The 362,537-nt window shown below is 57.1% G+C and carries 320 protein-coding genes, 5 tRNA genes, 1 other RNA gene and 7 pseudogenes (1 of these 333 only partly in view); 160 read left to right on the forward strand and 173 right to left on the reverse strand.

The window, feature by feature from the left end:
- From DIT71_RS07535 to rluB, 9 genes are all read left to right on the forward strand, one after another.
- Nucleotides 1–1,734, forward strand: the 3' portion of a protein-coding gene (locus DIT71_RS07535) for a 2-oxoglutarate dehydrogenase E1 component (RefSeq protein WP_114612903.1). It extends 1,104 nt beyond the left edge of the window; the window shows 1,734 of its 2,838 coding nt (coding positions 1,105–2,838); its start codon lies beyond the left edge, outside the window; the stop codon is at nt 1,732–1,734.
- Nucleotides 1,735–1,759: 25 nt separating this feature from the next.
- Nucleotides 1,760–3,010 (forward strand): 2-oxoglutarate dehydrogenase complex dihydrolipoyllysine-residue succinyltransferase, encoded by a 1,251-nt coding sequence (gene odhB, locus DIT71_RS07540; protein ID WP_114612594.1) that lies wholly within the window; start codon nt 1,760–1,762, stop codon nt 3,008–3,010.
- A 35-nt stretch (nt 3,011–3,045) separates the two neighbouring features.
- Nucleotides 3,046–4,485, forward strand: coding sequence for a dihydrolipoyl dehydrogenase (gene lpdA, locus DIT71_RS07545; RefSeq protein WP_114612595.1), 1,440 nt, complete (start codon nt 3,046–3,048; stop codon nt 4,483–4,485).
- A gap of 36 nt (nt 4,486–4,521) precedes the next feature.
- Nucleotides 4,522–5,688 (forward strand): ADP-forming succinate--CoA ligase subunit beta, encoded by a 1,167-nt coding sequence (sucC, locus tag DIT71_RS07550; protein WP_114612596.1) that lies wholly within the window; start codon nt 4,522–4,524, stop codon nt 5,686–5,688.
- Complete coding sequence (gene sucD, locus DIT71_RS07555; protein ID WP_114612597.1) at nt 5,688–6,560, forward strand: succinate--CoA ligase subunit alpha; 873 nt, start codon at nt 5,688–5,690, stop codon at nt 6,558–6,560. The genes sucC and sucD overlap by 1 nt, the downstream gene beginning before the upstream one ends.
- 179 nt (nt 6,561–6,739) lie before the next feature.
- On the forward strand, nt 6,740–7,954 hold the full coding sequence (locus DIT71_RS07560; protein WP_199490971.1) for a tryptophan--tRNA ligase: 1,215 nt from the start codon (nt 6,740–6,742) through the stop codon (nt 7,952–7,954).
- Nucleotides 7,955–8,055: 101 nt separating this feature from the next.
- Nucleotides 8,056–8,829, forward strand: a complete 774-nt coding sequence (locus DIT71_RS07565) for a segregation and condensation protein A (protein WP_114612905.1) — start codon at nt 8,056–8,058, stop codon at nt 8,827–8,829.
- Nucleotides 8,830–8,868: 39 nt separating this feature from the next.
- A complete protein-coding gene (gene scpB / locus DIT71_RS07570; RefSeq protein ID WP_114612598.1) occupies nt 8,869–9,531 on the forward strand; it encodes an SMC-Scp complex subunit ScpB in 663 nt (220 codons plus the stop codon).
- A gap of 36 nt (nt 9,532–9,567) precedes the next feature.
- Nucleotides 9,568–10,539 (forward strand): 23S rRNA pseudouridine(2605) synthase RluB, encoded by a 972-nt coding sequence (rluB, locus tag DIT71_RS07575; RefSeq protein WP_114612599.1) that lies wholly within the window; start codon nt 9,568–9,570, stop codon nt 10,537–10,539.
- Here the strand turns inward: rluB and DIT71_RS07580 are convergent, their stop codons facing one another.
- The gene (locus tag DIT71_RS07580; protein ID WP_199490986.1) at nt 10,540–11,451 is read right to left on the reverse strand and encodes a GGDEF domain-containing protein; all 912 of its coding nucleotides are present in this window, start codon (nt 11,449–11,451) and stop codon (nt 10,540–10,542) included.
- A gap of 291 nt (nt 11,452–11,742) precedes the next feature.
- Between DIT71_RS07580 and DIT71_RS07585 the strand changes: the two genes are divergently transcribed.
- From DIT71_RS07585 to ligA, 4 genes are all read left to right on the forward strand, one after another.
- Entirely contained in the window at nt 11,743–12,426 is a 684-nt protein-coding gene (locus DIT71_RS07585) for a GntR family transcriptional regulator (RefSeq protein WP_114612601.1), read from the forward strand.
- Between the two features lies 1 nt (nt 12,427).
- A complete protein-coding gene (gene smc / locus DIT71_RS07590) occupies nt 12,428–15,922 on the forward strand; it encodes a chromosome segregation protein SMC (RefSeq protein WP_114612602.1) in 3,495 nt (1,164 codons plus the stop codon).
- 128 nt (nt 15,923–16,050) lie between these two features.
- Entirely contained in the window at nt 16,051–17,124 is a 1,074-nt protein-coding gene (gene zipA, locus DIT71_RS07595; RefSeq protein WP_114612603.1) for a cell division protein ZipA, read from the forward strand.
- The gene (gene ligA / locus DIT71_RS07600) at nt 17,121–19,154 is read left to right on the forward strand and encodes an NAD-dependent DNA ligase LigA (RefSeq protein ID WP_114612604.1); all 2,034 of its coding nucleotides are present in this window, start codon (nt 17,121–17,123) and stop codon (nt 19,152–19,154) included. The genes zipA and ligA overlap by 4 nt, the downstream gene beginning before the upstream one ends.
- Before the next feature lie 15 nt (nt 19,155–19,169).
- Here the strand turns inward: ligA and DIT71_RS07605 are convergent, their stop codons facing one another.
- From DIT71_RS07605 to flgA, 6 genes are all read right to left on the reverse strand, one after another.
- Nucleotides 19,170–19,802, reverse strand: coding sequence for a CBS domain-containing protein (locus DIT71_RS07605; protein ID WP_114612605.1), 633 nt, complete (start codon nt 19,800–19,802; stop codon nt 19,170–19,172).
- 59 nt (nt 19,803–19,861) lie between these two features.
- Nucleotides 19,862–21,775 carry a bifunctional tRNA (5-methylaminomethyl-2-thiouridine)(34)-methyltransferase MnmD/FAD-dependent 5-carboxymethylaminomethyl-2-thiouridine(34) oxidoreductase MnmC gene (gene mnmC, locus DIT71_RS07610; protein WP_114612606.1) on the reverse strand — a complete coding sequence of 638 codons (1,914 nt, stop codon included), beginning with the start codon at nt 21,773–21,775 and terminating at the stop codon, nt 19,862–19,864.
- A 27-nt stretch (nt 21,776–21,802) separates the two neighbouring features.
- Nucleotides 21,803–22,420 carry a peptidylprolyl isomerase gene (locus DIT71_RS07615; RefSeq protein WP_114612607.1) on the reverse strand — a complete coding sequence of 206 codons (618 nt, stop codon included), beginning with the start codon at nt 22,418–22,420 and terminating at the stop codon, nt 21,803–21,805.
- Between the two features lie 190 nt (nt 22,421–22,610).
- Nucleotides 22,611–23,081, reverse strand: coding sequence for a flagella synthesis protein FlgN (locus tag DIT71_RS07620; RefSeq protein ID WP_114612608.1), 471 nt, complete (start codon nt 23,079–23,081; stop codon nt 22,611–22,613).
- 7 nt (nt 23,082–23,088) lie between these two features.
- Nucleotides 23,089–23,415 (reverse strand): flagellar biosynthesis anti-sigma factor FlgM, encoded by a 327-nt coding sequence (gene flgM / locus DIT71_RS07625; protein WP_114612609.1) that lies wholly within the window; start codon nt 23,413–23,415, stop codon nt 23,089–23,091.
- A 181-nt stretch (nt 23,416–23,596) separates the two neighbouring features.
- Entirely contained in the window at nt 23,597–24,301 is a 705-nt protein-coding gene (gene flgA, locus DIT71_RS07630) for a flagellar basal body P-ring formation chaperone FlgA (protein WP_114612610.1), read from the reverse strand.
- 198 nt (nt 24,302–24,499) lie between these two features.
- Between flgA and DIT71_RS07635 the strand changes: the two genes are divergently transcribed.
- From DIT71_RS07635 to DIT71_RS07645, 3 genes are read left to right on the forward strand one after another with little or no spacing between them, the layout of a single operon-like run.
- Complete coding sequence (locus DIT71_RS07635; protein ID WP_114612611.1) at nt 24,500–25,429, forward strand: chemotaxis protein CheV; 930 nt, start codon at nt 24,500–24,502, stop codon at nt 25,427–25,429.
- Nucleotides 25,430–25,471: 42 nt separating this feature from the next.
- Nucleotides 25,472–26,299, forward strand: coding sequence for a CheR family methyltransferase (locus tag DIT71_RS07640; protein WP_114612612.1), 828 nt, complete (start codon nt 25,472–25,474; stop codon nt 26,297–26,299).
- 8 nt (nt 26,300–26,307) lie between these two features.
- The gene (locus DIT71_RS07645; protein WP_114612613.1) at nt 26,308–27,495 is read left to right on the forward strand and encodes an MFS transporter; all 1,188 of its coding nucleotides are present in this window, start codon (nt 26,308–26,310) and stop codon (nt 27,493–27,495) included.
- A gap of 64 nt (nt 27,496–27,559) precedes the next feature.
- Here DIT71_RS07645 and DIT71_RS07650 read toward each other — a convergent pair whose 3' ends face one another.
- Nucleotides 27,560–28,936 carry a sodium-dependent transporter gene (locus DIT71_RS07650; RefSeq protein ID WP_114612614.1) on the reverse strand — a complete coding sequence of 459 codons (1,377 nt, stop codon included), beginning with the start codon at nt 28,934–28,936 and terminating at the stop codon, nt 27,560–27,562.
- Between the two features lie 60 nt (nt 28,937–28,996).
- Nucleotides 28,997–30,058, reverse strand: a complete 1,062-nt coding sequence (locus DIT71_RS07655; RefSeq protein ID WP_114612615.1) for a Glu/Leu/Phe/Val family dehydrogenase — start codon at nt 30,056–30,058, stop codon at nt 28,997–28,999.
- A 536-nt stretch (nt 30,059–30,594) separates the two neighbouring features.
- Between DIT71_RS07655 and DIT71_RS07660 the strand changes: the two genes are divergently transcribed.
- Entirely contained in the window at nt 30,595–31,122 is a 528-nt protein-coding gene (locus tag DIT71_RS07660; RefSeq protein ID WP_114612616.1) for a lipocalin family protein, read from the forward strand.
- A gap of 28 nt (nt 31,123–31,150) precedes the next feature.
- On the opposite strand, the gene DIT71_RS07665 is transcribed toward DIT71_RS07660, so the two are convergent.
- From DIT71_RS07665 to DIT71_RS07675, 3 genes are all read right to left on the reverse strand, one after another.
- Nucleotides 31,151–31,801, reverse strand: a complete 651-nt coding sequence (locus DIT71_RS07665) for a cupin domain-containing protein (protein WP_114612617.1) — start codon at nt 31,799–31,801, stop codon at nt 31,151–31,153.
- Nucleotides 31,802–31,875: 74 nt separating this feature from the next.
- Entirely contained in the window at nt 31,876–32,406 is a 531-nt protein-coding gene (locus tag DIT71_RS07670) for an isochorismatase family protein (protein WP_114612618.1), read from the reverse strand.
- Between the two features lie 83 nt (nt 32,407–32,489).
- Nucleotides 32,490–35,768, reverse strand: coding sequence for a carboxyl transferase domain-containing protein (locus DIT71_RS07675; RefSeq protein ID WP_114612619.1), 3,279 nt, complete (start codon nt 35,766–35,768; stop codon nt 32,490–32,492).
- A gap of 161 nt (nt 35,769–35,929) precedes the next feature.
- On the opposite strand from DIT71_RS07675, the gene DIT71_RS07680 reads away from it, so the two are divergent.
- A complete protein-coding gene (locus tag DIT71_RS07680; protein ID WP_114612620.1) occupies nt 35,930–36,136 on the forward strand; it encodes a DUF2905 domain-containing protein in 207 nt (68 codons plus the stop codon).
- Between the two features lie 126 nt (nt 36,137–36,262).
- Nucleotides 36,263–36,353, forward strand: a tRNA-Ser gene (locus DIT71_RS07685).
- A gap of 134 nt (nt 36,354–36,487) precedes the next feature.
- On the opposite strand, the gene DIT71_RS07690 is transcribed toward DIT71_RS07685, so the two are convergent.
- The 6 genes from DIT71_RS07690 to DIT71_RS07715 form a co-directional block, all read right to left on the reverse strand.
- The gene (locus tag DIT71_RS07690; protein WP_114612621.1) at nt 36,488–37,504 is read right to left on the reverse strand and encodes a sensor domain-containing diguanylate cyclase; all 1,017 of its coding nucleotides are present in this window, start codon (nt 37,502–37,504) and stop codon (nt 36,488–36,490) included.
- Between the two features lie 90 nt (nt 37,505–37,594).
- On the reverse strand, nt 37,595–38,542 hold the full coding sequence (locus DIT71_RS07695) for an AEC family transporter (protein ID WP_114612622.1): 948 nt from the start codon (nt 38,540–38,542) through the stop codon (nt 37,595–37,597).
- 11 nt (nt 38,543–38,553) lie between these two features.
- A complete protein-coding gene (locus tag DIT71_RS07700) occupies nt 38,554–38,829 on the reverse strand; it encodes an acylphosphatase (protein WP_114612623.1) in 276 nt (91 codons plus the stop codon).
- A gap of 47 nt (nt 38,830–38,876) precedes the next feature.
- Complete coding sequence (locus DIT71_RS07705) at nt 38,877–39,476, reverse strand: DUF938 domain-containing protein (protein ID WP_114612624.1); 600 nt, start codon at nt 39,474–39,476, stop codon at nt 38,877–38,879.
- Nucleotides 39,477–39,479: 3 nt separating this feature from the next.
- Nucleotides 39,480–39,818, reverse strand: a complete 339-nt coding sequence (locus DIT71_RS07710; protein ID WP_114612625.1) for a branched-chain amino acid transporter permease — start codon at nt 39,816–39,818, stop codon at nt 39,480–39,482.
- A complete protein-coding gene (locus tag DIT71_RS07715; protein WP_114612626.1) occupies nt 39,811–40,515 on the reverse strand; it encodes an AzlC family ABC transporter permease in 705 nt (234 codons plus the stop codon). Before DIT71_RS07715 ends, DIT71_RS07710 begins: the two co-directional genes overlap by 8 nt.
- A gap of 117 nt (nt 40,516–40,632) precedes the next feature.
- Between DIT71_RS07715 and DIT71_RS07720 the strand changes: the two genes are divergently transcribed.
- The 4 genes from DIT71_RS07720 to pgsA all read left to right on the forward strand — a co-directional run bounded on the left by DIT71_RS07720 (nt 40,633) and on the right by pgsA (nt 44,077).
- Nucleotides 40,633–40,893 (forward strand): YheU family protein, encoded by a 261-nt coding sequence (locus DIT71_RS07720; protein WP_114612627.1) that lies wholly within the window; start codon nt 40,633–40,635, stop codon nt 40,891–40,893.
- A gap of 92 nt (nt 40,894–40,985) precedes the next feature.
- A complete protein-coding gene (uvrY, locus tag DIT71_RS07725) occupies nt 40,986–41,651 on the forward strand; it encodes a UvrY/SirA/GacA family response regulator transcription factor (protein WP_114612628.1) in 666 nt (221 codons plus the stop codon).
- Nucleotides 41,635–43,512, forward strand: coding sequence for an excinuclease ABC subunit UvrC (gene uvrC, locus DIT71_RS07730; protein WP_114612629.1), 1,878 nt, complete (start codon nt 41,635–41,637; stop codon nt 43,510–43,512). The genes uvrY and uvrC overlap by 17 nt, the downstream gene beginning before the upstream one ends.
- A gap of 7 nt (nt 43,513–43,519) precedes the next feature.
- Nucleotides 43,520–44,077, forward strand: coding sequence for a CDP-diacylglycerol--glycerol-3-phosphate 3-phosphatidyltransferase (gene pgsA / locus DIT71_RS07735; protein WP_114612906.1), 558 nt, complete (start codon nt 43,520–43,522; stop codon nt 44,075–44,077).
- Nucleotides 44,078–44,083: 6 nt separating this feature from the next.
- Here the strand turns inward: pgsA and DIT71_RS07740 are convergent, their stop codons facing one another.
- Genes DIT71_RS07740 through DIT71_RS07755 form a run of 4 tightly spaced genes read right to left on the reverse strand, consistent with a single transcriptional unit; the run spans nt 44,084 to nt 47,567 of the window.
- On the reverse strand, nt 44,084–44,686 hold the full coding sequence (locus DIT71_RS07740) for an ABC-type transport auxiliary lipoprotein family protein (RefSeq protein WP_114612630.1): 603 nt from the start codon (nt 44,684–44,686) through the stop codon (nt 44,084–44,086).
- On the reverse strand, nt 44,683–45,621 hold the full coding sequence (locus DIT71_RS07745; RefSeq protein ID WP_114612631.1) for an MlaD family protein: 939 nt from the start codon (nt 45,619–45,621) through the stop codon (nt 44,683–44,685). The genes DIT71_RS07740 and DIT71_RS07745 overlap by 4 nt, the downstream gene beginning before the upstream one ends.
- A gap of 18 nt (nt 45,622–45,639) precedes the next feature.
- A complete protein-coding gene (locus DIT71_RS07750) occupies nt 45,640–46,446 on the reverse strand; it encodes an ABC transporter ATP-binding protein (protein ID WP_114612632.1) in 807 nt (268 codons plus the stop codon).
- Nucleotides 46,443–47,567 carry an MlaE family ABC transporter permease gene (locus DIT71_RS07755; RefSeq protein WP_114612633.1) on the reverse strand — a complete coding sequence of 375 codons (1,125 nt, stop codon included), beginning with the start codon at nt 47,565–47,567 and terminating at the stop codon, nt 46,443–46,445. Before DIT71_RS07755 ends, DIT71_RS07750 begins: the two co-directional genes overlap by 4 nt.
- 183 nt (nt 47,568–47,750) lie before the next feature.
- On the opposite strand from DIT71_RS07755, the gene DIT71_RS07760 reads away from it, so the two are divergent.
- A tRNA-Gly gene (locus tag DIT71_RS07760) sits at nt 47,751–47,826 on the forward strand.
- A gap of 66 nt (nt 47,827–47,892) precedes the next feature.
- Nucleotides 47,893–47,966: transfer RNA gene (locus DIT71_RS07765), tRNA-Cys, on the forward strand.
- A 153-nt stretch (nt 47,967–48,119) separates the two neighbouring features.
- Here DIT71_RS07765 and DIT71_RS17850 read toward each other — a convergent pair.
- From DIT71_RS17850 to DIT71_RS07785, 4 genes are all read right to left on the reverse strand, one after another.
- Entirely contained in the window at nt 48,120–48,326 is a 207-nt protein-coding gene (locus DIT71_RS17850) for a hypothetical protein (protein ID WP_144114483.1), read from the reverse strand.
- A 5-nt stretch (nt 48,327–48,331) separates the two neighbouring features.
- Complete coding sequence (locus DIT71_RS07770; protein WP_114612634.1) at nt 48,332–48,766, reverse strand: type II toxin-antitoxin system VapC family toxin; 435 nt, start codon at nt 48,764–48,766, stop codon at nt 48,332–48,334.
- Complete coding sequence (locus DIT71_RS07775) at nt 48,766–49,002, reverse strand: type II toxin-antitoxin system Phd/YefM family antitoxin (RefSeq protein ID WP_114612635.1); 237 nt, start codon at nt 49,000–49,002, stop codon at nt 48,766–48,768. Before DIT71_RS07775 ends, DIT71_RS07770 begins: the two co-directional genes overlap by 1 nt.
- An 818-nt stretch (nt 49,003–49,820) precedes the next feature.
- A complete protein-coding gene (locus DIT71_RS07785; protein ID WP_114612637.1) occupies nt 49,821–50,276 on the reverse strand; it encodes an Hsp20/alpha crystallin family protein in 456 nt (151 codons plus the stop codon).
- A 180-nt stretch (nt 50,277–50,456) separates the two neighbouring features.
- Between DIT71_RS07785 and DIT71_RS07790 the strand changes: the two genes are divergently transcribed.
- From DIT71_RS07790 to DIT71_RS07815, 6 genes and pseudogenes are all read left to right on the forward strand, one after another.
- Nucleotides 50,457–50,813, forward strand: coding sequence for a PilZ domain-containing protein (locus DIT71_RS07790; RefSeq protein WP_114612638.1), 357 nt, complete (start codon nt 50,457–50,459; stop codon nt 50,811–50,813).
- A gap of 131 nt (nt 50,814–50,944) precedes the next feature.
- Nucleotides 50,945–51,127, forward strand: coding sequence for a hypothetical protein (locus DIT71_RS07795; protein ID WP_227538032.1), 183 nt, complete (start codon nt 50,945–50,947; stop codon nt 51,125–51,127).
- A gap of 320 nt (nt 51,128–51,447) precedes the next feature.
- The gene (locus DIT71_RS07800) at nt 51,448–51,921 is read left to right on the forward strand and encodes a hypothetical protein (RefSeq protein WP_114612640.1); all 474 of its coding nucleotides are present in this window, start codon (nt 51,448–51,450) and stop codon (nt 51,919–51,921) included.
- 776 nt (nt 51,922–52,697) lie between these two features.
- Nucleotides 52,698–52,908 (forward strand): annotated as a pseudogene (locus DIT71_RS18590) (methyl-accepting chemotaxis protein); the annotation flags it as partial.
- Between the two features lie 410 nt (nt 52,909–53,318).
- Nucleotides 53,319–53,561, forward strand: coding sequence for a hypothetical protein (locus tag DIT71_RS07810; RefSeq protein ID WP_114612908.1), 243 nt, complete (start codon nt 53,319–53,321; stop codon nt 53,559–53,561).
- A 163-nt stretch (nt 53,562–53,724) separates the two neighbouring features.
- On the forward strand, nt 53,725–54,657 hold the full coding sequence (locus DIT71_RS07815; RefSeq protein WP_114612641.1) for a formate/nitrite transporter family protein: 933 nt from the start codon (nt 53,725–53,727) through the stop codon (nt 54,655–54,657).
- Between the two features lie 51 nt (nt 54,658–54,708).
- Here DIT71_RS07815 and DIT71_RS07820 read toward each other — a convergent pair whose 3' ends face one another.
- Entirely contained in the window at nt 54,709–56,415 is a 1,707-nt protein-coding gene (locus DIT71_RS07820; RefSeq protein ID WP_114612642.1) for a putative bifunctional diguanylate cyclase/phosphodiesterase, read from the reverse strand.
- A gap of 457 nt (nt 56,416–56,872) precedes the next feature.
- On the opposite strand from DIT71_RS07820, the gene DIT71_RS07825 reads away from it, so the two are divergent.
- Nucleotides 56,873–57,082, forward strand: coding sequence for a hypothetical protein (locus tag DIT71_RS07825; protein ID WP_114612643.1), 210 nt, complete (start codon nt 56,873–56,875; stop codon nt 57,080–57,082).
- 131 nt (nt 57,083–57,213) lie between these two features.
- A complete protein-coding gene (locus tag DIT71_RS07830; RefSeq protein WP_114612644.1) occupies nt 57,214–58,701 on the forward strand; it encodes a M17 family metallopeptidase in 1,488 nt (495 codons plus the stop codon).
- 26 nt (nt 58,702–58,727) lie between these two features.
- Here DIT71_RS07830 and DIT71_RS07835 read toward each other — a convergent pair whose 3' ends face one another.
- The 3 genes from DIT71_RS07835 to DIT71_RS07845 all read right to left on the reverse strand — a co-directional run bounded on the left by DIT71_RS07835 (nt 58,728) and on the right by DIT71_RS07845 (nt 60,967).
- Nucleotides 58,728–59,351: an SCO family protein gene (locus DIT71_RS07835; protein ID WP_114612645.1), complete on the reverse strand. Its 624-nt coding sequence runs from the start codon at nt 59,349–59,351 to the stop codon at nt 58,728–58,730.
- Complete coding sequence (locus DIT71_RS07840) at nt 59,348–60,190, reverse strand: cytochrome c oxidase assembly protein (RefSeq protein ID WP_114612646.1); 843 nt, start codon at nt 60,188–60,190, stop codon at nt 59,348–59,350. Before DIT71_RS07840 ends, DIT71_RS07835 begins: the two co-directional genes overlap by 4 nt.
- Nucleotides 60,191–60,319: 129 nt before the next feature.
- Nucleotides 60,320–60,967, reverse strand: coding sequence for a type II secretion system protein N (locus DIT71_RS07845; protein ID WP_114612647.1), 648 nt, complete (start codon nt 60,965–60,967; stop codon nt 60,320–60,322).
- A 196-nt stretch (nt 60,968–61,163) separates the two neighbouring features.
- Here DIT71_RS07845 and gspE point away from each other — a divergent pair, with 196 nt between their 5' ends.
- The 11 genes from gspE to gorA all read left to right on the forward strand — a co-directional run bounded on the left by gspE (nt 61,164) and on the right by gorA (nt 71,095).
- Nucleotides 61,164–62,672, forward strand: a complete 1,509-nt coding sequence (gene gspE / locus DIT71_RS07850) for a type II secretion system ATPase GspE (RefSeq protein WP_114612648.1) — start codon at nt 61,164–61,166, stop codon at nt 62,670–62,672.
- A 4-nt stretch (nt 62,673–62,676) separates the two neighbouring features.
- A complete protein-coding gene (gspF, locus tag DIT71_RS07855) occupies nt 62,677–63,888 on the forward strand; it encodes a type II secretion system inner membrane protein GspF (RefSeq protein ID WP_114612649.1) in 1,212 nt (403 codons plus the stop codon).
- A 78-nt stretch (nt 63,889–63,966) separates the two neighbouring features.
- Nucleotides 63,967–64,404, forward strand: coding sequence for a type II secretion system major pseudopilin GspG (gspG, locus tag DIT71_RS07860; RefSeq protein WP_227537998.1), 438 nt, complete (start codon nt 63,967–63,969; stop codon nt 64,402–64,404).
- Nucleotides 64,405–64,406: 2 nt separating this feature from the next.
- Nucleotides 64,407–64,940, forward strand: a complete 534-nt coding sequence (gene gspH, locus DIT71_RS07865; protein WP_167507451.1) for a type II secretion system minor pseudopilin GspH — start codon at nt 64,407–64,409, stop codon at nt 64,938–64,940.
- Complete coding sequence (gene gspI / locus DIT71_RS07870; protein ID WP_114612652.1) at nt 64,937–65,311, forward strand: type II secretion system minor pseudopilin GspI; 375 nt, start codon at nt 64,937–64,939, stop codon at nt 65,309–65,311. Before gspH ends, gspI begins: the two co-directional genes overlap by 4 nt.
- Nucleotides 65,311–66,096 carry a type II secretion system minor pseudopilin GspJ gene (gene gspJ, locus DIT71_RS07875; RefSeq protein WP_227537999.1) on the forward strand — a complete coding sequence of 262 codons (786 nt, stop codon included), beginning with the start codon at nt 65,311–65,313 and terminating at the stop codon, nt 66,094–66,096. Before gspI ends, gspJ begins: the two co-directional genes overlap by 1 nt.
- A 7-nt stretch (nt 66,097–66,103) precedes the next feature.
- Nucleotides 66,104–67,102: a type II secretion system minor pseudopilin GspK gene (gene gspK, locus DIT71_RS07880; protein WP_114612910.1), complete on the forward strand. Its 999-nt coding sequence runs from the start codon at nt 66,104–66,106 to the stop codon at nt 67,100–67,102.
- 71 nt (nt 67,103–67,173) lie between these two features.
- Nucleotides 67,174–68,478, forward strand: a complete 1,305-nt coding sequence (gspL, locus tag DIT71_RS07885; protein WP_114612653.1) for a type II secretion system protein GspL — start codon at nt 67,174–67,176, stop codon at nt 68,476–68,478.
- Between the two features lie 4 nt (nt 68,479–68,482).
- A complete protein-coding gene (gene gspM, locus DIT71_RS07890) occupies nt 68,483–69,013 on the forward strand; it encodes a type II secretion system protein GspM (RefSeq protein ID WP_114612654.1) in 531 nt (176 codons plus the stop codon).
- A gap of 22 nt (nt 69,014–69,035) precedes the next feature.
- Entirely contained in the window at nt 69,036–69,701 is a 666-nt protein-coding gene (locus tag DIT71_RS07895; RefSeq protein WP_114612655.1) for a GNAT family N-acetyltransferase, read from the forward strand.
- Nucleotides 69,702–69,733: 32 nt separating this feature from the next.
- Entirely contained in the window at nt 69,734–71,095 is a 1,362-nt protein-coding gene (gene gorA, locus DIT71_RS07900) for a glutathione-disulfide reductase (protein WP_114612656.1), read from the forward strand.
- 20 nt (nt 71,096–71,115) lie between these two features.
- On the opposite strand, the gene DIT71_RS07905 is transcribed toward gorA, so the two are convergent.
- From DIT71_RS07905 to DIT71_RS07915, 3 genes are read right to left on the reverse strand one after another with little or no spacing between them, the layout of a single operon-like run.
- Nucleotides 71,116–73,059 carry a HAMP domain-containing hybrid sensor histidine kinase/response regulator gene (locus DIT71_RS07905; RefSeq protein WP_114612657.1) on the reverse strand — a complete coding sequence of 648 codons (1,944 nt, stop codon included), beginning with the start codon at nt 73,057–73,059 and terminating at the stop codon, nt 71,116–71,118.
- Complete coding sequence (locus DIT71_RS07910; RefSeq protein WP_227538000.1) at nt 73,052–74,032, reverse strand: ABC transporter substrate-binding protein; 981 nt, start codon at nt 74,030–74,032, stop codon at nt 73,052–73,054. The genes DIT71_RS07905 and DIT71_RS07910 overlap by 8 nt, the downstream gene beginning before the upstream one ends.
- Before the next feature lie 32 nt (nt 74,033–74,064).
- Nucleotides 74,065–76,257: a TonB-dependent receptor plug domain-containing protein gene (locus tag DIT71_RS07915; RefSeq protein ID WP_227538001.1), complete on the reverse strand. Its 2,193-nt coding sequence runs from the start codon at nt 76,255–76,257 to the stop codon at nt 74,065–74,067.
- A gap of 129 nt (nt 76,258–76,386) precedes the next feature.
- Between DIT71_RS07915 and DIT71_RS07920 the strand changes: the two genes are divergently transcribed.
- Nucleotides 76,387–77,064: a J domain-containing protein gene (locus DIT71_RS07920; RefSeq protein WP_114612659.1), complete on the forward strand. Its 678-nt coding sequence runs from the start codon at nt 76,387–76,389 to the stop codon at nt 77,062–77,064.
- Here the strand turns inward: DIT71_RS07920 and DIT71_RS07925 are convergent.
- The 4 genes from DIT71_RS07925 to DIT71_RS07940 all read right to left on the reverse strand — a co-directional run bounded on the left by DIT71_RS07925 (nt 77,035) and on the right by DIT71_RS07940 (nt 81,317).
- Nucleotides 77,035–78,039 carry a bile acid:sodium symporter family protein gene (locus DIT71_RS07925; RefSeq protein ID WP_114612660.1) on the reverse strand — a complete coding sequence of 335 codons (1,005 nt, stop codon included), beginning with the start codon at nt 78,037–78,039 and terminating at the stop codon, nt 77,035–77,037. The two genes, DIT71_RS07920 and DIT71_RS07925, sit on opposite strands and share 30 nt — an antisense overlap.
- Nucleotides 78,036–78,716: a FadR/GntR family transcriptional regulator gene (locus DIT71_RS07930; RefSeq protein ID WP_114612661.1), complete on the reverse strand. Its 681-nt coding sequence runs from the start codon at nt 78,714–78,716 to the stop codon at nt 78,036–78,038. Before DIT71_RS07930 ends, DIT71_RS07925 begins: the two co-directional genes overlap by 4 nt.
- Before the next feature lie 121 nt (nt 78,717–78,837).
- On the reverse strand, nt 78,838–80,319 hold the full coding sequence (locus tag DIT71_RS07935) for a flavin-containing monooxygenase (RefSeq protein ID WP_114612662.1): 1,482 nt from the start codon (nt 80,317–80,319) through the stop codon (nt 78,838–78,840).
- An 86-nt stretch (nt 80,320–80,405) separates the two neighbouring features.
- Complete coding sequence (locus DIT71_RS07940) at nt 80,406–81,317, reverse strand: LysR family transcriptional regulator (RefSeq protein WP_114612663.1); 912 nt, start codon at nt 81,315–81,317, stop codon at nt 80,406–80,408.
- 100 nt (nt 81,318–81,417) lie between these two features.
- On the opposite strand from DIT71_RS07940, the gene DIT71_RS07945 reads away from it, so the two are divergent.
- On the forward strand, nt 81,418–83,037 hold the full coding sequence (locus DIT71_RS07945) for an NADH-quinone oxidoreductase subunit L (protein WP_114612664.1): 1,620 nt from the start codon (nt 81,418–81,420) through the stop codon (nt 83,035–83,037).
- On the forward strand, nt 83,034–85,517 hold the full coding sequence (locus DIT71_RS07950) for a YbcC family protein (RefSeq protein ID WP_114612665.1): 2,484 nt from the start codon (nt 83,034–83,036) through the stop codon (nt 85,515–85,517). Before DIT71_RS07945 ends, DIT71_RS07950 begins: the two co-directional genes overlap by 4 nt.
- Nucleotides 85,518–85,549: 32 nt before the next feature.
- Here DIT71_RS07950 and DIT71_RS07955 read toward each other — a convergent pair whose 3' ends face one another.
- Nucleotides 85,550–86,518 carry a beta-ketoacyl-ACP synthase III gene (locus DIT71_RS07955; protein WP_114612666.1) on the reverse strand — a complete coding sequence of 323 codons (969 nt, stop codon included), beginning with the start codon at nt 86,516–86,518 and terminating at the stop codon, nt 85,550–85,552.
- A 223-nt stretch (nt 86,519–86,741) separates the two neighbouring features.
- Between DIT71_RS07955 and DIT71_RS07960 the strand changes: the two genes are divergently transcribed.
- The 3 genes from DIT71_RS07960 to DIT71_RS18380 all read left to right on the forward strand — a co-directional run bounded on the left by DIT71_RS07960 (nt 86,742) and on the right by DIT71_RS18380 (nt 88,177).
- Nucleotides 86,742–87,524 (forward strand): hypothetical protein, encoded by a 783-nt coding sequence (locus DIT71_RS07960; RefSeq protein ID WP_114612667.1) that lies wholly within the window; start codon nt 86,742–86,744, stop codon nt 87,522–87,524.
- Between the two features lie 92 nt (nt 87,525–87,616).
- Complete coding sequence (locus tag DIT71_RS07965) at nt 87,617–87,871, forward strand: YdcH family protein (protein ID WP_114612668.1); 255 nt, start codon at nt 87,617–87,619, stop codon at nt 87,869–87,871.
- Between the two features lie 183 nt (nt 87,872–88,054).
- Complete coding sequence (locus tag DIT71_RS18380; protein ID WP_264756327.1) at nt 88,055–88,177, forward strand: hypothetical protein; 123 nt, start codon at nt 88,055–88,057, stop codon at nt 88,175–88,177.
- 3 nt (nt 88,178–88,180) lie between these two features.
- Here the strand turns inward: DIT71_RS18380 and DIT71_RS07970 are convergent, their stop codons facing one another.
- Nucleotides 88,181–88,540: a phasin family protein gene (locus DIT71_RS07970; protein ID WP_114612669.1), complete on the reverse strand. Its 360-nt coding sequence runs from the start codon at nt 88,538–88,540 to the stop codon at nt 88,181–88,183.
- Nucleotides 88,541–88,826: 286 nt separating this feature from the next.
- Entirely contained in the window at nt 88,827–89,570 is a 744-nt protein-coding gene (gene fabG / locus DIT71_RS07975) for a 3-oxoacyl-[acyl-carrier-protein] reductase (protein ID WP_114612670.1), read from the reverse strand.
- 516 nt (nt 89,571–90,086) lie between these two features.
- Here fabG and DIT71_RS07980 point away from each other — a divergent pair.
- From DIT71_RS07980 to DIT71_RS07990, 3 genes are read left to right on the forward strand one after another with little or no spacing between them, the layout of a single operon-like run.
- Nucleotides 90,087–90,548, forward strand: a complete 462-nt coding sequence (locus DIT71_RS07980) for a (2Fe-2S)-binding protein (protein ID WP_114612671.1) — start codon at nt 90,087–90,089, stop codon at nt 90,546–90,548.
- Entirely contained in the window at nt 90,545–92,875 is a 2,331-nt protein-coding gene (locus tag DIT71_RS07985; RefSeq protein ID WP_114612672.1) for a xanthine dehydrogenase family protein molybdopterin-binding subunit, read from the forward strand. The genes DIT71_RS07980 and DIT71_RS07985 overlap by 4 nt, the downstream gene beginning before the upstream one ends.
- Before the next feature lie 5 nt (nt 92,876–92,880).
- Nucleotides 92,881–93,870, forward strand: a complete 990-nt coding sequence (locus DIT71_RS07990; RefSeq protein ID WP_114612673.1) for an XdhC family protein — start codon at nt 92,881–92,883, stop codon at nt 93,868–93,870.
- A gap of 25 nt (nt 93,871–93,895) precedes the next feature.
- On the opposite strand, the gene DIT71_RS07995 is transcribed toward DIT71_RS07990, so the two are convergent.
- On the reverse strand, nt 93,896–96,349 hold the full coding sequence (locus tag DIT71_RS07995; RefSeq protein WP_114612674.1) for a GGDEF domain-containing phosphodiesterase: 2,454 nt from the start codon (nt 96,347–96,349) through the stop codon (nt 93,896–93,898).
- A 343-nt stretch (nt 96,350–96,692) separates the two neighbouring features.
- On the opposite strand from DIT71_RS07995, the gene DIT71_RS08000 reads away from it, so the two are divergent.
- From DIT71_RS08000 to DIT71_RS08025, 6 genes are all read left to right on the forward strand, one after another.
- Nucleotides 96,693–97,235: a methanogen output domain 1-containing protein gene (locus DIT71_RS08000; RefSeq protein ID WP_114612675.1), complete on the forward strand. Its 543-nt coding sequence runs from the start codon at nt 96,693–96,695 to the stop codon at nt 97,233–97,235.
- A 20-nt stretch (nt 97,236–97,255) separates the two neighbouring features.
- Nucleotides 97,256–99,397 (forward strand): EAL domain-containing protein, encoded by a 2,142-nt coding sequence (locus tag DIT71_RS08005; protein WP_158538959.1) that lies wholly within the window; start codon nt 97,256–97,258, stop codon nt 99,395–99,397.
- A gap of 124 nt (nt 99,398–99,521) precedes the next feature.
- Entirely contained in the window at nt 99,522–100,982 is a 1,461-nt protein-coding gene (locus tag DIT71_RS08010) for a malate:quinone oxidoreductase (RefSeq protein WP_114612677.1), read from the forward strand.
- A gap of 39 nt (nt 100,983–101,021) precedes the next feature.
- On the forward strand, nt 101,022–102,758 hold the full coding sequence (locus DIT71_RS08015; protein WP_114612678.1) for an isocitrate/isopropylmalate family dehydrogenase: 1,737 nt from the start codon (nt 101,022–101,024) through the stop codon (nt 102,756–102,758).
- A gap of 103 nt (nt 102,759–102,861) precedes the next feature.
- Nucleotides 102,862–104,970 carry a putative bifunctional diguanylate cyclase/phosphodiesterase gene (locus DIT71_RS08020; RefSeq protein ID WP_114612679.1) on the forward strand — a complete coding sequence of 703 codons (2,109 nt, stop codon included), beginning with the start codon at nt 102,862–102,864 and terminating at the stop codon, nt 104,968–104,970.
- A 392-nt stretch (nt 104,971–105,362) separates the two neighbouring features.
- On the forward strand, nt 105,363–105,908 hold the full coding sequence (locus tag DIT71_RS08025; protein WP_114612680.1) for a PRC-barrel domain-containing protein: 546 nt from the start codon (nt 105,363–105,365) through the stop codon (nt 105,906–105,908).
- Between the two features lie 73 nt (nt 105,909–105,981).
- Here DIT71_RS08025 and DIT71_RS08030 read toward each other — a convergent pair whose 3' ends face one another.
- Both DIT71_RS08030 and DIT71_RS18125 read right to left on the reverse strand, forming a co-directional pair.
- The gene (locus DIT71_RS08030) at nt 105,982–106,212 is read right to left on the reverse strand and encodes an META domain-containing protein (protein ID WP_319921920.1); all 231 of its coding nucleotides are present in this window, start codon (nt 106,210–106,212) and stop codon (nt 105,982–105,984) included.
- Nucleotides 106,213–106,215: 3 nt separating this feature from the next.
- A complete protein-coding gene (locus DIT71_RS18125; RefSeq protein ID WP_147271472.1) occupies nt 106,216–106,461 on the reverse strand; it encodes a hypothetical protein in 246 nt (81 codons plus the stop codon).
- Between the two features lie 202 nt (nt 106,462–106,663).
- Between DIT71_RS18125 and DIT71_RS08040 the strand changes: the two genes are divergently transcribed.
- The 3 genes from DIT71_RS08040 to DIT71_RS08050 all read left to right on the forward strand — a co-directional run bounded on the left by DIT71_RS08040 (nt 106,664) and on the right by DIT71_RS08050 (nt 108,992).
- Nucleotides 106,664–107,812, forward strand: coding sequence for an FAD binding domain-containing protein (locus DIT71_RS08040; protein ID WP_199490973.1), 1,149 nt, complete (start codon nt 106,664–106,666; stop codon nt 107,810–107,812).
- A 96-nt stretch (nt 107,813–107,908) separates the two neighbouring features.
- Nucleotides 107,909–108,319 carry an ACT domain-containing protein gene (locus DIT71_RS08045; RefSeq protein WP_114612683.1) on the forward strand — a complete coding sequence of 137 codons (411 nt, stop codon included), beginning with the start codon at nt 107,909–107,911 and terminating at the stop codon, nt 108,317–108,319.
- Between the two features lie 88 nt (nt 108,320–108,407).
- On the forward strand, nt 108,408–108,992 hold the full coding sequence (locus DIT71_RS08050; RefSeq protein ID WP_114612684.1) for a 2-hydroxychromene-2-carboxylate isomerase: 585 nt from the start codon (nt 108,408–108,410) through the stop codon (nt 108,990–108,992).
- Nucleotides 108,993–109,011: 19 nt separating this feature from the next.
- Here the strand turns inward: DIT71_RS08050 and DIT71_RS18005 are convergent, their stop codons facing one another.
- Both DIT71_RS18005 and DIT71_RS18010 read right to left on the reverse strand, forming a co-directional pair.
- Nucleotides 109,012–109,272 carry a hypothetical protein gene (locus tag DIT71_RS18005; RefSeq protein ID WP_199490974.1) on the reverse strand — a complete coding sequence of 87 codons (261 nt, stop codon included), beginning with the start codon at nt 109,270–109,272 and terminating at the stop codon, nt 109,012–109,014.
- Nucleotides 109,269–109,784 carry a multiheme c-type cytochrome gene (locus DIT71_RS18010; RefSeq protein ID WP_319921919.1) on the reverse strand — a complete coding sequence of 172 codons (516 nt, stop codon included), beginning with the start codon at nt 109,782–109,784 and terminating at the stop codon, nt 109,269–109,271. The genes DIT71_RS18005 and DIT71_RS18010 overlap by 4 nt, the downstream gene beginning before the upstream one ends.
- A gap of 448 nt (nt 109,785–110,232) precedes the next feature.
- Here DIT71_RS18010 and DIT71_RS08060 point away from each other — a divergent pair, with 448 nt between their 5' ends.
- Nucleotides 110,233–111,357, forward strand: a complete 1,125-nt coding sequence (locus DIT71_RS08060; protein ID WP_114612685.1) for a response regulator — start codon at nt 110,233–110,235, stop codon at nt 111,355–111,357.
- A gap of 26 nt (nt 111,358–111,383) precedes the next feature.
- On the opposite strand, the gene DIT71_RS08065 is transcribed toward DIT71_RS08060, so the two are convergent.
- On the reverse strand, nt 111,384–112,376 hold the full coding sequence (locus DIT71_RS08065) for a DNA replication terminus site-binding protein (protein WP_158538960.1): 993 nt from the start codon (nt 112,374–112,376) through the stop codon (nt 111,384–111,386).
- A gap of 229 nt (nt 112,377–112,605) precedes the next feature.
- Between DIT71_RS08065 and DIT71_RS08070 the strand changes: the two are divergent.
- From DIT71_RS08070 to DIT71_RS08080, 3 genes and pseudogenes are all read left to right on the forward strand, one after another.
- A pseudogene (locus tag DIT71_RS08070) lies at nt 112,606–113,443 on the forward strand (aldehyde dehydrogenase family protein); the annotation flags it as partial.
- A 290-nt stretch (nt 113,444–113,733) separates the two neighbouring features.
- Entirely contained in the window at nt 113,734–114,273 is a 540-nt protein-coding gene (locus DIT71_RS08075; RefSeq protein ID WP_114612687.1) for a glycoside hydrolase family 108 protein, read from the forward strand.
- Nucleotides 114,273–114,863 carry a 3TM-type holin gene (locus tag DIT71_RS08080; protein ID WP_114612688.1) on the forward strand — a complete coding sequence of 197 codons (591 nt, stop codon included), beginning with the start codon at nt 114,273–114,275 and terminating at the stop codon, nt 114,861–114,863. The genes DIT71_RS08075 and DIT71_RS08080 overlap by 1 nt, the downstream gene beginning before the upstream one ends.
- 29 nt (nt 114,864–114,892) lie before the next feature.
- Here DIT71_RS08080 and DIT71_RS08085 read toward each other — a convergent pair whose 3' ends face one another.
- Together DIT71_RS08085 and DIT71_RS08090 are read right to left on the reverse strand one after the other, a co-directional pair.
- Nucleotides 114,893–115,390, reverse strand: coding sequence for a hypothetical protein (locus tag DIT71_RS08085; RefSeq protein ID WP_144114482.1), 498 nt, complete (start codon nt 115,388–115,390; stop codon nt 114,893–114,895).
- 118 nt (nt 115,391–115,508) lie between these two features.
- The gene (locus tag DIT71_RS08090) at nt 115,509–116,513 is read right to left on the reverse strand and encodes a hypothetical protein (RefSeq protein ID WP_114612690.1); all 1,005 of its coding nucleotides are present in this window, start codon (nt 116,511–116,513) and stop codon (nt 115,509–115,511) included.
- Between the two features lie 369 nt (nt 116,514–116,882).
- On the opposite strand from DIT71_RS08090, the pseudogene DIT71_RS08095 reads away from it, so the two are divergent.
- Nucleotides 116,883–117,212: pseudogene (locus tag DIT71_RS08095) on the forward strand (IS66 family transposase); the annotation flags it as partial.
- A 3-nt stretch (nt 117,213–117,215) separates the two neighbouring features.
- On the opposite strand, the gene DIT71_RS08100 reads toward DIT71_RS08095, so the two are convergent.
- The gene (locus DIT71_RS08100) at nt 117,216–117,968 is read right to left on the reverse strand and encodes a VIT1/CCC1 transporter family protein (protein WP_114612691.1); all 753 of its coding nucleotides are present in this window, start codon (nt 117,966–117,968) and stop codon (nt 117,216–117,218) included.
- A gap of 92 nt (nt 117,969–118,060) precedes the next feature.
- Entirely contained in the window at nt 118,061–119,371 is a 1,311-nt protein-coding gene (locus DIT71_RS08105; protein ID WP_114612692.1) for an MFS transporter, read from the reverse strand.
- A gap of 977 nt (nt 119,372–120,348) precedes the next feature.
- Here DIT71_RS08105 and DIT71_RS08110 point away from each other — a divergent pair.
- The 11 genes from DIT71_RS08110 to DIT71_RS08160 all read left to right on the forward strand — a co-directional run bounded on the left by DIT71_RS08110 (nt 120,349) and on the right by DIT71_RS08160 (nt 129,015).
- On the forward strand, nt 120,349–120,819 hold the full coding sequence (locus DIT71_RS08110; protein ID WP_114612693.1) for a hypothetical protein: 471 nt from the start codon (nt 120,349–120,351) through the stop codon (nt 120,817–120,819).
- 484 nt (nt 120,820–121,303) lie between these two features.
- On the forward strand, nt 121,304–121,654 hold the full coding sequence (locus tag DIT71_RS08115) for a hypothetical protein (protein ID WP_114612694.1): 351 nt from the start codon (nt 121,304–121,306) through the stop codon (nt 121,652–121,654).
- An 825-nt stretch (nt 121,655–122,479) separates the two neighbouring features.
- On the forward strand, nt 122,480–123,868 hold the full coding sequence (gene atpD / locus DIT71_RS08120) for a F0F1 ATP synthase subunit beta (RefSeq protein ID WP_114612695.1): 1,389 nt from the start codon (nt 122,480–122,482) through the stop codon (nt 123,866–123,868).
- Entirely contained in the window at nt 123,865–124,275 is a 411-nt protein-coding gene (locus tag DIT71_RS08125) for an ATPase (RefSeq protein ID WP_114612696.1), read from the forward strand. Before atpD ends, DIT71_RS08125 begins: the two co-directional genes overlap by 4 nt.
- Entirely contained in the window at nt 124,272–124,580 is a 309-nt protein-coding gene (locus DIT71_RS08130; protein WP_114612697.1) for an AtpZ/AtpI family protein, read from the forward strand. Before DIT71_RS08125 ends, DIT71_RS08130 begins: the two co-directional genes overlap by 4 nt.
- The gene (locus DIT71_RS08135; protein WP_227538002.1) at nt 124,567–124,863 is read left to right on the forward strand and encodes an ATP synthase subunit I; all 297 of its coding nucleotides are present in this window, start codon (nt 124,567–124,569) and stop codon (nt 124,861–124,863) included. The genes DIT71_RS08130 and DIT71_RS08135 overlap by 14 nt, the downstream gene beginning before the upstream one ends.
- Nucleotides 124,863–125,558, forward strand: a complete 696-nt coding sequence (locus DIT71_RS08140; RefSeq protein WP_114612698.1) for a F0F1 ATP synthase subunit A — start codon at nt 124,863–124,865, stop codon at nt 125,556–125,558. Before DIT71_RS08135 ends, DIT71_RS08140 begins: the two co-directional genes overlap by 1 nt.
- Nucleotides 125,555–125,842, forward strand: coding sequence for a F0F1 ATP synthase subunit C (locus tag DIT71_RS08145; protein ID WP_114612699.1), 288 nt, complete (start codon nt 125,555–125,557; stop codon nt 125,840–125,842). Before DIT71_RS08140 ends, DIT71_RS08145 begins: the two co-directional genes overlap by 4 nt.
- A gap of 3 nt (nt 125,843–125,845) precedes the next feature.
- Complete coding sequence (locus DIT71_RS08150) at nt 125,846–126,613, forward strand: F0F1 ATP synthase subunit B family protein (protein ID WP_114612700.1); 768 nt, start codon at nt 125,846–125,848, stop codon at nt 126,611–126,613.
- A gap of 10 nt (nt 126,614–126,623) precedes the next feature.
- Nucleotides 126,624–128,141, forward strand: coding sequence for a F0F1 ATP synthase subunit alpha (locus tag DIT71_RS08155; RefSeq protein ID WP_227538003.1), 1,518 nt, complete (start codon nt 126,624–126,626; stop codon nt 128,139–128,141).
- Nucleotides 128,125–129,015, forward strand: coding sequence for a F0F1 ATP synthase subunit gamma (locus tag DIT71_RS08160; RefSeq protein WP_114612702.1), 891 nt, complete (start codon nt 128,125–128,127; stop codon nt 129,013–129,015). Before DIT71_RS08155 ends, DIT71_RS08160 begins: the two co-directional genes overlap by 17 nt.
- A gap of 38 nt (nt 129,016–129,053) precedes the next feature.
- Here DIT71_RS08160 and DIT71_RS08165 read toward each other — a convergent pair whose 3' ends face one another.
- From DIT71_RS08165 to DIT71_RS08185, 5 genes are all read right to left on the reverse strand, one after another.
- On the reverse strand, nt 129,054–130,802 hold the full coding sequence (locus DIT71_RS08165) for an ArnT family glycosyltransferase (RefSeq protein ID WP_114612703.1): 1,749 nt from the start codon (nt 130,800–130,802) through the stop codon (nt 129,054–129,056).
- Nucleotides 130,803–130,811: 9 nt separating this feature from the next.
- A complete protein-coding gene (locus DIT71_RS08170; RefSeq protein ID WP_114612704.1) occupies nt 130,812–131,480 on the reverse strand; it encodes a TVP38/TMEM64 family protein in 669 nt (222 codons plus the stop codon).
- A 1-nt stretch (nt 131,481) separates the two neighbouring features.
- Nucleotides 131,482–131,748: a hypothetical protein gene (locus DIT71_RS08175; RefSeq protein WP_227538004.1), complete on the reverse strand. Its 267-nt coding sequence runs from the start codon at nt 131,746–131,748 to the stop codon at nt 131,482–131,484.
- 95 nt (nt 131,749–131,843) lie between these two features.
- Entirely contained in the window at nt 131,844–133,265 is a 1,422-nt protein-coding gene (locus DIT71_RS08180) for an ATP-binding protein (protein ID WP_114612705.1), read from the reverse strand.
- Complete coding sequence (locus DIT71_RS08185) at nt 133,256–133,942, reverse strand: response regulator transcription factor (RefSeq protein WP_114612706.1); 687 nt, start codon at nt 133,940–133,942, stop codon at nt 133,256–133,258. The genes DIT71_RS08180 and DIT71_RS08185 overlap by 10 nt, the downstream gene beginning before the upstream one ends.
- Nucleotides 133,943–134,119: 177 nt before the next feature.
- Here DIT71_RS08185 and DIT71_RS08190 point away from each other — a divergent pair, with 177 nt between their 5' ends.
- The 4 genes from DIT71_RS08190 to DIT71_RS08205 are packed head-to-tail and all read left to right on the forward strand — an operon-like array spanning nt 134,120 to nt 138,395.
- A complete protein-coding gene (locus tag DIT71_RS08190; RefSeq protein ID WP_199490976.1) occupies nt 134,120–134,830 on the forward strand; it encodes a thermostable hemolysin in 711 nt (236 codons plus the stop codon).
- On the forward strand, nt 134,814–137,009 hold the full coding sequence (locus tag DIT71_RS08195; protein WP_114612707.1) for an AMP-binding protein: 2,196 nt from the start codon (nt 134,814–134,816) through the stop codon (nt 137,007–137,009). The genes DIT71_RS08190 and DIT71_RS08195 overlap by 17 nt, the downstream gene beginning before the upstream one ends.
- Complete coding sequence (locus tag DIT71_RS08200; RefSeq protein WP_114612708.1) at nt 136,996–137,778, forward strand: SDR family oxidoreductase; 783 nt, start codon at nt 136,996–136,998, stop codon at nt 137,776–137,778. Before DIT71_RS08195 ends, DIT71_RS08200 begins: the two co-directional genes overlap by 14 nt.
- Nucleotides 137,775–138,395, forward strand: a complete 621-nt coding sequence (locus DIT71_RS08205; RefSeq protein WP_114612709.1) for a tetratricopeptide repeat protein — start codon at nt 137,775–137,777, stop codon at nt 138,393–138,395. Before DIT71_RS08200 ends, DIT71_RS08205 begins: the two co-directional genes overlap by 4 nt.
- Nucleotides 138,396–138,672: 277 nt before the next feature.
- On the opposite strand, the pseudogene DIT71_RS08210 reads toward DIT71_RS08205, so the two are convergent.
- A pseudogene (locus DIT71_RS08210) lies at nt 138,673–138,973 on the reverse strand (HigA family addiction module antitoxin).
- Between the two features lie 123 nt (nt 138,974–139,096).
- Here DIT71_RS08210 and DIT71_RS08215 point away from each other — a divergent pair.
- Complete coding sequence (locus DIT71_RS08215; protein ID WP_114612710.1) at nt 139,097–139,624, forward strand: c-type cytochrome; 528 nt, start codon at nt 139,097–139,099, stop codon at nt 139,622–139,624.
- Nucleotides 139,625–139,630: 6 nt separating this feature from the next.
- Here DIT71_RS08215 and DIT71_RS08220 read toward each other — a convergent pair whose 3' ends face one another.
- The 5 genes from DIT71_RS08220 to DIT71_RS08240 all read right to left on the reverse strand — a co-directional run bounded on the left by DIT71_RS08220 (nt 139,631) and on the right by DIT71_RS08240 (nt 156,193).
- The gene (locus DIT71_RS08220; RefSeq protein WP_114612711.1) at nt 139,631–140,974 is read right to left on the reverse strand and encodes a GAF domain-containing protein; all 1,344 of its coding nucleotides are present in this window, start codon (nt 140,972–140,974) and stop codon (nt 139,631–139,633) included.
- Nucleotides 140,974–141,192 (reverse strand): hypothetical protein, encoded by a 219-nt coding sequence (locus tag DIT71_RS17860; RefSeq protein ID WP_144114481.1) that lies wholly within the window; start codon nt 141,190–141,192, stop codon nt 140,974–140,976. The genes DIT71_RS08220 and DIT71_RS17860 overlap by 1 nt, the downstream gene beginning before the upstream one ends.
- A gap of 751 nt (nt 141,193–141,943) precedes the next feature.
- Nucleotides 141,944–145,045: a phospholipase D-like domain-containing protein gene (locus DIT71_RS08230; RefSeq protein ID WP_114612713.1), complete on the reverse strand. Its 3,102-nt coding sequence runs from the start codon at nt 145,043–145,045 to the stop codon at nt 141,944–141,946.
- 42 nt (nt 145,046–145,087) lie between these two features.
- Nucleotides 145,088–148,822: a hypothetical protein gene (locus tag DIT71_RS08235; protein ID WP_114612714.1), complete on the reverse strand. Its 3,735-nt coding sequence runs from the start codon at nt 148,820–148,822 to the stop codon at nt 145,088–145,090.
- Between the two features lie 15 nt (nt 148,823–148,837).
- The gene (locus DIT71_RS08240) at nt 148,838–156,193 is read right to left on the reverse strand and encodes a hypothetical protein (protein ID WP_114612715.1); all 7,356 of its coding nucleotides are present in this window, start codon (nt 156,191–156,193) and stop codon (nt 148,838–148,840) included.
- 830 nt (nt 156,194–157,023) lie between these two features.
- On the opposite strand from DIT71_RS08240, the gene DIT71_RS08245 reads away from it, so the two are divergent.
- A complete protein-coding gene (locus tag DIT71_RS08245) occupies nt 157,024–158,331 on the forward strand; it encodes a serine hydrolase domain-containing protein (RefSeq protein ID WP_114612716.1) in 1,308 nt (435 codons plus the stop codon).
- 33 nt (nt 158,332–158,364) lie between these two features.
- Here the strand turns inward: DIT71_RS08245 and DIT71_RS08250 are convergent, their stop codons facing one another.
- Both DIT71_RS08250 and DIT71_RS08255 read right to left on the reverse strand, forming a co-directional pair.
- Nucleotides 158,365–158,664, reverse strand: coding sequence for a HigA family addiction module antitoxin (locus DIT71_RS08250; RefSeq protein WP_199490977.1), 300 nt, complete (start codon nt 158,662–158,664; stop codon nt 158,365–158,367).
- Between the two features lie 12 nt (nt 158,665–158,676).
- Nucleotides 158,677–158,955: a type II toxin-antitoxin system RelE/ParE family toxin gene (locus DIT71_RS08255; RefSeq protein ID WP_114612717.1), complete on the reverse strand. Its 279-nt coding sequence runs from the start codon at nt 158,953–158,955 to the stop codon at nt 158,677–158,679.
- A gap of 295 nt (nt 158,956–159,250) precedes the next feature.
- Between DIT71_RS08255 and DIT71_RS08260 the strand changes: the two genes are divergently transcribed.
- On the forward strand, nt 159,251–159,781 hold the full coding sequence (locus DIT71_RS08260; RefSeq protein ID WP_114612718.1) for a DUF2141 domain-containing protein: 531 nt from the start codon (nt 159,251–159,253) through the stop codon (nt 159,779–159,781).
- 289 nt (nt 159,782–160,070) lie between these two features.
- Nucleotides 160,071–160,610: a hypothetical protein gene (locus DIT71_RS08265; RefSeq protein WP_114612719.1), complete on the forward strand. Its 540-nt coding sequence runs from the start codon at nt 160,071–160,073 to the stop codon at nt 160,608–160,610.
- A gap of 149 nt (nt 160,611–160,759) precedes the next feature.
- On the opposite strand, the gene DIT71_RS08270 is transcribed toward DIT71_RS08265, so the two are convergent.
- Nucleotides 160,760–162,730, reverse strand: a complete 1,971-nt coding sequence (locus tag DIT71_RS08270; RefSeq protein ID WP_114612916.1) for a hypothetical protein — start codon at nt 162,728–162,730, stop codon at nt 160,760–160,762.
- A 300-nt stretch (nt 162,731–163,030) separates the two neighbouring features.
- On the opposite strand from DIT71_RS08270, the gene DIT71_RS08275 reads away from it, so the two are divergent.
- A complete protein-coding gene (locus DIT71_RS08275; RefSeq protein WP_114612720.1) occupies nt 163,031–164,338 on the forward strand; it encodes an ATP-grasp domain-containing protein in 1,308 nt (435 codons plus the stop codon).
- Between the two features lie 90 nt (nt 164,339–164,428).
- Here the strand turns inward: DIT71_RS08275 and DIT71_RS08280 are convergent, their stop codons facing one another.
- Nucleotides 164,429–165,145 (reverse strand): DUF6639 family protein, encoded by a 717-nt coding sequence (locus DIT71_RS08280; RefSeq protein ID WP_114612721.1) that lies wholly within the window; start codon nt 165,143–165,145, stop codon nt 164,429–164,431.
- Between the two features lie 207 nt (nt 165,146–165,352).
- Here DIT71_RS08280 and DIT71_RS08285 point away from each other — a divergent pair, with 207 nt between their 5' ends.
- Nucleotides 165,353–165,727 (forward strand): c-type cytochrome, encoded by a 375-nt coding sequence (locus DIT71_RS08285; protein WP_114612722.1) that lies wholly within the window; start codon nt 165,353–165,355, stop codon nt 165,725–165,727.
- A gap of 87 nt (nt 165,728–165,814) precedes the next feature.
- Here the strand turns inward: DIT71_RS08285 and DIT71_RS08290 are convergent, their stop codons facing one another.
- The 12 genes from DIT71_RS08290 to soxC all read right to left on the reverse strand — a co-directional run bounded on the left by DIT71_RS08290 (nt 165,815) and on the right by soxC (nt 174,903).
- Nucleotides 165,815–166,750 (reverse strand): MBL fold metallo-hydrolase, encoded by a 936-nt coding sequence (locus tag DIT71_RS08290; RefSeq protein ID WP_114612723.1) that lies wholly within the window; start codon nt 166,748–166,750, stop codon nt 165,815–165,817.
- A gap of 43 nt (nt 166,751–166,793) precedes the next feature.
- Nucleotides 166,794–167,552, reverse strand: a complete 759-nt coding sequence (gene dsbG, locus DIT71_RS08295) for a thiol:disulfide interchange protein DsbG (RefSeq protein ID WP_158538962.1) — start codon at nt 167,550–167,552, stop codon at nt 166,794–166,796.
- 31 nt (nt 167,553–167,583) lie between these two features.
- A complete protein-coding gene (locus DIT71_RS08300) occupies nt 167,584–168,099 on the reverse strand; it encodes a GlcG/HbpS family heme-binding protein (RefSeq protein ID WP_114612725.1) in 516 nt (171 codons plus the stop codon).
- A 28-nt stretch (nt 168,100–168,127) separates the two neighbouring features.
- Nucleotides 168,128–168,589, reverse strand: a complete 462-nt coding sequence (locus DIT71_RS08305) for a DsrE family protein (protein WP_114612726.1) — start codon at nt 168,587–168,589, stop codon at nt 168,128–168,130.
- A 3-nt stretch (nt 168,590–168,592) separates the two neighbouring features.
- Nucleotides 168,593–170,350, reverse strand: a complete 1,758-nt coding sequence (gene soxB, locus DIT71_RS08310; RefSeq protein ID WP_114612727.1) for a thiosulfohydrolase SoxB — start codon at nt 170,348–170,350, stop codon at nt 168,593–168,595.
- An 87-nt stretch (nt 170,351–170,437) separates the two neighbouring features.
- On the reverse strand, nt 170,438–170,743 hold the full coding sequence (locus tag DIT71_RS08315) for a hypothetical protein (protein ID WP_114612728.1): 306 nt from the start codon (nt 170,741–170,743) through the stop codon (nt 170,438–170,440).
- 25 nt (nt 170,744–170,768) lie between these two features.
- Nucleotides 170,769–171,608 carry a sulfur oxidation c-type cytochrome SoxA gene (gene soxA / locus DIT71_RS08320; protein WP_114612729.1) on the reverse strand — a complete coding sequence of 280 codons (840 nt, stop codon included), beginning with the start codon at nt 171,606–171,608 and terminating at the stop codon, nt 170,769–170,771.
- Between the two features lie 51 nt (nt 171,609–171,659).
- Entirely contained in the window at nt 171,660–171,971 is a 312-nt protein-coding gene (gene soxZ / locus DIT71_RS08325; protein WP_114612730.1) for a thiosulfate oxidation carrier complex protein SoxZ, read from the reverse strand.
- 25 nt (nt 171,972–171,996) lie between these two features.
- Entirely contained in the window at nt 171,997–172,485 is a 489-nt protein-coding gene (gene soxY / locus DIT71_RS08330) for a thiosulfate oxidation carrier protein SoxY (protein ID WP_199490978.1), read from the reverse strand.
- A 19-nt stretch (nt 172,486–172,504) separates the two neighbouring features.
- A complete protein-coding gene (soxX, locus tag DIT71_RS08335) occupies nt 172,505–172,858 on the reverse strand; it encodes a sulfur oxidation c-type cytochrome SoxX (protein ID WP_114612732.1) in 354 nt (117 codons plus the stop codon).
- Nucleotides 172,859–172,910: 52 nt separating this feature from the next.
- The gene (locus DIT71_RS08340; RefSeq protein ID WP_114612917.1) at nt 172,911–173,522 is read right to left on the reverse strand and encodes a c-type cytochrome; all 612 of its coding nucleotides are present in this window, start codon (nt 173,520–173,522) and stop codon (nt 172,911–172,913) included.
- 49 nt (nt 173,523–173,571) lie between these two features.
- Nucleotides 173,572–174,903, reverse strand: coding sequence for a sulfite dehydrogenase (soxC, locus tag DIT71_RS08345; RefSeq protein WP_114612733.1), 1,332 nt, complete (start codon nt 174,901–174,903; stop codon nt 173,572–173,574).
- 258 nt (nt 174,904–175,161) lie between these two features.
- Between soxC and DIT71_RS08350 the strand changes: the two genes are divergently transcribed.
- Nucleotides 175,162–176,169 (forward strand): MBL fold metallo-hydrolase, encoded by a 1,008-nt coding sequence (locus DIT71_RS08350; RefSeq protein WP_199490979.1) that lies wholly within the window; start codon nt 175,162–175,164, stop codon nt 176,167–176,169.
- 9 nt (nt 176,170–176,178) lie between these two features.
- Here the strand turns inward: DIT71_RS08350 and DIT71_RS08355 are convergent, their stop codons facing one another.
- From DIT71_RS08355 to DIT71_RS08375, 5 genes are all read right to left on the reverse strand, one after another.
- Entirely contained in the window at nt 176,179–176,853 is a 675-nt protein-coding gene (locus DIT71_RS08355; protein WP_227538006.1) for an RES family NAD+ phosphorylase, read from the reverse strand.
- 26 nt (nt 176,854–176,879) lie between these two features.
- On the reverse strand, nt 176,880–177,281 hold the full coding sequence (locus DIT71_RS08360) for an antitoxin Xre-like helix-turn-helix domain-containing protein (RefSeq protein ID WP_114612919.1): 402 nt from the start codon (nt 177,279–177,281) through the stop codon (nt 176,880–176,882).
- A 97-nt stretch (nt 177,282–177,378) separates the two neighbouring features.
- The gene (locus tag DIT71_RS08365) at nt 177,379–177,972 is read right to left on the reverse strand and encodes an ATP-dependent zinc protease family protein (RefSeq protein WP_227538007.1); all 594 of its coding nucleotides are present in this window, start codon (nt 177,970–177,972) and stop codon (nt 177,379–177,381) included.
- Entirely contained in the window at nt 177,969–178,544 is a 576-nt protein-coding gene (locus DIT71_RS08370; protein ID WP_114612735.1) for an acyl carrier protein phosphodiesterase, read from the reverse strand. The genes DIT71_RS08365 and DIT71_RS08370 overlap by 4 nt, the downstream gene beginning before the upstream one ends.
- 69 nt (nt 178,545–178,613) lie before the next feature.
- Nucleotides 178,614–179,159, reverse strand: a complete 546-nt coding sequence (locus tag DIT71_RS08375; RefSeq protein ID WP_114612736.1) for a porin family protein — start codon at nt 179,157–179,159, stop codon at nt 178,614–178,616.
- 255 nt (nt 179,160–179,414) lie between these two features.
- Between DIT71_RS08375 and DIT71_RS08380 the strand changes: the two genes are divergently transcribed.
- Nucleotides 179,415–180,830: a TrkH family potassium uptake protein gene (locus DIT71_RS08380; RefSeq protein ID WP_114612921.1), complete on the forward strand. Its 1,416-nt coding sequence runs from the start codon at nt 179,415–179,417 to the stop codon at nt 180,828–180,830.
- Between the two features lie 3 nt (nt 180,831–180,833).
- Here the strand turns inward: DIT71_RS08380 and glgP (DIT71_RS08385) are convergent, their stop codons facing one another.
- From glgP (DIT71_RS08385) to glgC, 6 genes are all read right to left on the reverse strand, one after another.
- Nucleotides 180,834–183,362, reverse strand: coding sequence for an alpha-glucan family phosphorylase (glgP, locus tag DIT71_RS08385; RefSeq protein ID WP_114612737.1), 2,529 nt, complete (start codon nt 183,360–183,362; stop codon nt 180,834–180,836).
- A 30-nt stretch (nt 183,363–183,392) separates the two neighbouring features.
- Nucleotides 183,393–184,163, reverse strand: a complete 771-nt coding sequence (locus tag DIT71_RS08390; protein WP_114612738.1) for an SDR family NAD(P)-dependent oxidoreductase — start codon at nt 184,161–184,163, stop codon at nt 183,393–183,395.
- A complete protein-coding gene (locus DIT71_RS08395; RefSeq protein WP_114612739.1) occupies nt 184,144–184,542 on the reverse strand; it encodes a PilZ domain-containing protein in 399 nt (132 codons plus the stop codon). The genes DIT71_RS08390 and DIT71_RS08395 overlap by 20 nt, the downstream gene beginning before the upstream one ends.
- A 104-nt stretch (nt 184,543–184,646) precedes the next feature.
- A complete protein-coding gene (malQ, locus tag DIT71_RS08400; RefSeq protein ID WP_114612740.1) occupies nt 184,647–186,134 on the reverse strand; it encodes a 4-alpha-glucanotransferase in 1,488 nt (495 codons plus the stop codon).
- On the reverse strand, nt 186,131–187,858 hold the full coding sequence (locus DIT71_RS08405) for a glycoside hydrolase family 57 protein (RefSeq protein ID WP_114612741.1): 1,728 nt from the start codon (nt 187,856–187,858) through the stop codon (nt 186,131–186,133). Before DIT71_RS08405 ends, malQ begins: the two co-directional genes overlap by 4 nt.
- A complete protein-coding gene (gene glgC / locus DIT71_RS08410) occupies nt 187,848–189,113 on the reverse strand; it encodes a glucose-1-phosphate adenylyltransferase (RefSeq protein WP_114612742.1) in 1,266 nt (421 codons plus the stop codon). The genes DIT71_RS08405 and glgC overlap by 11 nt, the downstream gene beginning before the upstream one ends.
- Before the next feature lie 190 nt (nt 189,114–189,303).
- Here glgC and glgB point away from each other — a divergent pair, with 190 nt between their 5' ends.
- From glgB to glgP (DIT71_RS08425), 3 genes are read left to right on the forward strand one after another with little or no spacing between them, the layout of a single operon-like run.
- A complete protein-coding gene (glgB, locus tag DIT71_RS08415; RefSeq protein ID WP_114612743.1) occupies nt 189,304–191,190 on the forward strand; it encodes a 1,4-alpha-glucan branching protein GlgB in 1,887 nt (628 codons plus the stop codon).
- A complete protein-coding gene (gene glgA / locus DIT71_RS08420) occupies nt 191,187–192,638 on the forward strand; it encodes a glycogen synthase GlgA (RefSeq protein WP_114612744.1) in 1,452 nt (483 codons plus the stop codon). The genes glgB and glgA overlap by 4 nt, the downstream gene beginning before the upstream one ends.
- Nucleotides 192,639–192,682: 44 nt before the next feature.
- Entirely contained in the window at nt 192,683–195,235 is a 2,553-nt protein-coding gene (gene glgP, locus DIT71_RS08425; protein WP_114612745.1) for an alpha-glucan family phosphorylase, read from the forward strand.
- Nucleotides 195,236–195,254: 19 nt separating this feature from the next.
- On the opposite strand, the gene DIT71_RS08430 is transcribed toward glgP (DIT71_RS08425), so the two are convergent.
- Together DIT71_RS08430 and DIT71_RS08435 are read right to left on the reverse strand one after the other, a co-directional pair.
- Complete coding sequence (locus tag DIT71_RS08430) at nt 195,255–195,914, reverse strand: alpha/beta hydrolase (RefSeq protein WP_114612746.1); 660 nt, start codon at nt 195,912–195,914, stop codon at nt 195,255–195,257.
- A 15-nt stretch (nt 195,915–195,929) separates the two neighbouring features.
- Nucleotides 195,930–197,135 (reverse strand): 1-acyl-sn-glycerol-3-phosphate acyltransferase, encoded by a 1,206-nt coding sequence (locus tag DIT71_RS08435; protein ID WP_114612747.1) that lies wholly within the window; start codon nt 197,133–197,135, stop codon nt 195,930–195,932.
- A gap of 165 nt (nt 197,136–197,300) precedes the next feature.
- Here DIT71_RS08435 and recQ point away from each other — a divergent pair, with 165 nt between their 5' ends.
- Complete coding sequence (gene recQ, locus DIT71_RS08440) at nt 197,301–199,160, forward strand: DNA helicase RecQ (RefSeq protein ID WP_114612748.1); 1,860 nt, start codon at nt 197,301–197,303, stop codon at nt 199,158–199,160.
- Between the two features lie 9 nt (nt 199,161–199,169).
- Here recQ and DIT71_RS08445 read toward each other — a convergent pair whose 3' ends face one another.
- Nucleotides 199,170–199,721 (reverse strand): PaaI family thioesterase, encoded by a 552-nt coding sequence (locus DIT71_RS08445; protein ID WP_114612749.1) that lies wholly within the window; start codon nt 199,719–199,721, stop codon nt 199,170–199,172.
- Between the two features lie 211 nt (nt 199,722–199,932).
- Between DIT71_RS08445 and DIT71_RS08450 the strand changes: the two genes are divergently transcribed.
- The 4 genes from DIT71_RS08450 to selD all read left to right on the forward strand — a co-directional run bounded on the left by DIT71_RS08450 (nt 199,933) and on the right by selD (nt 205,005).
- Complete coding sequence (locus DIT71_RS08450; protein WP_114612750.1) at nt 199,933–201,480, forward strand: bifunctional GNAT family N-acetyltransferase/carbon-nitrogen hydrolase family protein; 1,548 nt, start codon at nt 199,933–199,935, stop codon at nt 201,478–201,480.
- 145 nt (nt 201,481–201,625) lie between these two features.
- A complete protein-coding gene (locus DIT71_RS08455) occupies nt 201,626–202,024 on the forward strand; it encodes a hypothetical protein (RefSeq protein WP_114612751.1) in 399 nt (132 codons plus the stop codon).
- A gap of 45 nt (nt 202,025–202,069) precedes the next feature.
- Nucleotides 202,070–202,729, forward strand: coding sequence for a helix-hairpin-helix domain-containing protein (locus DIT71_RS08460; protein ID WP_114612752.1), 660 nt, complete (start codon nt 202,070–202,072; stop codon nt 202,727–202,729).
- A complete protein-coding gene (gene selD / locus DIT71_RS08465; RefSeq protein ID WP_114612753.1) occupies nt 202,729–205,005 on the forward strand; it encodes a selenide, water dikinase SelD in 2,277 nt (758 codons plus the stop codon). The genes DIT71_RS08460 and selD overlap by 1 nt, the downstream gene beginning before the upstream one ends.
- Here the strand turns inward: selD and senB are convergent.
- On the reverse strand, nt 204,995–205,969 hold the full coding sequence (senB, locus tag DIT71_RS08470) for a selenoneine biosynthesis selenosugar synthase SenB (protein WP_114612754.1): 975 nt from the start codon (nt 205,967–205,969) through the stop codon (nt 204,995–204,997). The two genes, selD and senB, sit on opposite strands and share 11 nt — an antisense overlap.
- A gap of 175 nt (nt 205,970–206,144) precedes the next feature.
- On the opposite strand from senB, the gene DIT71_RS08475 reads away from it, so the two are divergent.
- From DIT71_RS08475 to DIT71_RS08485, 3 genes are read left to right on the forward strand one after another with little or no spacing between them, the layout of a single operon-like run.
- Nucleotides 206,145–207,014 carry a putative selenate ABC transporter substrate-binding protein gene (locus DIT71_RS08475; RefSeq protein ID WP_114612755.1) on the forward strand — a complete coding sequence of 290 codons (870 nt, stop codon included), beginning with the start codon at nt 206,145–206,147 and terminating at the stop codon, nt 207,012–207,014.
- Nucleotides 207,014–207,664: an ATP-binding cassette domain-containing protein gene (locus DIT71_RS08480; RefSeq protein WP_114612756.1), complete on the forward strand. Its 651-nt coding sequence runs from the start codon at nt 207,014–207,016 to the stop codon at nt 207,662–207,664. The genes DIT71_RS08475 and DIT71_RS08480 overlap by 1 nt, the downstream gene beginning before the upstream one ends.
- A gap of 16 nt (nt 207,665–207,680) precedes the next feature.
- On the forward strand, nt 207,681–209,147 hold the full coding sequence (locus DIT71_RS08485; RefSeq protein WP_114612757.1) for a PhnE/PtxC family ABC transporter permease: 1,467 nt from the start codon (nt 207,681–207,683) through the stop codon (nt 209,145–209,147).
- 6 nt (nt 209,148–209,153) lie between these two features.
- Here DIT71_RS08485 and DIT71_RS08490 read toward each other — a convergent pair whose 3' ends face one another.
- Nucleotides 209,154–209,636 carry a hypothetical protein gene (locus DIT71_RS08490; protein WP_227538008.1) on the reverse strand — a complete coding sequence of 161 codons (483 nt, stop codon included), beginning with the start codon at nt 209,634–209,636 and terminating at the stop codon, nt 209,154–209,156.
- A gap of 121 nt (nt 209,637–209,757) precedes the next feature.
- Between DIT71_RS08490 and DIT71_RS08495 the strand changes: the two genes are divergently transcribed.
- From DIT71_RS08495 to DIT71_RS08505, 3 genes are read left to right on the forward strand one after another with little or no spacing between them, the layout of a single operon-like run.
- Nucleotides 209,758–210,678 (forward strand): ABC transporter ATP-binding protein, encoded by a 921-nt coding sequence (locus tag DIT71_RS08495; RefSeq protein WP_114612922.1) that lies wholly within the window; start codon nt 209,758–209,760, stop codon nt 210,676–210,678.
- 15 nt (nt 210,679–210,693) lie between these two features.
- Entirely contained in the window at nt 210,694–211,455 is a 762-nt protein-coding gene (locus DIT71_RS08500) for an ABC transporter permease (protein ID WP_114612759.1), read from the forward strand.
- The gene (locus DIT71_RS08505; protein ID WP_227538009.1) at nt 211,416–211,958 is read left to right on the forward strand and encodes a DUF192 domain-containing protein; all 543 of its coding nucleotides are present in this window, start codon (nt 211,416–211,418) and stop codon (nt 211,956–211,958) included. The genes DIT71_RS08500 and DIT71_RS08505 overlap by 40 nt, the downstream gene beginning before the upstream one ends.
- Nucleotides 211,959–211,961: 3 nt before the next feature.
- Here the strand turns inward: DIT71_RS08505 and DIT71_RS08510 are convergent, their stop codons facing one another.
- Nucleotides 211,962–212,753: an enoyl-CoA hydratase gene (locus DIT71_RS08510; RefSeq protein WP_114612760.1), complete on the reverse strand. Its 792-nt coding sequence runs from the start codon at nt 212,751–212,753 to the stop codon at nt 211,962–211,964.
- Nucleotides 212,754–212,877: 124 nt separating this feature from the next.
- Here DIT71_RS08510 and DIT71_RS08515 point away from each other — a divergent pair, with 124 nt between their 5' ends.
- From DIT71_RS08515 to DIT71_RS08525, 3 genes are read left to right on the forward strand one after another with little or no spacing between them, the layout of a single operon-like run.
- Entirely contained in the window at nt 212,878–214,344 is a 1,467-nt protein-coding gene (locus DIT71_RS08515) for a patatin-like phospholipase family protein (protein WP_114612924.1), read from the forward strand.
- A 4-nt stretch (nt 214,345–214,348) separates the two neighbouring features.
- Nucleotides 214,349–215,227: a DMT family transporter gene (locus DIT71_RS08520; RefSeq protein WP_114612761.1), complete on the forward strand. Its 879-nt coding sequence runs from the start codon at nt 214,349–214,351 to the stop codon at nt 215,225–215,227.
- Between the two features lie 53 nt (nt 215,228–215,280).
- Nucleotides 215,281–216,084, forward strand: coding sequence for an enoyl-CoA hydratase-related protein (locus tag DIT71_RS08525; protein ID WP_114612762.1), 804 nt, complete (start codon nt 215,281–215,283; stop codon nt 216,082–216,084).
- Between the two features lie 28 nt (nt 216,085–216,112).
- Here the strand turns inward: DIT71_RS08525 and DIT71_RS08530 are convergent, their stop codons facing one another.
- Entirely contained in the window at nt 216,113–218,266 is a 2,154-nt protein-coding gene (locus DIT71_RS08530; protein WP_114612763.1) for a putative bifunctional diguanylate cyclase/phosphodiesterase, read from the reverse strand.
- A 324-nt stretch (nt 218,267–218,590) separates the two neighbouring features.
- Here DIT71_RS08530 and DIT71_RS18385 point away from each other — a divergent pair, with 324 nt between their 5' ends.
- The 4 genes from DIT71_RS18385 to DIT71_RS08545 all read left to right on the forward strand — a co-directional run bounded on the left by DIT71_RS18385 (nt 218,591) and on the right by DIT71_RS08545 (nt 225,075).
- A complete protein-coding gene (locus DIT71_RS18385; protein ID WP_264756328.1) occupies nt 218,591–218,725 on the forward strand; it encodes a hypothetical protein in 135 nt (44 codons plus the stop codon).
- Between the two features lie 795 nt (nt 218,726–219,520).
- Complete coding sequence (locus DIT71_RS08535; RefSeq protein WP_158538963.1) at nt 219,521–221,428, forward strand: PA14 domain-containing protein; 1,908 nt, start codon at nt 219,521–219,523, stop codon at nt 221,426–221,428.
- Between the two features lie 370 nt (nt 221,429–221,798).
- Nucleotides 221,799–223,922 carry a putative bifunctional diguanylate cyclase/phosphodiesterase gene (locus tag DIT71_RS08540; protein ID WP_114612765.1) on the forward strand — a complete coding sequence of 708 codons (2,124 nt, stop codon included), beginning with the start codon at nt 221,799–221,801 and terminating at the stop codon, nt 223,920–223,922.
- Nucleotides 223,923–224,091: 169 nt separating this feature from the next.
- A complete protein-coding gene (locus tag DIT71_RS08545) occupies nt 224,092–225,075 on the forward strand; it encodes a GGDEF domain-containing protein (protein WP_158538964.1) in 984 nt (327 codons plus the stop codon).
- 163 nt (nt 225,076–225,238) lie between these two features.
- Here DIT71_RS08545 and DIT71_RS08550 read toward each other — a convergent pair.
- Nucleotides 225,239–225,325, reverse strand: a tRNA-Leu gene (locus DIT71_RS08550).
- Between the two features lie 101 nt (nt 225,326–225,426).
- Nucleotides 225,427–226,056: a class I SAM-dependent methyltransferase gene (locus DIT71_RS08555; RefSeq protein ID WP_114612767.1), complete on the reverse strand. Its 630-nt coding sequence runs from the start codon at nt 226,054–226,056 to the stop codon at nt 225,427–225,429.
- Nucleotides 226,057–226,241: 185 nt separating this feature from the next.
- On the opposite strand from DIT71_RS08555, the gene DIT71_RS08560 reads away from it, so the two are divergent.
- Genes DIT71_RS08560 through cydC form a run of 4 tightly spaced genes read left to right on the forward strand, consistent with a single transcriptional unit; the run spans nt 226,242 to nt 231,956 of the window.
- Entirely contained in the window at nt 226,242–227,672 is a 1,431-nt protein-coding gene (locus DIT71_RS08560) for a cytochrome ubiquinol oxidase subunit I (RefSeq protein ID WP_114612768.1), read from the forward strand.
- 2 nt (nt 227,673–227,674) lie between these two features.
- Nucleotides 227,675–228,676, forward strand: coding sequence for a cytochrome d ubiquinol oxidase subunit II (gene cydB, locus DIT71_RS08565; protein WP_114612769.1), 1,002 nt, complete (start codon nt 227,675–227,677; stop codon nt 228,674–228,676).
- Nucleotides 228,677–230,347, forward strand: a complete 1,671-nt coding sequence (cydD, locus tag DIT71_RS08570; RefSeq protein ID WP_114612770.1) for a thiol reductant ABC exporter subunit CydD — start codon at nt 228,677–228,679, stop codon at nt 230,345–230,347. It abuts the gene before it with no gap.
- Nucleotides 230,340–231,956: a thiol reductant ABC exporter subunit CydC gene (gene cydC / locus DIT71_RS08575; RefSeq protein WP_114612771.1), complete on the forward strand. Its 1,617-nt coding sequence runs from the start codon at nt 230,340–230,342 to the stop codon at nt 231,954–231,956. Before cydD ends, cydC begins: the two co-directional genes overlap by 8 nt.
- 7 nt (nt 231,957–231,963) lie before the next feature.
- Here cydC and DIT71_RS08580 read toward each other — a convergent pair whose 3' ends face one another.
- The 4 genes from DIT71_RS08580 to DIT71_RS08595 all read right to left on the reverse strand — a co-directional run bounded on the left by DIT71_RS08580 (nt 231,964) and on the right by DIT71_RS08595 (nt 235,453).
- Complete coding sequence (locus tag DIT71_RS08580; protein WP_114612772.1) at nt 231,964–233,205, reverse strand: saccharopine dehydrogenase family protein; 1,242 nt, start codon at nt 233,203–233,205, stop codon at nt 231,964–231,966.
- A 28-nt stretch (nt 233,206–233,233) separates the two neighbouring features.
- Nucleotides 233,234–233,659, reverse strand: a complete 426-nt coding sequence (locus tag DIT71_RS08585; protein WP_114612773.1) for a hypothetical protein — start codon at nt 233,657–233,659, stop codon at nt 233,234–233,236.
- A 102-nt stretch (nt 233,660–233,761) separates the two neighbouring features.
- Nucleotides 233,762–234,703: an electron transfer flavoprotein subunit alpha/FixB family protein gene (locus DIT71_RS08590; protein WP_114612774.1), complete on the reverse strand. Its 942-nt coding sequence runs from the start codon at nt 234,701–234,703 to the stop codon at nt 233,762–233,764.
- Entirely contained in the window at nt 234,704–235,453 is a 750-nt protein-coding gene (locus DIT71_RS08595) for an electron transfer flavoprotein subunit beta/FixA family protein (protein WP_114612775.1), read from the reverse strand.
- A gap of 415 nt (nt 235,454–235,868) precedes the next feature.
- On the opposite strand from DIT71_RS08595, the gene DIT71_RS08600 reads away from it, so the two are divergent.
- Nucleotides 235,869–237,521 carry an electron transfer flavoprotein-ubiquinone oxidoreductase gene (locus tag DIT71_RS08600; protein WP_114612925.1) on the forward strand — a complete coding sequence of 551 codons (1,653 nt, stop codon included), beginning with the start codon at nt 235,869–235,871 and terminating at the stop codon, nt 237,519–237,521.
- Between the two features lie 61 nt (nt 237,522–237,582).
- On the opposite strand, the gene DIT71_RS08605 is transcribed toward DIT71_RS08600, so the two are convergent.
- From DIT71_RS08605 to DIT71_RS08630, 6 genes are all read right to left on the reverse strand, one after another.
- On the reverse strand, nt 237,583–238,044 hold the full coding sequence (locus tag DIT71_RS08605; RefSeq protein ID WP_114612776.1) for an FKBP-type peptidyl-prolyl cis-trans isomerase: 462 nt from the start codon (nt 238,042–238,044) through the stop codon (nt 237,583–237,585).
- Between the two features lie 203 nt (nt 238,045–238,247).
- A complete protein-coding gene (locus DIT71_RS08610) occupies nt 238,248–238,817 on the reverse strand; it encodes a DUF1285 domain-containing protein (protein ID WP_114612777.1) in 570 nt (189 codons plus the stop codon).
- A gap of 87 nt (nt 238,818–238,904) precedes the next feature.
- Nucleotides 238,905–239,354, reverse strand: a complete 450-nt coding sequence (locus DIT71_RS08615; protein WP_114612778.1) for a SixA phosphatase family protein — start codon at nt 239,352–239,354, stop codon at nt 238,905–238,907.
- A gap of 47 nt (nt 239,355–239,401) precedes the next feature.
- Nucleotides 239,402–240,469, reverse strand: coding sequence for an NAD(P)H-dependent glycerol-3-phosphate dehydrogenase (locus DIT71_RS08620; protein WP_114612779.1), 1,068 nt, complete (start codon nt 240,467–240,469; stop codon nt 239,402–239,404).
- Nucleotides 240,470–240,544: 75 nt separating this feature from the next.
- Nucleotides 240,545–241,036 (reverse strand): STAS domain-containing protein, encoded by a 492-nt coding sequence (locus tag DIT71_RS08625; protein ID WP_114612780.1) that lies wholly within the window; start codon nt 241,034–241,036, stop codon nt 240,545–240,547.
- Nucleotides 241,037–241,050: 14 nt separating this feature from the next.
- Nucleotides 241,051–242,259: a PP2C family protein-serine/threonine phosphatase gene (locus DIT71_RS08630; protein ID WP_114612781.1), complete on the reverse strand. Its 1,209-nt coding sequence runs from the start codon at nt 242,257–242,259 to the stop codon at nt 241,051–241,053.
- Between the two features lie 114 nt (nt 242,260–242,373).
- Between DIT71_RS08630 and DIT71_RS08635 the strand changes: the two genes are divergently transcribed.
- The gene (locus tag DIT71_RS08635; protein ID WP_114612782.1) at nt 242,374–243,849 is read left to right on the forward strand and encodes an HD domain-containing protein; all 1,476 of its coding nucleotides are present in this window, start codon (nt 242,374–242,376) and stop codon (nt 243,847–243,849) included.
- Nucleotides 243,850–243,862: 13 nt separating this feature from the next.
- Here the strand turns inward: DIT71_RS08635 and DIT71_RS08640 are convergent, their stop codons facing one another.
- Nucleotides 243,863–244,879, reverse strand: a complete 1,017-nt coding sequence (locus tag DIT71_RS08640; RefSeq protein ID WP_114612783.1) for an NAD(P)/FAD-dependent oxidoreductase — start codon at nt 244,877–244,879, stop codon at nt 243,863–243,865.
- A gap of 117 nt (nt 244,880–244,996) precedes the next feature.
- On the opposite strand from DIT71_RS08640, the gene DIT71_RS08645 reads away from it, so the two are divergent.
- From DIT71_RS08645 to DIT71_RS08690, 10 genes are all read left to right on the forward strand, one after another.
- Nucleotides 244,997–245,953 (forward strand): acyl-CoA desaturase, encoded by a 957-nt coding sequence (locus tag DIT71_RS08645; RefSeq protein ID WP_114612784.1) that lies wholly within the window; start codon nt 244,997–244,999, stop codon nt 245,951–245,953.
- A 41-nt stretch (nt 245,954–245,994) separates the two neighbouring features.
- Nucleotides 245,995–246,417: a nuclear transport factor 2 family protein gene (locus tag DIT71_RS08650; protein WP_227538011.1), complete on the forward strand. Its 423-nt coding sequence runs from the start codon at nt 245,995–245,997 to the stop codon at nt 246,415–246,417.
- Nucleotides 246,414–247,214: an SDR family NAD(P)-dependent oxidoreductase gene (locus DIT71_RS08655; RefSeq protein WP_114612786.1), complete on the forward strand. Its 801-nt coding sequence runs from the start codon at nt 246,414–246,416 to the stop codon at nt 247,212–247,214. Before DIT71_RS08650 ends, DIT71_RS08655 begins: the two co-directional genes overlap by 4 nt.
- On the forward strand, nt 247,211–248,476 hold the full coding sequence (locus DIT71_RS08660; protein ID WP_114612787.1) for an NAD(P)/FAD-dependent oxidoreductase: 1,266 nt from the start codon (nt 247,211–247,213) through the stop codon (nt 248,474–248,476). Before DIT71_RS08655 ends, DIT71_RS08660 begins: the two co-directional genes overlap by 4 nt.
- 41 nt (nt 248,477–248,517) lie before the next feature.
- A complete protein-coding gene (locus DIT71_RS08665) occupies nt 248,518–249,402 on the forward strand; it encodes a DUF1365 domain-containing protein (protein WP_114612926.1) in 885 nt (294 codons plus the stop codon).
- Nucleotides 249,390–250,661, forward strand: a complete 1,272-nt coding sequence (locus tag DIT71_RS08670; protein WP_114612788.1) for an SAM-dependent methyltransferase — start codon at nt 249,390–249,392, stop codon at nt 250,659–250,661. Before DIT71_RS08665 ends, DIT71_RS08670 begins: the two co-directional genes overlap by 13 nt.
- The gene (locus DIT71_RS08675; protein WP_114612789.1) at nt 250,658–251,179 is read left to right on the forward strand and encodes a DUF2878 domain-containing protein; all 522 of its coding nucleotides are present in this window, start codon (nt 250,658–250,660) and stop codon (nt 251,177–251,179) included. Before DIT71_RS08670 ends, DIT71_RS08675 begins: the two co-directional genes overlap by 4 nt.
- A complete protein-coding gene (locus DIT71_RS08680) occupies nt 251,176–251,919 on the forward strand; it encodes a hypothetical protein (protein ID WP_227538013.1) in 744 nt (247 codons plus the stop codon). The genes DIT71_RS08675 and DIT71_RS08680 overlap by 4 nt, the downstream gene beginning before the upstream one ends.
- 96 nt (nt 251,920–252,015) lie before the next feature.
- On the forward strand, nt 252,016–252,828 hold the full coding sequence (gene xthA / locus DIT71_RS08685; RefSeq protein ID WP_114612790.1) for an exodeoxyribonuclease III: 813 nt from the start codon (nt 252,016–252,018) through the stop codon (nt 252,826–252,828).
- Nucleotides 252,829–252,847: 19 nt separating this feature from the next.
- Nucleotides 252,848–253,477 carry a TetR/AcrR family transcriptional regulator gene (locus tag DIT71_RS08690; protein WP_114612791.1) on the forward strand — a complete coding sequence of 210 codons (630 nt, stop codon included), beginning with the start codon at nt 252,848–252,850 and terminating at the stop codon, nt 253,475–253,477.
- A gap of 34 nt (nt 253,478–253,511) precedes the next feature.
- Here the strand turns inward: DIT71_RS08690 and DIT71_RS08695 are convergent, their stop codons facing one another.
- Nucleotides 253,512–253,931: a phasin family protein gene (locus DIT71_RS08695; RefSeq protein ID WP_114612792.1), complete on the reverse strand. Its 420-nt coding sequence runs from the start codon at nt 253,929–253,931 to the stop codon at nt 253,512–253,514.
- 389 nt (nt 253,932–254,320) lie between these two features.
- Here DIT71_RS08695 and DIT71_RS08700 point away from each other — a divergent pair, with 389 nt between their 5' ends.
- The 4 genes from DIT71_RS08700 (at nt 254,321) to hemH (ending at nt 256,872) form a co-directional block, all read left to right on the forward strand.
- Nucleotides 254,321–254,761, forward strand: a complete 441-nt coding sequence (locus DIT71_RS08700; protein ID WP_114612793.1) for a YeeE/YedE family protein — start codon at nt 254,321–254,323, stop codon at nt 254,759–254,761.
- A gap of 3 nt (nt 254,762–254,764) precedes the next feature.
- Nucleotides 254,765–255,190, forward strand: coding sequence for a YeeE/YedE family protein (locus DIT71_RS08705; protein WP_114612794.1), 426 nt, complete (start codon nt 254,765–254,767; stop codon nt 255,188–255,190).
- Between the two features lie 95 nt (nt 255,191–255,285).
- Nucleotides 255,286–255,717, forward strand: a complete 432-nt coding sequence (locus tag DIT71_RS08710; protein ID WP_114612795.1) for a TIGR01244 family sulfur transferase — start codon at nt 255,286–255,288, stop codon at nt 255,715–255,717.
- Nucleotides 255,718–255,762: 45 nt separating this feature from the next.
- A complete protein-coding gene (gene hemH / locus DIT71_RS08715; RefSeq protein ID WP_114612796.1) occupies nt 255,763–256,872 on the forward strand; it encodes a ferrochelatase in 1,110 nt (369 codons plus the stop codon).
- Between the two features lie 19 nt (nt 256,873–256,891).
- On the opposite strand, the gene DIT71_RS08720 is transcribed toward hemH, so the two are convergent.
- Together DIT71_RS08720 and DIT71_RS08725 are read right to left on the reverse strand one after the other, a co-directional pair.
- Nucleotides 256,892–257,092: a hypothetical protein gene (locus DIT71_RS08720; RefSeq protein ID WP_114612797.1), complete on the reverse strand. Its 201-nt coding sequence runs from the start codon at nt 257,090–257,092 to the stop codon at nt 256,892–256,894.
- A 131-nt stretch (nt 257,093–257,223) separates the two neighbouring features.
- Nucleotides 257,224–257,314, reverse strand: a tRNA-Ser gene (locus DIT71_RS08725).
- A 301-nt stretch (nt 257,315–257,615) separates the two neighbouring features.
- On the opposite strand from DIT71_RS08725, the gene DIT71_RS08730 reads away from it, so the two are divergent.
- From DIT71_RS08730 to DIT71_RS08750, 5 genes are read left to right on the forward strand one after another with little or no spacing between them, the layout of a single operon-like run.
- Nucleotides 257,616–258,332: a Bax inhibitor-1/YccA family protein gene (locus DIT71_RS08730; protein ID WP_114612798.1), complete on the forward strand. Its 717-nt coding sequence runs from the start codon at nt 257,616–257,618 to the stop codon at nt 258,330–258,332.
- Nucleotides 258,329–258,772, forward strand: a complete 444-nt coding sequence (tusD, locus tag DIT71_RS08735; RefSeq protein ID WP_114612799.1) for a sulfurtransferase complex subunit TusD — start codon at nt 258,329–258,331, stop codon at nt 258,770–258,772. The genes DIT71_RS08730 and tusD overlap by 4 nt, the downstream gene beginning before the upstream one ends.
- 2 nt (nt 258,773–258,774) lie before the next feature.
- Nucleotides 258,775–259,125 (forward strand): DsrE family protein, encoded by a 351-nt coding sequence (locus DIT71_RS08740; RefSeq protein ID WP_114612800.1) that lies wholly within the window; start codon nt 258,775–258,777, stop codon nt 259,123–259,125.
- A gap of 11 nt (nt 259,126–259,136) precedes the next feature.
- The gene (gene tusB / locus DIT71_RS08745) at nt 259,137–259,418 is read left to right on the forward strand and encodes a sulfurtransferase complex subunit TusB (protein WP_114612928.1); all 282 of its coding nucleotides are present in this window, start codon (nt 259,137–259,139) and stop codon (nt 259,416–259,418) included.
- Between the two features lie 3 nt (nt 259,419–259,421).
- The gene (locus DIT71_RS08750) at nt 259,422–259,748 is read left to right on the forward strand and encodes a TusE/DsrC/DsvC family sulfur relay protein (protein ID WP_114612801.1); all 327 of its coding nucleotides are present in this window, start codon (nt 259,422–259,424) and stop codon (nt 259,746–259,748) included.
- Between the two features lie 45 nt (nt 259,749–259,793).
- Here DIT71_RS08750 and DIT71_RS08755 read toward each other — a convergent pair whose 3' ends face one another.
- Nucleotides 259,794–260,915 carry a DUF445 domain-containing protein gene (locus DIT71_RS08755; protein ID WP_227538014.1) on the reverse strand — a complete coding sequence of 374 codons (1,122 nt, stop codon included), beginning with the start codon at nt 260,913–260,915 and terminating at the stop codon, nt 259,794–259,796.
- A gap of 162 nt (nt 260,916–261,077) precedes the next feature.
- On the reverse strand, nt 261,078–261,665 hold the full coding sequence (nfuA, locus tag DIT71_RS08760) for a Fe-S biogenesis protein NfuA (protein WP_114612803.1): 588 nt from the start codon (nt 261,663–261,665) through the stop codon (nt 261,078–261,080).
- Nucleotides 261,666–261,860: 195 nt separating this feature from the next.
- Between nfuA and metH the strand changes: the two genes are divergently transcribed.
- The 4 genes from metH (at nt 261,861) to DIT71_RS08780 (ending at nt 268,312) form a co-directional block, all read left to right on the forward strand.
- On the forward strand, nt 261,861–265,559 hold the full coding sequence (metH, locus tag DIT71_RS08765; RefSeq protein WP_114612804.1) for a methionine synthase: 3,699 nt from the start codon (nt 261,861–261,863) through the stop codon (nt 265,557–265,559).
- A 39-nt stretch (nt 265,560–265,598) separates the two neighbouring features.
- Nucleotides 265,599–265,835 (forward strand): DUF2970 domain-containing protein, encoded by a 237-nt coding sequence (locus tag DIT71_RS08770; protein ID WP_114612805.1) that lies wholly within the window; start codon nt 265,599–265,601, stop codon nt 265,833–265,835.
- Nucleotides 265,836–266,163: 328 nt separating this feature from the next.
- Nucleotides 266,164–267,816, forward strand: coding sequence for a nitrite/sulfite reductase (locus DIT71_RS08775; protein ID WP_114612806.1), 1,653 nt, complete (start codon nt 266,164–266,166; stop codon nt 267,814–267,816).
- Nucleotides 267,809–268,312, forward strand: coding sequence for a DUF934 domain-containing protein (locus DIT71_RS08780; protein ID WP_114612807.1), 504 nt, complete (start codon nt 267,809–267,811; stop codon nt 268,310–268,312). Before DIT71_RS08775 ends, DIT71_RS08780 begins: the two co-directional genes overlap by 8 nt.
- A gap of 113 nt (nt 268,313–268,425) precedes the next feature.
- Here the strand turns inward: DIT71_RS08780 and DIT71_RS08785 are convergent, their stop codons facing one another.
- Both DIT71_RS08785 and sohB read right to left on the reverse strand, forming a co-directional pair.
- Entirely contained in the window at nt 268,426–269,424 is a 999-nt protein-coding gene (locus tag DIT71_RS08785) for a YhdH/YhfP family quinone oxidoreductase (RefSeq protein WP_114612808.1), read from the reverse strand.
- Nucleotides 269,425–269,449: 25 nt separating this feature from the next.
- On the reverse strand, nt 269,450–270,514 hold the full coding sequence (gene sohB / locus DIT71_RS08790) for a protease SohB (protein ID WP_114612809.1): 1,065 nt from the start codon (nt 270,512–270,514) through the stop codon (nt 269,450–269,452).
- Between the two features lie 197 nt (nt 270,515–270,711).
- On the opposite strand from sohB, the gene DIT71_RS08795 reads away from it, so the two are divergent.
- A complete protein-coding gene (locus tag DIT71_RS08795) occupies nt 270,712–271,026 on the forward strand; it encodes an SCP2 sterol-binding domain-containing protein (protein ID WP_114612810.1) in 315 nt (104 codons plus the stop codon).
- Between the two features lie 81 nt (nt 271,027–271,107).
- Here the strand turns inward: DIT71_RS08795 and DIT71_RS08800 are convergent, their stop codons facing one another.
- The 4 genes from DIT71_RS08800 to DIT71_RS08815 form a co-directional block, all read right to left on the reverse strand.
- Nucleotides 271,108–272,814: a chemotaxis protein gene (locus DIT71_RS08800; RefSeq protein WP_114612929.1), complete on the reverse strand. Its 1,707-nt coding sequence runs from the start codon at nt 272,812–272,814 to the stop codon at nt 271,108–271,110.
- A 249-nt stretch (nt 272,815–273,063) separates the two neighbouring features.
- On the reverse strand, nt 273,064–273,774 hold the full coding sequence (dnaQ, locus tag DIT71_RS08805) for a DNA polymerase III subunit epsilon (protein ID WP_114612811.1): 711 nt from the start codon (nt 273,772–273,774) through the stop codon (nt 273,064–273,066).
- Nucleotides 273,775–273,788: 14 nt separating this feature from the next.
- Nucleotides 273,789–274,232, reverse strand: a complete 444-nt coding sequence (gene rnhA, locus DIT71_RS08810; protein WP_114612812.1) for a ribonuclease HI — start codon at nt 274,230–274,232, stop codon at nt 273,789–273,791.
- Entirely contained in the window at nt 274,232–275,050 is an 819-nt protein-coding gene (locus DIT71_RS08815) for a class I SAM-dependent methyltransferase (RefSeq protein ID WP_114612813.1), read from the reverse strand. The genes rnhA and DIT71_RS08815 overlap by 1 nt, the downstream gene beginning before the upstream one ends.
- A 116-nt stretch (nt 275,051–275,166) precedes the next feature.
- Here DIT71_RS08815 and gloB point away from each other — a divergent pair, with 116 nt between their 5' ends.
- From gloB to DIT71_RS08850, 7 genes are all read left to right on the forward strand, one after another.
- Nucleotides 275,167–275,952 carry a hydroxyacylglutathione hydrolase gene (gloB, locus tag DIT71_RS08820; protein WP_114612814.1) on the forward strand — a complete coding sequence of 262 codons (786 nt, stop codon included), beginning with the start codon at nt 275,167–275,169 and terminating at the stop codon, nt 275,950–275,952.
- A 167-nt stretch (nt 275,953–276,119) separates the two neighbouring features.
- Nucleotides 276,120–277,844 carry a lytic transglycosylase gene (locus tag DIT71_RS08825; protein ID WP_114612815.1) on the forward strand — a complete coding sequence of 575 codons (1,725 nt, stop codon included), beginning with the start codon at nt 276,120–276,122 and terminating at the stop codon, nt 277,842–277,844.
- A 26-nt stretch (nt 277,845–277,870) separates the two neighbouring features.
- Nucleotides 277,871–279,694 carry an extracellular solute-binding protein gene (locus DIT71_RS08830; protein WP_114612816.1) on the forward strand — a complete coding sequence of 608 codons (1,824 nt, stop codon included), beginning with the start codon at nt 277,871–277,873 and terminating at the stop codon, nt 279,692–279,694.
- 38 nt (nt 279,695–279,732) lie between these two features.
- Entirely contained in the window at nt 279,733–280,818 is a 1,086-nt protein-coding gene (locus DIT71_RS08835; protein WP_114612817.1) for a microcin C ABC transporter permease YejB, read from the forward strand.
- The gene (locus tag DIT71_RS08840) at nt 280,815–281,843 is read left to right on the forward strand and encodes an ABC transporter permease (protein ID WP_114612818.1); all 1,029 of its coding nucleotides are present in this window, start codon (nt 280,815–280,817) and stop codon (nt 281,841–281,843) included. The genes DIT71_RS08835 and DIT71_RS08840 overlap by 4 nt, the downstream gene beginning before the upstream one ends.
- A 1-nt stretch (nt 281,844) precedes the next feature.
- A complete protein-coding gene (locus DIT71_RS08845) occupies nt 281,845–283,434 on the forward strand; it encodes an ABC transporter ATP-binding protein (protein WP_114612819.1) in 1,590 nt (529 codons plus the stop codon).
- A gap of 103 nt (nt 283,435–283,537) precedes the next feature.
- The gene (locus DIT71_RS08850) at nt 283,538–284,323 is read left to right on the forward strand and encodes an enoyl-ACP reductase FabI (protein ID WP_114612820.1); all 786 of its coding nucleotides are present in this window, start codon (nt 283,538–283,540) and stop codon (nt 284,321–284,323) included.
- Between the two features lie 47 nt (nt 284,324–284,370).
- Here DIT71_RS08850 and DIT71_RS08855 read toward each other — a convergent pair whose 3' ends face one another.
- A complete protein-coding gene (locus DIT71_RS08855; protein WP_114612821.1) occupies nt 284,371–284,781 on the reverse strand; it encodes a PilZ domain-containing protein in 411 nt (136 codons plus the stop codon).
- A 29-nt stretch (nt 284,782–284,810) separates the two neighbouring features.
- Nucleotides 284,811–286,634, reverse strand: coding sequence for a DUF1631 family protein (locus DIT71_RS08860; protein WP_114612822.1), 1,824 nt, complete (start codon nt 286,632–286,634; stop codon nt 284,811–284,813).
- A gap of 124 nt (nt 286,635–286,758) precedes the next feature.
- Between DIT71_RS08860 and DIT71_RS08865 the strand changes: the two genes are divergently transcribed.
- Nucleotides 286,759–287,832: a 3-deoxy-7-phosphoheptulonate synthase gene (locus tag DIT71_RS08865; RefSeq protein ID WP_114612823.1), complete on the forward strand. Its 1,074-nt coding sequence runs from the start codon at nt 286,759–286,761 to the stop codon at nt 287,830–287,832.
- Nucleotides 287,833–287,856: 24 nt separating this feature from the next.
- On the opposite strand, the pseudogene cobA reads toward DIT71_RS08865, so the two are convergent.
- The 21 genes and pseudogenes from cobA to leuC all read right to left on the reverse strand — a co-directional run.
- Nucleotides 287,857–288,678 (reverse strand): annotated as a pseudogene (gene cobA / locus DIT71_RS08870) (uroporphyrinogen-III C-methyltransferase); the annotation flags it as partial.
- A 14-nt stretch (nt 288,679–288,692) separates the two neighbouring features.
- Nucleotides 288,693–289,967: a serine--tRNA ligase gene (serS, locus tag DIT71_RS08875; protein ID WP_114612825.1), complete on the reverse strand. Its 1,275-nt coding sequence runs from the start codon at nt 289,965–289,967 to the stop codon at nt 288,693–288,695.
- 112 nt (nt 289,968–290,079) lie between these two features.
- Nucleotides 290,080–291,423 (reverse strand): replication-associated recombination protein A, encoded by a 1,344-nt coding sequence (locus DIT71_RS08880; RefSeq protein ID WP_114612826.1) that lies wholly within the window; start codon nt 291,421–291,423, stop codon nt 290,080–290,082.
- A complete protein-coding gene (gene lolA / locus DIT71_RS08885; protein ID WP_114612930.1) occupies nt 291,423–292,073 on the reverse strand; it encodes an outer membrane lipoprotein chaperone LolA in 651 nt (216 codons plus the stop codon). Before lolA ends, DIT71_RS08880 begins: the two co-directional genes overlap by 1 nt.
- Nucleotides 292,074–292,088: 15 nt before the next feature.
- Nucleotides 292,089–293,627 (reverse strand): annotated as a pseudogene (locus DIT71_RS18535) (DNA translocase FtsK); the annotation flags it as partial.
- A 540-nt stretch (nt 293,628–294,167) separates the two neighbouring features.
- Nucleotides 294,168–294,698, reverse strand: a pseudogene (locus DIT71_RS18540) (DNA translocase FtsK 4TM domain-containing protein); the annotation flags it as partial.
- Between the two features lie 6 nt (nt 294,699–294,704).
- Nucleotides 294,705–295,946 carry an O-succinylhomoserine sulfhydrylase gene (locus DIT71_RS08895; protein ID WP_114612828.1) on the reverse strand — a complete coding sequence of 414 codons (1,242 nt, stop codon included), beginning with the start codon at nt 295,944–295,946 and terminating at the stop codon, nt 294,705–294,707.
- Nucleotides 295,947–295,976: 30 nt separating this feature from the next.
- Nucleotides 295,977–297,509, reverse strand: a complete 1,533-nt coding sequence (purF, locus tag DIT71_RS08900; RefSeq protein WP_114612829.1) for an amidophosphoribosyltransferase — start codon at nt 297,507–297,509, stop codon at nt 295,977–295,979.
- A 35-nt stretch (nt 297,510–297,544) separates the two neighbouring features.
- Nucleotides 297,545–298,114 carry a CvpA family protein gene (locus DIT71_RS08905; RefSeq protein WP_114612830.1) on the reverse strand — a complete coding sequence of 190 codons (570 nt, stop codon included), beginning with the start codon at nt 298,112–298,114 and terminating at the stop codon, nt 297,545–297,547.
- Nucleotides 298,115–298,209: 95 nt separating this feature from the next.
- A complete protein-coding gene (locus tag DIT71_RS08910; RefSeq protein WP_114612831.1) occupies nt 298,210–298,842 on the reverse strand; it encodes an SPOR domain-containing protein in 633 nt (210 codons plus the stop codon).
- 121 nt (nt 298,843–298,963) lie between these two features.
- Nucleotides 298,964–300,280 (reverse strand): bifunctional folylpolyglutamate synthase/dihydrofolate synthase, encoded by a 1,317-nt coding sequence (locus DIT71_RS08915; protein ID WP_114612832.1) that lies wholly within the window; start codon nt 300,278–300,280, stop codon nt 298,964–298,966.
- The gene (gene accD, locus DIT71_RS08920; RefSeq protein ID WP_114612833.1) at nt 300,264–301,190 is read right to left on the reverse strand and encodes an acetyl-CoA carboxylase, carboxyltransferase subunit beta; all 927 of its coding nucleotides are present in this window, start codon (nt 301,188–301,190) and stop codon (nt 300,264–300,266) included. Before accD ends, DIT71_RS08915 begins: the two co-directional genes overlap by 17 nt.
- Before the next feature lie 42 nt (nt 301,191–301,232).
- Nucleotides 301,233–302,045, reverse strand: a complete 813-nt coding sequence (gene trpA, locus DIT71_RS08925) for a tryptophan synthase subunit alpha (protein WP_114612834.1) — start codon at nt 302,043–302,045, stop codon at nt 301,233–301,235.
- 20 nt (nt 302,046–302,065) lie between these two features.
- A complete protein-coding gene (trpB, locus tag DIT71_RS08930) occupies nt 302,066–303,274 on the reverse strand; it encodes a tryptophan synthase subunit beta (protein ID WP_199490991.1) in 1,209 nt (402 codons plus the stop codon).
- A complete protein-coding gene (locus DIT71_RS08935) occupies nt 303,267–303,896 on the reverse strand; it encodes a phosphoribosylanthranilate isomerase (protein WP_114612836.1) in 630 nt (209 codons plus the stop codon). Before DIT71_RS08935 ends, trpB begins: the two co-directional genes overlap by 8 nt.
- Nucleotides 303,897–303,903: 7 nt before the next feature.
- Entirely contained in the window at nt 303,904–304,800 is an 897-nt protein-coding gene (gene truA / locus DIT71_RS08940) for a tRNA pseudouridine(38-40) synthase TruA (RefSeq protein ID WP_114612837.1), read from the reverse strand.
- Nucleotides 304,801–304,903: 103 nt separating this feature from the next.
- Complete coding sequence (locus tag DIT71_RS08945) at nt 304,904–308,065, reverse strand: FimV/HubP family polar landmark protein (RefSeq protein WP_114612838.1); 3,162 nt, start codon at nt 308,063–308,065, stop codon at nt 304,904–304,906.
- A gap of 390 nt (nt 308,066–308,455) precedes the next feature.
- Nucleotides 308,456–309,571: an aspartate-semialdehyde dehydrogenase gene (asd, locus tag DIT71_RS08950; RefSeq protein ID WP_114612839.1), complete on the reverse strand. Its 1,116-nt coding sequence runs from the start codon at nt 309,569–309,571 to the stop codon at nt 308,456–308,458.
- 119 nt (nt 309,572–309,690) lie between these two features.
- Nucleotides 309,691–310,764 (reverse strand): 3-isopropylmalate dehydrogenase, encoded by a 1,074-nt coding sequence (gene leuB / locus DIT71_RS08955; protein WP_114612840.1) that lies wholly within the window; start codon nt 310,762–310,764, stop codon nt 309,691–309,693.
- A gap of 33 nt (nt 310,765–310,797) precedes the next feature.
- Nucleotides 310,798–311,451 carry a 3-isopropylmalate dehydratase small subunit gene (gene leuD / locus DIT71_RS08960; protein WP_114612841.1) on the reverse strand — a complete coding sequence of 218 codons (654 nt, stop codon included), beginning with the start codon at nt 311,449–311,451 and terminating at the stop codon, nt 310,798–310,800.
- 17 nt (nt 311,452–311,468) lie between these two features.
- Nucleotides 311,469–312,887, reverse strand: coding sequence for a 3-isopropylmalate dehydratase large subunit (gene leuC, locus DIT71_RS08965; RefSeq protein ID WP_114612842.1), 1,419 nt, complete (start codon nt 312,885–312,887; stop codon nt 311,469–311,471).
- A 163-nt stretch (nt 312,888–313,050) separates the two neighbouring features.
- Here leuC and DIT71_RS08970 point away from each other — a divergent pair, with 163 nt between their 5' ends.
- A complete protein-coding gene (locus tag DIT71_RS08970; protein ID WP_114612843.1) occupies nt 313,051–313,917 on the forward strand; it encodes a LysR family transcriptional regulator in 867 nt (288 codons plus the stop codon).
- 6 nt (nt 313,918–313,923) lie between these two features.
- Here the strand turns inward: DIT71_RS08970 and DIT71_RS08975 are convergent, their stop codons facing one another.
- The 10 genes from DIT71_RS08975 to DIT71_RS09020 all read right to left on the reverse strand — a co-directional run bounded on the left by DIT71_RS08975 (nt 313,924) and on the right by DIT71_RS09020 (nt 325,018).
- Nucleotides 313,924–315,063: an MFS transporter gene (locus DIT71_RS08975; RefSeq protein ID WP_114612844.1), complete on the reverse strand. Its 1,140-nt coding sequence runs from the start codon at nt 315,061–315,063 to the stop codon at nt 313,924–313,926.
- Nucleotides 315,064–315,280: 217 nt separating this feature from the next.
- The gene (gene aroC / locus DIT71_RS08980; RefSeq protein WP_114612845.1) at nt 315,281–316,375 is read right to left on the reverse strand and encodes a chorismate synthase; all 1,095 of its coding nucleotides are present in this window, start codon (nt 316,373–316,375) and stop codon (nt 315,281–315,283) included.
- 24 nt (nt 316,376–316,399) lie between these two features.
- The gene (gene prmB, locus DIT71_RS08985; RefSeq protein WP_114612846.1) at nt 316,400–317,284 is read right to left on the reverse strand and encodes a 50S ribosomal protein L3 N(5)-glutamine methyltransferase; all 885 of its coding nucleotides are present in this window, start codon (nt 317,282–317,284) and stop codon (nt 316,400–316,402) included.
- A 60-nt stretch (nt 317,285–317,344) separates the two neighbouring features.
- Entirely contained in the window at nt 317,345–318,556 is a 1,212-nt protein-coding gene (locus DIT71_RS08990; protein ID WP_114612847.1) for a patatin-like phospholipase family protein, read from the reverse strand.
- A 4-nt stretch (nt 318,557–318,560) separates the two neighbouring features.
- Nucleotides 318,561–319,382: a DUF4892 domain-containing protein gene (locus DIT71_RS08995; protein WP_227538018.1), complete on the reverse strand. Its 822-nt coding sequence runs from the start codon at nt 319,380–319,382 to the stop codon at nt 318,561–318,563.
- A 70-nt stretch (nt 319,383–319,452) separates the two neighbouring features.
- A complete protein-coding gene (locus tag DIT71_RS09000; protein ID WP_227538019.1) occupies nt 319,453–320,304 on the reverse strand; it encodes an alpha/beta fold hydrolase in 852 nt (283 codons plus the stop codon).
- A 74-nt stretch (nt 320,305–320,378) separates the two neighbouring features.
- Nucleotides 320,379–320,729: a PilZ domain-containing protein gene (locus tag DIT71_RS09005; RefSeq protein WP_008171779.1), complete on the reverse strand. Its 351-nt coding sequence runs from the start codon at nt 320,727–320,729 to the stop codon at nt 320,379–320,381.
- A 115-nt stretch (nt 320,730–320,844) separates the two neighbouring features.
- The gene (gene holB, locus DIT71_RS09010) at nt 320,845–321,849 is read right to left on the reverse strand and encodes a DNA polymerase III subunit delta' (protein WP_114612850.1); all 1,005 of its coding nucleotides are present in this window, start codon (nt 321,847–321,849) and stop codon (nt 320,845–320,847) included.
- Nucleotides 321,850–321,866: 17 nt separating this feature from the next.
- Nucleotides 321,867–323,981 (reverse strand): transglutaminase family protein, encoded by a 2,115-nt coding sequence (locus tag DIT71_RS09015; protein WP_114612851.1) that lies wholly within the window; start codon nt 323,979–323,981, stop codon nt 321,867–321,869.
- Nucleotides 323,981–325,018, reverse strand: coding sequence for a DUF58 domain-containing protein (locus tag DIT71_RS09020; RefSeq protein ID WP_114612852.1), 1,038 nt, complete (start codon nt 325,016–325,018; stop codon nt 323,981–323,983). Before DIT71_RS09020 ends, DIT71_RS09015 begins: the two co-directional genes overlap by 1 nt.
- A gap of 174 nt (nt 325,019–325,192) precedes the next feature.
- On the opposite strand from DIT71_RS09020, the gene DIT71_RS09025 reads away from it, so the two are divergent.
- Complete coding sequence (locus tag DIT71_RS09025) at nt 325,193–326,497, forward strand: anthranilate synthase component I family protein (protein ID WP_144114479.1); 1,305 nt, start codon at nt 325,193–325,195, stop codon at nt 326,495–326,497.
- Nucleotides 326,498–326,561: 64 nt separating this feature from the next.
- On the opposite strand, the gene thrH is transcribed toward DIT71_RS09025, so the two are convergent.
- Complete coding sequence (thrH, locus tag DIT71_RS09030; protein WP_114612854.1) at nt 326,562–327,173, reverse strand: bifunctional phosphoserine phosphatase/homoserine phosphotransferase ThrH; 612 nt, start codon at nt 327,171–327,173, stop codon at nt 326,562–326,564.
- A gap of 203 nt (nt 327,174–327,376) precedes the next feature.
- Between thrH and DIT71_RS09035 the strand changes: the two genes are divergently transcribed.
- Nucleotides 327,377–328,099 (forward strand): phosphoadenylyl-sulfate reductase, encoded by a 723-nt coding sequence (locus tag DIT71_RS09035; RefSeq protein ID WP_114612855.1) that lies wholly within the window; start codon nt 327,377–327,379, stop codon nt 328,097–328,099.
- A 67-nt stretch (nt 328,100–328,166) separates the two neighbouring features.
- Here the strand turns inward: DIT71_RS09035 and cysB are convergent, their stop codons facing one another.
- The 5 genes from cysB to DIT71_RS09060 all read right to left on the reverse strand — a co-directional run bounded on the left by cysB (nt 328,167) and on the right by DIT71_RS09060 (nt 334,805).
- Entirely contained in the window at nt 328,167–329,144 is a 978-nt protein-coding gene (cysB, locus tag DIT71_RS09040; protein ID WP_114612856.1) for an HTH-type transcriptional regulator CysB, read from the reverse strand.
- Between the two features lie 244 nt (nt 329,145–329,388).
- Nucleotides 329,389–331,578, reverse strand: a complete 2,190-nt coding sequence (gene dinG, locus DIT71_RS09045; protein ID WP_114612857.1) for an ATP-dependent DNA helicase DinG — start codon at nt 331,576–331,578, stop codon at nt 329,389–329,391.
- Complete coding sequence (locus tag DIT71_RS09050; protein ID WP_114612858.1) at nt 331,578–332,309, reverse strand: general secretion pathway protein GspB; 732 nt, start codon at nt 332,307–332,309, stop codon at nt 331,578–331,580. Before DIT71_RS09050 ends, dinG begins: the two co-directional genes overlap by 1 nt.
- A 5-nt stretch (nt 332,310–332,314) precedes the next feature.
- Nucleotides 332,315–334,000 carry an ExeA family protein gene (locus DIT71_RS09055; RefSeq protein ID WP_114612859.1) on the reverse strand — a complete coding sequence of 562 codons (1,686 nt, stop codon included), beginning with the start codon at nt 333,998–334,000 and terminating at the stop codon, nt 332,315–332,317.
- 13 nt (nt 334,001–334,013) lie between these two features.
- Nucleotides 334,014–334,805: an MlaA family lipoprotein gene (locus tag DIT71_RS09060; protein WP_114612860.1), complete on the reverse strand. Its 792-nt coding sequence runs from the start codon at nt 334,803–334,805 to the stop codon at nt 334,014–334,016.
- A gap of 92 nt (nt 334,806–334,897) precedes the next feature.
- Here DIT71_RS09060 and DIT71_RS09065 point away from each other — a divergent pair, with 92 nt between their 5' ends.
- Nucleotides 334,898–335,341: an acyl-CoA thioesterase gene (locus DIT71_RS09065; protein WP_114612861.1), complete on the forward strand. Its 444-nt coding sequence runs from the start codon at nt 334,898–334,900 to the stop codon at nt 335,339–335,341.
- Here DIT71_RS09065 and DIT71_RS09070 read toward each other — a convergent pair.
- From DIT71_RS09070 to DIT71_RS09080, 3 genes are all read right to left on the reverse strand, one after another.
- Nucleotides 335,291–336,412 carry a beta-ketoacyl-ACP synthase III gene (locus DIT71_RS09070; RefSeq protein WP_114612862.1) on the reverse strand — a complete coding sequence of 374 codons (1,122 nt, stop codon included), beginning with the start codon at nt 336,410–336,412 and terminating at the stop codon, nt 335,291–335,293. The two genes, DIT71_RS09065 and DIT71_RS09070, sit on opposite strands and share 51 nt — an antisense overlap.
- A gap of 101 nt (nt 336,413–336,513) precedes the next feature.
- Nucleotides 336,514–340,440, reverse strand: coding sequence for an ATP-dependent RNA helicase HrpA (gene hrpA, locus DIT71_RS09075; RefSeq protein WP_199490982.1), 3,927 nt, complete (start codon nt 340,438–340,440; stop codon nt 336,514–336,516).
- Between the two features lie 8 nt (nt 340,441–340,448).
- Nucleotides 340,449–342,125, reverse strand: coding sequence for an AMP-binding protein (locus DIT71_RS09080; protein ID WP_114612863.1), 1,677 nt, complete (start codon nt 342,123–342,125; stop codon nt 340,449–340,451).
- A gap of 219 nt (nt 342,126–342,344) precedes the next feature.
- Here DIT71_RS09080 and DIT71_RS09085 point away from each other — a divergent pair, with 219 nt between their 5' ends.
- Nucleotides 342,345–342,830 (forward strand): MaoC/PaaZ C-terminal domain-containing protein, encoded by a 486-nt coding sequence (locus DIT71_RS09085; protein ID WP_114612864.1) that lies wholly within the window; start codon nt 342,345–342,347, stop codon nt 342,828–342,830.
- Nucleotides 342,831–343,068: 238 nt separating this feature from the next.
- Here DIT71_RS09085 and DIT71_RS09090 read toward each other — a convergent pair whose 3' ends face one another.
- The 12 genes from DIT71_RS09090 to DIT71_RS09145 form a co-directional block, all read right to left on the reverse strand.
- Entirely contained in the window at nt 343,069–344,247 is a 1,179-nt protein-coding gene (locus DIT71_RS09090) for a vWA domain-containing protein (RefSeq protein ID WP_114612865.1), read from the reverse strand.
- Nucleotides 344,248–344,269: 22 nt separating this feature from the next.
- Nucleotides 344,270–345,112 (reverse strand): AAA family ATPase, encoded by an 843-nt coding sequence (locus DIT71_RS09095; RefSeq protein WP_114612866.1) that lies wholly within the window; start codon nt 345,110–345,112, stop codon nt 344,270–344,272.
- Between the two features lie 105 nt (nt 345,113–345,217).
- On the reverse strand, nt 345,218–347,164 hold the full coding sequence (locus DIT71_RS09100) for a VWA domain-containing protein (protein WP_114612867.1): 1,947 nt from the start codon (nt 347,162–347,164) through the stop codon (nt 345,218–345,220).
- Nucleotides 347,164–347,508 carry a hypothetical protein gene (locus DIT71_RS09105; RefSeq protein ID WP_114612868.1) on the reverse strand — a complete coding sequence of 115 codons (345 nt, stop codon included), beginning with the start codon at nt 347,506–347,508 and terminating at the stop codon, nt 347,164–347,166. The genes DIT71_RS09100 and DIT71_RS09105 overlap by 1 nt, the downstream gene beginning before the upstream one ends.
- Nucleotides 347,508–347,954 carry a YcgN family cysteine cluster protein gene (locus tag DIT71_RS09110; RefSeq protein WP_114612869.1) on the reverse strand — a complete coding sequence of 149 codons (447 nt, stop codon included), beginning with the start codon at nt 347,952–347,954 and terminating at the stop codon, nt 347,508–347,510. The genes DIT71_RS09105 and DIT71_RS09110 overlap by 1 nt, the downstream gene beginning before the upstream one ends.
- Nucleotides 347,951–348,244 carry a YcgL domain-containing protein gene (locus tag DIT71_RS09115; protein ID WP_114612932.1) on the reverse strand — a complete coding sequence of 98 codons (294 nt, stop codon included), beginning with the start codon at nt 348,242–348,244 and terminating at the stop codon, nt 347,951–347,953. Before DIT71_RS09115 ends, DIT71_RS09110 begins: the two co-directional genes overlap by 4 nt.
- Complete coding sequence (rnd, locus tag DIT71_RS09120; RefSeq protein ID WP_114612870.1) at nt 348,244–349,389, reverse strand: ribonuclease D; 1,146 nt, start codon at nt 349,387–349,389, stop codon at nt 348,244–348,246. The genes DIT71_RS09115 and rnd overlap by 1 nt, the downstream gene beginning before the upstream one ends.
- Before the next feature lie 18 nt (nt 349,390–349,407).
- Complete coding sequence (gene recR, locus DIT71_RS09125; protein ID WP_114612871.1) at nt 349,408–350,010, reverse strand: recombination mediator RecR; 603 nt, start codon at nt 350,008–350,010, stop codon at nt 349,408–349,410.
- 12 nt (nt 350,011–350,022) lie between these two features.
- Nucleotides 350,023–350,346 carry a YbaB/EbfC family nucleoid-associated protein gene (locus DIT71_RS09130; protein ID WP_114612872.1) on the reverse strand — a complete coding sequence of 108 codons (324 nt, stop codon included), beginning with the start codon at nt 350,344–350,346 and terminating at the stop codon, nt 350,023–350,025.
- Between the two features lie 33 nt (nt 350,347–350,379).
- Nucleotides 350,380–352,239: a DNA polymerase III subunit gamma/tau gene (gene dnaX, locus DIT71_RS09135; RefSeq protein WP_114612873.1), complete on the reverse strand. Its 1,860-nt coding sequence runs from the start codon at nt 352,237–352,239 to the stop codon at nt 350,380–350,382.
- A gap of 145 nt (nt 352,240–352,384) precedes the next feature.
- Nucleotides 352,385–352,481: signal recognition particle sRNA small type (ffs, locus tag DIT71_RS09140), an RNA gene on the reverse strand.
- A gap of 105 nt (nt 352,482–352,586) precedes the next feature.
- Complete coding sequence (locus DIT71_RS09145) at nt 352,587–353,267, reverse strand: 2OG-Fe(II) oxygenase (RefSeq protein WP_114612874.1); 681 nt, start codon at nt 353,265–353,267, stop codon at nt 352,587–352,589.
- A gap of 143 nt (nt 353,268–353,410) precedes the next feature.
- Here DIT71_RS09145 and DIT71_RS09150 point away from each other — a divergent pair, with 143 nt between their 5' ends.
- The 6 genes from DIT71_RS09150 to DIT71_RS09175 all read left to right on the forward strand — a co-directional run bounded on the left by DIT71_RS09150 (nt 353,411) and on the right by DIT71_RS09175 (nt 362,499).
- Nucleotides 353,411–354,304, forward strand: coding sequence for a D-hexose-6-phosphate mutarotase (locus DIT71_RS09150; RefSeq protein WP_227538023.1), 894 nt, complete (start codon nt 353,411–353,413; stop codon nt 354,302–354,304).
- Nucleotides 354,305–354,320: 16 nt separating this feature from the next.
- Complete coding sequence (locus tag DIT71_RS09155; protein WP_114612875.1) at nt 354,321–355,136, forward strand: lysophospholipid acyltransferase family protein; 816 nt, start codon at nt 354,321–354,323, stop codon at nt 355,134–355,136.
- Entirely contained in the window at nt 355,136–356,083 is a 948-nt protein-coding gene (locus DIT71_RS09160; RefSeq protein ID WP_114612876.1) for an SDR family oxidoreductase, read from the forward strand. The genes DIT71_RS09155 and DIT71_RS09160 overlap by 1 nt, the downstream gene beginning before the upstream one ends.
- A 29-nt stretch (nt 356,084–356,112) precedes the next feature.
- Nucleotides 356,113–358,251, forward strand: coding sequence for an XrtA/PEP-CTERM system histidine kinase PrsK (gene prsK / locus DIT71_RS09165; protein ID WP_114612877.1), 2,139 nt, complete (start codon nt 356,113–356,115; stop codon nt 358,249–358,251).
- Between the two features lie 120 nt (nt 358,252–358,371).
- Nucleotides 358,372–359,745 (forward strand): PEP-CTERM-box response regulator transcription factor, encoded by a 1,374-nt coding sequence (prsR, locus tag DIT71_RS09170; RefSeq protein WP_114612878.1) that lies wholly within the window; start codon nt 358,372–358,374, stop codon nt 359,743–359,745.
- Between the two features lie 51 nt (nt 359,746–359,796).
- Nucleotides 359,797–362,499: a tetratricopeptide repeat protein gene (locus DIT71_RS09175; RefSeq protein WP_114612879.1), complete on the forward strand. Its 2,703-nt coding sequence runs from the start codon at nt 359,797–359,799 to the stop codon at nt 362,497–362,499.
- Nucleotides 362,500–362,537 lie beyond the last annotated feature (38 nt).

Consider the following 362,537-nt stretch of genomic DNA (forward strand, 5'->3'; position numbering starts at 1 on the left):
GCCGGGCAGGGCGTGGTCATGGAAACCTTCCAGATGTCCCAGACCAGGGGTTATGGCGTCGGTGGCACCATTCATATCGTCATCAACAACCAGGTCGGCTTTACCACCAGCAAGCAGGAAGACGCCCGTTCCACGGAATACTGCACCGATGTGGCCAAGATGATCCAGGCCCCGATCCTGCACGTGAACGCGGATGATCCTGAAGCGGTAATGTTCGTGACTCAGATGGCCATGGACTATCGCCACCAGTTCAAGAACGACGTGGTTATTGACTTGGTCTGTTATCGCCGCCGTGGCCACAACGAGGCGGATGAGCCGGCAGCCACGCAGCCGGTGATGTACGACAAGATCCGCAAACTGACGACCACCCGCAACCTTTACGCCGAGAAACTGGTGGCAGACGGGGTTATTACTGAGGAAGAGTCGAAGCAGCTTGAGCTGGATTATCGCAACGAGCTGGATAAGGGTGACCATGTGGTCAAGTCCCTGGTCAAGGAGCCCAACAAGGAGCTCTACGTAGACTGGACCCCTTATCTGGGCCACGAGTGGACGGCAAAGTGCAAGTCCAGCGTTGCCCTCAAGACAATCCAGAAACTTGGTAAAAAGCTGACCCACATACCGGAAGGTTTCAGTGTGCAGCGCCAGGTTTCCAAGATTATCAGCGACCGCGAGAAGATGACGGCCGGTGCCCTGGCCATCAACTGGGGCTACGGCGAGATCATGGCCTACGCCACGCTTCTCGATGAGGGGCACCCGATACGTATTACCGGCCAGGATGTCGGCCGCGGCACCTTCTCCCACCGCCACGCGGTGCTGCATAACCAGAAAGACGGCGCGACCCATATCGCCCTCGAGCATATTGCCGAGGACCAGCCAAAATTCGAAATTATTGACTCCCTGCTTTCCGAAGAAGCGGTAATGGCGTTCGAATATGGTTATTCAACCACGGCTCCGAAGGGTCTGGTTGTATGGGAAGCCCAGTTTGGTGACTTTGCCAACGGCGCCCAGGTAGTCATTGACCAGTTCCTGACCAGTGGCGAGCATAAGTGGGGGCGCCTGTGTGGCCTGACCCTGCTGTTGCCTCATGGCTATGAAGGCCAAGGCCCTGAGCACAGTTCAGCGCGCCTCGAGCGCTTCCTTCAGCTGTGTGCAGAGCACAATATCCAGGTATGTATTCCGACCACCCCGTCGCAGGTGTTCCATATGCTGCGCCGTCAGGTCAAGCGCCCACTGCGCAAGCCGCTGGTAGCCATCACGCCGAAGAGTCTGTTGCGGCACAAAGAGGCAACCTCGGACCTTGACGATCTGACATCGGGCACCTTCAAAACCATTCTGCCCGAGAAAGAGCCGTCTGATCCCAAGAAAGTCACGCGGCTTATTCTGTGCAGCGGCAAGGTTTATTTTGACCTGCTGGAGCGCAAAAAAGCCGACGAGCGGAATGATGTTGCCATCGTGCGTATTGAGCAGCTGTACCCATTCCCGGGAGATGATCTGGATGAGCTGATAAGCCAGTACACCAAGCTCAAGCACGTGGTCTGGTGTCAGGAAGAGCCCATGAACCAGGGTGCCTGGTACTCGAGCCAGCATCACATGAGAAATGCTCTCCATCGCCATAATCCCAAACTATATCTTCAGTATGCGGGTCGTGACGCTTCTGCTGCTCCGGCCTGTGGACATATGTCCGTCCACATTGAAGAGCAGAAAAAGCTGGTTAACGACGCGTTTGAAATCTGACGAGCTACCGAACTAAGGACCCGAGATGTCAACAGAAATAAAAGCCCCCGTATTCCCAGAGTCGGTCGCCGAAGGCACAGTCGCGACCTGGCACAAGCAGCCCGGAGAAGCCTGTTCACGTGACGAGCTGATTGTCGACATTGAAACCGACAAGGTTGTGCTTGAAGTCGTCGCTCCGGCAGATGGTGTTATTGAGGAAATACTCAAGGGTGAAGGCGACACCGTGGAAAGCGGTGAAGTGGTCGGCAAATTCAAGGAAGGTGCCGCTGGCGAATCAAAGCCTGCGGCCAAGGATGAAGGCAGCAAGGAGGAAGACAATAAAGAGGAGGCATCTGAAAAGCCTGCTGAAGAAACCGCCAAATCCTCCGGTGAGGCCATTCTGAGCCCGGCTGCCCGTAAGCTTGCAGAAGAGAACAACATTAATCCGGAGGCTGTCGAAGGCACCGGGAAAGATGGTCGCGTTACCAAAGAAGACGTTCAGAATCATGTAGATGCCGGAAAGTCTTCAGGATCAGCATCAGCGCCCACAGCGAAGCCCGCTGGCGACATGCCCCAAGTGGATATCGGTTCCGGTGAGCGTCCTGAAAAGCGTGTGCCGATGACCCGACTGCGCGCCAGCATTGCCAAACGGCTGGTTAATGCCCAGCAAACTGCCGCCATGCTGACCACGTTCAATGAAGTGAACATGGGGCCGGTGATGGAGCTGCGCAAGCAGTACAAGGAAAGTTTCGAGAAGCGCCACGGGGTCAAGCTCGGCTTCATGTCGTTCTTCACCAAGGCCGCTACCGAAGCTCTGAAACGCTTCCCCGCCGTGAATGCCTCCATAGACGGTAACGACATGGTTTATCATGGCTACCAGGATATTGGTATTGCGGTTTCAAGTGATCGCGGCCTGGTTGTTCCTGTCTTGCGCGACACCGATGCACTCGGCCTTGCCGGCATCGAAAAGAAGATTGTCGAGTACGGAACCAAGGCCAAAGAGGGCAAGCTTGGCATCGATGAAATGACCGGTGGCACGTTCACTATCACTAACGGTGGTATCTTTGGGTCACTGATTTCCACGCCCATTCTGAATCCGCCGCAAACCGCCATCCTGGGCATGCACAAGATCCAGGAGCGCCCGATGGCAGTGAACGGCAAGGTGGAAATCCAGCCAATGATGTATCTGGCTCTTTCCTATGACCACCGCATGATCGATGGCAAGGAAGCAGTACAGTTCCTGGTGGCCATCAAGGAAATGCTTGAGGATCCGGCACGCATTCTGCTGGACGTCTGAGCCGACATTAACGAATTGGATAAACGGGATAAAACATGTCTGACAAGTACGACGTAATCGTCATTGGCGCCGGCCCTGGCGGCTATGTTGCCGCAATCAAGGCAGCGCAACTGGGCTTGAAAACCGCGTGTATCGAATCGTGGACCGACAAGGAAGGCAAGCACCGGCTTGGCGGTACCTGCCTGAATGTTGGCTGTATTCCTTCAAAGGCATTGCTGGAGATCTCCCACAAGTACGAGGAGGCCCACCACGGTTTTGCGGATCAGGGCATCATTGCGAAAGATGTCAAGATGGACATCGGCAAGATGATGGAGCGCAAGGAAGGTATTGTGAACCAGCTCACCGGTGGCATCGGCGGTCTGTTCAAGGCGAACGGCGTAACCTCGATTCAGGGTCACGGCAAGTTGCTGGCCAACCGCAAGGTTGAGGTAACGGACAAGGATGGCAAGGCCACCACCTACGAGGCGGATAACGTCATTATCGCCACTGGTTCCAAGCCCATCCAGATCCCGCCCGCACCGTTTGACGGCGAGCATATCGTTGACTCCGAGGGCGCACTGGAATTCACCGAAGTACCCAAGCGTCTCGGCGTTATCGGTGCCGGCATCATCGGGTTGGAGCTCGGCAGTGTATGGGCGCGACTGGGTGCCGAGGTAACCGTACTTGAAGCAGTGGACACCTTCCTGCCGGCCATTGACCAGCAGATCGCCAAGGATGCGCTGAAGCAGTTCCAGAAGCAGGGCCTCAACATAGTGCTGGGTGCCCGCATGACTGGCGCTGAAGTGAAGCGCAAACTGGTCAACGTCAGTTATGAGGACGCCAACGGCAAGCAGGAAGCCAAGTTCGACAAGCTGATCGTCGCCGTTGGCCGTCGCCCGTACACGGACAACCTGCTGTCTGAAGACTCGGGCGTCCAAATGGACGAGCGCGGCTTCATTTTTGTGGATGACACCTGCAAAACCGAGGCGCCAGGCGTCTGGGCTGTTGGTGATGTGGTTCGTGGTCCTATGCTGGCGCACAAGGCCTCGGAAGAGGGCGTGATGGTCGCCGAGCGTATCGCCGGCCACAAGCCCCAGGTGAACTACGACTGCATCCCGAACGTGGTATACACCTTTCCGGAAGTTGCCTGGGTCGGCAAGACCGAAGAGCAGCTCAAGTCTGAAGGGGAAGAATACAACGTGGGTACCTTCCCGTTTGCCGCCAATGGCCGCGCCATGGCAGCGAATTCGGCGACCGGTATGGTCAAGATCATTGCGGATGCTAAAACCGACCGTATTCTCGGCTTCCACGTGGTAGGTCCCCAGGCTTCTGAAATCGTTGCCCAGGGCGTTATTGCCATGGAGTTCGGTTCCAGTGCCGAAGATCTGGCCCTGACCTGTTTTGCACATCCGACTCTGTCCGAGTCTGTGCACGAGGCAGCTCTGGGCGTGGCCGGTGGTGCGATTCATATCGCCAACCGCAAGAAAAAGAAGTAACGCAAACCAGGAATTTTTTAATTCGGGACATTGACTATGAATTTGCATGAATATCAGGGCAAGCAGCTGTTCGCTGAATATGGCCTGCCAGTATCCAAGGGCATTGCCTGCGATACCCCCAAGGAAGCAGTGGCTGCTGCTGACGAGATTGGCGGCGACGCCTGGGTTGTGAAGGCTCAGGTTCACGCCGGTGGCCGCGGCAAGGCCGGCGGTGTGAAGCTGGTCAAAAGCAAGGACGAGATCCGTGCCTTCGCTGAAAACTGGCTTGGCAAGAACCTGGTGACCTACCAGACTGACGAAAATGGCCAGCCGGTCAGCAAGATTCTCGTTGAGTCCCTGACCGATATCGATCAGGAGCTTTACCTGGGTGCGGTTGTTGACCGTGGCACCCGCCGCATCGTGTTCATGGCGTCCACCGAAGGTGGTGTCGAGATCGAGCAGGTTGCTGAAGAAACCCCCGAAAAGATCCTCAAGGCCGAAATCGACCCGCTGGTAGGCGCACAGCCTTACCAGGGCCGCGAACTGGCCTTCAAACTGGGTCTGGAAGGCAAGCAGATTGGCCAGTTCACTAAGATTTTCATGGGCCTGGCAAAGCTTTTTGAAGATCGTGATCTTGCACTGCTGGAAATCAACCCGCTGGTTATCACGCCAGCCGGCGATCTGCACTGCCTCGACGCCAAGATTGGCGTTGACGGTAACGCACTTTATCGCCAGAAGAAGATCCACGAAATGCATGATCCTTCCCAGGAAGACTCCCGGGAAGCGGAAGCGGCCAAGTGGGAACTCAACTACGTGGCGCTGGAAGGCAACATCGGCTGTATGGTAAATGGTGCCGGTCTGGCCATGGGCACCATGGACATTATCAAGCTGTCCGGCGGCCAGCCCGCGAACTTCCTGGACGTCGGCGGCGGTGCGACCAAAGAGCGTGTCTCCGAAGCGTTCAAGATCATTCTGTCTGACTCCAACGTCAAGGCGGTTCTGGTCAACATCTTTGGTGGCATTGTTCGCTGCGACATGATTGCAGAGGGCATCATCGGTGCCGTCAAGGAAGTGGGCGTCAAGGTTCCTGTGGTTGTTCGCCTTGAAGGCAACAACGCTGAAATCGGCACCAAGGTGCTCGCCGACAGCGGCCTGAACATCATTGCTGCCACCAGTCTGTCGAATGCGGCAGAGCAAGTCGTAAAAGCCGCGGGGGGCAAATAATGAGCATCCTGATCAACAAAGACACCAAAGTTATCTGCCAGGGCTTTACCGGTGCGCAGGGTACCTTTCACTCTGAGCAGGCCATTGAGTACGGCACCAAAATGGTTGGCGGCGTCAGCCCCGGTAAGGGCGGCACCGAGCATCTTGGCCTGCCGGTATTCAATACCGTGCGTGAAGCGGTCGAGAAAACGGGCGCGGAAGCGACCGTAATCTATGTACCGGCACCGTTCTGCAAGGACGCCATCATTGAAGCTGCAGCCGCTGGTATCCAGCTGATCGTATGTATCACTGAGGGCATCCCCACCATCGACATGCTCTATGCGAAAGAATATGTGGATCGCAAGGGCGTGCGGATGATCGGTCCGAACTGCCCGGGTGTGATCACGCCGGGTGAGAGCAAGATCGGTATCATGCCGGGCCATATCCACAAGCCTGGTAAGGTGGGCATCGTATCCCGCTCAGGTACCCTGACTTACGAAGCGGTCAAGCAGACCACGGACTTCGGTTACGGTCAGTCCAGCTGTGTTGGTATCGGTGGCGACCCGATTCCGGGCTCCAACTTCATCGATATACTGCAACTGCTGCAGGACGATCCCCAGACCGAAGCCATCGTAATGATCGGCGAGATCGGCGGTACCGCCGAGGAAGAAGCCGCTGCTTTCATCAAGGACAACGTCAGCAAGCCGGTGGTAGCCTACATCGCTGGTGTGACTGCGCCCCCCGGCAAGCGTATGGGCCACGCCGGCGCTATAATCTCCGGTGGTAAGGGCACGGCAGACGAGAAGTTTGCCGCCCTGAACGATGCCGGTGTCAAAACCGTGCGCAGCCTGGCCGAAATCGGCAAGGCGCTGAAGGAAGTCACCGGCTGGTAAATTTCCGCCGGTGAAGCAAAGCCCCCGGGTCTGCCTTGCGGACTTCCGGGGGCTTTTTGTTTAAGGCGCCGGTTGCAGGTTTTTCAAAGGTACCTTAACGCCGGGGGCACATAAGTCTATAATCCCCGGTCAGCCTCGAATAAGATGGCTGTGTCCTATAAACAGAAGGAGTTCATGCTTTGAGTTCTGTCGATTCCCAGCAACGGATTTTGTCCGGCATGCGTCCCACCGGCAAGTTGCACCTTGGCCACTACCATGGTGTTCTGAAGAACTGGGTAAAACTCCAGCATGAGTTCGAGTGCTTTTTCTTCGTCGCTGACTGGCATGCACTCACCACCAATTACGACGACCCCAGTGGTATCCAGGACAGTGTCTGGGACATGGTGATCGACTGGCTGGCTGCCGGTGTCAATCCCGGTTCCTCCACCATGTTCATCCAGTCCAAGGTGCCGGAGCACGCCGAACTGCACCTGCTGTTGTCGATGATCACACCGCTGGGCTGGCTGGAACGTATCCCGACCTACAAGGACCAGCAGGAAAAGCTGCGGGAAAAGGATCTGGCTACCTACGGTTTCCTGGGTTACCCGTTGCTGCAGAGCGCGGATATTCTCATGTACCGGGCAGGGCGTGTGCCGGTGGGCGCGGACCAGGTGTCCCATGTGGAAATCACGCGGGAAATTGCCCGTCGCTTCAATCACCTCTACGGTCGTGAACAGGGGTTCGAGGAGCAAGCCGAAGGCGCCATCGTGAAGATGGGCAAGAAGAACGCAAAGCTTTACCGCACCCTCAAGAAACGCTACCAGGAAGAGGGTGACATGGAAGCGCTGGAGACCGCCCGGGCACTCCTCAAGGAACAGCAGAATATTTCCCTGGGTGATCGTGAGCGGCTTTACGGGTATATCGAGGGCGGTGGCAAGGTGATTCTGCCGGAACCCCAACCGTTGCTGACGCCGGAATCAAAGATGCCAGGGCTGGATGGGCAGAAAATGTCCAAGTCCTATAACAACTATATCGGGCTGCGTGAAGATCCCGACAGCGTGGCCCAAAAGGTTCGTACCATGCAGACCGATCCGCAGCGGGTACGCAGGACCGATCCGGGTGAACCGGAAAAGTGTCCGGTATGGGGGCTTCACAAGGTTTATTCCGATGCCAAAACCCGGGAATGGGTGCAAACCGGCTGCCGCAGTGCGGGCATTGGTTGCCTGGAGTGCAAGAAACCACTGATCGACTCGATTATTGAGGAGCAGCGCCCGCTGCATGAGCGTGCCAAGGAGTATGAGAGCAATCCGGACCTGGTACGCGCCATCATCGAAGAAGGTTGTGAGCATGCCCGGGACGCGGCACGAGATACCCTTGAGGAGGTCAGGGCAGCGATGGGCCTGAGCTATCGCTGAGCTCCGGCGATGAAGACTCTGGAGACACCATGACCGAGAATACCGCAAGCAAGGCAGCGGCAGAGGAGGGGGCGGACACGACCGTTCCGGTCGCTGAACAGATGCCGCTTGCGAGGGTTTCCGGCAAGCCGGTGGTTGATCTGCCCCGTGACCTGTATATACCGCCTGACGCCCTCGCGGTGTTTCTCGAGGCGTTTGAAGGGCCTCTGGACCTGCTGTTGTATCTGATCCGGCGCCAGAACATGGATATCCTGGATGTCGATGTCAGCGAGATCACCAAACAGTACATGGATTACATCGGTGCCGTGGAAGCCATGCGCTTTGAACTGGCTGCCGAATACCTGGTGATGGCGGCAACCCTGGCGGAGATCAAGTCGCGGATGCTGTTGCCGCGACAGGAAGCCGAGGATGAAGAAGAGATGGATCCCCGGGCGGAACTGATTCGTCGCTTGCAGCAGTACGAACGCTTCAAACAGGCGGCCGAAGATATCGACGAAATGCCACGGCTGGAGCGGGATAGCTTTACGGCCTCGGCAGCATTGCCGAAACTGTCATCGAGTCAGCCGCATCCGGACGTGGATTTGCGGGAAATCCTGCTGGCATTGCAAGGGGTGCTGAAGCGGGCGGACCTGTTCACCAGCCACCATGTTGAAAAAGAACGGCTGTCTACCCGTGAGCGCATGTCGGCGATACTGTCGGTGTTGAGGGACGACCAGTTCGTGACGTTTGAAAGTCTGTTCACACCGGAAGAGGGGCGACTGGGCGTTGTGGTAAGCTTCCTGGCGACCCTGGAACTGGTCAAGGAACAGCTTATTGAAGTGGTGCAGGCCGAGGTGCTGGGCCCGATTCACGTCAGGGCCAGAGCGTCGTGCTGACTATCAGACACCGTGCAATTTGATACCCGGTAGTGAACCATGAACGAAGAAAACCTTCGAAAAATCCAGGCGATCACGGAAGCGGCGCTGCTTGCCGCCGGCAAACCGCTGTCGGTCGAACAGTTGCGGGAGCTGTTTGAAGAGGATGAGCGCCCGGCCCGTCAGATCATGGAGCACGTGCTGGTGCTACTGGAACAATCCTGTCGGGGGCGGGGATTTGAGCTGAGAAAAGTGGCCAGCGGGTATCGGCTCCAGGTACGGGAAGAGTACGCGCCCTGGGTCGGGCGATTATTCGAGGACAAACCCCAACGTTACTCCCGTGCTCTGCTGGAAACCCTGGCCCTGGTAGCCTATCGCCAGCCGATCACCCGCGGTGAGATTGAAGATATCCGGGGCGTCACCGTCAGCAGCAATATCGTCCGTACCCTGCTGGAGAGGGAATGGGTTCGGGTTGTGGGGCATCGGGATGTGCCCGGTCGGCCGGCCATGTTCGCGACCACGAAACAGTTTCTGGATTATTTCAACCTGGAAGGGCTGGACCAGTTGCCGCCGCTCTCCGAAATACGGGATCTGGAAGAGATCGGGCGGGAAATTGAAAAGAACATACAGGCCGAGATCGAATTTGAGTCTCCGGCCAGAGACACTGGTGAGAACGACGGCGAAACCACACCGGAATCCTCGCCAGGGCAGACACTTCACTGATGCCGCCGGCATCAGTCACTAGTAAAGGACAGATTCATGGCGGCAGATCGCCCCCGCAAGCCTGAAAAGAAAACCCAGGAAGAAAGCACGCCCTCGGGCCCGGAACGCATCCAGAAGTTGCTGGCCCGTGCTGGTGTAGGGTCACGCCGGGAAGTCGAGGGCTGGATAGAGGCCGGCCGCCTGGTGATCAACGGCCAGCCGGCGGAGGCCGGACAGAAAGCATCGGTCAGCGATCGGATTGAGCTTGATGGTAAGCGTCTTGATATTACCGCTGGCGCAGAAGTGCTCCGGCGCGTGTTGATTTACAACAAGCCGGAAGGGGAAGTCACCACCCGCCGGGATCCGGAAGGGCGTCCGACAGTATTTGACAGTCTTCCCCGGCTTCGTGACCATCGCTGGATCGCGATTGGTCGGCTTGATATCAATACCACCGGTCTGGTGCTGTTTACTACCGACGGCGAACTTGCCAACCGGCTGATGCATCCGTCCCGGCAGATCGACCGCGAGTACGCGGTGAGGGTTTTTGGCGAGGTTGATGATGCCATGATCAAGCGGCTGTCAGAAGGAGTGCTGCTGGATGACGGTATGGCGAAGTTTTCGGATATTACCGAAGCCGGCGGCAAGGGGATTAACCAGTGGTTCCACGTCACTCTACTGGAGGGGCGTAACCGGGAGGTTCGCAGGCTGTGGGAATCCCAGGGTGTCCGGGTCAGCCGTCTCAAGCGGGTACGCTATGGGCCGGTTTTCCTGCCCAGCCGGCTGACCGTTGGCAAGTGGGAAGAGCTGGACCAGAAAGCGGTGGATTCGCTGAGCAAGGCGGTGGACCTGAAACCGGTAGAGATCCCGGCGAAAACGCCGTCTGAACAGAAGATTCATGATCGACAGCGCCGGAAGCAGCCAAGCTCCGCGCCCCGGAAGTCGGGCAATCCCCGTTGGCAGGTGGACAGCTCCGGTCCCGATCAGAAACCGGCTCGCAAGCCTGCCCCACGCAAATCGCCCAAGCGATAATCAGTTTCCGATAGCGGCGAAAACCCTGGTGCAGTTACGGCCATGGTCTTTCGCCCGATACAGCGCTTCGTCCGCGCGGGCCAGCCAATGATTGGCGGACTCGTCTGGAAGACGCTGGGCAACCCCGCAGCTGGTAGTGACGGAAACATCGGTGTCACCACAGTTAACGGAAATGGTGCCGATAAACTTGCGAATTCGATCGGCAACAACGCGGGCATGATTTTCATCGGTGTGGGGCAGCAGGATGGCAAACTCCTCCCCCCCAAAACGGTAGACGCTGTCAGAGTTACGCACTGCTTTCTGAAGTTCAGCGGCCGCCAGCTTCAGAATGTGATCCCCTACCACGTGACCGTGCTGGTCATTTACCTTTTTGAAATGGTCCAGGTCACACAGAATCAACGAATAGTCTTCGCCATGCCTGTCTCCGAGGCAGCACGCCCGTGCCAGCACCTCGTCCATTGCTCGCTTGTTGGGCACGCCGGTGAGGGAGTCTGTCAGGGCAGCCTGCTCGATGGCGATGAACTGGCAGGCATTACGGATCGGGCAGATGGCTGCGGCCAGCATCAGTTCGATGCCTTCGAGTTCCTGCTCAGCAAATTTCTGGCGCCGACTGAGCGAGAGGGTGCCGTAGAAGCTGCCCTCCAGATTGAGACGATAATCGCAACGGTGAGGGCCCCCCATGCCGGTGGCATACACGAATTCACGGGCTGCAATCTGGTGACGGTAATTCATGCAGTCGAAGGGTATGACTGAGCTGATCTCTTCCGCAAGGATGGCCAGCTGTGTCTCCAGATTGAGCGTTGTTGATAGTCGGCGGGTAAGGCGGGTAAGAACATCCGGGGATTCGCTCCATTCCCGGTGAGCCTGCCTGAGTGCTGCGAGCTTCTGGGGTTGCGGTCCTGACTTGTTGATCGTGGGATGTTTTTCACTCGACGCGGCCTGTTGAAGATATTTTTCGTTGTAGCAAGCAAACTTCCGGCCAATAATTAAATAATGTTTAAAAACATAAACCTATCGAATAATATTTACATCGTTTATAGGAGTGGAAATGATAAAAATGAGTGCCGTGTCAATAAACCGGCAGTGACTTGCCATGCCGGCCGGATCGTTAAAATGTCGGACAAGGGGATTGGGGCCGCTGGCGCCTGTGGTAAACTCCTGCGCTCATTCTTTGCTGTCACTGGCGAGTGAGCGACCAACAGTATGAGGTTTCAGGCCCCCGAAAGTCTTTCCGAGCAGATAGCCCAGCATATCGGGCAGCGCATCATCACCGGTGATCTGAGGCCGGGTGAGCGGATCCAGGAACTGAAAGTGGCCGGGGAACTCGATGTCAGCCGTGGTTCTGTACGCGAATCCCTGCTGATTCTCGAGCGCCGCCACCTGGTGGAGATCTTTCCGCGCCGGGGCGCGGTGGTCTCGCGACTGACACCGGAACTGGTGAACAGCCTCTACGACATCTACATCGATTTGCTGTGCATGTTGGGGCGCAAAGTTCTGGAACGCTGGTCTGGCGCGCAGTTGTCCGGGCTCATGGGCCAGGTCCGTGAGCTCCAGGTGGTGATTGATGCCCTTAATTCGTCCGGTAGCGACGCGGCGGAGCAGGTGATGGACGCGGGTTTCGGGGTTATGCGATACGCTTACGGTCTGGTTGAAAACCCCTTTCTTGAAGAAACTCTGGAAAATTTCCGTCCCGCCATCAGCCGGACCTATTTCGTCGCCCTGGAGAACTTTCGGGATGAACTCGAGGAAACCGGTCGCTTTTTCCGACTGCTGGCCGACGCTGCTGTCCGGGGCGATTCACCGGGCCTGGAAAAAGCAATCTGCGAGTTTGGTGAACACCAGCGCCGACAGGTGCTGAGTATTCTCGGGGAAGGAGTGAGCGCCTGATATGCGCCTGAAATCCATCAAGCTGTCTGGTTTCAAGTCGTTCGTGGACCCGACGACGGTACCCTTTCCTTCCAATATGACCGCGGTGGTGGGTCCCAACGGCTGCGGTAAGTCCAATATCATCGATGCCGTGCGTTGGGTAATGGGCGAGAGCTCGGCCAAGTATCTTCGTGGCGAGTCCATGTCGGACGTCATTTTCAACGGCTCCAGCGCGCGCAAACCGGTAGGGCAGGCGTCCATTGAACTGGTTTTCGATAACAGTGACGGGTCGGCCCCGGGCGAATTCGTCCGGTTCAATGAGATTTCCGTTCGCCGCCGGGTCTCCCGGGAGGGGCAATCCGAATACTTCCTCAATGGCTCCAAATGCCGTCGCCGCGACATAACGGATCTGTTCCTGGGCACTGGCCTCGGTCCGCGCAGCTACGCCATCATCGAGCAGGGTATGATTTCCAGGCTGATTGAGGCCAAGCCCGAAGAACTGCGGGTGTACATTGAGGAGGCGGCCGGGATCTCCAAGTACAAGGAGCGCCGCAAGGAGACAGAAAGCCGTATACGCAGGACCCAGGAAAATCTTGAGCGCCTGACGGACCTGCGTGAAGAACTCGGTCGACAGTTGCAACACCTTGAGCGCCAGGCCCAGGCTGCAGAAAAGTACAAGGCCTTTAAGCAGGAAGAGCGGCAGAAGAAGGCCGAATTGACGGTGCTACGGTGGCAATCCCTGGACAGGGACCTGCAAACCTGGCGTTCCCGCATCCGGGATACGGAACTGGAACTGGAAAAACAGCTTTCCGAACGCGTCAGCCTGGAGACCTCCCTGGAATCACTGCGGGAAAGTCACCAGGACCGTAACGAACATTTCAACAAAGCCCAGGCCCGTTATTATGAGGCCGGCGCCGATATCGCCCGCATCGAACAGAGCCTTGAACACCAGCGTGAACGCAGCCGCCAGACCGCCGCAGAGCTGGACCAGGCGATGGCGAACCAGCGCGAGCTGGCCCGTGAGGTCGAGCAGGACCAGCAAAAACTCTCCGGGATCCAGGAGGAACTGGACATGCTGGAGCCGGAACAGGAGGCACTGTCCCTGAAGTCCGAAGACTCCGGTGAAAAACTTCAGAGCGCCGAGGATGCCATGAGCGACTGGCAGCATAGCTGGGAGGATTTCAGTACCCGCTCTGCGGATGCCCGGCGCCAGGCAGAGCTCGCCCAGTCTCGCATTCGTTCCCTGGAGAATGCCATTGAGCAGCTCCGTAACCGTCAGCAAAGGCTGAAGGAGGAACAGGACCTGCTCGAGAGCCAGCTTGACCGCGCCGGGCTGGACGATTACCTCGAGCAGCAGGAACCCCTGGAGCTGCAGCGGGAAGAAGCCTCTGAGCGAATTGAACTCGTCCAGGAGGACCTGCAGGAGGCACGGCACCAGCAGCGGGACGCCGAGCAGGCAGCCTCCGATGCCCGTCAACAGGTACAGAGCCTGCGAGCGTCACTGGAGTCCCAGCAGGCCTTGCTTGATGAACAGATGGGAGCGCAGGACGATACCCTGCAGGACTGGCTGAATGACCGGGGGCTGGGCAACAGTCCGCGCCTGGCCAAGCAGCTGCGGATCGAGGACGGTTGGGAGTTTGCGGTCGAGCAGGTAATTGGCCGATTCACCCAGGGGCTCAGCGTTCCAGGCCTGCATACGATGCAATCCGCGATGGCCGCGGCCCCTCGCGGGCTGGCATTGGTAAGCAGTGAATCCAGTGGCGTCAACACGTCAGAAGGTCTCGCCAGCAAGGTCATTGGTGCCGGCGGTATGGCGCCCCTGCTGGCGATGGTGGACACCGCGGAGACCATTGATGACGCCTTGGGCCGGCAGGGCACGCTGGCACCGGGCAACAGCATCATAACGCCTGAGGGAGCCTGGGTCTCTGCCGACTGGATTCTGATGCCGGATTCCGACGCGGCCCAGATCGGTGTCATTGAACGCCAGAAAAAGGTGAGTTCACTGGCGGACGAACTGGCGCGGGCAGAGGCTGCCCTGGAAACGGCCACGGATAGTCTGGATCGGCTGCTGGAGCAGTCTGAACGGGCGGAGGCCGCCAGGGACGAGGCTCAGGCGCGCCTGGCGGAGGCTGACCGGAGTCTGGCGACGCTGTCGTCAAAAATCAGTGGCCTGAAAGCCCGTGCCGAACAGATCGATGCCCGACTGCAACGCATCCGTGAGGATCTGGCGGATGTGTCCATGAATCTGGAAGATCAACAGGAGCAGCTGCAGGAAACCCGCGAAGAGTGGCAGCAGGCTCTTGCCTCCACGGAGGACAGTGACGAGGAGAAAGAACGCCTGCTTGAACGCCGCGATGTGCTGCGTGAAAACCTGGATCGCTTGCGCCAGGAGGCCCGGCATGATCGTGATCATGCCCATCAACTGCAACTTCAGCTGCAATCCCTGAACAGCCAGAGAGATGGACTGCGCCAGACCATTGATCGGATGCAGCTGCAGAAAGAGCGCCTGGACGAGCGTCTGGATATTCTGCGGGAAACCCGCGAGAGCGCGGAGGAGCCCATCGAGGACCTGGCGATGCAGCTGGAAGGCTTGCTGGACCGCCGTCTGGCCGAGGAAGAAAAGCTGGGCGCGGCGCGGGACGCGCTTGAAGAAATCGACCGGGACGTGCGGGACCGGGAGCAACGCCGCAGCCGCATGGAACATACCATAGCGGATGTCAGGGCCAGCCTGGAAAAGCTGAAAATGGAATCCCAGGCGCTGGAAATCCGCGCCGGCAATCACCTGGAACAGCTTGAAGAGCTGGATGTCCGCCTTCATGAGGTGCTGTCAGCATTGCCGGATGAGGCCAGCGAAGAAGCCTGGGCCGCGGAGCTGGAGAAACTCGGCTCGCGGATTCAGCGCCTGGGTGCCATCAATCTGGCGGCCATTGAGGAGTACCAGGTACAGAGTGAGCGCAAGACCTATCTGGACAGTCAGCACGAGGACCTGACCGAGGCCCTGGAAACTCTGGATAATGCGATTCGCAAGATTGACCGGGAGACCCGTCAGCGCTTCAAGGAGACGTTTGACCAGGTGAATGGGGGATTGCAGGCCCTGTTTCCGAAAGTGTTCGGGGGTGGTAATGCCTATCTGGACCTCACTGGCGAAGATCTTCTGGAGACGGGCGTGACCATCATGGCCAGGCCCCCGGGCAAGAAGAACAGCACCATTCATCTGTTGTCAGGTGGCGAGAAGGCGTTGACCGCGATTGCGCTGGTGTTCTCGATTTTCCAGCTCAATCCTGCGCCGTTCTGTATGCTGGACGAGGTGGACGCACCCCTGGACGACGCCAACGTCGGCCGCTATGCCAACCTGGTGAAGGAAATGTCGAAGCAGGTGCAGTTCATCTACATCACCCACAATAAGATCGCCATGGAAATGGCCGATCAGCTAATGGGTGTTACCATGCACGAGCAGGGATGTTCACGACTGGTCTCGGTCGATGTGGACGAAGCCACAGCGTTGGCGGAAGCCTGACATCGTGACTGCCCAGTGTTCGCTCGAAGATGACAAAAACGCCATCTGGCCTGTGTTTGCGTTGTATTCATTACAGGCTTTTTTTAGAGTAACAACGATATCCGATCTGCAAACAGGACAGCACCACTATGTCTCTTAGGGAATGGTTAATTGCCATCGGTACCCTGGTTATTCTCGGTATTGTTATTGATGGCTTGCGCCGCATGAGGCGCGCCCGTAAGGAATCGAGTGCAATTTCCTCCGGTATGGGAGCGGACGATCTCGACGATTCGCCTCTGGACAAGGACTACAATCCGGAGCTCCCCAACGGCGGCGCGCGAACCATCTCCTGGGATACCCTGGAGGAGCGCGGCTATGTGAAACCGGAAAAAAGCCGTTTTGCAAAGCCGGAACCCAAACCAACCCGTCCGGTTATCAAGAGCGAGAGACACGAGAAGCGGGAAGACTCCGCATCGGCGCAAACTCCCCAGGATTTTCCAGCCGGTGAAGCCGACAGCAGTGCCTATGATTCCGATACGGGATGGGGTGCGGTCGACAGTGAACCGGAAGTGCCTGCAGCGGATGACGGTATCCAGGGGCAACCCCGGGTTGTTGAGCCTCGAGAAAGGGAAGAAGCCCTGGCCCGGGAAGAAAAACCGTCCCCCGCTGGCCCGGAACACGGCGACACCGTTCCACCTGTGGTAACCACCGAAGTGGAGGAGGACACGGCGCGGCGAGAACAGGCAGGCAGAACCTCTGGTCAGCCGTTGGCCGGTGCCAACCGCCCCGAGGCGCGGGAAGTGGTTGTCATCAACGTGCTGGCAAAAACCGACGAGAATTTCACCGGGCCCCGGCTCAAGGCCCTCTTCGAGGCCTGCGGGCTGGAACATGGTGATATGGACATCTACCACCGGCACGAACAGACAGATACCACCAGCCCTGTGCAGTTCAGTGTTGCCAGCGCCGTAGAGCCGGGAACCTTCAGGCCGGAAGAGATGCCGACGCTTTCCACCCCCGGTATCAGCTTCTTCATGAGCATGCCCGGGCCAACCAATGCCATGCAGGCGTTCGAGTTCATGCTGGAGACAGCGCAGTGTGTCGTGCGCAATCTTGGCGGCGAACTGAAAGACGAGCGGCGCAGCGTGATGACGCCGCAAACCATTGAACACTGCCGTCAACGCATCCGTGAATTCGAACGCAAGCAACGATCCCCCAAAAAATGACCAAGGCTACTCCCGACGTAATCAGCCGGGCCCGTGAACTGCGGGACATCCTCGCCGACTACAACTATCAGTACTATGTTCTGGATGATCCGAAGGTGCCGGACGCGGAATACGACCGCCTGTTCCGTGAGCTGCAGGAACTGGAAGCCAAACACCCGGATATCGTAACCCCTGACTCGCCAACCCGCCGCGTGGGCGCCCAGGTTGAAACCAGCTTCGAGGAGGTGAAGCACCGGATCCCGATGCTGTCCCTCGACAATGCTTTCAGCGCGGACGAATTGCGGGACTTTGATCGTCGGGTCAGGGACCGCCTGAAAACCACCGATGATATCGAGTATGTGTGCGAACCCAAGCTGGACGGTCTGGCGGTCAGCCTGCATTACGAATCCGGCATTCTGACTCGTGCGGCCACTCGGGGCGATGGTTATACCGGTGAGGACATCACCGCCAATATCCGTACCATTCCCTCGGTGCCACTGAAGCTTCGTGGCGATTCGGTACCTGATCTCGTTGAGGTGCGGGGCGAGGTTTACATGCCGCTTGAGGGATTTGAAACCCTGAACAAGCGGCTGGCCGACCGGGGCGAAAAGACCTTTGTGAACCCCCGAAATGCCGCAGCAGGAAGCCTCCGCCAGAAAAAACCAACGGTCACGGCTCGACGTCCACTGGAAATGTGCGCCTACAGCGTTGCTCTGGAGGATGAGGGACGGTTGCCACCCACCCATTGGGAAGCGCTGCAACAGGTAAAAACCTGGGGGTTCCGGCTCAATCCGGAAATGCGCAAGGCAAGGGGGGTAGAGGACTGCTTGCAGGCGTACGACGATCTCATGGAGAAGCGGCAAAGCCTGCCCTACGAAATTGACGGGATTGTTTTCAAGGTCAACCGCCTGGAGCTGCAGCAGCAACTTGGCTTTGTCTCCCGTGCGCCACGATGGGCCATTGCCCAGAAATTTCCTGCGCAGGAAGAGCTCACGGTTATTGAAGATGTGGAATTTCAGGTGGGACGCACCGGTGCCATAACCCCGGTTGCCCGCCTCAAACCGGTGTTTGTGGGTGGTGTGACCGTCAGCAATGCCACGCTTCACAATATGGATGAAATCCGTCGTCTGGATGCCCGCATTGGCGATACCGTCTTCGTTCGTCGGGCCGGTGATGTCATTCCCCAGGTGGTCAAGGTGGTTACCGAACAGCGCCCGGACAACGCCCAGGTTGTCGAGCTGCCGGATTCCTGCCCAGTATGCCAGTCCGATATCGTTCAGATTGAGGGCGAGGCCGTGGCCCGCTGTTCCGGCGGCCTGTTCTGCCCGGCCCAGCGCAAGGAAGCCATCCGCCACTATGCGTCCCGTAAGGCCCTGGATATCGAGGGGCTGGGGGACAAGTGGATCGACATTCTGGTTGACCGGGAGCTGGTGAATACCGTTGCCGACCTCTACCTGCTGAAGAAATCCGACCTCACCGGTCTGGAGCGGATGGGCGAGAAGTCGGCCGATAACCTGATCAACGCCATTGACCGCTCCAGGCATCCGGTGTTGTGGAAATTTGTATACGCGCTGGGAATCCGCGAGGTTGGTGAAGCCACCGCCAAGGCCCTTGCCAGCCACTTCGGAACCCTGGAAGCCATCAGCGAGGCCGATGAAGACGCGCTGCAGGCGGTTCCCGACGTGGGGCCGATTGTTGCCGGCCATATCCGCAGTTTTTTTGATCAGCCCCACAACCAGGAAACCATTCAGGCGCTCAGAGACGCCGGAGTGGAGTGGCAGAGCGAGGAAATAACCGCGGCCGAGAAGCCTCTGAAGGGAGAAACCTGGGTACTGACCGGCAGCCTGTCCGGCATGACCCGGGATGAGGGCAAAGCCCGGCTTGAGTCTCTCGGTGCGAAAGTAGCCGGCAGTGTGTCAAAGAAAACCGCCTGTGTTGTCGCGGGCGAGGCAGCGGGGTCAAAGCTCACCAAGGCAGAAAGCCTGGAAGTGCCGATAATGGATGAGCAGGCGTTCGTTGATTTTTTGGCGCGCCATGGCATTGAGCGTTGAAACGGCGGGGGCGGGTTATACGCTGCCCTCGTGCCTGCCAGCGCTGGCATATAGCCGTAGGTAGTCGGTGCTGGTCACGATCCCGGCTGGCTGGCCGGTGTCGTCGATAACCAGGGCAGCATTGAGCTGGTGAGCCAGCATGAGCCTTGCCAGCTGATGGGCGTCGGTTTCCGGCGAGGCGGTCAGGAATGCCGGCAACTCGATGTTCAAAAATCCCGACCCCATCCCGCGGGAGCCGGCTTGATGCAACCAGGCCAGTAACCACCGCAGATCCACAAGTCCGGCTACGTTCTCCTCTGCTGTAATGACAATGTGGTGAATGGCGTTTGCTTCCATGGTGTCGAGTGCGTCGCTCACGGTAGCCGTGGCTGGCAACGAGAACAGGGTAGGCGTGCAGATCTGGGAAACCGGCAGGTAGAGTCTGCGCTCTTTTGGCTCCCCCGCTTCCGCTGCGCTGTATTCCTCAAGGGCCCGGTGGCGGCCGTGCCTGGCTGCCAGCTGGAATTCGGCATCGGTGGTTTCGCTGTGGCTGACGTCAACTTTCTGGGGTTCTGTCAGTTCCGTGACGTCGCCCACGCGGCGGCTCCGAAATACCTCCGGAAGGCGCGTACCGACCGGTCGGCCGGGTTCACTGACATGGATGGACATAGTGGTTTGCTCCGGTAATCACAGGGCTTTTTTGCTTATCGGCCGGATGTTGGATTCCTTCAGGCGCCTATAGTTTCCGATGCAGTTGCAATCCTTTTGTGGCAGCGCTGGGTGGCAACCCTTCTGGCCAGAGAGGCCGGCAGGCATCGGGGTTGTCCGGTGATACGATCTGCCAGATATTCCGCCAGCAACGGGGCGTAGGTCAGGCCCTTGCTGCCCAGACCCGTAAACAGGTCGATGCCTTCCAGGGCGCGGCCCGAGGGATCCGTCAGGGGGCCGGCAACGGGCTGGTAATCATGGGTTGTGCAGCGAAAAGCCACTTTGCCTTCAAGCACTGCCGGGTCGATTGCCGCCGCGGGGCCTTTGAGCAAACCGGGAACCATGGCCGCCAGCATGGAGAGGTTTTCCCGGTGGCTGTCGACAGAGAGCATTGGTGAGTGATCATGAAGGTCAAAGGTTGCACCCGCGAGTGCTGTTCCCTCGTGGGCGGGGTTTATGTACCCGGGACCGCAGAGTACGACCGACGGGTTATTCAGTGATGTTTCCGGCAAGTGGGAAACCTGGCCACGAATGGTACGGAAACGGAACTCATTGGGCAGCGGAATCAGCTTGGGGCTGAGATGCCCGGCGCAAATGACCACACGATCAGCAACCACATCCTGCTCACCGTTTCCGGCAACATGCCATTTGCCATTGCAGGGAGTCAACCGGTGGACATCAAAGCCGAAACATTGCTGTATTCGCGGGTGGCGGATCAATGCGCGGCACAGTTTGCCTGGCTCCAGCCAGCCGCTGGAGGGAAACCATAGGCCGCCATTCGGGAGGGGGACTCCAGCCATGCGGGAGGCCTCGATGGCATCGACAGCGCGAAGTATCGCTGCCGGGTAATCATTGCGTGCGGTGAACCGGGCCTGACGGCCCGCTTCCACATCATTGTAGGCCAGTTGGACAAGGCCGGTGGGATGCCAGCAATGGCCGCCGGATTGCGCATAGTAGCGCTGGCTAAACAGCAGAGAGCTCAGGCCAAGCTTTGCCTGGTCGTTGAATTCCACGCCAAGCTTTACGTACAGGGCGCCCTGGCAGTTGCCTGAAGCCGCCATTCCTGCGTCCGATGCCTGGTCTATGAGGGTTACTGCAAGGCCGCGTTCGGCGAGGTTGCGGGCCAGCAGTGTGCCTGCAACGCCGGCGCCTATAATGGCAATGGAGTGCGGAGGTCGGAGATTTTCGCCAGCGCCCATCTCCGGGCCCTTGGGTAATTCTCCGGCAAGCATCTCCAGCTTGCGCCGGAACCCTTGTGTTTTGCGCATGTTGAAGCCGGCATTCACCAGCAACCTGCGCACTTCACCGACTGCCGTAAAGGTGGCCAACGTGGTGCCTGGCCCGCTGTGCCCCCTGAGAGCCGTGATTGCGGCCTGGTCCCACATGCGGGGGTTCCTGGACGGGGCAAAGCCGTCCAGGAACCAGGCATCGGCCTGGAAGTCCAGTTCGCGCCAGGCTTCCAGGACATCGCCGAAAAACAGTGTCAGCCGGATACGCCCGCCCGCCAGAACCAGCCGGTGAGCGCCCTGGACTGGTGGTGGATAATGCTCTAGAAGCTCGGCCGCGTAATCGCCAAGTTCCGGCCACAAGGCCAGCGCTTGCCCGAGGTCTTCGCGGGCAAGGGGGTAACGCTCGACAGAAACAAAGTGCAGGCAGCTGCTGTCGCTGGGATTTGAGACTGCCCAGGCCTGCCAGGCGGCGAGAAAATTCAGCCCGGTACCAAACCCCGTTTCGGCAATGACAAACGAGCTGCCGGCAGGGGCACTGGCAAATCGCTCGGCCAACCGGTTATGGCCAATGAACACGTGACGGGCCTCTTGCAGGCCATCATCACGACTGAAATAGACATCATCAAAACGGGTGGAGCAGGGGACACCATCACGCCACTCGATCGCGGCGGTTTCGATTGATGGGGGCCTGAGGTCCTTGGTCAATTCCGTCACTGTCCGGTCAACCCAATGCTACTCTGCGGTGCTGTCGGCTTTTCTCTGGGACACGCTGCGGATGATAATGGGATCTTTCGGCACATCACCCATGCCGCCTGATCGGCCGGTTGTCTTGCTGGCGATGGCATCTACCACTCCCATGCCGCCGCTGACCTTGCCAAATACGGTATAGCCCGGTCCGCGAACACCGGCATCCAGGAAGCCGTTGTCGGCCAGGTTAATGAAAAACTGGGAGGTGGCCGAATCCGGTGAGCTGGTCCGGGCCATGGCAATGGTGCCGCGAAGGTTCTTGGCTGTCGGTTTGGCTTCGTTCGGCACCGGGTCGCGGGTCTGTTTCCGGTTGAGGTTTTCATCAAATCCGCCGCCCTGGATCATGAAGCCCGGAATGACCCGGTGGAAAATGGTGCCCTCATAGAATCCATTGCTTACGTAGGTAAGGAAATTATCCACGGTTTCCGGTGCAATGTCCGGGCGCAGCGTTACTTCGATTACGCCTTCGCTGGTTTCGATGATTACCCTTGGTAATTCGTTCTGCTGCTCCTGGGCAGACAGTGATGAAGTGATGCCCAGCAACAGGGCGGCACAGAGAACAATCTGCATCACATAACGAAACGGCTTAACGGAATTTGTCATTCTATACTGGCTCACGCTGTTAGTTCCGGGGTTGTGTCTGCTGCCATCCGCCGATGGCTTGGGACTGAGGGAGGATTTTAACAGAGTTTGACAGGCAGGTCGGCCAGATTTCATGGACAGGAGAAATAGGCGATGGGGGGGGCGCGACGGACTCTATTCCAATCGTCACCCCTAATTCAGCGGGTACCGGTCACGCGCTTGCAAAAATGGTGCTGTGGGATACCGCTTTCTGTTCGCCCTGCGCTCCATAAAGTTTCTGGTGCCCGGCAACACCGCGGAAAATGTCAGTCAGGCGGGAAAGGCGTTTCTGGAGATGGCTGATGACCCTGCCGTTGGTCTGGTTCATTGCCTGGCAGCTTCGCAGGCGCCTGTCAGCGTCTTCCCACAGGGTGAGAAGGTCCGGCAGACCGGCACTGCGGATGAACCGCGAAGGCTCGCCACTCTCGGGGCGAAACCCCATCGCAACCAGCAATCGGATTTTCCGTTTTGCGCTTTCGCGGATCTGCTCCAGTAACCGGTTCTTTTCGCCGGTCAGTGTTTCAAGCTGGCGGATGTCAGAGCTGGAAAGGCAGGATTTCTCCTGGTTGAGAATGCCCGCCAGGGTTTCCAGCTTGCGGATATCCTGGGTTAGAAGGTCTTTCAGTTCGTCAATTGCGGCCATGATTTACTCACCCGAAAATGCTTTCATCCATCTCAAGCATTTTCTGGGCCAGTTTCTCAGCATCAATTTTGTAGGAGCCATTTTCCAGGGCAGATCGAATCTGCTCGATGCGATCATCATCCATTTCCGGAAAGTTGCCCAGTTTCTGCTCAAGCTGCTTAAGCTCTTTCGCCTGGCTGCTCAGGTTGACATTTTCACCGCGGGGGCCCTGAGTCTGGGTCTTCGCCTGCTCTGCAACAGAAGCCTGGGTATTCTGGGTACCGGAAGACTTATCGGCCGTGGTTTTCTGGGTGTTGACCTGGCCTGGGCCTATTCCATTAAAGTCAACTGACATAGGGTTACCTGCTTAGCTGATCAGCCGCATTGGGCGGCTCCACGAGTTTCATACCTATCTAACGGCATGGCTTTACATTTCTTTAGCAAATTTTTACATACATGATATTACAAACCTGTCATCCGGCCGTTGGCGGCAAAAGTTTGCCGCCAACGGCCAATGAATTCCCAGGTGGCGGCCATCACATGGGAATCTCCACATGGCCAGGCGCTGTTACACGAGCCCGGATCGTGCGGGACGACGACAGGTTTTCCACCAGAACCTGCTCGCCGATGCCACCGCTGGCCAGCGCCTTGCCGCGGGAATTTACCGAAAAATTGCCGCTACGGGCACTGATAATAACATGATCTCCCCGCTCTATTGCCGCAGGGGTGAGCAGCAGATCAGGCGTGAATACGGTGCCGGCATTCACTCCCCGCCGCATTTCCATCCCCACAAGCTGGTCCTCTCGGGTAACAGCGCCGCGCCTTATGGAGTTGACGACTACGGAGTCCGTGCTCAATGCGCTTTCCGTTAACCGTTCGCCTCTGCTCAGTGGCCGTGCAGCGACGATAGCGTCTCCGGTTATGGTGATGGAAACCGGGAGGAACATACGCCAGGGTCGTGAGCCCTCACAGGAAACCAGTAGTGACGGCTGTGTTGTCTTCCAGGGATCACCGCTAAACGAGACGTCCAGCGGATTTTCGCAGGTGGCGAGGGAAAGACGGGCATCCAGTTTGCCACTATCGTAAACAACGGAGAACCCGTCCGGCGCCTGCTCCCGGGCAAATGCCGTCAGGAATTTGTCGGCAGCGGAATAGATCTGCTCTGCCGTAGTGTCAGAGGCGGCTGCGGTGCCTGCAAGGCTAGACATTAGCAGTGCGGTAACGAAAATGCTGATGCGCATACGCTGCGGTTTGTCCTATGCTGTTGATCATTGGGGCGGGGGCGCGTAATTCTGAAAAATGTCTAATGATATTCAGAATATGGCCGTTAAGCCCATCTACCAGTCAATAAACCGGCACATTGTGGTGCCAATTGACGCATTACCATGACGCAGCAAATTGCGTGCCGGCAGGAAGTCGTTGTAGCAGGAGAAGAGGCGATGGCAGGGGTATTGGACAGTGTAAATCAGCGCACGCAGCTTGTAGGTCAGAACCGCCTGGAGCTTCTGTTGTTCCGGCTTCGTGGCCAGCAGGTTTATGGCATTAACGTCTTCAAGGTCAAGGAAGTGCTTCAGTGCCCGAAGCTGTCCTCCATACCGAACAGTCGGTCCATGATATGTGGCGTCGCACATATCCGGGGAGAGACTATCCCGATTATTGACCTTGCCATGTCGATTCGGCTGCCGGGTGTCCCCCGCGAAGAGAGGGCGAACTGTTTCGTGATTATCACCGAATACAACCGCAAGACCCAGGGGTTCCTGGTGGGCGGCGTTGATCGCATCGTAAACATGAACTGGGAAGACATCCTTCCGCCGCCCAAAGGCGCCGGAAAAGACGTCTACCTGACAGCGGTCACCCGCATCGATGACAGGATTGTCGAGATTATTGATGTTGAAAAGATCCTGTCCGAGGTTTCACCCCTGGACCAGGATGTGGGCGAGGAGGTTCGCAGCAGGAGTGCACAACGTCCGCCGGGCCATCTGCCGGTGCTGGTGGTGGATGATTCCACCGTTGCCAGACGCCAGATTGAACGCTGTCTGACCGCTATTGGCATGGAAGTGGTGACCAGGAATGATGGCAAGCAGGCTTTCGATTACCTCAAGGAGATTACGGCGGACGGATCCCGCGCCACGGATCACCTGTCACTGATTATATCCGATGTCGAAATGCCCGAAATGGATGGGTACACTCTCGTCACCAGGTGCAAAAATGAGCCTGCGATAAGAGATGTGTATATCATGCTGCATACGTCTCTCAGTGGCGTGTTCAACAAAGCCATGGTGCAGAAAGTGGGCGCTGATGATTTCATGGCCAAATTCAGTCCTGATGAGCTGGCAGAGCGGGTCATGGAGATCATCGACCGCGAGTAGTGGCCCTGTTGTCGCTTCCGACTTACCCGACATAGAGATCCAATGAAAGCTGAAATAACGCCACAGGAATACGAGGCCTTCAAGACGTTCCTGCAGGATGCCTGTGGCATTTTGCTCGGGGATAACAAGCAGTACCTGGTCAAAAGTCGTCTGCGCCGAATCATGGAAGAGAACAATCTCAACACCCTCGGCGAGTTGCTGGAGCGGGTAAAACGGACCGGCCGCAGCAGTCTGAACGAAGTGGTCATCGATGCGATGACCACCAATGAAACCCTGTGGTTCCGGGACAATCACCCCTTTCGTATCCTCCAGGAAAAACTGCTTCCCGAGTTTGGTGACAAAAAATCGGCACAGTCGCTGAGAATCTGGTCTGCGGCCTGTTCGACGGGCCAGGAACCCTATTCCGTCGGCATGATCATTGAAGAGTTCCGGCGCCAGCGCCCGGGCAAGCTCAGGGATGTCAAAATAACGGCTACGGACATCTCCAAAAGCGTGCTGGAAGTGGCCCGCCGTGGTGAATACGAAATGATTGCCATTGGCCGAGGACTGTCCCCGGAACGGCAGAAGCAGTTCTTTACGCCGGCCGCAAACGGTAGCTGGCAGATCAGGCCACAAATCAAGAGCATGGTCGAATTCCGTGAGCTCAACCTGCTTGAACGCTACATGCTTGGCAAGTTTGATATCGTGCTGTGCCGCAATGTGCTGATCTACTTTTCGGCCGAGTTGAAGAAGGATATCCTGAGCCGTATCCATGCCACTCTCAACCCTGGCGGCTACCTGATACTGGGCGCTTCGGAATCCCTCAACGGATTGCCCCATCTCTACGAAATGGTGCAGTGCCACCCCGGGATCATTTACAGGAAGAAGTAGGTCCGCCCATGCCCCTCAATGTATGGATACTGGTTGCTGCCCAGGCGCTCGCCATGTGCACAGCGCCGTTTATCGTTTTTATCGGAAGCATTCATGGCCGCCTGCTGGCACCGTCTCCGGAACTGGCCACACTACCGGTAGGGCTTGTTGTGGTGGGCACGGTGCTGGCGATCAAACCTGCTACCTGGCTGATGGAGCGCATGGGGCGAAAGCCGGTCATGTTGCTGGGGACCCTTTCAGGGACGATGGCGGGCCTGCTTGGGGCGCTGGCAGCCTGGACAGGGAGTTTTCCATTGTTGTGTGCGGCGGCCGTTGTCGGTGGAACCGGCCTGGCCGTCGTTCACCAGTATCGTTTTGCGGCCATGGAATCGGTATCGTCCCAAATGGCCGGTTCCGCCGCCGCCCGCGTGCTTCTGGGCGGACTCGTAGCGGCCTGGTTGGGGCCGGAAATCGCTCTGGCCGGCGGTGGTAGCGAGGCGGAATTTCCCTTCATGGGTGGATGGCTCGCCCTGGCTGCGGTCCAACTGCTCGCCATGGCGGTGCTGGCTCTGGGATATCGCGCCAGTGGCGAACACGTGCGGGAAACCCCGGCAGGGGGCGGCCGCCCCATGTCCGCCATCGTGAGGCAACCGGTTATCTGGGCGGCGATCAGTGCTGCCGCCGTCGGTTACGCGATCATGAGCTTCATCATGACGGCCACGCCCCTGAGTATGACCGAGGTCGCCAGCCATCCCCTTGAAGACGCCAAATGGGTTATCCAGATTCACATCATGGCCATGTATCTGCCATCACTAGTCAGCGGCTGGCTGATTCGGGTTGTGGGCATCCCGCGAATGATGGGCCTGGGATTACTGGCGTATCTCGGGTGTGTGGCGGTTGCCTTCAGCGGTATCAGTTTCGGGCATTACCTGTCTGCCCTGATTCTGCTGGGCATTGGCTGGAATTTCCTGTTCGTGGGTGGCACCACGCTACTGCCTCAGGGTTACCGGGATGAAGAGCGCTTCCGGGTGCAGGGACTCAATGATCTGATGGTATTCGGCTCGCAGGCGACGGCTGCGTTGAGTGCCGGGGTGGTGCTGGCCGCGTTTGACTGGACCGGGTTGCTGCTGATTGCGGTGCCGTTCCTGATCCTGCACGGGGTGCTGATGGCGGTGTGGCTGCTGAACCGCCCGGCGGCGTCCAGGGTGATCGATTAGTACGGGGAGGATGTAGGAGGAGGATAGTGCCGACACCCCTCAGGGTGCCGACACTTTCAGAAGGCTAAATCAGGTTGTAAATGAATACGATGCCCACGGCGATGGGTGTGAAGTAGCGCAGCACCCGATACCAGGCGGCAAAGACGGCCGGTGACATGGACAGTTCCTCCTCCAGGGCTTTGCGGGACAGGAACCAGCCGACAAACACCGCGACCAGAAGTCCTCCGAGCGGCAACAGGATGTTGGCGGTCAGGAAGTCCAGCAGGTCAAAGATGGTCTTGCCCTCGAACATCGTGAACATGCCCAGTGGTGCCACATCGGACCACAGGTTCAGGGACAGTATGGATGCGATGCCCAGCAACCAGCAGGCAATACCCGCACCCAGCGTGCTGAGGGTACGGTTCATGCCCTTCTGTTCTTCCAGCCATTCCACCAGTGGCTCCAGCAATGAAATACCGGACGTCCAGGCGGCGAAAATCAGCAGCACAAAGAACAGTGTGCCAAACAGGCTGCCCATCGGCATCTGGCCGAAAGCCAGCGGCAGCGTCTGGAAAATCAGGCCGGGGCCGGCACCGGGCTCAAGGCCATTGGCAAATACAATCGGGAAAATCGCCAACCCGGCCAGCAATGCCACCACGGTATCCATCAACGAAACGGTGACCGAAGTCTTGGCAATGGAGATGTTTTTCGGCAGGTAGGAACCGTAGGCCATCATGATGCCCATGCCCAGGCTGAGCGTAAAAAAGGCATGGCCAAGGGCCACCAGTACGCCGGAAGTGGTTAGCTTGGAGAAGTCCGGCTGGAACAGGAAACTTGCCGCCTGGCCAAAATGGCCGGTGGTCATGGCGTAGCCCACGACAATAAGCAGCAGCACGAACAGGGCAGGCATCAGAATACTGACGGCACGTTCAAGGCCGGACCGCACCCCGCGGGCAACCACCAGCATTACCAGTGCCATGAACAGGGTGTGCCACATCAGCAGCCGTAAGGGGTCCCCCAGCAGTCCCGTGAAGATCGCGCCGATGGATTCGGCACTCTGGCCCGCGAGTTGACCTGTGGCCGCGGTGCCGACATAGGAAATGGCCCAGCCACCAATCACCGAATAAAACGACAGGATGAGGAAGCCGGCCAGTACGCCGATTGCCGCAACCCAGCCCCATGCCGGTTTAAGGCCCTCCTGCCGGGTAATCGCCCGCATACTGTTGACGGGGCTTAGTCCACCACGGCGACCAATCAGGACCTCCGCCATCATGATAGGCAGGCCCACTGCCGCTATACACAGCAGGTAGACCAGAACAAAGGCACCGCCGCCGTTCTCACCGGTGATATACGGGAATTTCCAGATGTTGCCGAGGCCTACCGCAGAACCGGTGGCGGCCAGTATGAACGCGAGGCGGGACGACCAGAGCCCGCGGGCGGCGGATGAAGAAGGATCACTCATTGTTTTCTCCTGCTTACTGTTTTTGTTTTCGGGGAAGGAGCGGTGGCAGCAAGACCGCCATCAACGTGGTATGTGGCGGAATCGTTCTTCTGCCAGTCGGTCCGCGATCTGCCCGGTGGGCAGACCATCACGGTCTGATCGCTGGAATATTTCCTCCAGGGTGAGGCCAATGGTATCGACATGCGCGCGGACGGCATCCGGGTCTGGGCCGCTGCGCTCGTAGCACACGTCAATGATGCCACCGGCGTTGATCACGAAATCCGGAGCGTACAGAACGCCACGATTCCACAGCACCCGGTCGTGCACGGGGCTGGCAAGCTGGTTGTTGGCGGCACCGGCAACGATGGAGGCCTGAAGCCTTGCTATGGATTGATCGTTCAGCACCGCGCCCATGGCACAGGGCGCCACGACATCCACCGGCAGGTACAGGATCTCTTCCGCAGTTGCCGGTGTGGCGCCGAGTTCTGCCACCGCCCGGTCCATCTGCTCCTGATGGATGTCGTACACCCAAAGCCTGGCGCCAGCCTCGGTGAGATGTTGAGCCAGACGGTAGCCAACATTACCGATGCCCTGGACGGCTACCTTCAAGCCTTCAAGATCACTGCGACCGAGCTTGTGTTTTACCGCTGCCTGGAGACCGACGAAGGTGCCCCAGGCTGTGGCGGGGGAAGGGTCGCCGTTGCTGGGTTTGCCGTCGAAGCCGAGGCGCTGCTTGATGCCTGCGACATTGCCAGTCTGACGGCCCATGATCTGCAGGTCTGCAACACTGGTGCCAGAGTCTTCTGCAGCAATATACAGTCCGCCCAGTTGCTCCAGGAAGCGGCCCATGGATTCCAGCAAAGCTTCGGTTTTATGTTCCCGTGGGTCGCCGATAATAACCGACTTGCCACCACCCAGATCGAGGTTGGCCAGAGCCGACTTGTAGGTCATGCCCCGTGACAATCGCAGCACATCCCGGAGCGCCGCCTCGTCGCTGGCGTAGGGAAACATGCGGCAACCACCCAGGGCGGGACCACGGGAGGTATTGTGGACGGCAATAATGGCGCGCAGGCCCGTCTCAGGGTCGCAGCAGAAAGTGAGGTTTTCGTGGTGATCGAATTCAGGATGCGTAAATACAGTCATTGTTCTGGTCCTTTTACCGAACGCGTTTGCAGAGGGGCCCACCCGGGGCCGGGCAGTGAGCAGCTGAGGGTCTGATCAGAGAGCGGACAGAAGCTGAGGTGATTGCCTCAGACCGGAATCAGGTAAGGGCGTCGATCTGGGCGATCGCAAGACAGAGCAGGGCGCGAGTGAAAAGGCATTAACGGGAGTTGCAGACTACGGGCGCAAAGGCCCATCATCGGGGACTGATTTACCAGTGACATGCTGAAATCCTCTTCCACCAGGCCGGATCACGGCTTTCGTGGTTGTCTTGTTGTTGTGCCCCGGCGGGTTGGCCGGTTGGCATGATTTCATGGTGTGGAGCCCTTTTGGGGCCCGACGGAAAAAGACTAGATAGCTTTTACATCATCGTCAATGGTTGAAAATCACTCTTTTTTGGCGAATTTAAAAACTTCAACGGTAACAGTGAGATGCCTCTACTTTACGTAAACGTAAATTTTCAGGTTGGCGGGCCTCTGTTCCCGTTCCGGCTTTTACCCCCTGCAGGAATTGATATTATGGCGATTACCAAGAGTCTGATTTTCTCTGCGGTTCTGCTGGTGACAGGCTGCACCGGAGTGCCCGATGGAATCGATCCCGTGAGTCAACTGGACATAGAGCGGTACAAGGGCACCTGGTATGAAATCGCGCGCCTGGATCATTCGTTTGAGGAAGGTCTGTCCAACGTTACCGCTGACTATACGCTTCAGGAGGACGGCAGCATCCGGGTGATCAATCGCGGCTATTCTGAAGAAGACGGGAAATGGGAGGAAGCCGAGGGTCGGGCGGTTTTTGTCGAAGATGAGGCCAACGGACACCTGAAAGTGTCCTTTTTCGGGCCCTTTTACGCGTCCTACGTGGTGTTCCGGCTCGACGAGGATTACCGGTTTGCCTTTATCACGGGCTACGACCGGGATTACCTCTGGTTTCTGTCACGGACGCCCACGGTGGATGACGAGCGCCTCGAGGACTTCAAGAAAACCGCGGAGGCAAGAGGCTTTGATCTTGACGAGTTGATCCTCGTTGATCAAAGCCGCAATCGTTAAGCCGGCGAGGCGCTTGTTAGCCTGCGGGTCACAATGGAAGGTGGCCTGTTTTTACCCAGATAACCGTTTCCTGGTCCACAAAGGGATGGTGCTGGCTCATGTGCGGGCTTCGCATCCAGGTACCGGCCGGGTAGCGTCCGTTTTCGTCACAAAATTCGCCGGATAAGACCAGTATCTCCTCGCCACCGAAATGTCGGTGGGGCTGAAACTTTTCCTTTTCCGGCCATTTCACCAACGCCACGTGCTCGTGTTCAAATTCATGCAGCGGCATGACTTCAAGCCCCCCGATACCGGGCAGCCATTCAGCGGACTTGGTATCGATGCGCACGGTAGTGGTGTCGCGCTCATCGAACTGATGGAGCTTTACAAACAGAACGCAGCCTTCCTTGCTGAACGGGGCGTGGCCACTACCGGGCGGGTTGCGTAGGTAGGTGCCTTTGCCGTAATCACCGGTTTCGTCGGAGAATACGCCCTCAAGTACCAGAATTTCCTCGCCGAGGGGGTGCTCGTGACGCTTGAAACTGGCGCCCGGCTCGTAGCGCACGATGCTGGTGGCATGGCCGCGCTCGGCCTCCTCGCGCGCCAGGGGTTTTCGGAGAACGCCCCCGGCAGGGCTGGCAATCCATTCCTGGTCGGGAGTATGGATAACGACTTTCTGGTTGAAGTCCATATTGAGCATATTGATCTCCGGTTATGTAACGTGGCAGTTCTACGACGGCCGTTCAGCGCCGGATGTGTCGGGTCTCCCTGCCGCTATTTAATCAGCTTCTGAACATCGCGGAAGCGTGGGTGCTCGCAATGCTGCATCCACTCGAAAGCCACCATCTCGACGGTAACAATGGTGGCTCCGGCCTGCTGCAGGCGCTCCAGGGCTGCATCGCGGTCATTGTCGTGGCGGGAACCAGTGGCATTTTCCACCACCCATACACCGAAGCCGGCGGCCAGAAGCGATAGTGCGGTCTGCAACATGCAGACATGGGTCTCGCAGCCACCAATGATGACCTGCTTCCGATCATTGGGCATGGCTTCCACCAGGCCACCGCCACAGGCATCAAAATGAATCTTGGTTACGGTCTGGTCAGCCAGTGCTGACACCTCGTCATCGTTGTGGCCCAGTTTTTCGGGAATTTGTTCCGTGGCAATCACCGGAACGTTCAGAAGCTTTGCAATCCGCGTGAGTCTAACGCTTTCGGCGAGGACTGAATCACCGTCGCTGATTGCAGGCATCAGTCTTTTCTGAAGATCTACCAGTACCAGTATTGATTGCTCGGCTTTCATCAGCATCTTGAACTCCTCAAGGCGTTAGCCCGGGTTGGGGTTGTTACCAGTATTGCACAAACCTGTTCCAGGTTTCCGCCGCAGCGTGGTTACCAGGTATCAACCATTGGCCGGTGACCACCACGCAGGGATGCCGGATCGGCGGCACTGAGGCCCCGGACCAGCCAGTCTCGGGTTTCCGCGGGATCGATCACCGCATCAATCTCAAGGAAGCTTGCCATGCTCACGCCCTTGCCGCGGTCATAGAGTTGCCCTACCAGTTTGTCGAACAGGGCCTTGCGTTCATCCTGGTTCTCGATAGCGGCAAGCTCCTTGGCAAAGCCAAGACGGACGGCCCCCTCAAGACCCATGGCCCCGAACTCACTGCTTGGCCAGCCAACGGTAAACAGAGGGGCGTGGAAACTGCCCGCTGCCATGGCCTGGGCACCGAGGCCGTAGCCTTTGCGCAGCACCACCGTGAAAAAGGGCACCGTCATGCTGGCGGCGGTGACGAACATCCGGGACACATGGCGGACGGTCGCCTGTTGCTCGGCCTCGGGGCCGACCATAAAGCCGGGGGTGTCGCACAGGGACAGCAATGGCAGACCATGGGCATCGCACAGCTGCATGAAACGGGCAGCCTTGTCTGCGGCAAGCGCGTCGATGGCTCCGCCCAGATGCATGGGATTATTGGCGATCACCCCGAAGGCCTTACCCCGGATGCGAACCAGGGCGGTCACCATTCCCGGCGCAAAGGCCGAACGCAACTCGATCACCGAGGCATGATCTGCCAGGGTATTGATCACCTCGCGGATGTCATAGCCACGTAGACGATTTTCAGGGACCAGGTGTCGCAGCTGCCGCTGGTCGGATGGTTCGTCGGTGGCCACCTCGCCCTGAAAAAAAGCGAGATATTGTTTGGCGATGCGGGTCGCGTCGGCCTCGTCCCCGGCGACGATGTCAACAACCCCATTGCGGCTTTGGGTGGACACCGGGCCGACTTCTTCGGGCATGAAGCGGCCAAGCCCGCCACCTTCGATCATGGCCGGCCCGGCCATACCGATGGTGGCGTTTTCAGTGGCAATGATCACGTCGCAACAGCCCAGCAAGGCCGCGTTGCCGGCAAAGCAGCGCCCGGAGGCGATACCGATCAACGGCACCCTGCCGCTCAACCGGGCCATGCGCAAGAAGGTGGTGCAGTCCAGCCCCGCCACCCCAACCCAGTCCACGTCGCCGGGGCGGCCGCCACCGCCCTCGGTGAAAAAGACCAGGGGCAGCCGCTGTTTTTCCGCCAGTTCCAGCATGCGGTCCGTTTTCTTGTGGTTCATCACGCCCTGGGTGCCGGCGAATACCGTGTAGTCATAGCTCATGGCCATGCAGCGGGCCGTCTCCGCGCCAAACCATTCACCATTGATCCTACCGATGCCGGCGATCAGTCCGTCCGCCGGGCTGAGCGCCTGCAGTTCTTCCGCACTGTGACGGGTACGCTGTGCAGCGACCGCCAGTGCGCCGTACTCCATGAAACTGCAGTCGTCCAGCAGGTCTGCCAGATTTTCCCGTGCCGTTCGCTGGCCGGTTTTCCGGCGTTTTGCCACCGCTGCCGGCCGATTTTCGTCAACAAGCTGGTCGTGCAGAGCAAGAACCTGTTGCAGATCCTTGCGAATGTGCTCGAGGTCTACCGATTCTTCGGTGGGTACGTCAATCGCTGCCACGTCTCCGGCCTCGATAAACATCAACGGCTGGTCTTCATAGACGGCATCCCCATTACCGGCAGCGAGGGCGACCACGCGCCCACTTTGTCCGGCCTTGATCACGAACTCCATTTTCATCGCTTCCAAAATGGCCACCTGTTGGCCTTCAGCAACGGCCTGGCCGGGGGCCACATCAATGCTGACGACCACCCCCTGGGCCGGGGCGGTGATCGGATCCGTGCCTTCCGGGCCGGTCGCAACTGCTTGGTCTGAGGACTGCACTGTGCGGGTTTCGGTGAAATAAAAACCGGGATGGAGCCGGTCATCGTCGGGCACAAGTTCCGCCGCGTGGGTGTCGATAAACCGCGTGGACAGGGTGTTCGACTGAACCAGACCGTGTTGCAGAAGGTTCTGGAGAAATCCGATGTTGCTGGGAACGCCCTCCAGCCGGAACTCGCAAAGAGCGCGATAGGCGCGGCGGAGCAGGGCGGGGTAGTCACCCTCGGAATGAACAATAACTTTTGCCAGCAGAGAGTCGTAGGCGGGACTTGTGGTGTAACCGCTGTAACCGTATCCATCGACGCGAACACCGGGGCCTGTTGGTGGTTCATAGGCCTCTATCCGTCCACCCGCAGGCCGCGCACTGCCGTCCGGCGCCATGGTTTCCAGGTTGATGCGAAGCTGAACCGCTTGGCCCCTGGGTTGCGGTACCTGGTCCAGTCCCAACTGCGCCAGTGTCATGCCAGCCGCCACAAGAATCTGCAGTTGAACCAGGTCCAGCCCGGTGATCGCTTCGGTGATGGTGTGTTCGACCTGGACACGGGGGTTGGCTTCCAGAAACACGTAACGGCCGGTGTCGATGTCCACAAGAAACTCAATGGTGCACAGCCCCCGGTACCCGACTGCGCCGCTGAGCATTTCTGCATCCGCCAGTAACTGATCGCGCAATTCTTTTGTCAGGCCGGGCGCGGGGGCTATTTCCATCACCTTCTGGTTCCGGCGTTGCAGAGTGCAGTCTCTCTCCCAGAGATGGGTAACGGCGGTGCCGTCGCCAATGATCTGGACCTCAATGTGCCTTGCGTTGGGGATCAGTTCCTCAATATAGAGATCTCCAGTGCCAAATGCCGAAGCAGCCTCTGACTGGCAGCGATAAAACGCGGACTCCAGCTCGTCAAGCGAAGAAACTGGCCTCATGCCCCTCCCGCCGCCTCCGGCAATCGCCTTGAGCATCACCGTACCGTGTTCGCCCAGAGATTCCATGAAGGATCTGGCGGATTCAAGGCTGGTGGGTTCGTTGGTGCCATGAATGAGCGGGACGCCATGCTTTTTGGCCAGCTGTCGGGCGCTGGCCTTGTCACCAAAGACATCAAGCACCGCCGGCGAGGGGCCGATAAAGAACACGCCTGCCGCCTCGCACTGGCGCGCAAAGTTCGGATTTTCACTGAGAAAGCCATAACCCGGATGTATGGCGTCGCAACCATAGTCCTTTGCGATCTGGATCAGTGCCTCACCATTTAGATAGGCTGCCGGCCCTGAGCCGCTCAGTGTGACTGCGGTGTCCGCCTTTTTCACATGAAGCGAGTGGCTGTCATCCTGAGCGTATATTGCCACCGTCGGGATGTTCAGCTCAGCAGCCGCACGGGCGATGCGGACGGCAATTTCACCACGATTGGCAATCAACAGGCGCTGGAAGGGCATGGGTCAAAGTATCCTCTGGGCAAGTGTTGTTCCTGGTATTAATGTTAGCAACCAACACACTAGCGTAGAACGCCCGCACCGGGGGTTGAAGTGATCTTTACTTATCCATGAATATGAGCCCTATTGATTGCTTAAACGATTCATATCGAAGTGGAGCCGGAATGTCACGTTGGTTAATAATGGCGGGTATAGCACTGGTTGTTCTGGGCCTGCTGGTTCACTTTGCCCCCTGGCTGTTCCAGTGGTTCGGCAAGCTGCCCGGGGACATCAATATCCGCTCAGACAGGAGTCAGCTGTTCATTCCTGTCACCTCGATGATCCTGATCAGCGTCCTCCTTACGATCGTCCTGAACTTGTTCAATCGCTAGTCAGCTCGAGCCCCGGAGCACTCCAGGTGAAACGATTTCAAAATTGGAGTTGCCAAATCCCGCCAAAACCATTAGAGTTTGCGCCCTCAAATGAGCGACAAAATTGCTGATTTGGAACAGTTTATTGGAGAGGTGGCCGAGTGGCTGAAGGCGCACGCCTGGAAAGTGTGTAAACGTTAATAGCGTTTCGAGGGTTCGAATCCCTCCCTCTCCGCCAATACAAAACCCCAGCAGAAATGCTGGGGTTTTTTATTGAAGGACTGGCAGGGAGGTAGGAAGGGCCCTCGCGAGCTCTACCGAAGCCTGACTCCCGGACTGACGGCCAGAAGCCCGAATAATCCCTCCCTGGGACTATTTGAGTTCGGCAGTGTGCTTCCGTCTCTCCCTCTTCACCTGATACATCGCGTCATCCGCCCGGGCAAGCAACGCCTCCGGGCTTTTCATGCCGGGCTCTGAGGTTACGACACCGACGCTGGCCCCCTCATAATCGATACTGGTCATGCCCAGATGAAATGTGCCCCGACTCAGAGCTTCGAGCCGTTGCCGTATCGCTATTCGGCTCCTTTCGTAATCACTGGAAAAAGCAGTACCAAATACAACAAATTCATCGCCTCCGATACGGGCGATGAAGTCGCCTTCCCGGAGACCGGCTTTGATTCTTTTCGCCATCTCGATCAGGAACCGGTCTCCCGCGTCGTGACCATAGTCATCATTGATAGACTTGAACCCGTCCAGATCGATGAAGGCAAGATGAATGCGGCCATTGCCACGGTCTGCATTAGCCAGTGAGCGCTTCAGCTCAGCGTCCATCGCGCGGCGGTTGGGAATGCCGGTCAGCGGGTCAGAGCGCGCATACTCCTGCAGTGTTATGTGCTCGCGCCTGAGCGTTGCGAGCAACTGGTCCCTTTCCAGTTGGCGAGCAATCAGGCGACTGAACATGGCAAGCAAGCGCCGGGCTTCGTCCGATACCTTGACCTTGTGCCTGCTCGCGCCACACAGCGTCCCGTAAAGTTCGTTGTCACCAATGTGCACCGGTTCGCTGACGTAGGTAACAAGTCCGAGCGTCTTTGCCGCCTCTGAATCTCCCCAGAGATATCTGACGTTATCGGTATACAGCTGCCCTTCATCGATCGCACGCTTGCACAGTGTGTCACCCCAGGAAACTGTTAACCCCTCCGGAATAGACAGATTTTTGCTGTTGCGGGCAAAGACTATTCTCTGCACACCTTTGGCAGTATCAATGCTAGTCAGGTAAGTGGATTCCAGCCCTGTCACGGCTTCCAGAAGTTCCAGCAGCGATTTGACCAGCGTTTCCAGGTCTTCGTCGTCCGAGACGGCGGCTGCCAGTTTGTTCAACATCTCATTCATTGCAATTACTCTGCACTGCTGACTATCGAAATATTTGTCCTCTAATAGGCTCTCAAATATTATCCAGTATTGTAAATGTCGATTCATTGTTCAGATTATCCCTGCAGTGCGCAGCGCAAAGACGCCAAGGGTTACTGTCGCGCTGGCCATCAAGGTGGTCAGAGCCACTATATTGGCAGCCAGTCGGTCGTTGCCACCCAGTGCCTTGACCATCACGAAGCTCGCGGCCGCAGTGGGGCTGGCAAAGAACAGGAACATCAATCCGAGTTCCCGGCCTTCAAATCCTGCCAGCCAGGCAGCCAGTGTGCATAGGACCGGCAGCGTCACCATCTTCATGACACTGGCACTGATGGCCAGCTTGCGGTCATTGCGCATGGCGCTCAAGGACAGGGTTCCGCCAATACACAGCAAGGCCAGGGGCAGGGTGAGGGAGGCAAAATAGTCGCCACTGGTCATCAGCCACGCGGGCAGAGTGATGCCCGACCATGCAAAGGGCACGGCGACCAGCACGGCCAGGATCAGAGGATTGCGGACGATATCACCGAGGATTCGGCTCCAGCTGGCAGACTGTCCCGGTTGATAGGTGGTCAGCACGATGACCGAGAGCGCATTGTAGGAAATGATCACCACCCCCAGCAGCAAACCGCCGGCAGACAGACCGTAATCGCCGTAAAGACTGGCGGCCAGCGCCAGGCCGACAATCCCGCAATTACCCCGGAAGGCGCCCTGGACATACACCCCCCGATCAATCGCTGGCACGGCACGCATGGCCCACAGCCAGGATAAGAGAAAGCTGGCCAGTGTCGCGGCCACGAAAAATCCCAGTAATGCGGGGTTGAGGGTAGTGTCCAGGTCTGCCCGTACAATACTCAGGAACACCAGGGTGGGCAGAGTAGCCCGAAACACCAGCGCCGACGCGGTGTTGATGAAGGTGGCGTCTATCCAGCCCAGGCCCCTGAGGCCCAGCCCGATAAACACCATGGCGAATACCGGCAGGGTGATCTCAAGGGTGTGTAGAAAGGTGTCCAGGAGCGCCATTCTGCCGGAGCTTACCGGGTCTCGAAGCGGGTAAATTCACCTGTGGCCGGACTTTCGTTGGCGTCGATCCCGTCCACCTTTGCCGCAGGCGGCCCCTCATGACACCATTGCCTGAGAGAACTCAGTGCTGCTGAAGGGCCTTCGGCGACCAGTTCCACGCGGCCATCGGGCAGGTTTTTCGCGTAGCCGGTCACGCCGAGTTCAGTTGCCTTCTCGGCTGCGGACGCGCGATAGTAAACCCCCTGTACCTTGCCGCTGATCAACATCGTCAGCCTCTGCTGGCTCATGGTCTGATCCTCCCTTTTGCGAAGACTCTTCTTTGATGGATGACTGCCTACAGTTTACGCCAGACCAGCAATCGGTTGTTGGCGGGCATCCCATGGTCGCTTTCGAGCCGGAATCCCGCCTGCGCTGCCAGCCCCAGCAGGTCATCCATATCGCGAATGCCCATGTGTGGCGCCTGAGCGCGAAGGTGCCGGTCGAACAGCCGGTTGCTGTCACTGGTATGGGCGCCACCGTAGCTGAATGGGCCGTAAAGGCAAAACGGCATTCCGGTATGCATTCGCCGTGCGAGCCCGGCGAACATGGACTCCACCTCATTCCAGGCCATGATGTGAGCGGTGTTCGCCGAGTAGGCGCCATCAATGCGCTCAACTGGCCAGTCTGCTGATGCCGCGTCCAGTTCCACAGGCGGACAAATATTGGTCAGGGTGGAATCCTCAATCCAGCCCAGACAGTGGCTGCTGGCACCCGGGCGGTCGCTGGGCTGCCAGACAAGATAGGGCATTGCCGAGGCAAAATGAACAGCGTGCTGGCCCGTGCCGGTGCCGATCTCGAGTATTGTACCCGGCCCGGTAAATGTCTGTCGGATGCGCTCGAGAATCGGCTGCTTGTTGTTCTCGCAGGCCTGGGAGAAAGGCTTGTGGGGAGCCATGATTTACGCCTGTATCAGGTTCAGCTGCAGTATTGCCATATAGGCCATCGTGCCAGAAGCGATGGACAAAAGCGCGTTGCGTCGCCAAAGGTGAATCGCTACGACCAGCACGGCGGGAACCAGTGCATCAAACCCCGGAAGGGCGTTATTCCAGGTAGCGGAGCGCTGGAGAAACACTGTTGCCAGCAGGGCCATGACCGCTGCGGGAAGGTAACGGCCGAGGTGGCGAACCAGAGGGTGTTCCGTATGTCTGTGGAAAAACAGGAACGGAATGACCCGGGTTGCGAAGGTGGCAGCGGCTGCGACCGCAATGAATCCGGTCAGATACCACATGTCAGACATGATCAGCCCCGCCCTCAATGAGGGAATGGCGAAGCTTGCGGTACTGCACCAGCAATACCAGGGTAACAACCACTATGGCTCCGATCAGTTGGTGTGCCTGCGGCAGAACAAGAATGGCGAGTGCGGCTGCGCCAGCCCCAGCAAACAGCGGGAAGGTATCACCGAGTGCCTTGTATTGCTCGATGGTCAGGACGATGAAGAGCGCTACAAGCGCAAACTCGATACCGGTGCTGTCGAACGCCACGTTGGCACCCAGAAGGGCACCGAGGGCACAGCCTGCGACCCAGTAGCACTGGTTGAAGAAAGTGATTCGGAAATCCACCATCTGCTCATGATGCCTGTCCGGGGAGCGTGCGCGGCTCGTCAGCAGGGAGTAGGTTTCATCGGTCAGGCCAAAAATGAGGTAAACTTTGCGCCATCCTGCCCCCTGAAATTGCCCCAACAGCGACAGCCCGTAGAAGAGATGGCGGGCATTCAGCACAAACATGGCAACGAATACTTCCAGCAGCCCGGCGTTCGCGGCCAGCAGGCTGACTGCAAGTATCTGACCAGCACCGGCATAAACAAGAATGCCCATGACTGGCGCCGCCCACCAGGGATAATCCAGTTGGGTCGTAAACAGCACGCCAAAGGCCATGCCCAGGGGCAGGTAGCCGAACAGGATCGGCAGCGTTAGGCGGAAAATGGACTGGTTCATGTTGCCCCGGACAGCGCAAAGCCCGGCATGATAGAGAATACCGCCGCTGTTGAGAAGTCAGGCCTTCTACATCTGCGTCAAAGCCATTACCATTGAGCGTTTGAGGCATAGCCGATAATGACCGAAGACACAGGCCAGGAGCCCCAGCCGGATCCCCGGGAAGAAAAATTCGTGGTAGACGCGGAACTGCTCTCGGACGACCAGTTAGACGGGCTTGTCGATGAATATTGCACCCGCTATCACGGACTCAACGACACGGAAAACCCCATGGCAGAGCGGGAGCGCGTAAAGTCAGCGGTCCGGCGTAGGGAGCTGGTGGTCTGGTTTGATCCGGTCGAGAATGCCGCGAGCCTGGGTGTCCCGGGAAAAAGCCTGTGACCCAGGTCCGGTATCGATGGATGTATCTACCGCCGGGGGCCCTTAACCGGTACAATTTCCGCATTCCAATAAAGCCGCATGCGAGGTGAATTTTGATCAGGGTATTGGTTGTAGACGACCATGAACTGGTCAGGTCCGGTATTACCCGGATGCTGGCGGACAACCCGGACATTGACGTCATTGGCGAGGCCTCCTCAGGCGAGGAGGCCATCGATTTTGTGCGCAAAGACAGCCCGGACATCGTGTTGATGGATATCCGCATGCCGGGTATAGGCGGACTGGAAGCAACACGCCGCATACTTCGTATTGACGATGCGATCCGGGTCATCGTGGTTACGGCTTGCGCGGATGACCCCTTCCCAACACGCGTTATGCAGGCCGGCGCCTCGGCGTACATCACCAAGGGTGCTGACATCAGGGAAATGGTGCGGGCTATCCGTATGGCGCACTCGGGGCAACGCTATATCAGCCCCGAAATCGCCCAGAAAATGGCGCTCAAGCAGCTCGGCGGCGGAGATGCCCGGGACGGGGATGGCGAGTTGACCCTTTTTGACCGTTTGTCCGAGCGTGAAATGCAGATTGCCCTGATGGTCGTGGGCTGCCAGAAAGTGCAGGATATTTCCGACAAACTTTGCCTCAGCCCTAAAACCGTTAACAGTTACCGCTATCGGATTTTCGAAAAACTGGAAATTTCCAGTGACGTCGAGTTGGCATTGATGGCGGTCAGGCTCGGATTGCTCGATGCCGACAAGGTCTGACTCCCCGGCTGATACTGCCGAGGCAGGGAACAACAGGGAGTTCGACACCAAAAGCTTCCTCAAACAGCTGACCGAACGGCCCGGCGTCTATCGCATGTATGACGCCAGCGGCAACGTGCTGTACGTGGGCAAGGCCCGCAACCTCAAGAAGCGTGTAACCAGTTATTTCCGCAAGTCCGGACTGGCCCCGAAAACCGAGGCCCTGGTTTCCCGGATAGACTCCATTGAGGTCACCATCACCAGTAGCGAAACGGAAGCGCTGCTGCTTGAGCAGAACCTGATCAAGTCCCTGCGGCCCCCTTACAACATCCTGCTGCGGGATGATAAATCCTATCCCTACATCTACCTGTCATCACACGATGATTACCCATCGCTGACCTTCCGGCGGGGGCGCACGAAAAAGGGCGGTGGCACCTGGTACGGCCCTTTCCCAAGCTCGGGGGCGGTCAAAGAAAGTCTTAACATCCTACAAAAGATATTCCGTATAAGATCCTGTAGTGAAAGCTATTTCAGGAATAGAACCCGGCCCTGTCTGCAGTACCAGATCAACCGCTGCACGGCTCCTTGCGTTGGGTTTATTACGCCTGAGGAATACCAGGAGGACATGCGCCACGCCACCATGTTCCTGGAGGGCAAGAACCCTGCGATTCTGCAGGACCTGATGACGGCGATGGAAACCGCGTCGAAAAATCTGGAGTTCGAGAAAGCGGCCGCCTACCGTGACCAGATCAACCACCTGCGGCATGTGCAGGAGCAGCAGAGTGTGGACGGCGAAGGCGGCGACGCGGATGTTGTTGCCATTGCCCAGGACGCCGGGGTGGTCTGTATTGTTGTTATCATCGTTCGCGGTGGTCGGGTACTTGGCACCAAGGATTACTTTCCGCGGTATTCCATTGAGCAGTCAGAAGGCGAACTGTTGAGCGCGTTCCTGGGCCAGTATTATTTCGGTGGCAGCACGCGGCGGGAAATACCGCCGGATATTCTGGTGCCAGTGGATGTGGAAGAACAGGAGCTACTGTCGCAGGCGCTGACAGAGTCCGCGGGTCGGGACACCCGGGTTCGCAAGAATGTAAGGGGCGAGCGCCGGCGCTGGCTGGAACTGGCCATGACCAATGCCCGCCAGACCTTGCTGTCACACCTGGCCAGCAAGGAAACCGTCTATCGTCGCCTTCTGGCCCTGCGGGATTTGCTGGACCTCCCCGAAACCCCATCGCGCATGGAGTGTTTCGATATCAGCCACAGCCATGGTGAAAACACGGTCGCATCCTGCGTGGTTTTCGACGAGAATGGGCCGCTGAAGAGCGACTACCGCCTTTATAATATTGAAGGGGTCACCGCCGGGGATGACTATGACGCCATGCGCCAGGTACTGACACGGCGATACAAGCGGATGGTAGCCGGTGAGGGTAAAAGGCCGGACCTGGTGTTCATCGACGGTGGTAAGGGGCAGTTGAACATTGCCCGGGAAGTCTTTGATCAGCTTGGGGTTATCGATATTCCGCTGATTGGCGTGGCGAAAGGCGTCACACGGCGGGCGGGAATGGAGCAGTTGATTGATGCCATGACCGGCGACCTGTATCGGGTACCGGCCGACTCTCCGGCATTGCACCTGATTCAGCATATACGGGACGAGTCACACCGCTTTGCCATCACAGGCCATCGAGCCAGGCGTGACAAAAAACGCCGCCAGTCTACCCTTGAGGGTATCGAGGGGGTAGGGCCGAAGCGCCGTCGGGACCTGATCCGTTATTTTGGCGGCATTCAGGAGCTTCGCAAGGCCAGTGTCGACGAAATGTCCAAGGTTCAGGGAATCAGCAGGAACCTGGCAGAAACCATCTACGCAGTACTGCATGACGAATAGGGACAGCATGAATTTACCAAATATTCTCACTCTTTCCCGCATCCTGATGATCCCGGTTTTTGTGATCATCTATTACCTGCCGGCTGAATGGAGCTACGTTGTCAGCGCGGCCATATTCGGTCTGGCTGCGGCGACTGACTGGCTGGACGGGTACCTGGCGAGAAAGCTGGATCAAAGCACTCCCTTCGGTGCCTTTCTGGATCCGGTTGCGGACAAACTGATGGTGGCCGTTGCCCTGACGGTGCTGATTGAATCCCATGCCAGCTTCATTCTCACTATTCCAGCCACGGTGATTATTGGCCGCGAAATTGTGATTTCGGCATTGCGTGAATGGATGGCGGAAATCGGAAGCCGTGGAAGTGTTGCGGTGTCCTATATTGGTAAAATCAAAACCACCGCCCAGATGGTTGCCATCATCATGTTGCTGGCATTTCCTCCAGGCGTGCTCTGGGCCCACCTGGGAACGGCATTGTTGTATGTCGCAGCCGTGCTGACCTTCTGGTCGATGATTCTGTATCTCAAGGCTGCCTGGCCGGACCTGTTCCCCGATAAAGAAACAGGCTGATACGACTCAGAACTGCGTCACCGTCCAGTCAATCACCTGCCTGGCCAGTTCATTACTGGCCTTCCCGAAAGCCGCCACCACGCTTTCGATATCCTCTCCCGTGGCCGGATGGCTGGTTCTGAACTGTTTGCTTGCAACGGACTCTCGGCTGCGTTCGTCAATCAGTTGCAGGTTCAGCTCCAGGTGGATAACCGGTTTGCCATCCTGATACTCGGCCTGAAAGCCGGCGAGGTCGCCGGTCAGGGTAAAATCGCTCTGTACGGCGCTGGTGCCGGTTACTACCGTTGCCACCCGCCCATCCTGACGGAACGATTCGAGCAGGTGATTGCCAACAATGACCGGCGCCCGGTTGCTCCAGCGGGAACCCTCATAGGCACGGATCTCATTGGCGTCCGGTTTGACCAGGATGCGGGTGCTGTCGATGGGTGCCACTGCCAGGGGCGTCGAGACCCGCAGGGTCCTGTCGACGGAGTCAGCAACGGGCTCCTGCACTGCCGGCGCCGGCAACTGGAATATCCGGTGAGCCGGCTGGTCCGGAAAAATGGTGCAGGCGGTCAGAGATATTGCTGCCAAGGTGGCAACCAGTAAACGTATCAATACGACAGTCACGGATTAAACTCCTGGATAGGGTCGCGGCCCAGCAGAAGGCCTGTCGGGTCGTCTTCAAAGCGATAGATCACACTGTTGAGGCTTCGCAGGGTATTGCGCAGTTCCCGCATCGCGGGGGCAAGTTCTGCAGCGCCCTGCATACCCTGGTCCAGTGCACCAGCATTTCTGGCGGTAAGTTCGTTCAGCCGGGCAGTGGAGGCATCCAGGGAATCCATGGCGCTCTGCGCGGTGGCGAATAACTGCCTACCCTCATTGTCCAGCAGGGAATTTGCCGTAACGCCAAAGCGGCGAAAGGTTTCCAGAGTGGCTTTGGTCTGGCCACTGAGCTGATCAAAGCTGCTCACCAGCCTGCTCAGCTCTTCCCGCTGCTCCAGCAGGCCCGCTGTCATGGCCTCGATATTTTTAAGGCTGCGGGTGAGGTTACTGGCATTCTCTGGCGAGATCATGGCATTGGCGTTCGACAATACCTTGTCCAGTTTGGCAAAAAGCTCCTCACTGCTGGACATGAGCGTACTGAACGTTGATGGTTCAGCACGAATAGTGGGCGGTGAACTGCGATCACCGTCAAGCGTGCGGCTGTCCGGAGTTCCGCCTTTGAGCTCGATGCTCATGCTGCCGGTGATATTGGTCAGAGCGAGCCCGGCGCGCGTGTCCTCCTTGATCGGTACATCACTGTAGACCCGGATAAGCGCCCGCACATTGCGGGGATCTTCGGGGTCCAGTCTCAGTTCGGAGACATCACCCACCTCAATTCCGCTGTATTTGACTGGGCTTCCCTCCGACAGCCCGCTTACACCACGGTTAAAAATGACCTCGTACCAGGCGTACTCGCGATCCGCGCTGCTTTTACCGAGCCAGAGTGCGAATACCAGCGCGCTGGCGAGAAAGACCAACGTAAACAGTCCAATCAGGACATGATGTGCTCTGGGTTCCATCTCAGCAGTTCTCCCGATTCATTCAACATTTCCGGTTGTGGCTGTCCTTGCGCGATGGACAGCCCGGCCTCGCGGGCCGTGGAAGTAGTCGCGGATCCAGGGGTCGTCGGTAGCCTCAACGGTCTCGAGCGGTCCCTCAACCAGCACGCGCTTGTTGGATAATACGGCCACCCGATCACAGGTACTGTACAGGGTATCCAGGTCGTGGGTGACCAGAAACACGCTAAAGCCCAGGGCGTCTCTCAAGGTAACGATCAGCCGGTCGAAGGCCGCAGCACCAATGGGATCCAGCCCGGCTGTGGGCTCATCAAGAAACAGAACTTCCGGATCCAGTGCCAGTGCCCTTGCCAGGGCCGCCCTTTTAACCATGCCACCGGATAGCTGGGCGGGGACCATGACCGATGCATTGGCGGGAAGGCCTACCAGCGCCAGCTTGACCCTGGCCAGATGCTCCGCGTCGTTCCGGGACAGTCTTGCATGTTCGATCAACGGCAAGGCAACATTTTCCTGCAGCGTCAGCGACGAAAAAAGGGCGCCACTCTGGAACAGCACGCCAAAGCGCCGCTCGACCCGGGAGCGCTGGTCCGGCGAGAGCGCCTGCAGCTCCTGGCCGAAAACCTCAATGACTCCGGAGTCTGGCTGAAGGAGCCCCACAATACTGCGCAACAACACAGACTTACCGGTCCCAGAGCCGCCGACAACACCCAGTATCTCCCGGCGATAGAGGTCGAGATCCAGGTTCTTGTGGACCTCGGTACTGCCGAAGCGGTTGCAAAGCGACCGGACTCGGATCACTACATCCTGTTTCGAGGCCTGTTGACTCACCAACCCATCTCCATGAAGAAAATCGCTGCAATGGAGTCCAGCAGGATTACCATGAAGATCGACTGTACCACGGCGGAGGTGGTGTGCTCACCGACCGACTCGGCACTGCCGCTTGCCTTGAATCCCTCGAGGCAGCCAATCACTGCGATAACAAAGGCAAAAACCGGGGCTTTTCCAAGCCCAACCAGGAAATGAGTAGTGCTGACATCGGTTGCCAGGATGTTAAGGATCTGGGGGATCGATATATCCAGTGTCATCACGCACACAAGGGAACCACCAACGATGCCACTGATCATGCCGACAAAGGTGAGTATCGGCAGCGAGATTACCATTGCCAGTACCCGGGGAATCACCAGAAGCTCAATCGGGCTCAGGCCGAACGTCCGCAACGCATCGATTTCCTCATTGGCCTTCATGGAGCCAAGCTGGGCGGTGAAGGCGCTGGCTGTTCGGCCCGCCATAAGGATAGCGGCCAGCAGCACGCCGAATTCCCGTAAAAAGGAGAACGCCACCAGATTGACCGTGTAAATGGTTGCGCCGAAGTCATCCAGAATGGTTGCGCCCAGAAAGGCCACAACCGCACCCACCAGGAAGGTCAGCAGGGCAACGATGGGCAGCGCGTTGAGTCCGGTCTGATGAATGTGGGCGACCAGAGACGTCATTCTCCAGCGCCAGGGCTTAGGAGAGATGGCGGCTATTGTCGCCAGGATCTGACCGGTAAATCCCATCAGCAGACGTTGCTGGCCCCAGTAACCTTCAACCTGCTGACCAAGCCTGGCAAGAAAGGCGGCAATGGGCGACCGCTGCCGGGGCCAGTCCTTATCGGGTGTAGCCATGGCATCAGCCACCAACTGCAACAGGTCTCGGCGCTCAGGGGGAAGTCCCGATGCTTCATCGGTCAGCGCTTCCAACCTTTTTGCGCCAAGCAGGTCAGCCAGCAAAGAGGCGCCTGCTGTGTCCAGGGCCCCAATGGAGCTGAGCTCCGGGGAATGGTCAGCCATTTTCTCTGATGCCATTGCAGCATCTACTTCCTGCTTTAATCTGGCATAGTTCGCCAGTGTCCAGTCGCCAGTGATGATGAGGCGATCAGTGTGATACTCGAGCTGGCCGGGTGAGGGCATCTGAAGTTCCTGTGTCCGTGTTCAGGAAAAAATGGGTGCGTGCTCCTGATACTAGCGGAAATTCTATCATCGGGTTGCCTGTCCTTTGTGTGAAAAACAGTCAGAACCTGAAGTAAAACAGAAAGTTGAAAAAAGTGGTTGACGACAACAGCCGAATCCGTAGAATACGCTCTCGTTGATCAAGCGGGAATAGCTCAGTTGGTAGAGCACAACCTTGCCAAGGTTGGGGTCGCGAGTTCGAATCTCGTTTCCCGCTCCAATTAACACGGTCTCTCAATGCCCACCTGAGAGCATAAAAGTTACGAATCCCCTTCGGACTTTTCCCGGCGCGGTGGCAGAGTGGTTATGCAGCGGACTGCAACTCCGTTAACGCCGGTTCGATTCCGACCCGCGCCTCCATTATTATCCTTTAAAATCAATAAGCTAAATTGGCTCAGTTTAGTTGAGTTTCTCACCCAAAAAATACCCAAATTAAACCCAAAATATTATCCGCTTCAATGCTTGGCAGAAGAGCGAATCACCGAATGCGCAAAGCATCTTGAACAAGCTTGGTTAGCTGTCTGGTGTGACCAGAAAAACAGCCTCTTGCTCTAACGCTTTACCGCTCAGCTTAAGGGCCTCAATAAGCTCCAGCACCTCATCCGGTTCCTGATCCAAATTTAAACTTTCCTCGGCATTGGCAATATATCTAAGATTATTTCGCCATACCGTTTCCCATTGCTCAAAAAGTGTTCGAGTGAGGTGTTTTGGGCTTGCCATGGTGCTCAGTCGCCCTTTGAAGCAAGACGGGCGTCTATGCCAAAGAAAATGGCCGCGTTTACCAACGCTTCATCCTCACTGATTAGTTGAGCCTGGTGATGTTCTGCGCATGCCAAGTGCAGTGCATCCAACGTCCTCAAGCTTGTCTTCCTTGTGCCAATCCAGTGGCTGGCCCGTTTATAGTGGGCGGTTTCAATGGGGCGCAGGCTGAAGCGCCCATGGCTGACATCATCATGGAATGCACTTTCGATCCGGTTCGCCTGGGGTTCGCTGAGCTCTCCCATCCGAATCCATCGGCCCAGTGCGCTTGCCACCTCGACTTCCGTCAGGTGTCTGATAAGAACCGGCTGGGTTTGCGACTCAAGCAATGCCTGAACTCGATCGCTAGCGTGCTCTTGTCTGTAGTAGGGGAGAACGGCGCTCGTGTCGAAGTACAGCATTAATAGCGCTCTTCGTCTCCGAGTTCCCGCACCGCATGGGCAGAGCTTTCCCGGACCGGTGGCAGAGATGCCCTGAGTTCCGAACGGTTTGGAAACTGAATCTTTTCGGGCAAGGCCGCGGTCAGGCGTGCGGCAGGTTTACCGTGGCGCAGAATGACAACCTCTTCTCCTGCGGCCACAGCGTCCAAAAGATTTGAGAGCTTTTCCCGAGTTTCCCGAACATTGATCGTTTGCATGATTCTCACCCTATTTGTGTACACAATGAGCGTACTCTTAGTAGAAGTTCCATAGCAATCAGGTCCGTTGGAGATTTTTTTGGTTTTATCTGACTCACTCAGAAACTTTCTGTTCCCGCTCAAATCTGATCATTGTCCTCGCCCGCTTGGGCGGCTTGATCAACCGATAATGATTTCGCATGGCCTGTGTTTCATGGCCGCCTTTGTCGTTTTCTCCTTGGCTCAGGAACTCCTCGGTCAGTCCTTTCTTGTGGAGGTCTCTAAGGTAGTACATGCCTCCATAGCCCGCTTTCTTGCAGGCATCTCGCCAGGCGCCCTGCATCATTCTGTGTTTTACTAGTTGGGCTCTGGAACGCTTGTCGAAGTGACGTGGATACACCCGGAGAAACTCGCTAACGATGGCCTCTTTCTACTTAAATACTACAAACCATTTTCATAGGTCAGGCAGAGCCTCGTTCATCTCTAACTCGATACCGATTTTGGTTTCGTGTCGGGCAAACCGTGCTTCCTGTTCTAAACCTTTCGCGCTCAGCTTGGTGGATTTGGAGGCCACAACCAATATCAACTGCAAGAACATTAGCGTGGAGGCCAAGGGCGGTACCAGGCCATAATTGCCAGAGATTTTGAACGTTTTATCGGTCGCCTCGCGCGAGCGGGGCGGGTCTCAACGCGGCGGATGAAAATGGTGAGGCGATCCTCAACCTGCCATCACGGTCCCTTGCAGCCTTGCTCCAAGGAGGCACTCAAAAAGGTCGAAGCGAAAGCAACGGCAGAGTCCGGGAACTGAACCCGGCTCTGCTCTTTCTGGCCGGGCCGGTTTACTGAACGTCCACTTCAATAGCCTTGGGTTCAGCGGGCTCGGTCTTGGTCAATGTCAGGGACAAAACGCCATCCTTGAAACTGGCCTTGACGCTGTCTTCGTCCACATTTTCGGGCAGGGTAAATCGACGCAGGAAGCTGCCGTAGAACCGCTCAACGCGGTGCTGCTTCTTGTCGTCGGTCTCTTCTTCCTGTTTCCGCTCACCCTCAATGCTTAAAACGCCGTTCTGCACAGTGACTTTCACGTCGTCCTTGGACATACCCGGTAATTCTGCCTCGATATTGAAGGCCTCCGGGGTTTCCTTGATATCCACGGCCGGGGTCCAGTCGCTGCTGCTGAACAGGTCTTTGCCTTCCCGTTCATCGCTGCCGCGTGACAGGCCAAGTAGCCGGTTGTAACGGGTCATCAGGTCATCGAATTCCCTGACCGGATTCCAGCGGGTTATGTTAGCCATACCAATCTCCTCCTGAGAATGTGTGCTCCTTGAGTGTAGGATCGCAAGGCAATTTTTGCAGCGACGCCTGCCACAAATAAGGTTGTTTTTTGAGCGGTGTCAAAAAAAGCGTAAAGCTATGTACGCTACCGTACAGACAATGTCAGCGAGTGACATACTTGCGGAATCACGGAGGAAAACATGGAACACAGACTGAGTAAACGCACAGATGGAAAGCTTGGCGTGCTGGTTTGTAAACGCGGCATGCCCGTGGCAACCGGACAGATCCGGGATGCATCAAAACGGGGACTCTTTATTGCCACAGACTACACCGATGTTCAGCTGAACCAGACCCTGGAACTCGAATTCCGCTTTCCTGACAAACAGGAAAAGCAGTTTCGCCGGCTCACAGGGCATGTTGTCCGCAAGTCAGAAAATGGCGTTGGCGTCGATTTCGATGGCGTTGAAAATGACACCTTTACCATTTTTTCACTGATCGACTGGCTTGAGAAACACCACAGGTCGACGAGCCATTTCCGCGTTCGCCAGCAAGCCTAAGGATCACCAGTAAACGCCCATGTTTATCAGCCTATTATCGATATCCGCTTTGGAGCCATATCCGGGGCAGAAGCGTTACTCCGAAGGCGCGATCTTGATCAGGCCCTTCCGATCGACATCTGAAAGGGATAATCGCTATGGCTCACGTTATGGGCGTTCAGGTGGTTGCAGTACGCGTTGAAAGCGACGAGCAATTGCAATCCTTCTCCCGTGCTGTCTGGGATTATGCTCAGGGCTTTCTGTTCTTCCGGCCCCTAAGCCAGGATGTTTTCGAGGCATTACTAAGTCCGGATCGCCAGCAAGAGGCTTCTTGACGGCGTTCGGCTCAAGGTGCGTTCTCCGTTCGCTTACCAATAGCGAATTTGGTCCACTTTAAAGCTGAAGGAAACATCGTCGACTGGAAAGCATTCGCCAAAAAATATTCAACGATTCGAACCTGAAACAATACTGCAACCATTGCTCGTTATTCTATGCACGATGTTGCTAAACATCATCGTGTTTTCGATAAGTAAAACTATGTTGCCGGGGGGCTCCTCCCGGATTTTTTAACGGGTCTCCTGTCTTCAGAGGCGGCAACGTAAAGCTTTTTCGGGCACCGTTGGGGCCCAGCCGAACACTGTATTCAGGGAGCGCAATGAGTGACAGACAAGACCATCACCAAGCTCTGCAGGCACTGTACCTCTCTTCAGCGTCTGGGGCCTGGGTCCGCCCCAATCTCGATCTTGAAAGCGGGGTTTGCTCAGTATCGGTCAGACTCACTCCAGAGGCCTCCACCCCATGGGGACCTGTAAAAGACACTGTCATCTTTCAGCTTCTTCTGGATTCAGCAGCACTGGCTGCCAATACCCAGGAAACATCGCTACTGGTTAAATGCGATAAGTTCGAGTTCTCTCCCTTCCAGCCCCTTCATGAGTGCCGGGTTGCTTCGGTCTCCAGAGTGAGCCATTTTAGCCTGCATCGATGGACAGTTGAATCAACGTTGTATGACGACGCCGAGAAGGAGATTTCATGGGGGCGTAGCTGGTTCTCCAGGTCTGACGTCTTGTTAAAGACCATCGCCCCTTACAAAAACCAGTTCCTGAAATTACGACAGGACTGGAGTAAGTAATTCTGACGGATTGAGTTTACTGGTTGGGTGCAGGTCACGAAATCATTCCCTGAATGTCATCTAAATGTCACCATCTGTGCGCAGTATCGGCCCTTTATTTGACCAGGGGGCACCATGCTCAAAACCGTTCGCAGTAGATTCTCTTCTTTTCATTCCTTTCAGTCTTTGCGCTCTCGGCCGTGGCCCTGTTGTCCTGGTCAATCATCATCAAGGCAGAAACCGCAGCTGAACAGCTGATACAGAATCGACTCACAGAATCCTGGCTACTGAACGATCTGGAACAGGATCTCCGTCATTTGCAGGACCTTTCCTACAAGATCAAAGGCCAGTTGTTGCTTTGGGATGAAATCGAACAGGAACTCGCAGCCCTTTCAGAGTCGATACCCACGAAGTGGGGCGCCATTGAACAGAATGTGCAGCTGGACCAATGGGCGGAGGAGCATGAACGTGTTTTTGAGCCGGTCGATTTGTATCTTGATAAGCTCGGGGAGGGAGTTCGCGAGAAAAGCTACTATCAGGCAGGTAAAGCCGTGGACTTTGAGCTCTTTCCTGCCTTGTCGCCAATGCTCGAAAGCATCGGCGCGCGGGAGGTGGCCAGTCGTGCACGGATAAGCCAGGAGTCCAGCGAATTGTTGGAGTATCTGAGTAGCCAGCAGGTGTTCCTGATCACCGGGTTCATCATTTTTCTGCTGGTTATTGTTCTGATGACCTTATGGCTGAGAAAGATCGTGATTATTCGGCTGCAGCGTATCGAACAGGACCTGACGGAATCGACGCTCAAGATCGAAAAGGTCATTGGCGTTATCGCAGATATGCCTGAGCGGATGAATCTGTTGGCGCTGAATGCTGCGATCGAGGCGGCGAGAGCGGGTGAGCACGGCCGCGGGTTTGCGGTGGTTGCTGATGAGGTCCGCACGTTATCAAAGCGCACTGCCGATTCCACGGGAGAAATCCGCCAGTGGGTAGGTGATCTGGTCTCAGGCGTGCAGGGTGTTGATCATCAGATTGCGGAAATGAAGGAGGCCGCGCTTGGCGACCACGCCGCAACGCTGGCACGCAGTGTCGCTGATAGCAGGGAGATCAGCGTGGTATTGAAACAGGAAGCACTTTCGATGAGTGATCTTACCGCCCGCTTTCGCACCTCTGCTGATTGTTAATGCAGACAACCCCGGATCATCATCAGAGGCACTCTAGTTGAGCCTCAGATTTTCCGCCATAGGATGTGAAATAGAGCGTGTCGTTAATCGCGTCGCCGGATCTATAGGGATTATTGGCTGGTTGTTTTTTATTCAAAAACAGTCTTGGGACAGGTCAAGCCAATGCTGCAAGTCTCGGATATACTGATTCTCATTTCATGGCTATTCCTTCACCAGTCTGACTGTAAGGGAGTTTATCCTGTGAATTCTGACCTTTTAAATCATGCCCTTTTTAACGCACCGAACGTTACGCTTCAGGAAATCAGCGGGGAAGATTCCAGCGAAGGAGGCTCGGACATCAGCAGATCGTCGTTCGAAATGCTCTCAGAGCGAGGTGAAGTGATCGGCTATATCAAGGCCTGGCACGACGATGATGATTATGCAGGTTTCGTCCACTTTGACTCTGCAGGCAACGTCGTCGATTGGAAAACGTTCAAAAAGTAGATTCCGACTTTTTCTTGCCCTTAACATGAGCAGATTATTCCGCTGTGATCAGTCTTTTATCAACCGAATACAGTTTCTAAGCTATCATTATGTGTAAGCCAACTTCCCAGTAGGCTTGGTTTGCAGCAGCACAAGTGTTTTCGGGTGGCTAAAGGACGGTCGAATGAGTGACGGGGACAAGCATCGGAATTCCTCCCCCGAAAAGAAAGCCAGGGAGGCCGCAGACGATCAGGAGTCTCGCGCCAGGGTCGAGGATCGCGAATCGCGCGAACAGACACCGACATCGAGCGAAAAGTCACTGACTCCGAAAGAGCGGGATACCGTCGCCGAACACGGCAAACTTTCGTCGCTGACCGTTTACTCCATCATCATGCGCGAGGGCGAATCGGAGCTGCAACGCCCGAAAATCTCGCTCTGGTGGTCCGGTGTGGCTGCGGGGTTCGGTATTTCGACCTCGGTACTCGTTGAGGGCATCATCCGCTCCAATCTGGGCTCAGAGCACCCCTACCTCACGCTGATTGAAAGCCTGGGCTACTCGTTCGGGTTTGTTCTCGTGATCCTGTGCCGGCTTCAGCTGTTCACCGAGAACACCATCACTGTTGTACTGCCGGTTCTGGCCCAACCGACCCGTAATCGGCTCTATCGCACTGCGCGCCTTTGGGCAATTGTACTCGCTGCGAATTTGTGTGGCACGTTTATTACTGCCACCATCGTCGTCCATGGCGGCATTCTTTCCGGGGACACCTACGCGGCGATTCTTGAGATATCGCACCACCTGGCCACATTGACCCCGGCCGAAACACTTTTGCGCGGCATTCCGTCAGGCTTTTTCATAGCAGCCATAGTGTGGATGCTGCCTTCTGCGAAGGGCTCCGAGGTGCTGGTTATCGTCATGTTTACCTGGTTGATCGCGGCGGGTGAGTTCACCCATGTTATCGCCGGCTCGAACGAGATTTTCACTCTGGTGCTCAATGGGGAAATGAGCATCTTTATCGCTTTGACCTATCATATCTCCCCGGTGCTTGCCGGCAACATTCTTGGCGGTACCTGTTTGTTCGCGATGCTGGCCTATGGCCAGGTTCATGAAGAAATGTGATAAAGCGCCTGGAGCGCAACGGGAAGTGCGCCCGCAGCAGGGGAGACAATTCTATATCAGCATCTGGTCCGCCGGCATGGGCTTGGCGTAAAGAAACCCCTGGGCCAGATCACAGCCCAGACTCTTGACCAGACGGTCCTGTTCAGGGGTTTCCACGCCTTCGACGACCACGCTCAGACCAAGACTGTGCCCGACCGTAATCATGGCCTGCATGATAGCCATATCACTATCATTTTCCATGGCGTGGTGGAGGAAGCTTCTGTCAATCTTGAGGCTGCAAACCGGCAATTTCCGCAAATAAACAAGGGACGAATAACCGGTTCCAAAATCGTCAATAGAAATATGCACGCCAGCCTGTTTCAGTCTTTCCAGCTGCCTGATCTGCCCATCATCCCCACCAATGACTTCGTTTTCGGTCAGTTCCAGGCCGAGTTGGGAAGGTTTCAGCTCATGATTTTTCAGAGTCTGCAGAATTTGCTCAGCCAGATTCGGATTCGTCAGTTGCCTGCCCGATAGATTGATATCAACCCGTACCGTTTCCAGTGCCGTACCCTGCCAGGCCTTAAGCTGCCGGCAGGCCGCTTCGATGACCCAATCTCCTATACGATGAATCAGCCCCGATTTTTCCGCCACCGGAATAAAAACAGTCGGCGAGACGGGGCAGGAACTTCCGTCCGAGCAACGTAACAGCGCCTCACAGGAACCGAAGCCGCCGTATCTCAGATCTATCTGCGGCTGAAAGTGCAGTTGCAGACTGTTGGCTGCGAGCGCACGGTGCAGCAGTGCCGTAATTTCCTGATAATGAACCAGTCGATCATTAATGTCTGAGGTGTAAAAACAGATACTGTTCTTGCCATTTTCTTTGGCCTGATACATGGCGGCATCGGCATTCCCCATCAGTTCAGCCGCCGTCGCGCCATCGCCCGGAAACAGGCTGACACCGAAACTGGCGGTCACCTGATAGCAGTCCCCATCCAGAACAAAGCCCGCATCCAGTTTGCTGATCAGGCGTTGAAGAAGTTCGTGTATACGTTCTGGCGCAGTCACATCAAATAACAACAACACAAACTCATCACCGCCAAACCGGCTCAGCAGATCATAACTGCGAATTTCTGTTTTCAGGGCTTCGGCAACCGCCTTGAGCAGCTTGTCTCCATAATGATGACCGAGGGTGTCATTGATCAGCTTGAAATTGTCCAGGTCAATGAACACGACCGCCATGACCCGGTCCGTCCGCTCGGCTTCGGCCAGACGAGCGGATAATTCAACCTCCATCAACCGTCGGTTGGGTAGCTGGGTTAAATCGTCGAAGCTTGCCATCCTGTAGAGCTCGTCCCTGGCCCTTTTCTGTTCCAGCAGGCTGATATCAATGCAGAACATTTCGCAATCACCGGTATCCTGCTTGATCATCACATGACTGGAGTAGACGGGAACAAGGTGACCGTTCTTGTGCTTGAGCTCGATTTCTTCTGCAGGAAGACTGATATTTTCATCCAGCCAGCTCTGGTGAGCCTTTATGACGTCTTCTCGCATATGGTCAGGAATAATAAGATCTTCCAGTAACTGCCCCTGGGCCTCCTCTCGGGTGTAGCCGTAAAGGCGCCGGCTCGCCTCGTTCCAATAAATGACCTGGCGCTGTTTGTTGTAGCCCTGTACCGCGACCATTGGCAGGCTTTCGATCAGCTCATAGAACTTTTGCTCACTTTGCTTGACCGCAGACAGCGACTGTTCATTATTCGGGGCTAAGGAACGGGGCATTAACAGGCTCTTTGCATCTGGGGCACCAACTGTACCTCTGAATAGGTTCTCAGAGACGGGAATAGTGAAATCTTAAATTTCGTACAGGAAGTATACAGCTGATTTTTCAGGCTGCCTAACGTCGGTGCACCGCGCTTTAACGTATACACGACTGACGATGATGTGCATGAATCGGGGGAAGACGCGCCGTTATGACGGCAATTGCCGGAAAAATGCTACAGGGCGAGGTTGAGATGAGCCTTGATTTCACACAAAACGTAATAAACCGAAACAACCCGTTACTTAAGCTCATAACCCGGTATTGGTTGAATAGGCAAATACCGATATGGAACCTCATTATGCGGTTTAATCGATTGCCTGGCCCCTCGCCAGCCCCTAAAATTCGCCGCTCAGACAGCTCCTGATGATATTCGTTGAGGCGCAATTGGCAACCCGGACAACACAAGGCTCTTCCCTGATGGAACACGTAAATGAAATCAGCGCCGTCGAACCCGAGGACATCTCCTTTGATGCCGTCGAGATCGCCGGGCTCGTCGTTCCCCTGCTTTTTGCGATCATGGCAATTGTGCTGGTGGCTCTTGCCCCTGACTCGACTGGGGTAGCCTCAAAAGATCCCAAAACCGAGTCACAGCGTGTGGAGCTGGTCCAACAGATCCAGAAACGATAATTCCCCTCCGGCTAAAACCCGGCAGCACGAAGCCGGGCCCAGCATAGTTAGCCCAGCTCACTGTCCTATCCCCGGGTAAAACCAACTATACTCCAGCCAATGTCATTCAGGCTTACCATGGAGTATTTCTTATGAAACCAGAGTTTTCCGGTCTACCCTTATTGTTGCTCCAGAAAGACGACTCAATACCTGATGCCTGGGATATTGAACCGGCAGAAGGTGTTGTCATACTGGTTCCTGACGCCAACCGCGGAGCCATAGGCGGTACACCCTGGGCTGAATTCCTGGGAAAGCGCCTGTCAGCCTATCCGGAAACCACCAATCCGGTGTTTCTCTCCACGCCTGATGGTGGGCGAGCGGCGGTTGTTTTCGTGTCAGAACACCTCCAGGCATTCAAAGCACTGACTCTGGCCCGGAAGATCATCGGCCCCTTGCTCGCCGAGCGTCTGGAAGCAGTCAACGTCATCTCCCTGCTGGGTGATGACCCGTCCGGGAGTGCCATCGCAGAAGCCCTTGTGGCGGCGGCCCACGCAGCCCTTTTTGAGCTGCCCAGAGTTACCGACAAACCGCCTGAATCGAACAGCCTGAACGCACTCCGCTTTTTCGGGAATTTCGAAAACGCTGACTTTGAATACGCCGAAGCAACGGCTGAGGGCAACAACCTGGCTCGCTGGTTAACCCACCTGCCGGGCAACTATCTGACGCCGGGAATCTATCGGGAGTTTGCCGAGTCACTGGCCCGTGAGGAAGGCTGGCAAGCCCAATTCTATGACCGCGACAAGCTGGAAGAGTTGGGGGCAGGGGCCTTTCTTTCCGTTGTCGAGGCCAGCCCGGTCAGGGATGCCGGCATACTCCATCTGCAATATCGTCCGGAGGGGGCTGAGGGGAAACCGCTCGCGCTTGTCGGTAAAGGGATCTGTTTTGACACCGGTGGCAGTAACCTGAAAGTGGGCGGCGGCATGCTGGGGATGCATGGTGATATGCAGGGCAGTGCTGTCGCGCTCGGTGCCTTTCTTGCTATCACCCGTATGAAATTTGACGAGCCGGTGGACTGTTGGCTGGCGTTGGCGGAGAACCACATCGGATCCCGGGCAGTCAAATGCAATGATGTGATTACGGCGTTGGATGGCACCACCATCGAGCTGATTAACACGGATGCTGAGGGTCGAATGGTGCTGTCGGATACACTGGCACTTGTATCACGCGGAAAACCCCGTGCCATCATCGATTATGCGACGCTGACCGGCAGTGTGGTAGCGGCTCTGGGCCAGCGAATGGCCGGTGCCATAACCAATCGCCGCGAGTGGGTCGAACCAATCATCCAGGCCGGTGAGCGTTGCGGTGAACGGGTCTGGCCGTTCCCGTATGAAGACGATTACGACGAAGACCTGCACTCAACAGTTGCTGACACATTGCAGTGCAGAACCGCCGGGCCGGGCGATCATATCTATGCGGCACGCCTGCTCGGACGCTTCGTTGATAAGGGAATCGGCTGGGTTCATGTGGATATGGCCTCTTCCGGCACCCACAAAGGTGGGCTTGCTCATATTCCAACAGACCTGCAAGGATTCGGCGTGCGCTTTGGAGTGGAGTGGCTTAAAAAGTTGGCGATCGAGTGATTCGGGAGTACTGAAAATATCTCGCTTCAGCTTTTGCTTTCCTGAGCCAGCGCAACCAGGTCTGTCCGGATGTCCTCGACACTCAGGTCAGGCCTGAACAGAAGGCGGGCATTTCCCTCCCGGTCGAACACATAAACAGCGCCGCTGTGTGAGACGTTGTAGTTGCCTTCTGCATCCGGATCATCGTAGCCAAAGGTGGTGCGGTAGCGTTTGCTCAGTTCCCGCAGTACTTTTTCTTCGCCGGTCAGGCCGATGGCTCTCTCGCTGAAGAAATCCACGTAACTGGCAATGCGTTCCGGCGTATCCCGACGTGGGTCCACGCTGACGAAGACAATCCGGGCATCCTGCTGCAGCTCGCCAGGCATCTCCTTGACGGCGCGGGAGAGCTTCTGGAGCGTGGCAGGGCAGACATCGGGGCAGGAGGTAAAGCCGAAGAACAGCATCCGGATTTCGCCGTCGGTTTCATTGGCGGTGAGAGTGTCGCCGGAGGTATCCGTCAGCTCGAAAGCCAGTTCCGGCATCAGTCCGCTGATATCCTTGCCGCGCCAGGCCCCATCGTCGCCGAAGCAGCCAGCCAGGAGAAATGCTGTGGCAATGACGGCGGCGATTGGCAGGGTCCCTTGCCGGCGTGAACGACACTCAATACTCATGGATGGGATGCCTCCAGATTTTCGGAAAGGGGCGCTACCTTACCGTCTTCCCGCATGGCGCGGCGAAGAATGATCAGTATGCCGAGAATGCTCATCATGGCAGGCGGAATCCAGGTGAGCAGGCCGCCCAGGAGCTGGTCCGTCTCAGGCGGCATCGGCCAGGCACGACCGCAGACCTCGTAGACATCGTAGACCATGCCCCGAGAGAAAACGATGGTGGCGCCCAGAATCATCTGGGGAATCGCCACCAGGGCCAGCAGCAAAATGCGTTTGCCATAGCCGAGGGCATCGCTGGTGACCGGTGAGCGCGGGTCGAAGATCAGCCACCAGAACAGCAGACCGTCAAGCAGCATGCTCCAGTTCATCACCCAGTAAAGGTCGCGGCTGAGCATGGCGTCAAAATGGATGGGCGGCCACAACCAGAAATAAATCAGTCCCACGAACAGGAACGATGCAATGGCAGGATGTTGCAGGAACCGGTATAGCCACCCCAGAGGTCTTAGTATGTGCCTTACACCGGGCTTGATTCGACTGTAGAGAAAACGCATCACCGGCAGGGGATTGGAAAGCGCAATCAGGATCGGCCCCAGGTGGTGAAGAATCAGGTGCTGGCCCCGGTGCACAAAGAACATATACTGGGAGTAGTAATCGAACCGGGTCTGCATGACGCCGTAGCAAATCATCACGCCCACAACAAACACCAGTATACGGCCACTGCCGGGCCGGTCTGCTTCCGGCATTTTCAGCAGCCCATAGCCATAGAAGCCCAGCACGAGCGCGAAGCCCAATATCGTCACTGGCGAAAAATCGTATGGTATCAGGTAGTCTGCAACGGCCATCGGGGCTGCCTTTAGGAATGCTGCCAAAGACTTATTGAATACTCTGGTACTGAACCAGGGAATTGTTGTTTTAGATTATTCAGAGTTTTACCGGACTGACGGCCAATTTCAAGAGATTGTTGGGCGTGCTCAGTTGTTTCGCAGCCGTTCACGAAGCTGTTCCAGGCGTTGGCGAATTTCTTCCCGGCGTTGTTCGCTGGAATCCGGGGACGAAGACTGGCCGGCATTCAACGGCTGCGACTGCATCTGCGAATCATCTTCGCTGCGGGAGGTCTGGCTGGGTGCCACGGAGACTCCGGAGCGGTCTTCATTCTCCGGGAAATAAAGGTTTTCGAGTTTGCCGCTCCGTTCAATAATGACACGATTGGCGCGCACCGAACGCAGTGTGGCATTGCCCGGCAGTTCATCGCCTACAAGATAGGCTTCGGTTTTACTCTTGTCGTCCTCGATCAGTGCGCTGCCGGGGAAATCGCCTGAGGCCGCCAGTACCCCTCTCAGATAGAGGCGGAGGTTGGTTTCCGGCAGGTTTTCGGTGTCCGGCTCGGCCTGGGTGCCCGTCTCTCCGGGCTTCCCGAAAAGAGCAAGGGAAGCCAGATTGACATCCGGCTTTTGCTGGGCCCCGGTCGTTGTCTGGGCGCTCACGGAGGCGGACAGGTTTGTGGTCGTGTCGGTTTCATTCTGCCAGAAACGATATCCCTGCCAGGCTGTCACAGTAATCATGCCGATGCCTGCGACGATGGCGAGTAACAGTGGTAACCTCGAGCTGGTTAAAAGCATTGAACGTCCCGAAATAAAACAGGTGAGAGCCGACAAAAGGCCCACAGGTTATCAGACTGGAAAGTTTTATTGGTTACATAGTGTATAGAGTTATTCAGCGCTTCCATATCCTATGGTAGCCTTTCTGAGTTAATTGAATAAAAAGGGATTCTGGAGCTCTAGTCTTCCGGCCCCGGCAACAACATCGAGGACGATCTTGGACATAGACACCGAACTTCAGGCCCAGGATGCTCCGGTAGGCCGTCTTCCCTTCACGTTCGCCAAACGCAACGGCGTGATTCTGACCCGTGACGACGATGGTGACCCGGTTATTCTGGTGCGTCCGGGGGCCGGCCATTCTGCGCTGGCCGAGGCCAATCGCATCAGTGGTGGCCGCGCCAGATTTTCCACCATTGAGCCCGCTCGGTTTGATGCCGCACTGAATGCGGCCTACCAGAACGATTCCGCCGAAGCGATGCAAATGGTGGAGGGTATTGGTGACGACATGGATCTGGCCTCTCTGGCGGATTCCGTGCCGGAAACCGAGGATCTGCTGGAGCAGGAAGACGATGCGCCGATCATTCGGCTGATCAACGCCATTCTGACGGAGGCGGTCAAGACCAGCGCCTCGGACGTTCACATTGAAACCTATGAAACCCGCCTGGTGGTCCGCTTCCGGGTGGATGGTGTGCTGCGGGAGGTGGTTCAGCCCAAGCGCGCGCTGGCGCCGTTGCTGGTGTCCCGCATCAAGGTCATGGCAAAACTGGACATTGCCGAAAAACGCGTTCCCCAGGACGGTCGTATCGCCCTTCGTGTGGCCGGCCGGGAAGTCGATATCCGTGTCTCAACCATGCCGTCTTCCAGTGGCGAGCGGGTGGTGCTGCGCCTGCTGGACAAGCAGGCCGGGAATATTCGCCTGGAATCCCTGGGCATGGCCGGCAACGACCTGAAGGTACTGCGTAAGATGATCTATCGTCCTTACGGCATCCTGCTGGTTACCGGCCCGACGGGTTCCGGTAAGTCGACAACTCTGTACGCGTCGCTTCAGGAAATAAACGACCGCAGCCGCAATATTCTGACGGTCGAGGACCCCATCGAGTATAACCTGCCGGGTATCGGTCAGACCCAGGTCAACACCAAGGTGGATATGACCTTTGCCCGGGGGTTGCGTGCCATTCTGCGCCAGGACCCGGACGTGGTAATGATCGGTGAGATCCGCGACCTGGAAACCGCAGAAATCGCGGTTCAGGCCAGCCTGACCGGCCATCTTGTGTTATCCACCCTGCATACGAATACTGCCGTGGGCGCCATTACCCGTCTTATGGACATGGGTATCGAGCCGTTCCTGATCTCCTCCAGCCTGGTGGGGATCGTAGCCCAGCGCCTGGTGCGTGTGCTATGCAAGGATTGCCGGGAACCCTATGAGCCCAGCGAGGAGCACTGCGAGTTTCTTCAGCAGGATCCTGCAAACCCGCCTACCATCTACCGCTCCACAGGTTGCGAACACTGCAACCAGCTGGGCTACCGTGGCCGTATTGGTATCTATGAGGTGGCTGAGGTGAATGAGGAGATCAGCTCGCTGATCCACAAGCGGGCAGGGGAGCTTGATCTGGAGCACGAGGCCCGGCTCCACGGTCCGAGTATTCACGCCGATGGCGTTCAGAAGATCCTGGATGGGGTAACCACGGTTGAAGAGGTCCTTCGTGTGACCCACCGGAGCAAGTAGATTCATGCCAGCGTTCGAATACAAAGCTCTTGATAGCCGTGGCAAGCAGAAACAGGGAGTGGTCGAGGCGGATGCACCGCGGGCGGTGCGTCAGCAGCTGCGCGAAAGGGGGCTGACGCCGCTGGCAGTGGAGCCGGCCACCGAAAAACAGACCCGCAGTAACCCATTGAGCAGTCGGGGCGGTCTGGCGACGGCGGACCTTGCGCTGATTACGCGGCAACTGGCGACCCTGATACAGTCCGGCATTCCCATTGAACAGGCCCTGTCGGCAGCAGCCCAGCAGTCGTCCAGCCCGCGGATCCGCAGCATGCTGATCGCCATCCGTGCCAAAGTCATGGAAGGCTACAGCCTGGCCGACAGTCTCGGGGAATTTCCGAGGGCCTTTCCGCGGCTTTATCGCTCCACCGTCGCAGCCGGCGAGCACGCCGGGCATCTGGACCTGGTACTCAACCGGCTGGCGGATTACACCGAAGCGCGCCAGGAATCCCGCCAGAAGATCCAGCTTGCGGCCATTTACCCGATTATTCTCAGTGTGGTCGCCATTGCCATTGTGGTCTTCCTGCTGACTTACGTGGTGCCGGACATTATTGAAGTGTTTGTGAAGCAGGGGCAGGAATTACCGGCACTGACGTCAGCCATGCTGGCGGTATCGGACTTTCTGGGAAATTACGGTATCTATCTGCTGATACTGATCATAGGCGGTATTGCGGCATTCCGGTGGTCCTTGCGCAAACCCGCGTTCCGGCTCAAATTTCACAAAAGCCTGCTAAACATGCCGCTGTTGGCCGGTATGGTTCGTGGGGTCAATACAGCCCGTTACGCCAGTACACTCAGCATTCTCACCACCAGTGGTGTGCCCCTGGTGGATGCCATGCGAATTGCTGGCGAGGTATTATCAAACGATTACCTGCGTCAGGAGTTGAAGGATGCGGCAAGGAAGGTAAGCGAGGGCGGTTCTTTGCACCGCTCACTGGACCAGACCGGCTATTTCCCGCCGATGATGCTGCATATGATCGCCAGCGGGGAGGCCAGCGGCGAACTGGACAGCATGCTGGAGCGCACGGCTTCCATGCAGGAGAATACCCTGCAGTCGAAAATCGCGGCCATTGTCGGACTGTTCGAGCCGATGATGCTGCTATTAATGGGCGTGGTGGTTCTCATCATTGTATTGGCCATCATGCTCCCGATTCTCAACATGAGTAACCTGGTTGGATAGCCTTCCTTCTGGCTACTGTCCTCCGGTGCATTTTCAAACCCAGACACATGGAACAATGGAATAATGAAGAGCACGACAATGACATATCAGACCGCACAACGGGGTTTTACCCTGATCGAAATCATGGTGGTAATGGTTATTCTGGGCCTGCTGGTTGCCATTGTGGCTCCAAATATCATGGGACGCAGCGACCAGGCCAGGGTAACTGTGGCCGAAACACAGATGAGCAACATTGCCAATGCCCTTGACCTCTACCGTCTTGACAACAGTCATTACCCATCCACACAGCAGGGTCTGGAAGCGCTGGTCTCCGAGCCTAGTGGCAGCCCGGAGCCAAGGAACTGGAACCCGGAAGGCTATCTCAACAGTGTTCCCGAGGACCCCTGGGGCAATGAATATCAGTACGTCAGCCCCGGCACCGAAGGGCCCTATGACCTTTACTCCTATGGTGCGGATGGTCGCGAGGGTGGCGAGGGCGACGACGCCGATATCAGCGTCTGGAATGTCAGGGACTGATTGTGCAAACCAGGACACAACAGTCAGGCTTTACGCTGATCGAGATTCTCGTAGTCCTGGTAGTGGTGGGTTTGCTGGCATCCCTGGCGGTTATGTCCATGGGCGGGAGTTCCCGCGACCGGGAACTGGAGAACGAAATACGGGAACTGTATCTTCTGATGCAGACCGCCTCGGAGCAGGCCGTGCTCAACAACACCGAACTGGGCCTGGTGCTCGAGGATGAAGGCTACCGCTTTGTGGCCTGGGAAGAGCAGGGCAGTGAGTGGAAGGTGCCAGCGGAACCGATGTTCCGGATGCGAGGGCTCCCCGAGTGGATAACGGTCACCGAGTATGTCGAAAATGACACCCCCAGGCTGGCCTCGGACGAAGACCGCCTGCGGCCTGACGTTGTGTTTTTTTCCAGTGGCGAGACCACGCCGTTTGAACTGGAATTCACCCTTGGTCGCGACGACGCCAGGATGCACACCATCTCCTCGGACGGGTTTTCCCCGCTGGCATGGCGTTACCCGGGCAGTGAAGAGAACAGCGGCTCATGAGTCCCCAGCGCGGCTTTACACTGATAGAAGTCCTGGTTGCGCTGCTGGTGTTCGGCCTGATCGCAACGGCAGCGGCGGAGGTTGGCAGCCAGTATATTTCCAGTTACGAACGCATACGGGATAAAACCCTCGCCGGCTGGGTTGCCGATAACCGAATCAATGAGCTCAGGCTGCAGGAAAACCTCCCGGAGATCTCTGAAAATACCGACGACATGGACTACGGTCCCTACCGCTGGCAGGTCAGGACCGCTGTGCTGGGCACTGAAGACCCATCCATACTGCGAGTGGAAGTCACCGTTGCACGCTTTCGCGGCAATGAGTCTAATCCGCCCCCGGTCCACACACTCTCTGCTTTTATTGGTGAGAGCTGATGGCCGTCATGTTGCCCGCACACTCCTGGTCAGGGCGGCCGGTTACCGGTAACGGTTTCACGCTTATGGAAATGCTGATTGCGGTCACCATTACCGCCGTCATTGGCCTTGGTGTGTGGCAGGTATTGGGTAACGTGGTTTCGTCACGGGACCGGGTGAATGAGGTTGCTGATCAGTTCGATGCCGTTCAACGGACCATGCTGCTTCTGGAGCGTGATATCACGCAGATAGTCAATCGGCCCGGCCGTGACATCTACGGCGACTTCAATCCGGCCGTGACCAGTCGTGAGGATGATTTTGCCCTGATGCTCACCCGCCAGGGCTGGCGGAATCCCCTGGGTACCCGCCGCAGCACGTTACAGCGGGTTGCCTGGGAATACACCGGCGATGAGCTTCGCCGTCGCTACTGGGTGTCTGTTGACCAGGGCCAGGAAGACAACAGTCAGGACACGGTGCTGTTGTCGGATGTGACCGGTTTTGCGGTCCGATTCCTGGACGATGAGCGTAACTGGCGTGACAACTGGCCCGATGACGCCAGTATGGCAAGCCTGAGCCCTGGCACACGCCCGACCATCCCGCTGCCGCTCGGCATTGAGATTACCCTCGAGCATGAGCGTTTTGGTGAACTGGTGCGGACGTTCACGCTGCCGGATTTCGATATCAGCCAGGCTCAGGGCGTTATCAATGCGGTGAATGAATCGCAAGATGAGCAGGAAGACACCCAGCCGGAGGACGATGCCCAGCAGGACAGCTCCCAGACCGGGGGAAACAATGCCGGAGGCTAATCCACTGATGCTTCGCTCACCCGCCAGTCGCCAGGGCGGCGTTGCGCTGATCATGGTGCTGCTGGCCATGGCACTGGTGGTGATGCTGGCCGCCGGGATGACGCAGCAACAAAGTGTGCGGGTGTTTCGCGCCAGCCATTATCTCGCCCAGCAGCAGGGTCATAGTGTCGCCCTGGGGGCCGAAGCCTTTGCGCGACAGATCCTCGTTCGGGATTTCGAGGAGGACAAGGAAAATAACAGCCTGGTAGACAGCCTCGACGAGTTCTGGGCCCGGAACGCGGCGATATTGCCCCTGGATAACAACGGTGTTGCGGAAGTACAGATCGACGGCCTGGGGGGAAGGATCAACCTCAATGACCTGGTGCGCAGTGACGGCCAGGTTGATGCGGTGGTCCGGGACCGGCTGACCCGGCTGTTGCAGGTATTGGAGATCAGCACGGTGAATGTTGACGCCCTGATTGACTGGATCGATCCCGATGACCAGACGGTCAGTGCCTACGGCGCCGAAGATGGCCAGTACCTGATGCAGGAACCTGCCTACCGGGCCGGAAACCAGCCGTTTGTGACAGTTTCAGAGTTGCGGCTGATCGATGGCATGACCGAAGAGGCCTATCAGGCTCTGCGGCCCAATGTAACAGCCCTGCCGGTTGCGGGTCTGGGTATTAACGTCAATACCGCTTCGGCGGCCGTGTTGCGTTCCCTGCACGAGGAACTGACACAGGCACAGGCAGACGCTATTCTTGAGAGGCGTCAGGAGGAGCGCTTCGAGAGTCTTCAGGATTTCCTGGCGCTGCCGGAATTCGCAGGCCTGGGTCTCAAGTCCACAGGGCTTGGACTGCAGACGCGATTTTTTGAAGTGGTATCCCGGATTACCTACGATGGCCGGGTTGCCAATCTGGTCAGCACCGTTTATCGCAGTCCCGAGGGCGAGATGCAGACTGTGCGTCGGGATACCGGCCAGAAAAACCGGATCACGAAAGAGCCATACAGCATCTCCGGGCAGTAGCTTTGGCCTCCTGGAATACCACTGATACCGACAATTAAGACCCCGAGGGGTTGAAAAGGAAACTGTTCAGAATGTCCTATCGCCTTTATGTCAGGCCCCTGCAACCTTTCGCGGTTCCTGACGCCACCCCGGAAGCCCAGCTGTACAACTGGGTTCTGCTCGATGCCAGCGGAGATGCCCAGGCCCGCGGGACGGCGGATCGAAGAGAAGACATTGAGCAGACACTGGCTCAGAACGACCTTGAGAGCGTAAGGCTGGTGGGCCTGATCCCGGGCGAGGAGGCGCTTTTTTGCCTGGCGGATATTCCGGCCAGGCAAACTCGCTTTGTTCACCAAGCATTGCCCTATGCGGTCGAGGAGCAGATAGCCCAGGATATTGAGAGTGTTCATCTTGCTCTGGGAAATCGCACCGAAAAAGGGTTCCGGGTAGCCGCTGTCGACCACAACCGGATGGCGGAGTGGGTCGCGATGTTCAGCGGCTGGGCGTACCTGAAGCTTGAAGCGATCTACCCCGATGCCGGGCTACTGCCGCTTACCGAGGGGGGGTGGTCAATCTGCCTGGATGGCGAAACCATCATGTTGGCGAGTGATCAGGGCGAATGGCTCAGTGTTCAGGCCCGAAACCTCACCATGTTCACTCAGACACTGGCCCTGCCACCGTCTGATGACGTTGTTGTGGAGGTGCCGGTAACGGTTTACGGCACCGAACAGGAGTTCGAACATCAGCAGCCCGATCTCGTGGAGCTCAAATCTTCAGCGCGCCTGACGGTCAGAGAGCAAATCCTGGAGCTGATGCCATTGGAACTGCTGGCACACGCCCACCATCATCATCTGTGTCAGCCGATCAATCTCTGTCAGGGTGAGTACAGCATTCGCACCCGCAAGTCCGGTACCCTGGGCCCTTGGAAGCCGCTGCTGGCGGTCGCCAGTGTCTGGTTTGTGATCCAGATCGGTGTCGAGGTGGGTATGGGCCTGTATCACCAGCAAAAGGCTGATCAGACCCGGGAACAAGCCATGGCTATATATCGACAGGCGTTTCCCGATGACTCGAGAACCCACGCAGGCAATGTTCGCAGGGTTGTCGAAGGTCAGTTGCGCCAGATGCAGACGGATGGCCCCGATGCCGGGTTTATCACGCTTATGAAATACACCGGGGAACAGTATTCACGAATACCGGACACAGGCTCGGTGATGTTCAATTCGGTCAATTACAGCAGCAATCGTGGCGAGCTGGTTGTGGATGTGCGGGCCGATAGTTATGGCAAGTTGAGCACGCTGCGAAACGGTCTTACAAGCCGGGGCCTGAGAGCGGAAATAGGCTCAGTGGTGAACGAATCCGATGGCGCCCGCGGTCGATTGACGGTTTCAGGAGGGTAACGGCATGTTGGACAGAATCCGTGAACAACCGGCAGTGGGCAAGCTGATCGCCCAGTATGATCAGTTACCCCGCAGGGACCAGCAGGCGCTGACGGTTTTGGCGATTGCCGTCTTGCTGGGTATCCTCTATTTTGCCGTCTGGACACCGGCGGTGAATTTCCATGACCAGTCACTCAGCGAACGGGAGCGCTCAGCCGAGCTTCTGGCCTGGCTTGAGACCAATCGGGATTCACTGGAGCAATTGTCCGGTGCCACGGGTGGCCAGGGTAATTCCGCAATTGATACGCCCGCAGACGGACGTGCGCTGATGTCCCTGGTTACCCGCAGTGCCGGAGAGGCGGGGCTGTCGCTGCAGCGTTTCGAACCGAGCGGTGATAACGCCATAAGAGTCTGGCTTGAGCGAGCGCCCTTTACCGAAGTGGCGAGCTGGCTCGAGCAGCTGAATACCGGGCACGGTGTTCAGATAGACCAGGCCTCCATGGATCGACAGAATGACCCCGGCATGGTATCCGTACGCCTGACTTTAACAATCTGAGACGAACGCTGGAGAACACACGATGACTGACGGCACAGACAATAATAACCGCAGGGAGCCGGCCATTGTCCGCCTCGATACCAGTGCCCGCAACGAGGCAATATCCATACTGGTTAGCGCCTATCGGAGCGAGCCCACGTTTCAGTACCTGTTTGATCATCGCCGGCCCGGTTACGAACAGCGGGTCCGGGCAACGGTGCGGGAATTGATTGATCTTTATTTCGAGCTGGATCAGGACGCCATTGGCGTAATGGCCGATGATACTCTGGTGGCGGTCGCGTTTATCGGTGAGGCTGAGCTCAGGCTTAATCTCGCAGAGCAGATCAGCTGGCGGATTCGTATGGTACTGACCGCCGGGTTTGCCTGCACCCGCCGTTACCTGGACTACCACGAGAAGATCAAGGCAATGCTGCCGCAGCCTCACGCCCACCAGCTGCCGTTGATGGGGGTCAACCCCAAGTACCAGCACAGGGGTTATGGGCGAATATTGCTGTCCACGGTGGAAAAACTGTGTGCAGAAAACCCTCGCGGGAACGGGCTCGTACTTGATACCGGCAATAGCCGGTATCTGCCGTTTTATGAATCGGAAGGGTTTCGCAGCCTTGGCACCATTCGCCTGGGTGATTTTGAAGACCATGTACTGTTTCGCGAGTTCCATGCCGGCGACGCGGCAATGACCCACGGATAAGCGAACAGATTGCTACCACGACAGGAGACGCTGTGTCTGACAAACAGGATTTCGATCTGATCATTATTGGTGCCGGTTCCGGCGGTGTTCGGCTGGCCCGGATGTCTGCGGCAAAGGGAGCGCGAGTAGCGGTGGTTGAATCACGCTACCTCGGTGGTACCTGTGTCAACGTCGGCTGTGTTCCCAAAAAACTGTTCGTCTACGGCGCTCATGCTGGTGAAGACATTGCGGATGCAGCCGGTTATGGCTGGAACGTACCGGGTGATCAGGTCACTTTCGACTGGACCCGGCTGGTAGCCAACAAGAATGCCGAAATAGAGCGGCTCAATGGCATCTACGGGCGCATGCTCGAGAATGCCGGGGTCACGGTGATCGAAGGTACCGCTTCGCTGGCTGATGGCCATACGGTTGTCGTTGGCGAGCAAACCTATACCAGTAAACACATCACCGTGGCGACCGGAAGCTGGCCTGTTATTCCGGATGTGCCCGGCAAGGAATGCGTGCTTACGTCCAACGAGATGTTTTACCTGCCGCAACTGCCCCGGCAGGCGGTAATCTGGGGCGGTGGCTATATCGCAGTGGAGTTCGCCGGCATTCTCGCAGGCCTTGGCGTGGAAACAACACTGTTGTACCGGGGAGAACTTTTCCTGCGAGGCTTTGACGACGACATTCGCGAATTTACCGCGGCGGAAATGCGCAAGAAAGGCATCGATCTGCGTTTCGGCGTCAATATTGAATCCATCGAAAGCGACAATGCCCATTATGCGCTCAGCCTGACTGACGGCTCCCGCCTGAATGCAGGACTGGTTATGGCAGCCACGGGCCGCCGGGCGCTGGTGGACGGTCTTGGCCTGGAGGAGCTGGGCGTTCAGCTGAGTGCTTCCGGTCATGTGGTCGTGGATGACCAGTTCCAGACTGCTGTTCCGTCCATTACGGCCCTCGGTGACGTGATTGGCACTCCCCAGCTGACACCGGTTGCCCTGGCCCAGGGCATGGTGCTTTCACAGCGTTTGTTCGGCGATGGCAAGGGTGAAATGGACTATGCCAGTATACCCACCGCGGTATTCTGCCAGCCCAATATCGGCACCGTTGGTCTGACCGAGGCGGAGGCCCGGCAAGCTGGCCACAAGTTGCGTATTTACCGGTCTGAGTTCAAACCCATGAAACACACTCTCAGTGGCCGGGACGAGCGGGCCATGATGAAACTGGTGGTGGATGATGAGTCAGACCGGGTGCTTGGTGCGCACATGGTAGGGCCGGATGCTGGCGAGATTACCCAGGGGATCGCCGTTGCCATCAAGGCCGGGGCTACCAAGGCACAATTTGACAGCACCATAGGCATTCATCCGACCTCTGCAGAAGAATTCGTCACCATGCGCAACCCGGTGGCCTAAGACAGATCGTCAGCCGCTGTTTACACCCGTATCCAGCGGCTGAGTACTTTTCTCAGGTTCTCTTTTCTGACCGGCTTCGATAGATAGCCGTTCATTCCCGCTTCACGGCAGGTGGACTCGGTTCCCGGAAGCGCATCAGCGGTCAGCGCAATGATCGGCGTGCCGCTCTGGCCATTGCTCTTTTCCCACTGCCGGATGCAGCGGGTGGTCTCGTAGCCGTCCATAAACGGCATGTGGCAATCCATCAGGATCACGTCATACCCGGCGTGGTTGGTCTGCACCATCACCAGAGCCTCCTCGCCATTGATCGCGACATCGGTCTCGAACCCCAGACGTTTGAGCATGGCAGTGGCCACCCTCTGGTTTACAATGTTGTCCTCTACCACCAGTGCCCGGGCCTTTTCATTGTCAGCTACCGGTGGAACCGATTCCGGTGAGGTTGCCTGGGTGGGCGGTGTCGCCTGCTCAAAGGGCAACTCGAACCGGAAGGAAGAGCCTTTGCCGGGATCGGTTTCCACTTTCACATGGCCGCCCATCAGCTCGACCAGCCGTTGCACCAGGGAAAGCCCCATGCCTGTCCCCCCGTAACGCCTGGAATTGCCGGTTTCCAGTTGTTCGAACGAATTGAAGATGTCATGAATACGTTCAATGGGGATTCCACATCCGGAATCACTGACGGTGCAATTCAGTACCACGCAGTTGTCTTCCAGGGGAAACCACCCCGCCACCACATTGATGTAGCCGTCACCGGTAAACTTGATGGCATTATCAATCAGTCCCGCGAGGATTTGTCGCAGTCTTGAGGCATCACCGAGCACTGTCGGATGCTCTGGCCATTCCCCCAGGAATTTGGTCGACAGTGTCAGGCCCTGCTGTTCAGCAAGGTGGCGGTAGCTCGCCGTGCAGTTGGTGATCAGCTGTTGCAGGTCAAACTCGCGGTTTTCCAGCTCCAGTGTGCCGCGCTCAATGTTGGAGTAGACCAGAATGTCGTTGATAACGGTCAGCAGGTCTTCCGTGGAGTGACGGGCCGTTTGCAGATAATCGTTCTGACGCGGGCTCAGGGGTTCCTCGGTAATCAGTTCAATCATGCCCAGGACACCGTTAAGTGGCGTGCGCAGTTCGTGGCTCATGGTTGCCAGAAATTCCGATTTTGCACGGTTGGCCAGTTCCGCCCGCTCCCTGGCTTTCTCGGAAGAAGCCAGGGTCTCATCCCTTGATTGCTCGAGTGTTCTGAGATGGGTCGCCAGCGAGTTCAGGCTTTCCTCCAGTTCCCGAATTTCGCGAGTGGTGCCCGTCCTGCTGACGGGGACCTCTTCGTAATCCCTGTCGGTGAGCCTTGTTACCCGCCGCGAAAGGCCCCGAATGGGAGAGATGATACTGTTAAGAGAGTGATTGACAATCAGCAGGGTAAACAGCAGCAGTGAAAAGCCAACGGCAAGCGACGTCCACAGTATGTCCTGACGGCGCGCCGCCAGTTGTTCTTTGCTGACACCAACCTCCACCGTGCCTACTCTCAGGGCTCCGGCCCCGAAGCCGTAATTCGGTTCGAACCACTCAGTCTGGCGATTTTCACCAAGGTCCAGTGGTTGTTGCAGGATTTCCGACTCGAACACATCGAATCTGTCGTCCGTTGTTGTATCTGGCGCCTGGCCCTGCGACACAAAGCCGACCTCCTCACCAACCAGATTGGACACCCGGATCCATTGTGCCCGGCTGCGCTGCAGGGACTGGGACAGAATCTGCTCCAGGGCTGCGGAATTGCCGGAAACCACCGCGTATTCAACCGCCGGGGCAAGGCTGTCTGCCAGCATCTGGCTACTGTCGGCCAGATCCTTGCGGGCATCGTCCAGGCGTGCGGAGGTGAAAAACACCATCAGCACAATAAACATGACGATGGCCGGGGCCGCTCCCAATAGCAAAAGCTTTCTCGACAGTGGAGCCTGCGCGTCTGACTCATTATTCATCGGCACTCTCCCTTGGCCCGGCGAGCCGCTGCTCTACTGATCTGACAATTTCCTGCCGGTCCGGGAGCGGGATATTCAGGGACCGCGCGACCTGCAGGTTCAGCTGGATACTGAAATTGTCGGGATAGGCCGGTGGTGGAAACTGGCCACCGGCCCGGTATTGCTCAATGAAATCTGCGGCCAGGTCAGCAATCTCAGTGAGTGGGGTATAGGTTGATGCCAGAGAGCCTGCCCGGACATATGGCTGGCTTGGACCAATGACAATACGGTTCCGCCGGTAGGCGGTCAGCAGGATGTGTTTGATGGTTCTGGGGTTATAGATATTGTTATCGGGGGCCGCCAGGATAAAGTCTCCATAGTTCAGCGCACGGATCAGCGTTGGTATGAGCCTGTCATCGGAGGTGACAACAAAGATTTTCCCTTCCAGACCGTGATCGGGAAGCTTTTCGGTTAACGGTTCGTAGAGTTCCACGGTATCAGGACGCGCCAACATCGCCACCCGTGTAGCCTGCGGCAGAATGACCTTGCCGGCAAGGGCCTGCCGCAGAAGCGGTGGGTCGTAAAGAATTCCGGAAACGGAGCCGCCGGAGCGTTCGGCATAGCCATCAATGAAGGTCTGGTCCACGAGCAATGCCAGGATGGGTACATTCCTGTTTTCCTGGCGAACCCGGGTAAACGCTTCCGGGCCCAATGCAATGACCGGCGTCGTCGCGTCCTGGGATGTCTGTCCGGGTTGGAAAGAGCGTATAACGGTTGTGCTTCCCAATGCGTCGTCGAGTAATGAACGCATGCGGCGATTGAGCGCTGAATTCTCAGAGCCTGCAAGATAGACCAGCGAACCGCCTGCAGATTGGGCGGCGGCCATCTGGATGGACTGAGAGACAAACAGAAACAGGGCAAGGATAACCAGGTGCCATCTGGTTGCAGCCGAACCTGGTTTTGCCGGAATATTCAGGTGCTCTGGTGCTTTCATACCGTCCGGGGTCTGATGTCGTCCTTGGGGTTTCAGAATCTTACGCCCGCTTCAACGAAGAACTGGTTGTGGTCCCTGATAATGTTGCTTGGACTAAGAGTGGGATCCCTGCTGAGGTAGTGTTGCATGGTTAAGGCCAGTTCGTAACTGTAGCCGGTTGCAAATATACGCCGTGCCAGACGGAAATCGGCGCGCTCGAACTGGGAGCGGCGGAATTCGTCGGCAAAATAGAAAGCAGCCGAGGAGGTCAGGTCGAAAGGCAGATCCTGAATCCATGCAACGCTTCCCGAGTGTCTGACCGAGAGCCGACCAAGAAGATCGATGGCGTATTGCCTGTCTCCTGCGTCGCGATCATCGTCCCCGGTATAGCGCCCGTTCTGATCCAGATAGGCATAAGTGACCCGTAGCTTTGTGCCCGGGAAATCCAGGGAGGCTTCAACTTCGAAGCCTTCCTGATCCAGTGCCACGTTGTTATCAATGGTCCATTCTCCCTCATTGATAATACCGCTGATCATGTCCCGGAGCTGGTCATTAAAGTACCGGACTTCCAGGGAAAGGGTGGAGGAGTCCAGATAATATTGACCAAAATAACTTATTTCCCGTGAAGTTATACGTTCTTCTTCAAGTGTTTTCCCATAGGTCGATGTGGCAGGATCCACCAGATCCGCAACGAGGAACCTCTGCCCTTCAGCGTCGGTGAAGGGAGGCGGCACATTTCTGGGGCGGTAGGACCAGTCGGGATTCTGCTCGAACGCATCCGGTGTCCGGACAGCCCTGGAGTAGACAAACCGGAGCGTATGGTTATCGGAGAGGATGAAGTTTGCCGCAAGCCTCGGTGAGAAATATCCCTCGTCCGTTGTGGTGGTTTTTTCCCAGTTGCCGCCTGAATTCAACGTCAGCCAGCGAAAGGGCGAGTACTCAAGATTGCCGAAAATCCGTGACTGGTAGTTGGTGCCGCGGCCATTGAAAAATGTCTCGGACCGGTAAGTGTCCTCCCGATATCCCAGGCCAGAGACGAGTTTCAGGTCCGGATTGAACAGGATGGTGTCCTGTAGCTCGAATTCCAGACGTGACTCTTCGATGTCTTCGTTCAGATTTGCTCTGAAAGGGTCAGTCTCGTCCCGGCCACAGGGAGTGAGTTCCGGCGTGGAAGACCCGGGGTCAAGAATCTGCGAAAATTCCGACTCGGGGATGCAGATTGTAAACCTCTGCCGCCGGTCGTAATTCTGAAAGGATGTCTGGATATGGAAGAAGTGACGTTCCGATAGGCTTACATTCAGTCTCGTTTGAACATAGTAGTCGTCTACAAGAGTGTCGTAATTTTCGTCGGCTCCGAGCTTTCCGTTTTTACGGGCGTCTTCTTCGTCAATACCGTCAACGACACCGGCCCGTAGGTCGAGATCATAGCTGTTGTTAAACGTCAGATTGCTGTCGTAGTTAAACGTGTTCATGTCGTATCCGTTATGGAACGGATAGATTTTGCCATCGTCTTCCTGTTCGTCAAACCCGTCTGATTTTCGCTTTTCATAGGCCAGCCGCCACCTGTAATCTTCACTGGCGTCACCGACGGAACCAAACGCCCGCCGGTAACCCCGGGACCCGGAAACGGCTCGTAATTGAACGCCCACCGTGTCTTCTGGCGCCCGGGTAATGATATTAATGGTTCCCAGGAAGGCGTTGATGCCATAGGCCGCGCTGTTTGGGCCGCGGCTGACTTCGATCCGCTCAATCAGCTCCAGCGGCACCGGCATTGCATTCCAGTCCATGTCCGACAGGCTGGGGGTATAGGCTGTGCGACCGTCAACCTGAACCTGCAGCCGACGCTGTTCATAGTGTACAGTCCCGTGATAGCTGGTTACCGGCTGGTTGCTGCCAACCGCATTAACCGTCATGCCGGGTACCAGGCGGAAAACCTCCACCAGGTTCATAATGCCAAGATCCCGAATCATTTCGCCGGTGATGATGGTTGTTGTACCGGGAACCCGGGATTTTGGTTGTCTGAGCCGGGTGGTGGTGAGAACTTCCGGTATGTCTGAGCCTATTTCAAAGACCTCGGGTGCATCACCAGAGGCGGCAAGATCGAAGGTTTCAGCCGTGTCCTCGGCGGCATTCGCCATTGTAAGACTGGAGACTATGCCAGCCAGAGTGAGGGCGAGCAGGCGGCAGGACGTCCGGGGACTGCCGGGAAACTCCGGATTTTTCACAGGATCGTTCGTAACGGACATGGGTGTCGTTTTATACTTTGCCGAGTGTGGGAGCTTTTTATAGTGACTGCTTAACGCTAATCCTAAGTGACAGGATTACATTTGTCTCTCAAAAATGTAATGTTTATCCGCTGAATGAGTTGCAACTCTATGAATTGTTGGGAAATACTGGGGATCGAACCCACCCGTGACCGGGCCCTGATTGACGCCGCCTATGAGCGCCAGGAGAAGTTTGCCTCCGATGAGGAGCTGGAACGTTTGCGCCAGGCCTACCGTGAAGCTACTGGCAGCGAGACTCCCGGCAGCCGGGCCGAGCCGGAGATTGCCGGCGAGTTGACGCCGGCCCCCTCAGAGAAGACCGTCCCGGTGCCAGTGGAACAGACGGAAGCTGCCGGGCTGGACGCGTCTGAACAGCAGGTCGTGCGAGAGGTGGTGATCCAGATCCGCGCGCTGCTCAATGACTCACGCCGAAGCAGCGATCCAAAGATCTGGAAGGCCATCCTGGGTGAGTCGCCGGCGGATCAGCCCCGGCTCAGGAGAGAGATCGCACGGGCCCTGGAGCCTCAGGTCCGGCCCATGGCCGAAAATGGCACTTTCCCGGCTCCAGTGGTTCAGTTTCTGGCAGGCTGGTTCGACTGGCACAGCCTTCAGGATGCCCCGGAGCGCCAGCAGGAGGACGAAACCTTTTCAGAAAGGTCCGATACCAGCCAGGAGCCCGAGGAAGAAAAGCCGCCGCAGATGGTTAACTTCTGGCCTGCGGTTATTGGCTGGATTGTGGGACTGGCCATTCTGGCGACCCTATTCGGCGGGATGGGAGGCGGCGGCTGACGCTGCCTTGATCCTGGCCTGATACTTTTTCGCCAGCATTGCTCCGACAATGACCTGAATCTGGTTGTAGCACATGATCGGCAGCACAATCATGCCAAAGCCGGGGTGCCCCGAAAACAGAACCTTGGCCATTGGCAGCCCCGAGGCCAGGCTCTTCTTCGAACCGCAAAATACCACGGCCGCTTCATCTTCCAGGCTGAACCCCAACCGGCGAACCACGAACATCGCCATCACCATGAAAAAGCCCAGCAGCGCAAAGCAGAGCGCAATGGCCAGCAGAATGGCATTTAGAGGCAGGTTCTGCCACAGGCCGCTGGCCACCGAATGCGAAAAGGCGGAGTAGACAATCAGCCAGATCACGCACTGATCGTAACGGGACGACAGGGTTTCATGGCGGGCCATAAATCCTCCCAGCCAGGGCCGCAGCCCATGGCCTACCGCGAATGGCAGTAACAACTGCAATACGATATCCCGGAGCGCTTCGGCCACGGAAAAATCACCACCCCCGGACGTGCTCACCAGTAATAGCAACAGGAACGGCGTCAGCATCATGCCAAACACATTGGAGGCGGCGGCGCTGCAGATGGCGGCGGGCACGTTGCCTTTTGCCATGGCGGTGTAAGCAATGGATGAGGACACTGCCGAGGGCAGGACCCCCAGATAGAGAAACCCCAGGCCCAGGTCCGGTGGCATCCACTGTGGTGCAAAGCTGCTGATCTCGTTGATGGGTAAAACCACGAGCGGGAAGAAGACAAAGGTGAACGCAGTAATAATAATGTGCAGCCGCCAATGGGTGGCGCCGGCAACAATCTGCTCCCGGGACAACGCCGCGCCGTGAAGGAAAAACAACAGCGCCACCGCCACCGTGCCGGCGGTGGCCAGGGCTGCCGCGGCATCACCACGGACCGGCAATAGGGTTGCAAGTACAATGGCGCCCAGCAGCAGGAGGGTGAACGTGTCCAGGCGGAATTTCATAAGAGTCGGCTCGCCAGTGCGTCCAGGCTGGGCTGAAGCAAGGCCTTCGCCAGTGCCTCTGCCTTCGCCTCGTCCTGCCTTCGGATAGCGGCCAGCAATAACTCATGATCTTCCTGGGAGGGCTCCGGAAGTTCCGAATCCAGCTCGGTCTGCTCGATGGTGAGCGCGACCGCATGGGCAAAATAATCGTACAGCTCGGTGAGAGCAGGGTTGTGGGATGCAGCCACCAGCGCTGTATGAAAGGCCTGATCATGGTGGATACGATCCTGAATACGGCCTCCGGCCTTTCCACGCTCGTCCAGTGCCAGGGTCATCCTCTCGATGTCTCTGGCGTCACGTCGCTTCGCCGCCAGCTTTGCCGCTTCGGTTTCCAGCATGATGCGCACTTCCAGCTTGTCCCTCAGCTCAGAGCGACCGATCCGGCGAAGGGTTTCTCCAGCGTCTTTCGTCGCCCGAACGTAAGTGCCATCTCCCTGTCGCGTTTCCAGCATGCCCACGTGAACCAGAACCCGGACCGCTTCCCGCACTGTGTTGCGGCTGACCCCCAGAGATTCCGACAGCTCGGCTTCCACGGGCAGACGGTCGCCAATGGCCCAGTGGCCCTGTTCAATGGCCTGACGAAGGCTTTCTATAGCGGTTTCCACCAATGAGCCTTTGGTAATGCGCGCGAGTTTCATGTTTAAGATCCTGACAACTGATGATCCAATCATCCTATGATTAACGCTCAGCTGTCAAATGGCCCACTCCGGAAAGAGCCGTGGGCAGTTGCACTCAAGGCCCGGGAAGTAGTTGGGAGACTTATTGAGAGGGCTGAAGAAAAACGTAGTCGTCCGGGTCTACCCGGCGTGTTTCCTTGCGGTAGGCAAAGGTGAAGCCCGGCCAGTTCACGGTATTCTTGCCGTTCTTGTCCAGGTACCAGGAGTGACAGCCGGACTCCCAGACACTGGTCTGCAGCTTTTTCTGGACGGTGGCTGAAAAATCCCGAAGCCGGTCCGGTTTCACATCCATCGCGACGCCCGGTTCTGCCCGAAGTGTCTCAATGCAGCTGAGCACGTATCGGAACTGGGATTCCAGCATATAAACGATGCTGTTGTGGGCGAGGTTGGTATTGGGCCCATAGAGCATGAACAGGTTGGGGAACCCGGATACCGTCATTCCTTTGTACGCCTCGGATCCGTTGGCCCAGGCCTGGTTCAGCGAGAGCCCGTTACGTCCTGTGATCTTCATGGGTGACAGAAACTCGGACGCGGCAAAGCCGGTTCCCACAATCAGGGCGTCAACTCTGTGCAGGGCGCCGTCGGAGGTTACTACGCCGTCCTCCACGATGCGCTCAATACCCGTGGTGACCAGGTCCACATGGGACTGGTCTATGGCACGATACCAGTCGTTGGAAATCAGAATCCGTTTACAGCCAATCTGGTAGTCCGGGATAAGGTTCCTGAGCTTGTGCGGGTCGCGCACCTCGCTTTTGGCAAACCGCTTCGCCTGCCAGGCGAAGATTTCCAGCAGGCTGTTGAAGCGGGTAAAGGCCAGGGCGCGGCTCTCGTTTTTCCAGTAGATGAGGTAGCGGTAGAGGCGATCCCAGGCCGGGATTTTCTGGAACAGCGTCTGCTCCCATCGATAAAAGGGTCGGTCCGGCTTTGGTAATACCCAGGCGGCGGAGCGCTGGAACAGGCTGAGTGATTTCACCCGGGGGACAATTTCCGGTACAAACTGTATGGCGCTGGCGCCGGTGCCGATCACTCCCACGTTTTTCCCGTTGAGCTCATAATCGTGATCCCAGCGTGCGGAATGGAAGACCCTGCCGTTAAACGTTTCCATGCCCGGAAGATTGGGCCAGGCGGGCTGGTTCAACTGCCCCGTGGCGGTAATCAAAATATCGACAGTAAAGACGTCACCATCGATGGTGGTGACGGTCCATTGGTTGGTGTCTTCATCAAAGCCCGCGCTGGCGACTTCCTTGTTGAAGCGGATATGACCGGCCAGGCCATACTTGGCAACGCATTGCTCCATGTAGCCCAGGATTTCCGGCTGCATGCCGAACTTTCGGGACCAGTCGTGTTTGGGCTCGAAAGAGAACGAATAAAAGTGCGACTGCACATCGCAGGCGGCGCCCGGGTAGGTGTTGTCACGCCATGTTCCGCCAACGCCGGAGGCCTTCTCCAGCATGGTGAACGAGTGAATGCCTGAATTTTTGAGCTCGATTGCCATGCCCAGCCCCCCAAAGCCGGTACCGATAATCAATATGGAGGGAGAAGAGGCATCTACAGCATGGTTCATGGCAAATTCTTCTGTTGGAAAAGTGGTGTGGTACCGAGTATACGGGTCTGCACCTCTACCATTGATGACTTTTTCGGACAGGCTGGTTAGTCAGAATGATCATCGACGGGCCGGGTCAGGAAGCTCCCGGCGGATTTTGACAGCAGTTCCCGAAGCGCGGGCTTCTCGAAGCGGCGCCGTATGCTGATGGCGTAGAACTCCTCGAACACGCCGGGTAGGGCGCCATAGTCCTCCAGTGCTCCGGAATTGAGCTCATCACGGACAACCACCGGTGGCAGAACCGCATAGTGCCCGCTGTCCCTGGTGAGCAGCCTCATCATCGCCATGTCGTCAACTTCGGCAGATACCGACGGATAGATCCTGTGATACTCACAAAGCTGGTCGAAGCCTTGGCGGATATTGCTTTCGGGGCCCGGTAAGATCAGGCTTTTGCCGTTCAGAAAGGCCGGAAAACCGACCAGGTTGTGTTCTCCGGGTGGACCAATGATGCTGACCGGCTGCCGCGCAATGAGCCGTGAGCGCCAGGGATTCTGCTCGTTCCCCTGAACAGATTGGTTGGCCAGCACAACATCCAGCCGGTGGGCCGAAAGCCGCCGCAACAATTCGTCGATGTGCCCGCTTTGAAGGCACAGTTCCAGATCGTCCCGGCCTAGCAACGGTCGCAGAAACTCCTCCTGAAAGTTTCTCGACAGCGTCGCAACAGCCCCCATTCTCATCACTTCCCGGTTTGGCTGTGATCCGGAGGCAAACAGGGCTGTGAGCTCTTCGCCATGACGGAATATCTCCTCCGCGTAGGAAAAGGCCATGCGACCAGCTTCCGATAACGTCAGTTTTCTGCTCTCGCGGATAAACAGATCGTGGCCGAGGGTGTCTTCAAGTTTGCGAATCTGGCCCGACAGCGCTGATTGGGAAACGTGAAGCATTTTGGCAGCGCGGGTCAGATGCCCGGTTCGCGCGACCATCCAGAAGTAATACAGGTGATGATAGTTCAGTTTCATGGAATAAGGTTCTTAAAAAGAGAACAAAAAGTTCAATATTATCTATTTTATATAACGAACAGGAAAAGGCAAAGTAGAAGAAAACCTGGAGGGACTGCTGATGAATTTCCTGATGCCTGCACTGGCCCACCTGGCGCTGGGCCTCTGGCTGACCATACTGGTCTGTCTGTTCGCTGTGGCCCTGTTCAGCGCCCGGTCACGCGACACCCTGAAGCTCAATCATTGCTGGCGCCTTGCAAGCCGGCTGTTGACCGCTTCAATGCTTACCACAGTGGCCATTGGCGTGTTGTTGGTAGCAGGCAGGTTGCTGTCTGGTGGTGGTCTGGCCCTTGAAGAAGCCGCTCTGAGGCTGGGCCTATACACCGACGGCATAGCCATCTGGATGGCGCTGATGGTGGCTTTCATCGGCTGGGCGATTCTCCGGTTCGCAGAAAATTATTTGCGGGGAGACCCCGGCCGCGAGCGGTTCCTCCCTTGGTTTCTGACAACCATTACCTGCGTTCTGATTCTTGCATTTACCAATAACCTGCTGGTTCTGGCGGGTGCCTGGGTGGGCGTCAGCCTTGCGCTTCACAATCTGCTCACACTCTATCCCGATCGCCCCCAGGCGCGGATTGCTGCGGTACAGAAGTTCATCGTCAGCCGCACGGGGGATGTTTTTGTGATTGGCGGCGTGCTGCTGCTCTATCATCACTATGGCACGTTCCGGCTGCCGGAGATGACCGCCATGCAGGCTGCCACCCCGTCGGATTCCACCGCGCTGACTACTGCTGCCATCCTGCTGGCGCTGGCAGCGGTGCTCAAGTGCGCGCAGATACCTTTCCATGGCTGGCTATTGCGGGTCATGGAAGCCCCGACCCCGGTTTCTGCACTATTGCACGCCGGAGTTATCAATCTCGGCGGTTTCCTGTGGCTGCGCCTGTTCCCGGTCTTCGATGGATTTACTGCCGGCCACATGATTCTGTTAGTGGTGGGTGGAACAACCGCCGTCATCGCTGTGATCACCATGATGACCCATTATTCGGTAAAACATGCTCTGGCCTGGTCAACCTGCGCCCAGATGGGTTTCATGCTGTTCGAAATCGGGATGGGCGCTTACACCCTGGCGTTGCTGCACCTATTGGCTCACTCCGTTTACAAGGCACACTCGTTTCTTGCGGCCGGGCGTACAGTCCGGGTATCCGCCGTGGCGCTGTTTCCGGAGCTACCGCTCAGGAGCCGGCTGGCCTGGGCGGGCGCCACGGCGACCCTGGCTTCACTCATGCTCGCCTGGCAACCCTGGCTGGTTGAGGGCAATCCTGTCTTCGGCGTATTGCTTGTGCTGGCGGTGGCCAGCGCAACCATGGGAATGCCGCGGGGAACCAGCGCCAGGGCAAGAGCGCGCATTGCAGGCCTGGCCCTGCTCCTTGTTCCTCTCTACACGGTACTGCATGCCCTGTTGGGATCTGCGGTACCGGTGCATGCAACCTTTGTTTTGCCCGGCAGTGCCTGGGTCGTCGGATTTGCACTGCTGGCAGTGCTCGCGATGCTGTCACTGATGATCGCTCTGGCGCCGCGCTCGAGGCTCATGGCGTCCCTCTACCGGCATTTCAGTCACGGTCTGTACCTGGATATGCCATTTGATCAGCTCACCCGGCGCCTGGCCTCGCAAGCGCTCAATGCGCCCACTGCTCTTGCGCGGGTTCCTCACCATCCATTCACTATGGAAGAAAAAGCATGAACGAGCTTGCCGCCCCGTGCCCGACCGACGACCAGTCCAGTCATCAACCCACTGATGAGTGGCTGGCCTCACTATCGAAGGCGTGTGAATTGGTTGCACCAGTCTGGCCGCTGGATCAGTGGATTGCTGTAAATCCTTTCTGGGGATTGCGTGACCAGCAGGCGCACCATGCGGATAGCCTGCTAAGGCAGCGCCGGGGTGTATCCATGCTGATGCCGGCTGCCTTCTATCGCGAGGCCTGGGAGGGCGGCAGAATCAATCGGGATGACTTGCTGGCAAGCTTGCAAGCGTCGGGGATCAATGACGATCCAGAACATTTCTGCGAGCGGCTTTACCGGCCGGAGCGCCCTGAGAGCCAGCCTGATTACTCGGTTCTGGACATTCTGCCTGCAGCTGTGGAGGGAGGCCGGCCAATGGCAGCGGTGGTAGACCAGGTTGCCCGCACCTGCGGAGCATTTTTTGATCAAAGGCAGTCTCGCTGGTCAACGCGAGCGCCCGAAGACAGCCTGTTCGATTTCTGGCTGGAGACCGTCAGGATGGATGTGTCGTTGGACTACCGCACCGGCATTCGCGGGGTAAGGCGCTGGTTAAAAGGGCTGCCCGGGGACCGGCTGGAGGCAACCCGGCAGGCAATCCAACACCTCGACCTCGATAGCGACAGTCTTTTGGCGTTTGGTCATGGCCTGCTCATGCGCATTTCCGGCTGGGCCGCCTGGTGCCGTGGCGTGGACTGGCGGGCGGGACTGCGGGGTGAGGATTCCAGGGTTTGTGAGCAGCTGATATCCATACTTCTGGTTTGGGAATGGGCAGCCTTTGCCCACGCCAACCCTGAACAGAGAAACATTGCCGCGAACCGCCGGCGCGCTCTGGGCAACCTTCGCGGCGGCAAAAGCTCCGAGTGGCTCTGGGTATGGCAAAGGGCATTTGAACTCGGGTATCAGCGGTCTTTGTGGCAGGCGTTGGGCGATAATCCGGCCGCGAGCAGGGCCGACGAAAGCGGTTCTTTTCAACGCGGCACGGTGCTTTCGAAGCGGCCCGACGTTCAGGCGGTGTTCTGCATTGATGTACGATCGGAAATCCTGCGCAGGCACCTGGAGGAAGTGTACCCAGGTATCCAGACCATCGGATTCGCAGGCTTCTTTGGCCTACCCATTGTCCACCATAAGCACGGACCGTATCGGGCCATGGAGAAACTGCCGGGCTTGCTGGCCCCTGTTTATCGGGTAATGGATACCCGGGGTAGCAACGACAAGGATGCGGCCCTGAACAGGGCGCTTGATCAGCGGGAGATGACGCGGGAATCCGTTCGCAAGGCCAAGTATGGCAGCCTGTCCACATTCACACTGGTGGAAACCACCGGTCTGGCCTGGGCGTGGAAACTGGTCAAGGACACGCTCAACCGGCCTTCAGTCGGGGGCAAGCGGGACCCGGAGGAATTGATAACGGGTCGGCTGGTTTACCTTCACGGTGGTGACCAGTTGTTTGAAACCACGAAAGTTGAGCTGGTGGCCGGATTCCTTCGCGGCATGTCCCTGACTCGGAATTTCGCGCCGCTGCTGGTGTTCACAGGTCATGGCACCCATACCGAGAACAACCCTCATAATGCCGGTTTGGCCTGTGGTGCCTGTGGCGGTCAGAACGGGGGCATCAACGCCCGACTCGCCGCACAGCTGTTCAATGATCCCCAGGTAAGGGTGGCCCTGGCGGAGGAGGGCATTTCCATTCCCGGCGATAGCTGGGCTATAGCCGCAGAGCACTGTACGGTCACCGATGAGGTAACCCTTTTTGATTGTGAACGCCTGCCGGATTCACATGCCGCAGGTCTGGCGGATCTTGAACGCCGGTTCGTGGAAGCCGGTAACCGGACCCGGCGCGAGAGGGCCACTGCTCTGAAACTCAACGGCTATGAGGATGATCAACTATTTCAGCAGGTTAAGAGTAGAACCTCAGACTGGACTGAAGTCAGGCCGGAATGGGGGCTTGCCAATAACGCCGCCATCATTTTTGCCAGCCGGGCGCGTACCCGGGCAAAAAACCTGGCAGGACGGGTCTTCCTCCACGATTACGATCCGGCGCAGGACAACAGCGGTGAGATACTTGCTGCGCTACTGTCGGCACCTATGATTGTCGCAAACTGGATCAACCTGCAGTACTTTGCCTCTGTCACCATGCTGGATGTTCACGGTGCCGGGAACAAGCTACTGCACTCCGTTGTCGGCGGTAATGTTGGTGTCATCGAGGGTAACGGCACCGATCTGCGTATCGGGCTACCACTCCAGTCCGTCCACGATGGCACTTACTGGAGGCATGAGCCGGTTCGGCTAACAGTACTGATTGATGCGCCGGCAGAGAGGATTGAAGCCGTTATCCGGCAGGTTCCGGACGTCGCGGCTCTGGTGGAGAATCAATGGGTCTGGTTGTATCGCCTGACTGACGAAGGCAGGGAACTTTATCATCAAGGCCGCTGGCAAGCCTGCTGACCAGCGGCCGGAGCCAATCGCGAGGGCGGCAATCAGAAACGGATCAGTGCTGAGCCCCAGGTAAAACCACCACCAAAGGCTTCCAGCAGAATCACCTCGTTTTTCTTGATGCGCCCGTCGCGGACTGCCACGTCCAGCGCCAGAGGAATGGAGGCAGCGGAGGTGTTACCGTGCTTGTTCACAGTTACCACCACCTGGTCCATGGACATGTTGAGCTTGCGGGCAGTGGCGGAAATAATTCTCAGGTTGGCCTGATGCGGCACCAGCCAGTCAACGTCGGACTTCTGCATCTGGTTGGCTTCCAGGGTTTCATCCACAATCCTGCCAAGTGTGTTCACGGCAATCCGGAACACCTCATTCCCCTTCATGTGCACATGGCCCTTGCCCGCACGAACCTGGTCGAAGCCGTCGCCAATGCCGTAGGGCACATGGAGCAGGTCTTCGTATTTGCCGTCGGCGTGGATGTGGGTCGACAGAATACCGGTTTCCTCGCTGGCTTCCAGCACTACGGCGCCGGCGCCGTCGCCAAAGAGCACACAGGTACCGCGATCTTCCCAGTCCAGAATACGTGAGAACAGCTCTGCACCCACTACCAGGACCCGTTTGCTGCTGCCGGTTTTGACGAACTTGTCGGCAATCGACAGGGCGTACACGAAGCCACTGCACACCGCCTGGATATCAAAGGCAGGGCAGCCATGGATATCGAGCCGGGCTTGCAGGATGCACGCTGAGCTGGGAAAGATCTTGTCGGGCGTGGACGTTGCGAAGATGATCAGATCAATGTCGGCAGGTTGCAGGCCGGCCGCTTCAATGGCGAGGCGGGAGGCCTTTTCGGCCAGGTCAACGGTGGTTTCTCCTTCCACTGCGATATGCCGTTGCTCAATTCCGGTACGCTCACGAATCCACTGGTCGCTGGTATCGACAATTTTCTCGATGTCCTCGTTTGTCATGACATTTTCAGGCAGGTAAGAGCCCGTGCCGACAATTCGCGCGTACGTCATGTGCCATTTTCCTCAGATAAACAGGTCAGTGCTCAAATTCTTTTAATCATCCTATACCCTATTGATCGCCCCCAGCTATTAGCGTTTTGTCATAGGAAGGCGTAACGGTTGGTGACAGGAGAGCGCGGCGACACCATCAGATAATGCTGGAACTCGGCCTGTAATCAGCTATACCTGTAAGCAGGACCTCGTTTTAAAAACGTGTCGTGAAGGAGTGTTGCATATGACAGACCTTCCCCTCGGTATGAAGTATTACCTGCTTATCCTCACCTCAAGCCTGATTGAAGACCTCAATGACTACGGCGTCAAATGGGTTGCCAACGAACCCGGCGTTGCGATCAAGGATGTGGAGAAGGCATTTTTCAGCGCCCGCGCCATGGAAGCACGATTGCCAGCGGAACCCCGGCAAGCAGACCCGAGGTTATGGCCCGAACTGATGAAGTCTATCCACACGATTCGCAGGGTGCTGGATGTGGTGGAGAAAACGACGTTTGAAACAGTGATTGCCGAGGCCATGGAAACCACGTCCAGCATTGCCCGTGCAGACATCAGGGAGGTATTCGAACAGAAGCGTGCCAGTGGCGAGGTTGACTTCCACCTCCATGGGCTGCTCAACACCAAACCCCGAACCGACGAAGCCGATCCGGCCGTGAAGGAAGCGTTCATGTTGAAGCGGGCAGGGCGGTTCCAGAGTTTTATGGAGTTTGACGGTGCAAGCCTGAACGAGGACGAGAAAGTGATCCTGGGCGACGCAAAGGCCCTCGCTAGCCATATCATGGACGGCGATCGTGAAAACCGCAGGATCGACGCCCTGCTGGTAATGGGAGCCGTACTGATTGAGACGGCCAGCGTCAGGCTGAAAACCAACATACCCGGCCTGATTCGTGATAGCTTTGACCGCATGGCCATCAAGGCCGCCATGGCGTTGGGCGCCATTGTCTATCGCGATAACTACCGGGATTTAAAGGATTCACTAGGGCTGGAACCACTGGCTTCAGATCTGTAGGTTTTCGGTTAGCGGGCGGTTCGGCTGTTCACAAGTTGCGGGCAGTAATGGCATCCTGCCCAACCACTCTGCGATAAGAAGGAGACGAGGTAATGGGCATTTCCAACCACGAGCTTCACAAAGAATTTCCGCAATACAAAGAATTGATCGACGAATTAAAAAAGAGCGACCTTAAGTTCAAGGAAAATTTCCAGCAGTACTCAGAGCTGGATCAGGAAATCGAGGGACTTGAGCGCAGAGATGCTCCGATTGGTGACGACAAACTTCACCGCATGAAGCAGCAGCGGCTGCAGTTGAAGGATGACATCTATAAAACGCTCGTGCAGAAGTCCAACGGCCAGGGATAGGTATAATTAAGTAGCCCTCCAGGCCCCGCAAAGAGGCGGGGTAGTGGTTTCCAAGTATGGGGCCCAAGAGCCGTCGTCCATAGAATAGGTAACTAACGAAAACCGGTAACGGTTTACCCTGTTGTTACCTATGAATGGACGATCGAAATGAGCAAAGCAGCGTCACTTTACAAAGGGTGGAGAATGAAGCGTCACTTCCTCCACCTTGTCCTGACCACCGAGCCACGCCTCCTGAAAGACGTTGGCTACCCGCCGGAAGTTGTCGAACAGCGTTTGCGAACGCCGTTCTGGAAGTTTGCCGCGTAACGTTCAAGATCCAGTGGTTTTGGATTTTCCCGTCTCATCAGCGTTAGGAATCAGGCGGGCCCGAAAAACCTCAAAGGCTTCCTTACGAAAGTTTTGGGCAATCCCTGAAAACTGCTTCGTGTCTTCTGCCATCTGCGTCACCACTTGCTTGAGACGAGTGGGCTGTTCCACGACGAAACTCTTGATACCTTTGAAATCTCGAATGGCGGTAGCCGAGTTCGCCTGTTCCTCAAGCAATTCCATATAGCTTTGTAGGCTACTCATCTGTGCGTCTGCAGCATCCTTGTAAGTCTCCATCATCAGTTTGCTGAGGCGGTTCAGTGGCTCGGAGGAGAGGGTATAACGGAAAGTATCAGTGGCCATGGATCAATTCCTTCTGCGATTAAGGTTTTCACAATTGCCTGCCAAACAGGCCTTGTCTGCGCTGTCATTGGGTGAATTTTGAACAGCTGCCGGCATTTCAGCAAAAAGTCGCAACGCTCAACTTGTCCTAAGTCAAAGACCACAAATTTTGTGTTCAGTTCTCGGTTTCAGTCTCAGACTTTCGGTCAAGTAGCACGAAACATTCGCTGCATCGGGGGGAGGTGGGGGGGAGATATTAAAAACGGATGCGGGAGAGCGTCCGCAAAGCCGCTCTCCCGAATACCTGTTACATATAGACGCCACCGTTGACGTTGATCTGCTGGCCGGTGATGTAGTCTCCATCAGCCGCTATAAACACCACGGCTTTGGCAATTTCCTCGGGCTGGCCGAAGCGGCCCATGGGCACGCGGGAGATGATTTTCTCACGAATATTTTCTGGTACCTGGGCAAGCATTTCGGTTTCGGTAAAGCCCGGCGCAATGGCATTGACGGTAATATTGTGCCGTCCTCCCTCGAGTGCCAGGGTTTTTGTGAAAGCGATGATCCCGCCCTTACTGGCGGCGTAATTCGCCTGTCCAAAGTTACCGGCCTGCCCGACGAATGATGTGATATTCACGATACGGCCAAACTTCTGTTCCATCATGATCGGCCAAACTTCTGAGCAGGTTGCATAGACGCTCCCCAGGTTGGTATCGAGAACCTCTGTCCAGTCCTCATCGGTAAGGTTCTTCATCGCTTTGTCGCGGGTGATGCCGGCATTATTGACCAATATGTCAATTCGCCCCCATTCCTTATGAACCTTGCGCACCAGTTCCCGGCCCGCTGTCATCTGCGACAGATCTGCCTGGAATGCCAGGGCTCGCACCCCAAGGTCTTCGAGCTCTTTTACCACTTTGTTTGCGTCAGCTTCACGGGACACGTAATTGATTGCCACGTCCGCGCCGCGCTTGGCGAGCTGTAGTGCGATTTCTTTGCCGATTCCTCGGGATGCACCTGTAACAATTGCGGTCTTACCTTTCAGATCGTCCATGGCGTTTTCCTCTGCCAGTAAAAAGCCTTTTAGAAGGCGGTCAAGGTCTTGTTTTAGCGGTAGGGCAGTCACGTTGTTGTTAGTCATGACTGACCTCTAAAAGCTAGCAGAGGGTATATCACTGCACAAGATTTGGGCTATCAAACATAAGTATAAAGGCAAGCCCCGCCAGGTAAGCCGCCCCTTTATTGCCCTAACGGTGATCGAGTAGGTTATCGAATTTTTTTACGGTTACTGGAACCTTACATAATCACCTCCTCAGACTCGCTGGTGGACGACATGGTCACCTCGAGAGGTCATCCCAGCCCACTGCGCGCTGCGCTCAGAACGCCATATGGCCGCAGCTGGCAGCCAGGCGGAATTCCGCTTGAAACCTGGAGCAAGCCGTCTCGCAGCCCGGTAAAATCAGCCCTATAAAACTCCGTGCGAAGTGGTACCACCGACATAAAAGTACTAGGGTTATTATTTGGGCTAATTTCAACATCAGGCCCGACACCATAAACATGGGAGAGATCGATGATAAATCTGACCATAAACGGGCAGCAGCACGAGCTGGACGTTCCCGACGACATGCCGCTGCTGTGGGCCATCAGGGATGTTGTCGGCATGAAAGGAACCAAGTTTGGATGCGGTATCTCCCAGTGCGGCGCCTGTACCGTTCACCTGGATGGGGTAGCAACACGTTCCTGTGTCACGCCCGTTTCCGCAGCCAAGGGCGAGATCACCACCATTGAGGCCATGGCCGACGACCCCGTGGGGCAGAAAGTCCAGCAAGCCTGGCTCGACCTGGGAGTGGCCCAATGCGGCTACTGCCAAGGTGGCCAGATCATGAACGCCACAGCTTTGCTCAAGAAGACTCCGGCGCCTGATACCCAGGAAATTGTCGACGCCATGGCTGGCAACCTCTGCCGCTGCGGCACCTATAATCGCATCCTGGCGGCCATTGAACGGGCTGCAGACAAGGAGACCAGCTCATGAGCCAATCAGACGATACACTGCTGCTCGCCAATGTCAGCCGTCGCGGCCTGCTGAAAGGGCTTGCCGGAGGCTCGGCACTGTTACTGGCAGCCCGCTGGGATCTGGGGCTGGCCAACGAGCAGGCCCAGTTCGGTGCCGGTGCGATGCCGGGAGGCTGGGTGGATGACCCCAACGTGTTCATCCACATTGATTCCGATGGCCTGGTTACCATTGTGAACAACCGTGCCGAGATGGGGCAGGGTATCCGCACGAGCCTGGTGCTGGTGGCTGCCGATGAACTGGGCGCGGACTGGGACCAGGTCCGGGTAGAACAGGCTCAGGGCAACCAGGACAAGTACGGTAACCAGAACACCGATGGCTCCCGCAGCATGCGCCACTGGTATGATCCCATGCGCCGTGCAGCGGCTGCCGCCAGATTGATGCTGGAACAGGCTGCTGCCAATCAGTGGGATGTTCCGGTACATGAGGTGCGTGCCGGGATCCACAAGGTGGTTCACCAGCCATCGGGCAAAGAACTTGGCTTTGGAGAACTGGCAAAAGCGGCGCGGGAACTTGAGGTTCCCGGGCGGAATGACCTGGTTCTGAAATCCGACAGCGAGCTGCGCTTCATTGGCAAGGAGTCCGGGCTGATCAACGGTGAGCTGAAATCAGCCTACCCCAAGGCCATTGATGGAGAGGATATTGTCACCGGCAAGGCAATTTTTGGCGCCGATATAGACCTTGAGAACACGCTTTACGCGGTCGTGGCCCGCCCGCCGGTTTATGGCGCCAAGGTCAAAAGCGTTGATGACAGTGAGGCACTGAAGGTTTTCGGGGTTAAAAAGATAATTCGCATTGAGGGCACTGGTCAGCCCGCGGCCTTTAGCCCGCTGGGTGGTGTTGCTGTGGTGGCCACCAATACCTGGGCTGCCATGGAGGGCCGCAAGGCCCTGAAGATCGAGTGGGACAACGGCCCGGCGGGGGACAATGCCGATTACACCTCTGAGACGTATCGGGAGGCCCTGGAAAAGGCGGCGCAATCCCCCGGCAAAGTCGTCCGTCAGTCCGGCGATGTCGAGTCCGCTCTGGAGGAGGCCAGCACGCGGGTATCAGCAACCTATTACATGCCCCACATGGCACAAACCCCTATGGAGCCACCGGTAGCCGTGGTAAGAGTCAAGGACGGCAAGGCCGAAGCCTGGGCCCCGGTCCAGAACCCGAGGGCGACCCGTGAGGGTATTGCCGGAATACTGGAGATGGACCTGGAAAACGTTACCCTTCACCAGACCCTGCTTGGCGGCGGATTTGGACGAAAATCGAAACCGGATTTTGTGACCGAGGCGGCGCGGCTTGCCAAGGAATTTGAGGGCCAGCCCATCAAACTGCAGTGGTCCCGTGAGGATGATATTCATCATGCCTACTTCCACGCGGTCTCCGTCGATCACCTGGAAGCGGGCCTGGACGGAGAGGGCAAGGCGACCAGCTGGCGCCACCGCACCCTGTCTCCCAGCATCGGCTCGCTCTTTGCTCCGGACCCCAAGCACAAAGGTGAATTCGAGCTTGGCATGGGCTTCAACACCATGCCATTCAGCATTCCCGCGATCCGGCTGGAAAACCCACCGGCGCCGGCCCATGTCCGCATCGGCTGGTTCCGTTCGGTCTATAATCTGCCGCATGCCTGGGCGATCCAGAGCTTTGCCCATGAAATGGCCGTGGCCGCGGGTAAAGACCACAGGGACTATGTGCTGGACCTGCTCGGGCCGGGCCGGGAAGTTCATAACCTGACCGTCGGCGACGGCTGGAATTATGGCGAAGACCCGGACCTGTACCCCATCGATGTGGCTCGCATGCGCCGGGTGATTGAGCGCGCCACCGAGGAAGCCGGCTGGGGGCGCGAGACCGGCAAAGGGCGAGGGCTGGGCCTGGCCTTCCACCACAGCTTTGTCTCCTACACTGCCATTGTCTTTGATGTGGAGGTGGACGAAGAAGGTGAGCTGACCATCCATCGGGCGGACATTGCTTTTGATTGCGGGCCCCAGGCCAATCCGGAGCGCATTCGCTCCCAGATGGAGGGCGCTTGTGTGATGGGCATTGGTATCGCACTGCAAAGCGAGGTGACCTTCAAGGATGGTGTCGCCCAGCAGGATAACTTTGACAGTTACCTGATCCCACGAGTGCCAGACGCGCCGAAAGTGGTCCGGGTACACCTGATCGATAATCCCGACGACGCCATGGGCGGTGCCGGCGAACCCGGCCTGCCGCCGGTTGCGCCGGCCCTGTGCAATGCCATTTACGCGGCGACCGGAAAACGCATCCGCCGCCTTCCTGTGGGCAACCAGTTGAGCTGACGTCTATGCAAAGCCTGGATTATCGGGTGGTTGAGCAGGCCATCGAATGGCTGTCGAATGATCGGGCAGTCTGGCTGTGCACGGTGTTGTCCACCTTCGGTTCATCGCCGCGGGAGCCCGGCTCTCTGATGGTGGCCAATTCAGATGCTGAGCACCTGGGGTCACTTTCAGGCGGCTGTATTGAGGAGGACTTCCTGGCGCGACTGGCTGACGGTGAATATGAGTTGCCTGCGGTCATCGTCCACTATGGCGCAGCGTCGAACGGGCCCGAAAATGCCCGCGTTCGCTTGCCCTGCGGCGGCACTCTGGAAGTGTTGGTGGAGCGAATGTCCGCCACTCCCGGGAACCTGGCTCACCTTGAGCAGGTCAGGGAAGCCCTGTCGGGAGAAAAGGAGCTCGCCCGGCATGTCAGGCTTACGGATGGCCAGTGCTGGCTCGACGAAGCTGGGGCGTTGGGGCCGCGCGTGCTATGGGAGGAGGCAGAGGAGCTTGTCAGAGTACGTGTCGGCCCCATCGCCAGGCTTATCCTCGCAGGCTACTCAACGGTTGCAGAGGCCTGTGCAAGTTTCGCTGTCAGCCTGGGTTACCAGGTGGTGCTCTGCGACCCACGGGAAGAAGTCACCCGCGGCCTGAAACTGCCTGAAGGCGTTGATTTCGTCCCTCAGCTTCCCTCGTTGTACATTGCGTCTGCGGGTGCTTGTACGCCATCCACCGCTGTGGTTGCAGTCACGCACGATCCCCGTATTGATGATCTGGCAATGATGGCGGCCGTCAAAACCTCCGCGAGCTACATCGGTGTGATGGGGTCTGTTCGCACATCCCAGACCCGAGCCGAACGCCTTCGCCGCACCGGTGGGCTGAGTGAGGTCGATATCGACCGCATTCACATGCCGATCGGGCTCAACCTTGGCAGCAAAACCCCCTCCGAAATTGCACTGGCCATTATGGCGGACATTGTTCGCGTCAGGCGAGGAAGGACTCTTGACGAGCTATGACTCTTTGCGCCAGCGCCAAGGCCTTTTAAGCGAAGGCATTTTGGTCAATCAATAATTGGCGCCAACAGGATTCTGTAACCGGGCGGCTGAAGTGATAACCCTGTCCTTTAGTACAACCAAGCTGTCGGACTGTCGCTACCTGGCTCACCAGCTCAAGCCCTTCGGCCACGACATCGGCGCCAAGCGCTGCGGCGATGACGGCAACGGCCTTAACGATGGCCTGAGAGTAGGGGCCCTCATCCAACTGGAAAATGAAGCTCTTGTCGATTTTGATTTCATCAAAAAAATAGTCGTTCAAATGACCCAGTGACGAATAGCCTGTTCCGAAGTCGTCCAGAGACAAGCGAACCCCCATTGCGCTGAGAGTTTCTAGATCCTGTCTCAAAGCCTGACTGTGTTGCTCGAAGACGCTTTCCGTAATCTCCAGGGTAAGCATCCCGGGCGGGAGATCGAATTCCGCCAGTGCGTGACGGATTTTGTCCGGAATGGAGCCGAGCTGGAACTCGATCAGGGATAAATTGATCGATACCGGGGTGACCGGGAGCCCGCCGTCACGCCACGCCCTGAGATCCCGGCAAGCCTGGCGTAATACCCAGTCCCCGATAGGCCCGATCAGCTGACTCTGTTCAGCCAGCGGGATGAACTGATCTGGCGCAATAAAGCCCACCTGTGGATGATTCCAGCGTAGCAGGGCTTCAGCCGAAACAATGCCGCCGCTCACCAGATCAACCTGGGGTTGGTAGTGCAGTTCCAGTTGGTCGGTTTCAAGGGCACGACGAAGTTTCGTGGTCAGGTTAACCGTTTCGCGGGTTTGGTGCTCAAGTGCTTTTGTGTATTGGGTCCAGGTCGCGGAGGGATTGTGCTGGCTTTGATGCATCGCCAACGCGGCGTCGGTCATGAGCTTGCGGGCATCGCCGGCGCTGCTTCGGATTCTTGCATAACCGAATGATGCATCAACGTGGAAAGCAAAGCCTCTGATTTGGAAGGGAACATCGAAGACGGCCGCCATGCATTCCCGCAATCGACGCCTCGTGCGCTGACAATCGAGTGGAGCGAGCACAGTAAATTCGTCGCCACCGGTGCGCGCAATCAATCCATGCTCGCCTATCTCGGTTCTCAAACGACGGGCGACCTCCCGCAACACCTCATCTCCGACGTCATAGCCCTGAGTATTATTGATTTCTCTGAGGGCCTTGATGTCGACGACAACCACCGGACTCGCAGGGTGAAGGTCGCCCTCCCTGAGGCGCTCGTCGAGGTGTTGAGCAAAACCCTCCGGGGACAGAAGGCCGGTCAGACGATCCTCATACGCAGCACGCTCAACTTCCTTCTCGGCGGTTTTCAGGTCAGTAATGTCCTGAGAAGCGGCGATCCACTCAAGGAGCCCGTTTTCGTCATCGAGCACCGGCGTGACACGATCCAGGAACCACCTTGGAGAATCGCTCCTGGCGGGTAGCTGATAGATTACCTGAAACGGAGTCGTATTTCTGAGGGCCTCTACCCATCCCTCCTTGAATGCTTGCGCAGCGTCCGGTGGCAACGCGTCACGAATTGCTGCAAGATCCGGCTGGCCGCCTGACGATGGCAGTCCGGCTAGCTCAAGCCACTTTTCGGGCACCTCCATGAGCTCGCCTTCCGCACTCATGAGCCAGATGTAGCCTGATTGCGTTTCAATCAGGCTTTCATAGCGATGCTTTTGCCGGGCCAGCGAGTCGAGGGCAGCATGTTCTCTGGTGACATCGAGCTGAATGCCAATAATGTAAGAAAGCGCGCCATCATTCGAGCGAAGCGTTCGGAGCTTGACCCGGTTTTCGAAGGGCTCACCGTTACTGCGGTAATTGGTCACCACAGTTGTACAATCCATGCCGCGGGAGAGGGCGTTGCGAATGATTCGAAGGCCGGGCTGGTCTGTCAGATTACCCTGAAGAAAGCGGCAGTTACGGCCCAACAAATCGGCTTTCGGGTAACCCGTCATGCGTTCAAATGCGGCGTTGACGTAAATTAACGGGGTGTCCTCAAGACTGGGATCAGCGATGGTCACTCCGCATTCAATTTCCGCGAGAGCCGCTGCCAAAAAAGGCGATTGCCTCAATCTCATCAGCTCGTTGCCGGTTTCCGCCGTCAGCGAGTGCAGGAGAGCCACCGCGCGATCACGATCGGCAAGGTGGTCGCCCGCGAACGCAATGACTGGCGCCGGTGCTTTCTGGTAGGGCACGCTCAGGGGTTCAACAGCGATGAAAGCAGCGGCTGCCAGAGGCGCGTTAAATGGAGGCATCTCCGTTCGCGGAATCCCGTCTTCTAGTGTCGCCTGAACGCTTTCGAGCGTCAGCAACAGTTTGGCGGCATCCTCGTCACCGACGAGATGGCTGGGAGAGCATTCGCCTTTGACAATGACCGCCGCGCAAACCACTGAGCAGGCCGAAGCAAGTGCCTCGGTCAGATCGGTGAAAAGCTCAAAGGTGTCTGGCTGCCCTGCCATATAACTCTCCTTGAAATTCCGCTATCACGAATGAAATGGCTCAGTGATAACTCTGCGAAGCAATCTGTTTCTATGTGCCCGCTTAGGGCTTCTCCCTCTGATTAGCATAGTACCTGAAGTAGAACTGTTTCACTTGAACTTCAATAACCACAGGGCTCATCCACCCATTACCGCATTTTTTACATAACCAGATTGTAACGCCGGAGCAATCTTCCGCTCCTCTACACTGTTGTATCCTGATTAGCGGCTTTCACAGCGCAATCAGGTCAGGGACATTCTCTGTCGCCCGACTCCCCGCGCAATGCCGCCCCGTCCCGGCGTTGCCAGTCAACAGGTAACTTATATGGCAACCGTTGATACCGAATCCAGGCGTGTCCCCCTGATCCAGCTGGACATACCCCTCGAGAGAGATCTCTTTCTTCGCAATTTGATACGCGAACTTTCCGGCGTGCTGGAAGATATTGTCGGGCTTAAAGAGGCGTCAGGTTTCATCAGCATTGTCGGCCAGAATATGGGGAACCAGATGGATCTTGACTATAAAAAGGCTCTGGGTGTGTCCAGGCTGACCCGCGCCCAGGTCGCCGATGTACTCGTGGACCTCAAGGGCAGAATCAAAGGCGACTTCTACATCGTCGAGCAGAACGATAACCGTATTGTACTGGGAAACAGGGCCTGCCCCTTTGCCGCGGAGGTAGTAGGGCGACCCTCCATGTGCATGATGACGAGCAATGTGTTTGGCATGATCGCGTCGCAAAGTCTTGGTTACGCCAAAGTAACCCTGGAAGAGACAATAGCCCGGGGCGATCGGGGGTGCCGAGTGGTCATTCATCTCCAGCCCGGTGCAGAGTCTGAAGCTGCCCCTGGGCAAGAGTACTTCCAATCTTGACCTTGATGCCTGAGTCGGACATGGACGACAAATCACTCGAGAATCTGCTGCCCGAGCCCCTTCTGCTGCTTTCCTCTGAGGGTAGGGTTCTCGACATGAATCAGGCAGCGCGGAAGGCCTTTGGCGGTCTGGACAACGGAAGCAAACTGCACGACCTGGTTAACGAACCGGCCAAACTGGAAGCGTCCATAAGACTTTGGGTCCGCAGCGGGGAGTTTCTTCGTGGCCTGGTTGTGGTCACCAGCGTGGCCGGTGAGCGATACATCACCTACGGCGCGAGACTCTGGGTTGACAGGAGCTCACCTGCTCAAGTGATCGTTCGCTGCTATGTCGAGAGTGCGGCAAACCGTCGCTTTGTCGAGATCACCCGGCGCGTCAACGCCCTCAACCGGGAGATCGCCTGCCGCCAGCAGGCAGAAAACCAGCTCTTCGCTGAAAAAGAACTGGCACAGGTCACCCTGAACTCCATCGGTGACGGCGTGATCACGACCGACATTGAAGGCCGGGTCAACTACCTCAACCCTGTTGCCGAAGCCCTTACCGGCTGGTCGGCAGACGAAGCCCGCGGGCTTCAACTGATTGAGGTTTTCCGGCTTTTCAATGAACAGACTCGCGAGCCGGTGGAAAACCCCCTTGGGCATGTGCTGGTTCATGGAAACACTGTCGGGTTGGCGAATCATACGATGCTGCGGCATCGGGATGGTACAGAGTTTGCGATCGAAGATTCGGCGGCGCCCATCCGGGACCGGGAGGGTCGGCTCATCGGGGGAGTCATGGTGTTTCATGATGTCACCCACGCTCGCAGACTGGCGGCCAAGGTCTCTTACCAGGCAAGCCACGACGGTCTCACCGGGCTGCTCAATCGACGTGCCTTTGAACAACGGTTGCATAGCCTGTTGGACGCACCGGTGGGAGTGGATGGTTCCCATAGCCTTATGTTCCTGGATCTCGATCAGTTCAAGGTGGTCAACGATACCTGTGGCCACCTGGCGGGGGACGCCTTGTTGCGCATGCTTGGTCCGGTGCTGCAAAAGCACCTCAGGCAGTCCGATCTGCTGGCGCGCCTGGGAGGCGATGAATTTGGAGTGTTGTTGCAGGATTGTTCCGTGTCAGCTGCCACCCGTATTGCCAGGGCGCTGAAAGAAGAGCTCGAGAATCTCAATTTTACCTGGGAAGGCAAGCCGTTTCGAGTCGGGCTCAGTATTGGCCAGGTCAACTTTACCGACAACAGCTGGTCTCTGGCCGACCTGCTCAGCGCTGCCGACAACGCCTGCTATCTTGCCAAGGAGAACGGCCGCAACCGGATCCACCTCTACAGCATGGATGACCAGGCGCTGGCCCACAGGTTTCGGCAAACCCAATGGGTGGGGCGCATCCGCGATGCCTTCGAGGAAAACAGGTTCTGTCTGCATAGCCAGACCATTGTGACAACGGCGTCTGCGTCGTCGGCGAGGCCTGACCAAGAGGGTGGGCATTTCGAGCTATTACTTCGCCTTCTGGATACGGATGGAAAGCTGGTGGAGCCAATGGCCTTCATTCCGGCGGCAGAGCGCTACAGCCTGATGGTCAGCATTGATCAATGGGTCCTCGAGACCGCCTTTGCCAAGCTTGCCAGGGCAGGTTCAAACTGTGTTTCAACCTGCAGCATCAACCTGTCGGGCGCATCCTTGGGGGATGAGGGCTTTCTTACATTCATCTACAGCTGCTTCGAGCGTTTCGCTGTTTCACCCCGGGTGATCTGCTTTGAGATTACCGAAACAGAAGCCATCGCCAACCTGAGCAAGGCACGCCACATCATCCAGACTCTGAAGGCACTGGGATGTCGTTTTTCCCTGGACGACTTCGGAAGCGGGATGTCCTCATTCGGCTACCTCAAGAACCTGCCAGTGGACTATCTGAAGATCGATGGCACGTTTATCAAGAACCTGGCTAGCGATCCGATTGACCGCGCCATGGTGGCGGCGATCAATAATATTGGCCACGTTATGGGGTTAAAGACAATTGCGGAGTTCGTCGAGAGCGCCAGTGTCTTGCAGGAGCTGGGTGAGCTTGGGGTCGACTACGTCCAGGGCTATGGTATTGCCCGGCCTGAACCACTGGAAACCTATCTGGCAAACCTGAAGAAGGGCGATTACCACCAACCGCAACCGGGCCTGCACTAGTAAAAACCCCCGGAATGGAGCCCCAGACCTGCGTCAGATTTTCAGGGTATGCCGGAACCATGGTATTTTCATGCCAGAAGATTTTAATGATTAACATCTGAAATTGAACTGGCGAGTAGATTCTATGAACGTAATCATCATCGGCGCGGGCATTATGGGAACCACTTTTGCCACTCTGGCAAAAGAGCTGGCCCCGGATCTGGACATCACCATTCTGGAAAGACTGGACAGGGCGGGGGCCGGAAATTCCTCGGCGTTCTGGAACGCCGGTACGGGCCATGAGGCGAACTGCGAGCTGAATTATACCCCGGTGGATGAAGAGGTCATTTCGGTCGAAAAGGCCCTGAAAATTCATGCCCAGTTCAACGTTGCCAAGCAGTTCTGGGCTCACCTGATCGAAAAAGGGGCCATCAAAGACCCCACGACGTTTATTAACCAGACCAAGCACTGCACCATTGTTTCCGAATCCGCGATCGAGGAACTGAGATTGCGATACAAGGAAATGTCGGCCCATCACTTTTTCGAGCAGATGCGCTACTCCGAGGACTTTGACGAGATCAAGAGCTGGATTCCCTACACCATGGATGAGCGCCCACGCCATGAGAAGATGGCGGCTACCGTCATTGAGACCGGCACGGACGTCAACTTTGGTGCCTTGACGGAGCAGATGGCAGACCATGCGGTGAAGGAGCTGGGTGTCAAAATCGAGTATGGCACTCACGTTAAGCGCGTTCACAAAAGCCCCACCGGGCGCTGGGTTATCGAGGCTGTCAGCAACGGGGTTCCGGTCCAGCACAGGGCCGATGTGCTCTTTGTAGGCGCAGGTGGAGGAGCGTTTCCACTCCTGAAACGAAGCCACTTGCCGTTCCGCAGCCGGTTCGCCGGCTTTCCTGTAGGCGGGCGTTTTTTGCAGGCCCAGATCAGCGAGGAACAGGCCAAGTACTACACCGCCAAAACCTATGGAAAAGCGAAAGTTGGCGCACCTCCCATGTCCGTACCGCATCTGGATCTGCGGGTGGTGGATGGCAAGCATTACCTGCTTTTCGGCCCCTTCGCATCGTTCAAACCGGTTCTTGAGAGAGGCCGTGGATTCTTTGATTACCTGACTTCCATTCGTCTGCATGATATTCCGGGCTTGCTGAACGTGGCCCTGGAGCATTTTCCACTGGTCAAGTATCTGGTTTCAGAAAGCTTCAAGGGTGAAAAGAGCATGTTCGAGGAACTGGACAGCTTTGCACCGGGCTTGAGTAAAAAGTTTGACTGGAAACCCATTGCAGCCGGCCAACGGGTGCAAATCATCAAAGACGGGGATTTGCAGATGGGCACGGAAATTGTTGTGTCCAACGACAAGACCTACGGGACGCTGCTGGGCGCATCGCCCGGCGCGTCGGTTTCGCCAGAAGTCATGTTGCGCTGTCTGGAACAGCTGATACCGTCTATATTTTCCAGAGACGAAGCCAGGAAAAAGAAGAACGACATTTTCCCCGAGGATGACCTGGACACCTTAATCAATAATCCGGACCGTTACCGCAAGATTCGCGACTCCGTCAACCAGCAGCTGGGGATAACCCGGTCCGGGGCATAATAAGATCGACTTACACTGCCAATACCGCAGGGAGAAATTATGAATAACAGAATCAATGTTACGTCGCCTTTGGTCATCCTTCACGGCGATGAAATGGCCCAGGTGGCTTTCGACCAGATTCTCGACAAATTCGTGGCCGCACGCCTGGACATTCAGCTCGAGGAAATCGACCTGTCGGCCGAGCACCGCCTGTTAACCAATGGCCAGGCGGTGATTGATGCCATCGAAGCCCTGCAGCGCCATGGCGTAGGTGTGAAGAACGCTGGCATGACGGTCAACCGCCAGCAACTGGAGGAATTGCTTCGCAAGCACCCGGAAGTGGACGCCGACAACCTTCACCCACTGGCCACCAAATCTCCCAACGGCGCCATTCGCAAGGGTATCAGCGGCAACATCACCCGCGAGGACATCCAGTTTCGCAACCTTAACATCAGCCGGCCTGACTGGATTGGTCGTGATATCGAAGTGGATACCATGGAGTTCGGCGGTATCAAGGAAAGCTTCAACCAGCTTTCCGAAGCCACGGGTGTGGTCAAGCTGATGTTTGTGGGCAGCAGCGGGGACCCGGTGGAATTACACCGCCGTGAAGTTCGCAAGGGGGACCCCTGGCTATTGGCCACCAACGATGTGGAGGACGTCAAAGCCTGGGCTCACCGCTTTTTCCAGCGTGCCATCGATGAGAAAAGGGATGTCTACCTGGGCCTGAAAGACACCGTAATCCCCGGCTACGATGGTGCTATGCGCACAGTGATTGAGGATATATATCACAGTGACTACCGCCAACAGATCAGTGACCTGGGGCTGAGCTACTACTACGAGCTCATTGACGCCCAGGCCGCGCGCATCGTCTCCAACCCGCCAGAACGAGCGCTCTGGGGTGTGCCGGACAACACCACCGGACGCAAGCTGTTCAAGCTGGTCAATCATCTGCGGGAGTTTGGTATTCCCAGCCGTGGTGCCCATGTATCCATCTCTCGCATGAGCGCCGGCGGAGGCGACCAGTACGGCAGCTTCAATATGCCGGCCCAGGAAGACGGCATCCTCAAGGTCATCGTGGACGGCGACGAAAAGCATGCCCGCCGTGTCCGGAAAGGCGATCCCATGCTGCTCATGTCCAATGATCGTGAAGCCATCAAGGACTGGGTGGCTCAGGTGTTCCGGGATGCATCCCGCAAGGACAAAGAGGTTTATTTCGGTCTCAAGCGCGAGTACATGGAATACGACGAAGTCTTCAGCAACGTCATTACTGAAGTGCGGCGGGAGCTGGCCCAGGATCATACGCCACCGCCGTCTTTCATGATTATGCGGCCCTCCAGTCAGCTCAAGAAAATGATCACAGACCCTCCGAGAAATGCCCTTTACCCCTCCCAGAACCTGGACGGCGACATCTTCTCGGACATCTCCGCTGCGCTGGGCGGCAGTCTTGCCACTGCCAGTTCCATCATCGAGAGCAAGGACGGCACCATGCTCTTCGAGGCACCCCATGGCACCGCTCATGATCTCTATCTGAAATATCTGGAGAGCGATGGCCGCGACGCCCACTTCAACCCCTCCGCCTTGATCTTTGCACTCGCTAACGCTCTTGAAACCCTGGGTGAGCGCGAGGGTAACGAACCCTTGGCCGAATACGCGGTTAACCTCAAGACAGCGCTGACCAACACGGTCGACAGGGGCATTGTCACTGCAGATCTCAAGGGGAAAACCGTCGACCCGGATTCGGAGCAGGTAGTGGATATGGCAGGTTTCCTGAACGCTGTGGAGGGCGCTTTGTCCTGAAAGGTCCCTGATGAGTGCTTTCGTTACTGAGGAGATTGCAAAAATTCATTCAATCGACCACATTAAAAGCTGAAACCCTTACAAAGCCCGAGGTGACCCACGGATGAGGCTGTCTGAGTTTATTCGCACCCACATGGAAGATATCCTGCGGATATGGGAATACGACGCTGATAAAATTTTGCCCATTCCGCACCTGTCCAGGGAAGAATTACGCGACCACATCAAGGAGATACTGCTGGGCATTGCGGTGAAACTTGAGCAGCCGCCCATAGGCCATGACCGCTTTGCTGAATTCTGCCCCCAACATCCGGACAGCGGGAACTCCGCTCGCATCCATGGCTCCGAAAGGCATGATCTGGGTGCAGATATCGTGCATGTCGCGGCGGAATTCCGTGCCCTGCGCGTCACGGTTATTGAGCTATGGGTGCAGTTTGGCGGCTGTACCGGTAAGGAGGATGCGAAGGAGCTGATCAGGTTCGACAACGAGATCGACATGGCCCTGGCGCAATCCATTGGGAACTACGCGCTGAAAAAGCAGAAACAGGGGCGCCTGTTTGAAACCATGTTGTCCTCATTGCCAGATCCCTGTTATATCCTGAATCTTGATGGCACCTTTTTATACGCCAACAACGCCATGGCTGGCCTTTGTCAGGTAAAGGCTGAAGACATCATTGGCCGGGCATTTTCTGAAATGCCACTGCATTCCAGGTACAACGGTGAAGTGAAACTGCAGGACGTCATTCGCTTTAAGGAACAGCGCGAGGGGGAGGTTCGAATAGAGGGGCCCTCCGGCGACATTCATTATTATGAGTACCTTTATGCCCCGGTCATCGACGATAAGGGAGAGGTGGAAGCCGTCTCCGGTATTGCCCATGACATTACCCTCCGCAAGGAGTCGGAAGCAAGAATCTGGTGCCATGCCAACTTCGACCTCCTCACCAAACTGCCCAATCGCAGGCTGTTCATGGACCGGCTCAGCCAGCACGCGGCCCATTCCGACCGTACCGGTGATCCTTTCGCCTTGCTCTTCATTGACCTTGATCATTTCAAGGGTATCAATGACAGGTTCGGCCATGATGCCGGGGACAATCTGTTAAAAAAGATCGCTGAGAGGGTCAGTGCCTGTGTGCGACAAACAGATACGGTTGCCCGCATCGGCGGCGATGAGTTTACTGTGCTGCTGCTGGACACCGGCGACCGAGAGTTCATTGAGGGCATTGCCGGTAATATACTCGCGGCTCTGGAGCGACCTTTCCAGCTGGACGAAAACGAAGCCAGCCTATCGGGCAGTATCGGCATAACGCTGTTTCCCGAGGATGCCGGCACCGCCCAGCAGTTGTTGAACGACGCCGATCAGGCCATGTACCTGGCCAAGCATTCGGGCCGTAACCGGCTGTGCTATTTCACTGACATCATGAAGAGTGCCCGCTCCCAGCGCCAACAATTGATCAATGACCTGCGCGAGGCCCCCCTCGGCAAGCAGCTCAGGCTTTTCTACCAACCCATTATAGATCTGTCCAACGGTCGCATCGTCAAAGCCGAGGCGCTGTTGCGATGGCAGCATCCCGAGCAGGGGCTCAAGCTGCCGGATGAATTCCTGGGGGTGGCAGAGGAGTCGGGTCTCATGTCTTCGCTTGAGCATTGGGTATTTTCCGAAGCCGCGGCCCAGGCTGTTAACTGGTCAGAGTTTATGGACAGCTCATTCCAGGTCACCATTAACTCATCGCCCCTACAGTTTACCCAGAACATTCACAGCAAGCCCTGGGAAGCCCACCTGGAAAAATTTTTGCACTCCAATACCAGCATTGTAATCGAGCTCACTGAGAACGTTTTTCTCGGCGATTCAGAACAGCTGGAGAGAAATTTTACCGAGCTCCGGGATGCCGGTGTTCAGTTGGCGCTGGATGATTTCGGTACCGGCTATTCCTCGCTCGCATACCTCAAGCGCTTTGATGTTAACTACCTGAAGATTGATCAAAGCTTTGTGCGGGAGAACGAACCTGGCTCCAGCAGCCACGCCATCGCCGAGACGATCATTATGATGGCTCACAAACTCGGGCTGCAGGTGGTGGCAGAGGGCGTAGAAACGGCGGAACAGCGGGATTGGCTCAAGGCGGCCGGTTGCGACTTCGCCCAGGGTTTTTTCTTTTCAAAGCCGGTGCCCGCAGCGGAGTTGGAACCGGTTCTGCGTATCGGCTACACGCATCACTGATGCCACCCTCGGCTTTCGCCAGTTCAAGCAGCTTTCCAGACAGCATCGACAGGCAGGCTGCGCAGAGCTTCCTCAATCTCGACTCTCAATCACTGGATCACAGCCCTGTTAGTGATTGTGATGCTGGTTCAGCGTTTCTCTGCCGCTGGAATCACTCGGGGTGCTGAACGAGCCGGCTGAAATCGTGCACATCTGCCTGGGTGTTAACTGGACCGATGCTGTCCTTCTTCAATGCGGACGAATCACGAATCGAAAATTGCCATACGGTCATTAGGTAATTGATCGGGCGGCTGCTAGCGTGATTAATAACGCGATCGCTGTCCATCGCGTAAATGCCCCGGGCTCAAAGCGCGGGGTAATTCACAGGAGCACAGCAAAAACAGGAGTTTACTATGACGCGCGCACGTTTGATTCGGGCAATGGGCCTTTCCCTGGTAGCCGGTTCCATGGCCTTCAGCCTCTCGGCCCATGGGGCCCAGGGACTTTATTCAGCCGATGACCTGATGGACGCAGACGTCTACGACAGCAACGGTGAAGAGATCGGCGAAGTGCAGAACATTCTCATGGACGACAACATGTCGGTCCACTCACTGGTGATCAAGACCGGTGACGTCGTTGGCCTTGGGGGCCGTGATGTAGTGGCTGAGCGTGGCACCTTCACCCTGCGTATGGAGGGCGACGGCGACGACGAGTTCGATGACCAGGATTACGAGGTCCATATTGAAGCGACCCAGGATGAGGTCAAAGCGTTGCCGGAATACGATGAAAGCTGGTGGAACCAGACCAGTGACGCTTTGAGCAAGGCCTGGGAAAACACCAAGGAGACCAGCAGCAGCGCATGGGAAGACACCAAGCAAGCCACTTCTTCCGCCTGGCAGAAGGTGAAACAGGGCGTGGGAAATATGTCTGATAGCGCAGAGGAGGAAGTTGAAAAATAGTCCGTCCCGAGCGGATTCCGTTCAGGGCCTGGCTACCGATTTTCGGAAACCGGTAGCCAGGCCCTGTTCAGTCTCAACGACGTTCCCCGGCGCTCAAACGCAACCTGGAATACGGACTGCTACTCAGCACCAAGTCGCCTTTTTCGTTCAGGCTAAACCTGCGGACATTGGCCATCATGCCGAGCAATTGCTCTTCCTGCATCATCAAGGCCGGCGCGCAGGCCATTTCGATTTGCGAAAGCTCTCTGATATCCAAGCCGGCGCCGGCAATCTCCTTAACAACCCATTGTTCCCCGGCTAGCAGGCTCTAAGGATCACCGCCACAGCCTTCCAGTGTCTGGTTTCCGATAATGACCGTTGCAGTGTAAGGGTAGGGCATGCCGCTCATGCTGTCGGTGCAATTCTGGTCATCGATATACAAGATCAGCTTCTCGCCCTCTGAACTGACGGCGGTATATCGATAACCCTTTGTGGTGTGCTCAAGCTGTGGATTGGTGGCCTGAAACTGCTTTTCACCGTATTGATAGCTGAGACTCAGAGCATCGTTTGTCATCTTGAGTATCCAGCCAGGCTCCTGACCAACCGCCTTCAACGGCGTTTGCGGTTGAGGAAATGGCGCCTCCATGTCGCTTGATGGCCTGGCTTGACAACCTGCCAGGGTCAACAAGGCAGTCACAGTTACCAGAGCATTGACGCGCATGTTGTTTACTCCTTGTGTGATGCAATGTGAGTCAATATTCAACAGGAGAGCTGATGTGAATGACAACATCAAGCCCAGAGCGATTATTGTAGGCGGCTCCCTCGCGGGGCTGTTCAATGCGATTATGTTACGCAGTATCGGCTGGCAGGTAGATATCTTTGAGCGGACACCACACGCCCTGGAAAGCCGTGGCGGAGGTATTGTATTGCAGCCCGAAGTGGAGCTGGCGTTTGAACTCGCCGGGCTAAAAGACTACCCGGACCTGGGCGTAGTTTCCCATGAGCGGTTGTTTCTTAATGATGACGGAAGTATCGCGCAGCGGATGCACGGCCAGCAAACTCTGACATCCTGGCCGATGCTCTACAACACCATGCGTAATGCCATCCCTGACGACAACTATCATTTGAATTCAAGATTGGTCAGTGTCAGTGAAGAAGACGATAGCAAGGTCACAGCAGTCTTCGAAGATGGGCGAGTAGTCACTGGCGATCTGTTAATCGGGGCAGACGGAGTAAACTCGACCGTCCGATCACTTATGCTGCCAGGCATAACACCCGACTACGCGGGCTACGTGGCATGGCGGGGATTGGTAAAGGAAGGCGAGCTTGATCCTGAAGTGGCCGAATTGCTGAGCCAACGCTTTGTGTTCCATCAATATCCGGGCTCTCACATTCTTCAGTATCTGATTCCGGCCCCGGATGGTTCCACACGGGCAGGGGATCGCTACTTTAACTGGGTCTGGTACCGAAATGTCAGCGCAGATGATCTACCGAAACTGCTTACGGACAGAACTGGCCGGAGCCGACCGACATCCGTGCCTCCCGGATTAGCGAAGCAGGAGTCTGTCGATGAAATGCACGTGGCGGCAAAGTCGCAGCTGGCTCCGCAAATGGCCAGACTGGTTCTGGCAACCAAAGAGCCATTTATCCAGGCGATACTGGATCTGTCAGTGAATAGGATGGTTTTCGGGCGTGTTATATTGACCGGAGACGCCGCGTTTGTACCAAGGCCGCATACCGCAGCAAGCACCTCAAAAGCGGCCGCCAATGCGATAGACCTTGCCGTTGCGCTTCGCCACGGAGATGAAAATTTAGGTACTGTACTGGCACACTGGGAACAGCGCCAGATAGCCCTCGGCGAACGTCTGCAATCACAGGGTCAAATGCTGGGAAACAGATCCCAGTTTCCAGCCAGCGCCCAGTAGCACTTCCGTGGCTAAAGCCTGACCAATGACTCTCGCAACATCGTGGCAGCCACTATACTCAAGATGCCCTCAACATTTGGCTAAAGGATATAGAAAATGAAGCGACCAACGTTTCTGCAGGATTTGATCAAGCAGCTCTCACCAAAACTGGACTCGACGACCTATGTCTATTGCACCGTTCCTCGCGCAAAGTATGGTGAGCTGGAAAAGCTGAAACCTATTGTCAGCATTGCCGAACTGGAAGGTCTTACCCTGGTTATTCCTCTGGAGCAGGCCAAAGCCGAAGGCCTGGACTACTACAGAGTTTTCCGCCGCATAACCCTTGAGGGCCACTCCAGCCTTGAAGCTCTGGGCCTGACATCGGTGGTAACGAGCCTGCTTGCCGAGCGGGGTATTACCACCAATGTCATAGCAGGGTTTTATCACGATCACATGTTCGTACCCAGCGATCGAATCGATGAGGCCATGGAAGCATTGAAGGAGCTTGCCAGCAATCCAGGTGACTAAAGGCGGACCGTTCGGCCTGGCCGTTCGAGCAGGATGCGCGGCCATTCTCCGAGACCTGGGAAACCTTTCCTCACAACAGGTATTGGATATGACTAAAAGTATCGACTTCTATTATGATTTCATCAGCCCCGCGTCTTATTTTGCGTGTATGCGGTTGTTGCAGCTGACTGAAGGCCGGGCGGTGCATATCAATTACAAACCCATCCTGCTTGGAGGCGTATTCAAAGCCTCAGGCAACACGTCTCCAGTCACAATCCCCGCGAAATGGGACTGGATCAAAGCCGATTTCCAGCGCCATGCGGATTACTATGGCATTCCATTTCAACAGAATCCGCATTTTATCTTCAGCACCGTTAACGCAATGCGTGGTGCACTCTGGGCTCTAGCCCAGGACCGGATTGAAGAATACAACCGCGCCATGTTTTCGGCCGCCTGGGAACAGGGGCGGGATCTCTCATCCCATGAAGTTCTCAGGGATACGCTGACCGGAGCCGGATTCGACGCAGATGAGGTGTTGGCGGCAATGGGCGAGCCGGAGTTAAAGGCTGCTCTCGTGGATGCGACTGAAAACGCCGTCCAACGAGGCGTATTCGGAGCTCCCACCTTTTTCGTGATGAATGAAATGCACTTTGGACAAGACCGGCTGGACTGGGTCTTAAGAGCGCTGGATTGATGCGCATTTTTGCCGGTTTTCACTGTTGGCGCGGCTGGTGACAGTTGGAACAGTTCACCTCCGCCGCATACATCTTCGATTGCAGAAATGAGCCGTAGACAAAGACTTCATCGAGGATCTGGCCGTCGGCCTCATAAAGCCCGGGGTGCAGCAGCGAAAGGTTGTAGGCGTCGTGATAGGGATTGCCTGGCAGCGCATTGCCGTCGTCCAGCGCCTCCCGCCGCGAATGGCACCCAGTGCATTGCTGGATCGTTGCCTCGGTCCCCTCCGCAAAATTCATGGTGAAGCCGTAAGGATTGAGCGGAGAACTGATCGCTCCACCCGCGGCCCAGTCGAGATGCGCCGCGCCAGGCCCATGGCAGGCCTCGCAGCGGGCGTTCCAGTTTTTGTAAGGGCCAGTCCAGTGCAGCCCGTCACCGGGGGGAGGTCCTGCGAGGGATAGAGATGAAACCAGCGGTCCTGTTCGGTGTCCCAGACCACGTCAAAGCTCTGCAGACGACCCGGTTCGGTCTCGATCAGGTATTGTTGAAGCGGTTCGACTCCGGCGACGGAGTGCACCCTGTAGTCAGTTGTCGCACCGTCCTTCTCGGTCACCTCAACGTGATAGACCCCGGCCTTGGTTCGAAAGCGTGCTGTCATCCAGTCATGTTTGAAAACGGTGCCGTCGAAATCGGCGGCCACAGTCTCGGGTGATGGCATCGTCCAAGCCTGCGCATGGTGCGAGCCGGACCATGCCTCAGCAGCCTCCTTGTGGCAGGCCACACAAGCTTTCGAGCCCACATACGGTGGCACGCCCCGCGGGTAAGCAGCCGAAGCAGACGCGAAAACGATCAGTGTAAGCGCGACTCGAAGTATATATCAGCATTCAACGAAGACCAGCAGGTGCAGCGTTGCCGATTTTCAGGTTGCCCTACTCACGCCGCGGCGGATTCTTTCGGAATGGACTGATGCGGTGGCTGCTCCAATAAAGATTTTAGTATGAAGGAAGTTTGTGTGGTAGAAATATTTGACACGGGTTTCCATAATCTTCTAACGCTTTAGCTCATTTTTCATGAGCGATTGAACGACTACGTGAACCACTGAGTCGTTGCTGAACAGACTTAAAGTAAATGCTAGAGAAGACCCCCGGTTAGGATTTCCAATTGTAAAGTTCAAAGATGGGTAAGACTTTATTTCAAAAGCAGAAAAAAGCCGGCCTTAATGGTCTGAACATTTTCTATTAGGTTTAGAACGTGCCCCTATGAAGGCACTGATTCTTGAAGAAGACATACTGTTGGCCGACCTGCTGGAAACGATTGTTGGCGGTCTTTATCCGGGTGGCAACGTTTTCGTAACGGGATCTGTGGCGAGCGCTCTGGAGCATTGGAGGGAAAACGGTGCTGACTTGATAATTACTGGCTGGAACCTGCCGGACGGCTCGGGTCTGGACGTTGCCAGAGTCGTTCGCGAAAAAGACAAAATTTCACCAATCGTATTGATTTCCGCCCGAACAGACCGGGAGTCTGTTCGTCAAGCCGGACAACACGGAATCAGTGATTACATAATAAAACCTTTCGAGGTGACATTGCTTCACGAGAGACTGGGAGCACTCGTTGACCAAGACACTGATGAGCAGGAATTACAGACCGATGTGGAGCAACTGTTACGCACCTCAGTGGATAAGGTCATCCAGCTTCCTTGTAAGATTGATACAGCCGGCATCATCAAACTGATGCAATTCAGACAGGATCTCTCCCCATCCCAACTTGCTGAGCGTTGGAAAGAAGAAGTAGCGCTAACATCTCGTCTGCTGGATGTCGCCAACAATGCTTCGTTCAAAAAAACCGGGAGGCCAGTCCGCAATTTACGCGATGGGATTGCAACTTTGGGGGTGGATATGTCTTTTCGGCAAGCCGTGGCACTGTCGCTGGATATATCCGGACAACTGCGTGATCCCCGTCTTGCAGAGAAGGCCGAGGCATTTATTGAAATAGCGAAAAAAGTGGCCTATGAGGCCGAACGAATGGCGACGAGAGTGGAAACAGACCGCTCGGAGATTTACGTTGCGGCACTGCTTAGCCGCGTGGGTGAGCTGGGAGTGCTCAAGGTGATGCAGCAATTAATTGACCGCAAGGGCTCTATTTCCGACGATCAGGTTGAAAGTGGATTGGCCTGGGCTCCGACCTATGGAAATCGTTTAAAGGTACAATGGCATTTGCCCTTGCAGCTAAGGGAACTGATAGGCGCGGTACATGTTCTTCCGCATGCTTCCACCCACGAGTCGATGCTCGTGATGCGCTCGGCCGGGCTATTGGCAAGAGGAGAGGGCGGGGGGGAAGAATGTTTGCGTCTGCTAAGCCGACTGGGATTGAATGAACACACCTGACGGCTTTCTCATGATTTACTGTCACGCTACCTGGAAGAGAGCAAGGGGTATATTGGCAGCAACCAGGAAATGGGCTCATCCGAGGTTTTACGCCCGGCCCGTTTGGCTCGTTTCTTGCCGTTAATCGCGTCGTACACGCCCAGTGTCCCCACTTTTATAGGCGTGGTTGGATTGATCACAATCAGCGGGGTGTGCGCTTCGCGCAGGGAGACCGGTTGATCGAACTTCTTTTCCTTTTCCCATTTTTCTCGACGAGAGTCCCGCTCGGTTTGGGACAGGCGCCGGCGAATGTTCACCATGGGTCGGACCACCAGTTTCCGCCTCTGGCGGAGTTCAGTGTTAGAAGGCAGTGACTGCACCCGGTTCAGCTCCCTGGAAATAATCCATTGCCACTGAGCGGGCTCCATTCCCTCCGGAGCCGGATCGTTCATGATGTTTTTGATGCGCTCGACAGCCTCGGCCACGGTCACCTTTTTGATCTCGGTTTTCACGCCCCAGGTGAAACTGAGGCTTTGAATCACGGGCTCCGGGGGCAGGGCAGTGTAATGACGCACAAGCTGGAGGGTCACCAGCATGTGGTGATGATTGTGCAGCAGTTCGAACCGATCGTTTCGGGTGCCCAGCTTGGGAATGAGTTCCTTGATCTGGTCTTTCAGGGCATTGGCCTGTGCGATCCGGCGATCGATCATCTCGGCGTTTGTGGTGCTGCAACGTACCACAATGGTACCGGGTGTCCGGGCAACAGCTTTGGTGGAATGCTCGCCATCGCCATACCAATCGCTCAGGGCGAACACGGCCCGGTCGAAGGCTTCGGTCCCGGTGAGCAGCTCCGGTTCAATGCGCTGCGGCAGGTCCGTTTCCTCCCCTTTTTTCGGACGCGGAACGACGGCGACCTTCGCCTGGACAATGTCGCATCGGCGCAAACTGGACTGAAGATCCGCCACAACGGTCTCCAACGCTTCAATCCGTTCGTTGATTTGGTCGATCGCTTGAAGCTGCGCTGCGCTGTACTGGGACATAACCAGCCTCTGGTTTGTTTCGATAGTTGATAATATACCAACATGCACTAACAATTCTACAACCGGACACGCCTGATACTCCGCGTCATTCCTGCCAACTCTGCCTTCTTTGAAGAAGGTGAGGGCGCATAGAACACCCATGTCCCGCTGAGCCGATAAATACGATAAACCTCAGAATGTTTTACATATAACTCCCGCCACCGAACCGCCGGTTTGGGCAACTCCCAACTACCTTGAAGCCCGCATCGACCCTGCGATGCCAGATCGGCAGCCCATGCCGCGCGTGGATTTGCGTATGCGTATGGTTTCCATTGGCCCTGTCGCCGTCTTCGGGGCTTCCAATTTCCCGCTGGCGTTCTCCGTGGCCGGTGGTGACACCGCCTCCGCGCTGGCTGCTGGCTGCCCGGTGATCGTCAAGGCCCATTCCGCTCATCCCGGAACCTCTGAGCTGGTTGGTCGTGCCATCCAGAAAGCGGTAGCGGACGGCAACCTGCACGAAGGTATGTTTTCACTGATCTTCGGCGCCGGTAACGCCAGGCCCTGGTAGCAACCCGAACGTCATCAAGGCAGCGACCGGTCAGGAAAGCGATCAGCCTAATCAATGTCAGGCCCGTCTGTTCGTTACCAGCGTTGAGAACTTCATCAATGATGAGCGTCTTTCCGCCGAGATCTTTGGCTCTTCCTCACTGGTGGTGAAGTGTAAGGATATTGCAGAGTTCAAGAAGGTAGCCAACCACCTCGAAGGACAGCTGACGGTCACTCTGCAACTGGATGAGCCTGATCACGAAGCCGCCCGGGAACTTCTGCCGATTCTGGAGGACCGTGCAGGGCGCATCCTGTGCAACAGCTACCCCACCGGCGTTGAAGTCTCCCATGCCATGGTTCATGGCGGTCCCTACCCGGCGACTTCCGACAGCCGAACAACGTCTGTTGGCTCCCTGGCTATTCAGAGGTTCATTCGGCCCGTCTGCTATCAGAACCTGCCCCAATCCTTGCTGCCGGAAGCGCTGAAAGATGGCAACCCGTTGGGTATTCGTCGTCTGGTCGATGGTGAAGATCAGCGTTAAACGGGCATTTGCCCTCTAACACGGTCCCTTCAGGCTATGACACAAGACCCTGACAATCATAAAGTAGATTATAGCTTTTTGGGTTCATCTCATTTTTCACACAAACACTGCAGGATTTTATATTCAGGTAAGCTAGTATTAAATCAGGTCTAATTCCACGTCTTGGTAAACATCATTAGAACGGCATTTGGAATTTCGCAACATCGAGATAGGCTAATGTTCGATGGTGTTGAAGTCCTTCGGCAACCAGCCTCACCATTATTGCTTCTTGACCAGTTTAAGGAGAGATCATGGCTGGCATCGAGGAAATGATTGACGACATTCTCCGCCGCGAAGGCGGCTATGTTGACCACCCCGCCGACCGCGGCGGGCCTACCAACTTCGGAATTACCCAAAACACCCTGTCCCGCTACATCGGCCGTGCCGCGTTAAAAAGCGAAGTCAGAAATCTCAGTGAAGACGTAGCCCGCGATATCTACGAAAGTAAATACTTCGAAGGTCCGCGCATCCACCGCCTACCGGAAGAAATCCAGCCCTTTATTTTCGATTGTGCCGTCAACCACGGCCCGCGCCGGGCGATAAAATTCGTGCAAAGCGTGATCAACCAGGCCGGTAGGGAGCCACCCCTGGACGAGGATGGCGCCATGGGCCCCAACACCGCCAAAGCCGCGGCCTGGGCCCAAAACACCATGGGCGATTATTTTCTCAAAGCTTTATTGGAAGAACGGCGCAACTTTTACCGTACCATCGTCGCTGCCCGACCTTCACAAGAAGTTTTCCTCCGAGGTTGGATGAACCGAGTGGACGAATTTGAACAGGAGGTAGCGTAATGGCCTGGTGGAGCGCGATGGGCGATATTTTTAGAGGGGGCAAAGAAGTTGTCGAGGTTTTCAAACCCAATGCCACCGAAATAGAGCAACACCGCCACAACGAAGTCATGGCCGACCTCGACCGCGACAAAGCCGTGATGGGGCAATTTGCGGCTGAGTTCGTCGACCGCAGAAATCGCACCTGGTGGGATTCATTAATTGACGGATTAAATCGCTCGGTGCGCCCGATCATCACCTTTGGCGTCCTGGCGTTTTTTATAATTGCGCCCTTAAGCCCGGAGAAGTTCCTCCTGATCGCCGAATCCTACAGCCTCATGCCCACCGGCTATTGGGCCTTGCTGACTGTCATCATCGGTTTTTACTTTGGCGGGCGCATGCAACTAAAATCCCAGGATATGGCGGTAAGAAAAGACGCCGTGCAGGCCGCCAAAAACCTGGTCGTGATGCGCAGGGAATTTCGGCAATTGGAGGAGCAGGATGATACTAAGGAATCGAAAATCTTCGAAGCCGCCATAGCCGAACAGAGAACGCGGCCGAGGAATAAAGTGGTTGCGGAGTGGTTGGCGCTGAGGAAGCCAGTGAATGATTGAACGGAGGCTCGCCTGCTTGTTTCTATCTACTAATACTCGTCTTCCGGATCGGTCGCCAACCCGGAACGGGCAACGCTGCGCGCGATCACGACGACAGAACAGCCGATAATAAAGGCAACGACAAAGCACACGAACGACAATCTGGCCACAGTGGTCCAGGAAATTGAAGCCGAAAAACCCGTGCCCATACCATGGTGCACCATGAGGCTGATCCACAGGCCCGCCACCAACACCAGGCCCAACATGATGCCATCGCCTAGACGGACGTTCATGCCTTTGAATTTCTGGGTTAGCGGATTTAGGTGGCTCAACGCAGCGATACCCATGGCAAGCACGGAGGGAAGGATGGACCAAGGCATCCTATCGCTCAAGTTATCGGAGACGAATACGAAGTCGTGCAGCTGCTGTGCGAGAGTCTGGGTGCCATCGAGGCTGACTTCCATTAGCGCTGTCACGACAAGCCATGTCAGCCAGCCCAGCATCCCGGCCAACAAGTACCAGCCCCAAGGCGTTTCGCTCTTCATCATCAGGCGCCGACTGGAACCGATCAACGAGCCACACAGAGCGGAGCCGGCATAAATGGTCGCAATTCTTGTGGTGAGCGCGAATGGAGACTCCCCACCCCGGCCAGTCAAGACGAATGAGCTATAAAGCACCACAAACGCGCCAATGAACACGGTCGCCAGCAGCAGGATTATCTTGTGGATTGTCAGTTCGCGAAAACAGCCAAGTCCTTTGAACCCAGCTTCCGTCAGTTGTTCGAGCCTTTTTCCAGCGGACGAACCGGAATAGATCACCAGATGTGCAGCAATCGACGAGACGGGCCGACATCAGTTTTTTGTAGTCTGCAATGATGTACTGTGAAACCAGCTTGGTAGTGCGATTGAGCTCTTCCGAGGTCAAGATCAGCGCCGCCGGCTTGTCATTGTCGATGTGCTGCCCGATCTCCTGATAGGTTTCGGCCGATAGTTTCAGACGCAACAAATGCAGTGCCACGCCGGTTCGGCGTTTATGTTCCTGACGCAGCTCGGCGATCTGTGCCATGCGCCGCGTATCGTTGTCCTCGGCCGCGCAGGCTTCGCAGAAGCGAATCAATGTGGAGACCTTGCGCCACAGGGTTATCGGATCACCGGAATGCAGGTCTGGAGGCTCTTCAAGAGGGTTGGATACGAACACATCGAAGTCTTCCATCATCTTGAAGTTGGCGGTGAACTCTGCCTTTGACGGCGCGAACTCGTTATTTTCCAGCAGCATTTTCAAATGCGTGAAGTCTTCTTCCAGGTGCTGCGCGCTCAACAACCGATCGACGATAAACTTGTCGAGCCGGTGGAAGAAACGGATATCGTGTGCCTTATACAATAACGCTGCTGAGAGAAGCGGCGGAGTGACTTCTGGTGAGCCTTCTAAAAAGTCCTTCAGATCACTCTGGAATTTCTCGGCGAGTTGGTCGACGATCTCTGTCGAGATCAGCAACATAATAATAATCGCCACCACGAACAATAAGAGGTAGTAACCGGAATAGGCAAGCGCCACCAGCCAGTAGAACTTGAGCCGCTCGCGATACGGCGCAGAGATGTCGTAAAAACGAAATTGCGACCATATGAAGATGAATATTGCGCAGGCAACGTAAAAGACACTCACCGTATTCATCGTGAGATTCTCCTGAACTCTTTACCAGCCAGCTCGCTACCGAGGATCGGGAAAGGGCAGCGCTTGCTGGTTGTCGTCGCAAGAGGAAAGTCGGCGACCGCTCACAGCCACCGTTACCGACACATCTCCCTGTTGCCCGTGTGTGTAGTCCTGCGGTTTCACGCTTAATCAAAGAAAGAGTAGACCAAGGAGGCAACCCCAACTATACGGAACACAAATCTTATTCGTCTTACTTCTGCCGACCGAGTGTATGCGTCCGGTGATCCCATCTTGAGTCAGGCGCTGCCTCCGTCGGGATAGTGTCCACTTATTTTCTAGTGGACCAAAGACCTGCCGCCGGATAAGCGCCGGGAAATCCGACAAACCAAAGCCAAAGCACTGGATTACAGCCTCAAACGTTGGGCAGCGCTGACGCGCTACTTGGACGATAGCGCTGTGCCCATCGACAACAATTGGGTAGAAAACCAGATCCGGCCCTGGGCGTTGGGTCGTTCCAACTGGCTGTTTGCGGGGTCGCTGCGCAGCGGTCAGCGTGCGGCTGCGGTCATGAGCCTGATCCAGTCGGCCAAGCTGAACGGGCACGATCCTTATGCCTACCTGAAGGATGTGCTGACTCGCCTGCCGATGCAGAAGAATAACTCCATCGCTGAACTGTTGCCCCAAAACTGGAAGCTTGCCGCAGCTAAAAAAGAACTCTAATGGTCATTCACCTAGCAACCCATGTGCGAAATAGCCGGTAGCAAAAGCTAATCCAGCTGCGGCTGTACCCATTAACAATGTACGTAATCCTGATCGCCAAACTGGCACACGATATACCGCGCTCTTAAGCATGCCGATACCTAAAAACACCAACCCTGCGACACAAAGACTGGACAGGAATTGAGTTGTGCTACTGAACCCTGGTAGAGCGTAGGGCAATAGAGGCAAAGCTCCGATCAAAAGGAATGCAGCGAAGGTAGTCAGCGCCGATCGCAAAGGGCTCACTCCAGCACCAGAGAGCCCATATTCTTCTCGTAACATTGTAGAGACCCAGACTTCCGGGTCATGGCATAGAGCTTCGACTACCTGTTCAAGCAGCTCTCCTTCAAACCCCTTCGCTTGGAACAGTTGGCGAATCTCTTCTCGCTCACCTTCTGGTACCAAGGCGATATGTCGATGCTCGATCTGTTCAGTATTAGCAATCTGAGCCAATTGCGCCTGGCCAGCCTCATAATTGCTCACCGCCATGCTGAAGCCATCAGCAGCCAGGTTGGCGAAACCCAGGACTAATGCTATTTGTGGCGAGAAGCCCGCACCGAAAGCACCGGATACCACTGCAAAGGTAGTGACACAGCCATCAATGCCTCCGAGTACAGCATCAGGTAGAGTCGATGCTCGCATTGGCTTTGCCAGCCGGGCGCGCACCGCCTCGGGTTGGTGCTCATCCAGAAGCTCCTCGCGGCTGGGAGTCGGCATGTTCACCTCCTGTGGTCCGGATAAATAACCATAAGAGTATATGCATAAACAGGATATCGGGCGGATACAAAGTGTGGAGTGGCCCCCCACTATCATACATCCGCGCTCTTTGACTCATCCGGGGAGGTGGCGCTTTGGTTGGTTTCAGTTACGGGATCGGGGACGGTCCGTGGCTCCAGTTCAAACACTTTCGGGGTTGAGGAAGGCAGGTTGGTGTAAGCGCCCTTATCGACAATGGCAACTCGTGCATGGCGGTGAACATCCAGTAGGCAGTACGCGCCAGTCAGCGCCAGAGCTACCATGGTCACCAGGAAACCAGATAACGGCCCCATGGCAAGGGCAACGCCGCCGGCAACAGCGGGTCCCGCCGCCGCACCTATGCCATACCCCAACAGTAGGCCGGCACCGATATCAGTAGTATCGGTGGGCGTCCCGACGCGGTCGTTGGCATGGGCGAGGGCGAGGGGGTAAAGCGCGTACAGAATACCGTGGAGACCCGCCAGCAGGCAGTAGATCGCGACCAATCCCAGGCTCTGGCCCCAGATGAGCGTGAGTGCGAAACTGGCGCTGACCAGTATTGCGCCGGACATTACCCGGCGGCGCTCGTAATGGTCGGATAGCGTTCCCAGGGGCCATTGCAAAATCAGGCCAAGGATAACGGGCACGCTCATCATCAGCGCGACGCCGGACGTGTCAAGACCCAACGAGAGCGCGTAGATCGGCCCCAGTGCGGTAAGGGAGCCCCCCGAAAAGCCGGCCGCAGTGGCAGTTGCCAGACTGACTGGAGAGACGTTTATGAGGTGTTGCCAGCTGGCGGGGGCACGGGTGGGTATTGCCGGCGCGTCAGTGCGCCAGAACAGTACCGGCACCGCTGCCAGGCACAAAGCGATTGCGGCCACGCTGAATGGTTGCCAAATCGTGTCTGGCAAGAAGGTCAGAAACAGTGGCCCGATGCCAATGCCTCCGTAAACTGCGAGGGTGTAGACCGCAAGCACCCGTCCGCGTGCCTCCGGGCCGGAGGCACTGACCAACCAGGCTTCAACCACAACTGCTACGGCGGCAATACTGGCGCCGTGCAGTAGTCGGATCATTCCCCAGAACCAGAGGGCGTCAATCAGCGCAAGGGACAGCACGGCAAAGATGACAATACCTAACAGGCCACCAAATGCGCGGATATGGCCGACGCGCCGGATGAGCAGCGGGCCCAGAAAAGCACCCAGGCCGAACCCCACGAAATAACAGGCTGTGACAAAACCTGAGGCAGAGCCACTGGCGAGTCGAAGCGGAACCAGCGTATGAGTTAACCCTTGGCTTACGTACATCACCACGGTTGCCAGCAATAGAACCGCCAACGATGCGAGTTTTGGTGCAACTCGGTGGTGCGTCCTATCCTCTTGTTTCATGGGCAATCCGCTGTTTCTGTATTAGCCCCCATTTAAACTGGACACCTTGGAAGAAGCAAAGGCCTAAGCATAAATCTGGACCAGGGGAGCGTCCGAGGTGGAGAAAATCAAAGTCATAACCTGAGTGCAGCACTTGCTCTGCGTGCGGGGGCCAGCCCCCATGTTGTAGGCTTGACGATTGGAGTGTTTGGCACCAGTTCGCCGGAAATCGCCTTGAGCAGAAAAGCGGGCCTTTGCAGCAAAGTGATATCGCCGTCGGCGATCCTGTCGGCAGAGGGCGCCGGACTCAAAAGGGAATTACCGGACGCCTAGCACGCCAGGCAAAGCTGGCAAAAGATTGCGGGTGAAAGACCCGGACGGGGTAAGGCTTAGCCAGCCACCGGAACGCATAAGTTGATTTCTCTGCTCGGCGTTTAACACATCGCGGATGTCCTGCTGCGCCTCAACCTGTAATTCCGTGATGTCCTTAATGACATCGAAAACCCTTTGCTGTTGATCATTAATATCGCCCGCATTCAGCTCCTCTGCGACGTAGAGCTTCTAGAGCTTGAGTGATGCCTCGTACTTTTCGACCTTCAGCTCTTGAAGCTCTGATCGCATTTATTTCGGGATCTCCGCAATCTCTTCAAGCTGTTCCTCATCAAGATCAAGCTCCGTCGTCGACCCGCCAGGCATGGCTCCATAGCCGTTCATAACAAAGTGCCAAATTCGTCGTCCAACTCAGCTTCAGGGTCACAGCGGCTTGTTCCAAAGAAGCATTTTTATGTCGTCCGTCAATTTTGGTTTCCGCCTTGTATTCCGAAAACTGTGTGCAATGCTCAATTAACTACGTCTACATACGTATCAATGGAGCGTTCTAGCGCGAGCCTTCTTCAGCTGACGTTTGCTGAGATTTATGCGCCAACGCAGGTGGAAATACCAATTCCTGCACGGGAAGTCCCTCAAAACAGTCACACCAATGAACAAGGGCCGCAATCATGAAAAAGATACATACCGGCGCCATTGGCGCTTTTGCAATCTGTATAGCGTTCAATGCTCTGGCGGATACTGAGGAAGTCGACAGCACTCTGTATTGGGTACAAACGGATCCAGGGCAAGCCGTAGAGATGCCCAGCGGCACAAAAGGTAGAACGGTTATCAGAAACCATGCAACCGTGGTTCAGGCAGACGGCGACGTTTCTAGCCAATGGTGTACTGGACACCAAGGGGTTGATGGTTCGGGAAGAGCTGGAGGCGCGGGCTATTGCACGAGCATCTCGGATAACGGCGACATGCTGTATCTTTCCTATGTGCTTGGAGCAGAGGATGAACCAGCGAATTGGACGGTAATGGGCGGTACTGGCGCTTATGAAGGCGCCACCGGTAGCGGAACATCGACCATGACGTCCGCTCGCGGCGATGGCCGAGCCTGGACCAGCCGTGCCCAGGGAAGCATCACGACCAAATAGAGTTGGTTTTCAGGGGCGGGGCTTTCGGGGCCTCGCTTGCCAATTGCTGGATTAAACCAGCTCTATGGGGGACGGCAATAACAAACGAACTGCAATGATCGGAGTAATCCCTCAGAAAATTGGCGCCACTACACAATCAGGCCGGAGGAGCTCAGCGTAGCAGCAAAAGCGTCGAGCGAGGGCAAGGGGTGGACTTAGGAGTGTCTACTGCCGGGGTAAGTCCACGCGGCTAAACAAGGGCGTTAAGCGTCCTACTCGAATGTCCGCTTTTCGACCATCCAAGAAGACATAATACGTCATTTTACACGGACGATATCCATTTTGCTCCTGTCACCGGTGAACGCTTTTCCTAGCAAGATCGTACTTGGTTGAAATGTGAGCCGTGGCCCGAATGGGGTATGACCGCACATTACGCATTATTCGCCCCCTGGGCTTCATCAAAAGTCGTTGAGACGACTGACGACGACCAAAAAGGATACTCCGAATGACCTTCTCCCTAATTACGCGCTCAGTCTTCGCCGTTGTTGTGTCGATTGGCCTGCCCGGCAGCGCCTTGGCTGCTTCAAGCTCTGAGGAAGTACGCGCGGCACTAGTCGGCAATACCTTTAAGGGCAGTATGGGCAGTGATGTTTATTCAAGTTACTTTGCCGAGGACGGCACTTACGAAGACGCTTACGGCGGCGGTAGGTACAAAATCACCGATGAGGGTGTCTGTTATCCCGGCACAGATTACGGTTGCTACGCAGCGGAAATCGATGGCAACCAACTTGAGTGGTTCCAGAACGGAGAAAGCGTAGGCACTGGTTTGATCGAACAAGGCGACACTCTCAAGTGATGTTCTCCTGAGTCGCTCATTGATTCCAGGCACCGCCGTCGGTGTTACGTTCAACACAAGAAACGGGGGGCTCTACCCCCGTTACTGCGGACACTTCTAAAAAGAAAATCCCTGAAGGGCAGGTCGCAAAAGGGTTACAGGCGAATCCATGGTGTTATGGACTGCTTTTGAGCCAGTCGCTGAACAAGGGGGCACCCGCACGCGGGGGGAGGGGAGACATGAACCTCTCCCTTAACTCAATGTCCCAGTACATCGGTTTCGCTTTTCTTTGCGTTTTTCTCCTTCTTTTTTTCCTTGGCGGTTAAAAGCGGTTTCTTTTTAGTGTCTTTTTTCCTGTCCTGGCCTTTACTCATGCGGTCTATCCACCTTTGTCTGATGCCCATGCTTTCTGTGTCCAGTATGAACCCAATTTAGAGTAACTGATAGGATTTAGATCTTGGCTCACACATTGGCAATTGCTCATTCGACCTGGCAATCCTGAGGAGCTTTCCAGGACTCAGCGATACGCCAAGCAATCGGAGGACGCAGAGAAGAAGTACTGCAGGCTGAAGCAACAGGTAAATGTCGTTGCTGACAGAGGCGAACCTGCTTGAAACCCACCATCACCCGCCGAATAACAAGGTGGCGGGTTCATTGGCGTACTTTAGTAATCTGGAGCGCGTTGAAGCAGTAGTCCGGCGCTGGCATTGAAAGCCGGCGAACTACCACGATAACGTGTTATGCAGGAGTTCATAAGCTACTCTGTTGGTATGTAGATCTGAACCAGTTCGCCCAGCGACTGAGGACGTGTTCAGCCCATATTGAGGTTCCCGGAAGGTACCTGCCATGACTCAGGATAGAGGGGATTCGGAGCCGGCCTCTGGCACCGGCAACATCGTTGCCATCCGTGGCGGTGTCGTAAGCGTCCGGTTTCCGGAGCCGGTACCGTGCATTCGCGAGCTGTTGTACGCCGGCAACATTGCCCTTGAGGTAGCTGCGATTGAGGACAAGGGCGTGGTCCGTTGCATGGCGCTGGCACCGGTGAAGGGGTTGGGATTAGGAATGCCGGTTCGGGCGACCCGGTCATCGATCACTGTGCCGGTGGGTGACGCGATACTGGGCCGCATGCTGAATGTGTTTGGTGCGCCTGTGGATAACAAACCGGTGCCGGCCACCACTGAACGCCGCGCCATTCATCAGCTCCCGCCATTGCTGGAAGATCGTGTTGTCCGCAGCCAGATCCTCGAAACCGGCATCAAGGCCATCGATCTTTTATCTCCCATTGAGCGGGGCGGGAAAACCGGCCTGTTCGGCGGCGCCGGTGTTGGAAAGACGGTTCTTATTACCGAGCTGATCAATAACACGGTGCAGCAACACAAGGGGGTCAGTCTTTTCTGCGGCATTGGTGAACGGTCCCGGGAGGCGGAAGAGCTCTACCGGGAAATGGGCGAGGCCGGTGTGCTTGATAACACCGTCATGCTGTTCGGGCAGATGAATGAGGTTCCGGGTGTTCGCTTCCTGGTAGGCAAGACCGCACTGACCATGGCGGAATATTTCCGCGATGAACAGCACCGGGATGTGCTGTTGCTGATCGACAATATTTTCCGCTTTGTTCAGGCCGGTTCTGAAGTGTCCGGGCTGCTAGGGCGTATGCCTTCGCGGGTTGGCTATCAGCCGACACTGGCCACTGAGCTGGCCGAGCTGGAGGAAAGAATAACCTCGACCCGCAGTGCCGCGATTACCTCGGTTCAGGCCGTTTATGTGCCGGCCGACGATTTCACCGATCCTGCCGCTGCCCATATTTTCTCGCATTTGTCCGGTTCCGTGGTGCTGTCCAGAAAACGCGCCAGCGAAGGTTTGTACCCGGCAATAGATCCACTGGCGTCGTCTTCGGTCATGCTCACACCGTCCGTGGTGGGACAGAGGCATTACGACATTGCCCGGGCGGTGCGCCGCACCCTCGCCGAATACGAAGAGCTGCGCGACATCATCGCCATGCTGGGCATTGAGGAGCTGTCGGCGGCTGACCGATCCACGGTTGCCCGTGCCCGCCGGCTGGAACGTTTTCTAACCCAGCCGTTTTTCACCACAGCGGCCTTTACCGGTACAGAGGGCCAGCGGGTAACTATCGCCGAAACGCTCAGTGGCTGTGAAACCATCCTGGATCAGACCGAATTCGAGCAGAATGAAAGTGAGTACTACATGATTGGCGCACTGCCTGAGGTGGTGGCATGACAATGGCTGTGGAGATGGAAGTGTGCCTCAGGCTGCCGACCCGGGTGCTGTATCAGGGCATGGCACGCAAGCTGTTCGCCGTCGCGGAAAACGGTGCGTTCGGGATGATGCCCAATCATATTGATTTTGTCAGCTCGCTGGTCCCCTCGGTGCTTATTCTGACTCTGGCGGATGGCAGTGAGCAGATCTTCGGGATCGACGAGGGCATTCTGGTCAAAAAAGGGCACCAGGTCGATATCGCCATCCGGCGGGGTGTCCGTGGTGAGGATCTTGGCTCGCTGCAGGAAAGCGTCCGGAGCAACTTTGTGGAGGTGGATGAAGACGAGCGCGTTGCCCGATCGGCATTGTCCAGGCTGGAGGCCGGCATGGTGCGCCGGTTTGCCGATCTGCAGCGGCCCAAGCCATGAGCCAGCAGCGTGGATCACCGGAGGACGATATCGGCCGTCGGGCGCAGCGCCTGAAGAAGGCCCGCGATAATGCTGGAGTGAGTCCACTGCGCGGTTTGGGCGTGTTCGGCATGATCGGCTGGTCCGTAGCGGTTCCGACCGTCGGTGGTGCCTTTCTCGGGCTTTGGCTGGACCGCACCGTACCCCAGGATTTTCCGTGGGTCCTTGCCCTCATTCTGGGTGGCGTGACTCTGGGTAGTTTTATCGCCTGGGCATGGATCGGCAGAGAAAGTAGGGAAGAGGAAGATAATCATGATGATCGTTGACTGGCCGGACGCGCTGATGGGTTTTGGTGCCGGTGTGACAGTGAGCGTTCTGTATTTTGCTGGCCTGGCCGGGAGCGTGCGTGTGGCACTGAGATCATCACGGCCCGCTGCGGTGCTTTTGCCCAGCGCCGTGTTGCGCATCGGGCTGCTGCTGGCGGTCGGGTGGCTGGTGACTGACGGGGCGACGCGGGTTTGGGCCTCTGCAGGTTACGGGGTGGCGTTTTTTCTGGTGCGTTTTCTGGCCACTTTACTTGCACGCCAACCATGCCCGGAGGATGTCTGATGGAAATGACTCCTGATGAAACAACGCTGTTCACGGTCTGGGGCATTGGTATCAATGAGACGGTCGGCTATACCTGGGTCGTCATGATTTTGCTGACAGTCGCTTCCATTGTGATCGCCCGTAATTTGCGGCCGGATGTGCCGCCGAATCGCTGGCGTACGACCCTTGAAGTGATTGTGACGGCCATCCAGAGTCAGATCGAGGAAATCTCGCCGCGCTCGTCACGCCATGTGCTTTATTTTTCCGGAACATTGTTCCTGTTCATTGCGCTTTCGAACCTGCTGCTGGTTGTGCCGGGCTTTACGCCACCTACGGCCTCGCTTTCCACCACCGCTGCTCTGGCTTTGTCAGTACTGATTGCCGTGCCGCTGTTCGGGATTACCGGGCAGGGCATTCGCGGTTATCTGAAAACCTATGTCCAGCCATCGGTCATCATGTTGCCCTTCAATATCATCAGTGAGTTCTCGCGAGGCATATCTTTGGCCATCCGCCTGTATGGCAACGTCATGAGCGGTGCGGTGATCGCCGGCATTCTGCTGGGAATTGCACCGTTCTTTTTTCCCGTGGTGATGGACGTGCTCGGATTGCTGACGGGGCTGATCCAGGCCTACATCTTCGCCATCCTGGCGACAGTTTATATTTCATCGGCAACAGCCGTCGTTGGCAAGCCTTTGCACAAGGAGAAAGACAAATGACTGACCTTGCACTGATTGCCGCGGTCTCGATTCTGACCGCAGGCCTGAGCGTGGCGTTTGGCGCTGTCGGACCCGCTCTGGGAGAAGGCAGGGCGGCTGCAGCCGCCCTGACCGCCATCGCTCAGCAGCCGGACTCAGCATCAACACTGTCGCGGACCTTGTTCGTCAGCCTGGCAATGATCGAATCCACGGCGATTTACTGTTTTGTGGTCGCGATGATTGTCCTGTTTGCCAATCCGTTCTGGGATCAGGCTTTGCAGGCCGCCCAGTCGGCGGCGGGTTGAATCATGTCTATTGACTGGGTCACAGTTGTTGCCCAAGTCGGCAACTTTCTGGTGTTGGTCTGGTTGCTCAAGCGGTTTCTGTACAAGCCCATCCTGAACGGTATTGATGCCCGTGAGGCTGAAATCGCAACACGAATGGGTGAGGCGGAGGTTGCCCAGAAAAAGGCCGCCGCTGCCGAGGCCGAGTTTCTGGAACAGAAGCAGAGACTGGTGGCCGATAATACTGCCCATGCCGAACAGATTCATGAGCAGGCGGAACAAGAGAAAGAGGCCCTGCTGGTTGCCACCCGCAAGAAGCTGGAACAGGAAAAGCAGGACTGGCAGGCGCATCTGGAAGCAGAACGGGAAGCGTTCATCAGAGAGTTACACCTGGCCAGCGCGGAAACCCTTTATCAGCTGGTTTGCCGGGCGCTTCGTGATCTGGCGAATGAGGATCTGGAGGAGCAGATTGCTCTGACGGTGATGAGCAAGCTGGAGTCCCTGGCGCAAGAGCTTACCTCCGCCGCTGACCGTGCGGAACAGGCCATCGCAACGACCCATGCGCCTTTGCCGGAGCACACACAGGAAACGCTGAGGGCTGGGTTGGAACGTCTGGCTCCCGGCCTTCCCCTGAGCTTTACCACGGATGCCAGTCAGGCCCCGGGGATGATCCTGCGCATTGGCAGTGTTCAGGTCGCCTGGACGGTTGATAGCTACACCGACGAACTGACCAGTTTGTTGGCCGACCGACTGGCTGCGGGCGAGTCAGGCAGGGTACATAATCATGGCTGAAGAGCCGGAATTGACATCAGCGAATAAATTTATCGGTGCTGTACTGGACGGCCCGGCACCCTCGCTTGCGCTGACTGAGGTGGGCACGGTTACCGAGGTGGGTGACGGTATTGCCGTGGTTTCAGGTCTCGCCCGTGCTCTGGCGGATGAGCTTCTGGTTTTCGCCTCGGGTGTCCGGGGAGTCGTGCTTGATCTGGAACCAGGCCGGCTGGGCGTTATCCTCCTGGGGCCCTCGGAGCGGATTACCTTCGGGGAGGATGTCTGGCGTACCCACAAAGTGTTCAGTGTGCCGGTCGGGCCGGGCCTGGTTGGCCGTGTGGTCGATGCCACCGGAGAGCCCCGGGACGGAAAAGGCGCGGTGGCCGCCACCGCGGAACGGCCGGTGGAAGCCAGCGCACCGGGTATTTTGAGCCGTGCGCCGGTCAGCCGCCCTCTGGCCACCGGTATCAAGGCCATTGACGGCGCGGTGCCGGTGGGTCTGGGCCAGCGGGAACTGATTATTGGTGACCGGCAAACCGGCAAAACCTCCATTGCGGTCGATACCATTCTCAACCAGGCCCGCTCGGATGTCCTGAGTATCTATTGCGCCATAGGCCAGCGGGGAGACGCGGTCGCCCGGGTAATCGAAACCTTGCGGGAAAGCGGCCAGATTGCCAGCACCATCGTGGTTGCAGCCGGCGATGAGGACACGCCTGGTCTTGCCTACATTGCGCCTTATGCGGCGATGACGATGGCTGAATACTTTTCAAACCAGGGGCGGGACGTACTGGTTGTTCTCGACGACCTGACGCACCATGCCCGTTCCTATCGCGAACTGTCCCTGTTACTGCGCCGCCCGCCGGGGCGGGAAGCCTTCCCGGGCGACATATTCTATGTGCATGCCAGGCTGCTCGAACGGGCCGGCCAGTTCACGCCGGAAGCCGGGGGTGGCTCCATCACCGCGTTGCCCGTGGTAGAGACACAGGCGGAAAACCTGTCAGCCTACATTCCGACCAATCTTATTTCGATTACCGATGGCCAGATCTACCTGTCGCCTCGGCTAGTGCGCAAAAACCAGTTTCCGGCGGTGGATATCGGGTTGTCGGTGTCGCGGGTAGGCGGCAAGGCCCAGCATCGGGCCTTCCGTGACGTGGCGGGCAACCTACGAGTCACGCTGTCCCAGTTTGAGGAGCTGGAGGATTTTGCCCGTTTTGGTACCCGCCTGGATGATAACACCCGGGCCCGCCTGAAACGCGGCGCTGCCGTGCGTGCCGCGTTGCGCCAGCCCGAGCGGGATCCGGTGCCGGCCGTGGAACAGCTTTTGATTCTGATGGCAGCAATGGAGGGATTGTTCGACGACCTGTCCGAGAACGAAATCGTTACTACCATGGCTCAGATGCGCAAGGGCGTGGGTGACTCTCTCGAAGGCGTTGCTGAAAGCATCAGACAAAATCGTCCTCTGGAGCAAGACGAACAGGCGGCAATGCTGCAGGTGGCCCGGACTGGGCTGCCGGTAATGGGAGAAGAAACCCGTGACCCAGACGCTTGAAACACTGTCCCGCCGTACCGCCACCCTCACCAGCATTCGCGGCATCGTTCACACCATGAAGACCATGTCTGCGATCAATGCAGTGCCTTATGAACATGCCGCCCGGTCGGTTGAGTCCTACCACCAGACCGTAATGAGCGGTCTTCGGGCATTTGTTGCCAAAACCGGTCCCATTGCGATGCCTGTGGCGGTTCAGGCTGAACGGATTCTTGTGGTGTTTGGCTCTGATCACGGCCTGTGTGGCAATTACAACGAGGTGCTTGCCTTAAAGGCAAGATCCGAGGCTTCGAAGGCCAAGAGCTGTACCCGCGTCTTGTGCGTCGGCGCACGCATGAATGATGCTCTCAGCGATCAGGGGCTCAGCCCGGAAGTTACCTTCCTGCCCCCGGCGTCGGCGGATGGTATCGGGCGCCTCGCGAGTGACATAGTGACTCGGCTGGACGAGATTGGAGACGGCGATGTGCATAATCGGATTGCCGTGACCCTGGCGTTCACCAGGCGGGCAGGGAGGGGGCAACACGAACCGGTAGTGAGCCCACTGTTGCCGGTGGCACCATCGCTGCTTTCAGATTCCGGCAAGGTTGGCTGGCAATCCCGTTCCCTCCCCACTTATACAATGCGGGCAATACCCCTGCTTGCGTCGCTGCTGCGTAACCATATCTTTGCCAGTGTATTTCACGCATCTGCGGAAGCAATGGTCACCGAGAACGCGGCCCGGCTTGCATTGATGCAGCAGGCGGAACAGGCAGTGGATGACCGGCTTGACGAGGTTGGAGGGCAGTTCAGGCTGGTGCGGCAGGACGAAATTACCAACGAGCTTATGGACATAATTATCGGTTTTGAGGCGCTGAAAAAGAAACCACCAGCGTTTTGAACAGCCCCCAGCGCCTATTTTCTTCAGACAAGGAGTGATTAATTTTGCCAGGCGCCAGGCGCCGGGGTGGTGAACCATTCTGCTTTATCCGGAGGCGCGCAGCTGGAGTTCCTATGTTCATCACTTAGTAAAAGATAGCTGTCCCGGTGAGCGATACCCAGAAAAATAGCGTCTTCTTTGGTGAAGCATTGAAAATTATCATCCTCTTCGACAATGAGATAGCTATCCGCCGTTTCGCCCATCCACAACCATGCGTTGCGCTCTTCCTGTTCACCATTACTGAAATAGCTGAAGTGAGTGAAATCGAGCCGGGAGAACAGGATGAACTGTTCCTTGAAATCAATCATGCCGAGTTGCGCATCGGACGGAACGCCTTGTTCGGCGGCCGCAAGAACATTGCGTGGGGTACGCAATGGCTCCAGAATGTGGTAACCCCAGGTTGTGTAAATCAACCAGCTGGTCATCAGAGCAATAAAGAAGCGCCCCAGCGCATAAGTGCGCCAAAGCAAAGCGAGGCTCGCCAGCCACACCAGGCCAATGCTGAAGACCAGTGTTCCGGCCTCATGCAGGCGCGCCGGGTCCTGGCTATAGTCCGATACTTTTTCGACCAGTCCGGGATGGTCGTTCCAGGCCATTACTCCGACGGTCATCAGGGCGATGGCCAATAGCAGGTGCAGGCCGGTCAGAACCGGAGGAAACCATTGGGCTGGCCGCTGGGTGCTCAGCGCTGGCGCAAGAGACAGGGCGAACATGGGCAAAGCCGGCAGAAGGTACACACCACGCTTTCCGGGGCTGATGCTGAAAAACACCACAACCAGCGCCACCCAGGCCAGCAGAACCAGAATCACAGGGCGACGCCGTATGGCTTCTTTTACTGGGCGCACCAGGGCCAACAGCAGCAATGGTAGGGGAAACCAGAGGGAAGGAATGACGCTTGTCAGGTAGTAATGCCAGGGCTGGATATGACCCCAGGAGTCGGCATATCGTTCACCGGTCTGCTTGAAGAGGATGTTGTTTCTATAGGCAATAGCTTCTTCTGTGCCCAGGTTGTTTACATAGAGCACCATTGGGATCAGCCAGGCCGCGACAACGGCCAACATGACGATAGGGCCCAGGGCACAGCGCCAGGTGAGGGTGCCGGAAAAAAGCTGACGATCCCGCAGCCCAAGCACCAGGATCGGGACAAACATGAATGCCGGCAGGAAGCCGACACCCTTGGTGATAATGCCAAGGCCCATAAATGTCCAGGCCACAAAATACCAGCCCCAGGCCGGCCCGGTAAAAAAATGGCGGATCAGGCCATAGCAGGCAACGGTAATCCAGCAGGCCACCATGGCATCGATCTGGGCTTTCTGGGCCTGAATCAGAAACTGTGGCGCAAGCATCAACAGCAATACGGCGAGGGTGCCGGTACGCTGGTTCCATAGCCGCGCGCCAAGATCAAAAACCAGTCCCAGAGTCAGCAGGCTGCAAAGCGCATTGGGCAACAGAAAGGCGACTTTCAGACTGCCTGTTAACCAATAGAACAGGGCAATACCCCACATAAAGACCGGAGGCTTGTCCGGGTAGAACTCGCCACCTCTCATGGGAATCAGCCATTGCCCGGAAGCCACCATCTCTCGCGCAACCTCGGCAAAGCGCGGTTCATCCGCCGGCCACGGGGATCGCAATCCAATACCGGTGAAAATCATCACCGCGGCGAATGCCAGCAGCACGAAAAGTAGCCGGTTCCGCGAAAGGCTGAACAGATCTTCGGAGAGATAGCGCACGAAAGCTGATGTGGGCATGGCTCGGTCTCAGGGATGGTCGGAAACGGAATCGGCCAGGGTTCTGGCTCTTTGGTTGTGGTACAGCAGAACACCAATCATCGAGGCCAAGACGAACAGCGCTGCGCTGAGGATCAGCTGATATTCGTCGGCGTTGCCCATGCCGGCGCCGGCCAGAGCGAACACCAACATTTGCGGAAGGTATCCGAATGTACTGCCGGCCAGGAAGGGCAGAAAACGAATGCCGGAGCAACCGGCAACGAGATTGGTCGCCAGGTTGCTGCCCACGGGCAGCAATCGGACCATAAGCACCTTCAGCAGGGTCTGTTCCCGGAACAACTCGTCGAACTGACGCATACGCCGGCCGAACCGCTCGGCGAGGGGTTGTTGCAGCAACCATCGTGCGGTGAAGAAGCATCCTGTGGCGCCAATCGCGGCTGCGAGGGTTGATGCCAGAGTGCCAATGATGCCCCCCAGGGAAAAACCGAGCACAAAGGCAAGTATCTGGCGAGGTGCGCCAATGCCGGTAAATATTGCGCCAGCCAGGATGATGGCCAGCAGGCCCTCAATCCCCTGGCTATGCAGGTAGCTGGCTACCTGGGCGCGATCCGCGATAAAACCGAGCCAGCCACTGTCAATGGCCAGATAACCGACCAGAACCAACAGGGCGAATAGCAGCCAGCGGGACCAGTGGAACATATCAGGCCCGCTCCGTTACCGATGACCGGGCGCTGGAATCGACAGGGTTGGAAGTGGCAGGGTTGGCAACGACAGGAATGCGTATTCGGTGCAGCAGCCATAACACGCCGAACAGGTCGAGAATGCCGGCCCAGGTTCTGTTCCATGCGTTGTATTTGGAGACGCCGGACATACGCGGCCGGTGATTCACTTCCGTCAGCAGGCTGGCAATGTTTTCCTGTTCATCCTTGGCGGGAACCACCAGCGACAGTGTTCGTTCGTTGCCCATTTCTAGTCATCCTCGCAAGCGGAACATCAACAGGGCCAGTTGCGGGCCCTCAGTGATCTGGACCAGCAGTATCCGCTTGTAACCTTAATTCAATCTTAAGAGCGACTATTAACACAGGAAGGTCGTGCAGGAAGCCAGACGCTGACGCACAGGCCGGGCTGTCCGCTCGCCTGTCCAGACAGGGTAAGCTGGCCGCCGTGGAGTTCAGCAATGCGGCGGGCGATGGCAAGCCCAAGACCGGCGCCGCCCCCAACGCGTTGGTCCAGCCTGACGAAACGGCTTAGCGCCCGCTCCCGCTCCCCGGGTGGGATACCGGGGCCCTGATCGCATACAGTTACATGGTAACCGTCGCCGGAAGGAGCGAGGCGGGTGGTAATGACGGTATGTTCGGGGCTGTATTGAATGGCATTGGCAAGCAGGGAACGCATCAAGGTGTTGATCAGGGCACTGTGGCAACAAACGAGAGCCCGGCCGGCTTCGTCTTCAAGAATCGGTTCAATATCCTTTTTCAGGGCCAGGGGTGCAACATCGGCAATGCTTTGTTCAACAATCGCTGACAGGTCGTGGTAATGGGGAGCAAAATCGGTAGCTGCGTCAACCCGGCTCAGCAACAGCATTTGCTCAACAAGATGCACCATGCGGTCAACCGACTGGATCAGGTCCTGGAATTGAGCAGGATTGCTCGCGCAGGCTTTCTCCAAATTAAGACGCAGCACCGCCAGCGGCGTTCTCAGCTCATGGGCCGCATCGGCGGAAAACCGCCGTTCCCGCTCAAGCGCCTGATTCAGTCTTTTCAGCAGGCCATTGACGGCCTGCACCAGGCCCGCCACCTCCTTAGGTGCCTGCCGGTCATCGAGTGGATGAATGCGTTCGGGTGCCATGTTGCGCACTGGCTTTTCCAGCCGGCGCAGGGGACGGAAGCTGAACTGGATAGCCGCAATGGCGGCTGCCACCAGCAGTGGCAGGGCCAGAAGCAGGGGCAGAACGTTACCGAGAGCCAGCTCCTGGCTGAGCTCCTGGCGAATGTCCTCACGCTGAGCGGTACGGATCCAGAAATCTGTGGTCGGATCCTGCAGCGTGAAAATACGCCAGCGATAGCCTTTGGACTCGGCCCAGGAATAGCCCGGGGTCAACCCTTCGGAATCATCAGCTTTGAGGGTGTCCAGTAATGGAATGCGGTCGGGTGTCCAGACCTCGAAAGCGAGTTTCTTTTCGTATTTGTGTCCGATCCCTCTGGGCAGTATTTCGTTGTTATCCGCCTCAAAGTCGATGTTGTCCCCGTCGGCGAGCGGCAGTTCCAGAGTTTCGCTCAGAGTTTTCGGTAACTGCTCCATCGATTGGGTATCGGCCAGATGACGAACCAGCCCCTGGACAATGCGTGTGCTTTGGGCCAGTTCGGCATCGAACAGTTCCTCAAGCTCATGGTTGCTCTCAACGTAGCTCCAGGTGGCGGCAATAAGAGCGATCAGCAGAACCGTTGAAGTAACCAGTAATGTCAGCGTACGTGTCAGTGACATTCCGGTGCTCCGGCAGCGGCCTGGCTGTCGAGCAGGTAGCCGACTCCGCGGATGGTGCGGATACTGGTCTTGCCAATTCGGCGCCTGAGGTGATGAATGTGAACCTCTAGGGCGTTGCTCTCCGCACCCTGGTCCCAGCCATATAGCTGCTCTTCAAGGCGCCTTCGGGTTGCCACCTGATCAGGGTGGCGCATGAGGTAGTTCAGAATCTGGAACTCACTGCGGGGCAGGGTGACTGTTTCTTCCGCCGTGGTGAGCTGGCAGGCATCGATATTCAATACCAGCTGCCCGACCGTCAGCCCGTTCTGGGGCAGGGGAGAACCCCGGCGTGTGACTGCCCGGATACGGGCCTTCAACTCTGCCATGGCAAACGGTTTGGTCAGATAATCATCTGCTCCCGCATCCAGGCCCTGCAGCTTTTCGTCCAGGTCTGCTCTTGCGGTCAGAATGATCATTGGCGTCCGGTTGCCCTGTTTCCGGCTGCGCCGGAGTATATCAAGGCCGTCTACTCGGGGCAGGGTAAGATCAAGGATAACCAGGTCAAAGTGCTCTTCCGCCAGAGCATTCAGTGCCTGCTGGCCATCATCAAGCCAGTCCACAGTGTTCTGCTCCTCTCGCAGCATGTCCAGCATGGTGTTGGCCAGGTGGTGGTCATCTTCTACCAGCAGTATGCGCATTGCAGGGGTTCCATCCTGTTAGTTGCCATTGAGTTTGCCATAGAAAGCTTAAGACGAGCTTAAGAATTATGCCGCTCGGCCTTAAGGCTCCATTAAGCCTCACTCCCTATTCTGGCAGACATGTTCAAGGGCATTGCGCCCGAATGCTGTTGGCTCGAAGACTGTTGGAGTACGCCCATGACTGACCCGCTAACGATGTCCGCCTGTTGTCTCCCGGATTACCGGGATGTGGTTCCGGTCATTCGGTGCGCCGGTCGATGGCTTAGCCAGATCGCCCCGGAGACGGCCATGGCCGAGACGGTTGGCGGCTTTATCCGCCGGCGGTTTCTGCAGGCCTATGGCGCGGAGCCGGCTTTGCGGATTCCGGCTCTGCTTGCCCTCACCACCGCCCAGGGCTCGCTGTTGGCGGCCGTAGGCGTGCGCAATGCCGGGCGGGAACGCCTGTTTCTGGAGGACTATCTGCCCGTTCAGGTGGAAGCGGTGATGCCGGTGTCGGGTATTGAGCGTCACAAAATTGCGGAGATTGCCCACCTCGCCGGTGTCGAGGCGGGTGTCAGCCGTTACCTCTTTGCATCCCTGTCCGTCTGGCTGGCATCTGCTGGGTACGAATGGGTGGTGTGTACCGGTACCGGTCAACTGAGCAACAGCTTCCATCGATTAGGGATCGTCACGCAGGTTCTGGCCGATGCGGATCCAGCCCGGCTTCCCGACAGAGGCGCCGGTTGGGGTCGGTACTACGATTACCATCCAATGGTGATGGCGATCAAGGTGTCGGACGGGCTCGCTGCCCTTCGCCAGGCGGGCCTTTTAAGGTTGATTCAGCCGGTTGCTCCGGCCGTTGATGCCCCAGACGCGGCCGAGGAGGGTGCTTATGGCCGCCTTGCCTGAACTGCTCCAGCGCCAGTCGCTGGCTTACCCGTCACGCATTGCTCTGCAGGGCCCGGATTCGGCATTCAGTTATCGCCAGATGATGCAGGCAGCCCAGGCCCTGGCCAACCAATTGCGAAAGCAGGGCATAAAGCGTGTCGGCCTGTGCGGGGATAATTCTCCGGCATGGATTCTGGCGGATCTCAGCTGCTTGCTGGCAGAGGTGGTTTGCGTGCCGGTGCCGGGTTTTTTCTCGAAATCCCAGACGTCGTATCTGATCGAGCGGGCAAACCTCGACTGCCTGCTGACCCTTGAGCAGGGTGTCGGCAGCGAGCATCTGGGCCATGGCGTCTGGCTTCGACATTTGCCGGTGACCGGCGTCGGCGCATGGATGCCGGAAACCACCGCCAAGATTACGTTCACCTCGGGCAGCACCGGCACCCCAAAAGGTGTGTGCCTGTCTCTGGCGCAGATGACGGCGACCACCCTGGCCCTGAAGGAACGGTTGTTGGGCGTGGAGCTGAACAGGCATTTGTGCGTTTTGCCGCTCGCAACGTTACTGGAGAATATCGCCGGGGTATATCTGCCCCTGCTCATGGGTGCCACCGTCACCGTGGGTCCCCTGCAGAGCCTGGGAATGACCGGCAGTAGTGGCCTGGATCTCGGTCGCCTGGTGGCGGGTATCAACCAGGCCGAACCGCAGTCACTGATTCTTGTGCCGGAGCTGGCGATGGCGCTGGTGGCAGCGGCTGAGCAGGGAGCGCTGGAGAGCCAGTCGTTCCGATTCCTGGCCGTTGGCGGTGGCCGGGTATCTTCTGAGTTGCTGGCTCGTGGCCGGGCAGCGGGGCTACCACTATACGAAGGTTATGGACTGTCGGAATGCGGTTCGGTGGTGGCTCTTAACTCACCGGACGGCGAATGCGAAGGCACCGTTGGCAAGTCACTGTCTCATGTCGAGGTCAGTGTGAATGCGGCCCGGCACATCCTGGTCCGCGGCAATACCCACCTGGGTTATCTGGGCGATGAACCGGAACCGGAGAGAGCCCGTGAAGAGGTTTGCAAAAAGTGGCTGGATACCGGGGATCTGGGGGCGCTCAGCCCGGGAGGATTTCTGACAGTGAATGGCCGCGCCAAGAACCTTATCATCACCAGCTTTGGCCGCAACATCAGCCCTGAATGGCTGGAGAGCGAACTGATTCAGGCCCTGGGCGCTCAACAGGCCGTCGTGTTCGGAGACGGTGATCCCAACCCCAGCGTGCTGATGGTTATCCGGGATGGCCGTTCGCCGGAGCAATTACGTTCGCAGCTGACTGCGCTCAATGCTGGCCTGCCTGACTACGCCCGGCTGGGTGCGCTCTATATTCGTCGTCAACCCCTGACCCAGGCCACCGGCCATTTGACCACAAACGGCAGGCCGGTACGCCACAGAATTCAGTCCGACCTGCCGACCTTGTTGGCAGGAGCCTTTCCGATATTCATCTCCGCCTTATCCACGAACCAGCCAGGAGAATCACACATGGCATTTTTTGACAGATTGCAACAGGAAACCGCGGAAGCCCGGGCCCACGTCACCGGTGCGCCGGTGATCAAGGCGATTGCCCAGGGGCGTTTCAGTCTTGAGGCCTACACCTGGTTTTTGACCCAGGCTTATCATCACGTCAAGCATACTGTGCCGCTGATGATGGCCTGCGGCGCGCGGTTGCCCGAGCGAATGGAATTCGTCCGCAAGGCGCTGGTGGAGTACATCGGCGAGGAGTATGGCCATCACGAGTGGATTCTCGACGACCTGGAAGCCTGCGGCGCTGACAAGGAGCAGGTTCGTAGCGGCATGCCGGACCTGTCCATCGAGCTCATGGTCTCGTACCTGTACGACCAGATTAACCGGGGCAATCCTGTGGCGTTCTTCGGCATGGTTCAGGTGCTTGAAGGGACGTCCATCGAACTGGCCACTCCAATGGGTGAGCAGATCCAGAAGCTCCTGGGCCTTCCTGAGCAGGCTTTCAGCTATCTGTATTCCCACGGTGCTCTGGACCAGGAGCACTTTGAGTTTTTCCGCAACCTGATGAACGACATCACAGACCCGGACGACCAACAGGTCATTATTGATTCCGCCCGCGTCGTCTACAGGCTTTATGGCGATATGTTGCACAACATCCCGTTGCCGGTGAACCGCAAGGAGCAGACTCATGAGGCTGCATGACCGGGTATTCCTGCTGCTGGGCGGAACCGGCGGAATCGGCAAGGCGTTGGTGGATCCCTTGGTAAGATCGGGAGCCCGGGTCATCGTGGCATCCCGGCACCCGGAGAATCTGGAGCATCGGGAAGGTGTCTCTATGGTGCATCTGGACCTTGCCGGCTCCGACCTCGACCAGCAGCTGTCACGGTTGAGTGACGCTTATCCGGATATCGATGGCGTGATCCACTGTGCCGGCCAGAACCGCTTTGCCGCGTTATCTGCCATGGCTGTGATTGAACTCGATGCCCAGCTCACCGTGAACCTTCGCTCTGCCATGCTGGTCGCGAGGCATTTTGTGCCCCGTTTCGAGAAAGCCGGGAGCGGCGCCCTGGTGTTTGTAGGGTCCACCTTTGGCAGCATCGGTTTTCCCGGTTATACCGCCTATTGCGCCACCAAATTTGGGTTGCGAGGATTTACCGAGGCCTTGCGCCGGGAACTGGCCGATACCCCCGTTCAGGTGATTTATGTGGCACCACGGGCCACTGCCACGGAAATGAATCCGGAAGAAGTGAACGAGCTGAACCGGGCCCTTGGCAACAGGGTCGACCCGCCTCAGACGGTGGCGTCGCAAATTCTGCGAGCTATGGAAAATGATGACCGCCGGCGGTTCCTTGGCTGGCCGGAGAAGCTGTTCGTGGTCATCAATGGAGTGCTTCCGCGTCTCGTTGATAAAGCCATGCTCAAACAACTGCCGATCATCCGGCGGTTTCTCAATTCAGGAGTATTGTCATGAAGTGGATGGTTTTGGTGATGGCCTGGGTGGTCTCCATGCCTCTCTGGGCCACGGATCTCAAGACCGGGCTGGCAGACATTCATCAACGCTGGGCGAATATTCAGTATCAGCTGCCGGAAAACGAGCGGGAGAAGGCTTTCGAAGGCCTCGCGAACGATGTGGAAGCATTTGTCGTCCGCTACCCTGACCGTGCCGAACCGCTGATCTGGCAAGGCATTGTGCTGAGTACCTATGCCGGTGCCAAGGGTGGGCTGGGTGCGCTGGGCCTGGTCAAGGATGCTCGCAAATCGCTGGAAGCGGCCCTGGCCATAGACGAAGGCGCGCTGGACGGCTCGGCTTATACCTCTCTGGGCAGCCTCTACTACCAGGTGCCCGGCTGGCCATTAGGCTTTGGCGACGATGACAAAGCCCGGGGCTACCTGCAAAAGGCACTGTCCATCAATCCGGACGGCCTTGATGCGAATTATTTCTTCGGGGATTTTCTGCTAGAGCAGGGCGAGCGGGAGCGGGCCAAAACATACCTTAAAAAAGTCCTGCAAGCACCCGGCAGACCGGGACGGGACGTTGCCGATGCCGGTCGCCGGGCGGAAGCAAAAAGGCTGTTGGAAGGACTTTAAGTGGGTATCAGGGGTAAGCCACTGACTGCTTCAGGGCGAAGGCAATCTGCTCTCCGCGATAAATTTCCTGACTCTGCAGCGAGGCCGCCTTTCAGAAACCCTGAACTGGGCCAGGCGGCTGAAGGCGGCGTCCCCACAAGACCCACAGGCTGCGCGGCTAATTCGTGATCTCGAAACCCGGCTGAATTAAACACATTATTCGAGATTGCAGGAGGACCAATTTAACTTGTACCCGTCAGGCCTGGGGAGCAGAAGGATAACTCCTCAAGCGAATCAGTCACGCTGCATGAGGCTGAACTTCCCGGGCTACCTGTTCCGCTTTACTGATCTGAGCCCGCCTAAGCTCATACTCAGTTTGCAGATTTAGCCAAAAACGTTCGCTAGTCCCGAAATACCGGGCAAGCCGCATAGCGGTGTCAGCCGTGATGCCTCGATTTTCCCGGACGATTTCATTCATCCGGGTTGTTGGAACATGGAGAGCCTTGGAGAGGGCGTTAACGCTCATTTCCAACGGCTCCAGATATTCTTCCCGAAGGATTTCCCCGGGGGTGGATTGGGCGCATACCGTTTGTGGCCAGTCACGCCGTGAAAGATCCGTTAGTAACTTCTTAGTATTTGTTTAGGCAAGATTTAGCATCGCCCCCTAGCAGCCCAAAGTACTCTGAACTCACGTGATCCACACCGACAAGAGGAGTTCAGCAATGATTTCTCCAGTAGCTATAAATTTCCGCTCTGCGTTTCACGCCATACTACTGGGTACAGTGTTATCCGCTATCGCCCCGGCCTCTGCCATCGGGAGCGAGGCCAGCAATGACTCCATTAAAAGAGGGGAGTACCTGGCACGCGTCGCTGGCTGCAACGACTGCCATACCGCCGGCTATCCGGAAACGGCCGGCAATGTTCCCAGGGACCAGTGGCTGACCGGAGTGAACGTCGGGTTTCAGGGCCCCTGGGGCACCACTTATCCCGCCAATCTGAGGCTGTACTTTGCCGATCTGGACCAAGAGCAGTGGCTGGCCCGTGCCCGTTCACCCATGATGCCACCCATGCCGTGGTTCGCCCTGCGGGATATGAACGATGAAGACCTGCTGGCCCTTTACCATTTTATTAGGTCCCTTGGGCCGACTGGGGAACCGGTACCGGTTGCCGTTGCCCCCAATCAACCGGTCAGCACGCCATACATAGAGTTCTTTCCGAAGAATCTGCCGTTACAAGCAGCGACACCCTGATCCTTACTATCCGGCGGCTTCGCGAAGATGTAATACGCCTGTAACCCGCAGGCGAAAGCGTCCGCGGCCTATCTTTTCGATTGCCAAAGAAGTGCAGCGTTCGGCCAGCCGACGCTGCAAAAGGATCAGCCGAGCCTCAAGATTATCGACGACATCCGGCAGGTGCAGGCTATTATCACGGCGCAGCTCGCGGTTGGTGAACTCGTCACGGCCCAACGCGTTGTGGTCCCGGACCAGCTTCCACAGGATGGCTCCGGCGACGCCTTTGATCAGGTATTCGTTGTTGATAAACACGGTCTGGTCGGTCCGGTAGAAACACACGTCAACCGGCTTGCTGCCAGCCTTCGACACAGGCTTCCTGGTCGCAGGCTCAACGGCGAGATCGCTGCGGCGTTCCAGTGATTTGATCGCTAATGCCAGATAGTGTGAAAACGCCACCAGCGCATCCTCGTCGTCCCAGCTAAAGCGCATTTCCTCTGGACTTTCGGCATAAAGTACCGCGATCAGTTGTTTGCCGTGAAGGATGGGAACCGCTATCTGGCTGCCAGATCTGGCCAGACCGGGCAGGGGAATGCTCATCTCCAGGTCAATTGAGGCATTATTCTGCAGATAACTTTCGCGAACGGCACGGCTATACAGATATTCGGTAGCGCAGTGGCCGATTCGAATAGGCACACCTTCACGCGCCGCTACGCCGATGATGCCTTCACCAAGGCCAATTTCTGAACCCACGCCGGAGTGAATATAACCGCGACTGGCCACGGTATAGAGTTTGTCTCCAGCTGCGTCCAGCATCAGAACCATGGCGTGCTGGATGTTGAACTCCTGTGCCAGACAGGCCAGAGTGTCTGTGAGTAGGGAAGAGAGGTCCTGGCAGGCCCCAAGTCGCTCAATACTGCGCCGCAAAACCGGCAAAAGGCTTGGCGCCAGCGGAGCCGCGAATGGCGGCGAAGTATCTGGTACCGGCTCGATACTCTGTACCCGGTAGATATCAGAGCCTTTCAGCCGGAATACGTCACTCATGCCGCTATGAGAGGCAATGCCCGCCAGTCGCGCCTTCATCGATTCGAACAGCGGGCCTTCCGAGATGGTGTGCAGATAGGAGAGATGCAGGTGATAGTGCTGTGCCGTTACCGGATCCACCAGCAGAATGGTTGCCGTGGGATTGATCAGAATATTCTTGCGCGTAGTATTAAAAAACTGGAACGACAGGGCTACATGGTCTTCATCGATGTAATGCACCTGTGAGAGGTAAGCCACGTTGGGCATGGCATTCTCATCACAGGTTGCGATGACGGCAGGAACGGCGCCTTCAAAACAGCGCCGAAGACTACTCAGAAGCGGCTGCATTACCCGGCTCCGAGAGGCTGGCCCGCGCCAACGCCGGGCGTCTGGTTAAAACCGACTACGGGCATAAAACAGACACAGACAGCATCGGTAATATCAGGCGCCATCAACGCCTGCGAAAACGCCGGTGCGTAACCCAGGGAAATCAGCTCGCCAGCAGCGCGCAAGCCATGTCGTTCGATAAGGACCTGGTCGCCAGCCTCAAGCGGCTGAATACGCACGGCAGGGGCCTTTAGCTGCACAGTCTTGTGTGTCGCCGGGCGGCTGAATACCGCAGAGAAAGCGCCTCCGTCACGCAGGTCACGTAACACGCTGGTAGAGCGTGATTCAGACAGGAAGACGCAAACTTCGCCAGTGGCTCGGCATATCCGGCAACCATAGGCCTGAGATACCGATGGCACTCGAGTTGCGCTGCAGGACCCAACCTTTATGGCAATAGGGCCGAGGAGGAATTCAGCGAGTTCCTGATTGAAAAGCAAAGCACCAGTGGTAGTGGAGCTCATGCAATGATTCATCCAGTCAAAAAAAAGACCGCGTGCCTGAGTTGAACAAGTAGGGTACAAGCTCAAGAAACATTATTTCAGATTGCGATTTGACGACCACATAAAGTACTAATTTCGTCGTCCTGCGCCAACATGTATTTTCACCGATCAGCAGGTTGCTGAACGCGGCTAGCAAATGCAGCCGGTTGTTGTTCTTGGCAAGGCCGCGATAGCGGGGTTCGACGGCACAGCTTTCCTCTGCGGCGCGACTGTGCTTGAAAAGTTAAATCTGTATTGAGGGGGGCATGAACCTCTCTCTTAACTCAATGTCCCAGTACATCGGTTTCGTTTTTCTTTGCGTTTTTCTCCTTCTTTTTTTCCTTGGCGGTTAAAAGCGGTTTCCTTTTAGTGTCTTTTTTGCTGGCCTGGCCTTTACTCATGCGGTCTGTCCACCTCACTGCGCCGTATTTTTTCTGGATACCGATCTTCTTTATGCCTCGCTGAGGAAATCAGCCAAATGCAAACCCGCTGGGGCACCGTTGGCACCGTCCGGATCGGCAACATCATCATCCTGAGGAAGCACGCTGGTGTCTTCGGGACCGTGCCACAAAGGTGAAATCATTCCGAGCCCTTTCTGGGCGAGCAGATCCCTGATCAGGCTGAACGCTGCGGCTGGTCGTGCCAGCCGTTGAAATTCCGGCACGGGCAGCCCGCCCGCATCGGTGGCCTGTATACCCAACTTGGAGGCCATGAGTGCGATGCGCTGGTTCTGTACTTTGCGGCTGTAACCCGAGCGGATATCGCGATCGAAGGACGCAATTGAAGCACTGCCGTCAAACGTCATGCCCCGGCGCCTGAAATGGGTGGCACCGGTCATCGACCAGACGTCGTCAACGATGACCGTGGTTGTGCGCAGAACGGCCTGCCGACCAGGGAACCCTTTTGGGTGGAAGGTCAGCACTCGGTCGGGAGCCGCTGCCTGCAACAGGTCAAACGCCTCTTTGCGCTGGGTAATGGCCCGTCGTGCAAACGGGGCGGGTATCAGGTCCGGCTCTCTGGGTGAAACAACGATGACTTTAAGATTGGATTGTACCGCCAATCGGTCAGCCATTCGCTGGATAAGGTCGATCTCATGGGCATCGGCTGCGCCATCAGGACGGGCAGTGCGTGCGAACCCGGGGGTTTCAATGTAGACCAGCTCCTCCGCTTCGGATAGCGCACGGGTGAGGGACCAGAGTGCGTCGCGAACACCATGGGTGGCGAGGAAATACTCGCGGCGGACTTCATTGATCAAACGGTCTTCATTGGCGATGGTGATCGAACCGGCTGGCGACGGAATCCCCAGCGCCCCGGCCACGGTATCCAGCAACTGGTCCAGGGTGAGTGGCGAGTTGGTGGCAAGGGCGTTGCCCGGAGGCAGCAGTGATAGTTCCGGTGTTTCACAGACAGCAGCAACGGTCTGAAGCAGCACACCGGATGAACTGCCAGCGGGCGGTGGAGATCCGGCATCGGGTTGTGGTGGATTCATGTTGTCGCCGCCGGACATAACAATCCAGCCAGGGGATGTCGAAACACTGGCGCCACCAGGCAAGGGAAGCATGGGCTGGACCCTGCGAACCGCGTGGCGGGCAAGATCATAGCCCAGTGCCCCGTTGACCCGCACACCGCTGGCATGGAGGTCGGGTCCCGGAGGGTTACCCGGGTTTCCCTGTCGAAGGGCGGCCGAGCGGGTCTCCCGTGACCAGCGGGCACCGGACAGAACACCTTCCCAGCTGAGTCCGTCGTCCAGGTGCGTGGTATCGGCAATGCCGGTCACCACAATGGATTCAAGCCGCCCCATCGTAGGGTGGCGGGGACCTTCCCGGGGTTCGGTTTCGTTTCCGAGGGCGCGAACCACGTCAATTGGATCTGAAAGACCTGCCCCCGGAGGGCTGGTGCGTTCGATTCCAAACACGGGTGCGGGCGCGACGGATTTCACTGAAGGTGGAATGAGCGCCATCGGATCCGGCGTGGCAAACGGGTCCGGGGGGACAGTCGCCGGGCCATTGTCGATGGTCAGACGGCGGTTGGCAAACAGGCGGCGCCCGCCAACTCGTGGTGTGACCACCAGATCAAATACGAGAGTGGCCGGAGACGGTTTCGGATCGCCAGTGGCAAGCCCCAAGGGATTGCCAACAAGCACCTGGGTTGTTGAACCGGCCTGTACAATAGCCGAACCTCCATCCCCCCGCAGGAACGAAGGCGCTTCACCAATGGCTTCAATCAACTGGAAACGCTGCGCAAACAGGCGTACGGCCGCACCGTCTGGCAGGGTATCTGCAGGCAGGGTAACGACCACGTCATTGCCCGCAGTCCAGACTGCCGTAGCGCCCGCAACTGGCGAAGTCGAGCCAGAGCCAAAACCGGCTCCGGTATCGGGCAGGGGAAATCCGGGCCAGTGGGCCTGCAGTCCCGGCGCCGGAGGAATACCTACGCCGTCGACGATCTCCGGGGCTACGGCAAAGACCAGATTGCTGCCAGGCGCCCCGATAAGCCGATCTAGCACTTGCCCGGAATGAGCCAGAACGTCCGGCCCATCGGTCAGGTAATCAATGGTTGCGTTGTCCCTGATGAGGGGTTTGAGATCTTCGGGAATATCGCCGTCTTCTCCGGGAACACCTCGCACCGCGCCTTCGGAGCGGTTACCCCTAAGGTGCCAATCGAGATCTGTGGCGAAGGCGCGAAGAAACTGCCGTGACAAAGTCACGCCCGGGGCCAGCGGTGGTTGCGAAAGTGGCTCAGCCGACATGATACCGCCCGTAGCCCATCCCAGCCGGAGCCGCTCTGGTGAACCTGTTCCGGTCCCCGCCAATTGCTGGATGCCAGAAAGCGTGATCAGCCCCGAACCATCCGGTGCGCCTGCCGGTGTCCCGGCGTCCTGAGCTTCAACACCGGGACCGCCAGGAACCGCGCTGAAGGGACGCCCATGCAGATCTGTCACCTGCACCAGTATGCCGCTGGCCAGTCCTGCAATACTGGCCACTCCTCCGGCCCCGGCCATACCGCCACCACCCGATGCATCCAGGGCTGGGAAATTCACTATCAGGTCAGCGAACAGTTCGGCAACGGCAACCGGATCGATAATCAGCCCGCGGTTGTCGTGAAAGCTCATGGGCTCGGCACGGTTCAGGGGATCCCCGGCGGCGTAGGTTTGCGGTGATCGGTCCGGGGTGGGCACCGCTCCGGTGAACACCAGAGTTTCAGGAACTGGCCGGTGGTGGGGCTGGTTTACAGGGGCGAACCGCACACTCAGCATGCGGTCGAGCCGGGCAACCGCTTGCGGATGCAAGCGGAATGCCGCAACCGGACCGGCGATTGGGGAACCATTAACACTACGGAATTCGGCACCGCTGTTGAGAAACTCCAGGGTTCCCAAAAAGGGTGCAAGAGCGCTGCCTGAAGGATTGAGGCGAAGAGCACCAATGTCGTAGGTTGGATTGGCTGTGCCCCAGCTTGGCCAGAGCCGCAACGCAGTCAACCCGAGGGCATCAAGCCCCTGGTCCTGCAATGACTGGGCTGCGGCGGCGGGGGTAAGGGTAAAGACCTGGACCATGACTCCTCCTAATAAGTCTCGCTGGCGGCTATCGACACTGATTCAGCCCCTTGCTCGCCGGGTAACCGTGGTTCCGTCCGGCGACGTAACCGTGGCGCTGATACTTCGCAGCTTTGCCCGGGCGGTTATGGTAATGGTGACCCGCTGCCCGATCCGCCGCCGGGTAACAGTAAAGGTCTCCTCTGGGGCAATGGTCGGCACATCTGCCAGACGGCTGGAATAGCTCAGGGTATCGCCGTGCTCGGTAAACTGGGTACCTCGGCGTTCTGTACCGGGCAGTACTACCGGGCCCGGAACGGGTGTAAACCGGCCCGGTATCCTTGGAATCCCGGGCCGGCCCGGCATGGGAATGAACGAGCCGGGCCCTGGGCTGGGCTCTTTCTGAAGCGTCAGTGAAAGCCTGTAATACTCACCGCCAACGGCGTCATCAAGCGCGCCGTCGATGGTAAAGGTGTAGACTTTGCCGCGTGCGGAAATTGTAAAACTCTTGATCGGCGACAGTGTCGGCACTGGCAGAATAGAGCCCGCTGCCAGGTTAAAGGTTTGTTCTGTTGAGCGGTTGATGGGATCAACGAGCCTGACCGTGACCGACACCGGATGATTGATGTCGGTACGCCGGATCAGCAGCCTGAACTCGCCATTTGCGGCATGCCATACGCCCGACGCGGTTCCGCCGGGCGCTGCGTCGGAAACATCCTGAAGTGGGGTAGACTGCCTGACCAGCGGTTCGGCAACGCCCTTTTCGACAACCTCTACCTGAAGTACATGAACCCCTAATGGGCCAGGTGACTGCGGTACCGGTGTGGCAAACGTGATAAGCACATCGCCGGGGCTTCCTCCCGGCCACGAGGCCACCAAAGGCCCGAGAGGCGGTGGTCCAGGAGGAGGGACCACCACGGGTATGGCGGGTGAGGCCAGTGAGCGACCGCCAAGGATGCCCTTCTCCGGGATTGGGTCCGCCCAGGCTACCGCCCGGTACCAGACGTACTTCCAGGAGCCTTCAGGGGTATCGGTACCTTCCACTGAATCAATCCACTCGTTTGCTGCAGGGCTTGGCGGGGATACGGTCCAGTCAGCAGTGCTGGTGGAAATCTGGGCAACAGGGAAGCCCATGCTGTCGAGCTGCCTGGCTGCATCGGCTACCCGGGTCCGGTATAGGTCGATCCGCCGTGGATGGGCGCCCGAGGTGCCCCTGGTTTCGATCCGTAGCCTGGCGGCAAAGCCCGGACCGGCGGCAACTCGACGTACTTCGATTCTTGGCGGTGCCGGTTCAGCCACTTTCGGGGCGGCATAAACAATGAGCGCGTCGGCAGCATCAGCTCCTGCCGGCCAGGGCGCTTCGGCACCCCCCGCGCTTACCGGCAGGACTATCCAGCAGTGAATGGCCTGGGAGCCCCTGGGAAGGGTGACATCCATACTGGTACCGGGGAAAAGTTCGTCGTTGATCCGGGTGAAAACATTGCGGTCGTTATCGGCGTTGAAGGCCGCCTTCAGGGCAACCAGCCGTTGGGACAGTGTCGATCCCGGCGCCGGATGGGACTGGCCGGTACGGTCGAGCAGGGTGAATTCATTGCTGGTATAGATCGCGTAGCCTTCCGCCGCTGGTTGGCTGGCCCAATCCAGTCGGGCATGGCTCTCGCCATTGGCATCGGCGAGACTGGCCAGGGGCACCATGGGCGTTACGGTTGTGTTTCTTGCCCTGGGGTCAGATGCGTAGCAGACCTTGCTGTTAGGTGTCCATGCGCTGGTCCTGCCAGGAGCGATGACTTCGGTCTGCTGACCTTGCAGTGCCAGCCCGATATGGCGTGTGGCACTGTAATCCAGCGCAAAGCCCGGTATTGTCATTCGATAGCGCCGACTGGAACCCTGGGTTGCCTGCCCTGGTGCCACCTCGTTTTCGCCCTGGGCATCCAGGCAGATCACCGAGCCGCCAACCCCGGTTGGGGCGTCCCCGGAAAAGCTGACGGCGACATTGTTAAGAGCTCCGGCCAATGAAGTCTGCACTCCGGCGGGGAAGGTTCCGGGTGGACTCTGGTGACGGTTAGCAGCTGCAAAGAGGCGGCCACGAAAGCGTACGGACTTGACTCTGCGTACCCGCCAGTCGAGCACAAAATCCAGTCGCAGTGTTGCCGGGCAGGAAGACGCCGGTGGGCCAGGGTCGACGGGAACCAGATTGGCGTCTACCAACTGAACCAGGTCCGGTTCTGGTTGGTTACCGCTGTAATGGTGGGTGACCCACGGGCTCCAGATGCCAAAAATGTTCTGGGTGGCGACACCATATCGGGCCTGAACACTGCCGGGGTTATTGGGAATCGGGAAGGCGCTGTCCGTTGCACTCTGACGGACTCTTTCCGGGTCTTCGGGGTTCGTCAGGTCGCCAATGGGCATGTGGCCGGGGGCATGCCCCCGCATTTCCATCAGCGCCCGAGCCGGGCCGGCTACAGCGAGGTCTGACCGGGCCACGGCAAAACTTGCGACTGAGGCAAGATTGTCCAGTACAAAACGTTCCCACGACAGCCGCACAGCGGCTGTCCAGGGTTGGTCTGCCGCAGAGGGTTGGTGGACCCCAAGAGAGTCAAGCTGAAGGTCGGCGGGCGCTGGAGCGGGGGTAACCTTGCGTGGGCGCGGAATCAGCGCCGCATACTCCACTTCGTCGCTGTCGCCGTCGAGGCCGTTGGCCCAGCGCCCCGTTACCATGTAGTCCCAGTCACTGGTGTTACTGTCACCGAACAGGCTTGTTGCCCCCAGGTTGACTGTCGGAATATCTTCGTAGGCATAGCCGGTACCGAACCCCAGGGTGACCGCAAGCAAAGGGTCGGTGGATGCCGCCAGTTGCAGCAGCGTCAATGGTGCAACCGTAGCCTTGCCGTCCTGTCCACTCATGGTATTTCCCGATGCATTCTCGGGTGGGTGGATCACGAAGTCGCGGGTAAAGCTGGCCTGATCTTCCGGGGGCATCGCCAGCGCTTCATGAAGCAGTGGCAGTAACTCGGCTTCGGCCTCGGTGATCAATTCAGCGGCTGAGGGCAGGTCCCAGGTTGGCGCCACCTGACCCGACGGAAGCTGGGGGTGCCAGCCCCAGGGATTGACACCGCGACCGTATCGATTCGCAGCGGCTGCTTTTGCCGAAAGTTCCGCACCGACCAACCCCTGACCGACACCGTGGCTTTGCCCTGGGAGGTCATTCCACTGACCGGCATCTACCGGGAAGCCCACGGTTTCAACCAGCTCCCAATCCTTGATCTGATTGGCGGCCGACATCGGAATACCGGTTAGTGACTGCAGCGAACTGGTACCACTGAGTAACAGGCCGGTGATATAGGGCGCCTGAAAGGTGAACGGGCGGGAGCTGTTGGCGCTCAGGTTGAAGGTAAGTACGCCCAACACATTCTCAAAACCAACGCCGTCAGCGAGTGGAAGAACAATGACATTCTGTGCCGTGGCGCCTGCACTGACCACACCCGATACCGACAACATAGGTTCTTCGAACGCGACTACGGTGCCCAGAGGGGGTAATGGAATGAGCGACCACGCGATGTCGGTGTCTTTGGTCAGCGGTGTCGCAGGTCTTCGCCAGACCTTGAACGGCTCGCTTGGCAGCCCGATCTCGGGGTTTACCTGCCAGCGCAGAAAAATCGATACTGCCCGGCTCCCGAAATCCTTGAGGTCGGGAAATTTATCGGGATTCGCCGCCGCGTGCCCGCCTAACAACGAACCGAGGGTGATCAGGGCGCCCTGTCCACGAAACAGTGTCTGGTCAAAAATTCTCGCCGCCATGGTTTTCGTTCCTCGTCAGGCTTCTTCCCAGGGTGCATGTCGGAGCGTTTCCGATACGATCCGGTAGGACTGATCGGTTGCACCGTCTCCATCCAGGTAGGGTGCAGCGAAAGCCCTGCGTACCAGTTCCAGGTGCAGGATCTTGCCGCGGGAAACTGGCTTGAGAATACACAGCGCCCGCTGCCTGCCCGGTGCATAAATGACCTTCTCGACAATACCGTCACCACTCGCGCCTTCCGCCATTGTCAGCCATTCCTGTTCCGTCAGTGCCAGTCGGGTTACCGGCACATCGTCGCCACTGGTGACCTCCTCGGGGAGGGCCCGGGTGCGGTGCATGGGCTCTGACGAGTCCACCATGACCGCCACTGGTTGAGGATCGCTATCGGGGGCTGCCTGCTGCCAGAAGATCAGCACCCGGGGTTGCGAGGGTACGCCCATAGGTTCGAGGCCGGCGCCAATCAGTGCATTGTCGAGTTCGGCGCCTTCTGGCTGTCGTGATGCGAACTGCGTCGCTATGGCCTGCATGGCCCCGGTCGCAATGGCTCGATTCTCGGTAGCGGTGCCGGCGAACTGGGTGACGAAGTCCTCGGTGGAGGCGAAGGCACCGGTGCTGAATGACCGACGAAGCACCCGCTGGCCGACAGTATTGGCGTCGGCACCGATATCGACCGCTTCGATGTCCAGTACGTAGTCGGTGTAAGGGTCCAGTGGAATGGGAATCGTGACCTGGGTATGCCTGACCCGTTCACCATCAACAGGCACGCAGGGCCCGACTTCCGCTAGGACATCCACCAGCACGCTTTCAAACGGGGACAGTGCATGAGCCTTGACATTGTCGAGGGTGGCCGCTGTTATCGGGAACGGGTGGGGGACACCAGGCTCCTCGACCTGCCGGAAGGACGCAGCCTTGAGGCGGGCCCGCAATTCCTTGCCATAGGCGGCATAGAGCCGGTCAACGTCGTTGGTTGCAAACACCACTTTGAGCTCTTCGTGACCAAACACATGCTGCTCTTTCTCTGCCGGTGTGGTGCACAAAAGCCAAGGATCCAGCCGCTTCGGGGCTTCGTCATCGGTACGGAACCAGAACGATTCGGTCTGCACGTCCCCAGTCTGAACACTCCCTTCATCATCCCGAACCGACACATTGGTGACTGTCGTGACCTTGTAGGTCTTGCCCGGAAACATCAAGGCGATGTTGCCGCTTTCCGGGCCCAGGAAACTCTCCACCACCGACCGGTTACGCTGGATCTGGGTCTGGTCGTAGGACTCCCGTTCGGCTTCCGCCGCAGTGGTCAATTCGATAGCGCCCACGAAAAAGGGGCGTCCCAGATGTTCCATTTTCCGGGCGGTTTTAAGATCAGGGTAGAGCATGCCGATATTGACCCTGACCGTACCATCGGGGGGCTCAAGCGTAACAAACAGTGCCGATCGCTGCCCAAGGCTGGTCTGGCCATAGAGCACGGTGTGGTAGATGCACTCTATCCAGGGGCCACTCATGTCGGTCCAGTGCGATGGCAGGCCGGTGAGGCTTACCAGATCGGTGACACGCACCGGACGTTCTCCGATCACCTGGTCATCATTATCGAGATAGTGGATGACAAGGTTACGGCCGGCACCGGTTTCCTTATTGAGCAGCCGTTCGCTGGCCCAGAGCAGGACTGCTCCAGCCTTGAATTGCCCACTGTCGATCTGGATAACGTCAGAGAGCGGTCCGTGTTTATGGTTAAGATGATCGAGTTGTTCAGCGATAGCGTCTGAGTCGGCCCGGTTACCGAAGACGACCGGCTCCCCGATGTCCCACAGGGGGGATGCAAGCACGCGGCCATCACAGTTTGCTTCGTCTAGCGTTGAAGGATTGCGGGCGCCGGTGGTTGCCGTACCCGTCGCCGGGTTGTTGGTAACCCCTGAACTTAACGCTGTCAGCCCGGATAACAGCTCACTGCGATGGACAATATCGCCGGCAGCAACCCGGCGAAGCGCCTCGCTGATGACCAGCGGGCTGGCATCCAGGCGGTCGGCCAAGCGGTGGCCAAAGCTGCCCTCGGTGGCGGCTGTCAGCCGGGCCCGATCTTCGGCTAGCCGGTCACTGAAGCGGGTCAGGCGCCCGGACCGGGCGCGAACCCGCTCAGCAACGGTACCGAGGCTGCCCGTTACGGATGGTGCGCGATCTTCCAGGGGAACCCTGATACGTGGGTCAATCTCCGTGATCGCCGGCCGGTCTCTCAGCAAGTCAGCAATATCATGGGGCAGGGCAAGAGCGGGGCGAACAGTCTCGTGGGTCGGGTCGTCGGTGCCATCGTTCTTATCCCCGGCGGGGAAACAGCGGACCTTGCCCCCCTGAATAATGGCGGGCACCAGGCCCCGACGGCGGTCAAGGTCACGCACGCCGGTTCGCCAGGTTTCGTGGACTTTGAGGAACAGTTCGGGTTCCGAGGAGCGCTCAGTGTCTTCCGGGTCGGGCCAGGCGATGCCTTTAATGTTCCATCCGTTTGCGGATGGCCCCAGGGGCTCATCACAGAAGGTCCAGAGTACTGCGGCGGCAGGGGCTGCGTCATGGCAGACGGTACCCCAGCGATCAATCACGGTGTCGACCAGGTGTTCCGTGCGTTCCAGTGCCTTGGGCGTCGGATTCGGCACCCAGTTGAGAAGCGCCAGTTGTGCGGTCAGGTTGGTATCCGTGGGGGAATTGTGAGTCCACCAAACCGAAGGCTTGTTGCCATCCATTAGGGCTGGGGAGCCATCCGATGTTTCCAGCCGCACCTCAGCCAGATCGTAGCGATAGGCAAAATCGCCACGTTTAACAAAGCCATCGGCCGGTGCTCCGGGGCTTCCTTCGGGGCTGGATCCCATAACCGACAGGCCATCATCCCGCGGCGTGGCGGACATGGTTAATACCGGAATGGCGTCAATCGGCACTTCCGGCATGCTACCTGCGTCTGCCGGCTGGGTGGCTGAAGCAATGCCATCGCCGATCTTGCTGTCGATACCTCTGTCGACCCCGGTCCCCTGGACTAGCGCGGGGGAACGACTGACCAGGGAGGTGGCGGTGACCAGCCTGGGCGCCGGGGGCAGGATCTTGTTTTCCTCGCCGATATGAAAATCCACGCACCCCTTGAGGGTGAAGAAGAACAGGTCCAGCTCGCCACACACCTCGCCATCGATGCGTGAAATTTCGGAGCGAACACCATCGATGACTTTCTGGCCGATCTGAACGGCAAGTCCGGCCGAAGCGGATAGTGAAATAATGAAGAGCTTTAATTCCCCACGCAGATAGAGAAGCCCTCCAACGTAAAACGGATCAAACCCCAGGATGGCGTTAAACCCCGCGGTAACCCTCAGGTAGAGGTTTATCGAGGTATTGCCCCATACCAGCGACACCTCAAGCCCCATGGCCAGCGCTGTGCCCTGTACCGCCGGAAGCGCAGGCAGGTTCGTTCCGGACGGTTGATAGGAGGGAATGCCGTGCCCGGAGATCATCACGTAACCGGCACCATCAAACACTTCCAGAATCTTGATACGGGTTGGCCCCGGCATCGGACGCCCGAGGCCATCGCTGCCCGGAAACGTTCCCAGGTACACGTGCCAGTCGCTGCCTTCCTCAAGGTTGAAGTACGCTTCGATGGGGATTTTTATTTCTACGATCGGATCAATCGAGAAGTCGATGGACAAACCGATGGTCAGGGTGCCGCGCCCGAAATCCAGATCGATGACACACAGGAACGTACCTTCGGCATTCTTGTCCTTGAGCGCGGGCAGTACCGCCAACAGGTTGGCTTTTACTACAAGCAGGACACGGGGGCCGGGAAGCTCCAGGAGGAACATGCCCTTGACGTTGAAGATGATCGGAGACCCCATGGTGCCAAGGGTGATTCCAACCCCGAATGCCCATTTATTGAGCTCCGGCTTCCACGCCTGCAGGTTGGTCGGGTTGCCCTGGGCTCGGTCCTTGAGCCATGCCAGGGCCGGTGTCAGCGAAGTAATGCCATCTTCGTCACGGGCGTAATGCATGGCGAACAGGCCAAGGAAACCATAGATACCGAAGCCGGATTGGGCGAGCGGGATGGCGACCGGCAGTTCCACTTCAAGGGCGATCGCAACACCGGTGGCCGGGCCACCTTCGGAAGCCGGAATCTGGGCCACCGCGATCTGCGCAGCGACCCTGAGTTTTACCGGAATCAGTGAAATGTCGATGCCGCCCTTGATCTCCATAGCGCCACCGGAGTTGTTCATCTCCATGTAGCCCTTGCCCTCGATCACCCCGGGGACTTTCAAGCCGGCCCCGAAGGCGGTAAGTTCCGGCGGCCCCAGTGGATCCAGTGGCAGGCGAATACGGGCACGATCTACCGAGATCACGCCAAGATCGATGGCAAAGCCCAGGTCAATCTCGAAATTGAGAGGATTAGTGCGGGCGATGCGCGCACCGAGTACCTGAAGTATCTGCCCCAACGGATCTGGCAGGCGGATCTGGCCAGGACCGGAAACATCGATGGTATAGCCTTTGGACTGTTCAAAGACCGGGCGCAACTCCCAGGCAGCAGTGGAGCCGGGCGGGTAGCCGAACTTCAGGCCGATGGCCTTGTAGCGAACCGCGAGTGGGGTGTCCCGCGGAATTTCCAACAGCAGGAATCCTCCGAGTTTGATTTTCGCGGAAATAGCCGTCTCAACATCAAACAGTATCGAGGTTTCCCAGCGGTCACCCTGACGACGGAATGCCGCTTCACCCCCAAACAGCACGACCCGCTCGACGTTGAGCAAAGGTTCCCCATCTACCCGGATCTCAGCAAGTGCTGACGGCAGAGCAACCACAGCGGCACTGAGAACAATGGGTGCAATACCGCCATCCGCAGGGTTTGCTGGCGCAATCTCAGCGAGTAGCGGGGTAAACACCGTGGTCATGCCCAGAATATTGCGGCCGGTATTCGGTGCCTGTAGCGCCTGCCCCTGGAGTTGCCCGGTTTTTACCAGACCATCTTTATCGTTGGGATCGGCGCCTATGTAGAGTTTGATCTCGTCGCTCTGGCTTGCCGGATCTGTCTGGTACAGGAACAGGTAATCGACAATGCCGTCGGCGGGGTTATTCCCCATGCCTTCGATGGAGGGCACAGAGACGCCGCCCGTCGTATCGAGGTGCTCTTCAAGTGCAGTTTCAAAATCGACCGACCCTGAAAGCTCCAGCGCTACAAACTGATCCTGTACCACCCGAACTTTCAGGCGTGCTGACCGGAACCAGGAGGGGGGTGGAGGATTGTTTGGCGGATTGTCACGGGTCGGTGGTTGCGGCGGGGGTGGTGTGGGAGCCGCAGGCCGCTCGATTTCGCCGTCAATAACGGCCCCTGGCATATTGACCGTGAAATTCCGGATCTCGGCTTTCCACCAGGCTTCCCTTGGCTCGCCATGACTTTTCCAGCCGGAGCTGACGTTGCCGACCCAGGCGCCAGGGGGCGTTGCCCCGGGTCCAATAGGGGTGGGCAGAAGGTTAACAGTAAACCCAGCCAGAGCGGGTTCTGATTCGATCAGGGTGCGCAACCCGTCGGCACGGCGTTGTGACAACAGATAGTTGTAGGTAGCCTTCTGGTCATCGCCTTCGTAACTGGCGGTACCTTCGATGGTGATGGATTTAGGCGTAATTCGGGACAGTACTTCCTGCCATGCAGGAATGAACGGCCGTGCCGGTGGTTTCCAGGTTGCATTGCTACTGGGATCGACTGCCTGATCAGCGCTGGTGTTATCGGGATTCAGGACGTAATTGGCGGGATCGGACTGCCCCGGTTTGTCGAAACGGAAATAACCGTCGATTCGGGTGAACGTGTCGCCGGGCAACGTGGCGCGTATGGTTTTGGTCTGACCTCCGTCCAGATCGACCTGGACTGTGGACGAAATGGACGCCGGGCCGCCGTCGACCTGCCATTCCGTTGCTGGATCGGGAACGACGCCATCTACGGCAACCACCACGCTATCTCCGGAATCACTGATCAGGCGCAATGGGGGGGCAGTTTGCGGCTGGCCCTCGAGGGTAATTGAGGTAGTGGTCAGCGTTGCGGCTAGATCCGGTTGAGCGCCAGGGGCCGGCTGCTCCACATTCGATTCGCGAAGATTGGCAGTAATGGTCAGGGTGCGGTTTTTTTGCGGACTGCTGGTATCCGCCGCGGTGACGGTAATGGTCTTGCCTGCTGCGCCTATGCTGATGTCATGAACAATACCGGCGTGACCGGAGCCATCGAATTCGGCATTGACAGAGTAGGGCGCGCGCCCCCCGACCACATCAACCACCATCCGGGTTGTTGCAGGCAAACGCACCTCGGCAGTTGTATCGGTCAACCGTGTAATGCCGATCGCGCGTCCCTGCTGGTCAAAAAACCGGGCGCTCAGGGCAAGCTCACCCGAGCCTTGATTGATAACCGCGAGATCAAAATCGCCGGTTATGCCACTGGAATCACCCAGGCCAATCAACAGGTTTTCCACCCCGGCATTGACGGCAAAATCCTCAGCACCATTGGGCGCGAAAAACAGCCTGATCTCAGGCAGGTACAAGCCAGTCCAGGTATCGTCGAAGCCGAACTGCTCAAGTACCTCCGGCGGGGTGTAGCCGTCCGAGAGGTCAAGAAATGCGGAGCGGAAGGCAAATCCGATCACGCGCCCGGAGCCGATGAAGGCATAGGCGGGCTCCATGGTGATCAGCTCGGCGGCAGCCATATCGCCGGGGTCGTCAAGCCCGGAAACACCCAGAGACACCAGCGATACGTCCAGCACTGCCGAGGCATTACTGCCCTGACTGACACGGAGCTTGATTCTGGGCAGGTGGAAGACCACATCGGGGCGCGAGGAATCGGGCACCAGCAAGCCATTGGCTTCCATTTTTGCGGGGCTCAGAAACGGTGGCCGAAGCTCAATTCCTGACAGCACCAGGTCCAGCACAAATCCGGTTCCCGGGTAGTCCGAGGGTGGCGCATCGCTGGGGTCAGGGTCCCAGGCATCAAGAACGTCCCGTACCGGCTGAAAATCGGTATCACTACCTGGAATGGAGGCCTCCCCGGTGGCAATAATGTCACCGGCTCTCCGGGGTACTGTTAGCGAAAACTCGACTTTGGTGTCGGTAATATCGAGCCAGGGTTCGCGACGGTCGGGCTGGGTACGAGGATGGCCTTCAGTGTTGGCAGCACCAGCCCGCAAGGTACCGGTGGTGGGATCGAACGACGGTGGGTCAATGTCGCCTGAGAACCGGGCAATTCCCCGGATCACCAGCCCCTCTGGGCCGAGTGTCGTTTCGTAGGACTCCACATAAATGACAGAGAGTACCGCATGCCATGTGGTGGTTTCCCCCTTTAAGAGATAGGGGCGGATAAGGTCTGCCAGCGCCAGATCGAAGACCATAACTATCGCTTCCGAAGTTGGTGTTATCCATGTACACCACCGGCGCTATACCCACTGAAAATGTGGCAGTCGAAACGGAGTTATTTAAATCCGGTTTTGGAAATTCCTGTCTCCATGAACCGGCTTCTGTATACGGTTTGTAATTGGCAGAAACACCCTGTCAAACCATAACTGAGTTTCGTCTCACTATAGCTCACGCCAATGGCAACGCCGGACCCTGGGCAAAGCGGTACCACGCACCAGAACTGCCAATATTGCGCATAAATACGAAACTTCGAGGGGACATCAGCCAGCGGCGGACGGCTCTGCACGCTCTCCCTGACTAACAAAAGGTATAGGATGGGGCGGGAGAAAGTGCAAGATCGGTTTATATCTAATTTTTATAAATAGAGCGTAGTTCTTGCGAGGTTTATTCGAATAAATAAACGGTGTGGCTACATGAATTTTATGTGGCCACATTATTCTCAATACTTTATTAATGAATATTCAAAAAGTGTTTTCATGGCACGGCCTCATGTTTCATACAAACTCTAATCCGTATGCCTGCTGGAACATAGACGCCAGATACGGAAGGAGTAATCCAAGATTTGGTTTGATAAAGAACTTCAACTAAAGGCTCGGCTTCTGCAGAGTTCGTCAAGGGAGGAGCCTCTCAGTGGATCCTAGAATAGAGAACACGGTTTTATTTCCACACAAAGTGCTAAATTCGTCGTCCGAGTCAGGAGTCGGATTTTTCCAACTCGGGGTGGACCTAATATGGGGGCAGGTCATTGGGAGCTGCTAAACTTATTTCAAACCATCGTGGAATTTTCGTAGGAGTGTCTTGGCCAATGCACATAGCGCACCTTGGTTTCTCACTACTTCTCCTGTTTCTCTCTGTCGGCGTGGCCGCTAAAAACGACACTCTCGACGCAGCGGCGTCGGATCCGAAAAACCTGGGTTTGATGCAAGGTTTTCCACCACCACCAGACAAACTGGTAACGCAGCCAGACTCCAATTTTTTCAGTTTTCCGAAGCTTCGTTGGACGGTTTGCCATTTTCGCGAACTTTTGCCGACGGAGCAGGTTAGCCGTGGAATTGGCGCACCGGTTCCCCTTGAGTACAACCTCAATGAGGCTGCAATCGATGCGCTGACGTTTACACCTATGGGCAGCAGCGAAACGATGACGTGGGAACAGTCGCTGGCAGCAAACTATACCGACGGCATGCTCATCATCCATCAGGGAAAGATTGTCTACGAGCGGTATTCCGGGTGCCTCAATGAGACCGGCAAACACGGAGCCATGTCCATGACCAAGTCTATGACGGGCCTGCTTGCGGAAATACTCGTGGTTGAAGGAAAGCTGGACGACAATGCACTGGTTTCCTCCATCGTTCCAGAGCTTGCCGACAGTGCATTCGGATCAGCAACTGTCCGGCAGGTGATGGATATGACCACCGGGCTTGCCTATAGCGAAGACTACTCCGATCCCGACGCCGACATATGGATTTACTCCAGGGCGGCCAGTCCTTTACCAAAGCCTCCAGGCTATAAGGGACCCGACGGTTACTTCGAGTACCTTCAGACTGTCAAACCCGAAGGCAATCATGGTGATGCTTTTCACTACAAAACGATTAACACAGATGCCCTTGGCTGGATAATTTCACGTGTGTCCGGTTTGGAAGTTACCGAGCTGCTTTCAGAACGCATATGGCGTCGGATGGGGGCCGAGCAGGACGCCTACATTACGGTAGACGGCAAGGGCACACCGTTTGCCGGCGGCGGCCTGAGTGCAGGTTTGCGAGATCTGGGGAGGATCGGTCTGCTGATGCTCAACGAAGGCGAGATTAACGGCCAGCGACTGTTTCCATCGAAAGTGGTTGCCAACATTCGCGAGGGTGGTAGCAAAAACGCTTTTGCAAAGGCCGGCTACACGACCTTGGAAGGCGGCAGCTATCGCAGCATGTGGTGGCTGCTTCACAACGAGCACGGTGCGTATGCCGCCCGAGGCGTTCATGGCCAGACGATCTTTGTCGACCCCAAGGCCGACATGGTGATCGTCCGGTTTGCTTCCTATCCAACAGCGAAGAATGAAAAGATAGATCCTACTTCCTTGCCGGCTTACCAGGCGGTAGCTGAATACCTTATGTTGGATTAGCAGGGCAGAAGGTTCACTTCCCAAACGAATCAGTCACGCGGCATGAGGCTGAACTTCCCGGGCTACCTGTTCCGCTTTACTGATCTGAGCCCGCCTAAGCTCATACTCAGTTTGCAGATTTAGCCAAAAACGTTCGCTAGTCCCGAAATAGCGGGCAAGCCGCATAGCCGTATCAGCCGTGATGCCTCGATTTTCCCGGACGATTTCATTCATTCGCGTTGCTGGAACATGGAGAGCCTTGGAGAGGGCGTTAACGCTCATTTCCAACGGCTCCAGATATTCTTCCCGAAGGATTTCCCCGGGGTGGATTGGGCGCATACCGTTTGTGGTCATAGCGTTTCTCCCTTAATGGTAATCAATTATTTCAACGTCTACAGGACCATCGTCCGTCCATCGGAAACACAAACGCCACTGCTTGTTAATCCTGATGCTGTGCAAGCCTTCACGATCTCCGGTGAGCGACTCAAGACGGTTTCCTGGTGGCGACTTGAGGTCATCGAGAACTTCTGCAGTTTCAAGCATAATCAGTTTGCGTTCAGCTACCGACTTGATCGAGGAGAACCGCCGGGTTTTACCGGACTCAAATAATGTCCTGGTATCTTTGCACCGGAAGCTTTTAATCATGCTGGAAGGTTATGACGTTTATCGTTAAGCGTCAAGAACTCACAAGTCATACTGCGCATAATGTATATTATGTTAAATGTACTACCAAATGCGATAAGTTGTGGAGACGTGGATGGACGACAACACAGCCATCAATAATCGGTCCTGATTTTTGGTTCCATGCGCCGTTGTCTGACGGGTTCAAAGGTCATAGCATGGCTAATAAGTAGTTAATGGCCCATTGGAAGGAGCTCTTGGACCAGAACGAGATCAGGCCACCGAGATGTAAGGCAAACATGCCAGGGAGATCAGCGCTATGAGTGTACTGAAGAGTAAGTCAAATAATCGGAAATCCGCATTAACCTCCACTACCATGCCTGCCCTAGTTCGGGACTGTGCGGGCGTAAGGTATATGGCATTGGGGTTTGTGCTGGCGTTTACCAATCTTCCCGCCATCGTCTTTGCCCAATCATCGTGCCCAGGAATTCATGTGAAAATTCCGAACATCAAAAACAGCACCGGGACGGTAGCTTGTGCACTTTTCGAATCGCCAGAGGGCTTCCCTACTGAGTTTCTTCATTCCGCGACCAATATAATGATGATGAAAATTCGAGATACGAAGGCACGTTGTAACTTCCTGGATATTCCTCCAGGAACCTATGCGTTGGCCGTCATCCATGATGAGAATATGGATGGCAAACTCAACACTAACTTTCTAGGGATCCCAACAGAAGGCTTTGGTTTTTCAAGCGGCGCAGAGGCTGCGATGGGTGCTCCGTCATTCGAGGCTGCCAGCTTTTCATACGATGGGCAAAACCTGGATCTGACTATTAGACTGAATTATTAAGGGCTGCCCGGCATCGAAACTGAAACCAATAAACCACCTTCGGGTGGTTTTGTGTTTTTAGGACGCAAAACATACGTTTAACATTATTTGACATCTTTAAACACATATCTTCTTACCACCTCTCTGCGATCTATGTAACTTGTTTACTGACTCGGGAGCCAGCCATGACGAACTTAGTAGGCATGATAGACAGGCTGCCCCCCCCCAGAATTAGACAGGTGCCCGTGGCATTTTCTAAAAAGCCACGGCCGAGCTTGCTGACGAAGAACCGGATTACGGGAGTTCCCTCATGAATATTGCCAAACACCGGATCGATGACTTGTACCTATCACGCCTGACTGCGGATCTGTTCTACGAGGAAGCCTCCCGGATCATGGAGGAACATGCTGTGCGGTGTGCCAGTATTGTCATCGATATGCCGCTCCAGTACAGCGAGCCGGCGGATGCATTAGGCTCGCCATACTCAGAGCCGGACATCATCTTTCGCCCTCGACAGAAGAATGGGACCAAAACCGATGAAGATTGTCTGGGGCTGGAAAATGAGAAACCAACGCTGAGCCTGTATCGCTGGGAGTCCAGGCTACCCCGCGCTCAGGGCAACGGTGACATCATCGTGATGGCCGAAAGTCTCGACCAGGCCCGTGACTTCGCGCGTCTTCAGGGCCGCAAATACATCCACGAACACAATAGTCTTCTGGAGATTCTGCGACTCAACAAAGACCCGGAATACGACGTAAAACTGGCCGAAGAACTTCAGGTTCTTGAAGCGGACCTATCGAGTGAGCCTGAACTTCTATCATCCGGTGTGGTTCTGGTACGTGGGTCATGACTGAATCGTCTGACTCCGTTCTGTAATTGCAGCCCGGAGTTTGAACCTCCGGGCCCACAATACTCCCTCTACCGAGCGTTTTATAAGTCCAGGGTTTTCGTTACTGGCGTGTTTCATTCAAAATTTCAGTCTTTCCATGGTCGGCTATTTCACTCGTAACCCGCAGCCCAACTGGTTCGGCCGAGCTCTGTGCCCCGGACAACGTCGGTCTCGGGAACCAACGACAGGTCCCCCACTTCCCTCGCGTCATAGTGGAAAACACACAAACGTGAAGCAAACTCGACGAATGGGAGCGACGCTTCGCCGTAACGCTCGCCATTGCTCTGTGTCGAGCAGTTAATGCCCTGGCCCCAGTCCTGGCCGCTGTCATTATTGGGATTGAAAAAATAAAGCCGCATCAGGCCATCGCGATCAAGATTGACGCGAATAATGGTTATGGCGTGACGTCCAACGAGGCGCCCTCCACTATCGGTTACAGCTATACCGGCCGGCTGTGGGTGGATGACGGGTATGTTGCCGTTGTAGTAAGGGTGATAACAGGCATAAAAGTGGCGGATAAAACCCTCATAATCATGAATTTTTCCGGTCTCCCGACTGGTGACACTGAGAAAGCCGTGCCCTACCCACCAGCCATACATTTCAGGATTGATCCATCGATGCAAATCGTCGTCGCGCACGCCGCACAGTCGGCCCATCTCGCCATATACGCGGTCAAGGTGTGGTATCAGAATCAGTGAAACCGGATCGACATCGGTTGGGGGTTCCTTCGCGAGGCCCGCTTCCAGGTGCTGAGAGTTAATGGTCTGGCCTTCGAACCGCATAACCACGTCGTCATCACGGGCAGCCCAGGCGACCAGTTGCAACAGGAAGTCAGCATCATTGAAGGACCACATGGAAAGGCCAATGACTGACTGGCAGGTCGGGTTGTTACCTTGGCCAACCCCTAACGGCTGCCCCAGAAGACTCAACACACCGGCCAGCAGATACACCCGCGGCGGGTGTGCATCACCGAAAACAGCACTCAGTTTGTCCGCAGCGGTCTTGCACAGCTTCAGTTCCAGCTGCCGCCATAAACCCGCAGCCACCGGCGGCGTAAACAGGGATCCGCGTTCAAGAAACATGGCCAAGCCATAGACAGCCTGGCAGGTTTCCGGATGAATAACCTGATCAATCAGTTCATGCACAATCTGACGGTAGCATTGGAGCACATCGTTGCCGGTGATGCTCAGGCCCAATGCCAGGGGTAGCAGATCATCCCGGTGCTCCCGCAGCTGTCGTAACAGCATCGGATGATAGGGCGAAACCATGCCGGTCTCCTGCATCCTACTGGCAAAGCCTTTCGCCTCTTCAAACAGTGCAGCATCGTCCATGGCGACCAGGCGTTCACCGTAGACCGCGAGACCCGGATCGTCACGGCAGCCCGGAGTTGGCCCGAATAAAGCGCTGACCAGACGCTCCGCTTTGTGCATGCCCGAGGTCTCGATTGCCGGATCGAACAGGCATTTGGCAATCTGGCTGACCATCTGTTTGATGCTGTCTGTCTGAATCGGGCGTTGAGCCAGCAGGCGCCGTACTTCATCCACCAGGCTGTCGAGAATGCTCTCATAGCCCAGCCTGTTAAGCAGAAACTGATAAAGCGAATTGACGATGTGCCCGAGCCCTTGCGGACGCTCCCGATCCGCTTCGCTCATCTGACCTGACAGCAGGTCCAGGTTCAGGGCCGTCACCTGAGTCAGGAAGTTTCTGGCCTGTTCCGCGGAGATTCCGGGATGCAGATAATCACCCATGGCCACGGCCAGCAGGCGAAGCTCACTCAGCGCTTCGATGACCGTATAGGCAGGAGCTCCCTGGCGTAACGTTCGCACGGCCAGCGCTGGCCGAAGAATGGCAGGTTGGTTCCAGTCACTGTTGGCAAATACGCCCTTGGCTTCCATTGCCGGCACACGATCGTACAACGCGTCCAGTCCGCCGGGAGCGGCCATGACCTGAAGTGCCGATTCCAGTACCTCGGTATTCGGCGCCAGCGGGTTGCTTTGGTGGGCCAGCGCAAGCTGTTCCAGGGCCTTGTCAAACGCTGCCACAGAAGCGCTGGTATCGGGATTAGAGCCGGAGAGAGTCACGATATCTTCCTTGCCTTTAATAAGCGGTATGTGATCTTCCAAAGATGCTCTTCTGGCATGGCGGATGCAAATGATTCCGGGGCTTTCGTTTCCATTTGTAACTATAGCGACTATATTGAGGGGGATGGTTGGGATTCTGTGACCCCTGAAATCCGCAGAGTGAGAGCTTCATTAACCAAAGTTTCTCGCCTGGCTCCGGGTCACCCAGCCCCCATCAACCACAACGCCTAACGGCTCAGTTTACTGATGCGCTCTATACTCAGCGCCGTTTTTCTGGGCAACCAGCAAGGAGAACATCGAATGTCTATGACATCGGAAAAAGAGTTACCCGCAGAGGTAGCGGCTTGGCGCGATCCGGAAATGCCCTCGGTCAAAGGCACCGAGACCCCGAAAGATCCGAATAAAGGCTATATCGCCCTGCTTGGCTGGAGCGTAAATGCGATCAAGGCCGCACAGAACTTTGACCGTCGCTACATTGTAATTGCGCCTGAATGGGCCACGGATTTCTGTACTGCCAACAACATACCCTTCATTCCTTGGGATTTTATCCGTCTGAACGATCGTTCCATGGAGATTGCCACAAGGCTGAAAGAAGAAGGTGTTGATGTTGCCATTCCGCTGTTCGAAGAAACGGTTGAATGGTCCGGTGCTATCAACTCTGTCCTGATGGACAGCCCTCGCATGTACGGGCAGTCCATTCTGTTCCGTGACAAGGCCCTGATGAAGCGCCGCGCCCAGCTTGGTGGCATTCGCGTTGGCATCTTCGAGGAGGCCCACGAGAAAGAGGACATCGTCCGCTTCATGAAGCGTGTTAACCAGACTCTGCTCAAGCTTGATGGTGACCCGGACGATCCGATTCACGTCAAGGCCTTCGACAAGGCCGGTTGCCTTGGCCATCGGATGATCCGTACGCTGGAAGAAATTGACCAGATTCCGGACGAGGAATATCCCCTGCTGATGGAAAGCCACCTGAGTGGCTGGGAATTCGCGGTTGAAGCCTGGATCCACGATGGCAAGATCCAGTTCCTCAACATTTCTGAGTATGTGACCCTGGGCTATTCGGTATTCGTGCCTGCCACCCGAGAACTTGAAAGCTGGCGCAACGCGATTACCAAGCAGATCGAACTGCTGATCAAGACCTTTGATATCAAGTTCGGCCTGATCCATCCCGAGTACTTCGTCACGGCGGATGGCGAAATGTACTTTGGCGAGGTTGCCTACCGTCCACCCGGTTTTAAAGCCTTCGAGCTTATCGAGATGGCCTACGGCTTCAATGCCTATCAGGCATCAATGCTGGTATTCGATCCCAAAAGCACGAAAGAAGAAGTGGCTGCATTTTTCCCCCGCGAAGTGGTCGATGCGAAGGGTTATGCAGGATGCTTTGGTGTATATCCACGCCGTCGTGTTGTCAGCAAACTGCAGTTGCCCAAAGAGACTGTCGAGCATCCCTATTTCGTATCACACGAATTGCATGAGCCGACAGAAGAGACCGTTCCCGACCGGTCAGCCTTCGGTACTCACTGGGGCTTGGTGTTCTTCTTTGGTGACGACCCCATCACGATGCGGGATCTGCTGAAAGCACAGGAGGATCTGGACTTCTACGTCTAGACGGTCGCCACGAGCATCACAACAGTGTCCACTCGCTCTTGAGTGGACACTTATTTAAATCCCCTGTTCAACGCCATATCTACCCCCCCATTAATGAAGCGATCTCAGCCTTCTATTCAGCAGACGCTGAAAAAAGGCCTGCGGATCGGGCTCGGCAGCATAGTGTCGGTACGCCTTCACGCCAAAGACTTCCGGGGCCAGCTGTAAAAAAATCCGGCTGATCTGTCTCTCATGCTGAAACGCCGGCTGATCGAACGCCTCCAGCAACTGCTGCCGAAGAGCCTGGGGAAGGGTTGCGAGTTGTACCACGTAGGCGATGTATTCATGTGCCTCAAGTGAGGGCTTCGATATCTGGAAGTTGGCATGTGCCACCGCGTGAGCTACCTCGTGTGCTACAAAGCTTTGCCAAATGGTACGGCACATGCGCATCCGGAATGGCGGGTGGCGGAGAGCCATCAGTCGTGCATTTTTGAAGTTCGGAACCTTAATGTGAAAGCTCCTGGAATCGTAGGTGCCTGTCACTTCTGTGCCGTGTAGGCTCAGGGGGCGATCCACCAGATCAATGGTAAACTCAGCATCGACGCGAAAGCCCTGGCTACGCATAAACGCGAGTGTTGTACCAACAGCCTGGCACGCCAGCTCGCCGTCCTCCGCCTGGTCGCTGAACAGTGTGACGTTCGGGACGGGGCACGCAACTCTGGTGGCAGAGTAGCCGGGGGCGTTTACCAGCCACAACAGGGCAACCAACAGCAACTGCATGCTTATTGCTCCACAGCACTTGATATCGACCTCGTCGACGCGGCGCAAAATGATCTCCTTTCACTTAAACGGCCCAGCGGCACACGCAATAAAGCTTGTGAAGTTTCTACCATAGCACTCAGCGGCATTATTGTGGCGCCGATACTGGTACCCGATTTTTCCTACAACTACGACAGTTCTTGGTCTACGTTTACTAATGAGATGGCAGTATTGGTTAAGACCATTGGCAGTAATCTCGGACGATAAGATAAATTGATGATCGAACGAAAGGACGCCGATATGAAATGGACAATCGTATCAACCGCACTTGTGAGCTGCCTCTCCATTGGCTCTGCGACGGCACTGGCAGACTCCCACGGTAAAAGCACCATGCAACTGGCTGAAGAAAAACAATGTATGGCTTGTCACACTACCAGTGATGAAGTACCGCGGTCTCCCTCTTTCCAGAGCATCGCCCAGAAATACACAAAGGATGATGCGGACAAGCTTGTGCAGGTCGTTCTGAAAGGTGGCGAAGATCACTGGGGTTCAGCAAAGATGCCTGAAATGGATGAGCGAGCTGAAGTCAGCGAGGAAGAGGCAAGAAAGCTGGTGAACTGGATCCTGGACATGCGTTCAGGGACAATGTGAACGATCCGGAAATCAGCAACTGAAACAGGCCGGTGGTGATTGAATTGCCCCCGGCCTTCAGTTCCGTTCAGAGGATTCGACTGAATATCAGAAGTACTCAAACTCCAGGTCCTGATAGACGCGCCCTGCATTCTTTGCAGCAAGCTCTTCGAAGGTGTCGAGGTAGGACCACTGGGACTGGTCGATGTTATAGGCATCGTCCAAGCCACCCCCCTGCTCCAGAATTTCAATCACAGCGTTACGAAGGAACACGAGATATCCGCGGGTTTCTTTGGTAACCACATCAATGCTGGTCGGCTCACCGTGACCGGGAATTACAATCTGCGGGTCCAGCTGAGCTGTCATCTTGTCGAAAGACTCCACCCATGAGCCGGTATCGGTATCCTCAAAGACTGCCAACAAACGCTGGTGGAAGCCGAGGTCTCCGGTGATCAGCAGTTTTTCCGTGGGAATCCAGAGGGCTAGGTCACCCGGTGCGTGTCCCGGACCGAAATAATGCAGCTCAATCTTTACGTCGCCCATGTCGAGGTCGAGCCGGTCTTCGAAACCAATATCGGGTACCGCAACATAGGTGCCTTCGGCTTTATCCTTGTTTCTGCTTTGCATGGAGGCCAGCTTGGCTTCTCCCTGGTGTTTGAACTCCTCGATTGCCTCGTTCTGGGCGATGACCGGAATGCCGTGGTCCCGCCAGTAACTGTTGCCCAGCATGGAGTGGCCCTGGGCATTTTCATTGACCACGTACTTGACATCTTTGTCGGTAATGCTGCGGATGGAGTTGTGGAAGGACTGTGCCAGCAGGTAGTTGTCACCGCCATTGAACACCACCACGCCTTTTTCCGTGATGATGAAACTGAGGTTGTTGTTGTGACCATGGTTTTCGTAGGTCCCCGGTGCGGTCGCACCTATGGCTGAGTAGACCCGATCCGATACCCTGGTGAGCTCCAGTTGCTCCGGAATGCCACTGCTGGCAGAGACAAACCCCGGAAGCATCAATAAAGCCAGAAACAGCCCGCGAAAACCCATTGTTATTCTCCTTCTTGCGAACCCACCGGAACGAACGGTCACGCTATTCCGGAGCTCTGAAAACTGCCTCGGATAACGCCGAGTCATCAGGCAACCCAACAATCTTGCGCACTTCTCCATCCGGATTTTTGTAAAAAACCGTTGGCGTTATTGCTACGGACAGACTCTCCATCAGCCGGTTATTGCTCTGGACCCGTTTCCGCAGGTCCTGCGGTACATTTTCATCGGCGACCAGCCAGTCTCTCGGAAACTGGCTGTCATGGAAATCAAGCTTCCCGAGCGGGTCGTCTGCACCGAGGACACTGGCCGCCTTGGCCAGGCTGGAGGGTTGAATGATGCCGACCATGATATGCCGCAACTCGATGCCCCGCTCCAGGTAAGGCTGGGCCTTTTCCCGGAATGTGACACAGTAGCCGCAGTTGGGATCGAAAAAGACATAGACAATACGCTTGGCGTCACTGGGCCCTTCTGATATCCAGGCCGCATCCGCGAGTTTTTGCCAGGCTCCGGCCAAATCCGGCTCGGGCAGCCAGTTTCTGAGGTGTTCGGCGCTGAGATCCTGGCCGAAGCCGTCGACCATCTTGCCGACGACGATGTGCTCGCCGTCAGGCATAAGGTAGAGGGAAACCGGATGTCCGTCCCTGCGGCCGACAAAGCCTTTGACGCCTCCCGGTGCCTCGAAGCTGGCTTCCACCTTGAGACCCTCATCAACCAGTACCTGGACGGCATCCGGATAGGCGGCCAAAGCTATGGAAGGAAGTAAGAATAACGGGACAAGGCCTTTAACTAGTGTACGTAACATATTGATCACCATTCTTTTCAATAGGCGAAGATCAAAAAGACGCCATTTCCAGGTCCATTTCCACGGCGGCAACGCCTGCCATGGCACAGTTTTCATCGGTCTCACCGGAAGGTGCACCACTCACACCAACACCACCAATGGTTTCACCACTTGCCTGGATGGGAACGCCCCCGGCCGAGAGCAAAACCTTCTCGACCTTGCCGACGGAAAACGGGCCGGTAAAGCGGTCTTCCAGGGACGAGGTCGGGCTGGTGAAGGTCATGGCGGTATATGCCTTTCGGTAGCTGACTTCCAGGGACAGGTCCATAGCGAGTACATCCCGCAACACCACCTGGGGATGCCCGCCCCGATCCACCACTGTGACTGCGACCTGAACGCCCTGCTCCCGGCAGGTGTCGATTGCAGTTTTCGCGATGGTCAGCGCGGTGTCCATGGACAGTCTCTTGATCTGGACCATCACCGGCTGGTCACTGTCCTGTGCGCCGGCAATACCAGTGAACGCAAGGGCTGACACGAACATCAGGGATTTCGACAGTTTGGTCTTCATGGCATGCTTCCTTTTCAAGGCCAGACGATCATGGGCGAACGAGAACATAGCCTTTCTCGACTTCGTCCAGAATATGAGCAACCCCCACGTCGACCGGGATGATTTCAGGATGGAGCTCCGGACGTTTTCCGGTGTCTCTCTCGATGGTATTGATGGTGTTCATGCAGACGGTGAATCGTACGCCCTGGGCCATGAGGCTGCTGATCCTCTCTCGCCGGCTGTTGTCTGCATACATCAGGCGCACGCCTGGCCCGAACGTGGTTACCTCAATATCTATTGAATCCGGGCCGTAGTATTCCAGCAGGTTGCCAGCAACACTGAGTACCTTGTTCTGCTTCTCCTCCTCACCGTCACTTAATTGAAGCAGCAGGAATTTCTCGGCAAATGGCTTGCTCTCGCTCATCGGTTCCGCGCGAAGGGTGCCCGCTCCTACCAGGAGCACCAGGCCTAGCAACGCTGCCATAGATCCGGCAAAAAGATTCCTGTTCATCACTTATCCTGCATAGTCTTCAATGCCCGGATTGTCCGCGACATTCTTGAGAGTCGGTGTGTTGAACTTGTCGATCTTGACTGTCTTCTCCGACCTCAGGTAGTCAGCAACCACGTCCCAGATTGGCCGGCCGGGTGCCCGTGAGTTCACGGTGGCCCAACCAGCGACCTTGTACATTTTGTTGGCTTGGATCTGTTCGCCGTTATCCAGACGCATATCCGAGATCCGGCTGTTCATGCTGGCTGTTGGATCACAGGTGTAATCCATGCCGCCGACGCGCACCATGTCACCGCCCTGCTGGTAATACGGATCTTTGTTGAACAGGTTGTCGGCCACATCCTCCATGATCAGCATCAGGTCGGCGCCCGACATTTCCCGCACATAGGTTTCCGGATAGGTGATGGCCGTGGCGTTCATGACGTCGTCCATGGTGATTGCGTCCCCCGGAAGCACGGTGGTCCCCCAACGGAATCCCGGTGATAGGGAAATCTGCGCATCGAGCACTTTTCTCTGGGCGTCGCAGATTACCTGGTCCATGGTGCCGTTGAAGTTGCCCCGGCGATAAAGCAGGTCGTCGGCGATGGCCAGTTTTTCTCCGAGCTTGTCCATGTACGGCGCCCGGACTTTCTCGATAAAGCCGGTCATGTCCGGATCGGGTTTGATCAGGTCGGAAAAGACCGGCAAGAGCTTGTACTCGTAACCCCGGACACCGTTGTTGCCGATATCCAGATCCAGTACCGCAACGTATTTGCCGTTGGTGCCCGCGTTGCCTACCAGGGTAATACCGCCCGGATTCTTGACTTCCGTGGGTTGCGGCACTGCGTCATGGGTGTGACCGCCCAGGATGGCATCGATGCCGGTTATACGGCTTGCCATTTTGAGGTCCACGTCCATGCCGTTATGGGAGAGAACCACGACCGCATTGACCCTTTCCTTCTTCCGGATTCCGTTGACCAGTTCCTGCATCTCGCTTTCCCGGATTCCCATGCGCCAGTCAGGAATGAAATAGGACGGATTGGCAATGGGTGTATAAGGGAACGCCTGGCCGATGATCGCAACGCGCTTTCCACCAAGCTCGCGGATGGTATAAGGCTTAAAGACCCGTCCACTGGCCTCGTCGTATGACTCGGCCCCCATGAACAGGGCTTCATCGGACAGGAAAACGTTCTGGGCCAGGAATTCTCCCTTGAAGGCACTGAGATTCTTGCGAATCTGCTCTTCGGGATAGGTGAATTCCCAGTGTGCCGTCAGGATATCAATGCCAAGGCGGTTACTGGCTTCCACCATATCCTCGCCATTGGTCCAGAATGCGGTGCCGGAGCCCTGCCAGAGATCGCCACCGTCCAGCAGCAGCGAGTTACCGGCTCCAGCCTGGTCTCTCAGTTGATCAATAAGGGTCTTGAGATGGGCGAATCCGCCCAGTTTGCCGTACTCCTCGGCTGCCTCGGTGTAATCGAGGTAGGTGAACGCGTGGGAGCGTCGGGTACCGGATGGAATTCCGAAATGATCCAGGAAGTGACTTCCCACCAGGTGCGGCACCTTGCCCTTGCTGGGACCAATTCCCAGATTGACGTTGGGTTCACGGAAACGTACCGGTAACAGTTGGGCATGAATATCGGTGAGATGGAGCAATCGGACATTGCCGAACTTCGGTGCGTCGTACAGTCCCTCGCCGCCTTTAGCCAACGCAAGTTTCGGAGCAAGTCCTGCTACGGCTGCCGCTTGCATTGCCATCAGGAAGTCTCTGCGGGAAATTGTCACTGCACTCTCCTTTCTTTGTCGTTATTCGAGTTACCCGACTTCCCACGCACCGCGCCGGGAAAAGCCGGTAAGGTCCGGCGTGTGGGGTCAGTTACCTATAGCGACATTGCGCCACGCCTCCTGCTGCTTTTTACGCTGTGCGACTGACTCCTCGGCAAGTTTCAGGGCTTCATTGGCCATGGCTTCAGCTTTCTCATAGTCGCCGTCGGCAGCGGCGGTCTTTGCCGCCTCCAATCGGTCCGAAGTGACAGTCCACTGGAAGGTTCCAGCGTCCTTGTGGGTGCTTTGCGCCTTTGCGTAGAGGTCATTGAAGTCCTCTTTGGGGCCCGCCTGGGCGGCAAGGGGTACAGACAGCGCAAGCAAGACACCGATTGTCAGTAAAGGCTTGTTCATTGTGATTCTCCCTCTCCATCCCCGGCTAAGGCCGGGTTGCCGGACCGACCACTGGCAGGCCATTGCTCATGTAAGTCAGAAAATACTCAAGATTGCGGTACTCCTCACTTTGTGCCGGCAACGGTTCCGCACGTACGTTGTTGTTACATCCTGCGAAACGGCGATGCAGCGTACCCAGCTCACCCCATTTCGAGCGGTGTACCGGAAAGTTTGCCGGTTGCCCAATTGTCGGAGACAGCAGGTCTGCCCGAATCCATTTTCCGGGGTTCTGGACGTGGCAGCTGGCGCAGGAGAAGTTCAGTTGGCCGCGTCGGCTGTAATAGAATTCCTTACCGTCCTGGTAGGCAGCCAGTGCATCGGGATCGTCCGGGACCTTGATACTGATGGGCTTGCCCTGGGAGGTGGATGCCATGTAAGCGGAAATTGAGGCGATAGCCCCTTTTTTCCATCCCAGAGGCTCCTCACCATTGGCTTCGCGGCAGCGGTTTATGGCGAGCTCAAGCGTGATAACTTCGTTCTTCTCCGTGTCGAAGTACGGATAGTTCTGACGAACTCCGATGCCGCCGTTCTCAAAACAACTGGCGTAGGTTTTACCATTCGCAAACGGCGTCTCGAACATCTCCTGCCCTTCGGCAACCGCAAACTCATAGGGCGGAAAATCCTGCATGGACTCCCACTGGCTGCGGCGATCTTCGTCCAGGGCGTACTGGCCGTTGACGAATTCCTCGATGGCAACGTCCGGGAACATCTGCTTGAAGTACTCAACTGTCTCTTTCCGGTCTTCTTCCGGTGTCGAGCCTGCCTGTGCCTGAGGCACTGCAAGCGCTACACCGATAGCGACCAGAATGACTTTCGCTTTAAGCATGTCCAATCCTCCTCTTCGACGGTTCGGAACGTACCTGCCCGCCGATAGTCTTCAGGCGATTGTTGCGGTGGTTGTATCGCTTTCGCCCTTGTTATCGATCCAGCTGATGGTCAGCTCGTCACCTTTTTTGGCTCCCTTGAATCGACACTCCAGGAACGGATCTTTGGATACCGCCGGTCCCCAGTTGGCGACAACGACATCCTTGCCTTTATGGGAAATGCTCAGAACCTTGATGAAATGAGCCGGGATGACATTACCTTCCGAATCCTTTACAAACCCTGAATCCATCGGGTGTCGAACCAGGGCTTTCAGCGATGTCACATCGCCATTCTGTACTGCTCGAACTCTGATACTGGACGCCATTATTGTTCTCCTGTCCGGTTAGCTGTCAGCCGCCGCAGCCGCCAACGGTCACTTTCACATTCTGGGTTGCCTTGTAGGCCTTGCCATCAGAAATAACGACTGAAACCACATCCGTCGTCTCCGCCATCTTCAGACGATTTGATACAAAGGGCAGTGCACCTTCGGATATATCAAAGTAGGCCGCCAGGGCATTCGGGTTCTTGGCTACCAGCAACGCAATGCTGGTAACGTTCGGGAGCGTTGTTTCGACGGTCACGGGGACTACAGCGCCGTTCTGGGCAATAGTTGGCAGATCCATGGTGATCTGGTCCGATTCACTCGCTTCCATCCCGTACAGTTCAGCAATGGTTTCATCTACCCCCGGGGTATTGAATGCCTTCTGCGGCCAGTCGGACGCATCCGGGGCGGCTGCCGCCTCCACTCTCAGCGGGACCATGCCGGCTCCCAGCGCAAAGCCGGCAACCCCTACGCCCAGCATCCCTTTCAAAAAGCCTCTTCGCCTTTGGTCAGTCACGGTAACTCCTCCTCAGCATTTAGAGCGTGTACAGGTAATCCATGATCCGGTTGATTTCCTGTTCGCTCAGGATCATGTGTCGTCCGAATGGCGGCATCACCGTCACCGGGTTGAACTGGGTTTCGTCCCAGATGCGTTTGAACAGAATTTCACGGTCGGGATAGCGGGATTTCATATCCACAAGTTCCGGGCCGATGTTGCCAGTCAGCTTGCCGTCATCCATCTGGTGGCAGGCCAGGCAATTACCATCGGTCCGGCTGAAAGCGAGTTCCTTTCCCCGGTCAATGTCGGCCTGGGTCGGTTCGGCAAACACCGGCCCGGCGGCACTCAGTGCAAGTGTGGTCAAGCACACGGAAATTAACCCTTGTCGCATCACGCAGTCCTCCTCGGCACTCGTTGTGGAGCCTTGTGCTCCTGGTCAGCCTTCACTCGGTTATCCCCTCATCAAGGGGACCTGTCGTGCTTGGTGTCAGGTTCTTGCCCTCTGCCGAGTCGGATACGGTCACTTCACCTTTGCAATCCTTCATGCAGCGCTCGTTGTTCACAACCGGCCGCGGATCGTCCCAGATGAAGCCATCCTGATTGGGCATCTCCACTTTTGGGAGCGTCTCTTTGTTGGCAACAAAGTCCCCATCCACGATGTAATTGAGATTCAGGACATAGGCTGTCAGGGCATAAACCTGATCATCCGACAGCGACTGAGGCGCAAAGAAAGGCATGGCTCTGTGGATGTAGTCCCAAAGCGTCGAGGCATAAGGCCAGTAACTTCCCACCGTCTTTTCCGGACGGTCTTGATCAAGGCTGCCCTCGCCGCCTGCAAGCTTTGGGTAGCGCCCCATGCCTTCTCCGAAGGAACCGTGGCAGGACGCACAATGGGTTTCGTAAACTGCCATGCCTTCATCGACAGAACCACTACCCTCGGGTAGCCCCATACCGTCAGGGCGAATATCGATGTCCCACGCGGCGATCTGTTCATCCGTCGCGGATTCGCCATACCCGTAGTGCCCCGCCTGCTCTGCAGAAGCAACAAAGGGCATTGAGGCCAACAGGATCCCGCAACAGGTTGTGGCGAAAAGGCCTGATGATTTATGAAAGCTGAACATTGACCACACTCCCGTCTGCGTTGACTTGCCAGGTCTGGATCGAGTTCTTGTGATAAATAGAGTTGGTGCCACGAACCTGCCTGAGCTGAGCCAGCGTCGGTTGAACATACCCGGTTTCATCAATGACCCGGGATTGCAGCAGTGCAGGATTGCCGTTCCACTTCCACTCCAGGGAGAATCGGGTCAGCGACTTGGACATTACCGGCTCCCGCAATTGCGCCTTTTGCCAGTTCTGCCCGCCATCAACCGAAACGTCGACAGCTTTTACCTTTCCCCTGCCGCTCCATGCGAGACCTTCAATCTGATGTATACCCTTGCCACGCAATGGCATTTCTGGGCACGGCGATGTGATAACCGACTTGGCTTCCATAACCCAGGTGAAGCCATGGGCTGTGCCGTCTGCCATCAGATCGGTGTACTTGGATGTTTCCTCACGCTGCATCCACGGCTTGTCACCCACTTCCAGCCGGCGAAGCCACTTCACGTGGGTATTACCCTCCCAGCCCGGCACCACCAGGCGGATGGGGTAGCCCTGCTCGCGGCGCAGTGCCTCGCCGTTCTGGGCATAGGCCACAATGACATCATCCAGGGCTTTCTCGAGCGGAATGCTCCGGGTCATGGCGGCACCATCTGCGCCTTCCGCCAACAACCACTTGCCCTCCGGCTTAATCCCGACATCCTGCAGCAGCGTTGAAAGCCGAACACCGGTCCATTCGGCACAGCTCACCATACCGTGCAGGAACTGGAGGGAATTGAGCTGGGCACCACGCCATTCCATGCCGCCGTTGGCGGGACACTCGATAAAGTTGATCTGGGAAACGCTGGGGAATCGCTGCAGATCTTCCATGGAAAGAATGATCGGGCGCTCGACAAGGCCATGAATCATCAGACGGTGTAGCTGAGGGTCGATTTCCGGTCGGCCAGCATGATGGCGCTCGAAGAAAAGACCGTTCGGAGTGATAATGCCTTTCAGGTGTTGCAGTGGGGCAAAGCTGATGGACGAGACTTTGTCGGCGGTCAGCCAGGGTACGTTGCGACGGATGACCTCCTTTTCGAACGGAGATGGAACACCGTATGGGTCGGTAACCACACCCGCTCCGAGAGTTCGGGTCCACGATGGAATCTCGGGGGGATACTGTGTGGCCGCAAGGGCCCTCGGAGCGATACCTGCGAGCGCACCCCCTACCATGGCACCACCGGCGGTGAACAGACCATTCCTGAGAAACCGTCTGCGTTCTGCTGAGGGTAAGCGTTCTGACTCTTCCAGGGCCACTTTGGGTACATCCCGGTTAAGACGGCGGAGTTTGCCGAGCATATTATTTTCTCCTCCTTCGATACCCTCGCGGGGCATTCGGCCGGCACGTCAGTATGGGAGTGACGGACGGTCTTGTTGTTTATGTTATAAGGATATAACTTTGTTTATAGACCTCTCGCGATCAGGTTACAAGTGGTTTGAAATCCGGATTCATAAGACCTTCGTGGGTAAAACTGGCTTTTGGATACTGTTAATACGACGTGAAACTTGGCCAATACAGGCACTTATAGGCCGCGAAAAATAGAAGGAGAATCCGAAATGCATGCAAAAAAAATTAAAATATTTATCAGACTCACCGGTGTGGCTGCCGCAATGCTGATCGGTTCAGGAACGCTGGCTGCCGAATCCGCACCGGAATACCCCCCAGTCACGATTCCGTTTGAAGCGGAGTCCGTGAGCGTGGATAACGTTTACTATTTTTCTGGCCAGTCCGGAGTGCCGGGAAAGCAGAACGAAGGCTTCACGGCCAACGCCGGATTCGTAATCACCGAAGAGGGTGTGGTGGTGTTCGATGCCCTGGGGACACCAAGCCTGGGTGCCGCAATGGTTGATAAAATACGTGAACTGACGGCATTACCCATCACTCACGTTGTTATCAGTCATTATCATGCAGACCATGTTTATGGGCTCCAGGCCTTCAAGGATCTGACCGGAGCAGAGGTTGTCGCTCAGGAAGCATCCAGTGTCTATATCAATAGTCCGGACGCAGACCAGCGTCTCGAACAGCGCAGGCAAGCTCTGTCGCCCTGGGTAGATGAAAACACCAGATTAGTCGCCCCTGATGTCACCTTTGAGAAGGAAACAACACTGGCATCCGGTGATTACCGATTCCGCATCGTGCATGCAGGACCCGCCCACGCGCCGGATGACAGCCTGATGATGGTGGAGCCCGCGGGCGTTCTGTTTTCCGGCGATATTATCCAGAATGACAGGGTTCCATACCTTGCCAGCCCCGAGGTGAACACCGGTAACTGGATGAGAGCCATTGATGAAGTACGGGGGATGGACCCCCGAATCCTGATACCCGGGCATGGCAGGGCATCGGAAAACGCCATGGAGGCCCTCAATTTCACCTATGACTATCTGGCGTATGTCCGGGACCGCATGGAGGCGGCGGTTGAGGCGTGGATTGAGTTCGAGGATGCCTACGAAGAGACGGACTGGTCCCGTTACCAGAATCTGCCGGCGTTCGATGCGTCTAACAAGGCCAACGCCTATCGCGTTTACCTTGAAATGGAAAAGGCGGCATTCGGTGGCGGCGGCTAGAACAGACGATCAGCGGACTGCAGTTGCCCGGGTGACTTTGTTCACTGAGCTGATTTCCTCGCCGTTCCAGATGAACTCGAAATGGGCACTCTGGACAATACTGTGAACGTGCCTTGGCGTGAACAGCCCCCAACAGGTTGCACCGGGTTTTCTTACCGAGAGATATTGCAGCCCTTCTGAGCCGGCCTGGTAAAGCTTGCGTCCGAAAGCCCGGGAGGCTGTGTAACTCTCAGCGTCGTAGATCGGGTCTTCGAAGGGAATGGTCGTGGCGTCATGAAGTTGTGTCTGCCCTACTTTGCATGTCAGCCCCCGAAAAACCAGCCTGTCATAGTCCAGGCCGTGAACCCCTTGCCAGTAACGTGACTGGTGATAAGCAACTTCGGCAATGGCGGTATCAATGCTGTCGCCCATGTACAACACACCGTATTGACCATCACTGAAGCGGCTGCCCTCGGGATTCACGTGGGTAAACGGGCCGGTCGCGTAGGAGCACCCCGGAATTCCGAAAGGGATGTCTTCTTTGCGCACCAGATTAAGATTGCCCAGCTCTGTTTGCAGGCGCGGATTGGTCATCGCCTGGAGTTCATGAAGGGCGTCAAATTCATCCTCATCAGCGACATCGTCAAACAGACTGATGGGTGGGAATTTCGAGTTGATCAGGCGATAACCGACGAGGCTTGCCAATTTGATAACCGGGGGAAGGCCCTGGCTCACCAGAGGCCCCCGCGCAGTACGTCGATGCGTTTGAAGGTTTCATAAAGCGCTGAGAACTGGCCCGTGCTGATGATCTCAAGGGGGCTCTTGCCGTTAAAAAACGGATTATCGTTCTTCAGGGCCATAAAACCGTAAACGTTTTTCGGATTCTCGAAGATCATACGCAAGCACCCGTGGATATTGACCAGGTAGCTGAGCCGCTCGACCTGGTCATGGGTGAGGCTGGCCTGCTCCGGGTTCTTGCGGTACTTGTAGTATGCAGGTCGTGATATCTGCAGGATTTTCTGAACCTGCTCCGGGGTACAGCCCCACCGGTCCAGAATTGTGAACACGGTTTTCAGGCCAACACCCGGGACTCTGCTTTTCTCAATGGGCTCGAGCTTCTGTGCGTGACTCATGTTCAACACCACCAACGTCTGTCATCCGGCTTTTCAAGTTGGTATCAGTGTAGACTATACTCCCACTCAAGTCCATCAATAGACAAACCGGACAGCGTCAGTCCGCGTGGCTTTCGGCCAGTTCAGCGAGGCTCTTGTGCTCGCACTCTTTTTCCGCAAGGAATGAGTCCGAGGAGTCGATAAGGATATTGTCATCGCTCATGAAGCGACGCCCCAACAATGCCGGATAGGAAAACTTGCCGCGATCGGCGAGCGAAAACTCGGTTTTATGAGAGGTACCGGCAATGCAGAATTCCATAATGACGACGTACCGCCTTTGGGAGGATGCGCCCTTGCGCTTGATTTTAACGACGCGCTCAACCGGCAAATTGAATTCAAGAATTACATCGTCCACCTCTGCACCGTCGGCATCATCCTGATCCTTATGGTCAGCCAGCGGTAGCTGGAAACTCACCCATTCTTCTTCACCTTTCTTGAAAGGCTCCACGTTAATGGCGTGCAGGGAAGATGTTTTTGCGCCCGTATCCAGGCGGGCCTTCAATCTCAGGCCTGTTTCTTCCATCACCACCCATTCCACAAAACCGAGTTTTTCGGGAACGCTGTTTTTATCAGTGTGGGAATTGGCCAGCAGGAGTGCCGGGCTGAAAAGCAGCACCGCGGCGATAGATTTCATGAATGTTGAAAGCATCATGTGGCCTCTTTGGCGAAGTGTTTGAGTTGGGGAAAAAATATCAGAAAGCGGTGCTCCAGTTCGCTGTCGTGCTCCTCGATTTCTTCAATAATCCCGCTGAACGCGTTCCTGAAGCGGATGCGGCCGGCGACGCGGTCCAGAGCATATCCGATGTTATCCAGCTCCATGTACGAGCGGAACCAGTCGTGGCGGACGATCTGGGAGGTCACCCGCTGCATGTGTTCGGGCATCAGTGATGAATTGGCATCAAGCTCTGCGTAAACCTGGTTGATAAAGGTATCCGGGTCCAGATGACTGAAGCGTTGCCAGTTTCTTAACAGATAGTGATCATAGAGGATATCCAGGGCAACGCCCGCAAACCGGCGCCGCTGCGGGGAAAACAGTTGCTTGCTGGCGATAACGTCGGGATGGCGATCGGTGAACGCATCCACCGCACGGTGATGGTACAGCCCTGCCCTGACTCTGGCCGGAAGGTCCGCAGGAACGATGCCGCGGGCGAAATCTCCGAGCAGGCTTCCGACACGGGCCTGTGGGGAATCAGGGGAAAGAAAGAGATGGGCGAGGTGATTCAAACCGGCTCCTGCAATAATGGCGGCAAACAGGCGCCTGCCGCCAGAAAACCGGACCCGGAATCAATTGGATCAGAAGCTGAAGGTTACCCCAAGCCCCAGGCCGTCAACGGTGGCACCACTCTTGTCATAATACCGCATGTATTCGAGGTTACCAGCCACTTCCGGTGTTATGTCGACATTGACGCCGGCGCCATACGAGAAGTCGGTTTCATCTTCGGTTGTTGTTCCCAGCGCTGATTGCGCTTCCAGTTCGATACGGGTAAAGCCGAAGATCAGATAGGGCGTTGCCGGTGATTCATTCGCCAGGTTCAGGGTGGCGTAGCCGCCGAAAAAATTGTCCAGCGAATAGTCAACACCATCAATCTGGTCGTCATCGACGCCAAAGCCTGCCCGGGCTTCCAGTCCGAAATATGGCGAGACCAATCCTCCGACCTTGGCGGATAGCGCGCCAACATCCACGTCGTCACGGCCGCTTTCAATGTCGATGAAGCTGTAGTTCAGGCCGGCATAGAGGCTGCCGCCACCGGATTTATAGATGTCCGCAGTGGCGGTCTGGGAAACAGCCAGGGCCGAAACTGAGGCAAGGCCCAACATCAGTGCAATTGGCTTTCTCATAATCAATACTCCTTCTGGTTTCAGAACCACACTTACCAGCGGAAAGTGCAACAGTCTGACGATAAACACCAGTCGCAGGGTCCCGATTTACGCGGAATTTACAGTGATTTAATAAATTCTGGTAAGGCCCTGACACATCGGGGGTTCTACCTTGCGAAAGGGTCAGACCGCCTGTATTCTGTCGCGATCTCTTTGTTCAGCCGGCTTGAGCATCCTTTGAGAAATCTGAATCCCGTCATTTTTATCATCAGCGTCATGTTTATACTTCTGAGTATTTTCATGGTGTTGCCGGTGCTTCTTCTGGCGAAATCTGTCGCTCCGAATGCTCTTGCCTTTGCCGAGTCTGCAAGTATCTGCTTCGGCGTTGGCCTGCTGGGCATTGTGACCACCTACCGTCAGCCCAGAGACCTCAAGCCTCGATACATGTTTGTTCTGACAGTATCAAGCTGGTTCATCATTGCCCTGCTCTCCTCAATTCCTTTCTATCTCAGTGACCTGGGACTGACACTTGCCGAGGCAGTGTTCGAAGGCACCTCCGGCATTACCACCACGGGCGCGACGGTGCTCACTGGTCTCGATACGATGGACCAGGACCTCCTTCTGTGGCGCTCGATCCTGCAGTGGATTGGAGGCATCGGCATCATCGGCATGTTCGTTGCGGTCATGCCCTTCCTTCGTGTTGGCGGTATGAGGCTGTTTGCAACGGAGTCCTCGGAGTGGACCGACAAGGCTCTGCCACGGATGAAAACCCTCAGCCGTGGCCTGCTTTTCGTCTACTTCGGGTTCACGGTGATTGCGGTAACCACCTACTCATTTTCCGGGATGAGTCTTTTTGATGCCTTTAACCACGGCCTGACCAGCATTGCTACGGGGGGCTTTTCCACCTCCGACATGTCCATGGGCAAATTCGATTCCAATCTGATTCTGCTGCAGGCAACGCTGTTCATGATGATTGGCAGCCTGCCCTTTTTCCTCTTTGTACGGGAACTGCACGGCCAGCACGGGGTACTGTTCCGTGACCAACAGGTGCGCCTGTTCCTGACCATACTGCTGGTCATTCCTGCCTTGCTTACGGTCTATCGCTGGTATGTGGCTCCGGGGGAGTTCGACCTTGTAAACGGTTATGTATCGACTCTGTTCAACGTGACATCCGTAGTCACCACAACCGGATACGCCTCCGAGGATTACTCTGCCTGGGGGCCTCTGGCTTTTGTTCTGTTCTTCTTTCTGATGTTTGTGGGCGGGTGTTCAGGGTCTACCGCCGGTGGCATGAAGATTTTCCGCTTCCAGCTATCGCTGATTGTTCTGCGGGAACAGTTAATGCGCCTGCTGCACCCGCGAGCCGTTTTTACCCGTAACTATAATGGCCGCGCTGTGAGTGACGAGATCATCTCCTCGATGATCGCCTACACTTTTATCTTTCTGCTGAGCCTGTTGATCATAACGATTGCGTTGGCGGCCATGCAGCTTGATTTCATAACCAGCCTGTCAGGAGCCCTGACCGTCCTCACAAACGTAGGGCCCGCCCTTGGTGACACCATTGGCCCGGCGGGCACCTTTGCGCCATTGCCCGAGGCGGCCAAGTGGATTCTGTCCGTAGGCATGCTGATGGGGCGTCTGGAGATTCTCAGTGTGGTGATCGTACTTTCACCGGCCTTCTGGCGCAGCTGACCGCTATTTCAGCCACAGCACAGTGGGGTTCTCCAACGGCAAATTCAGCCGCCCGTCCCGCACCCGTAGCCGGGGCGTGTAATGCCCTTCCGGGCGGGTCGGCACCGAGCACTGATACAGGTAGCTGTGGGCCGACCCGGCCAACGGGTGCTGCATGGCCATCGCGGTCACGGTTCTCGGCCCGTATTCTGAGCGCTCAGCCACCAGCTCCACAGCAATCCGCTGTTCGTCGATACCATCCAGGTAGACTTCAACCGTGTAAGTCTGGCTGCCCCCGGACTCACTGACATTGAAAGCGCTGAAGCGCAGCCGGGGCCAATGTCGTATCAGTTCGCTGTGTTCTTCTACGATGCCTTGGGCAGCCTCGGGGGTACGCTGTTTTCCCTGTTCTGCCATGGGCAAATAGAAGCGTTCCACATATTCGCGAACCATCCGGTTCGCGGAAAAAGGAGCCGTCAGCTGATCCATGCTGGCACGGATTTTCTGCAACCATTGCCGGGGAATACCCTCCTGGTCCACATTGTAAAAATCAGGAATCACTTCCCGTTCAAGTAGATCAAAGAGTTCCCCGGCGTCGGAGGCGTCATGGTCGCTTGAGCTGCGCAGTTCCTCGAATGTGGCGCCCGGGCGGATGGCCCAGCCTACACCCGGATTCCAGGCCTCCGCCCACCAGCCATCGTATTGGGAAAGGTTCAGGCCGCCGTTGACCAGCACTTTCATGCCACTGGTACCACAGGCTTCCCATGGATGCCGGGGGCAGTTCAGCCACACATCGACACCCTGGATCAGCTGGTTGGCGACGCCCAGATCGTAGTCTTCGATAAAAACGACCTTGCCTTCCACATCCGGGCGCCTGGAAAAGGCCTTCCATCGCCGGATGATCTCCTTACCCCGGTGGTCATAGGGATGGGCCTTGCCGGCAAGCACGATCTGCAGCGGCCGGTCCCGGCTTGCCAACAGCCTTAGCAAACGTGCCTGGTCCTGTAGCAGCAGGTCGGGTCGTTTGTACTCTGTAAAACGCCTGGCAAAACCGAGTGTCAGAGTTTCATGATCCAGCAACAACCCACAGGCGGCTGCGTGATCGTTGGCGGGGTTCTGCTCACAATGCTGGCTAGAAAGCCTCCGACGGAGGTAGCCGATCAGGCGGCTGCGTTGCAGCCGTCTCATTTCCCACAAGTCTTCATCGGATACTGCTTCCATGGGGCACGAGACCTGCAAAGGGCGGCGCCAGCGATCTTTGCCACAGGCACGCGTCCAGATAGCATCAGATTCCGGTGAATCCCAGCTCGGTGTGTGTACACCGTTGGTCACGAAGTCTGCCGGAATATCTGCGGACGGCCAGCGTGGGAAAAACGGCTGGAAAATTCTTTGCGAAGCTTTTTGATGGAGACGGCTCACCCCGTTGATCCGGCCACTCATATTGAGCGCGAGCAACGCCATGTTCAGGCGTTGCCCGTCGCAATTCACGCCGGTGTTGGCCCCCTCACTACCCAGATTGACCAATTGCGCAATCGTCAGGTCCCGGGCTGCCAGCCATGGAGACAGGTAGAGTTGCAAGAGAGTCCCTGGAAAGTGATCAAAACCGGAGGCCACCGAGGTATGGGTGGTAAATAGATTGGTCGCGCGGGTGGCTGTTCGAGCGGTCTGGAAATCTGTCTGGTGCTCCTCCTGCCAGCTGAGCGCCCGCTCAATGAGCGCCAGTGCGCAGTGTCCTTCGTTGAGATGGCACACGCTTGGGTGAATTGCCAATTGGCGTAACAGGCGCCAGCCACCAATGCCAAGTACCATTTCCTGTTGCAGGCGTTTTTCCGGATCGCCGGTATACAGTTCGCTGGTAATACCCCGGTCCCCCGGCTCATTGCGCGGGTCGTTACTGTCAAGCAGCAACAGCTCGCACTTTCCTACCTGTGCCTTCCAGGCTCTCAGTCGTACGTTTCGGCCGGGAAACGGGACAACCACCCTCACCCACTGGCCGTCATCGTCCCTCAGCGGCGAGACAGGCAGCATCGTCGGGTCGTTGTAGGGATAGAACTCAAGCTGCTCGCCATCAGTGCTTATGGCCTGGCGGAAATAGCCTTGCTGGAACAGCAGCCCCACCGCGGTGACCGGAAGCCCCAGATCGCTGGCGGCCTTGAGATAATCCCCGGCAAGGACACCGAGCCCGCCGCTGTACAGTGGCAAGGATTCACTGATGCCATATTCCATGCAGAAATAGGCAACGCCCTGCCCCAGATCGCCGGCGCAATCGTCTGAATACCAGGTATTGGCGTGGACAAACTGGTGATGGGCCGCGATCTGTTCGCGGTAGCGATCCTGAAAAGACGGGTCCGCAGCCAGCTCTTCCAGCTTATCTCCGGAAACGCTGTTCAGTACCAGCCAGGCGTTACGGGTGCCCTCCCAGGTGTCCTGGTCGAGAGCCAGCCACAGCTCGTCACTACCATGGTGCCAGGTCCACCGCAGGTCCAGTGCCAGCTGAAACAGTCCGCTGAGGGACTCGGGCATGGACCGCGGCGTATAGGCTGCCAGGGTCACGGATGAACTCCGCTCATATCTGTGAGGGCATTAGCGAGCGGTGTAACCGCCATCGATGACCAGTTCACTCCCGGTCACGAATTTGGACTCGTCCGAGGCCAGATAGACTATCCCCCAGGCAATATCATCAGGTTCCCCCATGTGACCCACCGGGTGAAGCGCATCGGTGGCCTTCCTCGCCTCCTCAGGATCCATCCCGGTCGTTTTCAGGTGGCCCTCGACCAATGGCGTCCAGATAAATCCTGGATGAACCGAGTTGGCGCGAATGTTTTCAGTGGCGTACAGCAGCGCATCGGTTTTGGACATCAGCCGCACCGCGCCCTTGGAGGCGTGATAAGGCGGAATGTCCGGAGCGCTGACCAAGCCATAGATGGACGACAGGTTGATGATGCTGCCAACGCCTGCCTTTTTCATGTGTGGGATGGCGTGTTTGGTGCAGAAAAAAACCCCTTTCACGTTTACACCCTGCACTGCATCCCACTCTTCTTCGGTGAGTTCGTGAGTGGGTTTGTTGGCGCCGGCAATTCCGGCATTGTTAACCAGTACCGTCAGGCTGCCAAACGTCTCAGCTACCTTGTCCAGCACCTGTTTGACCTCCTGCTCCTTGCTGACATCGCAATGCCAGTAGCCGGCCTCAAGGCCACGGTCTTTCAGCGTTTTGGCGAGCGCTTTGCCCTCCTGATCCTGGCAATCAAGAATGGCCACCGCCGCGCCCTCTTCTGCCATCCGGGTCACTGTAGCGGCTCCGATCCCCACTGCGCCGCCCGTTACAATGGCAACCTTACCTTTGAGCCGTTCCATAAAAATCCTCCCTGAGATTTTCGTTGGCTTGCCGGCGAACGGCGAAATGGCTCGTCGACCTGTGGTGTTTCTCAAGCCAGTCGATCAGTGAAAAAATGGTAAAGGTGTCATTTTCAACGCCATCGAAATCGACGCCAACGCCATTTTCTGACTTGCGGACAACATGCCCTGTGAGCCGGCGAAACTGCTTTTCCTGTTTGTCAGGAAAGCGGAATTCGAGTTCCAGGGTCTGGTTCAGCTGAACATCGGTGTAGTCTGTGGCAATAAAGAGTCCCCGTTTTGATGCATCCCGGATCTGTCCGGTTGCCACGGGCATGCCGCGCTTACAAACCAGCACGCCAAGCTTTCCATCTGTGCGTTTACTCAGTCTGTGTTCCATGTTTTCCTCCGTGATTCCGCAAGAATGTCATTTGCTGACATTGTCTGTACGGTATCCCACATACAGTTGTGATTTTTTGATTCCGGTCAAAAAACAACCTCGCTTCACGGCAGGCGTCCGTACCGCTCTACTGATAGGGCAATTCTTTGTGACAGCCCTTGCTGGCAAAGATTCCAGTCCATCTGCCACCCCCAGTTGTTTACCACAGTCCCGGGTGTGTTGAACCTGGCCTTTGTTCCAAGCCCCATAAAATCCTGCATGGGAACAACAGCCAGGCAGCAGGCCGACCGCAAAGCGGCTTCTATCAGCGGCCAGGGCATGTCCTCTCCTGAGACTCCCAGATAGCTGTTGACGTAGTGCCGGGTAGCATCATCGAGGCTCCGGTACCAGCCAAGCGTGGTGTCGTTATCGTGGGTCCCCGTATATACCAGGTCCCTGGCATGGTGGTTGTGTAACAGGTGGGGGTTACCCGGGCTGCCGTCAAAGCCAAATTGCATCACTACCATCCCCGGAAGCCGGAAGCGTTTACGCAGTTCTTCTACTCCGTCGCTGATCATGCCAAGGTTCTCTGCAACCAATGGCAAGTCCGGAAATCGGTTGAAACAGGCCTCAAGAAAATCGCCGCCCGGGCCCGGCACCCAATAGCCGTTTCTGGGCTCCGGCGTTTCTCCGGGAATCTCCCAATAGGCCTCCAGTCCCCGGAAATGATCGATGCGGATCAGGTCAAACAGGTGGCGCTGGCTTTCGAGCCGCTCCAGCCACCACTGATAGCCGTCCCGGGCCATCGCCTCCCAGTTGTAAAGCGGGTTTCCCCAGTGCTGGCCATGGGGAGAAAAATAATCCGGTGGAACCCCGGCAACCACCGTGGGCTCGCCCCGTTCGTCGAGCTTGAACAGATACCGGTTGGCCCAGACATCGGCGCTGTCGTGGGCAATAAAGATGGGGATGTCGCCGAACAGCAATACGCCACTTGCCCGTGCATAGTCCCGCAGAGCCTGCCACTGGTGATGGAACACAAACTGCTCAAACCGGACCCGGGCAAGGCGTCCCGGGTTCTGTTCAATAAAGTCCTGAAGTGCGACGGTGTTCCGGTCCCTCAGGGTTTCGGGCCACTGAACCCAGCCGGATAACCCCTGAACCTCCCGAATCGCGCAGAACAGGCAGAAGTCATCCAGCCAGTAGTCATTGGCTTCACGGAAGCGTTGATAGCCGGCCTGGTCGAGGCCTTTCAGGCCCCCGGCACTGTTATCGAAAAATCGTTCCGCAGCGAGGGTCAGCAGATGCTGGCGCGTCCCGGGTGCGGATTGTGACAGTTCCCGGGTTGCCAGCAGGCCAGCCTCAACCAGTTCCAGCAGATCGATGAAATCCGGGTTGCCGGCGTGGGCGCTCAGGGACTGATAGGGCGAGAGGTCCCGGTGAGTGGGTCCCAGCGGCAGCGTCTGCCAGATATTCAGGCCGCTGTCGGCCATGAAATCAACAAAGGTGCGGGCGCTCGCACCGAGTACGCCCCAGTCTGCCGGCAGACAGGTCGGATGCAGTAAAACGCCGGCCCGGCGTGCATTGAACAGATCGCCGGAGCTGCTGGCAGTCATGCCGGCTTATCCGCTTCGTGGCCCGGCCTCATGGCACCGCCACGCGCCGGTTCGCCGCTGCCCTGGCTCAGCTGCTGGAATACCGATGGTGGCGCAGGGCAATCGATTTTCTCGTACAGATTCACCAGGTGTCGGCGGTAAAGATGCTCGAAGTCGCTGACGATCTGGGCCGGGTTGTAATCTCCGAACCACCAGAACCAGTCAGACCCCTCGCAGATCGCCAGTTGTTTCCGGGCAGACTCTTTGCGCTCCGCACTGAGGTTGCCGTTCTCCATCATCCGGTCGTAGTGGATTTTTGCCTCACAGAGCAGATCCCAGGCCCGGTTCTTGTCCGGATCGCCTATCCAGGTTGAGAAGGTTCCGTAAATCCAGCTGCCGGCCACCAGATGAGGCAGTCGCGCCGGTTCAGCCATCGGCCGTGCAACCAGATCGCTGTAGGTGGTCAGTTCAAGTTCCGGATGGTGCGCGAGTACCCGGTACAGCTCGTCCAAAAAGTGATAACCATTCTCCGGGTAGTATTCCCAGGCATTCTCCCCGTCCATGATCACGGAAATAACCGGAGAGGACTTGCCCCTGGCTTCGCTGGCGATGGTCTCCATATGATTGACCAGGTCACCAACCGCATCCTCGGCGTGCCAGTCGGCGTAGGTGAAGCCGATGAGATCAGACAGGCCATCGTCGCGGAAGAAAACGCTTACCGCAGATTCACCGAAGGTGTACGGCTGGTGTAATCCGGTATCGGGCAGATCCGGATGCTGTTCCCGTGCCTGCTTGAGGCTGTTGTGAATCACCGAGTCACCACTGGCGGTCCAGCGGAACTCCTGGTCAGACAGTAACGTCAGCGTGGCCTGGCTGAGCCCGCCCTCGGACGCCCAGCACCCAACAGGTTCAATGCCGAAAAACCGTTGGAAGACCGCCTTTGCCTGCTCAAGCTGCCAGCCCGCCCGTGCTTCACCGCCGGGATAATGACTGTGATCTGGCAGGGCAATTTCGGGCATTGCCTCGCGCGCGGATTCCAGTTCCAGCAGCAGCGGCAGCATGGCGTGGGTATAGGGACTGACGGAGAGCTCTACCTGGCCTTTCTGGGCAAGATGCCGGTAGCGCGGACCGATACCGGACAATACCTCGAAAATCACATCGAGCAGGGCACGGCGGTCGCCCATGGTGAAGTCATAGGCTTTCTCCTGAAGACTCTGAACACAAGAGTTCTTGCGGCGTATGGTTTCGCCCATCCAGCCCAGGTGATACCAGACCAGGAGATCCGACAGAAAACGGTTGGAGATGTATCGCTGCAGTTCCGGTTTCTGTTGGTAGACATCGGCAATATCTGCCAGCCGTGCATACGCGGGGAAGCGCCTGATGATCCGTTCCGGATTGGCCCGCAGACATTTCTCCATCAGGTTCAGAAAAGCCGGTGAGCCGGCCTCCGGCAGCTCATCTGCCACCAGAGCGGCCAACAGTGGATCACCGATTTCCCCCGCACCATAGCGCCACTGTTCGATCTGAACCAGATAGGTTTCGATCTGCTCAAGCAGAATCGGCGCAAAGTTGACCACCGCCCTTGCCCCGGATTCTTTCTCCAGATGGGCGGCCATATCGCTGTAATCCTTGATGGTGTGGAGATACACCCAGGGAAACAGGAACTGCCCGGTATTCATGTCCTGATAGGAGGGCTGGTGCATGTGCCAGCAAAGCACGACCGGGGTTTTGGTGTCAGAGGCCATGAGGGTAATCCTGCCCGAGCATCTCGGGGGTGATCAGCACAACACCCTTGGGGGAAACACGGAACCGCTTGCGGTCTGCCTCTGCATCAAACCCGATCTGCGAACCCTCCGGAATACGGCAGCCACGGTCGATCAGGGCGTTGCGAATACGGCAGTGGCGGCCAATGTGGACGTCCGGATAGATGACGGAGTCTGATACCTCACTGAACGAATTTACCCTGACCTGCGAAAACAGCAGGGAACGTCTTACAACGGCGCCCGAGACAATACAACCTCCAGCCACCATGGAGTCCACGGCTATACCTCGGCGGTTGTCGTCATCGAACACAAACTTGGCGGGTGGCAACTGCTCCTGGCAGGTCCATATCGGCCAGTGGTAATCGTAGAGATTTACTTCAGGATTGATGCCGATCAGCTCCAGGTTGGCCAGCCATAAGGCATCGACGGTTCCCACATCCCGCCAATAGGCCGGCTTGTTCTGTACCGGGTCCCGGAAGGGAAAGGCCACCACACGCAGGCGCCTGATTACGGACGGAATAATATCCTTGCCGAAATCGTGGGAGGATTCGCCATCCAGCTTTCTGTCACGCTCAAGTTCATCGAAAAGCACCCGTGTGCTGAACACATAGATGCCCATGGATGCCAACGCCGTGCCAGGTTTGCCCGGCATATGTTTCGGGTTCTCCGGTTTTTCAAGGAATTCGGTAACGTTGAGCTCATCGTCTACGGACATGACCCCGAATGCTGACGCCTCCTCGAGCGGGACCTCAATGCAACCGACAGTGATATCGGCTTCACTTTCAACATGGGCGGCCAACATGGTGCCGTAGTCCATCTTGTAGATATGGTCGCCGGCCAGGACCAGCACGTATTCCGGATTATGGCTGCGGATGATATCGAGATTCTGCAGTACCGCGTCCGCGGTGCCTTCGTACCAGGAGGTCTCGATGCGCTGCTGCGCCGGCCACAACTCGACAAATTCGTTCAGTTCACCGCGCATAAAGCCCCAGCCGCGCTGAATGTGCCGGATCAGTGAGTGGGATTTGTACTGGGTGATTACGCCGACCTGGCCAATGCCGGAATTGATGCAATTGGACAGTGGAAAATCAATAATCCGGAACTTGCCACCGAACGGTACCGCGGGTTTGGCGCGCCAGTCCGTGAGTTCGTGAAGGCGCGAACCGCGACCGCCGGCAAGCACCAGGGCGAGAGTCTGGCGAGTAAGGCGACTCACATAACGCTTGGCTGTTTGCATAGTCGATTCCCTCAAAAAATTTCCCTGTGGCCGGTTGTCCAACTGCAGGGAGTTCCATGAATTTGACGCTTTCAACCATACTAGAACACTATCATGGAATTATGACGTAAGATTGGCGTGGGTCATTTTTAAAACATGACCTGTAATGTTGAATAGAGAGACGTTTCATCTGGTCAGGAAGGCAAGGTCTATGGATAGTCCAACGCTCAGCGATTTCGACCTTCATCTCTTTGCCGAAGGCAGGCATTGGCACATCTACAATGTTCTAGGCGCTCATGTCTGCAACAGTCGGGGTACCGAGGGCGTTCGATTTGCTGTCTGGGCCCCACATGCCCGAGAGGTCAGTGTGGTTGGAGATTTCAATGCCTGGCGTTCCGGTACCCACACGATGAGCCCCCACGACAGCACCGGCGTCTGGTCTTGCTTTGTCCCGGGCATCGGCAGCGGAAACCTTTACAAATTCTCCATTACCACCGAGACCGGGCAACAGTTGCTAAAAACCGATCCCTACGGCCAGGCCTTTGAGCTGAGGCCAGCCACCGCTGCCATAGTGACTGAGCGCGGCCATTTCTGCTGGAGTGATGGTGACTGGCTCGCCCGGCGTGGCCGTTGGAACTGGCAGGAATCCCCCATTTCGATTTATGAGGTCCACGCCGCTTCCTGGCGTCACCATGGCTCCGGCCGATGGCTGACCTATCGCGAGCTTGCCGACCAGCTGGTTCCCTACGTGCTGGAGCTGGGCTTCACCCATATCGAGCTGTTGCCGGTGACCGAGCATCCCCTGGACGAATCCTGGGGGTATCAGACCACCGGGTACTACGCCCCGACCAGTCGCTTCGGTACACCGGACGATTTCCGCTGCCTGGTAGACCAGTGTCACCAGCACAACATCGGCGTTATTCTGGATTGGGTGCCGGGCCACTTCCCCACCGATGAGCACGCCCTCGCCCGGTTCGATGGCAGCGCCCTGTACGAGCATGAAGACCCCCGCCAGGGTCGCCATCAGGACTGGGGCACCCTGATCTATAATTACGGCCGGCATGAGGTCCGCAACTTTCTCATCGGCAGCGCCCTGTTCTGGCTGGATGCGTTCCATATCGATGGCTTGCGCGTGGATGCCGTGGCGTCGATGCTTTACCTGAACTATTCCCGAAAGGAAGGCGAATGGCTGCCGAACATCCATGGTGGCAATGAAAACCTCGAAGCCATCGACTTTTTAAGGGAACTGAACCGCGTCTGCCAGAGTCGTTTCCCTGGAACAGTAGTCTGCGCAGAAGAGTCGACCTCCTGGCCACAGGTCACACGTCCGCCGGAAATCGGCGGTCTCGGCTTCAATTTGAAATGGAACATGGGCTGGATGCACGACACCCTGGAATACCTGCAGCAGGACCCTGTGTACCGCCAATACCATCACGACAAGCTGACCTTTGGCCTGGTTTACGCGTTCACCGAGAATTTCCTGCTTCCGCTGTCCCACGATGAGGTAGTGCACGGCAAAGGCAGCCTGATCAACAAGATGACGGGAGACGAGTGGCAGCAACGCGCGTCATTACGACTACTGCTGACCTATATGTACAGTTATCCCGGTGCCAAGCTGCTGTTCATGGGCGGCGAATTTGGCCAGCGTCGGGAATGGAGTGAAGCGCGTGAGCTGGACTGGTCGTTGCTCGCCAGTCCTGAGCATCAGGCCCTCAAACGCCTGGTTCAGGATCTCAACGGCCTTTATCGCCGGGAGGTGTCTTTACACGGCGACTGTTTCCGCCCCCGGGGATTTGAGTGGATCGACTGCCACGACTCGCCCCAGTCCGTGATCAGCTTTCTGCGTACCGCGAAAGGTCAGGCCACGGTAATTGTGGTGAATTTCACACCAATGCCCCGGCATAACTACCGAATCGGGCTACCCCATGGCGGAACCTGGCGGGAAATTTTCAATTCGGATTCCGAATATTATGGCGGCAGCAATCTGGGCAATCCCCTGCCCATGCTGGCCGACAAACAACCCTGGATGAACCGGAACTGGTCGCTGGAACTGACTCTGCCACCGCTCGGCGCAATTATTCTGAGGCCAGCCCAATGACCCGGGTATTATTCGCCACCAGTGAAGTCTACCCATTGGTTAAAACCGGTGGTCTTGCCGATGTGTCTGCCAGCCTGCCCGAGGCACTTTGCAGGCTGAATTACGACGTCCACATTCTCCTGCCGGGCTACCCTGCTGCAATCAAGACTGCCAGGGAGGCCGGTTGCCGTCGGAAATGCCGGTTCCGGATCGGGCAATACGAAGTCAGCCTCTGGCGCACTCAGCTTCCCGGCACCGCGGTCACTCTCTGGCTGGTGGATTGTCCGCCGCTGTTTGAAAGGCCGGGCAACCCCTATCAAAACGAAAAAGGACAGGACTGGTGGGATAACGCGCACCGTTTTGAACTGTTTGCCCGAGTCGGTGCCATGATGGCCATGGGTGAAGCGGGGCTGAACTGGCGACCGGATGTGGTGCACTGCAACGATTGGCAGGCGGGGCTTATCCCGGTGTTTCTCGAGCACTGCCCCAACCGGCCCGGCACCGTATTCACCATCCATAACCTCGCATACCAGGGCCTGTTCTCCCATGAAACATTTCGTGCCCTGGGGTTACCGGATTCACTCTGGCACTGGGAACAGCTGGAATTCCACGGCCAGCTGTCTTTTATCAAAGGCGGACTTGTTTTCAGCGATCGCATTACCACCGTCAGCCCCGGTTATGCGCGGGAGATCCAGACGCCGGAATTCGGCAACGGCCTGGATGGTGTGCTCAGGTATCGGCAATCCCGGTTAACAGGCATTCTCAACGGCATTGATGCCGAGGTCTGGGACCCGGAAACAGACCCGCAACTTACCTTTCATTACGGACCCGATCATCTGGAGAACAAGGCCCGGTGCCAGGCTCATTTGCAACGGGAGCTTGGCCTTGAGGTCAACGGCGGCCCATTATTGGGCTTTATTGGCCGGTTGGTTGAGCAAAAAGGCGTCGACTGGCTGATCGCAGTGATGCCCGAGTTGCTGAAGCGTGGATGCCAGTTCGCCCTGCTCGGTTCTGGGGAGGCAGGTTATCATGAAGAATTAATAAAACTGGCGCGGCAATGGCCAGACCAGATGTCGCTGACACTTGGTTACGACGAGGGGCTTTCCCACCGGATTACCGCCGGCTGTGATCTGTTCCTGATGCCCTCCCGGTTCGAGCCTTGCGGACTTAACCAGATGTACAGCCTGCGCTACGGCACTGTGCCGGTGGTTCACGCCGTTGGCGGGCTTTCAGACACAGTACAGGATCCGGAGGAAGCGGGGCTTATCAGGGCTAACGGCTTCTGTTTCAGTGAAGCGAGTGCCCAGGCATTGCTGGGGGCTGTAACCCGCGCTCTGGGCTATTTCAGGAGTCGCAAGCAATGGCGGCGGTTGCAGGAAAACGGAATGGCGGCCGATTATTCCTGGAAACAGCGGGCCCACGACTACAGCGATCTTTACCAGAGCATTCTCAAAGAGCGCGAAATTTGACAGCTGGATTCGTATGAGCGCCCATACGCCCGGAGACAATCGATATGCACAAAGCAACCGAATTCCGACTTGAGGCCCATCCCCTTGTTCCCCTGGCCCTTGAGCGTCTTGAAGAGCTGGCCAATGACCTCTTCTACAGCTGGGATCACGGGGTCCGCAGGCTGTTTGCCAGGATTGACCTTCGGCTCTGGCAGAAGGTCGAGCACAATCCGAAACTGTTTCTCAGGCGTGTTGCCCAGGACAGGCTGGATGAGGCGGCGGAGGATCGGGCATTCCTGGCGGAGTACCGGCAGGTTCTCAGCAGCTACGATGCCTACCTGGAGGCAGGTCCCGGGCCGGAAGTCACCGAAAAACTGGATCCGGAAACGGCACTGGTGGCCTACTTCTGTGCAGAGTTCGGTTTCCATGAGAGCTTCCCCATCTATTCCGGAGGTCTTGGCATTCTGGCAGGTGACCACTGCAAGGCCGCCAGTGATCTGGCGTTACCCTTCGTGGCGGTAGGCCTTCTGTACCAGCAGGGCTACTTCATCCAGAGCATCGACGCCCAGGGCCAGCAGATTGCCCGGTACCAGTCCCACTCCAGTGACGAACTGCCGATCACCCCCGTTGAGAAGAACGGCCAGGTACTCAAGGTTTCCGTGCCCTTTCCTGACCGTAACGTCTTCGCCCGGGTGTGGGAAGCCAGGGTCGGTCATATCCGTTTGTACCTGCTTGACAGCCACACCGAGGAAAACAGCGCGGAAGACCAGGATTTAACACTGCAACTGTATGGCGGCGATGAGTCCACCCGTATCAGCCAGGAGATGTTGCTTGGTATAGGCGGCACCCGCGTGCTTGAGGCGCTGGGACTGAAGCCTACGGTGTGGCACATTAACGAGGGCCATGCGGCATTCCAGATTCTTGAGCGCTGCCGGCAGACCATGGCCGAGGGATTGACGTTCGAAGCCGCGCTGGAAGCCGTTGCCGGTGCCACCCTTTTCACCACCCATACGCCGGTGGCGGCAGGCCATGATATCTTTCCCAGGAACCTGGTTCAGCACGCCATGGGTCGCTACCTTGAGGAATCGGGGCTGGACTTCGAAAAGGTATTTGCCCTGGGTGACAAAGATGATGGGGTCACCTTTAACATGACAAGCCTTGGCCTGCGCGGTTCCCGGTTCCACAATGGGGTCAGCCGGATCCACGGTGGTATTGCATCCCAGATGGAGGGCGATATTTGGCCACAGGTGCCTGCCGAGGAAAACCCGATCAGTTATATAACCAACGGCGTGCACGTACCCACCTTTCTGGCCCCTGAGTGGGTAAGCCTTTTCGACATCCAGGCTTCTACCTGGAAGAGCGAACTGCGTAATCCGGCATTCTGGGAATTTATCGACCAGATTCCGGATTATCATTACTGGAGCGTACACAAGGCGCTCAAGCAGCAGATGGGTGAATACATTGTTCGCCGCCTGAAGCGTCAGCACAAACGCAACGGTACCGGGCATTCAGTAACACAACGGATGACGCGTCCGCTGGTCTCCACGGACAAAGATACCCTGGTGATCGGTTTCGCCAGGCGGTTTGCCACCTATAAACGCGCCACACTGATCTTTTCCGATCTTGACCGCTTACAGCGCATTCTCACCGACCCGGATCGCCCGGTGGTGCTGGTTTTCGCCGGCAAGGCACACCCCCGGGACAAGCCCGGCCAGCAGCTGATCAAGGTTATCCACGACCTTTCCATGCACCCTTCCATGATGGGACATCTGATACTTCTCGAGGACTACGACCAGGCCATGGCCAGGCGCCTGCTCAGCGGGGTGGATGTCTGGCTCAATACGCCGGAGTATCCCAAAGAAGCAAGCGGAACTTCCGGCGAAAAAGCGGCTGTTAATGGCGCGCTCAACCTGAGTGTGCTGGACGGCTGGTGGGGTGAAGGTTACGACGGCAAGAACGGCTGGGCAATTCCGCCAAGGGACATCGGGCTTGATGCGGAATTCCGTAACGAAGAGGAAGCCCGTGACCTTGTGGACCTGCTGGAGTTCGAGGTGGTACCCCTTTACTACGAGCGCGCCTCACAGGGTTATTCCAAAGGCTGGGTGAAGCGCTCGAAGGCGTCCATGAAGACGATCACGCCCCGGTTTAACAGCCAGCGAATGGTGATGGACTACGTCACCAACTTCTATCAGACTGCCTCAAGCCAGGGCGCCAGGCTGATGGCTGATGGTGGTGCACTGGCTACCGAACTGGCGGACTGGAAAGCCAGGGTTCGGGAAGCCTGGTCGGGGGTTGAGCTCAGCGTTGTGGGATGTGTCGAGGCCCGTTGCCCCCACAGTGGCACCGTGGATTTTCGGGTGCAGGCGTTGCTCAATGGTCTGAGCGCTGACGATGTGCGGGTGGAGTGCCTGATCAGCCCGGAATGCACGGGAACCCATAAGACACCGGGCCCCGCCAGCTTCTTTCTGGAGCAGGAAAGCGAAGCGGACGGCAGAACCGTCTTTGCCACGCAGGTGCAGCCCTCCTACCCGGGGCTCCAGACTCTCAGGCTGAGGATGTACCCGTACCACAAGGCGCTGACTCATCCCCTGGAGATGGGCGCCATGCTCTGGGTCTGAAACCGGGCATGGCGCATCGTTACAGAACGTGCTGGCGAATAAACCGGCCGATATCCTGTATTTCCTCAAGACACACACTGTGCTCCATCGGGAAGGTCTTGTAGGACGGCTCGAAGCCCATTTTTTCCAGTGTCTCCACACTCAGACGACCGAGCGATTCCGGCACCATCGGATCCTGGGTGCCGTGGTAGATGCTGATGGGGATATTGCGGTTGGCGTCGGAAACCTCGACAGTTTTTGCCGTCGCAAAATAGGTCGACAGCGCAAGAATACCGCCAAGGCGCTTGGGATAGCTCAGCCCCAGCTCGTAAGCGACGGCGCCTCCCTGGGAGAAGCCGGCAATGATAATGTTCTCGCTGCTGACACCGCGCTCGATTTCCCGATCCACCAGTTTCGCAACCGCATCGGACGAGGCCACCAACTGATCGGTATCCACCACGCGGTCGATGTCCATTGCCTTGATGTCGTACCAGGCCGGCATGGTCATGCCGCCATTAATGGTAACGGGCATATTGGGCGCGTGGGGGAAAATGAAGCGGACCGCCGCGTCTTCCGGCAGCCCCAGTTCCGGTACAACCGGCTCAAAGTCATGGCCACTGGCTCCAAGGCCATGAAGCCAGATAACAGAAGCAGTCGGGTTGGATTTGGTTTCAAGTTCAATGTATTCAAGTTCTTGCACAAAATACCTCGGGTATCAGTAAGGTTCCGGTGTTGAATCCGGTTTGCTGGTGTGGGCCTCAAGTGCCGTCACAACAGGGTTGGCGTACATGTCCAGCAGGTAGGGGCGGACCGCCGGATCACAGCTTTCCAACCTGCGCTCCATTTCGGCTTCGGCGGCCTCAATTTCTGCCGCCGACCAGGCTTCTGCTGTCACCACTGCGTCACTCACGGTCTCGCGGGTCGCATGGGAATCCGGGTGAATACCTCTTTGCTGGTACGCCACCAGATTCGAGGTGTGCAGGTGGTAGTTGGCGTGCATCTCACGGTCGATGCGCGCCGCCAGATCCTTCGGGTTGTCTTCCGCGTCAGCGATCGGGGCACCAAAGTGAACATGCACGTGCCCTTTGAAACCGGTCAGGCCCTTCATGATCTGATCGGTATCCTCACCTTCCCGCTTGCTGTATTCGCCGGTGCGGGCCCGGGTTTCCAGTTCGCGGGCCTTGTCCAGGTCACAGGGGTCGTACTCATAGGCAATGGACACCGGAACAATGTGCAGCCGGTTCATGGCTTCGCCGAACGCCAATCCGCTCTTCTTCCTGCTCATGTAGAACATTTTTATGATGGCGGGGTCGGTAAAATCAAGGCCGTTTTTCGCGCGTCCCTCACGCTGGGCGATCCAGATGCTGTCGTTGGTATCGATGCTGTGGTTGATGAACGAGGAAAGCATGATGTAGGCATCCCGCATTTCTCGGGGACTGGTCATGTTACGACGTACCACAAAGCTTTTGTTCAGCCTCATCATTTCCGCGAATACACGGTTGGCCAGCAAGTTGTCGCCGATCGCAATACGGGTGGTCTTGAAACCGTTCATGAACAGCAGGTAGTTCACCACCATCGGGTCAAACACGATGTCGCGATGGTTGGATATGAACAGGTGTGCACTGTGTTTGTTCAGGTTCTCCAGCCCGCTGTGGGTGACACGGCTAGTGGTGTTCCCCACCAGCTCACCAACGTACCCTGATAGCCTCGCCTGGAGGTCATCGATACGGGCAATACCTGAAAAATGACTGATCAGCCATCGTTTAACCCATAACCGGAGAATGGCAGGCGCCCACTTCGCCAACACTGGCGATTTAAAGCGGCCAACCATATCCAGAAATTCCCGGTCCCGGACCAGGTTATTGATGGCAGTTCGGGTTTCCTCGTCCGAATAGGGACGGATCGCGTCAAATTCCTGCATGAAATTCCTGTTTGTTGGGTGCAGAAAAAAGACGCATTGTAGCCGTTATAAGGTTTGTTTGTCTTCGCCGATTCCGTGACGGGATTCTGGTATCATTGCGCAGCTGTCAGAACGCCAAGTTTCTACTGTACATATTTACTGTTCACCAATACCGCCGGCCAAGTCATGGATTTTGCACAATTAAGCACAGAGCGTCCCCGCGTTTCAGATCAGGATCCGGAAGAAGTCCTGCACCGGGTATTCGGTTATGAAACCTTCCGGCCACTGCAGGGTGACATCATCCGCGAAGTGGTTAGCGGCGGCGATGCGCTGGTGTTAATGCCTACCGGCGGTGGTAAATCCCTGTGTTACCAGGTACCGGCCCTCGTGCGTGCCGGAACCGCCATCGTGATTTCTCCGCTGATTGCACTGATGCAGGACCAGGTGGCTGCCTTGAAAGAACTGGGTGTCCGCGCCGCCTTTCTGAACTCCACCATGGATTTCGAACAGGCCAGGGATACCGAAAACGCCCTGATGACCGGGGAGCTGGACCTTTTGTACTGCGCCCCTGAGCGGTTGATCCAGCCCCGCACCCTGGATCTCCTGCACGACGCGTCGATTTCCCTGTTCGCCATTGACGAGGCGCACTGCGTCTCTCAATGGGGTCATGATTTCCGTTCCGACTACCTTCAGTTGAGCCGGTTGGCCCAGGAATTTCCCAGTGTGCCGCGGATTGCCCTGACAGCCACCGCGGATGAGCGGACCCGCAAGGAAATTGCCGAACGCCTGTCACTTACCGAAGCCCGCCATTTTATCAGTGGCTTCGATCGCCCCAACATTCAATACCGTATTGCTCCAAAAACTAATGCCAACAAGCAGTTGCTGGATTTTATTAAAGCGGAACATGATGGTGACTGTGGTATCGTTTATTGCTTATCCCGTAACAAGGTGGACGCGACGGCCAAGATGCTGAGCGACAAAGGCTACACCGCGCTGCCCTATCACGCGGGGCTGAACGCCGGCGACCGTGCCCGAAACCAGGAGCGGTTTCTGCGTGAAGACGGGGTGATTATTGTGGCCACCATTGCGTTCGGGATGGGTATCGACAAACCGGACGTACGGTTTGTGGCGCATCTGGACCTTCCCAAAAGCCTTGAAGCCTACTACCAGGAAACCGGCCGCGCCGGCCGTGACAGCAAGCCTTCAACAGCCTGGATGGTCTACGGCCTGCAGGATGTGATCAAGCTGCGTCAGATGCTTGAAGGTTCTATGGGCAACGACCATTTCAAGCGTGTCGAGCGTCAGAAACTGGACGCCATGCTGGGCTTGTGCGAGGTGACCAGCTGTCGACGCCAGGTGCTGCTACGGTACTTTGGCGACTCACTCGAAGAGCCATGCGGCAACTGCGATACCTGTCTGAATCCCCCGGAAACCTGGGACGGCACGGTGGCGGTTCAGAAAGCCCTCTCCTGTGTATTCAGAACCGGTCAACGGTTCGGGGTGACCTATCTGATCGATGTCCTGCGCGGCTCCGAGAATGAACGGATTCTCCAGTTCGGGCATCAGACGGTGTCCACCTACGGCATCGGCACCGATTTGTCTGCCAACGACTGGAAATCCGTATTCCGGCAACTGGTGGCCAATGGCTACCTGAGGGCGGATCCGGAGGGTTATGGTGCCCTGCAGCTTACCGAGCAATGCCGGCCGCTGCTGAAAGGCAAGGTACCCATCCAGTTGCGTAAAGACCCGGTGGTCAAATCATCCGGAGGGCGCGGTTCATCCGGCTCTTCAGGGCGCCGCAAGATTGCCGATCAGATAACCGACACCGCAGGGTGGGAAGCACTACGAGCCTGTCGCAAGGTGCTGGCGGAGGAAAAAGGCGTACCGCCCTATGTGATATTCCACGATGCCACCCTGTTCGAAATTCTGGAAAAGCGTCCGAACAGCCTGGCAGAAATGGCTGAGATCAACGGCGTGGGGGCGGCAAAACTGGAGAAGTACGGCGAGACCTTCCTGGCCGCCCTGCGGGAGCTGGACGGCCTGTAACAGGCTGAATCAGGAAGCCTTGAATCCTTTCTTGCGAACCCGGTACTGGGCAATCGAAGTGGCCACGTGATTGCCGTGCTGGTCGTAAAGTGTACCTTCCAGCGCAAACGCAGCCCTGCCCGTTGCATCCGCTTCCGCCTTGATGGCTTCGACAGTGGCCTCATCCAGAGAAAATTCTACAAACACATCCGAGTTTGCCGGTTGCAGAAATTGCAGGGTCATCTCCTTGAGGATGGGGGTATAGGCCGGGCCCAGATCAAACAGGGTGAGCACGCCGCCAGGAATTTCGGCGACCAGGAAATAGGCACCGGCGTAAAGGCTGCCAAAGTGGTTCTTGTTACCCTTCAGGCGGATTTTTGCACGCACAAAGCCGGGCCGGACTTCTTCAACACTGAAGCCGTTGCGAGGCGCAAACGGAATCGAAAGCCCGATAATGCGGTTCACAGCCGCATAGCCACTGGTCTTGCGTAACCAGGCCAGCGGCTGGGTGAGTCGCGCTTTTGGGTCGGATGAAGAAACCCACTGCCCCGTTGCCCCGATCAGGCTATCAATCAACGCCATGTTCCTGCTCTCTTGTCAGTGCATCCAGCTCCGGCGGGCCGGATCAACAGGCGTAGATATTTACAGCCCCCGGAAGCCTTCGCAAGTCCTGCCTGAATTTGTTTTCGGTTTTTACTGCGAAGTCTTCGGTGCGATCTGATAAAATATCGGCTTTTCATATCGCATTTTGCGGAATGTTTCCTGCGTACACACTCAAACGGAGCCGCCGTATATGGCCCACGAAGATCTGCACCTCAACCTTCGTAACCTCACCATTGATGACTATCCCCAGCTTCAGCGGCTGATGGACAGGGTTTATGACGATATCGGCGGTTCCTGGCCGGAAGACACGATCAAGTCACTGGTGGAGCAGTTTCCGGATGGCCAGATCTGTATCGAGGAATCCGGAGAGCTGGTCGCAGTCGCACTGACGGTAAGCGTCCAGTATGAGCGTTTCAGCAATCCTCACACCTACGATGACCTGATCCTGCGTAACGAGAAAATCTGGCATAACCCCAAGGGTGACTCACTGTACGGGCTGGATGTGTTCATTCATCCTGATTATCGCGGGTATCGTCTCGGGCGCCGGCTTTATGAAGCTCGCAAAGAACTCTGCCGCTCAATGAATCTGCGCGCCATTCTGGCCGGTGGCAGGATTCCGGGATACCACAAGTATTCAGACCAGTACTCCCCCGAGGAATACATCCAGCGGGTGGACCGTAAGGACATTTACGATCCGATCCTCAGCTTCCAGCTTTCGAACGACTTCCAGGTCACCCGGTTGATGCACAAGTACCTGCCGGAGGATGAGAAGTCCCAGGGCTACGCCACCCTGCTTGAGTGGCGGAACATTCTCTATACGCCACCGTCACCGGTTCTGAGCGTAAAGAAAACCCAGGTGCGATTGGGCGCTGTCCAATGGCAGATGCGTGAATTCACTTCCGTAGACGAGGTGCTGGAACAGGTCGAGTATTTCGTCGACGCCCTGTCTGACTACAAAAGCGATTTCGCACTGTTTCCAGAGTTCTTCAACGCGCCTTTGATGGGCCTGACGGATCAGATGGATCAGACCCGCGCCATCCGTTTCCTGGCCGGGTTTACCGAACAGTTCCGCAACCAGATGTCGGAAATGGCGGTCAGCTATAACATCAACATTATCACCGGCTCCATGCCCCTGCTGGAAAATGATCGCGTCTACAACGTGTCCTACCTCTGTCATCGTGACGGCCGCGTGGATGAGCAGCGCAAGATTCACATCACGCCCCACGAGCGGCGCGACTGGGTGATTGAGGGCGGTGAAAAGTTCCAGGTGTTCGAGACAGACGCCGGTCGCGTTGCCATCATGATCTGCTACGACATCGAATTTCCGGAACTCGGCCGGCTGGCGGCCAGTGACGAAGTTGACATTATCATGGTGCCTTTCTGGACGGACACCAAGAACGGCTATCTCCGGGTCCGCCACTGCGCCCAGGCACGCGCCATTGAGAACGAATGCTACGTGGTCATCACCGGCAGCGTCGGCAATCTGCCCAAGGTCGAAAACCTGGACGTGCAATACGCCCAGTCCTCGGTCTTCTCGCCCTCGGACTTTGCGTTCCCCCACGATGCGGTTATGGCGGAAACAACGCCGAATACCGAGATGATCATGTTCTCGGATATGGACCTGGAAAAGCTGAAGCTGGTGCGTAACGAAGGCTCGGTCACCAACCTGAAAGACCGGCGCACGGACATTTACGCACTTAATACCCTGAAAAAGGATGAAAAAGATTCGGGCAGTTGAAGAACTGTCTGAGCGCATTGTCGTATGACACTGAGCACGTTGCCAAACTGTCTGAGTGTGGCTATTGTTTAACCATACACTTTCAAGGTTATTTCCTCGGGGTGTCGCCGGGACCCCCCCGGGGCACGATAGAGACTAGGTTCAAATGAACGAAGCACTGCCGGATCTTGTTGCACACTTCCACGTCAAGCGCGGCCTGTTCCGACGTGAGCGGGTAGAGGCGGCGCTGTTCGAGCTGGACAATTTCGGCTGTGTGATCAAGACAGACAAGGTATTCAGCCCGGGCGACACCATCATTCTCAGCCTGGTCATGGAAATGCCGTTCGATAACATCAGGGCTGACGGCATTAGCGGCCTCATTACAGAGCGTAGAAAACACTGTAGCAATTTCTTCTATTCAGTTGATTTTGTGCACCTTAATGACGATTCTTCGTCGCCGTTGGCGGATAAGCTACGGCGCATTCGGGAGGTTGTTATCAAGAAGCAGACATTGAAATCCAGACGTTCTCAGGGGCCGTCCTCCAGCATCCGGCAAATGGCCTGAACCCACGAAATTACACACAAAGCGCACCGTAAGGAGACAGTTCTCATGGCCAAGAAAGCCAACAAGCAAAATGTCGATAAAGTCGTCAAGAAAGTGAACAAGGAGTTTGACAGGACGTCCTCACGAATTGAAAAGCTGATTGATGAAGCTCTCAAACAGTTCGACGGCGTCCAGAACCAGATTCAGGAGCCGGTTCGCAAGCTTCTGAAAGAACTCGATGAACTTCGTGACCGTGAAATGAAGCGCTTCAGCGAAGAGTATGAGCGCCGCCTGGGAGAATTCCACGAGTTGCAGAACAGCGTAATGGATCGCCTAGGCATCTCCAGCAAGGAAGCAAAAAAGGCAGGTAAAAAGCCCGCCAAATCAGCTCAGAAAAAGTCCGCTTCCACCAAAACAACGGCGAAGAAAGCCGCCAAGCCCAAATCAGGCGCCACCGCCGATAGTCCGGCTTCTGCCACGAAAGCGACCCCCAAAAAGGCATCGGCAGCTGCGAAGAAATCGGCTGCGCCGAAGCCAAAAGACAAGAGTGACCTGACTCAGATAAAAGGTATCGGACCCGCCACTGCCAAAAAAATGAATGAGGCAGGTATTACCTCGGTGGACCAGATCGCCAATCCATCTGCAGAAGATCAGGAAAAACTGCAGGCCTTTTCCAGCGTGAAGGGCTTTAGCACCTTCAGCGACGAAGCCAAGAAAGTTATTTGATGCAACAATCCGAACAGCCTGTATTACGGGACATCGTCCTGGTTGGCGGCGGGCACAGCCACGTCGGAGTTCTGAAGCGATTCGCCATGAATCCCGTTCCCGGTGTCCGCCTGACCCTCATCTGCAGAGACACCCATACCCCCTACTCCGGCATGCTGCCCGGCTATGTGGCCGGGCACTATTCCTACGATGACGTTCATATCGACCTGAGCAAGCTGGCCGAATTCGCCGGCGCGCGCTTCTACCGGGACGAAGCCATTGGCATCGACCGTTCCCGCAAGCGTGTCACTTGCCGCTCGCGGCCGGATGTGCCTTACGACATCCTCTCGGTGAACATTGGTTCTTCCCCCCGCGTTGGCGACGTGGATGGGGCGAAGGAGCATGCGGTTCCGGTTAAACCGATCAACGGATTTAACAACCGCTGGCTGTCCCTGCTCTCCCGGCTGGAAAATCATGAAGGCCCGATGTCAGTGGCCGTGGTTGGTGCCGGTGCCGGTGGCGTGGAGCTGACCCTGGCCATGCAGTTCCGGCTGCGCAACGAACTTAAAATACGCGGCCACGATCCGGACCAACTGCACTTTCACCTGTTTGATGCGGAAAGCCAGATACTGCCCACCCATAACGAAAAAGTGCGAGCGGTGTTTGCTGACACACTGGCAAGCCGTGGCGTAAAGGTCCATCTGGGGTCTGCCGTTTCCAAGGTTGAAGCTAACCACGTGGCAACAGAGTCCGGGGACACGTACGCCGTTGATGAGGTACTTTGGGTCACCAGGGCTGGTGGACCACAGTGGCTGGAGGAAACCGGCCTGGCGCTGGACCCGGGTGGCTTTATCCGGGTCAGGGATACACTGCAGACGGAAACCGACGACGACATTTTCGCCGTTGGTGACATTGCCAATGTGGTGAATCACCCCCGAGAGAAAGCCGGTGTATTTGCCGTACGTCAGGGCCGCCCTCTGGCGGACAATCTCAAGCGTTACGCCCTGGGCAAAGCGGTCAAAGCCTTCAGCCCGCAGAAAAAGTGGCTGGCGCTGATCAGCACCGGCGACAAATTTGCCGTGGCGTCCCGTGGCGATGTGTCCTTTGCCGGCAAGTGGGTGTGGCGCTGGAAGAACCAGATTGATAGACGCTTCATGGCAAAGTTCAACGACCTTCCTGCCATGAAAGAGAACTCTGCCCTGCCCGACACCGGCGCAGCACAGAATGCCGAGGAAGCGTCCCAGGCGATATCCGCTGTCGCCATGCGCTGTGGCGGATGCGGAGCCAAAGTGGGTAGCACGGTATTGTCCCGGGCTCTTGGCGAATTACGCCCCATTGAGCGGGATGACATCCTGATCGGCCTGCATGCGCCGGACGACGCCGCGGTGCTGACAGTGCCACCGGGCAAGGCGGTAGTGCATACCGTCGACTTCTTCCGTGCATTTATCGACGACCCCTACGTGTTTGGCCAGGTTGCCGCCAACCATGCACTGGGGGACGTGTTCGCCATGGGTGCTGAAGCCCAGAGCGCCACGGCAGTCGCAACCGTACCTTACGGTATCGAATCCAAGGTGGAAGACGTCGTTTACCAGATGATGTCAGGGGCCGTGGAAGTGCTCAACGAAGCTGGTTGTGCGCTGGTGGGCGGCCATACCGGTGAGGGTCGGGAACTGGCACTGGGCTTTGCCGTGAACGGCTTCATCGATCCCGAAGAGGTGATGAGCAAGGGCGGCCTGCGGGCGGGTGATGTGCTTCTGCTGACCAAGCCCATCGGTACTGGCACCCTGTTCGCGGCCCATGCCAAGCTGGAGGCGAAGGGGCGCTGGATTGATGCGGCACTGGCATCGATGGTGCAGTCCAATAAAGCGGCTGCCCAATGCCTGCGGCGCTATGGTTCCAGAGCCTGCACCGATGTAACCGGGTTCGGCTTGCTGGGGCACCTTGTGGAAATGACCCGCCCATCGGGTGTAGACGCGGAGCTTGACCTGGGATCAATTCCCATCCTGCCCGGCGCCGAGGAAACCGCAGCAGCGGGCATTCTCAGCTCCCTGCAGCCGGCCAATATCCGCCTGCGGCGCGGCATCCGCGATCAGGAGAAGTGGGTCAAGCATCCCCGCTACCCGTTGATTTTTGATCCGCAGACTGCGGGTGGCTTATTGGCCAGCGTGCCCGCCGATCAGGCCGAGGCCTGTGTCGAGGAACTCAAGGCGCTGGGCTATCCGCACACAGCCATCATCGGCCGTGTACTGCCCCAGGATGAGAGCGGCCCTATTGAGCCAATCACCCTCAGGGATTAAGCCGGGCACGTCCGGCTATTGCTCTTTCAACGGCTGTCAGTAACGAAGCCTGCTCCGCTTGCGGGGTAAAACCGCCGGCCAATTCCGTTACGCGCTTCACTAATTCCCCCAAAAAACCGGGGGAATTTTCTGCTCGCTGTAACAATCCAGCCAGCTCAGTGTCATCACCCACAGGGAAATACCCCGGATAATCATCGCCCAGCAGTCCGATATTGCCGGAGATATCCGAGGCAATTACCGGAAGGCCAGCACGGCAGGCTTCAGAGACAACATTGGCACCGCCTTCCATCACCGAACTGATCACCATGGCGCGGGAACGGTTCATCAGCTGCTGGATGGCGGGCTTGTCCACCTCCCCGAGCCACTGGAAGCGGCGGTTGGCGTCCTGCTCAGCAAGGGCTTTGTGCTCCCACTCCGGTGTGTGAGCCTTGCCGGCGTTGATCACCCGAATGGCGGAGCTCTCAGGCAGGTGACGGGCTGCCAATGCGGCTCTCAGCGGGTCTTTCTCGTAGCGGAGATGACCGATAACGCAGATATCAAAACCTTCTTTTGGGCCTGGTTCGGCCGTGGGCCTGTCTGCCGACTGGAGAACCGTGGTGAGCTTGGTAGTGAAGCGCTCGGGAATGTCCTGGTTGACCCGGTGATGAAGCCCGATCAGGCAGTCAGCCAGGCTCATGGATTCATGGGTAATGTCAGGAAAGCGGTGTTGATGGTCGTAGATATCGGTGCCGGTGAGCACAACGATCAGCGGCGTGTCCGGATACTTTGCCCGGAAACGCACCACCGCCTGGTGACTTCGCCAGGCGTGAAGGGCAATAAACAGGTCGCAGGGTTCGTTGTTGTATTCAGTCACAATATCCACGTGGTGTCCGGCCTGCTCAAGCAACCGGCTCCAGCGCTCTGCCGTTGCCCGGTTTCCGAGTCTGGAGCCGGGGGGTGCTGGCGTGATCAGGATGATGTTCATGGCTAACGGGCTCCGGAAAAATCTTCATTTTTGATGGATATCGATAACCTGTTTATCCGATTGAATCGTATAGCTGTTCAGAGTTGGGGTAAATCACGTTATCCTGACCTGCTTTCGGCTGCTCGCCAGCCTGATTACTTTTCGCAACACAATCCCAACCTAAGAGGAAATTCAAATGGCTTTGAATTTTATACGGAAATTCGCACTGATCAGCATGATGGCTTTGACAGTTTCCGCAACGGCTTCAGCACAGACCCTCGTGTTCACTGCGATACCGGATGAAGACGAAACCAAATTGGTCGAGCGCTTCAAGGGCATTGCCGATTACCTGTCTGGCGAGCTTGATGTAGAGGTTCGCTATATCCCGGTAAAGTCCTATGCTGCGGCTATTTCAGCGTTCCGAAATAATCAGGTCCAACTGGCCTGGTTTGGCGGACTCTCAGGCGTCCAGGCGCGGGAACTGGTGACGGGCTCGGAAGCCATTGCTCAGGGCGTAGAGGATAAGGCGTTCTACACCCATTTCATTGCCCATAAAAACACTGGCCTTGATGAAATGGAGGAGCTGTCGGACGAGCTCCGCGGCAAAACCTTTACCTTCGGTTCCAAGGGTTCCACGTCCGGACGCCTCATTCCGGAATACTACATCCGCGAAGCCTTTGATGAGAGCCCGGAAGAGGTTTTCAGCCGGGTTGGTTTTAGTGGCAACCATACCCGCACTCTTCGCCTGGTCGAGTCCGGTACCTACGATGTGGGCGCCATCAACTTCTCTGTCTGGGATAAGGAAATGGAGAACGACAACATTGATACAGATGCGGTCAAAGTGATCTGGACAACGCCTTCCTACCCCAACTATCAGTGGACCATTCGTGGCGACGTCAATGAACGCTTCGGCGAAGGCTTTTCACAGCGTGTTCAGGAAGCACTGCTGGCAATGGATGCCCCCGAGCTGCTCGAGAGCTTTCCGCGCAGTGGCTTCATCCCGGTTGCCAATGACGCCTATGAGCCAATCCGGGTTGTCGGCAAGCAGATTGGAATTATCGATTAATGTCAGGATTTGATCTAACCGGACTGACAGCATCGTTTGGCGGGGAGCGGGTCATAGGCCCGCTATCGCTTAGCGTCAGGGAGGGCGACCGCGTCGCCCTCGTTGGCCGCAGCGGTGCCGGCAAGTCAACGCTGATCAACCTGATACACCAGCAGGTTCAGGGCCATTCATCCCTGGTGCCCCAGAATCTGGGCCTGGTGAATGCATTGCAGGTTTTCCATAACGTGTATATGGGGCGGCTGGATGCCAATGCCACCTGGTACAACACACTCACACTGGTACGGCCTTTTGCGAGGGACAGCCGCGAGGTAAAAGCGTTGCTGGAAGAGCTGGCCATGCCGGAAAAAGTCTGGATTCCGGCCGCATCGCTGTCGGGCGGCCAACGGCAGCGGGTTGCCATTGCCCGGGCCCTGTACCGCAAAGCCGACCTGTTACTCGCGGACGAGCCGGTCTCGGCACTGGATGGCCCGACCGCCCACCTGGTCATGAAGCTGCTCAAACAGCGTTTTCGCACCAGTGTCATTGCCCTCCACGATGTGGAGCTGGCCCTGGCCTATTGCACGCGCATTGTCGGTATCCAGGACGGGCAGGTCGCACTGGACGAGCCCAGCGACAAGCTGACCCCGGCAGACATCATGCCGCTCTACTGAACCAGAAACCCTATCTATGTTGTCTTCACCAACCGTGAGAACCAGCCTGATTTTTACCGCCATTGCTCTGGTGGGGCTGGTGTTTGCGGATATTGCCATCACTGCCGCCAACCCCTGGAAAGATCTGGGGCGTTTTTTCCTGGGCGTGGTGACTCCGGATTTCTTCAGTACCCAGGGTCTGGCCACCGCCCTGCTCCGCACCGTTGCCTTTGCATTCGTGGGGGTAGCCCTTGGCAGTGTCTGCGGTTTCCTGCTTGCGCTGGTTTATCGCGCCTATCCGGTGCGCATCTTCTGTGCTTTTGTCCGGGCTATCCATGAGCTTTTCTGGGCACTGATATTCCTTCAGTTTTTCGGGTTTCATCCCCTGACCGGTGTGCTGGCAATCGCCATTCCCTACTCCGGTATTTTTGCCAAGGTCTATTCCGAAATCCTAGAAGAGGCGGACCCGGAGCCGGGACGCCTGTTGCCACCGGGTACCGGCGTAATCTCTGCCTTTTTGTATGCCCGCATTCCGGATTGCTGGGTTCAGATGCGCACCTATACCGCCTATCGCCTGGAGTGCGGCCTTCGCTCCAGCGCCATTCTGGGTTTCGTGGGGCTGCCAACGCTCGGTTTTTACCTGGAATCCGCGTTTTCCCAGGGCCATTACTCCGACGCCGGTGCCATGCTCATCCTGTTCTATGTGCTGATTGCCACTCTGCCGCTGTGGGTTAAACCCAAGCTTTTGCCGGTGTATATTCTGGGTGCGCCTTTTTTCCTGGGTGACGGTATGCCCATTGTCTGGGGCAACGTGGCCCGGTTCTTTACCGAGGATATTGTTCCCTCCCCCCTGAAAAACGAAGAGGGCTGGGCTGGTATGGGCGCCTGGTTTGGCGATCTGTTTATCAATCAGGCCCTGCCCGGTATCTGGAATACGGTGATACTGACCCAGATTGCTCTGGTGGCGACGGGGATCATCGCTTTGCTCGCGTTCCCGCTGATTTCCACACACTTTGGAAGGCCAGTGCGCCGGACCGGTGGCCACGTGTTCCTGGTGATCATGCGTTCAACGCCGGAATACATTCTCGCCTATATCCTCCTGCAGCTATGGGGGCCATCAATGCTGCCTGCGGTGGTTGCGCTGGCGTTGCATAACGGCGGCATCATCGGTCATCTGATTGGCCGTCAGTCCAGCTCTATCATCCTGCGGCCGGATGCTCCAACGGGGGTTAACCGATACACCTACGAGCTGGTGCCCCGTGTGTACCGGTCGTTCCTGGCATTCCTGTTTTACCGGTGGGAAATCATCATGCGGGAAACCGCCATCCTGGGTATTCTGGGCATCTATACCCTCGGCTTCTATGTCGACAGTGCCATCCAGAACATCCAGTTCGACAAGGCCATGGTGCTGATCCTGATCACCGCCTCCCTGAATATCGGCGTTGATATCCTGGGCCGGTTTATCCGCAAGAAGCTCGCGCTGCAGACCATGCCAACCTGCTAGCACGAGTCACCCGCGACCCTCGGCCCTGAACGTCAATTTCACGGGCATCCCGGGCTTGTTGTCGATGCCCGTTTGCAGATCAATCCGCCAGGTCATCGTCGGGTCGGTCGTGCAGAAAGGTGCCGTAAACCGTGCCTGCCACAGGCTCTTCTGGCTGTCCCGAGCCCGGCCTGCACGCGTCATCGGAACCGGGTATTCCCCCAAGTACATGGATTCGCCACGCAACACCGCCAACAGCCTGGGCAGATGCGCATCCGTCTTCAGGGTTAGCCGATACTCGGTGCCTTCAGCCTGAACACCATCTTTTTCCAGATGAGCCTCCCAACGAGTGCCCTGTTGTGTCCATTGGCACGTATCATTGAGCAGATCGCATTTCACAGCATTCGCACCGGAAGCGCTGTTGGGGTCCGACATCAGCCAGCGTGGCCCGAACAGTCCCAGGGCGACCACGCCTGCGACAACAACGACAGCAATAATGGCTTTCAACACATCCACTCCTCCAGGGTGATCAGGCATTATGGGGATCATTGCTGCCGAGGCAAAGCTTTCTAAATCAGCGCCGGTCGTGAGAAAATACCGCGCTTTGATTCACCACCAACAGGATAAGCCCGTGCAACCGGATATCTCCGTAAAGCACCTCAACAAAGTCTATGCTGATGGTTTCAGGGCCCTCAAAGACATCAATCTCGACATTGAACGCGGCGAAATCTTTGCCCTTCTTGGCCCGAACGGTGCCGGCAAGACCACACTGATCAGCATCATCTGCGGCATCGCAAATATATCCAGCGGGGAAGTAAAGGCCGCCGGATATGACATCGTCAAGGATTACCGCAAGGCCCGGGAAAGCATCGGCCTGGTGCCCCAGGAACTCCACACCGACTCCTTTGAAACCGTATGGGGTGCAGTCTCTTTCAGTCGCGGCCTTTTTGGCAAGCCGCCGGCGCCTGAGCATATCGAAAAAGTACTGAAAGATCTGTCCCTGTGGGACAAGCGAAACAGCCGCATCATGTCCCTGTCCGGGGGGATGAAGCGGCGCCTGATGATTGCCAAGGCTCTGTCCCATGAACCTCAGATCCTGTTTCTGGATGAGCCCACCGCAGGCGTGGATGTTGAGCTGCGGCGCGACATGTGGGAAATGGTCCGCAAGCTGCGGGAAAACGGCGTCACCATCATTCTAACCACCCACTATATCGAGGAAGCCGAGGAAATGGCGGACCGTATCGGGGTTATCCGCCAGGGTGAAATCATTCTAGTGGAGGACAAGGCGCAGTTAATGAGCAAGCTCGGCAAAAAGGAACTTCGCCTGCACCTGCAGCAGCCCCTGGAGACAATTCCGGGACAGCTTGCGCTGGAGCCGGTGGAGCTGTCGAAAGACGGCTATGAGCTGATCTACACCTTTGACTCACAACAGGAGCAGGCCGGCGTAGCCCGGCTCCTTCGAACCCTGGGCGATCTCGATATCGAGTACCGGGACATTCAGACCAGGGAAAGCTCCCTGGAAGAGATCTTTGTAGGCCTGGTCAATGAATAATGCGGGAGTGATGCAATGAACCTGTACGGTGTCCGTGCAATCTACAATTTTGAAATGGCCCGAATGCGACGCACTCTGATGCAGAGCGTGGCATCGCCGGTCATCTCCACTTCCCTGTATTTCGTGGTGTTCGGTTCTGCCATCGGCAGCCGCATGGGCGACATCAACAACATCAGTTACGGTGCCTTTATCATTCCTGGCCTGGTGATGCTGTCACTGCTGATGCAGAGTATCTCCAACGCCTCTTTTGGCATCTACATGCCGAAATTTTCCGGAACCATCTATGAAGTGCTGTCCGCCCCGGTTTCGTATGTGGAGGTGGTGCTTGGCTACGTGGGTGCCGCCGCCACCAAGTCGGTGATACTCGGCGTTATCATCTTGTTAACCGCCAGGCTGTTTGTGGATTATGACGTACTGCATCCCTTCTGGATGTTCGCGTTCCTGGTGCTGACCGCCATTACCTTCAGTCTGTTTGGCTTCATTATCGGTATCTGGGCGGACGGCTTTGAAAAACTGCAAATTATCCCGCTGATGATTGTTACCCCGCTGGTTTTCCTGGGCGGCACTTTCTACTCCATCGACATGCTGCCGGAAGTCTGGCAGACCGTCAGCCTGTTCAATCCGGTGGTCTATCTGATCAGCGGCTTCCGCTGGGCATTTTATGGCGTGTCAGACGTTCACGTGGGAATCAGCGTGGGCATGACGCTGCTGTTTCTTACCGCCTGTATGGTGGGCGTATGGTGGATCTTCAAAACCGGTTACCGGTTGCGTTCCTGATGACCAGGCAGGCACCGGGGAACGGCCTGAGGGGCATGGCCCTGATGATGGCTCTGCTGTTTTCCGGTTGCCTGGCTGCGCTGCCGGACAAGGGCTCACTGCCCGTGGAGCAGGCATGCCTGATGGCCGGGGAGCGGGCGGTTCCGATTACGGTTGAAATCGCCAGAAGCTCCGACGAACGCAGCCGCGGGTTGATGGAACGAGAAAGCCTGGCAGCGGACGCCGGGATGCTGTTTGTATACGGCGACCAGCGTCGGGCGCATCATGGTTTCTGGATGTACCGGACACTGATCCCGCTGGATATTGCCTATATGGACAGCAACGGCGTCATTGGTTCCATACGCCAGATGGAGCCCTGCCCGGCAGATCAGGGCAGAGACTGCCCCAACTACCCGGCCGGGGTGCCGTTTTACCTGGCCCTGGAAATGAACCAGGGCTTCTTTGAACGCCGGGACATCGGAGTGGGAGACCGGCTTTCACTGGACGCATCGGACTGTCGCTAGCGCCTACTTGTCTTTCCAGTCTGGCTCACGCTTTTCGAGAAAGGCACAGATTCCTTCCTGGGCATCAGCAGCCTGCATGTTATTGGCCATCACTTCCGAAGTGTAGTCGTAAGCCTCAGCCAGACCCATTTCCAGTTGCTTGTAGAACGCCTCTTTTCCGATCCTGAGGGTAAAGCCGGATTTCCCCGCAATGGTTTTGGCCAGGCGGTAGACGGCTTCATCGAGCGCCTGTTCATCCACCACCTGATTGACCAGCCCGAGCCGTTCGGCCTTGATCGCGTCCACCATTTCCCCCGTCAGCAGCATTTCCATGGCGTGCTTGCGGGACACATTGCGCGACAGGGCCACCATGGGGGTGGAACAGAACAGGCCAATGTTGACACCGGGAGTGGCAAACCGTGCGGTATCGGCTGCAACTGCCAGGTCACAACTGGCCACCAGCTGGCAGCCTGCAGCGGTCGCCACGCCTGCAACGCGGGCGATCACCGGTTTCGGCAGGTTCACAATCTGCTGCATGACCTTGCTGCACAGGTTAAACAGCTTTAACTGGAACTCGTGGCTGTCGAATTGTTCACGCACCTCACGCAGATCATGCCCGGCGCAGAACACCTTGCCGGCCGCAGCAAGTACCACCACACGGGTCTCCGGGTCGTCGGATACAGACTCAAGCTCCGTTGACAGGGCCTCCAGCATGGCAACGGAGAGACTGTTTCTGCGTTCCGGCTGGTTCAGTGTGAGTGTGGTGATTCCGTTGTCCGTTACTTTTTTTACCAGTGCTTCGCTTTGCTCGCTCATCGTATCCCCCTGCTCCACTTTTACGGCAGACAACCCAACAAATACTGCAGTATCAGCCAGCATATCAGAAGTGTCGAAGCGACATTGGTCGGAGTATTGCGCTTTCCTGATGTATCCTATGCTTATGAACGATATAAAGAAGCAACGTCGCAAACTGGAAAAACAACTCACCGAAGCCTCGTCCTATCAGCAATGGCTCGATATCGCCAAGCAGCTGGACGAGCTGGAAGGCACCCTGAGCTGGCGGGAGGAAAGTGGCTGCGAGCTCCTTCACGAGAAGCTGATTCGCGAGCACATCGACGCCATGGTGCACTGCCGTAACAAGGGTGACACCCGTGGCCTGACCCGCGTGCTGCAGGAGAGCCTGTACCGGCACCTGGGTGAGATTGCCAACCCGGACCTCTACGCCGTCGCCTGGACGGGCACCAAGTACCTGGTCACCGAATTTCTTGATGAAGTAGAACGCTCCATGGACTTCATCTGCGACCACAAGATGCCGGGCGTAACTGACCAACAGAAACTGCGCCTGTTCCGGGATGCCGAGAGGGTATACGGCCGCCCGGCATTGATGCTCAGCGGTGGCGCGGCATTCGGCGTTTACCACATCGGCGTTACCCGCGCACTCTGGCAACAGGGCCTGCTGCCTGACGTCATTGCCGGCTCCAGCATGGGCGCCATTGTCGCCGGGGCCATCTGCACCCGTAACAACCCGGAGCTTGAACGCTTTTTCAACGAGCCGGGCGAAATCCACCTGGACGCATTTCGCTGGCTGGAACCCGATCGTATCTGGCGCAAGCGCCATGCCATGGACCAGTCCCAACTGCTTCATCACATCCACACCAACATCGGCAGCACCAGCTTCCGTGAGGCCGCGGAGCACAGCGGGCGCACCCTCAATATTTCCGTATCCCCTACCCGGACCCGCCAGAAACCAAGACTGCTCAACAGCCTTGCCTCACCGGAAGTGCTGGTTGATTCTGCCATCCTGGCTTCCTGTGCGGTCCCCGGCATCTACCCGCCAGTGACACTCCAGGCCCGGGACAACGACAGGGGCAAAAACGGCAAGAAACCCTACATGCCAACGGAACGCTGGATTGATGGCAGCGTCCACGGCGACCTGCCGCTGATGCGCATGGCACGGCTCCATAACGTGAACCGCACCATCGTCAGCCAGGCCAATCCCCATGTTTTACCGTTTATCAGCCATCATCATGATCGCGGGGCAGGCGCCTCCGCCAAACAGGCGGCGGCTTCAATACTGCACGCCCAGGTAGCGACCGCGCTGGAGCTGACCCGTGACCGATGGTCATCAGGCATACTGCGGCCACTGCTGGAGCAGGCGCACGCCATGGCAACGCAGACCTATCTCGGGGATATCAACGTGCAGTTCCCGTTCCGGCCATTGCTGTACCGCAAGGTGCTGGCCAACCCGAGCCGCAAGGACCTGGAAATGTTTATCCGGCTTGGCGAGCAGGCGACCTGGCCACGGTTACCCATGATCCGGGACCAGACCCGTATCAGCCGCACCTTCAGCAACTGCATTGCGCGGCTCGAGAAAGCCTGCGCTGCGAACGACAAAGCCCCGGAGTAGCCGCTTGCAGACCACACGGATAAAAGGCCTGACCATTGCCGCCCTGGGCGTGCTGTTTATCGTGCCGGACGCGCTGCTGGTCAAGATTACCTCGGTGGAACCGGTGGTCTTCCTGTTCTGGCGCGGCTTGCTGCTGGCCATCAGCTTCCTGGTGATCAGCTGGGGAAGGTATCGTTCCCGCCTGACAACCGAAATCAGGCGCTGCGGCTGGAAAGGGCTGTTCTGCGCCGGGGCTTTCGCGGTAAGCACCCTCGGCTTCGTCGTGGGCATGAAAAACACCGCGGCGGGCAACGTGCTGGTTATCCTCAACACCGCCCCGGTGATTGCCGCGCTGATTGCGTGGCTGGTCTGGAAGGAAACCCTGCCCTGGAGAACCTGGGTTGTTATCCTGGTATGCGTGACCGGCGCAACCTTCATGGCAATCGGAGAGTGGGGAAAAGGCGATCCACTGGGGCTGATGATGGCCGGCATCGCAGCCACTGCCCTTGCCGCCAACCTAAACGTGGCCCGCTCGCGGCCCGACTGCGACATGAGTGTGATGCTGATGTTCGGCGCCCTGGCACTGGCCATCGTGGCGGCCTTCATGGGCGGAGCCGCATTGCTCTCGGCAAGGGATGGCTTTTTCATTGGCCTGCTGTGCCTGGTCTTTTTGCCCACCGCCTGCATTCTCATCCAGATTGGCCCCCGCTACATACCGGCGGCAGAAGTCAGCCTCATGCTGTTGCTGGAAACCGTGCTGGGGTCGTTTCTGGTGTGGCTGTTTCTGGGCGAGGTGCCGCCAGACCTCAGCCTGATTGGCGGCGTGATTGTTTTCTCCGCCCTGGCTACCCACGGCTGGATAGAAGTAAAACGCTACCGCAGGGCCCGAGTGGCCGTTGATTAACTGAAACCCGGCGCGCGAAGATGCGCGCTGACCGCACACAAGGAACTGCAACCATGGCCACCGTACCAACACTGACCGATGCCCTGCTGACCCTGGAAAACCGGGTAGCCACCCTTACCCTGAACCGTCATGACCTGCGCAATGCCTTAACGGGCTCCCACCTCATCGAAGACATTGTCACCACCGCACAATGGGTAAACCGGTGTGATGACGTGTCGGTACTGGTGATCACCGGCGCCGGTTCCGCCTTCAGCGCCGGCGGCAATATCCGTGACATGGCCAACCGCAGTGGCGATTTCGCCGGCGATGTGGCCGAGTGCGCGGACCGTTACCGCAAGGGTATCCAGCAAATCCCCCTGACCCTTCAGGACGTTGAGGTGCCCATCATCGCCGCGGTAAACGGCCCCGCCATCGGCGCAGGCTTCGACCTGGCGAATATGGCCGATATCCGCATTGCCTCGGAAAACGCAAAGTTCGGGGAAACCTTCCTCAACCTCGGCATCATTCCCGGTGACGGCGGCGCCTGGTTCATGCAGCGCCTGATCGGCTACCAGCGCGCGTTCGAGCTGACCCTTACCGGGCGCATCATTGACGCCGGTGAAGCCCGGGAGCTGGGTATTGTGCTGGACGTGGTGCCCGCTGGGGAACTGCTGAATGCCGCCAATGCCATGGCCAGCCGTATTGCCAGTCAGCCACCGAAAGCAACACGACTGACCAAACGTCTGATGACAATGGCACCGCGTATGGAGCTGAAGGATTTTCTGGACGTGTGTGCAAATTTCCAGGGCATGTGCCACAACGAGCCCGAGCATCTGGAGGCGGTTAACCGGATGCTGGAGACGATGGCGAGGAAGTGATGGCCAGACATAAGGTCATCGGTCATTGTCAGGTGATTCCTTCAACAGCGGGGCGCCGCCAGGAGACAACCCCCTTGCGGTTCCGGTCCAGCAATGCCTCGAAAGCATCCGGGTGAAGGGGCCGCGAGAACAGGAAGCCTTGGGCAAAGTCGCAGCCGGCCTGGGAGAGAAACTGTAACTGCCCGGCGCTCTCAACGCCTACGGCAACAACCTGGACGTCTATCGCGTGAGCCATTGCGATGATGCCCTCGAGTATGCGGTCAGCATCGCCACCCTGGCCCGCGTTGCTGATCAGTTCCCGGTCAATCTTGATGCTGTCGAGCTTGAATTCCTGAAGCGCCAGCAGCGAGAAGGGTTCGATACCAAAGTCGTCGATTGCCAGGTGCAGGCGCAAACCCGCAAGGCCCAGGCTCCTGACAGGATTGAAACCGGAAGCATGAATGTTGTTGAGGGAGGCTGGAGTCAGCTCCATCGTGATACGGCTTTCATTGAGGCCAATTTCGGTCAGCCGATCCCGCCATTGGTCCACAAGGCTCCGGGTAACAAACGAGGCCGGTGATTCGTTGATGTTGATCGGAAAAGCTTCGTCAGTCAGGTCACGCCACCTGAGCGAGCGGGTGACCGCCTGCTCCAGCACATAGGCGGTGATGCTGTCGGTCAGGCCGCTCTGCTCGGTGATGCCGAGAAAGGCGTTCGGACTCAATAGTCCCCGGTGCGGATGATTCCACCGCAGTAATGCTTCCGCCCTGGATATAACGCCAGTGCGGATATCGATGATGGGCTGGTAGTAGACCTCCAGTTGGTGTTCCCTGAGGGCATCATCCAGTTCTCGCCGCAACTGGACGTATTCCGATTCATTCTGCTCCATCCAGGACTCGTAGGCCTGAACCCGGTGGCCCCCACGCTCTTTGGCGGCAAACATGGCCTGGTCGGCATTGTGCATCAGCGTGTCGACATCGGTGCCGTCATCAGGGAAAACGGCCAGGCCAATGCTGGCGGAAATGTGCACCCGGTGGGCATCAACGTCAAACGCCTCTTCCAGACTCCTCAGAAGTGACGTGGCAGCTTCCGTCGCGCCCGCCCTGCCGGTTTCCTTGAGGATCAGCGTGAATTCGTCTCCCCCGAGACGGGCTACCGTATCCATCGCGCGAACCTTGGTATTTATACGTTCGGCCACTCTTACCAGTAGCCGGTCACCGGCCCTGTGGCCCAGTTGGTCATTGGCCTGCTTGAAGTGGTCCAGGTCCACGAATAGCACAGCAAATGAAATTCCTTTTCGCTGAGCCTCCAGCAGGGTCTGCTCAAGCCGGTCAAGGAACAGCCGTCGATTGGGAAGGCCAGTGAGCGCGTCAAAATTGGCAATTTGCCAGGCCTGATGGTCTGTCCGTTTACTGTCAGTGATGTCCCGGGACGTTTTGATGACCGCTTCAATTTCTTTGCGGTCGTTAAAGACCGGTACAAACTTGCAGTCCAGATATAACTCGAGGCCTGATGGCGAGCAGTGATTATACTCTCTGTGCTGGATCTGACCTGTGCTTACGGTGGTCGCGATCGCCTCCTGCAACACACCCGCCAGGTCCAGGCCAAGCTCAACGGGTGTTTTACCAATCACATCCCGGGGCGTTGCATTGACCAGGCTGGCCATCGCTGTGTTAAGGAACAGGTATTTGCAGTCAGGTTCGAATATGGCGGCGGGATCAGGCGAGGCTCTGAGCATGGCCTCGAGCAGGTAGGTTACCCGATCCTTGACTGCCGAGAAGCTGGATATTGAGGTGGCAATCAATTGGTCAACAGCTTCGTTGAAGCGCACCAGTTCAACAATGTCATTTTCGGCAAGTCCCTGCTGTTCAACGCCCCAGGCCTTTGTAACACGGGCTCTCAGGGCCCTGAGTTCCTGCACCATCTGGAGCATGGACATACCCTGCTGGAGGCGGTGTACGCCATGCTTTCCTCCAACGTCTGAAACAGAGGCTTTGCCTTTGCCAAGGGCCTTGCGTTCCGATTCGTCACCGGTCTGGGAGGTGCTGAGGTCCTCGGCAACGAAACCGAGCATCGAGCGGGCGTGATCCCTCAGGGCACTGCTGTCTTTGCCCCTGAATTCAGGGGCAATTTCCAGCGCCGCACCTTCCCACTCTTCAAGCAGTTGCTCCATGTTTGTCTGGATAAATCGAGCCAGCTTCATAGGGGGAGGCCTTTTTCTTGATAGGTGGGTGCGCACTCAATCAGGTAGCCGCATTACTGTTCCCGGGAAAAGCAGCAACACCGGGGAGCGGAAAGCGGGAGGGTATGCGCGCAGTGAGCTTACGCGCTGTTCTCATGAAATGGGCGTTAATTCCACGTTATCAGTCACAGCTGCCGACCGTTTGTCTGATAACAGGCCCGGAGCCACCCGTTATCTGCTTCGGTGTTTCTGCGCTCCGTACGGCAGCGAACAGACGGGGCAAAACAAACGGCCCATTATGGATCCAGATGAGGCGAAGGAAGTGCCTATACAGGACGTTACATCATGCGCCGCAAGGACGTGGGCGTAACCAGACTTCAGGACTTGGAAACAAAGGATCTACCTATGAACAACATTGTCTATATCGTCGGTGCCGTGGTTATTATTGTGGCGGTTCTCTCCTTCTTGGGCTTTGGTTGAACCGCGTTTGTTCCCTTTCAGCGATTAGGCCGGGCATTCGTGCAATCGGCCTGCGCTGGGGAAGCTACGGGTGTTGATGGGAAATCGGTGAGCTCTTCTAAAAATGGAGACAATGCCGCTTTCCAGGAGCGAAGCCTTCAAGTTGCGAGCACGCAGCCTGAAGGCAGATTTTACAAGCTATTGGCTACACTCAAAACCAAACTCGCGCATAAAATAACCCCAGAATCATAGTTAACCAATCTTGCCCTGAGTCATCCTGACTTGCACACTGCTCTGACAGATTCCCACCTCATCAACGACATCACGACCACCTCCGTCATCACTGACGCCAGTGAAGCCTGCTTACGGTACCAACGCGAATTGTAAATAACGTTAATGATATAGCGTCGAATATGTTCTTTAATACTCCGCTCTCAAAATTAGCCATTATTGGTTCTGCCTCGACGCCATTATCGTTGCTTATAAAGCATATTTCCCCTGCATGTTAATCTCAGAATACTGAAATTTTCATTATTTGTTTTCAGATTGCGCAAAATTAGTCTGAATTTTTATAGCAATCAATGACCTAACGAATATAGTAGTAATGTAAGATACATACATTGGATACATGTATACTTATAAACCGCATCGTTTAAATTTTTACAAGACAATTTAAAATAATAAAAAAAATTTACAGAATGCCAACTGCAGCTCCCTCACCTCATCACGACACTGACGCCCTCTTATTGCTTCACAAATATGCGGGGATCTATGTCCATAAGTAATTCTCTGAGAGTTGGAAGTGCCATTGCAGCAATGTGCGTTTTTCAGAGTGCGGGCGCGGCAGTAACCAGCCAATCGGGCATGGTAGAGGCCGGTTACTGGGACAACTTGAGTGGCACTGGCGTCAGTCAACTAATTACACTGGACGCCTACCCGGACAACCCGGACCAGGTAAAAGAACTGACGGAACTGCGAAGCCCGCAGAGCCGCGGAGACAACTACGGCTCTCTGGTCAGGGGCTACGTCATTCCTCCCACCGATGGCCGCTATACCTTTTTCGTTGCCGGCGACGACGAGACCCAGTTCTGGTTAAGCACGTCCAAAAATCCTGCGTCCGCGGAATTAACTGCCTCTGTCACCGGCTGGACGAGACCTCATGAATACACCAAGTACGGATCCCAATCCTCCAACGGCGTTGAGCTTTCTGCGGGCCAGCGATATTACTTTGAGATCCGCCACAAGGAGAGTGGTGGCGGCGACCATTTCAACGTTGCCTGGGAAGGCCCCGGGATTTCACGGCAGGTTATCGGCGGTAGTGCCATCGCGTCCCTGGGGGAGCCCGAGTCAACCGCACCCCTGGATCAGGAAGCGATCGAGAAGGCCTATTCCGAGGGTTACCGGGTCGGTTTTCTGGACGGCAAAGAACGCCTGAATTTTAACCCGCAGTACCCCTTCCTTGATAAAGACCAGGACGGCATCTACGACAACTGGGAGGTCATCCACGGGCTTGATCCCCGCAACCCGGACGATGCGATTTCTGACCCCGACAATGACCTGCTGACCGCCGCGGACGAATTTCTGATGGGAACCAGTGAGAATGATCCCGACTCGGATGGCGATGGCATTCCCGATGGCGTCGAATTCGCCTATGGACTTAACCCTCTGGATGCTTCCGACGCCCACCAGGACATTGATGGTGATGGCGTTAGCAATCTGGAAGAGCACCAGGCAAACACCGACCCGAGCGATCCGGCAGATGCGCCGGTGACTCCTGACCCTGAGCCGGTCTCAGTTGCTTCTCAGGTGCCCGGCTTCATCGGACAATACTTCAAGGGAACGGGTTTTGATCGCTTTGTGCTGTCACGCCAGGATAAGGGAATTGATTTTAGCTGGGGCGGCGGTCAGCCCATGGCGGAGCTGCCCAACGACAATTTCAGCATTCGCTGGAGCGGAATGTTTACTGCGCCTCATACAAGTGGCACCGAGCAATATGAGTTCACGACACTGACGGATGACGGTGTCAGGCTTTACCTTGACGGTCACCTGGTTATTGATCGTTGGAGGGGACAGAGCGCGACGGCGTACAGCCGCACCGTCACACTGGCGGCGCAGGAAACCATTCCTGTCACCATGGAGTACTACGAGGCTTCGGGTAGCACCAGAGCCAAGCTGAGTATCACCAGGCTTGCCAACGGCGCAGAAGTAAGCATCAGCGAAACCGTCACAGTGCCGGACCCGGCAGCACCCAGCCTCCAGGATACCGACGGCGATGGCATCCCGGACACCTGGGAACTTGCCAACGGACTTAATGCCTGGGCCGATGATGCCAACGGTGTATCAAACCTGGACGGTGTGTCGAACCTTGAGGCTTACCAGAGCGATCTCGATCCCTGGACTCTGGAACCGATCACTTCGGAACCAGTAGCTACGGAGCCGGAACCGCAACCGGAGGCCACTTCCGGTGAAGCAACCTTGTCGTGGACCGCTCCCCTGACTCGTATGGACGGGAGCTCTCTATCCCTCTCAGCGATCGACCACTACGAGATCCGCTACGGCCAGGATCAGGCTAATCCGAACCAGAGTCTGACTGCCCCAGGTGACGCAACAAGCCTCAAGATCAATGACCTGGATCCTGGCACCTGGTACTTCTCGATTCGGGTAGTCGATACAAACGGGCTGCAGAGCGTATTTTCAGAGCTTGTAGAACACGTTATAGACTAGTTTTCATTAACAACAATCAACTGGCGTTGCCCAGGACGGCACGCCAGTTGATTGTTGCAGAAAATAAAAAGTGTCGGTTTCTAACTGCCAGTTAGGTCCATGTCATTGAAAAACACCTTTGGCCGACTATTAAGATTCTGCTTTACACCATCACCCGAAACTTTGAGACGCCTTTAAGCGCTGAATTTCGTGAAACTGCAGATGAAGCAGCCCAAATTCATCTTCATAACAAATAAAAGTGGTGTGTATCCCGGGATTGGTGTGTACCTTTGATATGTATACCTTGGTATGATTTTCTGAAATTATATTTAACGGGCTGCGCAGGATTTGGTTAGCACCTGTCGACACATCAAGGAAGAGGTCCCCCGCTATGAAGCTGGCTTATTTTATCCAGACAAATATGGAGCAGCTGCTGGAAGACTGGGAGGACGCCGCAGTAGACATCGCCCCGGAACTGACAGGCGAGGACAGCCGCGCCTTGAGGGATCATGCCCGTTCGATGTTGGAGTTCATCTCTGAGGACCTCCTGACGCCCCAGACAAATCGCGAGTCAGCACTGAAGGCTTTGGGAAAAGGCAGGTATCCGGCTCCGATAGCTGCTGAAAGCCATGGCTCAGACCGCCATATGCAAGGCCTTTCCATGGTGCAGATGCTGCAGGAACTTCAAGCCCTGCGCGCCCGGGTTACCAGGGCCTGGGGCGATAAACAGGGAGGCCTCACCGCAAAAGACTTTGATGAACTGGTGCGATTCAACGAGGCCATCGACCAGTTGAGTATCAACTCGGTATCTGGCTACTCAGAGCGCAAAGATCAGGAAACACACCTGATAGAAACCATATTGAGAGCCTCTCTTGACCCGGCCGCCATATTCGATCCCGCCGGCAGACTTCTGTTTCTCAATATGGCGATGGCGGACTTGGTCAATGCGCTGCCCCGGGACGCCATTGGTAAAACCCCCCATGAGCTGGGCCTGGACTTTGCCACCGAGTTTCACAGCGAAATCACCACAACCGCTACTACAGGTCAGACTCAGCGCGGGGAATTTCATCACTGTTTACCCTCAGGCCGTGAATTGGATCTTGACTGCCAGTTTGTTCCGGTTTTTAACGACCGAAACGAAGTTGAAGCTGTCGTCAAGACCTCACGAGACATCACCGAGCGCAAACAGACTGAGTACCAGGCCTGGCGAAACGCCAATTATGATTCACTCACAGGCATCCCCAATCGGCGGCTGTTCCTCGACCGGCTTGAGCAGACCGTGCTGGAGGCCCAGCGGAAGGACAGCTCCTTTGCCCTGCTCTTCATGGATCTGGACCGTTTCAAGCAAGCCAACGACCAGCTCGGCCACGAGTCTGGCGACCGGTTGCTGGCGCAGGTGGCCAGACGGGTAAGTTCGAATGTGCGGGCCATGGACACCGTGGCCCGTCTTGGCGGAGACGAATTCACTCTGATCCTCAAGGAAACCGGCAGGAGTGGTGCCAAGGAAGCAGCCAGGGCACTTCTGACCAGCCTTGAACAGGCGTTTGACGTTGATACTCACCGAGTACACATTTCCGGCAGCATCGGCCTGACGCTTTTCCCCGATGACGGCACGGATGTCGACACGCTGATGCACAATGCCGACCAGGCCATGTACACCGCCAAAGAACAGGGAGGGCAACAGGTGCAGGCCTACGAGGCCTGGATGGCGCAGAGTGAATCAGAGCATATGAGGCTGAACAGGGAGCTGGATGAAGCCCTCAGGGAGAACCAGCTGGAGGTTTATTACCAGCCTATAATCGACATCCGCAGCGGCGCCGTGTCCGGAGCAGAAGCGTTGCTCCGTTGGAATCACCCGGCCAAAGGACTGTTAACTCCGGCTGCCTTTCTCAGCGTCACGGAACAGAGCGGCATGACGGATAGCATCAACGCTTACGTACTGGAGCAGGCGGTGACCTGCTCGGTTCGATGGCGTGACCCGAGTAATGGGGCCTTCCCGATCAACCTCAACGAATCCCCCGCCTCCTTTTTTACCCGAACTCTGGTGGATGAATGGCGCGCGCGGTTGATGCATGTTGGCCTTGATGAAAGCCGCCTCACCATGGAGTTGACGCCGGACTCCCTTAACTACATCCGTGCTTCCGGGTTCAATCCAATTGATAGCTTTGGTCTGGCAGGTATGCGGCTGCACCTGGCGATCGACGATTTCGGGATCGAACCCTTCTCCCTGCTGGCGCTTCAGGAGTTCAGAATGGAGAGTGTCAAGGTAGATAGGGAGCTGATCAAAAACGCTGGTCAGGGAGGCAATGCCGACCAGATACTTGAAGCTATCATTGCCATGGCTCACGCCATAAACATCCAGGTGGTTGCGGTGGGTGTTGAAACCGACGAGCAATTGCAATTCCTCTCCCAGGCCGGCTGCGACCATGCCCAGGGATTTCTGTTCTCACGGCCCCTACGCCAGGATGATTTTGAAGCCCTGCTGAGACGGGATCGCCAGAAAAATCCGTCTTGAAACCGCTCGGATACATAAGCCCCGTTAATACATATTTAATGTATATTTTTATGTTCATGCCCTGATATGGTGTATGCAACCCTGTCTAATGGACTACACAGGCCTCAGCCCTTGATGGTCAAGTACCAGGTTGGTACTGGCCAACATGCCAGGAAGGAGGCCGCTTACTATGAAGCTGGCCCAATTTATCCAAGCAGGAAAGGAACAACTGCTTGAAGACTGGGAAGAAGCCGCGCTGGAAATCGCCCCGCAATTAACCGGCGCAGACGGCCTCGCCTTGCGAGATAATGCTCATGAGATACTAGAATTTATCGTCCAGGACCTTGCAACCCCTCAGACTAGGGAGGAGTCGGCATGCAAGGCCCTCGGCAAAGGCAAAGGCACCGCTTCGGATATCGGTGGAGAGCATGGCAGGAACTGTTTCAGCAGGGGGCTATCCGTGTTGCAGATGGTACAGGAGCTAGGGGCCTTACGGGCTCGGGTTACCCGTGCCTGGAGCGATGAACAGCACCATCTCATGGTGAAAGAGACCAATGAACTGGTACGTTTCAACGAAGCCATCGACCAGCTGATTGCCAACTCAGTGTTTAGCTTCTCATCCCTCAAAGAGCATGAAGCACTCCTGGCCGAAACCATTCCGAAAGCACCCTTTGACCCCACTGCCAATTTTGATTCGCTCACAAACCTTCCCAATCGGCGACTGTTCCTCGATCGGCTTGAACAGACCTTGCTGGAAGCGCAACGAAAGGCCAGTTCTTTTGCCCTGCTGTTCATCAACCTCGACCACTTTAAACAAATTAACGACCAACTCGGCCGCAAGGCCGGCGATCGCCTTCTGTTGCAGGTTGCCAAGCGCCTCCGCTCCGATTTTCGTGCCATGGACACCGTGGCCCGACTCGGCGGAGACGAATTCGCCCTGATACTGAAGGAAACCGGCAGCAGTTGTGCGAAGGAAGCGGCCAAGGCACTACTGATCAGCCTCGAACAGGCGTTTCACGTTGACTCTCACCGGGTAAACCTTTCCGGAAGCATCGGTCTGACTGTTTTCCCCGAGGGTGGTACGAATATCGATCAGCTGATGTGCAATGCCAATCTGGCCGTGTTTGCTGTCAAGGAGCGTGGGGGGCATCAGGTTCAGGTTTACGAGTCTTAGATGCTCATGTTCTCCCTACCCCTACGCCAGGATGATTTCGATGCATCGTTAAGTCGAGACCGCCAAAAAAAGGCGCCCTAAAGACGTTTGGCTCAAAATGTGTTCTCTGAAGGCTTTCGTTTAGAGCGGGTAACTTGAGGGGGAGTAACAAAAGTTGTTGGTTTGGTGCCCGGAGCCGGAATCGAACCGGCACGACCATAAGGTCGAGAGATTTTAAGTCTCTTGTGTCTACCTATTCCACCACCCGGGCATTCGGAGGGATTTGCGAGGAACTTTTGACGGGCAGGATTGTATAAGGCCGCGTGCGGTAACGCAATTCAGATTCTGACTCACCCTCGCTCAAAGGTGTCTTCAGGCCCCGACGGGTTTCACTGCCCTGCCCTTGTATATGTAGCCGGCAATTTTCGGCGCTTTCGGCATGTACAGGTTTTCCAGTTCCCTGATCTCGAAGCCCGCGTGGCGGATCAGGTCGGCGATATGGCGGTTCAGGTGGCATCCACCGGCAATCTTTTTCCAGCCGGGAGTGATTCGGTGTTGCCACTTGCGGGTGTTGTCGTGGGGTGACTCCCCGTGTTCCAGGAACAGGAGTTCGCCGCCGGGCTTGAGTACCCGCCACATTTGCTGAAGTGCGGTGTGCCAGTCCGGGATGGTGCACAGGGTGAAAGTCAGCAGGACGGTGTCCACGGAATGATCTTCCAGGGGTATTTTCTCCCCGGGCAGGTCCAGCCATTCCACTTTGATGGGAGATCGGGCGAGATTCGGCCGGGCTTTGCGGCGCATTCCTTCCGAAGGCTCAAGCCCGTAAACCATGTCGACGTTTTCGGGGTTGTAAAACTCCATATTGATGGCAGAGCCCATCCCCACCTCCAGAACCTTTCCCTTGGCATGCGGCACTACCTGGCCACGAAGTTTCATGACCTGGCCCATTGAGCAGGCGCGGTCTATCATGTGGGGCAGTATCCGTTCTTCGTAAAAGCTCATTGGCTCCACCATACTTGTGTTATATCAAGGGGTGCGACAATCTGCCCCTATCGGATTTGTAGTCATGTTTAGTAGCATGACAATGATCTGCCGGTAATAACAACATAACAAAATGAGCTAAGGCAGCGGCTGAACGGGTTCGCTGAGCCTGTTCGTTATGATGTAAACATTACCGGAGGGTTCCCATGGAACTAGATCCGCTCATTTTATCGCGAATCCAGTTCGCGTTCGTGGTGTCATTCCACGCCATTTTCCCTGTCTTTACCATCGGGCTGGCGTCCTACATTGCCGTGCTCGAGGCTCTGGCTTTTAAAACGGGAAATCCCGCCTGGGTGAAGCTTTCTGCCTTCTGGACCAAGGTATTTGCGGTCGTCTTCGGGATGGGCGTGGTTTCGGGCATCGTCATGTCCTTCCAGTTTGGCACCAATTGGAGCAATTTTGCTCAGGCCACTGCCAATTTCCTGGGGCCAATGCTGAGCTACGAGGTAGTCACGGCCTTCTTCCTCGAAGCTGCATTCCTGGGTGTGCTGCTGTTCGGGCGCGATAAGGTGCCCGCCGGCGTACACCTCTTTGCCGCAATCATGGTGGCAACGGGTACCTTTATTTCCTCTTTCTGGATCCTGTCGGCCAACAGCTGGATGCATACGCCTGCCGGTACCGAGTTCCGCGATGGAGTGTTCTTCGTTACCTCCTGGAGTGAGGCGATATTCAACCCCTCTTTTCCCTACCGTTTCACTCACATGGTTCTGGCGTCATTCCTGACCGGGTCCTTCGTCGTCGCTGGTGTCAGTGCCTGGTATCTGCTTCGCAAGCGTGAGGTTGATGCCAACCGCCGCGCCCTGTCCATGAGCCTGTGGCTGATTCTGATTATTGCGCCGACACAGGCGGTTGTGGGCGACTTTCACGGCCTGAACACGATGGAGCACCAACCCATGAAAGTCGCAGCCATGGAGGGTAACTGGGAAACCTCCCGCAATGTGCCGCTGCTGTTGTTTGCGATTCCGGACCAGGAAAACCAGACCAACCGTTTCGAGGTCGGCATTCCCAGCCTGGCGAGCTTCATTCTTACCCACGAGTGGGATGGAGAGGTTCCCGGGCTGAATGAGGTGGCTGTAGAGGAGCAACCGCCGGTGGCTATTGTGTTCTGGTCTTTCCGGGTAATGGTCGGCCTTGGCCTGCTGATGATTGTGTTTGCCGTTGCGGGGCTGGTACTCCGGGCTGGTGGTCGTTACTGGCAGACACCATGGTTTTTGCAGGGCTTGAGGGTGATGAGCCTGACACCGTTTGTTGCGGTGCTGGCCGGATGGTTTGTAACGGAGATTGGCCGCGCGCCCTGGCTGGTGCAGGGGTTGATGACCCATAGCCAGGCTGTCACACCGTCCCTGACAGGTGGTATGGCGCTGTTCTCGCTGATTGGTTATATCGTCGTCTATGCGCTGGTGTTCACTGCCGGTGTCTATTATTTGATGCGGGTTCTGTACGTAGGCATGGAGGACACTGACGTCGACGGGGAAAATGAGTCTGATCGGCCAAAACGCCCCTTCTCTGCGACTCACGTTCCGTTCGAGATAGATGATGACACCACTTACAAGCCACTGAACCAGGGAGGACACTGACTATGGAACTGTTTGATCTGGTTCTGATCTGGGCATTCATTATCGGTTTTGGCGTCATCATGTATGTAGTGATGGATGGTTTTGACCTTGGCATGGGCATTCTCTTTCCTTTCGCCCCCACCGAAGAAGACAGGGACACCATGATGAACACCGTAGCGCCGGTCTGGGATGGCAACGAGACCTGGCTGGTGCTGGGTGGCGCCGGTCTTCTGGCGGCGTTTCCCCTGGTGTATACCACCGTTTTGCCGGCGCTATACATCGGTGTGTTCCTGATGTTGGCAGGGCTGATCTTCCGGGGTATCGCGTTCGAGTTCCGTTTCAAGGCCAATACCTCCCGCTATCTCTGGAACTGGGCCTTTGCCGGTGGCTCGACAGTCGCGGCGTTTGCCCAGGGCGCCGTGGTTGGGTCCTATATTCAGGGTTACGAGATCACGAACCGGGTTTACACTGGCGGTGCGCTGGACTGGCTGACTCCCTTCACCGTCTTGACCGGTTTCGGGCTGCTTGCCGGCTATGCACTGCTGGGTTCTACCTGGCTGATCATGAAAACCGAAGGCCGGTTGCAGGAATGGGCTTACCGAATCACTATTCCGTTGTTGCTGGCCGTGCTGGGCGTTTTCGCCATCATCAGTATCTGGACACCCTTCGTGGACGAGATGGTAAAAGACCGCTGGTTCTCCAATATCACTCTTATCTGGATATTGCCGGCGCTGAGTCTGCTTTGTGCCTTCCAGATTTTCCGGTCAGTGCGTAACCGCTTTGAGGGTATGCCTTTTGTCGCAACTCTGGGGCTGTTCATATTCACCTACCTGGGCTTGATTGTCAGCCGCTGGCCTTACGTGGTGCCGCCGGATATTACCCTCTGGGATGCGGCTTCTGCCTACGAATCCCAGTTGTTCCTGTTGATCGGCCTGGTCTTCGTAATTCCCGTCGTGCTTGCCTACACCGCCTGGACTTACTGGGTGTTCCGGGGCAAGGTGCGCGCCGGCGAGGGCTACCACTAGGTGGCGGATCAGGCCGCTGCCCGGCGTTGGTTAGGCGGGCTGGCAGCCCACAGCCGCCCGCTGATACTGGCCACGGTATCTGCGGGTATTGTGGTCGGTATCGCCACCATCGCGCAGATGGCTTTTCTGGCGGGGATTATCCACCAGGGCATCGTCGCCAGGGCGCCGGTTGAAGAGCTCACGTTGCTGTTTACCGGCGCTGTTGCCGCCATACTGATCAGGGGCATTGCCCAGGGACTTCAGGCCCGGTTCGCAGCCCGGTGCAGCCGTAAAGTCCGCAGCGAGGTGCGTCACCGGATAAACCGGTGCTGGCGGGCTACCGGGCCGGTTGCCATGGGGCAGATTTCAGCAGGCACTCTCGCCCGGGAATGGCTCGACCATACCGATGCCCTGCACGGTTATTTTGCCCGTTTTCTGCCACAGATGATTCTGGCCGTCGTCGTGCCGCTACTGATTCTGGGGGTGGTGTTCTGGCTGGACTGGCTGGCCGGCATATTCCTGCTGCTGGCCGCCCCCCTCATCCCGTTGTTCATGGCCCTGGTGGGCATGGGCGCCGAAAAACTGAACCAGCAGCACTTCCAGACCATTGGCAGGCTGTCGGGGCAGTTCCTCGACAAGGTGCGCGGGCTGACAACCCTGCAGTTGTTCGGGCAGACAACGCCAGCAGCAGAAACCCTGCGCAAACGTTCCGATGATTATCGTCGCGTTACCATGAAAACTCTGAAGGTAGCCTTTCTGTCTTCTGCCGTACTTGAGTTCTTCTCGTCGGTGGCGATTGCCGTCGTGGCGATCTATATCGGCTTAGGGCTTCTGGGCTATATCAGCTATGGGCCATCGCAAGATCTCACACTGTTCTCGGGTTTACTGGTGCTGTTGCTGGCACCGGAGTTTTTCCAGCCATTGCGCCTGTTGTCCCAGCATTATCACGATCGCGCTGCGGCCATGGGTGCCGGCGCGGAAATCGTGGAACGGCTACAGAAGCTGGACAATGTCAGGTCTCCGACACCAGCGCCAACCCCCCAGCAGGCACCGGATGTGGTTGCTGTGCGTGGTCTGACTCTGGTCTACGATGCCGAGCGGCCAGTACTGGACCAGGTGTCGCTGGACATCAAGAAAGGCGATGTAATCGCCCTCACCGGTCCCTCCGGTGGTGGCAAGTCGTCGTTGTTATACCTGATGGCGGGCTTTATGGAGCCGGACCAGGGCAGTATTTCAGTATTTGGGGCCAAACCGGGGGCGGTTGCCTTTGGCTGGCTGGGCCAATCCCCGTTTCTGGTACATGGAACCTGGGCCGACAACCTCCGCCTCACGACTCCCGATGCTACCGACATCGCTATCGAAACCGCCCTGCATCAGGTTGGCCTTGGCGATCTGCTCAAGAGCCGGGAAAAGGGTATTTACAGCAGAATCACCGAGGATGGCCAGGGTCTGTCCGGCGGTCAGGCCCGCCGTCTGAGCCTGGCACGGGTGTTCGTGGCCAATTACGACCTGATTTTGCTTGATGAACCCACAGCGGGACTGGATAGCGACAGTGAAATCTATATTCTTGAGGCGCTTCGCAAGCTGGCCCTGGCCGGCAAGACACTGATCTTTGCCACGCACCATCAGGCGCTACTGACCCTGGCGAACCGCACCTTGCTGGTAACCGCCGGAGGAGTGCACGATGCGTGAATTGCGGCCCTGGCTGGCCCTGATATTTCGCCGCCCCGTCCGCTTGGTGGTTGGTGGACTGCTGATACTGGCTACCCTGCTCGCCGGGATGGGGCTGCTGGCGCTGTCCGGCTGGTTCATTACCGCCACCGCCCTCACCGGCCTGCTGCTGGCCGCCGGCGTGCAGGCATCACTCAATCTGTACGCTCCCGGCGGGGGCATCCGCTTCTTCGCGCTCGCCCGCACGGTTGCCCGTTATGCCGAGCGGGTTTATAACCACGATACAGTGCTGCGCCTGTTAACGGATATCCGGGTGGCGCTGTTTGAACGGCTTTGCGTCTCTGCGCGACACCGCAGGAGCGCGTTACGGGGTCCCCAGTGGCTCTCCAGGTTAACCAACGATGTCGATGCCCTGGAAACGCTGTATCTGCGCCTGATCGCCCCTGCGGCGCTTGCTGCGCTGGTAACGGTCTTGATCATTGTCGTTGCCGGTGTGTTCTACAGCCGGGAACTGGCAACGGGCCTTATGATTATGCTGATCCCTGCTTTGCTGATTGCCACGATTGTGGTTTACCTGCGCACCCGTCACCTGGTCTATCGGCAAACAGACGCCCGCGAACGGGTAAGGACGGATGTCATCGAGCATATTGAGGGTTTCGCGGAACTGACGGCGGCAGGTCGTACCGGCAAACACGCCGCCCTGTGCCTGCGACAGGCTGACCAGATTGCCCACACTGACGCCCGGGCAGATACCCGCACCGGCTGGAACCTGGGGCTGGCTCAGGTCATGGTCAATCTGGCCGTTGTGCTGGCGTTGTGGCTGGGGCTTCAGTTATTCCAGCAAGGCGTTATCACCGGGCCGGTGGTCGTCCTGCTGCCTGTGGCCCTGCTGGGGCTGCTGGAGATCTATTCGATGCTGCCGGACGCGTTTGCCCGGCTGGGGGGAACCATTGCGTCAGCAGCCAGGCTCAACCGGGATTGCTCGGAGGGGCCCCCACCAGGGTGCGACACCGATCAATCACCGCAAAAGACCTGCAATGCTTTGGAGCTGGAACGGGTGACCATCCGCTATGGCGACCATTCTCCGGTGTTGAGCCGTTTTGACCTTGAGATACAGGCAGGCGAATGGGTCGGAATCATTGGCAGCTCGGGCTCCGGCAAATCGTCGCTGGCTGAGGTCATATCCGGCCTGGAGCAACCTGCCTCCGGAACCGCACGCCGTCAGGGGGCCGTGTATCTCACGCAGCAGACGGTGCTGTTTGAAGACACCCTCAAAGCCAATCTGCAAATTGGCAAACATGACGCCTCCGATGCAGAGCTCTGGCGGGTTCTGGCTCTGGTGGCGATGGCGGACCGCTTCGCTCACGAACCGGCACAGCTGAACACCTGGCTGGGCTCGATGGGAAGCCAGTTATCCGGCGGCGAAGCCCGGCGTATTGCCCTGGCACGGGTGCTGCTGAATGACGCGCCATTACTGGTTCTGGACGAACCGTTTACCGGTGTCGATGCACTAACCCGGGACAGAATTGCAGCAGGGATGAAACAGTGGCTGGCAGGAAAAACAGTGGTATCACTCGGGCATGCGCCGGAGGCCTTACCGGCCTCCGACCGAACTATCCGGCTAAGCTGAAGCCGGTTCAGCTGGTTTCCAGAACCTCAAACGTGAGACCGGCTTTACTGGTCAGGCGTTCGTAAAGTTTGCCATCAAGCAGTGATGATGGCGTCCAGAACCCGCCCTGTTTATCGCCGTCCACATCGAACGCAAGGCTCATTCCGGCTTCACCCAGCATTTTGCCGGTGGAACCATAACCGGGATCGCGATCGCCGGTCACCTTGGTCTTGATGGTTTTGCCGTCGGCGGTTTTGCCCACGAATCGCAGGTCATAGAAACCGTTTTTCTGGGCTTCGGGGCTAGGGCCTTCACCCGGCTTGGGCACGAACTTCTCAACCACCCACCGCGAGGGCTTGAATGCGGAGGCGGTAAAAAAGCCACCCAGAGCACCGGTAATGGCATAGGCTGCCAGACGGCCCTTCATGCCCCGGCCAGTCATCATCGCTTCGTCGTAAGTAAACTCCTTACCGTAACGGGCGTTCTGCAAGGCGTTGGAGCGGTGCACAATCCGGGTGTTGATGGCACCCATCACGAACGGCGCCAGCCAGACGCCAAAATCCCGGTCGTATTCCGCGCCTTTCAGGCTCGGCTGACGGGTTTTGGAACGGTGCTCCGGCGGGCAGATGGAAAACGGATTCGCCAGTTCCTTACGCAGCTTGGGATCCGCTGCTGCCTCCTTGGCCACGTTCATCATGCTGGCTACAGTACCGCCAGAAAACTCGCCCTTGGCGACTTTTACCCGCATGCGAACATCCTGGCAGGGTGCACCAAAGGTTGCTTCTGCCTGTTGCTGCAGGAACCAGACCCCCATGTCGGAGGGGATGGAGTCGAAACCACAGCAATGAACGATGCGCGCACCAGAGGCCTTGGCTGTATCCTCGTAGGTTTCCACCATTTTGCGAATCCACTGGACCTCACCGGTCAGGTCACAGTAGTCAGTTCCGGTCTCGGCGCAGACTTTCACCAGGGGCTCCCCATACAGGGCGTACGGGCCGACTGTAGAAATCACCACGCGGGTCTGTTCACACATGGCCTTTAGCGAGCTTTCATCGCTGGCATCTGCCACGATCACTGGCAGTTCCCCTGCCTTTTTACCAAGGCTCTGTTTCAGGGAGCCCAGCTTGCTTTCGGAACGTCCGGCAATCGCCCAGTGAACGTCCCTGCCAACGCCATAGCTTTCAAACAGGTAGGTGGTAAGGATTTGTCCCACGAAACTGGTGGCACCGAATACAACGATGTCGTAAGTGGTGTCAGTCTTTGTGCTCATTGATTGTCCTTGAAGTATTCAGTTTCCGTTATAGGTTGCCCGCACCGGAGCGGGCAGATTTCGCGCCCATCAGTACCAGGAACAGTGCAACGCCGAGCCCCCAGAAACCGTTGAGAACCAGTCCGCCGACCCAGGTCTGCGCGGATACCGCCAGTCCTTTGAGCGGGAAAACAACCAGCATCGCCACGGCGGTTGGCCCGATGGCGCCCACTATTACATTACCCAACCAGAACTTAAAGCCATTGAGACGCCGGAGAATGGCCCAGAGCAACATTCCCCACAGCCCGCCAAAGAATGCCAGCGAGAAGACGGCCGGTACTCCCAGGGGCGGCACCGGATTAAGGTTGAACGGCGCCGATGGCACTATGCCCGCGAAATAGAACAGGGCAAATAGGCCCTGATGAAAAATCAGTGTTGCGAGAAAGCCACTAACAAACGCTTTTAACCAGATCATGCTGTTATCCTTATTCAAGTTTGGGCGACACCGCACACTTACCCATGAGCCACCTAACCAAAAAAGGCACCCGTAGGTGCCTTTTTCAGAATGATTAGAAGGTTAAAGTACCTTCTTCAATTCTTCCTCAAGTTGCGGAACCGCTTCAAACAGGTCCGCGACCAGGCCGTAGTCGGCAACCTGGAAGATCGGCGCTTCCTCGTCCTTGTTGATTGCAACAATCACTTTGGACTCGGACATACCTGCCCAGTGCTGAATGGCACCGGAAATGCCGACCGCGATGTAAAGCTGTGGCGCAACGATTTTGCCGGTCTGACCAACCTGCATGTCGTTGGGAACAAAGCCGGCGTCTACGGCGGCGCGGGAAGCGCCGACAGCAGCACCCAAGAGGTCTGCTATCTGTTCCAGCATCTTGAAGTTCTCGCCGTTCTGCATGCCACGGCCACCAGAAACCACAATACCGGCACTTGCCAGGTCCGGACGGTCAGACTGAGCCATTTCCTCGTTGATAAACTGGGAAAGGCCTGCGTCTTTGACAACGTCCAGAGATTCGACCGTGGCGGAACCACCCTCACCAGCAACCGGATCAAAGGCCGTCGGGCGAACCGTGATAACCTTGATGCTGTCAGAGGATTTGACAGTGGCCATGGCGTTACCAGCGTAGATTGGCCGAACAAAGGTGTCTTCGGACTCAACGCGCATGATGTCGGATACCTGGGCAACGTCCAGCAGTGCAGCAACCCGCGGCATGAAATCTTTGCCAGTGGTACCGGCGGCCGCCAGAATGTGGCTGTAATCTTTTCCGACTTCAGCAACCAGCTCACCCAGGTTTTCGCCAAGGAAGTGACCGTAAACCGCGTTGTCAGCAACCAATACCTTGCTGACGCCCTCGGCCTTTGCTGCTGCTTCGCCTACAGCACCGCAGTTTTCGCCGGCAACCAGGACGTCGATGTCACCACCGATGGCCTTGGCAGCCGCCACAACGTTCAGAGTCGCCTGCTTCAGGCTGCTGTTGTCATGTTCAGCAATTACAAGGATGCTCATTCAGATCACCTTCGCTTCGTTCTTCAGTTTGTCGACCAGCTCAGCTACGTCAGCAACCTTCACGCCCGCCTGGCGAGAGGCAGGAGCCTCTACCTTCAGGGTAGAAAGGCGCGGAGCAAGCTCAACACCCAGATCAGCCGGGGTCATGGAGTCCAGCGGCTTCTTCTTGGCCTTCATAATGTTCGGCAGAGAAGCGTAACGCGGCTCATTCAGACGCAGGTCAGTGGTGACTACCGCAGGCAGCTTCAGAGCGACGGTCATCAGGCCGCCGTCGACCTCACGGGTAACGTTTACTTTTTCGCCTTCAACAACGACTTCAGAGGCAAAGGTACCCTGCCCCATGCCAGTCAGTGCGGCAAGCATCTGGCCAGTCTGGTTGTTGTCGGAATCGATTGACTGTTTGCCGAGGATGACCAGCTTGGGCTCTTCCTTCTCAACCACACTCTTGAGCAGCTTGGCCGCTTCGAGAGACTGAACCTCTTCGTCTGTTTCGATGTGAATACCGCGGTCTGCACCCAGAGCCAGAGCGGTACGGATTTGCTCCTGGCAGGCCTTCGGGCCGATGGATACCACCACAATTTCGCTGGCAACACCCTTCTCTTTAAGGCGAACCGCTTCTTCAACAGCGATTTCGCAGAACGGGTTCATTGCCATTTTGACGTTGGCGAGATCAACGCCGGTGTTGTCCGGCTTGACGCGCACCTTCACGTTGTAGTCGATAACTCGTTTTACAGCGACCAGAACCTTCATAGATTCCTCGTTCTTCTACGATGAGTTTACATTTGAGAACAGCACATGCTTGCGGGGCCTGCTGTCTGTAAGGGCGTCATAATACTGCAGGCAAAGGGCACCGGGGTCAATAGTCCCTCAGGACCATGAAAAGCCGCGCTTGCGGCCACGGAACACCCGTTGACTCCACCTGAGCGTGAGACGATACTAGAAAACGACTCAAAAAACACGTTTTAGCCCAGCACTGATTAACAATGCCAAAGGTAGGCCCAAATTTCAAACAAACGTTTGTTTGATTTATCAATTGCGGTATCCTTTTGGTTAACAGAACAGGGGCTTTCGCTTTGTGGGAGTCGTCTGCAGCCCGTTTTAACGGTATGATGGCGCCCCTGAGAAATTGCCTGTTGGCATCACTAAAAAAGATGAGGAGACCAACGTGGAACGCGAATCGATGGAATTTGATGTTCTGATCGTCGGCGGTGGCCCAGCTGGCCTCTCCGCGGCCTGTCGTGTCATGCAGATGGCCCAGGAAGCTGAACAGGAACTGACCGTCTGTGTTGTAGAGAAAGGTTCCGAGATCGGGGCTCATATTCTGGCAGGGACGGTGTTCGAGCCCACTGCCCTCAACGAGCTGTTCCCGGACTGGAAAGAGAAAGGGGCACCACTGAACACCCCGGTCACCCGTGACGACATTTTCCTGCTGAAGAACCAGGAGAATGCCAACAAGATCCCCAATGCCTTTGTGCCCAAGAACATGCACAACCACGGCAACTACATCATCAGTCTGGGCAACCTGTGCCGCTGGCTTGCCGAACAGGCGGAAGCCCTGGGCGTTGAGGTCTATCCCGGTTTCGCCGCCGCCGAAACCATTGTTGAAGATGGCCAGGTTAAAGGCATTATCACCGGTGATATGGGCGTGGCACGTGACGGCTCCGAAAAAGACGGCTATATGCCGGGTATGGAACTACGCGCCAAGTACACCCTGTTTACCGAGGGCTGCCGCGGTCACCTGGGCAAGCGCCTGATCAGTGATTTCAACCTGGATGAAGGCAAGGACCCGCAGCATTACGGCATCGGCATCAAGGAGCTGTGGGACATTGACCCCGCCAAGCACGAGCCTGGCCTGGTTGTCCATACCACCGGCTGGCCCCTGAACGAATCCGGGTCTACTGGCGGCTCCTTCCTTTATCACCTTGAGGGTGGCCAGGTATATGTGGGCCTGATCGCAGATCTGTCCTACAGCAATCCACATCTGAGCCCGTTCGATGAGTTCCAGCGCCTGAAGCTGCACCCGGAAGTCAGCAAGCACCTGGAAGGTGGCAAGCGAGTGGCCTACGGCGCCCGCGCCATTACCAAGGGCGGTTTCAATTGCCTGCCCAAGATGAGCTTTCCCGGCGGCCTGCTGCTCGGCTGCGATGCTGGTACCTTGAACGGCTCCAAGATCAAGGGCTCCCACACCGCCATGAAATCCGGACTTCTGGGCGCCGAAGCCGTGTTTGAGGCGCTGAAGGAAGGCAAGAGCGGTGAGGAAATTACCAGCTTCGAGGACCGCTTCAAGGACAGCTGGCTGTACAAGGAGCTATACGCCGAGCGCAACTTCGGCCCGGCCATGCACAAGTTCGGTAATTTCGTCGGCGGTGCCATCGCCTACTTCGAGCAGAACATCCTGCGGGGCAGCCTGCCGTTTACGTTCCACGACACCACGCCGGACTATGCAACACTGAAGCCGGCTGACCAGGCCAAGAAAATCGATTATCCGAAGCCTGATAACAAGCTGACCTTCGACAAGCTGTCCTCGGTGTTCATTTCCAACACCAACCACGAAGAAGATCAGCCGATCCACCTCAAGCTGACCGACCCGGAGATCCCCATCAAGGAGAATCTGCCGAAGTATAACGAGCCTGCGCAGCGCTACTGCCCGGCTGGTGTGTACGAGGTGGTCGATGCGGACGATGGCAGCGGCAAGAAGTTCCAGATCAACGCGCAGAACTGCGTTCACTGCAAGACCTGCGACATCAAGGACCCTGCCCAGAATATTACCTGGGTAACGCCGGAAGGCGGCGGTGGTCCGAATTACCCGAATATGTAATTCGGAATGTTGCATAAAAAAACGGCCCACAAGGGGCCGTTTTTTTCAACCGTGAAAAGCGTTAGTGAGCGTGACCGTGCTCTTGCTCTTCGTCAGTTGCATCACGCGCTTCAACCACTTCCACGTCAAAGTGCAGGGTCTGACCTGCCAGCGGGTGGTTTGCGTCGATGGTGACAGTTTCGTCGCCTACTTCCACAACACGAACTACCTGGGGGCCGCCCGGAGTCTGTGCCTGGAACTGCATGCCTGGTTCGATGGTGTCCACACCTTCAAACGCAGAACGTGGGACTGGCTGAACCAGCTCTTCGTTGACTTCTCCGTACCCTTCAGCCGGCTCAACAGATACCTTCACCTGATCGCCTGCGTTCTTTTCATTCAGCGCATTTTCCAGTCCGCCGATAATGTTCTGAGCACCTTCCACATAAGACAGCGGCTCGCGACCTTCTACACGGGAGGAATCCAGTTCTTCTCCCTGATCGTTGGTGAGCGTGTAGTGGATGGTGACAACACGAGGTTGGGCCATGTGATCTCCTTGCGTGTCGCAATGACTGTTTGATTTAAAGTTGGGTAATCGAAAGTAATCATGAACAGCCGGACTGCACAGAGGGACTTACGACCACCGGGCCTCGTTAGAGAGCCAGGCTCGGTAACAAGTTCGAAAATACAGTTTAACAAGTGTCGAACTGCGTTTTCTACCGTGAGTTATTTGGGACGGTGCCCGGTAATTCAACCGTTGGCGGCAACTTTATAGAAATTTCCGTTGCTCCAGACACCTAGGCCGGTTTGGCCCTCCGGCGAATCTTCGGTGACCAGCTCTGCCAGGTCGTAATAGGCCGCGGTGACAAGCCGCGCTTCAATCCCGTGACGCACCTTTACCACTGGCCGCGGCTCGTCGCTACCGTCATAGGTGCCAACCCGCAGCGGGTGAGTCGCGCCAATCTCTATGGTTTCCCCGATATTGGTGGTGACAACCAGCACCTGGTCCCTGCCCTCGCCGAGGGCATGAAGTGAATGCGCCAGCAGCGGGGTATCCTCGACGGTGATCCGCCACTTCTCAACAGGCGTGACCAGGTAATACTCACCGTCATCTTCCCGCCGCAGGATGGTAGAAAACATTTTCACAAGCGCTTCACGGCGAATAGGCCTGCCCTCAAACAGCCACTGGCCATCGCGGGCTATCACAATATCAATGTCTCCGGACAGCTCCGGGTTCCATTTTTCCAGCGGTGGCAGTTCCCGGCTTTCAGCCTGTGCACTCTCGACCTGTTGCGCAATGGTTTCTGGCTTCTGGGTCATAACAATCTTCCTGAGTATGGCGATAACCGGACTATGGATGCGGAACTGCCAGTTTTAAAGTGGGGACAGGCCAGGATAGCTCCTGAGTCATGGCAGAAACTGCGCTCTGAGGTCTGCGCACCCCGGCCCCGCAACCGGCATTTCCAGTACCACGGCCTGGGCTGTCATGAAAGGAATGCCTCTGCGATGGCCATCGACCAGTAGGGTGGAAAGGCTGCCAACAAAGGGCATATGCGATACGATCAATAGCTTTGAGGGGGCCACGTCAATCAGTTCATCCAGGCATCGCGCGGGGTCATCATCCGGAGTGATAAAATCCTTCTCGGTGACGGCGCAATTGAGGATTTCTGAAGCGATTGCAGCGGTTTGACGGGCACGTACAAGCGGGCTACACCAGATGAGTTCAGGCCGCCAGGGTGACTCTGCGATCTGCGCCGCGACATCCGCCACGCCATTACGACCGAATTCGGTCAGCTCCCGCTCCCTGTCGAGAGTATGCCAACCGGCTTCACCGTGACGCATAATGATCAAGTGCACTGGTTACCTCCGCAGATACCGAATGCGATTGACTGGTTAGTGGCTGATCATTGGCTTAGGGTGCGGGGCAGAATGAACTCCACGTCGGAGTTCTGCACCGACATCATCAGGCTGTTAATCACCGCGCTGATGGACGCGCCGTCATAGAGTATTTCGTACAGACCTCTTACCAGGGGCATGTAGATACCGATGGTTTCGGACTTTTCCTTGACCAGCTTGAGGGTGTAGATACCTTCAGCCACCTGCCCAAGCTCGGCAACCGCGTCGTCCAGCCCCTGCCCCTTGCCAACTGCATATCCGACACGGTAGTTCCGGCTCTTCGGCGAGGTGCAGGTTACGATCAGATCCCCAACGCCGGCCAGCCCCATAAAGGTCATCGGATTGGCGCCGAGGCTGACCGCAAATCGGCTCATTTCAGCGAGCCCGCGGGTAATCAACATAGCCTTGGCGTTCTCGCCCAGATCCCGTGCCGAGGCAAGCCCGGCCACGATGGCGTAGATGTTCTTGAGCGCACCCGCCAGCTCCACCCCATAGACGTCCACATTAGCGTATACCCGCAGGTATTCGCAGCCCAGCAGCTCCTGAACCGAACGCCGGACCTCCGGGTCTTTGGCGGCAATAACCGTGGCAGTGAGGTCTTGGTTGACGATTTCCCCGGCCAGGTTCGGCCCGCTGAGAACGCCGATCCGGCAACGGGGAATCTCTTCCAGCAGAATCTCGCTCATCAACTTGAAACCGTGTTCCTCAATGCCTTTGGTCAGGCTGACGACAATCTGCCCGTCCCGGAACTCGGAGCTGTTTTCACGGATTACGGAGCGGAACGCCTTGCTGGGGATGGCGACGAAGACGATCTCGGCCTTGCCAACCGCTTCTGGCAGACTGGTTGTCGGCTGGATATCGCCGGTCAAAAGCACATCCGGCATGTAGCGGCTGTTTATGCCGCTGTCGCGGATCTCGTCGGCCTGGACTGCGTCACGCATCCAGAAGTGCACGGTGTGGCCGTTTTCTCCAAGGACCTTGGCCATGGCGGTGCCGAAACTTCCGCCGCCGAGGACTGCCACATCATGGCCCGTAGAAGAGGACTCCGGTGGCCGTGGGGCTTTATTATCAGGCATAGTTCTTCCGTCATTGCTTGTCGTTGGCCCGGTTACGGCCGGCAGGAATGGATAATACGGTGAAAATCGCCGGCGTCAGCCGGGCTCTTCGCATTCCAGGGCACGCACCAGGTTCTTGAATTCTTCCCGGTTGCGGCTGTTCAGACCCATCAGCACCCGGTGCGCGTCCAGAACCTTGTCCCGGACATCCTGCTCACTGGCACGCAATACGGGGATTTCTTCCAGCTCCTCGATACGCGAGGCGGGTTCCCGAACAATGATAAAAATCTTGTCAAAACCCATGGAAGTAATGATTCGGGTAATGTCCGGGTTAGTGGAGATAATCGTTGGCAGGAAATTGCTGCGTTTCTGGGCCGCCATGGCGATCTTGGCGAGCAGCCCCAAGGTGGTACTGTCGATGATCTCGGTTTCCGTGAGATCAATGACCACCGTCTTGAATTCAGGGTCCTGAGTGATGGACTCAACCAGGTTGTCCAGCGTCGAACACAGGTTCAGCCGGATTTCTCCAATAAACTTGAGGACATAAATGCCCTGTTTTACAGCTTGCAGGATCTTGTAACCAGCCATTGAATCCACTGCCACTATTTCGACGTTGGGCTATCGTTACTGAAAACTGCATCCGTGACGGATACGATAGCAATATCGTCAGGTAACTCTGTGATCTCGTCGAGACTCAGAGCGTCGCTAAGCGAAGCAATAGTGTGACTACCTCCCGAGACGAGTTCAAGTAGTGTCTTTTCCTTTTCGTCAAGGCTCTTGGCCTTGATGACCTCCAGGATGCCGTCTGAAAACAGGATCAGGTGAAAAGACCGCTCCAGCGGCACTTCATAGACTTCCCACTCGGGTGCCTCAAACAGACCTACCGGCAGGCCGCTACCCTCCAGAAACCCGGTGGTACCACCTTCAATCGAAAGGATAGGCATGGGGAAATGTCCACCCACAGAGTATCGCAGACGCCGGTCGGTGGTGGAAATAATTCCCACGAACACGGTTACGTGCTTGCCCAGGCCGGTATCCAGCAATTCCGAGTTGACTCGTTCCAGGAATCGCTCCGGATAGAGAATATCGTCGCTGGAACCCCGCCTCAGATTGCGCTGCAGGCGGTTGGTCAGGTTTTTCAGCAACACGGTAACAAAGGCAGAGCTGGCGCCGTGGCCCGAGACGTCGGCAATGTAAACCAGTACCTTGTCCTCGGATATACGAAAGTAATCGAGAAAGTCGCCACTGAGAAACAGGGATGGCTTGATCAGGTGCTCGATGGCGAGGCCGGATAACAGCTGGTCGTTGTCGGGCAGCATGCGCAGCTGAACCTTGCGCCCTGCCCGCTGGTCCGCCCGTAATTCGGCAATACCATCCCGCAGGTCGCGGTTGGCCTCTTCCAGTTCCTGGCGGTAAAGCTGGTTGAGGCGGTTAACCCGCACCCGGTCAAACAGTTTGCCAATCACATCATCCAGGGCGCCGCGGTCGCCGGCACAGGGTTTGAGCACGATATCTGCCGCACCCGCACGAAGAGCATTGACAACCTCGGGAGCGTCTTCGGTGGAATAACAGGCAACGATCGGAGTAAAGGTTTCGGCATCCTCAAGGGTGGACGCCAGCTCTCCGATGGCATCCGGTGCCATGTCGGCAAAGATGATATCCGGCATATTGTCCTGAAACAGGGCGCGAGCCGAACTCAGATCCGGATAACCGGTCACATAGAATCCCCTGGCCTCAAGGTACCGAGCCAGCTCCGAACGGGCATGCTCATCCGAATCAATTATAAGAATGCGCTCGGTGCGCGATGTCATGTTTATCGCCCTAAACTACCATCGGTAAACGGGAAATTGGCTTTCAGATATCTATTCTGGCACGCCCCTGTGATATAACAAGACATGTTTGCTGTTTTTGGGAGGTCGTAATCAATGAGAAGTGCCGTAAATGATCTGCTCGGAGCCTATGACAAGCTGATCATGGACCCGGTTCACGGCGGCATTCCGCTCTACCGGCATGAAATAAAGGTTATCGATCACCCCCTGTTCCAGCGCCTGCGCAATATCTGCCAGAACGACATTCTCAGCCTGGTGTTCCCCGGCGCCACGCACTCCCGTTTTCTGCACAGCATCGGCGTCATGCACGTGGGCACCCGCATGTTCCGCTCGATGATCGACGCCTACCTGCGGGAACGACAGCTGAGTGACCAGACCGACCTGAGCCTGAGCCAACTGGATGCCATTGACTACCTGGCCAAAACCATACGCCTGGGCTGCCTGCTGCACGACAGCGGTCACTCCAGCTTTTCCCATCAGTTCACCCAGGCCCGACGGATTCGCAACCTGATGTCACGCGCTGACCGTTTTGATGACCTCTGGGAGGGTGTTGATTACTCGATCTATCATCCCACGAGGCCGGATGAACTCGAGCATGAGCACTATTCCGTGCGCGTCGCCCATGAGGTGCTGTCGTCCATCGATCTGGACTGCGCGGGGCTCGACGCCCGAGACGTCATCGGGATTATGGAAACCACGGATGTGAGCCCCAGTGACGCCTTCTGCCGGCACGCCCGCACATTCTGGAACTTCATTGCCGGGGAGGATGCTGACTCCGGCGCGCTCAGCGAGGCCAATACGCCTCGCCTGGTGATGGACCTGTTGTCATCCATTGTGTCCGGTGAAATTGATGCCGACAGGGCGGACTACATGCTCCGGGACGGGTTTCATTCGTCCGTGACGATTGGCGGCTTCAATCTTGATCACCTGCTCAGCAACCTGCGCTTTGGCTGGGACGTACGCGAACCCTGGCTGGGGCTGGCCATCACCCAGAAGGGACTGGGGGCCCTGGAAGACTTCGTCTATAGCCGCCACCAGATGTACCGCAAGGTTTACGCCCACAAAACCGCTCTCGGCTTTGACTGGTTGCTGCGGGAGGCCATCAACGAGGTTCTGGAAGACCCCGAGATTTTTGACTGGGTAGATACCTGCCTCAGCGACATGCGCTATTTCGCAGACCTGACAGACAGTTTCTTCTGGGAGGCGTTTCGCAAGGTGGCGCGCAGGGAACCCTCGAGCTACTCACGGTGCATTGTGGACCGGATCAAACTGAATCACCTGGATACCCGGGAGGACCTTTCTGTTCAGGGCATCGGGGACCACAGTAGCTGGCTGGCAGGAGAGCTGAATCTGGACCCGGAGCAGGTGGTGACCTGCTCGATGCGGGCCCGGTTTTCCAACATTCAGGACAATTTCAATGGCATCAAGGTCCTGGTGCGAGACCCTATCAACCGGGTCCGCTCATTGAAAAAGATAACCGACATCAGCGCTTTCTTCAGTAAATTCAGCGACGGCACCATCAGCCACTTTTATGTGCGCCCGGATGTGCTCAACCCCAAACGGACTGAATAACGGCCGGGCTCAATCAATCAGGTAGTATCCTGTCCACCAATCCCTTGGCGCTCTCGAAAGCGCCTTCAACCCGGCCACCGCTCAGCCAGTCCCCGGCAAGGCCGATGCACTGGTCATCAAACCAGCGAAAACCTGGCGTCTCTTCGGCAGATGATTTTGCGTAGAGCCAGCGGTGGGATACCACGTCGTCCGGCTGTTCACTGCACCCGGTAACGCGTTGGAATGCCTTGACCATGTCTGCCGTTACCTGCTCCGGGCTGGTGTCCTGATGACGATGGGACCATTCCGGGTTGGCGTGCAGCACCCACCACTGGCCCTGATCGTCCCGGCCAGGCTTGCTGGAGTTATTGGCAACCCAGTAAAGTACCTCATCCTGGCAGCGCATCCCCTCGTAGGGCTGCTCCAGCGGGTCCGCAAAATACACGGCGGCCGCCCAGCAAGGCTGTACATGACGGACCGGCTCATTCAGCTCCTCGGCAAGCATTTGTAGCTGACTGTTTGCGAACAGCTCCTGCGTCTGGGCCGGTGGTGCAGTGACGATTACCGCATCGTAGGGCCCGTGAGAGCCGCCATCGGTGTCCCGTAGCGTCCACTGACCACCATTGCTGATCAGACGCTCAATCCGGGTTTGCGCCGTGATATCGATGGTCGAGGACAGCTCCCGGGTGATGGCCGTCATTCGCGGTATGCCAACGTATCGCGCTTCATCCGGGAACGACTCCCATTGCCCCCCATTATTCTGATAGCCAAACCGCCCCTGCCAGACGCCAAAGCTTGCCTCACCGGCATGATCAGTCAAAAACTGGAGGAACGCCGGATCTCTTGCTGTAAAGTACTGGGCGCCGATATCGGCAGAGCCCCCGGGAACACGCTTGGCGGTCATGCGGCCGCCCGGACCACGGCTTTTTTCGAACACCGAGACGGCAACATTTCTTTCCCCAAGCAAACGTGCGGCTGTCAGGCCGGCCAACCCTGAACCAACAATGGCTACTCGGCGTATAACAGGCATCTGATCGGTTTGGTTAAACATCGTTTAAGGTGCATCCAGATTCGGTTATTGAAACGTAAAACCCGCAAAGCGTTGCATAGGACTCATCCGACAGTTGCGCTGTACAGGTAAAACCACGAACTAAAGGGCAATCAGGGTATGACCCGAGTGCAGAATTGGTTGACTAATATCCTGAGATGGTTCGACTCCACTGCGGGTTCGGATCACCTCGACACGAGCTCCCGCGCTTTCAACTTTCTCAGGGTGGTGCCCTTTATAGCACTTCATCTTGCCTGCCTGCTGGTTATCGTCACAGGTACCAGCACATTCGCGGTGGTTTTTGCGGCAGCTTTTTTTGCAGTGCGCATGTTTGCCATTACCGGTTTCTATCACCGATATTTCGCCCACAAAACCTTCAAGACCAGCCGCGTGGCGCAGTTTCTGTTCGGACTTCTGGGCGCCAGTGCCGCCCAGCGTGGCCCATTGTGGTGGGCCGCTCACCACCGACATCACCACCAGCATTCCGACGACGAGAAAGATCTCCATTCCCCCCACCAGGGCGGTTTCTGGTGGTCCCATGTCGGCTGGTTTACCTGCGACGCCGGATTTGCCATGGATGAGCGCCGGGTCAAAGACTGGATGAGATTTCCGGAACTGCGCTTTCTGAACCGCTTTGATTCATTGGTGCCGGCAGCCGCTGCGCTTTCCATATACGCGCTCGGCGAGGGGCTGGCAGCCTGGGCACCCGGTCTTGGCACCAACGGTCTGCAGCTGCTTGTTTGGGGCTTCTTCATATCCACCGTCGTACTGTTTCATGCCACCGTGTCCATTAACTCCCTGTCCCACGTATGGGGCAAACGCCGCTTTGAGACCAACGATGACAGCAGGAACAACGTCTGGCTCGCCCTGATTACCATGGGCGAGGGCTGGCACAACAATCACCATCGCTGGCCACAGACCGTACGCCAGGGTTTCCGCTGGTACGAGGTGGATATGACCTGGTATGGACTCTGGCTACTCTCGCGCCTGGGGATCATCTGGGACATGAAACCGATTCCAGAGCATATACAGGAAGAAGTCCGCCAACTGGATGCCATGAGGAGGAAAAAGTCGTGAGTACCGCCTCGATAATTGATATGGGTAACAGGAGTTCATCCGTGCATGAGACCCTTGGCCGCTTCCGGCAACTGTTCAACACCCTCTGCGCTGGCGATATGGGCGAACTTGGTAGTGTTTACAGCGACGACGTGCATTTTACCGACCCTTTCGCCTCTGTTCGGGGTATAGATGAACTCACAGAGTACTTCACCGGCGCCTATGCCAACGTCATTTCCTGCAGCTTTGATTTTGGCGAGCCGGTCATCAACGGTGAGGACGTCTGCATACCGTGGGTCATGCACCTGAAACACAAGCGCATTCGCAAAGGCCGGCCCGTCAGGGTGGACGGTATCAGCCAGTTGGTGATTAGAAAGGGGCACGTCACCTCCCATCGGGACTACTTCGACGCAGGCCAGTTGCTGTACGAAAACCTTCCCGTCATGGGTGGGGTTATTCGCTGGATAAGGAGTCAGGCAGGATGAGTAAGCGGCTTGAATCAGCTTCCAATATCTGGATTACCGGCGCCAGCTCCGGTATCGGTGAAGCGGTCACCCGGGAGCTGGTGCAACAGGGTCATCAGCTCATCATCACCGGCCGCCGGCAGGAAGCACTTGATGAGCTGTGCACTCTGGCACCGGAGAGAATGCGGCCTGCGGCGGCCGATACCACTGATCGTGAGGCCCTCCAGTCGATCAGTGACGATCTCGAAACCTTCGGCAATCTGGATATGGCTATCCTGAACGCCGGCACCTGCGAGTACCTGGAAATCGCGGAGTACGACAGCAGCATCATTGATCACAACATAACCACCAACGTGGTCGGTACTGCCCGCTGCCTGGACATTGCCCTGCCTGCGCTGCGACGAACCGTGCAACAGGGACGGCCAGCAACCCTGGTGATTGTGAGCTCCTCGGCCTGGTGGTTTCCGTTCGGGCGCGCCGAGGGGTACGGCGCTTCCAAGGCAGCGCTGACGTATTTTGCCCAATCTTTGAGGGCGGATCTGGCCTCAGAGGGCATTGATGTTGTGGTGGTGTCCCCGGGGTTTGTCAAAACACCACTGACGGACCGCAACGATTTTCCCATGCCGTTTCTGGTTTCGGCAGAGGATGCGGCAAAACGGATTGTTAATGGCCTTCGCAAGGGGAAAATGGAAATCGCTTTTCCCAAGCGCTTTACATGGTCACTCAAACTGCTCGGCGCCCTGCCCCAGGGTATCATTGACCGTATGTCAGCCAGCATGAGCCGGCAAAACAGGAAAGAACAGGAATCCAATGGATGAGTAACAACCGTCAACGTATTGCAGTCATTGGCGCTGGTGTATCGGGGCTGACCACGGCCTGGCTTTTATCGGAAAAGTACGATGTTGAACTGTATGAGGCCGGCAGCTATGCCGGTGGGCATACCAATACTGAGTCGGTGACAGCCGGTGGCCGCGAGTGGCCGGTCAATACCGGTTTCATCGTCTTCAATGACTGGACCTACCCTAACTTTATCAAGCTGATGGATCGCCTGGGTGTCGAGTCCGAAGTGAGCGATATGAGTTTCAGTGTTGATTGTCACTCATCGGGCCTGCAGTACAACGGCACCAGCCTGAATACGCTGTTTGCACAACGGAGTAATCTGCTGAACCTGCCCTTTCTGCGAATGATCCGCGAGATTCTGAGGTTCAACAAGGAAAGTCGGGCAGACCTGGCAGAGGGCAATATCGGGGACGAGGAGAGTCTTGGGGAATATCTCAACCGTAACGGCTATTCCCGGTATTTCCGTAAATACTACATTGTACCCATGGGAGCGGCTATCTGGTCCGCCCCGGAAATTGTACTGGAACAGTTCCCGATCCGTTTCTTCCTCCAGTTTTTCAACAATCACGGCATGCTGTCAGTGGATGACAGGCCCACATGGCGGGTTATATCCGGCGGCTCTGCCCGTTACGTGAATGCCATGATGGATCGTCTGGAGCACCTCACCCACCTCAACAGTCCGGTCACATCTGTAGTGCGCCAGCAGGACAAGGTGCTGGTGACGGTAAACGACGAGCAGCAGGAGTTCGACCAGGTGGTGTTTGCCTGCCACAGTGACCAGGCCCTGGCAATGATCAAGGATCCCACCGACAAAGAGCTGGAGATTCTGGGAGCCATTACCTATCAGAATAACGACGTGGTGCTTCATACCGACAGCTCTGCACTGCCTTCAAACCGGCGAGCCTGGGCAGCCTGGAATTATTTTATTCCGCGACACAGCACTGAACCCGTATCCGTCACCTACAACATGAATATTCTGCAGAACTTCCACGATGCCCCGGAAACCTTCTGTGTGACTCTGAACCGTAGCGCTGACATCGACCCAGAGCGTATCGTCAAGCGATTCGAATACGCGCATCCGGTTTTTACTCTCGAGGCGGTTGCTGCGCAGAAGCGTTATGACGAAATCGGTGGCCACAACCGCAGCCATTTCTGTGGTGCCTACTGGTTCAATGGTTTTCATGAAGATGGCGTATGCAGCGCGCTTCGCGTCACCCGGGCCCTGGGCGTGGAGTTGTAATCATGAACGCCGCCGTGCAGGACAAGCGTATAGATAATTGTCTGAGCAGCCAGTGGCTGGAGGGAACGATCCGGCATCGTCGCATGGCGCCGGTTCGCCATGAGTTCACCTACAGTACCGGCATGCTGGCACTGGATCTGCGCGAATGGCATTCCGTGACCCGTATCAGCCCGCTGTTTTCACTCGAGAAATTCAACTGGCTTTCGCTTCGGCGCAAGGACTACTTCCAGCCCGAGAAAGACAACCTGTTACAGGCGGTGATGAACCAAGTCCAGAGCGCTACCGGCTGGAAACCTGACGGGCCGGTGGAGCTGATCACCCACCCCCGTTATTTCGGGTACGTGTTCAACCCTGTCAGCTTTTACTTCTGCTATAACGCCGGTGACAGACCGGACAAAGGCGCGGTCCCGCGGGTCATTCTGGCCCAGATTACCAACACACCGTGGAAAGACCGCCACGTGTATTGCCTGGAAAGCACCGGAGCGGAACCTACCAGTGCCGGCTGGCGCACTGAACGTTTCGGGTTCGACAAACGCTTCCACGTCTCACCCTTCAACCCGATGGACCAGCACTATCAGTGGACCTTCAGTTTTCGGGGTCCGGAAGTGCGCATACACATGAACGTGTTTCAGGACGAGCACAGGCATTTTGATGCCACTCTGGTGGTCCGACGCACCCCTCTGGATCGTAAGATATTGCATGAAAGCCTGAGGCAGTTTCCCGTGGAAGCGCTGAAGGTCGTCGGTGGAATTTACTGGCATGCACTGAAGCTGAAACTCAAGGGCGTGCCGTTTTTCACCCATCCGGACAAACTTCCGGAAAGCGACCCGGCCCACAGGCTTGGCAGTGATGATTCCGGCCTGGACGTGACCGAGGCCACCGATCGCACAAAGACAACCGGAAAGGTAAGCTCATGGAGAACCTGAACACTTCACTCGAATCAGCAGGCGCCGACAGGCATGTCCCGCTCAGCAGCCGGGTTGCCAGACATCTGGTTTGCCAACAGCTGTCACTGCTGAAGGATGGCGCCCTGACCATCCGTGAGGCCGGCCAGCAGACCCTGAGCTTCGGTGACGGCGATACCCGGTTTGCCCCGGCAGAGCTTATTGTCCACGACAGCAGCACCTGGAAGGATCTGCTGACCGGGGGCAGTATCGGTGCCGCAGAGTCCTACGTGTCCGGAGACTGGTCAACGCCGGACCTGGTAGCCCTGTTGCGATTTTTTACCCGCAACGTGGATCGGATGAACGAATTTGAAGACAGGTTCAGCTGGGTCACTAAACCTGCACTGAAAGGCCTGCACTGGCTGAACCGGAACACGAAAGAAGGCTCCCGCAAGAACATCAGTGCCCATTATGATCTGGGCAACGACCTGTTCGAAACCTTTCTTGACCCCACCATGATGTACTCGTCGGCGATTTACCCACGTCCCGAGGCAACACTGGAAGAGGCGGCGGCCCACAAGCTGGACACCATCTGTCGCAAACTTGATCTTCGCCCGGGCGATCGTGTGATGGAAATCGGTACCGGTTGGGGCGGATTTGCTGTTCATGCCGCCAAGTATTTCGGCTGTCATGTGACGACCACCACCATCTCTTCAGAGCAGCTTCAGTTGGCCAGAGAAAAGGTGAAAGCCGAAGGCCTTGAAGACCACATCACTCTGTTGTTTGACGATTACCGGGACCTGGAAGGCCAGTTCGACAAGCTGGTGTCCATTGAGATGATCGAAGCCGTTGGCCCCCAGTTTCTCGACAGTTATTTTGCCCAGATCAGCCGTTTACTGAAACCGGACGGGCTGGCTCTGGTGCAGGCCATCACTATGCCGGAGCAGCGTTATCGCCGGGCATTGAAAAACGTCGACTTCATCCAGCGGTTTATCTTCCCGGGCAGCTTCATACCGTCATTCGGCGCCATCCTTGGCTCCGTGCGAAACGGGTCCGATCTGGTGATCACTCACGCCGAAGACATTGGTTTCCATTATGCCCGTACCCTCCGTGACTGGTGCGAGCGGTTCATGGCTAACCGCGACACCCTTGAACGCCAGGGATACGATGAGGCTTTCCGGAGGCTCTGGCATTTCTATTTTGCCTACTGCGAAGCGGGTTTCAGCGAACGCGCCATTGGTGTGTCCCAGATCGTGTTTGCCAAACCGGGCAATAAACGTGAGAACATTCTCAGCCTATGATCCAGTCAGACACGGTTCGTAACACTATTAATTTCGTGCTGTTTCAGGCCGGCTGGTTTGCCTGCGTTCTTTATCCGGGCCTGCCGGCGGTGGGCTTCGTGTTGCTGCTGATAGGCTTTCATCTTGCCTTTATCAGCCAGCACCGTATGGCCGAACTGCAATTTATTGGTGCCGGTGCGGTCATTGGCGGGGTGCTGGATGGTGTCTGGTTCCAGACCGGTATTCTGGATGACGGTACCGGCAGCGTCGAATTGACCCCGGTGTGGCTGATAGGCCTCTGGGCGATATTCATGACCACGCTCTCCCACTCGCTGTCGTGGATCAACAGCAGAGCCTGGTTGCCATTTGTATGCGCACCGTTCGCTGGCCCTTTCGCCTATTGGTCTGCAAGCAAGCTGGGCGCCGTTGAGTTACCGGACCAAACAATGTCACTCGTTGCGTTGGCAGTTGGCTGGCTGATTGTGTTCCCGGCCCTGCTCTACCTGCGAAAATTCCTGTATCCGGAGTTAGCCAGATGAGACCAACCATTATGACTGTCGGGTCCGGCCTGGCGATCTTCGCCGCCACGGCTGCGGCAGCCTCCGAGCTGCGCTTCTCGGGTGAAGCGACCGCGATAGACAGCGACCGTGTGATTTACGAAGAGCGTTACCTTGTCGAAGGCGAGTGTTCCGATGGCGTATTCCGGCCGCAAGCTCAGACCGTCACCTATGTTCGTGACGAAGATAACCAGTTCGCCGAAAAAACGCTTCGCTATGATGAATCACTGTTGCGCCCGACGGTTGATTTTCGCCAGCCGGATTTCAACGAAGTCATGCAGATCACCAATCAGGACGATGACGAAATGGAAATCGAATGGCAGACACCGGAGGGAGGCATGGAAAGCTTTTCGGTAGACGTTACCGACTCTCTGGTTGCGGACGCCGGGTTCGACCATCTCGTCAGGCAGAACTGGTCGGCGGTGACCTCGGGCGAACGCGTGGAATTTGATTTTCTGGCGCCTACTCGCGGCAAGGCCTACGGCTTTGTTCTTGAACCGGCTGATGACGATCGGATTGATGCTGCCTATACGGTTCGCATCAAGCCTTCCGGGACCATTCTGGGCTTCCTGGTAGACCCGATCCTGCTGGGCTACAACGAGGACGGCTTCCTCACGGACTACCTGGGGCTCAGCAATATCCGCAAAAACAAGGATTCCAACTACACGGCCCATATCCGCTATACGATGGAAAGCAGACCGGATTGTGAACTGACCCGCTGAAGCTAACCTGAGATTCCCGCAGGCAACGCAGACACCCCGCCCTGTTATGATAGACTTTCTGTCTTTCGACCCAGCCGCAACAGAGAGTTTCTGCCGATGATGTTTGTCTCCTTCAACGTCAACAGTATCCGCACCAGGCTTCACCAGCTTGAAGCTGTCATCAAAGAATTCGAACCGGAGTTCATCGGCCTGCAGGAAACCAAGGTGAACGACCCGGACTTTCCGGAAGAGGCCATCAGGGAACTGGGCTACCACGTTCATTTCCACGGCCAGAAAACTCATTACGGCGTCGCCCTGCTCTCCCGTCAGAAGCCTGACAGCGTTCAGAAGGGTTATCCCTGGGATGGGGAAGATTCCCAGCGCCGGCTGATCACTGGCCACTTCACCGTCGACGGCCACAAGCTGACCGTGATCAATGGTTATTTCCCCCAGGGCGAAAGCCGTGACCACCCGGTGAAGTTTCCCGCCAAGGAAAAGTTTTATGCCGATCTGATGCGTTACCTGGACGAACTCAAGGCCGACGGCAACGAGATCGTGCTGATGGGTGACATGAATATCTCTCCCACTGACCAGGATATCGGCATCGGCGCCGACAACGCCAAACGCTGGTTACGTACGGGCAAATGCAGCTTCCTGCCGGAAGAGCGGGAGTGGCTGGAGCAAGTCCAGAATCGAGGGTTTACCGATGTGTTCCGCCATCTGCATCCGGAGGAGTCGGATACCTTCAGCTGGTTCGACTATCGCAGCAAAGGCTTTGAGCGGGATCCGCGCCGTGGCCTGAGGATTGATCTGATCATGGCGAGTGACAATCTTCTGCCGAAGGCAAAAGAGGCGGGAGTAAGCTACGATATCCGTGCCATGGAGCGGCCGTCGGACCACTGTCCGGTGTGGGCCCGCTTCGACCTCTGAATCCTTTTCGGGCCGCGTCATGAAAAAAATCAAAACTCGCGACCGCATTCTGGAAGCCAGCCTGATGCTGTTCAACAGCGTTGGGGAACCGAACGTCACTACCCTGCTGATTTCTGACGAACTGGATATCTCCCCCGGCAATCTCTATTACCATTTCAAGAGCAAGGGCGATATCGTCGGGGAGCTGTTCACCAGCTATGAGCACGAAATGCACGACCTTTTGGCCGTGCCGGCAGACGCGGATATCAGCCTGGACCAGCAGAGTTTTTTCCTGCATCTGCTGTTTGAAACCGTCGCCCGTTACCGCTTCCTGTATCAGGATCTGGTCAATGTGCTGTCGAGGTACGATCAGCTACAGACCCGTTTCCGCCGCATTCTCAAGAAGAAAACCAGCGGCTTCAGGACGATCTGCGAGAGTTTTCGCCGCCAGGGCATCATGGATATCAGGGATGGAGAACTCGACGCCCTTTGCGAGCAGCTGACGCTGACAGCCTGTTACTGGAGCAGTTTCGACAGCCTGTCACATCTGGAGGACCGGGAGTCAATGGACCCCGGTCGCGGGGTCTACCAGATGATGTACCTGCTGTTGCCCTACCTGGCGCCGGAGGAAAAAGAGCAGATTTACCTGATGAGCCGGGAGTACCTGTGATCATGAGGTGGTCCTCAGGGAACCCGTGGACGGATCACTCCTCCTCGGAGCGGTCTTCGGTTTCCTCCCTTAACCGCTCCAGTTCGGCCTCGAGCGCCTGGATCCGACGCTCCATGGCTTCAATTTCTTCGCGGCGATGAATGCCCAGTCTGCGCAGGGCGCCGGAAACCCGTTCGTCAAACAGATGCTCCAGCCTGTCCCAGGTCCCGGTTGCCTTGTCACGCACCCCACCCACACGATCTTCTACCGATCGAACGTGCTTCTCGACTACTCCACGAGTCTTGCCTTCCAGCTGCTCGCCTTCCTGTACCAGGCGCTCGAAGAAGCGGCCGGCATCCTCTTCCGCCTTGGTAAACGCGCCCAACCCGGCAAGCCAGATCTGCCTTGCAGATCCCTTGATCTTACCCGCCATCTGTTCGTCGTTTTCGGGCTTGTTTTCGTTTTCGTCAGACATTCAGAACCTCGGGGAAAATAACTCTTTATTGCTCTGATTGTATTACAGCACGCTCGGAATTTCAGTCAGCTGCGGGTAATCTTCCGCAACCGTTTTGTTACCGCAGCCCTGAGAGCTCCATTGCGAAAGGCTTTAATATAAGCACGAATTCAATATGAAAAAATGTGATCAAACGAATCGTTCGCTGGCTTGCAGTGTACAAAATATGGTCAATACTTCACTGTACCGGTATCCCTGCTGATGCCGGTTTGTCTGGAAGTCTTTCATGGATACTACTCGCACGCCTCTGCCCGGCCACCAGTGCCGGGCTTTTTTATGCCTGAAAATAGATATATAGTTATTACCTAAAAGCATAACTATAGTTTTATCTTTTCACGAGAGCGCACTGCATGATTGAAATTGCTTGGGATAATTTTACCCCATGGTCCGCTTTGGCAGGCGGCGTCATTATAGGTCTGTCGGCCGCGGCATTCATATTGCTCAATGGCCGGATTGCCGGCATCAGCGGTATTCTTGGCGGTTTACTGGTGCCACAGAAACGTGATGTGCTCTGGCGGGTCGCTTTTCTGGCTGGAATGCTGGCTGCGCCGGTCATCTGGATGATGACGGCGGACCTGCCTGCCATTGAGATTAATGCCAGCTACCCGGTCATCGTGGTGGCTGGCCTGTTGGTGGGCATTGGTACACGCTATGGCTCGGGTTGCACCAGTGGTCACGGCGTTTGTGGTCTGTCACGGCTATCTGTTCGTTCGCTGCTTGCAACCCTGACCTTTATGGTTGCCGGCTTTGCAACCGTCTACATCGTCCGCCATCTGCTGACAGGAGCCTGATCCATGAAATTCAGTCTTGCCTCTTTTGGTGCCGGCCTCCTGTTCGGTCTCGGCCTGCTGATCAGTGGTATGGCCAACCCCGAGAAAGTACTCGGCTTTCTCGACATTGCCGGGCAATGGGATCCGTCCCTTGCTTTTGTCATGGGTGGTGCGATTCTTGTGGGACTGTTCGCCTTCACCCTGGCAAAAAAACGGACCTTGTCGTTCCTGGGTTTTGATATGCGCTTGCCTGCCGCAGACCGCCTCGACAAGCGGTTGATTATTGGCAGCGTTCTTTTTGGCGCAGGCTGGGGTCTGGCAGGCTTCTGTCCCGGACCGGGACTGGTGGCGCTGGGTGCCGGGGAAACCGGTGCACTGGTGTTTGTGGCTGCGATGGTCGCAGGTATGGGGCTGTTCGAACTGATTGAAAAACACAGGGTCAGCAATTGAAATTAACCATCGCGGGCGCTCTGGCATCTCTCTGACACCGCGAGCTCACTGTGGCATTATGCATTGGCCTTTTATGACAGGTTAGAGGATCTTCTATGGACATCAGGCGTATTGACGAGACGATTTCCGTGGCCCCTCAGTTGTCGGTAGACGACATTGCCGAGGCGGCAAAACTGGGTTTTAAAACATTGGTGGCCAACCGGCCAGACAGCGAGGAGGCCGGCCAGCCTGCCATGGCTGACATTGAGGCAGCCGCCCGTGAAAATGGCATGGAATGGGTTTATCTGCCGGTAGAATCAGGCAATATTCTGGATAACGACGTGGACCGGTTCGATGCGATGATCCGCGAGGCAGAAAAGCCCGTATTGGCATTCTGTCGCTCGGGAACACGTTGTACTGTTCTCTGGGCGTTGAGTTCGGCCCGTTCCGAACCGGCACAAGACATTGTGGCTAAGGCCCGCGGCGCCGGCTACGACATCAATGGTCTTGCACCAAGGATGGCACAGCAGGCGAGCAAGCAGTCCTGAACCGCCTCTCAATCCGGATACAAACCGCTACCAGGATCCAGCACCATGCAGTACAAGGGTACCGCCAACTTTCGCCATGACCATCCGGAAAAGATCGGAGTGCTGGTCACCAATCTGGGTACGCCGGACGCTCCAACCTCATCCGCTCTTCGGCGTTACCTTGGAGAATTTCTCTGGGACCCACGAGTGGTGGAAGTTCCCCGCCCACTCTGGTGGCTGATTCTGCACGGTATTATTCTGCGGATACGGCCAAGCCGTTCCGCCAAGGCTTACGCCAGCGTCTGGCAACCAGAGGGGTCTCCGTTATTGACCCACACCGCCTCGCAGGCGGAAGGCATTCGCAAACGCCTGCAGGCAAAGTACGGCAACAACATCGTGGTGGGTTTTGCCATGCGCTATGGCAATCCGAGCGTTTCAAAGGTTCTGGATGAAATGCAGGCCCAGGGGGTTCGCCAGCTACTCGTGCTGCCGCTTTATCCCCAGTACTCGGCTTCAACGTCCGCCTCTACGTTCGACGCCATCGCACATGACTTCACCAGGCGGCGCTGGATCCCGGATCTTCGATTTGTTTCCCACTACCCCGACTATCCGCCCTACATTGAGGCGATGGCCAACCACATCCAGGCACACTGGAATGAACACGGGCGCAATGAGAAGCTGGTCCTCTCCTATCATGGGGTGCCGCTCAAGTACCTGAAAAAGGGTGATCCCTATCACTGCGAGTGCCACAAGACCTCACGACTATTGGCGGAACAGCTTGGCCTGGCGAAAGAGGAGTACATGACCACCTTCCAGTCCCGCTTCGGCCGGGAGGAATGGTTGCAGCCGTACACGGATGAGACCCTGAAATCCTTGCCGGCCAAAGGCGTTAAATCCATTGATGTATTCTGTCCCGGTTTCTCTTCAGACTGTCTGGAAACCGTGGAAGAAATCGATGAAGAGAATCGTGAATACTTCATGGAAGCGGGCGGCGAGGGGTTCAGCTATATTCCGGCGCTCAATGCAACACCGGGCCACATCAGCGCCCTGACACAGCTGATTGAAGACAATCTGCAGGGCTGGACAGTGCCGACCAACGAACCGGAAGAACTGGCTGCGCGTTTCAGGCTCGCAGAGGATCAGAAACAGGCCCAGTATCCCGGACGGGATCTTTAAACGTAAGCCGTCCTTTTATTCAGGGAGTCCTGTTCTTTTCAGGGCTCTCTGACAGGTCAGGCACTGACTGGCAGAACGTGCACTCCTGCGTATCCACAGCCGCTCCCCCAGCCTCCACATAGCGAACCTTGTGGTTTGCCCCACCGCGATTGGCAGACACTGAGAACTTACGGTCGTGGCGAACGTCCTGGGTTTTCTGATCGGTTTCTGAATTTTGCATAATTGGACTCCCGACAAATTTCCTTACGCCACAGATATGGGGGCGAATTGCACTGAATCCAAGTCGAATCAAAGATGGGGCCAGGAGGATCAATTAGAAAGGTCGGTAAATCAATAGGAAAGAAGAGAAAGTGGCGGTGGGCCAGGGATTCGAACCCCGGGACGGCTACTAACCGTCGGCGGTTTTCAAGACCGCTGCATTAAGCCACTCTGCCAGCCCACCGTTTTCTCCACAGCCGTCATTGCGACAGCGGGATGAATGATACCCGAATCTCCTGTGCTGTCAACGCCCTGCAAAAATCCGCAGCGGGATCGTCCAGCTTATGGAATTCTAAACTGAAGTTAATGGTATCCAGGGGAATCTTTACCCACCATTAGGGTCGGAAATGATTGAATACAGTCGGAAACGATTGAAAGTTGGGAATTCGCCATTATGATGGAGTGAGGATTCGGATGCAGTGCATCAATGCGCTGCGCCATACTAGCTGTTTCAAATAGCTGCTTTAACGCGGAGAGAATTCAGAATGGAAAACAGACAGTACAACGTTCAGAAAAGTCAGGGCATCACGATAAACCGTGGCTCTGGCACGGCTGCCATCAGTCCTGAAGCGTCGAAGGTTCTGCGTAACACCTATAGCCTGCTCGCTATGACCCTGTTGTTCAGTGCCGTAATGGCTGGAATTTCCATGTCCATCGGCCTGGGACGGGGCGTCAGCCTGATCTGCATGCTGGGTGCCCTTGCACTGGTGTGGCTGGTTCTGCCAAGAACCGCAAACAGCTCTGCGGGTATCGGTGTTGTCTTTGCGTTCACGGGTCTTCTCGGACTGTCGCTTGGCCCAACCCTGACCTACTACCTGGCCATGTCTAACGGCGGGCAGATCGTGATGCAGGCCCTCGGTGGTACTGCGGTTGTCTTTTTCGCCCTGTCAGGCTACGTGCTGACCACCAAAAAAGACTTCAGCTTCATGCGCGGCATCCTGGTTGCCGGACTGGTTGTCGTGCTTGTAGCGCTGGTTGGTTCGCTGGTTGCCGGAATGTTCGGCGTTGACATCAGCACCTTCAGTCTTGCCATCAGCGCGGCCATCGTGTTCCTGATGTCTGGTTTCATCCTGTATGACACCAGCCGGATTGTGAACGGCGGTGAGACCAACTACATCATGGCGACCACAGGTCTCTACCTGAATATCTACAACCTGTTCCTGAGCCTGCTCCATCTCATTGGCGCGTTCTCCAACGAATGATCAGCAGCCTGCCAGAGCAGACAAAAACCCCGGCACCTGCCGGGGTTTTTACGTTGGTGATTACCGGAGCCCCCTACTCGTCCCAGGCACCGCAAACCGCCCTGCGCTTTGCCCGCGCGGCGCTGGCTGCCAACAAACGTATTGACCGGGTATTCCTCTACGGTGATGGCGTCCATCTGGCCTCCAGCCTGAGCGCGCCTCCGTCTGATGAACTGAATCTGTGTGACGCCTGGTCCGTTTTTCTTACCGAGAACCATATCGCCGGGGTTGCGTGTATTGCCTCGGCTCTTCGGCGCGGCCTTGTTGACGAATCGGAAATGCAACGTTATCAGCTGACTGCTTCCAACCTGCGTGCGCCCTTTGAGATAGCGGGCCTGGGCGAATGGGTGGACAGCATGGCTACTGGATCCCGTGTCCTATACTTCCACAAGGGGGCCTGACAGTGAGCACGCTGATTATTATTGACCAGCCGCCCTACGGCTCCTGGGAAGGCCGTGAGGCGCTGGACATGGCCTTTTCCCTGGCTGCGTTCGATCAACCCGTGTCACTGCTTTTCTGTGGTGCCGGAGTGAACTGGCTACGTAAAGGACAGGACGCCGCAGAGGTGCAACAGAAATCCATTGAGCGCAATCTGGCTGCGGCGCCCGTCTTCGGCGTGGAAGCTCTGCTTGCCGACCGCAGCGCCTGTGATCAGTACGGTCTGGATGACGCTGCCCTGCTCGATCACGTCACCATCACCGATCTGGGCAAGGAATTGACTGGCCGCTTTGACCACGTGGCATTTGCAGGCTAGGAATGAAATCCATGATCACACTTAAAACGTTGCATATTCTCAATAAGCCGCCGGAGCATAGCCGTTACCGGCTATGCCTCCGTGCTATCGGGCCAGGGGACGGGTTGCTGTTGACCGAAAACGGAGTTCTGGCCGTTACCCGGCTTTCAGGGATTGATAGCGAGCGGTGTTTTGCGCTGGCAGCGGATCTCGAGGCACGAGGGCTGTCCTCGCAAGTCAGCACGGATCAGACAGTGTCATTCGATGGAATGGTGGATCTGACCGCATCTGCTGAAAATGTCATTAGCTGGTGACCCATGACTGATACCCCGATGCCTGAAAGGAACAATGAAGGTTTTTTGGAAGTTCCCGAGCAATGGAAGCCTCAGGTTGCCGAGGCTATTGCCCGGGAAGATGGCATTGATCTGACCAATAAACACTGGGAGATCATAGAGTTTCTACGTTTATTTTACAAACAACATGAACTATCGCCCCCCTCTAACCGGCTGTTCGTGAAGGCAGTAAAAGAGACTTTCGGGGAGGACAAGGGTAACAGCATCTACCTGATGCAGCTGTTTCCCGGAACCCCTGCAAAAACGGCCTGCCGCATCGCCGGCCTGCCGCGCCCGACAAACTGCCTGTAGCTTATTCCGGAGGCTTTGCGTCATCCCTCCGGTCAGGCAAATACGTCAGGCGAAAACATTGTTCAAGACCATAACCTGCAGACCTCCGGCCAGGGCACCGAGCACCCCACCCACGACCATGAGCTGGAATTCCTCTTCCCGGAACGCCGGCCTGAGTATGTTCTGGAACTCTGCCGGACTCAGCGATTTCATCTGGCTGGCCAGCACGCTGGCCACCACCGGGGCCCTGTCCCGATTGAACGCCGGGTCTCCGAACACATCACGGGTTGCCAGCACAGCCTTTTCATTCATGGCTTTCTTCAGTTCCGTGTAACCCGTCATGCCCACAGTTACCTGGGCGGTCAGTTTCATGACCACGGAATGGTCCAGAAGTGGTCGCAAATGCTTCTGAATGATCGCCCGGGTGCGGTCGCCGTGGCTGCCGTTGATCATCGCATCAGCAATTTTTTCAACCGTGATCAGTTCCTCAGCCACCAGTCTTGCCCAGACATCGCTGATTTCTGGCTGACGCCTGAGAAATAGTCCCTGGACCTTCCACAACAGAAAGCGCCGGGGGCGCAAAGGGCGGAATATCAGGTTAATGGCAATCCAGTTGGTGAGAAATCCTATGGCAAATCCTCCCGCCGGCAACAGCCAGGGCTCCGGATAGCGCGCCCAGAGAGGTGCCAGGATCGCTCCGAGACCGGCGCCGATCACCGCCCCCCGATGGATCACCGAGCGAAGCTCCACCGAGCCGGCCTGCTGGAATATACGGTTCATCAGGTCCGGATGGGACTCGAGTTCACGGCTCAGTAGCGCTTTCAGATCCACCAGATCACTCAGGTCATCACCAAAATCCTCCACAAGTGGCTCGATCCTGGCGGGCAACTGCTCACGCCCCCACTGATAGATGCGATTGCGGACGAACAATGGCAGGTTATCCCACAGCAACGGTTGGGTGTCGTACATGATCTCATCGATGTACTCATCCATCCGCGGGCCCACCTGGGAAATGACCTGCTCCGCGATTCTGTGGGGTTCAAGCTTCTGGTAGACCGCATTCAGATCGCCAAACTGGCGGAGTGTCTGGTCGACGCAGATATGGGCCATTTTTTCGGCCTTGCGGGGAATCACGCCCTGCCAGCCGAATACCCCGGCACCCACAAATTTGATGGGATAGAATGACATCTGGATAGCCAGCCAATTGGTAAGCCAGCCAACCATAGCAGCCACGAGCGGCACAGACAGAAGTGCTACATCAACCAAGACAAACCCCATCAGATATGTGCCCTGATACAAAAAAGCCGGCTGTCGCCGGCTTTTGAATATACGTCAAATCAGGACGTTGCCCTATTGATAGTAGGCATTTTCTTTCACCGTGTGGTCAGTTACGTCGCGCACGGCGGAGATTTCGGGCACCCGCTCCTTCAGCGTGGACTCAACACCCTGCTTGAGGGTCAGGCTTACGGCGCTGCAACCCTGACAACCACCACCAAACCGGAGGACCGCCACAGACTCGTCCACAATCTCAACCAGCGACACTTCGCCACCGTGGGAAGCCAGGTTCGGGTTGATCTCTGAAGCCAGAACATACTGTACCCTGTCCGGCAGCGGAGCGTCGTCGTCCACCATTGGCACCTTGGCATTGGGTGCCTTGATGGTCAGCTGCCCACCCATCTGGTCCTTCGAATAGTCCACATAGGCTTCTTCCAGGAACGGAACCGAATTATGATCAAGAAACAGGGTGAACTTACCGAGATCCACCTGCTCATCCGTCGGCACAATTTCATTGGGCGGACAGTAGGCCAGACAGGTTTCAGCGTTCTTGGTCCCGGGCTGGGTCACGAAGATACGGACACCCATGCCCTCAACGTCCTGTTTTTCGATAAGTTGTGCGAGGTAGTCCCGTGCGGGATCTGTCACCGTAACCAAAGCCATAATTGCAACCCGTTAGTAAATATAAGCGTATTTTAGGTCAGTTCGCTCCAACATGAAAGACCAAGTAAAATAGTCAGACTTTACCTGGCTCATTGATCGACATCATCAACCCGTGGGACGGCCTTTGCCAATTTTGCTATTATCCCGCGCCACTGTGACAAATTACGTCAAATACGACACCCGGAAGTAATTTCTATGACCGATCGCAACACCCGCCTGCAACAACTCAAAAACGCTCTTGAAGAACGGATTGTCATTCTTGATGGCGGTATGGGAACCATGATCCAGAACCTGAAACTGGACGAGGAAGCGTTCCGTGGCGAGCGATTTGCTGATTATGACCGGGAAGTCCAGGGCAATAACGATCTGCTGAACCTCACCCAGCCGGCCCTGCTCCGCAATATCCACGCGGACTACCTGGACGCCGGCGCGGATATTATAGAAACCAACACGTTCAACTCAACTCAACTGTCCCAGGCGGATTATGGTCTCGAGTCTATTGCCAGAGAGCTGAACGTGGCGGCGGCAAAACTGGCACGCCAGATTGCTGATGAATTTACCGAACGCAACCCGGACAAGCCACGTTTCGTGGCTGGTGCCGTTGGGCCTACCTCACGAACAGCCTCCATTTCACCGGATGTAAACAACCCGGGTTACCGCAACGTTGATTTCCAGACCCTGGTGGATAACTACTACGAAGCGGTTGATGGACTGGTCGAGGGCGGCTGTGATCTGATCCTGATTGAAACCATCTTCGACACCCTGAATGCCAAGGCCGCCATTTACGGCATTCAGCAGTATTTTATCGACAGCGGTATCGAGCTGCCGATCATGATCTCCGGCACCATCACCGATGCTTCCGGTCGAACCCTGTCCGGCCAGACCACCGAGGCCTTCTGGAATTCCGTGGCCCATGCCAAACCCATTTCCGTGGGCCTGAACTGCGCCCTGGGTGCCGACGCGCTTCGCCCCTACGTGGAGGAACTCTCCAACAAGGCGGACACTTACGTCAGCGCCCATCCCAATGCCGGCCTGCCTAATGAGTTTGGCGAATACGACCAGACCCCGGAAGAGATGGCGGACATCATCGAGGAATTCGCCCGGGATGGCTTCCTGAATATCATTGGCGGTTGTTGCGGCTCCCGGCCTGACCATATCGAGGCCATCGCCAACGCGGTTTCCAAGTATCCGCCCCGTAAAATCCCCACGCCCAAGAAAGCGCTACGCCTGTCCGGCCTGGAGCCTTTCACCGGTGATGAAAACACCCTCTTTATCAATGTGGGTGAGCGTACAAACGTCACCGGGTCCAAACGTTTCCTGAGACTGATCAAGGAAGAGCAGTACGAGGAGGCGCTCAGTGTTGCCCGTGACCAGGTGGAAAACGGTGCCCAGATCATCGACATCAACATGGACGAGGGCATGCTGGATTCGAAGGAGGTCATGGTCACTTTCCTCAACCTGGTAGCCTCCGAACCTGACATTTCCCGCGTTCCGTTGATGATCGACTCGTCCAAGTGGGATGTTATTGAGGCCGGCCTTCGCTGTATCCAGGGCAAGGCGGTGGTGAACTCCATCAGTCTGAAAGAAGGCGAGGAAGAATTCCTCAAGCGCGCCCGGGATTGCATGCGCTACGGCGCCGCCGTGGTAGTCATGGCCTTCGACGAAGACGGCCAGGCCGACACCTATGAACGCAAAACAGAGATCTGCAAACGCTCCTACGACCTGCTTGTGGACATAGGTTTCAACGCCGCAGACATCATTTTCGATCCCAACGTTTTCGCCATTGCCACCGGCATTGAAGAGCACAACAACTACGCGGTGGATTACATCAACGCCAGTCGCTGGATTCGCGAGAAGCTGCCCCATGCCTCCATTTCCGGCGGTGTAAGCAATGTATCCTTCTCATTCCGCGGCAACGACGCAGTTCGGGAAGCCATTCATTCTGTGTTCCTGTATCACGCCATCAAAGCGGGCATGAACATGGGTATCGTCAATCCCGGGCAACTGGTGATCTACGACGAAATCGACCCGGAGCTGAAAGAGCTGGTCGAAGATGTGGTTCTTAACCGTCGCGACGACGCAACCGACCGGCTGCTTGAAATTGCCGAACGCTACCGCAGCAAAGGCGGAAAAACCCAGGAGGAAGACCTGGCCTGGCGGGAGTGGCCGGTCGAGAAACGGGTTGAGCACGCCCTGGTCAAGGGTATTACCAGCTACATCATCGACGACACGGAAGCCTGCCGTCAGCGGGCCGATCACCCTATTGAGGTGATTGAAGGCCCGCTCATGGACGGCATGAACGTGGTTGGCGATCTGTTCGGCGATGGGAAGATGTTTCTGCCCCAGGTGGTCAAAAGCGCCCGCGTCATGAAACAGGCGGTCGCCCACCTGATTCCGTACATCGAGGCCGAAAAAACCGAGGAGCAGAAAGCCAAAGGCAAGATCCTGATGGCGACGGTCAAGGGCGACGTGCACGATATCGGCAAGAACATTGTTGGTGTGGTATTGCAGTGCAATAACTACGAAGTCATCGACATGGGCGTGATGGTGCCCTGCGACAAGATCCTGGAGACTGCGAAGAAAGAGAACGTGGATATCATTGGTCTCAGTGGCCTGATTACTCCGTCGCTGGATGAGATGGTGCATGTAGCCAAGGAAATGCAGCGGCTGGATTTCCACATCCCGCTGATGATTGGTGGCGCCACCACCTCCAAGGCCCACACGGCAGTCAAGATCGAGCAGCATTACCGGAACGATATCGCCCTGTACGTATCGGACGCCTCCCGCTGCGTTAACGTGGCGTCCCAGCTGCTCAGCAAGACCGCGAAACCAGCACTGGTAGACGCTGCGCGAACCGAATACCACGACATCCGCGAACGCCGCAAGAACCGTGGTGAACGCACCAAGCTGGTATCACTCCAGGAAGCTCGCGATCGGGCTCCCGAGCTCGACTTCAACAATTATGAGCCTCCCCGGCCAAGTTTTATCGGGGTCAGGTCTTTTGAAACCTACGACCTGGAAAAGCTGCTCGACTATGTCGACTGGACACCCTTCTTCATTTCCTGGGATATGTCGGGCAAATACCCGGCGATCTTCGATGATCCCAAGCGGGGCGAAACTGCCAGGACACTTTTCGAAGACGCCCAGAAAATTCTGCGGCGAATGATCGACGAAAAGCGCGTTTCTGCAAAAGCCGTCATCGGGTTCTGGCCAGCCAACCGGCGTGGCGACGACATTGTGCTCTACACTGACGAAAGTCGTCAGACGGAGCTCACCACCCTGCACCACCTGCGCCAGCAGGATGACAAGGCGCCAGGCAAGCCGATGATGGCGCTGTCAGATTTCGTGGCACCGGAGGGGGACGGCCCCTGCGATTATATTGGTGGTTTTGCAGTCACCACCGGTATCGGGGCGGAAGAATTCTCTCTTGAGTTCAAGAATAACAACGACGACTACAATGCCATCATGGTGAAAGCGCTTGCCGACCGCCTGGCCGAGGCCTTCGCTGAGCATCTGCATGAACGGGTCAGGAAGGAGTTCTGGGGATACGCCAGCGACGAAACGCTGAAAAACGAGGATCTGATTCGCGAGCGCTACCAAGGCATCCGCCCGGCACCCGGCTATCCGGCCTGCCCGGATCATACCGAGAAGGCAGCCCTGTTTGAGCTGCTGAATGCTCCGGAGAACGCGGGACTGGAACTGACCGAAAGCTTTGCCATGTTTCCCACGGCGGCTGTATCCGGATGGTACTTTTCCCACCCGGAATCAAAGTACTTCGCAGTGGGCAAGATTGGCGCAGACCAGGTTGAAGACTATGCTGAACGCAAGCAGATATCGAAAGCGGAGGCTGAACGCTGGCTGGCTCCCAGCCTCGCTTACGACCCGGCGGAATAACACCGCCGGCAATCCAACACTGATTAGCTGGAAGGTAGTATGGCCGAGAGACAGGACAACAGAAGAAAGCCCGCCAATTCTAAAAAAGGACCGGGCGTGCTCAAAGTCATGCAGAGCATCCTCGCGGGCGCACTGGGAGTGCAGTCCGACAAGCGCCGGGAGGAAGATTTCTCGAGCCACAGTCCCTGGCCCTATATTATCGCCGGTATCCTGTTCACCGCCGGTTTTGTCGTTACTCTGATCGTCGTGGTCAAGGTGGTGCTTTCCGGTCAATAGGGACTATTGGCCGGACACCCAGATGACTGCAAAGGCAACGACAAGAACAATCAGCAGTACGGCTGCAACTGCATCGGCCTGGCTATCTGTTCGCGTTATCTTCTTCATACTCTTTCCCCGCTATGTTGTTGTCTGTTTTTTCAAGCACGCCTTTCTAAATCTAGGCTGAAATGTGCTATCCGTCCAGCAATATCTCCCTTTCTATATCACTCAAATCGATAACCATATTTTGAAATAATCATTTTAAGAATAACGGCGCAGTGATATTCTCCTTCGCAAGAACAGGCTCCAAAGCCCTATTTCCAGCGTTTCAGCAAGGCGTTCCACTATGTATGTTTACGACGAGCACGATCGGCAGATGGCTGCCGAGCGGGTTGAACAATTCCGGGACCAGACCCAAAGGGCCCTGGCTGGTGAGCTGCGTGAAGACGAGTTTCTTCCCCTGCGGCTTCAGAACGGATTGTATGTACAGCGTCTTGCGCCGATGTTGCGTATCGCCGTTCCCTACGGAATGCTCCGATCCACACAGCTGCGCCGGTTAGCTCGCATAACGCGGGACTATGACAAAGGTTACGCCCACTTTACAACACGCCAGAATGTCCAGCTCAACTGGCCTGAGATTAAAGACGTGCCGGACATACTGGCAGAACTGGCAGAAGTGGAAATGCACGCCAATCAGACCAGCGGCAACTGCATTCGCAACACCACAACCGATCAGTTTTCCGGTGTGCAGGCAGATGAAATAGCCGATCCTCGCCCGTACTGCGAGATCATCCGGCAATGGTCGACCTTCCATCCGGAGTTTGCCTTTCTGCCCCGCAAATTCAAAGTGGCGGTGAACGCGTCCGAACATACTGACCGCGCTGCCATCCAGGTTCACGACATTGGCCTGCAGATGGTTCGTAACGATCAGGGCGAGCTTGGCTTCCGGGTACACGTTGGCGGTGGTCTCGGTCGCACCCCCATGGTCGGCCCGGTGAGTCGTGAATTCCTGCCGGAGCTGGACCTTCTGACTTACCTGGAAGCTGTCTTGCGTGTCTATAACCGCTATGGCCGCCGCGACAACAAATTCAAAGCCCGCATCAAGATCCTGGTGAAGGCTCTGACTCCGGAAGGCTTTGCGGCGAAAGTGGAAGATGAATGGTCCCACATCAAGGACTCTCCCACCCGCCTGACCCCGGAAGCCATCAGCCAGTTCCAGGGCTACTTTACTGAGCCGGACTACCAGCCAATTCCGGAGGTTACGGAAACCCTGGCGGGCCAACGCTTTGAAAACCGCGAGTTTGACCAGTGGATCAGCCACAATGTGGACACCCACAAGAAGCCGGGATACGCCATTGTGTCCCTGACCATGAAAAAGACCGGTACGCCTCCGGGGGACGTCAGTGATCGTCAGTTGGAGCAGATTGCAGATCTGGCTGACCGGTACAGCTTTGGTGAAGTGCGGGTTACCCATCAGCAGAACGTGGTATTGGCGGACGTCCGAAAGGACGAGTTGTTCGAGCTTTGGCAGGCCGTCACTCCGATGGGTTTTGGCACCGCGAACCTGAACACCCTGACAGATGTGATTTGCTGCCCTGGCGGCGATTACTGTGCCCTGGCCAACGCCAAATCCATACCCGTCGCCGAGTCTATCCAGCGCCAGTTTGACGATATGGATTACCTGTACGACATCGGCAATATTGACCTGAATATCTCGGGCTGTATGAACGCGTGTGGTCACCACCATGTGGGCAACATTGGTGTACTGGGTGTCGACAAGAAAGGCCAGGAGTTCTACCAGATCAGTCTGGGCGGCTCATCCCATCACGATGCTGCCATCGGCAAGATTCTGGGACCATCGTTTGCCCGGGATGATATGCCCGAAGTGATTCAGAAAATCATTAATGTGTACGTCGACAACCGGACAGAGGAAGAGCCCTTTCTGGACACGTACCGCCGTATTGGCATTGAGCCATTCAAGGAGCGGGTTTATGCCTGATTTGATTACCAGCGACGGTAGTATCCGTCACGACGAATGGGTTGTGGTTCCCAGACCGGCTGATGGAGAGTCTCTGGATGTCCCGCACCAGCCTGCACTGATTCCCGCCGATCTCTGGTTGGCGGGCAAGGAGCACTTCGAAGACCGCGATGACATCGGGGTCTGGCTTGATAGTCACGAGGAGCCGGAGATTCTGGCCGGGGTTGCCAATGAGCTTCCGGTGATTGCGGTGAACTTTCCTAAGTTCAGTGATGGTCGTGGTTACAGTATTGCCCGGATTCTGCGTGAGCGGCTGCACTACCGCCATGAGCTCAGGGCCGTGGGAGATGTGTTGCTGGATCAGCTGCAGTTCATGAAGCGCTGTGGTTTTGATACCTACGTGCTGCGCGGGGATAAGGACATCAACAAGGCAGCGCGTTGCCTGAATTTCTTTACCCAGGGTTATCAGGCGGCCACGGATACAGATGTCCCCCTGTTCCGCCGCCGGGCGTCCTGATTCCTACTCCCAACGTCAACCGTAGGTCGAATTTCGCTGCGCTCTATCGACCTACGTTTGAGCAACGATTGTGTAGTCGGACAATGTCCTGCCCGACCACAAATCGCTACTCATTATCTTGAATGATCGAGAACAATCTTCCCTGAAGACTCCCCTTTCAGAAACGCTTTCAACGCCGCATCCAGCTCACTACGCCCAATATCACGGGCAGACGCTTCCGTTTTCTTGCACGCCCATTCACCGGCAAACTTGTCCCATACCGCCTGCTTCTCAGCCATCGGAATCTCCACCGAATCCACGCCCAGCAGGTTGTTTCCCCTGAGGATAAACGGCAGCACGGTGGTTTCCAGTTGCGGGCCGGCCACGAGACCGCAACAGGACACAGAGCCGCCCGGGTGGATCTGCTTCAGCAGTTCTGCCAAAGGGCCACCGCCTACGGTATCGACAGCGTTTGCGAAGGCAGGTTTGAGCATGGGTTTCTTTTCGGTAGCCAACGCCTCACGACCCAGGATTTCTGTAGCGCCCAGATTCTTGAGCACTTCTGCCTGGTCCTGCTTGCCGCTGATAGCGACTACTTCGAAGCCGAGGTTAGCCAAAAGCTCGACGGCCACACTGCCTACCGCACCACTGGCGCCACTGACCGCGACTTTGCCCTGCTCGGGACTCGCACCCATGGTCAGCAGTTTTTTCACGCTCAGGCCGGCTGTCAGGCCGGCAGTGCCATAGATCATGGCGGTACGTGCATCCCAACCCTGGGGCATCGCCACACACCAGTCTGCTGGTACGCGGATGTATTCGCCAAAACCACCGTCCGTGTTCATGCCAAGGTCGTAGCCCGTGACCAATACCATGTCGCCGGCAGAGAAAGGGCCAGCAGTGGCTTCCACCACTTCTCCGGCGGCATCAATACCCGGTGTGTGGGGGAATTTACGGGTAACGCCCTTGTTCCCGGAGGCGGACAGGGCGTCCTTGTAGTTAAGGGAAGAATGGCTGACTCGGATCAGAACGTCATTCTCGGGCAGGTCCGATACGTGCAGTGTCTGTTCCGAACCAACGTACTCGCCATCCTGTTCCTGAACACGCCATGCCTTGAACTCGGTGTCATTTGTCATGATGTTTTCCCCGTTGTTATTGGCTCTACTGGATTTTCTGATTGCGGAACGCGCTCAGTACCCGCCATACGGTGTGCTCAAGTGCCGCACTGGTGGCCAGGCCGAGCTTTTCCGGTAGTGTGCGCTTGCGTTGATAACTTACCGAGATTACGTCGGCACGGTCACAGGCTTCAATGAGAAATTCGTCGGAGGTTTTGATTTCGTCGATCAGATTGACCTCAAGGGCCCGCCGGCCAAACCATATATCCCCGTTGGCGACGGCGGCCATGTCCAGCCCGGGGCGACGCTCCCCGACATACTCCTTGAACAGAACGTGGGTATCTTCAAGATCCTCCAGGAACTTCGCCCTGCCCTTCTCGGTGTTTTCCCCAAAAATGGTCATGGTCCGTTTGTGCTCTCCGGCAGTGAGAACCTCGAAATCCACATCGTTTTTCTTCAGGAACCGATGGAAGTTCGGCAACTGGGCGACAACGCCAATGGAGCCCAGAATGGCAAACGGCGACGCCACGATGCGATCCGCAACACAGGCCATCATATAACCGCCGCTGGCGGCCACCTTGTCAACACACGCAGTCAGTTTGATACCCTTTGCGCGAATGCGGTCCAGCTGTGCCGCCGCGAGACCATAGGAGTGCACCAGGCCACCGCCACTTTCCAAGCGGATGACCACTTCATCGGTTTGCGGTTCCGCTACGCTGAGCACGGCAGTGATCGACCTGCGCAGAGAATCAGTGTCGCTGGCCTTGATATCGCCATCGAAATCCAGCACATAGACCTTGGGCTTGGCCTCTTCCTCGGCGTCACCCGCTTTGCGCTTGGCCTTGGCGGCCTTCGCTTTTGCTTTTTCTGCTTTCTTGCGGGCTTTTTCAAAGATTTTGTGCTCGGCGTCGCTGCGCAGCTTTTCCTGAAGCGCATCCTTCAGCTTGCGGTATTTTTCATTGAGTTTGCGAACCCGCAGTTCGCCATCGCCACCGTGATCATCCTTTTCTTTCTGTGCCGCGGACATAATCACCGAAATGACAACAATCAGAGCCACTACCAGGGTGACCGTTTTCGCAATGAACAAACCGAACTCTGTCAGAAATTCCAAGTTGCTTCTCCAGGGTGATTCTTTAGCGCTCGATTGTAACTGAGGCGCCCAGAGGTACAACCCATCCCCTTAATAAAGAAAATTAAAACAAGCGTTCGATCGAGCTTGACAGCGCTATTGTCTCACCCTAAAGTCGATTGCTACGTCGGCTCGCCCGCCGTCAATACGCCAAGACAAACACCAATAAGGGTAAACTAATGTCTGTAGCTCAAATCTTTGAAAAGCTTGAACAGAATTTCAACGCAGACGCCGCTGAAGGGCTTGACCTGGTATTCCAGTTCGATATCGAAGACGACAAGACCTACCACGTCATTATCAAGGATGGCACCTGCAAGGCGGTCGAAGGTGCCCACGACGATCCTTCTGTCACGCTGATCATGAATTCCGAAACCCTTAAAGGCATCGTGTCAGGCGAAACCGATGGCATGCAGGCGTTCATGGCCGGCCAGTTGCGCGCCGAAGGCGACATGATGCTGGCAACCAAACTGGGCGAACTGTTCAACATGGGCTGAACGCCTTTTGGACCAGCCCACAAAAAACCCCTGCACGCGCTCGCGGCAGGGGTTTTTGTATCAGGTCCCCGGTAGACTGGCCTATAGCCCAACATCGGCTAGGGACGATTCCGCGAGCCGCAACAAGTCAGCGTTACGCTCCTCCCGTTTGCCGATACTCTCGATATAATATTCAAGGGATGTGAGAGCATCCGCCAGTGCCTCCAGGACCTGTGGCTGCGGCGCTTCCCTGGCATCAAGCAGACGTTGTTGGATAGACCCGGCCACCCGCTCAAGCACGGACGCGGCGCCCGCATCATCGAGCATATGCAAACCACCCCAGATGCTGTGCAGGGTTCCCGGCAGGTTGGCCAGGTGGAGCTTGTCGTAGTCGGATTCAATGAAGGCTGTAATCGCCCGCTTTGCGAGAGTCAGCGCACTTCTGGCCTCATCGGCCACCACGAACATGGCTTCTTTCAGGTACAGGGACTCCTCCCGGTTCCTTTGGCCACCCGCAAGCGCATCCGTTTCCGAGGTGATGCCCCGGGTTACAATTTGCATCACGGCATCTTCGATGCCAAGCACCGAGTCCGCCAATTTGTAGAGCTCATCCCCCACCGGCAGCCGTTTCTCTTCCTCCCAGGTTCGCAGCTTGTTCGCTTCTGCGCGGGCCATGGTTCCCAGCTGGTTCAGGTCGAGCATGACCAGGGTGTTTGCCATACGCTCCAGGGCATCGGCAATGGAAGACAGCTCAGCCAGGTCAGGCTCGATGCCGCGCTCGACAATATCCAGCTTGTCCTTGAGCTGATTCAGTTCGTCCTGCAGGGCAGTAGAGAGGGATTTGAGCACGTCCGAGCCCGGGCCATAGAGCCGGCGGGCATGGGCATCAAGCATGGAGTCCGGAAATTCGGCCGGTGCCAGGCGGAAGGCCGACAGCACAGAGGTAACCTCGGGATTTGCGGAACCGCTGCGGTACAACAGATAGACAAGATCCCGGATCAGGGAGTCCGGCGCATCCTTTGCCGTCGCCACCTGCCCCACATACACCACTTCGCGGGAATACTTTTCAATTCTCATGAACATGCGCTTGCGGGCTTTACTGAACCCCATGGCTCGATCAAGCATGGTGTCAGCAACAATCCCCACCAGGCACCACATCTGCGCCATTGGCTGACCCTGACATAGCCGCGCAAAACCTCGAGCAGCGCGACTGAACAGCTTTTTGCTGACCGCCTCATTCTTGTCACGAAGAATGCCCAACAGCGCAACCTGAAAGCTCAGGCGCATACGACGGGCCAGAATTTCATATTCCGCCTCGTTCCCTTCAAAGGGCGGCATAACAAGATCGGCACAGAAATCAGGCCGCTCTTCCAGATCGACATCAAAAAAACAGGACTCCGGGTAGGGCTTTTCCTTCCGCGCCTCACGCAGGTCATTGATAACCGGCAATAGAAGCTCGGGATGATCAGCACGCTGCTGATGGTAGTACTCGACATAACGGCGCAGTATGAACAGGGCGCTGTTAAGCGTGGTCAGGAGTATGTTCTTGTCATCGTTGGCGCCGACCGGAACGTCGTTCGCCATGCTTACCGCTTCCTGACACAACAGTGTGCCGGCCCGCAGTTCAACAAGAATAAAAATACCGCGGAGCTGGTTCAGAAAATCCACACAGTTCTGCAGGTTCTCACCGCTCTCCCGATTTTCCTGGAAGCGTTCCAGGTTGGACTCTGCCTGTCTTATGGTCTGTTCAATCTCACTTTTGACCAGATCAAATGACTGTGACTTCGTCGCCAGAGACGATTGAACCATAAACGCTTCCTGTAAATTATGCGGAAACTGCCGCGCCATGTTCCTGGAATGTGACCCTTCCGGTTTTTTTGGAGCCTTTTTATGCGCCGGATTTATTCGTCCCGACAAAAATAAAAGTTCGCGGAAAACCCGCGAACTTATCATTACTTATAACACAAAATTCAAGCGGCTCAAGAAAGCGGGAATGTAACAAAACGTACGTTCCGCCACAGTTCTCATTGTTGAACCAGGACCCACTTTGGGGGCGGCTTAATCGCTGGATGCCAGCTTGTCCCAGACTGTCCCACCGGACCGGCTGGCAAGCAGTGCCATGAATTCTTCATGGGCAGAGGACTCATCATCGCTGGCCCGGACAACATTGAGCGGCCTGCGGTCTGCGGCCAGCCGGCGGATACCGCCTCCGCCCCCGGCTTCATCGCTGCCGGCATCCAGTGACAAGGCGGTCTGACCGCCCGTCAGCAGCAGGTAGACGTCGGCCAGAATCTCGGCGTCCAGCAAGGCCCCGTGCAGGTCCCGGCTGCTGTTGTCGACACCATACCGTTTGCACAGTGCGTCCAGGCTGTTTTTCTGCCCCGGATGTTTTTTGCGCGCGATGGCGAGGGAATCCACTACACCGCAATGATCCGCCGTCTTGCGAACCGGCTTGAGGCGGGCAAATTCCGAATCCATAAAGCCGATATCGAACGCGGCGTTGTGAATGACAAGTTCGGCGCCTTCGATAAAGTCAAAGAACTCATTGGCAATGTCCGCAAACCTGGGTTTGTCTGCGAGAAACTCGTTGGTTATGCCGTGGACGGTAATTGCCTCGGCTTCTACTTCTCTTTCCGGATTCACATACACGTGATAGTGGCGCCCGGTGGTCTGACGCTCCATCAATTCCACGCACCCTATTTCGATAATCCGGTGACCCTCTGCCGGGTCGATACCGGTTGTTTCTGTATCCAGTACTATCTGTCTCATCTCAGCCCCGTTGGTTAAGCATTCGCCAGTTCTTCCACGCCAAGGTTGGCAAGCTCGTCTGCCAGTTCATTGCCCGGGTTGCCAGAATGCCCCTTGACCCAGTGCCAGTTCACCTTGTGCCTTGCCACTTCATTATCCAGTTCCCGCCAGAGGTCTTCATTCTTGACCGGTTTTTTCGCCGATGTTTTCCAACCGTTGCGTTTCCAGCCATGCATCCATTCCGTTATACCTTTGCGGACATACTGGGAATCGGTATACAGCTCCACTTCACAGGGTCGCTTTAACGCCTCAAGGCCGCGTATCGCGGCCATCAATTCCATTCTGTTGTTGGTAGTATTACCTTCGCCACCGTGCAGTTTTTTACTGGCATTGCCATAGCTCAGCACCACACCCCAGCCACCCGGGCCAGGGTTTCCCTTGCAGGCGCCATCGGTGTAGAGAACAACCTTACCGGCCATCAGCATTCCTCAACATGATTATGATTGACTGCGGCAGACTTGCTGCCGCCTTTGCCCGGATAAAGACGGGAGGCGCCCACGGCACCTCTGCCAGGCAGTGCAATCACTTTGCTGCTCTGCCAGACCGGCTTGCGGGGAAGCCTGGAGTAAACCCGTTTTTTGGCAAGGATACAGTAATAGGCGCCCACCGGAAGAAACCGGTTGCCACATACCTTTTCCATCAGGCTCTTACGTTCGTTCAACACCGCCCGCTGAAGGGGCATCCGGAAAAATGAAGAGTCTGCGGATTCCACCGTAAAATCCAGCAACCGCAGCCAATCCTCCATCCGACGCCTCATCATGAAACGACCGCCCCAGGGACCACCCTGATGCCTGGAAAACAGTTTTCTCAGGCCCCAGAGACTGAAGGGATTGAAGCCGATCAGTAGCATCACTCCTTCCCCCTTGAGAACCCGCGAGGCCTCTCGCAGAGCCTGGTGCGGATGGGGCGAAAAGTCAGCTGTGTGATGAAGAATCACCAGGTCCATGGAATCCCCGGGGAAAGGCAATTCATCGGCGTCGCACACCGCTACGCCCTCAGGGATCGCCGAATCCCAGGTGGGTGTGGTGCGGATTCGCTGGGCGAAATCGGTAGCAGATGCCAGCGGAAATTGCTGGCTGAGCCCGACCTGCAGCTGCCGGGCGCCCGAGAGCTTTCGAGCATGGTGCTCGACACAGGCTTTCTGGTCTGCCAACAGGGATTGGCCCAGGGGCGTCTTAAACCAGCTTTCAAAGCTGTCATGTCGGGCGGAATAATTCACCTCACCTGCCTGGCTCATCGCTACCTTCCCTCTTGACTGACCTTCATCAGGCGTTCATTGCGGTCCCGGTGTTGGGACGCCGGGATTAATGCACTATGATAACAGGCACATTCGCATTGCACATGTGGGAGCCTATGCTGACCATCGACGCTATTCCAGCTTTCAATGATAACTACATCTGGTGCCTGTCCAACAGTGAAGACCGCAAGGCGCTGGTGGTGGATCCCGGGCAGGCAGAACCCGTCATTGAGTTCCTCGCCGATCAGGGGCTGGAGCTGGACACGATTCTGGTAACCCATCACCACCCTGACCATGTCGGCGGTGTGAGCAAGCTGTCTGGGACAGTGCACGACTGCCGTATCATTGGTCCTGCCAACTCTCCCTTCAAAGGAGCCAACAGCGAGGTGCACCCAGGGGACGAGGTCGTCTGGCAAACTCTGACGTTCGAGGTTCTCGCCGTTCCCGGCCACACCCTGGACCATATCGCTTACTACACCAACGTCCCGGTCAATGGGCGTCCGCTTCTGTTCTGCGGAGACACCCTGTTTGTGTGTGGTTGCGGTCGGCTGTTTGAAGGCTCACCGGAACAGATGAAGCAGTCCCTGGAAACCCTGCGGGAGCTGCCGGACGAGACAGCCGTGTATTGCGCTCACGAGTACACCCTGGCCAATCTGAAATTCGCCCGCAACTGGTTGCCGGATGATACATCACTGAAGGAGTTTGAAGCCCGCTGCCAGAAGTTGCGCGAAGATGGCAAACCCACGGTGCCCTCGATCCTCGGCGACGAAAAGCGATTGAACCCGTTCTTGCGCTGGGATGACAAGGCGGTTATCGACGCTGCAAACCGCCACGCGTCGGAGCCAGTCAAATCAGACAATGAAGTCTTTGCAGCAACCCGCCACGGCAAAGACACATTCTGACCAGGAGGCAGGTAACAATTCCTATCAACGCCGTAACGTAGGTCTTGTTGACCCTCTCAAAGGCGCTCCAATAGAATTCGTGTAACCTTTGCACCCTAACTTATTAAATATGCCGGGTTTTAAGACAGTTAAACCCGGCTCGGTCCAGCTACTCGGAAGCAGAACATATGACGGTCTCGCGATTTTCCACTCTTGTTCTTATCGGCGTGCTCACCAGTGGCTGCAGCGTTCTTGACCGGTTCGGAACCAATACCTCCGGCGATGTACTGGCGTCAGAGAAGCTCACCGTTGCCGCCGGCGATGACGACCTGAAAGAGGCCATTGAGTCGTCACCGGACGGTGAACCTGCCGGTCGGGCTTCCCGCACCAGGCTTGACGATGCCATTGAACCTTCCCTGAAAAAAACCGCGGAAGACGCCAGAAAAAAACTCGATACGCCGGAACAACAGGTCACAGAAGAACCTGCCGCCACCCCGGACCTGTGGCATCGACTGAGAGGTGGGTTTGCGCTGGATCACGATGCCAGCGATCCTCGGGTACAGGCGCAACTGAACTGGTACAGGAAGCATCCCCAGTACATCAACCGTGTGGTCGAGCGCGGCAGCCGTTACCTGCACTATATAGTTACTGAAACCGAGAAACGGGGCCTGCCCACGGAGCTGGCCTTGCTTCCTGTGGTCGAAAGTGCGTTCGACCCGTTTGCCTATTCCCATGGCCGTGCGGCCGGACTGTGGCAATTCATTCCGTCAACCGGTAAATATTTTGGTCTCACACAGAGCTGGTGGCACGATGACCGGCGCGACGTAATTGCCGCCACAGACGCCGCGCTCACCTATCTTGACAGACTGGCAACCCGTTTTGACGGCGACTACATGTTGGCACTGGCCGCCTACAACAGTGGCGGCGGGACGGTTTCCAGCGCAATGCGGCGCAACCGTAACAGGAGCGCCCCCACCGACTTCTGGTCCCTGGACCTGCCCCGGGAAACCCGTCATTACGTACCCAAACTGATCGCTTTGGCGAAAATATTCGACCAGCCAGAAAAGTATGGTATCGAACTGCCCGCGCTGGCGGACGAACCCTATTTTGAAATCGTAGATACCGGCTCCCAGCTGGATCTCGCCCAGGCAGCTGAACTGGCTGATGTGGACATTGATGAGATTTACCTGCTCAACCCATCGTTCAATCGCTGGGCCACATCACCTGAAGGCCCTCATCGGCTCCTGGTGCCGCGGGAGAAAGCCGAAACCTTCAGCACGGCGCTTAAAGGTATCGCCCCGGTCGACCGGGTAGCCTGGCACAACTATAAAGTGCAATCCGGCGACACGATCAGCACCATTGCCAGACAATATTCCACCACCTCCTCGGTTATCCAGCAGGTCAACAAATTGGACAGCCACATCATTCGCATCGGCCAGAGACTGATGATCCCATCCGCGGCCAAGCAGTCAGACACCTATGCCCTCAGCGCCAGTGAACGACTGGCCAGAAAGCAGCAAAGCAGCGGCAAAAACACCGACGGCACCCGGGTTGACTACACCGTCCGTTCCGGCGATACATTCTGGGATATTGCCCGCGAACACCGGGTTTCTGTACGGCAAGTGGCTTCCTGGAACGGGATGGCTCCGGGTGATCCACTGATCCCCGGAAAACAGCTGGTTATCTGGTCGAAATCCAAGCAACCCAAGATGCTGGCCAGTAACGACAGGGCTAAAGGCATGGTTCGCAAGGTCGGCTATCAGGTCCGCAAGGGGGATTCCCTTTCCGTCATCGCCAACCGGTTTGCTGTGAATGTCAGGGACATCGCAAGCTGGAATGACCTCAATACATCCCGTTATCTGCAGCCCGGTCAAAGTCTGGTACTCTATGTTGATATAAGAAACAGTCCCTGAGTCTGAACCGGAAACGTGCGAGATCTATGACAAAAACGCGGAAAGCCTCATCCCTTATCAGTGCTTTTACTCTCGCTGCCATGGCTCTGCTGCCATGGCAGGCCAGCCTCGCCGAAACAGCCGCGAAACACGGCATTGCCATGCACGGGGACGCTCAATATCCTGAAGGCTTTCCCCACTTTGACTACGTAAACCCTGATGCCCCCAAAGGCGGCGCCCTAAGGATGGCCGTCGTGGCCAACGGCTTCGATTCCTTCAACCCCTTTGTGATTCGTGGCGTGGCTGCGGCCGGCATCAACACCTACCTTTACGACACCCTGATGGAAGCGTCTGCAGATGAACCCTTCTCTGCCTACGGACTGATTGCCGAATCCATCGAAACGCCTGATGACCGAAGTTACGTCATATTCAATCTGCGCAAAGAGGCACGGTTTCAGGACGGTGAACCGATTACCGCTGAGGATGTAAAATTCTCCTTTGACGTGCTGACCACCCAGGGACACCCTTTTTATCGCAACTACTACGCGGACGTGACAGAAGTCACCGTCGAGGGTGAGCGGCGGATCCGTTTCGATTTCGGCGAAACCAACAACCAGGAACTGCCCCTGATCCTTGGCCAGCTTCCCGTTCTTCCCGGTCATTACTGGGAAGACCGTGAGTTCGGAGACAACGGCCTGACCCCACCGGTAGGCAGTGGCCCCTATCGAATCAAAGACTTTGAGGCAGGCCGTTCAATAACTTTCGAGCGCGTCAAAGATTACTGGGCCGAGGGTCTTGGCGTACGCAGAGGCCGGTTTAATTTCGATGAAATCCGATACGACTACTACTCGGATGACACCGTCGCCCTCGAGTCGTTCCGTGCCGGAAACTTTGATTTCCGGGTCGAATCCTCCGCCAAGAACTGGGCAACCGCTTACACCGGTGACCAGTTCGAGTCAGGCAAGGCAAAAACCGAAGCGGTTGAGCATAGCCGCCCTGCGGGAATGCAGGCATTCGCCATGAACACCCGCCGCGACGTATTCAGTAACCCCAAGGTGCGCGAAGCCCTTGCTTACGCGTTTGATTTCGAGTGGGCCAACAAGAACCTGTTCTACGGACAATACACCCGTACCAGCAGCTACTTCGAAAACAGTGAACTGGCATCGTCTGGCTTACCGGAAGGCCGGGAACTGGAAATTCTGGAGCCCTATCGGGACCAGCTACCGGAAGATGTTTTTTTCGAAGAATATCAACCGCCGTCTACCGCAGGTGACGGTGGCCTGCGTGAAAACCTCCGCACTGCCCTGACTATGTTGCGGGAAGCCGGGTACAAGGTGGTTGACGGCACCATGGTGAACAGCGAAACCGGTGAACCGCTGGCGTTCGAGATCCTGATCTATCAGAAGACCTTCGAGCGGGTGGTACTACCGTTCAAGAACAACCTGGCACGGTTGGGCATTGATGTTTCGGTCCGTCTCGTGGATACCAACCAGTATATTCAGCGGATTCGCGAATTCGACTACGATATGACCGTCCAGAGTATCGGGCAATCGGATTCCCCGGGCAATGAACAGCGGGAATACTGGCACTCGTCCACGGTTGATGTGAAGGGATCACGAAACTACATGGGCGTCGACAGTCCGGTGGTGGATGAACTCGTCAACATGGTGATACAGGCGCCAAGCCGCGAGGAGCTGGTCCACAGGGTGCGCGCTCTGGACCGGGTTTTGCTCCACGGCCATTACGTGGTTCCGAACTGGTACCTGCCCAAGGATCGCATCGCCTACTGGACCTTCCTGCAGCGCCCGGACGCTGTACCCAAAAACGGTGTTGATATTGACAACTGGTGGGTAAAAAGCACTGACCAATGACGCAGAACTCTGAAATATCGCTGACGGAGCTCCGCTGAATGGGCAGTTATATCCTCAGGCGCCTGGCGCTTATTATCCCCACCCTGCTCGGAATCATGCTGCTCAATTTCGTGATCGTTCAGGCCGCGCCCGGTGGCCCTGTGGAGCAGCTGATTGCCGAAACCGAAGGGCATGGCGGCGGCGCCCTCGCCAGGGCCAGTGGCGGCGGTTCCGGCGGCGAAGTCAGTTCTTCCAGCGGCGACAGTCGCGGCTCCCGTGGCCTACCTGAAGAACTACTCCGTGAAATTGAAGTCATGTATGGCTTCGATAAACCACCCCACGAGCGCTTCCTGAAAATGCTGGGCGATTACGCCACTTTTGATTTCGGAGAGTCGTTCTTCCGTGACCGCTCGGTGATCGAGTTGATACTGGACAAGATGCCGGTGTCGATATCACTGGGACTGTGGTCCACCCTGATTATCTATCTCATTTCCATTCCCCTCGGTGTCCGCAAGGCGGTTACCGACGGTTCCCGCTTCGACGTCTGGAGCAGTTCCGTCATTGTCGTGGGCTACGCGATTCCCGGCTTTCTGTTTGCGATATTGCTGATTGTTCTGTTTGCCGGTGGCAGTTACCTGGACTGGTTTCCATTACGGGGACTAACCTCGTCCAATTTCGACGAACTGAACTGGTATCAGAAAATCGGTGATTATTTCTGGCACCTGGCGCTGCCTGTAACCGCCAATGTGATCGGCGGTTTTGCCACCCTTACGCTGCTGACCAAGAATTCTTTCCTTGATGAAATCAGCAAGCAATACGTGGTAACGGCAAGAGCGAAAGGCCTGGAAGAGAAGCAGGTGCTATACGGGCACGTGTTCCGCAACGCCATGCTGATTGTTATCGCCAGCCTTCCCGGCGTGTTGGTGTCCCTGTTCTTTACCGGTTCGTTACTGATAGAAGTGATCTTTTCCCTCGACGGACTCGGGCTGCTCGGCTTTGAGGCCGCCTTAAACCGGGATTACCCGGTGATCTTCGGCACACTCTTTATCTTCACACTCATGGGGCTGGTGCTGAAACTGGTCAGCGATATTACCTATGTGCTGGTTGATCCCCGCATTGATTTTGAAAGCCGGGAGGGTTCATGAGCCCGGTAAAGCTCACCCCAATCCAGCAGCGGCGGCTGGCCAACTTTCGCAAAAACCGTCGTGGTTTCTGGTCCCTCTGGATATTCCTGTTTCTGTTCGGACTGTCCCTGATTGCCGAGGTCATCGCCAACGACGTGCCGCTGGTCGCCTACTATGAGGGGGACCTCTATTTCCCGGTGGTCCAGAGTGTTCCTGAAGAGACTTTCGGTGGCTTTCTGCCCACAGAAGCAGACTACCGGGATTCTTTTATTGCCAATGAGATCGAAGCCAACGGATGGATGATATGGCCGCCGATACGCTTCAGCTACAACACAATCAACTACGACCTCGAAGTTCCCTCACCGGCGCCACCCAGTGCCGAGAACTGGATAGGTACTGACGATCAGGGTCGGGATGTTGCCGCCAGGGTCATCTACGGATTCCGGATTTCAGTCCTGTTCGGGCTGATTCTTACCATACTCAGCTGCATCGTCGGGGTCGTTGTCGGTGCTATCCAGGGTTTCTATGGCGGCAAGATCGACCTGGTCGGGCAGCGATTCATCGAGGTATGGTCCGGCCTTCCGGTGCTGTATCTGCTGATCATTCTTTCCAGTATCGTGCAGCCCAACTTCTGGTGGCTGCTGGGTATCATGTTGCTGTTCAGCTGGATGGGGCTGGTGGATGTGGTGCGTGCGGAGTTCCTCCGTGCCCGCAACTTCGAATACGTCAAAGCCGCAAGGGCCCTGGGGCTGGGGAACCGCAAGATCATGTTCCGACACATTCTGCCCAACGCCATGGTGGCCACCCTGACCTTTCTGCCGTTTATCCTGACCGGCGCCATCACTGGTCTGACGTCCCTGGATTTCCTCGGTTTCGGGCTGCCCTCGGGCTCCCCCTCCCTTGGTGAGCTGATCGCCCAGGGCAAGTCCAACCTCCACGCGCCCTGGCTTGGCATCTCGGCATTCGTATCCCTGTCCATCATGCTGACGTTGCTGGTCTTTGTCGGCGAAGCGGTGCGCGATGCCTTCGACCCGAGAAAAAACTGATATGTCTGCGCTGCTGGAAATCAAAGATCTGTCGATTTCGTTTGACGCGAGCATTCACGCTGTCCAGCAGCTGTCACTCAGGATTGGCCGCGGAGAGACCGTGGCCCTGGTTGGCGAAAGCGGATCCGGCAAGTCCGTGTCTGCGCTCTCGGTGCTGCGGCTGCTTGATGAGCGCCATGCCAGCTACCCCACCGGCGAAATCCTGTTCCAGGGCGAAGACATGCTGAAAATCAGCCAGAAGCGCCTGCGGCAGATACGCGGCCGGCAGATCAGCATGATCTTCCAGGAGCCGATGACATCGCTCAACCCCCTTCATACAGTTGAGAAGCAGATCAGTGAAACCCTGGCTCTGCATAAAGGCATGCGCGGCCCCCAGGCCTGCGCGCGGTGTATCGAGCTGCTGGAACTCGTCGGCATTCCATCACCGCAAGAGCGCCTGAACAGCTACCCGCACCAGCTATCCGGCGGCCAGAAGCAACGGGTGATGATAGCCATGGCTCTGGCCAATGAGCCTGACTTGCTGATCGCAGACGAGCCAACAACCGCACTGGACGTCACTGTGCAGAAACAGGTCCTTGAGTTGCTTAAAGACCTGCAGCACAAGTTGGGCATGGCCATTCTGCTGATTACCCATGACCTGTCCATCGTCCGTCGCTACGCCGACCATGTGGTGGTCATGGAACGGGGCCTGCTGGTGGAGGAAGCGGCGACAACAACCCTGTTTGAAGATCCCCAGCATCCCTATACCCGCCGCCTGCTCGATGCCGAACCGCCGGCCTCGCCTTCTGGCGCCATGGTGAACAACCTGCCGCTGCTGGATGTCGACAATCTGGATGTTCGCTTTATTACCCGTAAGAGTTTGCTTGGCAAGCCTAAAGCCTGGTTCCAGGCCGTCGATAAAGTCAGTTTTTCCCTGAACCAGGGTGAGACGCTGGGCATCGTGGGTGAAAGCGGCAGCGGCAAGACCACCATCGGCCATGCGCTGCTGAAACTGACCGGCAGCACCGGCAGCATACGGCTCACCGGCCACGAACTGGCCCATCTGGACCAGAAGGAATTCCGCCCCTGGCGCAAACGAATCCAGATCGTATTCCAGGACCCCTTCGGCAGTCTTAGCCCTCGCATGTCAGTTGCCGAGATTGTCCGGGAAGGTCTTGAGATACATGTGCCGGCAACCCCGGAGGAACAGGACCGGCAAGTTATCCGGGCACTGACCGATGTGGGCCTGGACCCGGATGCCCGGCATCGCTACCCTCACGAATTCTCTGGCGGTCAGAGGCAGCGGATTGCCATCGCCCGCGCCCTGGTTCTGCAACCGGAACTGATCATTCTGGATGAACCCACCTCGGCCCTTGATCGCACGGTCCAGAAACAGGTGATTACCCTGCTGAGAGAACTGCAGGATAAATATAGTCTAAGCTATGTGTTTATCAGCCACGATCTGGCCGTCGTCAGAGCCCTCAGCCACAAACTGCTGGTGCTCAAAAATGGCCGCGTGGTGGAATACGGAGAAGCTTCCGGAATTTTCAACACACCAAAACATGAGTACACCCGTGAACTGCTGGGGGCGGCGCTGTTCTACGCACGGTAAAACTAACTGACAGCCCGCGCACGACACTACGACCAATTGAGCGTTACCCGCACCGTTACGGTTCATGGATAATGCCTTAAACTGAAACACAGGGAGAATCGTTATGGGATTACTCAGTGGCAAGAAAGCACTGATAGTCGGCGTTGCAAGCAAGCACTCCATTGCCTATGGCATTGCAGAAGCCTTTGCCAGAGAGGGCGCAGAACTGGCTTTCACCTACCAGAATGAAAAGCTCAAGTCCCGGGTGGAAAAATTTGCCGAAGGCTGGGGCAGCTCACTGATCTTCCCCTGTGATGTCGCCAGTGATGAAGAAATCGAGGCCGTGTTCACGGAACTGGGCAAACACTGGGACGATATCGATGTGATCGTCCATTCTGTCGGCTACGCCCCGGCAAACGAGCTGGACGGCAATTACGTTGACGTTACTACCCGTGAAGGCTTCCGCATGGCCCACGACATCAGCTCCTACAGCTTTGTGGCACTTGCCAAGGCCGGACGCAAGATGCTGCATGAAAACAGCTCTCTGCTGACCCTGAGCTATCTGGGTGCGGAAAAAGTATTGCAGAACTACAACGTGATGGGGCTTGCCAAAGCGTCACTGGAGGCCAACGTGCGCTATATGGCCGGCAGCCTGGGACGTGACGGCATTCGGGTAAACGCCATCTCCGCGGGACCCATCCGGACCCTGGCCGCCTCCGGTATCAAAAGCTTCCGCAAGATGCTTGCGGAGAACGCCCGCAGAGCACCCCTGCGCCGCAATGTGACCACCGACGAAGTCGGAAATGCCGCCGCTTTCATGTGCTCCGACATGGCCAGCGGTATTACCGGCGAGATCATGTACGTGGACGCCGGCTTCAACATTACGGGCATGGGCGAGCTGGAAGACTGATAGCGCCTGTAGATTTCCGGTGGGGCGCTCCCCGCCGGAACGCCCCGTTAGCCCTCCGACATTGCCCTGGCAACCGCTTCCACCCACTCCAGGTACGCGGTCTCGTCCGACTCCAGAATCTGTAGTCCAACGAGCCAGCTACCGGCATCTGCCGGGCGACACCATACCACTTCCACCATTAACCGGAACGGTTCGGAAACTTCGTCCAGGCTCACCCAGGCTGGCAGTATCGCCCCTTTCGTGAACGGCTCCGGGGTAGCAATGCGGATTCCCTTTGCGGACAGATCACTGGTTCGCGAAACCAGCGCGCGTTCTGCACTGTCGCCGGCATCCCCCGGCGCGGGGGACTCCAGCTCCAGGGTTACCTTTGCGCTCGCTGTCAGGCGATATTCAGTACGGTTATCCCCGGACTCCGGGGAATCGTCATAGTCGCCAAAGCTGTAATCAATTTCGCTCATGATCCACCTGAAGTCACCGGTTGAGGGGGTCAGTTCCGACCTACCCGGATGCGCCCTACAACCCTGGACAGGGTATCGTCGAATTCTGCAGACAAGCCCAGCACACGAATGTGGCCGGCTACAATCTCATCAACCAGTTGGTCCACCAGAAACTCACTGCGGTTAAGGCCTAACCGGTCCACGAACACCAGCTTCTTCGAGGCGTTAATTCTCACCGCCAGTTTGAGGCGAACCGGGGGCTGACCCTCGCCGGTACTTTCTTCCACAATCCAGCCACCAAGTTTGATGCTGTCGACAAGCTCCCGTGCCGCTGCTTCTTTCTCGCGCAACAGACGGTCCTGTTCAGCCTCTTCATCGGCGAGTTGCTGCGCCGCTGCTGCCTGCTGGCGGCGAGCCAGTTCCTGCTGCCTGGCGGCCTGCTCTTGCTGGCGCCGCTGTTCTGCCTCTTCTTTCTCTCGCCGCAATGCCTCGGCCCGGGCCTTTGCTTCTTTTGCTGCCTGCTCGCGTTGAAGTTTCTGGCGTTCAAGCACCACCGACAGCGAGGTAATGGTTTCCGCCAGTACCTCGCCAAAAGGCTTGAGTGGCGGCAGCAGCCGCAGTGTGCCCCGGTCAAACGACTCGACAAATCGCGACCAGGGCAGCAGCCCGAGCTTGACGCCCGCACCGTTGGTCCAGAGCACTTCACAGGTCTCCGGCAATAGCGCAAAAAAGAATCGGCGCTGCTCACTGTTACCTTCGCCTTCCACAAACCACCTGCCCGTCATGAGCGCAACCTCTTTTTCCGCGGGAGCAGAAAAGGTGAGCCACGACGAATCCCATGAAAAACGATCGTCCGCGGGCAGTGCGGGCACCAGATCCGGTATTTCTCCCCTAAGACGGGCGACCATTACGGCTTGAACACCCTCCAGGGCTTCCTCGCCCAACGGCTTGTCCAGCACCCGGTTCCAGACATCGGTTATACGGTCACCAATCTGCTCACCAACGGTATAGAGACGGTTGCGATCCTGATCCGAGAGGCCGGGGTCGCCAATCCACACAAGCCATTCCAGGAGTTTTCCGGCATGGCGCCAGTTCTCGCCCTCGGTGCCCTCCTCCCAGACGATCTGCTTCAGCAGTCTGAACCAGTGGTCGAAAATGAAACCCACAACCGCCTGTGGCAATTGACGATTCTGCAAGGCCCGTCCCACAAGAGCACGTGCGGTCTGTTCCGCGCGCCGTTGTCTGGCAGCACCCTGCTCGGTTACCAGCAGGCGATGGCGCAATCGCTCATTCTGCTGCTCGCGCCTGGCAGCGTCGTCTTCCCAGTGACGGCAGAACGCAAGTACCGGCTCGATATCGCCTGAATCAAAACTGCCGGAAACTGCAATAACCAGGGCATCGAGCTGGTCCAGGATCACCTTGGCCGAGCGTCCGCCCGACGCACTCCAGCCCCGACAGTCCTGCAGGCTGTCCAGCCACTGAATAAGGGTTTCATGGAGTGCGCCTGCGCCTTCAAGGTTCATGCGCCAGGCAAAAAAGAACCGCAGGCGCGCGATGCGACGTGCCAGTTCGGGATGCAGACCACTGGTTTTGAGGAACACGCCCATAATGCGGTCAGCGATATAGGCAGAGTTGATCTGCTGGACCGACCAGTTCAGGGAAACGGAACGAATTAGCCGGGTAACCGTTTCGTCCCTCTGCTCCATCCAGCATGACAGAAGCAGGGGCCGCCAATCGCTGGCGGCGTCCGCTGGCAGTCGCCCGGCCGGGTATGGAAGATCGGGTACGCGAATGCCGGAGAGCACATCGGCCATCTTCTTCGCAACCTGCTTTCGGGGCAGGACTTTGCGCTTGTTCTGCGTGCTCTGCTGCATCCGTTCCCCGCGCGTCAGAAGCGTTGAAAAGGTTTATTAAATGACGCAGTATAACCAACTCGCCGGGGTTTACTGCAACTAAACCGAGGCCGGTCATGTTTCATGCGACGGGGAAATCAACAGAATGTCGGGCACCAAACTAGAGAATCTGAATGTGGCGAGTCAGGAACCATTGATCACGCCTGAAGCGCTGAAGCAGGAACTGCCGCTTTCCGGAAAAGCCGCGGAAACCGTGGAAAACGGCCGCCAGGCTATCTATGACATTATGGATGGCAAGGATCACCGCCTGTTTGTGGTGGTAGGCCCCTGTTCCATTCACGACGTCGAGGCAGCCCGTGAATACGCTGCCAAGCTCAGAAAACTGGCGGACGAAGTCAGCGATACCCTGCTGATTGTCATGCGGGTGTATTTCGAGAAGCCTCGTACCACCGTGGGCTGGAAAGGCCTGATCAACGATCCGCATCTGAATGATACCTTTGACATCGAACAGGGTCTTCATATTGGCCGCCGCCTGCTTCTGGACATCTCCGAACTCGGTCTGCCGACAGCGACCGAAGCCCTTGACCCGATCTCGCCGCAGTACCTTCAGGACACCATTTCCTGGTCTGCCATCGGTGCCCGTACCACCGAATCCCAGACCCACCGGGAGATGAGCAGTGGTCTGTCCATGGCCATCGGCTTCAAGAACGGCACCGATGGCAGCCTGGATGTTGCCGTTAACGCCATGAGATCCGTATCCCACCCCCACAGCTTTCTGGGTATCGACCAGCAGGGAAAGGTGGCGATTATCCGTACCCGTGGCAACAACTATGGTCACGTGGTCCTGCGTGGCGGCGGCGGCAAGCCCAATTACGATTCCGTAAGCGTAGCGCTCTGCGAACAGGCGCTGGAAAAGGCCAAACTGCGCCCATCCATCATGGTGGATTGCAGCCACGCCAACTCCAGTAAGGACCCGGGCATTCAGCCACTGGTCATCCAGGACGTTACCCACCAGATTCTGGAGGGCAACCAGTCAATCCAGAGCCTGATGGTGGAAAGCAACTTGAACTGGGGCAACCAGTCAATTCCGGAAAACCTGGCGGATCTCAAGTACGGCGTGTCGGTAACCGACGCCTGTATCGACTGGGAGACCACCGAGAAAGCCCTGCGGGATATGCGTAACAAGCTCAAGGATGTGCTGCCAAAGCGTCGCGGCTGATTGATGACAGCGGCGGCTGGGGTCTCAGCTGCCCACCCAGTCCAGTCTGCTTCTCAGTGTCACTACCCGGCCAATAATGACCAGTGTGGGTGCGGACACCGCGTTTTCATGAACCCGCTCGACAATATTCGACAGATCACCGGTCACCACCTGCTGGCCCGGGGTGGTGCCCCGTGACACCAGCGCGACAGGCATATCCGGCGACATGCCATTGGCCACCAGCTGGCGGCAGATGATGGGCAGCCCTACCAGTCCCATGTAAAACACCAGGGTCTGGTTGTTCTGGACAAAATCCTTCCACGGCAGGTCGCAGGTATCGTTTTTCAGGTGCCCGGTCACGAACCGGACCGACTGGGCGTGGTCCCGGTGAGTAAGCGGTATGCCGGCATAGGCCGCGCAACCGGAAGCCGCCGTTATTCCGGGCACGACCTGAAAGCGCACACCGGCTGCAGCCAGGGTTTCAATCTCTTCACCACCGCGACCAAAAATGAAAGGATCACCGCCTTTCAGCCGCACCACTTTGCGCCCCTTGCGGGCCAGCTCTACCAGCCGGTTATTGATCTGATCCTGGGGCAAGGTGTGGTTTGAGCGCTGTTTGCCCACGTGGATCCGTTCTGCGGCTTCCGGAATCAGCGACAGGATTTCCGGCGATACCAGACGATCATACAACACCACTTCCGCAGACTGAATCAGACGCCAGGCCTTCAATGTCAGAAGTTCCGGATCACCGGGGCCGGCACCTACCAGTGCCACCTCACCCTCCGAACTGTTGGGATTCTCGGTGACTGGATTCTTGCGGTAGCGAACGGGTGCCGGCTTCGCACCAACACCCTTCCATGGTGCGTCGTCGGATCTGTCACTCATTGGATTCTTTCAACGCCTCCCATATAGGGTTTAAGCACCTCCGGGACCAGAATGCTGCCGTCTTCCTGCTGGTAATTTTCGAGCACCGCAATCAGTGCACGGCCAACCGCAAGGCCGGAACCGTTCAGGGTATGAACCGGCTCCGGTTTGTTGGTTTCCGGGTTACGCCAGCGCGCGTGCATTCGACGTGCCTGGAAGTCCCGGGTATTGGAACAGGAGGAGATTTCGCGGAACTTGTCCTGGCCGGGCAGCCATACCTCGATGTCATAGGTGCGGGCCGCCGCAAAGCCCATATCGCCGCCGCACAGGTCTACCAGCCGGTAAGGCAGCTCCAGTAACTGCAGAACCTTCTCCGCATGCCCGGTCAGGGCCTCGAGCGCGGCCTCGGATTCCTCCGGCCGAACCACCTGTATCAGCTCAACTTTGTCGAACTGGTGCTGACGGATCATGCCCCGGGTGTCACGGCCGTAGGAACCGGCCTCGCTGCGGAAACAGGGGGTGTGACACACCATTTTCAGGGGCAGTTCCTTAGCGTCCAGAATAGTATCGCTGACCAGGTTGGTGGCCGGCACCTCCGCCGTGGGTATCAGGTATAACGGCTTCTCGCCGTCTATGCGGAACAGGTCTTCCTCAAACTTCGGCAACTGACCGGTGCCATACAGAGTCTCGGCATTCACCAGATAGGGTACATAGGCTTCCAGGTAACCATGCTCTTCGGTATGAAGGTTCAGCATGAACTGGGCCAGCGCCCGGTGCAGCCGCGCAACCGGGCCACGCATCACCGCAAACCGGGAGTGCGCCAGGCGGGTAGCGGTTTCAAAGTCCAGCCCGCCAAGAGCCTCTCCCAGGGCAACGTGATCCTTCGGTTCAAAATCAAACTGCCGGGGGGCACCCCAGCGGCGAACCTCAACGTTATCGTCCTCGCTCTCACCGGCCGGCACGCCCTCATCAGGAAGGTTCGGAATGGTCGCAAGAAATCCGTTGAGCTCTTCCTGCAGCGCACGCAACTCATCTTCTGCTTCGGATTTCTGCTTCTTGAGATCCTCCACTTCATCCAGCAAAGGCTGGATGTCTTCACCGGCCGCCTTGGCCTTGCCGATGGATTTTGACCGGCGGTTCTGCTCGCCCTGCAAGGTTTCCGTTTTCACCTGGATCGCACGACGGCGTTCCTCGAGCTGATCGAAGGTGGCTTTATCAAAGGCGAAACCCTTGATGGCCAGGCGACGGGCGATCTCTTCAGTCTGGGTGCGGACACGTTTGGGATCGAGCATGATTATCCTGAGTTTTCCGTTTCAGAGGTAAGTTGACAGTTTTCACGATTGATTGGGCATTATACCCGCGACGATAGCTGTGGCTACAGCAGGCACGGCCAGGCGGCCATTTTCAGTTTTGCGGGTAGCGCTTGCGGGGACTGTTACTGTTCCATTCATCGAGTCGGCCCCGCTTTTCCGCGAGTTTGATTTCCAGGCCACGATTCACCGGTTGATAGTATCGGCGTTGTTGGATGGACTCCGGCAGGTAGGATTCGCCGGCCGCGAAGGCCTCGGGCTCGTCGTGGGCATAACGGTACTCATCGCCGTGGCCCATGGACTTCAACAGTTTGGTGGGGGCGTTACGAAGATGCACCGGCACTTCATAATCAGGATCGTTGCGGATATCGGCCATACACTGGTTGAAGGCCTTGTAGACGGCATTGCTCTTCGGCGCCAGCGCCAGGTAGGTCACTGCCTGGGCGAGGGCCAGCTCACCTTCCGGTGACCCCAGCCGCTCCTGGGCTTCCCAGGCGTCCATGGCAATCTGCAACGCCCTGGGGTCCGCATTACCAATATCCTCGCTGGCAATCCTGGCCAGTCGACGGGCCACGTACAGGGGATCACAGCCTCCGTCGAGCATACGGCACAACCAGTACAGGGAACCATCGGGGTCAGAGCCACGAACCGACTTGTGCAACGCCGATATCTGGTCGTAGAAAACATCTCCGCCCTTGTCAAAACGTCTCAGGCTGGTCTGCAGAACCTGTTCCAGATGGTCCCGCGTGATGACGGCGCGATCTTCCCCGTCAGGTTCGGCGAGGTCTGTGGCCACCTCAAGGATATTCAAGGCCCGCCTGGCGTCTCCCCCGGAGGCGGAAGCCATGAGATCCAGCACCGGTTGCTCAACCTTGAAACGCCCCCCAAGTCCTTCTGGAGAAGACAGGGCGCGGTTCAGCAACTCCAGAATGTCGTCCTCCGAAAGGTTCTTCAGGACATAGACCCGGGTGCGGGACAACAGCGCGCTGTTAAGCTCAAACGAGGGGTTTTCGGTGGTGGCACCCACGAAAATGAAGGTGCCATCCTCGATGTGGGGGAGAAACGCATCCTGCTGGCTTTTATTGAAGCGGTGGACCTCGTCGACAAACAGCAGGGTATCGCGACCCTCGCCGTGTTTGCGGTCTTTCGCCCGCTGCACAATCGCGCGGATGTCCTTGACGCCGCTCAGAACGGCAGAGACGGTCTCGAAGCTGAGATCACTGAGGTTGGCCAGCAGGCGGGCAAACGTGGTCTTGCCTACGCCCGGAGGCCCCCAGAGAATCATGGAATGGAGCTGTCCCTGCTCCACCGCCCGCCGCAGCGGCTTGCCCTCACCGACCAGGTGACCCTGGCCGACGTATTCGTCAAGGCTTGCAGGGCGCATTCGTGCGGCCAGTGGCCGAAACCCCTGCTGTTCCCCGAACAGGCTTTCCTGCATCAGGCCCCGTCCCGGATCACATCCACGTTGTCGGGATAATCGAGAACAAAGGCGCTGTCCTTAATCTCTTCGTTAATGCGGGTATCCTGGAAACTCAGCACGCTGAGCTGGGACAACGAGTCCTGCATTCTCATCTCCTGGAGCTCTCCCTTGAAGAAGGTCAACTCCAGTGACACGAACAGAGAATCCTCGCTTCTGGGCTCAAGGGTAAATTCCCGGGTGTCGTCACCAATAGATCTCATGGATACCTTGTAGGTTTCGTCAAGGTTATCCACTTCCCCACTGAGCAACAGCGCAGGGGTTGTCGACACCTTCTGGTCCAGGCTGTGAACGGTAACCTGCTCAAGATCCGGGTCATAGACTTCTACCTTGCTGCCATCACTGACCACAAACTGGGAATGAGGCTGGTTGGTTTCCCAGTAGAACAGGCCCGGCCGTTTGGCCTTGAGAGAACCCCTGCTTTCCTGAACCCGGTTGCCGTTTTCGTTGACCACGATCTGGATAAAGCTCGACTGGAAGGATTCGTAACTTTCCAGGGTTGAGGCCAGTTCCGCTGCGGCCGCTCCACCGCCGTCCTCGGCGTGGGCAGGCAAGGCAAGCAGCAACGCTGCCAGCACGAAAACCAATCCTGAACTCCTTGAAACTTTCATCATGTGTCTGTGCTCCTAATCTCTTGGTGGCGGTGGTGCCAGTACTTCGCGGGCGCCATTGTGTCCGGCCGAGCTGACCACGCCGGATGCTTCCATGGCCTCGACCAGGTTTGCCGCCCGGTTATAGCCGATCTTGAATTTCCGCTGCACGGATGAAATCGAAACACGCCTGCCCTCGGTCACGAACGCTACCGCCTCATCGAACAGGGCATCACCCTCGCTGTCTCCGCCGCCCTCGCTCAGGCTTGGTACCCCGGGCAAATTCTCCCCTTCGGCACCGTTCAGTACATCGTCGACATAAACGGGCTCTCCCCGGGCTTTCCAGGCACTGACAACACGGTGTACTTCGTCATCGTCCACGAAGGCGCCGTGCACCCGCACCGGCAGCCCGGAGCCGGGCGGCAGGTAAAGCATGTCACCATGCCCCAGCAACTGCTCTGCACCACCCTGATCGAGCACCGTACGGGAATCGATCTTGGACGACACCTGGAACGACATGCGGGTAGGAATGTTGGCCTTGATAAGGCCGGTAATCACATCCACCGAGGGCCGCTGGGTGGCGAGAATGAGGTGGATACCCGCAGCCCGCGCTTTCTGGGCAATCCGGGCAATCAGCTCCTCCACTTTTTTGCCGACAATCATCATCATGTCAGCGAATTCGTCAATCACCACCACGATAAACGGAAGCGTCTCCAGCTCGGGGCGCTCCTGCTCATCATCAGCCAGGTGCAGGTCTGGCTTCCAAGTAGGATCCAGCAGGGGCTCGCCCGCCGCCACCGCATCTTTGACCTTGCGGTTGTAGCCGGCCAGATTACGAACGCCCAGGCTAGCCAGCAGCCGGTATCGTCGCTCCATCTCCGCTACACACCAGCGCAGGGCGTTGGCGGCATCCTTCATATCGGTAACCACCGGCGCCAGCAGATGCGGTATGCCGTCGTAGATGCTCAACTCCAGCATCTTCGGGTCCACCATGATAAAACGGACTTCCTCCGGCGTGGCTTTGAACAGCATGCTCAACAGCATGGCGTTCACACCCACCGATTTGCCGGAACCCGTGGTGCCCGCCACCAGCAAGTGCGGCATTTTCGCCAGGTTGGCCACCATCGGATTGCCGCCGATATCGTTGCCCAGCGCCAGGGTCAGGGCGGACGAGGATTCGGTAAATACCCGGGCACTCAATACCTCACTGAGGCGTACCATTTCACGCTCTTCGTTGGGTATTTCGATACCGACCACGGATTTGCCCGGGATCACCTCAACCACGCGAACACTGAGAACGGCCAACGCACGCGCCAGGTCTTTCGCCAGATTGGAGATCTTGCTGACCTTCACTCCTGGAGCGGGCTTGATCTCAAACCGGGTGATAACCGGGCCAGGATTAACCTCCACCACTTCCACGGAAACGCCAAAATCTGCCAGTTTCTCCTCCAGAAGCCGCGACATGTGCTGCAGAGACTCTTCGGAGTAACCCTTTTCCTTGCGCTCTTCCGGTGGATCCAGAAGGGAAATAGGTGGAATTGTGCTTTCCACATCTTCCAGCAGCGACGCCTGTTTGCTGCCGCCACTGCTGTTGGTTGCCGACTGATCTTCGCGCTTGAACGGAGAGATCTTCAAAGACTTGCCGGCGGGGCCCTTGTCGGCACCCTTGCGACCGGTTCCGGGAACTTCGCGACTGTGTGTGGGAGCATCTGGCTCGGGGGCGCTACCATCCCGTGAGCTGAAGCTTTCCAGGCGTGCCGGCTCGACATCATTGCCGGACTGCACGCCCTCCAGTCCAGGCTCGCGCCGTTCTTTCGGGGGCGTTGCCGGCTTTGGCTTCTTCCTGACGAGCCCCAGCAGGCGCCTCCACCAGGACGCTCCAGTCGGGGCTGCATCCTTGCCGGAGGTGGCAATCTTTTCGCGCACCACGGGCGGTTCCACGGGCTTCTTTGCAGATGTTGGCGCCGCGGATCCCGGCGTATTCGCCGCTCCCCGCGCCTTGCCGGAGGAGGCAAACAGACTCTTGATGCTGTTACCGGCGCGCAGGGTCAGCTTTCCCAACTGATCCATCAACCAGAACCAGGAAAGCCCGGTGCTGACCGTCAACGCAAACAGGAATATGGCAATCAGCAACAGCGTTGTCGCCGGCAGATTGAAGAAACGCACCATGGCATCGGCGACCGCTGCGCCCAGCACTCCCCCGGAACTGACACCAAGCCCGAACACGGAGTACAGCGACAGCAGACTGGTCGCCGACAACAGAATCAGCAGAAACCCACCGAAGCGTACCAGGAACAATGGCATGTGCATGTCGATGGGGTCATTTCGGCGCTGGATGAGCATGAGGGCGTAAGCCGCGATCATCACCGGGAACAGGAAGGCCACGTGACCAAAGAAATCACGGAGCAGGCTCGCGAGCCAGGCACCGGTGCGGCCGGCATAATTCTGCACACTGGTTTCATGGCCAATGCTGGCCCAGCCGGGGTCCGCGGGGCTGAAAGTAACCAGTGCCATGCCCAGATAGATACACAGTGCAATCAGCGCAATCACGGCGCCTTCTCTGGCCCCCTGGGCCAGAAAACGCCGGAATCGCAACTGCTTGTCGGTCAGCTCCCCTGATTTTTTTGCTTTTGCGCTCTCAGCCATGAATGCTCAGACAGTTCCCTGACGGTAATTTTCAAGAACCTCAAACCCGCGCTGCAGGTCGGTTTTGAGATCCTCAACAGCTTCAATACCTACCGAGATCCGTACCAGATTTTCGGTAATGCCCGCCTGCTCCTTATCCTCCGGAGACAGTCGGCCATGGGTGGTCGTGGCCGGATGCGTAATGGTTGTTTTGACGTCGCCAAGATTGGCGGTAATGGAGATCATCCGGGTCGCGTCTATAAAAGCCCAGGCCTCGTCTCTCGCGCCTTTCACGGTAAACGAGAGCACGCCTCCGAACCCGCTCTGCTGACGCTTTGCCAGATCATGCTGCGGGTGGTCGGGCAAACCGGCATAGAACACCCGATCCACTGTGCCCTGCCCTTCCAGCCATTTGGCCAACTCTAACGCATTGTCACAGTGGGCGCGCATACGGATTGGTAAGGTTTCCAGACCCTTAAGGAAAACCCACGCGTTGAACGGGCTCATGGTGGGGCCGGCTGAGCGCAGAAAACCGTAAACTTCATCCATCAGTTTATCGGGACCAACCACCACGCCGCCGACGCATCGACCCTGCCCATCCAGGTACTTGGTAGCGGAATGAATAATGATGTCCGCACCGTGCTCTAGTGGCCGCTGGAGGACCGGCGTACAAAAGCAGTTATCCACCACAAACAGGGCATCATTATCGCGGGCGAGCCTGGCCAGAGCCGCCATATCCGCCACTTCACACAGAGGATTGGACGGGGTTTCAATGAAGATCATCCGGGTTTCCGGACGCACGGCAGCCTGCCACTGGGCCAGGTCCGTCAGCGCCACAAAGGTGGTTTCCACACCGAATTTGGCAAGGTACTTCTGGAACAGGACGTTGGTGGTGCCAAATACGCCCCGTGAGCAGATTACGTGGTCGCCGGACTTCATAAGAGCCATGCAGGTTGCCAGGATGGCCGCCATGCCGGAAGCGGTTGCCACTGCCCGTTCGCCACCTTCCATGGCCGCAATTCTGGCCTCGAATGCCTGCACCGTGGGGTTGGTAAAGCGGGAATAGATATTACCCGGCTCATCGCCCCCGAACCGCGCCGCCGCTTGGGCCGCGCTGCCATAGACAAAACTGGAGGTGGGGAAAATCGCGTCACTGTGTTCCAGCTGACCAGTGCGGATCTGCCCGGCACGGACCGCGAGAGTGTCCACAGACATGCCCTCGAGATCCGACTCGGGGATCAGGACATGCTCTTCGCGGCGGTAAGTCATGACAAACTCCTGTTTACAACCATGGTCTTATCAGTCTTCATCGTTATACAGATCAATAATACCGTTATCGGAGGAATCGGATGAATCTCCGCCACTGGCCTGAAAGCGGTTTTCATCGTTACGGGCGGCTTCCAGTTTGTTCAGATACGCTGCGTCCACATCACCGGTCACATAGTTCCCGGTAAACACCGAGCATTCCCAGCCTTCAATCTCTGGATTGACGTCGTTAACGCAGGCGATCAGATCCTCCAGATCCTGGTACAACAGCCAGTCGGCACCAATCAATTGGCCGATTTCATCAACGCTGCGACCATGGGCAATCAGCTCATTCACCGACGGCATGTCGATGCCGTACACATTGGGGTAGCGCACGGGCGGCGCCGCCGAGGCGAAGTACACCTTGCGTGCACCCGCATCCCTGGCCATCTGCACAATCTCCTTGCACGTCGTGCCCCGGACGATCGAGTCGTCCACCAGCATTACATTCTTACCGCGAAACTCCAGGTCGATGGGGTTCAGTTTCTGGCGGACGGATTTCTTGCGCATTTTCTGGCCGGGCATAATGAACGTACGGCCGATATAACGGTTCTTGATAAAACCTTCCCGGAACTTTACCCCCAACCGGTGCGCCATCTGCATGGCAGAGGTACGGCTGGTGTCGGGAATGGGCATGACCACATCAATGTCGTGATCCGGGCGTTCCCGCAGCACCTTTTCAGCCAGGGTTTCCCCCATCCGCAGGCGCGCCTTGTAAACGGATACCTGGTCAATAATGGAGTCAGGCCGGGCGAAATACACGTGCTCGAAAACGCAGGGGTAGAGATGGGGGTCTTCTGCGCACTGCTGGGTGTACAGCGTGCCATCCGTTTCAATGTACACGGCCTCACCCGGCGCAATATCCCGCACCAGTTTGAATCCGGCCGCGCTGAGAGCGACGCTCTCGGAAGCAATCATGTACTCCTCACCCTCTTCAGTCTTGCGCACGCCATAACAGGCCGGACGAATACCGTTGGGATCGCGGAAGCCGACAATGCCATAACCGGTAATCATCGCAATGACGGCATAGGCCCCGCGGCAACGTTTGTGCACGGCGCGCACAGCGGCAAAGATCTCTTCCTTGGTCGGGTCAAGCTTGCCCAGCTTCTGCAGTTCGTGGGCGAACACGTTCAGCAGGACTTCGGAATCGGAGTTGGTATTGATATGGCGCAGGTCGGTGCGGAACAGATCGTTGCTGAGGTCTTCCGCGTTGGTCAGGTTACCGTTGTGGGCAAGGGTAATACCGTAGGGGCTGTTGACATAGAACGGTTGCGCCTCGGCCGAGCTGGAACTGCCGGCTGTCGGGTAACGCACGTGGCCGATACCGACATTGCCCACCAGTCTCCGCATATGACGGGTGCGGAATACATCCCTGACCAGCCCGTTGTCTTTGCGCAGGAAAAAACGTTCATCCTGAAAGGTAACAATTCCCGCTGCATCCTGGCCCCGGTGCTGTAATACGGTCAGCGCATCGTAAAGCGACTGATTCACGTTGGAAGTACTGACTATGCCGACAATGCCACACATGGATACGGTAATCTCCGAGGTGTTAAAACTGAATGTTAGCGGGTTGCGGAAACGGGGTCCGCACTATCGTCCGTCTGGATATAGGAGGAGCTGTCCGTGCCACCACCTGCCGGCCCGAGAAAGCGGGCGAATTCATCTCCAAGGGTCCTGCGTGACCAGTCCTCGACCACAGCCAGACGGTCAATCATCACGGATGTGCGCCACCAGGTATCTTCCGCGAGAGGCGTATAGCGGGTGAAAGCAATAGCAACAATGACCACCACAAGGCCTCGTAACAGACCAAAGCCCATCCCCAGTACCCGGTCAGTTGCTGACAGGCCTGTCGCCTTTACCAGGTGACCGATCAGGTTATTGATGATGGCGCCGACGATCAGGGTGGAAAAAAACAGGATGGCAAACGCTGCAACCAGGCGCACCAATGGCGTCTCAACGGTGCCCTCAAGAAGAGACTGCATCTGGGGGTGAAACGTTCGGGCAATAATAAACGCACCCACCCAGGTTATCAGTGACAGCGCTTCCTTGATGAAGCCACGCTTGAGACTGATAAGGGTAGAAACAGTAATCAGGGCAATGATGACCCAGTCGATCCAGATCAGCGCATCCATGGAAAACCCGGTGGAGGAACGGAAGCGCGAATTCTATCAGGAAACGTCACCTGACCAAACCGCCCATTACGCAATACTGAGCGCCGCCTGCCGCCTTAACGGTCCCCTGACGTTACCAGGCTGTTGAGGCCGAAAGCTTTGTCCAGTGCCTGTTTGGCTTTCTCGGCCTCTGCTTTCTCGGCAAAGGGACCGGTGAAAACCCGGGTCAGCTCTGCATCGCCACGGGTCACCTGCTGAAGGTGAGACTTGTAGCCCCTGTCCCGGACCTTGTCGCGAAGGTTTCGGGCGTTGTCAGCGCTACCAAAACTACCCAGCTGCACCACCCAGGCGCCCTCAAGGGACCGGGTAAATTCGGCGGAATCCTCCTCACTGACCGGTTCTTCCGGCTCAGTCTCGCTGGCCTGCTGTTGAGACACCTCAGGCTCCTCGACCGTGGGAGCCGGCTCAGGTGCCTCTACCTCTGACACCTCCCGGGGAGGCTCTTCAAAGGACGGCTCTGGCACTGAAGACGCAGGCTCGTCCTCACCGGATTCTTCAAGACGGTAGGCGGGCGCATCGGCAACGTCCGGTTCCGGCGCTTCAACTTCCGGAAAAGGGGGTTCTTCGGGAATCTTGATGGAGGTGGATTCACGTTCGGAGTGTGGCTCATCAAACATCATCGGCACGAAGATAACGGCGAGAGACACCAGCACGAGCGCTCCGATGATTCTTTGCTTCAGTCCGTCCACGTTACGCTAACCCCTGTTAATTCACGACTTGCCATAATTGACCAATACCGCGTCCGATAATAACCGCCGCCTACAGAGAACTCAAAGGCTCATCCCGGGGATGACGGATATTTAAGATGCGTCATTTTCCCAGAGCATCACGAGCCGCCGCCACGGTATAGAAGGATCCGAACACAATGATCAGGTCATCCTGGGACGCTTGCGCCAGAGTAAACTTCAGGGCTTCCCAGACCGACGACCATCGCTTTGGCAAAGGCTCCTGGATAACCTCAACCAGGCGTGCTGCCAGCTCCTCGCTACTCAAACCCCGAGGCACCTCGAGCCCCACCAGGTGCCATTGATCCACAACCAGGCTCATGGCCCGGGCGACACCCTCCACATCCTTGTCCGCAAGTGCTCCATAGACAGCGATGACGTGTCCGCCAGGCTTTCTCTGACGGCCAAGCCGCGCTGCAAGCCAGGCCGCTGCGTGAGGATTGTGACCGACGTCTGCAACAACCTCGGGCAATGCGTTCAGAGTTTCGTAACGTCCAGCCAGCGTGAGCCCTGCGAGCAGCTGTTCAATCGCGGACAACTCCAGCGCCGGTTCAAGCTGACGAATGGCAACAACCGCAGCGGCCAGGCTGTGGACAGGAAGCCCGGTATCTGGAAGCCTTACATCGTCGCCGTAACGGGCCTGCCTGAGGATGAACCCGCCCGTTGCATTTCCATCCCTGTCGGAAGCAACGAGCTGATAGGTTTCACCCGGGTGCTCCAGCCGGACCTTCTGGGCAGATGCCTGCTGCAGCACGGACTTGGGGGGATCAATGTCCGCATAAATGGCACTGATGCCAGGGCGAAGTATTCCCGCCTTCTCGAAGCCGATCGACTCTCGGTTATCGCCGAGAAACGATACGTGATCAATGTCCACGGACGTAATGATCGCCAGATCCGGATCCAGCACATTCACCGCATCCAGCCGGCCGCCGAGCCCTACTTCCAGGACCCAGTCCTCGACACCCGCTTCCTCAAACAGTACGAATGCAGCAAGGGTGCCAAACTCAAAATAGGTCAGTGTGGTAGTACCGCGCGCAGCCTCAACCCGCTCGAAGGCGCGAACGAGCAGTTCGTCGGTCACGTTCGAGCCGTTGATACGGACCCGTTCATTGTAGTGCTGAAGGTGCGGCGAGGTGTAGGCACCGGTCGACCGCCCTGCCCTGATCAGAAGTTGTTCAAGCGCTGTGACAGCGCTGCCTTTGCCATTGGTACCGCCAACCGTAATGATCCTTGCTGACGGACTTCGGCGAAACAGGCGCCGCAGTACCAGAAGAACACGGTCAAGGCCGAGGTCGATTTCCGAAGGGTGGATGGATTCCAGGTAACCAAGCCATTGCTCAAGGCTGGCTCCAGCGCCCGGCACAACAGAGTGCCGGGCGCTGGAATCATTCTGCGGGGACATCGTTTTCCGGACGCTCCGACACTTCAAACTCTATCGGTTCCTCCGTAGCCGGCTTATCGAGACCGGTAAACTTCGCCAGCAACGCTGCAATACGCTCGCGCATCTGGTGGCGGTGCAGAATCATGTCGATGGCACCATGCTCCAGCAGGAACTCGCTGCGCTGGAAACCTTCCGGAAGCTTCTCACGAACCGTCTGCTCAATCACCCGCGGGCCGGCGAAACCGATCAATGCGTAGGGCTCCGCGATGTTCAGATCGCCCAGCATGGCCAGGCTGGCGGAAACGCCGCCAAAAACCGGATCCGTCATCACGGAAATGTAGGGAATGCCTTCCTGCTTCATGCGCTCAAGCACCGCTGCGGTCTTGGACATCTGCATCAACGACAGAATGGCTTCCTGCATGCGCGCACCACCACTGGCGGAGAAACAGACCAAGGGAATCCGCTCCTCCAGACAAACGTTAGCCGCCTGGACAAACTTTTCACCCACCACCTGGCCCATGGAACCACCAAGGAAGTTGAACTCGAACGCTACCGCAACCAGGGGCGTATCAAGACAGGTGCCGCGCATGGCCACTAGGGCATCTTTTTCACCGGTCGCCTTCTGATTCTGGGTCAGGCGATCCTTGTAGCGTTTGCTGTCCTTGAACTTCAGTCTATCCCAGGGCTCCAGATCAGCTGCGATCTCCTGCCGGCCATCGTCGTCAAGAAAAATATCCAGGCGGCGGCGAGCGGTCACCCGCAAGTGGTGCTGACATTTGGGACAAACATCCAGATTCTTGTCGAGCTCCGGCTTGTACAGAAAAGCCCCACACTTCGGACATTTCTTCCAGAGCCCCTCGGGAACCCCGGTCCGTTGCTTGGAATCCGAGCGGATTTTGCTCGGCATGATCTTGTCCAGCCAGTTACTCATGGTCTCATCCTGTCCTTATATGCCTGCCGGAAACCCGTCTGATCAGGAAGGCAGGCTGTCCAGTGCTTCGCGCATCGGGTGAAGCAGATCTGTCAGCGCCCGTTTGAGCTGATCAGGATCTGCCTGATTCCGGGCTATTGTATCCACCAGCACACTACCGACAATTACACCATCGGATACCTGACCGACAGCCGCAGCGGTGGCTGCATCACGAATACCAAAGCCGACGGCTACCGGAAGCGCCGTGAGTTCGTGAATATGGGCGACGTTCGCGGCGACCTCATCAACGTCGATCTTACCCGCGCCAGTCACACCCTTGAATGAAACATAGTACACATAGCCGGAACTGTGCTCACTGATTGCACGAATCCGATCATCAGTGGTGGTTGGCGCCAGCAGAAATATCGCATCCAGGTTGCGCGCGGTGAATAACGGCGCTACTTCATCGGCTTCTTCGGGAGGCAGGTCGACGGTCAGAATGCCATCGACGCCGGCATCGACGGCTCCGTCGGCAAATTTTTCCTGGCCCATGGCTTCCATGGGGTTAAGATAGCCCATCAGCACGATGGGCGTTGCGTCATCTTTCTCGCGGAAGCTTTTCACCATCGCCAGCACCTGGCGCAATGAGGTTCCATGCTTGAGCGAGCGCTCACAGGCGCGCTGGATCACCGGACCATCCGCCATGGGGTCCGAAAATGGAACCCCCAGCTCGATGATATCTGCGCCGGCATCCACAAGGGTGTGCATCAACTCAACGGTCTGATCCGGGTGCGGATCCCCTGCGGTAATGTAAGGGATCAGCGCCTTGCGACCCTGCTCTTTCAGGGCCTTAAGCACCCCTTCGATTCGACTCATGCCTGCTCCTTTGTTGTTGCTTAAACCTCAATACCATCTATTTCGGCGATCGTCTGCATATCCTTGTCACCGCGTCCGGAAATGTTGATGACTACCACCTTGTCTTTGTCCATGGATGCGGCAAGCTTGATTGCATAGGCAACCGCGTGAGCCGTTTCCAGCGCCGGCATAATGCCTTCTACGCGAGTCAGTTTGCGGAAACCGTCCAGCGCCTCGTCGTCGGTCACTGACACATACTGTGACCTGCCAATGTCCTTGAGCCAGCTATGCTCCGGACCAACACCCGGATAATCAAGGCCGGCACTTACCGAGTGTGTGCCAGCGATCTGGCCATTCTCGTCTTCCATCAGGTAAGTACGGTTGCCGTGCAGTACGCCCGGCCGCCCGGCGCTCAGGGGTGCGGCGTGCTGGCCGGTATCGATACCAAGGCCACCGGCTTCCACACCGTACAACTGAACGCTCTCGTCCGTCAGGAACGGATAGAACATGCCGATGGCGTTGGATCCGCCGCCCACGCAGGCCACCAGCGCGTCCGGCAGCTTGCCGGTCCGGTCCAGACACTGGGCGCGGGTTTCACGGCCAATCACTGACTGGAAATCACGCACCAGCAGGGGATAGGGATGGGGCCCTGCGACGGTGCCGATAATGTAGAACGTATCGTCAACGTTGGCGACCCAGTCCCGCATGGCATCGTTCATGGCATCTTTCAGTGTGCGGGTACCACTTGTCACCGAGTGAACCTCGGCGCCCAACAGCTTCATGCGATACACGTTGGGGGACTGACGCCTGATGTCCTCTTCACCCATGAAGACATGGCACTCAAGGCCAAGTCGCGCACATACCGTAGCCGTGGCCACGCCATGTTGCCCGGCGCCGGTTTCGGCGATCACCCGTTTTTTGCCAAGAAACCGCGCCAGAAGTGCCTGCCCGATGGTGTTGTTTACCTTGTGCGCGCCGGTATGATTCAGGTCCTCGCGCTTGAGCCAGATCTGGGCCCCACCGGTTTCCCGGGTCAACCGCTCGGCAAAGTACAGCGGGCTTGGCCGACCCACATAATGCGCCAGGTCCCTGTCGAATTCGGCCTGGAATTCCGGATCATCCTTGAGCCTCTTGTACTCGCGCTCGAGGGTCATCAGGGAATCAAACAGGGTCTCGGAAACGAATCTTCCGCCGTAGGCACCGAAGTGACCCCGTGCATCCGGAAGCGCCTTGAGCATTTCTTCAGTCAGTTTCATCGACACGGTGAACCTCGTTTATAAAATCAGTGATTTTTTCGACGTCTTTGATGCCTTTGCTGCTTTCCACACCACCACTGACATCGACAGCCCAGGGCCGGACCTGTGCAACAGCGCTGGATACGTTATCAGAAGCCAGTCCACCGGCCAATATGAGCGGCATCGGACGGATTTGCGGAATCAGCGACCAGTTGAAAGCCTGCCCTGTTCCGCCATACCTGTGCGGATCCCAGGCGTCAACCAGCAAGCCGCTGGCGCTCCCGTAAATCCGGAAGGCATCCTGGATGTCCGCCGCTTGCCTCACCCGCACCGCCTTGATCCAGCGCAACCCGAAGCTGTTACAGAACTCCGGCGGCTCGTCGCCGTGGAATTGCAGCAAGTCCAGGGGCACCTGCGAAAGGACCTCTCTTACGAACTCCGCCTCGGGGTTAACAAACAGCCCGGTGGCCGATACGAACGGTGGCATTACACTGACAAGCTCCCTGCCCGCCTCAGCCGTGACGGCTCTGGGGCTGGGTTCGTAGAATACAAACCCGAGCGCATCCGCGCCGGCCGCAGTTGCATCGAGAACATCCTGCTTGCGGGTAATCCCGCAAATTTTAACTCGGGTTCTCATAAGGCATTCATCGCTGTTTTCGATGTATGTGACTGGGACTGCGCGGCCGATTGTCAGCGGGGCTGAACCAGGGTGCTACAAAGTCCGGCCCGCATCGTGCAGCCGGAATCGAAAACTCGTCAGGATACCCAACGTCCACCAGGTACAGGCCATGGGGTGGAGCTGTAACCCCCGCCGCTGTTCTGTCTCTGCGTTCAAGTATCTCACGAATCGATTCCGGGTGCTGCTTCCCAGCGCCAACGGCCATCAGTGCCCCAGCAATGTTGCGAACCATGTGATGTAGAAATGCATTGGCCTGCACATCAATTACGACGAATTCTTCTTTTCGGGTTACGTTGATTGCCTCAAGAAATCGAACGGGCGATCTCGACTGGCAACCGGCAGCCCGAAATGACGAGAAGTCATGTTCGCCCCTCAGGAACTGAGCTGCCTGGTTCATCAGCTGTGCATCGAGCGGGCGAAAGGTCCAGCTGACCTGGCCATTGAGGATGCCCGGCCGCACCGGGTGATTGTAGATCACGTACCGATAGCGTCGATAAGTCGCCGAAAAACGTGCGTGGAAATCACCAATCCCATTGCCCGCCCAATGCACCGCAATGTCAGCTGGAAGCGATGTATTGATACCCATGACCCATGACCGCGGGTTACGCACTGAAGGGGTTTCGAAATGGGCGACCTGGTAACTGGCGTGAACACCTGCATCCGTGCGCCCGGCGCAGACCAGCTCAACCGGGTGATCAGCCACTTTTGCTACCGCCCGGGTCAGTTCGCCCTGCACAGAGCGGACGCCGGACTTCTGGTACTGCCAGCCGTGGAATGCCCGGCCATCGTATTCAAAGGCGAGCGCGACACGCCCCGGCCCGACGGAACTGTCAGTAGTCAGTGGTTGCGGTGTATGGAACAAAGGAGTGCCCGGATTGCAGTGCTGATAACAAAACAAAACGCCGGCGTTGTTCCGGATTTACCCGGTAGCCGGCGTTTTGCGCTATTGGTCCGATTATAACGAATCAGGACAGATTTTTAAGGAGATCCTGAGCTTCGACTTTCTGACCCTCGTCTCCTTCCAGTGCAACCTCCTCCAGGATGTCCCGGGCTCCGTCAACATCGCCCATCTCCACATAGGCCCTCGCCAGATCGAGCTTGGTTGATGCCTCATCGGTTCCCGACAGGAAATCGAAATCGTCGTCATCACCGAGATCGGACTCATCAATGTCAGCCACCCTTGAGGGAGCACCGGCAGAGGAGGAGTCCGAGGCCACCGGCGGCTCTCCGGCGTCGTCGGCAGATTGCTCGGTCTCAAACGCACTGACAAGATCGTCGTCGGTCAGTTCCGGAAACTCATCTTCAACGGCTTCCGCACCGGCTACTGCCTCTTCGGGATCCGCCGGCTCTTCACCGCTCAGGGCATCCTCAAGACCGAGGTCCTCGTCGAGTGATGCTGAGTCTTCTTCCGCTTCGGCGCCTACCTCTTCAACATCCAGACCTTCCGTACCCGCAGAATCACCGGAATCGGCAAATTCCTCCATCAGTGCCAGATCATCGTCGGACACATCAAGCTCCAGATCATCCAGTGCGTTCTCGTCACTCTCAACGGACATGTCGTCGCTGGCAACCTTGTCCAGCTCGGCATCCAGCTCATCAAGAAACGACTCATCCAGCGAATCAAGGTCGCTTTTCTCCAGCTCTTCACCTTCTGGCGCGGTTTCCGTGGATTCTGCGGTTTCGGTTTCAAAGTCACCGAAGTCAAGGCTCAGATCTTCATCCTTACCTTCTTTTGCAACCTCTTCGGTAGGCTCTTCCGTGATCTCATCCTCCAGGGTGAAATCGAAAGGTTCATCGTCCAGATCATCGGGCTGAGCCCTGTTTGTTACCTCTTCCGCAAGCTCGTCAGTGTCGTCCGCGGAGGACTCAATGCCAGACAGGTCATATTCAACCATGTCGTCGGGACCGGGCTCCCGGTCAACACCTGCCTCGTGCGGCTCATCGAGGTCCAGCTCAGAGAAGTCCGTCTCCAGACTGCCAAACTCGTCTTCCTCGACGTCGTCTGGACGGGATTCGTACCGATCAGCAGCAAACTCATCGGACAGGCTGTCTTCCTCGAGAGCCTCTGCTCGGTCTTCGGATGATTGGCCGCCAGTCTCAAAGGAGTCGGATCTGAGCTGCGACTCAAGATCGTCGATGCTGGGCATGGACTCGGTTTCTTCGAGACGCGACTGCAACCGATGAGCTTCGGCAACGGCCTCCTCGTCACCAAGGGCCTCAACTTCACTCAGCTGTTTATCGAACGAAGCCCGGTCCTGCATATCTGCATAGACACCCAAAAGCTTCAGGCGCAGATCACTGCGGCTCGGCTCTCGGGAGATCGCTGTCTCGAGTGACTGAGCGGCCTGATCCATGCGGCCATAAGCAATGTAGGCGTCCGCTTCCGCTAGCGCATCCCCGTCCGATGCCATGGCGCCTTCGTCGTCATCCAGCGTCAGGTCGAACGAATCCGTCTCATCCCCGGTTTCGCTGTTGAGCTGATCATAAAACGCCTTTTCGCGGTTGGCGTTACGACGGGCCAGCAACAGCAGCAGTAACAGCAATACGATAAGACCACCGCCCAGGGCAATCTGATACATGGGGTTGTTGGTGATGGCGCCGATGATATTGTCCGGGAAGCCTTTGTCAGGCTGGGCCGGTGGCGTCGTGGGCTGCTGATCCGGCTGCTGGGAAGACGGCGCTGCTGCAACGTCTGCCTCTTGTTCGCGGTCACCGTCAGTGGTCGACATCTCAGTTGCCGACTCGCCCACAGCAGGATCTTGTTCTGCCATGGCAGTGTCCTGGTCTGTGGCGGACTCATCCGCAAGGTCGGCATCGACAGCGGCCACCTGGTCTTCCGCAGCGGAGTCAGCCGCTCCGGTGTCGGTTTCAGCCGCGTCGGACGTACCCGCGTCCGCTTGGGCCATATCCGTTGCGGAATCGTCACTGGCCTCAGGGTCGTCCCCTGCCACCTGCTCTGCCAGCGTTTCTTCATCAGGCTGGTCAGCGGGCTGTTCGCCGTCTGCCTCGCTTTCCACCTGCTGAATTTCCGCAAGCTGGGTATTCTTGAGTTCCAGCAGCCGCTGCAGTGTTTCAACCTGCTCCTGCAGATCGTCAACACGGCCGGTAAGTTCCTCGTTTTCACGGCGAGCGCTTTCCAGCTCCTCCATGGCAACCGCAGAGCCGGCATCCACGCCACCGGCTGTGTCACCGTCTCCGCCTGCAGAGCCACCTTCATCAGCATCGCGGCTGCCAGTGTCATCACTGGCCAGCAGCCTCAACTCATCGCCGCCGGCTCCACTCTGCGGGGCCTGATTCGACGCCACCTGGGTTTCCGTGGCGTCAACGGTGCGCTCCGGGTTCGAGAATTCCTCGTTCTGGATCGCCACCTGCCTGCTGGCTTCGGCCCGGGTGCGGCGGCGAACGTCCTCAACATCAGGCACACGCAGCACCTCACCCCGCTTCAGACGGTTGATATTACCGGCCATAAAGGCATCCGGATTGAGATCCTGCAGGGCCAGCATCACCTGTTGCGTAGACAGGCTGCTGTCGGGGCGTACGCTGACAGCGATGGTCCAGAGAGTGTCTGACGGTCCGGTTGGCCCAAAGGTACGCGCACGCTGCGTGGTGGTGCGCTGGGGCTCCTGCGACCTTGCCTGGGTTCGGGGTTGCGTTTGCTGCCGTGGGGGCTGCGATGCCTCGGTCGTGGCAGGCGCGGAAATCTGTTCCCGCACCCCGGATTCCTCTGCGTAGACTGGCGGATCAACCAGAACAGCGTATTCCCGCATCAGACGGCCATTGGGCCAAGTCACTTCCAGCAGGAAATTGAGATAGGGCTCCCGTAGTGGTTCGCGGGATGTCACATTGACCACCAGGTTGCCATCGCTTGCGGTGGTCACCTGGAAATTCAGTTTGGTAAGGAAATAGTTCCGATCGATACCAACCCTTTCATAAGCTGAATCGGGAGCAATGTTTACAAACACATCACCGGGGTCAACTCCCTCGGTTTTACGCAGATTGATCTCTGCATCCAAAGGCTCATTCAGATAGGACTGTAACTCAATCTCTCCCAGACCCAGGGCCTGTGCGACGCCGGAACCGAGCCCTCCCGCCAGAGCCAGAGCAACCGCAAGCTTGCGTACCTTCATGCTTTTTCCTTACCAGTCTCCGTTATTCGTTACTGTTCATGCGAACAGATATCGGACGAGGTTGGATGACTTCCGTCTTGATTACTATCGTTATTATGTAATGTTTTTAATATTCGGCCCGGCAAGTATTGTTGATAACAGGTCTTTAATCAATCAATAAGCCGCAGTCCTTGGACCATTTCTTTACATATATTCAGTAACATATTGTTACCGATGGACCATCCGGCTGGCCTGATCCCCAAAAGTGCCTTTCTGCAGGGCCAACAGGGGCAGGACATTTACAAAGCGCTTCCGAAAATAACAGGGGCGGGGGCATATTTCAGCCTCCGCCCCTGACCGGTTCTCTGAAACCGGACACAGTTGGCATAATTTTGCCCGCTGTGGATCCTTTTACTTCTCCTGAAGGATGCGAAGCATTCGCCGCAGTGGCTCAGCCGCGCCCCACAGCAACTGGTCACCTACTGTAAAGGCCGAGATGTACTCGGGGCCCATAGCAAGCTTGCGAATGCGACCGATGGGCACACTCAGGGTTCCGGTCACCTTCGCAGGTGTCAGTTCCTGGATGGTGGCGTCACGTTCGTTGGGTATCACCTTAACCCAGTCGTTGGCCTGCGCCAGTATCGACTCGATTTCGTCGACCGGCAGATCTTTTTTCAGCTTGATCGTCAGTGCCTGGCTGTGGGACCGCATGGCGCCAATGCGAACGCAAATGCCATCAATGGGAATGGGGTTGTCGCTGCGACCGAGGATCTTGTTGGTCTCGACGCCGGCTTTCCATTCTTCCTTGCTCATACCGTTATCGAGTTGCTTGTCGATAAACGGAATCAGGCTGCCTGCCAGCGGCACCTCAAAGTGCTCGGTGGGAAAGCCATCAGAGCGCATGGTATCTGTGACCTTGCGGTCAATCTCGAGAATGGCAGATGACGGGTCTGCCAACTCGTCACTGACGGCATTGTTGAGCTCACCCATCTGGTTCAGCAGTTCACGCATGTTCTGCGCGCCTGAGCCGGAGGCTGCCTGGTAGGTCATGGGGGAAACCCACTCGATCAGGTCCTGCTCCAGCAGACCACCAAGGGCCAGCATCATCAGGCTGACGGTACAGTTACCACCGACGTAATCTTTTACGCCCTTTGCCAGAGCATCATCAATCACGTTGCGATTGACCGGATCCAGAACGATCACCGAGTGATCGACCATCCTCAATGTGGAGGCGGCATCAATCCAGTAGCCCTGCCATCCGGCATCACGCAGTTTCTGATAGACAGCGCCGGTGTAATCACCGCCCTGGCAAGTCACCACCACGTCGAGGGTTTTCAGGGTGTCGATGTCGAACGCATCCTGCAGCGCAGGTACGCCTTCCTTGCCAACATCCGGAGCCGGCTTGCCCGCCTGGGAGGTGGTAAAGAAGATTGGTTCGATATCCGCAAAATCATTTTCTTCACGCATGCGCTGCATGAGGACAGAGCCCACCATACCGCGCCAGCCAATAAGTCCAACTCGCTTCATGTGCGACCTTTGAACCTCGTTTTATGCCCGCCCTCTGCCTTTATCGCTGGCAGGGACAGGATGGATGATCCCGCGACAACAGCGTCGCGTTGTCGTCGGGTCTCAAAATATTACCGGGCTCAGAGCGCGGCCAGAACCGCGTCCCCCATCTCCCGGGTCGATACCTTCCGGCCCTCGGAGGACATGATATCCGCCGTCCTCAGGCCCTGATCAAGCACCTTGCTGACTGCAGCCTCAATTGCCTCGGCGGCTTTTTCCTCGCCAAGACTGTAGCGCAGCATCATCGCTCCACTGAGAATGGTCGCCAGTGGATTGGCTATGCCCTGGCCCGCAATATCAGGCGCGGAACCATGACATGGCTCGTACATGCCCTGCTTCTCGGAATTCAGAGAAGCGGACGGCAGCATCCCGATGGACCCGGTCAGCATGGCTGCTTCGTCCGAAAGAATATCACCAAACATGTTGCCAGTCACAATCACATCGAACTGCTTGGGCGCCCGGACCAGTTGCATGGCTGCATTATCAACGTACATGTGGGAGAGCTCCACATCCGGATATTCCCTACGCAGGTCTTCCATGATTTCACGCCACAGAACAGTAACTTCCAGCACGTTCGCCTTGTCGACGGAGCACAGCTTTTTGCCCCTTTGCTGGGCAGCCTCGAAAGCCACCCGCCCGATACGACGAATTTCCGATTCGGTGTAAGCGTAGGTGTTGTAACCCTGGCGCTCCCCGTTCTCCAATTCACGCACCCCGCGAGGCTGACCGAAATAGATACCACCGGTCAGTTCACGAACAATCATGATATCGAGGCCGGATACCACTTCCGGCTTCAGTGATGACGCCGAGGCCAGCTGGGGATACAGAATCGCAGGGCGCAGATTGGCGAACAGCTCAAGATTGGAACGCAGCCCCAGCAAGCCCTTCTCCGGACGACTTGCCATGGGACGGCTGTCCCACTGCGGCCCGCCGACAGCACCGAGCAGAATGGCGTCCGCCTTGCGGGCCTTGTCCAGGGTATCGTCGGGCAGCGGCGTATCACATTCCTCAATCGCTGCGCCACCGACCAGGGCGGACTGGAAGTGCAGCCCGAGGCTAAATTTCTCATTAACTTTGTGCAGGACCTTTTCCGCCTCAGCAACAATTTCCGGGCCGATGCCGTCGCCAGGGAGCATCAGGATAGATCGGGACATAGTGTTTCCTTGATATTTTACTACGTTGTCGGATTACAGGTTTTGGTCGGCGCTGAACAGCCAGGGCGCGGTTTCCCGCCGTGATGCTTCATAGGCCTTGATCACCCCCGCATCCTCCAGCGTCACGCCGATGTCATCCAGACCATTGAGCAAGCAATGGCGGCGAAAATCATCTACCTCGAAACCGAACGTCTCACCGGACGGCGTGGTAACGGTTTTTGCCTCCAGGTCAATGGCCAGCTGGTAGCCTTCTTCCGCTTCCGCCTCCTGGAAAAGCTGATCAACAATTTGCTCTTCCAGAACAATGGGTAACAAGCCATTCTTAAAACAGTTGTTATAGAAGATATCGGCGAAACTGGGCGCTATGATAACGCGAAAGCCAAAATCTTCCAGCGCCCACGGGGCGTGCTCACGGCTGGATCCACAGCCAAAGTTGCGCCGCGCCAGCAGCACGCTGGCGTTCTTGTAGCGGTCCTGGTTAAGCACGAAGTCCGGGTTGATCGGCCGCTGCGAAGAATCCTGGTCGGGCTTGCCCTCGTCCAGGTACCGCAGTTCATCAAACAGATTAGGGCCGAATCCGGTGCGCTTGATCGACTTCAGAAACTGCTTCGGAATAATCATGTCCGTATCCACATTGGACCGGTCCATGGGGGCAACAATGCCCTTGTGTTGCTTTAACGCTCGCATCGTGTCTCTCCTGTGGATCAGTTCATCATCTCGCGGACATCAACAAAGTGACCATTGATCGCCGCTGCAGCTGCCATCGCCGGGCTCACCAGGTGCGTCCGGCCACCAAAGCCCTGACGGCCTTCAAAGTTGCGGTTGGAGGTCGACGCACAATGCTCTCCCTGCCCCAGCTTATCGGCGTTCATGGCCAGACACATGGAGCACCCCGGATCGCGCCATTCCAGGCCCGCCTCGAGAAAAATCCTGTCGAGTCCTTCCTGCTCCGCCTGGACTTTCACCAGGCCGGAGCCGGGCACCACCATGGCCTGCTTCAGCAGAGGCGACACCTTGCGGCCTTTTACCACCGCCGCGGCCTCGCGAAGGTCTTCGATGCGGCTGTTGGTGCAGGAACCAATGAACACACGGTCCAGCTTGATCTCGGTAATCGGCATATTCGGCTTCAGGCCCATGTATTTCAGGGCGCGAACAATGCCTTCCCGCTTGATAGGATCCGCTTCCGCCTCAGGGTCCGGCACGTGGCCACCCACACCGGCGACCATCTCCGGAGATGTGCCCCAGCTTACCTGTGGCATAATCTCGGAACCTTCCAGCTCCACCACCTTGTCGAACACCGCATCGTCATCGCTATGGAGGGTCTTCCAGTATTCGATCGCGCGGTTTCGCATCTCGCCTTTTGGCGCGAACGGGCGGTCTTTCACGTAATCAATGGTGGTCTGGTCGACCGCTACCATGCCCACCCGGGCGCCAGCCTCAATGGACATGTTGCAGATGGTCATGCGGGCTTCCATGGACAGGTTACGAATCGCCTCACCACCAAACTCGATGGCGTGGCCTGTGCCGCCAGCGGTACCAATTTTGCCGATGATAGCCAGTACAACGTCCTTCCCAGTCACGCCAGGCCCGAGCTTGCCATTCACCTTCACCAGCATGTTCTTCATCTTCTGCTGGACCAGGCACTGGGTCGCCAGAACGTGCTCGACTTCGGACGTACCAATACCATGAGCCAGACAGCCGAAGGCCCCGTGGGTAGAGGTGTGAGAATCGCCACACACGATACTCATACCCGGCAGCGTTGCGCCCTGCTCCGGCCCGATCACATGCACGATGCCCTGGCGCTGATCCTTGATCTTGAACTCAAGAATCCCGAACTCGTCGCAGTTTTTGTCCAGGGTCTCGACCTGAATCCGCGACACCGGGTCGACGATGCCTTCCACACCGCGAGCACGGTCCGTTGTCGGTACGTTGTGATCCGGCGTAGCCAGGTTGGCATCCAGCCGCCAGGGTTTGCGCCCTGCCAGACGGAGGCCCTCGAAAGCCTGTGGTGAGGTCACCTCGTGAAGCAGGTGCCGGTCGATGTATATCAACGCCGAGCCGTCATCCCGCTGCTTGACGAGATGGTCGTCCCACAATTTGTCGTATAAGGTCTTGCCCGCCATGTTCTCTCTCACTCTCTGGGGGTTTCTGGTTTTACCACTATGGGTCTATCTTACCGCTTACCTCTGGATAACCTCAATTCATGTTTTTTATGTTGCGCATTCCTTTATGTCATATTAGGCTCGGGCCAACCTGCCACTGAACACCCTATCGAGGTCATCACAAATGGACGCAAACGCACTCAAGGCGTTCCTGACCATCGTGGACCAGGAATCATTTTCAGACGCTGCAGAGCTGCTCCACCTGACTCAGCCTGCAATAAGCAAACGGCTGGCTGCGCTGGAAAACCAGCTGGGCACAAAGCTGATTGACCGGAGCAACCGGCAGGTACGGCTGACCGATGCGGGCGCGCGCCTGCTGCCCCATGCGCGACGGATTCTTGATGAGGTTCATAACGCCCGCCAGGCACTGTCGGATCGCGAAGGGGCGGTTTCCGGGCCGCTGTCGGTCATTGCCAGCCACCACATCGGCCTGCACCACCTGCCGGCCTGGTTGCGGCGGCTGAACCGGGATTATCCGGAGGTGTCGCTGGAGCTGCAGTTCATGGACTCCGAAGGTGCCTTCGGGCAGATGCGCAAACGTACGGCGGAGCTGGCGTTTGTGACCTTAAGCGAAAGTATGGATCAGGCCTTCGAGGTGTATGTGCGCTGGGAGGATGCCATGGCTTTCGTGGTATCGCCGGAGCACCCGCTGGCCATGCTGGACAACCCGGGGCTCGAGGACCTTTCCCGGTATGATGCCCTGCTGCCGGAAGCAGGAACTGCGACCTATCGCACCATCAGCCGACTGTTTCTCGACGCCGGACTCGCATTGAAAATCCAGATGCCCACCAACTATCTGGAAACCATCAAGATGATGGCCAGTGTCGGGCTGGGCTGGAGTGTGTTGCCAGTGAGCATGGTGGACGACTCCTTGACCGTACTGTCCGTGCCCCACTCCGTCAGCCGTATCCTCGGCGGCGTGGGATTGAAAGGCCGGTCGCTGAGCCCACAGGCCCGGGCATTGCTGGATATCGCATCCGAACTGCAGTAGCGCCGGTTAATGCTCCGGCGGCGGCCTCAGCCCCCGCCAGGTGATGACAATGGCAATAGCCATGGCAATCGCCCCACCCCAAAAAGCGGCCGAGGTACTGAAACCGTCCACCAGAAAGCCCGACATCCAGGCGCCAATCGCACCACCAGCGCCGAAGGTGAGCCCGCTATACAACGCCTGCCCCTGACCGTGATGGTGTCGCCCAAAGAATCCCTGGATGTACTGCACCGAAATGGCATGGAGTGCGCCGTAGGAAGCAGCGTGCAGCAGTTGCGCGAAAATCAGAACCGCCAACACATCAGTCATTTCCGCAATTAACACCCACCGAATCATCGTCAGAGCCAGGGCCCCGATCGCAATCTGCCGCACTGTGAAATTCCGCGTCAACCGGTGCATCACCAGAAACAGCCCAATCTCTGCCAGCACCCCCAGCGACCACAGCAGCCCGATCGCCAGCTTGCCGTAACCGTGCTGCGCCAGGTGGATACTGAAAAAGGTGTAATAGGCCCCGTGAGATACCTGCAGCAGGAAATTCATCAGAAAAAACGTCACTACCGCCGGGTGCGTCACGATGGCCTTCAGACTGCCCTTGGGCGCCGGCGGCTTGCGCTCGCCCCGCTCCGACGGCACCAGAAACGCAGACACCGCAATCCCTGCAAACACCGGCAACAATAACCACGGCAACAGGCTAATCGGCACCAGCTCCAGAATCCCGCCCACTAACGCCACGGCCCCGATAAATCCCACGGAGCCCCAAAGCCGGACCTTGCCGTATTTATCGCGCTGGCTACCCAGCGAACGCAGGGTTATGACCTCATACAGCGGAAGAATCGCATTCCAGAAAAACGTAAACGCCAGCATCACCAACAGAAGCCCGTAAAATCCCGGCTCCAGGAACACCCCGATGAAAAACAGTGACCCGGTAATCGCCCCGAACCGAACCAAACGGACCCGCTGTCCGGTTTTGTCACCCAGCCAGCCCCACACATTAGGGGCGATAATCTTGGTGAGCTGGATTGTGGCCATCAACGTGGCGATCTGAAGGTAGGAAAACCCCCGGTCTTCAAGATACAGCGACCAGTACGGCAGCAAGCCCCCGAGGAGGGCGAAGAACCAGAAGTAGAGGTTGGAAAGGCGCCAGTAGATAACGAATTCTCCAGAGAGTTATCACAGAGGTTCAATCGCCACGGAGGACGGGGCCATTCAAAACCGTGGAGCGCCAGGGATGGCGCGACCGAGCCCTACATGGAAGTATTTACGTGGCGTGTTTTGAATGGCCCTGTTCTTCGTGGCAGGCACCGCTTTTGGCCGTCTAATTGTCGGACTACGCCTTTGGCTAATCCGACCTACGAGTGTTGATAAATCAGGCCTGGCCTATGTCCGGGGTAGAGACAGAAACATCTCCGTTCTGACCGCGATGGCGCAGGTAATGGTCCATCAGCACGATGGCCATCATTGCCTCCGCAATCGGCGTGGCCCGGATACCCACACAGGGATCGTGCCGGCCGGTGGTAATCACCTCCACCGGATTGCCGTGCACATCAATACTGCGCCCCGACAACCGCAAACTCGAGGTCGGTTTCAGCGCCATACTCGCCAGAATCGGTTGCCCGGACGAAATACCGCCCAGCACGCCACCGGCATGGTTCGACAGAAACCCCTCGGGAGTCAGCTCATCCCGGTGTTCGGTGCCTTTCTGATCAATGCAGCCAAAACCGGCACCGATTTCCACACCCTTGACCGCGTTAATGCTCATCAGGGCGTGGGCCAGGTCCGCATCCAGGCGGTCGAATACGGGCTCACCCAAACCGGGGGGCACGCCCTCGGCTACCACATTGATACGGGCACCAATGGAGTTACCTTCTTTGCGCAGAGCATCCATGTAGGCTTCCATCTCCGGAACCTTGTCTGCATCAGGACAGAAAAACGGGTTTTCATGGACCTGGTCCCAGTCCAGCTTTTCGATCTTTATGGGGCCAAGCTGGGACAGGTAGCCGCGGATCCTGATACCCAGTCGCTGTTCGAGGAACTTACGCGCCACCGCGCCAGCCGCCACGCGCATGGCCGTTTCCCGCGCTGAGGAGCGGCCGCCACCGCGATAGTCACGCACACCGTATTTATGCATGTAGGTGTAATCAGCGTGAGCGGGACGGAACTGCTCGGAAATCTTTGAGTAGTCCTTGGAGCGCTGGTCGGTGTTTTCGATCACCAGGCCAATGGGCGTGCCGGTGGTTTTACCTTCAAACACACCGGACAGAATCTTGACCTCGTCCGCTTCACGGCGCTGGGTCGTGTGCCGTGACGTGCCGGGTTTGCGGCGATCAAGATCCCGTTGCATGTCCTCTACCGACAGTTCCAGCCCCGGGGGGCAACCATCGATAATGCAGCCCAAAGCGGCGCCATGACTCTCGCCAAAGCTGGTAACCGTAAACAATTTTCCGAAACTATTTCCCGACATGATTCAGTATCTTATCCAAGGTTTTTAACAAAGATCTTCAGCAGTCAGCAGGAACACGCCGTCACCGCCATTTTCAAATTCCAGCCAGGTAAAAGGCATATCCGGATACGCTTCCTGCAGCGCCGGCCAGCTGTTGCCGACCTCAACAATCAACAGGCCACCCGGGTTCAGGTGCTTCGCTGCACCTGCCAGAATCCTGTGGGCAATGTCCAGTCCGTCACCGCCGGCGGCCAGGCCCAGTTCCGGTTCGTGGCTGTATTCCGTCGGCATATCCGCTATGTCTTCAGCATCTACGTAGGGAGGATTGCTGAGGATGACATCGTAACGACCCTCAATGCCGTCAAACACATCCGAACGAACGGTTCTGACACGGTCGCCAACATCATGATACTCGATGTTTGCCTCTGCTACCTCCAGGGCATCAGGCGAAATATCCGACAGGTCCACCTCTGCTTCGTCAAACACGGTGGCGGCCGCGATACCGATACAACCGCTGCCGGTGCACAGATCCAGCACTCTGCCAACGGGATGTTGCCCCAGCCACGGCTGCAAACCGCCCTCGATCAGTTCCCCTAGCGGGGACCTCGGCACCAGCACGCGCTCATCAACGTGAAAGGGAAGTCCCATAAACCAGGCCTCACCAAGCAGATAGGCCAGAGGCACCCGCTCGCTGATCCGGCGCTCCATGCGGTCAACAATCAGTTGACGTTCATCCCGGGTCAGGCGTGCATCCAGAAACACAGTGTTGTTTTCCAATGGCAGATGAAGGCTGCGCATAACCAGCTGGACTGACTCGTCCCAGACATTGTCGGTGCCGTGGCCAAAAAAAAGGGGCGAATCGGCAAAACGTGAGGATACATAGCGCAGGTAATCCCTGACAGTATGCAGGTCGTCAATCGGGCTGGTCACAAGCTCTCTTCCTGTCCGGAAATGGTAAAGGGCCGGAATTATACGCTTCCACGCCCATGATTACAGTGCCAGCGGCCCGGAGCTGTTGAGGTTTTCTTCGTAACGATCAAGGGCCGCAGACATGCGTTCGCGGCCCAGCTGGATTAATTCCGGCGCCTTGTGATAGTCATAGCTGCGACCGGCGTTCTTGGGGATATTGACCAGCAGATCCGGCGGATAGCCGGCAATTTTGTACTGCACCAGGGCGCTCTGCATGGTTTCAATGGTCAGGTTCATTACATCGAACTTGCCAATGCCAAGTTTGTCCCAGTCAATGGTTTCGTGATCATCCTTGTTCTTGGCCGGTTCCGTCTTGATAGCCGCCGGCGTACTCTTCGTTTCATTCTTGGCCACCGCCTTGCTGATCTTTTCCTCCGGCGACTCCGACGGGACAGAGTCCTTGCGTGCGGTAAAGGTCTTGATGGCGTCCCAGTCGAACCAGCGGGAAGCCTTGTCACGGATCTTGTCCACCCACTCATCAAGCTCTACACCATCGCCTGCGGTGTTTGCGAACGCTGCATCCGGCAGGCGACGGCTACGGTCATCCTCGCCGCTGAGGTTGACCGCCACGACCATGTCCGCATGAGAGGAAATGGTCGGAATAATGGGTAAGGGATTCAGCAGTGCGCCATCAACCAATACACGCCCGTTCAGCACCAGTGGCGTGACAACACTTGGGATGGCGACGGAGGCGCGGATCGCCTGGTCCAGCGGGCCTTCCTGGAACCAGATCTCCTTGTGGGCCAGCAGATCGGTGGCAACGGCGGTGTAGGCCAGCGGCAGGTCTTCAATGCGGGTATCACCAATCATTTCCCGGACCACGGAAAAGATCTTCTCACCACGAATGGCGCCCACGGAATTGAAGGTGACATCCAGCAGCTTCAGCACGTCAAACTGCCCCAGACCGGTTACCCAATCCTTGTAATCCTTCATTTTTCCGGCGGCGAACACCCCACCAATCAGCGCGCCCATGGAACAACCGGAAATGGCAACAATGTCGTAGCCCCGCTCCACCAGTATCTCGATGGCGCCGATATGGGCATAGCCCCTGGCACCGCCACTACCCAACGCCAGGGCAACGGTTTTGCCCTTGCCCGTTTCACCGGACGCAGGTTCTTCGTTCGCCCGGCAAGACTGCGCCGCGGAGATGCCCGTACTGGTGACGAGGTTCGAAATGGCGTCTTTGGGCTTCTCGTCCTGCTGCTGGGATGCGGAATCCGTCGGCTTGCTCATCCCTTCACCTCGTAATCACCATCAATTCAACCCGATCGCCCTGGCGGTCGGGATTGGGTATGACGACCGCAGGCCCCACCGTAATAGTCGTCTGCAGGCTTTCGGAAATGCCGCTTTTAACAAGCACCTGAGCCAGGGAGTCGGCCGCTTTCTCGGCGCGCTCCATAGACTCCTCGAAGCTTTCGTCTTCCTGCAATTCAGAATAGGCGGTCAGAATAACCCTGGCGCCCTCTTCCCCGGCCCAGTCATTGATCACACGGCGATCAGCAGCGGTCCAATCGAACTGGAAGGTAATACCACCTTGCCAGTGCACTATAATAGGTCCCTTGATTCGGGCACTCTCGTTACCCAGGCCGGGGATCCCGGTACCCTGGGGAGCCACCAGATGCTCTACCCACACGAACTCCCGATTGTTGCCCCGGGTAACCGTGTAAACCAGGGTCACCCAGGGCTGCCCGTTCTCATCGATTGAGCCTCCCACCAGGTAATCCTGATTGGTGTCGCGGCCATACAGCTCGGATTGATCGAATATCTGGTTTGCCCAGACATTACTGCGCCCGCAAGCACGGCCGGAGCACTCAAACAGCACCTGCGCCCCCCGCGCCTGCAGCTGCCGCAGGTAATGATCTCTTGCTTCTTCACGGTTAGCGCCCCGTTGTACCTCATACAACTGCCCGACGCCCTTGACCGGGAGCCGGGCCATACTGGCTGAGCGTATTTCATTATTGATTTCCCTGACCGGGCTGAAAAGAATCAGGTGCCCGGGAGAATCGATCGTCACTTCCTCCTCCAGATTGGCCTCGGGAAAAGCTTCCGGCGGGGGCATTTGGGCCGACACCACAGCCGAGCCGCCCATCAGGAGAACCGCAACCAACCTGACTAACTGCGAAAAGCATTTATTCTGCATCGTCTAAAAAGCCTCTGACTGCATCGACAACCGGCCCAATGTCCCCTTCCAGATGGCAGTGATGGCCACCAGATACGGTGATCAGGTCCAGTTCTGCAATGGCGTTTGTTCGTGAACCCAGCTCCGGACGGCTCGCAAGCAGCCCTTTCTCGGCACGCAAAAACCGTGTGGGGGTAACAACCTTTTTCAGGCAAGCCGTTACCTGTGCTTCGTCCATCATAATCATTGAGGGATGCCGCAAACGGGGATCTGTCCGCCACACGAATCCCTCACCCGACTGTTTCATACTGCGGGCAACCAGCATCCTGGCCGCCGGCGGCGACAGCGGAATCATACCTCCCTCCCGGGCCCTGGCCGCTGCCGCAACGTCAGGGTATACGACCGGTTTTCCGGAACCTGTCATTCGTTTGGTGATTGCCTTGCGCATCTGCCCGATCACTTCTTCCGGTTCGCGGCTGATGGGGCCAAGACTATCGATCATTACCAGTCGGCGCACCCGCTCCGGAAACGCCGCCGCAAAAAGCACACTGACAATACCGCCGAGGGAGTGGCCAACCAGGTCGACCCGGCCTTCAGGTGCGCCCCGGAAATGGATTTCGACCAGTTCCGCCAGATCGGCCACATAGTCCATTAACTGGTAGCCCTGGCCAGGGGGACGATGCCCCGAGTGACCATGTCCCGCCATATCCAGTGCATAGACATGTCTGTGACCACCCAGTTCCGGTGCCAATCGGGCAAATGACAGGGCGTTGTCCAACCAGCCGTGAATCATCAGCACGGGGCAGTCAGTGGGAGTGCTGGCAGCAGGCCAGTGCAGGCCCGCGAGGGTGATATGGTTCAAAGACCAGTTTATTTCCCGATACGAGGCCCCGGTATCGGTTGGGGTGTCCAAAGCGGTGTCATTCATTGAAACGCTTACATGGTGTGGGTGGGCCGGTCAGAGCTCAATGAGCCCGCCAGATAGGATTCGATCTTGGTGCGCGCGGTTTCGTCGTCGCCGTTGAACTGCACGCCAATACCGGCCGCGCGATTACCCTGGGCGCCTTTGGGGGTAATCCAGATAACCTTGCCGGCGACCGGAATCTTCTCCGGTTCATCCATCAGGTTCAGCAGCAGGAAAACCTCGTCCCCGAGCTGATACTGCTTCTGTGTGGGTATAAACAGACCCCCCTGACGGATATAGGGCATATAGGCCGCATAGAGTACGGCCTTGTCCTTGATGGTCAGGGTAAGAATGCCACTGCGCGCGCCAAAACCGGGCCCCATAGTAAACACCTATCTCTTTTTTTGATGACCGGAGTCTGAAACTCCTGATATTCCGCAATCATAGCAGTAGTTATTCAAAACTGCCCTACCCGACTAGCCAGTCCCCACAAGCCAATCAGCCCGCTGCTGGGCGGCGCACAGGCATCAGTTTTTGCCATGCCATCAGGAGCCGTCCCGTCTCCAGCTCAGGATTCACATTGTAGACACCCGCGGAACGGGATTCATGGATTGCATCCAGGATTTCATGGGCACGCCATGGCGGGTTATGGCTGGCAAGGAACCGCAGCATTTCTGCGGCGTCGCCGTCCCTTGGATCACTGCCAGCACCAATTCGGGCCAGATCCCCCGCCCATCCTTCAAACAGCCACAGGGCACTTTCAAGGCCCATCGCTTTGAAGGGCTTTGCGGCTTCGGCAACAGAAAGCTGGCCTTTCATGAAACGACGGAAGTTCTCAAGCGCTTCATCGCGAACCCTGATGAAATCACCGGTGGCGTACTCAAGAGCCAGGCGTGGCGCGTTGGCGGCAAGCCCAAGCGCCTTTTCACAGTGTGCCGGCGTGGGCCGGCTGCCCTCATCCAGCTCTTCCACTGCCCCTGCAAGCCAATGGGCCGCCTGATCTCTGCCAGGGGTCGCGATCAGCAAACTCTGGCAGCGTGAGCGAATGGTTGGCAGCACCGGCCGCCCACTTTCCTGCAGCAACACCAGTGTGACATCGTCCGCCGGCTCCTCCAGCGTCTTCAGCAGAGCGTTGGCCGAATTGATGTTGAGCTGATCAGCCCGGTCAATAATGGCCACCTTGCGCGCTGCCACCTGAGGGGACCCGACGGCGAACGCCGACAGGGCGCGAATCTGGTCGATCTTTATCATTCGGGATTTTTCCGGGGCGTACACACGGATATCCGGATGAGTGCCGGCAGCGACCAGTTCGCACTGTTTGCAACGGCCACAGGGAGCACCCTCCGCCCTGTCCGGCCGATCACAGACAAGCAGCCCGGCCAGAGCGTTGGCAAACAGCCGCTTGCCGACACCGTGCTCACCGGTTACCAGCAGTGCATGAGGCAGTCGGCCTCCCGTCATCCGCTGCATCAGCCTATCCCAGCTATCCCGCAGCCAGGCCATTGTTGCTATGGATGTGTTCACTCGTTCACCTTCAATGGTTGCCCCTGCGAGACGCCCGAGGGTTGGCGGTCAACCTCTGATTGCCGGTCAGTCTGTCGTTTCATCGTGGACAGCAGCCGTTTCATTCTGGCCAGTTCGCCGCGGCTTTCGGTTCCGGAATCCCCGCCATAGTAATGTTTGTTGACCAGGCGGGCAAAACTGGTTGCCGAGGCCGCCGCCGCGGGTTTGGCCCGGCCGAGCCTTGATGCCAGCTGTGACGGCGTTTCACCATGTCGAACGGGCACCCCTGCACGGTCACACAGGCGATACCAGCGGTTAACAGTGCGGCTGAACGGATCGCGGCTTTCGACACGCCGGTACTGCCACGCCGTGATCAGGCCAGCCAGCAGCAAACCGGCGCCCAGAATACCGGCCGTGATATAGCCCAATTCCCTCAGGCCGATGCCGCCGGGCAGCCGCGACATCAGGTCCATCTGGGACTGTCCCTGGTAGCCCACCACCCAGCGTTGCCAGTGGTAGTTCATCAGATCCAGCTGCAACGACGCCCACTGCAGCACGGCCATATCACCGTAGCGTTGGGGGGAGGTCCAATCGTTCTCCAGGAAGGACCCCTCGTCCGCCATGGCATCCCTCAGGCCGGACTCGATTCTATCAGGCGCAATCGCAGCGGTTGGATCCATGCGTACCCAGCCCTGGCCGGGCAGCCAGGCTTCCACCCAGGCGTGGGCGTCATACTGGCGAATGATCAGGTACTCGTCATCGGCACCGGAATCACCACCCTGGTAGCCCACCACCACCCGGGCGGGTATACCGGCGGCGCGAAGCACAAAGGTGGCGGCGCCGGCATAATGGGCACAAAACCCGCGTTTTTCATCGAACAGCAGGGCGTCGATGCCGTCATCCGGCATGGCCGGTGGGCGCAGGGTGTAGAAATACTCCTGCTGACGGAACCTGTCTAGCAAGTGCTGAACAACGGCTCCGGGCTCTTGATACTGCCCGGCGAGATCCTCTGCAAAGGCCCGGGCTCTGGGATTGCCGGTACGGGGTAGCTGGAGATACCGCCGCGGGTCGTCAAGCATGGCACTGAACCGGTCACGCTGGTCTGATTCAGTGAGTGCCATCCGGTATCGGACCGGGCTGTCTGCCGGGCGGTTAAAACGGAACAGCCCCTGTTCGGCGCGCTTTACGTTATCGGAAACGGCTTCGGATCCCTCAAGGGCGAACGCCCAGGTCTGATTGGTGGGCTCCATCAGCACGTCATACTGGTTAGGCTCAAGCTCGCCCACGCCGCCATCGACGGCAACCCGCCCGGGCCTGCGGAGCTGATTGCCGGCGCCCTGTTGCCAGGTGTCACCCTCAAGCCGGTCGAGAATCAGCCCCCGCCAATAGCGATCCCGGTAAGCAGGCGCCTGGCCCCCGAACGTTACCCGGAACGCCCGTTCACTGCTCTGGGCCAGGCTGGAGATATCGCCGGGGGTCATGGAATCACTGATACCGGTCCGCGCCTCACCGGATACCAGGGGCACACTCCACAACGGCGCCATGCGGGGAAAGAACACGAACAGCAACACCACAATCGGCAGGGTTTTCACCAGCATCATTCCCAGCCGCCGCCAGCCGGATTTCATGGCGCCGGGGATGTCCGGGGCGTTCACAATCTGCAATCCCACAAGCAACAGCGCAACGCCGGCCAGGTTGATCACCGCCCAGTGTATTTCCTGATGAAACAGGAAATTGACCGTGGCCAGATACACCAGAATGAAAAACAGCACATAGAAATCCCGAACCGAGCGGGTCTCCAGCCATTTCAGGCCCACCGCCAGCACAAAAAAGGACGACGCTGTCTCTACCGTGAAGCGCCCCTGGACCGTGGCAATATAAATGGCCACCAGCAACAGCATTATTCCGCTTCGAAGCCACTTACCGGGTAATCTCAGGCGCCCCGATTGGGCCAGCCAGCGCCAGCCCGCCAAAGCCGCACAGCTGGCGATGAGCCAGACCGGCAACCGGTCCCACTGTGGCAACAGTAACAGGGCAAAGCTGGCGACCAGCCACACCAGTGCTCTACCCGATACCAGCTCGATGCGGTCGGAGGCACCCACGGAGAGACTGCGGGCTCGCAACCGTTTCATTATAGCGTGCCCTCCCCGCTGGCGTGGGACGTCAATCCTGCGCCTTCACCGGCCCGGGTACCGAAAGCTAATGACTCCCCGCCCCGGGGCTGTTCAAGGCCGAAAACAGCCAGCGCCTTCAGGCAACGGCTGGTGTGTGCTGCCCCGGTTTCAGGCTCAATCACCTGCCCAGGCAGGTTCAACCCGAAACGGCCGTTGCTCCGCGAACGCTCCAGCACCTGATGCGCCAGATAGCCCAGACGCAATTCCCGGTCAACGCCTACAAAGGCGTCGTAATCCAGCCAGTGAGGGCTGCCCTGCTCGCCTTCCCAGTCCGTTATGACCATTTCTCCGGTGCGCGCGAAGCGTTTCCACTGCACTCGCTGGCTCATATCGCCTTCCCGCCAGGGCCGAATGTCCGCGTGATCGTTACCGTCAAGCGAGCGGGATGTCGACTGTTCCTCACCGTCCTGGACGGTATTGGCCATCTCCGGCGCCGACAGCGGCCTGGGATAGACAATGCCGGCGGTAACAGGCCGCAACCAGGACCATGCCCTGAACAGCCCGAACGGGAAGCGGGTTTCCACCAGAATCCGATCTGGCTGCAGGTAACCCCGCTGATGTGACGGAACCGACAGAGTCAGGTCCTCCTGCTGGCCGGAGGGTATGTGCTGCTGGTTGAGAACCTCGTCATCGCAGGCAAGAGACAGGGCAAGGGTATCGTGGCGCGGTGAGACGGCTCGCAGACGAAACGCGATAGGGTCACCGGCAAAGCCTTCTCCGGCCTGGATCAGAGCAAGCTCAAGCCCGGACAGGTTACGGTGGGTCTGGTGCATGGCCGCCACCACAACCGCACCCAGGAGAAAGGTGAGAAGGTAGATCAGGCTGTTCTGATAGTTGATGCCGGTGATCAGCATGATCAGCAACAGGACGCCGAATACAACACCCGCACCCGTAGGCAGAATGAAAATATTGCGCTGCCCGAAGGACCGCTGGTCAGATCTGGGAATCCGCCGATTCACCCAGCGCTGCCAGCGGTCGCGGATTAACTTCACCATAAATGCCCTGTTACAAAATCGGTTTCACCAGAGCCCAACTATAAACATGTTGGCAGCCTTTTATAGGTCAAAACTGTAAATACTCGGATTCTGATCACCTTTACCTTAAAATACGGTGACTTGTCCCACAGGTTATGGCGAACCCATGCAAGATTCCGGTAAGTATGTAACATCGTGAGAATATTAAGAGCGCAAGACGCGGCCCGCCTCGTTTCACAGATCAACGGCCGTCATGGGTTTATCGATTACACCGATACCAGTACGCAGCATCGTATTGTTACCGCCTTTCCCGTAAAGAGTTGGCAGGTGCCCCGGGATGAGCCTGCGTTCTCGGAGCTCGCGATTGAGATTGAAAGAGCCTGGGATAAATATGCCCACCGGGAACACCAGCCCACAGCCGGCGGCATTATGGGCACTCTGTTTTATGAATCAGGCAATCTCACAGTGCCTGGCTTTTGCGGCCGCCTAAGAACCGACACCGGGGACTTCGGTTACATCGGCCTCTACCTCTGGCAACTGACGTTTGATACCTCGGGCAAAGAACCTCCCCGACTGGATTTTCACCGCGATTGCGACAGCCAGACGCGAGAACGCATAGCCGCGCTCATTGATCAGGCCCCGGATTACGCGTCGCCTTTTTCAATAAGCAGGAGCTTTACCGCCGACCAATCCGCGGAGCATTACCGGAACGGCGTCTCCGAGGTACTGCGCTACATCTACGCTGGCGACTGCTACCAGGTCAACCTGTCCAACAAATACGTCGGCAGCTACCAAGGCTCGCCCTATTGCGCGTTTCAGGCTCTTTGCGACGCAGTCCCCGTGCCCTACGCCGCGTATGTCAACGCCGGACCCTACCAGGTGCTCAGCATTTCGCCGGAATTATTTCTCAGCATTGAACAGGGCCGAAAGGTCGTCAGCAAACCCATAAAAGGCACCCGACCCCGGGATTTAACGTCCCCGGAAAACGATCAAAGCATTGCAGACTCGCTGGCCGCTGCAGAAAAAGACCGCGCCGAAAACCTGATGATCGTGGATCTGATCCGCAACGACCTGTCGAAATTCTGCGAGCCTTTTTCTGTTTCGGTGCCGCAACTGTTCAGCATCGAAAGCTACGAGAATGTTCATCAACTGGTCAGTACCGTTGAAGGCAGGCTGCGGCCGGATTGCACGCCGTTCCGGGCCTTTCTCTCGGCGTTCCCGGGCGGTTCGATAACCGGTGCCCCCAAACGGCGGGCGATGGAAATCATCGACAGTCTGGAGCAGCACAGTCGGGGGCCCTACTGTGGATCGGTATTCCGCTGGGATTTCTCCAACAACCTGGAAAGCAACATCGCTATCCGTACCCTGATGACAGATTCAGTGGGGCAGATTCACTGCTGGGCGGGATGCGGCATCGTCGCGGATTCAGACCCGGATGATGAGTACCGGGAGTCAGTGGACAAGGTTCAGAAACTGATGCACGTGCTGGAGGCTCTCTAGCCGGCACCGGCAGCAGAGCAGGAACACCGGGGAGGCAGCCGCCACCCCGGAATAGTCACGGCACTCAGCTGTGTATCTTGCTGGCCTTCAGGAACTCGGCTTTCAATTCTTCAAAGGTATGCACGGCTGGAAACTGGGGAAATTCCTCAATCACGTTCTGCGGCGCATGAAACAGAATGCCCGCTTCCGCCTGGCCCAGCATGGTGGTGTCGTTGTAGGAGTCACCTGCTGCAATCACCCGGTAATTCAGCAGCTGGAAGGCACGGACCGACTGGCGCTTGGGATCCCTCTGGCGCAGCAGGTAATCGGTGATCCTGCCCTCGTCGTTCACTTCCAGCTTGTGGCAGAGTAACGCCGGATAGCCCAGCTTTTTCATCAGCGGCATGGCAAATTCGTAGAAGGTGTCCGAGAGAATCACGACCTGGAAGCGTTCGCGCAGCCAGTTGAGGAACTCACTGGCACCGGGCAAGGGGTCGAGCTCGCCAATCACTTCCTGAATCTGGGGCAGGCCGTAACCGTGCTGATCCAGCAGCCTCAGGCGCTGCTGCATCAAAACGTCGTAACCGGGGATGTCACGGGTGGTCGCCTTGAGCTCCTCAATGCCGGTTTTTTCCGCAAACGCGATCCAGATTTCCGGGATCAGTACTCCTTCAAGGTCAAGGCACGCGAGTTCCACAATGGTCTCCTGATAAGTGAACGCTGGTCAGTCCGGCGGTTCGATTGCCACCGGGGATTGGAATCAGGCGGTATGATATGAAAAAGACGGGCTGAATGCATCGTGGATCTGCGCGGCTATAACGATATATTCCGGCATTCCTTCAGACCAGAGCCTGTTAATGATAGATTTATCACACATTTACACCCCAGGTAATGCGTTCAATGACGGATATTTCAAAGCTACAGACGGAGCTTGAGGGCCAGAGCCCCAGAGCCATCCTCAAGGCCGCGCTGGCGAAGTACGATAACATCGCGATCTCCTTCAGCGGCGCGGAAGACGTCGCCCTGATCGAGCTCGCCCACAAAATGACCGACAGGCTTCAGGTTTTCACCCTGGACACTGCGCGCATGCACCCGGAAACCTATGAGTTTATCGAGAGGGTCCGCAAGCATTACGGTATCGACATCGAGGTGATGTTTCCGGATGCCTCTGAAGTGCAGGACCTGGTCAACCGCAAGGGCATGTTCAGTTTTTACGAGGATGGCCACGCCGAGTGCTGCGGTATTCGCAAGGTAAACCCGCTACGCAGAAAGCTATCCACCGTGGATGCCTGGATTACCGGCCAGCGCAAGGACCAGAGCCCGGGCACCCGCAATGATGTACCCGTGGTACAGATCGACGACGCCTTCTCCACAGATGACCGGCAACTGGTAAAGTTCAACCCACTGGCGAACTGGAGCTCAAAAGACGTCTGGGATTATATCCGCATGACCGAGGCACCCTACAACAAGCTGCACGAAAAAGGCTTTGTCAGCATCGGTTGTGAGCCCTGCACCCGCGCCATCCTGCCTGGGCAGCACGAGCGCGAAGGCCGTTGGTGGTGGGAAGAAGCCACCCAGAAAGAGTGTGGCCTGCACGCCGGCAACCTGATCGCCCGCGAATAACTCCCGCCTTCTTTAAGAGCCCGGGCCACTCTCTCTTTACCTGGGCCCGGATTACCCATATCAAGTATTAATAGGTGGGCAACTCGATATCGTTGAACAGCGCCTCGATTTCCGCCCGGCTGCCCTGATGGGCAACGGCCTCATCAACCCGCTCGCGGGTCAGGTGTGGCGCAAACCGCTGGATAAAGTCGTACATGTAACCCCGCAGGAAAGTCCCCTTGCGGAAGCCGATGCGGGTCACACTGGGACGGAACAGCTTGCTCGCGTCCAGGGCCACCAGGTCAGGGTCGCTCTTCTCATCGAAAGCCATGCTGGCGATGATGCCAACCCCCAGTCCCAGCCTTACATAGGTCTTGATGACGTCGGCATCGGCCGCGGTGAACACCACTTTCGGAATCAGCCCGTAGGCCTGAAACGCCTCATCGAGTTTTGAGCGGCCGGTAAAACCAAACACGTAGGTCACCAAAGGAAACTCTGCCAGGTCCGGCAGGGTCAGTTCTGACTTCTGGGCCAGCGGATGATCCTTCGGTACGATGATGCTGCGGTTCCAGCGGTAGCAGGGCATCATGATCAGATCGTTGAACAGCTCCATGGCCTCGGTGGCGATGGCAAAGTCGACGGCGCCGTTGGCGGCCATCTCCGAAATCTGCATAGGTGTGCCCTGGTGCATATGCAGGGACACCTCCGGATAGGACTCGATGAATCCGCTGATGATCGGCGGCAAGGCATACCGCGCCTGGGTGTGGGTGGTGGCAATGCTCAGGTCGCCCTTGCGCTGGTTACTGAACTCCTGGGCAATCTTCTTGATGCCTTCCACCCGGCGCAGGATCTCCCCCGCTTCCCGGATAATGATCTCACCGCCCGGGGTAATACGTGTCAGGTGCTTGCCACTGCGGGCAAAGACTTCCAGGCCCAGTTCATCTTCCAGTAGTCGGATCTGCTTGGATATTCCCGGCTGCGAAGTAAAAAGGCTCTGAGCAGTGGCGGATACGTTGAGATCATGGTGCGCAACTTCCCAGATATAGCGCAACTGTTGTAATTTCATCTACCCTGTCGCTCCCCATAAGGCCCGGTCAAAGCCGGGACATGTATATGCTGATGTTATTATTGGAAGAATACGCATAAAAACATGATTTTTCATTCTTATTTAGTATACAACCCCTGTGCACCCAAGTTTAGTCCAAAAAAACCAGAACGCCGCATGGCGACGATTCAGCTTGCCGCCAGATGACTCCGAGATACTGCAAATCCCCGCACAATGACAGGAAGGCCGCGAGAACACGGGCTTTTCAGGGCTCGATGATACGGCGAAAAGGCGGTAAAGCATCGAGTAGCAGCTGCCCGTAGCGGCGGGCGATAATGCGCCGATCCAGGATGGTGACGCGCCCGGTATCGGACTCTGTCCGTAACAGGCGACCCACAGCCTGGACCAGCTTGATGGAGGCGTCGGGCACTGTGATTTCCATGAACGGATTCCCGCCACGGAGTGTCACCCACTCTGCCAGGCTTGCTTCGATGGGGTCATCCGGCACCGAAAACGGCAACCGGGTGATCACCACGTGGCTGAGGTACTTGCCGGGCAGGTCGATACCCTCGGCAAAGCTGGCAACGCCAAACAGTACGCTGGGAAGCCCTTCATCCACGCGGCTGCAGTGGCGGCGCAGCACCTCCCCCTTGGCCATGTCGTCCTGGGTGGTGATCAGGTCCGGATACTCCGGGGCCAGGGCATCCCGCACCAGTTTCATCTGTTTCCGTGAGGTGAACAGCACCAGAGTCGCGTTTTCGCCGGCCCAGAGATCCGGAAGCCGCGCCACCACCTGATCGGTAAAACGGTCGTCCGTGGGCATGGCGGTCATGGCCGGGACCTCCACCGTGGCCATCTCGCCGTAGCGGAACGAGCTGGGCACTACCACAAAACGACTGCTCTCTGGCAGCCCCGCACGGGCTTTCAGACGGTCGAACCGCCCCAGGGCCGTCAGGGTCGCACTGGTCAGTACCGCGCCGTAGGCCCGGGACCAGAGTCTCGAATACAGCAGGTTGTCCGCCAGGACCGGACTGCTGTAGAGGGTAATGTCTTCGGCGTGGTCCCAGCGTTGCCGGACAGCCCATCGAGCCGCCGGTGGACCGGCGCGTTTCTTCTGCCTGGCCGCTTCCTCCTCGCGCTTTTCCGGATCCTCTGCCGGCTGCCCGGGATTGTCACTCCAGGCAGCCCACAACCGCAGCTGATCTTCGGCACGGCTGTGGAAGGAGCCAATCACCGGGTACCAGGATTCGGCCGTATCGCGGTCCACGTCGCTGGCTTTACGCTCATCGAATGCCGTCTGCAGTTCCTCCACCATCACGCCAAGCTGGCGCGTCAGCGTCGCGGTGCCTATCCGGGCTTCCACTGCCAGCGCCGACAGCGACTCTGGCAGTGCGCCTTCGGGATACCGCCACTGCGCAGAACGACGCTCTTCATTGAATTCCCACCCGGTGTTCTGTTCCGCTTCCTCATAGACCTTTGCCAGAATCACATCCAGGTCCCGGGAGGCTGTGCTGATACGGTCAATGGTCTTTGCGGCCTGGGTACCCGGACTCAGGAAGGGCTGCATTTTGCCCAGGGCCTGCGACAGCTGTTTCAGCCACTGGCGTGTGGAGTTCAGCGGCACCGACGCTGCAAAGTGGTTCAGTGCCTTGTCCGGCAGATGATGGGCCTCGTCGAAAATGAACAGGGCGTTTTCCGGCTCCGGCAGTATCGCACCACCACCCAGAGCCAGGTCTGCCAGTACCAGATCGTGGTTGGCCACCACAATATCAGCGTCGTCCAGGTCCTTGCGGGCATCGAAGAAGGCACAGCTGTCAAAATAACTGCAGTGCCGGTTGGTGCACTGGCGATGGTCCGTCGTGACCTGCCGCCAGACATCGTCGGGAATCTGGTCGGGCCAGTGGTCCCGGTCACCGTCCCACTTGCGGGAGCCGTAACTGGCCAGCATATCCTCGAAAAAGGCGCGGGTGCCGGGTTCTTCCTTGCCGGGGCCGTCCAGCAGGAACAGTGGCATGGTATCGCTGTCGCCGTTGCCCTCGTCATGCAACCGCGCTTCCAGGCGGGACATGCACAGGTAGCGGCCACGGCCCTTGGCCAGGGTCCAGGTGAAGTCCTGCTTGCTGTGTTTTTTCAGGTCCGGCAGGTCCTTGTGCACAATCTGGTCCTGCAACGCCACGGTTGCGGTCGAAATGACCAGGGTCTTTCCCAGTGCCCGGGCTACCGGGATGGCGGCAATCAGGTAGGCCAGGGTCTTGCCGGTACCCGTACCCGCCTCTACCACGCAGGTGCCTGCCGGTGAGGTGCGCTGGCCGTCGTTCTCGGTGATATCCCCCATGTAGCGGGCGATCTCGGCAATCATCAGGCGCTGGCCGTAGCGCGCACGAATTTCCTTGCCGGCCAGCACGTCGCGGTAGGTCTGTTGTATCTGCTGCTTCACGTCCTCGGAAAGGGCCATTATTCCGGGCTCACCCAATTGCGGACAACACCCACGCGGAATCGGCGGCCATCCATGCTCAGCTCCACGCCCTCTTCGGTAATCCGCTCAACGGTAATGCCGGAAAACGATTCCCCGTGCCGCAGATAGTTGTCATTGATCATCACCCGTCTGGATGATGGCTCGGACGCATAAATATGACTGTTGAAAATCAGGTCAGGTACCCTTTTCTGGAATGACAATGGAAGTTCGACAAGGTGTGGCGTGCGTTTGGCCGCGGCATCGTTGGCGGCTACGTCGGAGGGATTCACAGCCCTGGCTTGCCTCGCGCTCGGGATGATAACCGTGGGCCGTTCGCGGCTCATGTCATCACCTGGCGGCTCAACGACCCCGGGAACGGGTATTTCAATGGCATCGGCGAGTGAATCATCACGGCCTGTGGATTCCTGCGCATGCGGGGGCTCTGCCACCGGTTCCGGCTCGGTTATAACCGGCTGTGGCCCGGGCGCAACCGGTTCATCGTTGGCGGCTGGCGCAACCGGCTCCTGTGCCGCAGTCAGGGTGGCATCAGGCCAGAATACCCAGGCCAGAATGGCCGCATTCAGCACCAGAGCAAGGGCCACCCACACCAGTACCGGTACCGATTTTTTCTTCGGTTTGTGGATCATCTGGACCTGTTGGCCAAGATCCGGCACCCGGCCCTGACGGCGCTCTGTTTCCGATTTTCTAAGGGCATCAAGAATATAGGACATATCGGTTAACCATTGCCCCCCGAACTCAGTCGGGGGCCGTCGGACTCCAGGTCATTGTTCATCTGGATAATCGTCATACCACCGGCAATACCGTCAACCATCAGGCCTTTCTGTTTCTGATACCAGCGAATCTGGCCCTCGGTTGGCAACCGGTTGACGCGGTTTTCCTCTTCAGGCGAGTCGGCGTAGCGGCTGGCCAGCTCCATCATGCGCGAGCCCATCCATATCTGCTCCGACACATCGCTGTTCGTGTCATCACCCCGGTTATCGCGGAGGTGGGGCGGCACTTCCCACAACACGGTGAACTCACCAAACCAAAAAGGCTCAAGGCTGGCAAAACTCACCTCCCGCGGGCCCTCGGGCAGTTCAATGGTTGCCAGCTTGTCGTCGAGGCCGCTCAGTACTGCGTAGCGGCTGTCTCCCTCACCGTCACGCAGCAGCAGGATGGCAGGCCGGTTCAGGTGCTCCAGGCTCCGCCGCGACCCGCGGTTATCCAGGCAACGCAGGCCCTGATCCTCGGCATAACGGCAGGCAATCGGGTTGTCAGAGGCGCTGTAGTCCCGGCCCCAAACACTGAACAGCTCCCCGAATGCCGCGGGAAGAGCCAGGGTGTCCGCGGGAAACTCGAAATCTGGCAATGACTCTTCAATAACTGTGACCGGCTCGGGTGTAAACTCTGGCACCGTTTCAGGCGCCGGCTCTACCCGTTCGATGGTTCCGGACAGAACGTCGCCTTCCGTCTCCGCGGAAACATCGGGGGTCAACCACCCGTAGTCCGGAAAACGGTCCAGGGCCCAGGCGGTCAGGATAATGGCGATCACCAGGCTGGCAGCCACCTGCGCAAGATGAGTTTTACCGGTACGCGCAACGGTGTGCTTCCTGCGCCGGTTTCCGTTCACTTCCCGTGCAGCGGTGCGGATATGGGAGGCGCTGATCTGGTGCTCACCCTCTGAGTAAGCTCCCAGCAGGGCACGGTCGCTGATCAGATTGATCAGCCTGGGCACGCCCTTGCTTGAACGGTACAGGGCCCGCACCGCACCGTCAGTGAAGATCTCGCCCCGAAGGCCGGCAACACTGAGGCGGTAGCGCAGATAGGCTTCAATTTCCTCACGGCCCAGGGCATCCAGATGGTAGCGAGCCGTGACCCGCTGATTCAGCTGCCGCAGCTCCGGTAGTTCCAGAATGTCCTGCAACTCCGGTTGGCCCAGCAGCACGATCTGCAAGAGCTTCTTCTCGGCGGTTTCCAGGTTGGTCAGCAGACGCAGTTGTTCCAGCACCTCCGCCGACAGATTCTGGGCCTCATCGATCATCAGGACCTTGTGGCGACCGGCGGCGTGAGCCTTGAGCAGGTCATCGTTGATCAGCCCCACCAGCTCCTTGATCGACGCCCCCACCGGATGTGGGATCTCAAGCTCATCGCAGATGGAAGACAGCAACTCACGGGCGGATAATCGCGGATTCAGGATCAGGGCAATATCCACATGATCCGGAACATTCTCGATAAAACAGCGGCTGACGGTGGTCTTGCCAGTTCCGACTTCCCCGGTGATCACGATGAAGCCGCCCTGCCCCTGAACGCCATACATCAGGTGCGCCAGCGCTTCCTTGTGGCGCTCACTGAGATACAGGTAGCGGGGATCGGGGGCAATCGAGAACGGGGGCTCCCGAAAACCGAAAAAATCGTAGTACATAAGTGTCCAGCCGTCAGAAATCCTCGAGCATCAGATCTTCGTCATCACCGCTGGCAAAAGGATCGTTCACGGTCCGACCATCGTTAATCAGGTAGGCCCTGCGTTGAAGGTAGGCGTTGCGGACAAACGTGTAGTTGTCACCGGACATGAAGGCTTCGGCAGGAATAAGGTCGGCGCGCCTGTCTACAATCTGAAGCGCCCTGGCATAATAGACATCCGGGCTTTCGGCCAGGTCCCAGGCGGACGGCAGCACTACGGTGTCGGACACGAAACCACCGAAATCGCGGGGCGTCGACGGTCCCAGGAAAGGAAGCATCAGATAGGGCCCGGACTCCGTGCCCCAGTAACCGAGCGTTTGGCCGAAATCTTCCGGCCGCTCCGGCAAATCGAACATGGTGGCCACGTCAATAAACCCACCCAGACCGAAGACGGTGTTGTAGGTAAAGCGGCCGGCCGCAACCACAGCGGACTCGCCTTTGAGCTGAAGAATGCTGTTGGCAAAATTACGGATTTCCGTCAGGTTATTGAAAAAGTTGGTAACCCCACGGTCCGCAAACCCAGGCATAATGTTCCGATAGCCCTGAGCAATAGGCCTCAGGAACCAGTTATCAATGGTTTCATTGAACCGATATACCTTGCGATTCCAGTCTTCGTACGGATCAACCTCACTTGCAGGCGCCTCAAGCTTCTGCTGGGCCATGTCGGGGTTGGCGGGCTGGACCGTCTGCGCGGCGGCATTGCCGGCAAACAGGAACATGGCAAACAGGGCGCCAACGAGCGGGTGCCGGAAAAAAATGTGTCTCATCATCAAACCTGAGGTTGTTTAATCTGTTTCGATTCGTCGAAAATACCGGCGCGCTGTTTTCCCAATATTAACCCTTTATCAGGAGGAACCCGATGTCAGTACCCGGGAATCTTGTCAGTACCCTTTCCATGCCCCTGCGCTGGGGCGACATGGACGCTTACGGCCATGCCAACAATACGGTCTATTTCCGCTTTTTCGAGGAGGCCCGCATTACCTGGCTGGCATCCCTCGAACTTGGCGCAAAAAACGACCCCGATGGCCCCGTCATTATAAAGACCAGCGCCACCTTTCTGAAGGAGCTTTCACACCCGGCAACGGTCGAGGTACGAACTTACGCCGACAAGGCCGGTAAAACCAGCCTCGACACCTATCATACCCTCACCGACGTTGACACCGGCGACCTTTACGCCGAAGGCTACGCAAAGATCGTCTGGTTCGATCGCACCCATCGCACATCCATGGCACTGCCAGACACGCTCAGGGCGTTAGCGGCGCCGAACCACAACGCTGCCGATGGAATAGCCGGCACCGAATGAGCAGATCACACCCAGGTCGCCGGTCGTAAAGTCGTCCTTGTGCTTGTGGAACGCAATGATGGAACCGGCTGAACTGGTGTTGGCATACTCATCCAGAATGACCGGGGCCTCCTCGGTCGTCGCATCGCGACCCAGCACCTTGCGGGCAATCAGCTGGTTCATGTTCAGGTTGGCCTGGTGCAGCCACATGCGCTTGAGATCATCCGGCGCCAGCGACAGGTCAGACAGCTGCTTCTGAATGGTTTCGGCCACCAGGGGCGATACTTCCTTGAACACCTTCCGGCCTTGCTGGACAAACAGTTTGTCGGGCTTGTTGATTCCGGATTTGTCACCCCGGTTGAGAAAACCGAAGTTGTTACGGATGTTGTTGGAGAACTGGGTCTTCAGGCGGGTTCCCAGAATTTCGAAACCCTGCCCTTCAGCCACGTCGGAGTCCCGGGACACCAGAATCGCGGTGCAGGCATCGCCGAAGATGAAATGGCTATCGCGGTCGCGGAAGTTCAGGTGGCCCGAGCAGATTTCCGGACTGACCACCAGTACCGCCCTTGCAGTACCGTTCTCGACTGCATTGGCCGCTGCCTGCAGGCCGAAGGTGGCGGAGCTGCAGGCCACGTTCATGTCGTAGGCGAAACCTTCGATGCCCAGAGCGTCCTGGACCTCGACGGAAATGGCCGGGTACGGGCGCTGCAGGTTGGAACAGGCGACGATGACGGCATCGACATCCGCGGCAGACTTGCCTGCCTGCTCCAGCGCCTGATTGCAGGCTGCCACTGACATTTCACACTGTACTGACGGCTCGTCATTGCTGCGGTCAGGAATGTTGGGACACATCCGCTCCGGATCCAGAATGCCTTCCTTGTCAATAACGTGCCGGCGCTTGATGCCGGACGCTTTCTCAATGAAGGCTGAGGAGGAAGGCTGGAGTGGCTCGATCTCCCCGTTGGCGATCTCGTCGGCATGACGGGAATTGTGAAGCTCCACAAAGGCATTGAATGCCTCCACGAGCTCATCGTTGGTAATGGTTGCTGGCGGGGTGTACAACCCGGTCCCGCTGATAACAGCTTTAATCACGCTAACCCCACTTTCTGAATGTGAATGCACCAATAGTGGTCAAATACTAACACAATCCCGACGTTTTGAACGCGAAGACAATGGTCTGAACCACGGGCTTTCTAGACCCGCGTCTTCTCCCACTGCCTCTCCAGACGTTTTACCGAAACCGGCACTGCCGTCCCCAGCTGCTGGGCAAAAAAGGAAACCCGGAACTCCTCCAGCATCCAGCGATACAGAATCAGTTCCGGATCCCGAACGCCCTGGCGCTGCTGCTCATCCCCTTTACTGGCATAGCGCGACCACAGTGGTTCCATGGTGTGCAGAAACTCCCGCTCGCGGCCAAGCTCCCGGGGCATTTTCTCGTAACGGATGCTGGCCGCTTCGAAGTAGCGTCCAAAATGGGCCAGCCACTCAGGCGGGGTAGATACAAGAAAACCTGGGTAAACAAGGTTTTGAAGCTGAAACTTCAAGTCGGCCATGCTGTTGGCCAGCGGCAGGCTGATCTTGCCTTTGAGCTGCTTCGCCACACCATGATAGCCGGTCATCGCCTGATGCAGTCGCTCATCCGCCTCTTCAAGAGCCGGAATAAAATCGGCCCGCCGAGCCTCAAATACCCGCTCAAAAGACTGGCTATCCCGGGGCACTTCGCCGGTCACGAAATGCTGCATCGCCGTTGCCAGCAGCAGATCATCCAGCAAAACGCGGGCTTTACCCACCGGTGCAAACATCAGCGCAGACGCTTTGAAATACCGCAACTTCCGCTCGATGTCATCCAGGGTGTTTCCCAGCCGTATCAGAACGAGTCTTGCGACCGCCTTACGGGTGGCATCGTCAGCGGTGAGCGGGTCAAGGAAGCGGGTCTGACGGACCGAGTCGCCCTGGTCCTCCAGAGCCGGGTAAACCGTGACCTCCATGCCACCCTTTTCGGTTCTGACGGACCGGGGAAGTTCACCAAAATCCCAGTCTCTGGACGTTGCCGCGGGCTCGTTTCCGGTTTGCTTGCGGGTGGCCGAAGACAGTGCCGCCTGCGCGCGACCTTCCAGCTCGTTCTGCAGTCTTTCGGTTTCACGGCCTTCAGCAATGGGCTTGCCGGCATCATCCACGACCCTCAGGTTCATCCGCAGGTGTTTTGGCAGATCTTCCTGCGGCCAGGCCTGGGGATCAATCCGCACACCCGTCATTCGCCGGAGTTGTTCGCCCAGCTGCAGCGCAAGGGGTTCGTTGGACGGCTGGAGGTTCTCCAGAGCGGCCTCAACAAAGTCCGGCACCGGCACAAAGTTGCGCCGCAGGGATTTGGGCAGTCCTTTGACCAGAGCGATACACTTTTCCCGAAGCAGCCCGGGCACCAGCCATTCAAGGCGCCGGGTCGGCAGCTGCTTGAGGGCCATGACCGGCGCCTGCAGGGTTACACCGTCCCGCTCGCTGGTGGGCTCGAACTCGTAGCTCAGCGGGTAGCGTACGCCCTCCCATTCCAGGTAGTCCGGGTACAGGGATCCGGCCTGTTCATCCACCGGGCGCTGGAGAATATCGGACTCTGTCAGCTCCATGTTGCGGAGTTCGTCGGCGCTGAGCTGTTTCCACCAGCGCTCGAAGTGTCGGCCACTGACAATGTCCGCCGGCAGGCGCTGGTCGTAAAAATCCACCAGCACTTCGTCTTCCACCAGCAGGTCCCGGCGCCGGGTCTTGCGCTCCAGATTCTCGACGGTATCCAGCAGTTCCCGGTTGCGGGCAATGAACGGCGCTTTGGACTGGTAATCGCCCTCCACCAGCGCGTGGCGGATAAACAGGTTGCGACACTCGGCCGGATCCACCTTGCTGTAGGGGATCCGGCGCCTGGGGATAATATCGAGGCCGTACAGGGTCACCTTTTCATAGCCCATCACCTGGGCACGCTTCTGCTCCCAATGGGGCTCGAAATAATGATGTTTGACCACATGACCGGCCAGAGGCTCAATCCACTCCGGCTCGATCTTCGCCACCACCCGGGCAAAGACCCGGCTGGTTTCAACAATTTCCGCGGCAACAATCCATTTGGGACCGGTTTTCGACACCTTGGAACCGGGGAAAATCATCACCTTGCGATTGCGGGTCGCCAGGTATTCCTTCTTTTCCAGCTTGACCGCTACCTGCCCCAGCAGGCCCGCCAATATCGCCTTGTGAAGCGACTCGTAATTGGCCGCTTCCTTGTTGAGCTTGAGCTTCTGCTCGCGGCAGATCAGGGTAAGCTGACGATGAATATCCCGCCACTCCCGCATCCGCATCCATGACAGAAAGCTTTTCTGACACAGCTTCTTCAGCTGGTTCTGGGACAGCGCCTGACGCTGCTCCTCATAGAAGTTCCAGATGTTCAGCAACGTCAGGAAATCCGATTCCTTGTCATTGAACGGAGCATGGGCCTGGTCAGCCGCCTGCTGCTTGTCCTGGGGCCTCTCCCGTGGATCCTGGACACTGAGGCCGGCAATGATGACCAGGGTTTCCGCCAGGCTGCCCTGCTCGGAAGAGGTGACCAGCATGCGGGCCAGACGCGGGTCCAGGGGTAACCGCGCCATGGTTCTGCCAAGGCCGGTCAGCTGGCGCTTGTCATCAACAGCCCCGAGCTCTTCCAGGAGCTTGTAGCCGTCGTTGATCAGGCGCCGGTCGGGTGGTTCCAGGAACGGAAAATGGCGGATGTCCCCCAGCCCGGAGGTGGTCATCTGCAGGATAACGGACGCCAGATTGGTGCGCAGGATTTCCGGGTCCGTGTACTCGGGCCGGTTGATGAAATCGGTTTCATCGTAAAGCCGGAAACAGATGCCCGGTGCCACCCGGCCGCAACGTCCTGCCCGCTGGTTGGCGCTGGCCTGGGACACCGGCTCGATAGGCAGGCGCTGGATCTTGGAGCGCACGCTGTAACGGCTGATGCGCGCCACACCGGTGTCGATCACATAGCGTATTCCGGGCACCGTCAGCGAGGTTTCCGCCACGTTGGTGGACAGCACAATCCGGCGGCCCCGATGGCTCTGGAAAATCCGGTTCTGCTCCTGGTTACTGAGCCGGGAGTACAGCGGCAGCACTTCGGTATGGCGCAGCTCGGCGTGACGCAGGACCTTGCTCAGGCTGCGGATTTCGCGCTCCCCGGGCAGGAACACCAGGACATCCCCCGGCGGCTGTTTTTCTGAGCGCTCGTGCTGCTCGATTTCCTCCATGGCCCTGAGCACACCGTCGGTCCAGCCCTGATCCCGGTCATCTTCATCGCCGGTCAACGGGCGATAGCGGATATCCACGGGGAAGGTGCGGCCACTGACCTCAATCACCGGCGCATCGTTGAAGAACTGGCTGAAGCGCTCCACCTCAATGGTGGCAGAGGTAATGATCACCTTCAGATCCGGGCGCTTGGGCAGCAGCTGTCTAAGGTAGCCCATCAGAAAATCGATATTGAGGCTGCGTTCGTGAGCCTCATCGATAATCAGGGTGTCGTAGCGGTCCAGGAAGCGGTCATGCTGGACTTCCGACAGCAGGATGCCATCGGTCATCACTTTTAGCCGGGACTGTTCAGACGTCGTGTCGGTAAAGCGGACCTGATAGCCCACCTGGCCACCGGTCTGCTCGCCCAATTCCTCGGCAATACGACCGGCCACGGTGCGGGCGGCAATTCGCCGCGGCTGGGTGTGACCGATAAGGCCGCGGATGCCGCGGCCGCTGTTCATACAGATCTTGGGAATCTGGGTGGTTTTGCCGGAACCGGTCTCGCCGGCAATGATCACCACCTGGTTCTGTTCGATCGCCTCACGGATATCGTCGACCCGGTCCGACACCGGAAGCGATGAAGGAAACGTGGCGGGCTTGTGCAACGCCTGACGTTCCCTGACCCGGGCCAGGCCCCGGTCGAGCCACTGCGCAATCTTTTCGAGGTCTTTCTGGCCGGGACGGCCTTTCTTGCGGGCAATCAACTTGTGAATACGCGCGGCTTCCAGCTGGTTACAGGCATCCAGCTGTTCCAGGACGGCCTTCACGGCCGCCCTGCTGTCTGGCGTATTGCTGGGCTGTTGTGGTGAAACTTGCGTCATCAGATCCTTTACTTGTTGCCGGCCTCGTCCCGAAGCTCACGGCGCAGGATTTTGCCAACGTTGGTTTTCGGCAGTTCATCGCGGAATTCGAAAGACCTGGGCACTTTATACGCTGTCAGGCGCTCACGACAGAACTCTTTCAGTTCGTTTTCAGTGACACCTTCGGCAGTGGGCACCAGATACACCTTCACGGCCTCGCCGCTGCGGGGATCATCAACACCGACCGCCGCGCATTCAACAACCTTGGGATGACTGCTCACCACGTCTTCGATTTCGTTCGGGAACACGTTAAAGCCGGACACAATGATCATGTCCTTCTTGCGGTCCACGATCCGAATGTATCCATCTTCCTGAATAAGGGCGATGTCGCCAGTTTGCAAGAAGCCATCGTCGGTAAAGGACTTCTGTGTATCTTCCGGGCGCTGCCAGTAGCCACGCATCACCTGCGGCCCTTTCACGCACAGCTCGCCCGGCTCACCAATCGGGGTCTCATGACCGTTATCGTCGATGGTTTTGAGTTCGGTGCCCGGAATTGGCAGGCCAATGGTGCCAAGCTGGATGGCACTGTTGGGGTTGAAGGTGACAACCGGCGATGTCTCGGTCATGCCATAGCCCTCGGCGATTTCACAGCCGGTAACGCGCTGCCACATCTTGGCGGTGTCGCTGGTCAGTGCCATGCCGCCGGAAGACGTCAGCTTGAGACCACTGAAATCGAGGTCCTGGAACTCTTCGTTGTTACACAGCGCCACAAACAGGGTGTTCAGGCCCAGGAAGGCGGTGAATTTGTGATTCTTGAGCTCTTTGACGAAGCCCGGAATATCCCTGGGATTCGGGATAAGCACGTTATGGGCGCCCGCTTCCAGCATGATGCCGCAGTTCAGGGTAAACGAGTAGATGTGGTAAAGCGGCAGCGGCGCGATAACCACTTCCTTCCCCTCCTCCACGGTGTCTTCCATCATCGGGCGAACCTGCAGCAGGTTGGCCACCAGGTTGCCGTGGGTCAGCATCGCGCCCTTGGCAACGCCGGTGGTGCCACCGGTGTACTGCAGCACGGCAATGTCGTCCTTCTTGCATTCGACCGGGGAGAACTTTTCCTTGCTGCCCGCACTGAGCACCGCCGGTAACTTATGGGCCTGTGGCAGGTTGTAGGCCGGCACCATTTTTTTCAGGTGTTTTACCGCCGCGTTCATCACCGTGCGCTTGAGCGGTGAGTGCATGTCGGCTATTTCGGTCACAATGACATGCTCAATGCCGGTGTGGGGAAGCACTTTCTCGACATTGTTGGCCATGTTCGCCAACACGACAATGGCCTTGGCCCCGGAATCGTTGAACTGGTGCTCCATCTCCCGGGTGGTATACAGCGGGTTGGTGTTCACCACGATCAGACCGGCGCGCATGGCACCAAAGACAACAACGGGGTACTGGGAAACGTTGGGCATCTGAACCGCAATCCGGTCACCCGGTTTGAGGTCGGTCTTGTTTTGCAGCCAGGCTGCGAAGTTGCGGCTCTGGGTGTCAAGGTCACGATAGCTGAGCGTAGCGCCAACAGCGCTGAAAGCAGGCCGGTCGGCGTATTTCTGTACCGCCTGATCAAATACATCCACCATGCTGGTGTACTTGTTCAGGTCTACGTCGCGAGACACACCGGCGGGGTATTTGTCCTGATAGAACTGCTCAAAATCCATCACCATCTCCTGTTGGGCATTTATGCTTGTTTTGTGCTTGCAGAATGTACCGACACCGAGTTGATCAAAAAATCAACCAGACAAAAGTATCAGCCGTAAAAAGTGGGGAGAGAATAGCAGTTTTGCGAACGATGAGGTAGCTTTCGAGGCAGATCTGTAGCGTCTTCGACCTGCCAGCCTGTCTGGCATTACACCCATCAGGATTCCCAGCGGGGCCCCATGAGCGACACGTTTGATACCCTTGAAAACATCACCTACGACGAACTCCAGGAAGGCGACTCCGCGACCTATATAAAGACACTGACGGAGGACGAACTGGTCCTGTTTGCCGCAGTCTCCGGGGACGTTAATCCGGTGCACCTGGATTCCGCCTTTGCCGCGGACTCTTCGTACAAGGTGCGTATTGCCCACGGCATGTGGAGCGGCTCGCTGATTTCCGCGGCGCTGGCCACTGTAATGCCGGGCCCGGGAACCGTCTATCTTGAACAGAGCCTGACGTTCAGGCGGCCCGTGAGACTGGACGACACCCTCACCGTCAACCTGAAGGTGCTGACCAAAGGGCGGAGGAACCGGGTCACCCTGTCCTGCGATGTCCGTAACCAGAATGATGAACAGGTGGTTTCCGGCGAAGCAAAAGTGATTGCCCCCACCCAGAAAATCTCTCTCAGCAAACCCCAGCTGCCTAAAATCACCATCGAACGCTAAGCGTGTGGTAAATCATGCGGCAGTGCCACGGTGCGGTGTCGGTTTTCTTGACAGTTGCCCCTCTTGGCGCACCCCCGCATCGGGGTTCTGCCAAGCCCAACCGTGCCAAGCCACTGATTATAAAACCTGATTTATAAGTGGCCCTGGACTTGCAGATACTGGCAGGCGGAGTGCCGGAATCGTCACCCCGTTTGAGATGCCGAGCTTGGCCGATGCCCTCAACCGCATCGGCCTTTTTTTATTTGCTCAGCTGCTTCATGGCCGATTCCAGGCCTTCAATGGTCAACGGGTACATGTGGTCATTGACCAGTTGCCGCGTCATCCCCAGGGAACCGCCCTGCCCCCAGTAGTGCTCCGGCAGCGGGTTGATCCAGACCACCTTGCGGAAATGCTCGGTGATGCGCTGGAACCAGGTCGCCCCAGCTTCTTCATTCCAATGCTCGATGGACCCGCCAGGATGGGAGATCTCATAGGGCGCCATGGTGGCATCCCCTACAAAGATCACTTTGTAGTCCGGGGTGTACTTGTGAAGAATGTCCCAGGTGCTTATCGTCTCGTTCATCCGGCGAATGTTGTTCTGCCAGACGCTCTCATAGACAAAGTTGTGGAAGTAGAAGTACTCCATGTGCTTGAACTCAAGCCGCGCCGCCGAGAACAGCTCCTCACATACCCGCACGTGGGGATCCATGGAACCGCCCACATCGAAGAAGATCAGCACCTTGACCGCATTGTGACGCTCCGGAACCATTTTCAGGTCCAGGTACCCGGCATTGCGGGCGGTGGAGCGAATGGTGTCGTCCATGTCGAGCTGGTCCGCGGCCCCCTGGCGGGCAAATTTCCGCAGCCGGCGCATCGCCACCTTGATGTTGCGGATACCCAGGGTAACGCTGTCGTCCAGGTCCCGGAACTCGCGTTTTTCCCAGACTTTTACGGCCCGGCCGTGACGGCCCTTTTTCTGCCCGATGCGGAAACCTTCCGGGTTGTAGCCGTTGGCGCCAAAGGGAGACGTACCACCGGTACCGATCCACTTGTTGCCGCCCTCGTGTCGTTCCTTCTGCTCTTCCATGCGTTTCTTGAAGGTTTCGATCAGCTCTTCCAGACCGCCCAGGGAATCAATCTTGGCCTTGTCCTCTTCGGACAGCTGTTTTTCGAATTCCGCGCGCAGCCAGTCGTCGGGGATCAGCGCCTCCATCAGATCATCGAGATTTTCAATGCCCTCGAAATAGGCCTGGAACGCCCGGTCAAACTTGTCGAAATGGCGCTCGTCCTTGACCAGGCATACCCGCGCCAGATAGTAGAACTCCTCCATATCCGCAAACGCCAGACGGTTCTGCAGCGCCTCCAGCAGATCGAGGAATTCACGCAGGCTGGCGGGTACCTTTGCGCGCCGGACTTCGAGAAAAAAATCAATCAACATACAGTGTTGCTCTTGCCGGATTTCAGCTGCGACGACGGGCCATGAAGGCCAGCTTCTGCAACAGGTGGACATCCTGTTCGTTCTTCACCAGCGCGCCATACAACGGCGGCAAGGCGGAACTGGCGTCCTTCTCCTGCAACATTTTGGCAGACAACTCATCGGCCATCAGCAATTTCAGCCAATCGATCAGCTCAGAGGTAGACGGCTTTTTCTTCAGCCCCGGAACCTTGCGCACGTCGAAGAAAACTTCCAGCGCATCCCGCACCACCTGTTGCTGAAGCCCCGGGAAGTGCACGTCCACAATGCTCTGCATGGTGCCGTGGTCCGGGAAGCTGATGTAGTGGAAGAAGCAGCGGCGCAGGAAGGCGTCCGGGAGTTCCTTCTCGTTATTACTGGTGATCACGATGATGGGGCGGTGCCTGGCACGCACGAACTGCTGCGTCTCATAGACATAGAATTCCATGCGATCGAGTTCCAGCAACAGGTCATTGGGGAATTCGATATCCGCCTTGTCGATCTCGTCGATCAGCAGTACCACCTGGTCCTCAGACTCGAAGGCTTCCCACAGCTTGCCCTTGACGATGTAATTGCTGATGTCCTTGACCTTTTCATCACCCAGCTGGGAATCCCGCAGGCGGGACACCGCATCGTACTCGTACAGGCCCTGCTGGGCCTTGGTGGTGGACTTGATGTGCCAGGGGATCAGGCGCAGGCCCAGGGCCTCAGCCATCTCTTCCGCCAGCAGGGTTTTACCGGTGCCGGGCTCACCCTTGATCAGTAACGGCCGTTGCAGCGTGATGGCCGCGTTCACAGCCATTTGCAGGTCGTCAGTGGCTACGTATTTCTCGGTACCGGTGAACTTCATGCTGTGAGTATCCTGTTCGGTTAACGGTTAAACGGTTGTTTGAAAATAATCGTGAAGTATAGAGAACCGGGGCGCCCTTGATAAGAGTCCGTTACCGGGAGCCCGTTACTTTTTCCGGTCCCCCGGCTCGTCTTCCTCGTCAAGCAGCCCTTTTTCATCGTCGGTATCCGGCAGATCGTCAAATTCGGACAGGTCGAAATCCTCAAGACCGAATTCGTCGTCATCATCTTCCGGAAGGGCATCATCGCTCTCCGGCTCGGGCTCTTCCACCGTGACATCTGCAATCGGGATATCGTCCTCTGCCACTTCCTCTTCTGGCTCGGCCTCAGGTTCCGGTTCTTTGTCGGTCTCGGGTTCCGGTTCGGCCACGGGAATGTCCTCCTCAGCCTCCGGCTCACCCACTCCCTGCTCTTCAGGCACGACCAGTGGCGGCTCTTCATCCATTGGCGCCTCTTCATCGGCGCCGGACTTTTTCCGACGCGCGATCAGGAACACGGCGCCGGCAATCACCAGCACCCCGAGTCCGCCGGCCGTTGCCATTATCCAAAGCGGCAGTCCGCCAGATTCCTCTTTGTCAGTGACGGGGTCGCCGGCAGGCTCTTCAACCTGGCTGATATCAATCGGGCCGCTGTCGGCATCTACTTGCTCTGGCACAGCGGGTTCTGAATCCGGCTCTGGATCAGGTTCTGTTTTTGGCTCTGGTTCGGGTTCTGGCGCAGCTTCCGGTTCAGGCTCAACAGGCGCGGCCGCACCAGTGGATCCCTCACCCTCGGGCACCACAAAACGGGTCACGGCATTTAAGCTTCGTGAAAACGTCTGGCCATCGGCGACGATATCAAGCTCGTATTCGCCCTCATCCGGCAACCGGGCTATATCATCGGTATACACGCCGTCCTCAGGCGGCGTATCGCCGGATAGCGTCTTGGTGCCGCTGCGGCCATCGTCCGAGGTCAGCGTAAGCCTGACATCAATGACGCCGAGAAAATCCGCGTTGTCGATTTTTTCCTCGCCCTCGAAAAACGCCACGCGGATGGCCACCGGCTCATCCGCAGTAAAGGTTGGCGGTACCGGGCTGACGACCATTCGCAGGTCACTGACAACCGTCACCCGGCTGCCCTCACCCAGCTCACCGTTGATCTGCCATTTCCCGGCCGCCGGGTCGGTAACGGTGATCAGGTCATACTCGGTCTCCCGCGCCCAGCGCATATTTCCGGGCGTGGACCCGGCCGTGGCTTCCTCTCCGTCGGGGCTGACCAGACCGAGCTCCCGCGTGGCCGCAGGCTCCTCATCGGCGCGAAAAATCAGTGCGGTGAATTCCTCAACGCCGTCGTCCACCGTGAAGCCGTCGCCTTCGATGGGAATCTGCTGCTGGGGAACGGCGGTGTTCAGTGCCCTCAGGAATGCGCGGGTCAGAGCCTCCGCTGAGGATGCCAAGGAATAACTGCCGCCGGTTTCTGCTGCGAGCGTCTCCAGCAGCGCCAGGTCCGCTTCCTCGGACAGCGCAACGGTATGGATGGTGGCGCCACGAGTGCGAAGCTGTTCCAGCAGGGGGCCGAGAATCTCTTCCCGCTCCGCCTCATTGGCACTGGTGCTATCGGATATATCCACCTTGCCGTCGGTCAGCAGGATAAAGTCGGTATTGCTCAGGTCCTCGCTGCCGGCCAGGTAGCGGTCACTGGCCACCCGCAGGGCCTCACCGAGATTGGTACGCAAGGCCACGGAGTTGATCTGCGCGGATCGCTCGACGGCCTGATCCCGCCAGCCATCGGTCACCTCGGCATGGGGAACCAGCATGTTCACATACTGCCCGAAGGTCCACACCCCGGCACTGGCCCCCTCAGGCAGCATCCGCGCCAGCAGCCGCACCGCGGGCTGGCGCAGATTGTCAGGGTCATTGGCCTTCATGGAGCCGGAAATGTCCACGATAATGCGGATATCAGCCGTGTCCGGCAGCTCCAGAACGGGCGTGTTCTGTGGAGATGCCTGTTGGGCATTCACGGCGAGAGGCAGACTGAAAACAACAACAAACAGACAGTTCAGGAGCCTTTGCATCAGCGCTTGACCAGCCGGTATCTGACCAGGTCGAGCATCCACACCAGCAGCATGACCGCGGAGGCGATGCCGAAGTTCAGAAAGGCCCGGCCGGCCTCGTTGGCGTCACCCAGAATGGTTTCATAGCCGCCATGCAACCACGCCGGCATGTACCAGTTGGCCACTTCGGCAGATTCCACCGGTGTCAGAAAGATCACCACCAGGGCTGCCTGGAGCAGTGTGCGGATGGCGTAAACCGGAATGATGCGGAACAGTCGCCCCATCATGTAGAAGAAAATCACAAAGGCAACTGCGTAGAGAGCCCAGAAAATTCCGTAAGCGAGGTTGGTTTCTGCGTCTATCATTAAATGATCCAGTGAATAATGTGTTCTTCCCAGTCCTGCTCTGCAACGTCGGCTTCCGACATCACCCGGTGACGAACCGACACGCCGGCCTCATGCACGGTTTGCGGGTCGCCCGAGCGCAACGGGTGCCAGTCCGCCAGGGGGCGGCGCTCGGCCAGTGTACGATACGCACAGGTAAATGGCAGCCAGTGGTAATCGCCAAGAGTCTCCGGTGTCAGCACCGTGCAAGCCGGCACTTTCTGCAGGCGCTCGCTGTAGACCGTACACTGGCAGCTGTTCTGGTCCATGTAGCGACACACCAGATCGGTGTAGTAAACCTCACCGGTGTCTTCGTCTTCCAGTTTGGCCAGGCAGCATTTACCGCAGCCATCACAGAGGGATTCCCATTCCGCGGGCGTCATCTCGTCCAGGCGCTTGCGCTGCCAGAAGGGAATCTCTGCAATCATTCCCGGTGCTGCTCCGGTTTGCGCCGGAAGTCCACCACATGGCCACTGACCTCCTCCGGCATCTGCAGGAAGAAATCCTTGTCGACGATGGCGTCCAGTACCTGCTGGCCGGTGGTTCGCGCCAGTTTGCGCTCCGGTGTCATGATCAGGTCCATGGCATGGATAGGGTTACCAAAGATCGACCTCAAGCTCTCCGGCAAATCATCCCAGACCTGGCCGCGGCGAACGTAAAGATAGGTGTCGACTTTTTTACTGCTGCGAAACACCGATACAAAGGTTTTCCCATTCATCATGTCAGTAATTCCTCAATTCGTTCCCGTACCGGCACCAGGGTTTCGTGCCGCCAGCCTTGGTCAAACAGCCCGGCGGAAAGATCCCGCTGCTGCACCACCGCCTCCAGCCGTTTCCGCGGGGCCAGCAGCTCAACCGGGATATCCCGGGCCTCAGCTGCCTCAACCATCAGGCGCTTGAGCTGTTTGTAAAACATCTGCTGCTCCCGGTTCAGTGGCGGAGCGATGGTCTCAATGCCGGAGTTATCCGCAGAGGCGGCATCCGCAACCATCTCGACGATTTTATCACCATAACGGCGCACCACCGCAGGGGGAACACCCTGCACCGACGAGAGTTCCCGCACGGATCCGGGCAGGTTCTGGGCAATGGCGATCAACAACGGGTCCGCTACAACACGGCCTCTGGGTCGGTCGCGACGCTTTGCTTCCTGCTCGCGCCAACGCACCAGATCCCTCAGTACCCCCTGCTGTTGACGGCTCAACGTCCACCCGCCCCGCAGCTTGAGATAGTGATTGTCCGGGTCATCCTGGGCCGCAAGCTCCCGGGAGAAGCGTGTCGACTCCTCACCAACGGCGTCCTCCAGTCCCCGCTCCCGCAACCGCGCCATTACCCAGTGGTACATCGGCACCAGAAAACGCACGTCGTCCAGGGCGTAACGTTCCTGGGCTTCGGAGAGCGGGCGCGAGACCCAGTCGGAGCGGGTGGCGGATTTATCGAGAGTCTCCCCGAACAGGGTTTCCACCAGGCGGGCGTAGCCAACGGAGAACCCTGCGCCGGCCAGAGCGGCCCCGATCTGCAGATCAACGAGTCCCTGCGGCTCCAGTTGCAACCAGTGGCGGAACAACTCAAGGTCTTCGCTCATGGCATAGAGCAGCTTGGGAACGTTGGGGTTGGCCAGGATCCGGCGGAAACCCTCGGAAGCCTCGGCAACCTGAGGGTCTACCAGGCAGAAACGGTCTCCCAGTCCCAACTGAACGAGACCGGGGATCGGGTAGAAGGTATCCACCCGCTCGAATTCAGTATCCAGCGCCAGCGGCTCGCCTTTGCCCTCGGCAATCCAACGATCCAGCTCCTCAGGCTCCCGAATCCAGGAAACAGTCTCGGGTGCCGCAGCAACAGGTGCGGCCGGGTTGATAGCGTCCATAAAAAAGCCCGGTCAGGTTCAGTCAGTCAGGGGTTTGCGGCCACGGAAGGCATGAGTGAGGGTGAAGCCATCCACGTAACCCAGCTCGCCACCCACGGGAATGCCATGGGCAAGGCGGGTAATAAGAATATTGCTGCCATCCAGCCTGTCAGCAATATAGTGAGCCGTGGCTTCACCCTCCACAGTGGGATTGGTGGCCAGGATCAGTTCGGTCACGCCTTCTTGATGGATTCGCCTGAGCAGCCGTTCGATGCCGATCTCTTCAGGGCCCACGCCGTCAATCGGCGACAGGTGCCCCATCAGCACAAAATAACTGCCACGGTAATCGCCCGCCTGCTCGATGGCCAGCAGGTCCGACGGGCTTTCCACCACGCACAGGGTACCGTTACGGCGCTCCGGATTCTCGCAGATATTGCAGGTGGGCGTATCGGCAAAGTTCTGGCAGCTTTCGCAGCGGCGCACGCCGGTCATGGCCCGCTCCAGCGCATCAGACAGCCGCGAGCCACCGGAACGCCCCCGTTCCAGCAGGTGAAATGCCATTCGCTGAGCCGTTTTCTGACCGACACCAGGCAGACAGCGCAGTGATTCCACCAGCTCGTCCACCAACGGACTAAAAGCCATCAGCAATCCTCATCAGAACGGCATTTTGAAGCCCGGGGGCATGCCCATGCCGGACATCATGCCCGACATTGCGTCTTTCTGGTTTTCCTCGACACGGCGCACGGCGTCGTTGATAGCCGCCGCCAGCAGGTCCTCGAGGATTTCCTTGTCTTCGCTCAGCAGAGACGGATCGATGTCCACCTTTCGCACATCGTGGCGACCATTCATGGTCACCTTGACCAGGCCCGCTCCGGACTCGCCGGTAATCTCGGCCTTGGCGGCCTCTTCCTGGGCCTTCTTCATGTCTTCCTGCATCTGCTGGGCCTTTTTCATCAGGTCGCCCATATTATTCATCATGTTCACCTTCTTCAGAATTGGCTTGAGAGTGCCTCACACGGGGCGGATACTGTCTTCGACTACCCTTGCCTCGAATCGTTCAACGATAGACTTTACCGCCGGATCACTGCGAATGGCCTCTTCCGCGGCCTTCTGGCGCGCCAGTCGACGGCGTTCTTCCCAGGCCGCCGGTGTCCTGCCGCCAGCATCGCCCTGCTCCACACGCAGGGTTATGGTGTCGCCGAACCGATTCCTCAATGCCTCCAGGATCTTTTCTTCATGGCGGGCGTTCAGCAGGCGGGCATGGCCTTCATCGATGGTCAGTACGATGTCATTGCCAGTACGGCTCATGGCGGCATTACTCGCCAGATTGCCCGGCATGCCGGCAATGCCGAGACTGCGAAAATCCCGCTCCCAGGAAAACGCCTCGGTGTCGGCCGGCGTTTCAGCCTGAGCAACAGGAGGCTGTTCGGCGACCGACTCAGAAGCAGGCTCCTCTACCAAGTCGGGTTCAACAGCCGCCGACTCTGCAGCCGCATCAAGGCTTGCCAGCCAGGCGTCGTCGGCCTCCACCGGTGGCGGGCCGGAATCCTGTTCATACTCGACGGTTGGTGGTGCAACCTCTTCCTGCACTGGATGTTCGGGTTCAGCGCGTTCCGGCACGGCCGGTTCTTCGGGCGCAGACTGCTCGGCCACAGGTTCGGAGTGCCGGTGCTCTGGCTGTTGGGCCTGAGGCTCAGGCGCCGCAGGGCCAGGCTCGGGGTCTTCCCGTGATTCCTGTCCGGCAGAGGCCCCACCGGAGGCAATTGCCGGCGGCTCCCTGCGATCAGCACCCGGGCGGAACGCCAGCATGCGCAACAGTGTCATTTCAAACCCCATGCGCGCATCCGGTGTGACCGCCAGATCTTTACGGCCCATCAGCGCGGCCTGGTAGAACAGCTGTGCATCTTCTGCACTCAGCCGGCGCGCCAGTGATTCCACCTGGGCCGCATCCCCAAGGGCATTATCGACACTGCCCAGGACCACCTGCTCCATGGTCACGCGATGGAACAACGACAGAAGGTCCGCCAGGATCACGCTGTAGTCCGGCGCAAAGTCGGAGACACGGCTGATTTCAGAGAGCAGCGCCGGGCCGTCGTTTTCGACCAGCGCATTGACCAGTTTTTCGATATCCCTCTGGTCAATGGTGCCCAGCATGTTACTGACGTCGCTGGCAGACAGCTTCTGGTTACCGAAGGCAATAGCCTGGTCCGTCAGACTGAGGGCGTCGCGCATGCTGCCATCGGCGGCACGGGCCAGCAGCCACAGGGCCGGCTCCTCGAAAGGAATGCCTTCCTCGGTCAGAACGTACCGCAGATGCCCGGCAATATGCTCCGGCGTCATCCGCTTGAGATTGAACTGCAGACAGCGGGACAGCACCGTGACCGGCAGCTTCTGGGGGTCCGTGGTGGCGAGCAGGAATTTGACGTGTTCCGGGGGCTCTTCCAGGGTTTTCAGAAAGGCGTTGAAAGACTGATTGGTGAGCATGTGCACCTCGTCGATGAGGTACACCTTGAAGCGGCCACGGGAGGGCGAGTACTGGACGTTATCCGTCAGCTCCCGCATGTCGTCCACACCGGTACGGGAGGCGGCGTCGATTTCAATCAGGTCGACAAACCGCCCTTCCTGAATTTCCCGGCAACTGGAGCAGGTGCCACAGGGCGTGGCGGTCACCCCGGTTTCGCAGTTCAGGCAACGGGCCAGCAGGCGGCCAATGGTGGTCTTGCCCACACCCCGGGTACCGGTAAACAGATAGGCGTGGTGCAGCCGCTGGTTGTCCAGGGCATGGATCAACGCCTGGAGCACATGCTCCTGGCCGACCATATCTTCGAATGTCCGGGGGCGCCACTTACGGGCAAGTACCTGGTAGCTCATGTTCTGCCAACTGCCGTGAAAAATAGGTTCAACCATAGCACGGTCGTGAGGTCAGAAGAAGTCGATGACGGAGGATCCGCAGAGGATAAACGAGGTATTGAAAAGGGTATTTCTGGAGGAAATCAGAAGAGAAATCTGGGGGTGGCCCCACCAGCGACACTCCGGCACACAAGTCCACCGCTTCGGCTGCTCCCTTCCGGGCCTGACCGGGTTCACGGTTTATCGTTGCGGAGGCACCAATGGGGCCACCATAACGGGCTTCACGGCGAAATCCCCTGAAGCGGCGCGCATATTAGCAAAAGGGCCCAGGCACTACAATCCCAAAGCCACGACGATGCCAAAACGACCTACAACGGCAATGGCACCTCATCACAACGAAACCAGCAGGCGATGCTGTAACGGGTGCGATTGGCCGGCAGGACCTCGTGGGGAATTTCCTCGCTCATAAACAGTGCCATCCGCCCTGCCAGAGGCAGCACCGTGCCGCACACCTCATTCTCGTTCTCACGATTGTAGATTTGAAGCGCACCACCGTCGGACTGGTCCCACCCGTCGTTCAGGTACAGCACCAGACTGACAACCCGGGAAGCCCGGCCCTGGAAGCTATCCACATGGCGACGGTAAAAATCCCCTGCATGATAGGTCGCGTAATGGGCTTCGAATCGCTTGAGGCCCAGGAAAAGGCGCTGATTCAACCCAAGCCGGACGGATTCGAAAAAAGCAGACAGTTCCGCCTGGACCGGTGTTTCGCCCTGCAGCCAGGCAATCTTGTCACGGCGAACGGACCGGTCCCGAAGCAGGTCCGCGCCCCGGCCGACACCGGCTTTTCGAAGCGCCGCCGAGCGGTCCAGTATCTGCACTTCGTTGTGCAGCCCTGCCAACAAATCCGCCCCAAGGCGAACGGACACATCCTGGCTCATCCAGCCGTGCTCAGTCAGACCATCGGCAAGCTCATCAAGCCACTGATCACTGACAAGGGGCTCTGGCAAGTATTCCGGAAAAACGGGCGAAACAATCTGGTTAATCATTGAACAGTCTCCGGCGGGATCGGGCGATTTTATGCCGGTTTCTCGCCGTAAAGACAGTTTTAATTTACTCTGATCGTAAGCAAATGCCGTAACACCGGTCCGCAATCGTTCAGCCACAATAAAAAGCAGTAACGAGGCAGCAAGTGACACTGAAACCCGGGCACTGGTCATTTACCCGCTGGGCAACCATCGGGCAACTGGAAGCCATAGAAGTACACCATCCCCAATTTCGCGCCCGCCTGTTTCTGCAGGGCGCCCACCTGACCTCCTTTGCTCCCCGGGATGAGTCTGACTGGCTATGGCTCAGCGACACCGCACGTTTTGAGCCGGGCCATGCCATTCGCGGTGGTATTCCGGTTTGCTGGCCCTGGTTTGGTGTTCCCGACAGGAACCCTCCGGAAGTTCGCCGCCGCATAAAAACCGACGCCTCCCACGGCTTTGCCCGCACTGCCCTCTGGACGCTTGAGGATGTGCGCGAGACCGCCCAGGAAGTGGAAATCAGCCTGTCCCTGGATGCAAACACCGATTTCGCCGACGCCTGGGACGGGCGTGCGCTTCTTCTGATGACCTTCAACTTTTCCGCCGACGGATGCCAGGCGGTACTGAGCACCACCAGCCTGGGGTCAGCCCCCATTGCATTCAGCCAGGCACTTCACAGCTACCTGCCCACGGCGGATATCCACCACACCCGGATCGAAGGGCTGGACGACTGCGGCTACGTGGATGCCCTGCAAGACTGGAGCTACCGCACCCAGCGCGGCGCCGTGCGGTTTGAAGGGGAAACCGACCGCATCTACGAGAGCGGAGCCCCGCTGATCATCACGACTCCGACCGGAAACCGGAAACTGACCGCCATTGGCAGCGACTCCACCGTGGTCTGGAACCCGGGGGCCGACAAGGCAGCCCGGTTGTCGGATTTCCCCGATGAGGCCTGGCAGTCCATGCTGTGTGTGGAAACGGCCAATGCCCTCGGCGATTACCGGGTGTTGAATGAAGGTCAAAGCCACACCCTCGGCGTTATGATTGAAAGCATTTGAAACTCAGGGAGCCCACATGGGTCTAGCATCGTTTCTGAAATCCAGGCTGATACCGGCTGAGCTGGACAGCCATGTCGATCGTATCCGCAAACCGATAGGCACGCTCGGGTATGATCCCTGGGGCTATAACAACGAGGTGATGAAATACGGCCTGGGCCTTACCCGCCAGCTCTATGAAAAGTATTTTCGGGTCGAGGCCACCGGCGTGGAGAAGATACCGGCCGAAGGGCCCGTGCTGATTGTCGCCAACCACAGCGGGCAATTGCCCATGGACGGGTTGCTGATCGGCTATGCCTTGGCAACACGCGAGGAGAACCCCCGCATTCCCAGAGCCATGATCGAACGTTTCTTTCCCACCGTGCCCTACCTTGGCAACCTGCTGAACGAGTGCGGAGCCGTGCTCGGCGACCCCACCAACTGCGCCAAGATGCTGGCCAACGGCGAGGCGGTCATCGTATTTCCGGAAGGTATTCGCGGCTCCGGCAAGCTGTACAAGGACCGCTACCAGCTCAAACGGTTTGGCAACGGCTTCATGCACCTGGCCATGAAGTACAAGGCCCCCATTGTTCCCGTGGGCGTGGTTGGCTGCGAGGAAACCATTCCCGCCATCGCCAACATCAAGCCACTGGCGAACCTGCTGGGCGTGCCCTACGCCCCCGTGGCTCTGCCGGTTGTGCTGCCTGCCAAGGTTCACCTGAACTTCGGTGACCCGATGATGTTCGACGATCTGGAAATCCCCGAAGAACAGGTCACCGAGCGGGTGGAACAGGTAAAAGCGGCAATCAGCGAACTGATTGATACCGGGCTCAGCGAAAGAAAAAGGCTGTTCTGATGGATGAACAACGCAGACCTCACATTCTTGTCACCGGCGCCGCCGGTGCCCTGGCACAACAGGTGATCGACCGGTTGCGGGAAACCTGTGACCTGGTCGCGGTGGATTTCCGCGATCAGGTTTACCTGGGCGATGACATCCCCAGCTACTGCATCGACTTCAACAAGCGTTCCTTCGAGGACCTGTTCCGGCGGTACAAATTCGATGGCGTCATCCACCTCGGCCGCATCATGTCCAGCCAGCTCACCCGCATGCGTCGCTACAACGCCAACGTGCTGGGCACCCAGAAACTGCTGGACCTGAGCCACAAGTACGGAATAAAACGGATCGTGGTGTTATCCACGTTCCATGTCTACGGCGCCGTTGCCTACAACCCGGCACTGATCGACGAGGAGGCCCCCCTGAAAAGCGCGGGCCTGAGCGCAGACCTGATCGATTCCGTGGAGCTGGAAAATCTCGCCAACATCTACCTGTGGCGTTACCCGGATCTGAACATTTCCATCCTGCGTCCCTGTAACATCGTCGGACCGGGCGTGCGCAATTCCATCAGCACCCTGCTCGGCATGGAGCGGGCACCGGTACTGGCGGGTTTCTCACCGATCATGCAGTTCATTCATATCGACGATATGGCCGACGCCATCGTGCTGGCCTACAACAAACCAAAGCGCGGCGTATTCAATGTTGCCCCGGAAGACTGGGTCGCCTATCAACATGCGCTCAAGCTCTGTGGTTGCAAGCCCATACCGATACCGTCCATCCCGCCGGTACTGCCCAAAATGATATTGGGCACCCTGAAGCTGCGAAGTTTTCCTTCGTATTTGATGGCGTTTTTCAAGTATCCTGTCGTCATTGACGGCAGAGCATTCGCCCGGGAGTTCGAGTTCACCCCCCGGCGGCCGCTGAAAGAAATATTCCGGTTTTACCGCGAGAACAAAAAACCGGTGTAAACAATGGCGCCTAACGCAGGACGCGAGCCATGTTGAATGATTTCAGCCTGATCAGCCATTCCGCGGCAGCCATCGCCTATGGCCTGCTCGCGCTGCTTATTGCCACCCGATATCTGCGCCGGGATACCGACCGAACGCTGTTCCTGGCGTCTGTGGTCACCATTATCTGGACAGGATCGCTGGTTGCCCAGAGCCTGTGGGGGGAGCCCGGGTTTTTCATCCGCTACCTGCTGGAGTTGCTGCGGGATGCCGCTTGGATCACCGTACTTTTCGCGCTGTTACGGGATTCCTTCCGCACCGCCAATCTGGTGGGCAGCCTGCGCCGAATCCTGGCAACCGCCACCATCACCCTGGTGATCCTGCTGCTAGGCTCCGCCGCCCTGGAATACGCCTTCGGGCTCACCATTCTTGACGGCAAAACCAAAGTGGTGGGCCAGATCGCCGTTTCCCTGCTCGGGTTATCACTGGTGGAGCAGATCTGGCGCAACTCGCTGTCATTTGGCCGCTCCAGCATGAAGTACGTCTGCATCGCGGTGGCCACCCTGTTCGCCTTCGACTTTTTCATGTACGCCGACGCCCTGCTGTTCGGCCAGGTGTCGGAGTCTTTCTGGAACGCTCGCGGCCTGGTCAACGCCGCGCTGGTGCCCCTGTTTGCCGTCAACGTCATCAATACCCGCAAACAGCCGGTGGACTTCCAGCTATCCCGGTCCGCCGTATTCCACGCCGGCACCCTGCTGCTGGCCGGCGCCTACCTGCTATTCCTGGCGCTGGGTGGGTACTACGTCAAGACCCTCGGCGGCGACTGGGGCGAAGCCCTGCAGGTACTCTTCCTCACCGTTGCCCTGGTGTTTCTGACCACATTGCTGACCTCCCGGCGGGTCAGGGCCCGGCTCATGGTGTTCATTGGCCAGAACTTCTTCGACTACAAATACGATTACCGGGAAGAATGGCTGAAAATGACCCGTGAAATGGCGGATCTCAGTGATAACCCGCCCTTGCCGGAGCGGGTGATCCGCATTCTCACCAGCCTGGTGGAAAGCAACGCCGGGGCCCTGTGGATTCGGGAGGATCGCGGGGACTTTATGCTGAAAACTGCCGTCAACCTGGTCGCCCCCAAATACACCACCATCGATGCCAACTCGGAGCTGGTCCGGTTTTTCGGCGAACGGGAATGGATTATTGACCTTCACGAGTACGAGAGTGACCCGGTCAGCTACAACCTTCTGGAAATCCCCGACTCCATCTCGAAAATCCCCGACGGCTGGCTGGTCATCCCCCTGTATCTCGGTAACGAGCTTTACGGCATCGCCATGATCGGAAACCCCTATGCCCGGGTGGAGCTGAACTGGGAAAACTTCGACCTGATCAAGGTTGTAGCCCGGCAGACCTGTAACCTGCTGGCCCAGGCAGACGCGCAGAACCGGCTCTCCCGCGCCATGCAGTTCGAAGCGGTCAGCAAGGCCTCGGCCTTTATGGTCCATGACCTGAAAACGCTGATTGCGCAGCTGTCGCTGCTGGTCAAAAACGCCCCCAGGCACCGGGGAAACCCGGCCTTTATTGACGACATGATCAACACCACCGACCACGCCGTGCGCAAGATGTCCAACCTGGTGGACCACATCCGCCGGCCGGCGGACGAAACCCTGGTCACCGAAGTGGTGGAGCTGGGCGAGGTGGTCACCAACCTGGCGGAACACTACTCGCGCCGCCAGCCCGTCCCCAAAGTGGCCGGCGACACCGGCAAGATCTACATCAAGGCCGACCGGGAACAGCTCTGCAGCATCCTCGGCCACCTGATACAGAACGCACAGGACGCCACCCCGCCGGATGGAGAAGTCACCCTCACCCTGAAAACCGCCAAGGGCAATGTGGTGCTGTTCATCCAGGACACCGGCTCCGGTATGACGGAAGATTTTATCCATGGCCAGCTGTTCAAGCCGTTTGAGAGCACCAAGGGGCTGACCGGCATGGGCATCGGAGCCTATCAGGCGCGGGAATATGTGCGTAACGTGGGTGGCAACATCGATGTAACCAGTGAACCCAATCTGGGCTCCTGCTTCTCGATACGCTTCCCGCTTGCCAGAACGGAACAAAAACAGGCGCCGGCTGAATCCGGGCCGAAAGGCCTCATGACCGACCACCCGGCGCCACAGCACAATGCCAAATAAATGACGAAAATGAAATTCACCGAAGACTATCATTGCAAAGCGTCAATCTTCGGTTAAGAATCAGGGGTGAGAGGATTCACCGCAAGACCATCACAATACGGAAAAGGATTTGTAGCCGTTGTGAGTAAACGACTTTTAATCGTAGAGGACGATCCTGGCCTGCAGAGCCAAATGCGCTGGTGTTTCAGCGAGGATCTGGAAGTAACCGTTGCCGCGGACCGGGAGTCCGCTCTGGCGGCCCTGCGACGAATAGAGCCGGATGTGATCACGCTGGACCTGGGCCTGCCGCCGGACCCAGGCGGCGCATCGGAAGGTTTTCAGCTGCTTGAGGACATCCTGCGACTATCCCCGATGACCAAAATCATCGTGGTGACTGGCCGGGAGGACAAGGAAAACGCGGTCAAAGCCATTGGCATGGGCGCCAGCGACTTCTACCAGAAGCCACTGGATGCCGACATTCTCACATTCGTGGTCAACCGCGCGTTCCGGCTGGCAGAGCTGGAACGGGACAACCGTGAACTGGCGCGCCACCGCAACGGTACCACCATCAAGGGCATTGTCGCCGCCAGTCCGCAGATGCTTGCCATCTGCCGCACACTGGAAAAAGTCGCGCCCACGGACGTCACCACCCTGATCACCGGCGAGACAGGCACCGGCAAGGAGTTGCTGGCGCGCGCGCTCCACGACCTGGGCCACCGGGCAGACAAACCCTTTGCCGCCATCAACTGCGCCGCCATTCCCGAGAACCTCCTGGAAAGCGAGCTGTTCGGCTTTGAAAAAGGCTCCTTCACCGGCGCCACCCAGAGCAAGAAAGGCAAGATCGAAAATGCCAACGGCGGCACCCTGTTTCTGGATGAGATCGGCGACATGCCCATGGCCCTGCAGGCCAAGCTGCTGCGTTTTCTGCAGGAACGGGTGGTAGACCGGGTCGGCTCCGTGAAACCGGTACCGGTGGACGTGCGGGTGGTGTGCGCCACCCACCGTGACGTACAGGAGCTCATCACCCAGGGCACCTTCCGCGAAGATCTCTATTATCGCATCAGTGAAATCACCCTGGATGTACCTGCCCTGCGGGACCGGGAGGGCGATTCCCTGGTCATTGCCCAGTCATTGCTCAAATCCCTGGGCAAACAGATGGACCGCCCCAACCTCGCCTTTACCGAAGACGCCATCAAAGCCATCAAGAACCACCCCTGGCCCGGCAACGTGCGGGAAATGATCAACAAGGTGAAGCGGGCCACCATTATGGCGGACGGCAAGCGGGTGACGGCTGCAGACCTGGAGCTCAACTGCGACGACGAAGGCACCGAGAGCCAGCTCAACCTGCGGCAAGTGCGGGAAAACGCTGAGCGGGCAGCGATCATACAGGCACTTCAGTCCTGCGGCTTTAACATGGCACAGGCTTCGCGGCTGCTGGGTATTACCCGGCCAACGCTTTACAACCTGACCGACAAGTACCGGATAGAGACATCAGCTGAATCGTCAAGTGCCTGAGCAGCAGGCAGGGAATCCATAAAAATAGCCAAAAAGGAAAGGAACAGGGCCATGAAACCAGTATCAGCAGTACGTGCCACCCTTCTTTCAGTTGCCATTTCACTTACCGTCGCCGGTTGCAGTGGCGGCAACAGCGAAGAAATGAGCCAGGAAGAGATCCAGTACATAAGCCACCTGGACCAGTCGCGCTTTTTCCAGCGCCAGGGTGAGCTCAAGGCCAGTACGCTGGAAGCACGAAGTGCGATTGAAATGCAGCCCGATCGCATCGAACCCTACCTCGTCATCATTAATAACCTGCTTACCGCCGGTGACGCCCGCAATGCTGAACGTCAGCTGGATCAACTGCTCTCAGAGATTGACGAAGAGTCCATAAGCCAGCAGAACCTCAACGAAGCGGCCCTGATCCGCGCACAAGCCAAACTGATGCAGCAGGAGTACGAGGAAGCCCTGGCCGCCCTTGAGGCGGTGGAAGACCCCGACCGCGTTCAACAGCTCGAAGTCGCCCTGATCAAGGGAGATATACACTTTGCGTCAGGCCAATTCGATGCCGCCGAAGAGGCTTACTCCGCCGCCCGAGACATCAATTCAGATAAGCCTGAGCCGCTGATTGGCCTGTCAAAAGTTGCTTATCGCCAGAACAATCCTGAGCAGAGTGAGGAATACGTTGCACAAGCCGAAGAGCTGAACCCGGATAACGTGGAGCTCTGGCTATGGAAGGCCAGACTCGCCCACGACGCCGGCGAATGGGAGAATGCAGAGCAGGCCTACGTCAACGCACTGGAAACCATCGGCCAGTATGACGTAATGACCTACCAGAAGTTTGGCACCATGTCAGCGCTGATAGATGTCCTGCGGGAACAGGGCAAATCCTCTGAAGCCTTTGTCTACGAGGAAATTCTCGCCAGATCAGCACCGGGCACCATCAGGAGTAACCTGATCGCCGCTCAAGAAGCTTTCAACAACGGCGAGCTAAATGACGCAGCACGCTATCTTGAGGAAGTACTGGCTCAGGCACCCAGCCAGGAGCAAGCCGCACTGATGCTGGGCATCATCCGCTATCGCCAGGGTCGGCCAGAGGAAGCGGAGGCCCTTTTGGCCCCGGTTGCGAACATGGAGGACTCAGAACAGGCAAGAAAACTGCTTGCCGCTACCCGTCTTCAGATGCGTAACCCGGAAGGCGCAAGAGAGGTTCTTGCCAACCTGGAAGACCAGGATTCAGATCCCGAAACCCTGGCTCTGGTGGGCATTGCCTCCCTGGTCAGTGGCGATACCGAAAGCGGTGAGCAGTTTATTGAAAAATCTCTCGATCTTGCACCTGACAATAATACCCTGCGGCTGAGATATGCGACGTATCTGGTGCGTACCGGTCAAACCGACAAAGCCCTCAAGCAGGCCAGTCGGGTACTGGAGAACGATCCGGAATCAGAACGTGCACGGTTGCTGACAGTTCAGGCCCACATCTCCGCCAATGATAACGATGCCGCAATCAGGGCAGCATCCGAATGGGTAAACGAGCAACCCGATAGCGTTGCTGCACTCATTACTCGCGGCAATGTCGCTGCGAATGCCGAGAATATCGAAGAGGCCAGACAGTATTATCAGAGGGCCGTAGAGGCGGATAGCGAGAATCCCGCCGGGCTTAACGCCCTTGGCAATCTTGCACGATTATTCAATGAAACAGACCAGGCAAAAGAGTATTACCGTCGAGCTGTCGAATTATCTCCCGACAACAGCCAGGCGCTGCAGGGGATTTCTTCAGTAATGCCCCGTGAAGAACTGGCAGCGCTAATGGAACGAATCCTGGAGCAAACCCCTGAGGCATACGGACCAAGGCTTATATTGCTGGAATCAGCGCTAATCAACGGTAACAGCCAACGGGCTGATGAGCTAACAGCCAGCCTGCTGGAGCGTGAAGATGAGTCCGACCCGGCCCCGGCTGAATCCGCAGTCGCCTCTGTCTATCATGGGATTGCCAGTCAATTAGTCCAGCGGGAGCGCTTGGATCAGGCCGCCGATGTGCTCCGCAGAGGTCGCATACTGTTCCCGGACAACGAGGAGATCGGCCTCCAGGCCGCTGCCATCCAGTTCAGCCAAGGAGAAGCCAAAGAGGCCCGCGACATTCTGAGAGACGTCAAACAGCAGCACCCCGAGTCCGCCGCCCCGTTCCGTATCGAAGCCCGCTATTTCGAGAGACAGGGTGAGTTTCAGGAAGCGGCCGAGCTCTATCAGCTGGCCCTTGAACTGGAACAATCCGTCGAGCTTGCAATTGCTCATGCCCGCGCTCTGTCCCGATCCGGACAGCTCGGAACAGCTGTTGAATCCCTTGAAAACGCTCGCCAGTCATTCCCGCGTAACCCACAGATTCTTATGAACCTGGCGATGCTGCATCAACAAAATGAGGCGCCTGAAAAGGCGATACCTCCTTACGAGGAGCTGCTTGAGATAACCCCCCAAAACGTAGTCGCACTTAACAACCTGGCCTGGATTTATCACCAACAAGGCGATGACCGCGCCATGGAACTGGCGAGGCAAGCCTATGAACTTAACTCTGAAAACGCGGCCATTGCCGATACCTACGGCTGGATCCTGTTAAAGGCAGGGCAGACAGAACAAAGCCTGCCGGTGCTGGAAAAAGCCCACGAGCTGCAACCCGATTCAGAGGAGATTGCATTACACCTTGCAGAGGCCTATCGGGCCAATGGTCGCGACGCAGATGCAAAACGGGTACTTGAGAAATTTGCGGACCGAGGATAGGAGGTCTTTACAAAACAGTTGACTAACTGCCCCCCCCC

It is taken from the genome of Marinobacter vulgaris (assembly GCF_003344045.1).
GTDB lineage: Bacteria > Pseudomonadota > Gammaproteobacteria > Pseudomonadales > Oleiphilaceae > Marinobacter > Marinobacter vulgaris.

Coding starts and splice junctions, on each gene's coding strand:
- odhB (WP_114612594.1), top strand. CDS start 1,760: ATGTCAACAGAAATAAAAGCCCCCGTATTCCCAGAGTCGGTCGCCGAA.
- lpdA (WP_114612595.1), top strand. CDS start 3,046: ATGTCTGACAAGTACGACGTAATCGTCATTGGCGCCGGCCCTGGCGGC.
- sucC (WP_114612596.1), top strand. CDS start 4,522: ATGAATTTGCATGAATATCAGGGCAAGCAGCTGTTCGCTGAATATGGC.
- sucD (WP_114612597.1), top strand. CDS start 5,688: ATGAGCATCCTGATCAACAAAGACACCAAAGTTATCTGCCAGGGCTTT.
- DIT71_RS07565 (WP_114612905.1), top strand. CDS start 8,056: ATGCCGCTTGCGAGGGTTTCCGGCAAGCCGGTGGTTGATCTGCCCCGT.
- scpB (WP_114612598.1), top strand. CDS start 8,869: ATGAACGAAGAAAACCTTCGAAAAATCCAGGCGATCACGGAAGCGGCG.
- rluB (WP_114612599.1), top strand. CDS start 9,568: ATGGCGGCAGATCGCCCCCGCAAGCCTGAAAAGAAAACCCAGGAAGAA.
- DIT71_RS07585 (WP_114612601.1), top strand. CDS start 11,743: ATGAGGTTTCAGGCCCCCGAAAGTCTTTCCGAGCAGATAGCCCAGCAT.
- smc (WP_114612602.1), top strand. CDS start 12,428: ATGCGCCTGAAATCCATCAAGCTGTCTGGTTTCAAGTCGTTCGTGGAC.
- zipA (WP_114612603.1), top strand. CDS start 16,051: ATGTCTCTTAGGGAATGGTTAATTGCCATCGGTACCCTGGTTATTCTC.
- ligA (WP_114612604.1), top strand. CDS start 17,121: ATGACCAAGGCTACTCCCGACGTAATCAGCCGGGCCCGTGAACTGCGG.
- DIT71_RS07605 (WP_114612605.1), bottom strand. CDS start 19,802: ATGTCCATCCATGTCAGTGAACCCGGCCGACCGGTCGGTACGCGCCTT.
- DIT71_RS07615 (WP_114612607.1), bottom strand. CDS start 22,420: ATGACAAATTCCGTTAAGCCGTTTCGTTATGTGATGCAGATTGTTCTC.
- DIT71_RS07620 (WP_114612608.1), bottom strand. CDS start 23,081: ATGGCCGCAATTGACGAACTGAAAGACCTTCTAACCCAGGATATCCGC.
- flgM (WP_114612609.1), bottom strand. CDS start 23,415: ATGTCAGTTGACTTTAATGGAATAGGCCCAGGCCAGGTCAACACCCAG.
- flgA (WP_114612610.1), bottom strand. CDS start 24,301: ATGCGCATCAGCATTTTCGTTACCGCACTGCTAATGTCTAGCCTTGCA.
- DIT71_RS07635 (WP_114612611.1), top strand. CDS start 24,500: ATGGCAGGGGTATTGGACAGTGTAAATCAGCGCACGCAGCTTGTAGGT.
- DIT71_RS07640 (WP_114612612.1), top strand. CDS start 25,472: ATGAAAGCTGAAATAACGCCACAGGAATACGAGGCCTTCAAGACGTTC.
- DIT71_RS07645 (WP_114612613.1), top strand. CDS start 26,308: ATGCCCCTCAATGTATGGATACTGGTTGCTGCCCAGGCGCTCGCCATG.
- DIT71_RS07650 (WP_114612614.1), bottom strand. CDS start 28,936: ATGAGTGATCCTTCTTCATCCGCCGCCCGCGGGCTCTGGTCGTCCCGC.
- DIT71_RS07655 (WP_114612615.1), bottom strand. CDS start 30,058: ATGACTGTATTTACGCATCCTGAATTCGATCACCACGAAAACCTCACT.
- DIT71_RS07660 (WP_114612616.1), top strand. CDS start 30,595: ATGGCGATTACCAAGAGTCTGATTTTCTCTGCGGTTCTGCTGGTGACA.
- DIT71_RS07665 (WP_114612617.1), bottom strand. CDS start 31,801: ATGCTCAATATGGACTTCAACCAGAAAGTCGTTATCCATACTCCCGAC.
- DIT71_RS07670 (WP_114612618.1), bottom strand. CDS start 32,406: ATGCTGATGAAAGCCGAGCAATCAATACTGGTACTGGTAGATCTTCAG.
- DIT71_RS07675 (WP_114612619.1), bottom strand. CDS start 35,768: ATGCCCTTCCAGCGCCTGTTGATTGCCAATCGTGGTGAAATTGCCGTC.
- DIT71_RS07680 (WP_114612620.1), top strand. CDS start 35,930: ATGTCACGTTGGTTAATAATGGCGGGTATAGCACTGGTTGTTCTGGGC.
- DIT71_RS07690 (WP_114612621.1), bottom strand. CDS start 37,504: ATGAATGAGATGTTGAACAAACTGGCAGCCGCCGTCTCGGACGACGAA.
- DIT71_RS07695 (WP_114612622.1), bottom strand. CDS start 38,542: ATGGCGCTCCTGGACACCTTTCTACACACCCTTGAGATCACCCTGCCG.
- DIT71_RS07700 (WP_114612623.1), bottom strand. CDS start 38,829: ATGAGCCAGCAGAGGCTGACGATGTTGATCAGCGGCAAGGTACAGGGG.
- DIT71_RS07705 (WP_114612624.1), bottom strand. CDS start 39,476: ATGGCTCCCCACAAGCCTTTCTCCCAGGCCTGCGAGAACAACAAGCAG.
- DIT71_RS07710 (WP_114612625.1), bottom strand. CDS start 39,818: ATGTCTGACATGTGGTATCTGACCGGATTCATTGCGGTCGCAGCCGCT.
- DIT71_RS07715 (WP_114612626.1), bottom strand. CDS start 40,515: ATGAACCAGTCCATTTTCCGCCTAACGCTGCCGATCCTGTTCGGCTAC.
- DIT71_RS07720 (WP_114612627.1), top strand. CDS start 40,633: ATGACCGAAGACACAGGCCAGGAGCCCCAGCCGGATCCCCGGGAAGAA.
- uvrC (WP_114612629.1), top strand. CDS start 41,635: ATGCCGACAAGGTCTGACTCCCCGGCTGATACTGCCGAGGCAGGGAAC.
- pgsA (WP_114612906.1), top strand. CDS start 43,520: ATGAATTTACCAAATATTCTCACTCTTTCCCGCATCCTGATGATCCCG.
- DIT71_RS07745 (WP_114612631.1), bottom strand. CDS start 45,621: ATGGAACCCAGAGCACATCATGTCCTGATTGGACTGTTTACGTTGGTC.
- DIT71_RS07755 (WP_114612633.1), bottom strand. CDS start 47,567: ATGCCCTCACCCGGCCAGCTCGAGTATCACACTGATCGCCTCATCATC.
- DIT71_RS17850 (WP_144114483.1), bottom strand. CDS start 48,326: ATGGCAAGCCCAAAACACCTCACTCGAACACTTTTTGAGCAATGGGAA.
- DIT71_RS07770 (WP_114612634.1), bottom strand. CDS start 48,766: ATGCTGTACTTCGACACGAGCGCCGTTCTCCCCTACTACAGACAAGAG.
- DIT71_RS07775 (WP_114612635.1), bottom strand. CDS start 49,002: ATGCAAACGATCAATGTTCGGGAAACTCGGGAAAAGCTCTCAAATCTT.
- DIT71_RS07785 (WP_114612637.1), bottom strand. CDS start 50,276: ATGGCTAACATAACCCGCTGGAATCCGGTCAGGGAATTCGATGACCTG.
- DIT71_RS07790 (WP_114612638.1), top strand. CDS start 50,457: ATGGAACACAGACTGAGTAAACGCACAGATGGAAAGCTTGGCGTGCTG.
- DIT71_RS07800 (WP_114612640.1), top strand. CDS start 51,448: ATGAGTGACAGACAAGACCATCACCAAGCTCTGCAGGCACTGTACCTC.
- DIT71_RS07815 (WP_114612641.1), top strand. CDS start 53,725: ATGAGTGACGGGGACAAGCATCGGAATTCCTCCCCCGAAAAGAAAGCC.
- DIT71_RS07820 (WP_114612642.1), bottom strand. CDS start 56,415: ATGCCCCGTTCCTTAGCCCCGAATAATGAACAGTCGCTGTCTGCGGTC.
- DIT71_RS07825 (WP_114612643.1), top strand. CDS start 56,873: ATGGAACACGTAAATGAAATCAGCGCCGTCGAACCCGAGGACATCTCC.
- DIT71_RS07830 (WP_114612644.1), top strand. CDS start 57,214: ATGAAACCAGAGTTTTCCGGTCTACCCTTATTGTTGCTCCAGAAAGAC.
- DIT71_RS07835 (WP_114612645.1), bottom strand. CDS start 59,351: ATGAGTATTGAGTGTCGTTCACGCCGGCAAGGGACCCTGCCAATCGCC.
- DIT71_RS07840 (WP_114612646.1), bottom strand. CDS start 60,190: ATGGCCGTTGCAGACTACCTGATACCATACGATTTTTCGCCAGTGACG.
- DIT71_RS07845 (WP_114612647.1), bottom strand. CDS start 60,967: ATGCTTTTAACCAGCTCGAGGTTACCACTGTTACTCGCCATCGTCGCA.
- gspF (WP_114612649.1), top strand. CDS start 62,677: ATGCCAGCGTTCGAATACAAAGCTCTTGATAGCCGTGGCAAGCAGAAA.
- gspG (WP_227537998.1), top strand. CDS start 63,967: ATGACATATCAGACCGCACAACGGGGTTTTACCCTGATCGAAATCATG.
- gspI (WP_114612652.1), top strand. CDS start 64,937: ATGAGTCCCCAGCGCGGCTTTACACTGATAGAAGTCCTGGTTGCGCTG.
- gspJ (WP_227537999.1), top strand. CDS start 65,311: ATGGCCGTCATGTTGCCCGCACACTCCTGGTCAGGGCGGCCGGTTACC.
- gspK (WP_114612910.1), top strand. CDS start 66,104: ATGCTTCGCTCACCCGCCAGTCGCCAGGGCGGCGTTGCGCTGATCATG.
- gspL (WP_114612653.1), top strand. CDS start 67,174: ATGTCCTATCGCCTTTATGTCAGGCCCCTGCAACCTTTCGCGGTTCCT.
- gspM (WP_114612654.1), top strand. CDS start 68,483: ATGTTGGACAGAATCCGTGAACAACCGGCAGTGGGCAAGCTGATCGCC.
- DIT71_RS07895 (WP_114612655.1), top strand. CDS start 69,036: ATGACTGACGGCACAGACAATAATAACCGCAGGGAGCCGGCCATTGTC.
- DIT71_RS07905 (WP_114612657.1), bottom strand. CDS start 73,059: ATGAATAATGAGTCAGACGCGCAGGCTCCACTGTCGAGAAAGCTTTTG.
- DIT71_RS07910 (WP_227538000.1), bottom strand. CDS start 74,032: ATGAAAGCACCAGAGCACCTGAATATTCCGGCAAAACCAGGTTCGGCT.
- DIT71_RS07915 (WP_227538001.1), bottom strand. CDS start 76,257: ATGTCCGTTACGAACGATCCTGTGAAAAATCCGGAGTTTCCCGGCAGT.
- DIT71_RS07920 (WP_114612659.1), top strand. CDS start 76,387: ATGAATTGTTGGGAAATACTGGGGATCGAACCCACCCGTGACCGGGCC.
- DIT71_RS07925 (WP_114612660.1), bottom strand. CDS start 78,039: ATGAAATTCCGCCTGGACACGTTCACCCTCCTGCTGCTGGGCGCCATT.
- DIT71_RS07930 (WP_114612661.1), bottom strand. CDS start 78,716: ATGAAACTCGCGCGCATTACCAAAGGCTCATTGGTGGAAACCGCTATA.
- DIT71_RS07935 (WP_114612662.1), bottom strand. CDS start 80,319: ATGAACCATGCTGTAGATGCCTCTTCTCCCTCCATATTGATTATCGGT.
- DIT71_RS07940 (WP_114612663.1), bottom strand. CDS start 81,317: ATGAAACTGAACTATCATCACCTGTATTACTTCTGGATGGTCGCGCGA.
- DIT71_RS07945 (WP_114612664.1), top strand. CDS start 81,418: ATGAATTTCCTGATGCCTGCACTGGCCCACCTGGCGCTGGGCCTCTGG.
- DIT71_RS07950 (WP_114612665.1), top strand. CDS start 83,034: ATGAACGAGCTTGCCGCCCCGTGCCCGACCGACGACCAGTCCAGTCAT.
- DIT71_RS07955 (WP_114612666.1), bottom strand. CDS start 86,518: ATGACGTACGCGCGAATTGTCGGCACGGGCTCTTACCTGCCTGAAAAT.
- DIT71_RS07960 (WP_114612667.1), top strand. CDS start 86,742: ATGACAGACCTTCCCCTCGGTATGAAGTATTACCTGCTTATCCTCACC.
- DIT71_RS07965 (WP_114612668.1), top strand. CDS start 87,617: ATGGGCATTTCCAACCACGAGCTTCACAAAGAATTTCCGCAATACAAA.
- DIT71_RS18380 (WP_264756327.1), top strand. CDS start 88,055: ATGAAGCGTCACTTCCTCCACCTTGTCCTGACCACCGAGCCACGCCTC.
- DIT71_RS07970 (WP_114612669.1), bottom strand. CDS start 88,540: ATGGCCACTGATACTTTCCGTTATACCCTCTCCTCCGAGCCACTGAAC.
- fabG (WP_114612670.1), bottom strand. CDS start 89,570: ATGGACGATCTGAAAGGTAAGACCGCAATTGTTACAGGTGCATCCCGA.
- DIT71_RS07980 (WP_114612671.1), top strand. CDS start 90,087: ATGATAAATCTGACCATAAACGGGCAGCAGCACGAGCTGGACGTTCCC.
- DIT71_RS07985 (WP_114612672.1), top strand. CDS start 90,545: ATGAGCCAATCAGACGATACACTGCTGCTCGCCAATGTCAGCCGTCGC.
- DIT71_RS07990 (WP_114612673.1), top strand. CDS start 92,881: ATGCAAAGCCTGGATTATCGGGTGGTTGAGCAGGCCATCGAATGGCTG.
- DIT71_RS07995 (WP_114612674.1), bottom strand. CDS start 96,349: ATGGCAGGGCAGCCAGACACCTTTGAGCTTTTCACCGATCTGACCGAG.
- DIT71_RS08000 (WP_114612675.1), top strand. CDS start 96,693: ATGGCAACCGTTGATACCGAATCCAGGCGTGTCCCCCTGATCCAGCTG.
- DIT71_RS08005 (WP_158538959.1), top strand. CDS start 97,256: ATGGACGACAAATCACTCGAGAATCTGCTGCCCGAGCCCCTTCTGCTG.
- DIT71_RS08010 (WP_114612677.1), top strand. CDS start 99,522: ATGAACGTAATCATCATCGGCGCGGGCATTATGGGAACCACTTTTGCC.
- DIT71_RS08015 (WP_114612678.1), top strand. CDS start 101,022: ATGAATAACAGAATCAATGTTACGTCGCCTTTGGTCATCCTTCACGGC.
- DIT71_RS08020 (WP_114612679.1), top strand. CDS start 102,862: ATGAGGCTGTCTGAGTTTATTCGCACCCACATGGAAGATATCCTGCGG.
- DIT71_RS08025 (WP_114612680.1), top strand. CDS start 105,363: ATGACGCGCGCACGTTTGATTCGGGCAATGGGCCTTTCCCTGGTAGCC.
- DIT71_RS18125 (WP_147271472.1), bottom strand. CDS start 106,461: ATGACAAACGATGCTCTGAGTCTCAGCTATCAATACGGTGAAAAGCAG.
- DIT71_RS08045 (WP_114612683.1), top strand. CDS start 107,909: ATGAAGCGACCAACGTTTCTGCAGGATTTGATCAAGCAGCTCTCACCA.
- DIT71_RS08050 (WP_114612684.1), top strand. CDS start 108,408: ATGACTAAAAGTATCGACTTCTATTATGATTTCATCAGCCCCGCGTCT.
- DIT71_RS18005 (WP_199490974.1), bottom strand. CDS start 109,272: ATGAATTTTGCGGAGGGGACCGAGGCAACGATCCAGCAATGCACTGGG.
- DIT71_RS08060 (WP_114612685.1), top strand. CDS start 110,233: ATGAAGGCACTGATTCTTGAAGAAGACATACTGTTGGCCGACCTGCTG.
- DIT71_RS08065 (WP_158538960.1), bottom strand. CDS start 112,376: ATGTCCCAGTACAGCGCAGCGCAGCTTCAAGCGATCGACCAAATCAAC.
- DIT71_RS08075 (WP_114612687.1), top strand. CDS start 113,734: ATGGCTGGCATCGAGGAAATGATTGACGACATTCTCCGCCGCGAAGGC.
- DIT71_RS08080 (WP_114612688.1), top strand. CDS start 114,273: ATGGCCTGGTGGAGCGCGATGGGCGATATTTTTAGAGGGGGCAAAGAA.
- DIT71_RS08085 (WP_144114482.1), bottom strand. CDS start 115,390: ATGATGAAGAGCGAAACGCCTTGGGGCTGGTACTTGTTGGCCGGGATG.
- DIT71_RS08090 (WP_114612690.1), bottom strand. CDS start 116,513: ATGAATACGGTGAGTGTCTTTTACGTTGCCTGCGCAATATTCATCTTC.
- DIT71_RS08100 (WP_114612691.1), bottom strand. CDS start 117,968: ATGCCGACTCCCAGCCGCGAGGAGCTTCTGGATGAGCACCAACCCGAG.
- DIT71_RS08105 (WP_114612692.1), bottom strand. CDS start 119,371: ATGAAACAAGAGGATAGGACGCACCACCGAGTTGCACCAAAACTCGCA.
- DIT71_RS08110 (WP_114612693.1), top strand. CDS start 120,349: ATGAAAAAGATACATACCGGCGCCATTGGCGCTTTTGCAATCTGTATA.
- DIT71_RS08115 (WP_114612694.1), top strand. CDS start 121,304: ATGACCTTCTCCCTAATTACGCGCTCAGTCTTCGCCGTTGTTGTGTCG.
- atpD (WP_114612695.1), top strand. CDS start 122,480: ATGACTCAGGATAGAGGGGATTCGGAGCCGGCCTCTGGCACCGGCAAC.
- DIT71_RS08125 (WP_114612696.1), top strand. CDS start 123,865: ATGACAATGGCTGTGGAGATGGAAGTGTGCCTCAGGCTGCCGACCCGG.
- DIT71_RS08130 (WP_114612697.1), top strand. CDS start 124,272: ATGAGCCAGCAGCGTGGATCACCGGAGGACGATATCGGCCGTCGGGCG.
- DIT71_RS08135 (WP_227538002.1), top strand. CDS start 124,567: ATGATGATCGTTGACTGGCCGGACGCGCTGATGGGTTTTGGTGCCGGT.
- DIT71_RS08140 (WP_114612698.1), top strand. CDS start 124,863: ATGGAAATGACTCCTGATGAAACAACGCTGTTCACGGTCTGGGGCATT.
- DIT71_RS08145 (WP_114612699.1), top strand. CDS start 125,555: ATGACTGACCTTGCACTGATTGCCGCGGTCTCGATTCTGACCGCAGGC.
- DIT71_RS08150 (WP_114612700.1), top strand. CDS start 125,846: ATGTCTATTGACTGGGTCACAGTTGTTGCCCAAGTCGGCAACTTTCTG.
- DIT71_RS08165 (WP_114612703.1), bottom strand. CDS start 130,802: ATGCCCACATCAGCTTTCGTGCGCTATCTCTCCGAAGATCTGTTCAGC.
- DIT71_RS08170 (WP_114612704.1), bottom strand. CDS start 131,480: ATGTTCCACTGGTCCCGCTGGCTGCTATTCGCCCTGTTGGTTCTGGTC.
- DIT71_RS08175 (WP_227538004.1), bottom strand. CDS start 131,748: ATGGGCAACGAACGAACACTGTCGCTGGTGGTTCCCGCCAAGGATGAA.
- DIT71_RS08180 (WP_114612705.1), bottom strand. CDS start 133,265: ATGTCACTGACACGTACGCTGACATTACTGGTTACTTCAACGGTTCTG.
- DIT71_RS08185 (WP_114612706.1), bottom strand. CDS start 133,942: ATGCGCATACTGCTGGTAGAAGATGACCACCACCTGGCCAACACCATG.
- DIT71_RS08190 (WP_199490976.1), top strand. CDS start 134,120: ATGACTGACCCGCTAACGATGTCCGCCTGTTGTCTCCCGGATTACCGG.
- DIT71_RS08195 (WP_114612707.1), top strand. CDS start 134,814: ATGGCCGCCTTGCCTGAACTGCTCCAGCGCCAGTCGCTGGCTTACCCG.
- DIT71_RS08200 (WP_114612708.1), top strand. CDS start 136,996: ATGAGGCTGCATGACCGGGTATTCCTGCTGCTGGGCGGAACCGGCGGA.
- DIT71_RS08205 (WP_114612709.1), top strand. CDS start 137,775: ATGAAGTGGATGGTTTTGGTGATGGCCTGGGTGGTCTCCATGCCTCTC.
- DIT71_RS08215 (WP_114612710.1), top strand. CDS start 139,097: ATGATTTCTCCAGTAGCTATAAATTTCCGCTCTGCGTTTCACGCCATA.
- DIT71_RS08220 (WP_114612711.1), bottom strand. CDS start 140,974: ATGCAGCCGCTTCTGAGTAGTCTTCGGCGCTGTTTTGAAGGCGCCGTT.
- DIT71_RS08230 (WP_114612713.1), bottom strand. CDS start 145,045: ATGGTCCAGGTCTTTACCCTTACCCCCGCCGCCGCAGCCCAGTCATTG.
- DIT71_RS08235 (WP_114612714.1), bottom strand. CDS start 148,822: ATGGCGGCGAGAATTTTTGACCAGACACTGTTTCGTGGACAGGGCGCC.
- DIT71_RS08240 (WP_114612715.1), bottom strand. CDS start 156,193: ATGGTCTTCGATCTGGCGCTGGCAGACCTTATCCGCCCCTATCTCTTA.
- DIT71_RS08245 (WP_114612716.1), top strand. CDS start 157,024: ATGCACATAGCGCACCTTGGTTTCTCACTACTTCTCCTGTTTCTCTCT.
- DIT71_RS08250 (WP_199490977.1), bottom strand. CDS start 158,664: ATGACCACAAACGGTATGCGCCCAATCCACCCCGGGGAAATCCTTCGG.
- DIT71_RS08255 (WP_114612717.1), bottom strand. CDS start 158,955: ATGATTAAAAGCTTCCGGTGCAAAGATACCAGGACATTATTTGAGTCC.
- DIT71_RS08260 (WP_114612718.1), top strand. CDS start 159,251: ATGAGTGTACTGAAGAGTAAGTCAAATAATCGGAAATCCGCATTAACC.
- DIT71_RS08265 (WP_114612719.1), top strand. CDS start 160,071: ATGAATATTGCCAAACACCGGATCGATGACTTGTACCTATCACGCCTG.
- DIT71_RS08275 (WP_114612720.1), top strand. CDS start 163,031: ATGTCTATGACATCGGAAAAAGAGTTACCCGCAGAGGTAGCGGCTTGG.
- DIT71_RS08285 (WP_114612722.1), top strand. CDS start 165,353: ATGATCGAACGAAAGGACGCCGATATGAAATGGACAATCGTATCAACC.
- DIT71_RS08290 (WP_114612723.1), bottom strand. CDS start 166,750: ATGGGTTTTCGCGGGCTGTTTCTGGCTTTATTGATGCTTCCGGGGTTT.
- dsbG (WP_158538962.1), bottom strand. CDS start 167,552: ATGTTACGTACACTAGTTAAAGGCCTTGTCCCGTTATTCTTACTTCCT.
- DIT71_RS08300 (WP_114612725.1), bottom strand. CDS start 168,099: ATGAAGACCAAACTGTCGAAATCCCTGATGTTCGTGTCAGCCCTTGCG.
- DIT71_RS08305 (WP_114612726.1), bottom strand. CDS start 168,589: ATGAACAGGAATCTTTTTGCCGGATCTATGGCAGCGTTGCTAGGCCTG.
- DIT71_RS08315 (WP_114612728.1), bottom strand. CDS start 170,743: ATGAACAAGCCTTTACTGACAATCGGTGTCTTGCTTGCGCTGTCTGTA.
- soxA (WP_114612729.1), bottom strand. CDS start 171,608: ATGCTTAAAGCGAAAGTCATTCTGGTCGCTATCGGTGTAGCGCTTGCA.
- soxZ (WP_114612730.1), bottom strand. CDS start 171,971: ATGGCGTCCAGTATCAGAGTTCGAGCAGTACAGAATGGCGATGTGACA.
- soxX (WP_114612732.1), bottom strand. CDS start 172,858: ATGCGACAAGGGTTAATTTCCGTGTGCTTGACCACACTTGCACTGAGT.
- DIT71_RS08340 (WP_114612917.1), bottom strand. CDS start 173,522: ATGCCCTTTGTTGCTTCTGCAGAGCAGGCGGGGCACTACGGGTATGGC.
- soxC (WP_114612733.1), bottom strand. CDS start 174,903: ATGCTCGGCAAACTCCGCCGTCTTAACCGGGATGTACCCAAAGTGGCC.
- DIT71_RS08350 (WP_199490979.1), top strand. CDS start 175,162: ATGCATGCAAAAAAAATTAAAATATTTATCAGACTCACCGGTGTGGCT.
- DIT71_RS08360 (WP_114612919.1), bottom strand. CDS start 177,281: ATGAGTCACGCACAGAAGCTCGAGCCCATTGAGAAAAGCAGAGTCCCG.
- DIT71_RS08365 (WP_227538007.1), bottom strand. CDS start 177,972: ATGATGCTTTCAACATTCATGAAATCTATCGCCGCGGTGCTGCTTTTC.
- DIT71_RS08375 (WP_114612736.1), bottom strand. CDS start 179,159: ATGAGAAAGCCAATTGCACTGATGTTGGGCCTTGCCTCAGTTTCGGCC.
- DIT71_RS08380 (WP_114612921.1), top strand. CDS start 179,415: ATGTTTATACTTCTGAGTATTTTCATGGTGTTGCCGGTGCTTCTTCTG.
- DIT71_RS08390 (WP_114612738.1), bottom strand. CDS start 184,163: ATGGAACGGCTCAAAGGTAAGGTTGCCATTGTAACGGGCGGCGCAGTG.
- DIT71_RS08395 (WP_114612739.1), bottom strand. CDS start 184,542: ATGGAACACAGACTGAGTAAACGCACAGATGGAAAGCTTGGCGTGCTG.
- malQ (WP_114612740.1), bottom strand. CDS start 186,134: ATGACTGCCAGCAGCTCCGGCGATCTGTTCAATGCACGCCGGGCCGGC.
- DIT71_RS08405 (WP_114612741.1), bottom strand. CDS start 187,858: ATGGCCTCTGACACCAAAACCCCGGTCGTGCTTTGCTGGCACATGCAC.
- glgC (WP_114612742.1), bottom strand. CDS start 189,113: ATGCAAACAGCCAAGCGTTATGTGAGTCGCCTTACTCGCCAGACTCTC.
- glgB (WP_114612743.1), top strand. CDS start 189,304: ATGGATAGTCCAACGCTCAGCGATTTCGACCTTCATCTCTTTGCCGAA.
- glgA (WP_114612744.1), top strand. CDS start 191,187: ATGACCCGGGTATTATTCGCCACCAGTGAAGTCTACCCATTGGTTAAA.
- glgP (WP_114612745.1), top strand. CDS start 192,683: ATGCACAAAGCAACCGAATTCCGACTTGAGGCCCATCCCCTTGTTCCC.
- DIT71_RS08435 (WP_114612747.1), bottom strand. CDS start 197,135: ATGCAGGAATTTGACGCGATCCGTCCCTATTCGGACGAGGAAACCCGA.
- recQ (WP_114612748.1), top strand. CDS start 197,301: ATGGATTTTGCACAATTAAGCACAGAGCGTCCCCGCGTTTCAGATCAG.
- DIT71_RS08445 (WP_114612749.1), bottom strand. CDS start 199,721: ATGGCGTTGATTGATAGCCTGATCGGGGCAACGGGGCAGTGGGTTTCT.
- DIT71_RS08450 (WP_114612750.1), top strand. CDS start 199,933: ATGGCCCACGAAGATCTGCACCTCAACCTTCGTAACCTCACCATTGAT.
- DIT71_RS08455 (WP_114612751.1), top strand. CDS start 201,626: ATGAACGAAGCACTGCCGGATCTTGTTGCACACTTCCACGTCAAGCGC.
- DIT71_RS08460 (WP_114612752.1), top strand. CDS start 202,070: ATGGCCAAGAAAGCCAACAAGCAAAATGTCGATAAAGTCGTCAAGAAA.
- selD (WP_114612753.1), top strand. CDS start 202,729: ATGCAACAATCCGAACAGCCTGTATTACGGGACATCGTCCTGGTTGGC.
- senB (WP_114612754.1), bottom strand. CDS start 205,969: ATGAACATCATCCTGATCACGCCAGCACCCCCCGGCTCCAGACTCGGA.
- DIT71_RS08475 (WP_114612755.1), top strand. CDS start 206,145: ATGGCTTTGAATTTTATACGGAAATTCGCACTGATCAGCATGATGGCT.
- DIT71_RS08480 (WP_114612756.1), top strand. CDS start 207,014: ATGTCAGGATTTGATCTAACCGGACTGACAGCATCGTTTGGCGGGGAG.
- DIT71_RS08485 (WP_114612757.1), top strand. CDS start 207,681: ATGTTGTCTTCACCAACCGTGAGAACCAGCCTGATTTTTACCGCCATT.
- DIT71_RS08500 (WP_114612759.1), top strand. CDS start 210,694: ATGAACCTGTACGGTGTCCGTGCAATCTACAATTTTGAAATGGCCCGA.
- DIT71_RS08505 (WP_227538009.1), top strand. CDS start 211,416: ATGGTGGATCTTCAAAACCGGTTACCGGTTGCGTTCCTGATGACCAGG.
- DIT71_RS08510 (WP_114612760.1), bottom strand. CDS start 212,753: ATGAGCGAGCAAAGCGAAGCACTGGTAAAAAAAGTAACGGACAACGGA.
- DIT71_RS08515 (WP_114612924.1), top strand. CDS start 212,878: ATGAACGATATAAAGAAGCAACGTCGCAAACTGGAAAAACAACTCACC.
- DIT71_RS08525 (WP_114612762.1), top strand. CDS start 215,281: ATGGCCACCGTACCAACACTGACCGATGCCCTGCTGACCCTGGAAAAC.
- DIT71_RS08530 (WP_114612763.1), bottom strand. CDS start 218,266: ATGAAGCTGGCTCGATTTATCCAGACAAACATGGAGCAACTGCTTGAA.
- DIT71_RS18385 (WP_264756328.1), top strand. CDS start 218,591: ATGCGCCGCAAGGACGTGGGCGTAACCAGACTTCAGGACTTGGAAACA.
- DIT71_RS08535 (WP_158538963.1), top strand. CDS start 219,521: ATGTGCGTTTTTCAGAGTGCGGGCGCGGCAGTAACCAGCCAATCGGGC.
- DIT71_RS08540 (WP_114612765.1), top strand. CDS start 221,799: ATGAAGCTGGCTTATTTTATCCAGACAAATATGGAGCAGCTGCTGGAA.
- DIT71_RS08545 (WP_158538964.1), top strand. CDS start 224,092: ATGAAGCTGGCCCAATTTATCCAAGCAGGAAAGGAACAACTGCTTGAA.
- DIT71_RS08555 (WP_114612767.1), bottom strand. CDS start 226,056: ATGAGCTTTTACGAAGAACGGATACTGCCCCACATGATAGACCGCGCC.
- DIT71_RS08560 (WP_114612768.1), top strand. CDS start 226,242: ATGGAACTAGATCCGCTCATTTTATCGCGAATCCAGTTCGCGTTCGTG.
- cydB (WP_114612769.1), top strand. CDS start 227,675: ATGGAACTGTTTGATCTGGTTCTGATCTGGGCATTCATTATCGGTTTT.
- cydC (WP_114612771.1), top strand. CDS start 230,340: ATGCGTGAATTGCGGCCCTGGCTGGCCCTGATATTTCGCCGCCCCGTC.
- DIT71_RS08580 (WP_114612772.1), bottom strand. CDS start 233,205: ATGAGCACAAAGACTGACACCACTTACGACATCGTTGTATTCGGTGCC.
- DIT71_RS08585 (WP_114612773.1), bottom strand. CDS start 233,659: ATGATCTGGTTAAAAGCGTTTGTTAGTGGCTTTCTCGCAACACTGATT.
- DIT71_RS08590 (WP_114612774.1), bottom strand. CDS start 234,703: ATGAGCATCCTTGTAATTGCTGAACATGACAACAGCAGCCTGAAGCAG.
- DIT71_RS08595 (WP_114612775.1), bottom strand. CDS start 235,453: ATGAAGGTTCTGGTCGCTGTAAAACGAGTTATCGACTACAACGTGAAG.
- DIT71_RS08605 (WP_114612776.1), bottom strand. CDS start 238,044: ATGGCCCAACCTCGTGTTGTCACCATCCACTACACGCTCACCAACGAT.
- DIT71_RS08610 (WP_114612777.1), bottom strand. CDS start 238,817: ATGACCCAGAAGCCAGAAACCATTGCGCAACAGGTCGAGAGTGCACAG.
- DIT71_RS08620 (WP_114612779.1), bottom strand. CDS start 240,469: ATGCCTGATAATAAAGCCCCACGGCCACCGGAGTCCTCTTCTACGGGC.
- DIT71_RS08625 (WP_114612780.1), bottom strand. CDS start 241,036: ATGGCTGGTTACAAGATCCTGCAAGCTGTAAAACAGGGCATTTATGTC.
- DIT71_RS08630 (WP_114612781.1), bottom strand. CDS start 242,259: ATGACATCGCGCACCGAGCGCATTCTTATAATTGATTCGGATGAGCAT.
- DIT71_RS08635 (WP_114612782.1), top strand. CDS start 242,374: ATGAGAAGTGCCGTAAATGATCTGCTCGGAGCCTATGACAAGCTGATC.
- DIT71_RS08640 (WP_114612783.1), bottom strand. CDS start 244,879: ATGTTTAACCAAACCGATCAGATGCCTGTTATACGCCGAGTAGCCATT.
- DIT71_RS08645 (WP_114612784.1), top strand. CDS start 244,997: ATGACCCGAGTGCAGAATTGGTTGACTAATATCCTGAGATGGTTCGAC.
- DIT71_RS08655 (WP_114612786.1), top strand. CDS start 246,414: ATGAGTAAGCGGCTTGAATCAGCTTCCAATATCTGGATTACCGGCGCC.
- DIT71_RS08660 (WP_114612787.1), top strand. CDS start 247,211: ATGAGTAACAACCGTCAACGTATTGCAGTCATTGGCGCTGGTGTATCG.
- DIT71_RS08670 (WP_114612788.1), top strand. CDS start 249,390: ATGGAGAACCTGAACACTTCACTCGAATCAGCAGGCGCCGACAGGCAT.
- DIT71_RS08675 (WP_114612789.1), top strand. CDS start 250,658: ATGATCCAGTCAGACACGGTTCGTAACACTATTAATTTCGTGCTGTTT.
- DIT71_RS08680 (WP_227538013.1), top strand. CDS start 251,176: ATGAGACCAACCATTATGACTGTCGGGTCCGGCCTGGCGATCTTCGCC.
- xthA (WP_114612790.1), top strand. CDS start 252,016: ATGATGTTTGTCTCCTTCAACGTCAACAGTATCCGCACCAGGCTTCAC.
- DIT71_RS08690 (WP_114612791.1), top strand. CDS start 252,848: ATGAAAAAAATCAAAACTCGCGACCGCATTCTGGAAGCCAGCCTGATG.
- DIT71_RS08695 (WP_114612792.1), bottom strand. CDS start 253,931: ATGTCTGACGAAAACGAAAACAAGCCCGAAAACGACGAACAGATGGCG.
- DIT71_RS08700 (WP_114612793.1), top strand. CDS start 254,321: ATGATTGAAATTGCTTGGGATAATTTTACCCCATGGTCCGCTTTGGCA.
- DIT71_RS08705 (WP_114612794.1), top strand. CDS start 254,765: ATGAAATTCAGTCTTGCCTCTTTTGGTGCCGGCCTCCTGTTCGGTCTC.
- DIT71_RS08710 (WP_114612795.1), top strand. CDS start 255,286: ATGGACATCAGGCGTATTGACGAGACGATTTCCGTGGCCCCTCAGTTG.
- hemH (WP_114612796.1), top strand. CDS start 255,763: ATGCAGTACAAGGGTACCGCCAACTTTCGCCATGACCATCCGGAAAAG.
- DIT71_RS08720 (WP_114612797.1), bottom strand. CDS start 257,092: ATGCAAAATTCAGAAACCGATCAGAAAACCCAGGACGTTCGCCACGAC.
- DIT71_RS08730 (WP_114612798.1), top strand. CDS start 257,616: ATGGAAAACAGACAGTACAACGTTCAGAAAAGTCAGGGCATCACGATA.
- tusD (WP_114612799.1), top strand. CDS start 258,329: ATGATCAGCAGCCTGCCAGAGCAGACAAAAACCCCGGCACCTGCCGGG.
- tusB (WP_114612928.1), top strand. CDS start 259,137: ATGATCACACTTAAAACGTTGCATATTCTCAATAAGCCGCCGGAGCAT.
- DIT71_RS08750 (WP_114612801.1), top strand. CDS start 259,422: ATGACTGATACCCCGATGCCTGAAAGGAACAATGAAGGTTTTTTGGAA.
- DIT71_RS08755 (WP_227538014.1), bottom strand. CDS start 260,915: ATGTCATTCTATCCCATCAAATTTGTGGGTGCCGGGGTATTCGGCTGG.
- nfuA (WP_114612803.1), bottom strand. CDS start 261,665: ATGGCTTTGGTTACGGTGACAGATCCCGCACGGGACTACCTCGCACAA.
- metH (WP_114612804.1), top strand. CDS start 261,861: ATGACCGATCGCAACACCCGCCTGCAACAACTCAAAAACGCTCTTGAA.
- DIT71_RS08770 (WP_114612805.1), top strand. CDS start 265,599: ATGGCCGAGAGACAGGACAACAGAAGAAAGCCCGCCAATTCTAAAAAA.
- DIT71_RS08775 (WP_114612806.1), top strand. CDS start 266,164: ATGTATGTTTACGACGAGCACGATCGGCAGATGGCTGCCGAGCGGGTT.
- DIT71_RS08780 (WP_114612807.1), top strand. CDS start 267,809: ATGCCTGATTTGATTACCAGCGACGGTAGTATCCGTCACGACGAATGG.
- DIT71_RS08785 (WP_114612808.1), bottom strand. CDS start 269,424: ATGACAAATGACACCGAGTTCAAGGCATGGCGTGTTCAGGAACAGGAT.
- DIT71_RS08795 (WP_114612810.1), top strand. CDS start 270,712: ATGTCTGTAGCTCAAATCTTTGAAAAGCTTGAACAGAATTTCAACGCA.
- DIT71_RS08800 (WP_114612929.1), bottom strand. CDS start 272,814: ATGGTTCAATCGTCTCTGGCGACGAAGTCACAGTCATTTGATCTGGTC.
- dnaQ (WP_114612811.1), bottom strand. CDS start 273,774: ATGAGACAGATAGTACTGGATACAGAAACAACCGGTATCGACCCGGCA.
- rnhA (WP_114612812.1), bottom strand. CDS start 274,232: ATGGCCGGTAAGGTTGTTCTCTACACCGATGGCGCCTGCAAGGGAAAC.
- DIT71_RS08815 (WP_114612813.1), bottom strand. CDS start 275,050: ATGAGCCAGGCAGGTGAGGTGAATTATTCCGCCCGACATGACAGCTTT.
- gloB (WP_114612814.1), top strand. CDS start 275,167: ATGCTGACCATCGACGCTATTCCAGCTTTCAATGATAACTACATCTGG.
- DIT71_RS08825 (WP_114612815.1), top strand. CDS start 276,120: ATGACGGTCTCGCGATTTTCCACTCTTGTTCTTATCGGCGTGCTCACC.
- DIT71_RS08830 (WP_114612816.1), top strand. CDS start 277,871: ATGACAAAAACGCGGAAAGCCTCATCCCTTATCAGTGCTTTTACTCTC.
- DIT71_RS08835 (WP_114612817.1), top strand. CDS start 279,733: ATGGGCAGTTATATCCTCAGGCGCCTGGCGCTTATTATCCCCACCCTG.
- DIT71_RS08840 (WP_114612818.1), top strand. CDS start 280,815: ATGAGCCCGGTAAAGCTCACCCCAATCCAGCAGCGGCGGCTGGCCAAC.
- DIT71_RS08845 (WP_114612819.1), top strand. CDS start 281,845: ATGTCTGCGCTGCTGGAAATCAAAGATCTGTCGATTTCGTTTGACGCG.
- DIT71_RS08850 (WP_114612820.1), top strand. CDS start 283,538: ATGGGATTACTCAGTGGCAAGAAAGCACTGATAGTCGGCGTTGCAAGC.
- DIT71_RS08855 (WP_114612821.1), bottom strand. CDS start 284,781: ATGAGCGAAATTGATTACAGCTTTGGCGACTATGACGATTCCCCGGAG.
- DIT71_RS08860 (WP_114612822.1), bottom strand. CDS start 286,634: ATGCAGCAGAGCACGCAGAACAAGCGCAAAGTCCTGCCCCGAAAGCAG.
- DIT71_RS08865 (WP_114612823.1), top strand. CDS start 286,759: ATGTCGGGCACCAAACTAGAGAATCTGAATGTGGCGAGTCAGGAACCA.
- serS (WP_114612825.1), bottom strand. CDS start 289,967: ATGCTCGATCCCAAACGTGTCCGCACCCAGACTGAAGAGATCGCCCGT.
- DIT71_RS08880 (WP_114612826.1), bottom strand. CDS start 291,423: ATGCAGGAAAGCCTGTTCGGGGAACAGCAGGGGTTTCGGCCACTGGCC.
- lolA (WP_114612930.1), bottom strand. CDS start 292,073: ATGAAAGTTTCAAGGAGTTCAGGATTGGTTTTCGTGCTGGCAGCGTTG.
- DIT71_RS08895 (WP_114612828.1), bottom strand. CDS start 295,946: ATGACTTACCGCCGCGAAGAGCATGTCCTGATCCCCGAGTCGGATCTC.
- purF (WP_114612829.1), bottom strand. CDS start 297,509: ATGTGTGGCATTGTCGGCATAGTCAGTACTTCCAACGTGAATCAGTCG.
- DIT71_RS08905 (WP_114612830.1), bottom strand. CDS start 298,114: ATGGATGCGCTGATCTGGATCGACTGGGTCATCATTGCCCTGATTACT.
- DIT71_RS08915 (WP_114612832.1), bottom strand. CDS start 300,280: ATGTCCCCGCAGAATGATTCCAGCGCCCGGCACTCTGTTGTGCCGGGC.
- accD (WP_114612833.1), bottom strand. CDS start 301,190: ATGAGTAACTGGCTGGACAAGATCATGCCGAGCAAAATCCGCTCGGAT.
- trpA (WP_114612834.1), bottom strand. CDS start 302,045: ATGAGTCGAATCGAAGGGGTGCTTAAGGCCCTGAAAGAGCAGGGTCGC.
- DIT71_RS08935 (WP_114612836.1), bottom strand. CDS start 303,896: ATGAGAACCCGAGTTAAAATTTGCGGGATTACCCGCAAGCAGGATGTT.
- DIT71_RS08945 (WP_114612838.1), bottom strand. CDS start 308,065: ATGAAGGTACGCAAGCTTGCGGTTGCTCTGGCTCTGGCGGGAGGGCTC.
- asd (WP_114612839.1), bottom strand. CDS start 309,571: ATGAAGCGAGTTGGACTTATTGGCTGGCGCGGTATGGTGGGCTCTGTC.
- leuB (WP_114612840.1), bottom strand. CDS start 310,764: ATGTCCCGATCTATCCTGATGCTCCCTGGCGACGGCATCGGCCCGGAA.
- leuD (WP_114612841.1), bottom strand. CDS start 311,451: ATGCGAGCGTTAAAGCAACACAAGGGCATTGTTGCCCCCATGGACCGG.
- leuC (WP_114612842.1), bottom strand. CDS start 312,887: ATGGCGGGCAAGACCTTATACGACAAATTGTGGGACGACCATCTCGTC.
- DIT71_RS08970 (WP_114612843.1), top strand. CDS start 313,051: ATGGACGCAAACGCACTCAAGGCGTTCCTGACCATCGTGGACCAGGAA.
- aroC (WP_114612845.1), bottom strand. CDS start 316,375: ATGTCGGGAAATAGTTTCGGAAAATTGTTTACGGTTACCAGCTTTGGC.
- DIT71_RS08990 (WP_114612847.1), bottom strand. CDS start 318,556: ATGAGCAAGCCGACGGATTCCGCATCCCAGCAGCAGGACGAGAAGCCC.
- DIT71_RS08995 (WP_227538018.1), bottom strand. CDS start 319,382: ATGCCCCCGCCGGAAGCTTTTCCCGAGGCCAATCTGGAGGAGGAAGTG.
- DIT71_RS09005 (WP_008171779.1), bottom strand. CDS start 320,729: ATGGGGCCCGGTTTTGGCGCGCGCAGTGGCATTCTTACCCTGACCATC.
- holB (WP_114612850.1), bottom strand. CDS start 321,849: ATGGCCTGGCTGCGGGATAGCTGGGATAGGCTGATGCAGCGGATGACG.
- DIT71_RS09015 (WP_114612851.1), bottom strand. CDS start 323,981: ATGAAACGGTTGCGAGCCCGCAGTCTCTCCGTGGGTGCCTCCGACCGC.
- DIT71_RS09020 (WP_114612852.1), bottom strand. CDS start 325,018: ATGGTGAAGTTAATCCGCGACCGCTGGCAGCGCTGGGTGAATCGGCGG.
- DIT71_RS09035 (WP_114612855.1), top strand. CDS start 327,377: ATGACGGATATTTCAAAGCTACAGACGGAGCTTGAGGGCCAGAGCCCC.
- cysB (WP_114612856.1), bottom strand. CDS start 329,144: ATGAAATTACAACAGTTGCGCTATATCTGGGAAGTTGCGCACCATGAT.
- dinG (WP_114612857.1), bottom strand. CDS start 331,578: ATGGCCCTTTCCGAGGACGTGAAGCAGCAGATACAACAGACCTACCGC.
- DIT71_RS09050 (WP_114612858.1), bottom strand. CDS start 332,309: ATGTCCTATATTCTTGATGCCCTTAGAAAATCGGAAACAGAGCGCCGT.
- DIT71_RS09055 (WP_114612859.1), bottom strand. CDS start 334,000: ATGTACTACGATTTTTTCGGTTTTCGGGAGCCCCCGTTCTCGATTGCC.
- DIT71_RS09060 (WP_114612860.1), bottom strand. CDS start 334,805: ATGAGACACATTTTTTTCCGGCACCCGCTCGTTGGCGCCCTGTTTGCC.
- DIT71_RS09065 (WP_114612861.1), top strand. CDS start 334,898: ATGTCAGTACCCGGGAATCTTGTCAGTACCCTTTCCATGCCCCTGCGC.
- hrpA (WP_199490982.1), bottom strand. CDS start 340,440: ATGACGCAAGTTTCACCACAACAGCCCAGCAATACGCCAGACAGCAGG.
- DIT71_RS09080 (WP_114612863.1), bottom strand. CDS start 342,125: ATGGATTTTGAGCAGTTCTATCAGGACAAATACCCCGCCGGTGTGTCT.
- DIT71_RS09085 (WP_114612864.1), top strand. CDS start 342,345: ATGAGCGACACGTTTGATACCCTTGAAAACATCACCTACGACGAACTC.
- DIT71_RS09090 (WP_114612865.1), bottom strand. CDS start 344,247: ATGTTGATTGATTTTTTTCTCGAAGTCCGGCGCGCAAAGGTACCCGCC.
- DIT71_RS09095 (WP_114612866.1), bottom strand. CDS start 345,112: ATGAAGTTCACCGGTACCGAGAAATACGTAGCCACTGACGACCTGCAA.
- DIT71_RS09100 (WP_114612867.1), bottom strand. CDS start 347,164: ATGCAAAGGCTCCTGAACTGTCTGTTTGTTGTTGTTTTCAGTCTGCCT.
- DIT71_RS09105 (WP_114612868.1), bottom strand. CDS start 347,508: ATGATAGACGCAGAAACCAACCTCGCTTACGGAATTTTCTGGGCTCTC.
- DIT71_RS09110 (WP_114612869.1), bottom strand. CDS start 347,954: ATGATTGCAGAGATTCCCTTCTGGCAGCGCAAGCGCCTGGACGAGATG.
- DIT71_RS09115 (WP_114612932.1), bottom strand. CDS start 348,244: ATGAATGGGAAAACCTTTGTATCGGTGTTTCGCAGCAGTAAAAAAGTC.
- rnd (WP_114612870.1), bottom strand. CDS start 349,389: ATGGACGCTATCAACCCGGCCGCACCTGTTGCTGCGGCACCCGAGACT.
- recR (WP_114612871.1), bottom strand. CDS start 350,010: ATGGCTTTTAGTCCGTTGGTGGACGAGCTGGTGGAATCACTGCGCTGT.
- DIT71_RS09130 (WP_114612872.1), bottom strand. CDS start 350,346: ATGATGAATAATATGGGCGACCTGATGAAAAAGGCCCAGCAGATGCAG.
- dnaX (WP_114612873.1), bottom strand. CDS start 352,239: ATGAGCTACCAGGTACTTGCCCGTAAGTGGCGCCCCCGGACATTCGAA.
- DIT71_RS09145 (WP_114612874.1), bottom strand. CDS start 353,267: ATGATTAACCAGATTGTTTCGCCCGTTTTTCCGGAATACTTGCCAGAG.
- DIT71_RS09155 (WP_114612875.1), top strand. CDS start 354,321: ATGGGTCTAGCATCGTTTCTGAAATCCAGGCTGATACCGGCTGAGCTG.
- DIT71_RS09160 (WP_114612876.1), top strand. CDS start 355,136: ATGGATGAACAACGCAGACCTCACATTCTTGTCACCGGCGCCGCCGGT.
- prsK (WP_114612877.1), top strand. CDS start 356,113: ATGTTGAATGATTTCAGCCTGATCAGCCATTCCGCGGCAGCCATCGCC.
- DIT71_RS09175 (WP_114612879.1), top strand. CDS start 359,797: ATGAAACCAGTATCAGCAGTACGTGCCACCCTTCTTTCAGTTGCCATT.